This is a genomic window from Neobittarella massiliensis (ex Bilen et al. 2018) (genome assembly GCF_014269355.1).
GTDB classification, from domain to species: domain Bacteria; phylum Bacillota; class Clostridia; order Oscillospirales; family Ruminococcaceae; genus Neobittarella; species Neobittarella massiliensis.
This window is the reverse complement of record NZ_JACOGI010000001.1, coordinates 1,669,067-2,009,751: the sequence shown is the minus strand read 5'-3', so window position 1 is coordinate 2,009,751 and position 340,685 is coordinate 1,669,067. Positions and strand designations below refer to the sequence as shown.

The following is a 340,685-nucleotide window of genomic DNA, read 5'->3' as shown; positions in this document are numbered from 1 at the left end:
TAATCAGTGGGTCCCGGGTTCGAGTCCCTGATGGTGCACCACATGGCCCGTTGGTCAAGCGGTTAAGACACCGGCCTCTCACGCCGGTAACGGGGGTTCGATTCCCCCACGGGTCACCATTATCGCTACGCGAAAAAGGGCGAAGAAATGGCTCGATGAACAGAGTTCATCGGTTTTGCTAGCGCAAAACACACCATTTTTCGCGGAAGGAGCGAGTGAAGGCGACCGGAGACCTTTTTTGACAAGTTGGGTACAGCTGAGAGGCTGATATTCATATATAGAGTCGGTGTTGATGACGCATAGGATCCACCTGTTCCCATCCCGAACACAGAAGTTAAGCTATGTCGTGCCGAAGATACTTGGCGGGAAGCTGCCTGGAAAAATAGGTAGACGCCGACACTCGTTTATATAAGGGTTTTGACCCTTTTATATAGGTGTCTGTAAGGACACAGATATTCCTCCTTAGCTCAGTCGGTAGAGCATGCGGCTGTTAACCGCAGGGTCGTTGGTTCGAGCCCAACAGGGGGAGCCATTTTTGGGCCTTTAGCTCAGTTGGTTAGAGCAACCGGCTCATAACCGGTCGGTCCGGGGTTCGAGTCCCTGAAGGCCCACCATTTGAACTTTAGTAGTTATTATAACGAAAGAGATAGGGGTATAGCTCAGTTGGTAGAGCAGCGGTCTCCAAAACCGCGTGCCGAGGGTTCAAGTCCTTCTGCCCCTGCCAAATAGGCTGCTATGGCTCAGGTGGCAGAGCACATCCTTGGTAAGGATGAGGTCACCAGTTCGAATCTGGTTAGCAGCTCCAACAAAAATTCCGATAGATTGCATGGGCATGCGGTCTATCGGAATTTTTGCTATTCTATATTGGCGGCAGCCATACCTGCTCACACTGCTGTGCACCGGTGTTTGGGATGTGTGTACCGTCGGCGGTGGTAGTGTTTGCCCAGTGCTGTTTGTGCCGCTGCCAGAGGAAGAGCGGGCCGTCGAATAACTGGATGTGACAGCTTGTCTATCGCCGCCTGTGTGACCTGGTACCGGTAAAGCGATGTGGTCATGACGGGATCATGTCCGACACTGCCTCGAATTACACTGCGCCCAAAGGGCTCCTACCCATTACCTATTTTTTTTGCATTTCTATACGTTGACAAGATGCCCGTAACTGGCCTTAAAATGCTGTCAGATGCATTTTATTGGCAACAAAAAGGAATGATGTCGATCAGGACCTTCAAGGCCTCGTTGATCCAATAACAGTGCCGCACACCGAATATGGGGCAGATACTCAGCGAACATTTCGGCTAAGTGCAATATACTTATATTTTCGTTTCACATCGATATCAGCGCTGCAGCAGTCTTGTTTTTCGCTTGGCTCTTTCTATAACAACTGTGCTTTTGTAAGTTGGGGTCTGATTGCTTTTTGCCCAGCGCCGTCAAGAGTGACTAGATAGAAAAGATATCGCAGTATGGAAAATAGAGTGCGCTCAAAAATGGAGAGCACTCTATTTTCTATAAACTGATCTACTTATAATTTTTCTCTGATAAAATCCGCCGCAAGACTCGCCATATCCTCCAACTGCTGCAGGCAGCGATGATCACAGATAAAGCCATGTGGCGTATTTTCAAATTCCACCACTGTGATCATATTGCCAGCCCGTTCGATCGCCTGGGCGTAGGTGCGCTGACAAAAACGCATACCGTCCAGCGCAGCCACTGCCAACAAGGTGCGGGGCAGACCAGATAGATCGGCGGCAGCCAGAGGTGTAATATAGGGCTGCTGGGATGCAGCGCCACCCAGATACCAGTCCACCACGATCTGCATCGAAAGCATAGCATCGGGATCGCGCCCGCCTACACCATCTTCAGCGCGCATGGAGAGCCCGGGGTACAACAGGATCTGATTTTTTACCGACACTTCCCCGCGGTCCCGTACCATAAGTGACAGACCGGCAGAGAAATTGCCGCCTGCCGAATCGCCAGATAAGGTGATATCCTCTCGGTCGATCCCCAGTACCTCTGCCTGTTTCCACATCCAGCAGAGCACCTGGTAGCAGTCCTCGATCCCGTGGGGATAGGGAAACTCCGGTGCCAGATGATATGCCACCGAGACCACCAGAGCCCCGGATAGATCTGCCAGTGCCAGGCAGTATTCGTGCGTGGTATCGATAGATCCTTTACACCAGGCACCACCGTGCATGTACAAAACGGCAGGTGTAGCGTCTGCCTCCGCCTGAGGTCTGTAAAGCCGTACCGTCACTTCTTCCCGATAGCCGGGCACAGTCTGCTCCCAGCAGGAGATGGGCCGTTGGGGTGTATAAACGCCAGTTAACACCTGTTCAGCGCGAATGGCAGCCATGTCTTCTCTGTGCCCGCGCTGATAGTCGACCAGTAGCTGAATGTCGCTGGGGCCGGTAGTAGGTGGTAATGGCGGCAGCGGCGGATAAGGCCGATGTATCGTATGCATCATATTCCAAACACCTCCGCGAAAAGATCCTACATCGTTACGATGTTATCCTCAATGGTGGCTGTATCCGGGCAGCGAGGCGTTGTTCTTCGCATCGGCCCAGTCCATCACGATATCGCGCAGGGCAGAACACAGATCATCCCCATAGAGACCGGGATTGCGCACGGCATCGAGCTTTTGTTGGTCCTGTTCGCTCAGCACCACCTCGACTTGATGGATACGCAGCGGCAGGTGGGGAAAACGGGGCGTATAGTCTGGATCTCTGCGCAGCGGTACCTCTTTTATTTGATAAGGCACCGGGACAACAGAATTTTGATACGGCTTTGTAAAGCCTTCCGCTCTCTGCCGGTCCTCGGGAAGAGCTTCCTCTACGATAACTGACAGGTGGTTCTGCCAGAAATTGCTGGTCTTGCCCAGGTCGTCGCCGCAGACATTGGGGATAGCCAAAACGTCGGTCAAGGCGTAGAACTCGATATAATCACTGGGCCCAGCCCCGTTTCTGTCAATACCCGGGTTTCCCTCGCTGTCGGATACGGTGTACATGAACAGATTAAAGGAATCGTGTTCTTGCCATGGTCCGATCCCATAGGCGCGCTGGGCCTCGATCTGCATCTGCTGGCAATTGATGTGCTGGGGCATGTTGTAAAAGTGGCTGTATCCCAAAGTGCTGCAGCTGGCAAAGGTGGTGTCACACACGCCGGTATTTTGCAGGATGGCCATGAGCGGCCGCTCCCACGGGGCACAAGACCACAGCAGATCGCCGGTGGTGGGGTGCGGTCCGTGCAGGTGCCGGGTGCGCCCTACATGTAAGTGCTCCTGTCCATTTTGCAGATTGTATACATTCAGGTCGCCGCATTGCCCGCCCTCTACCTGGGCGATGCGCAGTACCTGACCTGCCTTTACCTCTACTGCTATACCGGTGCCCGGCTCTAAAAGGTGCTGGGCCAACTGCTTGCGTTTGGGGGGCGGCGGCGCGGGGGAAGACAGCTGCGCCTGCTGACACCCGGGCTGGGCTTCTGCCAACGCCTGCAGAATGAGCGTATTGTAGGCGCCGGGCACCGCTGTATAGCGGTCTAAAAGCGCCAGTTGCTGATGATTAAAAGGAACGGAGAGAACGCGGTCCATAACTCTATATCTCCTGTCTATAGGATGATTTAGTCGCGCACAGGCAGCTCCAGCAGTTGCTGGGAAGTCATGACGTGGGCGCTGGTCAGCGCGATGTTGGTGAGCATAGCGTTTTGCATCTGCTGGGCGGTCATGGGTCCAAAACCCAGATCGGGGTAGTCCATGGTACCGGTGAGATCAGACAGAAAAGCCACGTCGTATCCCAGCGCGCCGGCATCGCGGGCGGTGGAGAAACAGCAGGCCTCAGTGCAGACGCCAGTGATGGCCACCGTGTCAAAGCCGCCGGTGCGCAGGGTGATATCTAGATCGGTGCCAAAAAACGAGCTGTAACGGTGCTTTTTGAGCACGATATCTCCCTCTTTGGGGGCCAGCGGTGCGTAGATCTCTGCCCCGGGGGTGCCCTCTACCAGCGCTTTTCCCTCCTTGATCGCCTGACAAAAATCTCCGGATTTACCCATGTCTTTGCCGTCGGCCCGCAGCACATTTTGCGTGTAGATGATCTGCATTCCTTTTTGGCGGCAGCGGTCGAGAAAGTCGGCCATAGTGGGCACAAAATCGTACCCCATCTGAGAGAACAGCACCGCACCGGGGGCGATAAAGTCGTTTTGCATATCGATGACCATAACGGCCGTACGCCGCGGGTCTATAGAACGGATGACCATGATAGATTCACTCCTTACATTTGACGGACCTGCCGGTCCACTTATCGGTCGGGGCCAGATCTATTGGGGCTCGATCTGGCGGACGTTCTGTACATAGTCACGCACGGCATCCCACTGCACATCGCCGCCCCAGTTTCCCTTTTCAAAGCAGGTGCCCACAATGGCACAGTCGGCATATTTGAGCCGTCTGGCGGCATTTTCGATGTTGGTGCCGCCTCCCAACACGACCGGGGCGGTGGGAAACGCCTCTTTGAGATCGCAGACCATGCGCTCGTTGAGTGCCTCGTCGCCGTGGAACATCTCGATAGCGTTGGCCCCTACCGACAGCACATCCCGCGCCTGCTCGATGAAGCGGGCCTTGTCGTAACCGCCCTGCTGCACGTGGTAGCCGGCGATCTCGGCGATCATGGCCACATTGTCGGCGCCGATGCGCCGGCGGTAATTCTGCACCTTCAGCGGCTGGGCCACGATGGGGCCAAAACGCGAGCTGGTGCTGCCGGCCAGAGCAGTACAGCGGGTAAAATCGGCGTGGCAGGCCTTGGCGGCCGCCAGAGATGGTGTGATACAGTTCCACATGAGCTGTACGCCCACTTTAAAGTCAGGGCCGGCCATGCGGCGCACCTCGTTGCCGATGACTGAGATACAGGCCACCCGCGCGTAGTCGGTGTCGTCGGTATTGGGGAAGATGCCCCCGTCGATACCCTGGATGAGACAGCCGTCGGCGCCGCCTTTGATGAGCGCCTCCGCGTCCCGCAGCGCCTTCTCGATCGAGCGGTCGTAATCGCCTTCCTGATAGTAGGGGGTATTGGGCAGCGGCAGCAGGTGGATACAGCCGATAATGAGTTTTTTGCCCGGTTTTAACTGGGTGAACATGTTGTCCTGACCCTCGTTTATTCTCAGATGTCCCGGCATGGTATAAGACCTCCCAGTCTGATAATGGTTTTTGGCAAAGAGAGCCGCAACGCTGCGGCTCTCCTACTCAGTTTCTACAGTTTTAGTGCAGTTCGATCTTGCTGTTGCGCAGGATCGCACCGCCGAAGGGGAACAGCGAGTCGATCATGTCGGCACAGAACTCGGTGGTGCCTTTTACGTGGGCCAACGCGCCGGCAAACATGCAGGGCAGCGCCGCCTGCATGAGCGGAGTGAGCCACAGGTGTTTGGCGGTGGGCACGGTGAATACTTTCAGCGGGTCGGCAAACTCGGATTTGTTGGCATCGGTAAACACCAGGTAGCGGTAGCTCTGGCGGGTCAGTACGCTGGCGACTTCCTGCGCGCGGCTGAATGCGGGGTTTTTCTTGTCGATGAACAAGAACATGCCGCTGTCCATCTTGCGCAGGATATAGTCGACGTGCGCCCAATCCTCAAAGTTCTCATAGCGGGAGAAGTCGCCGGTAGCCTCGTACATTTTGGCCTGACCAAACCAGGCGGAGGCGTACTCGGGGCCGGAGCTCAAAAACTCGAAGTAGGGGACCGGCTTCCAGGACACGGCCACATTGAACAGTTCGTCGTCCATCTGGTCCATAGCGGCCTCGAACTCGGTGACGTAGTCGAGAATATCCTGACGGTAACCGTCGGCGGCAGCCATATCGTAATTGCCGATGATCTGGCCCATGGCGATACCAAACTGGTAGAGGGCAGTCATCGAGGCCACATAGGTGCGGCAGCCGGGGGTGCGGTGCAGATCAAACTCCTCCGGCACTACGTGCAGTACCTTGTCACAGGCGGCAGCCACTGGCGACTCGATATCGTGGGTAACGGCCATGGTGATGGCGCCGTTGGCTCTGGCGCGCTGGGCGGCTTCGACCACCCGGGATACCTTGCCGGAAAAGCTGATGAGGATGACCAGAGTCTTTCCCTTCTCGCCAAAGCGGCGCACGTCGTAGTGGCGGGACAGGTCGAGGCAGACCGGTGTGTCGATGTGCAGGCCCAGCAGCTGTTCGTAGCACTCCTTCACCGCGTAGGCGGCACAGAGACTGTCGCCGCAGCCCGAGAGCACGATGTTGTCAAAGTTTTTGAGTTCGTCGGCAGTAAATACCGTCTCGCATTTTTTCTGGATATCGCTGCAGATATAGCGCACCATAGTAGGCAGGCTGACGATCTCTTTGTGCAGGTTGCTGTCGTATTTGGCCATGATAAAACACTCCTTTTTTATAGATAGACGTATGTATGGCAGGGGGCGCTCGGCCCCGAGACTACAGGTATTGATAGGCGCCTTTTTGGTACAGCTGGCGCGCCCAGATCCGGCACTGCTCTTCCAGTTGACTGTCAAACAGCGGGTAGGGGCCTTTTTGACGCAGGTTGTAATTCGAGGCGATGTTGGCCATGATCCCGGTCATGGCTAGATCGTTTTGCTGGCACCAAGCTACACAGGCGGCAGCGGTGGACGAGTTGCCACAGCCGGTGACATCGACGACCTGCTGCCCCTCGGGCAGCGGTGCAGACGGCACCAGACAAATGCGGCCGCCGCCGATGGTGTACATGCCCCGGGCGCCGATACGCAGCAGGATGAGCGGGCAGGGCTGCCGCCGAAGAAAGTCGAGAACCTCCTGCTCGCTGTCTAGACCGAAGATCTCTTTAGACTCGGTCAGGTTAAACGAGGCCATGTCCAGCTGAGGCAACAGCTCAAGGATGTTCTCCCGGTCGGTGGAGTGGGTGTGGATGCCGTTTGGCTCCCACATGATCTTGAAGTGGTACTGCTCCCGCAGCGCCAGCAGTCTAGCCCACACCGGGTCGGGAAGAGGGGCGCCGCAGATGTAAAAGCCTTTGGTATCCGGCCCGATCACAGCGTCGAGGTCCTCGGGATGGGGCCGCCAAAAGCCGGAATCGGCCCAGTCGCCGGTGAAGAAGTCCCAGGCGGCCACCGACTCGTCGGGCCGGTAGGTGATGATGTTGTAGGGCGTCTGTTCAGATACGAACAGCAACCCGCTGCGGTCTACCTTGTTTTTTGCAAACCACTGGCCGTAGGTGTCAAAAAAGTCTTTGCCCACCCGGGCCAGGTAGCAGATACTGCGGGTGTAGGGCCGCATGCCGCAGTATCCGTACAGCGGAATACCCCCCATCTGTGGGGCGCTGGTGGTGCCATCGGGGAAACGGATGACATCCATCATGTTCAGGCCGCTGACAATATACTCCAATTTGCTACACCTCCCACTAGTCGGCGGCATTGAAAGGGGCCCCTCTTTCATGTCGCTACACCTACAGTATAGCGGCCAAAAGAGAGGCCCTCAATGCCACTTGACCCGGTGGCTGACAAATTCTTTTGCACATTTTTGTGCATATTTTGCGCTTATTGGCCGGTATCGCACCGATTGTGCAGGGCGATGAGCTTTTCGCGGTCCAGCAGCAAGATCTGGCCGTTCTCTACCCGCACCAGTCCCTCGCGAGCCGCCTTTTGCAACAGCCGGTTGACGGTGCGCAGCGAGGCGGACAGCTGATCTTGCAGCAGCTGCTTGGTAAGCGGCTGACCGGCGCTGTCGGCGCGCAACAGCAGCAGATAGAAGTGCTCCTGCCGGGTGAGGCTCTTGCCCAGCATGATCTGGCGGTTAAAGGCCACGATCTGCACGGCCATATCTTCTAGCAGCTGGCGGCACAGCACCGTATCGCTATCCAGCCAGTGATAAAACGCATCCAGGGGGATGCAGGCCACCGTGCAGGGCTCAGCGGCCTCCACCATGTTCATTAGGTCGGTGTGGGCAAACAGCTCGATATTGCCGATAAAACTGCCGCTTTTAAAAAAGCCGATCTGCACGCAGGAGCCGTCATCCAGCAATTTGAATACCCGCACCGCCCCCCGCAGCAAAAAGTAGGCGCAGTCCTCCTGCTGCCCCTGCAGCAGCAAAATATCGCCGGGTTGGTACTGGCGGTAGAGGACATGCTTTTTTACGTCGGGTGGGCAGCGGTCAAAAATCGAGTCGCCCATGGTGCGGACCTCCTTTGCTTGTATGGGGCGTCAGCGGGCCAAAACTACGGCTTTGTGCCGCCACCGGCCCCGGCGGTAGCGCAGATAGGCGATAATCGCCTCGCTGGTGTAGCTGGCCAAAAACGCCAGCGGGATAGCCGAAAAGCCCATCTTGGGGGCCAATATGAAAGCGGTGACCAGGCGAAAGCCCATGGCCGCCCCGGTGATCACCGAGACGGTGAGCACATCGCCTGCTCCCCGCAGCAGTCCCTCACTCTGGAACATGAGTACCAGCGGAAAGTAGTAGACCACCGCCACTTTAAAGTAGTCGCCCACGGCGGTGATGACCTGTTCGCCGCTGCCGGCAGCGACGAACAGACCGGCCAGGCCCCTGCTGCCAAACAGCAGCACCAGCGCCATCACCGCACAAAAGCCGGTGCCCCACAGCAGGGTCAGGCGGTAGCAGCGGCGCACCCGCGGCAGCTTGCCGGCGCCGATATTTTGTGCGGTAAAATTCGAAAAGGCCTGATACAGGTTGTTGAGCGGCAGCAAAACGAGCCACTCAATTTTTTGTACAGTGGTGTAGGCTGCCATATACAAGCTGCCAAAACCATTGATGAGCGACTGCATCAGCAGCAAGCTGCCGGCTAGTACGGCCCCCTGCAGCGAGGAGGACAGCCCCAGCCGCAGCACCTCTTTTAATAATTTACCGCTAAAGTGACCGGGCACCCGGCGCAGCGGCAGCTGTGGCTGGCCGGTGATGGCTGCCAATTTTTTAAGCAGAAGCGGCAGGCCCAGCAGGCAGGTGAGCAGCTGCCCCAGCACCGTGGCCAGCGCCACGCCGAAAACGCCCAAGCGGCATACCAGCACGAAAAATAGGTTGAGCACCACGTTGCACAGCCCGCCGGCAGCGGTGCAGTAGAGCGGCGTTTTCGAGTCGCCCAGCGCGCTGAGTACCGCCGCCCCGCTGGCCCCCAAACCCATAAAGGGAAACCCCAGAAATACCATGCGCAGGTAGATGACGCTGTCGGCCAACACATCGGCGGGGGTGCGCAGCAGTGCCAGCAGCCACGGGGCACAGATGGCGCCGAAAGCCCCAATGACGACCGAGGACAGCGCGGTGAATACCGTGGCGGTGGTAAAGATATCCCGCAGCGAACGGGTGCGCCCGCTGCCAAAGTATTGGCCGCTGAGAATGCCCACCCCGGCGGCAAAGCCGATGGTCACTGTAGAGCAAAGATAAAATACTGGCCCGGTGCCGCCCACCGCCGCCAGCGCCCCCGCCCCCACCAGCTGCCCGACGATGATGGTATCGGCCAGATTGTAGCACTGCTGAAACAGGTTGGTAATGAGGATGGGGATCATGTACAAAAAGAGCCGTTTGCCCGGCGGGCCCTGGGTGAGATCGCCGGTGTGCGCGGTAAATACCCGCTTGAGCAGTGGCACGGCACCACCTCCTATCGGGACAAATGGCCCCACGTAATAAGTATAAAAGATTTTTATGATCGCGACAATACGCGAATAGCCCATATCGGGCCACCGCTTTCTGGATAGAGTGTCGCCTGACTGGGGTCGAGGTGCTGTTTTGGCACCAAAAGTGTGGTACAATAGCGGTGGCGGCAGCGGTGGAGCCACCGCCCGATAGAGCGTATAGAACAGGGGAGTGAGACGGGATGGATTTTACCCAGCGGCTGCAGGTATACGAGTTCTCGCTGAGCGAGACCGACGACATGATCGGTGCCTATATCAGTGCCCACCGGACAGACGCCGCCCAGATGTCCATCCAAAAGCTGGCCGGGCAGCTGCACCTGGCGCCCAATGCGCTGCTGCGCTTTGCCAAAAAACTGGGCTACAGCGGCTTTGCCGAGATGAAGCTGGCACTGCGGCAGGAGGGGGCTCCGTCCCCCGATACCAGCGTGCCGCAAAACATTCGCCGCACGCTGGAGATGCTGGCTCCCGGCAGCCTGCAGCTTGCCGCCAAGGCGATGTTCAGGGCCCGGCGGGTCTACTTTTACGGCATTGGCGATTCAGAGCCGCTGTGTGAGATGATGACCCACAATTTAAAATGTGTGGGCCGCACAGCCGAGTGTTTCAGCTATCGGCACGACATGTACTACAGCGCTCAAAATGCCCGCCCAGGCGATCTGGTACTGGTCATCAGCGCCACCGGCGAGACCGACATGCTCATTCAGGCGCTGCAGATGGCCAAGGAACGGGGCGCGGCCAGCATCAGCCTGACTCACCTGTGCAAAAACCCGGTGGCGGCACTGGCCGATTACAATCTCTACTGCTGGGTGCCCACCCAGCTCATCGGCGGTTACGAGGTGACCGACCGCACACCGCTGATGTTGGCGCTGCGCTTTTTGAGCGAGGCGTTTTGGCAGCAGTGTGGTGTGGCCCCTGCCGATAACGGCAATTGATGGGGTGTATCGTTGGGCAGATTGCATGTAGATCGGTAGATAAATACACAAAAATAGAGCTCCCATAACGGGAGCGGTGAAAAAGTGAGAGGTTTACAGGGCCTCTCTTTTTTTGTGCTAGAATAGAGGCAAACAACAAGAGGGGGGATCTGATTGGCTGGACAGATCGACATCGTGGTGGCGGGCAACATCACCATCGATGATATGGTATTGCCCGATGGCCGCACCCAGATGGCAGTGACCGGTGGCGACGTGCTGTATGCGGCACTGGCAGCCCGCCTGTGGGGCGGCAGCGTGGGGATGCTCTCGCGTATCGGCAGCGACTTTCCCGAAGAGAATTTGCAGCGCTGTGCCGCCCAGGGGCTCGATATTACAGGCATGGTGCGCTGTGTGGGGCCCAGTATCCGCAATTGGATCGTCTACGAATACGATGGGCGCCGCACCTTTATCGACCGGGTAGAGGGGCGCATGGCGGCATTATCTCCCGGCTGGGACGATGTGCCCGACCAATACCGGCGGGCAGAGGCGGTGTTTTTGGCGGCCATGTGTATCGAGAGCCAGTTAGAGCTGGCCCAAAACTTTAAGGCCGCCGGCGCCACCGTGCTGCTGGACCCCTACGAGCAGGATGCCAGTGACAAGCGGGAGCTGGTGTACCGGGCTCTGGCCCACACCGATATCTTTTTGCCCAGCGAGGAAGAGGTGCGCCGACTGACCGGCCAGAACGCGCCTGATTTTGAAACGGCGGCCCGGCACTTTGCCGATTATGGCCCCCATACGGTGGTCATCAAACTGGGGGACCGGGGCGCGCTCATCTACCAGAAACGCGGGGACCGCATCACCTATCTGCCCTGTGTAGAGCGGGTGCAGGTGGTAGATGTGACCGGTGCCGGCGACAGCTTTGGCGGCGGTTTTACCGCCGGATGGCAGCAGACAGGCAGTGCTGCAGAGGCGGCGCTGCGGGGGACCGTGTCCTCCTCTATCGCCATCGAGGCGTTCGGTTCGGTGCCGCTGCTGCAGGCCACCGGCGAACAGGCGGCGCAGCGGCTGGCCGCCCTGCGCCGACAGATACAAAAGACAGGAGCGTGAAGACATGACCGAACGCAATGACATCGGGGTGATGATCGAGGAGATCGAGGCCACCCCGCAAATGGTGGCCGACAAGCTGCCAGAATTTATGGCCGAACTGCAGCGGCGGTCGCCGCTGTTTGAGGGCCGGCACTACACCAAAGTATACGCCGTGGGGTGCGGCGACTCGCTGTACGCCGCCCAGGCCGCCCAGTACGCCTTTATGAAAAATACCGGGTTGCCCTGCCAGGCCTGCGAGGCGCTGGAGTTCTGCCGCTACGATGTGGACTATATGCCAGCTGGGGCCCTGGTACTGGTCATCTCCTATTCGGGGACGGTGGCCCGCACCGTCGAGTGTGCGCGGATGGCCAAGAGAGCGGGGGCCACGGTGGTGGCCATCACCGGCAAAGAGCGGGGCGCGTTGGCGCAGACCTGCGGCGAGGCGGTGGTCTACCACATCGACTCCCGCGGGTTTGCACCGGGGACCATCTCCTTCTCGGCCTCGCTGCTCATGCTGTACGCCTGCTCGGTGGCACTCGGCCGGGCAAACGGCTATCTCACACCGGATGCTGCCGCTGCTCAGCATGCGCAGCTGGCCGCGCTGCCGGCGGTTTTGCGGTCGGCGCTCGCGGTCGGCCGCGCCCCGGCGCTGGCCGCCGCCGAGCGGTATACTGGCCTGAAAGATTTCACCATCATCGGTGCGGGGCCCAATCTGGCCATCGCCCACTACGGGGCTGCCAAGCTCATCGAGGGGGGCGAGATCTCCGGCACTCCCCAGGAGCTGGAAGAATGGGCCCATATCCAGTATTTCACCACCCAGCAGCGTGACTGTGTGGTGGTGATCGCTCCGGCTGGGCGGTGCTGCAGCCGGGCGGCCGAGCTGCTGGCCGAGATGCGCTTTTTGGGCTGCGGCAGCGTACTGGTGGGCACTGGTGATGCCGGTGACCTGCCGGCCGACTTTGCCCTGCTGGCCGAGGATGGGGTCGACGAGGTGTACACGCCGCTGGTCACCGGGCTACTGTGTGCGCTGTTTGCCTACAGCTTGTCGCTGGCCAGCGGCAAACAGACCTACGACTTCCCCAGTCAGCAGATAGAAGAGGAGCACTACCGCACCATCCACCACAGCGCCTTTCGCCCTGAAGCTGAGGAGGTGGCTCCATGAGTGTGCTGACCCAGTTGCAAAAAGGCGGCTTTTCCATCGGTGTGTTGCACCTGCCGCCGTTCCCCACCAGCCTGCGGCGCGACCGCTGGCCGCTGGAGCGGGTGATCGACTACGCCGTAGAGGGGGCCCGGCGCATGCAGCTTGCCGGTATCTCTTCGGTGCTGCTGCAAAACGTGGGCGACGAGCCCACCCATCTGCAGGCGCCGCCGCAGACGGTGGCCTATATGTCCATCGTGGGGCGAGAAGTGAAAAAGGTGTTGGATATCCCGCTGGGCATCACACTGCTCGATCACGATGGCGCCGCTCCGATCGCCGTGGCCAAAGCGGTGGGCGCCGACTATGTGCGCATCAAGACCTATGTGGGCGCTATGGTAAAAATGACCGGTCTGCTGCAGGGCTGCTACTATGAGACCATCCGCAGCCGGCGGGAGCTGGGGGCCGAACAGGTCGATATCCTGGCCGATATCTTCGACCGGGAGGGGACCCCTTTGGGGGCGCGCGATTTTGGCGAGATGGCCACCTTCGCCGTAAAGAGCTGTATGGCCGACGGACTGATCCTGACCGGCAAGTCGACCGCCGAGACCAGCCAGATCCTGCAGGAGGTGCGGCACTGTCATCTGGGTGTGCCGCTGCTCATCGGCGGCGGGGTCAATGGGCAAAACGCCGCCGAAATGCGCCAGCTGGCCCAGGGCTTTATTGTGGGCGGCTGCTTAAAAGAAGACCCCGACGACGATTTTTCCCCCATAGCTGCCGACAGCTGCCGGCAGCTATCCCGGCTGCTGCGGGGTGGGCTGGAGTAGCTGATCGGCGGGGCACCGTCTTACATGTCACATGCAAGTGCTGCCTGACGGGGCTGTGCGAACTGGAAAAAGACTGACGCCCGATAGGTAAAAATAGCGGTGTCGGTAGGTATTCTTGGATGTTTATGTTATACATATAGTATATTTAATCTATAAAAATACGTTTTTCGAGGAGTATCGACGAGCTCCCGTGCGGATATCGTCACAACTGCTCGAATAGGCCTTAAACAGAGAGGAGCTTTCCCCATGAAAAGAGTTCTTGCGGCAGTATTGGCACTGGCAGTGGCGGCTGGCGGCACCCTGACCGGTTGTGGAGAAAAAGAAAAGACCGGCAAAAAAGACGAGAAGATGAGCGCTGCCTTTATCTGTGCCAACTTGGGCGATAAATCTTTTAATGACATCGCCTGGGAGGGCTTTAAAAAAGCCGAGACAGAGCTGGGCATGGATATCAAGGTGGTGGAGTACGGGGCCGAAAAATCGAAGATGGAGCCGGCCCTGGTCGATGTGGCGGAAAAGTACGATATCGTGGCTTTTGAGGGCGGTGAGTTCACCGAAATATTGGAAAAGCATTACGAGGAGTTCCCCGACACCAAATTTGTGGGCTTTGATATCGACCCCACCTACCAGGTGAAGATGCCCAACTATTTCGCCATCAACTACATGCAAAATCAGGGCGACTACCTGGCTGGTGCACTGGCGGCCAAAATGTCGCAGACCGGTGTGATCGGCTTTGTCGGCGGGGCCGAGGTGGTCGTCATCAACGACTTTTTGCTGGGCTATGTCGAGGGCGCTCAGCACGCCGATGCCAATGTCAAAGTGGCCACCGCCTACATCGGCGACTTTGTCAACTCGCCCAAGGCCAAAGAGCTCACCCAGGTGCAGATGACTCAGGGGGCCGATGTGCTGCACCAGGTGGCGGGTGCCGCCGGGCTGGGGCTGTTTGAGGCCTGCGCCGAAAAGACCGGCATCTGGGCAATCGGCGTCGACGCCGACCAGCGGGAGTACTTCGCCGAGTCTAACCAAAAGGTGGCCGATGTCATCCTCACCTCCATGCTCAAGCGCAACGACATCGCTATCTTCAACATTTTAAAAGAGACCGCTGAGGGTAAGGCCCAGTACGGCACGCTCAAGCGCTGGGGCGTAAAAGAGGGGGTCACCGTCATCGTCAAAAACGATTTCTACCGGCAAAACGTCCCCCAGGAGACCCAGGCGTACATCGACGAGCTCGAGGGCCAGATCGCCGCGGGAGAGATCACCATGGATACCGCCTACGGCATGCAACAGGAACAGTTCATCTCCATCCGCGAGTCGGTCAAACCTTAGCAAACAGCTCTCCCTTCTCTTTTTGCAACTATTCTGCACGAAAGGCAGCCCGCAGTCAGTCGGCTGCCTTTGTGCTTTTTCATAAAATGTGCTACACTGCACACAGAAAAACGCTCTGCCCGGCTTTTGACCGGCGCGAAAAAGGAGGATACGATGGCTAAAAAAGCAGTACTCTTCGATCTGGATGGGACACTGTGGGACTCCACCGCCGAGACCACCCGCGCCTGGAACCAGACCTTTGCCAAGTGCAGCGATCTGCCCGGCTTTGAGATGACCGTACAGACTATGGCCGGCCTGATGGGTAAAACCACGGCCGAGATCGCCGCCTGCCTGCTGCCACAGCTGCCGCTCTCGCGTGCAGTCGAGGTGATACAGCTGTGCTGCGCCGAGGAGAACGCCCAGCTGCTGCGCCACGGGGGCAAATTGTACTCGGGGGTACAGGAACTGTTTGTACAGCTGGCGCAGCTTGGTGGGGTGTACATCGTCAGCAACTGCGAGACCGGTTATATCGAGGCATTTTTACAGTATTACCGGGCGCTGCAGCCGCTGGTCGACGGCTTTTTGTGCGCCGGCGAGACCGGCCGCCCCAAAGGCGAGAACATCACCGCCCTGTGTGCGCGCCACCACATAGACAGCGCCATATATGCGGGCGATACCCAGAGTGATCTGGACGCTGCCCTTTTCGCCGGGCTGCCGTTTATCCACGCCGCCTACGGCTTCGGCACGGTCGACCGCCCCGTCCCCACGGCCCGCACTCCGCTGGATATCCTCCCTTTGGCCGAGCGGCTACTGGCGCAGTAACCGCAGCTGTCAAACGGATGGTCCTGCAGCGCTCTTATATAAAAGGCCCGGTGCGCTCTGCCGCCGGGCCTTTTGGCTTTTATATCGGCGCTGCGGGTCCGTATGCCGCTTACCCTGATAATACCGGGTTTTATGACCGGGCAATACGCCAAAAATAAGCGGTGGAATTCTCTGTCCCGCTCATAGAAAATAGACTGTACAGGTGGTAAGATAAAACAAACTACTGTGCAGCTGTGCAGCAAAAGGTCGGTGGTGTTGCCAAAGTGCCCCTGTCGGGCGCAGGGCCCCAGGTGCTGCTCGGTCCGCTGTACGGCCATAAAAACTGGGAGGATGTGGAGAAATTGGGCACACCGGTCAAACTCATCGTCACCGGCAATATGACCATCGACGATATCGTGCTGCCAGACGGCCGCACGCGCATGGGCCTGCCGGGCGGCAATGCGCTGTACGCCAGCATGGCCGCCTCGCTGTGGAGCGACGGGGTCGCGATCCTCACGCGCAAAACGCCGGGGTACCCCCCGCAAAACATCCAAAAGATCGCCGGCATGGGGATCTGTACCGATGGGATGGCCCCCTTTGACCGGCAGACCATGCGGATCTGGCAGATCTACGAGTCCGACGGACGCCGCACCAGCATACAGCGCAACCTGGTCGTGGGCGGGATGGAGAGCTACTCGCCGCTGCCGGCCGATATTCCGCAAAGCTACAGGCGGCCCTCGGTGCAGGCAGTGCTGCTCTGCGCTATGCGCGCCGAGAACCAGTACCAGCTGGCTGCCGATTTTGCCGGCCGCGGGGTGCCGGTGCTGCTAGACCCGCCAGAGGTAGAGCAGGAGCACGAGCGGCAGCGGCTGCTCACAGCGCTGCAGTACGTAGATGTGTTTTTGCCCAGCTTGCAGGAGGTCGAGGAGATATTGGGTCACGGGCAGCTGCATCGGGCCGCCCGTCAGTTTGCCCGGTACGGCCCCCGATACGTGGTCATCAAGCTGGGGCAGGAGGGGTGCCTGGTGTACCGTCGGCAAGACGACAGCTTTGTGTCGCTGCCCTGCTATAATACCCGCGCAGTCGATGCCACCGGTGCCGGCGACTCGTTTGGCGGCGGCTTTTTGGCCGGCTATGCCGCCACCGGCGGCGATGTGCTGGCCGCCGCATGTCAGGCCACGGTCACCGCCTCGTTTGCCGTGGAGGATTACAGCTACGGCGGGCTGCTGCGCACCGGCAGCCCACAGGCCACACAGCGCCTGCAGGTATACAGGCAGCAAAACAGCGGCCGGCAGTTCGGCCGGGAGGAGGACAGCGAGTGAACAAGACCGACCTGGTGATCGCGGGCAACATCACTATCGACGACATGGTCATGGCCGACGGCACCAAGCATTTGGGGGCCACCGGCGGCGACGTGCTGTACGCCGCTCTGGCCGCCCGGCTGTGGGGCGTGCGGGTGGGGATGCTCTCCCGCTTGGGGGAGGATTTCCCGCAAGAAAATCTGGTGCGCTGCCAAGATGCAGGGCTGGATATCTCGGGCATGCCGTATTATCCCGGGCCGGGGGTGCGCAACTGGGTGATCTACCACCCCGACGGCCGGCGCGATTTCGAGGGCCGGGTGCCTGGTCTCATCGAGTATCTTTCGCCGTCGGTCGCCGATATCCCGCCCCACTACGAGAGCGCCGATATCTGCTTTGTGGCGGCCATGCCCATCGAGAGCCAGCTGGAGCTGGCCCGCCACTTTTCCGAGCAGGGCAAAACAGTGGTGTTTGACCCCTACGAGGTGCACTGCACCGAAAAGCCCCAGCTGGTGGAGGAGACGCTGCGCTACACGGCGGTGTTTTTGCCCAGCGAGGTAGAGGTGCGGCGCCTGCGCGGCGATGTGCCGTTTGAGCAGGCAGCCAGAGAGTTTGCCGCCCTGGGGCCCAATTGGGTGGTCATCAAGTTGGGGGGCAGCGGGTGTCTGGTGTACAGCCGCCAGACAGATAGCTGTACCTATCTGCCCAGCTATCGGCAGGCGCGCGTGGTCGATACCACCGGCGCCGGCGACGCTTTTGGCGGCGGGCTCTGTGCGGGTCTGGCCCAGGGGAAAGATATGTGCACCGCCGCGCTGATGGGCACGGCTACAGCCTCTATCGCCATCGAGGATTTTGGTTCGACGCCGCTGCTCGCGCGCGCTCCACAAGAGGCCCGGCAGCGGCTGGAGGACCTGTTGCGGCAGAGATGAGCGGGGGCAGCTGCCTTTTTAAATAGCTGTACCTGTGTTAAAATAGCGGCAGGGCCCTAGCTGGCCCCGCCGCCTTTTTTGTGTGATGCGGCACCTGTAAAAACAGAATGCCGCGGCCAAAAGTGCCGGCGGCGTGGTCGTCAGGAGGAAATAGATAGATGGATAAGACCGTACTAGTTACCGGTGGGTCGCGGGGCATCGGGGCGGCCACGGCCCTGCTGTTTGGCAAAAAGGGCTATCGGGTGGCTATCAACTACTGCCAGTCGCCCGACCGGGCGCAACAGGTAAAACAACAGATCGAGGCCATCGGCGGCACCGCCGCCTGCTTTGGCGCCGATGTAGCCGATAAAAAACAGGTGCAGACGCTGTTTGCAGCGGTCGAAAAAGAACTGGGACCGGTAGATGTGCTGGTAAACAATGCCGCCGTTGCCCGTCAAGAACTGTTTCAGCAGGTATCAGAGGGCGATTACCGGCGTATGATGGGGGTCAATCTAGACGGGGCGGTGTTTTGCTGTCAACGGGCGCTCCCCCACATGATCGGCAGGCAGTGGGGCAAGATCGTCAACCTCTCCTCGGTGTGGGGGCTGGCCGGCGCCTCTTGCGAAGTGGTGTACGCCACCACCAAAGCGGCGCTCATTGGGCTCACCAAGTCGCTGGCGAAAGAGCTGGGCCCCAGCGGTATCCAGGTAAACTGCGTGGCGCCCGGCGTCATCGATACCGAGATGAACGGCAATCTGTCACCGCAGGACCTGCAAGAGCTGGCTGATGAGACCCCGCTCTGCCGGTTGGGCACCCCGCAGGATGTGGCCAACTGCATCCTGTTTTTGTGCAGCGACGAGGCGTCTTTCGTCACCGGCCAGGTGCTCAGCCCCGGGGGGGGCTTCTACCTGTAATCGTAACCATCTGCCTGGCCGGGCGGCCGGGGCTGGCTTGTCCTCAACTGAGCAAAACGCCGAGAGCGGGGCGTCGGCGTTTGGTGCAAACAGAGATGTTTGTCGAATTTATACAACTTCTCTTTTTTTACTGCAGAAAATCGCATCAAAAGAAAAAGTGTGCACAAGATGAGGAGAAGCCAAATGGATACTGCAGATTTGCGCATATGCCCATACTGTAAACAGCCGGTTAAGGAGGGTCAGGAAAAGATCACCTGTACGGTGTGTGGAGCGTGCTACCACACACCGTGCTGGCAGCAGCACGGCGGCTGCATGAACCACCACCCGGCCACTAATGAAAATGGTGCATTAGTGGATGTACAGGCACAGGGAGGCGAAACGTCCGGGGAGGGAAACTCGGATGCCTCTTTGCCCGATGTGCCGCCAGCGGCGGATATGTCGGCAGATACGAGCGGAAATATCGTGCAGGACCGCGCCGAGCCCGGCAGAGAACCGGCAGATATATTGGCGGTGCCGTATGCCCCGCCGGAAGCTGCCAGCGCGGTAGCAGTGCGCCCCAAGAAAAAAGTGGGACTCATCTGCCTGATCGTGGCGGCCGCGGTGCTGATCGTAGGCAGTATCGCCGGCTATTTTATCTACCAGAATATCCAGGAGAAAAAGCGGGAAGAGGCGATCGCTACCTACCGCCAAGATGCAAAAACCTTCTGTGACGACATGTTGCTCACCGGTACGCAGATGGAGGATGTGGGCAATGCACTGCTGGATTATTGGGGTACCTATGTCTCGGGTACCAGGTATTATAACGGCCACTATATGGGCGATGTCGATGACGCTGTTCTCGCCGCCCAAACAGAACAGAGCGCCACTATATCACAGCTGCAAAATGACGCGACAAAGCGGGAGCAGCAGTACAAAAAGCTGCTGAAACTGCCGGTGGAAGACAACAGCGAATTACAGGATATAAAACAGGCGGCGAAGGAGCTGTACGAGACATATCAGGACATGTACAGCTGCGTGATCGATGTCTCGGGTAACTACATCAACTTTAAGAGCGATCTGAAAGATGTCGACGATCGACTGGTCAAAAAATATAAGGCGCTAAAAGAACTTCTGTGACCGAATCAGTTGCACACACAAAAAAGGAGCACGCGGCAGCGTGCTCCTTTTTATAGCGCATTTCATAGCAACGGGCAAATAGCTACTGCAATTTGGTGCCCACAAAGCCCAATATTACAAAAAAGGCGACGATGACCAGTGTCATGATCAGTACCTTTTTGACAGAGGGCTTATTCTGATTGTCGTTGTTCATATTCATCTGCAGGTTCATACACAGTCCTCCCGGTTAAAAGCGGGCTATACTAATGGGCTATAAAACAGCTGACAGTTAAAAAAATATCTGGCAGCAACTGGTGCCCGCCCGCCGCAAACACATCTTATCACCAGTATAGAGTATAGCACAACTTCTGCCGCCCGAATAGCAGATGAGCAGGTCCGATTCAGCATAGCCGGTCAAACAAAAGAAATGCAAAAGAACCCAGTCCCGTGCGCCGTGGCCGGCGTAAATAGCACCCGTAGCTGCGTTGTTCTTACCACTTGTACACCGTGCCTGTCGTGGATTACCTGTTCCTGATTCAAGAGCTTTGCGCATGCCACCTAACAGAAAATGGAACACGAAATTTGGAGACATATAGGGACGTGCCCCGTATTACGAGCCAAATTTGTAACCAGCTGATCAGAATGTTTCTGCGCGACCTGTACAGCCAGGAGAGCAGCCCTCGGCCTGGAAGTTTGCAGGTGCCGCGCTGGCGGCAGGAGGGGCGGTGCCCCGACAGGCGAACTTCCGCATTGTCGTGCTGCTCGGCCAGTGGAACAGACTAGCTATTTACCAGCTGATCGGAGTGTTTCTGCGCGACAATGATGCCCCCCCCGATCACCAGCCCATCCCGGTACAGCACGGCCGACTGCCCGGGCGCCGGTGCCCGCTGCGGTGTGTCAAATAACACCGCGATCTGCCCATCTTCATTTTGTATGGTACAGGGGCAGGGGCGGGCCACCGAGCGGATCTTCACCTGACAGCGGGTGCCGTCGGCCAGATCTTGCTCATCGGCACAGCACACGTCCCGCAGCGCGACCTGCCGGTCAAATTCCTCGCCACTCTCACACAGGTACACCCCGCCGTCAACCGGGTCGATACGGCGCACGAATACCGGTCGCCCCAGCGCAATACCCAGGCCTTTGCGCTGGCCTACCGTATAGTGCAAAATACCTTGGTGGGGAGCTACCGGGCTGCCGTCCGGACCAAAAAAGTAGCCGCTTTTGCCCGGACCGCACCGACGGGTGATATAGCCGGCGTAGTCGTTGTCGCTGATAAAACAGTTCTCCTGGCTGTCGGGCTTAGAAAAGCTGGGCAGCCCGGCCTCTTTTACCAGCTGGCGGATCTCACTTTTCTGGTAATGGGCCAGCGGCAACAACAGGTGCGACAGGATATCCTGCCCCAACCGGTACAGCATGTACGACTGGTCCCGCTGCAGGCTGTCGGCCTGGGCAAAATACCAGCGGCCATTTTGCCGCCGAATATCTGCATAGTGGCCGGTGGCGATGTAGTCATAGTCCCTATCGAGCATCAGCTGGTAGAGGTATTTAAATTTCACGGTGGGGTTACAGCGCACGCAGGGGTTGGGGGTCTCGCCGGCTAAATAGCTCTGGCAAAAGTAGTCGATGACCTCTTTTTCAAAAACGTCCTGCAGGTCCAGCACTTCAATAGGCACACCAAAAAATTCGGCTACCTGGCGGGCGTCGGCCACCGCCTGATCGTGCTCCGGCGACATGCGAAACACCACGCCGCCCACCTGGTATCCCGCCTTTTGCAGCAGATAGACACAAGCGGAGGAGTCCACTCCTCCGCTCATGGCTACCAGCACGCGCTCTGTCCGGTCGGTATTCTGGTCAGTGGCAGGCATCGCAATCCTCGATCGCGCCCACGATGGGGGTGGGGTCTACACCCTGCTTGCGGTAATAGTCGGCCAGCGCCGCCTTTACCGCCTGCTCGGCCAGTACCGAGCAGTGGATCTTGGCCGGGGGCAGACCGTCCAGCGCCTCGATGACCGCCTTGTTCGACAGCTGCAGCGCGTCGTCGATCGACTTGCCCTTGATCATCTCGGTGGCGATAGAGCTGGTGGCAATAGCCGCCCCGCAACCGAAAGTCTTAAACTTTACGTCGCTGATGATGCCGTCATCGATCTTTAAATACATCTTCATGATGTCGCCGCATTTGGCGTTGCCCACTTCGCCCACACCGTCGGCGTTTTCCAGTTCACCCACGTTGCGGGGGTTCGAGAAGTGGTCGAGTACTTTATCCGAATAGAGCATGGTTAAAAACCACCTTTCAAAATATCAAATATGCAGATCTTTGCAGGCCGCGCATAAAACCTTTTAGGCACCGGCCTGTTCCTCTTTTACGATCTTCTCCCACAGCGGGCTCATGGCGCGCAACCGCTCGATGACCGGGGGGATGGAGGAGATGATATAGTCGGCATCCTCCGCGGTGATGTCCTCGGCCAGCGACAGCCGCAGCGAGCCGTGGGCCACATCGTGGCTGAGACCCAGCGACAAGAGCACATGGCTGGGGTCCAGCGAGCCGGAGGTGCAGGCCGAGCCGGAGGAGGCGGCGATGCCCGCCAGGTCCAACATCAGCAGCAGGCTCTCGCCCTCAACGCCCTCAAACGAGATGTTGATGGTGCCCGGCAGCCGCTGGGTGGGGTGGCCGTTGAGACGGGTGTGGGGCAGCTTTAGGGTCTCGGCGATGATCTTATCGCGCAGCGGTACCAAATGGTCGCGCTTTTTGGCAATCGCGCCCGGCGCGCAGGCCAGCTCGATGGCCCGGCCCATCCCCACGATCGAGGCCACGTTTTCGGTGCCGGCCCGGTGGCCGCCCTCCTGGCCGCCGCCGTCTAAAAAGTTTTCGATGCGCACACCGCTGCGGATGTACAGTGCACCCACCCCTTTAGGACCGTGGAATTTGTGGGCCGAAAGCGACAGCATGTCGATGTTCTGTGCCTGCACATCTATCTCCACATTGCCCACCGCCTGCACCGCGTCGGTGTGAAACAGCACCCCAGCCTGGCGGCACACAGCGCCGATCTCGGCAATGGGCAGTACGGTACCGATCTCGTTGTTGGCGTACATGATCGATACCAGCGCCGTGTCGGGGCGAATGGCGGCTTTTACGTCCTCGGCGGTGAGCAGGCCGTTTTCATCCACCGGCAGGTAGGTGACCTCCATCCCCAGTTTTTCAAGTTTCTGGGTGGTATGCAGCACGGCGTGGTGCTCAAATACAGTGGTGATCACGTGCTTTTTGCCCTTTTTATAAAGGGCCATAGCCGCGCCTTTGATGGCCCAGTTGTCGGCCTCCGAGCCGCAGCCGGTAAAGTAGATCTCGCGCGGCTTGCAGTGCAGCGCGTCAGCTACCTGCCGGCGGGCCTCCTCGATGGCCGCCAGCGCCCGCCGCCCCTTCTCATAAATGCTGGAGGGGTTGCCGTATTCCCCTTCTAAATAGGGGAGCATCGCCTCCAGCACCGGCTGACTCACCGGGGTGGTGGCGGCGTTGTCAGCGTATATAAATTTTTTCATACGACTTCACTTCGCTTTCTGCAATTTTAGCTGCCGTTTACCGGCAGCGCCGTATCATAAAAATCGTGTCTGGGCAGCCTTGTTATCGGCTGCAACACTAATATACACTAAAATAGTAGGAATTACAAGTTCTTATGGGAAATTTTTTCGGCCATCTTCTGTCCCGAACCGGTAGCTGGGGCAGTTGTGGCCGCGTATAGCGGGTGAGCCCCCTACAGCATGTGCGGCCGCACAGGGCGATATGCAGGCTACTTTGCCCACGCGGGGCAGCGCTTAGCAAAGTCCGGCAGCACAGCACAAAATAGGGGGGTGCTCAGCGGTGGCGTCGCTTCTGCCGGTCACCGCAATACCGCATCGATCCACTGCAAAAAAGGGGGGCGCGCAGGTGCTCTCGCTGTGCGCTGCCCTGATCGCCCTTAAAAACATTCGAATTTTTAGCCGATATATTTTTTGGATTGTTCTACGGCAAGCTGGTCGCAGCGCTCGTTCTCCGGGTGCCCGGCGTGGCCCTTGACCCAGTGCAGCTGCACCTGGTGGCGCTCCATCAGGTCCAGTATCTGCTGCCACAGATCGGGGTTCAGGGCCGGCTTGCCGTCGCCTTTTTTCCAGCCGCGCTTCTTCCAAGAGACGGCCCAGCCCTTTTGCACCCCGTCGATAAAATACTTCGAGTCGCTGTACAGTTCCACCCGGCAGGGCTCCTTCAGCGCCGAGAGCGCCGAGATGACCGCTGTCAGCTCCATGCGGTTGTTGGTGGTGTGTTGCTCGCCGCCGGCCAGCTCTCTGGTAGTCTCGCCGTAGCGCAATATGGCCCCCCAGCCGCCCGGACCGGGGTTGCCGCTGCAGGCGCCGTCGGTAAATATCTGCACAGTTTTTTTTGTCTCAGCCATGGGTGTGCTCCTATCTATATATCTACAGCTGCGCAACAGTACAGCGCACAGCGTGCATGTTCTCGCTAGCAGGCGGTGTGCGCCAATGTCACACCGCCTATCAGTATAGAGGAAAATCTCCCCACTCACAAGTACCGGTGCACAAAATGGCCGCCGCGCGCATAGAGCCGCCGCGGTGCCGGGCATACTGCCAGCGGAAGGTGGCCCTCCTGGTCACAGAGTTGACATTGCCTGCAGAAACGTTTAGTATTGTATTATCTATTGTTGTACGGATTTCTCAGCATTCAGCACGCAATGTGCACTTATCGGATACGGAAATAGAAAATTATTATACGGCCCGCCGCTGCCACGTTGCGCGGTCATGGGCTTGGTCCGAGTTGCCGCAAAATGCCCAGTCAGGGCAGTGGGCAGCTCATTTATGGAGGAAATTATGCCAACCAACAGCGACAATCAAAAACCGCAAGGGACCGTAAGAGCCCCCCAGCAGAGAACAGCTCAGTCCGGCGCCAGACCGGGGGCCGGTAAAGGGGCGCCGCGCCGCCGCCGGCCCGCCCCCAAAAAACCGACTGCCGCCCAGCAGGCTGCGGCCAAAGCAGCGGCCCCCGCCGCAGTAAAAGAGCAACCGGCTCAGTCCACCCAGCCTACTCAGCCCACCCAGCCCACTGCTAAGCAGTCGGCCGATGGCGCCAACAAAAAGAAGTTCCGTTTCCAGAGCCGCCGCGGAAAAGGCGGCCAAAAGGTACTGCCCATCCGCATCGTCCCCCTGGGCGGCCTGCACGAGGTGGGCAAAAATATGACCCTGATCGAGTACGGCGAAGACATCGTGGTGATCGATTGCGGCATGACTTTCCCCGATAACGACATGCTGGGCGTCGACGTGGTGATCCCCGACTTCGCCTATGCCATGGAAAATAAAAAGCGGCTGCGCGGCATCGTGCTCACCCACGGCCACGAGGACCATATCGGCGCACTGCCCTACTTTTTGCGCCAGCTCAACCTGCCGCTGTACGGCACGCCGCTGACGCTGGGCCTGGTCGAGGGCAAGTTAGAGGAGCACCGCCTGCTCGAAAAGAGCAAGCTGCACAAGGTGGCCCCCGGCGACGTGGTCACTTTCGGCAAGATCAAGGTGGAATTTATCCGCGTCAACCACTCCATCCCCGATGCGGTGGCGCTGGCCATCCACACCCCGGCGGGCACGCTGGTGCACACCGGCGACTTTAAGATCGACTACGACCCGGTCGACGGACAGATGATCGATCTGCCCCGCTTTGCCGAGCTGGGGCGCGAAGGCGTGCTGGCTCTGCTCATGGACTCCACCAACGCCGAGCGCCCGGGCATGACCCCGTCGGAGCGCAGTGTGGGCCAGGCTTTCGAGACGCTGTTTCAAAAGGCTGACGGCAAGCGCATCATCATCGCCAGCTTCGCCTCCAACATCCACCGTGTACAGCAGATCATCGACTACGCCAAAAAGCACCGCCGCAAGGTAGTCGTCAGCGGCCGCAGCATGGAAAACGTCACCGCTAAAGCCATTGAACTGGGCTACCTGAAGGTGGGTAAAAACCAGATGATCGAGCTGGCCGACGCCGGCAAATACCCGCCGGAAAAACTGGTCATCATCACCACCGGCAGTCAGGGCGAGCCCATGGCCGCTCTATCGCGGATGGCCAACGGCACCCACCGGCAGATATCGGTCACCGCGCAAGACTTTATCATCATCTCCGCCCGCCCCATCCCCGGCAACGAAAAGCATGTGGGCAGAGTCATCAACGAACTGCTCAAACTGGGGGCCGAGGTCATCTACGAAGACATGTACGCCGTGCACGTCTCCGGTCACGCCTGTCAGGGCGAGCTCAAGACCATGCTGGCGCTGACCAAGCCCAAGTACTTCTTCCCGGTCCACGGCGAGTACAAGCACCTGGTGAAAAATGCCGGTCTGGGCCGCAGTATGGGCATTAAAAACGACCATATCATCATGGGCGAAAACGGCCATGTAGTCGAGCTGAGCGAGCGCGGCGTCAAGCAGGATGAGGTGGTCACCGCCGGCAAGGTGATGGTCGACGGCCTGGGCGTCGGCGACGTGGGCAGCATGGTGCTGCGCGACCGCCGCCGCCTGTCGCAAGACGGGCTGATGACCATCGTCATCACCATGGACTCCCACACCGGCGAAGTGCTGGCCGGGCCGGATATCGTCTCCCGCGGTTTTGTGTACGTGCGGGAATCCGAGCAGCTGATGCGCGACGCCAAAGCAGTCATCAACAAAACGCTGCAAAAATGCCTGGCCGAGGAACACCGCGACTGGGCCGAGATCAAACTCTCGATCCGGGAGGCGCTGTCCATCTTCCTCTGGCAAAAGACTAAGCGCAGCCCCATGATCCTGCCCATCATCATGGAAGTGTAAGATACCCGGTCTATAGCGGCCTGCGCGGCCGCCCACTCAGATAAAGAGGGGGCTTTTGCCCGGGGCGTGTCCCGGCAAGGAAAACGGTACTATGAAGCGATATTTTAGCAGCTTTTCACCTATTTTATACGGCCTGATCATCTTCTGCACCGCCTTTTGTATCATGGCGGGCTTTATCCACCCCGCCTTTTTGGCGGTGGCGGTGGCGGTCTCGCTGGCGGCGCTGGGCTACACGCTGTGGTCTATCGCCAAACTGCGCAAAAAGACCTTTGCCGTCATCGATGCAGCGGTGGGCGGGCTCGACAGCGGCAAGCGGCCGGCCATCAGCAACACCCCGTTGCCGGTGGCCATCACCGAGCCCGGCGGCGAGGTGCTGTGGTACAACGATCTGTTTGCTCAGCTGTTTCCCAAAAAGGGCCAGCTCTACGGCGAGGACGCCACCCGGCTGGTGCAGGGTCTCAACATGGAAAAGGCCCGCACCCCGGTAGGCAGCGAAGTGAACCTGCAGGGCCGCTATTTCACCGCCTTTTTGGCCGAGGCCGGCAGTGAGGAAGAGCACGTGCTGCTGCTCTACCTGGTCGAGATCACCAAGCTCAAGCAGGACTCTATCGAGTTTGGCCTGTCGCGCCCAGCGGTGCTCACCCTGCTGGTCGACAACTACGACGATGTGCTGCAGTCCTATAAAGACAGCGAAAAGGCCCGTATCACCGGCGAGGTGGAGCGGTGCTTGGAAAACTACATCGGGCAGACCACCGGTATCCTCATCAAGGTCTCCAACCGCAAGTTCTACGCGGTGGTGGAGTACCGCCACATGCGCAAGTTCATCGACGAGCGCTTTGCCGTGCTCGACCGCATCCGCAAAATACTGGTCGACGGCAAGATCCCCATCACTCTGTCTATCGGCGTGGGCATGCTGCCCGACACGCTCAGCGAGAACATGAAGAATTCCAGCCACTCGCTGGACATGGCGCTGGGCCGCGGCGGCGACCAGGCGGCGGTCAAGACCATCAACGGCTACGACTTTTTCGGCGGCGTCTCAAAAGGGGTCGAAAAGCGCACCAAGGTACGCGCCCGCATCATCGCCTCGGCTCTCAAAGAGCTGTGTCAGGGCAGCGAGCAGATCTTCATCATGGGCCACAAGTTCTCCGACCTCGACAGCGTCGGCTCCTCGGTGGGGCTGTGCCGGGCCCTGCGCATGCTGGGCTGCCACGCCTTTGCCGTTATCGACTACGACACCACCCTCTCCCAGCCACTGGTGGCCCGCATTCAGGAGGCCGATCAGGGCGATATCTTTATCGACGCCGACAGCGCCCAGGAGACGGTGGACAAAAACACTTTGGTCATCGTTATGGACACCCACGCCCAGAACATGGTGGACCGCCCGCAGCTGGTGGACCGTGCCGGGGCGGTGGTGGTCATCGACCACCACCGCAAGCGGGTGGACTACATACAGGGGGCGGTGCTCTTTTACCACGAGCCCTATGCCTCCTCCACCAGCGAGATGGTCTCCGAATTGCTGGGCTACCTCAACGAGGACGACCGCATCGAGCAGGTTTTTGCCGAGGCGCTGCTGTCTGGCATCGTGCTCGACACCAAGAATTTCGCCGTCAAGACCGGTGTCAAGACCTTCGAGGCAGCGGCCTACCTGCGCTCGCTGGGGGCCGATACAGTCGAGGTCAAACGGCTCTTCTCCTCCTCGATGGAGGCGTTTCGCAGCCGCACTGCCATCGTCACCAGCGCCAAGATCTATCATCAGTGTGCCATCGCTGTGGCGCAGGAGGATGTGGACGATATGCGGGTGGTGGCCGCCCAGGCCGCCGACGAACTGCTGGAGATCAGCGATGTAAAGGCGTCGTTCGTGCTGTTTTCCCAGGGCAGTCAGGTAAATATCTCGGCGCGCTCCATGGGCCAGCTCAACGTGCAGGTGATCTTAGAGAGCCTGGGCGGCGGCGGCCACCACACTATGGCCGGCGCCCAACTGCGCGAGACCAGTCTCGAGGCGGCGGTGGATATGCTCAAGCAGTCCATCGACATGTACTACAAAAATAACCATATTGCCGACTAGATACCCAACTAAACGCAATATATAAACAAAATATTACCATTTGTATAATATTGCCGCTGCTGGCGGCAGGATAGGAGCGTTACGCAGATGCAGGTGATTTTAAAGGCAGACGTTAAAGGGACCGGCAAAGCCGGCGAGCTGGTAAAGGTGTCCGACGGGTACGCCCGCAATTTCCTCTTTCCCAAAAAACTGGCGATAGAGGCCGATGCCGCTGCCCTCAACGACCTGAAGAACAAGCAGGCCGCTCAGGAGCACCACGTGCAGGAGGAGATCGCCGAGAACCGGGCTATGGCTCAGAAGATCGACGGCAAAACGGTGGTGGTCAAGGCCAAGGCCGGCAAAGAGGGCAAGCTTTTCGGCTCGGTCACCGGCAAAGAGATCGCCGCCGAGATAAACACCCAGTTCGGGGTGTCTGTCGACAAGCGCAAGATCAAGCTGGATACCGCCATCAAGGCCTTTGGCAGCTACAGCGCAGTAGTGCGTTTTACCCACTCGGTAGAGGCCAAAATGAGCGTACAGGTGACTGAGCTGTAAAAACGGCGAGCGAGCAGACTGGGCATTGCCCGGTCTGTAGCTGTGTAGGGGCCGGAGCGGCCACAACGGAGGTGAGGAGATGGAAAACTACGGGACCGATGCCTACGGGCTGGGTCTGCCCTACAGCCTGGAGGCCGAGCAGTCGGTACTGGGCGGCATACTGCTCGACCCCAACTGTCTAAACGGGGTCATCGACCGGCTGCGGCCCGAGCAGTTTTATAACCCCCAACATCAGGAGATCTACCGCTGTGTAGTGCGCATGTTCACCACCGGTGAACCCATCGATTTCGTCACCCTTCTCGATGAGGTGTGCAGCCAAAATATCTTCGAGAGCAAAGAGCAGGCCAAGGTCTACCTGACCACCATCGCCCAAACGGTGCCGTCGCTCTCGAACATGGATACCTACGCCTCGATCATCGAGGAAAAATTCATGCTGCGCAACCTGCTCAGCACCGCACGCGAGATCATCGACGATACCACCAGCGGCGGCCACGACCCGGCTATGCTGCTGGATGCCGCCGAGCAGAAGATCTTCGACATCCGCCAGGGGCGCAGCGTACAGGGCCCTCAGCGCATCGACAAAATCATCATCGATACCTTCGATAGCCTGCAGCAGATCTCCGGCTCCGACAAGCAGGAGTTCACCGGCCTGTCCACCGGCTTTAGCGGGGTAGACCACCTGATCTACGGCCTCAACAAGTCCGACCTCATCTTGCTGGCCGCCCGCCCGGCCATGGGTAAGACCGCCTTTGCCCTCAACCTGGCCACCAACGTGGCCAACCGCAGCGACAAGGCGGTGTGTATCTTCTCACTCGAGATGTCTAAAGAGCAGCTGGTCTCCCGCGTGCTGTCCAGCGAGGCCTCGGTCTCATCGGCCGCCTTCCGCACCGGCGATCTCACCCCGCAGGAGTGGGCAAGCCTGGTCACCACCGCCGAGCGGCTCTCTAAAAAAGAGATCTATATCGACGACTCGTCGGCCATCACCATCCCCGAGATGAAAGCCCGCCTGCGGCGCATCAAAAACCTGGGCCTGGTGGTCATCGACTACCTGCAGCTGATGACCTCCGGCAAGCGTATCGAGAGCCGCGTGGCCGAGGTGTCAGACATGACGAGAAACTTAAAGATCATGGCCAAGGAGCTGGATGTGCCCATCATCACGCTGTCCCAGCTCTCCCGCGGCCCCGAGAGCCGGCCGGACAAGCGGCCAATGCTCTCGGATCTGCGCGAGTCGGGCTCTATCGAGCAGGACGCCGACATCGTCATGTTCCTCTACCGCGACGCCTACTACAACCGCGACAGCGAGGAGCAGAACGTGGCCGAGTGCATCGTGGCCAAAAACCGCCACGGCGAGGTGGACACTGTCAAGCTGGGCTGGGATGGCGAGCACACCCGTTTCTCCTCGCTGGAGACCTACCGCGATGCCCCGTTCTAGCGCGCTCGAGCAGATAGCCGCCGACACCGCCGCCCGCTGGCAGATGTTGCCGCCGGGCACGTCGGTGGTGGCGGCAGTGTCCGGCGGGGCCGATTCTATGGCCCTGCTGCAGCTGCTGCTGGAACTGGCGCCGGCCCGCCGTCTGCAGGTCACCGCCGCCCACCTCAACCACTGCTTGCGGGGGCCGGAGTCCGACCGCGACGAGCAGTTCGTGACCGCGTGGTGTGCCGCCGCCGGGGTCGACTGCGTCACCCGCCGGGCCGACGTTGCCGGTCTCAGCCGCCGCAGCGGCCAGTCGCTGGAAGAGGCGGCCCGCACCCTGCGCTACGACTTTCTGTACCAGGTGGCGGCCGAGCGCGGGGCGGTGCTGGCCACCGCCCACACCGCCACCGACAACTTCGAGACCGCCCTGTTTCGCCTGGCCCGGGGCACCGGCCTCGGCGGTCTGTGCGGTATCCCGCCGGTGCGCGGCTTCCGCTGGCAGGGCTATACCGGCCGGCTGGTGCGCCCGCTCATCGAGGTCAGCCGCCGGCAGGTAGAGGACTACTGCCAGCGCCGCCAGCTGCCCTACATCACCGACAGCACCAACCTGCAGCCGGTGTACAGCCGCAACCGGCTGCGGCTGCAGGTGTTGCCGGTACTGCGGTCGCTCAACAGCGCGCTGGAACAGAGCTTTGTCAAAACGGCCCGCCACCTGGGCCAGGATCAGGACTATCTGTGTGCCCAGGCCGAGGCCCTGTATCGGCAGCTGGCCGGCGGCTCTGCCGGCCCGTCGCTCGATGCCGCCGGCCTGCTGGCGGCCCATCCGGCCCTGGCGGCCAGAGTGGCGGCCCGCTTCTTAAAAGAGCAGGACCTGCCCGCCGGCGAAGCCGAGATCCAAAAGCTGTTGTCTGCCGCCGCCGGCACAAAGCAGCAGCTCACTGCCAATACTTTTTTGTGTCTGCAGGGCACACAGCTGTGTCTGTACCGGCCGCCGGCACCGGCTGCACCCATCCCCGCCCAGCCGGTAGCGGTGGGCAAAATGTATAGTATCGGTCAAAAAAAGCTAATGGTATGTGTGCTAAGTCAGGAAAAATATGGGGCGGAGAAGAAAATTAACAAAAAATTCTTCATAAATTTTATGGACTATGATAAGATATGTAATGCTCTGGCCTTGCGCAGCCGGCAGCCGGGCGACCGGATCCATCTGGCCGGGCGGGGCGTGGGTAAGACTGTAAAAAAACTGCTGAACGAGCAGAAGGTGCCCAGTGCCGAGCGCTGCCACCTGCCGCTCCTGGCAGACCAAAAGGGCGTCGTCTGCCTGCCGGGCATCGGTATCGACAGCCGGGTGGCGGTAGACGAAAAGACCAAAAACATAGCAGCTGTGTATTATGGGGAGGACTTCTGATGAAAAACGACGTGCTGAAGGTGCTGCTCACCGAAGAGCAGATCCACGAGAGAGTGGCCGAACTGGGCGCGCAGATCGCCAAAGATTATGCAGATAAAAATCTGCTGCTGGTCAGCGTGCTTAAGGGCTCGGTCGCCTTTATGGCCGACCTGATGCGGGCCATCGATATCCCGCTGGCCATCGACTTTATGGCTGTGTCCAGCTACGGCTCGGGTGTAAAAACCTCCGGCGTGGTTAAGATAATCAAAGACCTGGAGATCGACCTCACCGGCCGCGATCTGCTCATCGTCGAGGACATTCTCGACAGCGGCATGACCCTCAGCTACATCATCGACATGCTCGAGACCAGAAATCCCAACAGCGTGCGCATCTGCACCCTGCTGGATAAGCCCGAGCGCCACCAGGTAGACGTGCCGGTAGAGTACATCGGTTTCACCGTGCCCGACGAATTCGTCATCGGCTACGGCCTCGATTACGACGAGCGCTACCGCAACCTGCCCTATATCGGCGTACTCAAACCCGAAGTCTACGAGAGCGCCGAGTAAAACACCGGTAGTTTTTGCGCGCCGCGCCCCGCAGGGCCCCGGCGCCGCCGACCGGCTCTCGGCGTCTGCGCGCCGGGGGCCGGTCTCTATAAAAAGCAGCCGCCCTGCGGCTGTACCGCATACCGAGTTTTTTGATGAGCGCGCGCCGGCTGCCGCCATCGGTGCCCCGCACCTGATAAGGTGGGCAGTATTGTGCGCGCCCTGATAAAAGTTTTCCCCTCGCCGCCTGCCGGCGGCGATCCCCCCACCGAGCGCACAGCGCGCCGACGTATGACCGAGCGGACAGGCGAGCAGCCGGCCCGACTTTGAGGAGTGAAGCCATTTTGAATAAGAAAAGAGGCAGAGGTGCGGGCCTTGGCATCTATCTGCTGTTGCTGCTGGTACTCATCGGCAGCGCATTTTACCTGCTGAATATGAAGTCCAGCGACGCTCTATCCTATCAGGACGTGCTGGGCTACTTCGACAAGAACCGGGTCGAGGAGTACTCGCTCGACTTCGGCACTGGCGAACTGAAGATGAAACTGCGGGGCCAGCAACAGGTAGTCGAGTACAAGGTCCCCAACGTGCAGCTGTTCATCAACCACACCGAAGAAAAGGTGCTGGCCTATAACGAGGAGAATCCTGGCAATCCCATCACCTACGACTACAAGCCCGAAGTGGTGGCTCCCTGGTGGGTGAGCATGCTGCCCTCGCTGCTGCTCATCGGCGGCATGGTGTTCCTCTGGATCTTCATGATGCGCCAGTCCGGCAGCGGCGGCGGAAAAATGTCCTCTTTCGGCAAGGCCAAGATCAAGCAACAGCCCGCCGACGGCCAAAAGGTCACCTTTGAAGATGTGGCCGGCGCCGACGAGGAAAAAGAAGAGCTCAAAGAAGTGGTGGAGTTTTTGCGCAATCCGGGCCAGTTCTCGGCCCTGGGCGCCCGCATCCCCAAAGGCGTGCTGCTCATCGGCCCTCCGGGCACCGGTAAAACGCTGCTGGCCAAAGCCGTCGCCGGCGAGGCAAAGGTGCCGTTTTTCTCCATCTCCGGCTCTGACTTTGTCGAGATGTTCGTCGGCGTGGGCGCATCCCGCGTGCGCGACCTGTTCGACCAGGCCAAAAAAGCGGCCCCCAGCATCGTCTTTATCGACGAGATCGACGCCGTCGGCCGCCAGCGCGGCGCCGGCCTGGGCGGCGGCAACGACGAGCGCGAGCAGACGCTCAACCAGCTGCTCGTCGAGCTCGACGGCTTTGGCGCCAACGAGGGCGTCATCGTCATCGCCGCCACCAACCGCCGCGACGTACTCGACCCGGCGCTGCTGCGCCCCGGCCGTTTCGACCGCGAGGTGTATGTGGGCTACCCCGACATCAAGGGCCGCGAAGAGGTGCTCAAGGTGCACGCCCGCGGCAAGCCGCTGGGCCCCGATGTAGACCTGGGCGTCATCGCCAAGACCACCGCCGGCTTTACCGGCGCCGACCTGGCCAACCTGCTAAACGAGGCGGCCCTGCTGGCGGCCCGTCGGCACAAAAAGGCTATAACCGACGACGATATCCAAGAGGCCACCATCAAGGTGGTGGCGGGCCCCGAGAAAAAGAGCAAGGTGGTATCGCCCAAAGAGCGCAGGCTCACCGCCTACCACGAGGCTGGGCACGCCATCGTCACCCACTACTGCCAGTACCAGGACCCGGTGCACCAGATCTCTATCATTCCCCGCGGGATGGCCGGCGGCTACACCATGAGCCTGCCCAAAGAGGACCGCAGCTACAAGACCCGCAGCCAGATGTTTGAGGACATCGTCACCCTGCTGGGCGGCCGGGTGGCCGAGCAGCTCATCCTCGACGATATCTCCACCGGCGCCTCCAACGATATCGAGCGCGCCACCAGTATCGCCCGGGCCATGGTCACCCGCTACGGCTTCAGCGAGAAGCTGGGCCCCATCGTCTACGGCACCGACCAGGAAGAGGTATTCCTGGGCCGCGACCTGGGTCAGGCCCGCAACTACTCCGAGGGCATAGCCACCCAGATCGACGCCGAGATGCGCGCCATCATCGACCGCGCCTACGAGCAGGCCAAGACCATCCTCCAGCAGCATATGGATAAGCTGCACCAGGTGGCCGGCGTGCTGCTGGAATACGAAAAGGTCGACGGCGACACCTTCGCCAAGCTCATGGACGGCGAGAGCACCCTCGAGGGTGCCGACAGCGCCCCGCAGCTGGCTGGCGCCGCCGATAGCGACACCGGCATCGATGTCGACCGCGATCTGGGCGGCCACCTCGACAGCGGCGACGTGCCCCAGACCTGATAGCCGCTCTATAAATACCACGCCTTTTAAGCGCTCGCGCCAATGCGGGCGTTTTTTGGTGCCGGGGCCCATCTGCCCGGGGCCCGGTTTTGCATTTTTTGCAAAAGATGGGTATAATGCTAAATGTATGCGGCTGCGCTCCCCAGCGCCGCCGAGCCCCCAAAAACAGGCGATCATTCGCAGCGATGCAGTATATACAAAGAGGAGCAATCTATGGCAAGATCCAAAAAGACCTACGGCAACGAGAGCATCTCGGCCCTCAAAGGGGCCGACCGGGTGCGCAAGCGCCCGGGGGTCATCTTCGGCTCAGACGGGTTGGAGGGCTGTGAGCACGCGGTGTTCGAGATCCTCTCCAACTCCATCGACGAGGCCCGCGGCGGCTTTGGCGACAAGATCGTCGTCACCAAATACCGTGACAACTCCATCGAGATCGAGGATCACGGCCGCGGCATCCCCATGGACTATAACCCCAAAGAGGACAAGTACAACTGGGAACTGGTGTTCTGCGAGCTGTACGCCGGCGGCAAATACGACGCCGACGGCGACGAGAGCTACCAGTACTCGCTGGGCCTCAACGGCTTAGGCCTCTGCGCCACCCAGTACGCCAGCGAGTACATGGACGCCACCGTGGTCACCGGCGGCTACAAGTACCAGATGCACTTTGAAAAAGGGGAGCCGGTGGGCGACCTGCAAAAAGAGGCCACCAACGCCCGGCAGACCGGCACCAAGATCCGCTGGCGTCCCGACCTGGAAGTGTTTACCGATATCGACATCCCCGACAGCTACTACCACCAGACCATCAAGCGCCAGGCGGTGGTCAATCCCGGCGTGCTGTTTTTGCTGCGCATACAGGGCGACAGCGGCTTCGAGACCACCGAGTACTTCTATCAAAACGGCATCAAAGACTACGTGCAGGAGCTGGCCGGGGAAGAGTCGCTCACCGCGCCCCAGTACTGGCAGACCGAGACCTCCGGCCGCGACCGGGCCGACAAAAAAGACTACAAGGTCAAGTTGTCGGTGTCCTGCTGCTTTTCAAACCGCGCCCAGCAGGTGGAGTACTACCACAACTCCAGCTTTCTAGAGCACGGCGGCTCGCCCGAGCGGGCGGTAAAAAACGCCTTCGTCTATCAGATCGACGCCTACCTGAAGCAAAACGCCAAATACCTCAAAGGCGAGAGCAAGATCACCTATCAGGACGTGGAGGACTGTCTCATCCTGGTCAGCTCCTCTTTCTCCACCCAGACCTCCTACGAGAACCAGACCAAAAAATCCATCACCAACCCCTTTATCGCCCAGGCCATGACCGATTTCCTCAAGAAGTCGCTCGAGGTTTACTTTCTCGAAAATCCCGAGGACGCCACCAAGATCAGCGAGCAGGTGCTCATCAACAAGCGCAGCCGCGAAAAGGCCGAGAACACCCGCAAAAACCTCAAAAAAACGCTGTCCACCACCATGGACATGGCCAACCGAGTACAGAAGTTCGTCGACTGCCGCACCAAAGATACCTCCCGCCGCGAGATCTACATCGTGGAGGGCGACTCGGCGCTGGGCGCCTGCAAGCTCAGCCGCGACGCCGAGTTTCAGGCCATCATCCCGGTGCGGGGCAAGATCCTCAACTGCCTCAAGGCCGAGTTCCACAAGATCTTTAAAAACGACATCATCAACGATATCATCAAGGTGCTGGGCTGTGGGGTAGAGGTCAAGTCCAAAGCCAACAAAGACCTCTTGAGTTTCGATATCAACCAGCTGCGCTGGAACAAGGTCATCATCTGTACCGATGCCGATGTAGACGGCTTTCAGATCCGCACGCTCATCCTCACCATGCTCTACCGGCTCACCCCCACCCTCATCGACGAGGGCTATGTCTTCATCGCCGAATCGCCGCTGTACGAGATAAACACTAAAAATAAGACCTACTTTGCCTATACCGAGAGCGAAAAGACCGATGCACTGCAGAAGATCGGCAAGGAAAAGTTCACCATCCAGCGCTCTAAAGGCCTGGGCGAAAACGACCCCGACATGATGTGGATGACCACCATGAACCCCGATACCCGCCGCCTCATCAAGGTCACCGCCGCCGACGTGCAGGAGACCGCCCGTGTGTTCGACCTGCTGCTGGGCGACAACCTCTCCGGCCGCAAAGACTTTATCGCCACCCACGGGCAGGATTACCTGGATGTGCTGGATGTCTCGTGAGCGCATCTGCGCCGCCCTTTGGCCGCCTGATGGGCGGCATATGACCTGTTAGAAAGTGAGAGCTGTATGGCACCCAGAAAGAAAAAAGAACCCACCGTCAAAAAACAGGTGAATCCCAACGCCGAGATAGCCGGCGCCGGCATCGTCGTCGAGCAGCCCATCGTGCAGACGCTGGAAGAAAACTATATGCCCTACGCCATGAGCGTCATCGTCTCGCGCGCGCTGCCCGAGATCGACGGCTTTAAGCCCGCCCACCGCAAGATCCTCTACACCATGTACAAAATGGGCCTGCTCAAGGGCCCGCGCTCCAAGTCGGCCAACATCGTGGGCTCCACCATGAAATTAAACCCCCACGGCGACGCCGCCATCTACGAGACCATGGTCCGCCTGTCGCGGGGCAACCAAACGCTTTTGCACCCCTATGTCGACTCGAAGGGCAACTTCGGTAAGGGCTACTCCCGCGACATGTCCTATGCTGCCAGCCGCTATACCGAGGCCAAGCTCGACGATATCTGCGGCGAGCTGTTCCGCGACATCGACAAAGATACCGTCGACTTTATCGACAACTACGACAGCACCACCAAAGAGCCCACCCTGCTGCCGGTCACCTTTCCCACCATCCTCACCAACTCCACCATCGGCATCGCCGTGGGCATGGCCAGCGCCATCTGTTCGTTTAACCTCAAAGAGGTGTGCGACACCACCATCGGCCTCATCAAAGACCCCGATTTCGATATCGCCGGTACCCTCAAGGCGCCCGACTTTGCTATCGGCGGCATCTACCTCTATGACGAGCAGGAGATGAAGCGGGTCATCGACACCGGCCGCGGCAGCTTAAAGATACGCGCCCGCTACCGCTACGACGAAAAAGAAAACTGTATCGAGATCACCGAGATACCGCCCACCACCACCGTCGAGGCCATCATCGACAAGATCGTCGACCTCACCAAGCAGGGCAAGGTGCGCGAGCTAAACGACGTCCGCGACGAGACCGACCTCTCCGGCCTCAAGATCACCCTCGATCTAAAGCGCCGGGTCGACCCCGATAAGCTCATGGCCAAACTGCTGCGCATGACCCCGCTGCAGGACAATTTCTCCTGCAACTTTAATGTGCTCATCGCCGGCAGCCCGCGGGTGATGGGGGTCAGGGAACTGCTGGGCGAGTGGATCGCCTTCCGCCGCGAATGCGTCAAGCGCCGCATCTACTTCGACCTCAAAAAGAAAAAAGACCGGCTACACCTGCTGCTGGGCCTTTCAAAGATCCTGCTGGATATCGACAAGGCGGTGGCCATCGTCCGCGAGACCGAGGAGGAGCAGGAAGTGGTGCCCAACCTGATGATCGGGTTTGGCATCGACAAGATACAGGCCGAGTACGTGGCCGAGATCAAGCTGCGCCACCTAAACCGCGAGTACATCATCGGCCGCACCAGCGAAAAAGATCAGCTGCAAGACGAGATCGCCCGCATGGAGGAGATCTTAAAGAGCGCCAAAAAGCTGGATAAGATCATCATCGACGAGCTCAAAGAGGTGGCCAAAAAGTACGGCCAGCCCCGCCTGACCGAGATCTCTTACACCGACGACCTGATCTACGAGCCCGAGAGCGAGCAGGTACAGGCCTACGACGTCAAACTGTTTTTCACCAGCGAGGGCTACTTCAAAAAGATCACCCCCCAGTCCTGGCGCATGAGCAGCGTGCACAAGCTCAAAGACGGCGACACCGTCGTGCAGGAGATCGATACCCAAAACGACTGCGATCTGCTGTTTTTCACCGACCGCTGCCAGGTCTATAAGGCCAAAGCCGCCCAGTTCGACGACACCAAAGCCAGCCTCATCGGCGACTTTATCCCCGCCAAGCTCGAGATGGAGCAGGGCGAGCGGGCCCTCTACATGGTGCCCACCCGCGACTACAGCGGCTACATGCTGTTTTTCTTTGCCAGCGGCAAGATCGCCAAGGTGAACCTCTCCGCCTACCAAACCAAGCAAAACCGCCGCAAGCTGGTGGGCGCCTACAGCGACAAGTCGCCGCTGGTGGCGGTGTACTGGGTGCCCGAGGACAGCGAGTTTTTGCTGCGCACCTCGCTGGACCGCATGCTCATCGTCAACTCGGCGCTCATCGCCCCCAAGCAGACCAAAAACACCCAGGGTGTGGCCGGCATCAAGCTCACCAAAAATGCAGTGCTGCAAACGGTGGTGCCGCTGGCGCGAGCCGAACTGCAAGACGAGCACCGCTACCGCACCAAGACCATCCCCTCTATGGGGGCCAAAATAGCCGCCGAAGACCTGGCCAGCCAGCTGACTTTGGGCCAGTAAAAGCTGCCTTCTCATAAAAATAGCCGCGTCCCTTCTAAAATAGGGCCGCGGCTATTTTTTTATAGCGGTCCAAAACCCGCACTTTGGACGTGGTCGTACAGCTGGCAGTAGACAGCGGCCGGTATTTTCAAAAAATATGCCGCCTGGACCCAGGCCTCTTATACAGAGAGCGCCCCCAAACGCGAGTAACCGCCAAGCCTATCTTCTTTATTCCCCAGCCACGCGGTCGGCCTGCCCGCCGGTAAGCGAAAACGGCACGGCACTGGTGTTTCCCAGCCGGTCGCTGCTCAGCAGGGTATAGCTGCCGTTGGGCAGTGCGGCGGCGTAGCAGCCGCCTTCCACCTTATCCAAATAGGTCGCTTCGCCGCGCGCGTCTACCGCCCGCAAGCTGTCGGCTGCCAGCCCGCTGTCATCGTGCACGGTAAAGTACACCAGTTCTTCGGTGGGCCGTATCTCGGCCAGTGTCGGCCCCTGCCGGTCCAGATCGGTCACCGTCACCTGCCGGCGGTGTACCCGGCCGGTATTTGCTACCGCCCGCAGCGTATAAGTCCCGTTTTGGGAGATGGGCAACGTGTAGCACCCGTCTTTGCTCCGGGCCATATCGGTGGTGCGGCCGCTGCTGTCGCTCAGCTCCACCCGCTGGGCGGGTATACCGCCGATACAGGCGGTGAGTATCGCCGCCGCGGGCGACTGTTGCAGCTCGCAATGCAGGTCAAACGGGGCCAGCTGCATCCCGCCCACACACAAAATAGCGGTGGCCCCCACCGCCGCCGCTACCGCACTGCCCGGCAGCGCCGGCCTCGGCAGCTGCCGGCAGCTGTATCGCAGTAAAAGCCCCATCGGCACCAGCGCAAAGGTGCCGCCCAACTGCTGCCGCAGCGCGCGTTTGGCCGCCGTCAGCAGCCGGTCTACCGTACTGGTAGAGCACTGCATCATCTCTGCGATCTGGGCCACCGTGTACTGGCTAAAATAGCGCAGAGCCAGCACCTGACGCTGTCGCTGCGGCAGTTTGGCAATAGCCGCCGACAGAGTCAGCGCCGTGTCGCGCAGCTGCAGGTCCTGGGGGCTGGGCAGCTGTGCGGCCTGCTCCAGGTCGGCCTCTGCTACCGGTTTGGCCCTGGCCTGGGCCCGGCGGATGTTCTGGCACACCAGGTAGGTAGTGCGGTTTAAAAAAGCCACTACCGCCCGCGGCTTTTCCAGCTGCTGCAGCGAGCGGTGCAGCACCAGATAGCACTCCTGTACCGCATCCTCCGCCAGCTGCTCATCGCCCAGTATTGACAGCGCCTGGTAGTACTGCGCGGCAGCTGTGGCCCGGTACAGCTGCGCAAAGGCCTGCTCGTCGCCGCCCCGCGCCCGTAGTACCAGCTGCTCCAGCTGGTGGTGTCCCAATTTTCCCATAATTTACCCCCTGTATGGCTGGCTGGTACGGCGGTATTATAGTACAAGTGCCGCCAAAATGCAAAAAATAAAAAACTTTGTCGAGCAGTGGGGTAAAAGTATCTGCCGGCGACACTTAGTTACATCTACTTTTATTCGGGGCCTCTTTGCGCTCCGCCGACAAACACAAAAAAGGGGAGACCAAAATTGAGACACCTCATACGAGACAAGAACCGGCGTGGGGGCCGGTCTGTCGCGCTGGCTCTGGCCTGTGCTCTGCTGCTGGCCGCCTTTCCCACTCCACCCAGCACGGCCCGGGCAGCTCAAAAAGACGGCTCGGTCACCCAGTGCACCGACCTCAACCAGATGTTTAATATCGTCAATGTCTCGTCTACACCTACCAGCATCAGCGGCAACACCATCACCATTCGGGACAAGGGCCACCTGGCCTGTGGCGGCGCCAAGAGCAAGCAGAAGATATCTCTGCGCACCGATTGGAGCATCGATATGACAGCGACACTGCCCAACCAGAGCGTCTGTATGGCCACTTGGGTAATGTTTAATATCTTTTCTAAAGACGGTAACGTGCTCCAATTCATGCTGATGAACCACCGTGGGAGCAACGGCACCGTGGGTTGGCACAGCGACCCCAAGTGGACTACCTGTACCAGTGTCATGTACGGCGCCGCCGCAGACCGATACGATTTTGGCCCCGGCGGTGCAGTCGCCGGGTATAAGAAAAATCTCGCTGCCAGCGATTTCGGCAGCGGTCGGCCGGCCAGCCTCTCCTACCACTGGGACGACAGTACGGGCCGCGGCACCTTTACGTTCATGTATAACGGCTACACCACCGTGTATGTAAACGACAAGGTGCCCGACGAGAGTGCCTACCTGTCTATGGAGGGCACGATAGAGACCAGAGATCTCACCTACTATTTGAGTGCACAGCTGCAGTTCACCGGCTTTCGCTACACCCAGTACCAGCCCACCATGTCGGTGCGCTTTCTCGACCCCGGCGACAATACAAAAGAGCTGCATTACGCCTTGCCCGGCGATACCGTCACCGTCGAGGCCACCGCCCAGAATATCGGCAGCACCTACAGCTTTCCCGCCGCCCTCAAAAACAGCGACCTAAACGCCCACGTGGGCATAACGCCCTGTACCGGCAGCGACCAGAAGATCTATATCGGCAGTACCCCCGTCGCCACCGATACCACCCACGACATCACCAAAGACAGCGGCATCGCCTTTTCGCTGCCCACCGGCGACGACGCGGTCACCATCCGCTACAACGCCACCGTTACCGGCGATTCCGGCACCACCGCCACCGTCTACCAGCGGCTATAAGACGATTTCTTTAAAAACAACTACTACCACCAGTCCTCGCTTACAGTGGGCGCGCCCATGGTGTCGGATGACGAGGACCCCGACCACTACGACTATATCGTAGAGGGCCCGGCCGGTGAAAATGGCTGGTATACCGGTACCGTCACCATCGCTCTGGCTCCCGACAGCACCTACGACGAACTGTACTTCGACGGCGCCGCCGCCCCCAGCGAGAACGGCCAAAAGCAGTTTGAAACCGACACCGCCGGCACCCAGACAGACTTTTACGGCGTACAGACCTCCGACGGCAAGCGCTCCGGCGACACCAGCGAGACGCTGAAAATCGATACCACCGCTCCCACCCTGCAGCTCACCGACCGCGGCACCATGTCTTTTTCTCTAAAAGACAGCCTCTCCGGCGTGTGGAAGCTGCAGGTAAAATTGCCCGGTGGCGGTTGGCAGGACCTACAGCTCTACGATCTCACCGACGGGGCCGGCGACAAGGTCCAGACCGCCGCCCACACCGGCTTTACCGGCCTGCCAAACGGCACCTACCAGTATCGGGCAGTCGATGCAGCGGGCAACACCAGCGACCCGGTCACCGTTAAAAAGACCGATGTGGCCCCGGTCATCGTGGCCGACGACACAGCCACGGTCCAGCACAGTGCCGCCACAGCTGGCTCGCTGTCGCCGCAGGCGGTGTTCGATATGATCGCCGGCGACGATATTGCCGTCACCGCCCCTGCCGGCAGCGTCAAAACACCGGCGGTGCACAATACGCTGCCCACCGTCGACGGCGCCGCCCGCATCCAGCTGTACGACGAGCAGATCAGCTGGCGTCTCGAGCAGCCGGGCAACAGTTTCACACCGCAGACCGGTGCCGCCAGCACCACGCGCATCCCGGTCGACCTGCCCTGCGGCAAGTATATCCTCACCTTCAGCCAAAACGGTGCCGATGACGACGGCCACACCGCCTCGCCCAAGGTCTGTACCCTCTACGTGGTAGAGGGCCAGGCTCCCGACGTGCAGCCCGGCGGCGACACCACCTACCCCGACGGTCGCCCTGACACAGACCCCGATGACGCGGTATTTCCCCCAGACCAGCCCGAGCCCGATATCGACGATCAGGGCCAGGTGCACCGCACCCTCATCGACCAGATCACCGAGCAGCTGCAAGACCCGCCTGCCGGCGGCGGGCGGTACACCCGGCAAAATATGCTGGATCTGTTTGCCGGCCGCTATCAGGTCACCTCCTCCCAGCCCAATGGCCTGCTCCAGTGGGGCCAGCTGCACATCACCCACCAGGGCCAGCCGGCGTCGGAGCTCGGCACCACCCGCCCCGGCCAGTACATCATCACCCGCACCGCCACCGACAGCGCCGGCAACACCACCACCATCCAGCTTACCTATACCTTTGTCGAGCGCCCGGTGGTAGATCCGCCCCACGTACAGCCCGGCGACGGTCCCATCCAGCCCGATTGGCCCCAAAACCCCGATCAGCTGCCGGAGGTCACCGTCACGCCCGACGGCCAAAACCCCACCATCAGCCACGCGCTGCTGCGCGACGAGTTGGTGCAGGATATCGGCATCGCCCCGCCGTTTGGCGGCCACCTCAGCGCCCAGACAGCGGCCGGCTGGTTCGACGGACGCTACCGGCTGCAGTCGGCGCTGCCCTACCCGGCCGACACGCTCACCTATTCGCCCATTCAAATACTCGACAGCCAGGGCCGCGACATCACCGCGCTGGGTATCGACACCACCGCTCCCGGCAGCTATACCATCCGCCGCACCGCCACCGATCTGCTGGGTAACACCACCACCGTCGAGCTGTCCTATCAGCTCACCCAGCGCCAGGCCCAGATCGAGCCGGGCGAGACCGGCACTTCGACCGGCGACGGCGGCCGCCAGTCCGGTAGCGACGGCGCGAATGGCGGCGTAAATACCGGCGAACACCGCCGCTGCTGGGTGCACTGGCTGGCACTGCTGGCGGCCGGGTGCACCGCCGGCTATACCTGGCTGGTGCTGCGCCGACAGGATGAGGAGGAGCAAGATCCCAATGAGATATAGAGACCTGTTTTTCTACAGCGGTATGACCGCTATCACCTGCCTGCTGTGGGCACTGCGCGGCTGCGCACTGGATATGGGGGCTATCCTGTTGCTGGCAGTCGCCGTCCTGCTCTCGCTGGCGGTGCTGCTGCGCCGCGAAAAAAGGCGAAAATAGCGGTTCCTGAAACCGTTCAGCCAATTTAAAAGCCCACCGGGAGTCTGTCTCCGGTGGGCTTTTTGGCCGTCTGGCCGCGGCGGGCGCCCATGGGCTCTCGCCGATGACTGCCCAAAACAGCAGTGTAGAGACAGGAATATTTTCCAGCTGCTCCTATCGTCATTTTTTTGACAAATTGTAGATGACAGGCGTATAATGAAGTAACAAATATGTTTATTTTTCTTATAAACAGAGCGATTATTGTGACCATCAGTGTGTGATGGGGAGGATTATGTTATGAAAAAACGCTTTTGCGCCTGGGCGCTTTCACTGCTTTTGGCAGTCTCGCTCTTTACCCCAGTTCCCACCGCACAAGAAGGCGTCGTGCTGCGGGTGGGCCCCGGCGGCGACTGTGCCACCGCCCAGCAGGCTTTGGATAGCCTCAGCGCCGATACCGGCGCGCTCACACTGCTCTTCACCGCCGACTTGGGCGAGCAGGGCACGCTCGAGCTGCCGCCGGATAAAGGCATCACCACAGTCACGCTGGGCAGCGACGACGGCGGGCTCTACACAGTGGGTGCCTACGAAGTGTACGCCAGCGGTATCCCCCTCACAGTAGACGGGGTAAAGATAAACTACCTGTACGGCGGCGGCTACAACCAGACGGTGCCCTCCACCAGCATCACCGTGCGCAGCGGAAGTGTTCGCTGGCTGCTGGGCGGTGGTGGGGCCGACGTGGCGGGCGGCGTGGCACAGGTCACCGGCCAGGTGTCCATCTGCTTTGAAAATGCCGACGTAACGCCTTACTCTAACAATGACGACTATCTCTGGGGCGGCGGCGGTACCAGCACTGCCGGCACCGATGTGTCGGTGGGCTCGGTCTCGATCTCCATCTCCGGCACCACGATGCAGCGCGAGATCTTGGGCGGCAGCTACGTATCGGCGCGTGATGCCGTCGGCAATACCGGTCACGTGGACATTGCCATCAGCGATTGTACCATCGAGGGGGATGTGTACGGCGGCGGAGAGAGCAGTGGCACATCGGCTACATCCACCTCTCAAAGCACCCGTATCGCCATTCAAAACAGCACTTTCCCCCTATACGACGGCGCCTATGGCGGCAACATCTTGGGCGGTGGCTTTATCATGAATACTGACGGCTGCGTCGACGTGCTGGGCAGCGCCGTGCTCGATATAAAAAACAGCACCATCACCGCCGCCATCGGCGGCCCGCTGGCTTTTTCCAGCAAAACGGCCCGGGCCGGCAGTACTTCGGTCACCCTCACCGGCTGCACCGTGCGCGAGCTGGTCTGCGGCGGCAGCTACAGCGGCGACGGGGTGGCCGCCGTCTATAGCGGCAGCAGCGCGGTGCACATCATAGACGGTATCACCTTCCCGGGCGGCGGCGCCATCTACACCCAGGGCTATGTCGAGGAAGACGGCACCGCCACCGTCGAGGGGGCCAGCACCCTCACCATCACCGGCAGCCCGGTCACCGTGGGTGAGCTCTCGGGTCCCACCGACCTGGCGCTGGGTGCCCCGCTCACCGTCACCGGCCAGTACATCCCTGCCGATCCCGACCGCCCGGCCGCAGTGTCGCTGTTGGGCACTGGCTGACGGCATCAGGATGCGCTCATCTCCTACCAGGGTCAGGATGCTGCCGCCAACTGGTTTACCTTTGCCGACGACAGCCCGGCCGCATTTCAGCCGGGGCCCCCGGCGGTGTGGTCGCTCAACACCCCCGATATACGCGTCACCACCCAGATACAGGGGCAGGGGAGCATCGACCCCAGCGGCCCGCAGACAGTGCCCTGGAACAGCACCGTCACCTTTACCGCCCACCCGGCTGCCGGCTGGCAGCTCGACAGCGTCACCGCCGGCGGACAGCCGGTAGAGGTCGCGCAAAACAGCTTCTCTCTGCCGGCGCTGCGGGCCGATGTAGCCCTAAATATCACCTTTAGGCCGCTGCCGGTACAGCTGCAAGACCCCGATACCCAGGTGCAGCTGGTCTGCCCGCCCGAGTCGCTGCCCGCCGGGGCCGACCCCGCCCAGATCCACCTGCAGGTAGAGCCGGTCGACCGGCAGAGCGATGACTGGAACACCGTCCATACCGCCCTGGCCGACCGGGCCGATCAACTCGTCGCCTTCGATATCGGTCTTTACCTGCAAGATACCAAGGTGCAGCCCGGCGGCAAGGTGCAGGTGTCCATCCCCATTCCCGCCGGGTTCGACCGCAGCCGGCTGCTCATCTACCGGGTCGAGCCCACCGGCGACCTGGTGCAGTACCCGGTCACCGTATCCGGCGATCTGGCCCAGTTCGAGACCGATCACTTCAGCTACTACGTACTGATCCAGCAGGCGGCGCAGTCGCCGCTGCCGGCCGAGAGCACCCTGTATTTTGCCGATGCTGCCGGCGGTCGGGTGCTGGCCCGCGCCGGTTCGGCGCAGGTGCAGTCCGGCCAGCCGCTGCCCGTCGGCACCGCCGTGCAGTTTACCGCCGTACCCGCCAGCGGTTACCAGTTTTCCCGCTGGCAGGTCGATGACCATGCGGTCGCCGCCGGTGCCGACGGCACGCTCACCGTCACCGTGACCGACGGGGCGCAAACGGTCACCGCCATCTTTGTCCCGGCGCCGACAGGCGGCAGCGAGGAGCCCACCGCCTCCACCACTGTTCCAGCCGGCTCCGGGGCGCCTGGCACTGCGCCGGTACCCACCGGCGACCACACCGCGCTGCCGGCCGCGGCGGCACTGGCACTGGTGTTGGGGCTAGTGTTAGGGCTGGCCTTAGCCGCCGCGGTACCGGGCATCTGCCGTCGGCGGGCAGGCGGCCCCCACTAGTTTTCACATCTGCCATAAATAAAAATAGGGAAGGCTCAAAGGGCAGTCCCAGAAGGAAGTAATTCCTATGTAAGTTACGGTGTAACCTCGAAAAGAGGTTGCACCGTTTCTTTTTATGCTGTGAAGTAGTAATTTTACAAATTTAATTTATAAAATCCGATACTCGTTATCCCCGTAGACATCATTTATTATCATATGATTTTGACAACAAAAAACCGGTGACAAGTGATTTTTTCACGAGCCATCGGTTAAGAAATCAGTATTGTTTTTTATTTCTGCAAACTGGAATTTCGTGCATATCGTAATTTATCTTGACCATATGAATATGGTCTTCCCAAATTCCGTTGATATTTAGATAATATTTTGAAAGCCCCTCATTTATAAACTGATTTTTTTCTAAAACTCTTAAAGATGCTCTGTTCTTCGGCATCACATTCGCTTCAATTCGGTGCAAGCCTAATTCTTCAAATGCATATTTTGTCAGCATACCTACTGCCATAGACATATACCCTTTATTTACAAAACCTACATCTAGTTTATATCCCAAAAAAGCAGAGCAGAAAGCTCCCCATACGACGTTATTCAAACCGATCATCCCTATAATTTTTTGAGGATGGTCTGTTGATTTTATATAAAAACGAAAGGCGGTCTTTTCTTTACAGCGTTGCATTTCGTTTCTCAAAACTTCTTGCTGATATTCCAAAGAAAAGAACTCCTCGCTTCGTATAGGTTCAAAAGATTCTAAAAAGTCTCTGTTTCTCCTATAGTAATCAATTACCTGTTCGGCAAGTGATAGGTCTGCTGGAACAAGTTGTATATACTGATTTTTCATTATAAACCTCTGCAAATTCAAAGTTGTCTATCTCGTAGAACAAAACTATATTTTGTTCTTATATCAAAAAATTCATATTTTTAAAAATTTCAGTAAATTCTTTTATCTGCCAAAAGAAAACACCGACAAAAACTTTACGGTTCTTCTCGGTACTCCTCTAACGGTTACTTATGCAATAACCGATAATTCAGTATGTCTATTGCTTTCTAAAATACTTCCTTATAAGGCGATATCAAAAGCCTCCCCTCTTTTATGTCTGCTATCTGCCCACCGCTACTTCTGCCGGTAGTAAAATACCGCCAGCTGGGTGCGGTCGCGCAGGTCCAGCTTTTCCAAAATAGCACTCAGGTAATTGCGCACCGTCCCCTCACTCAAAAACAGCCGGTCGGCGATCTCGCGGTTCGAAAGCCCCAGCGCCACCAACTCGGTCACCTCCCGCTCCCGCTCACTCAGCTGAAAGCCCGAGAGGTCCGGCCCCGTCGGGGCGCCCATCAGGTCGGGCAGCTTGTGCACCACCTCGTCGCCAAATACGCTCTGCCCCGAGTACACCGCCCGCAGCGCCGGGGCGATGGCCTCTATATCCTGCTTGATAAGATACCCCTTGGCCCCCATCTGCAGCGCGTCGCGGATGTAGTCGTTGTCCGAAAAAGTGGTCAAAAACAAAATGCGCGCCAACGGCCATTGCGCCAGTATCTGCCGCGCCGCCTCAAGCCCGGTCATCCCCTTCATCTGGATATCGATGAGCAGGATGTCCGGCTCGTACCGGCGGTACAGCGCCACCGCCTGCTGGCCGCTGGTGCCGGTGCCCAGCACCTCGATGTCGTCCTGGGCCTGCAAGATCGTCTGCAGCGAGGCGCAGACGAACGGGTCGTCGTCAATAATGAGGATATCCATCGCTCAGTGCTCCTTTGGTATCGATATAAACAGGCGAAACCCATTTTGGTAGCCGGCGGTAAATACCCCGCCCAGCGCCTCAACCCGGTCACGCATGTTCTGCAGTCCAATGCCGCGCCCGCCCTCTGCCGGTCGGCGGCTGCCGTTGTCCTGGATGATGAGCTGGTACAGCGCCGGGTGCTCGATGGCCCGCACTGTGGCCCCGGTGGCGTCCGAGTGGCGGGCAATATTCGACAGCGCCTCCCGCAAAATGGCGATAAAGCAGTACTTTACCTCCCGCGGCGCGTCCTCTATCTCACACTCCAGCTGCACCGGGCAAAAGGTGGTGCTCTCGGCCAGCGCCCGTAGCTGCACCCCCAGGTCTACCGACTCGTCGTGCAGGTCGTGTACACTGCTGCGAATGTTGTCCATGGCCCCCGAAAGCGTGGCTTTCACCTGGTCCAGCTGCTCCCGCAGCGGCTCCTGGTCCCGGTACACCACCTCCAAAGCCCCCACCTGCAGCAGCGAGCGGGTCAGCAGGTGCCCCACATTGTCGTGTATCTCGCGGGCAATGCGGTTGCGCTCGGCCAGGGTAGCCAGGCGCACCTCATAATCCTGTTTTTCCATCAGGTCGTGGTTTTTCTGCTGCAGGTTTATCGCCGCCTCCCGGGTGTTGTCCTGCAGCAGGTAGTAGCGGCTAAAAATATCCGCCAGCGCGGCGGTCTTGCGGGCCAGCAGCACCGCCAGCAGGCAAAACCCGGTCAGGGTGGCCGTCAGGCTGGGCTCGGTGCGGCGCAGGCTCACCGCCAGCGGCACCAGCCACCCCAGGCGCAGGTACCACCGGTCCTGCCCGGTGCAGTCGTAGCAGCACAGCGGCAAAAACAGCAAAAACAGCGGGTACACACAGCACAGCAGCAGGTAGGGCAGCGTGCACGCCGGGCCCCACCGGCGCGGCAGGTAGCTGCACAGTGCCGTCAGCGCCACCGCTGTCAGCAGCCCCACCACCGCAAAGGTCCCGGCGTCCTGCGCCAGCGATAAAAGCAGGCACAACACCAGCAAAACGGCCTTATCCACGATCTTCTGCATCCGCTCACCCCCGCTTGCTCTTCTGTCTCTAGCATAACAAAAGCCGGTCCTTTATGCAATCGCACCCGGCTACATGTGACAATTGTCACCGCGACTCGTGCCCCCGCTCACTGCCCACCGCCGCCCCGGTGGGGTATACTGGTCATACCGGGCAGGGGAGAGCGATCCCCGCCGCCCACCACCCAAAAATAGAGAGGGGCGTATTCCATTGATCATAGAAGTAAAAAATCTCGTCAAGCGCTACGGCGACCTGGTCGCCCTCGACCACTTCGACCTGTCGGTGCAGGAGGGGGAGATCTTCGGCCTGCTGGGTCCCAACGGCTCGGGTAAGACTACCGCCATCAACTGCATGCTCTCGCTTTTGCACTACGACCGCGGCGAGGTGTCGCTGTTCGGTTCCCCCATGAGCCCGCAAAACTACAAGAGCAAGCAGAAGATCGGCGTAGTCATGCAAAACGTGGCCGTGTTTCACGAGCTCACCGTGCTCGAGAATATCGACTATTTCTGCGGCCTTTACGTGGCCGACCGCAAAAAGCGCCGCGAGCTGGTCGATGAGGCCATCGATTTTGTGGGCCTGGGCGAGTACCGCAAGTTTCTGCCCAAAAAGCTCTCCGGCGGCCTGCTGCGGCGGCTCAACATCGCCTGTGGCATCGCCCACCGTCCCAGCCTCATCTTCATGGATGAGCCCACCGTGGCCGTCGACCCCCAGAGCCGCAACAACATCCTCGAGGGCATCCGCCGTCTCAACGCCCAGGGGGCCACCGTGGTCTACACCTCCCACTACATGGAGGAGGTCGAGCAGCTCTGCTCCCGCATCATGATCATGGACCGCGGCCGCGCTGTCGCCACCGGCACCAAAGAGGAGCTCAAGGCCATGATCCGCACCGGCGAAAAGCTCTCGGTCGAGCTGCCCGACCTGCCCGCCCCAGTGCTGCGCGAGATACAGGCCATCGACGGGGTGCGCCAGGTCAGCTACCAAAACGGCCAGCTCGTCGCCCACTGCATGATGGGCGGCCACCAGATGATCGCCGTGCTCGACCTGCTGCGCCAGCGGCAGCTGCCCTTTGGACGGGTGTTCTCCGAGCCGCCCACCCTAAACGACGTATTTTTAGAGATCACCGGCAAACAACTGCGGGATTAAGGGGGAAAACGCCATGTTTTGCAACATCTATCTCAAGCGCATCCGCGCCGCCCTGCGCGACCCCACGACTCTGGTCTGGACCTGGGTGTTCCCGCTGATGATGGCCACTCTGTTCTATTTTGCCTTCGGCTCGCTCGACGAGACGGCCCAGCTGCAAACGGTGCCGGTAGCGGTGGTGCGCGACAGCGCCTACCAGCAGGACCAAACACTGCAGACCGCCCTGCAGCAGGTCTCGCAGGGCGACAGCGCCCTGCTCTCTATCACCTATGTCGACAGCACCCAGCAGGCCGACACACTGCTGCAAAATGAAAAGGTGTCCGGCTATATCCTGGCCGGTGATGTCCCCCAGCTGGCCGTCTCCGGCAGCGGCATAGAGCAGACGGTCCTGCGCGGCTTTCTCGACAGCTACCAGCAGACCAAAAACACCGTCTCCCGCGCCGTGGCCGCCGGCGTCAGCGACCCGCAGCAGCTGCGCGCGCTCATCGCCCGGCAAGACTTTACCGAGGGTATCAGCCTCACCAAAAACCCGGTCACCGAAAAGGTGGGCTACTTCTACGCACTGCTGGCCATGGTCTGCCTCTACGGCAGCTTTCAGGGCCTCACCAGCGTCGACCGCCTGCAGGCCAACCTGTCGCCGGTGGGCGCCCGCCAAACGATGGCTCCCACCAACCGGCACATACTGGTCTCGGCCGATCTGCTCGGCGGCATCACCGTACACGCGGCCTGTGTGGGTATCGTCGTCCTCTATATCCGCTACGTGTTGGGGGTAGATTTCGGCGGTAAAATGCCGCTGGTGCTGCTCACCTGTCTGGTGGGCAGCCTGGTCGGGGTGGCCTTTGGCGCGCTGGTCTCGGTCAACCACCGCATCAAAGATGGGCCCAAGACCGCCATCCTCATCTCGGTCATCATGGTGCTCAGCTTTTTGTCCGGCCTCATGGTGTCCGGTATCAACTACACCGTGGCGCAAAAGCTGCCGGTGGTCTCCTGGCTCAATCCCGCCGCCCGCATCTCCGACGCATTCTACTGCCTGTACTGCTACGATGGCTACAGCCAGTACTTCCTCAACATCGGTATCCTGCTGGCCATGGCCGCGGTCATGTTCGCCGCCACCGCCGCATTCGTAAGGAGGCAGCGCTATGAGAGTATTTAAGGCCTGTTTTCAAATCATGTCCCGCAAAATGGGGGCGCTGGCCATCTACGTGGTCATCTTTATGGCCCTCTCGGTGCTGCTCACCGACATGAGCGCCCAGCAGCTCAGCACCGACTTTACCGCCGAAAAGCCCACCTTCACCATCATCGACCGCGACGGGGATACCCCCATCACCCAGGGCTTGCGCCGCTACCTGTCGCAAAACGGCACCGAGGTGCCGCTCAAAGACGAGATACAGGTGCTGCAAGACGCCACCTTCTACCGCGCCAGCGACTATATCGTCATCATCCCCCAGGGCTTTGCCGCCAGCTTTCTCACCGCCGCTCCGCTGCAATTACAAACAGTCACCACCCCCAACTCGGCCCGCGGCTACTACGCCGACAGTCTGGCCAGCCAGTACCTGCAAATGGTCCGCAGCAGTCTGCTGGCCGATCCCGGCGCCGACCCCGCGCAGGTCGTCGAGACCGCCATCAGCGACCTCGGTCAGCACGTGCAGGTCACCACCCGCCAGTTCGGCGAGGCCCAGCCCGTCAGCGAGAGCTACCACATCTTCTTTCGCATGCAGAGCTACATCCTCATGGTCATGGTCATGCTCTGCCTCAGCACGGTGACCATCGCCTTTGGCCGCCCTGATCTGCGCCGCCGCAACCTCTGCAGCCCCATGAATGCCGGCCGGCTCAACGGGCAGCTGTCGCTGTACAGCCTCATCATCAGCCTCTTTTGCTGGCTGCTGCTCACCCTGCTGGGCTTTGTCGTCTACCGCCGCGATCTGGCCGTGCTCGATATGCGACTGCTGGGGCTCATGCTGCTCAACGCGCTGGTGTTCACGCTGGTGGCCATGGCCATCTCCATGCTGGCCGGCATCTTCATGAAGAGCCCCAACACTCAAAACGCCGTGGCCAACTTCGTCTCGCTGGGTCTCAGCTTTCTGGGCGGCGTGTTCGTCCCGCTGGAGTACCTGGGTCAAGGCATGCTGGCCGTGGCCCACTTTACCCCCACCTACTGGTACTCGGTAGCCCTCAACCGCATCTGTAAGATCAGCAGCTTTTCGGGCGGGGTCCCCGTCGAGATCTGGCAGGCAATGGGCGTGCAGCTAGGCTTTGCCGCCGCGCTACTGTGTATCGCCCTGGTCATGGCAAAATATGCCGGCCGGTCCGAGCGCGCGCTGCAGCAGTCCCACACCGAGCTGCAAAATTGACATGGGTGCAGCCATCTGCACCGCAACATAAAAAGAGGGGAGACTACCCGGTAGTCCCCCCTCTTTTGGCGTTATAGCGACTGGGTGTAGTGGGCGATCACATCACGCAGGTACACCGCCCGCCCGGCAGTGCCCCGGTCGTAGTAGTCGCGAAAACGGTCGTCGGCCACATAGCCCGCCGCCAGCGCCGCATGGGCCGCCGGGTCGTAGTGGCCCCAGCTGGCAGTCAGCCACTGGCGGTGCTTTTCGGCCAGCTCCCGCGCCGCCGGCGCGTCGGTCGGCGTCCCTGCGGCAAACAGCGCGTCCAGCTGCCGCAGGATCTCCTTTTCCAGCGCGGTAAAGCGGTCGTAGTCGGCCCGGCTCATGCAGAGCATCGCCGCGTTCGCGCTGTCGGCCGCTGCATCTCCGTATCTGGCCCGCACCTCTTTGCCGTAGCGGCGCTCATTTTCAGCCACCAGCTGCTCTTTAAAGCAGTCAAATCTCTCTTCCAATAAAAACACCTCCTGTGTGTCGTCAGCGGCCAGCACGCGGTCCACCGCGCCCAATAGCCGCTCCAGTTTCTCTCTTTTTTGCAGCAGACGGCGGCGGTGGTCGGTCAGTGCCTGCCGGCGGTCGTAGCTCGGGTCGCGCAGCAGCGCCCGTATCTCGCCCAGCTGTAGCCCCAGCTCCCGGTAAAAGAGTATCTGCCACAGTGTGTCGGCCTGCTCGGCGCCGTACAGGCGGTAACCGGCGGCAGTGGTATGTTGGGGCGCCAGCAGGCCGATCTGGTCGTAATAGCGCAGGGTCCGGGGGCTTATCCCCGCCAGCTTTGCCAGTTGGCTCACGGTAAAAGACATCTGTCGGCCTCCTCATCACGCATTTCTGCTGTAACTATACGATAAGCCCTTACGCCGCGTCAAGGTAAAGCGCAAATTTGCGCCGGTGCCGGTACCGGGGGCCAAAGGTGGCAAAACACGCCAAAAAAGGCCGGCTATGAGCGCCGGCCCCCGGTCCATGGCACCCTAATCGCAAACGCCAAAAAGTAAGGTGATATGGACACTGGTAGTATACCCGCCGCTGGTTGGTGTATACAAAAATTTATCGCCGCCATTGGTTGCTTTTTTATAGCAGATATGCTATTATATTGATTATTGTGAGAACATAGCTTTACTTCGGAGGTGGCACCGTGAACACAGTTCAGATCGTGGCGGGCGTACTACTGCTCATCTCCTGCCTGGTCATTATTTTAATGGTCATCATGCAGGAGCCGACATCCGGTATGTCAAACACCATCAGCGGCGGCTCGGCGCAGTCTTATTTGGGAAGCTCCGGCGGCAGGACCCCTGACGCACTGCTGGCCAAGTGGACCAAAATAGCGGGCGTTGCGTTTTTCGCGCTTACACTTTTAGTCGGTGTATTCGGAATATTTTCCAAATGAGAAAAACACCCTGCCACCTAGTGCAGGGTGTTTTGTTGTGTGTGCCCATCGGGGCGGGGTATGCCCGCCCCGGGCGCTGCCCACAATAAAGGGGCGGGCGCATACAGTGGCACAGAAGTTTACTTACCGGCGGCCGGGCCGCCCTTGAAAGACAGGTGACCGTTTATCAAACTGCAAAAAACGATAGAAAAAATACTCCGCGAGACCAAAAACCCCTACGTCCCCCTCAAGCTGATCTGCACCCGTGCGGCCAGCTTTTCCAAGCCCCAGATCCGCAGCTGTCTCGACCAGATGGAAAAGAGCGGCCAGGTGCTGTTCGGCGAGCAGGGCTTTGCCCTGCCCGAGCGGCTGGATCTCAAGCGCGGCGAGATCGTCAAGGTGGCCGGCAGCTTCGGCTTTGCCCAGCTCGACGACGAGGAGAAGACCCAGGTCTTCATTCCCGGCCGCTACTTCATGGGCGCCATGACCGGCGAGCAGGTGCTCCTGCGCACCCGCCCGGGCCGGGTGGGCATGTCGCTGGAGGGCGAAGTCGTCCAGGTCATCCCCGACCCCGACGGCGCCTTTGTCGGCGTGCTGCACCTCTCCGGCGACAGCTGTTTCGTGGTGCTCGACTGCATGCCCAAAACCGAGATCAAGGTCCGCCGCTCCACCCTGGGCGAGGCCAAAGACGGCGACAAGGTGCTCGTCAAACTGGTGGTGCGGGGCCGCAAGCACTTCGGCCACATCGCCGCCATCGAGCGGGTGTTCGGCGACTCCGGCCGCGCCAAGTTCTGCGCCGACGCCATCCTGCACCAAAACCACATCAAACTGAACTTCGAGCCCGAGACGCTGCAGGAGGCCGCCCAGGTGTTCGAGCGCGGCGTCTGCCCCGACGATTTCGCCGGCCGCGAGGACCTGCGCGACTGGGTCATCTGCACCATCGACAGCAAAGAGACCAAAGATATCGACGACGCCATCTCGCTGCAAAAAACGGCCGACGGCTATCAGCTGGGCGTGCACATCGCCGACGTGTCCCACTACGTCCGCCCCGACACCGCTCTCGACAGCGAGGCCTTCGAGCGCGGCACCTCGGTGTACTACGCCAATTCGGTAGTGCCCATGCTGCCCAAAGAGCTCTCTAACGGCGTCTGCTCCCTTAACCCCGACGAGGACCGCCTGGCCCTGTCCTGTATCGCCCAGCTCGACGAGCAGGGCCACATCAAAGACTACCGCTTTGCCAAGACCATCATCCGCTCCCGCAAAAAGTGCGCCTACAGCGAGGTCAACGCCCTGCTCGACGGCACCGCCAGCCCCGACATCGTAGAGGCCTACGCCCAGGTGATCGACAGCTTGCAGCTCATGGGCCAGCTGGCCCAGATACTCGAGGACAACCGCTTTGCCCGCGGCGCCATGAATATCGAGTCCAACGAGAGCAAGATCATCATGGACGAAGAGGGCGACCCCGTCGATATCGTGGTGCGCGACCGCGGCGCCTCCGAAAAGGCCATCGAGGAGCTCATGCTCATCGCCAACGAGTGTGCCGCCAACCTGGGCCGCAAAAACAAGCTGCCCTTTGTCTACCGCGTACACGAAGATCCCGACGGCATCAAACTCGAGACGCTGCGCACCATCCTCAAGGCTTTCGGCTACCCCTACACCGACATCAAGGCTGGGGTACCCACCAAAAAGCTGGCCGAGATCCTCGATCTCTCCCGCGGCAAACCCGAGCAGATCCTCATCCATAAAATGGTTCTGCGCTCCATGGCCAAAGCCAAGTACAGCGAGCAGCCCCTGGGCCACTACAGCCTGTCGCTCGACGATTACGCCCACTTCACCTCGCCCATCCGCCGCTACCCCGATCTCTCCATCCACCGCATCATCACCGACTTTTTGAGCGGCGTACCGGCCTCCGAGATCAGGGCGCGGTACGACGATTTCGTGGTCGATTCCTCCGCCCACTCCACCCAGTGCGAAATAAACGCCATGATGGCCGAGCGCGACTGTGACGACGCCTACAAGGCCCAGTACATGCAGCAGTTCATCGGGCAGGATATGCCCGGTATCGTCTCTGGCGTGGCCCCCTACGGCTTCTACGTCCAGCTCGAGAACAGCTGTGAGGGACTGGTGCGCCTGGCCACCATCGAGGGCAGCGATTACGAGCTGGTCGACGATATCAAGCTGGTCGATCACGCCGGCGGCAAGACCATCTCCATCGGCGACCCCATCACCGTCAAGACCACCAACACCAACGTCTCGCTGGGACAGGTCGATTTTGCCCTGGTCTGACCAGCTGCACAGCGCGTATAGTATCTTTGTATCTCTGCCCGCCGGCGCTCTGCCGCCCGGGCCGCAAAAAAGCGGTCGTGCCCCCATCCGGGAGCGCGGCCGTTTTTTTCGTGCTGTCTTTTCGTCTCCTCCCGGCCAAAATGGGTATTTATCCCAACCGCACCGGCATAAACTGGAGGTATAGGGGGCAAACTCACAGGCGAAAGGAGCGGATGGCTATGGAAGGTATCTTAGCGCGTATCGACGGCCGCCTCGCCGGCCTTAAACAGCTGCTTTCTCAGCGGCAGCAGACCGCGCCCAGCAGTGCCCAGCTCGCCCGCCAGCAGCTGCAAGACGACATCGCCGAGACCAATCTGCGCCTGTGTCAGGCCCACGATCGGTTCGACTACAGCAGCGAAGGCGAACTGGTGACCTCCGCCGTTTACGAGATCAAGGCGCTGGAGCACCGGCTCGATTTCCTGTACCAAAAGGCCCGGCAGCTGCCGCGCCAGGAGTAGCCCCACAATAAAAAGACGGGGGATGACGAGATGGCATACTACCGGTGGATCATGTTGGCGCTTGCCATAGTGGTGGTGGCGGTGATGGCCCGCACCTTTTCCAAGGGGCAGCACCCCTGTATCACCGCGGTGTTTACCGGGCTCTCGGGCATTTGCGTGGTGCTGCTGCTCAATGTGCTGGCGCCGTTTATCGGCCCTACCATCGGCTTTAATTTCTTTACCTGCGGGGCCTCGGCGGTGCTGGGGGTGCCCGGCGTGGCCGGCATGTTGTTTTTAAAGCTGATCTTTAAGCTCTGACCAGGTAGTGTAGCGGTGCAAAAAAGGGGCGTGTCCGGCTGTGGACACGCCCCTTTTGCCGCGCCATAAAATAGGGCAGGGGAGCAGGGGGCAGAGGCAGCAGCGCGGCAGTTGCGCCCGGCCGCCTCGGTGCGGTATACTGTACCTACCCCATAAAAAAGGAGCACTGCCAATGGAATATATCGCCAAGTGGGTCGAGGGCACCCCCCAGCAGCAAGATGCCTACGACCTGCGCCTACAGGTATTCGTCGACGAACAGGGCTTTGCCCGCGAAGTCGAGCTCGATGAGATCGACCGCACCGCCTGGCACCTGGTCCTCTATGCGCCCGACGGCACCCCCGCCGCCGTGGGCCGTACCTTTCCCGCTCCCGGCCGACCCGGCACCTACACCGTGGGCCGCATCTGTGTGGCCAAAAGCCACCGCAGATCCGGCCTGGGCGCCCGCCTGCTGGACGAGATACACGCCCGCCTGCGCGCCGCCGGCGCCAAAACTGCCCAGCTGCACGCCCAGGTGCAGGTGCAGCCATTTTACCAGCGCTGCGGCTATACCGCTGTCGGCAGCCCCTTTATAGAAGACGGCTGGCCCCACATCACCATGCAGCGACCGCTGTGAGCGCGGCCCCACCGCCGGTACGCCCGTACCGGCCCGTTTAACAGGAGGAAGCCCATGAGCGACTGGAGCAACACCTACCCCGCCACCGCCGCCCCCACCCCCCAGCAGATAAGCCAGTACATCGGTACCCCGCTGTGGCCGCAGCTGCAGCAGTTTATAAAAGATACCTACGGCCTGTCGCCGCAGCTGTTTTTTAGCCGCTGCGGCATGGCTCCAGGCTGGAACGTCAAGTACAAAAAGGGCAGCCGTTCGGTCTGTAACCTCTATCCCGAGCGGGGCTTTTTTACCTGTCTGGTGGCCATCAGCGACCGCGACGAGCCCGAGGCGCGGGCCGTCCTCGCCGGTGCCGACCCCTATCTTCAGGAGCTGTTTTCCTCTACCCAGTCGTTTCGCGGCAGCCGCTGGCTCATGGTGGCGGTCACCACCCCCGCCATCCTAAGCGGCCTGCAGCAGCTTCTGCTGGTGCGCACCAAGCCGCCCAAGCGCAAATAGGCCTTTTGGTCCCGCCAGCGCAGTTGGCGCCGGCCAAGGCCCCACGTGTCAATAGAGAAAGCCCTGTAGTTTACAGGGCTTTCTTTTTGCGTGGCCGGTCACTCCAATATGCCGGTATGGATGACTTTCCCATATAGCGCCAGTTGTGCCCGCGTCAGCAGGGCGTCGGCTGCAAGCGCTCTATACGGCATACGCCCCTGCCAGTCACTGCGGATGTTGCGGCCGCCGATCTCCCGGTGCATTTTTTCCCCTAAGAGCACGAGCCCCTCTATAATGAGCGCCAACTCTATGCGGCTGATGGAAAAAGCCACCGTCTGACCGTCTCTCTTTTTCTCCTCCTGAAAGGCCTGGTACTGCCGAAAGCGCCTTTGCGCATTGCGTAAGTGGAGCGACACCGCGCTCACCGATAGGTGCAGCTCCTCGCCAATGCACTTACAGGTCAGCCCCTGCTGCCGCAAAAAATATACTTCCCGTTGCCTCTCCGTGAGGATAGATAGATCTTTTTCCATGTCTTATCTCCTTTAATTTTACAAAATCTACGGTTGGAACCGTGCACGGTGGGTCGTGGGTATTTTTATTGCTACCATGAAAATACTTTCCATATAGAAGTATTTTTGTGGTAGCAAGGATGATTAGGTGAGCGATAAGATATATGCACAAATTATTGTCGATCGAATTGTATCACTCTGCAAACAACGTAAAATATCTATTTATAAATTGGCAGAGATGAGTGGCATTACCCAATCAACCCTTGATAATTTGATTGGTGGGCATACTTTTAATCCTAAAATTAGAACACTGCACAAGGTCGCCAATGCCTTTAATATGACGGTGGCAGAATTTCTTAACTTTCCTGCTCTTAACAACTATTCTTTCGAAGACGATTCCGATGAATGACCGAAACAGATGTAGCGCCGCTATATCTGTTTTTTACTATCCAGTTATGGTAAGTAGGTGATTGCTATGTCAGTCCCGATCTCGGTGCTTATCGCCGCCCATATCCAAAAACTCTGTCACCAGCGCGGTATTTCTATCAATCAGTTGGCACAGATGGGTGGCCTTGCCGACTCTACGCTCGATAACATTATGAACCGCCGCTCCGTCTATCCGAGTATTAAAACGCTGGTGCGGATAGCCAACGCCTTTGGCCTTACCGTGGCCGAATTTTTAGACTTTCCCGCCCTCAACGACTACTCATTCGAGGACGATACCGATGCCTGACGATAGCGGATGCAGCGCCGCTATATCGGCTTTTGCCACGCAGCCATAAACAGGTAGGTGAATACTGTGAAAGACCAGCTCTCATCGCTCGTAGTCGACCGCATCTACTCGCTGTGCCATCAGCAAGGTATTTCTGTCAATAAGCTGGCTCAGATGAGCGGTGTCTCTCAATCCACGCTCGATAATATTATGAATCGCCGCTCCTTTAACCCCACTATTAAAACGCTGGTGCGGGTAGCCAACGCCTTTGGTCTTACCGTGGCCGAGCTTTTAGATTTCCCTGCCCTCAACGACTACTCGTACGAGGACGATACCGATGCCTGACGATAGCGGATGCAGCGCTGCTGTACCGGCTTTTTCCAGGCAGCCATAAACAGGTAGGTGAATACTGTGAAAGACCAGCTCTCATCGCTCGTAGTCGACCGCATCCGCACTCTCTGCCGCCAGCGCGGTTTTTCTATTTACAAACTGTCGCAGATGAGCGGTATCACCCGTTCTACGCTCAACAACATCATGGGCCAAAAAACGCGTGATGCCCGGCTGTCCACACTACTTAAAGTAGCCAACGCCTTTGGCCTTACCGTGGCCGAATTCTTAGATTTCCCCGCCCTCAACGACTACTCATTCGAGGACGATACCGATGAGTAGTAAAAATAGTGGATATTTGTGCTAAACGTGGAAAGCATGCTCTCATGATACCATTGCCCAATATTTTAGTCAATAGCACATTGAATAAGACTGTATTGCAGCCTGACAAAATCTATAATATACACCATACGATACAAGAGGGGAGGGGCGTACATGGGCCGGGACGTGTCTTTTGACAACCGCGACCGCTTTATCGAGTTGGGGCTGGCTATCGCCGCCCTGCGCAAAATGCAGGGCCTCTCGCAGGAGCAGCTGGCCGAAAAAGCGGGTATCAGCCGCTCCCACCTCAGTTCTATCGAAGCGCCCGGCACCGTCTATCCCTTTTCGCTGGAGGTGCTCTATAACATCGCCGACGCGCTGCACATCCGCCCCGGCGACCTGCTCAACTTCACCCTGCCCGGCAGCCGCCGCAGGCCGTGACCCGCGGCAAGGGCCATGGCCAAAAAGACGCCACTACCCACACCTGTGTAAGGGGGATGCAGAGAAATGATCGTCTATGACCCACTGTGGGCGACCATGGCCAAAAGAGGGGCGACCACCTACACCCTGCGGGTGAAATACGGCCTTAGCCATGCCACTGTGCAGCGCTTACAGGCCGGTCAACCCGTCACCACTCACACGCTGGATAAGCTGTGCCAGATATTCGACTGTGCGCTGTCAGACATTGCGGTATATGTTCGCACCGAGAGCGATAAACAGCATTTGCCAAAATAAAAAAGCACCCGATACGGGTGCTTTTTTTTCAAGTAGGCGACTAAACCATAAGCCGAGTTCTGTATTGAGTGACGATCTATCTTGGCCGCGCGTCGCCGCACAGCTCCAGCCACCTTGTCGGGAGCCGGCCGGGCAAGCCGTATCTGCCCCCATTGCGGTGTTGCTCCGGATAGGGTTTACATAGCCGCACAGTCTCCTGTGCGCTGGTGAGCTCTTACCTCGCCTTTCCATCCTTACCCACATGCCATAAGGCCGGGGCGGTTTCTTTCTGTTGCACTTTCCCTAAAGTCGCCTTCGGCTGCCGTTAGCAGCTATCCCTGCCCTGCGGAGCTCGGACTTTCCTCACACACGCTCTTTCGGGCTGTGTGCGCCGCCACATGGTCTACTCGCCGCGCAAAACTGCGCCCTGCTATTTTAGCACAACAGCGCGCTTTTTACAAGTGACCTACCGGTCCAGCGGCACGCCGTTGCCGTCCACGCTGATCGACTCGGTCAAGATCAAAATACCCTCGATGAACGACCAGATGTACGATACCGTGCCACAGCACAAAATACCCAGTATCAGCTGTACGATGGCCTTGTTGGTGTAGCCCAGGTAAAAGTTCTGAATGCCAAAGCTGCCCAGCAAAAAGGCAAACAGCGCCGCCACCACTTTGCTGCGGGGCTTGTAGCCCGCCGGGATGGGCGCGCCCTGCAGCACCGTGCCGCAGTTGGGGCAAACGCTGGCGCCCGGGGGCACCACCGCACCGCACACCGCACAGGTGGCGCCGGCCGTCTGTCCGGCGGTGTTCTGTCCGGCCTGTTCCGCGTGCTCCACCGGGGTGCCGCACACCGTGCAGAAAGCCGCCCCGTCGGGGATGATATTGCCACAGTTTTTACAGTTCATAGTACCCAACTCCCAATTTTGTGGTTTGGCCCGCCCGCTTCGGCGCTGTTGCCGCCGGGCGGTGGGCCCGCTCTCAATGGCCTTATTATAGCATTTTTGCCCTATTGGGGCAACTTAACAATTTATGAAGTACTCTTACGAATATCTTGCGGTATACCCAAACAAGCGCCCCGCCGCCCCTGCAAAAATTGGCATAGCCCATAAATTTGCAAGTCGCTGCCCGGTTTTACTTCACTTTTGCTTGAACTGTGCCCCCAAACTCTATATAATATGGACATATCGGGGTGCGATGTACCGCTTTACAGCGATGATGTGCCCAATCCCATTTTAAGGAGGCCCCCTATGTCTTTTAGCAACGCATATCTCAGCCAGGTTTACGAGCAGGTCTGCCGGCGCAACGCCGGCGAGCCCGAGTTTTTGCAGGCCGTCCAAGAGGTTCTCGAGTCCCTCGAGCCGGTCGTCGCAGCCGATCCCGCCATCGAGAAAAACGGCGTTATCGAGCGCATGGTCGAGCCCGAGCGGATGATCGTGTTCCGCGTCTCGTGGGTAGACGACGCCGGCAAAGTACAGGTCAACCGCGGCTTTCGCGTCCAGTTCAACTCCGCCATCGGCCCCTATAAAGGCGGTCTGCGCCTGCACCCCTCGGTCAACGCCTCGGTCATCAAATTCCTGGGCTTCGAGCAGGTGTTCAAAAATAGCCTTACCGGCCTGCCCATGGGCGGCGGTAAAGGCGGCAGCGACTTCGACCCCAAAGGCAAGTCGGATATGGAGATCATGCGCTTTTGCCAGAGCTTCATGACCGAGCTGTGTAAACATATCGGCCCCAACACCGACGTGCCCGCCGGCGATATCGGCGTCGGCGCCCGCGAGATCGGCTATCTCTTCGGCCAGTACAAGCGCCTGCAAAACGAGTTTACCGGCGTGCTCACCGGCAAAGGCCTCACCTACGGCGGCTCGCTGGCCCGCACCGAGGCCACCGGCTACGGCCTGTGCTACTTCACCCGCGAAATGCTCGCCGACCTCAAAAACGAGAGCTTCGCCGGCAAAAAGGTAGTCATCTCCGGCTCCGGCAACGTCGCCATCTACGCCGCCGAAAAGGCGACCGAGCTGGGCGGCAAAGTCATCGCCATGTCCGACTCCGCCGGTTACGTCCTCGACGAGAGCGGCATCGATCTGGCCCTCATGAAACAGGTAAAAGAGGTCGAGCGCGCCCGCATCACCGAGTACGCCGCCAGAAGAGAAGGCGCCGTCTACACCGCCGGCAGCAAAAACATCTGGAACACCCCCTGCGATATCGCCCTGCCCTGCGCCACCCAAAACGAGCTCGACGAAGAGGGGGCCAAGGCCCTCATTCAAAACGGCGTCATGGCCGTGGCCGAAGGGGCCAACATGCCCTCCACCCCCGCCGCCATCGCCGCCCTGCAAAAGGCGGGCGTGCTGTTTGCCCCCGCCAAGGCGGCCAACGCCGGCGGCGTGGCGGTCTCCGGCCTCGAGATGAGCCAGAACTCCATGCGCTACAGCTGGACCTTCGAGGAAGTCGACAGCAAGCTCGAGGGCATCATGAAAGGCATCTACCAGAGCGCCAGCAGCGCCGCCGCCCAGTACGGCCACGCCGGCAATCTGGTCATGGGCGCCAACATCGCCGGCTTTAACAAGGTCTGCACCGCCATGATCGCCCAGGGCGTCGCCTACTGATATCTTTACGCCGCGCCGGTACCCATATATGCCCCGCCCGTGTTTCGCAAGGTAAAGTAAAGCCGGCGCGGCGGTGTGTATTTGACCGGCACACCACGCCCCGCTCAGCCGGGGCGCCCGGCGGGTCCGGCCCGCCAACTGTAGAAAGGCAGTGATTTTCATGCAAGAGATCAGAGTGGAACTTGCAAAAACCCTAAAGGATAAGCCCGTCGATGAGAGCAAATTGGGCTTTGGCCAGGTCTTCACCGACTATATGTTCGTCATGGAGTACACCGCCGGTCAGGGCTGGCACGACCCGGTCATCAAGCCCTACGGCCCCATCTCCATCTCCCCGGCAGCCATGTGCCTGCACTACGGGCAAGAGGTGTTCGAGGGTATGAAGGCCTACCGCGCCGACGACGGCCGCGTGCTGCTGTTTCGCCCCGAAGAGAACTTTAAGCGTCTCAACCGCTCCAACAAGCGCATGTGTATCCCCCCCATCGACGAGGAGTTGGCCCTCTGCAGCCTGAAAAAACTGGTCGATCTCGACCGCGACTGGATTCCCAAAGCCAAAGATTCGTCGCTGTACATCCGCCCCTTCATCATCGCCACCGAGGGCAAGCTGGGGGTCAAATCCTCCGATAGCTACCTGTTCATCATCCTGCTCTCTCCCTCCGGCCCCTACTACGCCAGCGGCCTCGACCCGGTCAAGATCTATGTCGAGTCCTCCTACGTGCGCGCCGTGCGCGGCGGCACCGGCGAGGCCAAGACCGGCGGCAACTACGCCTCGGCGCTCATCGCCCAGGAGGAGGCCCACGAGCAGGACTACGCCCAGGTGCTCTGGCTCGACGGCGTCGAGAGAAAATACATCGAGGAAGTGGGCGCCATGAACATCTTCTTCGTCATCGACGGTGAGGTGGTCACCCCCGCTCTAAACGGCAGTATCCTGCCGGGCATCACCCGCAAATCCACCATCGAGCTGCTGCAGTCCTGGGGCCAAAAGGTCAGCGAGCGCCGCATCTCTATCCAGGAGATCGCCGACGCCTACGACGCCGGCAAGCTCACCGAGTGCTTTGGCACCGGCACTGCCGCGGTCATCTCCCCGGTGGGCGAGCTCAAGTGGCAAGATAAGGTCATGCCCATCGGCGGCGGCCAGATCGGCGCTATCTCACAAAAGCTCTACGATACGCTCACCGGTATCCAGTGGGGCCGTCTCGACGGTCCGGCCGGCTGGTCGGTCGATATCGACGCCTAGCTGTCCCATCGCACTGTGCTGCGTAGCTGCGTACTGTGTGCTGTTTGCTGTTTGCTTGTGTACCGCACATAAAAAAGAGCGGGGTCGGGTCCATCCCGGCCCCGCCCTTTTTATCTTTCTTATAGGCCGGCGCACCCCAAGCGCCGGTGCCCCGCGGTCCAGAGCAGGGCAGAGCAGCCCCACTTTTTGCCGCCCGGCAAAAAGAAAAGCGCCCCTCTTTTTAAAGAGGGGCGCTTTTTTTACAGTGCACTTACAGCGCAGTCACGTTGGTAGCGCGCAGCTTGCTGCTGTTTTTGGGGTCCTGCTCGGTCTCGAACGAGACTTTCTGACCCTCATTGAGCGATTTGTAGCCGTCGCCCACGATGGCCGAGAAATGTACGAATACGTCCTCGCCGCCGTTGTCGTCAGCAATAAAGCCAAAACCTTTTTCCGAGTTGAACCATTTTACAGTACCAGTATGCATAATAGGTACCTCCATCAAAAATATTATATTCTCTGACAAAAAAGAATCACATGTTTTTGTAGACCATCTAACGAGCAAATGATTTACAAAAACATGTGAGATCAAATGTACATCTAGAATACTTCTCTAGTATACAGACTGGCGGCGGTGTTGTCAAGCGTTTTGGCAAATAAAATTTAAGCTGTTTAAGCTGTGCTCAGCCCCCGGCCAGTTGCAGCGCCTGCTCCCAGCTGAGCTTTCGAACGCACATATCCAGCTCGGGCGACGGCGCCCAGTCGCCCGCCGGGCAGCTGCCGTACTTTACCGCGTGCACCACCGCCCCGGCCCCCATGCACAGGTCGTGGGGCACACCGGGGTCGGGGCAAAAGCAGTCGCCGGTTTCTAAAAGCCGCAGCACCGCCTTGCCCTGCCGGTACACGGAGCAGATCACCGGCCCCTGCTGCACCAAGATGAACTCTCGGGTGGTGTGGTGCAGGTGGCTGTTTTCCCATACCGGCCCGCCGGGGTTCTCGCAGCGGATGTAGCCGCTGCCGTCCGGCCCCAGCAGGCGAAAGCGCCGCTCGCCGTTTTCCATCTCCTGGTGGTTGCAGGTAACGCCACTGGCCGCCACCATCTCTTCTGTCATCTTTTGGGGCATGTCGCGCCCTCCTTTTTTATAGGTGGCCTGTGTGCGGCGGGCGCTCGCCTACCTCGTAGGCGGGGTAGGGGGCAGCAGGGCGGTAGCCCAGCTTTTGGGCCAGCGCCAGCGAATGCAGGTTCTGGGCGTCCCAGCTGGGGTACAGCCCCCGCTCTAAACAGTCTAGGATCAGCGCCGCTCCACAGGCGGTGGCCAGCCCCCGGCGCCGGTGGTCGGCGCGGGTGTCGATCTCGATCTCAATGCCCTGCCGGTACACACTGTAAGAAGAGGCCCCCGCCACCAGCTGCCCGTCGCGGGTGGCCGCCACCCCCAGCCCCCGCCGGCGGTAATCCTCCCACCCGGCAAACTGTCCGCACAGGCTGTACGACCATTGCTGGGCCTTAGCCTGTGCAAACAGCGCCGCGTTTATGGGCTGCAGCACATAACCCTCCGGCAGCTCGGCGGCCAGCGCGCGCAGCCGGTCCTGGTCAAATACGCCCGGCTCCTTTTTTACCGCATAGCGCTGTACCCGCTGGGCCCGGTCGCCGTACACCTGCTCAATACAGCGGGCCCACGCCTCGTTCTGGGGCACCAAAATGCAGAGATCCGGCGCGTCCTCTGGCCGGTGTGCCGCCAGCTGCGGCTGTGGCTGTCCGGCCAAAAAGCCAAAGTCGCCCAGCGCCACCAGCGCCGCAGTGGGCGCTGTCTGGTCATCGGCCCAGGCGCTGCCCATACAGCCCTGCAAACACGACCAGATCATCGTCTCCGGCCACTTTGCAAAAAGCGGGGCAACGCGCGCAGTGTCAGTCACCCGATATACGGCCATAGGTGTCCCTCCCATCTGGCAGCGGGGCCGTCAGCCGTCTGGCCATCGGCTCCTCTGCGTATCCTGTGTGGTCCCACCCATTGTATCATGTCGCCTTGCTCCCCACAAGCACCCCCTATTTTGCCTTTTTCGCCTTTTTCCTATATAATAGAAGCTCATGTCGGGCACGCGCGTATCGCCGGCCCATCAAATGTGTAAAACATCCGTCATGGCAGAAAGGGGCGGTATTCTTGCGGGAGATCGTCTACATCATTAAAGAGCACCAAAACGGCAAGTCGGTCAAACAGATCCTCAAAGGCGCTTACGGCTATTCCTCCCGCACGCTCACCCGGTTGCGCAAAGACCCGCTGGGCCTGCGGTGTAACGGTTTCCACATCCGCACCATCGACCCGGTGCACACCGGCGACCGGCTGCAGGTGCGCCTGCCCGAAGAGCAAAACACCTATCGCCGCAGCCTTATCGCCGTCCCTGTTTTATATGAAGACGACGACCTCATGGTCTATAACAAGCCGGTCAACATGCCCAGCCACACCGCCTATGCCCACCATCAGGATACACTGGCCAACGTGTTTGCCGCCCACTGCGACCAGCTGGGTCTGCAGCTCAAGTTCCGCATCGTCAACCGGCTGGATAAAGACACCACCGGCTGTGTGCTGGTGGCCAAAAACCAGTATGCGGCCAGCGCACTTACCGGCCGGTTGCAAAAAGTTTACCTGGCTATTGTCGAGGGCGCGCTCACTCCGCCCACCGGCACGGTCGAGGCCCCTATCCTCCGCGAGCGGGAGATCCTCACCAAACGCATCGTCCATCCACACGGCCAATATGCCCGCACCGACTACGGTACCCTGGGTCGGGGCCCCGGCTGTTCGCTGGTGCGCTGCCAGCTGCCCACCGGCCGCACCCACCAAATACGGGTGCACATGTCCTATCTGGGCCACCCGTTGCTGGGCGACAGCCAATACGGCGGAACGTTACGATCCATCGCCAGGCCGGCCCTGCACTGCCGCACGCTGCGCTTTTTACACCCGGTCAGCGGCCAATATCTTACAGTACAAGCCCCAATTCCTGGAGACATGCAGGGTATAATCGACCAAATGACAGAGCTCACTGGCGACCATTACTAGCAAAGTTCCACGATAATCGGGCCAAAAATCGGCTTTTTCCGCCGGCAGGGGTTGAAATCTTACAGGATTGCGATATAATAGTAACCAAGTTGTAACCAATTTGTAAGATTTGAAATTGGTTCACGGCAATTCCCAAGACAGGAGTGATTGGATGGCGCATCTGCCAAAAGGTTTGTCTCAAGACCTCAAAAAAGATGAGATGACCCAAAGCGGGGGCGGGCAGTCAGAAGACAAGAGTTTTAAAAAGACCGTTAAAAAGGTCGCCCACAAGATCGATGCATTCAGCTGCTATATCGGCACCGTGATTATCCGCCGGTATAAGCACTATCATAAAATATGGGTAAAGCGCAGAAAGGCGATAGCTATCGTCTTGAAGCAGCTGCCGGGCAGGGTGGCGCACAGCTTTATCGAACTGATGGTAAAGGCCAAAAAACATCTGGTCAACCCGGTACAGCGCTTTTTCGGCAACATCGCCGACGGTGTCCGCGGCACCTGGTGGGCCCACAAAGACCCGCACAAGTCCGGTCGGGCCCACTTTAAGGGCTGGTTCGGCCGCTCGCAGCACGGCTTTAAAAAGGCCATCAACTACCTTATGCCGGTAGCGGCCATCGCCGTCAGCGCGCTGGTCATCAGCACCGTGCTCAACTTAAACTTCGCCCTCAAGGTCGAGTATGAGGGACAAGTTGTCGGCTACGTCGACAGCGAGGCCACCTTCAACCAGGCCAAAAAAGTGGTCAACGACCGCATCGCCGTCAAAGACAGCACCGATACCGAGTACATCAAAAGCCCCACCTACTCCATCGCCGTAGTCGACTCGAAAAAAGTCGTCGAGACTGAGGAGCTGGCCAATACGCTCATCAGCGCCTCCGGCGCCGAGATCGTCGAGGGCTACGGTCTCTATATAAACGGCGAGTTCCAGGGCTGTGTAAAAGACGAGACCGCCACCCAGCAGGCGCTGGCCGCCATGATCGACCCGGTCAAGGCCCAGTACCCCGACGCCACGGTGGAGTTCAATAAGTCCGTCGAGCTCAAAGAGGGGCTTTTCCCCACCGACAGCGAGATGGCCGACGAAGAGATGGTCGCCCTGCTGAGCTCGCAGGAGGTGGAGGAGAAGATCTACACCACCCAGGACGGCGACACCCCCATCGATATCGCCGCCAAAAACAACATCACCCTCAGCACGCTGGTGGCCCTAAACCCTAACATCACCGGCGACCTGTTCCCGGGCGATCCGGTCGTCATTCAAAACCCGGTGCCCATCATTCAGGTCAAGGCCACCCGTCAGGTCACCTATAACGAGAAGATCCCCTTCGAGACCGAGACCAGCCAGAGTGCCGAGTACGACAAGGGAACCACCACCACGCTGCAAGAAGGCGTCGAGGGCGAGCAGGAAGTCACCGCCCGCGTGGTCACGGTCGGCGGTGTCGAGACCGAAAAGACCATTCTCAGTGCCAAGGTCCTCTCCGAGCCGGTCACCAAAAAGGTGGTCGAGGGCACCAAAGTCAGCTACTCGCCCAGCTACAGCGGCAGTTCCAGCACTTATAGCGGCGGCTACAGCGGCTCTGCTTCCGGCAGCCTTATCTGGCCGGTAGCCGGCGGCTATATCAGCTGCCCCATCTGGGGGTACTACGGCCATACCGGTATGGATATCGCCGCCCCCGCCGGCACCGCCGTATACGCCGCCGATGACGGCGTGGTCGAGAAAGTGGCCTACCAGAACGTGGGCTACGGCTACCACATCATCATCAACCACGGCAACGGTATGAAAACGCTGTACGGCCACAACTCCGAGCTGCTGGTGACTGCCGGCCAGACCGTCAGCAAAGGTCAGCAGATCGCCCGCGTCGGCCGCACCGGCAACGCCACCGGCAACCACTGCCATTTTGAGGTGCGCATCGGCGGCTCTTATATGGACCCGCTCAACTACATCTAAAATAGGCGATCACCTATTTCTATAAAAGGCCGGGGGCCGCAGCGATTGCGCTGCGGCCCCCGGCCTTTTTTGCCTCCCGCCCCGGCGCCGTCCAGCACCTGCCGGGCCCGCCTCCTGCCGCCCGCCGCGTCCCGATAGTCCCGAGCCGCCATCCGATGCTCCTTTTTAAAAAAATATCTATAGCATCTTGCCCCCTCTTGAGCCGGCAATTGTTTTTCACGCTGACCGCCTGTTTTTCCCCGCCCATATCTCGCCCTCCAAACAGATCCTGCGATCGCATCTCTGCCGCCGACATACCGGCTCATCATCCGTCATCCATCGCCCGTCACGCGCCGCCCGCCAAACGGCAAACGGCGCGTAAATGAGTGCGCTTTTGACGCTTTTTGGACCGTTTTAACAATTTCGTAACATTTTGCCTTTTGTGCAGCGTACCGCCTCAAGGCGCATCAGCAGTCGCTCGGCGCCGGTTTGACATACAAAATTGCCGAGTATCGGCCTTGTTTTTGGGGAAAATACAGTCAAAGACAGATATTGCCGGGCAAAATGGCAAAATGCTACTTTTCTTTTTTGGTCAAAGATGCTATAATAACTTCATCCATACACAGGTGGTGACAAGGGGTATTTCTGCGTACAGCACAGCGTGCCGCTTGTGGGGCGCGGCCCCGCCGGGCATAGGTCCCGGCCACCGCGATCTTTCGCTTTTTTCACTCGCCACGGCCGCCGGGCAGCGCTGTCCACGGCATATTGGTGGCGATTTTGTATACGAGTTTAGCGCGCCGCAGCAGCCCCGGGGGAGTGGGGCAGGTGCGCTCTGCGTCTGTAAAGGGAGCGTTTACCATTGGAGAAATTCGTCATCCGCGGGGGAAAGCCGCTGAGCGGTGAAGTAAACGTGAGCGGTGCCAAAAACGCCGCCGTCGCTATTTTGCCCGCCGTGCTGCTGGCCGAGGGCCCCTGTCTTATAGAAAATGTGCCCGCCATCAGCGATATCGATATCAGCAAAGACATTCTGGCCGCCATGGGCGCCCAGGTAGAATATATCACCAAAAACACCCTGTCTATCGATCCCACCACCGTTTTGGGCACCGATGTGCCCTATGCGCTGGCCAAAAAAATGCGCGGTTCCTACTACTTTATCGGCGCGCTGCTGGGCCGGTACAATCAGGTGTGTGCCGCGCTGCCCGGCGGCTGTGATTTCGGCATCCGCCCCATCGATCAGCACCTCAAAGGGTTCGAGGCGCTGGGTGCCCAGGTCGGCATCGAGGGGGATATCATCCATGTCAGCGCCGATCAGCTCATCGGCGCCCACGTGTATTTCGACATCGTCTCGGTGGGGGCCACCATCAACGTAATGATGGCCGCCGTCAAGGCGCAGGGGGTCACCATCTTAGAAAATGTGGCCAAAGAGCCCCACATCGTCGACGTGGCCAATTTTCTAAATTCGCTGGGGGCCGATATCCGCGGCGCCGGAACCGACGTCATCAAGATCCACGGGGTCGAAAAGCTCGGCCGCACCGAATACGGCATCATCCCCGACCAGATCGAGGCCGGCACCTATATGGTGGCCGCAGCCGCCACCGGCGGCGACGTGCTGGTCAGCGGGGTCATTCCCAAGCACCTCGAGTCTATTACCGCCAACCTCATCAGAGCCGGCGCCCAGGTGACCGAGTACGACGAGGCGGTGCGCGTCCAGCGCGAGGGGCCCATTCAAAAGTGCAACATCAAAACACTGCCCCATCCGGGTTTTCCCACCGATATGCAGCCGCAGATGACCACCATGCTCACCGTGGCCGAGGGGACCAGCATCATCACCGAAGGCGTGTGGGACAACCGCTTCGCCTACGTCGAAGAGCTCAAAAAACTGGGCGCCAACGTCCAGGTCGACGGCCAGGTGGCGGTGGTCGACGGGGTCGACCGCCTGCACGGCGGCGTGCTGCGCTCGGTCGATCTGCGGGCCGGGGCGGCCATGGTCATCGCCGGCCTCATGGCCGACGGTATCAGCGAGATCGAGGATATCCGCCATATCGAGCGCGGATACGAAGACATCGTCTCCAAGCTGCGCGATCTGGGGGCCGATATCCGCCGGGTAGAATGTGTGCCCCAAAAACAGTAAGCGGCCAGAGAGGACAGGGTAGAGCATGGCAAAAGTTTGTACGCTGTACAGCGGTTCCAGCGGTAACAGCACCTATATCGGCAGTGAATGTGGCGGATTGCTGGTCGATATCGGCAAAAACTGCAAGCAGACCGTACTGCAGCTGCAGAGCCGGGGCATCGAGCCCGAGTCGCTGGGCGGTATCCTCATCACCCACGAGCATATCGACCATGTGCGGGGGCTCAAGGTGTTTTTAAAAAAATACCACACCCCGCTGTACACCACCACCGGCACCGCCGGGGCCCTGCGGATGAAAGATCTGCTGCAGAGCGATTACCCGGTCCACTACATAGAGGAAGAGACCCCGTTTGAGATCCAGGACATGCAGATCAGCGCCATGCGCACCAGCCACGACTGCGCCGACAGTATGGCCTACCGGGTGCGGACCGCACGGGGCAAAAAGGTGACGGTGGCCACCGATATGGGCCAGCTGCCCGATGGGTTTATCGACAAAGTCGCCGACAGTGATCTCATCGTGCTCGAGTCCAATTACGACGAGAACATGCTCCGCAGCTGCGACTACCCCTATTTTCTCAAACGGCGCATCTTCTCCGACTGCGGCCATCTCTCCAACGATCTGTGCGCACAGACGGTGTGCACGCTCACCCAGCGGGGGGTGCCACGCTTTATGCTGGCCCACCTCAGCATCAACTCCAACGCGCCCGAGGTAGCCTATCAAACAACGGCCTGCCAGCTGCAGATGATGGGGGCCGATCCCGAGGGGGACCTCCAGCTGTCGGTGGCCCCGCGCGACACCGCCTCGCCGCTGTGGGAGCTGTGATACGATGCTCAGTGTACAGGTGCTCTGCATCGGCAAACTCAAAGAAAAATATCTGGTACAGGGCTGCCAGGAATACGCCAAACGGCTGCAGAGCTTTTGCAAGCTCACTGTTACCGAGCTGCCCGAGACCCGCCTGCACGACAGCGTCGACGCCGTGCTCGCCGACGAGGGTCAGCGCCTGCTGGCCAAACTGCCCGCCGGCGGCTATCACATCGCCCTGTGCGTAGAGGGGCAGACCTGCTCTTCTCCCCAGCTGTCGCAGCTGCTGCAAAAAAAGGCGCTGGCGGGCATCAGCCAGTTCACCTTTGTCATCGGCGGCAGCTACGGGCTGCACGAGCAGGTGAAAAAGGTCTGCCAAATGCGGCTGTCGGTCTCGCCGATGACTTTCCCCCACCAGCTTTTCAGGCTCATGCTGCTCGAGCAGATCTACCGCGCTTTCTCCATCGGCGCCAACACCAAATACCACAAATAAAAGCCTCTGGCCATAGCTGCCAGAGGCTTTTTTTATCTGTCGGCGGCGAGCCGCCCAGCCGACTCCGGTCTAAAACCCGGCATCGGGCCGGTCCAGCTGCCGGTACTGGATGACCTCTGCCATGTGGTCTCCGGTGATCTGCTCGCTGCCGTCTAAGTCAGCCACGGTGCGGCTCAGCTTTAGCAGTTTGTCCCGGGCCCGGGCCGACAGGCCCATCCGCTCAAAAGCGCCCCGCAGCATCTGCTGTGCGGGCTCGGTCATGGCACACACGGTATCCAGTACTCCGGCGGGCAGCTTGGCGTTGCACGACACACCGGTCTGCTGTTGTCGGTCCAGCTGTCGCTGACGGCCGGCCACTACCCGGCGGCGTATCTGCGCACTCGATTCTGCCGGCAGGGGAGAGGCCAGCGCGTCATAATCCACCGGCTGCAGCTGTAGGTGTATATCGATGCGGTCGAGCACCGGCCCGCTGATGCGCCCCAAGTAGCGGCTGATGGCCGAGGGGCTGCAGCTGCACCGGCGGGTGGGGTGGCCCGCCCAGCCGCAGGGGCAGGGGTTCATGGCCGCTACCAGTAAAATATCACAGGGGTACTGCACCGTCACTCCGCCGCGGTTTATGCGCACGGTGCCGTCCTCCATAGGCTGCCGCAACACCTCGATGGCGCTGCGCTTAAATTCGGCAAACTCGTCTAAAAACAAAATGCCCCCACTGGCCAGCGATACCTCGCCCGGCCGGGGCGTGCTGCCGCCCCCCGCCAGCCCCACCGCCGATATCGTGTGGTGCGGCGCCCGAAACGGGCGCGACGAGAGCAGTGCCGTCTCGGGCGGCAGTGTCCCGGCGATCGAGTGCACCATCGTGGCCGAGAGCTTTTCCGCAAACGTCATGGGCGGCATAATGCCCGGCAGCCGTTTGGCCAGCATGCTCTTACCTGATCCCGGCGGCCCCATCAGCAGAATGTTGTGCCCGCCGCAGGCCGCCACCTCAAAGGCGCGCTTAGCCAGGTACTGTCCCTTCACGTCGGCAAAGTCCAGCGGGTATATCGCGTCGTCCGGCGGCAGCTGGCTGTGGTAGGGGGCGATCAGCGCTGCTTTGCTCAGGTGATCCAGCACCTCTTTTACCGTGGCAGCCGGTAAGATCTCAAGCCCCTCTACCACCCCTGCCTCCATGGCGTTCTCTGCCGGCACGAACAGTGCCCGGTACCCCTGCCGGCGGGCCTCGATAGCCATGGGCAGCACGCCCCGTACCGGCCGCAGGTCACCCCGCAGCGACAGCTCACCGATAAAGGCGCAGTCGTCGGTGTCGGCTTTCAGCTGACCCGAAGCTCGCAATATGCCCACAAAAAGCGGCAGGTCATATACCGAGCCGGCTTTTTTGATATCTGCCGGCGCCAGATTGGCGGTGATGCGGCTCACCGGAAAGGCAAAGCCGCTGTTTTTTACCGCTGCCCGCACCCGGTCTCGCGACTCTTTTACCGCCGTGTCGGGCAACCCCACGATCTCAAAGCTCGGCAGCCCGCGTGCAGTGTCCACCTCTACCTGTATGCGGTAGGCCTGCAGGCCCACCAGACCCAGACTGTGCACCATACAAAACATGCCCGTTTCCCTCCTCGCCCCTCTTACAGCCAGTATACACGTTCTGTGCACTTGTCACAATGGGTCGTCAAAAAAAGTCGAATACAGCAAAGTGAAAAGCACAGGGCAACCGGTGCTGCCCTGTGCTGCCTAGTGCTGCCTGGTTTCGTCTGCACAGTCAAATACCCACACAGGTCCCCCGCATATACAACTTATAGCGGTCGCTGCGAATGATCTGCCGGGCGCAGTGCAGGGGGTTTTGGTGGCTGTCGCGCACATAGTCGTCGATGCACAGCAGGGCGGTCCCGGGCTCTACCTGCAAAAGCGTCGCCTCCTCCCGGCTGGCATAGCTGATGCCGATCGCCTTTACCGTGTCGCTGGGGGTAATGTGATATTTTTGCAGCACCCGATACAGCGAACCAGAGAGATCCTCCTGCAGCAAAAAGCTGTAGTGGCGGGCAAAAATATTCTGCTCGATCATGATGGGCACGCCGTCGGCAAAGCGCAGCCGCCGCAGTGCAACGACCGGTTCTCCGGGGCGTATGCCCAAAAAAGAGGCCTCCTCCTCGCCGGCAGTCTGGTGCCCGACCGAAAGCACCTCTGTGCCGGCCACCTGGCCGCCGGCCTCACAGGCGTTGGTGAACCCGCGAAATTCAGCCATGTCGCGTCCTATGTGCGGGCGCGCTACATAGGTGCCTTTGCCCTGCCGTCTGATGAGCAGGCCCTCCTCTACCAGCGCGTCGATGGCCTCGCGCACGGTAATGCGGCTGATACCGTATCGCTGGCTCAGCTGTGCCTCGGTGGGGATCTTCTGGTCGATCGAGAACTCGCCAGCGGCGATCGAACTGCGCAGGGCGTCTATCAGCTGGCGGTACAGCGGCACCCCGCTGTCGGGGGTCAAAGTGGGTATCATCGGGCACAGCGCTCCTTCCTATCTGTGGTCTCGGTATCCGGCAGGTCCTATATAGTATGATTATAGCACATCTCGAGCAGCCCAGCAGCCGGCATACAGCAGGGGAGCAGACACATCTAAAAAAAGGAGCAACTGGGACCGGTAAACCGGCTGGCCGGGCGTTGCGTCGTCGGCAGTCAGGGCCTGACCGGACAAGTGTTCCCAGGTAAGACCCGCGTATCGGCATTTGGGCGCCGAATATCTACCACTGGGGAGCGGGCACCTTGCCGGCGTGCGCGGCGCCCAGTATAATAGGGGTCGTACAGAGGTGCTGCCATCTGTGCAGACAGGAGGAGCTGTGTGTGAAGATCAAACTGAATCAAGACCCGGCACTCACCGAGACGCAGGTGCAGATCGACTGCCCGGTCATCGACGAAGAGGTGCTGCAGATCGTGACCGGTCTGCGACTCTACCAGCAAAAGCTCACCGGTATCCGCGACGGGGAGGTCCACATCGTCGACGTACGGGATATTCTGTATATCGACTCGGTGGATAAAAAGACCTTTTTCTACACCGAAACTGCCGTATACGAGAGCGCCCTGCGCCTGTATGAGCTGGCTGACCGGCTGGAGAAACTCGATTTTTTCCGGGCCTCACGGTCCACCATCGTCAATTTTGCCAAGATATGTGCCATGCGCCCCGATCTGGGCGGCCGGCTGCTGCTCACCGTGGAGGGCGGTGAAAAGCTGTACGCCTCCCGTCAGTACGCGGGCGCTTTTCGCCAAAAACTGGCCGCTCTGGAGAGGGGAGATCGCTGATGAAAAAATTTATGCGCCGGGTCATGGAGTGGAAAGCCGCCTGCTGCTTTGCCTTTACCGGCTGTGCGCTGCTGTACGCGCTGGTGTGCCTGTTTATGGGGCGCACCCAAATACGAGTCACCAGCCTTTTATACCTGTTGGGGCTCACCGCCGTCGCCACCGGCCTGCAATACCTGTGCTTTACGCAAGCGCTCTTTAAAAAGATGCGCTACACCGCCCGCCTGCTGCTGTTTGCCGCACTGTTACTACCGGTACTGGTAGGGGCGGCCCTGCTGCTGGAGTGGTTTCCCAGCCAGTATACCAGCGCTTGGGTGCTGTTCGGGCTCATCTTTTTAGCTGTATTGGCTGTATTCACCGCCGGGTTCGAGCTGTATTTTCGGCTGGCTGGCCGACGGTACGACGGGCTACTGGGCCGCTATCGGGCCGGCGCAGACCACCGGCAAAAATAGAGTATAAAAAAGAAAGGGCCATCCGGCCGGGTGGCTCTTTCTCTTTTATAGCGGTGATGCAGTTTTATTTATTGCGGCTAAACAGCTTGGCGATCTCCACGATGGGCACCGGCAGCACGCTCAGTCCCAGCACGCAGCCCCAGGCGGCCAGCGGTAGGTGTACCATGCCAAAGATACCGGCCACCGGCGGGATCAGCGCCACTGCCAAGATCAGCGCGATAGAGGCCAGCACCGCCAGGTTCAGATAGCGGTTGGCAAAAGGGTTGGACTTGAAGATCGAGCGGCGGGTGCGGGCGCCAAAGATGTGGAACATCTGTGAGAGTGCCAGCACCAAAAAGGCCATGGTCCGCCCCTCTGCTACCGAGTTCTCGGCGAACACATAGCGGCCCAACACGTAGCTGGTCACGGTGAGCGCCGCCAGCATCAGCCCCTGCAGCACGATGTGCAGCCACATGGGCCCGTCAAAAATGCCTTTATCTTTGGGCCGCGGCGGATCGTCCATCACGTCGCTGCCGGGAGCGTCCATACCCAGCGCTAAAGCGGGCAGCCCGTCGGTGACCAGGTTGACCCACAGCAGTTGGATGGCGCTCAGCGGGGCGCCAAAGCCGGCCAGCATCGAGGCCAGCACAGTAAAGATCTCGCCGATGTTGCAGCTGAGTAAAAACTTTACCGATTTGACGATGTTCTGGAAGATGCCGCGCCCCTCGCGCACCGCCACCACGATGGTGGCGAAGTTGTCGTCGGTCAGTACCATATCGGCGGCCCCTTTGGCCACATCGGTGCCGGTAATGCCCATGGCACAGCCAATATCTGCCGCCTTCAGGGCGGGGGCGTCGTTGACGCCGTCACCGGTCATAGCCACGATCTGCCCCTTTTGTTGCCAGGCCTTGACGATGCGGATCTTGTCCTGCGGTGTCACCCGGGCGTATACCGAGTAGTCGCCGATGGTAGCCGCCAGCTGCTCGTCGCTCATCTCCTGCAGCTGGGCGCCGGTGATGGCCTTTTGGCCCTCCTGCAAAATGCCCATCTGGCTGGCGATGGCCGAGGCGGTCACCACATGGTCGCCGGTGATCATAATGGGGCGTATACCGGCCTTTTTGCAGGTGGCGATGGCGTCTTTGGCCTCCTGGCGGGGCGGGTCGATCATGCCGATGAGGCCGATGAGCGAGAGATCCTGCTCCAGGCTGGCCGACTCGTCTTCTGGCGGCAGCACCTCGATGACCTTGTGGGCGACAGCCAGTACGCGCAGTGCATTTTGGGCCATCTGGTCGTTTGCCTTGCGGGCGGTCTCGATCTGTCCGCTGCAGCGGGGGGCCAAAATATCAAAAGCGCCTTTTACGATGACGTGCAGCCGGCCGTCGATCATGTTGACGGTGGTCATCAGCTTGCGGTCCGAGTCAAAGGGGAGATCGAACATGCGGGGGTAGTCGGCATTCAGCTGCTCCTGCTTTTCCCCCGCCTGTAGTGCGGCGGCTACGATCGCCGTCTCGGTGGGATCGCCGATATGCTGCAAACTGCCGTCGGGCTGCTCTAACACCTTGCCGTCACAGCACAGTGTGGCCAGTTTTAGCAGCGACACCACCTCGGCCGGGGTGTCGGGGGCGCCCACTTCGTCGAGCAGGTCCTCACCGTCGGCGCGCTCCTGGCGGCGGGGCACCCAGCAGGCAGTTACCGTCATGCGGTTTTGGGTGAGCGTACCGGTCTTATCCGAGCAGATGACCGAGGCGCTGCCCAGCGTCTCCACCGCCGGTAAGCGCCGGATCAGTGCGTTTTTCTGCACCATTTTCGACACACCAACCGCCAGAACGATGGTGACGATGGCCGGCAACCCCTCAGGAATAGCCGCCACCGCCAGCGAGATAGCGGTCATAAAGATCTCTTTGATGGGGGTGCCGCCGATGAGGCCGATGATAAAGATCACCGCGCACACGCCCAGCGCCACCAGGCCCAGCGTTTTGCCCATCTTTTCTAACTTGTGCTGCAGCGGAGTAGCGGTGTCTTGCTGGCTGTCTAAAATGGCGGCGATCTGACCGATCTGTGAGGACATACCTGTCGAGGTGACGATGGCCTTAGCGCGGCCATAGGTAACGCTGCAACCGGAATACACCATGTTTACCCGGTCGCCCAGCGGTGCCCGCTCCTCCACTGTGGCCGCCGCATCTTTTTGGGCCGGTACGCTCTCTCCGGTCAGGGCGCTCTCCTCGCACTGCAGACTGGAGGACTCGATGAGTCTGGCGTCGGCGGGCACGTAGTCGCCGGCCTCCAGCACCAGAATATCGCCCGGCACCAGCTCGGCCGAGGAGATGATCTGCTCGCGGCCGCTGCGCACCACCCGCGCGTGGGGGGTAGACATATCTTTGAGGGCATCCAGCACCTTTTCGGCTTTGCTCTCCTGAAATACCCCCAACACCGCGTTGAGGATCACGATGAACAGAATGACGGCGGGCTCTAGAAAGTCGCCGTGCCCCTCCATCACCGCCAGCACCGTCGAGATAACGGCGGCGATGATGAGAATGATGACCATGGTGTCTTTGAGCTGGGCGGCAAAGCGCTGCAGCAGGGTCTTGGGCGGCTTGCCCTGCAGCTTGTTCTCGCCCACCTCGGACAGCACACGGGCGGCGGCCTCATCGGTGAGCCCCCGTTCCAGATCGCTGGAAAATTGCCCCGCGATCTGCTGGGGCGTCCTATCATGCCACGTCAATACAAAACACTCCTTTTTATCATTGGGCCGCCCGGGATAAAGATCGCCCCGGCGCCCCATAACTGCTTTGTTTTACCGGCCCCCGCCGCTGCCCTGAACAGGCGGCGGGCGGCACCTCTGGTCACTGGTTCTTTTTACCTTATAGTATAGCCGCTTTCGCCAGCCCATTCAACCAAAATAGCGCCGCGCCAGCTGTCGGTCTGGCGCAGCGCTTTTTATATGCTTAAGACGGGGGAGATGCACTACCGGCCAAACAGCCCCCGCAACTTTTGCCACAGCCCGCGGCTCGCACTGCTCTGGCCGGCGACCGGCTGCTTCTGCGCGTCCAATATGGCTTGGTCCATAAAGCACTGCTGGCTGTCCACCGGTATCTGTCCGTCGGGGTGGCGTATGCGGTAGCGCCCGTCGGCGCCCAGCTGGCGGGCCTTTACATTATCGCCCAGCATTACCTGCATCATGTGCAGGATGCGCTGGCGCAGGGCCGGGTCGTACACCGGGCACGAGACCTCTACCCGGTGCATGGTGTTGCGGCTCATCATGTCCCCCGAGGAAATGTACATCTTCATCTGCTGTCCCACCCCGAAACAGTACACCCGCGAGTGCTCCAGGTAGCGCCCCACGATGCTGATGATGGTGATGTTCTCGGTCAGCCCCTCCACGCCCGGCACCAGGCAGCAGATACCGCGGACGATGAGCTGGCAGGGTACCCCCGCACAAGAAGCCTCAATGAGCTTTTCCATCACGTCGATGTCGGTGAGAGAGTTGAATTTCATCATCACCCCCGCGGGTTGGCCGCTGCCGGCCAGCGCGATCTGCTCGTCGATGCAGCGCAGCACGTTTTGTTTAAAGCAGCAGGGGGCCACCCACAGCTGCCCATAGCTGCCGTGCAGGTTGCCGATCGACATGTTTTTAAAAAACGCAGTGGCGTCAGCACCGATCTGTGGGTTGGCGGTGATCAGGGCCAGGTCGGTGTAGAGCTTGGCGGTCTTTTCGTTGTAGTTGCCGGTCCCCACCTGAGTGATGGTCTGCAGCCGCCCGTGCTCGCGGCGGGTAATGAGGCAGATCTTCGAGTGCACCTTGTAATGGTCCATACCGTAGATCACCCGACAGCCGGCCTCCTCCAGCCGCTGGGCCCACTCGATGTTGTTCTGCTCGTCAAAGCGGGCCCGCAGCTCCATGAGCACAAATACCTCTTTGCCGTTTTCTGCCGCGGCGATCAGATATTCGGCCAACTTGGCCTGCCGGGCAATGCGGTAGAGCGTGATCTTGATCGAGAGCACGTTTTTATCTTCCGACGCCTCTTTGATCAGCCGCAAAAAGGGGTTCATGCTCTCATAGGGGTACGAGAGCAGGATATCCCGCTTGAGCACCTGTCGCAGCACCGGCTCGCCCTGTTTTACGAGCGCCGGCTGCTGCGGGGTGAACGGGGCGTCGGTCAGCTGGCTGACAAGCGGTGCCGGCAACTGACCTGTCAGGGCAAAGCAGAAAGACAGGTCCAGCGGCGCCGCACACAAAAATACCTGTTCGCGGGTAATGCCCAGCTTGCCCCGCAGGTACTTAATAAATCCCTCGCTGATATCCCCCTGCACCTCCAGCCGCACCGGGGCCAGCCGCATGCGCTTTTTTAGTACCTTTTTCATGTGCTGGCGGTAGTCCAGGTCCTCGTCGTACATGCCGGCGTCGGCGTCGATATCCGCGTTGCGGGTGATGCAGATGATGGCTTTTTCCCCCACCTTGTACATGTCAAACACCTTGGGGGCGAACTGCAGCAGCACCTCCTCCATCAGGATATAGCGCAGCTGTTCTCTATCCACGAACAGCATGCGAGGCACCGAGCCGGGCAGGGGAATGATGCCGAACATGGTGTGATCTTTATGCCGCAGCGACACCGCCACATTGAGCTGCTTGTTGTCGATGTGGGGGAACGGATGACGAGTGTCGATGATCTGGGGCGACAGCACCGGCAGCACCGTGCGATAGAATTCCTTCTCTACCAGCTTTTGCTCGCTGGGTTTTAGTTCGTCGTAGTGCAGTTGAGAAATGCCCGCCTGGGCCATCAGGGTGGTCAACTCGGCAAAGGCCCGGTCACGCTGGGCATATAGGGGCGCCGTCTCGCGGTAGATCGCCGCCAGCTGCTCCTGGGCGGTCATGCCGGTCTTCGAGTCGCGGTCGTCGGGCTCTACCAGGGCCAAGTCGGTCAATGTGCCCACCCGCACCATGTAAAACTCGTCCAGGTTAGAGGTGAAGATCGATAAAAACTTCAGCCGTTCCATCAGCGGGGTCTCTTGGCAGTTAGCCTCCTCCAGCACCCGTTCGTTAAATTTTAACCAGGACAGCTCGCGGTTTTCCATGCAGCTGCGGTGCCGCTTGTCTTTCATAATATGTATGCTCCTTTTGCTCCTCTATCCAAGTCGTTTTGGGCCGCCGGTCAGTTTTCGGCCGCAGGGTCTGCCAGCACGTACCGCAACAGATACCCCTCCCGCACACCGCCGGCGCTCACCTGCACCTGTCGGCAGCCAAAATGGGCGGCGATCTGCCCCAGCAAAACAGCGCCCGGGACCAGAGTCAATATGCGCTCGGGCACCAGCAAAAACACCTGCCGCTGCAGCTTTTCATCGCCGCTGGCAAGCAGCGCGCACAGTTCGTCGGCCCAGCTGGCGGGGAAGTAGCCGGCCAAGTCGCCGCCGCCCATCTGGGCGTATAGCTGCCCACAGGCGCGCACGGTGCCGCCAATTCCGCACAGCACCCCGCCGGGCGGCACTGGCCAATCCAGCAGACACAGCTGCTCGGTGATGTATTGGCGCATCTGCTTCACGGCCGCTGCCGTGGGCAGCAGGCCCGGTACATACCGCCGCGACAGCGACAGCGAGCCCAGCGGCAAACTTACTGCATCCAGCGGCCGACCGTCGGCAAAGCCCACCAGCTCGGTCGATCCACCGCCGATATCGCACACCAGCCCCGCCCGAGCGCCGGTGGCGTGCATCGCCCCGGCCAGCGAGCACAGTGCTTCCTCTTTGCCCGAAAGAACCTGTGGGCGCACCCCACACGCCTGTTCGATCGCCGTCAGCACCTGCGTCCGGTTTCTTATCTGCCGCAGCGATGCGGTGGCAAATACCTGTACCTGTACGACTTCCAGCAGTCGGGTCAGCTGCAGCAGCCGCGTCAGTGCCCCGCAGGCGCGCTCAACGCCCTGTTCAGTCAGGTCGCCACCCTCTATACAACCGGCCAGAGCGGCCATCTGCTTGTCTCCGAACAGCAGAGAAAACGAACGCCCCTTGCAGCGATAGACCGACAGGCGGATAGAGTTGGAGCCCATATCGATGATGCCGATGGTCACCGCCGGCACCTCCTCTCTGTGTATGCGCTTACAAAATTCCTTTATATAGGTATATTGTGACAAATGTTTCGTGAATTTGCAAGTGTTTACGAAAATTTTACACAATAATTTTGGTAAATCCTACGACTTATGGGGGACGGCAGATGTGCTAAAATAGGGGAGAGCCAAACGGGGGATAAAGGTGCGGCGCGCCCCGCCGCCACCGCGTTTTTTTGCAAAAAAGTACTTGCATTTTGCGGGGGGCTGTGCTATTATTTTGAAAGTAACGTTTCGTTGAGTGAAAGAGGTGACTACGTTGAAACAGGGGATTCATCCAAAATATGAAGAGACCACAATCAGATGCGCTTGCGGCGAGACCTTTACGACTCGTTCCACCAAGAGCGATATTCGTGTTGAGATCTGTTCAAAATGCCACCCATTCTATACAGGCAAACAGAAACTTGTCGATACCGGTGGACGTGTTGAGCGCTTTAAAAAGCGTTTTGGCACAAAATAAGACGGGCTTTTCACAAAAGTCTAGCAGGTGGTGTTTTTTAAAAAAGCACCGCCTTTCTTTTTTTGCCGGCCGCCCGCGGCCAGAGAGGAGAGGACCATGGCAGATGCGCTGCAGCTACAGGAATACCGCACTCCCGGCGGTGCCGCCCAGTCGCTCTACGAGCAAAAAAAGTCCCGCTTTATCGGGCAGCTCTTTCCAGCAGCCGACCAGCAACAGGTAGATGCGCTGCTCGCCCAGGTAAGAAAGCAGCACCGCGAAGCGCGGCACCACACCTATGCCTATCGGCTGCGCACCGATCATGTCGAGCGCTCATCAGACGACGGCGAGCCGCAGGGCACTGCCGGCCGCCCCATATTAGAGGTGCTGCAAAAGGCGCAGATCACCGATGCGCTGCTGGTGGTCACCCGCTATTTCGGGGGCGTTTTGCTGGGCGCCAGCGGGCTGCTGCGGGCCTATTCTAAAGCCGCCTCGCTGGCGGTGGCCGGCGCCGATATCATTACCATGTGCACCTGCATCGACTGTATACTCACCGTGCCCTATAATCTCTACGGCGTCATACAGAATATGTTGCCCGGCTACACGCTGCAGATAAGCGACACCCGTTTCGAGGTGGATGTCACACTGGCGCTCACCGTCAAGGGCAGCGACTACCAGCGCCTGGTAGACGAGGTCACCGAGCGCACCGATGGCCGGGTGGTGCCCAAAAAGATTAAGAGTCACTTTTCCTATCTGTAGCTGCCGCACTGCGCGCGGCGCGAGATGGCGGTGCACTCCTGGCAAAAAGCCGATAAAATAGCGGCTCTTTTTGTAATTTTGCAAAAAAAGAGGGATAGCCCGCGTTTTTGCGTATAAGCTTGTTAGAGGGGCATCGTCTGCGCCGGCGGCGTGCCTCACGCATATATCGTATCTGTACCCAACGCAGTTTGTAAAAACTGCCCTACATATACATAGGGGAGGTGACACCCATCGACACCACCATTCGCAGCCGCAGCGAACAGGCCGAACGGCAGACGCTGTCACCCTATGCGGTGTGCGCCGCCGATTCGCGGGGGCGGCGGCACCCTACTGACCCCTGCGATATCCGCACCGATTTTGCCCGCGACCGCGACCGCATCTTACACTGCAAGTCGTTTCGCCGTCTCAAACACAAAACACAGGTGTTTTTGTCCCCTAAAGGGGATCATTATCGCACCCGCCTCACCCACACACTGGAGGTCTCGCAGATCGCCCGCACCGTCGCCCGTGGGCTGCGTCTCAACGAGGATCTGACCGAGGCCATCGCCCTGGGCCACGATCTGGGGCACACGCCGTTTGGCCACGCCGGTGAGCGGGCGCTCAACGAGGTCTGTCCCGCCGGCTTTCGCCACTACCTGCAGAGCGTGCGGGTAGTCGACTTTTTAGAAAAAGACGGCCGCGGTCTCAACCTCACCTACGAGGTGCGCAACGGTATCGCCTGCCATACCAAAGGTGTCCGCGCCAAAACGCTGGAGGGCCAGCTGGTGCGCTATGCCGACCGCATCGCCTATATCAATCACGATATCGAGGACGCGATCACCGCCGGTATCCTGCAGGAAAACGAGCTGCCCTACGACAGTGTGGCGGTGTTGGGACGGGGCAAAAATCAGCGCATCACCACGCTGGTGCGCTCGCTGCTGGAAAACAGCGGTGCGCGCATCTGGATGGGGGAGGAGGTGTACACCGCCTATCAGCGGCTGCACCAGTTTATGTTCGATGTGGTGTACACCGACCCGGTGGCCAAAAAAGAGGAGAGCAAAGCCGAACAGCTCATCATCACCCTCTATAAACACTTTGTCAGCGACCCCGATGCGCTCTCGCCGCGATATCAGCAGCTGGCTGACCGCTGGGGCCTCGATCGCGCCGTGTGCGACTATCTCTCGGGCATGACCGACGACTATGCCGTCCAGCTGTTCGAGCGGCTGTACGTCCCCCAGTTTTGGCACGGAGAGTAGCTGTACGACACGGCGCGTTAGCACCAGTATAGCTCTGCCCGGGAGGCAGATTTTGACGAAAGGAGAGGAGCGCCTTGCTGCCCGAGAGCTTTTTGACCGAGCTGAAATTCCGAAACGACATCGAAGACGTGGTCGGTTCCTACGTCGACCTCAAGCGGGCCGGCAGCAATACCGTCAAGGGCCTGTGCCCCTTCCACTCTGAAAAAACGCCTTCCTTCGTGGTCTACCGCGACACCCAGTCCTACTACTGTTTTGGCTGCGGTGCCGGCGGCGACGTCATCACCTTTATCAAGTCCGCCGAGAACCTCGACTATATCGAGGCGGTCAAGTTTTTGGCCCAGCGCGCCGGCATGCAGATGCCCGAGCAGGGGGTCGACGACTCGATGGGCAAGCTCAAACTGCGCATTCTCGAGGCCAACCGCGCCGCCGCCCGCTGGTTTTATGCGGCGCTCTTCTCACCGGCCGGCAAGCAGGGGCTCGACTATCTGCTGGGCCGCGGTCTCAGCATCGAGACCATCAAGCACTTCGGCCTGGGCTTTGCCCCGTCGAGCTGGAATGCCCTGCGCGACGCGCTGCGCAAAAAGGGTTTTTCCGATGGCGATCTGCTGGCGGCGGACCTGGTGGCCCGCTCGTCTAAGGGCAGCGTGTACGACAAGTTCCGCGGCCGGGTGATGTTCCCCATCATCGATCTGCGCGGCAACGTCATCGGCTTTGGCGGCCGCAACATGGGCGACGAAAAGCCCAAGTACCTCAACACCGCCGAGACACCGGCCTTTCACAAAAACCGCAATCTGTTCGCCCTCAATTTTGCCAAGCGACAAAAAGATCGCGCCTATATTCTGGCCGAGGGCTACATGGATGTCATCGCCATGCACCAGGCCGGCTTCTGCACGGCGGTGGCCACTTTGGGCACTGCCATCGGCGACCACCAGGCCCGGCTCATCGCCCAGTACGCCGACACCATCACCATCGCCTACGACGCCGATGAGGCCGGGCAGATCGCCACTAAGCGGGCCATCGGCATTCTGGCGCCCACCGGCATCAAGGCGCGGGTGCTGCATATCCCCCGGCAAGAGGCCAAAGACCCCGACGAGTACATCAAAAAATACGGCAATCTGCGCTTTGAGCGCCTGCTGCAAAATGCCCGCGGCTCCACCGAGTACGAGCTGCAGCGAGCCGAGACCGGCCACGACTTAAAAGAGCCGGCTGGCCGCGCCGGCTATATCAAAGACGCCGCGGTGGTCGTGGCGGCGCTGCCCACCCCCGCCGAGCGCGACATCTACGCCGGGGTGGTGGCCGAGCGGGCCGGGGCCACCAAGCAGGGGGTGCTCGAGCAGGTAGAGCAGCTGCGGCGGCAGCACTACCGCAAACAAAAGAAAAAAGAGCGCAGCGAACTGCTCAGCAGCGCCATCGACTACCGCGACAAGATAAATCCCCAGGCGGCTAAAAATCCGCTGGCCAACACCGCCGAGGAGTTCCTCATCGCCGCGCTGCTGCGCGATGTCGCCTTTGGCCGGCGCATCTACCCTCAGCTGGCCGAGTGCGACTTTGTCACCGATTTTAACCGCCGGGTGTACAGCCTGCTCAAAGGCGCTTTCGATGCCGGTCTCACCGGTGACCTGTCTTACCTGGCCCAGCTGCTCACCGATCAGGAGCTGGCCCGGGTCACCCGCATCATCGCCGAGACCGCGCCGCTGCACATCGACATCGAGGAGATCGACCAGAAGATCGGGCTGCTCAAAAAAGAGAGCAGCCGCCCCGACAGCGAGACCATCGCCCACACCCCCGACGCGGACTGGGCCGAGATGATGCGCCAGCTGCGGCAGCAAAAAAAATAAGCGGGCATAGCACCCCGCACCCATATACAGACACCAACACGCAGGAGAATAGGGAGAAAAGACGTATGGCAAAAATGGACAACACGGCAAACACCGCTAGCATGCTGACCATCGCCGAGATCGGCGCCAAAAAAGGCAAGCTCACCACCCAGGAGCTCACCGAGTTCATCGAGAAATACGATTTCGATGTGGAGCAGGTAGACAAGCTCTACGAGCTGCTCGAGAGCAAAAAGGTCGAGATCGTCGACGATCTCGAGACCGAGCAGGACATCGACCCCGAGGCCGATTTCCAGCTGGTGAGCACTGCCGAGAGCAAGTACTCCCACAAGGAGATCGAGGAGGGCAAGCGCTACGCCACCGCTGCCGACGGCGCCAACATCGACGATCCGGTCAAAGTCTACCTCAAAGAGATCGGCCGCGTGCAGCTGCTCACCTCCGAGGAGGAGATCAAGCTGGCCAAGCGCATGAGCGAGGGGGACCCCTACGCCAGAAAGCGCCTGAGCGAGGCCAACCTGCGCCTGGTAGTCAGCATCGCCAAGCGCTATGTGGGCCGTGGTATGCAGTTTTTAGACCTTATCCAGGAGGGAAATCTCGGCCTCATCAAAGCTGTCGAGAAGTTCGATCACACCAAGGGCTTTAAATTCTCCACCTACGCCACCTGGTGGATCCGTCAGGCCATCACCCGCGCCATCGCCGACCAGGCCCGTACCATCCGCATCCCGGTGCACATGGTCGAGACCATCAACAAGGTCAAAAAGGTCTCCAGCCAGCTGCTGCACCAAAATGGCCATGAGCCCACCGCCGAAGAGATCGCCGATGTGCTCGACATGCCGGCCGAAAAGGTGCGCGAGATCATGCGGGTGGCGCAGGAGCCGGTGTCGCTCGAGACCCCTATCGGCGAGGAGGAGGACAGTCACCTGGGCGACTTTATCCCCGACGACGACGCCCCTGCCCCCGCCGAGGCCGCCTCCCACACGCTGCTGCGCGAACAGCTGGGCGAGGTGCTGCAAACGCTCACCCCCCGCGAGGAAAAGGTGCTGCGGCTGCGCTTTGGGTTGGAGGACGGCCGCAGCCGCACCCTGGAAGAGGTGGGCAAAGAGTTTAACGTCACCCGCGAGCGCATCCGCCAGATCGAGGCCAAAGCTCTGCGCAAGCTGCGCCACCCCAGCCGCAGCAAAAAGCTCAAAGACTTTTTAGACTAGCCCATATGTCCGCTCCCGTTTGACAAATCGCAGTTGCTGTTCTATACTGGATACAGAATGTATAGTAATTTGGTTAACTTTTGACAGCAAGGAGTTGCGAGAAATGGTTTTTACCCGGGAGACCGATTATGCGGTGCGCATCGTGCGGCATCTGGCTACCGTCACCAGCCGGACCGAGGCCAAAAAAATAGCAGAAGCCACCGATGTCACGCTGCGCTTTGCACTGAAGATACTCAGTAAATTGGTGGCCGGGGGCCTGGTGCGCTCCTATAAAGGTACGCAGGGCGGGTACGAGCTGCAAAAGCCCGCCGCCGAGATATCGCTGCGCGACATCGTCGAGATCATCGAGGGGCCGGTCACCATCTCCAAGTGCCTCGACCAAAACAGCGACTGCGAGTGTCAGAGCGCGGGCAACTGCAAGGTGCGCCGCGTATTCGGCAAGATCGCCGACTCGGTCAACGCCCAGCTGGCCTCATACACCATCGACCAATTTGCCGACGACTGACCGCCTTATACACAGCTATACGAAAGAGGGGAACTACCGCCGTGAGCGAGAGTCAAGATATCCAGTACCATGTCCGCCGCTACTACGAGAACTGGTTTATGATCGACAGTTTGTATGGCGCCTGGGCCGCCCGTCGGGGCGTGCAGTTTAACACCGTGCTGGTGCTGGACATCATCCGCGAAAACCCCCAGGGCTGCACCCAAAAGCACATCTGTGACAAGACCGCCCTGCCCAAGCAGACGGTGTCCTTTCTGCTCTCGGGCCTCGAGAAAAAGGGGTACATACACCGCAAGCAAAACGACAGCGATCGCCGGGGCAAGCTGGTGGCTCTCACCCCAGCAGGAGAACAGTTTGCCTTTCCCCTGCTGGATGAACTGGCCACCGCCGAGGAAAACGCCTACGAAAACCTCACCGAGCAGCAGCGCCGGGCCATCACCGATGGCATGACCAGCCTGGTCGAGGCCCTGCAGGGCAGTCTGGCCGACTAGTGTCCGTCTGCTGCCCTGCCGCAGCACACCATATGTTAAAAAACCGCCCGCGATGTAACTGTCGCGGGCGGTTTCTCTATTTTGCCCCGCTGCGGGCGCCATAGCGGTCTCGCTGGCCGCCACCTTTACCGTCTCGCAGCGATGCGGGGCGGTTGCGCGTCTGCGTGTTCTCACCCGGCCAGCATCCAGCATACAGCACATAACACACAACACACGGCCCGCAGAACCGCAGAACGGCTGCTCAGCAAGTCGGCCCGCAACAGGCTCACTGGTGCAGTGGCGGCAAGAACTGCCCACTGGACCAGAAATAGGGGAGAGCGGCGCCGTACCTTTCAGTAATGCGTCTACCCCTGTATACAGTGCCAGAAAACAGAGGTCAAGATTGGCACAGCTACCAGTATCAAGTGTATATTATATTTGATATAATATGGTTGTAGAAATAATAAGGGGGCGAGCAGATGATCTTTCAGACCGGCGCGGCGCTGCTGGAGTGCTGCGTGCTGGCGGTACTGGACCGGGAAGATACCTACGGCTATGTCCTCACCCAGCGGGTCAAAGGCGTGTTGCAGATCTCCGAGTCCACCCTGTACCCGGTGCTGCGCCGCCTGCAAAAAGAGGCCAGTCTCTCCACCTACGACCGGGCCTTTCAGGGGCGCAACCGCCGCTATTATTCCATCACCCCCCAGGGGCGTGAAAAACTGCAGCAGTACCGGACCGAGTGGGAGGCCTACAAGAACCGGATAGATGATATTTTGTTGAGGGGGCTTTGTGGCGATGAATAGAGAGCAGTACCTTAAAAGATTGGAGACCTGTCTGGATACGCTCTCCACCGAAGAGCGGTCCAGTGCGCTGCTGTACTACGTCGACTATTTCGAAGATGCGGGAGCGGATGCCGAGCAGGAGGTGATCGCCCAGCTGGGTGACCCGCGGCAGCTGGCTGACCGCATTCTCGAGGAAAACGACCAGAGCCCGTCAGCCGGCCGCTGGCGGCAGTGGCTGGCAGCAGCGGCCCAAAAGTGGGGGTCACATCGCCGTCGGCGGTCAGAAAGGTGCGTTTCAAAATCGCCCCACAAGCGGGAGCGGCTGCGGATTGCGGGTTTTTGCATCCTGTTTGTGCTCTCGGCGTGGCTGCTCCTGTGCGGGGTGGTGGTGGTCATCCTCAGCCTCACGCTGTTTTCGACCGGGCCTATGGGGGCGCTGTTCTACCTGGGTCTTGGCCTGTTCGTTTCCGGCGGTGCGCTGCTGGCGCTGTCGGCGCTCTCCGGTCGGCTGCCCCGCCCCCGCAAGAGGAATACCCCGCCCGCCGGTCGGCAAACAGCAGAGGAGGTGACTGCACATGGCCGCTGATCGCCAAAAAAGAGTACGTATCGCCGCAGTCGCCATAGCTGCCGCCGGGCTGGTACTCATGGGTGCGGGCTATCTCTCCGGCTCCAGCCTGTGGGTGGCAGCCGATCAGAAGGGCCTGTTCATGGTAGAAGATACCCCGCGCAGCCGTGTCAGCTACCCTGAAGAGGGGCGCATAAGCAGGGCCGTCGGCATCCAGCTGCATCTGGATGATTTTGATGTGCAGATCGTCCACGGGGAGAAGCTCTCGGTAGAAACGGTGTGCTACGGCTCTCTCCGCTCGCCCGATGTAAAGGTCAAGGACGGTATCCTATCGATCGGCGAGACAGCATCGCAGGGCCGCGGCGTGGGCACCACGCTGCTGGACCCGCGCGGGCAAAAACGCAATCAGGTGCGCATCACGCTGCCGTACCGCAGGTGCGGTACGGTGAGCTGTGTGTTGCAAAAAGGCGACGTGCTCGTCGATCACCTGGAGGCCGATGATTTAGAGATCGACACCCGTCAGGGCGATATACAGCTGCACGACATCAGCGCTCAGCAGGCCGCCATCAGGCTCGGCCGCGGCAACGGCAGTCTGCTAGAAGTCTATGTGAGCGAGATGGACTACCAAAATGAGCGGGGTCAGAGCACCTACCAAAATGCCACTCCGCAGAGGGGCAAAACACTCAACTTTGCCAGTGCCGGCGGTCCAGTCAAGCTGCAAAAGCTGCAGGTAGATATCGCCCGGCTGCAGCTCGACGGCGACTTGCAGGCCAGCGATGTCAAGGCCGGCCAGCTGTATATCAGGCGCACCAGTGGCCAGGTCGAAATCAGCCGCCTGCAGGATAACGGGGTCATCTCGGTCATTGGCGGCACGGGCGACGTGTCGCTGCAGGGCGGCAGCCAGCAGGCCACAGTCAACATCGACAGCGGCGATATCCTGCTGGATGTGGGACGGGGGAAATACGCCTGCCCCACCACCGCCATCACGCAAAAGGGCAGCATCACCCAACAGCGCCAGCTGGCCGAGACCTACGCAGTCGACTGCCTGGCCGAAGACGGCAAAGTCACCCGCGCCGGCAAAACGGTCGAGGGTAAAAACAGCTTTACCACCGCCGCCCATTACACCCGCGACGATCGGAGCAAAATGCTGCTGAAAACACAGAAAGGCGACATCGCCCTGCCCTGACCGTCCCTTACCTCCCCAGACCCCACCCGACAAATAGAAACGGGCACTCTACCGCCCGCCACTGTAATGAGCAAAGAGCAGAGCGACACCAAAAGCCAGGTGTCGCTCTGCTCTGTTGCAGTAGATCAAAAAAACGGAAAAAGTCGCTAAAATCACAACTTTTCCCGTGCAAATCGGTTGACATCAGGAGATATCTATACTATAATGATATACTGTATCAAAATGGATATTTGTAGCTCTCGCACAAGTATTATAGCATGAACCCGCCGTGAAATCAACATCATTTTTTATCGGATTTACCGGTAATGAGGGATGTTCAATAGATGAAGGAGTGATCGAGCCTATGGTGAATGTCAAGCCGACCAAGCTGGGTAAAAACGTCAGGATGAGCTTTTCCAAGATCAACGAAGTACTGGAGATGCCCAACCTGATCGAGGTGCAGAAAAACTCGTACCAGTGGTTTTTGGAGCAGGGCCTCAAAGAGGTATTTGAGGACGTGTCCGCCATCACCGACTACACTGGCAATCTGGTTTTGGACTTTGTGGACTATCGCCTCGACGACGAGCCCAAGTACTCGGTAGAGGAGTGCAAGGAGCGCGACGTCACCTTCGCCGCCCCTCTGCGGGTCACCGCCCGGCTGTTTAACAAAGTCACCGGCGAGGTCAAGCAGCAGGAGATCTTCATGGGGGATTTTCCCCTCATGACCGACAGCGGCACCTTTGTCATCAACGGCGCCGAGCGGGTCATCGTCTCCCAGCTGGTGCGCAGCCCCGGCGTGTACTACGGCATGGAGCACGACAAGACCGGTAAGGAGCTGTTCACCTCCACCGTCATCCCCAACCGCGGCGCCTGGCTGGAGTACGAGACCGACTCCAACGACATCTTTTACGTCCGCATCGACAAGAACAGAAAGATCCCCGTCACCACCTTCATCCGCGCATTAGGCCTGGGTCAAAACAGCCAGATCATCGACTTCTTCGGCGAGGACCCCAAGATCATGGCCACCCTGGAAAAAGACACCACCGAGTCCACCGAGGAGGGCCTGCTCGAGACCTACCGCAAGCTGCGCCCCGGCGAGCCGCCGACGATCGAGAGTGCCCAGACCCATATCGACAACCTCTTCTTCGACGCCCGCCGCTACGACCTGTCCAAGGTGGGCCGCTACAAGTACAACAAAAAGCTGGCCCTGGGCGACCGCATCTCCGGCCAAAAATTGGCCGAGCCCGCCATCGACCCCATGACCGGCGAGATCATCGCCGAGGCCGGCGAGCTGCTCACCCGCGAAAAGGCGCTGCAGATCCAGGAGTCCGGCCAGGACACAGTGGTGCTCGACGTAGAGGGCCGCCAGGTCAAGGTCATCTCCAACGGCATGGTCGATCTGGCCCACTTCGTGCCCGGCATCGACCCGGCCGCGTGCGGCATCCGCGAAAAGGTCCGTTTCTCGGTACTGCTGGATATCCTCGAGGCCGCTGAGGGTGACGAGGAGCTCAAAGAGCTCATCACCCAGAAAAAAGACGAGCTGGTGCCCAAGCACATCATCATCGACGATATCTTCTCCTCTATCAACTACTTAAACTGCCTGGCGCAGGGCATCGGCACCACCGACGACATCGATCACCTGGGCAACCGACGCATCCGCTCGGTGGGCGAGCTGCTGCAAAATCAGTTCCGCATCGGCTTTTCCCGTATGGAGCGGGTCATCCGTGAGCGCATGACCCTGCAGGCCCAGGAGCTGGAGAGCGCCACCCCGCAGGCCCTCATCAACATCCGCCCGGTGGTGGCCTCTATCAAAGAGTTCTTTGGTTCCAGCCCGCTGTCGCAGTTTATGGATCAGACCAATCCCCTGGCCGAGCTCACCCACAAGCGCCGCCTGTCGGCCCTGGGCCCCGGCGGCCTGTCCCGCGATCGCGCCGGGTTCGAGGTCCGCGACGTGCACTACAGCCACTATGGCCGCATGTGCCCCATCGAGACCCCTGAGGGCCCCAACATCGGCCTGATCTCCTACCTGGCTACCTTTGCCAAAATAAACGAGTACGGGTTTATCGAGGCGCCTTTCCGCAAGGTGGATAAGGCCACCGGTGTCGTCACCGACGAGGTGGTCTACATGACCGCCGACGTGGAGGACAACTTCGTGGTGGCCCAGGCCAACGAGCCGCTGGACGAAGAGGGCCACTTCAAAAACAAAAAGGTCAACGCCCGCCACCGCGACGAGATCCTCGAGATCGGCCGCGACAAGGTCGACTACATGGACGTATCGCCGAAGATGGTGCTCTCGGTGGCCACCTCCATGATCCCCTTCCTCGAAAACGACGACGCCAACCGCGCGCTGATGGGCTCCAACATGCAGCGGCAGGCAGTGCCGCTGCTCAAGACCGAGAGCCCGGTGGTGGGCACCGGTATGGAGTACAAAGCCGCCGTCGATTCCGGCGTCTGCGTGCTGGCCAAACACGACGGCGTGGTCGAGGCCGTCAGCGCCGACGAGGTGCTGCTGCGCACCGACGAGGGAAAACTCGAGCGGTACAAGCTCATCAAGTTCATGCGCTCCAACCAGGGCACCTGCACCAACCAGCGCCCGGTAGTCGACAAAGGCGAAAAAGTGGTCAAGGGCCAGGTGCTGGCCGACGGCCCCGCCACCGACAACGGCGAGATCGCGCTGGGCAAAAACGCGCTCATCGGCTTTATGACCTGGGAGGGCTACAACTACGAGGACGCCGTCCTCATAAACGAGAAGATCGTCCGCGACGACGTCTACACCTCGGTGCATATCGAGGAGTACGAGACCGAGGCCAGAGACACCAAACTGGGCCCCGAGGAGATCACCCGCGACATTCCCAATGTGGGCGAAGAGGCCCTCAAGGACCTCGACGAGCGCGGCATCATCCGCATCGGCGCCGAAGTGCGCGCCGGCGATATCCTGGTGGGCAAAGTCACCCCCAAAGGCGAGACCGAGCTCACCGCCGAGGAGCGCCTGCTGCGGGCCATCTTTGGCGAGAAGGCGCGCGAGGTGCGCGACACCTCGCTGAAGGTGCCCCACGGCGAGTACGGTATCGTGGTCGACGTCAAGGTGTTCACCCGCGAGAACTGCGACGAGCTCAGCCCCGGCGTCAACATGGTGGTGCGCTGCTACATCGCCCAGAAGAGAAAGATCTCGGTGGGCGACAAGATGGCCGGCCGCCACGGCAATAAGGGCGTCGTGTCCCGCATCCTGCCGCAGGAGGATATGCCCTTCCTGCCCGACGGCACCCCGCTGGACATCGTGCTCAACCCCCTGGGCGTTCCCTCCCGTATGAACATCGGACAGGTGCTGGAGGTCCATCTGGGCCGCGCCGCCAAGGCGCTGGGCTGGAAGATGATGACCCCCGTATTCGACGGCGCCCACGAGGAGGACATCCGCGATGCCCTGCGCGAGGCCGGTCTGCGCGAGGACGGCAAGACCGTTCTGTACGACGGCCGCACCGGCGAGCCGTTTGACAACCCGGTCACCGTCGGCTATATGTACTTCTTAAAGCTGCATCACCTGGTCGACGACAAGATCCATGCCCGCTCCACCGGCCCGTACTCGCTGGTCACCCAGCAGCCTCTGGGCGGCAAAGCCCAGTTCGGCGGCCAGAGATTCGGCGAGATGGAGGTCTGGGCGCTGGAGGCTTATGGCGCCGCCTACACCCTGCAGGAGATCCTCACCGTCAAGTCCGACGACGTGGTGGGCCGTGTCAAGACCTACGAGGCCATCGTCAAGGGCCAGAACGTGCCCCAGTCCGGTGTGCCCGAGTCGTTCAAGGTGCTCATCAAAGAGCTGCAGTCGCTGGCGCTGGATATCCGTGTGCTGGATAAAGACGGCGAGGAGATCGACCTCAAACAGAACTTCGACGACGAGGATATGGGCATCCCCAAAGTGGTGGATGACGAGGCGTTCTCCAATGTAGCTGTCGACAGCGAGATCGAGGAGCTCAGCGTCGAGGACGTGCCCGAGGAGATCCTCACCGGCGAAGACAGCGAGGACACCGGTGCCGCCGACCTGCTGGGCGCGCTGCTCGGCGGTAACGACGACGCAGATCTTGAAGACGAGAACATGTAACGCGCTGTGATCCGCAAAAAACGGAAAACATGCCTTCTGATATAGAAAAAGGGGACGCCTATGGAATTTAATGTTTTTGAATCGATCAAGATCGGCCTGTCCTCCCCGGAGCAGATCCGGGAGTGGTCCCATGGCGAGGTCAAAAAACCCGAGACCATCAACTACCGCACCCTAAAGCCCGAGCGCGACGGCCTGTTCTGTGAGCGCATCTTCGGGCCCACCAAGGACTGGGAGTGCTACTGCGGCAAGTATAAACGGCTGCGCTATAAAGGCAAGGTCTGCGAGCGCTGCGGCGTCGAGGTCACCCGCGCCAAGGTGCGCCGTGAACGCATGGGCCATATCGAGCTGGCCGCGCCCGTATCGCACATCTGGTACTTTAAGGGTATTCCCTCCCGCATCGCCCTCATTCTCGATATCTCTCCGCGCCTGTTAGAGAAGGTGCTCTACTTTGCCTCCTACATCGTCACCGATCCCGGCTTTACGCCGCTGGAGAAAAAGCAGCTGCTCAGCGAAAAAGAGTACTGGGATATGCGCGAGAAGTACGAGGACGAGTTCGAGGCCGGCATGGGCGCCGAGTCCATCAAAAAGCTGCTGCAGGATATCGATCTCGAGGCCCTGAGCAAAGAGCTCAAAGAGGAGCTGGAGACCGCCACCGGTCAAAAGCGCATCCGGCTGCTCAAGCGGCTGGAAGTGGTCGACGCCTTCCGCCTCTCCGGCAACAAGCCCGAGTGGATGATCCTGGATGTCATCCCGGTCATCCCGCCGGATATCCGCCCCATGGTACAGCTCGACGGCGGCCGTTTTGCCACCTCCGATCTGAACGACCTGTACCGCCGGGTCATCAACCGCAACAACCGCCTCAAACGGTTGCTCGAGCTCGGCGCGCCCGATATCATTGTGCGCAACGAGAAGCGCATGCTGCAGGAAGCAGTAGACGCCCTGATCGACAACGGCCGCCGCGGCCGCCCGGTCACCGGCCCCAACAACCGGCCGCTCAAGTCGCTGTCGGATATGCTCAAGGGCAAACAGGGCCGTTTTCGTCAGAACCTGCTGGGCAAACGCGTCGACTACTCCGGCCGTTCAGTCATCGTGGTCGGCCCCGAACTGAAAATGTACCAGTGCGGCCTGCCCAAAGAGATGGCGCTGGAGCTGTTTAAGCCCTTCGTCATGAAACGTCTGGTCGAGACCGGCGCCGCCGGCAACATCAAGAGCGCCCGCAAGATGGTCGAGCGCGCCCGCAACGAGGTGTGGGACGCCCTGGAGATCGTCATCAAGGGCCACCCGGTGCTGCTCAACCGCGCGCCTACTCTGCACCGTCTGGGCATTCAGGCCTTCGAGCCGGTACTGGTCGAGGGCCGCGCTCTCAAACTGCACCCGCTGGTCTGTACCGCCTACAACGCCGACTTCGACGGCGACCAGATGGCCGTGCACGTGCCGCTGTCGGCCGAGGCGCAGGCCGAGGCCCGTTTCCTCATGCTGGCGGCCAACAACCTGTTAAAACCCTCCGACGGCCGCCCGGTGGCGGTGCCCACCCAGGACATGGTGCTGGGCTCCTACTACCTGACCATGGAGAAGCCCGGCGAGCCGGGTGAAGGGATGATCTTCCGCGACGAGGCCGAGGCCCTCATGGCCTATCAGGAGGGCTCGGTAGGGCTGCACGCCCGGGTCAAGGTCCGCCTCACCCGCGAGATCGATGGCGAGCGCTGCTCCAAGATCATCGATACCACCGTGGGCCGGCTGATCTTTAACACCCCCATCCCGCAGGACCTGGGGTATGTCGACCGCTCCGACCCCGACAAGAAGATAGACCTGGAAGTGGATTTCCTGGTCACCAAAAAGCAGCTGGGCGATATCATCGACCGCTGCATCCAGGTGCACGGCACCGCCACCACCTCCGAGGTGCTCGACAAGATCAAGGCCCAGGGCTTTAAGTACTCCACCAAAGGCGCCATCACCGTGGCCGTCTGCGATGCCGAGATCCCGCCCCAGAAAGCCGATTATCTGGCCGAGGCCGACGAGCAGATCGACCGGGTGGTCAGCCTGTACAACAAGGGCCTCATCTCCGACGACGAGCGCTATGCCAAGGTCATCGAGATCTGGGACAACTGCACCAGCAAGGTGTCCGACGCCCTGACCGACAACCTCGACCAGTATAACCCCATCTTCATGATGGCCGACTCCGGCGCCCGCGGTTCCATCAACCAGATCCGTCAGCTGGCCGGCATGCGCGGCCTGATCGCCAACACCTCCGGTAAGACCATCGAGCTGCCCATCAAGGCCAACTACCGCGAGGGCCTCAACATCCTGGAGTACTTCATCTCCTCCCGTGGCGCCCGTAAAGGCTTGGCCGACACCGCACTGCGTACCGCCGACTCGGGTTACCTGACCCGCCGTCTGGTGGACGTCTCGCAGGAGGTCATCGTCTGGGAAGAGGACTGCGGCACCCATAACGGCATCGTGGTCGAGGACATCCGTGAGGGCAACGAGATGATCGAGCCGCTGCAGGAGCGCCTTACCGGCCGCTATGCCGCCGAGCCCATCCTGCACCCCGAGACCGGCGAAGTGCTGGTCGACTGCGATACGCTGATCACCGATACCATCGCCGCTCAGGTAGTGGCCGCCGGGGTTAAGAGCGCCAAGATACGCTCCATCCTCACCTGTGACGCCACCCACGGCATCTGTGCCAAGTGCTACGGCGCCAACCTGGCTAACAAAAAAGAGATCGCCATCGGCGAGGCGGTGGGTATCATCGCCGCCCAGTCCATCGGCGAGCCCGGCACCCAGCTGACCATGCGTACCTTCCATACCGGCGGTATCGCCTCGGCTGACGATATCACCCAGGGCCTTCCCCGCGTCGAAGAGCTGTTCGAGGCCCGCCGGCCCAAGACCATGGCCATCATCAGCGAGATCGACGGTGTGGTCTCCATCCGCGAGATCAAAAAGGCCCGTCACGTGGTGGTCACCAACAACGAGACCAAAGACGAGCGCAGCTACCTCATCCCCTATGGCTCTCGTCTCCGGGTCACCGAGGGCCAGTATGTAGAGGCAGGCGATACCTTCACCGAGGGCTCAGTCTATCCCCACGACGTGCTGGCCATCAAGGGCGAGACTGCCGTGCAGAACTACCTCATCCAAGAGGTGCAGCGCGTCTACCGCCTGCAGGGCGTTGACATCAACGATAAGCATATCGAGGTCATCGTCCGCCAGATGATGAAGAAGGTGCGGGTGGACAACGCCGGCGACACCAATCTCATCTCCGGTTCGGTGGTCGAAAAAGGCGATTTCATCAAGGCCAATCAGGAGATCGAGCGCCGCATCGCCGCGGGCGAAGTCAGCTTGCAAAAGGCCAACTATATCCCGGTGCTGCTGGGTATCACCAAGGCCTCTCTGGCCACCGAGAGCTTCCTCTCGGCCGCCTCTTTCCAAGAGACCACCCGTGTGCTCACCGACGCCGCCATCAAAGGCAAAGCAGATCCGCTCATCGGCCTCAAAGAGAATGTCATCATCGGCAAGCTCATCCCGGCCGGTACCGGTATGCCCATCTACAACGACGTCGAGGTCGTCAAGCGCACCCCCGAGGACCTGGTCTCCAAGGTGGCTCCCTGCGAGTTCCAGCTCGACCAGATCGGCGAGTAATTTATCCTAAAACGACAAAAGAGCAGAGGCTTTTGCCCCTGCTCTTTTTCTTTCCGCCCCCGGCCATAACCCGTACGCCCGTTGACTTTCTGGTGTTGGCCTGTGGCCGCCTAACTGGTGCACCGAGCAGGGGAGAGGTATATTTTATAGCCCCTGTACCAGTGCCAGCGCCCACCGCTTTAGCGCCGTCAAGTCCTGTGAGTCGGGGTGGCTGCGCGCGGCGTCAAAGTTTTGCAGCATGGCCTGCGCCTGTGCGTTGCCCGGGTCGTCTTTTAGCATCTGCCGGTACCGCTGCCCCACGCTCTCGGGCATTTTGCCCTGACACATAAAGCCCGGCAACAGGCGGGCATCCGACGGTACCAGCGCCGCCACCCGCTCTAAAATGCGGTCAAAATAGTCGCGGCTGCCGCCAAACCCGGCGGTGCCGAACAGCGCCACCGTCTTGCCGTGCAGCTGGGGCAAAAAGGCAGCTGTCTGCTGGTCGCACCCGCCCTTATCAGTCCAAAACCCCACCAGGATCAGATCGGCCGCCAGTGCCGCATCGTCCGGGACCCCGCAATACAGCGGCTCGCTTTCCGCCCACAGTGGCGGCAGCGCCTTTGCCAACTGGGCTGTGTTGCCGGTGTGGCTGCTGTAAACGATCGCGTATGTCATGGCCTCTACCTCCGTCTGTCATCGCCGGGCGCTCAGCGCGCCTGGCATCTTCTTTCCTTTTATATACACAGTATACCACCGCCCTCAACCGCTCTTTTGCACCCGGTCCGGTCTGGTCCAGTCTGGTCCGGTCTGTTCTGCGCGCCCCGCCTGTCACGCAGCAGCCCGGTCTTGACAGAGCTGCATAAAAAACCAGAAACATGGTTTTACGAGGCTGATTATTTACCCAAAAACGGAAAAACTTTCATAAATGCCGCATGACAAACTTTTTATGTGGCAATATTACCTAAAAGCTTGACAAAATAATTGTATAGGTGTTAAAATTCAAATGTTGAGCCATGTCTAGATGGCCCAACTGACTCATTTTCAAGGAGGTGTAAATACATTGCCAACCTTTAACCAGCTCGTTCGCAAAGGCAGAACTGCTTCTGTGAAGAAATCGACTGCTCCGGCCCTGCAGAAAAACTTGAACACCATCAAGAAACAGCAGACCGACATGTCTTCTCCGCAAAAGCGCGGCGTATGCACTGCCGTTAGAACCATGACCCCGAAGAAGCCGAACTCGGCGCTGAGAAAGATCGCCCGTGTGAAACTGACCAACGGAATGGAAGTATCGGCTTACATCCCCGGTATCGGCCACAACCTGCAGGAGCACTCGGTTGTACTGATCCGCGGTGGACGTGTCAAGGACCTGCCTGGTGTGCGTTACCACATCATCCGCGGCACTCTGGATACCCAGGGCGTTAACGGACGTATGAAAGCGCGCTCCAAGTACGGCGCAAAACGTCCGAAGGCTGGTGCTTCGAAGTAAACAAGACTTGTTATAGCCAGATGATGGCATTTTTTATAAATGTCTCGTCTTGGCAATACGGGAGTTTTGTCGCTTTCGAGTACCTGTGAATTCATTTATATGAAGGAGGGAAGCAAAGTGCCAAGAAGAGGTAAAATTGCAAAACGCGACGTATTAGCCGATCCGCTGTACAATTCCAAGATGGTGACCCGCCTGATCAACTCCATCATGTATGATGGCAAAAAAGGTGTGGCCCAGAAGATCGTGTACGGTGCCTTCGATATCGTCAACGAAAAGACCGGTAAAGACCCTGTAGAGGTCTTCGAGCAGGCCCTCGAGAACATCATGCCTGTCTTAGAGGTCAAGGCCCGCCGTGTCGGTGGCGCCACCTACCAGGTCCCCATGGAGGTCCGCCCCGCCAGACGTCAGACCCTGGGTCTGCGCTGGCTCACGCTGTACGCCCGCAAGCGCTCCGAGAGAACCATGAAAGAGCGGCTGGCAGCCGAGATGATGGACGCCGTCAACAACACCGGCGGTTCTGTCAAAAAGCGTGAGGACACCCACAAGATGGCAGAGGCCAACAAGGCGTTTGCCCACTACCGCTGGTAGGAATACAGCCCGGACAAGCCTTTTGCCCGCGCTGTGGCGTACGGCCCATGTGGGCCGTTTTGCCAGTTTTAGATTTTTTCCTGTAGCGATACAGGTCACACACAGTTTAAGGAGGGCACTATGCCAAGAGACGTATCTCTCGAACTCACCCGGAATATTGGCATAATGGCTCACATTGATGCTGGTAAAACCACCACCACCGAGCGTATCTTGTTCTACACCGGTGTTAACCACAAGATCGGTGAGACCCACGACGGTGCAGCAACAATGGACTGGATGGCGCAGGAGCAGGAGCGCGGTATCACCATTACCTCCGCTGCTACCACTGCCCACTGGAAGGGCCATCGCATCAATATCATCGACACCCCCGGACACGTGGACTTCACCGTTGAGGTGGAGCGCTCCCTGCGCGTGCTCGATGGTTCTGTAACAGTTTTCTGTGCCAAAGGCGGCGTTGAGCCCCAGTCAGAGACTGTTTGGCGTCAGGCAGACAACTACAGAGTCCCCCGCATGGCGTTCGTCAACAAGATGGACATCATGGGCGCCGACTTCTACAACGTTGTCTCCATGATGAAAGACCGCTTAAAATGTAATGCAGTTCCCCTGCAGCTGCCCATCGGCGCCGAGGAGACCTTCCGCGGCATCATCGACCTTCTCACCATGAAGGCCGAGGTGTATTACGACGATCTGGGTCAGGATATCCGCGAGGAGGACATTCCCGAGGATATGAAGGAACTGGCAGAAAAATATCACAGCGAGCTTATCGAGGCTGTTGCAGAGCAGGATGAAGACCTGATGATGCAGTATCTCGAGGGCGAGGAGCTCTCCATCCCCGAGATGAAGAAAGTCATCCGTAAGGCCACCATCGCCAACGACTTCGTGCCGGTGCTGTGCGGTACTGCTTACAAGAATAAGGGCGTACAGCCCCTGCTCGACGCAGTGATCGACTACATGCCCGCCCCCACCGATATCGACGATATCAAGGGCGTGAACCCCGACACCGAGGAAGAGGAGACCCGTCCGTCCTCCGACGACGAGCCCTTCTCGGCGCTGGCCTTTAAGATCGCCACCGACCCCTATGTGGGCAAGCTGTGCTTCTTCCGCGTGTACTCCGGTGTGCTGCATGCCGGCAGCACCGTGTACAACTCGGTCAAGAGAAACAACGAGCGTATCGGCCGCATCCTGCAGATGCACGCCAACCACAGAAAAGATATCGAGGAAGTTTACGCCGGCGATATCGCCGCTGCCGTGGGCCTAAAGAACACCACCACCGGCGACACCCTGTGCGACCCCAAAGCCCCCATCATCCTCGAGTCCATGGAGTTCCCCGAGCCCGTTATCCGCGTCGCCATCGAGCCCAAGACCAAAGCTGGTCAGGAGAAGATGGGTATCGCGCTGGCCAAACTGGCTGAAGAGGACCCCACCTTTAGGACCTACACCGACGAGGAGACCGGCCAGACCATCATTGCCGGTATGGGCGAGCTGCACCTCGAGATCATCGTCGACCGTCTGCTGCGCGAGTTCCGCGTCGAGGCCAACGTGGGCAAACCCCAGGTCGCCTACCGCGAGACCATCCGCACCGAAAAAGAGGTCGATCACAAATACGCCCGTCAGTCCGGCGGCCGCGGCCAGTACGGCCATGTCAAGATCCGCCTGATCCCCAACGAGACCGGCAAGGGCTACGAGTTCGTCAACAAAGTCGTTGGCGGCGCCATCCCCAAAGAGTACATCCCCGCTGTCGACGCCGGTATCCAGGGCGCCATGCAGACCGGTGTACTGGCCGGCTACCCGGTGGTGGATGTGAAAGTTGAGCTGTTCGACGGTTCTTACCACGAGGTCGACTCCTCCGAGATGGCCTTTAAGATCGCCGGCTCCATGGCTTTCAAAGAGGGTATGGCCAAGGCCAACCCCGTCCTGCTCGAGCCCATCATGAAAGTTGCCGTCATCGTCCCCGAGGAGTACATGGGCGACGTTATCGGCGACCTGAACTCCCGCCGTGGCCAGATCCAGGGCATGGAGTCCAGACCTGGTTCCCAGCAGATCAACGCCTTTGTACCTCTGTCCGAGATGTTCGGCTACGCCACCGACCTGCGCTCCAAGACCCAGGGCCGTGGCCAGTACTCGATGGAGCCCAGCCACTATGTGGAGGTCCCCAAATCGATCGCCGAGGGCATCATGAACGCCAGAGCCAAAAAGGGCGAGTAGTCTTGCTTTTTTGTATCGCTCTTGATACAATGAAACCACCAAAAACTATTTTCTTTGCATAAAAGGAGGAAATACCATGGCAAAAGCTCATTTTGAAAGAACCAAACCCCATGTGAACATTGGTACCATCGGCCACGTTGACCACGGCAAGACCACCCTGACCGCTGCTATCACCAAAGTGCTGTCTTTCAAGGGCCAGGCTCAGTACGAGGCCTATGACATGATCGACAAAGCCCCCGAGGAGAGAGAGCGCGGCATCACCATCAACACCTCTCACGTAGAGTACGAGACCGACAAGCGCCACTACGCCCATGTCGACTGCCCCGGCCATGCTGACTACGTCAAGAACATGATCACCGGTGCTGCTCAGATGGACGGCGCTATCCTGGTTGTTTCCGCGGCTGACGGCCCGATGCCCCAGACCCGTGAGCACATCCTGCTGTCCCGTCAGGTCGGCGTTCCCTACATCGTCGTGTTCATGAACAAGGCAGATCAGGTCGACGACGAGGAGCTGCTGGAGCTGGTGGAGATGGAAGTCCGCGAGCTGCTGGACGAGTACGAGTTCCCGGGCGACGACACCCCCATCATCAAGGGTTCCGCTCTGGCCGCTGTCGAGTCCACCAGCACCGACATCAACGCCCCCGAGTACGCTCCCATCCTCGAGCTGATGGACGCTGTCGACGACTACATCCCCACTCCGGAGAGAAAAGCCGACCTGCCCTTCCTGATGCCTGTTGAGGACATCTTCACCATTACCGGCCGCGGCACCGTTGCCACCGGTCGTGTGGAGAGAGGCCAGCTGAACACCGGCGACGAAGTCGAGATCATCGGCCTGACCGACGAGAGAGCCAAGACCGTTGTTACCGGTATCGAGATGTTCAGAAAGATCCTGGACTACGCCGAGGCTGGCGACAACATCGGCGCCCTGCTGCGCGGTGTGCAGAGAAACGAGATCGAGCGCGGTCAGGTTCTGTCCAAACCCGGCTCCATCAACCCCCACACCAAGTTTGCCGGCCAGGTCTACATCCTGAAAAAGGAAGAGGGCGGCCGTCATACTCCTTTCTTCAACAACTATCGTCCCCAGTTCTACTTCAGAACTACCGACGTGACTGGCGTCATCACCCTGCCCGAGGGCACCGAGATGTGCATGCCTGGCGATAACGTCACTATGGACGTTGAGCTGATCACCCCGATCGCTATCGAGGAAGGCCTGCGTTTCGCTATCCGCGAGGGTGGCCGCACTGTTGGTTCGGGCGTTGTTACCGCTATCAACGGCTAATTTAGCTTTTTGAGCTGCTATAAAAGAGAGCTGTACGTTTCGTACAGCTCTCTTTTTGCATGATCTCTACATTTCCCACACAGAATATCTCCACATAAAAAGGCCGGTCCTACCAAAATCCAGTTCGCAGCCCGGCCTTTTCCCCAGTGGTCCTGTATATGCTATTTTCTGCCGGACTGCGCATCATCCGTCAATCGCAGAATATAATCGGTACTCACCCCATAAAAGTGGGCTAACCCTACCAGAATATCCTCGGTCAACGGCTGAGTACCGGTCTCTATGTAGCTGTATTTGCGCTGCGTAATGCCCAGCGCCGCCGCCACCTGCCGCTGTGATAGATCGTGATCCTCCCGCAGATCGCGCATCCTGTTTTTCATCTTTATCACCCGAGTAAAGCATACGATAGATAAAATCTATCTATTGACATTTAGATAAATAATATCTATAGTAAGTTAGAAGAGGTGATACTTTTGACAGATTATCAAAGACTATATACCTATCTTTTTAACCAGGTTACCGACTGTATCGAGCTGCTCAAACAGGCTCAGATAGAGGCAGAAGAGCAGTACCTCAAAATGGATGACTCGCCGTCACCGGCAGAGTCCCCCACAAACGACACACCGCCCCTGCAAAGGCCATAGATCGCCACAAAATATATACAAAACGTATAATACGCATAAAATATGTCGTTTTGTGCCGGCAGATCAGTGTTGACAAACCCCATCAGTGCGCTATAATATAGGTGCAGTCTGTTTCAGGGCGAGGTGCGATTCCTCACCGGCGGTAAGGGGCGTTGCCCCGAGCCCGCGACCGCACAGTCTCTGCTGTGCGCTGATCTGGTGTGATTCCAGAGCCGACGGTATAGTCCGGATAGAAGAAACGACACACCGCGGCAGCATCTCTGTCGGTATATCGTGTTTTTTCGCCCACAGCTACAGCTGTGGGCTCTTTTTGTCCCGCAGCCTCCGTAGCTGGTGGGGTATATACACAGTATTCCAGCGCGGTGAGCCTCCCAGAGCAGACCTCCCGGCGCAGGTGTCAGTACCAGTATCCGTAAAGAGTACACCCGCGCACATTTATTATCGCTGGAGGTACCCCTATGCAACGCAACGACCGTGTCCGCACACTCACCTATATGGCGCTGTTTGCCGCCATATCCACCCTGCTCATGTATATCGAGATGCCGCTCCCGTTCCTGCCCCCGTTTTTAAAACTCGATATCAGCGGTGCGCCTATCCTGCTGGCCGCTTTTCTGTTTGGCCCCTGGCAGGCGGTGGGCATCACCCTGGTCAAAGACCTGGTGCACCTGCTCTCCACCCAGACCGGCGGCGTGGGCGAGCTGGCCGATTTCCTCATGCTGGCCAGCTTTGCCCTGCTGTGCGGCTATCTTTACCGCTATGTACACAACCGCAAAGGCGCGCTCATCTCGCTGTCGGTGGGCACGGTCATCCTCGTCGCAGTGGGGGCGCTGAGCAACTGGTTTTTGCTCATCCCTTTCTACTCCAAGATCATGCCCATCGAGGCCATCGTCGGTGCCTGTCAGGCTATCAACAAAAATATAAACAGCATCGCCGCCTATATCTGGGTGGGGGTAGTACCCTTTAACCTCATCAAAGGGGTGGTCATCTCGCTGCTCACCTTCCTGCTCTACAAGCGTCTCTCCGGCCTGGTACACCGGCAGCCCAAAGCCGCCCCGACACGCATTGACAAATCCAGACAGGTCTAGTATAATAGCTCTCGACAATTAAATACCTTATTGCGAGTGGTGGAGGGACTAGGCCCTGTGAAACCCGGCAACCTGCAAGTTTGCAAGGTGCTAAATCCTACGGTACTACCGAGAGATAAGGCCGCTTAAAAAAGTATAGAGCGCTCGGTATGGGCGCTCTTTTTTACTGCCTGTACAAAAACGGCAGAACAAGGCCCAAAACGCAGGGATTTAAAAGTCACATCCATTTTTTCATAGCCGCCGGTCAAGGGCGGCCCGGCATTACAAAAGGAGTGCATAGTATGGCAAGACATCTGTTTACATCCGAATCGGTCACCGAGGGCCATCCCGACAAGATCTGCGACCAGATCTCCGATGCGGTGCTCGATGCGATCTTAGAAAAAGACCCCAGCGGCCGTGTGGCCTGCGAGACCGCCGTCACCACCGGTATGGTCATGGTCATGGGCGAGATCTCCACCAGCTGCTATGTCGATATCCCCAAATTGGCCCGTCAGGTCATCGCCGACATCGGTTACACCCGCGCCAAATACGGCTTTGACGGCGAGACCTGCAGCGTGCTCACCTCCATCGACGAGCAGTCGCCCGACATCGCCATGGGCGTCGACAAGGCGCTCGAGTCCAAGGTCGGCCAGCAGGATGCCGACGCCGACGAGACCGGCGCCGGCGATCAGGGCATGATGTTCGGCTACGCCTGCGACGAGACGCCCGAGCTCATGCCGCTGCCCATCAGCCTGGCGCATAAGCTGGCCAAACGCCTCACCGAGGTGCGCAAACAGGAGCTGGTCGATTACCTGCGCCCCGACGGCAAGACCCAGGTCACCGTCGAGTACGAAGACGACCGCCCGGTGCGCATCGACACCATCGTCATCTCTACTCAGCACGGCCCCGAAGTCTCTCTGGACCAGATCCGCCGCGATCTGGTAAAGCTGGTCATCGACCCCATCGTGCCCCGCGACCTGCTGGACGAGAGCACCCGCATTCTGGTCAACCCCACCGGCCGTTTCGTCATCGGCGGCCCGCAGGGTGACAGCGGCGTCACCGGCCGCAAGATCATCGTCGACAGCTACGGCGGCACCGGCCGCCACGGCGGCGGCGCCTTCTCCGGCAAAGACCCCACCAAGGTCGACCGCTCCGCCGCTTACGCCGCCCGCTACGTGGCCAAAAATATCGTCGCCGCCGGCCTGGCCAAAAAGTGTGAGATCCAGCTGGCCTATGCCATCGGCGTGGCCCACCCGGTCTCGGTGTTCGTCGATACCTTTGGCACCGGTGCCGTCAGCGACGAAAAGCTGGCCGAGGCAGTGGGCCAGGTATTTGACCTGCGCCCCGCCCGCATCATCAAAGATCTCGACCTGCGCCGCCCCATCTACCGCCAGCTGGCCGCCTACGGCCATATGGGCCGCGAGGACCTGGGCGTCCGCTGGGAGGACACCGACCGGGTCGATGCCCTCAAAGCCGCCGTATACGGTAAAACCTCGGCCTAACGAGATGAAAAAGGGGTAAGACGGGGGAAAAGCCGGGTGTGCGTAAAGGCTCCGCATCCCAGGCGAAAAGTGCCGCTCGCGGGCCCGTACGCCCACTGCTTTCCTCGATGTCGGTGCCACCTCTACTGCACATTGTGCAGTAGAGGTGGCACTGCGCTTCTCCCAACTTGCATCTCCCCAAAAATATACCGCAGTCCCCGAAACAAAAATATAAGAGATCAAAAAGAGAGCACCCAGTCGCGGCGCAGAAACTGTCTGTCCGCCCCAGGTGCTCTCTTTTTTGTGGCCGTATCTGTGGGACCGGGCGCATGCGGCACACACTGCGCACGCTACAGGGCCAGCACTTTTGCCCGGTCGATGCGCATCAGAAATTCGCCTTTGTGATCCCGCTCGCCGGTAAACACAAAGCCCAGCGACTGGTACAGCGCAGTGGCAGCAGTGTTGTCCTGGTACAGGCTCAGGTAGATGTGCCGGTGCCGGGGGTACTCGTCGGCCATGCGCCGCAGCACCGCTCTCAGCGCCGCCCGCCCGTAGCCCCGGCCCTGATACCGCTGGTCGATGAGCAGCCGGTCCATCCACAGGCGGCCGCCAGGCCCCTCTTTTTCCCACAGCCCATACATGCAAAAGCCCACCACCGTCTCGCCGGCGCATACCGCCAGCGGTCTCCACAGCGCCAGCTCTGCCGCCTCCTGCAGGCAGCGGGCAGTGGTCTCGATAAAGTTCTGCTGGCTCTTTTCTACCCGCAGCGCCAGCACCTGCGCCCGGTTGTGTTCATCCACCGGCCGCAGCGCGATCTCTCGGTCCATATTTGTCCTCCCCCGGTTCTGCCTGCCGTCGGCCGGTCCCGGCCCCGCCACCGCCCGAACAGTCCCCGGCGCGTTACCGGTGTACACGATACATACGGTATCCGCTTTCCCCCATTGTAGCGCGGCGGCCCATAAAAGAAAAGCCACAAATCAGTCTGGGAGTGACCCTTTTTCTTCTGTTTTCATAGAATGGGTAGAATTTTTAAGATAGGGGGCTCTTGTCATGAAACTGATCACGATGCTGTTTTTGGTGGTGCTGGCGGCGCTGGGCTTGTGGGAGGTGGTGCGCATGTTGGGCGACCGGCTCGACAGTTGCCGCCGCCGGCAGCTCACGCTGATGCTGCCGCTGCAGGGGGATGAGCGCGACCTCGAGAACATCCTCCACAATTTAAAAAACACACAGGAGTACAGCTGCTTTCGCTGCCAGGTCTACCTGCTGGCCGAAAAGCCGCTCACCGGTGAATGCGACCAGGTGCTGCGCCGCTTTCTGGCCGATTGCCCCATGCAGCTGCAGGTGCTCTCCGCCACCCAGCTGCCCGATCTCGCCTCCGGGCGGGTGGTGCGGCCGTGAGGGCCCGGCTGTGTTCCGCCCCAGCCGGCGGGGGGCAAAACGAACGTTTGCAAAGCGACGGCGAAATGGGTATACTGTACCTGTATGCGATGCTGTGCGGCCGCCGGTGCGGGCGGCCAAAATCTCACCTACAGCGCAGTCACAGGGGGCGCCATGGAACAACCGCTGATCCAGATCTCCGGCACCGTCGAAGGTGTCATCTATAAAAACGAAGAAAACGGCTTTGCCGTCATCGATATCGAGTATCAAGACGAACTGCTCACCGCCGTAGGAGAGTTCCCCGACGTCCATCAGGGCGAAGAGGTAGAGCTCACCGGCTGCTTTGTCAATCACCCCACTTTTGGCCGCCAGTTCAAGGCCAGTCTCTGCACCACCCGGCTGCCGGCCACCACCGGCGCGCTGCTCAAGTATCTGGCCTCCGGCGCCATCAAAGGCATTGGCCCGGTCATGGCCCGCCGTATCGTCGACGAATTTGGCGCGAACACGCTGGAGGTCATCGAGCGCGAGCCGCAGCGGCTGTGCGCCGTGCGGGGCATCACCCCCAAAAAAGCCGAGCAGATCGGCGAGGAGTACAAGCGCATCTTCGGTATCCGCACGGTCATGGCCTTCCTCACCCAGTACGGTCTCACCCCGGCCGAGAGCATCCGCGTCTGGAAGATGTGGGGCGCTATGGCCCAGGAGATCGTCACCCAAAACCCCTACCGCCTCTGCTGCGACTTTATCGGCATCTCCTTCGACCGCGCCGACGATATCGCCCGCCAGCTGCAAATGCCGCTCTCGGCGCCCGAGCGCATCCGCGCCGCTCTGGAGTTCGTGCTGCGCCACAACCTGCAAAACGGCCACACCTGCCTGCCCAAGAGCCGCCTGCTGCAGGTGGCCACAGACTATATCGCCCTCGAGGAGGAGCCGGTGGCCCAGGTGCTGGCGGCCATGCTGGAGGAAAACGATCTGGTCGAGTACATGGTCCGCGGTAAGAGCATGGTCTTTTTGCCCGATCTCTACCGGGCCGAGGGGTATATCGCCACCCGTCTGCAGATGATGACCGCGGTCATGCCCGATAGCGGCACCAAGTGGGATAAGGCCATCGCCGCCCAGGAAAAAAAGCTGGATATCACCTACGCCGACAGCCAGCGGCAGGCCATCTCCAGCGCCATGCGTCAGGGCTTTGTGGTGCTTACCGGCGGTCCCGGTACCGGCAAGACCACCACCATGGCCGCCATGATCTCGCTGTTCGAGGAAGACGGCAAAAAGGTGGCGCTGTGCGCCCCCACCGGCCGCGCCGCCAAGCGCATGACCGACCTGTGCGGATCCGAGGCCAAGACCATCCACCGCCTGCTGGAGGCCGGCTATCAAAAAGACGGCACGCTCTCTTTCTCCAAAGGGGAAGACGACCTGCTCGACTGCGACGTGCTCATTTTAGACGAGGCCTCCATGGTCGACGTGCTGCTGCTGGAGGCGCTGCTGCGAGCCATGAAACTCACCTGCAAACTGGTGCTCGTGGGTGACTACGACCAGCTGCCCTCGGTGGGGCCGGGCAACCTGCTCAAAGACATCATCGACAGCGGCTGCTTTGCCACCATCCGTCTGTCTCACATCTTTCGCCAGGCGGCCCAGAGCGCCATCGTCACCAGCGCCCACCAGATCCTCACCGGCCAACTGCCCGATCTCTCCCGCCGCGACAGCGACTTTTTCTTTCTCCGCGCCCCCGGCAAAGCCGGCGGCCTGCAGCTCATCGAGGACCTCATCGCCCGCCGCCTGCCGGCAGCCTACGGGGTCTCTGCCGGCGACATCCAGATCCTGTCCCCCGGGCGGCGGGGCCTCTGCGGCTGTGAAAACCTCAATCTGCAGCTGCGCGAGCGGCTAAACCCCCCCGCGCCGGACAAGCCCGAGATCAAGAGTATGGGCTTTTCCTTTCGGGTGGGCGATAAGGTCATGCAGACCAAAAACAACTACGATATCCTCTACAAAAAGTCCGACGGCGAAAAAGGGACCGGTATCTTCAACGGCGATATGGGCCTCATCACCCACATCGACCGCCGCGACGGTCTGGTGCAGATCCTCTTCGACGAGGAAAAGACCGCCACCTACACCGCCGACATGTTGCGCGAGATCGAGCTAGCTTACGCCGTCACCGTGCACAAGAGCCAAGGTAGCGAGTTCGATGTGGTCATTCTCTCGCTGCTCGAGCCCAATCCCAAGCTCTACTACCGCAACCTGCTGTATACTGCCGTCACCCGCGCCAAAAAGCTGCTGGTGATGGTGGGAAGTCCGCAGGCGGTGTCCATGATGGTCGAAAATAACCGCAAAACGCTGCGCTACAGCGGCCTGGGCGCCTTTATCCACGATATTATGGATTAGCAAGTGAAGTCCGTGCCGGCCACATTTTCACCGCCCGGCCTGCCGCCTATATTTTTGGGGCAGCCTACATAAAAGAGGGGAGGGGCTCGCGATCTCGCACGTCAAAAGTGTCGCCGCGGCGCTGCTGCGTTTTTTCTACCCCGATCTGTGCCCCTTTTGCGACCGACCAATCCCCGGCGGGCAGGTGATCTGCCCCGACTGCGATTTGCAAAAATCGCGGCTTTCCGATACAATAAATCAAAGGGGTATTTTCGCCTATTTTGGCCGCACACTGCCCTATGTCGAAAAAGACGTGGCCCCGTTTATCTACCGGGGAGAGGTGCAGCGGGCGCTGGGGCGGTACAAATTCTCCGGCCGCGCCGGCAGCAGTCGTGCGTTTGCCGGCTATATGGCCGCCTGCGCGCGGGCGCACCTGCCCCTGGGCGATATCGCCGCGGTAACGGCGGTGCCCATGTCGCCCCAAAAGCGCCGCCAAAAGGGGTACGACCACGCGGTGGTGCTGGCCCGGCAGTTGGCCTCTCAGCTGGGGCTGCCCTTTTGGGGCGATCTGCTCAAAAAGATCTACCCCACGGCGGCCCAGCATACTCTGCCCAAGCTGGCGCGCAGCGCCAATCTGTTGGGCGCGTTCGAGGTAAAAGACCCGCAGCGGGTGCGGGGCCGGGCGGTACTGCTGGTCGACGATATCCTCACCACCGGCGCCACTGCCGGTGAATGCGCCAAAATGCTGCGGGTGCGGGGCTGCAGACAGGTCTACCTGTGCTGTGCCGCTGCCGCGCTGCAAAAAGGGGACAAGCTCCCCGATGGCGCATAGTACCCACACGGCCCGCTTTCCCGCGGGCTGTTCACACCGCACAATAAGCGCGGGGCGGTCCCACCGCCCCCCAGTCTATAGAGGAGTTTAAGCACATGGCAAATTACGACATCGGTATCGATCTGGGTACCACCTCCATCATCATCTACGTAGTGGGCAAAGGCATCGTCAGCAAAGAGCCCTCGGTAGTGGCCGTCAACAAAAAAACAGACAGCGTGCTGGCCATCGGCCAAAAGGCGTACGAGATGGCCGGCAAGACCCCAGCCCACATCGTGGTGGAGCGCCCGCTGCAAAACGGTGTCATCTCCGATATCGACATGACCGAGGAGATCGTCAAATACTTTATCAAAAAGGTGTCCTCCTCCTATGTGGTCAAGCCCAAGGTGGCCATCTGTGTCCCCTCGGCAGTCACCAATGTCGAGGCCCGGGCCGCGGTCAATGCCGCGCTCTCCGCCGGTGCCCGCAAAACCTTTTTGGTCGAGGAGCCCATCGCCGCCGCCCTGGGCAGTGGTGTAGATATCTCGCTGCCGCGCGGCCGCATGGTGGTGGATATCGGCGGCGGCACCGCCGACATCGCCGTCATCTCTTTAAACGACGTGGTCGATTCCACCTCGGTCAAATGTGCCGGCACCCAGTTCGATGACCGCATCATCCAGTATGTGCGTCTCAACCACAAGGTGCTCATCGGCGAAAAGACCGCTGAGCGCCTCAAAAAAGAGATCGGCTCGGTCAAAAAGGTGATGGAAGATACCGAGATGGAGATCAAGGGCCGCAGCCTCGAGACCGGCCTGCCGGTCAAGATCACCGTCACCTCCGACGAGTTCATCCCCACCTTAAACGAGTTCGCCATGACGCTGGTGGTGGCTGTCAAAGGCGTGCTGGAAAAGACCCCGCCCGAGCTGGTGGGCGATATTCTGGAAGACGGTATCCTGCTCACCGGCGGCGGCAGCCTTATCAAGGGCCTGCCCGAGCTCATCTCCGGCGAGACCGGCGTGCAGTGCCGGGTGTCCGAGAACCCCATCGACTGCGTGGCTATCGGCACCGGTATGGCTCTCGACCTCATTGCCGACGGCTACTCGCTCTCCTACAGCAGCGACTATTAAAGTACAGATTTTCGTTCTCCTTTACAAAGCGTATCGAGCCCTAGAAATAGGGCTCTTTTTTATTGATTTGCGGTCACTTTTAACAAGAATGAAAATCTGTGCAAAATCAGTCGACAATGCGTTCAAAGCGGGTCTACAGTCTCGACTGCTTAAAGGCCATCTTTATACTCATGGTGGTGATCACCCACTTTTCCTTTACCGATGAACAGCGCCACCGCCTGCTGGCCCCTTTTTGGCTCGACCTGGCAGTGCCTGTGTTTATGGTCATGACCGGGTATACCTTTTTCCTCTCGGCAGAAAGAGCACAGATCAGCGGCTTTTTAAAACACTTTGACAGATCCGTTCTGGGTAAAAAACTGACCCGTGTACTGCTGCCCTACTGTATCTGCCTGGCGGCCGAGGTGCTGCTCCTCTTTTTAACGGGTGGGCTCGATGTACACGCCCTAAAAGTCTCTGCCCGCAGCGTTTTATACAGCACAGTCTTTTACGGCGGATGGGGTCCCGGCAGCTATTACCCATTGGCCTTTTTGCAGGTGCTGTTGTGTGCGCCGCTGCTCTATGTCTCTATAAAAAAGATGCCGCTGGTCGCCACCGTTTCGGGGCTGGGGCTGGCAGTGCTCTACGAGGTGTTTGCCCGCACCTATATCGACGATGCCCTCTACCGCATCCTGGGCTTTCGCCACCTGCCGTTCGTGCTGCTGGGCATGGCTCTATACATGTATGAGAAGCGGCTGCGCGCCAGCTATCTCCCGCATCTCGCCGCCGCTGTCGGGCTGCTCTTTCTGGGGGCCACTGGGTATCTCGGCTACAGCCCCAGGCTCTTTTACCGCTGGACCTCCAGGTCGCTGCCGGTCGCTTTGCTGGCGTTTGCCGTGGTGTGGTGGGCACTGCAGCACGAGTCGTTCCTGGCGCGCCACCACCGTGTTTTTAGGCCCCTGTGCGAAATCGGTCAGGCGTCGTACCACATATTTTTATCCCAAATGCTCTTTTACGGCCCGCTGCAGGCGCTGGTCCAAAAGCAGATCTGGCTGTGCAACCGGGTGGGCAACTACCGTGTCCTCCCCGCGGCGCTGCTCCTAAACTGTCTGGTGGGGTATCTGTGGTTCAGGGCAGAAAACTATCTGCTCCGCCGTTTTCGCGCCGCTCGCCCTGCATAATCTGTGCTTTCTTCACGACACACCTCCCTACCGCCGGGCGCGCCGCCGTCTATTTTTGCCAAACTTTTCTCTGTATATTGACAAATGTCCCGCGTAAGCTTATCATATGACCCATAGCCGGAGCATACCTCCGGCGCCAAATAAATATCTTTACCATACAAAAGTAACGATGGGAAGAGTAAGCCAGAATGGTAGCCACAGAGAGCTGCGGGGGGTGCGATCGCAGCGCGGATTTCTGGCCGAAGAACATCCCGGAGCTGTCAACCGAAAGCGAGAGCGAGTAGACTTGACCGCGTTTGGCGCGTTACAGCCAACAGGCATCGGCCCTCAAAAATGGCGCCCGTGCCGGATAAGGGGGCAGCTTCTCATGGGGCTGCCACATTGGGTGGTACCGCGGTGAGCACACGGGCTCGTCGTCCCAAACAGATCTGTTTGGGTCGGCGGGCTTTTTTTGTTCGCCCCGCGATCTCCGGCCCCCAGCAGTCTGTTACGGGCGCGGCGCCCGGCGCGGCAGCCCCGTCACCGCCCATCATCTCCCGCCGCCCCGGCGCTTTGTATGGCAAGCACCAAAGAGAAAGGCGTGAAGAGACAGTGAAACTAAAACGCAGCCACTACGGTGGCTCCCTTACCGAGGACCTGGTGGGCCAAACAGTCACCGCCTGCGGCTGGGTCCAAACGCGCCGCGACATGGGCGGCGTCATCTTTATCGACCTGCGCGACCGCACCGGCCTGCTACAGGTGGTGTTTGACCGCCGCGATCTCTCGGCCGCCGAGTTCGCCGTGGCCGAGCACCTGAAAAACGAGTCGGTACTCGCCGTACAGGGCCCCATCTGTATCCGCGACCCCGAGACCTACAACCCCAAGCTGCCCACCGGTACCATCGAGTTGCGCGCCACCCGGTTGGAGCTGCTCTCCACCGCCGCCACGCCGCCCTTTTTTATTGAACAGGCCGGCTCGGTGCGGGAGGATCTGCGGCTGCGCTATCGCTACCTCGATCTGCGGCGGCCGCAGCTGCAGCACAACCTGCGCTTTCGCCACCAGCTGCAGCGCGCCACCGAGAACTACCTCGACGCCCACGGCTTTTGGCAGGTCGAGACGCCCATCCTCACCAAAAGCACCCCCGAAGGCGCACGCGACTACCTGGTCCCCAGCCGGGTTCACCCCGGCGATTTCTATGCGCTGCCCCAATCGCCGCAACTGTTTAAACAGCTGCTCATGGTGGGGGGCCTCGACCGCTACTACCAGGTAGCCCGCTGTTTTCGCGATGAGGACCTGCGGGCCGACCGTCAGCCCGAATTCACCCAGGTAGATATGGAGCTCTCCTTCGTCGATCAGGAAGATATCCTCGCCCATCTCGAAGACCTGTTTAAAACTGTGGTGCAAGAGGTGACCGGCATCCGGGTCGAAAGTCCTTTTCCCCGTCTCACCTGGCAGCAGGCGATGGACCTCTACGGCAGCGATAAACCCGATCTCCGCTTTGGCCTGCCCATCACCGATATCACCGCCATCGCCGCCCAATGCCACTTCTCGGTCTTTCGCCGGGTGTGCGACGGCGGCGGGGTGGTGCGGGCCATCTGTGTCCCCGGCGGCGACGCCTTTACCCGCACTCAGATCGACCGCCTCACCACCACCGCCCGCCGCTGTGGCGCCGGCGGTATGGCCTGGATCTCCCTGCGCCCCGATGGCCAGGTCTACTCCATCCTCACCAAGTACCTCACTGCAGAGGAGATCGCCGCGATCACCGCCGCTACCGGTGCCCAAAACGGCGATTTCATCCTCTTTTGTGCCGACGATCTGGCCACCGTCCGCCGCACACTGGGCACACTGCGCCTGGCTGTCGCCGATATGCTCGGTCTGCGCCGCCCCGGCGAATACCGCTTTTTGCTGGTCACCGACTTTCCCCAGTTCGAGTACTCCGCCGAGGAAAAGCGCTGGGTCTCTACCCACCACCCGTTTACGATGCCCTGCGAGCAAGATCTGCCCTATCTGCAAAGCGATCCCGGCAGGGTACGGGCCCAGGCCTACGACGTGGTGCTCAACGGCGTCGAGCTGGGCAGCGGCTCCATGCGCATCCACCGCCCCGACATCCAGCGGCAGATGTTCACCGCGCTGGGTTTCACCCAGCAGCAGATCGAGCAGCGCTTCGGCTTTTTCGTCGAGGCCTTCCACTACGGTGCCCCGCCCCACGGCGGTTTTGCCTTTGGCCTCGACCGGCTGGCCATGCTGCTGCTGGGGGCCGGCTCACTGCGCGATGTCATCGCCTTCCCCAAATCCAAAGACGCCGCCTGTCCGCTCACCGGCGCGCCGGGCCGGGTCGATGCCGCCCAGCTCGCCGCCCTGCACCTGGAAGGTGGCCGCCCCACTGCCGGCGGCGCTCAGCCGCCGGCAGCCCCGGCGGTAGACGTAGACGCCGTCGCTGCTCTGGCCATGCTGGAGCTGACGCCCGCCGAGCGGGAGAAGGCAGCCGCCGACCTGCACGCGATGCTCGATTTTACCGGCCAGCTGGCCGCCATCGACACCGCCGGGGTCGAGCCCACCGCCCACGTGTTGCCGCTGCAGAACGTGTTTCGCCCCGACGTCCCATCCCCCGGCGATTTTCACGACCAGCTGCTGGCGATGGCCCCCACCACCTATAAAAACTATATTCGCCTGCCCGACCGCGACGAAAAAGGAGGGGCAAAAGCATGAAACAGATCACCGCGCACACCGCTGCCGAGCTGCTGGCAGCCATGGAGAAACGCGAGCTGAGCGCCCGCCAGATCACCGCCGCCTATCTCGAGCAGATAGAAAAGACGGATCGCCATATCGGCGCCTACCTCACCGTCACCGCCAAAGAGGCCCTGGCGGCTGCCGATGCCGCCGATACCGCCCGCCGCCAGGGCCGTGCCGGGTCGCTGTGCGGGCTGCCGGTAGCGGTAAAAGACAACATCTGCACCGCCGGGGTGCGCACCACCTGCGCCTCCAAAATGCTCGCCGATTTTACGCCCCCCTACAGCGCCACCGCCTTTAAAAAACTGCAGGCCGCCGGGGCGGTGCTGCTGGGCAAAACCAACATGGACGAGTTCGCCATGGGCTCCACCACCGAGAACTCCCACTTTCACCCCACCAAAAACCCGGTCGATCCCACCCGTGTGCCCGGCGGCTCCTCCGGTGGCAGCGCTGCGGCGGTGGCTTCCCGGCAGGCGCCGCTGGCCCTGGGGTCCGATACCGGCGGCTCCATCCGCCAGCCGGCCGCCTACTGCGGGGTGGTGGGGCTCAAGCCCACTTACGGCGCCGTCTCCCGCTACGGGCTGGTGGCGTTCGCTTCCTCGCTCGACCAGATCGGCCCGCTGGCTAATACGGTAGAAGATGTCGCCCTGCTCTACGACGCCATCTGCGGGCACGACCCCCGCGATGCCACTTCCGCCCCCCGCGACTACACGCCCACCCGCACCGCCCTGTGGCAAGATATAAGCGGGCTCAAGATCGCTCTCCCGCGGGAGTATTTCGGCCCCGGCCTCAGCGCGCCGGTCAAGCAGGGCATCCTGGCCGCCGCTCACCGCTTTGAGCAGCTGGGCGCCGAGATCGTAGAGACCACACTGCCCAGTCTCGACAGCGCGCTGCCGGCCTACTACGTCATCTCCTCGGCCGAGGCATCCTCCAACCTGGCCCGGTTCGACGGGGTCAAATACGGCTTTCGCGCCGCCGGCTTTACCTCCCGCGACGAGATCTATCTAAAAAGCCGCAGTCAGGGCTTTGGGGCCGAGGTCAAGCGCCGCATCCTGCTGGGTTCCTTCGTGCTCTCTGCCGGCTACTTCGACGCCTACTACAAAAAAGCCCAACAGGTGCGCACCTTGGTGGTGCAAGACTTTGCCCGCATCTTAGATACCTGTGATATGGTACTCTCGCCGGTGGCCCCCACCACCGCCTACAAGCTGGGTGAAAAGCAGGGCGACCCCATGCAGATGTACCTGGGCGACGTGTATACCGTACCGGTAAATATCGCCGGCCTGCCCGCCGTCAGCCTGCCCTGCGGCCGCGACGAACAGGGCCTGCCGGTAGGCATGCAGCTCATCGGCCGCCACTTCGGCGAGGCGCAGATCCTGCGGGCCGCCCACCACTTCGCCCAGAGCTATAGAGAGGAGAGAGCATGATGGATACGAGCTACGAGATGGTCATCGGGCTGGAGGTCCACGCCGAGCTCAAAACAGAGACCAAGATATTCTGCGACTGTCCCACCACCTTTGGCGCCGCCCCCAACACCCAGTGCTGCCCGGTCTGCACCGGTCTGCCCGGCAGTCTGCCGGTGCTCAATCAGCAGGTGGTGGCCTACGCCGTCAAAGCTGGTCTGGCCCTGAATTGCGAGATCGCCGGCTTTTCTAAACAGGATCGCAAAAACTACTTTTACCCCGACCTGCCCAAAGCCTATCAGATCTCCCAGTACGACCTGCCGCTGTGCAGCCGCGGCCATCTGGATATCCAGACCAAGTCCGGTGCCAAACGCATCGGCATCACCCGTATCCATATCGAAGAAGATGCCGGCAAACTCATCCACGACCCGGTCCAGGGCACGCTGCTCGACTGCAACCGCTGTGGTGTCCCGCTCATCGAGATCGTCTCCGAGCCGGATATCCGCTCGGCTGCGGAGGCGGTGGCCTATCTGCAAAAGCTGCGCTCGGTGCTGCTCTACACCGGTGTGTCCGACTGCAAAATGCAGGAGGGATCGCTGCGCTGCGACGTCAACCTGTCGGTGCGCCCCCAGGGGCAGAGCGCACTGGGTAAGCGCGCCGAGCTCAAAAACCTAAACTCCTTCTCCTTTATCCAAAAAGCCATCAACTACGAGTTCTGCCGCCAGGTATCTCTGCTGCAGGCAGGCGAGCCGGTGGTGCAAGAGACCCGCCGCTTCGACGAAAAAGACGGCAAGACCCACTCTATGCGCCGCAAAGAAAATGCCAACGACTACCGCTATTTTCCCGACCCCGACCTGGTGCCCATCCGGGTGGACGAGACCTGGCTGCGGCAGCTGGCCGCCGAGATACCCACTCTGCCCGATGCGCGCCGCGCCCGCTACCAGCGCGACTTTGGCCTCACCCCCTACGACGCCGAGCAGCTCACCGCCGACCGCCAGGTTGCCGACTACTTCGAGCAGGCCGCCCAGCTCACCGCCTACCCCAAGCTGCTGTGTAATCTGGTACTGAGCCAGATATTGCGCCTGCTGGGTGATGGGGAAGATAGCACCATCCCCATCGCCCCGGCCCACCTGGCCACTCTGTGCGACCTGCTGGGCAAAAAAAAGATCGGTAGCAGCACTGCCCGCCAACTGCTGCCGCGGCTGTGGAAAAAAGACGGCGACCCGGTAGCGATCATCGCCGGTGAAGACCTCTGGCAGCTGGCCGACCCGGCCCAGCTGGCCCCCTATGTCGAGCAGGTGCTTTCCGCTGACGTCCGTTCGGTGGGCGACTATAAAAGGGGAAAGAGCAGCGCGTTGCAGGCGCTGGTGGGCCGCACGATGAAAGCGACCGGCGGCCGCGGCGACCCCGCCGTCATCGCCGCGCTGCTGCGCGAGCGGTTGGCCCAGTGAGCGCGCCAATATAAAAGAGCGCACCCCAGCTCTGCCGGGGCGCGCTCCTGCTATCGCCAAATAAGTCGTTTTGCCTTCATCTGCTCACCGGGGCCGGATCGGTCGACCGGCAAAAGCGGCCGCAGCTATACGAAAAAAAGCGAGCGCCCACCCCGGGCCGGTTGGGGCAGGCGATCGCACTCCAGCCGATCAATCGTCCGGCAGGTAGCGGGATGGATTTTGCTGATACCGCTGCTGGGTGGGGGTCACCGCCTTCTTTTTAGGGGCAAAAGCGGCGTCAAAATCTTGCAGCTGCCGCGGCTCGATGGGCTGGTCAAAAACCGGTGCCTGTATTAAGCGCCCCCGTGCCCCGCTCAGCCCGCCCGGCACCAGCTCCCTGGCCAGCAGCGCCGCGTGGTAGCGCCCGTCGGCCATCGCTATACCAAACACCTTCGACACCTGGTACCCCAACCGGCTGTAGATCGCATCATCACCGGTAATAACGATGCCGCGGTAGCCCATCCCTGCCGCCAGCGCCTCGGTGCGCCGGATCAGTGCCCGCCCCACACCTTGCCGCTGCCAGCCAGGCAGCACGCTGATGGGGCCGAATGTCGCCACAGCAGTGCTGCCGTGCGCCCCGGCTATCTGCGAGCGGGTGTAGGCGATGTGCCCCACGATCTGCCCGTCCCTGTCGACAGCTACCAGGTCCAGCGCCGGCAGGTACGCGCTGCTCTGTCGCAACCGGTGTAGCAGCAGGTGCTCGCAGCACCCCGGCTGGTAGGTGTTCCAAAACGCCTCCCGCACTACCACTTCGGTCTGGCGCCAGTCTCTGGGCCGGGTCGGCCGCAGGGCAAATCCGCCGTCCATCGCTACTGTTCCCGCCCGTCGGCCGACTCGCCGCTCTCGTCCTGCCGCCGGGCCTCTTGCAGCAGCTTTTGGCAAATCAGCGCCAGTTCCATCTTGCCGCCCAGCTCCGTTACACAGGCGAACTGCTCACCGGCCGCCGTCAGGTCACCCATCTCCAGGTAGGCCCGCCCCACATAATAGCCGGCGCACACCTGCCCGTATGGGGTGCGCTGCTTTTGGCCGCGCATCTGGGCAATGTAGGTGTCATATTTGCCCTTTAAAAAAGTCAGGGTCCGCCGCAGCCGGTGGATCTGCTCCTTTTTCTGGGCATCTACCTTTTTATCCCTCTCGCTCTTCCAGCGGTTTAGGGTATCCAGCACCGCCCGCACCGTGTCGGCGTCGCCGTCATCGGTGGCGATATGGGCCTGTACCGTACAAAAATTCAGGTAGTTCTGCGACGAGAAGGGGCCATTTTGCACCAGTTCCAACACCTGCTCTGCCAGCTCGCGAGCCCCCATCAGGTGCAGGTTGCGGGCCAGATCGATACACCCGGCGGTGTGCGCCCCTTTCCAAAATGCCTTTTGGCAGGTAATAAAGGCAGTGGCCGCCATGGCCGGGTCGCACTGCTGTAACAGGCAGTCCTGCAGCAGCGCCATCGAGCGGTCCTGCTCCAGCCGCAGCAGCACCGCCCCGGCCGCCAACAGCAGCACCCCGGCAATAATGCCCCAAAAGCCAAAACGGCTCACCAGCAGCACGCCCACCAGCAGCATCAGCAGGTAGCAGCCCCGCATCAGCTGGTGCCGCCTTTTTATCTGCCGCCCCAACTGCTGGCCGTCCGGGTCGGGGGCGTATTGCTTTAAAAATGCATCGACGATCTCATTCATGCGGTGTTCTCCCATCGTAGAAACAGTGGTTTTCCTGCGGTTTTCGTAAAAAGTATAACACAAAAACCCGCCGCCGTAAAATATGCCGATACCCGGCCCGCAGCCGACAGCTTTTTTTGAATATCCCGCTGCGGTGCGGTGTACACTACTAAGGCAACGTTTAAAAAAGGGGGAAAACCACCGTGAACACCATAACCGAAAAAGAGCTCTCCGGCATTGAGGACTGCCTCACCGAAGAGCGCATCCTCATCCAAAAATACCAGATGTATGCCTCTATCTGCCAAGACGCCCAGATCAAGCAAAAATGTGAGCAGATAGCCGCCAAACACCAAAACCACTACGACAAGCTGCTCAATCAGCTGCAGTAAAAAGGAGGCATCTAGAATGAATACCATAGACGATCAAGCCATACTCACCGATATGCTCTCCTCGCAAAAGCACATCACCGCCCAGTATAATACCTTTGCCTGCGAATGTGCCGGCAAAGAGATAAAGAGCGTGATGATGAGCCTGCTACAAGATGAACACCAGATCCAAATGGAAGTGTTCGAGGAGATGCAAAAGCGCGGCTGGTATCCCACTCCCGCCGCCAAGGCCGACAAGATCAACCAGGCCAAACAAAAAGCCACGCAGGAAAACCCGGCCAACGCCCAGCAGTAGTACCGGCCATGCACCCCCAATAAAAGCAGAGCAGCGGTTCATCCGGCCCGCCGCTCTGCTTTTTTTGTGCCCGCAACCATCACGCGCCAGCTCCGGGCGTAGTACGTTCCCCATACACCATCAATATAGCTACATCCCCACCTGTAAAAGTCATCTGCCCGCAGCGCCCCGCCCCACACCGGTGCCGACACCGGTACGGGCACCACCCCCAATACAAGAGGAGAGACCATCCCCATCTCTCAAAGCCAGATGGCGGCGCAGCACCACCCCTCTATATTTGCCCCCACAAATATCCCGCACCAACCAGCCCCAAGTGCAGTATACCGCCCCCATACACCACCAATATAGCCCCACCTCTACCTATAAAAGCCAACTGCCCGCATCGCCACCCCTGTACCGGCCTGCTCGCTCGCCCCGCCCCACACCGGTGCCGACACCAGTACGGGCACCGCCTCCAATACAAGAGGGGAAACCGTCCCCATCCCTCAAAGCCAGATGGCGGCGTATCACCACCCCTCTATATTTGCCCCCACAACCATCCCGCGCCAGCCAGCCCCAAGTGCAGTATACCGCCCCCATACACCACCAATATAGCTACATCTCCCCCTATAAAAGCCAATTGCCCGCATCGCCACCCCTGTACCGGCCTGCTCGCTGGCCCTGTTCTGTACTGGTGCCGACACCAGTACAGGCACCGCCCCCAATACAAGAGGGGAGACCGACCCCATCCCTCAAAGCCGGATGGCGGCGCACCACCACTCCATATTTGCGCCCGCAAGCACCCCACGCCAGCCAGCCCCAAGTGCAGTATGCCGCCCCCATACACCACCAATAACTACATAAAAGCCAGTTGTCCGCATCTCCATCACCTGCCCCGCCCCGCTCGCCCCGCCCCACACCGGTGCCGACACCAGTACGGGCACCGCTCCCAATACAATAGGGGAGACCATCCCCATCCCTCAAAGCCAGATCGCGGCGCAGCACCACCCCTCTATATTTGCCCCCACAACCATCCCGCGCCAGCCAGCCCCAAGTGCAGTATGCCGCCCCTATACACCACCAATAGCCACACAAAAGCCAGTTGTCCGCATTGCCGCCCCTGTACCGTCCTACTCGCTAACCCCGCCCCGCGCTGATGTCTACACCAGTACGGGCGCCACCTCCAATACAAAAGGGGAGACCATCCCCATCCCTCAAAGCCAGATAGCGGCGCACCACCACTCCATATTTGCGCCCGCAAGCACCCCGCGCCAACCAGCCCCAAGTGTAGTATACCGCCCCCATACACCACCAATATAGCTCCACCTCCCCTATAAAAGCCAACTGCCCGCAGTGCCAATCCCTGCACCGTCCCGCCCCGCTCACTCGATCCGTCCTGCACCAATATCGGCACTGGTATAGACACCGATACCAATATCAATATCAATACAAAAGGAGAGACCATCCCCATCCCTCAAAGCCAGATCACGGTACGGTGCTGCCACAGGCTCTCCATTTGCAACTCACCATCTCCGGCAGTCTCTCTGTTTCCCCAAGCATCTCCCCCAAACTACGCTCTCGCATGGGGGCCGCCCGGCACCCCAAGGCTCACCACCCGCCCCAGGGGCTTACCGCCCTATCGCCAGCTGCCCCGTCATTTTCCTGCATTTTCTGCGATCGCCCCCCAAAAGCAGCCGTCAACCAGCACCGCTCCGGTCCGGGCCGTCGTCTTTTTCAGCAATCCACTTAGCCGTCCCCTCTCTACCACCCCGTACCCAAATGCCGTCGGGCAGGGCACCTGTCCGCGCATACCGCCCCGCCGCACAGAGAAAGAGAAGGGGAGAGCCGCCGCCCCCCACTGCCCGGTTGTTCGGTACTGCCAGGCCCAGCCGACATGCCGTCTATGCGGTCAAAAGTACGGCGGTTCTCTTTTTTCCGGCAGCATCCTTCGGAGACTGACAAAATTTGTATTTTGTTCCAAAAATATACAAATTGTATATTTTGCGAGGCCTTTTCAGCCGCTCTATCAGGAAAGAGCTCCCGGTACGACTATTTTATCGCTGCCGGTGTCCCTTAAAAATGTGGGGCTTGCCCTGTTGCGCCACCCGCTCCGCAAGCGCAAGACGCTGCCGCTGTGCGGCCCACCAGCGCTGTGCCAGCGCCCAAACTGATTTTATGGCCCCCCAGACGAGATAGGCGTTGCTCCCGCGCAGCACGCCAGTCATCTGGCCGCACTGCTGTGCCATCCCCGCCAGGTCGGGCTGGCCGCCTTTGTCGACGACCAGCTGGTGACTGCCGGTGGGGTGGCCCCAGCCTCCCTACGGCAAAATATCGCCATTGGGCGGTATTTGGTATCTCTGTCCAGCAGCGCTGCTGGGGCCTCGGCCTGGACAGTATCATGCGCGATGCGCTGCTGTCTGCCGCCCGCAGCATGGGCTATACGCAGCTCGAGCTGGAAGTCGATGCCCGCAACGGGCGCGGTCTGGCCCTGTATCAAAAATTTGGTTTTTCTCTACGGTACCCGCCCCGTGACCACCTGCTACCGCGGTACCGCCGTGTCCGCCCACCTGGTGGTCCGTCCCCTGCGATGCGCCTACACTGCCACACCGCTTTAAAAAAGAAAGAGCAGACCGATCGGCCTGCTCTCTCTTTAAAAGTTAATGCGCAGTGGCAGTGGCGGCGGGAGTAATCTCGCACCACCGCTCGCCGGTCTGGTACCGGCTCAAAGCACTCACTGGCCGCTGTACTGCCGGTACAGATCCTCGGCCATGCGGCGGGCTTTTTGGCGCAGCGCCGCATCCATCACCGGCATGGGGCCAAACTGCTGCGCGTTCAGGCAAGAGGTCACGTTGCCCATGATCGCGCACATCAGCGGGTCCTCTCCCTCGCACATGGCATAAAAAGCCGCCGCTGTCGACGAGTTGCCGCAACCGGTAGGGTCTATGTCGTGTTTCCCGCGCACAATGGGCACGAACCACGCCTTGTCGGGCATCACCATGTAGCTGCCCTTGGTGCCCACCCTAAAAAAGCAGGGCTTGCCGGTACGCTGTATGGCGGCGATGCACGCCTCCTCCGTGTCCAGTGAAAACAGGTCCTTGGCTTCCGGCAGGTTCACCGAAAAAATATCCACATACTCTAAACAGGCCATCACGTTTTCGTAGTCCTCGGCCTTGCAGTGGTGGGAGTTCACCTCCAGCATCACTTTAAAGCCGTACTTCTCCCGCATGCGCCCGATCTTGCGAAACTCCACCGGGTTGGCGTTGGCCACCATCGACAGGCCTTTCAGGTCGCCGGCCAGCGGCTCTATCTGCTCGGGGTGGCTCACCAGGTACATGCTATGGCTGTCCCCCTCCGGGTAGATCGAGTGCTCGTTAAAGCGCCCGTCGGGCTCATAGTTCACCTGGTTGTAGCCACAGTGCTTGTGGCACAGGTTCAGCCCGGTGCGGGGTATGTGGTTGCCATCCCACCAGGGAGCGATCAGCGTCTCAAAATCCTCACCGATGTTGCCCACCATCAAGCAGTCGTCGGTCCACAGCCGAATGCCCGATAGCGCATACAGCCCGCCGCCGCCCAGCAGCCCCTCTTTGGTGCTGCCGTCGGTGTAGCGAATGTCATTGAGGATGATCGCCCCGGTCACCGCATATTTTTTCATCTCGCTGTTACCTCCTCACGCCCAACTGTCCGTCAGCGGTCCATCGCCAGCTCACTTGTTCCAGGGCCGGGCAAAACCGCGAAAGAACTGCTCGCCGCTCAGCACGGTCATGTAGCTGGCCAGCAGCGACAGCGCCAAGTAGTTGGCCGCCGGCGCCAACCAGGATACCGGAGCCTCGGGCAGGCTGATGACATGCAGCTCCTGGGGCTCGATGCGCTCGGCCGGCAGGTCAGTCACCACTACGCCTTTGCGCCCAAGGTACGCCACCACCGGCAGCTGTTCCAGCTGCCGCGATAGAGACGGCGAACTCTTGCTGATGACCGAGAAGGTGGCCATGTGCCGGGTGTCTTTGATAAAGTGGTTCACGTGCTCCCAGTTCTCCGAGTCATCGTACACCGTAAAAGCGCCAAAGCCCTCGGCAAATTTGCAGCTGCCAAAGTAGGCGGTGGCAAAGTCGGCGTCGTCGCCCACAAAGTCAAAGCCGTCGCACCCCATCAGTTCCTGCGCCAGCACAAACAGGTCGTCGGCCTGCTCCTGGCAGCGCTCGCCGCAGGCCGCGCAGTAGGCCTTGGCGTCCTCTCTATAGCCCTCAGCCTGTTCTTGGGTAATGGTCCCGGCGGCCAGTGCCAGCCCCACCCCGGTAAAGATCACGCCCAGGCAGGATATCGCGTAGCTCAACACGCTGGGGGCGGGCGCGCCCGGCTCGGCGCTCACTTCTGGCTGGGGCAGCGCCACGGCACGGTCGCAGTCCCTGCTCAGCGGGCTGTCGGTACCGCCGGTCAGGCCGATGGTAAAAGCGCCGCAGCTCTTGGCGCGCGCCATACCGTCCAGCACCCGCTGGGTGGTGCCCGAAACGCTGATGCCCATGGCCAACACCCCTCTTTTCAGCCGAAAGGCGGCTACATGCCCGGCCAGGTCACTGGCCCGTACCGGGTGCACCGTGCAGCCCGGCAGCAGTGCCCGCAGCGCCGGGGCGGCGGCCATACTGGCGCCGTACGAGTCGCCGCAGCCGGTCACATACACCGCCTCCGGCCGCACCAGCGCGGCGTCCTGGGCCGCCATGTCGGCAGCGACCTTGACCGCCCGGGCATATATCTCATCTATGTAGCCGGGCACGAGCACGGCAAAATCTTTTACCTGTTTAGAAAGAGCGTTCTGCTCACAGTCATTTCTGGTGATAGTTGCCACTTTGTTCCCCTCCTCTTACAGTACTTCGATGTGGCTCTTGCGCAGCCGGTCACCGTTGTCCCACGGGTGTTGTTTGTTGCGGTAAGGCGCCAGCATATCCGGCTCCAGCGCGTGTGGGTACGAGGCCAGCAGCGTCAGCGGAATGTGCAAAAAACCGGCCGCCATCCACGGATAAGGGGCGCGGGGCATAGTGCAGACTACCGCTTCCGGGGGAAACAGTTCCCGCTCGGCGTCGGTGGCTATGACCGGTATGCGCCCCATCTCACACAGCACGCGGGCGGTCCTTATGGCCTGCTGCAGCGTGGGCGAGTCGGCGCTCACCGCCATCGCGGTGCCGATCTTGTCCAGTTCGCGGTGAAAGTAGCCCACGTGGTTAAAGTTTTCGGTGTCGTCCCAGTGGGCCATGCGCCCCACCGACTCGGGGAATTTAAAGCCCGCAAACAGCGCCGCACCGTAGTCGCCGCCGTCGCCCAACATCGCGTAGCGGTCAAATTTAGACCAGGTCTCCATGTAGCCGAAAACCGTCTCGTCGATCGCATCGGCCACCGCGGCAAAGTCGCTGGTCCCGTAGCGGTACAGCGCGTCGCGCACCGCCTGGTACTCGGCGCCGTCTATCTTTTTCTGGGTCTCGGCCAGCTTGGCCGCCAGGTAAAATAGTCCCACGCAAGAGGCGGTGTAGGCGATCACCTTGGGCGTGCCGGTGGTGTCGGGCAGCTCTTTTAACTGCAAGATGCTATCGCATTCTCTGGCCAGCGGCGAATCGGGGTTCGAGGTGAACGCCACGGTAAAAGCGCCGTGGGCCTTGGCGTGCCGGGCAGATTCTATCACTCGTGAGGGCCCGCCCGATATGCTGTTTAGCACCACCAGCGCCCCATCAAATTCGGCGGGGGTGGTGTAGCGGCCGCAGTACAGAGCCGAGATGCCCTGCGCCGGCAGCTGGCACAGCTGCTCAAAAGCGGGGTAGGTGGCGACGCCGCTGGCAAACGAGTCACCGCAGCCCGACAAGATCACCTGCTTAATGCTGCTGGGGTCGGCCGGCAGGGCCGCCCGCAGCGCCTCATCCGTAAAGCTCGCCTCCATAATGGGCGCCAGCATGGTGGGCGTCTCAACGGCCTGCCGCACCATAGGGCTGTGGTAGTCTAAACGATTCATAGATAGAACCTCCTTTGTCTCACATGTGTGTCCCGAATGATTTTAGTATAGCACGAAAGCTGTGTTTTGTGTGATTGCACAAAAAAGATTGTTAAATACAGCAAATAAAAGACTTTTTAACGGTCCTATTCGACGCTGCTTTGTGCAAAAAGTAAAAATAACACCATAAATATAGAAGTTAAATAACGGTATCTATAAATCATTTATATATAAACTATCAATTGACGAATAGACGCTTTATGGCTTTTATATCACAAAAAAATATGCAAATACACAAATGGTCTCTATCAAGGCAAAATAGGGGACCCATCCGCCCTGTACGGCGCTCGCCCCGCTGCGGCGTTATTCTGGCTCCGCCTAACAGTCGTGTCGTTAACCCCTGCACGCTGCCGCTCCCGCAAAGCAGCGCGCGATCACGCCTGCCGCCCATCTGCGCGCCCCCAGCTCCACTGCGCAAAAAAAGAGAGCAGACCCAGCGGTCCACTCTCTTTTTATTTCCAGGTCACTTACCGGTCCGCGCTTTTGCAGGCCGCTCTCGCCGCCCGCTCAAAGCACTACTGGCCGCTGTACTGCCGGTACAGGTCCTCGGCCATCTGGCGGGCCTTTTGGCGCAGCGCCGCATCCATCACCGGCATGGGGCCAAACTGCTGCGCGTTCAGGCAGGAGGTCACGTTGCCTATGATCGCGCACATCAGCGGGTCCTCTCCCTCGCACATGGCAAAGAAAGCCGCCGCTGTCGACGAGTTGCCGCAGCCGGTGGGATCTATGTCGTGCTCGCCGCGCACAATGGGCACGAACCACGCCTTGTCGGGCATCACCATGTAGCTGCCCTTGATGCCCACTCTAAAAAAGCAGGGCTTGCCGATCTTCTGCATGGCGGCGATACATCCCTCTTCGGTCTCCTGCGAAAAGATATCTTTGGCCTCCGGCAGGTTTACCGAGTAGATGTCCACATGCTGCAGGCACTCCAGAATATCGTCTAAAAACTCGGCCTTACAGTTGCCGGTATTGATCTCAAACATCACCTTAAAGCCGTACTTCTCCCGCATGCGCCCGATCTTGCGAAACTCCACCGGGTTGGCGCTGGCCACCATCGACAAGCCCTTCAGGTCACCGGCCACCGGCTCTATCTGCTCGGGGTGGGTCACCATGTACATGTTGTGGGCGCTGCCCTCGGGGTAGATAGAGTGCTCGAAAAAGCGGCCGTCGGGCTCGTAGTTCACCTGGTTGTACACGCAGTGCCTGTGGCACAGGTTCAGCCCGGTGCGGGGTATGTGGTTGCCGTCCCACCAGGGGGCCACCAGCGTCTCAAAGTCCTCGCCGATATCGCCCACAAAGTGGCACTGGTCGGTCCACAGTCGAATGCCCGATAGCGCATACAGCCCGCCGCCACCCAGCAGCCCCTCTTTGGTGCTGCCGTCGGCGTACTTGATGTTGTTGAGCATGATGGAACCGGTCACGGCATAATTTTTCATCTCGATCCCTCCAGTATCAGTGCACGGGGGAGCACATGCATATATGCGCATGCGCACATTTGCACACATCCCCCGCCGGGCATTGCGGTCTGTTATTTGCCCCAGGGGCCGGCAAAACCGCGGAAGAACGGCTCGCCGTCGAGCACGGTCATGTAGCTGGCCAGCAGCGACAGCGCCAGGTAGTTGGCCGCCGGCGCCAACCAGGATACCGGAGCCTCGGGCAGGCTGATGATGTGCAGCCCTTTTTGCGCGATGCTCTCAGCCGGCAGGTCGGTCACCACTACGCCTTTGCGCTCCAAATGCTCCACCACCGGCAGCAGCTCCAGCTGCCGCGAAAGCGACGGCGAGGACTTGCTGATAACGGCAAAGGTGGCCATGTGGTGGGTATCCTTGATAAAGTAGTTGACGTGCTCCCAGTTCTCCGAGTCGTCGTATACCGTAAAGGGGCCAAAGCCCTCGGCGAACTTGCAGCTGCCAAAATAGGCGGTGGCAAAGTCGGCGTCGTCGCCCACAAAGTCAAAGCCGTCGCAATCCTGCAGCTCCTGCGCCAAGGCAAAAATGTCGTCGGCCTGCTCCTGGCACAGGTCGCCGCAGGCCACGCAGTAGGCCTTGGCGTCCTCTCTATAGCCCTCGGCCTGCTCTTTGGTAATGGTTCCGGCAGCCAGTGCCAGCCCCACCCCGGTAAAGATCATGCCCAGGCAGGATACCGCATAGCTCAGCACGCTGGGGGTGGGCGACACAACCTCCGGTTTGGGCAGCGCCACTACACTGTCACAGGCCTTGCCCAGCGGGGTGGTGGCATTGCCGGTCAGAGCGATGGTAAAGACCCCGCTCCCCTTAGCGCGCACCATGCCGTCGAGCACCCGCTGTGCGGTGCCCGAGGCGCTGATACCCATGGCCAGCACCCCTTTTTTCAGCATGAACGACGGAATCTGACCGGCCAGATCATTGGCCCGCACCGGGTGTACCGTGCAGCCCGGCAGCAGTGCCCGCAGCGCCGGGGCGGCGGCCATGCTGGCGCAGTACGAGTCGCCGCAGCCGGTCACGTACACGTCGCTGGGGCGCACCAAAGCGCTGTCTTTCTCAGCGATCTTGGCGGCGGCGTCCACCGCTGCCGCGTACATCTCATCTATGTAGCCGGGCACGAGCGCGGCGAAATCCTTTACCTGTTTAGAAAGAGCGTTCTGCTCACAGTCGTTTCTGGTGATAGTTGCCACTTTGTTCCCCTCCTCTTACAGCACTTCGATGTGGCTGTCCTGCAGCCGGCTGATGTTGGCGTTGTCCCATACGCCCTGCTTTTTGCGGTAAGGCGCCAGCATATCCGGCTCCAGCGCGTGCGGGTACGAGGCCAGCAGCGACAGCGGGATGTGCAAGAACCCGGCCGCCATCCACGGGTAAGAAGCCTTGGGCATAGTGCAGACCACCGCCTCTTTGGGGAACAGCTCCCGGTCGGCGTCGGTGGCGATGACCACCATACGGCCCAGCTGGCACAGCGTCTCGGCGGTCTTTACCGCCCGCTGCAGCGTGGGCGAGTCGGCGCTGATGGCCATGGCCGTGCCGATCTTGTCTAGCTCGCGGTGGAAGTAGCCCACGTGGTTAAAGTTTTCGGTGTCGTCCCAGTTGGCCATGCGGCCCACTGACTCGGGGTACTTAAAGCCCGAGAACAGCGCCGCGCCGTAGTCGCCGCCGTCGCCCAGCATCGTATAGCGGTCAAATTTGGCCCACTTGTCCATGCAGCCAAAAACCGTCTCGTCTATCTCGTCGATGACCTCGGCCAGATCGCTGGTGCCGTAGCGGTACAGCGCGTGGCGGATGTCCTGATACTCCTCATCGTCGATCTTGCCCTGGGCCTGGGCCAGCTTGGCCGCCAGGTAAAACTGCCCCACGCAGGAGGCGGTGTAGGCGATCACCTTGGGGGTGCCGGGCATGTAGGGCATGTCCTTGAGCTGCAAAACGCTGTCGCACTCTTTGCCCAGCGGCGACTCGGGGTCGCCGGTCAGCGCCACGGTAAAAGCGCCGTGGGCCTTGGCGTGGCGGGCGCTCTCCACCACCCGCGAAACACCGCCCGAGATGCTGTTTAAGATCACCAGCGCCCCGTCGAGCTCGGCGGGGGTGGTGTAGCGGCCGCAATACAGGGCCGAGATGCCCTGCGCCGGCAGCTGGCACAGCTGTGCAAAAGCGGGGTAGGTGGCGGCGCCGCTGGCAAACGAGTCGCCGCAGCCCGACAGGATCACCTGCTTGATGCTGCTGGGATCGGCCGGCAGCGCTGCGCGCAGGGCCTCATCAGAAAAGCTCGCCTCAATAATGGGTGGCAGCATGGTCGGGGTCTCAACGGCCTGCTGCACCATAGGGCTGTGATAGTCTAAACGGTTCATAAAAAAACGGCCTCCTTTGTTGTGCGTACTCGAAACATGTTCAGTATAGCACCAAAAAATGCCCCTGTATAGTTGCATAAAAAAGATTGGCGAACACCACAAAAAAGAGACTTTTTACCCAAGGCAAACGGCGAAGATTTTGTGCAAAGGGTTAAAATTGGCCGGATATTTTGGGCACCTCGCAGACAGACACCGTCCAAAACACCGGTGTTTTGCGGTGCTTTTTGGCAGTCTCTCTATTTTTCCACCGCCGGCGCTGTGCAGCCCGTCACCCCTGTAGAGCGCGGCGTTTGCCCCCGCCTGCCGGCCGTGTTACACTGTGTATGGGGCCGCCGTCAGGCCGCCTTACACACCGGTACTATAAAAAGGAGCGCCTATGTCTTCACTCACCGTCACCTCGCCCAGTTTCGCAAACGGGGGCCAGATCCCCCTGCTGCACACCGGCTTTGGGGCCGACTGCTCGCCCCAGCTCGAGCTGTCCGGCCTCAGCAGTCAGGCCGTCTCGCTGGCCGTCGTGCTGTGCGATATGGATCACCCCATCCCCGCCTACCCCCACTGGCTCATCTGGGATCTCCCCGCCGCCCTGGTCATCCCCGGCAATATCCCGCCCGGCGCCGCGCTGCCCGCCCTGGGCGGCGCAGTGCAGGGGGTAGCCTACGGCAAAAATCGCTACCGCGGGCCCAAACCGCCTTTTCACTGGTCGCACCGCTATCACTTTACCGTGTACGCGCTCGACTGCCGGCTCTCCCTGCCGCCCACTACCCGCCGCCGCCAACTGCTGGCGGCCATGCAGGGGCATATCCTGCAGCAGGGCCAGCTCGCCGGCCACTACCGCTGATCTGGCCGCGATCTATCTATATAAGGAACGAACACGCTTCGCCCCCGGGTCCCGTCCCCCAAAAAGTTATCGCCTGCCGCACCCCGTGCTGCAAGGTATCACCGCCGTCCATACGCCTGTCCGGCCACACCACCGCGAAAATAGATACCTCGCCTAACAGTGCCCAGCAGTGCCCAACAAAAGAGAGCGGACAGTGCCCCTATTTGGGCGCTCGTCCGCTCTCTTTTATAAGTGTTCGTGTTCCCCCAGACAAGGCAGCGGTCCCGCCTGACGCCTAAGGGGCCAGCCGCTTTTTCACGGTGCCGGCGCTATCGTCCAGCGCGATCTGCAGCTGTCCTTTTCCCAGGTGCAGTCCGGCGCTGTCAAAAGCGGTCTTGATGTGCTCCAGCAGGTCGTATTTCAGCGGGTACAGGTCGTCCGGCGCCGCCCATACCCGCAGCAAAATATTTAGGCTGGTGTCGCCGTACTCGCCCACCCGTATCAGCGGGGCGGGGTCTTTGTAGGCCTTTTCATCGGCGTACACGATCTGGTGCAGCAGGTCTTTGGCCAGCTGGTAGTCGTCGTCGTAGCGGATGGGGATGCGCAGATCCAGCATGCGCATGGTCTCCGAGGAGCAGTTGATGATCTTCGAGGAGGAGACCTGGCTGTTGGGCAGATAGATACCGCGGTTGTCGATGGTCGAGAGCTTGGTATACACGATGCCGATCTCCTGCACCGTGCCGCTGATGCCGTCCAGCTCCACAAAGTCACCCACCGCAAACGGCTTGGCAAACAGGATCTGCAGCCCGCCGGCCACATCGGTCAGGCTGTCCTTTACCGCCAGCGAGATCGCCAGTCCGGCCACGCTGAACACCGCCAAAAAGCTCGACAGGTCAATGCCCAGCGAGCCGCCGGCCGTAAACAGGATGAGCAGCCAGAACACCAGCTTGATGGCCGAGACGAAAAAGCGGTGAAACGAAGGCTGCAATTTCGAGCGCTGCAGCACTTTTTCAAAGAACGACAGCGCCACCTTCATCACGATATAGCCGACGACGATGATGGCCAGCGCGGTCAAGATAGCCGGCAGGTGCTCCTTTAAAAAGCGAAACAGGCTGTCGGCGGTCACCGCCCCGCTCGGGTCCTTGATCTCCTCCGGTATCTCCAGCGCGCTCGAAGAAGACGAGCCCGACGAAGTCGCCGCCAACATATACAGCAAACGCGTCACGATAGTCACCTCTTTTAAAATACAGCGGTGCCGCTCGCCCCGCGGCCCACCCGATTTTTCCTTACAGTACCACATTTTTACCCGCAGGGCAACCCGGCCGGTCCCACATTATCGGCCGGCCGGGGCAGGGGAGGAGCACCCCGCTCCTTGCCCGTCTCTCGCCGCCCGATATCCCCCAAAACGCGGTGGCACTGCCCCCGGCTCACACAAACACCTCACGTCCCCACTCTATAGCCGCCACCGGCCATGCATCGGGCCCAGAGCAGGGGAGACCCCCGCCCTCTGTGCGCCCCACCGTCCGCCGCACCCGGTACCTGTCCACCCAAACTCCCGCCGTGCCGCACCCGGTGCCCCCCTCAAAATGAAAAGCCGTGCCGCCCCGCTGCCCCCCAAAAACGCTTTCCAACACCACCTCTACACCACCCCAACACCACCCCAACACCACCCCAACACCACCCCAACACCACCCCAACATTTCCCCAACATCTGCCCCCACATCGCCGCCCGCCATCTTGCGGCCGCGGCAGCGCCCCCCACCGTTCGCCCCCAACTCCTGACCCTTTTTTTCTAAAAAAGCATACCGATTGCACAAGCCGTACCCACCGCGTTTGTTCAAATAATCTTTATCGCCCGTACAAAAACTGTTCACGAGTCATTGTAAAAGCAAAAAAAATGCGCTATAATATGGTGGATTGGAATGGGGGCTGCTTTTCCCCTTTCATATATTACAAGGTTAAGGAGATAGAGAGATGGAATTTGCACTACTCGTAACGATCACCGGTATGGTCGTCGTGTTCGCTGCGCTGATATTCCTCACCCTGTGCATCTGGCTGCTGGGCAAGATCGTGGGTAGTATCGGCGGAGGGTCCAAAAAAGACGCGGCGCCCGCCCCGCAAAAACCGGCTGCCCCCGCCGCCAAACCTGCCGCCCCGGTACAGCAGGCGGCCGCAAGCGACGGCGTTCCCGAAGGGGTCGTCGCCGCCATTTCCGCCGCCGTGGCCATGATGATGGGCGGCAAGCCCTTCAAGGTCAAGAGCATCCGCCGCCAGAAATCCGGCCGCCGCCCGGCCTGGAGCACTGCAGGCATCATCGAGAACACCCGCCCCTTTTAAAATCTATCTAAAGAGAGAGGAAATGTGACATGTTTCAACAGTTTCTCGATACTGTAAAAGGTATCATCATGTCCTCGGGCTTTGCCAACTGCCCGTGGCAAAATCTCTTGATGATCGCCATCGCCTGTGTGCTGCTCTACCTGGCTATCGTCAAGGGCTTCGAGCCGCTGCTGCTTTTGCCTATCGCATTTGGCATGCTGCTGGCCAACATCCCCGTCGCCAACCTGTCCTCCCACGCCGAGGGCAGCCTTATCTACTACCTGTATCAGGGCGTTAAGATGGGCATTTACCCGCCCCTTATCTTCCTCGGTATCGGCTGTATGACCGACTTTGCCCCCCTCATCGCCAACCCCAAGAGCTTCCTTTTGGGCGCCGCGGCACAGGGCGGTATCTTCTTCACCTTCATCGGTGCCACCCTGCTGGGCTTTACGCCCAAACAGGCCGGTGCCATCGGCATCATCGGCGGCGCTGACGGCCCCACCGCCATCTTCGTCACCAGCAAACTGGCCCCCGAGCTGCTGGGCGCCATCGCCATCGCCGCCTACTCCTACATGGCGCTGGTCCCCATCATCCAGCCGCCCATCATGAAGGCGCTCACCACCAAAAAAGAGCGCATGGTGGTCATGGATACTCTGCGCCCGGTCTCCAAGACCGAGAAGGTCATCTTCCCCATCATGGTCACCATCATCGTCTCCTTCCTGGTGCCTGATGCCGCCCCGCTGGTCGGCATGCTCATGCTGGGCAACCTCATGCGCGAGAGCGGCGTGGTCGACCGTCTGGTCAAGACCGCGCAAAACGAGCTGATGAACATCATCACCATCTTCCTGGGTGTGTCGGTCGGCGCCACCGCCACCGGCGACCGCTTCTTAAGCCCCGAGACCTTAAAGATCATCGCCCTGGGCCTTATCGCTTTCTGCGTGGGCACCGCCTGCGGCGTGCTGCTGGGCAAGCTCATGTACCTGGTCACCGGCGGCAAGATCAACCCCCTCATCGGCTCGGCCGGTGTGTCGGCAGTCCCCATGGCCGCCCGTGTCTCGCAGAAGGTCGGCCAGCAGTATAACCCCGCCAACTTCCTGCTCATGCACGCCATGGGCCCCAACGTGGCCGGTGTTATCGGCTCGGCGGTCGCGGCCGGCGTGCTCATCAACATCTGCTGATAAAAGCTACATAATCGCATCTTAAAAGGCAGGGGCCCGCGGGCCCCTGCCTTTTTATCCGCCCGCCACACCAAATAAAAAGCGAGGTGTCTTTCATGCAGATAAGCGAGATCATAAATACCATCACCGCCGCGCTGGCCCCGGTCGCCGGTATCGACGCCGTGGTGCTGGGCGGCTCCCGCGCCACCGGTACCGCCGGCCCCGGCTCCGATATCGATATCGGCGTCTACTACACCGCCGCCCTCGACCTGCCCGCCTTTTCCCGTGCCGCCACCGCCCTCGACGACGCCCACCGCCCCGACTGTATCACCGGTCTGGGTGCCTGGGGCCCCTGGATAAACGGCGGCGGCTGGCTCACGGTGGGCGGCGTCCCGGTCGATATCCTCTTTCGCGACACTGCCCAAGTCGCCCGCTGTATACAGGACTGTATCGCCGGGCACATCACCATCGACTATCAGTGCGGCCACCCCTTCGGTTTTGTAAATGCCATCTACATGGGGGAGGTGTACCACTGCCGCCCGCTGCGGCAAAATACCCCCGCGCTGCAGCAGCTCAAAGATCAGCTGCGCACCTTCCCGCCCCGCTATCAAAAAGCTGCCGTCGAAAAGTTTCTCTGGGAGAGCGATTTTTCCCTCACCTGCGGGCAAAAAGCGATCGCCAAAGGCGACCACCTCTATGCCGTCGGCTGTCTCTACCGCACCGCCAACTGTCTGCTGCAGGCGCTGTATGCCGCCGCCGGCCTCTACTGCCTAAACGAAAAAGGCAGTCTTCAGCGCCTGCTGCACAGCGGCGCCCCGGTCCCGCCCGGCCTGGCGTCCGCCCTGTCGGCCATCCTAACGGTAGACCCGCAAAATATCGCCCCCTCCTTCGATATGGCCGCGCAGCTGCACCGGCAGGTGTGCGCGCTGTGCGCCCGGGGATAAGGTGACGACAAAGCCCGGTGCGCCCACTCGGCGGCCGCTGCCGCTCGCTGCGGTGGCGGCCGCCGCTGTCTGTCTTTACAAAAATGTACTGCGGCGGCAGGGGAGCGGTAGCCGGGGACAAATCTACCTGCACCCGGCCCCGTTTTGCCGCCCAAGCCAGAGAAAAAAGGTGCATTTTAAAACAGCCGCTTCGCCCCGCGCGCAGCCGTCGCCCGGCGCGGGCCAAAAAGCCGTCCATCCGCCTGGCAGTGCCGTTTGCCGGCGCCCTTAAAAGAGTTTTCTGTCCGGCGGTGATCGGGTCTGCCCACACGGTGCTAAGGCCCTGTTTTGCCGGCGACACTTTTAAAAAGGCGGGGCATGTGGTAAAATATAAATAGACTGCGATCTCTTGCCGGGGGCCCTTTGGGGCCCCCGCAAAGTCGCCCCTGCGCCGGCCTGCCCGCCTCGCCCCGCGCGGGACTACATATGATTGGAGACGCGTTATCCTATGGCTCAACCACTCAAAGAGCAGTTTGTAAAATTGCGGCGCGATTATATCGCGAGCCGCTTTTCCTCCCTCAACGACATGCAGCGCCAAGCCGTCCTGCAGACCGACGGCCCGGTGCTCATCCTGGCCGGTGCCGGCAGCGGCAAAACCACCGTGCTGGTCAACCGGGTGGCCAATCTGGTCGCCTTTGGCCGCGCCTATCACGCCGAAGAAGTGTACGGCACCCCCACCCAGCAGGATATCGACGCCCTGCAGGCGGCCATAGCCAGCGGCGCCCAGCTGCCCCAGTCCACCGCCGACCTGCTGCCGGTATCCGCCCCCCGCCCCTGGAACATTTTGGCCATCACCTTTACCAACAAGGCCGCCGGCGAGCTCAAAGAGCGCCTTTTTTCCATGGTGGGCGACGCCGCGGCCGACATTCAGGCCAGCACCTTCCACTCGGCCTGTGTGCGCATCCTGCGCCGCTGTATCGACCGGCTGGGCTTTACCTCCAACTTCACCATCTACGACACCGACGACGCCGTGCGCCTGCTCAAAACAGTGCTCCGCGAGCTGCAGATCGACGACAAGATGTTCCCCCCCAAGTCGGTGCTGTCGGCCATCGGCCGCCTGAAAGACAGCATGGTCGACCCGGAGGAGAACGCCGCCCGCGACCACGCCGACTTTAAAGAGCGCACCATCGCCAAGATCTACCAGCGCTACCAAAAGGCGCTCAAAGCCGCCAACGCGGTGGATTTCGACGACATCATCTACCACACGGTGCGCATCCTGCAGGCCGACGAGCAGGTGCGCAGCTACTACCAGGACCGCTACCGCTACGTGCTGGTCGACGAGTATCAAGACACCAACCGCGTCCAGTTCGAGCTGGTGCGCCTGCTGGCCGCCGGCCACCAAAACCTCTGCGTGGTGGGCGACGACGACCAGTCCATCTACAAGTTTCGCGGCGCCACCATCGAAAATATCTTAAACTTCGAGCAGACCTTCCCCGGCGCCACCGTCATCCGGCTCGAGCAGAACTACCGCTCCACCCAAAACATCCTCAGTGCGGCCAACCAGGTCATTCAAAACAACACCGCCCGCAAAGGAAAAAATCTCTGGACCAGCGCCGGCGCCGGGGCCAAGATCACCGTCTACACCGCCCGCGACGAGTTCGGAGAGGCCGAGTTCATCGGCGACACCATCGAGAAAAACGTCTCCGAGGAGGGCTGCCGCTACGGCGACCACGCCATCCTCTACCGCATGAACGCCCAGTCAAACGCCATCGAGCGCTACTTCGCCCGCGCCGGCATCCCCTATAAGATCATCGGCGGCCTGCGCTTTTTCGACCGCAAAGAGATCAAGGATACCGTCGCCTATCTCAGCGTCATCCAAAACCCGGCCGATACCATCCGCCTGCGCCGTATCATCAACGAGCCCAAGCGCGGCATCGGCGGGGCCACCCTGGCCAAAGCCGAGCAGATCGCCAGCGGTCTGGGCCTGCCCCTGTACGAGGTACTGCAGCACGCCTACGACTACCCGGCCATCGCCAGCCGCGGCAAAGGCATCCGCGCCTTTACCGACATGTTCGACGCGCTCATCGCCCAAAAAGACCAGCTGAGCCTGGCCGATCTCACCCGCCAAATGCTCGAGGACACCGGCTATATCGCCGTTCTGCGCGCCCAGGGCTTCGAGGGCGAGACCCGGCTCGAGAATATCGAGGAGTTCGTCTCCAACGTAGTCAAGTACGAGCAGTCGGCCGAGGAGCCCTCGCTGCAGGAGTTTTTAGAGGAGATCGCCCTCATCACCGACATCGACAATTTCGATGCCGAGGCCGACAGCGTGGTGCTCATGACCATGCATGCGGCCAAGGGGCTGGAGTTTAAAAACGTGTTCATCGCCGGCATGGAAGACGGCATCTTCCCCGGCCGCCAGTCCATGTACTCCTCCGAGGAGCTGGAGGAGGAGCGCCGCCTGGCCTACGTGGGCATCACCCGCGCCAAAGAGCGGCTGTACCTGCTCAACACCAAGCAGCGCATGCTGTTCGGCGCCACCCAGCGCAACCCGGCCTCCCGCTTTTTAGCCGAGATCCCCGACGAGTATCTCGAGGTACAGGGGGCCCCCGAGCCCATGCATCTTGATCTGTCGGCAGTGCGCTTCGGCCCCTCGCCCTCCACCCGCGGCGGCGGTCAGATCGGCGTCGGCGGCCGCCGCCAGCCGGCCCCGGCCGCCCCCAAAAAGACCGGCGCCCAGTACGCGGTGGGCGATAAGGTGGCCCACAAGGTGTTCGGTGCCGGCGCCATCCTCTCGCTGACCCCCATGGGCGGCGACACGCTGCTGGAGGTCGACTTCGACAAGGTGGGCATCAAAAAGATCATGGCCAACTTCGCCAAGCTGCAAAAGCTCAGCGACTAGCGATACCCGCGCGCAAAACTTTCATCACAAGGGGGAAACACCTGTGCAAAACCCATCAAAACAGGGCAAACTGATCGTGATAGAGGGCCTCGACGGCAGCGGTAAGGCCACCCAAACGGCGCTGCTGGCCCAAAACCTGCAGCGCGGCGGCCATCCGCTCTTGCAGGTCAGCTTTCCCAGCTACGGTCAGCCCGCCGCCGGCGCGCTGGAGGAGTATCTGTCCGGCGCCTACGGCCAAAAGCCCGAAGATGTGGGTGCCTATGCCGCCTCCACCTTTTTTGCCGTCGACCGCTTTGCCAGCTTTCGCAAGAGCTGGGGGGCGCACTACCGGCAGGGGGGGCTGGTGCTGTGCGACCGCTACACCACCTCCAACGCCCTGCACCAGCTGGCCAAATTGCCCCCGCCCCAGTGGCAGCCCTACCTCGACTGGCTGTGCGACCTGGAATTCTGCAAAATGCAGATCCCGGCGCCCGACCTGGTGCTGTATCTCGATATGGACCCGGCCGTGTCCCAGCAGCTGATGGACCGGCGCTACGCCGGCGGCGGCCACAGAGATATCCACGAACAGGATGTAGCCTATCTCACCCACTGCCGCCGGGCGGCAGATTTCTGCATCCAAAAGCTGGGCTGGCACAAAATACGCTGCAGCAGCGCCACCGAGCCGTATCCCATCGAGCAGATAGCCGGCGAGATATACCGTAAAGTATGTGAGGAGATCATTTCTATATGTTGACATTTAAAAAGCCCGCTCTCGAGGACCAGTCATGGGCCGAACCGCTGCTCTATGCCGCCGGTTTCGGCAGCTGTGAGTACGCCTTTTCCAACATCTACATGTGGTGGGGCGCCTACGGCATCGAGTACACCCAGGCCGAGGGGTTCTTCGTCTCCCGCTCGATCGACGGAGAGAGCGCCATCTACAATTTCCCCGCCGGCCCCGCAGTCGACGACCTCACCGCCCTGCGCCGGGTGTTTGACCTGCTGCGCGAAGACTGCCGGGCGCTGGGCAAAAAGTTCGTCATCAACGGCGCCGGCGAGCGGCAGGCGTCTCTGCTGCGGGCGCTCTTCGGCGACGATATCCAGCTGCAAAACAACCGCGACTACTTCGATTACGTCTACTCCGCCCCAAAGTTGGCGGCGCTGCCGGGCAAAAAAATGCACTCCAAGCGCAACCACATCGCCTTTTTCGAAAAGACCTACAACTGGTTCTACGAGCCCATCACCCGCCAAAACATCCCCGACTGTCTGGCCATGAACGAGGAGTGGTGCCGCCAAAACGGCTGCAGCACCAGCGAGAGCCTGCAGATCGAGCACTGCGCGGTCAAAAAGGCCTTTGCCGACTACGAGCAGCTGGGCCTGCGCGGCGGTCTCCTGCGGGTCGACGGCCAGGTGGTGGCCTTCACCTTCGGCCACGCCATCAGCAAAGACTATTTCGATACCCATGTCGAAAAGGCCTTTGGCGACTACCGCGGCGCCTATCCCATGATCAACCGCGAGTTCGCCAAAACGCTGCAGGACGAGTTCCTCTTCATCAACCGCGAGGAAGATCTGGGCGAGGAGGGGTTGCGTAAGGCCAAGCTCTCCTACAAGCCCGAACTGCTGCTGGAAAAATACACCGTGACACTGGAGGACTGATGCCGGTGATCGATACCGCCACCCGGGCCGACTGGCCCGCACTCAAAACCATCTGGCAGGCCTGCTTCGGCGACGAGAGCAGCTATATCGGCCTGTTTTTAGAGGATCTGTTTGACAGCTGTATCCCGCTGGTCTGGCGGCAAGAGGGGCAGCCGGTGGCCATGCTCTACCTGTTGCCGGTGCAGCTGGTGCAGGCCGGCCAGGCGCAGAGCTGGCACTACCTCTACGCCGCCGCCACACTGCCCAGCTGTCAGGGGCGGGGGCTCATGGGGCAGCTGTTAAAAGCCGCCCGGCAGAGCAGCGCACAGGCCGGTGCCGCGGGTATCCTTCTGGTCCCCGGTGAAAAGAGCCTCTTTCAGTACTACGCCCGCTTTGGCTACGCTACCTACGGCGCCCGGCGGCAGCTGTGTCTGGCGGCCGACGAGCTGTCCGGCTCCGCCGCAGTGCTCTCGCCGCTGCCGCCGCCGCAGCTTGCCGCCTGCCGCCGGCAGGCGCTGGCCGGGCTCGGGCTCAGCTATATGGCCCACAGCCCGGCGGGCTACCGGCACATCTGCCGCGAAGCGGCGTACCTGGGCGGCGGGGCCTACCGCTTTGACGGCGGCCACTGCATCGTCCACCGCGACGGCGACACCGCCCTCGTCAAAGAACTGGCCGCCGCCGATACCGCCACCGCTGCCGCTGCACTGCGGGCGGTGTGCGGTCTCCTGGGCACTGCCCGGCTGCTGCTCACGCTGCCGCCGCAGGGGCCGCTGTTTGCCGGGCGGGGGCAGGTGCTGCCGGCGGCCATGTCGCTGCCGCCGCCGGGCCCGTCCGCGCCTCCCGCCTTTATCGACCTGGTGCTGGACTGACGCACTCCCGATCGCGCCCCTGTCCCGTCGGGCCATACCTCGCCGGCCGGTAAAGGCGCAGCCTGCTGTTGCACAAAGTCATTTTTTAGGGCGTAAAAGGCCCCAATTTACAATTTGTTTACAATTTCGCGCGCAACTGTGCCGCGGTGAAAGGATGGTCTCAGCTCGTGATCTATGTATTTTTTGCCCAGGGATTTGAGGAGATCGAGGGTCTGGCCCCGGTGGATATTTTGCGCCGGGCCGAACTGGAAGTGATGATGGTCGGCGTCGGCTCCCGCCAGGTGACCGGCGCCCACGGCATCACCGTCGCCTGCGACATCGCCGACAGCGATATCGTTTTAGAAGAGGGGCTGCAAATGATGGTGCTGCCCGGCGGTATGCCCGGCACCCTGGGGCTGGAGCACAGCCCCCAGGTGCAGCGCTGTATCGACTACTGCGCAGAAAACCACATCCCCATCGGCGCCATCTGCGCCGCCCCCTCCATCCTCGGCCACAAAGGCCTGCTCGACGGCCGGCGCGCCACCTGCTTCCCCGGCTTTGAAGACCAGCTGGGCGACACCGTCTCCACCGGCGCCCCGGTAGAGATCGACGGCGATATCATCACCGCCCGCGGCGCCGGCGTGGCCTGCGAGTTCGGTCTGGCCCTGGTCGAAAAGCTGCTGGGCGCCCCCCGCGCGCAGCTGCTCAAAAATTCCATCCGCATGCGCCCCTAGTCAGCGGGGGTAGCCCGCTCGGCGGCGCTGTCCTTTTCTCGCGAGGTGATATCATGACGACCGATCCCAAAGCCCCTCTGCGCCACTGGGCCAAGCAGTACCGCGCCGGTCTGGACCGGCGGCAAAAGGCGCAAAAAGATGCCGACATCACCGCCCAGCTCTGGCAGCTGCCCCAATTTGCCGGTGCCCCAGCGGTGGTGCTCTACGCCGCCCTGCCCCGCGAGATCGATACACTGCCGATCATCGAGCAGTGTATCGACCTGGGCAAACAGGTATATCTGCCCCGGGTGGTGGGCCGGCAGCTGCAGCTGGTACATACGCCGTCCACCGCCAGCCTGCGCATCGGTGCCTTTTCGGTGCCCGAGCCCACAGGTACCCGACTGTGGGGGCGCACCGACCTCCCCATCGTGGTTCCCGGTCTGGCCTTTGACCGGCAGGGCTACCGCGCCGGTTACGGCAAAGGTTACTACGACCGGCTGCTGGCAAACTGGACTGGCTTTAAAATCGGCCTGTGTTACCGCGACTGCCTGTTTGCCACCGTCCACCCCCACCTGTACGACATACCTGTAGACCAGGTGCTCACCGAAGAGACAGAGAAGGAGAACACCCATGACCAGTAATTTAAAAACCACCTCTAAAGGCCCCAAAAGCCGCAAAAAACTGCTGCTCATCATCGCCGCTGTCGCCGCCGTACTGGTGCTGCTGGCCGGCGGTGTCGGCCTCTGGGCTGCCGGCGAGATCGGCGGCTGGGGCGGCGCCGGCAAACAGGTCACCGTCACTGTGGCCGAGGGCAGTTCCACCGGCCAGATCGCCCAGGCCCTCAAAGATAAAGGGGTAATCTCCAGCCCCACCGTCTTTAAGATCTACTCCCGCCTGCAGGGCCACGACGGCAGCTACCAGTTCGGCGACCACCAGGTGAAGAAAAACGCCCCCTATGCCGATATCGTCAAGGTGTTGCAGCAGACTACGCAGGATGCCGACACCGTATCGGTCACCATCCCCGAGGGGTATAATCTGGCCCAGATCGCCCGCCGCCTGCAAAAGGCCGGTATCTGCGACGAGAACGCCTTTATCGAGGCCATCAACACGGCCGATTTCGGCCTCAAGTTCCAGCAGCACGTCGCCGACGATCCGCTGAAGATCCTCAAGATGGAAGGCTACGCCTTCCCCGACACCTACCAGTTTAAAAAGGACGCCGACCCCACCGAGGTGGCGCGGGTGTTCCTCACCCATTTCGACAGCCAGATCACCGACGAGATGTACGCCCGCATGGATGAGCTGGGCATGTCGCTCGACGAGACGATCGCCTTGGCCTCGATGATCCAGAGCGAGTCGTTTTCAAACGACGACATGCTCATGGTCTCCTCGGTGTTCCACAACCGGCTCAACAACCCCGATATCCTCTCTCAGCTGCAGTCCGATGTGACCATCCTCTTTTTACAGTTCTACGACGATTTCGGCATCACCTACAGCGAGCAGCAGTCCGAGGCCTACAACACCTACTCGGCGGTGGGCATCCCGGTGGGTGCCATCTGCAACCCCGGCCAGGCGGCCATCCACGCCGCGCTCTACCCGGCCGAGTCCGAGTACTTCTACTTCGTCACCGACGGCAACAACAACTACTACTACGCCAAGACCTACGAGGAGCACGAGAAGAACGTGGCCGAGGCCAGCAAGACATGGAAAAAGTAAACATGCAGCCGGTACCTGCCCATCCGCTGGAACTGCTGGCCCCGGCCGGCGACCCCGAGCGGCTGCAGGCCGCACTGCTCTATGGGGCCGATGCGGTCTACCTGGCCGGTGACAGCTACGGCATGCGCGCCGGGGCCGGCAATTTTAACCGGCAGCAGTTGGCCCAGGCGGTGGCCGATGCCCACCGGCAGGGAGTCAAGGTGTATGTCACCTGTAATACCATGCCCCGCTGCGGCGAGCTGGCAGAGCTGCCCAGCTACCTCTCTTACCTACAGTCTATCGGTGTCGACGCGCTCATTGTCGCCGACTTGGGGGTACTGCAGCTGGCCCGTCAGCACGCCCCACAGGTGGCGCTGCACGTGTCTACCCAGTTTGGGGTGGTCAATTACGCCACCGCCAATGCACTGTACCAGTTGGGTGCCAGCCGGGTGGTGCTGGCCCGGGAGCTCTCGCTGCAGGAGATAGCCGATATCCGCCAAAATACCCCGCCCCAGCTGGAACTGGAAGCTTTTGTTCACGGCGCTATGTGCATGTCGGTATCGGGCCGCTGTCTGCTCTCCCAGTACCTCACCGGCCGCGATGCCAACCGCGGCGCCTGCGCCCAGCCCTGCCGCTGGCAGTACCGGCTGGTAGAGGAGACCCGTCCCGGCCAGTACTTTCCGGTAGGGCAAGACGAGAGCGGCAGCTATATCCTAAACGCCAACGACCTGTGCATGATCGAACACCTCGATGCGCTCATCCGCGCCGGCGTCACCTCTTTAAAGATCGAGGGGCGGGCCAAGGCGGTGTACTATGTGGCCGCCGTCACCAATGCTTACCGCTGTGCCCTGGATGCCTACCTCCAAGAACCCCAGCACTACCAGTGCCCCAGCTGGCTGCGGCAGGAGGTGCAAAATGTCAGCCACCGCCCCTATTCCACCGGCTTTTATATGGGCGATATACCCGGCCAACACCTCGACGACGGCCTCTATATCCGCCAGAGCGACGTGGTGGCGGTGGTGCAGAAATACCGGTCCGGCCGGCTGTACGCCACCTTAAAAAACCGTCTGCATCGGGGCGAAGAGGTCGAGCTGCTGTTGCCCGGCCGGCCGCCGCTAAAGTTTGTGGTCGATGACCTGCGCGGTGAAGACGGCCAAATTATCGACCAGGCGGTGCACCCGCAAATGCTCTTTTCGCTGCCCGCCCCCGCCGCCCCGGCCGGCTGCATGCTGCGCCGCTGCAAGGCATAGATAAAAAGCAGCCCCGTTTTTAAACGGGGCTGCTTTTTGGTAACGGTTTATGCACGATGGCCGTAGGGGCATAGTGCCCCTGGATAAGCGGGGTATAAGCTGTGAAAAGATCATTTAGCCCGCTGCTTTTAAAAATCCAGCTGTTCACAAAGAAAAAGGAGGCAGCTTCTGTCAAAGTGCCTCCTTTCGCAATGACCGAACTATTTTGGTGATCGGTAGGTCCTACTGTAAACGGTGACGGACAACTACCCAATAATATCTATATACTTGGCATGGAGCTGAGGGATGGTAATACTCGCCCCCAGCGTAGAGGTATAGGTCTTGGTCCCGTCCATCATGCCATACATGGTAATGATGTCGTCCTCTAAAATGCGCTGGCTGCCGGCGGGCAGTGTATAGGTGACATATACAGTATCCCTGTAAATGCTGTAAGAACCCAAAGTCACATTTACCCGCATAGTGACATAATCCGCCGACGCTCCGTCGATGACCTGAACCACTTTGCCGGTAAATTGTACTTTTTCACCGACATGGGCAGTGGGATTACGAGCCGCCTCATCATAGGACAAGCTGCCGCAGCTGGCCTTAAACAGCGAGATGATCTCGACCTCGCCAAATCCCACATCCATCTCTTTTGCCTTTTTCGCGCAAAATACATTGTCGCTGCCCACTGTTCCATAAAGCCGCACACCGCCGGCTTTTAAAGAGGAAGCCGCTGGATTGCTGCTGTAGGGGAGTTCTACCGTCTGCTGCGCAAAGTTGCCGTCAATGTTCTGACTGAATAAAAAGGTGGCCTTTTTGCCGGCGGAGAACTTGCTGAGATCGGTGATATAGCCGTCCATATACACATACTGTCCGGCGTGGCTGCCGTCGGTGGCGGCGGCCCAGCTAATGGGTGCGCCGCTCTGCTCCACCAGGGCAATGAACTGGTCTCCAGAGGAGCGAAAGGCGCTGTCCTCATATATTTTTTCGCTCTGTTTGTCCCCGATCTGCTGCACCTGCATAGTCAGATGGCCATCTTCAGACGAGCCGGTAAATTTTCCAAATATCCGTACCTCTTTGTCCTTGAGCACCGCGACGTTGTCGGGCGCGTACTGCGGTATATCGCCGACGGTCAGTGCCCAGGATTTGCCATTACTGTCGCTGGCCAGAGCTACGACAACGCCGTTTTGCTGCTGCACATCCTCGATCTTGCCGTCAAAGAAAATATAGTTGTTGGTAAACCCTTTACCACTGTAGACATTTTTGTCGGCTTGGCGATAGCCGGCTACCCGGTCCTGTTCCTCAAAACCGGTATTGCTCTTAAACTGCAAGGTGTTTCTAAAATCCTCACCAAAGTCACGCAGTTGTGTACTGCTGTACTTGGGCATACAAAAAATAAAGCTGTATACAGTTTGCTCTTTATAGAAGAGCTCGATGACTGCCGGGTAGTCGGTGCCGTCTATCGTCATGGTAGCTAAAAACTCAGCGCCGAACAACCCCGATGTGAGCTGTGAGAGCGGTTCGAGCTCCTTAACATCAGACATCGCATCGGTATCGCTGTATGCCTTATAGTATGTCTCTAAAAACGTCTGTGCTTCATCACTGGTGGGACTCTCTTTCATTGTCCTGTCTAAAACATAGGAGGCAGTCATATAACCGTCGTCGGGGGCACCTATTTTTTTAGCAAAAAAACGTTCCAGATCTCCAGAGCGATCATGTGCCCACTTACTCGGCATGCTAAAGGACAGGCGCCCGTCCAGTGCATAGCGTTTATCGAGCTTAACCGATCCGCAACCGGTAAACGAGCAGACGGCCACGATACACAGTGCCATCAACAGTGCCACAACTTTTTTATTACGCTTACTTCCATCTCAGAAAATGAAATGTTATTTTTACATAGTATATTATATTACTCGTATTTTTGCAGATGATTGTCGAAGAATATATAAATTTATGCATATAGATGATAAATGTTCGACAAATTTGTGCAAATAAGAAAATAAAAATAGGCAAATAAAAAAGAGGGAGCCACTTTTGTGACTCCCTCTTTTTAGACGTTCTAAGACCTGTCAGACCGCTACTTTTAAACGCCCTCTTTGTTGGCGCGCTCCAGCCAGATCTCGGCGATCTCTAAAGCGCCCCAGATCCCCTTTTTCTCGCTGCTCTTGACGATGCGCTCGATGGGGGAGAGGTCGGTGTTGGTGTTCATCAGCGACAGCCACACCTTATCGGCCACATCCTCATCGCCCTGTTTCTGGGTCGAGAGTATCTGCATATACACGATGTACCGGTCGTCCATGCTGCCAAAGTACATGTCGTTGCCGCAGCGCACCAGCGGTTTGCCCCTGTACATAAGCGTCTTCTTTTCTGCCATATCGTATTCCTCCCGCTCTGGTAGAATTTTCATGAAACAAAAAGCGTTCTGTACCGCCGCTCCCGGCTGCCACCACCTGTTTAAGTGGGCCGCAATGAAGGGCACAAAACGCCAGATCTATAGAGTTTCTTTACACAGTATAGCAGTTTTTACCCGCAAAGTAAACAACCCACCGGTAAACTTTATGCCCACCTGCCGGCAGCGCCCCAATAGGGCCTATCAAAAACGGCCGGCATTTTGCCATTTAAAAAGGCAAAAACCAGCCGTTTTTACATTTTGTTCACAAATACGAGTTCTACTACAATAGCAGAATACGCGCGCTATTCGCCCAGGTAAGATTTTACCAGCGTGCGCAAAAGTTCATCGCGGTCCAGCTTGCGCACCAGACTGCGGGCATTTTGATAGGTCGTGATGTAGGTGGGGTCTTCTGACAGGATGTACCCCACGATCTGATTGATGGGATTGTAGCCCTTGTGGCGCAACGCGTCGTACACCTGGGTCAATATTTTTTTGGTCTCGTCTTCCTTGTCCTCATAGAGGGAGAAAGTCATGGTCCGATCCTGCATGGTTATCACCTCTCACCTAATAAGATACACTATTTTGCTCTATAAATCAACCAAAACATGCCCTGGAAAAACTTCAAAATAAGGGGAGATCTTGCCGACAGCTCCATGCTGCACAGCAAAGAACGGCACATTTTTTACCGTTCAGATCGACGGTCAGCCAGTACCCCTGCAGATATCAAGTAGAGAGCGGACCTCCAAATTAGCTATAGAAAAAGAGCACTACGGCAGGCCGCAGCCCACCGTAGTGCTCTCAATAGAAGTATCAACTTTTCGTGGGCCCGACCCTACTTTTTCGTTTTGCACTACATAGCGGGGAGAACGAGCTGCCTACCCCAAGGATATAAAGCCTGACCGATCGTGCAGGTGTATAATCATAGCACCTCACAGCTGGCAAGAACGGTGTCACTGCCGACGGCAGTGCGAGGAGCGCTGCTCTGAGAACAGTTCTTGTCCTTTTTGCACTACTTAACGGGGAGAACAAGCCGCCTATCCCTAAGATATAAAACTTGACCGATTGTGCAAAAAGCTATGCGCGCAAGCTCACGCCCAGCGGCGCCAGATTTTTGAGGATCTTGGCCACGATATCGTCGGCGTGCTTGTCGGTGAGCGTCTCGCTCTCTGAGCGCAGCACGATCTTGAAGGCCACGCTCTTTTTGCCTTCGGGCAGCTGTTTGCCGCGATAGATATCGAAGAACTCCACCTTTTCCAGCAGCTTGCCGGCGCTGTGCTGGATGCTCTCGGTGATGTCGCCCACCAGTATTTCCTCATCGCAGACCAGGGCCAGATCGCGTGTGGAGGCGGGGAATTTGGGCAGCGGTTTGTAGGTCACGGTCTCTACTGCTCCGGCCAGCAGAGAGGCGATATCCAGCTCGGCGATATAGGTGCGGGGCTTGATGCCATAGCCGGCAGCCACCTCTGGGTACACCTCGCCGATGACGCCCACGATCTTACCGTCGAGCTCGATCTCGGCACAGCGGCCGGGGTGGAAGGTGGGGTGATCAGCACAGGGGATGAAGCGGCAGCCGGGCACCTTTAGTCCGTCGAGCAGGCCCTGACAGACACCTTTGATGGTGTAGAAATCGCAGTCGCCGTACATGCCCAGGGTCAGGTGTTCGGGCTCGTTTGGCAGTTGGTCATCACCGGCCTTTTCGTACACGGTGGCCAGCTCGAACAGGCGGCAACTCAGGTTGCGATTGGCGTAGTTCTTAGAGAGGATATCCAGCATCGAGGGCAGTGCAGTGGTACGCATGACGCTGGTATCTTCGCCCAGCGGGTTGCGGATGGTCACCGAATCGCGCAGGGGACTATCCGCCGGCAGGCGAATATTGTCGTAGTATTTGGGGCTGATAAAGGTGTAGGTGATGATCTCGTAGAGCCCCATGCCCACCAGCTGCTGACGGATAGTGCGGGCAAATTTCTGCTCCCGGGTAAGCTCGGCCTCGTCGGCTGTCTGGGCCAGAGTAGAGGGGATCTTATCATAGCCGTACAGCCGGGCGATCTCCTCGGCTACGTCGGCTTTGTGGGCCACGTCGGATCTGAAAGACGGCACCACGATGCTGTCGTCTGCACGCACCTCGAACTCTAGGCTCTCGAGATATTTGACCATATCTTCTTTGGGGATCTCGGTACCCAAAAAGCGGTTGGTGTAGTCGGCGTCCAGGTGCAGGACAGTGGGGGCCTTGGGGGCGGGGTAACAGTCGATGACGCCACCGACCACCTCACCGGCGCCCAGCTGCTCTACCAGCTGGCAGGCGCGCAGCAGGGCAGAGATGCAGGTCTCGGGGTCGAGGCCCTTTTCGTATCTGGACGAGCTCTCGGTGCGCAGGCCCAATTTTTTGCTGGTACGGCGCACACTGGGGCCGGCAAAGCAGGCACTCTCAAAGATAATGGTGGTGGTGTCGTCGGCAATACCGCTCTTCTCGCCGCCCATCACACCGGCCACTACCGAGGGGCCCTGTTCGTCGGCGATGACCATCATGGTCTCATCCAGATGGCGCACTACACCGTCTAAGGTCTCCAGCGTCTCGCCTGGGCGGGCCTGGCGCACGATGATGTGCCCGTTTTCTACCTGCTGGTAGTCAAAGGCATGCATGGGGCTGCCGTACTCCAGCAGCACGTAGTTGGTGATGTCGACGATGTTGCTGATGGGGCGGATGCCGCACACCCGCAGCCGGTCGCGCATCCACTTGGGCGAGGGACCGATCTTTACATTTTTGACGACTTTGGCGGCGTACCGCAGGCAGTTTTCGGTCTCGACGTCCACTTTCAAGTAATCGCCGATATCCCCGCTCTCGTGTTCTACGCGGGGGTCGGGCAGCCGCAGCGGCTTTCTAAAGGTGGCGGCGCTCTCACGGGCCAGACCGATCATCGACAGACAGTCGGGCCGGTTGGAGGTGATCTCGAACTCCACCGCCAGATCGTCCAGCTCCAGCGCGGTGACGATATCCTCGCCGACGGTGTAGCTGCCATCCTTTAAGATCATGATGCCGTCGGCATCTTGGTCGGGGCAGTCGTGCTCGGTGAGACCCAGCTCGGCAAACGAACACATCATCCCGTTAGAGACCTGTCCCCGCAGCTTGCCTTTTTTGATGTGCACGCCGCCGGGCAGATAGGAGTCGTGCAGCGCCACCGGCACCACCGCGCCGGGGTACAGGTTGGTGGCGCCGGTGCAGATCTGGATGGGCTCCGCTCCGCCCACCTCTACCTGGCACACCACCAGTTTATCGGCGTCGGGGTGCTTTTCGATCGAGAGCACCTTGCCTACCACTACGTTTTTTATCTCGTCGGCCAGGTTCTCCCAGCCCTCTACTTTGGAGCCGGACATGCTCATGGCCTCGGCGTACGCTCGGGGCGCAGCGTCGATCTCGGTGTAGTCCTGCAACCATTTATACGAAAGGATCATCTTCTCTACCTCCTGTTAGAACTGGCTCAAGAACCGCTGGTCGTTCTCGTAGAACAGCCGCATATCGCCGATACCGTAACGCCGCATGGCCACCCGCTCCAAGCCGATACCAAAGGCGAAGCCGCTGTATACCTCGGGGTCGATACCGCAGTTTTGCAGCACCCAGGGGTGGACCATACCGCAGCCCAGCAGCTCGATCCAGCCCTCGCCTTTGCACAGGCGGCAGCCGGCGCCGTGACAGGCATAGCACTGGGTGTCCATCTCGGCCGAAGGTTCGGTGAAGGGGAAGTGGTGGGGCCGGAAGCGCACCACGCTGTCGGCGCCGTACAGCTTTTTGGTGAACACCTCCAGGGTTCCTTTCAGGTCGGCCATGGTGATGCCTTTATCCACCACCAGCCCCTCGATTTGGTGGAATACCGGTGAGTGGGTGGCGTCCACCGCGTCGGAGCGGTAGACCCGCCCCGGGGCAATGACCTTGATGGGGGGCTTTTGCGTCTCCATGGTGCGCACCTGCACCGGCGAGGTCTGGGTGCGCAGCAGGATGTTATCGGTGATATAGAAGGTGTCCTGGGTATCGCGGGCAGGGTGATCCGGCGGCAGGTTGAGCGCCTCGAAGTTATAGTAATCCAGCTCTACCTCCGGCCCCTCGGCTACCGAGAAGCCCATGCCCAAAAAGATCTCGGTCAGGTCGTCTAGCACCTGGGTCATGGGGTGCAGGCCGCCCTGCTGGGGCAGCTTGCCGGGGATGGTCACGTCCACCCGCTCGGCCTCCAGCTGGTTCTTCAGCGCCTCAGCTTTCATCTGTTCGGCCTTTTTGGCGATCGCATCGGCGATATCGGCGCGCACCTGGTTGGCCAGCTGGCCGATCTGTGGCCGCTCCTCGGCCGACAGTCCGCCCATCTGTTTTAAAATGGCTGTCAGCTCGCCCTTTTTACCCAGGTATCTCACCTTGATCTCATCCAGGTCGTCTCTGGCCGCCGCGATCTGCGCGATGGCCTGCTCCTTGATCTGCAGCAGTTTGTCTTTCATATCCGGCTCCTTTCACAGTGCGGGTCTTTTGCTTGGGGACGGCGCCGTTTTTGGCGCCGGGCAAATAAAAAAGCCCCCGTCCCCCAAATAGGGACGAAGGCGTAAAAGTCTCCGCGGTACCACCCTGCTTTTTGCTTAGAGCAAACACTCTTTTTGCCGCTAACGGGGCTGCCCGTCCCCACCTACCGGCCACAGGGGGCTTTCAGCGGGGCCGCTCGGGAGTGAACTTCGCACTGCTGGCCCTCTGAACCCTTCACAGCAGCCGGGCTCTCTCTGAAAAGAGGGGAAATAAGCGGTGTTACTCTCTCCGTCATCGCGTTTATATACTTTAAAATAGCACATCCCCCCGTGTTTTGCAACACATTTTGAAGCAGATATTTGTAATTTCTGCCGGTTTCCTCTATAATCACAGCAGAGGACTATCGCCCACCGGCGACGGTAAAGTATAGGGGAGGGATGTCGATGTTACGCTGCGGCTGCGATATTATCGAGATCGAAAGGATAAAAAAGAGCATGGAGGACCCGCGCTTTTTACAGCGGGTGTTCACCGCTGGCGAACGAGATTATTTTACCCAAAAAAACAGCGCTCCCCAAACGGTGGCCGGCGTGTTTGCCGCCAAGGAGGCGCTGGTGAAGCTTGTTGGTACCGGCTTTCGCGGGCTTTCCTTCACCGATATCGAAGTGGTGCACACCCCGCAGGGCAAACCCTATTACCGGCTGGCGCCGCGCGCCGCCGCCCGGCTGGGCGATTATGAACAGCTAGATCTCTCTATCAGCCATGATACTGGGCGCGCGATGGCTGTGGCGGTGTGCCTGTAGCGTTACCGCCCCTCGCCGGTGTCGCAGACTACCTGGTCTTTTCCCTGATGTTTGGCGGTGTACAGCGCCTGGTCGGCCCTACGGATAAGGGTCTGCCAGGCGCTTTTGTCTTGGGGAACCGCCGCGCAGGCGCCAATGCTCACCGTGACCGGCGACGGCTTACCAGCTGCGTGCAGCGCCAGTGCCCGTACCGCCGCACACATCTCTTCGCCCCGCCGGCGCACCGCCGCGGTATCCGCGCCAGAGCCCAGATATAAAAACTCCTCCCCACCGTAGCGCAGAATGTACTCCCCCTCACTCTGCAGGCAGCCCAGCAGCGCCTGACTGACCTGATCCAAGCAGGCATCGCCCATCTGATGGCCAAACTGGTCGTTATACAGCTTAAAATCGTCGATGTCGATCATCATCATGCCCAGGTGCTTTCCGTGCTCGGCGCAGTCGGCACAGATGGCCGGCAGCCGCAGGTCTAAAAAGCGGCGGTTGTAGAGCCCGGTGAGCGAGTCGTGCCCCACCAGGTACATGAGCTCCCGGTTCTTCTCGGCGATCTCCCGGTTTTTTTCGAGGATGAGCTGCGCCCCTTCATGCTGTCGCTTTTGCGACAGGTAGCGGTAACAGGCGATAAAGATCGCCACCGCCGCCAGCACGGTAGAGTTGAGGTACAGGCCGAAATTGTCCTGTTTGGTCGGCTGATAGTAGGGCAGTGCCAACATCAGCGCGATCTGCGGCACCCCCAGCAGTACAGCCGCCGGCACGGGCGGAAGCTCGGCCAGCACCGCTACCGTGAGCAGTACGGTCAAATAGGTCTCGGCACCTGGGCCCACCCGCTGATCGTACAGCGTTACCATCACCGCCCAGCACAGCAAAAACCCGCAGTAGATCCACTGCAGCCACAGAGTGAGACCCGCCGAGCGGGGCAGCGACCGCTTTAAAAAAGGCACACAGGCCAGCCCCAGCAGCGATACGACAAGCAGGCAGGCATAGAGCAGCACGTACACGCGGCTGGCCGGGGTGTGCAGCCGCCAGCCGGTATAGACGAGCGCATGCAGGATGTTAAAGAGCTGGATGCCCGCGACCAGCAGTAATATCCACCACAAATAGCGCAACACCCGCTGTGCCATGTGTTCTCGCAGGTCCTGCCTTTTTTGAGCCGTGGTGCTCGGTGCCGGTCTCTTCATACGCTCCTCCTCATGCTGGCGGTATGGTCCTTATGACCCCATTATACATATATGGGTCCGGCAGCACAATCACTCTGCGCACATTGGCAAACAGGTGGCGGCATACTTTTTGGCCGGCGGGCATATCCTAAAACAGTGCCCGGACCCTGTATATTGGGGCCGATGGAAAGAGAAAAAAGAGGGGGATAATGCCAATGAGATCATGCTGTGCCCGCCGTATAGTAGCGGTGCTGCTGGCCTTTTGTACGCTGACAGCACTGAGCGGCTGCCAAAAAAAAGAGAGCGCCGCCACCGAGAAAAACCCCACCCAGCAATTTGAGGGCGCCTTTGGCTGCCAGTTAAAGATCGAGAGCGGCGACTTTATATGTGGCCTGCAACTGCAAAAAAATGCCGAGGGACGCATGTCCTTTACCGTATCAGAGCCGGCCAGTCTGGCCGGGCTCTCCTGCGAGATGACGGTGAGCAATGTAGTATTTCGCATGGGCGGTCTCGAGATCAATCCCGCCGGACTGCAGCTAAAGCCGGCAGGGGTGGCGACAATCTTAAAAAATCTGTTTCGCGCCGGGGATTACACCATCAAAGAGAAAAAGGGGATCATCACCGCCACCGGCAAAGACGATCAGGGAGATTTCTCGATCGCCTTTGACAAAAAGACGCTGCTGCCACTGTCCATGACCTACGGCCAGAAAAAAGACCAACAGCCGGTCACCATCACAATCGAGAGCTTTACCCCCCAGAGCGGACCCCAACAGGGGAGCTGACGGATCTTTTATATTTGTTTCTGCCGCTGTGCAAAAGCCCCTCTGTATGCGGGGGCTTTTTTGTTTTGGACAGCAGAATATAGGCGGACGGCTGCGCCGCCACTTTTTTGCGCACACACCTTTTTGCTGGTAAAAATATACTGGTATACGCTCCTTGCGGTGATTAAAACCCCAACCTCCCGGTCAAACTACAGATGAGAGCGGTGGGGCGGACAGGCTGCCACGCCGCTGCCGGATAAAAAGATCGCCCGCTCTGGCGGGCACACAGCGAGCCAAAAGGAGTGAAAAAGATCGTGAACGAGGTAAGACGGGGCGATATTTATTACGCAGACCTGAGCCCGGTGGTGGGTTCTGAACAGGGCGGTGTGCGGCCGGTGCTCATCGTACAAAACGACGTGGGAAACCGCCACAGCCCCACCGTCATCGCGGCGGCCATCACCAGCCAGCGGGATAAATCCAGGCTGCCCACCCACATCGCCCTCAACAGCAAAAAGTGCGGGCTGGCCAAAAATTCCATCGTGCTTTTGGAACAGGTACGCACCATCGATAAGACCCGCCTGCGCGAAAAGATGGGTCAGGTCGATAACGGCTCGATGAGTCAGATCGATCATGCCATCTCCGTCAGTCTGGGTCTGGGCGGCTGACTACATACGCTCAGCCGCACCCGACGGGCAAGAAGTCCGCGCTTTCTCACAGTTTGCAAGGGGCCGTTCATCGGCCCCTTTTTTGTGTCCGCGCGCTTTTTCGGCAGAGGAGTTTGCCGGTCGGCGGCTATTTGGGTAGGGGGACGGCCAAACTGACATGGGCGTGAAGGAGGGCTTGGCGGCGTACAACCACTTTGCAGAGCTGTGACATAAGATGATGCAGCACAGTGTTTGCAAGCGGCGCTCTTGAGAAATTGAAAGAGAGGCCTTTTTTATGTATATTCGACAGATCCCTCCCTGTTATGCCTGCGGCCACGTCACCTGTAGCCCACACCGCCCCGAATCGGTGTGCCGCCCCGACCCGGGGTGCCCCACCGGCCCTACTGGGCCCACAGGGGCGACCGGCCCCATGGGCCCCACCGGCACGCGGGGAGCGACAGGGGCCGCCGGCCCGCAGGGTTTTCCCGGCGCTATCGGCGCCACCGGGCCTGCGGGGGCTACCCGGTACGATTGGTGCGACCGAGCCAATTACAATAGGGAAAAATTATGAATCTCTCAAAGAGAACAAAAATGAAAGCGGACAAATTCAAAGATTGTCCGCTTTTACCCACTGGTCATAGATCGTTTAGTTTTACTCCGGAAGTACCTCGATTTTGACGAACGGCCGGATACAGAAGAATTCACAGATTTGGTTTACTTTTTCTTTATCCTGCCTGTGGCAGTAAAAAAGATGAACACCCTCGCCTATTTTATTTAAAAAATCAAGATAAAACGCATCCAATTTGTGACTTAAAAGAGCCTTATGGAAAGCCCTCATATCACAACCAAGATAAATGGTAAGCTGCTGAGGTAAAACGACCGTTTCCCAGTTTTGATTAGTCTCGTATTTATCATAAAAGGAGACAAGCTTGTTTAAAAACAGATTTTCCCGATAAGCCAGACCAAAACGCTTCTCTATAACGAACCGCACAATTTGACTCTTGTTTTTTTCTTCTCTGTTTTGATATAGTGGAACGAAATAGGAACCGAGTCGAAGTTTATTGGCGGTTCGATAGGCAAGGTACTGCAAACGATAGGCGGGAATATAAAAATATTTCATCAAGTTTGTAAGTGTTCGCAGTTCCCCATTGATGACGTTGAGTTTTCCAAGCTCGCTGTTTATGTAATTTCCTTCAAACACCCGATAGCGGAACATTGGAAAATCCATATTTTTTACATCTAGACATTTGCTTTCCTGAGAGAAGTCCAGCCAATATGGCATGTTAGAATCGAGATAGGATTTTTTAATCTTTGTGCAATAGACATCTTTTCGGAAAAAAGCGAAATCTATGTAAAGGTTTCTGCCGAGCCATAGATAAAGGAGCGCGGCTCTATCCCTATTTTGTCGGTAAGGCATAACGGTATCGTACCGAATCTCTCGACCGTCGCCATCTATCAATATTTGATTCCCCATATATGCGTCATAACCAGGGTGAGCCTTTTCATAAGCAGCAAACTGGGAAAGTGTTTCTTTTCCCGCCAGCAGATCATCAGAGTGGAGAATATAGACATAATCTCCGGTAGCATATGTGAGCCCGTTTTTTATCGCGTTGAGCTGATCGGCGTTTTCCTGTTCACAGTAGAAGATTTTGTCGCCCCTTCCGCTGAGATAAGAAGAAACGACCTCCGAAGTATGGTCAGTTGAGCCATCGTTGACGATGATAAGTTCCCAATCGTTATAGGTCTGATTGATGACCGACTCAATTGCTTGGCCAATGCTTTCTGCATCTTGATAAGTCGGCATAATAATAGAAATTTTCATGTAAATTTTACCTCGTTAAATCTTTTTAAATAAGCGTTTGATGGGGGATAGCAAAAGACCTTTTTCATAGGAATTCATCCCGATAAACCAGGTGAATACGAAGTAGAAGCCACATACGACCAGCCCTTTTATGATCACGCCCATCCATCCGGAGAATGGAAGAAAGTAGTTGACGAGAAGAGAGGCTCCGAAAGAGAGGAGGACTGCCGGCAGAATTCCCCGAAAAGTTTCTCGATAAGCGCGCGGCATGTTCAGACCAATCTTTTTATGGTAATATAGGTTGATAATGACAATATTTCCAATAATTAAGGATAAAACCGTGCCAAAAGCGGCGCCAATTGCTCCGAATTGAGGGGAAAGAGCAAAACTTAAGACGATATTTCCGATACAAACTCCGAGATAGCTGAGAACTCGAAATCTCATTTGGTTTTTTACCTGCAAAATAACGATCCCGATGTTTTGAAAACAGGGAATGGTAGTTGCCAGCAATACCGCACTGGCGATATAGTAGGCTGCTATATATTTCTCTCCCAGCCAGGCGGATATAAAATCCGGCCCGACTACTAAAAAGCCCACTAAAACCAGTCCGAGTATCAAAAACTGAATTCTGCCAACTTGGATCATCAGATCGGTCAGCTTTTTTTTCGCATTTGATTCTGTTACGATCTTCGTAATGGTCGGTAGAAACATAGTGGCCAACGCGGTGGAAATCATAATGTAATAGTTGGGAATGGTCATACCGTAGGCAAAGGCATTGATCTCAACTGGAGACGCGGAGACGATACCTAAGACCAGCTGCCCCAGCTTCCAATAGATCTGGTTAATCAGCATATCTAAAAAAATGTAAAAGGAATAGTGAGTAATTTCCTTCATCAGTGCGAAATTCATGTGATGGAAGGAGATCCGAACTTTTAATCCCCAGAAAACATAGACTGCAAAAATGATGGCAGTGATAATATTAAGAACTGTATCCAAGACGACAATTGCAACCGAATCAAAGCCCATCGACAAGAGCAGGATCAAGAGGACGACCCGAACCACAGTTCTTAGCCAGGTAACAACTTTTTGGAAAGAAAATCGGCTGTATCCGCTCATAATGGCGGGGAAAGCATTGGATAAAAGGGAAAAGGCCAGATTCGCGATTAAGATCATAAACATCAGAAGAGCTTTATGAATATCCGCGTCAGAAAAAGCATCGCTGGCTAGAGCATTGGGAAGAAAGGGTAAGACAGCCAAGCCGATCACAATAACTAAAATAGCGAAAAAAGCATAGAGAACGAACGCCATTCCCAAAAAGCGCTGCTGCTCCTGCTCTTTATTCTCTAAACGATATTTCGCGACATACCGAATAATCGCGTTGCCGATTCCAAAATCCAGTACGGAGATATATCCAACCAGAGCGCCGATTAGATTATATAGACTGCATTCCGTATCGCCTAGATATTTCAACATCACAGGGGCTATAAGTAGGCCTACGGCAATGTTTGTAAAAATAGAAAGGTAAGAAAAGACAGCTCCTGATTTTATTTGGTTTTTTGCCATAATTTTTACTCCACCTCTTTATAATGATCGAGAGCATTTATTAAGAATTGAAGCGAACGCCTTCTCTCCTCTTCTAGTCGCATTCTGGGCAAGGTATAATCGATTGGATCCAAATCGCCGTCGCCGCTTTCCTCGGTGACTAGACGAAAAGAAAGTCCTAACCGGCTGAGAATATGGAAAAGTCGGGCATTTTGGTTTTCTGGATCGTTTTCCTCGTGCCGTTTCAATGCGAAAAAGTTTTTTTCTAAATTTATAGATAATATAGTCCCATGAAAGGAATCGGTACAGATATAAGCTGCATTTTGAATTAGACCAACAAATTCGCAAGGGCCCGCGTCTATTTTGCGAATATCACCCCAAAACAAATCCTGATTGACAGCCGGAACTACTACCAACTTGTAGCCCGTCTTTTTTTTCAGACGGAGGGCAAACTCCCGCAGCGGTTTACGGCTCCCCAGAAAATAGCATAGAATGTATGGCTCGGCAATATCCGGTTTAGCGGCAAAGTCCTCCCACTCCGCCTTGCTTTTCAACAAGGTGGGATCCAACACTATCTCGGGCCGTCGATTGCAAAGAGCTTCCACCAAGTCTGCGCCGTGTGTCTCACGAATCGACAAAAAATCAATGCGCTGGATAAGTGCCTTCATTTGCGACATGAGCTTATCCGGAATATAGGTGCAACCGATGCTGGGAGCATAAGCGATTTTGCCGATAGAGTCCGGCACGAAATCCAGAAAATAAGTGGGATCTAAAAAACGGATACTGGGCGTCCAAATTTGGTCGCTCCCGCAAAGAAAAGCCGCATACCGCTGGAAATCCTCCCGAATTTCTGCCCCACTGGTGTAAACTTTGCTTTGTGGAATTTTGTCTTCAAAAAAGGAATTAAAGCGTCGAGCTTTCCGCTGATAGTGCTTCCAAAATAAACGCCGCACAAGAGCGGGCGGAATCCTTTGCAGAACATCCTTTAGCTTTTCAGATTTGCTGGAAAAAATGATATTTGTATCGCGGCAGTAGTGAATTATTTCAGAGGGATAGCCCAGATCATTAAGCTTAGAAACCAGCGCATAGGCCTGCAAGGCGGAACCGTAGTTATAGGTTTTATACCATGTTAAAATTCCAAACATCGTTACCTCATCACTTTCTCGCAAACAGCTGCTGCTTGTAAAATCGCAGCTTTGCAACCAACTGGTTTTTCAGCGGCTGCTTTGCCAGTTTTTTGATGCAGTGGACAATATCCTCAGTGGAGTCAGTATGACAGATGGTATGGAGATATTCTTTTCGCGACGGCGGTTCTTTTACAATGGTTTCAAAGGAAGCGTTGGTTTGAAAGACATTTTTCATAGAGGATTCAACTTTTTCCATTTCAGGCGCGACACTGTCAAAAAGTGCTTGTCCTTTTGCAGTTCCCATCATGACGAGAGATACACCGTCACGGTGATAAATTTCAGGGTGAACCCGCTTTACATACCAGTAGTCGGCCAGCTTGATATCGCTACCGCTGTTGTATTTTTTAAATTGACAGTGATAACAGGCAGGGCGGAGGAGGAGATGGCTGTAAAAAGCCTGGATAAAAGGGTCGAAAAACCTTACCTTTCTGTACTGCTTCGTTTTTCCGCGGATTACCATACTAAAGGAATCCCAACCATACTGCTTGTCTCGAAACGCAATACCGGTAATCGGCTCTTTCCATCTCTTTGCATAGTGCTCTCGATAAGCACGGAAAGCTTTGGGGTTAGGTACCCCTGTACAAATGAAATCACAGGTAACAAGATGAGGGTACTCCTTCCCCAAAAAGCGGTTGAATCCGGCAATTTGGCAGGGGGTGCCACTAAATAAAACTGGGCGTCCCTGTTCTAAGAACGCTTTGGCTTGAGAATAAGAATCTCCCATTTGGCTTTGAACATATTTGGAACCGCGGAATTTCTCAAGCCCCTCCAGGGTATCAACGCCTACGTGGCAAACGTTCCACTGATTGTCAAAAGCGGATCCGTACACTACGCCGCCTTTTTTAATGATTTTTTCTGCCAATAAAGTAAATATGCCCCCGGAGGAACTTTCCTTTAGGACTTTTTTATCTTTATTGACACAAGCGAATACCTTGATGTTGTCCAGCGGCAAATCTGCAGGTTTTTCTTTCTGAACCGGACAGACAGCAATGCATTTGCCGCACTCGACGCAAAGAGATTCGTCTACCTTCGGGTAGGAGAAACCCTCCGCATCCTCTTCAAAAGAGATACAGTGCTTGGGACAAGTATTGGTACAGGCACCGCAGCCGGTACAAAATGCTTTTTCTTCGATCTGGATGTGCTTCACTGCTCATCTGCCTTTCTTTGGCTTAGACCGTTTCGGGTCATTGCATAGGAGCTTCCCGAAGGCTCTTACAAAGCCCTGCGCACAAAAAGCCCATCAAAATGGTAACAAACATATTGTCCAACGTATTCCCGCTGATAAATCCGGCCAGCAGAACGATAGCAAGGGGAGCAGTCAGCAGTACATTAGTTATATGGAAGTTTTTTTTAAAGTTTCGGAATAGCAGATACAGCGCACCGAGAAGAAATAGGAAAAACGGGCCAAAAAACAGGATAACACCTATGATTCCCATCGAATAATATTGAGAAACAATATCCCGTTCTACGTTAAAGAAAGAGGACATCTTGTTATAAGAAATCCCAAACAGGTCATGAATTTCGGTTGCGCCAAGCACCTTTGCTCTCTGAATCATAGAAAGTTCGATGAAGCGGTTATCAAGCCGCTTTTCGGCAGGCTGGCACAGAATGTCATACCAAAAATCCGGGTCGTATTCATAAGGATACGCTTCCAGTATAAACCGTTTGTTTATTTTAAGCCGCTCATAATTTTCCTCAATATATTGCAGCTTCTCTTCTTTTGTTAAGGAAGCATTGGGTATGCTGCCGCTTTGTCCGCCCACCTGTGTTTTTTCCGCACGGGAGCTGGAGACAGAGACAGAGGCGCTAGAAGCTGAGCTTTGGGGAACAGAAGAACTTTTGCTGGAGGTTTCGTCTACTTCTGATTGCTGGTTTATAGACACTGTGTTGTTGTGGACATCGAGTCTAAAAAGCGCTGGAGAACGGGGGATTAGAATGACGCCCAGCAAGAGAACCAAGAGAGAGACAGACAGAGCAATCCAGTTCCATTTTTCCTTGTGAATGATTACAAAAAACAGATAGACGCAGAGACAAAATACCATCGCCAAAACCATTCCGAAGGTGGCGATTTTGGTGCCAAGCATAATCATGGCGATAGACTGCAAGATCAATGTAGCGCCTGCCAAGATGCTTTTTTGCCTGACCGCGACCAAGAATACGATCGGAAAAATCATCATGAAAACAGCGGAAATTTGGTTGGCGAAGTAAAAGAAACCTTTAGATGCCAGCCCGTTAAACCCGGCAAGCCGATACCCGTCGGTAAACCAGGAGAAAATATTGGCCTTAATGGTCTCGTTGGTATAGGAGTCAAGGGAAATGCAAAGGAGGTTGCTGGCAATGATAATACTGGACATAATCAGGGAAAGCCAAACGAATACTTTGAGAATGGACTTTAGTGGAACTCCAATATAATAGGTTATAAAAATTAGGAGGATTGGGAGTGTGAGCCGGCAAACGTAAAAAAATTCGGAAAGGATGCTGTAATCCAATACCTTTCCGTTATGCAAAACAAAGCTCCCTGCCGCCAGATGATGCAATACAAAGTAGATCAAAACTACCCCGAGATAAGCACCAATCACAATTTTAGTCTTTGCAGGCACCCATTTTGCAAAAAGCAGAGCGGCAAGTAAAACGGCGACGGCGGCAAACCGCACGATAGTCGAGGGAGAAAAGCCAAATATCGAAATTACGTTCTCTGAATAAAGGTAAATTGTATCCAAAAAGGGCTGCAGAAGAATAAAGCCAATAAGGAATATTTGCAGCGACTTTTTAATTTTGGATTCTTCAGTCATTTTATATCTCCTTTATAACTTAGAACGTTTTTAAAAAAACGACATAGAAAAGCGGAAAAGTCCCTATAATGAAACTGGCGGAATGATTCTGAATCCGCCTTTGTTTTTATTGGGGATGCCATATTCTCTTTAGGACAATTATTGCTAAGCGGCCCTCTAAGCATTTGGCAGGATTTTTGCCCATAGGCGCAAAATGCTTTCTGGATAGAATCGCTCTACATTTTGAATTGCAGCTTGCCCAAGAGAGGCACATATTTGTGGATGGTTTAATAGAAAGAGCAACTTTTCTGCAAATAGTTTCTCCTGCTGTGGCGGTATTAAATATCCGTCTACACCATCGGAAATAATAGCGCGCGGTCCTACTCTGACATCGAAAGCTATCGGTGGCGTTCCGCACGACATGGATTCCGCCAATACGAGACCAAAGCTTTCTTGCTTTGAGGTCAGAACATAACAGTAAGATTCGGCCATTCTCTGCATCAACTGGTCATAGGGAAGAGGGCCGGTAAAATCAACACTCTGCGCGATTCCTAGATGTTCGGCCTCATTTTTAAGATCTTGCTCCAGTAGACCTTCCCCGGCGATTACTAGCCGCCATCCGGTACCACCATTAGCATGGATAACCGTTTCCCATATCCTAAGTAAGCAAGAAAAATTTTTATCTGGATGCAATCTTCCCGCTGCGATGACTTGCTTTTTCTTTTGAGCCGGTATCTCGACTTCTGGCGGAAAAATGAAATTTGGAATTGTAACACACTTTGTATGTGTATTATGTTCTTGAAGGATCTGCTGCAACTCTTTGCAAGTTTGCTCTGTTAGCAATACTAGGTAATCGATGGATTTGTATTTTGTTTGGAAGTCTTTCACCAGCTTATTTTGAAAGCCGTGGTCATGATGAAGCTGCGCAATTTTTAAAACACCTCGATTTCCAAATCGAGAAAGAAGAACGGAGTGTTCATGCCGTGTTGAAATAATGGTTCCTTCTGTGATCTTTTTAAAAACCTTAATAAGCGTTCTTCGTTTTTGATAAAGTGTTCGAATCGCATGGATACCTTGTTTAAAGATAGAAAGCACCTTTTTTCTTCGGACTGCTTCCTGAAAAGCCTCTCTGTTTGGAACACAATCTGTCAGATAGACGACCTTAACCGATGAGTCCAGGTTATAGGCCGGCTTCCCCAAACGATACGTACATAGAATGTGAACAGAATATCCAAGATTAGCAAAAGCGTTTGCCAAAGATACAATCATTCTTTCTACACCGCCATAATTCAGGTGCAGACAGGTAATATAAATAGGAGTCAAGCTTAACAACCGCCTTTTTCGAATAGTTTTCGATATCGACCAGCCCTTGCTTTCGTTGTCAACCTTAATTTAATAAATTTTACAATTTTTTGTGTGAGCTCCTTCTTCCCGTCCATCCAGGTACCAGTAAACACGTGGATCGTGGAGGAATTCAAAGAGGGATTGCACAAAACGCTGTCCGGATAAACCGCGATATCTTCGCTCAAAATCTGAAACTGGTTGTTTACCTGGCAACCGTATTTTTCAATCAGCAGATCTGAAACCGAGCGTGTGTTGGTTTGGGACAATTGATCTTGCGTATTGAATACAAAGCTTTTTCCTTCGTAGAAACCCAACATGTCCTTGACAAGAGGGTGCCCTGCTTCCGCTCCAAATGCGGCTGTAAAGGGATAGTGGCTGTTTTCAAATCCCACAAACGCCCGATGCCCCAGGAATTTTGTTAGATCGTCTAACACCAGGACATCTGTGTCAAGATAGATTCCACCGTAGTGGTAAATGGCATAGGCGCGGATATAGTCACTGACATAGGCCCATCTTCTTTGTTCATAGGCCTGCTTGACAAACAAAACGGAATCAATGTTAAAATTCTGTTCGTTCCATTCGATAATTTCATAGTCGCCGAGATGCTTTTTCCAGGTTTTCATGCAAGCTTGAATATCCTTGGACTTCGGCTGCCCACCGACCCAAACATAATGAATTTTTTTCGGAATTGCCACGAAATCACCCTTTATACTTTGTTTTTCTTGCTTTTATACCACTGGAGTAAAGCATCTACGATGCGTTTGCTGGCTAGGCCGTCGCCATAGGGGTTTTTCGCTCGGCTCATCCGGTCATATTCTTCCTGATCGCACAAAAGATCGTCCACAATTTGAAAGATATCCGTTTCTTTTGTGCCAGCAAGCTTCAAAGTGCCTACAGAAACGCCTTCGGGGCGTTCAGTAGTGTCCCGTAGAACAACCACCGGCTTGTGAAGTGAGGGAGCTTCTTCCTGAATTCCACCACTGTCGGTTAGAATGAGGTAAGCACGGCTAAGCAAATTGTGAAAATCCACGACCTCCATGGGAGCCACCAGCTTTACCCGGTCATTGACGCCAAAAACGTCATGGGCTGCTTTTTGTACAATCGGGTTGAGGTGAACCGGGTAAACCATTTTGACATCGTCGTGTTTCTCGATGATCGTCTGAATGGCACGAAACATCTGAAGCATCGGTTCGCCAAGATTTTCCCGTCTATGGGCGGTTAATACAATCAAACGGCTGCCACTCGCCCACTCTAGAATCTCGTTGGTATATTCTTCTTTCACCGTAAGCTTCAGCGCGTCAATCGCAGTATTCCCAGTGACAAAAATGCTCTTTTCCGGTTTGCCTTCCCGCAAAAGATTTTCCTTGCTCTGGACGGTCGGTGCAAAATGAAGATCGGCTAGTACGCCAACCATCTGCCGGTTCATCTCTTCTGGGTAGGGAGAATATTTATTATTGGTGCGAAGGCCTGCTTCTACATGGCCGATTGCCACTTGGCTATAATAGGCGGCAAGCGCGCCGGCAAAGGTAGTCGTAGTATCCCCATGAACCAGAACAATATCCGGTTGCTCTTTTTTCATAACAGCTTGCAGGCCGGTCAAGGCGTGGGAAGTAATATCAGAAAGCGTTTGTCCCTGTTGCATGATATTCAGATCATAATCGGGGACAATTTCAAAGGTTTTCAAAACCTGATCAAGCATCTGCCGGTGCTGGGCGGTGACACAGACAATTGTTTCAATTTCCGTGCATGAAGCGAGCTCTTTCACAACTGGTGCCATTTTGATTGTCTCAGGGCGGGTACCGAAAACAGCCATTACTTTAAACATGTTTTTTCCTCGCTTTTTATTTTTCGTGATTTTATCAGAAACCCAGTTACTTTGGTAAAATTGTTTTAGCCTAGAGGGCTCTTTAACAATTCGGTAAAGCCACTTTAAATACGGCCCAATCAACAACTTTGGGTTCCCTTTGTGTCCCACCCTATTATACCTGAGTTATATTCTGATCGACTTTACTACTGCAAGTCGGCCTAAATCGCTGTTTTTCTACTTGGCTTATGCTACTTGTATATTTTTAGCACCGGGATGTTTGGACTTGATAAAAACAGAAGGATGCCGGCGACTCATATATAATATAAATTTTGCCATCCATCTATTTAGCCATACCCAGCGTGTTTTCATAACAAACGCTGTGATGTCGGTTATGAAATGACAGCGCTGGTATTTTGTCAGTTCTTCTTGAAGGTATGAAGACGACAACAATTCTCGCAACGCTTCATTCTTTTCTTTTTTAGTATAAGGGCAGGATGGTGAAAACAAGTTCGTAATACAAGATAACATGCTTTTTACATACATATAACGAATCTGCTTTAAATCCTCTGGTTTTATAATTTCGAATGGGGTAATCAGCTGTTTTACCTTGCGATCAATTAAATTACAAACTAAAGCTTTTTTATCGTAAAATGCAGTAACTAGGCTCTGTTTGGCACGCATAAAATAATTGTAATAACATTTTTCTAGAACTTGAACTTTACGGCATTGCCGCAAAACGTCCAATACAAAGAGCCGATCTTCGCCATAGCGGTAATCTAGGAAAACAATATTTTTAGAACGTATTAAATCGGCACGATAAACTTTATTCCAAATTTGGTTCAACAAATTGTCAAAATAAAGGGTTGGAAAAGCGGCAATGATTGCTTGCTCATCAGATAGGAAACACTCGGGAGCGCTATATTTAAACACCTGATTTTCTATTGTATTCCTTATATAAAATCCGAAAATGATTAAGTCCAATGATTGCTCACATAAAATCTTTTCTATGACGTCCAGTGTATTAGGTTGCAGGGTATCATCACTGTCAACAAACATGATATAATCGCCCTGCGCTAAACTAATTCCGACATTTCTGGCGTTTGCCGGGCCTACATTTTCAATTGTTTTGACACGAATACGATGATCTTCCGCCTCATATTCAGATAAGATCTCTTCTGTATTGTCCGTGGAACCATCATTGATAATCAACAACTCATAATTTTTCATTTGTTGCGATAAGATACTTTCTAATGTCTCTCGGATGGACGTTCCACAATTGTAAGCAGGAATAATTATACTGATCAATGGACTCATAAAATGCACCTCTGTCGTTTCAAACAAACTGGACAAAATTTAAATTATTATATCATTTTTGCTAGAAATGGTCAAGATTCAGCCTTTTTCCGCTTTTTATAAGTATCTGTGCAAAGAGACGGATTTTCCTGATTCCCTTACTGACAGAAATAGGACATCCTTTAGTTCGCATATATTTGGAATATCTGCGGAAAAAAGGGGGGCTCTGAGTGATTACATGCCAGCAGCTTTTGAGGATGAGTCAAGTGGATGTTGAGAAAATAGACCGAAAGACTCTAATGGAGATGCAGAAAATACAACTAGACGTCAATTTGCCGCGCGAACAGCGGGTGAAACACTTTCTAGAGGAAACATCGAACCCTTATTGCTTTTGCCTGGACGAAATCAAAATTAAACTGGAATTTGCCGATGATTCTTCCTTTTTACAGGAAATGTTTACACAGCTTCTCCTGCGTAAAAGAAACTGATTATATACAGCCATGATTGGGTTTTATTTCAGTTAAAATTTTTTGAAATGAGGATAAAGCGGGATATGACATATAGAGTACAAAATTTGCAGAAACAACAACTGGAAAAGACGCCCCAAAAAATATTTTATTGGGCGAAATACCTTCGAAAGTCCACAGACGAAGACAACAGCCGCAGTATTCACAACCAGGAGATGGTACTGGATGGGGCTATGGAGGAAATTGTGCGGTGGGATACGGAGAACGAATATATTTTTTCTGGCACTTTCTGGGATGAAGATTATACCGGTACGGATTCTGAACGGCCGCAGTTTAAAAGTCTACTTCGCAGTTTAAGCAATCGGCAAATCAATATGCTCTTGGTAACAGACCTTTCACGACTTTCCCGTAATATAGCAGAATCCATCCAGTATGTCCAAGAGCTGTTTGTGGCGCTTGACATCCGTTTCGTCTCGGTTCAGCTCCCGGCATTAGACAGTTTTTTGGAACCTGATAAGGTCTATAGCCTAGAAGTTCCGATGCAGAGCATGATGAATGAGAATCATTGTGCCGAGACCTCCTTCAAGGTGCGCCGAACCTTTAACCGCCTGCGGGAGCAAGGACAATTTATCGGCGCCTTTGCCGCTTATGGATGGCGTAAAGATCCCGAAGACCACCATAAACTGTTGCTGGATAAGGAGCCGGCACAAATTTTGCAGCTGATGAGAGATTGGGTTCTGGAAGGTAGCAGCGCCTCAGCTGTTGCCAAAATGCTAAATGAACGGGGCATTCCCAACCCTAGCGGCTATAAGGCCATAAAAGGGTTGAAATTTTATCCGGGATGTAAAAATTCGACCAATTTATGGTCGGCTCGAACGGTACACTACCTACTCACCCGACCGGAAAATATAGGAACCTTGATTCAGGGACGATATCGGGTTAAAAGTTATAAGATCCACCAGCAGGTGAAAACACCGCAGGAAGAATGGTTTGTGAAAGAGCATGCCATCCCGGCAATTTTTACTTCAGAAGAGCAGGCCGCTATTGCTGAATGTTTGAAGCGGGGAACCCGTATTTCGCCGGGGAACCCGGAGAAAAAAGTCTATCTTTTTTCGGGCTTTTTGACCTGCCCAGATTGTGGAAAGGCGATAGTTCGTAAGTCTGTTAAGGGATATGTTTATTATATTTGCAACACCTATAAAAACTATGGGGTATTGGGCTGCATAAAGCATAGAATTCGGCACGAAACACTAGAAAAGGCGGTGCTTGTCGCGCTCCAGCAGCAGATCGCTTTGGCTGTAAACAAGCAAGAAGTGATCCGCAGGCTAGATCAAGCGCCGCCTACACACAGACAAGGTGAATGCTATGATACTATGATAAAAGCCCGGAACAGGGATTGGGAGAAAATAGTGCGCTTTAAGCAAGGCCTTTATGAGGATTGGAAAAACGGAGATTTGACCAAAGAAGAATACCACGCGTTGAAAGCCAAGTATACCGAGCGGGAAGAAAAGCTTCAGAATACGCTTCGGTTACTTCAAGAAGAAAAAGAGCAGGTGGGCTGCACGGCAAAAAAAGGAGATTCGCTTATCAGCGATTATCTGAAAACCGGAACTGTCAATATTTTGACCCGTGAAATCTTGGTCGCGTTGGTAGAACGGATTTTTGTTCACGAAAAAGGTGAGATTACTATCCGGTTCAGATTTGCGGATGAGTGTCAGAGAGTAGCGGCGGTCAGGGCGTAGGAAAGCGGGTAACCCGTCGGTCCATTCTTTTGGCATTTGCCCTTTGGTATACGGTGCGACCGGGCCAGTAGGGCCAACAGGAGCGACTAGCCCCACTGGCGCGCTCCCGGTATAGGAATACAGTCTTTTCTATCAGAATGGAACGATCCGGGTAAGCGGCCTGTACGGCGGTCTGCCCATCGAGGGGGAAGGACCCCAATCGGCGGGTATCCTGAGTGATTACGGCATTTTTCACCTGTTGCGGTCGGGGCTGTACCTGCTGGCCTTTCAGCTCAACTTGCCCTGCCGCTCTGTGCTCACCACTCAGTTTACGCTGCAGCTAAACGGCGCCAACGAGCCGGCACGTTTCTGGCTATTGAAAAGAGTGCCGGCGAGCCGGGCTTTTATGCCGCACAGGCCCTTTTTCGCATAGACGCGCTCACCTCGTTCAGGCTGTCTTCATCGTCGGCTTTTTCTATCAGCTCTGCCGACCCTGACGATACGCTGGCCACACTCATCATTCGCCAGTTGGAATAACAGCTGCGGCGCTGTTTAAAAGAGCACTGCCCGGTGCAGGAGCAGTGCTCTTTTGTTATCCCAGAACCGGTCATTGTCCCCGCTGTCCGGACAGATAGGGTAGAGGTATATAGAGCGAGAGCGGCACCTTTCTGGGTGCCGCTCTCACCGTGATGATCGCAATTTTTCTTAACTGTATCGCCCGCTACTTTTTCAGCAGCAGTTTGGCGATCTTATACACGTCGCCGCAGCCGAGGGTCAGTACCAAGTCTCCGGGCTGGGCATTTTTGAGCACGTAGTCGGCCACCTGTTCAAAGGTGTCGAGCTGCACGCTGCCGGGGATCTTGCTGGAGAGATCGGTGGCTTTGATGCCGTAGGTGTTTATCTCGCGGGCTCCCATGATCTCGGTGATGACGGCCCGATCGGGCATCGAGAGCACCCGCGCAAAGTCGTCGAGCAAAATGCTGGTGCGGGAATAGGTGAAGGGCTGAAACACCGCCCATACCTGACGATAGCCCATCTGCATGGCGGTGGAGAGCGTGGCCTCCAGCTCGGCCGGGTGGTGAGCGTAGTCGTCGGCTACGGTGAAACCGTTTACCTCGCCCAAAAATTCAAACCGGCGGCCGGCCCCGCGGAAGTTTCCGATGTGCTCTTCCAGCTGCGACGGCGTTACCCCGCACTGCAGGGCGGCGGCACACACCAGCAGCGAGTTGTGCACGTTGTGCCGTCCCGGTACCCCCAGCGATATGTGGCACAGCCGCGCCTGGCGGTGGTACAGGTCGTATTCAAAAAACACGTTGTTTTTGCAGGTGACATCCACTGCCCGGTACTCGCAGTCCTCACCTTCGCCACAGGTGACGATGGGCTTTTCCACCCCGTCCAGCGAGCGCATGGCATTTTGGTCGTCGCCGTTGACAATGACCATTTTGCTGGCCATCTTGTTAAAGGTGTTAAACGAGCGGATGATGTTATCGAGGTTTTTAAAGTACTCCAAATGGTCCTCGTCGATGTTGAGCACCACCGAAATGTCGGGGCTCAGCTTCAAAAAGGTGTCGACATACTCGCAGCTCTCGACCACCAGCGTGTCGCTGGCGCCGACCCGGCCGTTGGAGTCGATACTGGGCAGCCGGCCGCCGATGATGGCGGTGGGGTCGGCGCCGCAGTCCATCAGCAGCTGGGTGAGCATGGCGGTGGAGGTGGTCTTGCCGTGGGTACCGCACACGCACACGGCATTACTGTATTTGCGCGAGATGCTGCCCAGCAGCACCGAGCGCTCCACCACTCGCGCGCTGGAGGCCTTGGCGGCCACCAGCTCCACGTTGTCTTTCATAATGGCGGCGGTGTGTACGATCAGGTCCGCCCCCTTGATATTTTTGGGGTCGTGGCCAAAAAACACCGGGATGCCCAGCGAACGCACCAGCTTTAGCGTATCGGTCTCGTTGTTGTCTGAGCCGGTGATATAGTAGCCCTTATCGTGCAGGATCTGGGCCAGCGGAAACATGCCGCTGCCGCCGATGCCGATAAAGTGGATGTGTCTTTTGTCCTTGAGCAGATCCTCATAAATAACACTCATCGATGTAAACACCTCTAAAATCGCTTATGTGCCGCCTGCCGGCCTGTGGCCGGGCCGCCGTGTCGGGGCGGGCAGCTCTTTACCTGGCGCGCCTGCTCCGGCACGGCCCCACTACTATAGTATGGGCCGCCGGGTGCGGTTATAACAGGGCCGCCGCGTGTGGGGCAGATAGACCGCTGCCCCACTTTTGCAGCTATTATAGCACAATTTGAGCGGTCAAAACAGCTTTTGGCAAAAAAGTGATACCACAGTCACCGGCGCGCGGTGGGCAGCGGCTACTTTTTTTGCATTCGAGGGCAAAATCTCTTGCAATTTTTAGCGCCAATCTATAAACTAAAAACTGCATACTGTATCCGTGCGCCCAGGCGCGCGCAGGTGCCCCAAAAACGCGGTGGGGCGGGCTTTGGCGGCCCGTCTCGGTGCGCGGAAAACGAGATCGGGGACCGGCGGCCGGCGGCGCGGCGGCAAATTTTGCTAAGTGGGGCGAGAGATATGGCACACCCGGTCAACGGACTGCTGCGCAGCATCGAGGAGAAGATGGGCGTCTTTTCCAAGGGGCAAAAAAAGATTGCCGCCTATATTTTTGAAAATTACGACAAGGCGGCTTTCATGACCGCCTCGAAACTGGGCCGCGAGGTGGGCGTGTCCGAGTCCACGGTGGTCCGCTTTGCCATGGAGGTGGGCTTTGAGGGCTATCCCCAATTTCAGCGCTCGCTCAAAGAGCTCATCAAGCGCAACCTCAACGCGGTGCAGCGCATGCGGGTCACCACCGAGCAGATCGGCGACCACGACGTGCTCTCGCGGGTGCTGGAGATGGATATCGCCACCGTGCGCAAGACCGACCAGGCCATTGAAAAAGAGGACTTCGCCCGGGCGGTGGAGACGCTGCTGGCAGCCAAAAAGATCTACATCATCGGCATGCGCGGCGCCTCTAGCCTGTCAGCGTTTATGAGCTACTACTTCAACATGATCTTTGAAAACGTGCAGCTGGTGTCGGGCGACAACGGCTCGGATGTGTTTGAGCAGATCATCCGCATCGCCGAGGGGGACGTCATCGTGGGCATCAGCTTCCCCCGCTACTCCAAAAAAACGGTGCGCGCTCTGACCTACGCACAGAAGTGCGGGGCCAAGGTGATATCGATCACCGACAGCGAAAAGTCGCCCATCGCCACGCTGGCCGATACCGTACTGTACGCCAAGAGCGAGATGATCTCGTTCGTCGACTCACTGGTGGCCCCCATGAGCCTGATCAACGCCCTGATCGTGGCGCTGGGGCAGCGCAAGCAGGCCGAGCTGTACCAGACGTTGGGCCGGCTGGAGACCATTTGGGACGAGTACCAGATCTACGAGAATATAGGGGAAGTTTATGAAAAAAAATAGTGCGCCACCCACCGTGGTGGTGGGCGGCGGCGCGGCTGGCCTGTTTTGTGCCTGCCAGCTGTCGGCCGGCGGTGTACCGGTGCTGCTGATCGAGAAAAACGCCCAACTTGGGCGCAAGCTGCGCATCACCGGTAAGGGCCGCTGCAACCTGACAAACGACTGCGACAGCGAGACGTTTTTAAAAAATGTCCCCCGCAACTGGCGCTTTCTCTACAGCGCCATAAATGCCTTTTCTACCCAGGATACCAAAGACTACTTTACGGCTCTGGGCGTGCCGCTGAAGACCGAGCGGGGAGCGCGGGTATTCCCGGTATCCGACTCGGCGCACCAGGTGGCCGACGCGCTGGTGCAGACCGCCCGCGCGCAGGGGGTGACCATTTTGCAGGACCGGGTGACGGCCATCGCCCCCGCTGACGGCGGCTACCGGGTAGAGACTGCCGCCAGCGGCGACTTTTTTGCGCCCCAGGTGGTAGTGGCCACCGGCGGGCTGTCTTACCCGCAGACCGGCAGCGACGGCGACGGCCACCGCTTTGCCGCCGCACTGGACCTGCCGGTGACCGCCTGCAGCCCATCCCTGATCCCCATGGTGGTAAAAGAGCCTTGGTGCAAAAACCTGATGGGGCTGTCGCTGCGAAATGCCACCCTGACGGTGCGCGACACGCAGAAGAAAGACCGGCCGGTGTTCAGCCAACTGGGCGAGCTGCTGTTTACTCATTTTGGCGTTTCCGGGCCGCTGGTGCTGTCGGCCAGCGGTCACATGGAGGATGTCCCCGGCCGCTACCGGCTTCAGATCGATCTAAAGCCGGGACTCACCGCCCAGCAGCTGGACCGCCGCATCTTGCGGGATGTGGAGGAAAACCCCAACAAGAATTTTTCGAACCTGCTGGCGGGCCTTTTGCCGCAAAAGCTCATCGGTACCGTGTGCGCCCTGAGCGGGGTGCCGGCCACCGAAAAGGCCAATCAGCTGACCAGAGCCCAGCGGGCTGCACTGCGGGACCTGCTCAAGTGCCTGCCGCTGACCTTTGCCGGCTTTCGGCCCATTGCCGAGGCCATCATCACCCGCGGCGGGGTGGATGTGCGGCAGGTGCAGCCGGGCAGCATGCAGATAAAAGAGCGGCCCGGCCTCTACTTTGTGGGCGAGGTGCTGGATGTGGACGGCTACACCGGCGGCTTTAACCTGCAGATCGCCTTTTCTACCGCGTATTTGGCCGCCAGAGATATTTTGGCCAAACGAGGGGCCGGAGGGCTGTAAGATCACGACACACGAGCAAGGAGAATGGATTTCTATGCATATCGCAGTAGCAATAGACGGCCCCGCCGGGGCCGGTAAGAGCACCATCGCCCGGGCGGCAGCCGCCAAGCTGGGCTATATCTACGTGGACACCGGCGCGCTGTACCGGGCTGTGGCCTGGTATGTCGTAGATCGCGGCATCGACCCGCAAGACAGCCCGGCGGTCATCGCCGCGCTGCCCGGCCTGCAGCTGGACCTGCGCTATATAGACGGCGTACAGCGGGTATTTGTGGGCGAGCGCGACGTGAGCGACTTCATCCGCACCCCCGAGATGAGCATGGGGTCATCGGCGGTGTCGGCGCTGCCCGAGGTGCGCGATTTTTTGATGGAGACCCAGCGCTCGCTGGCCCGGCGAAACGACGTAATCATGGACGGCCGCGATATCGGCACCGTGGTGCTGCCAGACGCCCAGGTAAAGGTCTACCTGACAGCGTCGGCCCAGGTGCGAGCCCGCCGCCGCCACACCGAATTGGCTCAAAAAGGCGAGCAGATGACCTATGAGCAGATACTCGCGGACATCGAGCAGCGCGACTACAACGACTCGCACCGCGCGGTAGCCCCGCTCAAGAGGGCCGACGACGCCCATCTGCTCGACACCGGCGAGATGGATATCCAGCAGAGCGTAGCTGCGCTGGTGGCGCTGATCAAAAACAGCTTGTGAGTGCCGGTAGCCGGCGGCCCGATGGGCGAGTGCCGACTGCCGAATACCACCGAATACGTTTGAACAGATGCGCCGCCGGGGCGCAAAAATACCGGCGGCGGGGGAGAGATCGACAGATGATAGACGGTTTTTACAGATTTGCCCGCGGGCTGGTACACGGCATCTTTGGCGCGCTGTACCGCGTCCGCTACCACGGGCTGGAAAATATTCCGCAGGGGGGCGGCTATGTGCTGTGCTCCAACCACATCTCACAAAAAGACCCTATTTTTATTGCCCTGAAGGTGCCGGGCCAGATCTGTTATATGGCCAAGGCCGAGCTCTTCAAATTTAAGCCGCTGGGCTTTATCATCTCGCACCTGGGAACCTTTCCGGTAGAGCGGGGAAAAGGAGATACCGGCGCCATCGACGCCGCCGGCGAGAGGATCCGTCAGGGAAAGATACTGGGCATCTTCCCCGAGGGGACCCGCTCGAAAGACGGCAAGCTGCAGCGCCTCAAGTCGGGCGCGATCGTGGTGGCCGCCCAGACCGGGGCCGATATCCTGCCGGTCATCGTCAGCGGCCCTAAAAAGCTGAAGATCTTTACCCGGGTGGACGTCACCTACGGCAAGATGATCAAAAACAGCGATCTGGGCCTTACCGATATCCACGCCCCCAGCCAGCTGCGTGCGGCCAAAAAGGTGCTCACCGAGCAGATGCAGGCACTGTGGGAGAGTGCCCAGTGAGCGCGCAGATCATTTTGGCGAAGACCGCCGGTTTTTGCTTTGGGGTAGACCGGGCGGTGGGCAAGGTGTATGAGCTGGCCGAGAGCGGCGTCAAGGTCTGCACGCTGGGCCCCATCATCCACAACGCCAACGTGGTGGCCGACCTGGAGAAAAAAGGTGTGTTTATCTGCTGCAGCCCCGACCAGGCGCCCACAGACGGGGTGCTCATCATTCGCTCCCACGGGGTGCCGCAGTCGGTGTACGACGAGATCGAGCGGCTGGGCCTTCGCTGCGAGGACTGCACCTGCCCCTTTGTGGCCAAGATACACCAGATCGCGGCCGAGCGTTCGCGGCGGGGGGACGTGCTGCTCATCGCCGGCGACCCCGAGCACCCGGAGGTGGTGGGCATCACCGGCTTTTGTACCGGCGAGCACTACGTGTTTTCGACCCCTGCCCAACTCGAGGCGCTCATCACCGCGCACCAGCTGGAGCAGCGCCCGGTATCTATGTGCAGCCAGACCACCTACCATGTGGGCAACTGGCAGCAGGCCAAAGAGATCGCCGCCCGCAGGTGCCAAAAGCTCGAGATATTCGACACTGTGTGCGGCGCCACCGCCAGCCGCCAGCAGGAGGCCGAAGAGCTCTCGCGGCACTGTGACCTGATGGTGGTGGTGGGAGACCGGCACAGCTCCAACACCGCGAAACTGCGGGAAGTATGCGAAAAAAATTGTCGCACCATCCTGCTAGAAACCGCGCAAGAAATGTTGCAACAGGACATTTTATGTGCTAAAATAATAGGAGTTACAGCCGGAGCGTCGACTCCTGCTCGTATAATCAAGGAGGTACTACATACAATGAGTGAACTGCTAAACGATGTGCAAGGCGAAGAATTCAGCTTCGAGAAAGCTTTGGAGGAGAGCCTTAAGCCGGTATATATCGGGCAGCGCGTCAAGGGCGTCATCACCAGTGTCGCCCCCAACGAGGTCACGGTAGACATCGGCACCAAACACACCGGTTTCATTCCCCTCAGTGAGCTCACCAGCGACTCCACCGTTTCTTCCTGCGATCAGCTGGTCGCAAAGGACGAGGAGATCAACGTGATCGTCATGCGGGTGAATGACCAGGAAGGAACAGCTCTGCTTTCTAAAAAGCGCTACGATGCGATCGAAGGCTTCGACAAGATCATGAAGGCAGAAGAAGAGGGTACCGTCCTTGAGGGTGTCGTGACCGACGTGATCAAAGGCGGTGTGCTGGTCACCGTACACGGCGTAAAAGTGTTCGTGCCCGCCTCGCTGGCTACCCTGCGCCGGGGCGAAGATCTGCAGGCCCTGAAAGGCCAGCAGGTCGAGTTTAAGATCATCGAGACCAACGAGCGCCGCGCCCGCGCTATCGGCTCTATCAAAGCTGTTCTGGTCGAGAAGAACAAAGCCATCGCCGAGGCCTTCTGGAACTCGGTGGAGATCGGCAAAGTGTACTCCGGCGTGGTTAAATCGCTGACCTCTTACGGTGCCTTTATCGATCTGGGCGGCGTAGACGGCATGGCTCACATCAGCGAGCTGAGCTGGAAGCGCATCAAACATCCCAGCGAAGTCGTCAAAGTGGGCGACACCGTCGAAGTGTATATCAAAGATATCGACTTCGAGAACAAGAAGATCTCTCTGGGCTACAAAAAAGAGGCGGACAACCCCTGGAACATCTTCCAGGCCAACTACCATGTGGGCGACGAAGTCAAGGCGACCATCGTCTCCATCACCTCTTTTGGCGCCTTTGCCCGCATCATCGACGGTGTGGACGGCCTGATCCATATCTCGCAGATCTCTAACGAGAGAGTTGAGAAAGTGGCCGATGTGCTGAAAGTTGGCGACGTGGTCGACTGCAAGATCACCGAGGCCGACATCGACAGAAAGCGCGTGAGTCTGTCGATGCGCGCTCTGCTGGAGAACCAGCCCAGAGCCGAGCACAGCAGCAGAAGCATGGAAGACGCCGTGGTCTACTCCACCGAGGATTCCGATTTCGAGGGTTAATCCGAGATTTTTGTGTACTGGACACAGAGTGACAGAGCACGTTTAGACGGAGCGCAGCATTTGCTGTGCTCCGTTTTTTGCCTTGAGGTGGTAGCGTAAAGTGCTGCCGCCGAAAAAGGTGGACCAGCGGGTACCAGTCTGGCCCGCCGTGGCTGTACACCTACCGCCGACCTCAGCGGTGGGTGTACGGTGCTCACGTAAATAGGGGGGAAGACAGATGCAGATCATTGAACCGGCAGTGCGCGGCTCGCAGCAGATACAGGTGCTGACAGCTCTGTGGGAGCGGTCGGTGCGGGCGACCCATACATTTTTGAGCGATACAGATAGAGCAGCCATCGCCCTGGAGATACCTGGGGCATTGGCCGCCGTGCCACAGCTGGCAGTGGCGGTCGCCGCGGACGGGGCGTTATTGGGTTTTATGGGAGCAAACGATCGCCACCTGGAGATGCTGTTTTTAGACCCGGCTGCCCGCGGGCAGGGGGTCGGCGGCACGCTGCTCCGTTACGGTGTTCGGTGCTGGCAGCTAGAGACGCTCACCGTCAATGAGCAAAACCATGAGGCAGTGGGGTTTTACCGGCACATGGGGTTTGTTGCAGAGCGCCGCAGCGACACCGATCAGCAGGGGCGCCCCTTTGCTCTGCTGTATATGCGCCGGGCTGATGAGAGCACGGCACAGCTGCCAGCCGCAACCGGCAGTGACTGTTGCGGTGACTGATGCCGGGCAGGATAGTCTAGAGGGCAAAAAGGGGTACAGTACTGCTGATTAAGAGCAGCAACGATAAAGAAGAGGGCCGATACCTGTTGGAGGTATCGGCCCTCTTCGTCATAGCTGTTTGGGTGGTCAGCATGGCCCGCGGTGCGCTGCTGATCGGGGGCCCAAGATGCCGTAGGCGATGAGGGTAGCTGCCGCCAGCCCCAGACCCACATAAAATTCTGGATAAGCCAGATGAAAGCTCTGAGACAGCGAAGATGCCCCGCTGACCGTCTCGATGTGCCAGGTGAGGAAATAGGCTACTTCCAGTGTGGTGATACCGCCCATACCCAGCCAGAATAGCGGCACCCGGTATTTACCGGCGGTACATAGCCCCAACACCGCTATCGCCAGGCAGAGCAGTGTGCGTGGATCTTGCAGTACCAATGTGCCCGATATCTCCTGCACGCCGCGGGCACCGCCAAACCAGGGCAGAAACATTGCCGCAATGCTGGCCGTGAGCAACAGACCCACCGCGCATTTTCTAACTGGTGACATCTTGTACCCCTCCTTTGATTTAGGTGTGTGCTGTTGTATGGCTTGGTGAAAAGCGCGAAAAACTCGTGCGGCAGCTCTGCAAGCCCGGCCTGTGCATTAGCTGGCCCTGATTTTAGAGATGTGTGGCGGCCATAGATAGCGCTGGCAGGCGCGATGCCACAGGCCGACATTTGATTTTAGGACGATCTCGTAAAAGATGTTTGCCGCTGCTCTTCCTGCGCGTGGAGCAGGAGACTATCTAAATATGAATATATTTTTTAATTGGATGACCCCGGAAAACGGCAGGGACATTTCAAAAGCGCACGATCAAATTTTACATAAAAAACAGATCAAAAACTGGCGTGTGCATAGATCTGTATACTTTTTATTCCCTTTATTTTTTACCGTACAGTATTTTTGGCGACCATAAAATAGAGAATATGAAATGCAGATCTTTTTATCAGTATAGCAGCTGATCAGCGGTGATACAACGGCAGCGGTGGGCAAACTATCGATAGGGATGTTGTTGTATCGGCAGTATTTTTGCGTAGCGACAGGTAGCCTAGTTGCTGGCGGCCGGGCCGTACTTTGCGAAAACAGGTAAGATCTGTGGGCCGGTCTACCCACAGTTGCAGTGCTGTATATGCTGCAGGCCGAACGTCTGCAGGGAAAAGAAACAGTACCTTGCCCACGGTATAAAAACGCGGTATGTAAATTTTATAAAGATGGAATACGGCGCCGTGGACACAGTCTACTGCTTATCTGCCGTACAGCTTGCTGCGGCAAAAAAGCACCGATCAGCGCAGATTGTGCCAAAATTCAACCCCGTCCAAAAGTTACCTTAGAGAGCGTACACCTAACACCTGCCACACATAAAAATTTGCCGGTGAGCGGCTGCGCGTCATGCAAAACTTGCCGCACATATTCGCCGGAGCCAGGCAAACACTGATACTGTCTCACCGCGCAGAAGAAAAGCTTGGCGGCGGGGCCATCAATCGCCGCGCCTGCACGCCGGCAATCAGTTGGGTGCACCGCGCTGGGCTAAACGGTACAGGGGGTCGCTATCTATGCTAAAAAAACACCGCGGGGAACATGAGCCCCGCCGGCCGGTGAAGCTACCGGCCATGTTCCACCGCCGGGCGGGCATCAAGGGCTGGGTGCAGCGGCTGGCTGCCGCTGCTTTGGCGGTTACGATGCCGCTGTTTGGCGCTGTGAGTTACTACCAGAAAACACTGCCCGACAGTTTTTACATGCAGTCGGCAGACTCGGCCTATTTTTCGGGCAACGAGCTGCTGCATTTTTCCAGCGGTACCGGCCAAAAAGCGGCGGAGGCCAGCACCGGCCTCAACCAAAACTTTTTTACAGATGTAAACCTATTTGGAGTCATCCCCATCAAAGACGTCCACGTCTCGGTGGCCGATAAGCCGCAGGTGGTAGTTTCGGGCGAGCCGTTTGGGGTGAAGATGTTCACCGACGGCGTGGTCGTGGTGGGCATCTCACCGGTTCAGACCAAGTCGGGCAGCGAGAACCCCGGCGAGAAGGCGGGGCTGAAAGTGGGGGACGTCATCGTGCAGGTAAACAGCCAGACGGTCAAGTCTAACGACGATCTCATCGCGCTGGCCCGCACCGGAGACAAGCTCAACATCCACTACCGCCGCGACGGATCGGACGGGTATACCAGCATCCAGCCGGTAGAATCTAAAGACGGCGGCTACAAGATCGGTATCTGGGTGCGCGACTCCACCGCCGGCATCGGCACCATGACCTTTATCGACGCCACTCGCGGCGTATTTGCCGGCCTGGGGCACGGCATCAGCGATTCCGACACCCGGGAGATCATGCCGCTGGAAAACGGCGAGATCGTCGATGCGGCGATCAGCGGAGTTAAAAAGGGAAAGGCGGGCACCCCCGGCGAACTGCGCGGCAACTTTTTTAACAGCAGTGTTTTGGGCAGCCTCAAGCAAAACGGCGAGACCGGCGTGTATGGCCAGTACTACCGCCAGGCAGAAGGGGAGACGCTGCCCATCGCCTACAAACAGGAGGTAAAAGCCGGTGCCGCCCAAATCTTGACGACCATCGACGGTGAGACCCCGACCCTATACGACATAGAAATCGAAAAAGTGGGGCTAAACGACCGCGAAAAGACGCGGAACATGGTCATACACATTACAGACGGTATACTTTTGTCGAAAACAGGGGGCATCGTGCAGGGCATGAGCGGCAGTCCCATCCTGCAAAATGGGCAACTTGTCGGGGCAGTCACCCACGTTTTGGTCAATGATCCAACCCGCGGCTACGGCATATTCGCTGAAAACATGTACGATACTGCCCGACAAATTGAGGGGAATGCCCAATAGAAATGTCCCTATTCTACAGTCGGTAAAATATTTTTCCGAAATCCAATATTTTCCAGCTAATTCTATTGACATATTTACAAATAATGGTAAAATACTGGTATAGATTACAGTAGCTACACAAATTCTATCAAACGCACCGCAAACTGCAGGGTCTCTGCTTGTGATATCGCCCGTCTGTGCGCCTTTATGGCAGGCGGCGACATCTATTGCGAAAGACCGGCAGGCCGCCACCTGCATGTCCCGGCGGCACACCTTGACGGGTGTGCCTGCGGTGTGTACAGTTACAAGTAATAGAGGACACCGCGTTTGGCCACGGCAGGGGCACAGGGTCAGTTTTGAGCTCCAAACCAGATGCGCGGCGGCAGCCCCAAAAACAAGGTGGGGGCGCCTCTCTCGCAGCAGTAGTCACTTTTATGTAGCAACTTCCAGATGAAAGGACCCCTCTGCCATCAGGCACCGAGGCCCGTTTTGTCTGGGGAAATACAAAGTGCCGGTTTTAATAGTTTAGGAGGAAGATATTGTGAACAAGGTATCCGTGTTGATCGCAGACGACAGCGCCGAATTTGGCAGGGTTTGTGCAGATGTACTCAAATCTAAGGGGTTTGAGGTCCAGACGACCAAGAAAGACGGCAAACAGGTGCTCGAGCACATTTCGGCCGACCATCCGCAGGTAGTTATCATGGACGCCTTTATGTCCGGCTTAGATGCCATCGCCGTTATGCAGGCGGTAAAGGAGTCGGGCGCCGAGAAGAGACCGGTGTACATCTGTGTATTGAGCTTTAACAATTTTGCCATCGAGAACCAGCTGTTGGCTGCCGGCTGCAACTACTGTGCCATCCAGCCGTTCGATATGGATGTCCTCTCTAAACGCATTGCCAGCCTGTGCGGTATGAGCGAGGCAGGCCCCGCCGGCACCTTGGCTCCCGCTCCGGTCACCGCTACCGACCTGGAGATCTCTATCACCGAGACACTGCACATGATCGGGGTGCCCGCCCATATCAAGGGCTACCACTACATTCGCGACGCCATCCAGCTGTGCATCGAGAACAGTGAGATGCTGGGCTCGGTGACCAAGCTTTTGTACCCCACCGTAGCCAAGATGCATGGTACCTCTGCCTCCCGCGTGGAGCGCGCTATCCGCCACGCGATCGAGGTGGCCTGGGACCGCGGCGATATCGACGTGCTCAATACCTACTTTGGCTATACGGTCAACGCGCTGCGGGGCAAACCCACCAACTCTGAGTTTATCGCCATGATCGCCGACCGCATGAAACTGTCGCTCAAAAAAGGCATGACCGTCTGACCATAAAGACCATAAGACCATGTATACAGTAGCAGCACCCCCATACACACAGACATCTTGCGCTTCATCACGAGAGCGCAAGATATTTTTTTGCCCGTAGCTCCGACACCTCTGTTATCGTGCGGGCCCGCCGCACCGCCAACAGGGGACACGTGGATACGGGGACACGGTGGCAGGCCGAATACGGATCTGGTGCTAAGAGCGGTGAACGCTTTACTGGGTAAAAGTGTGGATTCGTCTGATTTGCCGATTGACCTGCTCTTTGTAGATCTTTCTAAATTTTCCAGCTGGCAGTCTGCTTTTTTCCATGCCTCACCCATCAATCACCATTTGTCCTTTGTCTTATAAGGTGGTATAATAGGAGAAATCCCGAATGTCGGGATTTCTTTTGCCCACTTAAAAGGTTTAAAGCGATAAAGCGACCGGGCTCTGACCCCGCTTTTAGGAGGAATATCTATCGATATCCAGTCTATCCCCCGCATGACGGTCATCACCGGCCACTACGGCAGTGGCAAGACCAATTTTGCTGTCAATATGGCCCTGCAGCTGGCACAGGCCGGCCAGCAGGTAACGGTGGTCGACCTAGACATTGTCAACCCCTATTTCAGGACCAGCGATTTTCGCGATCTGTTTTTTAAAAAGGGGGTCGACATCATCGCCCCTATGTATGCGGGCACCAACTTAGATATCCCCGCCATCACCGCCGAAGTTCAGTCGGTATTTGCCAAAAAAGAGGGCTATACCATCTTTGACGTGGGCGGGGACGATGCCGGTGCCGCTGCTCTGGGCCGCTACCGGCAGGAATTTTTAAACTGCGGCGCCGCCCACTGGTACGTGTGCAACTGCTACCGCTACCTGACCCGCCAGCCCGAAGAGGCGCTGGCGGTGCTGCGGGAGATCGAGGCCACCTCTCGCCTGCCGGCTACCGGCATCATAAATGCCTCGAACCTTTCTTACGACACCACAGCAGAGGACATTTTAAATGCTCAGCCCTTTGCTGAGCAGCTGGCGCAGTTGAGCCAGCTGCCGCTGGTGACCACTTTGGTCGAGCGCGCGCTGTACCCACAACTCAGCGCGCTGATAGAGCGCATCACCCCGGTCGACATTTATGTTGGCCCGGTGTGGCAGCGCCGAGATATGGAGGAATAGAGATGGCGAAAATCACCGTGAACACCGATCTCTGTAAGGGCTGCGGCCTGTGCGTACAGGCCTGCCCCAAGCAGATCATTGCCTTGGCGCAGGAGCTACTCAACGCCAAGGGTTACCACCCGGCCCAGTGCATAGATGAAGGCGCCTGCATCGGCTGCGCCATGTGCGCGACCATGTGCCCCGATGTGGCCATCACTGTAGAAAGGTAAGGTAGGGAGAGTATGACAGACAGAGTTTTAATGAAGGGAAACGAAGCCTTGGCCGAGGCCGCCATCCGCGCCGGCTGCCGCCACTTCTTCGGTTACCCCATCACCCCGCAGACAGAGGTATCGGCCTACATGGCCAAGCGCATGCCCAAGATCGGCGGCACTTTTTTGCAGGCTGAGAGCGAAGTGGCGGCCATCAACATGGTGTTGGGCGCTGCCAGCACCGGCAAGCGGGTCATGACCTCCTCCTCCTCGCCGGGCATCAGCTTAAAGAGCGAAGGGATCTCGTACATAGCCGGCTCTGACCTGCCCTGCCTCATCGTCAACGTGATGCGCGGCGGCCCCGGTCTGGGTGGTATCCAGCCTTCGCAGGCCGACTACTGGCAGGCCACCCACGCCTCTGGTCACGGCGACTTTTTCAACCTGGTATTTGCCCCCAGCACCATTCAGGAGATGGTGAACCTCACCTTTACCGCCTTTGATCTGGCCGACAAGTACCGCATGCCGGCCATGATCCTGGCCGACGGTATGCTGGGCCAGATGATGGAGCCGGTGGAGTTCCCCGAAGTACAGGCCCACCCGATCGAAAAACCCTGGGCCACCACCGGCCACGGCGGCAAGCGGCCCCACAACATCGTAAACTCGCTGTACCTAAAGCCCGAGGACCTGGAAGACCTGGTGCGGCAGCGTTTTGCCCGCTATGAAGTGGTAAAAGAGAACGAGGTGCTGGTGGAGAGCCAGTACACCGAGGACGCCGATATCGTAGTGGTGGCCTACGGCGCCACTGCCCGCATCGTCAACAGCGCGGTGAAATCGGCCCGCGCCAAAGGACTGAAAGTCGGTGTGATACGGCCCATTACGCTGTGGCCGTTCCCCGAGAAGGTCATCGCCCAGGCGGCAGACAGCTGTAAAGCTATGCTGTGCGTGGAGATGAGCATGGGCCAGATGGTAGACGATGTGCGCCTGGCGGCGAACGGCAAAGTGCCGGTGCACTTTTTCGGCCGCACCGGCGGCGTGATCCCCACTCCGGCCGAGGTGCTGGCCGAGATCGAAAAAATCGCAGGAGGTGTGCAATAATGGCCATCGTATTCCAAAAACCCAAAGCGCTTACCGACGCTGTGTTCCACTACTGCCCCGGCTGTACCCACGGCATCATCCACCGCCTGGTGGCCGAGGTGCTCGACGAGCTTCAGATCGAGGACAAAGCGGTGGGGATCGCCCCGGTGGGCTGCGCCGTTATGGCCTATGACTACTTTACCTGTGACATGATCGAGGCCCCGCACGGCAGAGCGCCGGCAGTGGCCACCGGCGTAAAGCGCGCCCTGCCCGACGGGGTGGTGTTCACCTATCAGGGCGACGGCGACCTGGCCGCCATCGGCACCGCCGAGACGGTCCACGCAGCCACCCGCGGTGAAAACATCACCGTCATTTTTGTCAACAACGCCATCTACGGCATGACCGGCGGCCAAATGGCCCCCACCTCGCTGCCGGGGCAGATCACCCAGACCACCCCTTACGGACGCGACACCTCTACGGCCGGTTACCCGGTGCGGGTTTGCGAGATGCTCTCGACTTTGAGCGGCACCGCGCTGGCACAGCGGGTGGCTGTGGACAGCGTGCCCCACGTGAAAGAGGCCAAAAAGGCCATTAAGAAAGCATTCCAGAACCAGATCGACAAAAAGGGTTTCTCGATCGTCGAGATCCTCTCGAGCTGCCCCACCAACTGGGGCCTGTCGCCGGTAGAGGCACTGGATTGGCTGCGCGAGAACATGCTGCCCTACTACCCGCTGGGCGTTTATAAAGACATTGACGGGGAGGCGAAATAAGATGACCCACAATATTTTGCTGGCCGGCTTTGGCGGTCAGGGCATCCTTTTTTGCGGCAAAGTATCGGCTTACGGCGGACTGATGGCCGGTAAACAGGTGTCGTGGCTGCCTTCGTACGGGCCCGAGATGCGCGGCGGCACTGCCAACTGCAGCGTGTGTATCTCTGATGAGCCTATCGGTTCGCCGTTGGTGCTGGCACCGGACCTGCTGCTGGTCATGAACAAGCCTTCGTACGACAAGTTTATTCATACCGTTACCCCCGGCGGTACGGCGGTGGTAGACAGCACCCTGATCGCTGACCGCGACGAGGTAGAAGGGGTGCACATCCACTATGTGCCCGCCACCGCGCTGGCCGAGGAGCGGGGCTTAAAGGGGCTGGCCAACATCGTGCTGTTGGGCAAGCTGCTGGGGGAGACCCAGTTCCTCACTCTCGATGAGATCAAAAAAGGTATCGAGAAGAGCGTTCCGGCCTCTAAACAACATCTGGTCGAGAAAAACTTTGAGGCCATCCAATTGGGCATGAGCCTGTAACAGAAAAAAGAGAGAGCCGGCGGACCCGAAAATGGGCCGTCGGCTCTTTTTATTTTAGGTGGCGTGCTGCCGCTACCTGCTCGGTCGGGCCTATTGGGTACCGGGCGTTTGACCCGACGCGGCACACCAGCAGGGGGCTGACAAAATGGGGAGAAGGACACTGGTGCCGACAGAGGCGGCTGGCACACCACAGCAGGGTCGCGGCGCGATCTGGCAGCCCGTGGACCAGTGCTCAGGCGGATACGGGACACAGCTGGCCGAGTTCGGCGCACAGATCAAACGGCAAGCCCGGCAGCAAGCGGATCAGCTTCCCCGGAGTGACGCTAGCACGGGGTGTACAATGCAAACAGCACGGCACTGATCGGCACCGGTCGATCATGAGCCGGCGTCATAGACGGCAGCCAACAGATAGAGGCAAAAGTACAGACTCTCCACAGGTGCGGTGAACACCAGCTGGCCGGGCATTGTGTGTACGGTGTGTGCCCCCATCAAAGGGGTGAAACAGCACCGATATTAGCGCCAGAACCAGTACAGATTCAGACCGGCAACAGCCAACAGCGCTCGCCGCGGCGGGTGCTGCCGGGCCCTGCCAAGCTCGAGACCGGGCCGACTGCTCTGCGGGGCGCACAGCCAGAGCGCACCGGCCAGAAGCCGGCGATAGGCAGTGTTTTGGACGGTGGCGGCCACCGACCAGACCAGCTGCCGGGTGGCGGGCAGCGCTATGCCGGTTACCGCCGTATAGCCGGTTTGCGGCAAGAGAGCCGTCAGTCGGCGGCGGCGCCTACAGCGGGAGGCAGGCGCCGGAGGTACTGGGGTACTGGTAGGGCCTTACTGGCTGGCGAGTGGCGGCTTATTACCGGAGCTGGTATCGGTACGCAGGGCATACCCTGCTTTGGCTACCGCTTGGCGCAATACCCCGGCAGAGAGCGGGCGTTTGGTGTGTACCACTGCCTGCTTTTTTCCCAGGTGGACCTGGGCGTATACCCCATCGATGCCGTTGAGCGCATTCTCGACCCGGACGGCGCAGTTTTTGCAGGTCATGCCCTCTACGGCAAAGGTGTGGCTGTACGGGTAGTGCCGCAGGTCGCGGTCGGCCACCGGCGTGCGCTGTACGCGGCTCTGGTCGCCGCCAGCCCCACAGCAGCCCGAGGCCAGCTTTTTACAGTAGTGGCGCACAGCAAATACAGCCAGCAGCAACAAAATGGCGCAGATGATGACAGTAGGCATAATCGGTCCCTCCCAAATGATGATCACGGTGGTTAGTTTAAGCTAACTATTGCCTAAAAAGAACAGCGCACGGCGGCACTTGACAATAATAACTATACGCCCGGCCCGCACTGCTGTCAAGTGCTGTGCCGCCGGCTGCGGGTATGAAGGGACATTTGACAGGCGCTGCCCCAGCGGGTACACTGGGGAGCAGTGCCCGCACACCGACTTCAAGGCCTGTGGAGCGGCAAAATTGAGAGGAGCGTTGTGGCATGCAGACGACACAGATCGATACTGCCGCGGCGGCCGGCATCCGATCAGCGGTGGAGCAGCCGCTGGATGCGCCGCTGGTGCGCGGATTTTCTGGCGCCTTTTTAAAAAAGCTGGCCATGGGCCTGATGGTCATCGATCACCTGGGGGCTATACCACTGATGGCACTGGTGACAGTATGGGGGCAAAAAGGCTGGCCCGGCCTGATGTGGCTGGTACAGGTGAGCGGCTTTTTTCGCGCGGCGGGGCGATTGGCGTTCCCCATCTTTTGCTTTTTGGTGGTGCAGGGATTTACCCACACCCGCAGTTTTGCCAAATACGCCGGCCGTTTGGCGCTGTTTGCGCTGCTCTCGGAGATACCGTTCGACTTGGCTGTAAACGGGCGCTGCTTTGACTGGAGCGGGCAAAATGTGTTTTTTACACTGCTGTTGGGCCTGGTGGCAGTGTGGTGGCTGCGCCGTTTTGCCGCTCAGAAATGGCTGGCAGCCGCCGGGCTGCTGGCCTGTATGGCGGCCGCGTGGCTGATACGATGTGACTACAGCTTTTTGGGGGTGGCCCTGATCGCGCTCTTTTATCTGCTGGCCGACCGGCCGCGGCTGTTGTGGCCGCTGGCGACCATACTTTTGCTGGTGGGCAATGTGGCGCTCTATTTTGTCAGCGGCTTTTTGCCCGGCGACCCGCTGCCGCTGACTTTGGTGTTTTCACTGGGTAGCGGCATCACCGAGAGCACGGGAGCGCTGGCTTTTGCCATCCTGCACTGCTATAACGGCCAAAAGGGGCGGCAGGGGCACGGCTTTTACCTGTTTTACCCGCTGCAGTTTTTGGTGATGTGGGGGCTTGCACTGCTGGTGCAGCTGCTGGCCTGAGCGATGAAAAAAAGGAGTGTCGCGGTCATGACCGGCAGCGATGACCGCGACGTCAAAAGAGCCGGGGCTGCAAACAGCAGTCCCGGCTCTTTATCGCCTGTGGATCGTTTGTGAAAGAAGGTTAAGTAGTTGCCCGACAGTCGGCAGAGCGCTTGAACGGTACTTCTTTAGAACGGGCAGGTCTTGAGGATGGCTTTGACCATCGTGCGGAATTTTTCGCGGTCAGCGTGCAGGGCAAAGTAGCAGTTGGGCGCGTCTTTGTCGATCTTCTGGCGCATATCCAGACAGGTCTGGCCATCGGCGTAGCCGCCGGAGATATCGACGTGGCAGTTGACGTGTACCACTTCGGTGAGCACACTGGGATCGAGCAGAGCGCAGACGGCCAAAGCGTCGTGGATGGGAGCGCCGCCAAACGCCTTCATGTCGGCGTCGTTGGCATAGCCCTTGATGCGCTGTTCCACCAGGTCGGCCACGGCTGTAGCGGCGGTGTTCTGGTACGAGCGCAGCTCGGCTACATCCTCTAAATTGAGGTAGGTCTCGTGGGTGGCGTCGAGCGGGACCAGCGTGACTTTGCAGCCGGCGGTGAGCACGATCTCCAGCGCCTCGGGATCGACCCAGACGTTGTACTCGGCCATGGGGGTAGTGTTATTGACCAGGTAGCCGCCGCCCATGATCATGATCTCCTCGATCCCCTGCACTACGCGGGGGTCGCTGCGGATAGCCATGGCGATGTTGGTCAGCGGGCCGACGGGGATGAGCGTGATCTTTTCCTGGGTGTGTACCAGCGTGTCGATGAGCCACGGCACAGCGCCCACAGGCTCTTCTTTTAAGCTGGTCTCGGGGAACGGGAGATGGTCGCCGTGGATCAGCGAGGTGACACCGGTCATTTTGCCCTCACGCCAAGGGATATTGGGCTTGCGGCCGGGGGTGAGCGTGGCGACCATGGGGTATTCACAACCCTTATATACCGGCACATCCGACTTCATCAGCTGTTTTACCCGCAGGGTATTGTCGGTGGTGAGTTTTACCTCCCGATTGCCGTTGACCGAGCACAGGCCCAATACCTCGAACTCAGGGGACAGCAGCGACAGGATGATGGCAACGGCGTCGTCCGAACCGGTATCGACGTCTAAGATCACTTTTCTAGGCATAAGAGTGTTCCTCCTTTTATCTGCATCAGAGCGGTGTGTTTTACCGGGTGGCTTTTTTCATGATAGCCAGGATCATATCTTTAAACTTCTCGCGGTCGGCGTGCATGGCAAAATAGCAGTTGGGACCATCTTTGGTGGTGCGCATACGGCGGTCCAGGCAGGTCTGCCCATCGGCGTAGCCGGCGGCGATGTCCACATGGCAGTTGACGTGCTCTACGTCTACCAGCACGGTCGGGTCGATGAGCGCACAGACAGCCAGCGCGTCGTGGATGGGGGCGGCGGCGTACTCTTTCATATCTACATCGTTGGCGTACCCGCGCGAGCGCTTTTCAATGATGGCGGCCACGGCGTCGGCCGTCTTGGTGCCGTAGGAGCGCAGCACCTCGGCGTCTTTGACGGTGAGGTAGGCCTCGTGGGTGGCATCGAGCGGGACCAGAGTGATCTTGCAGCCGGACTGCAGCACCACTTCCATCGCCTCGGGGTCGACCCAGATGTTGTACTCAGACACCGCCGACGAGTTGTTGGTGATAAAGCCGCCGCCCATGATCATGATCTCCTCGATGTTCTCGCAGATACGGGCGTCTACGCGCATAGCCATGGCGATATTGGTGAGCGGGCCCACGGGGATGAGCGTGATCTTTTCTTTGGTGTGCAGCAGCGTGTCGACCAGCCAGCTCACCGCGCAGGTATCCTGCTCTTTTAGATCGGTCTCGGGGATCTCGAGGTGATCGCCGTGGACCAGTGCCTCGATACCGGTCATCATACCTTCACGCCAGGGGATATTGGGCTTGCGGCCGGGTTTTAAAGTGGAGACCATGGGGAACTCGCATCCCTTAAAGACGGGGATCTGGGGCATCCCCAGCAGATCGAGGACCCGCAGCGTGTTGTCGGTCGTAAGCCGTACCTCGCGGTTGCCGTTGACGGTACAGATGCCGAGGACATCGAATTCCTCGGGTGACAGCAGCGCCGTGATGATGGCGACGGCGTCGTCCGAACCGGTGTCTACATCCAGTATGACTTTTCTGGGCATAAGAGTGACCTCCTTAAATTCTGCGGCTGGGTGCCGCTTGACGTTCTCTTGGGAGCAGCTCGCCCCTTCGAGTACCAGTATAGTGAAATCGGCAGTTGTTACAAGGACATGTGTCCCAGCTTAAGATATTTGTGCAGATAGTATATCTGATGCGGCGGCAATTTGGCTGTCCTCTACATGCGACATGCACCGCCCCTGTGCAGGGGGACCGACGCGCGGCCGGTACACAAAAAAGAGCCCCACCGTACGGCGGGGCTCTTTTTTACTCGATATCCAGTTCGGGCGGCACATCCAGCTCGTCAGAGACGTATTTGCCGTTTTTCTTGCGCTGGCGCACGCATTCAGAGAGCAGGTACTCGATCTGACCGTTGACCGAGCGAAAATCGTCTTCGGCCCAGGCGGCGATCGCATCGTACAGTTTGGCGGAGAGTCGCAGAGGCACCTGCTTTTTGGGCTGTTTTTGCACGGCAGCCATTTTAGTACAGGCTTCCCGAGTTGACGATGGGCTGGGTGTCGTGGTTGCCGCAGAGCACCACCAACAGATTGGAGACCATGGCGGCTTTGCGCTCTTCATCCAGCTCTACGACCTGATTTTCGCCCAGGCGCTCTAGGGCCATCTCGACCATGCCCACCGCGCCGTCGACGATCATTTTGCGGGCGTCGATGATGGCTGAGGCCTGCTGTCGCTGCAGCATGACGGCGGCGATCTCCGGCGCGTAAGCCAGGTAGGTGATGCGGGCTTCGATGATCTCGAGCCCGGCTTCGGCCACCTTTTGCTGGATCTCGTCGCGGATGCGGGCGGCTACGATCTCGCTGGAGCCGCGCAGGCTGCCCTCGTCGGCCACCCCGTCGCCGGTGGTATCGACGCCCGGGGCGATATCGTAGGGGTAGATGCGCACGATGTTGCGCAGGGCGCTGTCGCACTGCAGCGAGAGGTACTCTTTAAAGTTGTCGACACAAAATACCGCTTTGGCGGTGTCGACCACCCGCCACATGACGGCGATGCCGATCTCTACTGGATTGCCCAGGCAGTCGTTAATCTTTTGGCGGCTGTTGTTGAGGGTCATGATCTTTAAAGAGATCTTGCGGTTGGCCAGCTCGGCCCCGGTGGCCGAGACAGCGGCGGTGTTAAAGATCACCGAGTTTTTGGCGCTGCCGCCGTCCACGTCGCCGCTCTGGCTGAGTTTGGTCTTGGCGGCCGGGTTGACACTGGAGCAGAAGGGGTTTACAAAGTAAAAGCCCTCACTCTTGAGCGTGCCGATGTATTTGCCAAACAGGGTGAGCACCAGCGCTTCTTGCGGTCTCAATACCTTTAGGCCCAGCAGCGGTATCCAGCCCAGGCTCAGCCACAGGATACTCACCACCAGCAGCACCACCCCAAAGGCGCCCGGCAGCAGCATACCGCCGCCCACACACCCGGCGACCGCCAGCAGGTACAGCACCACGGTCACCAGCAGCACGGCCATACCGTTTTTCTTGTTTTGCAGCACGATCTCTTTCACGGTAGTTCCCCCTTATACAGATCATTTCTGTTTGATATTATTATGATATCACTACAATATATATGTGTCAACGACTTTTTGGGAACTGGGAGAGATATTTTGACGCAAAAAAACGACACCGACTCGGTGTCGTTTTTTTGCGTATTGTATTGCGATGACCTACCAATTGCAGCGATGAGGCCGCCGTTTTCGCCTGCAAAACAGGCAAGCACAGATCGCAAGCACCGCCAGTGACGACCCGCTGATAAATAGGCTCACCTTTTGAAGCGTGGTCCCGGTGTAGTCGACGGTCACTTCACCGCTGGGAAGACCGCCCATATCCAACTCGATGAGCGCGTCAGCTCCCCGAAGGACGGGGAGCTCGTGCTGCTGTCCTTTTTCGTCGGTGAGGTAGGCAGTATACCCTTTGTAGTAGATCAGCGGCACATGGCAGGTATGACCCTTTTCATCTTGCCACAGAAAATTTAATCGCACCCCATCTCTCACAAAGGCGATTTCTTCTGAGAGGTCGGTTGAGATGACCGTTTGCTCTTGTTTGAGCAGTTCCTGAGAGATAGAGGCAGGGAGCCATTCGTTGATCGGCGAATCGGAGGAGTGGAGGATCTCGGGCGTGTAGTTTAACAGTGGCCGGTCACTGACATATGTGGACAGATACATATAAGAGCCAAGCAGGCTGACGGCGATGACGCCGATGAGGGCGAGCTCGCGCACCTGCCGCCGGTGATATTTTGTGTGGAGGACCAAAGCAATGGCGACGGCTAAAAAGAAAGTGGCCATACTGAGAAAGCGCCATGGGAACTGGATGTTATTGAGATATGGCCGCAGCAGATCCCACGGCATGAGAGCGGTGGTGAAAAATAGGGAGAAAACACCACCGATCAAGAAAAACCAGAGCGCTTTTATCTTTTTGCGCAAAAAGATGAGCGACACGCAAAGAATGACTACCGAAATACCGATTGTAAAGCGGGATATCAAAAAAGGATCTTTTGCCTCGATATGGGACCAGGAATGGTGGAAAGCTAGGTCGTGCGCCGTGATAAGCTCTAAAAATGGCAGCCAAAAGAAACAGGTAGTCAGGGCGACGGTACCCACAGCATAAAATAAAGATCTGATCTTTTTGAGCGTAAAGACATGTGTACGGGTGAAAAAAATGCGCTTTATATAGATCAGACAGAGCAGCGTACACAAAATTGCCGCGATCACCAAGGTAATACTGTGGCAGAGCATGAGACCGGCAAAACCGATTGCCAAATACCACCATTTTGCAGCATCTTCCCACACGAAATCGTACAGACCATATACGACGAGAGGGATAAATACAAAGGCCTGTATTTCTCCCAGCGCGGCGCGCACATATAAGTTGGCTAAAAAATAGGAGGATGTCGTGTAGATGAAGGCAGTCACAAGGCCGCAGTAGCGGCTCTTACCGATTTTTTTGCCACAAAAATAAGCGGACCAGTAGGTGCCGGCGATGCAGATCATCAAAAAGAGCTTGTAAGACGTTTCGACCGAGAGCCCCAGTATCCGCAATACTGCCGGGATATACAGAAAGGTCTCGGGATATCCCAGAGGGATCGCCAATCCGTAGCTGTTGAGCATAAAGGGATTGATGCGCACGAGGAAAGCCCCGGACAACAGGCCGTCTTTTATACCCTCGATCCGACCTAAGTGGACGAACAGGTCATCACCGTCGTAAACACTGCCGAGTACCATCGGGATCATTACAAAGGACAGCGCCAACAAAAAAACGGCAAAGACAAATTTGCGAGATGGTCTACCTCTGCTTTTTCTACACATAAAACCTATTACCCCACATATCTGAAAGTGTTCGCATTTGCACATGACACGACCCTGTGCACCGACACCCATCACTTTGACTGAATTGTTTGAGGCAGCCGGTGACAGCGCCATCTGTATTTTTTTGAGCAGGCGCTATGCTACAGGGCGGCGATGTCTGCGCAGAGGCTGTCGACATCTGTTTCTGTGGTGGCCCAGCTGGTGCAGATACGCACTGCGCTGTGGCGCTCGTCTACACGGCCCCAGTAAGAGAAGGCGTATTTTTGCTGCAGCGCCGTCAGCGCCTCGTCGCTGAAGATGTAAAACAGCTGGTTGGTGCCGGTGACCACCAGCGGGGGGATACCTTTTTTCTGGCAGGTGGCGGCGATGCGGTCGGCCATCTCTACGGCGTGGCGCGACAGCTGGAAGTACAGCCCATCGGAGAACAGCGCCTCGAACTGCAGGCCCAGCAGTTTACCTTTGGCCAGCATGCCGCCGCGCTGCTTCATCAGGTAGCGAAAATCGGGCAACAGCTGGGGGCGGCACAGCACCAGTGCCTCGCCAAGCAGCGCCCCCTGCTTGGTGCCGCCGATATAAAAGCAGTCGCACAGCGCGCACAGGTCGGCCAGGTCGAAGTCGCATCCGGCGGCGGCCAGCCCGTAGCCCAGGCGCGCCCCGTCGATATACAGGGGCAGATGATTTTTACGGCACACCTGGTACAGCGCCGTCAGTTCGCTTTTTTGGTAGATGGTGCCCAGCTCGGTGGGCAGCGAGATATAGACCATGCCCGGCTGTACCATGTGCTGGTGGGTCTCGTCGTGCCAGTGCTCGTCCAGGAGCGCCTCTACCTGGGCGGCGGTGATTTTGCCGTCGCTGCTGGGGAGCGTGAGCACCTTGTGGCCGGTGGCCTCGATAGCGCCGGTCTCGTGGACGCCGATGTGGCCGCTGGCGGCACTGATGACCCCCTGATGGGGGCGCAACAGACCGGAGATCACCGTCAGGTTGGTCTGGGTCCCGCCCACCATAAAGTGGACCTCTACCGGGGCGCCGCCGCAGGCCTTACGGATGAGAGCCCGGGCGCGGTCGCAGTGGCTGTCCTCCCCGTAGCCGGGACACTGCTCCAGGTTGGTCTGCTGCATGAGTTCCAGAATGCGGGGGTGAGCCCCTTCGCTGTAGTCGCAGTTAAAACGGATCATGTGGTGTTCCTCCTGTCGTTGCGGTATGTTTGGCTGTTTTTTAGCATACCCCATAGGGAAGAGGACTGTCAACTTGCCGCAGTACCGATATAAGTGGAGCTATACCATCTTTTTATCAGCTATTTATATACTGTGTATATATTAATGGAAAATAGCTGGCATATATAAGCGCACACTGTTATAATGAAAACGAAATATGCGCCGGGAGCAGAGCACAGCGTCCCCGGTGGCCAGGCGGGAGGTGTGCGTTTGCTCGAATCACTGCGGCGCTATAAAGAGCGTTTTACCATCGCCATGCGGGCGGCCGGCATCTGCGTGTACGAGGTGGACCTGAAAAACCAGCGCTATACCTTTTTTGAAAATGCAGAGGCGATCTTTGGAAAAGACGGCGACACGATCTTGCGCGATGTGGCCGCCTTTAGCGATCTGTCGCCGCAGGCATACTGCCGTGCGGTGTCGGGTTACTTCTCCCACCCCGACGACCACCCCACCGTGGCGCGCGCATTTGCGGCGGTGCTGGCGGGGCAGCCGGCCTCGTATCAGGCGCGCATGTGCGCCGGTGACGAGGACTATACCTGGTGCAAGATCGATGTGGTGCCCATCTTACAAGACGGGGAGCCCGCCTTTATGGTGGGGGTGGTCTCGAATATCGACCCGCTCAAGCGCCGGGCCGACTTCTTTGAGACAGCCGCCCACATGGACCCGCTGACCGACCTGTATAACCGCCGCTATGGGGAGGCATATATCGAGCGTGTGCTGCGCCGGGAACCCGGCGGCCCCCACGCGCTGCTGCTGGTGGACCTGGATGCTTTTAAACAGCTCAACGACACCCACGGCCACACCGCCGGCGACGGTGCGCTCAAGCAGGTAGCCGACCAACTGCGGACCGCTTTTGGGCCCGAGGCGATGATCGCCCGCTGGGGCGGCGACGAATTTGTGGTGTTTGCCCACGGGACCGAGTGGTGCGGGGAACTGTCGCGGCAGATAGACCGCTTTTTAAAAGACCCGCTGCAGTGGGGGGCCACCAAGAGCATGGGGTTGGCCCGGTGGCCGCAGCACGGAAAAAGCTATCAGGCGCTTTTTAGCGCTGCTGACGCCGCGCTGTACCAGGCCAAAAAGCGCCGCAGCTGCTGCGTGGTGGCGGGTCCGCAGTGAACGGGCAGATAAGATAGAACAGATAGATGTGATCAGCGCCCCGGGCGCCTTCTTACAGAGGAGGTGCCCGGGGCGCTGTTTGTGATGTACATAGTACGGCAGGGGCTACAGGCCCCGCGCCTTTAGATCTCTGACAAGACCGATATAGAACTCGCGCACATCGAAACCGGGGATATCTTCACGCATAAGATCGATCATGTCGCCGTGGGAGATGCCCCGCTTGCCGTCGGCGCGCAGACAGCCTAAAAATTTGCCATATTGGGCGGACGGCAGGGCCACCAGACCGTCGTTTTCGGCCCGGTCATATTTTTTGACCAGCCGGTAGCTGAGATTGAGCGGCGGGGCGGCACTGCCCGGCCTTTTCATCACCGACATCGCGCTCTGGTACAGAATACCGTCGCTGGCGGGCATCTGCTGGGCCAGCTGGGCGCAGCGCCGGGCAGTTAGGTCCTGCACCCCGGCCATAAAGTCGGGGTCGTCATCGCCCAGTTTGGCAAACAGTTTGTTGTAGCGGGTGGCGATAAAGCGCACCAGACCTCCGGGCAGCTTTTTTAGCAGCACCTGGGCAAACACACAGCCCCGGTGCGGGGTGTTGATGGTGGTGAGCGAGGCGACCCGCGGCGCCAGCCCCAGACAGCTGATGGCATAACGGGCATCGAGCCCGCCTTTGGAGTGGGCGATGATATTGACCTTTTCGCAGCCGGTAGCCGCTACGACCCGCTCGATCTGCCGGGCCAGTTCGGCGGCGCTGCGGGCCACGCTGGCGGCCGATTGCTGCTGCCCGTAAAAGATGGTGGCCCCATTTTGAATGAGCGCTTTGGGGATGCGGCCCCAGTAGTTTACGAGCTGCCAATCTCTGAAAAAGATACCGTGCACCAGCAGCAGCGGGTAGCGGGTGGCACAGACCTGGCTGTCGCGGCGCAGGACCTGCAGTTGGGCGCGGGCGGCTTCAAACCGGTACTCGGCCTGGGCCAGCGAACAGGCCTTGATGAGCAGCAGCGGACCGACCACCGGCACCCACCAGCATAGCAGGAGCAGCACCCGCCAGAGGATGCGCAGCCGCTGGCAGGTGAACATCAGCCGCAAAAAGCCGTTTGTAAGCAGTGCGGCCACCAGCAGCAGTGACAGCGCGATCGCCCCGATGCGCCGCCCCAGTGAAAACAGGTGTTTCCAGCGGGTACAGGCCGACACGAGCAGCACCGGCTGCACCAGCAATACCGGGCAGGAGAGCACCAGCAGCTCGCGCCCGCCCATCATGACCTGCAGGCGGCCGCCTTCGGGCAGCCTGCGGGGGCGGATGTGCAGAGCCAGATAGAGCGCCGTCAGCAGCGCGGTAAAGGCGATATGCAGCCACAGCGGGCCACCGGCCAAGCCCACCCACAGCGGTGTGTTGATGAGCGATAACAACCCGGCTGCCGCCAGTGCCCGCTTTGCTGCCAACATGCTTTTGAGCTCCTTTCGGTGACGCGCTTTGCGCTGTATCGATAACCATATTATAGCACTTCGCAGCGCGGCTGGCAAAACAGGAGCTGCGGATCGGTGTGGTGCTGGGGCCGGGCAGCGCGGCGAGGGATGGGCGAAATATGGGGTGAGGGGCGTTTTTAGGCGGTGGACGCAGCTGATAAAGCCGCCGACAGCTGCGCTTTTGCCGCAGTTGCCGACGCGGTGTGTAAAAGCGCGACGCACCGCCGGTACCGCCGCTGCCGCCGAGACATAAACTGGAGTGCTGTCAGCACATAGGAAAGGAGATAGCGATATGCCCAATCACCACGAAGATGTATTCTTCACTAATATCCGCTGTAACTGCCACCAGGATGAGGAGAACCTGGAGGACTGCCCCGACCGCCACTGCGACTGCTACGAGGAGTTCCCGGTGGAGCGCCCCGAGCCGGAAGAGCCGGGCTGCGGCTGCGGCGGCAGACCCGATCACGACCACCATCACCGCCCGGACGGCGGCTGCGGTGGGCGCCCTGAACCCGAGCCGGAGGAGCCGGGCCGCGGCTGTGGCGGCAGACCCGATCACGACCACCATCACCGCCCGGACGGCAGCTGCGGTGGGCGCCCCGAACCCGAGCCGGAGGAGCCGGGCTGCGGCGGCAGACCCGACCACGACCACCATCACCGCCCCGACGGCGGCTGCGGTGGGCGCCCTGAACCCGAGCCGGAGAAGCCGGGCTGCGGCTGCGGCGGCAGACCCGACCACGACCACCATCACCGCCCCGACGGCGGCTGCGGCGGACGCCCTGAACCCGAGCCGGAGGAGCCGGGCTGCGGCTGTGGAGGCAGGCCCGAGCCTGATCCTGACCCCGACGAGTGCCCCGATATCCACTGTGATACCGACCACGGCCCTGGGCCGTATGTGGCCAACATCGAGACCGCGGCACAGAAAAACTGCGATTTCCGCACTGCTTACTGGACCGGCGAGTACCTGCAGATGACGCTGATGTCTATTCCGGTGCGCGGCGATATCGGCTTGGAGATGCACCCGGATACAGATCAGTTTATCCGCGTAGAAGAAGGAATGGCCACCGTTAAAATGGGCAGCTGCCGCACACATATGACCTACCGCAAGCAGCTCTACAGCGGTTACGGCGTGTTCGTCCCCGCCGGTACCTGGCACAACATCGTCAACACCGGCCGCCGCCCGCTGAAGCTCTCGTCTGTGTATGCGCCGGTACACCATCCCCGCTGCACCGTACACCCCACCAAAAAAGACGCCCAGTAGAGCGCCTTCTGACAGCAGACCAGGGGCGCCGGCGGGCGCCCCTACATAACCGGGCATATCTGCACTCGGCGGCGTGTAGCACTGCGATACAGCAAATACAGCGCACACCGCAGGATAAGGCCGACAGCTTTTTAAAGGCTGCCGGCCTTATTGGCGTAAAAAAATACCCCGCCGCGCGGCGTAGCCGGCAGACGGGGGGAGCGCGCAACAGCGCGAGCTGGGCGTGGCGCACCGATAAAAAGGTGGCTCACGGCTGTTCTTCAGACAGTTTTTTACGCATATATCGGGCCATTTCTAAGAGCATCTGCTTGTCGCGGTCGGTGAGCTGGCGGCTCTCATTTAAAAGCGCATAGGTAAAATCGTCGCAGGTGATATCGTCTGGCGACTGGGCGGTGGAGACCGGGTCGCCGGGGACGGTGCCCCCCATGAGATAGTCGGCGGTGACCCCAAAATAGGCGGCCAGCTTTTGTACGGTGGCGCCGCTGGGAGTGGAGCCGTTTTTCCACTTGACGACGGCAGTGCGGCTGAGACCGTTTTCCTCGGCCGCACGGGAGGGGCTGACCCCTTTTTGTACACACAACTGGATATATAGATCATAAAACACCGAGATCGCTCCTTCTATTCTGGATAAAGCGCTGATGTTTACCAAATTCACCAAAAATGCTTGACTGATTACTAAAGTTAACATATACTGCCAATAGATGGTGAATTTGGTAAACAAAACGTAGTGGACTCATGCCTGTTAATGGGATACATGAAACTACTTATCAGTATACGGGATGTGTTTACCGAAGTCAACTTTTATCTAGAGAGGAGAGAGGATATGCCAGCAGAGTGGACGGCAGAAGTGATCGGAGAAATGCACCGGTATGGTATTACCGGTATCGAATTGGCCCGACATCTGGGCATCAGCCCCAAATATTTTAGTGCATTGATCAACAGCCGGCGCCAGCCTCGGCAAGCCGAGGACACCGTGCGCCGAGGACTGGAGGAACTGATCGCTGCCCGGAGAAAAAAGGGGCGGCTATAATGCATGCGAACGGCAGGTATCGAGAGAGGGGGGAAAACTGTGCGACAGGAACTGACAGGACTGCTGGCGGCCATCGATCCGGCGGCGCTTACCTACAGTGAGTGGATACAGGTGGGCATGGCGCTAAAAGAGAGTGGGGGAAGCGCGGATGACTGGGACCGATGGAGCCAAGGCGACCCTGCGCGCTACCGGCCGGGAGAATGTATGCGCAAGTGGCGCTCGTTTCGCGGGGCGCCCAATCCGGTCACCGGCGGTACGCTGGTGCGTCTAGCTCGCGAACAGGGCTGGTGGCCGGGAGCGAGCTGCCGGGCAGGAGAGGTACCGGCTGGAACGGATGTTCTGGAGCCGGGCGGTGCGACAGCTGACAGCGAGCGGCGTACCGCTGACAGACAGGCGTCGGAGCAACGCTGCCGGGCAGGAGAGGTACCGGGTGGAACGGCTGTTCTGGAGCCGGGCGGTGTGGCAGCCGACAGCGAGCAGCGAAATGAACACGGAGAGTTTTTGCCGTCGCGGCATTGGGACCCGGCCGCCCAGCTGATCGAGTACCTGCGGGCGCTGTTTGAGGAGGGAGACCGGGTAGGATATGTGACCGAGAGCTGGGAGCGCGATGGCCGCTACCTGCCTACCAAGGGCCGCTTTGACCGCACTGCCGGCGAGCTGTGCCGGGCGCTGGAGCGCTGTGGGGGAGATATACAGTCGGTGCTGGGCCGCTATCGGCCCCAGGCCGGGGCCTGGATACGCTTTAATCCTCTGGACGGCAGAGGGGTAAAAAATGAGAACGTCGCCGCCTACCGGTATGCGCTGGTCGAGTCGGACACGCAGGATCTTGCGCGGCAGTATGCAGTCATCAAGGCGCTGCAGCTGCCGGTGGCCTGCCTGGTGTACTCGGGCGGAAAGAGCTTGCATGCGGTGGTGCACATCGGGGCCGCAGATGCGCGGCAATACCGCCAGCGAGTGGACGAGCTGTACCGGGTGTGCAGGGAAAACGGGCTGGAGGTGGACCGGCAGAACTGCAATCCCTCCCGCCTGTCGCGCATGCCGGGAGCGGTGCGCGGCGGTCGTCGACAGTGGCTGGTGGCCACCCACATGGGACGAGCCGATTGGGACCGGTGGCAGGCTTTTATGCGGCGGGGCGACGACGGTCTGCCGGAGACGGAGACGATCGCCAGCCACTGGAACGACCTGCCGCCGCTGTCGCCGCCACTGATCGAGGGCCTGCTGCGGCAGGGCCATAAGATGTTGTTGGCCGGACCCAGCAAGGCCGGGAAGAGCTTCGCGCTCATCCAGCTGTGTATCGCTATTGCCGAGGGCCGAGAGTGGCTGGGCCGCCGCTGTGCGCGCGGGCGGGTGCTGTACGTGAATTTGGAGCTGGACCGCGCCAGCTGCCTGCACCGGTTTTACGATGTGTATGCTGCCTTGGGCTGGGCACCGCAGGGGCTTGAGAACATCGACGTGTGGAATCTGCGGGGCCACAGTGTGCCTCTGGATCAGTTGGTGCCCCGACTCATCGAGCGCAGTGCCGACCGGGCTTATGCGGCGGTGGTCATCGACCCCATCTACAAAGTCATCACCGGCGATGAAAACGCCGCCGACCAGATGGCCCACTTCTGCAACCAGTTTGACAGTATCTGCACCCAGCTGGGCTGTGCGGCGGTGTACTGCCATCACCACTCCAAGGGGGCGCAGGGCGGAAAGCGAGCCATGGACCGGGCCAGTGGCTCGGGCGTGTTTGCCCGCGATCCCGATGCGCTGCTGGATCTGATAGAGCTGGGGACAGGCGATGCGCTGCGGCGGCAACTGGCGGCCCAACTGCGGCGAACGGCACTGGGCGAGCAGCTGGCCCGCTGCGGTTGGCATGGACAGGAGCAGGATGAGGAGCAGCTGCTGCAGTTGGCCCAGGGGCTTTTGCCGCCGGAGGAGTATCGGCGCCTGTGCAGCCAGCTCAATCGGCTGCAGCTGGCGGCACAGACAGCTACTGCCTGGCGCATAGACGCCACGCTGCGGGAGTTTGCCAAGCCACCGCCGTTGGATGTGTGGTTTGCCTACCCGGTGCACGAGGCCGACACCACCGGCGTGCTGGCGGCGCTGCAGCCCTGGGAGGTCCTGCCCGGGCGGCGGACGTCCTCTAAGATCGACCGGACCCAGGCGCGGCAAAACACCGTGGAGGAGGCCTTTGCCGTCTGCGGCAGAGAGGGCCGGGCGGCGGTGCGCGATATGGCGGCCCACCTGCAGGTGACCGAGCGCACGGTGCGCAACCGGCTGAAGGAGCACGGCGGCTTTTTGGTAAAAGACGGTCAGGTACGCCGGCGGCCAATAGACAGATGAGCGGGGAAAGAGGGAAAAAACGGTCTTTTCCGACCGGAAAAGGGAAAATACGCTGTTTTTACGGTCTGATAGGGGAAAATGTGGCTTTTACCTGGGCGTGGGGGCATGGAGACCCTTTGGGGGAGTGATGGAAAAAATCCCCCCTAAAGGGGGCTTTTCTGCCGGGACCGAGAAAAGCGGGGCGGTCACAGACCGGCCGCCCCGCCTCTCTCGCCCGGCTGGCAGCTGCGCGCACAGGGGGCAGATGACAGACGACGGCGGCGCACCGGCCGATGCGGCCGGCGCCGCGCACAGGAGGTGTATAGTTTGACCGGTAAGGAGAAAGCGGCATACCTGTCGCGGTACAAAAAGCTGGAGCGGCACCTGGATCAGAAGGTGGAGGAGCTGGCGCGGTGGCGCAGCCGGGCCGAGAAGGTGACGCCCCCGCTGCTAGGCGCCGGTGATCGCCAGACCGGAGACCGGGTGGCCTTTGCGGTGGAGAAGATCATCGATATCGAGGAGGAGATCGCCGCCGATATGGCGCAGATCAGCGGGGTGCGTGAGGGGATCAGGGCGGCTATTGCGGCGGTGGACGACGACGTTTTGCAGACACTTTTGTACTACCGGTACATAGACGGCTGTACCTGGGAACAGATCGCAGCGCGCATGTCTTACAACTACCGCTGGGTGTTGCGGCTGCACGATCGGGCGCTGGAACAAGTGGCCACACCAGGCCACATCGACAGGTGCTAAACTGTAAATTGCAAGGACAGCCGAACGGGACCGGGCACACGAGCAGCGGGACCGCAGGGAGGAAAGACAGATGACGGCAAATGAGATCGTACAGGCGGTGGCGCAGCGGCTGCAGCAGCTGTACCCCGACGGCCGGGTGCACACCCAGCCGCCGCCGGCCGAGACCGAGGGCGAGATGTATGTGCACTGTACCCGGCAGAGCCGCGAGCAGGGCCTAGGGCGGCGATGTATCGACACCTTCACCATCGAGGTGCGCCGCTACCAGACGGCGCCCGGAGGGACCGCAGCAGGCGATTGGGCCCAGGCGGTACTCGATGAGCTACAGCTGTTGACGGCAGGACAGACGGTGCTGCACCTGCGTGACCGGGCGGTGGCCGAGACGGCGTACGGCAGCGCCTTTACCGCGACGGTACAGCATAACAGCACCGAGCGGCAGGACGGCGGCAACGAGATGGCCGCTCTGGACCAGAGCACACACGCGCAGCTGTGAGCGGCGAAAGACGATTTGGCAGGAGGCGCCCCGGCTGATACCGGCGGCGCTCAGCGGGGGCGGGGGACTTGAGCGCCCGACACCGCGGCATATACAAAAGAGAGAGAAAGGTGTGATCACATGCCCATCGGAGGCGGAACATTCAGTGCCCAGAACAAGGTATTACCGGGCGCGTACATCAATTTTGTGGGGACCAGACAGGGGGCCAACATGGGGGCCCGGGGCACGGCGGCACTGCCGCTGGCGCTGAACTGGGGGCCGGAGGACGAGATCATAAAACTGGACGCGGCGCGCTTTTCCCGCGATGCCCAAAAGCTGCTGGGCTACGGCGCCAACGCCCCCCAGCTGCTGGCGGTGCGCGAGTGTCTGAAACGGGCTTTGACCGTGATGCTGTACCGCGTAAACGGCGGCGGCCAGGCGGCCACAGCCACTGTGGGCGGTCTGGAAGTGACGGCTAAATACAGCGGCACCAGAGGCAACGACATCGACGTGGAGATAGAGTCCGCGCAGGGCGAGTACCGCGTGATCACCTATGTGGACATGCAGCAGGTGGACGTGCAGCAGGTAACTGCCGTGAAACAGCTGGTGCCCAACGACTACGTGATCTTTGCCGCCGCGGCCGAGGGCGAGCTGGCCGCCGCGGCACCCACCGGGCTGACCGGCGGCAGCGACGGCATCGAGAGCGCCGACAGCCACGGCGAATTTTTGGCCAAGCTATCGGTGGAGAGCTTTGCTGCAGTGGGCTACCTGGGCGCTGACAGCGACACCAGAGACCTGTATGTGGACTTTGTGCGCCAGATGCGCGACACCGAGGGCAAAAAGGTGGTGTGTGTGATGGCTACCGGCGACCGCTACACCATTGACCACGAGGGGATCATCGCCGTGGACAACGGCGTTGTTCTGGAGAGTGGGGAGACGGTGGACAAGTACGGCGCCGCCGCCTGGGTACTGGGCGCCACCGCCGCGGCCGGCGTGAACGAGAGCCTGACCAACATCGCCTATGACGGGGCAGTAGACGTGGACGTGAAATTTACCCCCAGCCAGTATGAAGAGGACATCAAGGCCGGCTACTTCCAGTTTTACAGCGACGGCAGCCAGGCGCGGGTCGTCTCGGACATCAATACCCTGCACACTTTTACCGCTGATCGACCCGAGGGCTTTGCCTCGAACCGGGTGATGCGCGTGCTCGACGGCTGGGCCAACGACATCGCCCGTATCTTCGGCGCGTCTTACATCGGCCGCATGACCAACGACGCCACCAGCCGCGAGCTGTTCAGGGCCGACCTGGTATCGCTGGGCATGCAGTACCAGTCGATCGCCGCCATCAGTGAGTTCGACAGCGACGAGATCCAGGTGAGCCAGGGCAGTGGCAAGCGCGACGTGGTAGTCACCTGCGCCCTGAAACCCAACGACAGCATGGAAAAATTGTACATGACTGTGACTGTATCGTAAAAGAGGGGGAAAAGATATGGCTATTTTAAACGCACAGGACACCATCTCCGGCAAGGAGGGGCGCGCCTACGCCAAGATAAACGGCAACAACGAAGAGCTGTTTTTTGCCAAGACCATCGAGGCCAATGTGGAGAAGGCCAAGGCCGAGGTAAAGGTGATGGGCAAGCGCATGACCGGCCACAAGACCATCGGCATGTCGGGCACCGGCTCGATGACCATCTACTACCTGTCGCCGCTATTTCGCTCGCTGCTGGGGGAGTATAAGGACACCGGTCGCGACCTGTTTTTTGACCTGGTCATCGAAAACGACGACCCCGCCTCAGCGGCCGGCAAACAGACCGTGCTGCTGATGGGCGTGAACTTCGATACCACCGTGCTGGCCATGTTGGATGCCGACAGCGAGGACCCGCTGCAGGAGGAGATCGAGTTCACCTTTGAGGACTTTGATATTTTGACTGCCTTCAACAAATTTTAAGGGGGACTTTACATGAGCGCACTGGAGCAATTTTTACTCAGCGGCGAGTTCGAGGACCAGCAGCAGGAGATCGAGGTGCGGCTGTCTGACCGCTTTAAATTTCCCTTTAAGGTGCGGGCGCTGACCCAGGAGGAGAACAAGACCATCCGCAAATCGTGCCAGCGCACCACCATCGACAAAAAGACCCGCCAGAAGGTCACCGAGACCGATACCGACCTGTATACCGACCGCCTGATGGTGGCCAGTACCGTAGACCCCAACTTTAAATCGGCCGAGCTGCAGGAGCGCTTTGGCGTGCGCGACGGTAAGGCCGAGAGCCTGCTGGGGGTGATGCTGCGGTCGGGCGAGTACACCGCGCTCATGGATGCGGTGATGGAGGTAAACGGCTACAAAGATGATGTCAACGACCTGATCGAAGAAGCAAAAAACTGATCGAGCAGGGAGACGGAGAGGCCAATTTCGCCCACTACGCTCTACAGCGCCTGAAGATGAGCCCTGACGACCTGGTGCGAAAGCCGCTGCGCGTCAGGGCTTTCATCTATGCCTCCATCTCCCTGCAGATCGAAAATGAGAAAAAACAGGCCGCCAAGGCCAAGCGCAGGAGGTGACGCAGATGAATCTAGCAGGGGCAGCAGGCCAACAGGACTGGATAGAAAACCGCCTGCAAAACAGCGACAAGAGCAATATGGCCGCCAAGATGGACAGCGCGACGGCCAAGCTGGGCCGCGCGGCAGCCAAACAGAATGTGGCCGCCGCCAAAGAGAACAATTCCGCCGCCAGGCAAAGCGAGTTGGCGGCCAAGCAGAACGCCGCCGCGGCCAAGCAAAAAAAGGCGGCTGTCGGGCAGAACACCGCCGATAAAATGGAGAACACAGCGGCCAAGCAGGAGCAAAACGAACCCAAGATACCGACTGCGCTGGAGCAGTTTTCGAAGGCAAAAGACATGATGGCCGGAATGTATGGCGAGGCCGAGAAACAAAAATCGGCCTGGAAGATGATCAGCGAGACGGCGAGCTCGCTCAACCTGGGCAAAAATCTGAAGAGCGCTGTGGCCCAGACCGACGCCTACAACCAGAGCCGGGCCCAGCTGCAGATGGTCAACGACGGCCTGCAGAGCCAGGAAGAGCTGCAGAAGATGGTGTACCGCGCCGCCCAACAGAGCAGCGGCGAGTATGTGAAGATGATGGGCACCGTGGCCAAGCTGGGCCAGGTGGCCGGCAGTGCTTTTGGCAGCAGCGCCGAGCAGGTGAAGTTTGTCGAGCTGATGCAGAAGTCGTTTACTATGGCGGGCACCGACAGCGGTCAGCAGCAGGCGGTGATGGACCAGCTGACCGGTGCTCTGGGCAGTGGCAGCTTGGGCGGCGGCGACCTGGATGCACTGATGGCCAGCGCCCCGGCGCTGGTACAGGCCATGAGCGATTTTACCGGCAAGAGCAGCCAGGAGCTGCAGGTCATGGCCGCCCAGGGGGGCCTGTCGGCCCAGCTGGTAAAGGACTCGATGCTGACCGCCGCCGACGAGATCGACGCGCGCTACCAGCAGATGCCCACCACCTTTGGCGGGGTGTGGACCCAGATACAAAACTACGCAGTGGAGCGCTTCGGCGCGATCATGGAGAGCATATCGGCCTTTTTGGGCAGCGACGCGGGGCAGATGCTCATCAGCGGGATTATAGAGGCCATCGACTGGCTGGCCGGCGGCATCGAGATGGTCGTTGGTTTCGTGATGGGCATGGCGACTATCATCTCGGAGAACTGGGCTGTTCTGGCCCCCATCTTCGGCCAGATCGGCGATGCCATCGGCATACTTATCACCTGGATGGTGCTGTGGAAGATCGCCACCATCGCGGTGGCGGTGGCCCACCAGATCATGAGCATGTCCATGCAAAACAACGCCCTGACCTGGATCCTGCTGGTCATCGCCGTGGTCATCGTGATGATCATGAAATGGATACAGTCGGTGGGTGGGCTGCAGGTGGCATGGCTCATCTGCGTGGATAAGGTACTGACTGCATGGGACGCCATGAAGATCAGCGCCAAGCTGGTGGCCAACGCCGTACTCAACTTCTTCACCTATATGGGGCTGGGGTTCAGCGCCATCGCTACCGGCATCCAAAATGTCGTCGGCGATATGAAGGCCGGCACGCTGATGATCTTACAGAACATGATCAACGGGGCCATCGACCTCATCAACAAATTTATCGGCCTGCTCAACAAGATCCCCGGGGTGAGCATCGAGACCATCGACCACGTGACCTTCGGCACCGAGGCCAAGCTGGAAAATGAGGCCGAGAAACAGGCCCGCAACCAGGCGCTGGAGAACAAGCGCGCCAAGGCCCAGGCCGACGTGGCGGGCCGCCAGGCCGAGCTGGATCAGATGGTGGCCGAGGCCAGAGCATCGTCTGCCGAGCGCAAGGCGGAGATCGACCGCCTCAAGGCCGAAGCCCAACAGGATAAAGTGGATATATTTGGCGGCATAGAGGACCAATTCGGCGGTGGCGGTACCCATTTTGGCGGCGGCGGTGGCGGCCGGGACTTTGGGCAGGGGATACCGGTGGCCGGCGGCAGCATCGACGAGGTGGGCAAGATACGCGGCGACGTAAATATCGCCGACGAGGACCTGCAGATGCTGCGCGATGTGGCCGAGATGCGCTTTGTACAGAACTTCGTCACCCTGACGCCCACCGTGTCGATGAGCGCCCAGATCAGTGAGCGGGTAGACGTGGACAGTGTGATGGTGGCGCTGGAGCGACAGCTGGAAGAGGAATTTGCCGCCGCGGCCGAGAGCGTTTACGCATAGGGGGTGTATGGGTGTACAGGATCTATCTTTTACTGGGCAGCACCGAGTGGGAGCTGCCGGTGCTGCCGGAAAAGCTGGAGGTAAAATCCCCCGGTGAAAACAGCACCACGACCGTACTGGAGACCGGTGAGATCAACTGCCTGCAGAAAAAGGGCCTGCGCGAGGTGGTGCTGGAGTCGTTCTGGCCCCGCCGCCGCATCCCGCTGGTGAGCGCTAAAACACTGCCCGAGCCCATGGATTTCGTGCGGGCCATACAGGCCTGGCGGGACCAGAAAAAGCCGCTGCGGCTGCTGATCTGCGGCACCGACCTGGATATAAACACCAGCATGGGCATCGAGTCGTTCGAGTACAGTGAGAAGGGCGGTGAACCGGGTGACATCTACTACAAGCTGTCGCTGCGGGAGCACCGCGCCTACGGGCCTAAAAAGGTACAGCTGCCCGCCCCGTCGCAAAAGCCGGTGGCCACGGTGCAGCAGCCTGCACGCCCGGGCGAGGCCCAGCGGCCCCGGAGCTATACCATCGTCTCGGGCGACACGCTTTGGGGCATTGCCAAGCGGTATTACGGTGACGGGGCCAAGTGGCCCACCATCTACCAGGCCAACGGCGACAAGATCAAAAACCCCAATCTGATCTACCCGGGGCAGGTGGTGGTGATCCCGTGATACAGATTATGTACCAAAACGTAAAGACCGGCGCCGCCCACGACATCACCGACCTGGTCAGTGCGGCTACCTGGCGCACCCAGCGGTCGGGCGCGCCGGCGTCGCTGGAGATGACGCTGCTGCGCGACGCGGCGGTGCAGATCGACCACGGCGGAGTGGTGACGGTGAAGAGCGGCGGTACCGGCCTGTTTTACGGCTATGTATTCAAGTACAGCCAGAGCGAAAAGGGCGAGATACAGGTGACCGCTTACGACCAGACCCGCTATCTGAAGAACAAGGAGACCTATGTGTTCACCGGGGTGCGGGCCGATCAGATCGCCGCCCGGTTGGCGGCGGATTTTGGCATCAGCACCGGACAGCTGCAAAATACCGGCTATGTCATCTCCTCGCTGGTGATGGACAACAAGACGCTGTTTGACATCGTGCTCACCGCCCTGGACCACACATTGGTGGGGACCGGCGAACTGTACTATCTGTGGGACGATTTTGGCAAGCTGCGCATCTCCAATGTGCGGGACACCATCTTGCCGCTGGCCATCGGCGACGGCAGTTTGGCCACCGGCTACACCTATACCAGCGACATCGACGGCGACACCGCCAACAGGGTGAAGCTGGTGCGCGACAACAAAGAGAGCGGGCGCCGGGACGTATATGTCTTTCAGGACTCTGACAACATGCAGTTCTGGGGCGTACTGCAGTATTTTGAGAAGGTGGACCAGGAGCTCAACAGCGCCCAGATCAGCGAGCGCGGCGACAACATGCTGGCGCTCAAGAACAGGCCCACCCGCAGCTTTGACGTGAATGCCATCGCCGACCTCTCGGTGCGCGCGGGGCGGATGGTGTACTGCCAGTTCAGCGAGGCAGGCATCGGCGGCTGGTACATTGTGGACGAGTGCAGCCAGGACCTGCTCAAAGAGACCATGAGCTTAAAGATGGTGATGAAATAATGCTGACACAGACGATAAAAAAGGTAGCCCGCCAGACCCAGCAGGCCGCTGACCCCGCCGCTTTTTTGTTTGGGCAGGTGACGTCGCTTGCGCCGCTGACGGTGATGGTGGATAACCGCTTTCCCGTCAGCGCGCCGGCGCTGGTGGTGATGCGTGGATTTCGCGCCGGCGATGAGGTGGACCACATCCACGACATAAGCCCCCACGCCCATCAGGTGCCGGCGGCGGCCACCGACAGTGCAGACCAGCCCGCCCACACCCACCAGGTGCCGGCCGCCAAGACCGAAAAGGCAGAGCCCGGCGACCACCAGCACGACATCAAGGCGCGCGATACCGCCGCTGCCGGGCAGCATGCCCACCGCCACCAGATCGCCGCCCGACAGACCGGGGCACTGGGGCTGCAGACCGCCGGCGGCCGGCATTTGGGCCTGCAGGTGGGTGATAAGGTGGTGCTGCTGCGCAACGACGGCGGCCAACAATTTTTAGTACTGGGGAGGGTTTGAGCATGGCGCTTATACCGACGGCAGCCCAGCGGCTGCCCACCTTTGGCGGCGAAGTAGAGGTACAGAGCCAGGCCGAGGAGACCTCGCGCACCTACGCGGTAAATTGGCACACCGGCCGTATCGGCGGGTTCATCGACGGGCTGGAGGCGGTGCGCCAAGCCGTGTACAAGCTGCTTTTGACCGAGAGATTTTGTCATCTCATCTACAGCTGGAATTACGGGGTGGAGATGAGCCAGCTCATCGGCAAGAGCGAGGAAGTGCTGCACAGCGAGGCTGAACGCATCCTGTCCGAGGCACTGCTGCAGGACAGCCGCATAACCGGCATCAGCAATTTTGACATCGAAAAGATCAGCCGCAACACAGCCCAGATCAAATTTACGGTGGCCACCGTCTACGGCGCCACCGACATCGAGCAGGAGGTGGATATCTAATGGCCCAGGATTACGAGAATATGACCTACGAGCGCATTTTACAGCGCTGTTTAGACCGGGTACCCGACACGGTAGACCGGCGCGAGGGGTCGATCATCTATGATGCCATCGCCCCTGCGGCGGCCGAGCTGGCTACCTACTACACGATCTTACCGGCCGAGATGGACCGCGCTTTTCCCGACACCGCCCAGGGAGAGGACTTGACGAACAAGGCCCGTGAGCGGGGTATCTTTCGATTGCCGGCCACCGCCGCTGTGCGGCGCGGCACCTTTGCCGACGCCGACGGCGCGCCCATGGACGTGCCCATCGGCAGCCGTTTTTCGGGTGGGGCAGTCACTTACCGAGTGACGGCCCGCAGCGGCGCGGGGCAGTTTTCGCTCACCGCCGAGGAACCGGGGGCCCGGGGAAACGCCTACTTCGGCACCCTGTTTCCCATCGATTTTATCGATGGGCTGGGAAGCGCCCAGCTGGGGGCGGTGCTGATAAACGGCGAGGAGCAGGAGGATGACGACGCCCTGCGCGCCCGCTATATCGAGAGCCTGCACAGCGCCACCTACGGCGGCAATGTGGCCGATTACCGCGAGCGCACCGAGGCACTGCCCGGGGTGGGGCTGGTCAAGGTGTTCCCGGTGTGGAACGGGGGCGGTACGGTAAAGCTGGTGCTGGTGGACAGCGCCGGCAAAGTACCCTCGAAAGAGCTTATTGACAGCGTGCAGACGGCGATCGATCCCACCCAGAACCAGGGGGAGGGGCTGGGCATCGCCCCGATCGGGCATGTGGTGACGGTAGAGGCGGCTGCCGGCAAGACGATCGACGTGGCGATGCAGCTGTCGCTGGCAGGGGTGAGCTGGGCGGACATCCAGGCCCGGGTGACCCAGAATATCGAGGCCTATCTGCAGAAACTGGTGGCCGATTGGGCGCAAAACGAGCATCTCATCGTGCGCATCAGCCAGATCGAGAGCCGGGTGCTCGATGTGCCCGGTGTGGTGGATGTGAGCGGGACCACCATCTGCGGCGCGGCAGAGAACCTGGTGCTGAGCGAGATAGAGATTCCTGTTATGGGGGCGGTGACTGAACTTGCTGCGTGATCTTTGGCCTTCACATCTGCAACAGCTCGAGGAGCTGCGTCAGCTATCTGCCGCCCAACAGCCGGAATTTGACCGCGCCTGGCGGGACCTGCAGCAGCTGCATCTGGAATTTTCACCCTATACCTTGACCGAGCGTGGATGTGCCCGCTGGGAGGAGATCTTGGAGATCTACACGGCGGCCGGCCGCACGCTGGAGGAGCGCCGCTTTGCTATCGCCGCCCGCCTGAACGCCAATCTGCCCTACACTGCCAAGAGGCTGGAGCAGGTGTTGGAGGAGCTGTGCGGGGCGGGATACTACACCATCGAGCAGAGCGGGTACCAGCTGACCGTGCGCCTGGCGCTGGTGAGCAAACAGAATATGCAGGAGGCCGCGGAGCTGGTGGGGCGCATGATACCGGCCAACATCGCGGCGGTGGTGTCGCTGCTTTTTAACCGCCACAGTATGCTGGCAGGATATACCCATGCCCAGTTGGCGGCGCGAACCCACCAAATGTTGAGAGACGAGGTGTTGCCATGAGCGGACAGACAGAATATTTTGGGCTGCACAAGCCCGACCCGGAAGACTTTTACGACATCGGCCGGCAAAACGCCAATGCCGATACAATGGACGCAGCGCTGCAGCGGGTGAGGCAGACCGCCGAGGCGGCCATCCCCGCTGCCCAGAAGGGGCAGCCGGGCGGCGTGGCGGCGACAGAGCACCAGCACCGGCGGGCAGATATCAGCGATTTTCCCACTGCGCTGCCGGCTGACGGCGGCAACGCGGCCACCGTGGGCGGCAAGACCGCCGGCGAATTTGCCGCGGCGGTGCACACCCACCAGAGAGCGGGCATCACCGATTTTGCCCACACCCATCCCAAGAGCCAGATCACCGACTTCCCGGCGGCGATCAAAAATCCCTACGCGCTGACGATACAGGTCAATGGAGTACCACAGACAACGTATACTGGTGCCAGTGCACAGTCCTTTAATATAACACCAGAGAAAATTGGAGCTATGGCTACCAGTGCAATTTCATCTGGCTCTAACGCAAACGGTAGGTGGATCAAATTTCCAGGCGGATTTATGATCGTTTTTCAAACGGTCACCTTTCAAAATGTTAGGTGTGACCATCAGTGGGGCAATATTTTTACCAGTGCTAATGATATTAGGAATATGCCAAATTTTCCACTGGCTTTTTCTGCTCCCCCGGTGATCACTCGCAGTCTTTCTCCAATGGGTACAGGAGATTGTTGGCTGATGACAAAAGACACCAATCCTGTTGTCGACTACCGAGTGACCAGTGGAGGCTTTCAGATCGCCCGAGGATCGCACTCTGACTATATCACCGTCACATTAAGCGTAATCGCTATGGGTCCATACTGACAGAAACTTTGTACAAGCAGCTGAGCTGCCTATAGGGGAAGACAGTGAAAGTCGTTATGACGGATTTGATCATTTTAGTGCGGATGTGCCGCAGAGAGGTAGGAGATACCACTGTGCTGATAGACAAGTACCCCCCATTTTTACAGGAGCTAGTGGAATTACAGGCCCTAGCTGCCGCCCAGCAGCCGGAATACGATAGGTCTCTTGAAGAGCTGTGCGGCCTGCACGAAGATTTTTCGCTCTTTACCCTTACCGAGCGCGGCACAGCTCGCTGGGAGGAGATACTGGGTATTGCCCGGCAGCGCGGGGACACGCTGCCGATACGGCGGGCGCGCATACAGACTGTATACTTGAGCCGTCTGCCCTATACCGGCCGGGCGCTGGAAGACTATCTGCGCCAGGTGAGCGAACAGTATACACTGCAGCTAGACACGGCCAACTATCAGCTGTACGTGGATGTGCTGCTCGACGGGTATGATCGGCGCGCGGCGCTGCTGGCTGTTCTGGCTGAGATGCTGCCGGCCAACATAGCCCTGCAGCTGCTGAGCATGATACGAGAGACGGTAGCTGCCTCCCCGGTGATACCGGCGGCGGTAGTGACCACAGAGGTGCGGCATATCCACCAGCCGCAGGGAGGCGTAAAAAATGGGCAGATGGCAACTGCTGAAAGACCGGCCGCTAGGCACCGCAGTCAGCTTTAGTGCGGCGCATCAAAAATACCCCTTGAACGAGACGGGTACACCGATCACTTGGATATTGGTGCGAAAAGAGAGCGGCAAGCTGTTTTTGCTCTCTAAATATATCCTCTGTCAAAAGGCAGTGGATGGCAAAGAGAGCAGCAGAGTAGGAGGCAACAACGCCTATGGGTCATCGAACATCGACCAGTGGCTCAATGCTACCGCCGCCAATTGGTACACTGCCCGGCACAGCACTGACGCACCGCCCAGCGCAGGTAATGTGACCCAAAATCCCTACCAGAGTGAGCCGGGTTTTTTGAGTGGCTTTTCGGCGCCGGCACAGTCCATGTTGGTCGCTCACAGTTTGCCGGGCGTAAAGATGGCCGCCTCCTCGGGTGAGAGCTTTAAGACGGCAAAAGTGTTTTTGCCTTCGCAGTACAACCTAGGGCTTTATAACTACGACGCCGAGAGTACTGCGGAGGGGGAGACCTGGCCTTACTTCGAAAGTAGTGGCCAGTCTGTGACCGTGGCCAAGACGGGCATCAACGGTGTGGCCGCCAGCTACTGGATGCGCACCCCTGAAGCCGGGGGAAACGACCGCATGACCTTTGTGGACGCGGTGGGAGACGGCTACTTTAAATACGCCAACGCCAATGACGGCTCTAAGGGTATCCGCCCCTGTATCGTCATTGCCGACAACGCCACAGTAGATACTCAGTTTGACCCCATCGACTCGGTATACCCTCTCTATGTCAATGATGCGCCGGCGGCGCCGACGACACTGTCGACCGGTCTGCTGTTGCAGGGCCGGCCGGTCGCCATCAATTGGCCGGCTTCTGTAGGTAGCGGGGTGAGCTATACCCTGCAGCGGTCAGTCGACGGCGGCAGCTTTACCGAGCTGGTGACCGGGCTCACCGATACTACCTACACCGATATAGTACCGGTAGCAGCATCTAGTTACCAGGTACGGGTATGTGCTGTGAGCGCCCGTGGTTATGCCTCTGTATGGAAGACAATGGACCAGCAGCAGGTCATCGTACCGGCACCGCCAGTCATCAGCGGCAGTGATGCCGATTGGGGGGAGCTCACGGCCCCCAACACCTACCGATACACGGTTACTAGTACCAGCGCTACCGCCATGAAGGTCACCGAGCGGCTAGTCAGCTCTGGCAATGAGATGCTGCTGCGCAGCTATGTAGTACAGCCCGGGGAAGAAAACACCGTGCAGTGGGGCCTCACCGAGTGGATGCAACTCGCCGACGGCAGCCACAGCCTGGTTATCACCGCTGCTGATGGCACGTTCACCACGGTGCGTACGCTGTGCTTTTCGCGTACTGTACCGGCCGTAGAGCTCTCGCGGGCTATCGCCACCGACGCAGTGGTAAGCAAGGTATTCCTGTCGGTATTTCCCACACCGGTGGGGGATGCCGCCGTCACCTGCCTAGTGAGCAACAACCCTTTTGACCAGCAGCCGGTGTGGGAGAACTGCGCACACAATCTGAATCTGTCGGTACACAACATGCAAAATACCACCTGCACTGGTGGCGGTGGGATCGCCTACCGGCTGAAGATCCAAAAAAACACTGCCGACGTAGCGCTGGATCGCATCGTCGTGCGCTTTGTATAGGGGAGAGTAATATGGCAAGTTACAAGTCGATCGTCACCGATGCCGGCGCACAAAAACTGGCTGAGATCTTGGCTGCTGGCGGGCAGCTGGTGCTCACACGGGCCGCCTGCGGCAGTGGTACGCCCACTACCGACCCGGCCCGGCGCAGCGAGCTAGTACAGCCGCTGGAAGTGCACGCAGCCATCAGCGATCGGGCAGTGGAGCCCGGTCCGCCCAGCGTATTGCGGGTCCAACTGCAGGTAGACAATGCCGGCCTTAAAGAGACGGTGCCTATCCGCGAACTAGGGCTCTACTGCCCGGTAGATGACGGGCGGGAGATCCTGTTTTGCTATGCCTGGCTAGACGGACCAGACAGCGATAATTTATTGGCCCCGCCGGCCAGCGCGGAAATGGCGGATACTGTACATGTACACGACATGGGGCTGGTGCTCACAAATCAGCAGTCCGCTGCGGTGAGCGTTACGATGGCGCACGGCGCCGCGATCACCGAGGCTCGGCTCACTGCCTATGCGGCCCCCCGCGACCATATACATCAGGCCACTCAGATCACTGAGACTACCCAGGAGACAGTAGAGGCAGCTCAGCGCCGGCAGGATTACGAGATCACTGCACTGCAAGAGCAGCTGGATACTGGCTTTGTGGGCACTACCCTAACGCACACCTTTTCCCCAGACGAGCTGTCACAGTACCGGGGATTTGATGGCACCGGCTTGCCGGTGGGTGTTTATGACCGTCAGACGGCTCGGCTTTATGCGTAGGGGGGATATAGATGGTACAGAAGATCGAGGCTCCGGCATCGCTCAGCTTTGGCACCCCGTATCAGGGCTTGCCGCTGGCAGTGACCTGTGCGTCGGCTGGGGCCTGGGATGAAGTCAAATACCGGTGGGAGAGATCGGTAGATGGTAGCGCCTACCGACCGCTGGGCACTACCGCCGTACCAGTATTCAGCGATATGGTTCCTGTCGGCAGCACCTATGGACTGCGGGTACAGGTGGTGACTAGAGCAGGGTTTTCAGATTATACGTATAGTGGGCAGGCCGATATTCTAACGCCGGTGCAGCCCATTATCGAGGCTGTGAGCAGCGACCTCGGCGAATGGGAAGAGCCGATCCCCTACTCCTATACCATACATCCCTGCAACCGGGGCGCCGTAGTGACGGTGCGCGCGTGGCTGGCTGGAGGGGGCGATGACCGGCTGTTGCGGCAGCACATCGCCGAACCCGGTACTAGCTATCAGCTCGACTTGACAAAATGGTGGTTGCCGCTGCCATGTGGCACATACATCCTGCGTATAGAGGCTAGCGACCAGTACGGAAGTACTGCTCAGAAGACGGCAACATTTACTCGTCTCGGGAAGAAGATCTCCCTATCGCGGACCGAGCACCTGAATGCTACCCCCCGGAAAGTGCTGTTGTCGGTGTATCCGGCAAACTACCCGCCGGGCACCGCTGTGGTATTGCAGGCCTCCTGTGACCCATACGGCCCGTTACCAGTGTGGGAGGATGTGGCCGCAGGAGAGGTACACCAGTTTACCGCTGTACCTGCCGGAACGCCGGGTATCGGCTACCGCATAAAAATAGAGCCGCCGGCGGGTCACGAGGCAATAATACAGGGTATCGCAGTGCGGTATCTGGCATGATGAGGAGGCAGTATGGATTTTGAACGGGAAAAATGTCAATTTGTAAGTTTGCTGCAGGCGCGCAAAAAGCTGTGCCAGCGCGAGATGGCAGCCGCCCAACGGGAAGTGTCTAGGGTGCTGGCGGTCGATGACCAGCTACATAACAGGCAGATAGAAGATATGGCTCTAGCCTATCCCTACTGGCAAAAAAATACTGTCTATAGCCCGGGCGAGGTGCTGCTCGACCCCGAAACCGGGCGGTTGTTCATCACTGCTGCCCCGGTGTCGGCTGGGCTACAGAGCGCCCCCAGTACACCGGGCATGCAGCACGTTTACCGCCCGGTACCCAAAAGATTTGCAGACGGCAGCTACTGCTTTGTGTGCGGGCAAAATGTCTTTGCTCAGGAGCGGTATACCGATGACAAAGGCCGTAAGTGGCGGGCGCTCACCGACCTATGTCCCTGTACCAGCCCGCCAAAAGAGGGGATCGACTGGGCGCTGGAAGAGGGGACAGAACATGTATAGAGGAATCGATGTTTCCAGCCACAACGGCATGGTCGACTACGGCACCGCCCAGGCGGCGGGGCTCGATTTCGTAATGATCCGCTGTGGCTACGGCAGTGACCGCAGTGACCAGGACGACAGTATGTATTTGCGCAACGTACAGGCCTGCCAAGAGCGGGATATCCCCTGGGGGGCATACCTGTACAGCTATGCCATGACTTTAGAGGAAGCGCAGAGCGAGCTTACGCACATGCTGCGGCTGCTGAACGGCAAAAGACCGCGCATGCCCATCGCCATCGACATGGAGGACGCCGACGGCTATAAGGCCGCCCGGGGCGGTATCGACCGGCAGCTGGCTACCGATATCGTGCGCCACGTCTGTGCGGGGTTGGAGTCTGCCGGCTACTATGCCATGTGGTATTGTAACCGCGACTGGTGTCAAAATCACCTGTACCCCGAGCAGCTGGCCGCGTACGATCTCTGGTATGCGCGCCCCGGCTTGTCGTCGCCCGACCGCGCCTGTGGCATCTGGCAGGACCAGATCGGATCCACCGGCGGCAGCTGGCCGGGCGCCAACACGGCAAGTGGTCGCTGCGACACCAATGTGGCCTACAAAAATTACCCGTCCATCATCGCTGCCAAAGGGCTAAATGGCCTGGGGGGATCAGCATCGGTGCCCGATGTACAGCCAGATCTGGCCCCGGCGCGCACCTACACGGTACAGCCAGGTGATAACCTCACCTGGATCGCCGCCCAGTACGGTACCACCGCTGCGGCGCTCGCTGCCGCCAACGGCATTTTAAATGCCGATCTCATCTATCCCGGGCAGGTGCTCACCATCCCCGGCGCAGCTGGCAGTGTGTATACGGTGCAGCCGGGCGATACGCTCTCGGGTATTGCAGCCCGGTACGGCACCACCTATCAGGTGCTGGCTGCTGTCAACGGGATCACCGACCCCAATATCATCTATCCGGGCCAGCAGATCAGAGTGTAGGGAGGAGACCATGACAGAAAAAATAGACCGTATAAGATCGGTACTTACAGCGTGTATCGCCGGGTTGACAGCTGCTTGGGGCTGGTTTGGTTGGTTGGTACTGCTGTGGGTGGCGACAATGGCCGCCGACTATCTGACCGGTACGGCAGTGGCGATAAAGAGCGGCGACTGGCAGTCAAAAGAGGCCAGAGAAGGACTTTGGCATAAGGGGGGAATGATGGTGGCGGTAGCCGCCGCTGGTGGGACCGACCTGGTCATTGGCCTCATCATCGGCAATATCCCTTCCATCAAACTGCCTTTTACCTATCCTGCCCTGCTCAGTACAGTGGTGATCGTCTGGTATATCATCACCGAACTGGGTTCGGTGGTGGAAAATGCCGGACAGCTCGGTGCGCCCGTGCCACAGTTTTTGCGCCGCTGCCTGGGGCAGCTGGCCGATACTGTAGAGAGCAGTGCCTTAGACGATACAGGATGTAAGCCATCCAATAAAAAATAGCACCTTCATTCGCTGCACAAAAAGTGCGGGGACCAGACTACCTAGCTACAGTCTGGTCCCCGCATTTTTTATACCGCTGACACTGTCCAGGTACCGCAGGAAAAAGGGGGCGGTCACCCCACCATGGCTACACCGCAGACAGCATCCTGAGCTGCGACTTTTTTACCTAAGCAATTGGGGCTATTTTTGTGTTATTTCATAAATGTGTAGATTATGTACCATCGTCCATTGTAGACAGAGACCAAATTGACATAAAATCTCAACAGAGAACGCTGAGGAGGTGTAATATGTCAATACATGAAATATTTTCTCAAAAAGTGCGGCAATATCGCGAGGAAAACCATCTAACACAGGCCAATATGGCCGAAATGTGCAATATTTCTATCGAGTATTACCAGCGTATCGAACACGGCCGAGCCAATGTGGGGTTGGATAATGCCGTGTTCATCGCCACAGTGCTTGATATAAGTATAGATGCCCTCAAGGAAGAGGTGCGCCGGCAGCAGGCGCGGGAAGACAGGCAGTGACTGCCCTTTAAAAAGGCAGGCACATAGCTGACCAGCGCCGCGGCAGACCTGGCCGGCTGTCGGTATGCCGGCAATTCGCCGTATACGTACACATACACATAGAGAAATGTATGAACTCGGCCGGCGGCCTCGATCGGACTGTCGGGAGCAACGCTATATGCGGTACGCCCCCAATACGCACCTGCACCTCACTGGGTGCAGGGCCTTTTTATGTGGACGCGGCAGTCGGGCGGAGACAGCGTAGCAGACGCCTGTGTGACATCTGCTGAAACGAGATACCTCCATAAAAATGGCGGCACTCAGTGTGTCAGCGCGCGTCGGCCGGCCCGCTATGGGGGTTAGAGCGCAGTTCCTTTACGGGGGACAAAGAGCCCCGATAGATCTACCTGCTCCAATTTGAGCAGGGCGATCTTTTTATCGATGCCACCTGCATACCCCGTCAGGCTGCCGGTACTGCCGACCACGCGGTGGCACGGGACGATGATAGAGATGCTGTTATGCCCCACAGCGCCGCCCACTGCCTGGGCCGACATGTGCGGCAACCCGTTTTGCGCGGCGATCTGGCGGGCGATCGCCCCGTAGGTCGTAGTCTGTCCGTAGGGGATGTGGCAGAGCACCTCCCATACAGCCAGCTGAAACGGGGTGCCGACCATGTGGACAGGCGGCAGCTCACCCGGCTCCCGGCCAGAAAAATAGGTGTCTAACCAGCGTTCTGTCTTTACAAAAATGGGGTGGTCTTGCCGATGCTCTTGCGCGAAAAGATCGGAGGGAAAATACTTTTCGCCCTCAAACCACAGCCCGGTCAAGCCGATGTCGTCACCAGCCAGTAAAATGTTGCCCAGCGGTGTTTTACATGTTCGGAGGTACAGATGCTGCATGGGTCTCATCCTCTCTTTTCTCATTATAAACGGCAATAGATCTACCTAGCGGCGGCCGCAAAAGGCCCTCTACAGGGCATTCCACAAACTGACAGTGGCGTAACTGCGCCAAGGCCGCCACTTCTCTGCCAGAGCCAGCGCATCTCCGGGCGAGCGGGGCGCCAGCGCCTTTTTGACACCGGCATCGGTCTCTAAGAAAGCGTCGGGCCACTGCATGGCCCGCATGGCCATGTACTGGGCGCTCCAACTCCCGATCCCGCGAATCTGCAAGAGCTTTTGCATCTCTTCCTGCGGCTGAGCGCACGGGCCCAGAACGATCTCTCCACGCATGAGCGCCAGAGCCAGCGCGTAGATGGTACGCGACCGGGCGGCGATCACCCCCAGCTGGCCCAGCTGAGTCTCGATATCCGGCCCCAGCGCCGCGATATCGGCCGGGGTCGGAAACAGCCGGCACAATCCGTCGATGCCGGTCTCTATCGGCTTTCCGTAAGCGGTGGCCAGACGGGCGGCCAACGTGCTGGCTGCCCGCACCGTGATCTGCTGGCCCAACACAGTGCGCACGGCCATCTCAAAGGCGTCGAAGCACCCCGGTACACGGGTCCCAAGCACACGCAGGCCGGGGCGTATCTCATCCATGCTCTGCAGCGCGCGATACACCGTATCCGGGTCGCAGTACAGGTCAAACAGGCGCCGAATTCTCGCCAACACCTGCGGCAGTACCGGCAGCAGCGTTTCGCTCACCGTCACCTGCAGGGCGCTTTTTTTCGGCAGATGTGTCACCTGTATCCAGCCAGTCAGCGGCCGGCCCAAACGGTCCTCTAGCCAGACTGTGCGCCCATAGGTGCCGTCCTGCACACGCTCTACCCCGGCGATGGCCCGCCCGGCCAAAAAATCGAGCATCTTATCCCACTGGTATGGGGGCCGGTACCCCAGCGTCAAAGTGATACTGCCGGGATGCGGTGTAGCTTTGGCGGGGGCTTTTCGCAGGGCGGTAGGGGAGAGTTGATACTGCTCTTTAAACCGGGTGTTGAACCGGCTCAAACTGCCAAATCCCGCGGCCATCGCCACTTCTGTCACCGAAAGCGCTGTGTCGGTGAGCAGGTTTTTGGCCAACAGCAGTCGGCAGGTCTGCAGATATTGGACCGGTGATACGTGAAATTCCTCGGCAAATACGCGGCGCAGATGGCGGCCGGTGCACCCCAGCTGTGCCGCCAGATCTTCTAGACTCTGCCCACTGCCACAGTTCTCTTCGAGAAGGTGCGCCGCCTTATGGGCCAGCGCGGCACTGGCGTCAACAGGCGACTGGCCGGGAGCCTGTTCCGGCCGACAAAGCAGACACGGCCGGTATCCCGCCTGCTCCGCCTCCGCCGCGGTGGTAAAAAAGGTGCAGTTCTCCTCTTTGGGTATCTTTGCCCAGCACACGGGGCGGCAGTAGATCCCGGTGGAAGAGACACCCACAAAAAAGCGCCCGTCAAAGCGCGCGTCTCTTGCCGCGAACGCCGCATATAACCCTCTGCTGCTTTTTATCACAGCACCACCTCCTATCAAGCTCCCGCCGCAATCGGGCTGGGCTCTGCATCTATTTTAGCATATACTCAAAAAATGTCTCGCTGTTTTCGGACATGATGATGCCGGCCTGTACCGGCTGGAGCCGCCCGATGGTGGCGGCCGTATCCCCGGCCCTTTTAACGGGCAGCGTGTAGAACACCGATAAAAAGCGGCTGTTTTGCCCATTTTTCTGTGCCGCAGAACAGCTGCTCTTATGCGGCAAGGAATAGGTTTGTATAGCGGCGCTCTGCCGATAAATAGAAAAAGACCGCCAACTTGAGCCGGCGATCTTTTTGCAATCATAGCGCAAAATGATTTCTAGCAGTAGTTAAACTAAATGATTATAGATAAACTGGGATTTTTTTATCGACTGTCTTCCAAAAAAGTTAGGCAAACTCACGCTTTCTTCCGTGTTAAGAAAACCCCAACGAATGCGCCAATCAAGGCAAGCGGTGCTATTCGAACGAACAGCCACTCAAATGCGTGAAACACGACTCCTGCAACTGCGGGTTCGGGGTGGCTATAATCCCAACCCAAGTAGGGACTATTTAATACGATCAGGACTGCAAAAACAGCCACTATAACCGCACACAATAAGATAAAAAGCCAATGGATCGCTTTTTGTCTCGCTGTTTTCCTGTGGGCGAGTTGCAGGTTTATGACCTCAAGTTTCTCGGAAATCGCTCTTAGATCATCCGCTTTCGCCTCGACAACGGTTTCTCCAAGCAGTGTGCTTACAGGTGTTTCAAATACCTCTGATATGGAAATCAACATATCGGCATCTGGAACCGACAGGCCTTGCTCCCATTTAGAGATCGTTTGTCTCACCACATTCAACTTGATTGCAAGTTCCTCTTGCGAAAGCCCTTTGGATTTTCTTATTGTTTTTATGTTTTCTTTTAGCATCAGGAATGACCTCCTTACCTTGTCACTAATGATATGGAGGATAGCCTGTTGCGGCAAGCAACGCAGATTAACATTACAGTGTCCTTTTGATAAATCGGTATTTGTCAGTACATCTTTTTTGCCTGACCGTGCATTTAAATGACAGCACATTTGGGGTATAAAAAAGACATACCTTCCCCTTAGCGGAAAGTATGTCTTTTTGGTGCAGATGACGGGACTTGAACCCACACGGACGAACGTCCACTACCCCCTCAAAGTAGCGTGTCTGCCTATTCCACCACATCTGCATATTGCTATCTGGCAGTACCGGATAGCAAAAATGATTATACCATCAACCTGCCGCGGCGTCAAGCCCGTTTTTGCTGCCGCCCCGTCAAAACGTTCGACATCCGCCTGGCTGGCCGAGGGGAAATCGCCCCAGTGTGCCCGGCGCGGCAGAGATAGGGGCCGCCTGCCCACTGCTGACAGCCCGCCTGTATTTACCGCTGGCTATTACCGGTCCCACTTGTCGCACAGCGCCAGGATCTGGTCGCGGAATTTGGCCAGATCTTTGTTGGCGCCGCCGGCGTTGTGGCCGATGACGTCCAACAGGCGCGAGCCGGCAGTCACCAGCCGGGCAAAAGCCTGGTTAGAAGAGCCGTTTCTGGGCCCCTCCAGCAGTGGGTGCAGCTGCTGGTAGCTGCGCCCCTGGGCCAGCATCTGGCCGCTGACGAGGTCGTAGATCTCCATAAAGTTGGGTGCGTGGGCCGCCAATCCCCGCAGAGTCAGCGCCCCCACGAATTTGTCGCACACGGTGTTTTCGCCGTGCACCACAAAGATCTGCCGGGGCCGGGGTGAAAAAGACTCTGCCCACCGCAGCAGCCCCTCCTTATCGGCATGGGCCGAGAGACCGGGGAAGTTGACGATGCGGGCCTTTACGGCGATCTGCTCGCCAAACAGCTTTACCTCTTTGGCCCCCTCCAGCAAAATGCGCCCCAACGTCCCCTCTGCCTGGTAGCCCACGAACACCACAGTGCACTCGGGGCGCCACAGGTTGTGTTTCAGGTGGTGGCGGATGCGGCCGGCCTCACACATGCCGCTGGCCGAGATGATGATCTTGGGGGTGTGCTCAAAGTTGAGCAGCTTAGATTCCTCGCTGGTCTGGCACAGGTGCAGGTCGGGAAAAGAGAGCGGGTCTTTGCCCCGCCGCAAGATGGCCTGTGCGTCGCTGTCGGCGTAGGTGTGCAGCTGCCGGGCGTAGATACGAGTCGACTCTACCGCCAGCGGGCTGTCGACATACACCGGAAAATCTGGCCGCCGCACCAGGCCCCGCTCCTTGATGTCGCGGATAAAGTACAGCAGCTCCTGGGTGCGTCCCACCGCGAATGAGGGGATGATCACGTTGCCGCCGCGCCCCAGCGTCTCGTCGATGATGCGCGCCAGATCGGCAGTGTAGTCGGTAGCTGGTGGGTGAGAGCGGTCGCCGTAGGTGCTCTCCATCACCACGTAGTCGGCGTCGGTCAGGTGCTGCGGGTCGCGGATGATGGGCTGGTCGGTGTTGCCGATATCGCCCGAGAATACCACCTTTTTGCGTGTGCCGCTCTCTTCCAGCAGCAGCTCCACCGAAGAGGAACCCAGCAGGTGGCCGGCGTCGAAAAATACTGCCGTCGCCCCGTCGCACACCTGCACCGGCTGCCCGTACTGGCAGGGTACCAGGTAGGGCAGCACCGCCTCGGCGTCCTGGGCGGTGTACAGCGGCTCCACCAGGTCTTTGCCGCTGCGGTCGCGCTTGCGGTTCTCCCACTGGGCGTCCATTTCCTGGATGTGGCCGCTGTCGCGCAGCATGATGCTCAGCAGTTCACAGGTGGCCTCGATAGCGAATATCTGCCCGTGAAAGCCGTTTTTTACCAGCAGCGGCAGCCGCCCCGAATGGTCGATGTGGGCGTGGGTGATCAGCACACAGTCGATGCTGTCGGCCTTAAACGGCAGCTGTTGGTCGTCTTTTTCATCGCGGCCCTGTTGTAGGCCGCAGTCTATCAGAATGCGTTTGCCCGCCACCTCGATGCAGTGGCAGCTGCCGGTGACCTCGTGGGCTGCGCCGTAAAATGTCAGTTTCATGTGTGACCGCCTCTCGTGCCCAGGGCAGCTCGTCCCGGGCGGTGGGCCCCGCCGCCGCAATGTGCGGAGCGGGGCCGATATATGAAAAAAACGGGGCGGCAGCCGCCTGAAACGAAGCGCCCGCCGCCCCAAAGAGCGCGTCTATTCGGTGAATTTTTTGACCACCTTTTTTAAGATCGTGTCCACATCGCTGTCGGGGTACTGCAGGATGATGTTGGTCACCTCGCCGCCGATGTGTGAGATCAGGTCGTGGGCCGTCACCTGGTAGTCGTCCTCTTTGGCCATATCGGCCAGTTCGGCGAACAGGCGGGCACATTTCTCCTGCGCCAGCACATGACTGCGGTAGTTGTCGTACTGGTCGGCCTTTTTGGACATCCGCTTTTTCTCGGTGGCGATGATCTCCTCTAGGATACGCGCCTCCTCGTCGGCCCGCATGCTGTTGTATGCCGGGTTCGAGGGGTCTGACGAGTTGTTGGAATCCAAAAACCGGCCCCAGTTCTGCAGCCGCTTGATGTAGTCTTGCTCCTGCCCCTTCTGGTCTTGAATGAACCTGATAAAGCCCTGCACTTTTTCCAGTGACATAAACAACACTCCCTCTATACGGTGCCGGTATCGCGGTAAAAATGCGGTACCAACATCTCTTTATGTCTTTATTGTACTTGTGTTTTGTGTACAATTTCAAGCATAATTTGTAACAAATTATGAATAGTTTGGATAATTGTCGGGTTGAACAAAAGAATATCTACAAGGTTGGTAGTTCTTGCTGCCCATAAAAGGGGCAGCCCCCAAAAGCACCCTGATCACCGCTGCGTGCACCTGTACAGCAGTGTATCAGCGGCGATATAAAAAGGGCGGGGCCACCGCCCCGCCCGACCTATAATACCTTTTCAAAGGCGATGCGCTCGTGACCGTCCTCGGCACCGCCGCACAAGAAAATGCGCCCACAACGGGAAAAACCGTTTTTTTGCAGCAGCCGCTGCATAGAGCGGTTGTCGCGGTGGGTGTCCACCCGGATGCTGCCCACCTGCCGCTGGCGGCACATCGCCTCCACCTGCGCCAGAATGTAGGAGGACACCCCGCGCCCCTTACAGTTGGCCCGCACGGCGATGCGGTGCACGGTGGCGTACGCGGCCCCGTCGGTCAGCCAGGCGCCATCCTCTATCTGCCGGTATGAGAGTTCGCCGTCAAAGGTCACCGCCACCGTGGCCACCACGCTGCCATCTTCATCTTCTGCCACATAGCCGATGCCGGTGGCGATGTCCCCCTCGATGGTCGGCCGGTCGGGGTACCCGTTTTGCCACTGGTCGATACCGGCTGTTTTCATATAGGTCATGGCCTGACTGATGATACCCATCACCTGGTCGAGGTCCTCTTTTCTGGTCGGCCGCAGCTGCATAGCGCCGCCCCTCCTTCACAGTAAAATATCTGCCTATCATTGTAGCACAGCTGCTCTTGCAGTGCAAAGTGTCGGCCGCAGTGCAGAGAGCCTTGTGCGCTGCGAGCGGTAAAAATTTTGCCGTCTTGGCGTTGCCGGCGGCAATTCGGGCCATACTATGGGTATCCATACTTTACCTTGCAAGGAGGAGACTACTGTGAACGAAGCACAAGAACGCGTAAAAGCGCTGATGGACCACAAGATCGCTGAGCTGGAGGACGGCTTGGCCAAACTGCACGCCGAGCCCCGCCAGCCCGGTGAGATGGGCGACCTGTATAACGGGATGCTCAAACAGGCCGTCTCGTTCGAGATCACCCACATGAAACACCTCAGCGACGAACTGCAGCAGATGTTGTAGGGCGGCCACCACTTTAAAAGAGGGGCAGAGCACAGCCGTGTTCTGCCCCTCTTTATGCTTTTTACAGACGGGCCGCAGTCCTGGGCCCCACCGGGGCCCGGCCTGACCTTAATACCGAGCCCCGCCGCCCGCGGCTGTGTTTTAGCTACAGATGGATCGAAAAACCGTCGCCGTCAAAGATGCCCGATCCCTGACGCAGCTGACCCTTTGGCCGCAGCTGTGAAAATGCCGCATCCACCCGGCCGATCAGCGCGGGGGAGATGTCCAGTGTATAGTGGCCGGGCAGCAGCTTTTTTACCGGCAGCGCTGCCATGCGCTGTACCGACTGCGCAAATGCCTCAGGGTCGGTACTGGGGTAAAAGACGTCCAGCTGCCCGGCATAGATCAGATCACCGCTGAACAGGTAGCCCCGTGCCGGCTCGTAAAAGCACAGGTGCCCGGGGGAGTGGCCCGGCGTGTGCAGCACCTGGATCTGCCGTCCGCCCAGATCGAAACAGTCGCCGTGGCGCAGCACTCGGCTGGGATCACCGCGAAACACCTGATAGGCCCCCGGCTCGAACCCGGCGGGGAACACTTGACCGCCGCGAGTCAGGTTCTGCCGCACCACCTGCAGCGGGATGGGAAACTTTTTGGCCAGCCAGTCTACCTCGGCCCGGTGCACGGCAAAGTCGCAAAAATGGCGGTGGCCGCCGATGTGGTCCCAGTGTACATGGGTGGTGGCTACCGTCACCGGCAGCGCGGTCAGCTGCCGCACCACCGCCCCTATATCGCCCACGCCCAGCCCGCTGTCGATGAGCAGCGCCCGCCGCTGCCCCCGCAGCAGGTAGCTGTGCACCTGTTCCCAATGGCGGTACTCGCTGATCGCGGTGGTCTCGCTGTCGATAGCCTCGGTGGTGAACCAGTACTCCATCAGATCGCGCTCCTTCTGCCGGTTGCCGCAGGCGCCGACGGCCCCCGCTCACGCCGACTCAGTAAATAAAACAGCGGGCGGGACAGCGCGCCTGTCCCGCGCCCGCTGCCCCGCCCACTGTGGTCGGATCAGATGCCGTATACCTCTAGGTAGGCCTCCATTTTGGCCAGCATCTCGTCGTCTATATACACCTTGCCGTCGATCTCGCGGCCGTGCAGATGCTCCATGATCTCCCGCACCGTGACGATGGGGTAAGCTCTGATACCGTAGTCCTCGTACACCTGCTGGATGGCCGACTTGTCGCCGGTGCCTTTTTCCATCCGGTCCACCGAGATGATCAGCGCCTGAATGTCTACTTTGGCCGCATTTTGCAGCACCGGCAGGCACTCGCGGATAGCGGTGCCGGCGGTGATCACGTCCTCGATGATGGCTACCCGGTCGCCGTCTTGCAGCTGATAGCCCACCATCACGCCGCCTTCGCCGTGATCTTTGGCCTCTTTGCGGTTAAAACAGTAATTTACGTCCATGCCGTAGTCGTTATACAGTGCCACTGAGGCCGATACCGCCAGCGGGATGCCTTTGTACGCCGGGCCAAACAGCGCATCTACCCCACCGGGCAGGTTCTCGCGGATGCAGCTGGCGTAAAACTGGCCCAGCTTGGCCGCCTGGTAGCCGGTCTTGTAGTTGCCGGTGTTGATGAAATAGGGGGTCTGACGGCCGCTCTTGGTCACGAAATCGCCAAAGGTCAGCACGCCCGAGCGCACCATGAACTCGATAAATTCCTGTTTGTATCCCATATCTTCGTCCTCCTCGCTGTGTGGGGGCGCAGCCCGCGGCCACCGCCCTGTTCATGCCTTTAAAGTAGCAGATTTTTAAGGTGTTGTAAAGCGCCGCCCTACTTGACCGGCACCACCGTTAAGCTGGCCTGCTTGTCCCGCAGCACAAAGGTGTATTTGCGGCTGTTGAGGGTGGTGCTGGCCTCGATCTGGTCCTGCTCTTTTACCTTGGCCAGCTCCAGCCCCTCGATCAGTTCTTTGAGCTCCTCCTCCTTGACGGTGTCGTCGCAGGCCACCAGCAGGATCGACAGGTACCCGGCAAAGGTCTCGCCTTCGCTGTCGCTGCCGTACGGGCCGCGCAGCTCCACCTTGTCGACCAGCTTTTGCTTGCCGCCGGTGTGCAGCAGCAGCTCCACCCCGCGGGCGGTGATGGCACCGTCTTTCTCTTTGAATTTGTCCAGCTGTTCGGGGATCTTCTGGTTGTACATCTCTAAGAACTGGCCCTTTTGCAGATTGAAACTGTCGCCCACCACTTTGTTTGACAGACTGCACCTGGTCAGCGAAAAGAAGGCGAACACCGCCGCTGCGATCAGCATAAAGATGGCGATGGTCTTGGTGGTATTTTTCATAGTCTCCTCCGGTCTTTGGCGTGTGTGGGGCGCCCGCGCGGGGCGCGCTCTTGGTGTGCTGGCCCGCGTGGCGCCGAGCAACGGGCCCCAGTTTTGCGGCCCGGCTGTTGGGGCCGCATAGCCGCACAGCAGTTACTTTTTATCATAGCACGATTTAGGGCCCCGGGCAACTGCTGTCGGCGGCAAAAAGCCGCCGCTCCTCACGGGGCGGCGACCTTGTCTGTCTCTTCTTGGGCGGCTTTCTTTTGCATCTGCTGGTTGTGCGGGTCGTCGATGCCCAGCGGCCGCAGCAGCCACCGGTCGATGATGGGCACGAAAAAGCTGATGGCCGGCCCGGTCAAAACAAAGCCGACGACCGTGCCCACGCCAATGACCCCGCCCAGCAAAAAGCCGGCGGTGATAAAGACGCCGTCGCTGCAGATCTTGATGTAGCGGTACTGCCAGCGGGGGTGAAAATCGAGGATGCGAAAGAGGATGGAATCGGTGCTGGAAAAGCCAAACCGCAGCGACACGGTAAAGGCGCAGCCGGCCGCCATCAGCACCATCCCCACCGCAATCATCCCCGCCTGGGTGACAAGGCCGGGGTGGGCGGCCAAAAAGTCTTGCAGCAGCGGGTGGAACCACCCCAGCGCCTGCGAAAAGAACACCGAGCTGATGACGGTGCCGATGTTTATGTACTTGAAACAAAACAGCAGCGCGATGCACAGCGTGGTGCAGTTGTTGATCATCGAGGCGGTGCCGATACCGAAATGAAAGGTGTGGTCGAGGCCGTCCAGCCAAACCGACACCGGGTCGGAGCCCAGACTGCTGGCGATGAACAGCCCCACCCCCAGCGCCGTTACCGCACTGCCAAAAAAGCCCACCAGCACCTTTAAAAGAAGCTGGCGGCCGGTCAACCCGCCCAGCTTATCGTCGTACAGTCTTTTTAGCCACATAAAATAGACCTCCGTATTTCGTACAGGTATCTCTCAGTCTATCATATCAGGTGGCCGGTGTCGATAGAATATGCCGGGGCGCTCTGCCGGCAAAAAAAGGGCGGCTGTTTTGAGCCGCCCCAGCGCCCCCGCCGTACAGCGGGGGCGGATACGGATAGGGGTGCGCTATCGGTCCATCTGCTGGTTTTGCGGGTCGCTCACCCCCAGCGGCCGCAGGATCAGGCGGTCTATGTGGGGCACCAGCAGCCCCACCCCCGGCCCGGTCAGCAAAAAGCTCATCACCGTGCCGATGCCCACCACTCCGCCCAGCAAAAAGCCGGCGGTGATGAAGGTGCCGTCCAGGGCGATCTTTAAAAAGCGGTACTGCCACCGGGGGCGGTGCAGCAGGATCTCGAAGAGGATGGCGTCGGTGCTGTCAAAGCCAAAGCGCAGCGACACGGTAAACGACCAGCCGAAGATCATGATCGCCAGCCCGGCCACCACCATTACCGCGTGGAAAGAAAGCCCGGCGTGGGCGGCGGCCATGGCCCGCATCCAGGGCTCGCACAGCCCCAGCACCCAGGCAAAAAACAGGGCCATCACCGCCGTGCCCACGTTGACGAAGCGGCGGCAGAACAAGAGCGCCGTCGACAGCGTGACCGTGTTGGTGAGCAGCGAGGCGGTGCCGATACCGATGTGAAAGGTGTGGTCGAGCCCATCGAGCCAGACCGAGATCGAGTCGCTGCCCAGACCGCTGCAGATAAAGAGCCCCACCCCAAAAGCGGTGATGGCACTGGACAAAAAAACCAGTGCGGTCTTGGTGAGCACCTGACGGCCGCTCATATCGCCCATTTTGGCCTGATACACGCGTTTTAACCACATAGAAACGAAACTTTACTCCTTTTGTTTTGCTGCGCTTGCCAGCGCGATATACCCCGCTGCCGGGGCTTAGCTGGGGCGGCAGACAGTTACCGATCCATGCCCAGCCCCAGCTCGTAGGCCAGCTGGGGGTAGTCGCTGTTTTCGATGTCGGCGCGCAGATAGCAGCCCGGCGCCAGCACGATGCCGCAGTCGCGCCACTTGAGGTAGCTGCACATTGCCCGGTAGTGGGCTACCAGCGCATCGAAGGCGCTCTCTTCCCCGTCGCCGCAGGTGGCCATGAGAGCCGCCTTTTTACCGCCTGTCCGCAGCTGGTCGCCCAGCGCGTAAAAGCGGTCTATCACCGCCTTGAGCTGGGCCGACATGCCGTAGTAGTACAGGGGGGTGACGAGCACCACCACGTCGGCCTCTTTGAGCATGGGGGCCAAGACCTCCATATCGTCGTGCAGCACACAGTGCCCGCCGTTTTGCTTGCAGGCGTCGCAGGCCGTGCAGGGGCGCACCTTTTGAAAGGCGACGTCGAAGCGGGCGATCTTGTGACCGGCGTCGGTGGCGCCCACCATAAAGCGGTCGGCCAGCAGGGCCGAGGTCCCGTTGCGGTGTGGGCTGCCGGTGATCATGAGTATATGCATGGTTGTGTCCTCCTTATAAATGTGCGCGGCCGCTGCCGCGCATGTAGCCACTTTGATCCTCGCCGGCGGCGGCCAGCTGTTCATCCAGCAGCTGGCAAAAGGCATCGGCAAAGGCACGGTCTTGCTGAGCGGTGCGCTTTTTTTGCCCCTTGGGATACTTGCCGTGGCGCCGGGCCACCCGCCCCAGGTGCCGCCCCTGCAGCAGACCGTCGATATTTTGGCCGGTAAAGCGCCGGCCGTTTTGATCGAGCACCAGTCCACCGCCGCCCAGGACCATAGCGGCCAGGCCGTAATCCTGGGTGACCACCACGTCGCCGGGCCGCATTTTGCCCACCAGCAAAAAGTCGACTGCGTCGGCGCCCCGCTCGGCGGTAAGCACCTGCGCCCAGCTGCTGTGCAGCTGGTGGGCGGTGTCGCAGTACAGGGTGGCCGCCACCTGTTTTTGGCGGCAGATATCCACCGCCAGCCGCCACACTGGACAGGCGTCGGCGTCTATATGTACCTGCATGTGGCGCGCTCCTCTCTAAAACGGGCAGGGTCTCATGGGCGTACCGCCGACCCGGTGGGGCGGCAAAACACATGTTGCGGGTGCCCCGCTGCATATAATGTCCCAAATGCTCCCAAAATAACCTTGACAACCCAGGAAAACTATACTAAAATGGTGTGAAAAGGAAGAACCCCAAGGAGGTATCTGTTATGAGCGTACAAGTATTAGATAGAGCGGCATTTGAACAGAAGGTGTTGGCCGGCGGTGACAAGCCGGTACTGGTCGACTTTTTCGCCACCTGGTGCGGCCCCTGCAAGATGCTGCACCCGGTCATTGAACAGGTGGAGGCCGAGACGGCCGGCAGCGCCGAGGTGTACCAGGTCGACATCGACCAGGAGAGCGATCTCGCCGCCCAGTACGGTGTGATGAGCGTGCCCACCCTGATCGTGTTCAAAAACGGCAAGCCGGTCAACCAGTCGCTGGGCTTTATGCCCAAAGAGCGGGTGCTGGCCCTCATCCAGAACAGCTAAAATAGCCCCCGATCAAAGCGGCAGTATGGGCCACCGGGCCCGCTGTCGCTTTTTTTGCGCCCGCGGCCGGGAGACAGCGGGGTACTGCCGGGCTCTACTGGGCCGGCAGGGGTGTGTTTAAATGTGAACAAACTGTAAAAACAGCTGTTTTGAGCCCTGTTTTAGGCGCAAAAGGCAGACAGTGCGGCGCGGTAGCCGCTACTGCGCCATCCCCAACCCGATGGTATCGGCGATCTCGCGCATGCCGGCGATGGCCTCGGCCATCACCCAGTCGGGCTCTTTGCCCAGCATCTCGCAGCCGCGCAGGATCACCTTCCGGTCGCAGCCGGCGGCAAAGGCCTTGGACTTGAATTTTTTCTTCAGGCTCTTGAGTTCCAGGTCCATCACGCTGTGGCTGGGCCGCACCAGCGCGCAGGCGGTGATGAGGCCGGTCAGCTCGTCGATGGTGTAGAGCACCTTTTCGAGATCGCTCTCGGGCGCGGTGTCGCTGACCAGCCCGTACCCGTGCGACACCACCGCGCGGATAAACGACTCGTCGATGCCGGCGCCGTGCATCAGCTCCACACATTTTTGGCAGTGCTCGTCGGGCCACTGCTCGTAGTCCAGGTCGTGCAGCAGACCCACGGCGCCCCACAGCTCCTCGTCTTGGCCGTACAGCCGGGCAAAGTGGCGCATGACGCCCTCGACGCTCAGGGCGTGGTTTATGAGCTCCTCGGTGTGGGTGTAGGTCTTGAGCAGGGCCAGAGCCTCTTCTCGGTTGGGTATCATCTGGGCAGTTCACTCCTTTTATTTTTGGGCGGCGCGCATCCCACTGCACTGCGGCGGGGGCGCGTGCTTTTTTGTAACCGTATATAAAATATGGTATGCGGTATGCCGGGCGGCACCGGCTGCACGCGCAGCTGGGAATGCCCGGCGAGGTGGCGGCTGTGCGGGGGCGGATGAAGCCGGCCGGGGGATGTGGGGCTTGGGCGGACTTTTAAAAGCCCAGCTCCTCGGGCAGCAGCAGTACCTTGATGCGGCCGGGCGCTTTTTGCCAGGCCAGCTTTACGTAGCTCGAGCAGATGCGCTGGGCGTTGTGGCAGCCGCCCACGCAGTGCCCGGTGACGGCGCAGGGGGTGTGCAGCCCCAACCGCTGGGCGTTTTTGGGCGCCGCTACGGTGCGCAGGCGCCGCTCGGCGGCGGCCATGTCGTCCACGATCTTGTTGGTGCCGGCGATCACCACCACCTGCCGGGGGCCAAAGATCATGGCCGCCACCCGGTTGCCGTTACCGTCGATATTGTAGAGCTCGCCGTCGACGGTGATGGCGTTGGTGCCGGTGATGAAGCAGTCGCAGCTAAAGACATCGCGGTAGATGCGCTGTACCTGCTCGGGGGTGGTGCCGGGGGCCTCTCTGTCTAAAAAGGTGTAGGGGCCTCTGCGCAGCAGGTCGTCGACCCCCAGCTCGCGGGCGGTCTGGGTGCCGCCCATGCTCACGGTCATGCCGGGCTTCAGCAGCTCATCTTGCAGCAGGCTAAAAAGTGCCTGCCGGTCGGGGAGCAGCCGCGCATCCATATTGTGCTGCCTGAGTGCCTCGATACAGCGCTGTACTGCATAGTCAGCCATGTTCTCTCTCCTTTTCACGCCGTCGGCAGCCGGCGTGGGTACCGCCGACCGGCCGCGCCTTGGGCGGCGCCGCGGCACCGCCCCCTATAGAGACTATTATACGCCGCCGGCCGCCGCTTGCAAAGGCCTATTTGAAAGGCGGGTGGTTGTAGTGTATAATAGCGGTGTGCCGCCCGGCGGCACCACTACCAGATCACGGAGCATGGAAAGATGGAAATAAAGTGTAATGGGGTCAGCCTCTCTTTTGGCCAGTTCCCGGTGCTGCAAGAGGTGGATTTTACCCTGTCTGAGACCTCCCGCGTGGGCATCGTGGGCCAAAACGGAGCGGGCAAATCGACCCTTTTGAAGCTGCTCACCGGCGAGCTGGTGCCCGACAGCGGCGACATTTTTATCACCCGGGGGGCCTCCCTGGGCTTTTTAAAGCAAAATAGCGGCCTGCAGGCCGCAAACACCGTTTACGCCGAGATGCAGACGGTGTTTGCGGAGCTGCTGCAGACCGGGCGGGAGCTGGAGCAGCTGGAGCGGCAGATGGCCGATACCGACCCCGACGGCGCCCAGTACGCAGAACTGGCCGCCCGGTACGCCCAGCGCACCGCCGCCTTTGAGGCCGGCGGCGGCTACGATATCGACTACCGCATCCGCACGGTGCTTTTTGGCATGGGCTTTTTTGAGGCGGATTTTGACAAGGAGATCGCCAAGCTCTCGGGCGGGGAGAAGACCCGGCTGGCGCTGGCCAAGCTGCTGTTGGGCGCCCCCGACGTGCTGCTGCTCGACGAGCCGACCAACCACCTGGACTTAAAGACGCTTTTTTGGCTGGAAAACTACCTGCAGAGCTACCGCGGCTGCATCGTGGTGGTGAGCCACGACCGCTATTTTTTAGACGCGGTGGTCACCGAGATGCTGGAGGTGAGCCGCCACCGGGTGCGCCACTACCGGGGCAACTACACCCAGTACAAGCAGCAAAAAGAGGCCGAGACCCTGACCCAGCAGCGGGCCTATGAAAAGCAGCAAAAGGTCATCGAGAAGTACCAGGACTATATCGACCGCAATCTGGTGCGGGCCTCCACCTCGAAGATGGCCAAGTCGCGGCGCAAGGCGCTGGATAAGATCGAGCGGGTGGAGCGGCCGGTGGAGGAGCGGCAGGAGATACACTTTTCGTTCCCGTTTGACCGCCCCCCGTACGAGAAGGTGCTCACCGCCACCGGTGTAGACGTAGAGGTGGAGGGCAAGGTGCTCATCACCGGGGTGGACCTGACAGTAAAACGGGGCGAAAAGGTGTGCATCGTGGGGGAGAACGGGGCCGGCAAATCCACCTTTTTAAAAGAGGTGCTGGGCCTGCTGCCCTGTAAGCGCGGCAAGATCGCGCTGGGGGGCTTTGTGAAGCTGGGGTATTTTGAGCAGGAGCAGAACCCTTTTTACCCCCAGGAGACGGTGCTGGCGGCGCTGCACAACAAGTATCCCCAGATGACCGAATTGGCGCTGCGCTCGCACCTGGCCCGCTACGGCTTTGTGGGGGAGGAGATCTACAAGCAGGTGTCGGAGCTGTCGGGCGGCGAGCTGGCCAAGCTGAAATTTGCCAACCTCAGCTTTCAGCGCCCCAATTTTTTGGTGCTGGACGAGCCCACCAACCACCTGGATGTGTACACCAAAGAGGCGCTGCAGCAGGCATTAAAAGAGTATGAGGGGACCATTTTGATGGTCAGCCACGACCGCTACCTGCTGGGCGATATCGCCGACTATATCGTGGAGCTGTCGCGCGCCGACGGCGCCCAGGTCACCCAGGGCGGATTTGCCGCCTACCGCGACAAGATGCTGGCCGGCGGCGCTCAGACGCTGCAAAAGGCGCGCCCCAAAGAGGACGGCGGCGCCGACGAGGGCCGGGGTGCGGCCAGCTACCGCTCCTCGAAGCAGGCCCGCCGCGACGCCGCCCAGCGCCGCGCCAAGCTGGCGGCGGCCGAGCGGGATATCGAGGCGTGCGAGCGGCAAATCGCCGCGCTGGAAGAGCAGCTGCAGCAGCCCGAGGTGCAGACAGACTACCAGCAGCTGGCCGAGCTGACCACCCAGCTGGAACAGCAAAAACAGCTGCTGGAACAGCACATGGAGCAGTGGGCCGAGCTGGCCGAGTAGTTCTATCGCAAAAAACGCCCATAATCAGGTGCGGCGCGGGGTATACTGGTAACACCGGCGGTGCCGGGGCCACAGAGACATAGGGGAGGTGGTGGGCGTTGAAAAACTGGCAGCGGGGCGTGGGCCTCTACCTGGTGGGACTGTGCTTTTGCGCGCTGTCGCTGGTGTGCGTGCTCTGCTCCACCCGCTCGGTGGCCACCGCCATCGAGCGCTCTACCCTGGGCAATACTGTAAAGACGGTGCGGGTGTTTTTAGAGAGCGAGGTGGACCCGCGGCCCTACCTGAAGATCCTGTCGGACCGCAAAGATATCGTGGGCCTGTTTTTTGACTACACCGACGCCGTGGGTGAGGCCACGCTGCAGGTGCGGGCCTCGCCCCAGTACCTGACCATCGGCTTTTTGGATATCCTCAAGGCGGTGCCGCCCGACTGCGACATCCGCGATATCCAGTGCAAAGATGGGGCGCTGCGCTTTTTTTTGCCCGGTGCAGACGTGGTACAGGGGCGGGCCATCGCCGATGAGCTGGTGAAGAGCCGCGCCTTTTCGAAGGTGCTGTTTACCCCCGATCAGACCGGCTGCTGGATGAGCTGCGTGCTGGAGAGCTGAGGCCGGGTGGGGGTATTTGACGATGATCTTATAAGAGAGGGCCGCCCACAGAGGGCGGCCCTTTTTTGCTATTAGAGAGACGGCGCGGCGCCTGGGAGCCGGGTGAAAAACGGTAGGCGGGGGAGATAGAGATTGCCGCAATAAAAAGGAGCTGCCCGGCGACACGGCGCTTTTGGCGCCAAAAAGGGATGGGGGCGCGCGGAGACAGACCGCGATGGGCCGGCCGACCGGGCGTGCCGGGCCCCGTTGGGTAGGCACTATCCTGCCTGCAGCGGAACACTGTAAAAAGATGCGGTGCCCGGGCGGCACCGCCGCCAGGGAGATGACGGAAAACACCGGCGGGGCTATCGGCGACATGCAGATAGCTCCGCCGGTGTTTGGGGGCGGGGGAGAGCAGGGCCGACTGGGCGGTGTGAGACCGGCCGGAATATGCGCCGAGAGGCACTATACCTGCTGCTGGGACGGCGGTGACTTTTGGCATACCAGTACCGCGTGATTGCTCATACCGGTACAGGACTCGTGGAAAGCCATTTGGTCCAGCAGCGGTCTTAGCAGCGCAAACTTCTCGTCGCTCATGGCATCCACGACGCTTTTGGTGATAAAAAAGTCCGTTCCCAGATTTTTGATCTTGGCAAAGCCGTGTGCGGCGGCGACAAGCTCTATTTCTTCTGGCATGGTGTAGAAAAACAGACCCGGCTGCAGATCGTCGGTGCCTTTCTGCAGCACCTGTCGGTTGGCGTCGGCGTTGGGGTAGTTCGCCCGCAGATCATCGTGTATACAGGCCCCGGCATATGCCCCGACTTTGCTGATGTAGGCAAATACTGCGATCCCACTGCTTTTACAGATGCGGTGACATTCGGCAAAGACCAGCTCTCTCTCGTTTGGCGGCAAGTGATAGAGGGGCCCGAGACACAAGACGACATCAAATGAAGCGCTGGGGATACCGTTTAGTTTTGTGGCGTCTCCGACGACGCCAGTCACATTATTAAGCCCTCGGGCTGCCGCCTTTTGATTGAGGAGCTCGATGTTTTCTGGCGTCAGGTCCACGCCGACGTAGGTTTTGCACTGCGCAGAAAAGTACATGGCATAATAACCGGTGCCACACCCCAGCTCGATCACGGAGGAGAGGGGACCGATATAGTGAGAGATATGTTTTTTATACCTGAAAAAAGCAGTAAATCGTATATGATTTACTGCTTTTCTAAGCAATGATGTATTCTTTATTGTTTTAAATCAGTTGATATTTGATAAGGTAGTTAGCCTAGCTTTAATCAGAGTTTCTGCTAATGCAATTTGTCGTAAAATATTATCACTTAATTCATTTGATTTTATAGTATCTATTTTTTCAGTAGATAGGTTAAAAACTACATCAGCAACCAACTTCCAATGTTGCAGCCCTTCTTGCATTTGTGATACGATATTTGAACACTCCATAAATATCGTTCTAGGTAGGTAAACTTGGTGTACCAGCGTTTTTTCTTTTATTTCTTTGATTAATTCACAATACCTCAAGAAGCATTGTTTATAATTTTTACGCTGAAATTCATAGTCCATCTTATCATCAGAACTTGAATAGTAAACCAAATCTTGTACTAAAACGATTACTTCTGCAAATAATGGGTCACTGTTAGTGTAAAAGTCAAGTTCTTTATCCAATAGAATTTCAAAAGCAGTCGTAGAGCGTGTAAGCACATTTTTGTACTTTTCAATATTTTTTTCAAAAGCAGTATCTATAACTCTTTCAAAAAATTTCATAAATAGTGCCTTAAATATTGTAAGCAAAGCTATTAGAGCGGTAGTTCCACCACCTATTGCGATTATTAAATCTTTTATGTACTCCATAATTACCCCCATAGTGTTTAAATTCTAATATAATAAAATTCGAGCTCTGCGTATCTGGACTCGGTGGCCCGATGTTCTTCACCGGTATCTCTGTCGTGTGCGGTGACTGCTTTTTCATTGCTCGACATGAAAAATCCTCCTTTAAGATGGCGCCCGGACTTGAGCGGGTTGTGGACCGCAGACGGGTAGGGGGACACGGCTTTTTTGCGCCTTATTGTGTGGGGTGCTTACCGGCGGCGGGTGGGGAGGTGGCGCCGATGCCGGGGCCCTGACAGATCGTGCGGTAGCTGCTGCCGTTTTACCGGTACAGAAAGCCGTACTGCGTCTGGCAGCCGCTGCTGGTACAGGGAACGGCGACCGCCGCCGTTTGGGGGCGCCCCACCCGTGGGGCGGTGGCGGTCTCGATGATGGGGCGATGGGTGATCGGGTCGGTCGGCCAGCAGGGCGGTGAGCTGTTGCCGGACCAGACCGGTGACGGCGCTGTTCTGCTGTGCTGCTGTGCTGCTGGGCGATGCCGGTGCTGCCTGCTGCTGGCGGTCACAGCCGGCCAGCAGTAGGTCGGCAACAGGACAGCAGCAGGCGGGGAGCCAATAGGAGCGCGGTGGTATACCTGCCCATGGGTGATCCTTTTTTAGCGGCAGCTCTTTGCGGTGACGGCAGCCGGAGACCGGCGTTTGGTGGAGGCGGGCCGCACCGTGGGTCTGGGCCGCTTTGGCGCCGCCAAAATGCCGCCGGCCAATTGCCATTGGTCACCAGCTACCAGCGGTCTGCTTGCTCCATCTGGTTCGTATAGCAGCTGCTTTTGGGCGGCGGTAATGGGTGACACAGCAGCTGACACGGCGGTGACACAGACGCAAACGGATATCTGATATCTGTGCGGAGGAGACGCTCTGCGGCGATGGAAGCTGCGGGATTGTAAAAGAGGGAGGATGGGGCAGAGCAGAGGGACGGGCCGCGTATGGCGGTGGGGCATTTTGAGGGCATTTTGAACTGGTTTGCGCTAGTTGGGGCTGGTTTGGGCTGGTCTGGGCTGGTCTGGTTTCGGCGGGGAGGTCGTGTCGGCGGGACTACCTGGACCTGGGGGCCTTTTGAAAATCCAGATATTGCGTGCCCTGAAAGGTGAGCGTACCGCGACAATTTTGTTTTAGCTGTTGGTACACCTGTCGGCGCACCCAGAGCTCGAGCTGCTGGCCGCCGTCGATGGCAAAGGTGACATAGTAGGTGACGCGCTTTTGAGAGTGGGGCAGAGAGGGGGCCCAGTGCAGGTGCCGCGTGACCTGGGCGCGCTTTTTTATCACCTCGGCCCGGACGGAGAGCCTGGGGGCGCGGCTGTTTTTGTACCGCTGGCCGATAATCACTATCAGTATGACAGCAAGCACCAATAGAAACATGGCGATAAACGAATAGAGTGCAAATTGCGCATACGGCAAAACGATCTCCTCCTTGGCCGTGAGCAGCTGACCGCCGGCAAAAAAGCGCAGGCCCGGCGGCACCGGACCTGCGCAGAAAAGGCGCTGGGACCCATACCGGACAGTATGAGGCGGCCCGGCCCATGGCGGCAAGCAGTTTTAGGTATTTTTGCCTTTTTTGCGGGTGAGGATGAGCAGCAGGAAGGTGGCCAGCAGCGAGCAGACGGGGATGAACATGGCCCCGGTAAAGCTGAAGCGCTGGGCCACCGCCCCGGTGAGCGCGTGAAAGCAGATGCTGCCCACCGCCGTGCACAGGCCGGTGAAGGCGGTGGCGGTGGCGGGAAACTGGGGAAAATACTCGCAGGCCAGGACGAATTTGGCGGTGTAGATGGCGCCGGTGAGCAGGCCCAGAGAGAACGAGACCGCCATCCACAGGATCTTGTGCTGGCCCAGCAGGCCGATGATCAGCGCCGCCCCGCTCAGGATGCTCACCAGCGTGATATAGTCGCGGGAGGAGATGAATTTGGAGATGATGCCGTTGATGAGCCGGCTGACGATCACGCCGCCCGAGAACAGGCTCAATAGCACCGCGCAAAAGCTCAGGGGGTACTTTTGCCCATCGAGCTGATTTAGATAGGTGGGCAGCCACACGGTGTACATTTGAAAGCCGGCGTACAGAAAGCTGACGATGCACAGGATGCGCAGATCGGCCGAGGCCAGCATGGCCTTGAGCGGCGCTTTTTGGCGGGTGCCGTCGGCGGCGGTGTTCTGCACCAGCGCCACCGGCTTGCCCATGATCTTGAGCGTGCACAGATAGGCGATAGCCCCGCCCATCACCAGCAGCGACAGCAGCGTGTACGCCAGGCTCCACTGGTGGCCGTGGTCGGTGAGAAAGCCCACGTACAGGGGGCCCAGCATGGCCCCCACCCCGTAAAAGGCGTGCAGGATGCTGATGTATTTGCTGCGCTGGTCGCCGTACAGGTCGGACATGTAGGAGGCGCAGGCGTTGTCGACGATGTTGGAGACGATGCCCAGCAGCGCAAACAGGGCCAGCAGCACCCAAAATGGGGGCATGGAGCCGATGGCCAGCAGGATGAGCCCCATCACCAGGCACATGATACCGGCCACCCGGCTCTTGTCGAGGCGGTCGACCACCAGGCCGATAATGGCGTTGGAGACCAGCATGCCGATAGACTGCAGCACCGAGAACATGGACGCCTGTTCCAGCGACAGGCGGTAGCCCTGGATGATCCGGGGCTGGGCGGTGCCGAACAGGTTGATAGAGAGCGCGAAAGCCATCATGAACACCATGAGGTAGATGCACACTACACTGCGCTTTTTGGTATTCTTCAAAAACAGTTCCACCTTTCGATTGCAAACGTTTGCATTATCTTTTTTTCCTCAAATTTTCCTCAATTGAAAATATGATACACCCGCGCTATGACCGCTGTCAATGGTGTGTTTTGCGCTATCTCGCGCCGATATTGCAGCGATCTGCACAGAAATAGGGCGCCCGGGCGGGAAAAAGAGGGGTCCGAGGGGTAAACGGGACTGTGCAAAAGTTTGCATAGCCGGTTGGGCGTGCCGACGCAGGGAGACGGCGCTGAGGTGGGCGGCGTCAACGGGGGGATTTTGGCTTGAGAGACGGAGCGGGCCCTGGTGGGTGGGGGTATCTCTCGGGCCGGGGCGGTTTTGGGGAGGTTTTTGGGCGACTTTTGGGCGGATTTGGGTGGCTTTGGGCGACTTTGGGGGGGGGGGTAACAGCCGGGAGGCGGCGGGGGAGACGGCCGATACGGGGATAGAAGGGCCGACCTGGTAGGTGGCGGGCGTTGGATGGCGGGCGGCGCTGGGACGGCTGCTGTTATGGCTGCTGCGGCTGTTGTGGCTGTTGCGGCGGATCGATCAAGATAGAGCGGGTGGGAGAGCAGCGGGGCGCTGAGCGGCTGCCCGGGAGCGAGCGGATGGCAGCGGTGGATTTCGGTGCGGAGACTGGCGGAGACCGGCGGCACGGGGTGCGAGACCGGCTTATAGGGGAAAAGCGGTGGTTTTACCTCTGCGCCGGGTGGGGACACAGAGGGACGCCAGAGAAGGCGGGGCCCCGAGAGTTGGCGGGGGCCGGGGATGGCTTGACGGGGCGCTGGGAGCAGCGGGCCGCGTGTGGCGGTGTGCAGTAGTGCACGGCAGTGTGCAGCGGGGTACAGCGGCATGTAGCAGCGACATATATGAGGGGCAAAGCCGGAAAGACCGCTGCTGCTCTGCGTACAAATAGGGCGGGCCGGGAGGGAAGCGGTCGGGACCGGGCGAAAAGACCGACGGCGCTGACACGTGCCGACGGATGTTGGCTCATGTTGGCCGGTACTGGCTGGTACTGGCTGGGGGAGATCGGTGCTTGTTGGGGTCGGCGGGGACAGGGGCGCGGTGGCTTGGACGCAAAGCGCGAATGCGGCGGGGAGAGAAAGGGGCGTGCCCCGCCGGAGCATGTGGCTTGTGCGGGGGGACCTTGGTCTGCTTTTACGGGGGCAGCAGGGTGCTGTGCTTTGGCAGCGGGTATTTTGGGTAGATGGATCGGTGGCGGGAGGTGGGGGTATGCGGAAGAGAGGTGGACGGAGGGCAGACAGAGAGCCGGTGGGGGGGAGCGGTGTATCGCGGCGGCGGGCTGTGTTCTATATAGCGCCGGATCGCGAATTTGGGCGCGGCGAGCAGGGGCGGGCCGCTATAGGTGCGGTGAGATGGTGAAGGTGAAGGGGCTTTTGGTGATGGCCGGGCAGTGAGTGAGCGCCTGTTTAAAAGGATTTGGGGGACCGCAGGGCATAAAAAGACCCCGGCGCACAGGTGGCCGGGGCGGATGGGACGAGTGGTAAAAAGTGGGAGACGCCTAGCGGTTGGGCCGGCGGTGATGGGTGATGGCCAGCAGCAGAAAAGTGCCCAGCAGGGCGCAGACGGGGATGAACATGGCCCCGGTAAAGCTGAAGCGCTGGGCCACCGCCCCGGTGAGCGCGTGAAAGCAGATACTGCCCACTGCCGAGCACAGACCGGTAAAGGCGGTGGCGGTGGCGGGGAACTGGGGGAAGTAGCTGCAGGCCAGCACGAACATGGCGGTGTGGGTGGCGCCGGTGAGCAGGCCCAGCAGTAGCGAGACCGCCATCCACAGCAGCTTGTTGTGCAGCGTGAGCCCGGCGATGAGCACCAGCCCTGCCGCCACGCTGACGAAGGTGATGTAGTCGCGGGCGTGGACGTATTTGGAGATGTAGCTGTTGGCCAGCCGGCTGACGATCATGCCGCCGGAGTACAGACTTAAAAGCAGGGCGCAAAAGCTCAGGGGATACTTTTGGCTGTTGGCCTGATTGAGATAGGTGGGCAGCCAGATGGTGTACATCTGGAACCCGGCCAGCAGGAAGTTGACTGCACAGAGGATGCGCAGGTCGAAAGAGCGCAGCATCTCGCCGACCGGCGCCTTTTGGCGGGTGCCGTCGGCGGCGGTGTTCTGCACGGCCGGCTGCGGGCGGCCCACTACCTTTAAGGTGAACAGGTAGGCGATGGCCGCCGCCATGATCACCAGCGAGAGCAGACTGTAAGACCAGTTCCAGCCCAGGCCGCGGTCGTTTAAAAAGCCCACGTACAGCGGGCCCAGCATGGCCCCCACCCCGAAAAAGGCGTGCAGGATGCTGATGTATTTGCTGCGGTCGTCGCCGTACAGATCGGACATGTAGGAGGCGCAGGAGCTGTCGAGCACGCTGGAGGTGACCCCCAACAGCAAAAACAGCGCCAGCAGCACCAAAAACGGCGGCATGAGACCGATGGCCAGCAGGGTGAGGCCCATAATGAGACACATGAAGCCCACTACCCGGCTCTTGTCGAGCCGGTCTACCACCAGGCCCACGATGGCACTGGAGACCAGCATGCCGATGCTCTGCAGCACCGAGAAGTAGGAGGCCTGCTCCAGTGTGAGGTGATAGCTCTGGATGATCTTGGGCTGAGCAGTGCCGAAGAGGTTGGTGGACAGCGCGTACCCCATCATGAACACCATGAGGTAGATGCATACGGCACTGCGCTTTTTACGCTGTTGCAAAAAAATGACCGCCTTTCAGAAATGCAAACGATTGCAATAGTTTTTTTGACTGTAAACAAACTGATGATACACGAATACACGGCATTTTGTCAATGCAAATATTGCTGATATGCAGGAAAATATCCCTGTATATGGTGCTGCTTGGCGGAGACAGCTTGACAGGCGAGCGGGGAGCAGGTATGATAAGAGCAGGAGTGCAAAGGCTTGCACAAACAATTTGTGTGGAGCGCCGCCTGATGCGGTGCAGGGAGGGATCGTTATGGCAACACTCAAGGATGTGGCCCGGCTGGCGGGGGTGAACATCTCTACCGTGTCGCGGGCGCTGGCGGGGTCGCCCAGCATATCGGCGGCCACGGCGCAGCGGGTGCGGGCGGCGGCCGATCAGCTGGGCTACCACCCCAACCTGAGCGCCCGGGCGCTGTCGGGCAAGCGCACCGGGGTGGTGGCGCTGGCGGTACAGGACATCATGTCGCCGGTGTGGGCGCTGCTCTGCGGCGGCGTGTGTGACACGGTGGCCGCCCGCGGCGGCACGGTGATGCTGTTCACCGCCCAAAACGAGAGCGACTACCGCGAGCGGGTGCTGCCGGCGCTGCGCTCCTGCGGGGCGGACGGGGCGGTGCTGGCGCTGTTGTTTTTGGACCAGCAGCTGCAGCAGCTGACCGAAGAGACCGGTATAAAAGCGGTGCTGGCCGAGTGCCGGCCACGGGCGGGCATCCCCTCGGTATACGCCGACCGAGAGGAGGCCAGTTACCGCGCCTGCCGCCACCTGATCGATGTGGGCTGCCGCGATATCGCGCTGGTGACGGCCCCGTGGTTTGACCACAGCTATATAGAGGGCTGCGACCGGGCAGCCGGCGGTGAGGTGCCCCACCGGGTGTACAGTGGCGAGCCCACCTACCAGGCCGGTTACCAGCTGGGGCTGGCGCTGGCGGCGGACGGGCCGCTGCCGCAGGGGCTGGTGACGGTGTGCGACGAGCAGGCGCTGGGCCTGCAACACGCCTTTTTGCAAAACGGCGTACAGGTGCCGCAGGACTGCTCGGTCATCAGCCTGGAGGACAGCATGCTGGCGGTGGCCACCTGGCCGCAGCTGACGGCGGTGTCGAAACCGCTGTACCGCATCGGCGCGCGGGCGGCGGATATGCTGCTGGACATGCTCGACGGCAAAACGGCGGCGAGCCAGGTGGTGCACCACCAGCTGACCGTGCGCCAGAGCACCAGCCTGCGCTAGAGGGGAGAGAGCCATGGCGGAAAACGACCAGATACTGTTTGTGGGCAACATCGATATGGGCATATCGCTGGAGATCGAGAAGATACCCGGCCGCTGGGAGGCGCAGCGGGCCACCGAGGCCGTTTACACCACCGACGGCCGCGCCAGCCGCCAGGCGGTCGCGGCTATTGGCCTGGGCGGCCGGGCGGCCATTTTGGGCCGGGTGGGGGACGACGACTTTGGACGCCGTATTCTGTCTGACCTGACTGCGCGGGGGGTGGACACCGCCGGACTGAGCCCGGTGCCGGGCAGCCCCACCGGGCTGGTGCTGTTGTGCCGCACCCCCGGCGACGCCGCCCCCCACATCATCAGCTCCCCCGGCGCCAACGCCCAGTTTGGCCCCGACTATGTGCGGCAAAACAGCGGCCTGTTTGCCGGCCGGGCCATGACGGTGGTGGTGAACCAGATGCCGCCCGAGACGGTGCTGGCAGCGGTGCAGACCGCCCGGCGGCAGGCCCCCGGCGGCACGGTGATACTGGACCCATCCCCCATTGAGAGCCTGCCGGCCGAGCTGCTGGCCCAGGTGGATGTGGTGCTACCGGACGAGTGGGACATCGCCCACCTGACCGGGTGCGGCACCCCCACCATGGGACATGCCCGGCTGGCGCTGTCGCGGCTGCTGGAGCAGGGGGCCCGGGCAGTGGTGCTCAAGTGTGAGGGGGGCGCGCTCATCGCCACCGCCAACGAGTTCATCACCCTGGGTGAGTGTGACATCAGCGAGGCGGTGGACAAAAACGGCGATAAGGACATTTTTATCGCCGCGCTGTGCATGGCGCTCTCGCAGAGACAGGCGCTGTACCCGGCGGTGGTGTACGCCCGGGCGGCAGCCATGTTCTCCCGCGCGGCGCGGGGGATATCGGCCCGGCTGCCCACCCAGCGGCAGCTGCAGAACTACCTGAAGAAAAACCCGCTCTTTAAGAGCCGCGGCTGACTGCACCGGCGGTGCGGCAGCGCGGCGGCGCGCGAAAAGAGGAGCGCGGGGACCAGAAAAGGTCCTCGCGCTCCTCTTTTTTTGTGGGGCGCATATACCGGGCGGAGCAGGGGGCGGATCGCCCGCCGGAGCTGGGGCTGATGGGGGCTGATTTGGGCTTGTTTGAGCCTGTTTGAGCCTGTTTGGGCGGGGGCAGTACTTGCGGGCAGGGGGACTAAAAGCAGTCCCAGTTATAGAGGATGCAGCTGGTGTCGCCGGCGGCCAGCGCTCCGGCAGGGGCAAAAAAGCCGGCTACGCCGCTGTCGCCCCACATGATCTCGCGGCTGCCCAGGCCGGCGCTGTCTATCTGCAGCAGCAGCTGGCTGTAGGGGGCGTAGCGGCCGTGACAGTCGCGCGGGTCCTCCTGGGTGAAGGCGGGGTAGCCGCCGAGCTTGTGGCCGAAACCGGACAGGTCGTTAAAGGGGTCTTCGGTCAGCGCGTCGGGCAGGTCGTACCAGTGGGCCAGCGGCACCTGGGGGTAAAAACTGGCCCACAGGGCGCAAAAGACGGCGTCAAAGCGGTGATCGCAGCTGCTCATCCCTTCTTCTTCCAGCGAGAATCGCAGGCCAAAACAGCCGGTAAAGGGGAAGTAATCATCTTCTTCCCCATAGGGGCGGTAGCGGGGGCGCACCTGCTCGGCGGTGACGGCGAGATCGACACGGGGCCAGAAGAGCACCCGGCTGGCGGACTGGTCGTCCAGCGCGTCGAAGTTTTGCAGGCCCAGCAGATCGTCGTTTAAAATGTAGAACTGGACCAGACCTGCCGGCGGGTAGAGACTGTTGGCAGGGAGCTCCTCACAGCGGATCTGGGCCAGCAGAGTGAGCTGCTGACCGGCGGCGGTGGTGGGCACGGCGGCGCCGGGCGGCAGGTAGGGCAGACCGCCCAGCTTGCTGGCGGCCAGAGCGGGAGTATCGCCGGTGAGCGCCAGGCGTATGACCGGCTGCCGGGTGCGCAGATACAGCTCTTTGAGCACCGCCTGGACCATGTCGGCGGTGTAGGGAGCGGCGGCCGGCCGGGAGAGTGGCGCTGAAGTTGGGCCGGTCTTCTTTTTAAAGAGATCGAGTAGTCCCACGGGGGGCACCTCCTTACAACAGATGGGTGTTTGCCGATACCAGTATAGCAGACCGGCGCCGACCTGCCCACTGCCTGAGGGCCGCCGGGCGCAAAAAAAGAGAGCGGCCGGCAGCCGCTCTCTTACGGGGGAAGAAGATACCGCGATCGCGCAGAAAGGTGTTACTTGGACGCCTCGACGGTGATGGTGTCGGTATTGCCTTCCTTCATGCTTTTTTCCAGCTCGGTCATCAGCACTTTGAAGGAGTCGGAAGAGTTGGTGGCGCCGGCGACGGCATCCATCTTCTCGGCCGACTGTTTCTCTTTGTACTGCTCGGCGATGTCGCCGTAGAACTTCTCGGGCCAGGTGCCGGTGGCCTCCATATAGCTCTTGTACTCGGCGTCTTGAGATTTTAGCTTGCCGTCGGCGTTTTTGGCGTCGAAGGTGACGTCGCTGACTTTGCCGTCTTTGACGGTGACCTCGACGAATTCGGTCCAGCCGTGCTCGTCGGCGTCTTTGTACTGGGCTTTGTAGGCGCCGTCTTTATAAGACGAGCCGCAGCCCACGAATACCAGCAGCGCGCAGCAAGCCGCCACTGCCATGGCCATAAACTTTTTCATCTCGCATACCTCCATAATTTACCTGCCCGGCAAAATGTGCCCGGACACTCTGCGGGTATTCTTCCCTAGAGTAGCCCTAACTATACACGTGCATAGCGGCACTGTCAACGCATTTGGAAAAATTTCTGCAAAGTGTACAAAAATGGTAAACTTTAAGACCGATGTTCGTTGTATCCACCGTCGGCATACGGTTGACAGCGCCGCCCATACTCTTTAAAATAGAGCGTATTCACAGGCCGGGCGCGGGATGCCCGGCTTTTTGGCCCGGTACAGACCGGGGCGACAGAGGAGGGGGGAGTGCCGGTGGTCAACGAAAAACACGCCCGCCGCCGCGGCAGTGCAGCGGTGGCGGTGCTGATCGCGGTGGCGCTGGCGGCGGTGGGCATCTACTCGTATTGGGATGACTGGCGCGCCACCCCCCACACCACCAGCGACTTTTTGATGAACACCTTTGTGTCGCAGACGGTGTACGGTAAAAACGCCCAGCGGGCGGCCGACGAGGTGGTGGCGGCCCTGTCGGGCTTTGAGGACGACTTTTCGATGTACCGCGAGAACTCGCCCATCGCCCAGATCAACCGCAGCGCCGGGGTGGCGCCGGTGGCGGTGCCGGAGCAGGTGTACCAGCTGATCGCCACCGCGTACGACTACTGCGCGCAGACAGACGGGCTGTTTGACGTGACCACCGGGCCGCTGTCGGTGCTGTGGAACGTGACCGGCGACACGCCGCACGTGCCCGGACAGCAGGAGCTGAGCCAGGCGCTGGAGCTGGTGGACTACCGCGATATCCTCCTGGACCCCGAGGCCCGGACGGTGATGCTGCGGCGGCCGGGGCAGATGATCGACCTGGGGGCCATCGCCAAGGGGTACGCCTGCCGGGTGGCGGGCGAGATATACCGCCGCTACCAGGTGGGCGGTGCGGTGCTCTCGGTTGGGGGCAACATTTACACCTACGGTAAAAAGCCGGGCGGAGGGGCGTATGATATTGGCCTCTCGACCCCCGAAAAGGACCGCCAGCACACCTTGGGGACGCTGCACGCCGACGGAATGGTGGTGGCCACCTCCGGCGGGTACGAGCGGTATTTTGAGGAGCAGGGCATCCGCTACCATCACATCTTTGACCCGCGCACCGGCTACCCCTCCCAGCAGGACCTGCTCTCGGTGACGGTGGTGGCCGAGGACGGGGCGCTGGCCGACTTTTTATCCACCTACTTTTTTGTGGCCGGCTCACAGGCGGCCATCGACTGTTTGGACCGCAGCGAGTTCTCGCTTATTTTGGTGGACAGCGAGAAGAACGTCTATATCTCGCCGGCGCTAAAAGACCAGTTTGCCCTGACCAGCAGCGACTATACGCTGGCGGCACCGTAGTAGCGGCGCCGCCGAATATCACCAGAGGGGAGGCGGACCTGTGACTTCGCGACAGATACAGCAGAAGACCCGGCGGGTGGCCTTTTTGGGGCTGCTGTTTGCGCTGGCCATTTTGCTGTCGTTTATAGAGGGGCTGGTGCCGCCGCTGCCGATGATGCCGCCGGGGGTGAAGCTGGGGCTGGCGAACATCGTGACCATGTACTGCCTGGTACTGCTGGACTTTAGGGCCGCCTTGACGGTGACGGCGCTCAAGGGGCTGTTTGCCTTTTTGACCCGGGGCGCGGTGGCGGCGGCCATGAGCCTGGGGGGGAGCGTGCTCTCGCTTTTGGTGATGGCGCTGGTGTGGCGGCTGACCAAAAAGCGGTGCAGTATGCTCACCATGGGGCTGACCGGCGGCTTTTTTCACAACATGGGACAGCTGTGTGTGTCGGTGCTGATCTTAAAGACCACCGCCGCCTTTTACTACCTGCCGGTGCTGGCGGTGGCGGGGCTGGTGATGGGCTTTATCACCGGTGTGACCCTGCAGGTGCTGATGCCCCACATTGGGCGGCTGCAGCAGGACCTTGGGCCGCCAGCCGGTCGGCGGCGCTAGCGGCAAACTGGCGGCAGAGGAGATATTTTGCGGGCGGGCCGGTGCGGTTCCGCTCTTTTTTGCGGGTACTGCGGGTGCTGGGATGTAGATAAACGGGCGGGCCAAAAGAACGGGCAGCGGCGAGAAGGGAGCGGAAAAAGCGGGATGGCGCACACCGCTGCGCGCGGTCGGTGCAGCGGTGTGCATAAAAGGCACCGGACGGGGCGCTGCGGTATAGCGCCGGGCGCGTTGGACCACACTGTTAGCGCGCCGAGACGGCACCCGGCGCACCTTGGGGCCGGCAGAAGTGGAGACGGACTTACTGGGCGGGCACCAAAAAGGGGCGGCTGCCCCAAATTGGCGGCAGCCGCCCCCTGGGGGGTGCAACTGGTCATTTGATCTCGATCTGGTGGCGCACATCGGCGACCGGCGCCTTTTTAGGCAGCTTCAACTCGAGGATGCCGTTTTGATAGCTGGCGTCGATGGCGGCGGTGTCGATATCGCTGATATCGAAGCTGCGGCGATAAGAGCCATAGCGGCGCTCCCGGCGGACAAAGCGGCCCTGGTCGTCTTTTTCCTCGCTCTTTTCGTCGTGGGTGGCGCTGATACACAGCTCGTCGCCCTGGATATCGATGTGCAGGTCTTTTTTGTCAAAACCGGGCAACTCGGCCTGCAGCAGGTAGTGGTCGCCCCGATCTACGATATCGGTGCGGAACTGGCCGAAGCCGGCGCCCATATCGCCAAATAGGCTCTTCTCCATATCGTCGAGATAGGAAAACAGATTGTGTTCATTTCTGCCAAACGGGATCAGTGCGGACATAGTAGGTACCTCTCTTTCGTGTAATACTTGGGGATGGGGTTTCGTGTGTGTAGTTTGGTGCTCTAGTCGCTATTCGTCTGCATGTGCATCGCTTCCTTTTTTGTTTCTGTCTACAGTTTATCCGGTGTGTTTTACCGATCTTTTATATTTTTGTGAACGCTTTTTGAATTTTAGCACTCTTTGATATAGAGTGCTAAAATTGTGGATATGGGGGAATTGGTGCCCAGAGAAAGCGCGTATTTTTCGTCGCTTTTGCTATCAACCATCGGTGCTTGTTGTGCTATACTAAACATAGAGGGGCGCCGGTGTGGGCGCCCCAATACGCGGCGGCAAAAGCCGCCGGAGGCAGGTGAAGACCATGCAGGAACAGATCGTGAAAGTGGCCACCTTCAACCTAAAGCGCGACGGCCGCTTTAATCCCCGCACCTGGGAGCACCGGCGCAAGATGGCTGCCAAGGTGATCCGCAACTCCGGCGCCAGCATCATCGGCGTGCAGGAGCTGCTGCCCTCGATGCGCGAGGACATACAGCAGCTGCTGGGCAACTACAGCTTTTTTGGCTGGGGCCGCAAAAAAGACCTGGGGGACGAGCACGCGGACATCATCGTCAAGAACCAGGATATCGATGTGCTGTTCCACGATACGTTTTGGCTGTCTAAAAAACCCCAGAGTCAGGGTAGCCGGTACGCTTTTGCCATTTTTCCCCGGGTGTGCACCGTGGCTGAGGTGTACTTTAAACAGAGTCACCGGCGCCTGCGGGTATTCAATACCCATTTTGACCATCTGCTGCCCATGTCACGGGTGTTGGGGGTCAACGTGATCTTTCAGCGCATCCAGCAGTACCAGCAGATAGACCCGCTGCCCACCATCCTGATGGGGGACCTGAACGCCACCCCCGACAGTTTGCCGGTGCGGCTCATCCGCGAGAACCGACACGGCTACGATTTTCACTTTACCGACGTATTTTCGACATTGGCCCAGAGCGGGCAGGGGGTCAACACCTTTCACTACTTTAAGGGCAAAGACCGGCACAAGACCCGTTTTGACTACATCTTCGTCACCCAGGAATTTGACATCCTCGATGTGGCGCTGGACAAGTACAGCATCCGCGGTATCTACCCGTCGGACCATTATCCCATTCTCACCACGCTGCGCCTGCCCGGCGAAGCGCCCCCGGCGGACACCGCCGCCAGCTGATGGGACAAAAGGCAAAAAAGAGCGCGCGGCCCGAGTTTGTTCGGACCGCGCGCTTTTTGCTGCGGGGAGATAGAGTGCTGCCGGGCGCCGGCGGTGGACCGGCCCGCGGGCATGGAGATATGCCGCTGTATGGGATTGTGGACAGGCGGCGATGCAGACCCGACCGCTGAAGCACAGCGGCGGGCCGGTGCGGCCGCAGACGCAATATCCGGCTGCCCCAACTCGAGCTGACGGGCAGCTGGTGGGGGCCGGCGGTGATAGAGAGGCTGTTGACCGGCCCGGACGGGGCTGTACGCGGCGACCAAATGAGCAGCGCGCGACAAAGAGCGGACGCCTGGCGCCGGTAACTGGGGATGAGCGGCCAGGAGGGCGTGCAGTGGGAGATATATCGGCACGGCCAGCGCCAGAGAGACAGGGGGCATAAGGCGCGGCACCGACGCGGTCAGCGGCGGCGCTTTTTAGCGCAGACCGAACTGGGGGCTCTCGATCACCGCGCGCATCTGGCACAGGCAAAAGGGGTGCCCGGCAGGGTCGAGCATGACGCGCCAGCCGTCGTCAAACTGCGCCGCGGCCACCGTCGCCCCGCACTGGAGCGCATGGGCAACAGCCCCATCCAGATCGTTCACGGCAAAGTCGAGGTGGGCCATCTGCTGCTGGGCGCCGGGCTCGGACGGCCAGACCGGCGGCGTGTACGACGGCTCGCGCTGAAAGGTGATGCCGGGATAGGCCCCCTGCGCCGCGCCCGGCGGGCCCACGATGGCCCAATCTCCGTCGTGATAGGCGATCTCCCACCCGAGCAGGGAGGCGTAGAACCGGGCCAAGGCGCAGGGGTCTTGACAGTCCAGGGTAAAGGCGTACATTTTGATCTTCAGCTGATCGCTCATAATCAGATACCTCCTGTGAAAAGCCCGTGTGGGGCGGACGGCCCTATAGGGCTGCGTTTTTTACAGTCTAAGCGCTGGCGGCGGGAATGTCAAACCGCTGCCGGACATGTAGAGTGTGCGCGGCAGCGGCGGCTGGGGCGGCGGCGAAAGGCGGGCAGTTTGCCGGTGGCGCCGGGGGGAGGAGCGCCGGGGGATGGGGCAGCGCGGCGGGCGTGCCAGTACCGGGGATGGCGCCGAGCGGCGCCGGAGGTGCTAAAAGGGGCGAAAAAAAGAGCCGATACCGTTTGTGGTATCGGCTCTTGGCTATATGGTGAAAACTAGAGTTCGAGATCGACCTGATAGTCGCCGTCGATGCGGATATAGTCGCAACCGTACCGCTTACAGGCGGCCAGATTGCTCCGGTTTTCGGCCAGCAGCGCCTGCTGGTCGCAGCTGTCGCTCTGCCGCCACTCGATATCGCTGGCGTGGGAGAGGATCTGGCGGTAGTGCTGCCGGATATAGTCTTCGCTGAAGAGCAGGCAGCGGTACTGGATGTGGGGCAGATACCAGGCGTCGAAGTCGTCGCGCCAGGTAAAGGGGATGTAGCAGCCCTCGATGACCAGATCCTGCCGGTTCTCGATGGCGGTCTTGGCCATCTCGCACACGATGGGCCAGAGATAGCCGGTCAGCGCCTCGTCGCTGCTGAGCGGGGTCAGGTCGGTGTGGCCGCTGCGGATGAGCCCCATTTTGAGGTGGTCGATCGAGAGGTAGGGGAACCCGTATTTTTCGAGCAGACGCTGGGCCAGCAGCGTTTTGCCGGTGTGGGTGCCCCCGGCGATAAAAACGACCATGCGATATCTCCTCCTGCACAGATATAGTCCCGGGGCCGGCCGGGGAGCAGTTTAGGCGAGAGCGGCGGCGCTTACTGCCCGCCGTCGCCCGGGCGGCTGTCTGCCGGGGGAGTGGCGGGCAGGTCGCCGGTAAATTCCAGCTCTTCCTTGGGCGGGGTGGCGGCCTCGATCTTTTCGCGCTCGGCCTTTTTGCGGGCCTCGATCTTTTTCATGGTGCGGCGCTGGAAAAACTTGCGCACCGCGTAGACGGCCAAAAAGACCAGTAGAAAATATACCAGCGACTGCCCTACGATGTAAGACGTCTCTGCCAATGCCTGATTGTTCACGTTCTGCCTCCTGAATGATTGCGTAAGGTGGTAGTAGTTAGCCCGGCGGGGACCGGCCACGATATGGGCGGCGGCCCGGCCGCGCCGCGACCGGTACCCGCCGGTGTGCAAGAGCACCTAAAAAGGGGTGGCAAACCACACAAGGCGATTATACCACACCCCTTCATGGGTATCAACTTGCCGGGCCGGTCAGTTGTGGGCGGCCGGGTGGATGCGGTGCTCGTACCGGCGGTGCAGCAGCACTAAGCAGAGGACGAGCAGGCCGATGGAGACCGCCAGCGACAGCAGTGCGCTGGTGGTGAAACCGGCCACCAGATAGCCCACGAAACAGCATCCCGCCGCCACGGTGGCGTAGGGCAGCTGGCTGGAGACGTGGTCGATATGGTTGCAGCCGGCGCCGGCCGAGGAGAGGATGGTGGTGTCGGAGATGGGGGAGCAGTGATCGCCGTACACCGCGCCGGCCAGGATGGCGGCGAAGATGATGGGGATGAGCTGGGGCGCCGAGTGGCGCGAGATCTCGACCGAGATGGGGATGAGCATGGCGAAGGTGCCCCAGGAGGTGCCGGTGGCAAAGGCCAGCAGCCCGGCCACGGCAAAGATGACGGCCGGGAAGATCTGCAGCGGGAAGTGAGAGCTGCGCACCAGCTCGCCCACGTATTTGCCGGTCATCAGGTAGTCGCTGCACACGCTGCCGATGGTCCAGGCCAGCACCATGATGGTGATGGCGCTGATCATCGACTTGATGCCGGTGGTGACCCCCTCAAAGAATTTGGAGAAGGTCATCAGCCGGCGGGGGATATACAGCACCAGCGCCACCAGCAGCGCGCCAAAGGCACCGTAGGTGAGCGAGCGGTTGGAGTCGGTGTTGGCAAACGCCTCGAGCAGGCCCACCTTTTGACCGTCTACCGTGCTGCCCAGGCCACCGGTGATGAGCATGGCGGTGACGGTAAAGACGATGAGTGAGGCGATGGGCAGCAGCAGGTCCCAGATGGTGCCGCGGTCGGAGGCCTCGACCTGGCTGAGCTCGTCGCCGCTCTTGCCGCCCCGGTCGGCGCCGGGGATGACTTTGCCCTCCAGCGCCTCGTCCTCGAATTTGGCCATGGGGCCGAAATCCAGCTTGGTGACGGCCAGCACCACCAGCATGATGACGGTGAGGATGGCGTACATGTTAAAGGGGATGGACTGCAGGAAGGTGGCCATGCCGTTTTGGGTGGCGCCGGTGTCGGCCAGCACCGAGATGGCGTAGGCGGCAAAGCTGGAGACCGGCGCGATGGCGCAGATGGGGGCGGCGGTGGCGTCGATGATATAGGCCAGCTTGGCCCGCGAGATGAGGTGCTTGTCGGTGATGGGGCGCATGACGGTGCCCACCGTCAGGCAGTTAAAGTAGTCGTCGATAAAGATGAGCACGCCCAGGCCGCTGGTGGCCAGCATGGCCCCGGTGCGGTTCTTTATTTTTTTAGAGGCCCAGTCGCCGTAGGAGCGAGAGCCGCCGGACATGGTGACCACGCACACCAGCGCCCCCAGCAGCGACAAAAAGATGACCATATAGGCGTTGTCGCCCAGCTTGCCGGTGATGATCTCGAACATCTCGGTCATGGCGCTGATGGGGTTGCCGCGGGTGTAGATGAGCAGCCCGGACAGGATGCCCAGAATGAGCGAAGAGATGACCTCTTTGGTCACCAGAGCCAGCACGATGGCGATGAGCGGCGGCACCAGTGACAGTATGCCAAAGTTTTCCATTGTATATCCCCCTGCAAAAAAGCGGTAAAATAATAGGGAACAGCGCCGCGGGCGCTGTTCCCACCCACAAAAAACGGCCGCTAAGGCCTTTACTCTATTCCTACACACAAATTTAGCATACCTGTCGCCAAAATACAACAGAATCTACACATTCTGGGCTGATCTTGGGGACTCTGGCCATGATTTTCCAGCCCATCTGCCCGTTTGGCTTGCTTTTGCCGGCCCTGTATATTAAAATGAACTAGAATATTGAAAGCGCACCGACTGGCTGCCGCGGCCCCTGTTTACAGGGCTTTGCCGGCCTGCGGGGCGCCCCCTGAGGAGGAAGAGCTATGCCCCGCAAGTTTCTCATCACCACCGACTCCACCACCGACTTTGACGCCGGTTACATCAAAGAGCACGATATCCACATGGTCCCGCTGTCGTTTCAGCTGGAAGGTAAGCTGTACCCCGACCTGAATGCCGGCGACGGCGGCGATTACAAGTGGTTTTACGACCAGCTGCGCCACGGGGCGATGCCCACCACCACCCAGGTGAACCCCGGCGACGCCCGCGACTTTTTTGAGCCGCTGATCAAAGAGGGATACGATATCCTGCACCTGGCTTTTTCCTCTGGTCTCAGCGGTACCTACGGCAGTATGGTGGTGGCGGCCGACGACCTGATGGCTGAGTACCCCGACTGCAAGATCGTGGTCATCGACTCGCTGTGCGCCTCGTTGGGGGAGGGGCTTTTGTACCACCACATGCGCCGCCTGCAAGACGAGGGAAAGACGCTGGAGGAGATCGCCGACTGGACGGAAAAAAACAAGCTCAAGGTGTGCCACATCGTGATCGCCGACGACCTGCACCACCTGCAGCGGGGCGGCAGGGTCTCGAAGACCACGGCCATCGTGGGTACGATGCTGGGCATCAAGCCCATCATCCATCTGCTCGATGAGGGCAAGCTCATTCCGGTGGGCAAGACCCGCGGCCGCAAGGCGGGCATCAAGAACCTGTTGGATACGATGGCCGAGAAGTTTGTCCCCGAGGAAAACGACTGTGTATATATCTGCCACGCCGACTGCCTGGACGACGCCCAGGCTATGGCCGCGGAGATCCGCCGCCGCTTTGGTGTAAAGGAGATCTACATCAACTATATCGGCGCGGTCATCGGCAGCCACACCGGTACCGGGACCATGTCTATCTTCTTTATGGGGGATAAGCGCCAGTAGTCCGGCAGCAGGCCGAATGAAAAAAGTGGCAAGAGGCCCGACACTGTGTAAGACAGTGTCGGGCCTCTTGCTTTTTGCTGCCCGTATGGACGGAGAGGTTGCAGCTGCTTTATATATAGGTATTTTACAATATGTTTATGAGGTTGCTTGCTATTTACCGACGCCCCAAAAAATAAGATCAGTGCAAAACAGCAGCTGAATAAGCAACTGTTTTGTAACAATTGTGATAATATGCAGAAATTTGTTTATGTATTTATTGGCTACATGCAGATATCTGAAAATAACAGTTATTACAAAAATAGATATAGATACTTTAAAAATTTTTAATTGATTTTATAATTATGGATATAGAGCGGTTGGGTATACAAAACACATATAAATTTTGCAAAGAAGGGGTGTAATGATGAAAAGGATCGTTTTGGCATGTACGGTGCTGTCGATGCTGCTGTCGCTCGCGCTGACCGGTTGCGGGGACGGCAAAGACGGTGGCGGCAGTGAGAGCAAGTGGAACAGTATCGTCTACGTCTGCTCCAACCTGGGGGACAAGTCGTTTTGCGATGTCTCCTGGAAAGGGGTGCAGGATGGAGCCGAGGACAACGATATCGGCACGGTCAAGTGTATCGAATTTGGCCGCGACACCAAATCGAAGATGGAGCCTACCATGGTGGATGCGGCGGACGCCTATGACCTGATCGTCTCCTCGGGCGGGGAGATGCTGGAGATCGTAGAAAAGATCTGGGAGGACTACCCTCAAAAGCGCTTTATCATGTTTGATATCGACCCGCTCTATGAAAATAAGATGACCAACGTGTTCTGCATCAACTTCCGCCAGAATGAGGGGGACTTCCTGGCCGGTGCGCTGGCCGAGAAGATCTCGAAAACGGGAACTATCGGCTATGTGGGCTCGATGGAGGCGGTGGTCATACAGGACTTTATGGTCGGCTACATTGCCGGCGCCGTGTACGCCGACCCCAACGCCAAGGTGGCGGTCTCCTATATCGGCAACTCTCAGGACTCGCCCAAGGCCAAGGAGCTGGCCGGTATCCAGATAAACGTAAATAATGCCGATGTGCTGCACCAGGTAGCCGGTGCGGCCGGACTGGGGCTCTTTCAGGCCTGCCTGGAAAATGGGAAGAAGTGGGCTATCGGTGTGGACGCCGACCAGCGCAACTATTTTTTAGAGACCGATCCGGAGCTGGCTGATGTGATCTTGACCTCTATGGAGAAACGGACCAACGTGGCGGTGCGCGAAGCCATCAACAAGACCTATGCGGGCAAACTGGCTTATGGCACGCTGGAAAAGTGGGGCGTGGCTAAGAAAGTGACCGTTTTGGCCGAAAACGACTTTTATAAGGAGCATGTGCCCGCCGAGGTGCAGGCGTATATAGACGACCTGGAAGAGAAGGTGGCGGCGGGGAAGATCGAGATCGACTCCGCTTACGGGATGGATACCGAGACCTATAACGCGCTGCGCAACAGCGTGAAGCCGTGAATGCTGCGAGAGAGGCGCCGAGGAGAGTGGCGTTGTTAAAGACGGCGCTCTGCCCGCAGAGCTATAAAAAGCACAGTCTCATATTATAAAGGACGGCAGAATGTGCGCACGGCAGCCGGCGTTTGTGGCTGTTAGCCGGTGTGATTTGTGCATATATGTAAAGGGACATGCCGGGCCTAGGGCGGAAAATAAACCGTTTTGTGTAAGACGACCGGTGTTAGACTGCTTTTTTCTATCTTAGACAAGTGGGCTCCCCAGCCATTTTTGCGGATAGTCAATTGCCTGAATTTTTCTGTCAATCCATCGGAAAAAGCATTCTGCATGAAAGAAATGCAGCAAAACATAAAATAGAAACGTTTTTAATACAAGAAGTTATGGTGTAATTGCACAATAAGGATGGCGGCCATTTTTGGAAAACAGAGAAGATAGCCCCCAGCCGTTGACCCGGCGAATGGGCAATGCTAGAATGGGCGCAAATCAAGTCCCCCCGTGGGGCTGATAGGGAGGAGAACAACAATGAAAAAACTCATGGCAATGCTGCTGGCCTCGGCCATGCTGTTGTCGGTCGCACTGACCGGCTGCGGCGATGACAAGGATGGTGGCGGCAAAGAAGGCAAGCTGAACAGCATCGTCTACGTGTGTTCGAACCTGGGCGACAAATCATTCTGCGATGTCTCTTGGAAAGGCGTGCAGGAAGGCGCTAAAGTAAACGATATCAGCAAGGTAAAATGTATCGAGTACGGCCAGGATACCAAATCGAAGATGGAGCCCACCATGGTCGACGCGACGGACACCTACGATCTGATCATCGCCTCCGGCGGTGAGATGGTTGAGATCGTCGAAAAATTCTGGGAGGATTACCCGGACAAACGGTTCATCATCTTTGATGTGGACCCCCTGTACGAGAACAAGATGTCCAACGTGTTCTGCATCAACTTCAAGCAGAACGAGGGCGACTTCCTGGCCGGCGCGCTGGCCTCGAAAATGTCTAAGACCGGCACAGTCGGTTATGTAGGCGCCGCAGAAGTGGTGGTTATTCAGGACTTCATGGTCGGCTACATCGAGGGTGCTGTCTACGCTAACCCCAACGCCAAAGTGGCTGTTTCTTACATCGGTAACTGGTCTGACTCCCCGAAAGCCAAAGAGCTGGCCAACGTACAGATCACCGTCAACAATGCAGACGTTCTGCACCAGGTAGCCGGCGGCGCCGGTCTGGGCATGTTCCAGGCCTGCTTGGAAAACGGCAAGAAGTGGGCCATCGGCGTGGATGCCGATCAGCGCGACTTCTTCCTCGAGACCGATCCGGATCTGGCTGACGTGATCCTGACCTCTATGGAGAAACGGGTAAACGTCGCTCTGCTGGAGGCCATCAACAAGACCTATGCGGGCGAGCTGTCCTACGGCACGCTGGAAAAATGGGGCGTTGGCAAACAGGTAACTGTGCTGGCCGAGAACGACTTCTATAAGGAGAACGTTCCCGCCGACGTACAGAGCTACATCGACGATCTGGAGACCAAGATCACCAACGAAGAGATCGAGATCAGCTCGGCTTACGGCATGAGCACCGAGACCTACAACGCGCTGCGCGACAAGGTAAAACCGTAACGAACGGATCTTCCCTTTAAAAACAGCTTTTGATAAAGAGGACCGAGCGATAAAGGCTCGGCCCTCTTTTTTGCTGTGCAGGCCGAGCGCCGGTACTTTATAACGGTGCTGGTGTGACATATGATGGGGTACATGGTGGGGAAAAGCGATTTGTGGCCCACGGTAAATGCGCACATGCTGCAAAATATGTTGAAAAGAGGGCCTGACAGGTGCATGGACACAAGAGTGTCTCCTAAAAGAATAGGTATACAGTGCGGTTTTAGTGATTAGAACAACAAGATCGCAAAAAGCAATTTGCAACATATACAAAAAACGAATAACCTGTTAATGCGATATGTTGAATATGTCTTTTTTGTGTTGACGGCTTGAAAACGGCGATGGTATAATCCATTTATCAAATTTGCCAATCCTGGCATTTTAGGAGAGAAGGAGAATACCAATGAAAAAACTCATGGCAATGCTGCTTGCCTCGTCTATGCTGTTGTCAGTTGCGCTGACCGGCTGCGGCGACGACAAAGACGGCGGCGACGGCAAAGACGGCAAGTACAACAGTGTCGCGTATGTCTGCGGCAACATCGGTGACAAATCTTTCTGTGACGTATCCTGGAAAGGCGTGCAAGAAGGCGCCGAAGACAACAACATCAAATCGAAAGTCATCGAGTACGGCGCCGATACCAAATCGAAGATGGAGCCTACCCTGAACGATGCTGCTGACACCTACGACATCGTAGTTGCCTCCGGCGGTGAGATGGCTGAGATCCTGGAGAAATTCTGGGAGGATTACCCGAACAAACGGTTCATCCTGTTTGATATCGACCCCGATTACGACAACAAGATGTCCAACGCTTTCTGCATCAACTTCAAGCAGAACGAGGGCGACTTCCTGGCCGGCGCGCTGGCTCAGAAGATGTCTAAGACCGGGACCATCGGCTTTGTCGGCGGCGGTGAGGTCGTTGTTATCCAGGACTTCCTGGTAGGTTACATCCAGGGTTCCAAGTACGCCAATGAGTCTGGTAAAGTGGCGATCGCTTTCATCGGTAACTGGACTGACTCGGCGAAAGCCAAAGAGCTGTCTGGCGTACAGATCAACACCAGCAACGCCGACGTGCTGCATCAGGTGGCTGGTTCTGCCGGTCTGGGCCTGTTCCAGGCTTGCCAGGAGAACGGCAAGAAATGGGCTATCGGTGTTGACGCCGACCAGCGCAACTACTTCCTCGAGACCGATCCGGATCTGGCTGACGTTATCCTGACTTCCATGGAGAAAAAGTGTGACGTTGCTATCCGTGACGCTATCAACAAGACCTTTAAAGGTGAAGCCGAGTACGGCACCTTGGTAAAATGGGGCGTTGCTGAGGGCGTAACCGTTTTGTCGGAGAACGACTTCTACAAAGAGAACGTTCCCGCTGACGTACAGTCTTACATCGATGATGTCGAGGCGAAGATCACCGCTGGTGAGATCAAGATCGACACCATGTATGGTATGGCTACCGACGTGTACAATGCTCTGCGTGACGGCGTTAAAGCCTAAGCTTTTAGTAAAGTACTTACAAGCGAGCTATTCATTAAAGAGAGCGGACTTTATGTCCGCTCTCTTTTTGCGCTCATTTAAGACGGACATGACTTGCATAGGGCTGCATTGGATTTCATTAGAAAGAATTGCTATAAAAAAGAGATAGAATAGATGGCAATATAAAAATCAAATTCGTAAATACTTGCTATGGTGTATAAAATTATTTGTCTATATGCATAAAAAAGAAAATAAATTTTGTGCATTAAAAAATGAGGGTGACAAAAATAACATACAAAGTGCACGAGAATATAGAGCTGGGTTACAGCAAAATGTTAAATCTCGGGACAAGCAGTTGACGGCAAATTTACGCAAGTGCTATAATCCAGTTGTTGATTTTGCCAATCCTGGCAATCTTGAAAAGAGAAGGAGAAAACACACATGAAAAAACTCATGGCAATGTTGCTCGCTTCTGCCATGCTGCTGTCGGTCGCACTGACCGGCTGCGGTGATGACAAAGACAGCGGCGACGGCAAAGACGGTAAGTACAACAGTGTCGCATTCGTTTGCGGCAACATCGGCGACAAGTCCTTCAACGATGTATCCTGGAAAGGTGTACAGGAAGGCGCCGAGGAGAACAACATCAAATCGAAAGTCATCGAGTATGGCGCCGACACCAAATCGAAGATGGAGCCTACCCTGAACGACGCTGCCGACACCTACGATATCGTAGTTGCCTCCGGTGGTGAGATGGCCGAGATCCTGGAGAAATTCTGGGAGGATTACCCGAACAAACGGTTCATCCTGTTTGATATCGACCCTGATTACGACAACAAGATGTCCAATGCTTTCTGCATCAACTTCAAGCAGAACGAGGGCGACTTCCTGGCCGGCGCGCTGGCTCAGAAGATGTCTAAGACCGGGACCATCGGCTTTGTCGGCGGCGGCGAGGTCGTTGTTATCCAGGACTTCCTGGTAGGTTACATCCAGGGTTCCAAATACGCCAACGAGTCTGGTAAAGTGGCGATCGCTTTCATCGGTAACTGGACTGACTCGGCGAAAGCCAAAGAGCTGTCTGGCGTACAGATCAACACCAGCAACGCCGACGTGCTGCATCAGGTGGCTGGTTCTGCCGGTCTGGGCCTGTTCCAGGCTTGCCAGGAGAACGGCAAGAAATGGGCTATCGGTGTTGACGCCGACCAGCGCGATTACTTCCTCGAGACCGATCCGGATCTGGCTGACGTTATCCTGACTTCCATGGAGAAGAAATGTGACGTTGCTATCAAATCCGCTATTAACAAGACTTTCTCTGGCGAGCTGGCTTACGGCACCCTGGAGAAATGGGGCGTTGCTGAGGGCGTAACCGTTCTGTCGGAGAACGACTTCTACAAAGAGAACGTTCCCGCTGACGTACAGACCTACATGGACGATGTCGAGGCGAAGATCACCGCTGGTGAGATCAAGATCGATACTATGTATGGTATGGCTACCGACGTGTACAACGCTCTGCGTGACGGCGTTAAAGCCTAATTTACTAAACTAAATAAAAAAGGCAGACCTTTTGGGTCTGCCTTTTTTTGTGTTTTAGGATGGATAACTCTTTTTTGTACAGGTGTATTATTTACCGATAGAATACGATATATTGTTATAAGATCGCGTGTTTTCAAAATTTTACACCAATACATCAGAGGATATCAGCTGTATGCCCTATGTGCAAAACCGAGAAATATCTTTCTGATATTTGTGTTAAATAAATAATAGCCGATACCTAATCGACCGATGTAGGAGGGGGACTTTTCCGCAGAACGCATGCAGAACGTATATCAAATAGATCGGTAGGGGCATGTTTCCTGTGTGGATGGAGTCAGAAACGGCAGGGCGATAAAACGAGCATGGATTAGTTGGGAGATGGGGGATAAGGCAACAGGACGTAACAACAGTTTAAATGATGAAAAATACACCCCTTTTTCGCTTTTAAGTCGCGAGATGATTTCCTCCTCTAATTTATGAATATATGGAGAACGATATATGGCCATTAAAAGACACAATTTTGGTTAGGGAAAGTAAAGATAAGGGGAGAAAGATGGGGGTCATGTGCTTTTGGATAAACTGGTGTATAAAAAAGTCTGTGCTGTATAAAAGGTGAGCTTTTGCGACTTGAAAAGACCAGTGGAAGAGTTTACTGCTGTAAAAATATAAATATAAAGGTAAAAGTAAGTGGATTTTGAGGGCTGTATTACCAAATCTATTAATTTGCAATTGATAAATACAGGAAATGACAGAGAAGAGAATGAGTAGCTGTTAAATAATGACGGGGGAGCTCAGAATAGGGATCTTGTGGTATCAGATCCAAAAAGAGATATGTGTGGGTGGGAAACAAAAGTGTAGTGGATAATCTTTCCTATATAAATAGAGGGAACCGGCAAAGCAGCAGTTATTTGAGATGAGAGCACAAGGCGATCTGGCGAAGCAGGTATGCGTAGATGCGCAGAGAAAGTACTGGAAAAGAAGGGTTTACTTGGAGATGAGCAAGTATACCGTATATGGGGAGACTGCCTGCCGGGCGCTTTTTATACGGGGCCACGGCTGCCAATGGTACCAAAGGAGCGGGAACTGGTTTAGCCAAAAATACGAATTGTATAGAAAAGACCGCTTACTCACTATATCCCCCAAATAGGCCGCTTTGGGCAATATGCCGATGAGTCCGGCAAAAAACGACATGAAAATGGCCTTTTTGGCAGGTAAAATTCGGTTTTCTATTTAGCATATACTCAAAAAGTTGTCAGGTTGCATAAAAACCCAAAGTGTGATATGAGCAATAGGTAGGACTTCTTCATTTTCTGTTTACATTTAGTATGGAGTTAGGTAAAATTTATGGTAGTGAAATTGGTATCGGTTCGTCGCACGTCGTTATAGTGTGGCAACATGGTTTCTCTCGGTACTGATTTTTAGATCTTTTAACGGGGTCTAAAGCATCACAAAATTATGCTGAAGGCAGCTGCCTTTTTTAAGTTAGCTGCACAACAGTAAAGTACGAGGTGATTGTATGCCAGAAGAAATTCTACTAATGGATAACATTACGAAGGTGTACGCCAACGGCTTCGTGGCGAACAAAGACGTAACATTATCCGTTCGTAAGGGCGAGATACACGCGCTGTGCGGCGAAAACGGCGCGGGTAAATCTACCCTTATGAAGGTTCTCTTCGGTCACGAGAGCGCTGAAGAGGGCAGGATCGTTCTGCGGGGTGAGGAAGTAAAATTCGCAAACTCCATCGAGGCGATCAAACACGGCATCGGCATGGTTTGGCAGCACTTTATGCTCTGCCCCTCCCTGACTGTTGCGGAAAACTTGGTACTGGGCATGGAGCCTTCTAAGGGCGGCAAGTTCGGTCCCATGAACATCAACAAGGCCATCCAGATGGCCGAGGAAGTATCGAAAAAATACAACCTCATCGTTGATCCCAGAGCAAAAGTGGAAGACCTGCCGGTCGGCCAGAAACAGAAGGTCGAGATCCTGAAAGCACTGCTGCGCGGCGCTGAGATCCTGATCCTCGACGAGCCCACCGCTGTTTTGACTCCGCAGGAGACAGAAGAGCTGTTCGTTGAGCTGAAGAACCTCAAAGAGATGGGTCACACCATCATCTTTATCTCTCACCATCTGGATGAGGTCAAGTCCCTGTGCGATCGGTTTACCGTTCTGCGCCTGGGCAAATCTGTCGGCGGCGGCGAGATCAAAGACGTGACCGTACAGGATATCTCCAGAATGATGGTCGGTCGTGACGTTATGCTGAAGATCGACAAGACGCCGGCTCAGCCCAAAGAAGTCGTGCTGAAGATCCGTGATCTGAAGTACAACAACGATGAGGGCCGTCCTATCGTCAAGCAGTTCTCGGCCAGCATTCGCCGCGGTGAGATCGTCGGTATTGCCGGCGTTGAGGGCAACGGCCAGCGCGAGATCTCGGAGATCGTTACCGGCCTGATCCCCCACAGAAATGGTGATATCACCGTTTGCGGCACTGACATCCGTGGTATGAGCGTGCGGCAGATCCGTGAGCTGGGCGTGTCCCACATCTCTGAGGACCGCATGACCTACGGCTGCTCGGAGAACTCCTCGGTGAAAGAGAACATCATCTCTGACAGATATTACAAAAAAGAGAACAATAAGGGCATCTTCCTCAACAACAAGAAACTGGATGCCGATGTTGATCAGAACATCAAGGATTTCCTGGTAAAATGTGATGACAGAACGCAGCCGGTCAGAATGCTGTCTGGTGGTAACATGCAGAAAGTCGTTGTGGCCAGAGAGTTCTCTAGTCATCCCAACCTGGTAATTGCCAACCAGCCCACCCGCGGTATCGACGTTGGCGCCACCGAGTTCATCAGAAGAAAACTCGTCGAGCTGCGTGATGAGGGTGCTGCTGTGCTGCTGATCACCGCTGACCTCAACGAGGCGCTGGAGCTCAGTGACAGCTTGATCGTCATGTACGAGGGCGAGATCGTCGCATACTTCGAGGACGCCTCTCAGGTGACCGATTTTGTGCTCGGCGAGTACATGCTGGGCATCAAGAGAATGTCCGACGAGGAAATCGGGAGGGTAGCATATGAGTAGCAAAACTATTGAAAAACGCTTCGATGCTATGAAGACCGCCATTGCTATCTTGATTTCGCTGGTGCTGTCTTTTGCTCTGGTAGCCATCGTGAGCGATGATCCTGCAGAGGCTCTGCAGACATTCGCACTTGGTCCTCTGAGTAACCTGCGCCGTATGGGCAACGTTATCGAGCTGACCATTCCTCTGACTTTTGCTGGTGTCGCCGTTTCTATCATGTACTCGGCCAACCAGTTCAGCATGATCACCCAATCCACCATTTATGCTGGCGCCTGTATCGGTTCGTGGTTCGCGATCTATGTGACCCTGCCCAAAGGCCTGCATTCGGCGTTCGTCATTTTAATGGCTGGTATCGTCGGTATGGTCCTGGCGGCTATCCCCGCCATCATGAAGGTGAAATGGCAGGCATCTGAGGTCGTTTCCTCGATCATGATAAACTACATCATCATGCAGTTTACCTTGTGGTTCCTGCTCAACGTTTACAAAGATCCTACTGCAGGCTTCAACTGCTCTTACAAATTTAAAGAGAGCGCTCGCCTGACCAAGATCGTTACCGGTACTCGTATCCATACTGGTCTGTTTGTGTGTATCGCCGCTGTCATCTTCGGCTACATCTTCCTGTACAAGACCAAATGGGGCTACGCTATTCGTGTAGTTGGCCAGAACCAGGAGTTCGCCCGTTACTCTGGTATCGCTGTTGCTTCCGTTATGATTTACTCTCAGGTCATCGGTGGTCTGATCGGCGGTATCGGCGGTGGTGTCGAGATCATGGGCCTGTTCCAGCGCTACACCTGGGAGGCTCCTCCGTCCTACGGCAATGACGGCCTGATGGTCGGTATCTTGGCGAAGTACAATCCTCTGTTCGTTCCGTTTGCCGCGCTGTTCCTGGCTTACATAAGAACTGGCGCTGACATCATGTCTCGTATCACTGACGTTCCCGTTGAGTTCGTAAACATTCTGCAAGGTGTTGTCATCATGCTGGTCGCAGCTGAGATGTTCCTGGCCAAATGGAAACATAAACTCATCGTTAAGAACGCACAGAAACAAGAAATTGCAAAGGAGGCTGCGAAATAAATGGAAAGAGTTTTTTCTGCAATCTTTAGCACATCCTTCTTTGTATCTACCCTGAAGCTGACCACCCCTATTCTGCTGGCTGCCTTGGGCGCTATCTTTACTGATAGAGCCGGCGTTCTGAACCTGAACTTGGAAGGTGTTATGCTGGCGGCTGCTCTCGGTGGTGTTCTGGGTTCTGCCTGGACCGGCAGTGTGTTTGTCGGTATCTTGTCGGCTATCCTGATCGGTATGATCATTGCCGCTGTACTGGCTTATGTCGGTATCTACCTGAAATCCAACCTGGTACTGGCCGGTACTGCTTTGAACTTGTTCGTAACTGGTGCTACCATTTTCGTACTGTTCATCGTCACCGGTGAGAAAGGTACTTCCACTGCTCTGAAGAGTGGCAAGATACCCAAACTGAACATCCCCTTTATTAAGGATATTCCGGTTGTGGGCAAACTGCTCTCCGGCCACAGTGTAATGACCTACTTCGCTTTCCTGTGCGTATTCATCGCCTCGTATCTGATCTACAGAACTGCGATCGGCCTGCGTATCCGCGCTGTCGGCGAGAACCCCGACGCTGCTGAGTCTGTGGGTATCAACGTAAAGACCATCAAGACTGCTTCGCTGCTGATCTGTGGTTTCTTCGCTGCTCTGGGTGGCTCGTTCCTGTCTATGTACTACGTATCTTGGTTCCAGAGAGATATGACTGCTGGTCGTGGCTTTATCGCTCTGGCAGCTATGAACCTCGGTAACTCGACTCCTGTTGGTACGATGCTGGCAGCTCTGCTCTTCGGTGCTTCCGAGCAGCTGGGCAACGTGCTGCAGGTTATGAAAGTTCCCCCTCAGATCGTGCTGATGATCCCCTACTTTGTGACTCTGGTCGGCTTGGTGCTGTATGCCATCCGTCGTGAGTCCAAGATCAAAAAACTGAAAGCTAACAACTAGTTTTCTGGCATACGGCAAAAGGATAGCCTGCGGGCTATCCTTTTGTTTTGGCCGGAAAAATTGCAGGTCTTGATGGAGGAAGGTGAAAAATACTTTGCCTGATCAAAGTGATCTGTAGCAGTTGAGGCAGCTGAGGCGGCTGAGTGAATTAGAAGAAGAGGAGAAAAAGATGTTAGAGACTGGTTTGATCAATCGGCCCATGAGTGACCTTTTGGTGTCGCTGGGGCACACGGACTGTATCGCTATTGCTGATGCGGGCCTGCCACTGCCTGTTGGTGTTCCGGTAGTAGATGTTTCACTGAAGGTAAATATGCCGACCATGACCGATGTTTTAGAAGAAGTGCTGCAGTATTTTCTCTGCGAGCGTTACCTGTTGGCGGCAGAGTTGGAGCGGGCGAACCCGTCGATCTATCGACAGACGACTGACTTGTTACAGAAGTCGCTGGGGGCACCTGAACGGGAGATCATCAACCATGAAGATCTCAAGCGAAAGTTGAGCAGTTGTAAGGGGATCATCCGTACTGGTGATTTCCATGCTTATAGCAATGTACTGCTCTATGCGGGATCGAGTTCGCGCTTTACCCGGGAGTGCACGTGATAGCGCTTTGACTGGCAGCGGCCGTATATTATAGTAACTAAAGACAACTGTTTTAAGAGGCCGGCAATATGCTGGCCTCTTTTTGATCAGGACTTTTTTAAGATAGCAGGCCCAATTTAGCTGGCAGACGATGTGACGATGTCATGAGGTAACCGGAGTAATGCCGATAAAGTAATAAGGATACAATATGGCCACACGTGAAATTGCGATGTGTATGATAGCCGTGTTTTGCGAAGGACAAGTCTGGAACAGTACGGAGAACTTCTATCTGTATGGAGCCAAATGCTCTGCTCGATCCGAACATTGATAGTTCACTTTAGTATAAATTGAAAGTGGGTACTTACTTGGAAAAATAGAGGAACGGCTCTAAAATCGCTATACAGAGACCGATGGGCAGATGAGCAGTAGGGCAGATGGGCGGTGGAAAGAACAGGGGAGAGATCGGGTGATTTTTTGATGGGATGGTAGGTGGTGGTAATGTGTATTTGTATGAAAAAGCTAAGAGGTTGGACAAAATGACCGTGCCCCCTGTATTAAATGATCGAGATCTCTTGCTGGATAAGGGATCTATCAGCCCGGTGATGGCAGAGTAACAGTATTTCATTTTCTACAGAATAGGCCGCATTTTATAAAAAGAAGGATAAAAGTACGATCGTTTGGCTGCCGGTTGCTTGCCCTGTTTAGGTAGGCCTGGTTGGGCGATATTGGGGCAAAACAGCCCATGAAAATATGGGAGGAAACTTCTTTTCTATAGTGATACGCCGCAGAATGGCTAGAGAGGAGTATTGTTTAAATATTTTGCAGGCAGTCATGGTCGCCCGGTATTTGTCTGCTGCATACTTCTAAAGGCATATACCCAGACTTTCACCAACAGAGGTAGAAATATTCATATTTTTCAGGCAAAATAGGAATATCCCAGCAGCGGTGACGCAGGCAGCCCATAAAATGGCACAAAACCACAGGAAATAATTGATTTAATATGCACAAGTGTGGTACAATAAAGCAAATATGTGCCAATCTATATTTAGGAGGAATCCGACCGATGAAAGGTATCGTTTTAGCCGGTGGGGCGGGTACCAGACTGTACCCCTCTACCATTGCGTGCTCCAAACAGATGCTGACCATATACGATAAACCGATGATCTACTATCCGATATCCACGCTGATGCTGGCGGGGATCCAGGATATTTTGATCATCTCTACCCCCCGGGATATTGTGGGGTTTGAGGAGCTGTTTGGCGACGGCAGCCAGTTGGGCCTGCGCATCAGCTACAAGGTACAGGAGGCCCCGCGCGGGCTGGCTGAGGCCTTTATTCTGGGTGAGGATTTTATCGGCGATGACAATGTGTGCCTGGTGCTGGGCGACAACATCTTCTACGGTTACTCTTTCACCGAGCGGCTGAAAAACGCCTGTGCCCGCGAAGATGGGGCCACCATCTTCGGCTATCATGTGAGTAATCCCCGCGAGTTTGGCGTGGTGGAGTTCGACGATGACGGCACCGTGCTCTCGATCGAGGAGAAACCGGCCCAGCCCAAATCGAACTATGCGGTACCGGGCCTGTATTTTTATGATCACCGGGTAGTGGAGATCGCCAAAAATGTACAGCCCTCAGCCCGCGGCGAGTTGGAGATCACCTCGGTCAACAACGCTTACTTAAAAGAGGGAAAACTGAAGGTGGAGCTGTTTGGCCGTGGCATGGCGTGGCTGGATACCGGTAACCACCGGGCGATGCTGGATGCCGCCAACTTTGTGGAGGCGGTCCAGACCCGGCAGGGCCTCTACATCGCCTGCTTGGAGGAGATCGCCTACCGCAACAAATTTATTGATAAAGAGCAGTTGCTGGCGCAGGCAGAGCGCCTGAAGAGCACCGAGTACGGGCAGTACCTGTTCCATGTGGCCGAGACGGTAAAAGTAAAGTAAAAGGAGATGGATCCGATGAAAGTGCTGATTACCGGCGCCAATGGTCAGCTGGGCAGCGAGCTGCGCAGAGACCTGGCCAGTGGCCGGACCGAGCTGGGGGAGATCCCGGCGGCATTAAAGAGTGCCCAGGTCGTTGGTGTAGACGTGGCGGAACTGGACATTACCGATGGACCGGCAGTGCAGCAGTACCTGCAGAATAATCCGGTAGATGTGATCATCAACTGTGCGGCGATGACCAATGTGGACGGCTGTGAAAAAGAGCTGGAAGTGGCCTTTAAGGTAAACGCACTGGGCGCGCGCAATCTGGCGATAGCAGCGGAAGCCATCGGCGCCAAACTGATCCACGTCTCTACCGACTACGTATTTGCCGGCGATGGCTTCTCCCCTTATATAGAGTGGGATCTGGTGAATCCCAAGAGCATTTACGGCAAGAGCAAGGCGCTGGGCGAGCAGTATGTGCAGACTTTCTGTTCGCGGTACTTTATTGTGCGCACCGCCTGGCTGTATGGCTATGAGGGGAACAACTTTGTCAAGACCATTATGCGGGTGGCCCGCAAAAACGGCAGTATCAAGGTGGTGGACGACCAGCTGGGCAACCCCACCAATGCGGTGGACCTGGCCCATCACCTGCTGAAATTGGCCGCTACCGAGCAGTACGGGATCTACCACTGTACTGGGACCGGTATTTGCAGCTGGTATGATTTTGCCAGCAAGATCGTGGAGCTGGCGGGCATTGACTGCCAGGTAAACGCCTGCACCACCGAGGAGTACGGCAGCCCCACCCGGCGGCCGGCCTATTCGGCGCTGGACAACATGGCTCTGCGCTGCACGGTAGGCGACGAGATGCGCCCCTGGGAAGAGGCGTTAACCTGCTTTTTTGAGAATTACACAGAAAGTGAGAAGGCGTAATATGAAGACTTATTTGGTGACCGGCGGCGCCGGGTTTATTGGCTCGAACTTTGTGCTGTATATGCTGGGCAAATACGACGATGTAAAGATCATCAATCTGGACAAGCTCACCTATGCGGGCAATCTGGAGAACCTGACCGAGGTGGAAAACCACCCCAACTATCGTTTTGTACAGGCTGATATCTGCGACAAAGAGGCTGTTGAGAAACTGTTTGCCGAAAATGAGATCGATTACGTGGTCAACTTTGCCGCCGAGAGCCATGTGGACCGCTCTATCTCTAATCCGGAGATCTTTGTGCAGACCAATGTGCTGGGCACGGTCAACCTGCTGAGCGCGGCCAAAAACGCCTGGCAGGTAGGGGACGACACCTACAGAGAGGGCTGTAAGTTTTTGCAGGTGTCGACCGACGAGGTATACGGTTCGTTGGGTGAGACGGGTTTCTTTACCGAGACCACGCCGCTGGACCCCCACAGCCCCTATTCCTCCAGCAAGACTTCGGCCGATTTGTTTGTGAAAGCCTACGCCGACACCTATAAGTTCCCGGTGAACATCACCCGCTGCTCCAACAACTACGGGCCGTATCAGTTCCCCGAGAAGTTGATCCCGCTGATGATCAACAACACGCTGCAGCACAAAGATCTCCCCATTTATGGCGACGGCATGCAGATCCGTGACTGGCTGTATGTTGAGGACCACTGTAAAGCCATCGACATGGTCATCCGCGATGGCAAGCTGGGCGAGGTCTACAACGTGGGCGGCCACAACGAGCGGCCCAATGTGGTCATCGTCAAGACCATTATCGAGTACATTAAAGAGAACGTGGACAGCGCGGTAGGCGAGCACATGATGAAACATGTGGAGGACCGCAAGGGACACGATCGCCGCTACGGTATCGATCCGGAGAAGATCAAAAACGATCTGGGTTGGTACCCGGAGACCACCTTCGAAGTGGGGATCAAGAAGACCATCCAGTGGTATTTGAGCCATAAAGAGTGGATGGAGAATGTGACCAGCGGCGCTTACCAGGCGTACTACGAGAAGATGTATGCGGGCAAATAGAACATAAAATAGAGCGAAATAGAGTGACAAACACCGCTGTTTTCACTCTATTTCGCTGTGTATATACGACAGTGACCGGCAGTGATCTTGCCGTTGAGCTGTTGTGGGGAGGCACCGCGCTTTTTAACGAGTGCGGGTCCCTGCATTTGTGGCGGGCATCATAGTCTCGCGGTGCGCACACGAAAACTGTATTTGCGTGCGCCACCGTGTGGCGGTAGCCTCGTCGCGCTTACTTAGGATTGGGAGGAGCACATGATGGGCAAATTTACTTTTATAGAGACTGGGATCCAAGGACTGGTGATCGTGGAGCCGACCGTATTCGGCGACGACCGCGGGTATTTTATGGAGACTTATAATTATAACGATTTTAAAGAGGCCGGGCTGGACATGGTGTTTGTGCAGGACAACCAGTCCAAGTCGAAAAAAGGCGTACTGCGCGGCCTGCATTTTCAGAAGAAAAATCCCCAGGGCAAGCTGGTACGGGCCATCAGCGGCGAGGTGTACGACGTGGCGGTGGACCTGCGCCGCGGCAGTGAGACCTATGGCCAGTGGCGGGGCGTCCTGTTGAGCGCTGAGAATAAGCGTCAGTTCTATGTGCCGGAGGGGTTTGCTCACGGCTTTTTGGTGATGAGCGACACGGCCGAATTTGCCTATAAGTGCACCCGCTTTTACGACCCCAGCGATGAGGGCGGTCTGATGTACAATGACCCGGACATCGGTGTAGAGTGGCCGATCGCCGAGGACATGGACATCCTGCTGTCGGATAAGGACAAGAAAAATCCCTCGTTTAAAGAGCTCAACGCGTAGGGCCGGGCAAAGGAGAGTCGTTTTGAATAGGTTAAAAGGCTATTTTAATGCTCTGGCCAAGTACCGATACCTGCTGGAGGATCTGATCTCGCGGGATATCAAGGTCAAATACCGGCGCTCAGTGCTGGGACTGGTATGGAGCGTACTCAACCCGCTTTTGATGATGATGGTCATATCGGCTGTGTTTTCGCACATATTTCGCTTTGAGGTGGAAAATTTCCCCATATACTACCTGACTGGTTCGACGCTGTATAACTTTTATTCGGAAGCTACCAGTTCGGCGATGACGGCGATGACCGGAGCAGGGGCCCTGATCAAAAAGGTGTATATCCCCAAATATGTGTTCCCGCTAGAGAAAGCATTGTTTGCCTTTGTCAACATGCTGTTTTCGATGATCGCCGTCGTGTTGATGATCTTTATTCTGCGGGCTCCGGTGCACTGGACGCTGCTGTTATCTCCTATCCCTATGCTTTATATGCTGGTCTTTTGTATCGGTATCGGCCTGATCTTGAGCGCGCTGAGCGTTTTCTTTAGAGATCTGGTACATCTGTACGGTGTGTTTTTGACCGCGCTGGTATACATGGCGCCTATCATTTACCCGATGGAAGCGATCCAAAACAGCAAAGCGCTGGTAACAGTGGTCAAGTGTAATCCGCTCTACTACTATATCGACTACTTTCGCCAGTTGGTCATGAAGGGGACGATCCCCGGATTGACTGAGAACTTGATCTGCATTGGATTTGCCGTGGTATTTTTGGCACTGGGCCTGTGGATCTTTAAAAAGTGCCAGGACAAGTTTATTCTGTATATTTAGGAGGTGGGGACTTTGGATAATCGCGCCGTCGTGGTGAGAGATGTCGAGATGCACTTCAACATGAGCAAAGAGAAGATCGACAGCATCAAAGAGTACCTCATCAAATTTGCCAAACGGCAGCTGTTTTTCGAGGATTTTGTGGCGCTGAAAGACGTCTCACTGGACATTGAAAAAGGAGATGTATTCGGTATCGTGGGCCTCAACGGATCGGGCAAGAGCACGCTGCTGAAAGTGATCTCGGGCATTTTAAAGCCCACAAAGGGTTCGGTGGAGATACGCGGGACCGTGGCCCCGCTCATCGAGCTGGGGGCAGGCTTTGATATGGACCTGACTGCTCGGGAGAACATATTCCTCAATGGCTCGGTGCTGGGCTTTTCGCGCCAGATGATGAAGGACCGTTTTGACGAGATCGTAGAGTTTTCGGAGATGCGGGAATTTTTAGATGTGCCCATGAAGAACTACTCCTCCGGTATGGTGGCCCGAGTCGCTTTTGCAGTGGCCACCATTACTCGGCCGGATATCCTCATCGTCGATGAGATCTTGGCAGTAGGCGATTTTCGCTTTCAGGAAAAGTGTGAGCGGCGTATCAACGAGATGATGAGCGGCGGCACTACGGTCATTATCGTATCCCACTCCATCGACCAGATCGAGCGGCTGTGTAACCGTGTCATGTGGTTGGAGCGCGGGCATATCAAGATGCTCGGCGACAAAGACACCGTTTGCAACGCCTATAAAGAGAGCTAGAATAAGAGGACGATATGAGCGAACAGAACAAAAATATGCAGAACGATCTTTCACAGGAGCAGCTGGTAAGAGAAAATCAGGAACTGCAAAACGAAGTGAAATATGTGGAATCTAAGCTGCAGATATTGCGCAAGGAATATGACAAGCGGGAGGACGAGCTGGCGGAGGTGCAGAAAAAGCTGGACCAGATGCAGCAGGATTACCTGGCGGTGATACACTCTAGTTCCTGGCGCGTTACGGCGCCTCTGCGGGCTATCCTTGGCCCTGTATCCAGATTGCTACACCGCAGTAGAGTGATGGGGCTGGTGCGCAAGGTGTTTTCCAGCCTAAAGCACAACGGGATCGCCGGCACGTTTAAAAAGATCGGTGGCAAACTCTCCTATATGAAGACTGCTAAAAAGTTTCAGTCGCGCAATGTACTGACCGCGCAGGAGAGAGCGGCGCAAAGGGCAGCTACCTTCCCCAAAGAGGTCACCTTTAGCATTCTGGTGCCGCTTTACAATACCCCTAAAAAGTATTTGATCGAGATGATCGAATCGGTGCTGGGGCAGACATATGGCGGTTGGGAACTCTGCTTAGCCGACGGCTCTACAGATGATTTCGCTTTTGTGGGAGAGCTGTGCAAAAAATACGCTGAGAAAGACAGCCGTATCAAGTACCAAAAGCTCGAAAAGAACATGGGGATCGTCGGCAACTCGAATGAATGTATCAAGATGGCGACCGGCAATTACATCGCGCTGTTTGATCACGATGACGTTTTACACGAGGCGGCGCTATACGAGTACATGAAGGTGATCTGTGAGCGGGATGCGGACTTTATCTTCTCGGATGAGATGACCTTTTCGACAGATATCTCAAAGCCGATCGTCATGCATTTTAAGGCTGATTATGCGGTGGATAACCTGCGTGCCAACAACTATATCTGCCACTTTACCGCCTTTTCACGCGAGCTTTTAGATCAGGCCGGCTGGTTTACTTATGAATGTGAGGGCAGCCAGGATTTTGATCTGGTGTTGCGGCTGACAGAAAAGGCCAAGCATATCGTACACGTGCCGAAGATCCTGTATTTTTGGCGCAGCCATCCCGGTTCTGTCGCCAGCAGTATCGATGTGAAACCCTACTGTATCACCAGTGGCATCAAGGCGGTAAATAACCACCTCAAGCGTTTGGGCATAGAGGGCGAGGCGGTAGAGGCCCCCAAGCTGACCTCTATCTACAAGATCAATTACAAGCTGCTAGAGCAGCCGCTGATCTCTATTATTATTCCCAATCGCGACCATTTACAGGATCTGCGCCGCTGTATCACATCGGTTATGAAGATATCCACCTACAAAAATATTGAGATACTGATCGTGGAGAACGGCAGCAGTGACCCCGAACTGCAGGAGTATTATGCATTTTTGCGCGGGTATGACAACGTGCGCATCCTGGAGTGGAAAGAAGAGTTCAACTACTCTAAGATCAACAACTTTGCTGTAGAATCTGCAAAAGGAAAATACCTGCTGTTTTTGAACAATGATATCGAGGTCATAACGCCCAATTGGATCGAGGAAATGCTCATGTATGCCCAGCGTGATGACGTAGGTGCAGTGGGCGCTAAACTGTATTACCCCGACCGCAAGATACAGCATGCGGGGATCATATTGGGGATGCGCGGCACTGCCGGCCATGCGCATTATCACGTGCAGACTAAAGATGGCAATCTGGGCTTTATGGGCCGGCTGTACTATGCGCAGGACTTTATGGCCGTGACCGCCGCATGCATGTTGGTATCAAAAGAAGATTTTGAGTCGGTCGGTGGATTTGACCCAGAGTTTAAAGTAGCGTTTAACGATGTAGACTTCTGCCTAAAATTGTACGAGCGTGGAAAATTAAATGTATTTACCCCGTTTGCCGAGCTTTACCACTATGAGTCAGTTTCCAGGGGATCGGATAAGAAGGGGGACAACAACCTGCGATTTAAGGAAGAGGAACAGCGGTTTAAAGATCGCTGGAAGGCACTTATTGAAAAGGGAGACCCCTACTATAACCCCAACTTTTCGCTGCAGGTGGCTACCTTTATGCTCAACGAGCACTACTACGATTGATAGATTGACCGATAAGCACAATAAAAAGAGCACCCATATGGGTGCTCTTTTTATTGTGCTATCTATGCCACAGAAAAGGGTTACTCTACCGTTACGCTTTTGGCCAGATTGCGGGGCTTATCTACGTCGCAGCCTTTGAGGGAGGAGATATAGTAGGCGAACAGCTGCAGGGGGATGATGCTGGCCAGAGGGGCGAAGATGTCGCTGCTGAGGGGCAGGTAGATGACGTTGTCGGCAAATTCGTCGGCGCCTTCATACCCCTCGTAGCAGATGAACAGCACATTGGCACCGCGGGCCTTGACCTCTTTGATATTGCTGACCATCTTTTCGAGCAGCCGCTGCTGGGTGCCCAGGGCGATGACCGGCATATCGTCGGTGATCAGCGAGATGGTGCCGTGCTTCAGCTCGCCGGCGGCGTAGGCCTCGCTGTGGATGTAGGAGATCTCTTTGAGCTTGAGCGAGCCCTCCTGCGAGAGCGCATAGTCCAGGCCGCGGCCGATAAAGAACATATCCTCGGCGTGCATGTACTGTTTGGCCAGTTCCTCGTAGCGGGAGGAGGTCTCCAGCACTTTTTCTAACAGCTGAGGTATGGCACAGAGCTGAGCCACATAATCGGCCTCCTGCGCAGCGTCGATAGTGCCTTTGCAGGCGGCCAGCTTAAAGGCCAGCAGGTACATGATGGACAGCTGCACGGTGTAGGCCTTGGTGCTGGCCACGGCGATCTCGGGGCCGGCCCAGGTGTAGAGCACGCTGTCGGCTTCGCGGGCGATGGAGGAGCCCACCACGTTGACCACCGCCAGCGTATGGGCGCCGCGCTGCTTAGCTAGCCGCATGGCGGCCAGCGTATCGGCAGTTTCGCCGGACTGGGAGATGATGACCACCAGGTCGTCTTTATCCAAGATCGGGTCGCGGTAGCGGAATTCAGATGCCACATCGACGTTGACCGGGGTACGGGCCAGCTTTTCGATGAGGTATTTGCCGACGATGCCGGCGTGCATGGCGGTGCCGCAGGCGACGATATGGATCTGTTTAAAGCCGGCTAACTGGCTTTCGGTGAGTGGGATGGCCAGGTCGATGTGGCCATCTTTTACCCGGGGCGATACAGTATTTTGCAGGGCGGCCGGCTGCTCGAAGATCTCTTTGAGCATAAAGTGGGGGAACCCGCCCTTTTCGGCGGCGGCGATATCCCAAGTGGCGGTGAGCAGCTCTTTTTGAATGGGAGCGCCGTCCAGATCACACACGGTGATGCCCTCTTTGGTGAGGGTAGCGACCTCGTTTTCCTCTAGCAGATAGTAGTTGCGGGTATACTTTAAGATGGCGGGGATGTCGGAGGCGATAAAGTTTTCGCCTTCGCCCAGCCCGACGATGAGCGGGCTCTCTTTGCGCACGGCAAATAATTTGTCGGGGCAGTCGTAGAACAAAATGCCCAGCGCATAGGAGCCGCGGATCTGCCGCAGAGTATTTTGGATAGCGGCAAAGGGGTCGCCCTGGTAGTTGTAATCGAGCAGTTTGGCCACCGTCTCGGTATCGGTCTGCGAGTCGAAAGAGTAGCCTTTCGAGAGCAGAAACTCTTTGATCTCGGTATAATTTTCGATAATGCCGTTGTGCACGACCGAGACCTTGTTACCGCAGTGGGGGTGCGAGTTGACGTCGGACGGCACACCGTGGGTAGCCCAGCGGGTGTGGCCGATGCCGCAATGACCGGCGGGGATACCTTCTTTTTCCATCTTGGCCTTTAAGTCGGCCAGGCGGCCCTGCGATTTGATGGTGCGCACGCAGTCCCCCTCGAAGATAGAGACGCCGGCTGAGTCGTAGCCGCGATATTCCAGCATGCTCAGGCCTTCCAGCAATACGTTGGCACAGTCACGCGTGCCGATATAACCTACGATTCCACACATATATGTATACCTCTTTTTATCAAAATGATCTGCCGCGCTTTTTGTGGACCGGCATTGCTGCCGGGTTTTGTAGCGCGGGTAACGACCAGACCTGTCGCCTGAGCGGCGACTATCTGACCGGGAGAGCATCCGCCGAATTTTCGATCACTCTCCGCCTCGTCAGCCCCATGGGCTCTGGCGCTTTACTTCCCACGGCCCTCCTTTCGACAAATAATATTAAGTATACAACAGTATACGTTGGGTGTCAAAAAAGTGTGATAGCGAGGTCGATAAAGCGACTTTTGTTATTTTGTGCAGCGGCAGGTGCAGATATGCGGCGACACCTATAACAGCGGTGGACACAGAGTGCGGTTTGCTGCATAGCTGCCTGGGCAAACACTTGCGGTAGGAACCCCGCCGCAGTATACTGAGGTAAAAATACGGACAAGTGTTAGGGGGTAAAGATATGCGCGCATTAGAAAGACTGCCCAATATTGGGCCGGAGGTGGCGCGGCAGCTGGAGCAGGTGGGGGTGACTGAGGCGGAGCAGCTGCGACAGCTGGGTAGCAGGGAGGCTTGGCTGCGGATACAGGCGATAGACCCATCGTCCTGTATCCACCGCCTGTATGGGCTGGAGGGAGCGGTGCGCGGAGTGAAAAAAAGCATGCTGCCACCGGAAGTAAAAGCAGAGCTGAAAGATTTTTACAGTGCACACAAGCTGTGAGCGCACAGCAGTGCACCGGAGTGCGAAGTACAAGCGCCCAGGGAATACCCGTGTCTTTCGCACCGGGTACTGGAGAGGGTTATTCGCCTATTTAAGAAATGGCCGGACTTGATACGGGGGGTACTGGCATACAAGCTAGATAAGGTGTATGATAAAGACAAGTGTTAGGGCCTGTTTTTGTAAGAGATTGCCGTCACCACCCACGCGGGTGGTGTGGATTGAAATCACAATTTCAGGGTCAATACCTCGAACTTGGGTGTCACCACCCACGCGGGTGGTGTGGATTGAAATGCTGCCGCCTTTGCCGAGGGCGGCGGCACGGCCTAGTCACCACCCACGCGGGTGGTGTGGATTGAAATCCTACCGGCCGGGACAGCTTTGATGATTTTGCTTGTCACCACCCACGCGGGTGGTGTGGATTGAAATAGTACCTTGCGTTTTTTTAGCTCCCATCCGTCCGCTAGTCACCACCCACGCGGGTGGTGTGGATTGAAATTTGTCAAACTTGCCCATCCTGCGCTTTATGGCCATGTCACCACCCACGCGGGTGGTGTGGATTGAAATGCATATAAGACAAACTGTCTTACCATATTTTAGGTCACCACCCACACGGGTGGTGTGGATTGAAATGATCAGTTGGCGCGTACAATCTCGTAAAGAGATCAGTCACCACCCACGCGGGTGGTGTGGATTGAAATGATCACCTTAAAGCCCTACAACCGGGCGGGGCTGGGTCACCACCTACACGGGTGGTGTGGATGAAAGCATATTGTAGACACAAATTAGATTTGAACTGGCTGTTGACCGTAGATAGAGAGGACGCATAGGTGAGTCCACTCAAAAGGGACACGATAAAAACTGATTGGCGCCCCAGTTGTTGGCGGGTAAAGATGCGATGATCGCTTTACTCTAACCTGGGTCATACTTTTAATGCGTGCAAAACAGGAAGCTGGACAGCTACTAAATGGAAGGGGGGACATGGTGAAGATACCATTTAGCAAAGAGCAATTGGCGTTTTTGAAAAGTGTACCGCTGCCGTTTGACCCATCGACTGACTTGACGGATGAGCAGATAGAGAGATTGGTCGATGCTTTACGAAACCATTTTTCGTATTATGGGATGAACGAGGCCGGTACGGGAGAAAGTGAGATCGGCACTTGTTGTGCTGATCTGCTCACATTTTTAGCACCATATGCATAATGAAATGACAAGTCAATAGCAAATATGGTCTCTACAGTAAAGATAGGGGCCTTTTTGCTGTACAAAAATCGCCCCTGAACGGCGCAAAACTTGACCGTCTACAGGATGGCCGAGCAGAGCGTACGGATAAAATAGAAATAGCCAGGGGCTGTGGAATGTGCGGAAGGCATCATCGCGCTATACCGTGGACATACAGTCGGCCACAAGTGGGGGCGGGCCTGCGCGGCGATGAACTTAGGTACGCAAACACAAAGAAACACCCCTGCCCTGGGGCTTGTGGACCCAGGTAGGGGTGTTTTGTGCTGTTTGGCGACCTATTTTGGAGGCTGTTGGGAGAGACCGTGGATGAGGGAAGAGAGCAGCAGCTTGTAGTGTGCATCGAGCCCACTAAAATCCTGCTCAACTTTTTGGATGACCTCATCGAGCGTACCTTCGGTGTGGAAAAATTCCAGTGGCGAAATACCGGTACAGTCACAAAAAACTAAAAAATCTTCGACCAACATGGAGGAACGGCCACTGGTGATATTATTGAGATAGGATTTACTATGACCCATCATAATACTTACCCGGGCCTCAGCCAGATTTCTCTGAGCAAGTATTTGGGAGATCCGCTCTCGAAAATTTTTACTGTCCACCGCCGTTCACCTCACGATTCTTGCTCTATAATATAGAACAACTCAATGATAAGGTCCCAATCGAGTGGAAACAAGTAACAGTGGTAATTTGACCTTTGATAGTGGTTGATATATAATTAATATTACACGAATAGTGGTAATTATGCGAATTGTAACAACGGACAAATGTACATGGAACTGGGGGATTTATGAGAGTAGGTACACGATAGGAAGCTAAGCTAAAATTTGTAAAAGAAGAGAGCGTGCTAATGAAATGAAATATCAGGGCAGTGCACTGCTGTATACCGAGGAGGGGCGGGTGGCGCCGATACAGACACGAGAGCAGCTGCAGCAGGTATTCGGCGAGGTATACGACCTGCTACAGGGGGCCTATCTGCTGCCGGGGGAGGAGGGGATGGCGGGTTATGATGCCCCGCTGGCCGGGCAGGTGCCCCCACTGACATCGGGACCATACGGCCCCGTTTGCGCTGAGAAGGAACTTTTGAGCCGACAACTGCGGGCGGTGATCGGGGAGCAGGGGATAGACGGCCGGGATGAGATCGAGGAGCTGGAAATATTTTATAACATCGCCCAAGAACTGCTGTGCCACTGGGCCTTTTTATACGGCTATACGTGCGGACAGAGCGCTGACCGGCAAACGGATCTGCTGTTGGCGGCACTGTACGCGGCGGGGCGTGCAAAAGACGAGACTATGCTGCAAACGCTGTTTTGGCAGTTGGACCCATTGACGGGAGACCGATCGCAGGGGCAGCTGCTGGCGGCTTTGACCGGCGGCGAGCGACAGCAGGCAAGTATTTTACAATTGGCGCGGTTACGGGATTACCGCAAAGAGCAGTTGCCCCCACGGCCCAATTGGGCAGCTGGGGAGCTGATACAGATGGCTACGGCAGCGCTGCAGCGGTGGCAGCTGTGCTTTTGGCAACTGGCGCAGGCCAGTGGGGACATACTCTGCCGCTGCGGACAGCGTTTGCAACAGGGTACACTATAGGAATATAAAGGCACAATAAACGAGCCTCTCCCGCCATGGGGAGAGGCTCGTTTATTGACTTGGCAGACGGTCAACCCAGGCGCTTGAGAAAGCGGGGGCGGAACCAGTGTACGTACATGGAGATGACTCGAGTGAGCGCGATATCGTACACTACCCCGGTAACGTTGGCCAACACCCACAGGCCGGCGATGAGGCCGGTACCCATCTGGCCGAATTCCTCTATAACGGCGGTGAGGCCCAAAAGCCGCACCATGATAAAGTAGACCAGGGCTATGGCGACATTGAGCAGCCCCAGCTTGCACAGCCACTGCAGCAGGCGGCTGGACAGGCGCTCGATACGCGCTTTGATGATGGGGTAGTAGCCGAGGAAAAAAACGAACAGCAGAGCGGCCTCTTTGTCGGGGGCAAAGAGCAGCCCCAGTATAGAGATACCGCCGTACACGGCCAGCGCCCAGCGGTAGCCGATCTCGACCACTACCGGCATGAGGGCCACCCCGGCGGCAGCGGGCAGCGCATAGGTAGCAAAGGGGAACACCCCCGAGAGAAACAGCAGCAGCAGACTGAGCGCGCCCATGCTGCCGCCCAGCGCCACCCGGGCGCTGGCTCTATTTTGTCTGCGTGGTGTCATGTGGGGTTACCTCCTAGCAAAAATGGGGTACGAAGAAAAGAAAGGCGCCGACGCCGGGTGAGGGGCGGCAGCGCCAGATAGCCTTTGGGACCGGGGCGGGAAAACATCGAGGGGTTTTGCGGCGGTATTTGCCGATAGCCAGGCGGTGCCGGACGGCGGGCAGCCGCAGCGGTATGCACACGGAAAAAGTACCGCGGCGCTGAAGATAAAATGTGTGGGAGTTGACGGCCATGCCCGCACTGACGATACCACAGAATGAAGTTTTACCTGCCATGGAAGATCGGCGGAGGTAAAACTAGCAGCAGGATATCAGGTCGCCGCCCATACATTCACAGCAGCAGTCGGCGCAGATGAGCGAGCTGCACATATCGCAGCCGGAACAGCCTGCCGGTTGGGTGTTATAGCCGCCGTAGGGATTGCCTGCCATGTTGCCCCGGCGCTGGGCGTTCATCTGATTGACGGCGTTTTGATACTCGGGGTTTTGCGGGTCCATGACCCGGGCCTGGTTAAAGTGGCGCATGGCCTCCTCGAGCCAGCCGTGCTGGGAGTAGATGACCCCCTTGAGAAAATACCACTCGGCGCTGCGGGAGCCGGTGGGCACCCCGTCGAGCACCTCCTCGGCCTCGACGATGCGGCCGGACTGGATGAGCCGGCGCACATCGGCGTACTGGGTAGAGCCGCCCCCGGCACCGGCGCCAGCGCCAGAATAACTGTAGCCACCGGTGGAGCTGGTGCCGGAACCGGCCCGGCCAGTGGAACCGCCGCGTTTGCGGGAGGTGACGATCTCGTCGTAGGCGGCATTGATCTCTTTCATCTTTTCGGCGGCCAGGTCCTCGAGCGGGTTGTTCTGGTAATTGTCGGGGTGGTATTTGGCGGCCAGTTTGCGGTAGGCGGCCTTGACCTCTTCGTCGGTGGCGTCGCGGGAGACGCCCAGTACTCTGTACGGATCCATCTAGTTTTCCCCTTTATACTTGTCTAGGATAAGGCCCTGGGTGTGTTTAAAGCCCAGGTATATAATGTTGTCTAGGATACTCTGGTAGTGGTACAGGTCGAGCAGTTGGTAGCTGGCAGCCAGCTGCCCGACGGTGAGATTACAGATCTCGGTGATGCTGGCGCCGATGGTCTGCCAGTCGACAGGTTGACCTTTTTGCAGCCCAAACTGCAGCGCCAGCGGGTTGTAGTCGCCCCGCTGCAGGTCGCTCTCGAGATCGTCGAACGCGTCGATGAGATAGATCCAGCGGCCCAGCAGGTAGCCCATACGGCCCAATATGCGGCGCTGGGCGTCGCTCTGGGCCATCTGGGCAAAGACCTGCTGCAAAAAGGTGGCGGTGGGGTCGGCGGCGCGGTCGATGCTGGCGCAGTGCTGGTCTTCGAGCTGCTGTTGGGCGCGGGTGGCGGCAGCCATGACCGCGTCGACCTGGGGAAAGGTGCGACTGGCTTTTTTGCGGGCTCTTGCCATGAACGGGTAACAGAGCACCGCCCGCAGCTTGCGGCCCATACCGTGGTCGCGCAGATCGTCTTTTATTTTATAATAGGCCATAATCATGGCGCAGCCGGCAGAAAAGCGCTGGGCCGCATTCTCGGTGCAGCAGACCTTTTTTTTGAGGGGATTGGCCATGCAGCGGCACTTGGAGAACTGGGGATCGGCGGGATCGAGAGCCATTTGTAACAGCGAGAGAAACGCAAAATCATAGCTGAGAGTCAGTTTGGAAAAGGGGCCAAAACTGCTTCCCAGCTGGTGACACAGGCCACAGTAGACGGCCTTATAGGTATCGAACTCGCAGACGCGTAGATCAGGCTTAAACGGCTTTACGTAGCCAAACAAAGGCATGTCCCCCAGAAGAGCGGCCCGCCGAACACAGCTGCAGATGTACGCGGCCGGCGGCGGGATACGAAAAATCAGTATTATTATACTACAACAAATGCCAGTTATGTTCAATTGCTAATTTGTGAACGAACCACACATTTTAGATGGATTTGGCCGCCTTTTTGATGCCGGCAGCCCCACTGAGGGGTATTTGGCGGCTGTTTTTTATAATTGCCGGCAAAAAATCGCAGATTTGGGGTGGAGCATGCAGCAGACGACCGCCTGCTGCCGGTGTTTTGCCGGCGTTTTCGGCTCGTGTACTGTATTGGGCGGGGGGCCTTACACAGAAATGAAAGGCGGCCGCTGTCTTGTGCTGCCCGGCAATTAAAATTTTGACCTTTACAGCGGTGGACAGAGGACTGACCACATGGCCGAAAGAGCGGCCTACGGCCATTTTTTATTGTAGCGCGTGCAGGGATGCAGGCCCTGCGGGTGCGTAGCACTGCCGGCGGTAGCCGGTGTGCGCGTTCGTCAAAAAATATTCTGTGGGGGTCTGGCCCCACAGAGAGCGGCGCCAGCCGCGGTAAGCCGCCGAGCGGCTATTTTTTATAATAGCCGGTCCAAAATTGTCAGATCTTGGGTGCCGACAGTACGGCTGGCGGCAGCCAGTAACCGGCGTATTCAAAAAATACCCGGTATGGGGGCTTGACCCCATACAGAGAACGGCGCCAGCCGCGATAAGCTGCCGAGCGGCTGTTTTTTATAATAGCCGGTCCAAAATCGTCAGATCTTGGGTGCGACAGCACGGCTGACGGCAGCCAGCAACCGGCGTATTCAAAAAATATCTGGTATGGGGGCTTGGCCCCATACAGAGAGCGGCGCCAGCCGCGATAAGCCGCCGAGCGGCTGTTTTTTATAATAACCGGTCCAAAATCGCCAGATCTTGGGTGCGACAGCACGGCTGGCGGCAGCCAGCAACCGGCGTATTCAAAAAATATCTGGTATGGGGGCTTGGCCCCATACAGAGAGCGGCGCCAGCCGCGGTAAGCCGCCGAGCGGCTATTTTTTATTGTAGCACATGCAGATTCGCAAGCCCTGCGGATGTGTATTCATCAAAAAACGCCGGGCATGCAGCGCCGGCGCAAGGTGGGCGCGCCACCGATGTGAAGTTTGAGGGCCGTTTAGCAGCTGCTTTTGATACAGCGGGGGCCAGGTGGGACAGGTGACGATTTTGTCACCCCGCTGCGGGCAAAAATAGCTATAATGGAGGAGAGCAAAGAGGAGGGGCGACCATGGCCGAGCAGATACTGCTTTTAGAGGACGACAAGACCATTATGCAGGGACTTTTGTACGCGCTGACCAGCGAGGGCTACCAGGTGGTGGCGGCCGACTGCTGTGCGGCGGCAAGAGAACTGCTTGACGGACGGCAGTTTGATCTGCTGCTGTTAGACGTGATGCTGCCCGACGGCAGCGGGTACGACATCTGCCGCGCCGCGCGGAAAAAGAGCGACGTGCCGGTGGTGTTTTTGACCGCCAGCGACGATGAGCTGAGCGTGGTGATGGGCCTGGACATGGGGGGCGACGACTACATCACCAAGCCGTTTCGGCTGCGGGAGCTGCTCAGTCGCATCCGCTCGGTGCTGAGACGGACCCAGCGCGCACAGGACGAGCAGGAGGTGCTGCGCTTTGGCAGGCTGTGCATCTACCCCCGGCGGGCGGCCGTACAGGTGGGGGCGCAGGAGGTGGCGCTGACGGCGGTGGAGTACCGACTGCTGCTGACCTTTGCCGCCCACCCCGGCCAGGTGCTGACCCGCAACCAGCTATTAGAGGGGATCTGGGACATAGACGGCGACTTTGTGGGGGACAACACGCTGACGGTCTACATCAAGCGGCTGCGGGAAAAGCTGGCCGAGGCGGGGGATGCTGCCCGGATCACCACCCTGCGGGGGCTGGGATACCGCATGGAGGAGAGATGAGATGCTGCGCAACCGGGAGATAAGACTGCTGTTTGGGAGCTGGCTGGCGGTAACGGCGGTCAGCTGTGCCGGGGGCTGCTGGCGCTGGGGGCTGCCGGGGCTGTGGTGCGGCGCCGGCTGCCTGGTGCTGGGGGGTCTATACGCGCTTTTTACCCGCTACCGCTACCGGCAGATCGCAGCGCTGTGCGACTATTTGGCGGCGGTATACGCCGGCGGCGAGCCGCTGGATATCCGCGACAACCGCGAGGGAGAACTGAGTCTACTGAAAAACGACATCTACAAGATCGTGAGCATACTCAAGCGCCAGACGCGGCAGTTGGGGGCGGATAAAGCCTATTTGGCCGAGGCGCTGCAAAATATCTCGCACCAGCTGAAAACACCGCTGACCAGCCTGTTTGTGATGACCGACCTGCTGGCCGAGCCGGACCTGCCACAGGAGCGCCGGGAGACGTTTTTGCACAGCACCACCGAGCAGCTGGGGCGCATCCAGTGGCTGGTGAGCGCGCTGCTGCGGCTGGCGCGCATCGACGCGGCGGCGGTGGACTTTAAAAAAGAGGACATGGCCCTGTGCGCGCTGTTACAGCGGTCGCTGGCGCCGCTGCGCATACCGGCAGAGCTGGCGGGGGTGCAGTTACAGCTGGACTGCCCGCCCCAGCTGCACTGGCGGGGCGACCTGTCCTGGACGGCCGAGGCGGTGGGCAACATTGTAAAAAACTGCATTGAGCACACGCCGGCAGGGGGGGCGGTGGCGCTTTCGTGCCGGGAGAACCCGCTGCACATCGCCCTGTATATCCGCGATACCGGGCCGGGCATCGATCAGGCGGACCTGGGGCGCCTCTTTGAGCGGTTTTACAAGGGTCAAGGGGCCGGACCGGAGAGCGTGGGGATCGGCCTGGCGATGGCCAAAGCCATTTTGCAGAGCCAGAACGCCGACGTGACAGCCGGCAACTGGGAGGGCGGCGCGGTATTTACCGTAAAGCTGTATAAGCAGGTGGTGTAGGGGGAGATCGGCTGGCAGGTGACGAAACTGTCACCCCGCCGGTCACGGCAGCGTCATGTGCGGACCGTATGATGGGCACAGACGGGAGAGGGGCGCCGTGCCGGACGCCCACCCGGATACAGGAGGGAACAAAAATGCAGCTATTGCAGGTAAACGATCTGTGCAAGCGATACGGTGCGGGGGAGGCTCGGGTAGATGCGCTCAAGGGGGTATCTTTCTCGGTGCAGCGGGGCGAGTTCGTGGCCATCGTGGGGCCGTCGGGCTCGGGTAAGAGCACGCTACTGCACATTTTGGGCGGGGTGGACCGCCCCACGTCGGGCCGGGTGGTGATCGACGGGACCGACCTATACCAGCTCGACGAGAGCGCCTTGGCCATTTTTAGAAGACGGCAGATCGGGCTGATCTACCAGTTTTACAACCTGATACCGGTACTGACGGTAAAGGAGAACATGGCCCTGCCGCTGCTGCTGGACGGACGCCGGGTAGACGAGGGGCGCATGCGCCAGCTGAGCGAGACGCTGGGACTGCGCGAGCGCATGAAGCATTTGCCGGGCCAGCTGTCGGGCGGGCAACAGCAGCGGGTGAGCATTGGCCGGGCGCTGATGGCCAGCCCGGCGCTGGTGCTGGCCGACGAGCCCACCGGCAACCTGGATTCGAAAAACAGCGCCCAGATCCTGCAGCTGCTACAGACTTTTCACCGGGAAAACGGGCAGACGCTCATCGTCATCACCCACGACGAGTCGATCGCACTGCAGGCTGACCGCATCATCGCCATCGAGGACGGCCAGATCGCCAGAGACGAGGTGATCCGGCGGTGAACGTGATACAGAGATTGACGCTGCGGCACATGGCCCAGAACAAAAAACGCACTCTAGTGACGGTGCTGGGGACCATCGTGTCGGTGGCGATGGTCACGGCGGTTGCCATTATCGCGCTGTCGTTTTTAGACAAGATGCAGAAAAATACCGTTCAGAACATAGGGCTGTGGCACACGGCTTATGAGCGGGTACCGGTAAAAGAGGCCGCTGTTATCACCGAAGACGAAAATACCGCAAGCTACAGCCTGAGCTACCAGGGCCAATATGCTCAGCTGCCCGAGAGCAAAGACCCCCGGCAGTACCTGTGTGTGGGCCGGTACGCACCGGGCAGCTTAAAACATCTGCCGCTGCGGATGACCCAGGGCCGCGCCCCCGAGCGCACAGATGAGCTGGTGGTGTCGCAGGACTTTTTAGACACCTCGGGCTACGAGTGGAAGGTGGGAGACAGGGTGACGCTGACGGTGGGGGCGCTGTATGTGCCCTACACCCAGGAGGACGGCAGCGAGGGGCGCCGCTACGTGACCCAGCAGGACGCCCAGGACGAGGAGACATTGTGGGAACCGGCAGGGGAGCAGACATTTACAGTGGTGGGCATCGCCGCGATGCGCACCAATATGGAGACCAGCTGGATGTACGGCTATACCGGCATAAGCGGATTGGACCTCGCGGCGCTGCCGGCCGACGCCACGGTGGATATACGGGTGGAGAACAGCCACCTGAGCCGCCAGCTGTTTCGCGACGGTGCGCGCATCGCCGAGCAGCTCTCGTGCGCGGTAAGTTTTAACTCGTCGCTGCTGATGTACAGCGGGGTGATGGAGGACACCTACCTGATGACCACGTTGACGACCACCGTCGTGACGCTGTGCTTGGTCATCCTCATCGGTTCGGTGAGCCTGATCTACAACGCCTTTGCCATCTCGCTGTCGGAGCGCAGCCGCACCTTGGGGATGCTGGCCAGCGTGGGGGCCACCCGCCAGCAAAAGCGGGCCAGCGTATTTTTTGAGGCGTCGGTCATCGGCGCGGCGGCGATACCGCTGGGCATTCTGTTTGGCTGGCTGGGTATCAAGGTGACTTTTCTGGCGGTGGGCCCCATGCTCGACAGCCTGATGGGCGATGGGCCGGCCATGCAGGTGGTGATGAACCCGTGGGTGGCGGTGTTCGCAGCGCTGTTTTCGGCGCTGGTGCTGTTTATCTCGGCCTGGGTGCCGGCGCGCCGGGCCTCGAAGATGGGGCCGATTGATGCCATTCGCGGAAACGGGGAGCAAAAGCTGCGGGCCAGGCAGGTAAAGACCAGCCGCCTGACCGGCAAGCTGTTTGGCTTTGAGGCCGAGCTGGGACTGAAAAATATGAAACGCAGCAAAAACCGCTACCGGGCAACGCTGCTGTCGCTGGTGGTGAGCGTGGTGCTGTTTTTGACTGCTGCCACCTTTACCGACTACATGCAGACTGCTTTTGCGATGACCCAGGACCAGATACAGTACGACCTGCTGGTGGATATCAGCGGCACCGATGAGGAACAGGAGCAGCTCGCCGCGGCGGTAGAGCAGGTAGAGGGCGCCGACCGCATCGACCGCTACACGGTGCTGCAGGGTGCGCTGTGGACACAGCTGGATGAGAGCCAGCTACACCCCGACTTTAAAAAATACGCCCCTAAGGGCAGCACCGCCAGCTGCCCCAACATACAGGTGTTCGGCCTGCCCGAGGACCAGCTGCGGGACTACTGCCGGCGCGCGGGCATTGGCAGGGGCGCGCTCGAGACCGGCAGCGGCATTGCGATAGCGCCGCTCAACTTAAAGCAGGAGCACAACTTCACGGCGGTACGGCAGTTAAAAGACCCGGCGGGCACGGTGCTGTACCTGCACCGCGAGAGCGGTGCAGACAGCGCCAGCACCCCGCTGATGCTGGTGGGAGAGAGCAGCGAAAAGACCGAAGTGATGGCCGGGTATGAGGAGGTGCTGACCGACCTGTACGTGGTGACCAGCGAGGAGACGGCACGCCAGATAGCCGCCGCTCTGCCCGAGGTGGGCCTGGGCACGCAGATGACTGTTCGCGCGGTGAACCCGGTGCAGGTGTATAACCAGATCATGCAGATGCCCGCGGCCAAGACCGGTGCGATGCGGGTGATGAACATATCGGACTACGGCGAGCAAAACCGCCAGGTGATGGGGATCTTATCGGTGTTTATCTACGGCTTTATCGCCCTGATCACGCTGGTGTGCGCGGCCAACATCTTTAATACCATCTCTACCGGGGTGGCGCTGCGGACCAGAGAGTTTGCCATGCTGCGCTCGGTTGGCATGACGCCCAGAGGACTTACCAAAATGGTCCGCTGTGAGAGCCTGTTTTACGGTGTCAAGGCGCTGGCCTACGGGATGCCCATGGCGGTGCTGGTGGCCCTGGGCATGTACAAGGCACTGGAGCGCAACTTTGATTTTGGATTTATGCTCCCCTGGACGGCATACCTGGGAGCGGCCGCCGGCGTGTTTTTGCTGGTGGGCAGCACGATGCTATACGCCACCGGCAAGATGCGCAGAGCCAACCTGGTCGACGCGCTGAAAGACGAGAACCTATAGGGCTCGGGGTGGGAAAAGCACTCCGGCCCCCGCTAAACAGAAAGAGCAAAAGGGTAGCACGAGCCATTTGAGGGGCGGTGCCGCCCTTTTTGCTCTGGCGGGCAGGACCAGTCAAAAAGGAGAAATTTTCACAGATAGATTATGCATCTTGTGCATTGCTTTTGGGAACTGTCTCTGCATATAATAAGTACCATAAGAACGCGGCGGATCGCTGTGTGCTCTTACGGTGGTGGTGGGTCTATCTTTAGGCCTGCCACGCCGTTTTTTTGTTGCACAGTTTTGTTGCGCTCTGTTATTGTAATGAAACTTTAAAAGCGCGTGCAGTCTATTCTGCACGCGCTTTTTTGCAGGCCACGAGAGTATAACCGTTTATCGGCGCTGTGCAACTGTCAGCCGAAAGGAGAACTGTAGTGACCAAAAATTTGACAGCCGGGAGACCGGGAAAGACGATCCTGTTTTTTGCTGTGCCTATGCTGCTGGGCAACATCTTTCAGCAGCTGTACAACATGGTCGACTCGGTGGTGGTGGGCAACTTTGTGGGTTTTGACGCGTTGGCGGCGGTGGGCAATTCGTTTACCATCACCTTTTGTGCCACCGCTCTGGCCTTTGGCTTGAGCAGCGGCGCCACCATCTATATCGGCCAGCATTTTGGTGCCGGCAACAGCAGGAAGGTGCGGCAGGCGGTGGTGACCAGCACAGTGTTTTCGATCGCCTTCTCGCTGGTCTTATCGCTGGCTGGTGTGCTGCTGTGCCGCCCGCTGCTCGCGCTGGTGCGCACGCCGGCTTCGGTGATGCCCATGTCGCTGGTGTACATGCGCATCTACCTGCTGGGACTGGTGTTCACCTTTACCTACAACATGCTCTCGGCAGTATTTCGCGCACTGGGAGACTCTAAGATGCCGCTTGCTTTTTTGGTGGTGGCCTCGGTGGTGAACATCGTGTTGGACCTGCTGTTCGTGTTGGCTTTTGATATGGGGGTAGCGGGGGTAGCGCTGGCCACGGTGATCGCGCAGGCGGTATCCTCGGTGCTGGCCTTTGTGTTTTTAAAAAAGCAGCTGCGGCAGATGGAGCGGCAGGAGCAGCAAAAGGACGGCAGTCAGCTACAGCCGACAGAGACGCTGGCACGGCAATTTCAGCTGTCGGTGCTGTGGGAGATCATTCGCCTGGCGGTCCCCGCTACGCTGCAGCAGATCGCGATCTCGGGCGGGATCATCATCATGCAGGGGTTCGTAAACAGTTTTGGGCCCCAGATCATGGCGGCCTATACAGCAGCCATCAAGTTTGAAAATATCATCATGATGTCGATCACCAGCATCTCGATCGCGGTCACAGCTTTTGCAGCCCAAAATATGGGCGCTCGCCAGACCGAGCGGGTGCGCAGCGGCTACCGATGGGGGCTGCTCATATCGCTTTTCTTTGCGCTGGTACTGGGGGCGGCGGCCATACTGCTGCGCGAGCCGCTGATCAGCCTGTTTATCTCGGGTCAGGGCGCACAGGCGGTCATCGAGGCCGGCAGCTCGTACCTGGTCTGGACGTTTGGATCGTCGCTGTTTATGGCGCTGCTGTTTTCGGCAGAAGGGGTGCTCAAAGGTGCCGGTGACGTGACGTTTTGCATGGTCATTGGCTTTGCCAGCATACTGGTAAAGGTGGCCGCCGCATACGTGCTGTCGCCGCGCATGGGATATCAGGGCCTGTGGGCAACGATGGTCATTGGATGGGGAGCTGAGGCGCTCTGTGCCACCGGGCGCTATCTGTCGGGCCGGTGGAAAAGCAAAGGTGTCACTGCCGGCAGCTGGCCAAAAGATGGGCAGCTGCCTGACGGCGGTGCGCAAAAAGGGGCCCCAGACGAGGTGACAGGAGTGACAGAAGATGCATAAGAAACCGCTGATCATAGATGTAGACGGCAGCGATGGCAGCCTGCTGGCACTGGTGCTGGCCTGTGCCAGCGAGGAGCTCAGTGTAGAGGGGGTGACCTGTACCGGGAGGTGGGGGGCGGCCGACAGGACAGCGGTAACAGTGACCCGCCTGTGCGAGTACTTGCAGATAGAGCTGCCCATTTATGTGGGGAACGGGCGGCCGCTGTGCAGCCAGAGCCACTTGGCTGCTCAGACGGGTGAAGAGCCGCCGGTGGATCGCGCTTTTTTGCCCCCGGCAGAATTTTTGTGCCCACCGCAGCCGGCAGCAGAATTTATGGCAGAGGTTATACGCGGCAGAGCGGGAGAGATATGCCTGGCGGCGGTAGCCCCACTGACCGACCTGGCCGACCTGGCGATTGCTTACCCCCAGCTGTGCCGGAAGGTGGACCGGGTCGTGATCGCCGGCGGCGGTACAGTGCGTGGAGACCGCACACCGGCAGCGGAGCACAATATCTGGTGCGACCCGGAGGCGGCGCAGATCGTCTTTCGCTCGGGCATGCCGCTGATCATGTGCGGCACCGATGTAGAGACCTCCTGTTATATGTGTCCGACCGAGAGGCGCGGCCTATACGACCGTGGCGGCGACATTGGCAGACTGGTGGCCGAGTTGGCTAAAGATGCGGCGTGCCTGCGCCGGGCAGCTGCCATCTACGTTTTGTGCCGGCCCGATGAAGTGAACCTGCGCCGATACCCGGTAGAGATCGATCTAAACGGCACCTATACCCGCGGCAGTACAGTGGCGCTCATGTCGGGGTACTACCCTGACAAGGTCGCCAATACCGACGTGGTACTGGCGCTGGTACGGCAAAGATTTGTGCAGTGGCTGTTTGACACCGCCGCCAGTGCCGACAGGAGGAGACAGGGATGAGCAGAGCAAAGCGACCGCTGATCATCGATTGCGACCCGGGCATCGATGACTTTGTAGCCATACTGCTGGCCCACAGCAGCCAGCAGTTCGACATTCGCGCGATCACCACCCTGGGCGGCAATGTGAGGCCGGAATATACAGCGGCCAATGCCAGAGATACAGCGGCCCTGATAGGCTTAGACTGTGCAGTCGGCGCCGGGGCACAGACGCCGCTGATGGGCGACCTGATCACCGCCGAATATGTACACGGACCAACTGGGCTGGGCGGCGTACAGCTGCCCCAGGCCCGCAGAGAGCTTGACCGGCGCCCAGCCTGGGATATCCTCTACGATGAGGCATGCCGGTGCCGGGGAAAACTGGAGATCGCGGCGCTGGGGCCACTGACCAATGTGGCGATCATGCTGCGCAAACACCCCGAGGCCGCCTTTATGATCGATAAATTGCACATTATGGGCGGTTCGACGACAGTGGGTAATCACTCGGCTTACGGCGAATTTAATATCTGGGAGGACCCGCTGGCCGCAGACATCGTATTTACGAGCGGTATCGATCTGCGCATGGTGGGGTTAAACTGCACCGCACAGGGGGTCTGTGCGGCAGATGTGTGGCAGAGCGGCATACACCGGCCGGGGGCGGTACTCTCAAAATTGCGGCAGATGATGGATTACAGCGCCGAGCAGACCAGGAGCTGGCGCCCCGACACAGACATTTTGCACTATGTGCCCGAGCTGCCCGATGCGGTAGCGGTGGCGGGTATGATCGACGATACGCTGCTGCGCTGCCGCCGCTACCCTGTTTTGATCGAAGTGAGCGGCACGCCGTCTGTGGGGCGCACGCTGGTAGACTGGGACGGGGTGAGCGGCAGACCCCGTAACTGTGAGGTGGCGCTGCAGGTTGACGCTGCGCGCATTACCGAGCTGTACCGGCAGATGTTTGCCTTTTACGAGGAAAGATGACCGCCAAAAAGCGCTGCCTGCGGGCAGCGCTTTTTATCTGTAGTTGAGCGACGAGATCAATTATACCGCTGGTGGTGGCAGGGGGTGGACTCGGAGAGGCTCTGGAAGGTGTAGCCCTGAGCGGTGAGCTGATCGATGATCTGGGGCACGGCGGCAGCGGTGGTATCGTGGCCGGGGGCATCGTGCATGAGGATGACCGGGGTCTCCTGCTCCAGAGACTCTTTGACCACCTTGTTAACCAGGTAATCGGTGCTCTTTTTAGAGCCTACCGAGTCGTCGGCCGAGACGGTCCAGTCGAAATACTGGATCCCCTGGGCGGTGAGCTGCTCGATAACGGTGTCCATAAAATTGCTGACGTTGCTGAATTTGCGGTGTACCGTGTTGGAGGAGCCGCCGGGGAAGCGATAGGCGCTGATGGGCTGGCCGGCAATAGCCTCCAGCGGTTCTTTGAGCATATTCAGGTCCTGAAAGAACGATTCGGGGCTCTGATAGATGCTCTTGTACTCGTGGGAGAAGGAGTGCAGCCCCAGCACATGGCCCTCGTCGACGATGCGGCGGTACAGGTCGGGGCGCTTATCCAGCTCGGTGCCCAGCACGAAAAAGGTGGCTTTGGCGTTTTTCTCCTTCAGGCAGTCGAGGATCTTTTCGGTCTCGTCGCTGGGGCCGTCGTCAAAGGTGAGATAGGCGATCTTTTGCCCGGTGCCGATGGCATCGGATGGGGCGGTGGTCTCGATGTGCTCGCCGTAACCGTCGGGGAAATTGCAGTATTGCGTTTTTTGCCCCTTTAGGTGGCTGCCGATGCCGATGGCCAGCGCTACGGCAGCCACCACCCCCACGGGAATGAGCAGCATGCGTTTTCTCAGGCGGATCGTGATACATTTCATATTGACACCTTCTAGCTTTTTTCTGTACTACCAGATATATCGCCCCGGGCGCCAGAATATGCGCCGCTCTCTATAAATCCAGGTGGTGTATTCGGTAGATGAGGTGTACAACATGCCAGAAACTATGTTTTAAAACTATTCAAATAGACGAATAACAGCTGGTGAGACAGGCTGTTTTCATGCAAGGAGGTGGATAAACACCAAAAAAAGATTGTAATTTTTAAAGGCAGCCGGTATACTGAAATCATAGGAAAAAACCGACTTGCCGCCCGTGGGACGGGCCTTTTTTGCGGGGTTTTGCCGCCGCAGCGGGCACTTTTGGCGGGGCGGGAAAATAAGGGCAAACAGGAGGACGAGAAAATGGGACGTATTCCGATTTTGTTAGACGGCGACCCGGGCCACGATGACGCGATGGCCATGACGCTGGCGCTGGCCAGCGATGAGCTGGAGGTAAAAGGCATGACGGTGGTGGCTGGCAACAGCACACTGCAAAACACCTCGACCAACGCCATCCGCGTGCTGGAGTGGCTGGGCCGCACCGATATCCAGGTGGTCAAAGGCGCCAGTCAGCCGCTCTCGCGGGAGCTGAGCATCGCCGACAGCGTACACGGCGAGTCGGGTCTCGACGGCCCGGTGTTTCCCCCCATCACCCACCAGTCGCTGGATGTGAACTTCTGCGATTTTATGGCCGACATCGTGCGAAAGAGCGACGAGAAGGTGGCCATCGTGGCCATGGGCCCGCTGACCAATACCGCTATCTTTTTGCTGTCGAACCCCGATTTGCACGACAAGATCCGCTGCATCAGCCTGATGGGCGGCGCGGCCATTGGCGGCAACTGGTCGCCCACGGCAGAATTTAACATCTGGGAGGATGCCGAGGCGGCCAGAGTGGTATTTGACTCCGGTATCCCCATCATCATGTGCGGGCTCGACGCCACCAACAAGGCCAGAGTGACCGCCGAGGAGATCGAGCAGTTCCACCAGATCGGCACCAAGGGCGGCGACCTGATCGCCGGACTGATGGATTTCTTTAAAGATCACGACCTGCCCGGTACCAACTTTAAAGAGGTGCCCATGCACGACGCGGTGGCTGTGGCGGCCCTGCTTTCGGATACGCCGGTAAAGCTGGAGGACATGTATGTGACCGTAGATATCGACGGCGGCTACACCCAGGGCTGTACCGTCTGTGATATTCTGGGCCTGACCGGTAAAGCCCCCAACGCCAAGGTGGCTATGGACTTGGACCGCGAGAAGTTTGTGGGCATGCTGGCCGACGCCTGCCGCAAATTTAAATAGGCAAAGGCGCGTACACCAAACAGGAAAAGAGTGCCCGGCGCTGCCGCGCGGCGGCGGGCGAGGATTTATATACGGCGCGGAGAAATGGCGGTTACATATATGGATAAGATCCCTGTTATCATAGATTGCGACACCGGTACCGACGACGCCTGGGCCATCGTATTGGCCAACAGCAGCGACAAGCTGGACATTAGAGCGCTGACGGCGGTAAACGGCAATGTAGAGCTAAAACACACCGGCCCCAACAACCTGAACCTGCGCGAGTACCTCAATATCGACTGCCGGGTGGCGCTGGGCGCTGACCGGCCGGTCATCGGCGGGGTGAACCCCATCCCCGACGTGCACGGTGAAAACGGCCTGGGCGGGGTAGAGCTGCCCAAGGCCAAGAGAGATTTTGACGAGAAATATGCCTGGGACGTGATCGCCGAGGAGGCTGAGAGAGCCGCCGGCGAGCTGGTGATCCTGGCTGTTGGCCCGCTGACCAACATCGCCATCACCTTTTTAAAACACCCCGAAGCCAAAAAGAACATCAAGCGCATCGTGATGATGGGCGGCGCCTTTGGCACCGGCAACACCAACCCCTATGCGGAGTTTAACATCTGGATAGATCCCCATGCCTGCGACATCGTGTTCAAGAGCGGGGTGCCTATCACCATGGTGGGGCTGGACGCCACCAGGATGACTACCCTGACCGGCCAGGAGCAGGAGGCGCTGCTGACCCAGCCCACTAAAATAGACCTGCTGCTGCGGGGCATGCGCAAGTACTTTATCGAGAGCCACAAAGCCATGGGCCGGCCCGACGCAGTGACACTGCACGATGCGCTGGCTGTGGCGGCGGTCATCGACCCGACTGTGCTGCACACCGAGAAGTACTATGTGGTGTGCGAGACCAAGAGCAGCCAGAGCGTGGGCCAGACGGTGGTGGACTTTAAGGGCCATCTGCACCGCGAGCCCAATGTGGATGTGGCCATGTCGGCAGATAAAGAGAAATTTGTGCAGATGCTGCGCGACTGCATCGCCTGCTACGCCCAGTAGCAGGCCGGCAGTTGAGGGAGGGATCTGCCGTGAAGAAAATTCCACTGATCATCGACTGCGACCCGGGAACGGACGACGCAGTAGCTATTTTGCTGGCTAACAGCTGCCCGCATATAGACCTGTTGGCGCTGACACCGGTGGCGGGCAACTCCTCTTATACGTACACCAGCGACAACGCGGTGCGACTGGCCGGCTTTATGGGCGGTGGCTGCCGCGTGGCAAAAGGCGCCGAGCGGGCGCTGATCTTTGACGGCTTGGCCGGATACCAGAATAAAGACGATATCCACGGTGGCCACGGGATGGCCGGTGTGCTGATCGAGAACCGGGCGGGTGCAAAACAGGAGGACAAATTTGCCTGGGATGTGATCTATGAGGAGGCGCTGGCTCATCCGGGCGAGTTGGTGATCGCGGCTATCGGTCCGCTGACCAATATCGCCATCACCCTGCTCAAACACCCCGACATCCGGCACTATGTAAAGCGCATTTATATGATGGGCGGATCGGCCACTACCGGCAATGTGAGCCCCTACGCCGAATTTAATGTGTGGGTGGACCCGCACGCCTGTGATATCGTTTTTAAGAGCGGTATCCCGGTGACCATGGTGGGGCTGAATGCCACCCGGCACGCCGAGTTTACGCTGGAGGAGTTTGAGCAGCTGACCGACACGCCGTGTGCGATCACCTTTTTGTTGGCGGCTATCAACAAATTTATCAAAGAGATCCTGCGGCAGGGCCGCCGGTGGGACCTGATCATGCACGATGCCATCACCGTGGGTGCGCTGATCGACCCGGATATGGTGAAAACGGCGCCGTACTACGTCACCTGCGAGACCGAGAGCAGCCAGAGCATTGGCCAGACGGTGGTCGACCGCGGGGGGCATTTAGGGCGCACGCCCAATGTGGATGTGGCGATGTATGTAGATAAGGCCCGCTTTAAAGACATGCTGCAAAAAATGATCGCGTTCTATCGCTGATATGGCGCAGATCTACCGTGAGAAAAAGGGGAGCAGGGGTGCCGTGCGGCGGCCCTGCTCCCCTTTTATAAGAATTTTTAGACAGTGCTGACAGATACGGATCGCCGCGGTAAAAAGAGTAGCGGCCGACCGGGACTGCGCGAGAATGGGAGACGAACATGGCAATAGAACTTACCTTTGGCGACAGTGCCGCAGGCGCACTGCAGTGCGTCCGCCACCTGCCCGGCGCTGCCAAAGCAGACCTTGGTGAGGTGCGGCCACTGACGTTGGCCCTGGATATCGGCCGGATCGGTGGTGCGCACCGAGATATAGAGTGTCGCCGAGCGATTTTATACGCGCTGCTGGCCGACTATGGTGGTGCGGTTGCAGACATGTAGGCGCAGAACCGGCAGACGGTACAGCGTTTGGCGCAGGCAGCAGCAGACAGAGAGCCGATACGGGCGTGGATCAGCCTAGAGGCCCCGGATGAGCTGTGCGGACTGCTGTGGCTTTGTGCGCATCTGCCGGAAACACCTACCCCAATACAGGTGTTGCCAGTACCGACCTGGGTGCGCAAAGAAGAGGTGCTACAGCGCCGGCGCGGCACCGGAGAGCTCGACCCGGCCGAGGTGCCGGCGCTGCTGGGGAACACCCTGACGCTGAGCGCCATCGAGCGGCAGGCGGCAGCGCACCGCTGGCACGAGCTGGCCGCGCAGGACGACCCACTGCGGGCACTGGTGAATGGACGTCTGATGGGCGTGCCAGCTGATTTTTATGATTTTTGTCTGCTGCGGGCTATGCCAGACGGCCCCTTTGTAGAGGCCCAGGTATTGGGGCGGGCACTGGCTGGGCTGCCGGGAGTGAGCGACTGGTGGCTGCACCAGCGCCTGCTTGACATGACAGCTGCTGGGGCGCTGCTCTGGGTACGGCCCGCCACAGGAGACCACCCCTACAGCGGTGTGCTGCGCCGGGCATGAGTTGTGCGGAGACAGCACCTGTACAAATGGGGTACAGCACTGCCCCAGACAGTGCACAGAGGGAGGATAGGCGGGCAGCGCGGTGATGGTATCGGCAGCTTTTTGGGTGAGAATAGGTACACGGAGAAGGGGCGATCTCTCGGGCGTCGGCGCACCTGGCTATGCGCACGATAGGCAGTATCCCCCACTTCAAAACTTCAAAACAGGCCTGGGGCGCTAAACGGCCCGGTTTCCGCTACCGGCAGGGTGCCCTTTAGAGGGGTGCAGCTATGTGCTTTTTGTTGGGAGATGTACTCCTTGCGAAACGTTGCCGGCAGAGGACCTGTGCGGCTGTAGCCAGCGGGGCAGACAGATCGTTTTGCCGTTGTGTGTCGGCGGCAGCTTGCGGCTGAAAAAAGCGGAAAAAGGTGAGTGGGGAGCGGAAAAGATACGGCCCGCGCGATAGCGGACCACATCTTTTCTGGTTAAATATTGCTGGTCGTAGACCGACAATGTCGAGATGTGGGGGCAGAGGGCCGGTGGTCGGTAGCTTTTGTCTAGTGCGGCGGCCGATGTAACTCGCCCCAGCGACACATATCGGCCGGGATGGGCAGCAGGGAGCGCCCCTTCCCGGTGAGACGATACGCCACCTTAGGTGGGATCTGCGGGTATTCGCGTCGGTAGATGATGGATGAGCCCATCGGCGGGCAGCTCTGTGAGGGTGGTACTGCGCGTTTGATAGGTCACACTGTCCGCTGTCCGCCGTGCGCCGCAGTTCGCTATAGTTCAGCCCCTCCGTACTTACCTAGGTTGTAGAGTATCAGCAATTTCCATTTGCTGCCTATGACCGATAACATATAGTCAAAATAGGTATGTTGACTGTCGGCTGTCTGCCCCTTATAAGTCTTCACGGCAATATTTCCTTTTTTGATAGCACTCACCAAAAAAAGTGCATACTTGCTACTTTACACCTGCTTTTTTAAAATAGAAACTGACAAAAGCAAACCCATAAAGAGTACAGAAGTGAGGAGCGTATATGATGAAGATCTACGGGGTGAACGGCGGGCCGCGCAAAAACTGGAACACAGCTACCATGTTGGAACACTTTTTGCAGGGGACGCGGTAGGCGGGGGCAGAGGCGGAGACCATTCACCTTTTTGACCTGGACTATACCGGCTGCCGCAGCTGCTTTTTGTGCAAGCACAGGGGCCCTACTTATGGGCGCTGCAGCTATCGTGACGGCCTGCAGCCGGTGCTGGAAAAGCTGCGGCAGGCCGATGGGATCGCCTTTGCCTCGCCCATTTATTTTCATCAGATCACCGCCCAGCTGCGGGGCCTGTTGGAGCGGCTATTTTTTCAGTACCACTCGTTTGAGCGGGGCGGCGGGAATTTGGCACCGCAAAAGATCGAGACGGCGGTGCTCTACACCATGAACGTCACCGAGGAGGAGATGCGCCGGCGGGGCTATCCAGCCGTACTCGGCGACACCGAGCAGTACTTCTCCTACACCTTTTACGCCGAGCCGCAGCGGGTATATGCCTTTGACACCTACGAATTCGCCGACTACAGTCAATACCGGGCTGATTACTGGGACGAGCCGGCCAAACGGCGCTGGCACCAGGAACAGTTTCCCCGCGGCTGCCAAAACGCCTTTGACGCCGGCGTACAGATGGCTGCGCGTATCGGTACTGATGCGGGGCGGTAGCAGATGTGGCCGCAGCGGGTGCTGCCGGTGTGCGGGCTGGCGGACAGGCTGAGGACGCCGTAAAAAGTAAAAAAATATTTATTGGTTCTGGTCTTGACAAGCGCCGGGGCGGTATAGTATGTTAAACCTACGACATGACAAAATGCTTTGACGGAATTATGCCAGGTCTGGAGCGTTCCAGAGAGCCGGCGGCGGGTGCGAGCCGGTACTGAAAGACCTGTGCAGTCTGCCTCCCGAGCAGGGCTCCCTAAAGTAAGCCGAGTAAGGAGCCACGGTTTCCCCGTTATCGGATAGGGGCTTGCTAGAGCCCCGAAAAGTGATCGCGCGCTATACGGCAGCGGCGATAAACAGGGTGGTACCGCGGAAGATCTTCCGTCCCTGAAGCCTGATACCGGGCTTCGGGGACTTTTTTTATCGGCGGATGCATTTTGGCTCTGTGTATCGCGGCGAAGCTGCACGGCGGGCGGTAAACAGGGTGGTACCGCGGAGCACATCCGTCCCTGAGGTCTTATATAAGACCTCGGGGATTTTTTTGTTGAGAGAGGTTTTGACCGGCCTCGGGCCGGGCGTGAGAGACAGGAGCGAGATACTATGCGCAACATTATACTGGCAGACATGACCTTAAAGACCGCGCGGCAGGGATCGGCCGCCCAGCTGAGCTTTAAAGAAAAAATAGAGATCGCCAAACTGCTGGATCGGGTGGGCGCTCCGGTCATCGAGGTATCGGCCATCGACGATCCCCAGGTGGATGCACTGCTCATCAAATCTATCGCCAATCTGGCGGCACAGGCGGTAGTCAGCGTGCCGGTGGCCCACAGCGAGGCGGGGGTAGACAGTGCCTGGGAGGCGGTGCGCGGGGCCAAAAGACCGCGCCTGCAGGTGGCGGTGCCGGTGAGCCCGGTACAGATGGAGTACAGCTGCCACAAAAAGCCGGCGGCGGTGCTGGAGATGATCGACATGCTGGTGCGGCGGTGCCGGACGCTGTGCGGCGAGGTGGAATTTTTGGCCGAGGACGCCACCCGTGCCGAGCAGGACTTTTTGTACCGCGCCGTAGAAGCCGCTATCGCCGCCGGTGCCACTGTCGTGAGCCTGGCCGATACAGCCGGCACCATGCTGCCCAGCGAGTTTGGCCACTTTATCGGGGCGGTGAAAGAAGCGGTACCCGCCTGCGGGCAGGTGTCGCTGGGGGCCGCCTGCGGCGACGAGTTGGGCATGGCGGTAGCCTGTGCGGTATCGGCCATACGGGCCGGGGCCGACGAGATCAAGGTGAGCTGCTGCACCGCCGATTGCCCGGGCATGGGGGCCATGAGCCAGATCATCAGAGCCAGGGGCGACGCCTGCTCGGTGTACACCGACATCAGGGTGACCGAGCTGCAGCGCACCATCGACCAGATACGCTGGATGGCCGAGACCGAGCGCAGCCGGCGCTCGCCGTTTGACCACGGGGTGGGTAAGGCCCAGCAAGGCGGCGCCCTGAGCGCCCACGACGACCTAGCCGCGGTGGCCGGGGCGGTGCAAAAGTTGGGATATGATCTCTCGGAGGACGACATGGCCAAGGTGTACGAGGCATTTTGCCACATCGCCGCCAAAAAAGAGGTGAGCCTGCCGGAGCTGGAAGTCATCGTGGCCACCAACGCCCTGCAGGTGCCCCCCACCTACAAGCTGCGCAGCTATGTCATCAACGCCGGCAACGTGATCGCCGCCAGCGCCCAGATCGAACTGGAAAAAGACGGGCGCATCATGCCCGGTATCTGTGTGGGCGACGGCCCTATCGACGCCGCCTTTTTGACCATTGAGCAGATCATCGGCCACCATTACGAGCTGGACGACTTTCAGATCCAGGCGGTGACCGAGGGCCGTGAGGCTATGGGCGCCGCGCTGGTGCGGCTGCGGGCCGGCGGCAAGCTGTACGCCGGGCAGGGTATATCCACCGACGTGATCGGCGCCAGCATCCACGCGTACATGAACGCGCTCAACAAGATCGTATACGAGGAGATGTAGCAATGAGACTTTCGTTTTCGATAAATGGCTGGCAGGGGTACAGCTGGGAGGAATTTGTAGCTGTGGCCGGGGAGACCGGCATGCAGGGCATTGAGCTGCGGGGCATCCACCAGGGGGAGCTGGCCGGCAAGCACGGGCCTTTTGGCCCCCACCACGCCGCGGCCACAGTGCGCGACCTGTTTGAAAAACAGCTCTCCATCCCCTGCCTCGACTCGGTGTGCGATATCTCGGATATCGCCGGCCGGGCCGATACTGTGGCCGAGGTGACCGCCTGTATGCAGGCGGCCAAAGACCTGCGGGTGCCCTACGTGCGGGTGCACGCCACCAGCGGCGGAAAGAGCGCTGTAGAGGCCGCCGGCGACTGCCTAAAGCAGCTGGTAACGCGGGCCGAGGAGCTGGGGGTGACGCTGCTTTTAGAGACGGTGGGCATTTTTTCTGATACGGCGGCGCTGCGGGACCTGCTCAACCGGTTTGCCTCTGACCATTTGGCGGCGCTGTGGGACCTGCACCACCCCTATCGCGACCACGGCGAGCAGCCGGAACAGACCATCCAGAACCTGGGGGCCTATGTGCGCCACGTGCACGTAAAAGACTCGACCGTGGGGGAAGACGGCCGGCCGGTGTACTGCCTTATCGGCGAGGGCAGCCTGCCCATGGATCAGCTCATGCGGGCGCTGGGCTCGATCAACTACGACGGATTTATCTCGCTGGAATGGGACCCCCAGTGGATGCCGGGCCTGCAGGATATGGAGGTCATCTTTACCCACTTCGTCACCTATATGGAGCAGTTCGGCAGCCCGTCGCGGGCACCGCACCACCTGTACGACAACACCACCCACACCGGCCAGTTCGTGTGGAAGAAAGACGACCTCATCGACCTGACTTTCTCGCAGGTGCTCGACCGCATGGTGGAGGAATTCCCCGACCAGTACGCCTTTAAATACACCACCCTCGACTACACCCGCACCTACGCCCAGTTCCGCGACGACGTGGACCAGTTTTGCCGGGTGCTCATCTCGCTGGGGGTAAAAGCGGGCAGCCATGTGGCCATCTGGGCCACCAACATCCCCCAGTGGTTCATCGCCTTTTGGTCGGTGACCAAGATCGGCGCGGTGCTGGTGTCGATGAACACCGCCTACAAGATCCACGAGGCCGAGTACCTGCTGCGCCAGTCGGACACCCACACCCTGATCATGGTGGAGGGCTTTCGTGACGCCCACTACAAGAGCATCGTGCAGGAGCTCTGCCCAGAGCTGGCCACCACCCGTCCCGGCCAGCCGCTGCACAGCCGCCGACTGCCGTTTTTGCGCAACGTCATCACCGTGGGCTGCAAGGTGCCCGGCTGCCTATGCTGGGAGGAAGCCATGCAGCGGGCGGACAACGTGCCCGTAGAGGAAGTCTACCGCCTGGCGGCCAAGGTCGACCCGGGCGACGTGTGCAACATGCAGTACACCTCCGGCACCACCGGCTTTCCCAAGGGCGTTATGCTCACCCACTACAACGTGGTCAACAACGGCAAGTATATCGGCGACCGCATGGACCTCTCCACCGCCGACCGCATGATGATACAGGTGCCGATGTTCCACTGCTTCGGTATGGTGCTGTCGATGACCGCCTCGATGACCCACGGCACCACCATGTGCCCGCTGCCGTACTTCTCGCCGGCCTCGGCACTGGCCTGTGTGAGCGCCGAGCGCATCACCTGCTTTAACGGTGTGCCCACCATGTTTATCGCCATGATGGGCCACCCCGATTTTGCCACCACCGATTTCTCGTATATCCGCACCGGCATTATGGCCGGCTCCAACTGCCCGGCTGACCTCATGCGCCAGGCGGCAGAGGTGATGAATATGCGCCAGATCGTGAGCGTATACGGCCAGACCGAGGCCTCGCCGGGGTGTACCATGTCGAGCTTTACCGACCCGCTGGAGGTGCGCACTGACACGGTGGGCAGCGCCTTTGCCAACGTGTCCTGCAAGATCATCGATCCCGATACCGGCGCTGATTGCCAAGACGGCGAGACCGGCGAATTTGTGGCTCGGGGCTATAACATCATGAAGGGCTATTACAAGATGCCCGGCGCCACCGAGGCGGCCATCGACGCCGAGGGCTGGCTGCACACCGGCGATCTGGCCTGCCGCGACCGGGATGGCAACTATCGCATTACCGGGCGGCTGAAAGACATGATCATCCGCGGGGGCGAAAACATCTACCCCAAAGAGATCGAGGAGTTCATCTTCACCCACCCAAAGGTGCAGGACGTACAGGTCATCGGCGTGCCGGACAAGCGCTACGGCGAGGAGATCATGGCCTGTATCATTTTAAAAGAGGGCCAGCAGATGACCGCCGAGGAGATGCGCGGCTACATCGCCGATCACATGGCCCGGCACAAGGTGCCCCGGTACATCGATTTTGTGGCGGAGTTCCCCATGAATGTGGCCGGAAAGATACTCAAGTATAAAATGCGTGAAGACGCGGTGAAAAAACTGGGCCTGGGAGACTAGAGCTGCCGGACGGCCTGTGTCATCGCCGCCGAGGGCCCCGGGGCAAAGACCTGCCCCGGGGCCTTTTGCCGCTGGTGGTCAAGTGGGCTGCAGCGTTGCCCGATATACTTTTTTGGGCATGGTGCACAGTGGGGCGCACGGTGTTGGGGGCATACAGAAAATTGCCGGTGTGAGGTTGCCGGCTGCCGACAGGAACGGTATACTAGAGTGGAAGAGAAGTGCTAGAGGAGAGCGATACTATGCCCATAGAAGCTGTAAAAATGCCGGTGATCTTAGACTGCGACACCGGCTCGGACGACGCCTTTGCCATCGCTATGGCCATCGCCAGCGACCAGCTGGAGGTGCTGGGGGTATCGGCGGTGGCCGGCAACCTGACTTTAGACCGGGTGGTGAAGAACACCCGGCGGACCCTGTCGTTTACCGACCCCGCAGTGCCGTTTGCCGCCGGCGCAGCCGGGCCGCTGCAGCGGGACCTGATCGAGACCGGGCGCCCCATCCACATGTTGTTTGCGGGGGCAAAGGAGGAGCGGGTACCGGTAGATCCCCGCCCGGCAGAAGACTTTTTGTACGACCTGATTCAGAAGAGCGAGCAGCCGGTGACTCTTATTCCGCTGGGGCCGCTGACCAACATCGCCAAGCTGCTGCAGAAGTACCCCCAGTGCAAAGAAAACATTTTGCGCATGGTGCTGATGGGGGGCGCAGCGGCCGGCGGAAACACCACCGAGTTTGCCGAATTCAACATCTATGTAGACCCCGAGGCGGCGGATATCGTGTTTCGCAGCGGTGTCCCCATCGTGATGTGCGGCATAGAGGTGTGCCGTGACGGCCGGGTGAGCGTGGAGGATGCAGAGCGCCTGGAGGCGCTGCAAAACGAGGCGGCCGGCTACTTTGCGCGGGAGATGATGCAGGACTTTAAAAATGGTGAGAGCATTATCTTCGACGCGGTGACGGTGGCCTGGATCTTGCGCCCCGAGATCATCACCGCCCAGCCGGCGCAGGTGCACATCGAGCTGCGCGACCAGCTGCGGCTGGGGCAGACGGTGTGCGATTTTGCCAGCGACCGACCCAATGCGCTGGTGGCGATGCACATGCAAAAAGAGGGGTTTGTGCAGCTGATCTTAGACCTGTTTGCCAAATATGGGGGCTGATGGGTCACCACCGGCGGGACGGCCTGCAGCCGCCCCGCCTTTTTGTGTGGCGGAGCCGGCCAATGGGCGGCGGTTGGCGGTGGTTGGTTGGGCAAGAATGATGTAGAGACAGCGCCCCGCTTTTTGCTATGATGGGCAGGCGAAGGAGGGATGTGTTTTGGCAGGAAAGACCCAAAACGTGATGGCGGCCATCGACTATATCGAGGCACACTTAGACCAGAAGCTTGACCTGGAGCAGGTGGCGGAGGCGGTACACTACTCTAAATATTACCTGCACCGCATGTTTACCGCTGCGGTGGGGCTTACGGTGCACGACTACGTACAGCGCCGTCAGCTGACCGAGGCGGCCAAGCTGCTGGCGTTCTCGCGCCGGCCTATCTCCGAGATCGCCCAGCTGGCGGGGTATGCCAGCCAACAGGCCTTTACCGACGCCTTTAAGGCCATGTACAAAAAGGCACCGGGCCAGTTTCGCGAGGAGGAGGCCTTTTACCCCCTGCAGCTGGCTTTTGTGCTGCAGCCCGACCCGGCGCTGCCCGAGACGGATACCGCCGCGTTGGCAGAGCGGGTACAGACGGCGCGGGAAAAAGACATCGACCGCTGGATGCAGCTGGTGCGACTGGTGGTGGACGGTTTCCCCGGCCTGATCGAGGAGCAGTATATCGACGTGCTGCGCGACTATATGCGCGCCGGACGGGCCCTGTGGCTGTGCGAGAACCAAACGGCTATCGGCGCGGTGCTGTTTGACCCCCGGCAGGGGAGTATCGACTTTTTGGGCGTGCACCCCCAGTACCGCCGCCGCGGTGTGACCGAGGCGCTGCTGCGGTGTGTGGTGGAGCGGTATATGCCGGGAAGACCGGTGAGTATTACCACCTACCGGGCCGGCGACCGGGCCGATACCGGGTACCGGGAGGCTTTTTTGCAGCTGGGCTTTGCCGAATCGGAGCTGCTGACCGAATTTGGCTACCCCACCCAGCGCTTTGTGCTGCCGGCAGAAGAGCGGGGAGGTGAAGGCGATGACTGAGCAGCGTATAAACCCCCTGGACCGCGATTTTGGCGCCGGGGCACTGCTGCGTTTTGCCTTTCCCACCATTTTTATGATGGTGTTCATGGGCATGTATACCATTGTAGATACGGTATTCATCTCGCGTCTGGTGGGCACCGAGGCGCTGTCGGCGGTGAACATCGTCTGCCCGGTGATCTACGCCACGGTGGGGCTCGCAACTATGCTGGCCACCGGCGGCGGGGCCATTATCGGCCGCCGCATGGGGGAGGGGGATGACCGGGGCGCCCGCAGCGCCTTTAGCCTGCTGGCGCTGTGCTGTGTGGCGCTGAGCGCACTCATCGCCCTATTGGGCCTGTCTTTTTTAGACCCGCTGGTGCGGGCGCTGGGGGCCAGCGAGATCTTGGCCCCATACTGCCGCGACTACCTGGGGGTCTTACTGCTGTGCACCCCTTTTAATATGCTGCAGGTGCTGTTTCAAAACCTGCTGGTCACCGCCGGGCGCCCGGGGCTGGGCTTTGGGCTGACGCTGGCGGCCGGCTGCACCAACGCCGTGCTGGACTTTGTGTTTATGGGCCCGCTCAAGATGGGGATCATGGGGGCGGCCATCGCCACCGGGCTGGGCTACTCCATCCCGGCGGTGGCGGGGCTCTTGGTGTTTATGAAAAAGCGGGGCAGCCTGTATTTTTGCCGCCCCACCTGGGAGGGGCGGGTGCTGGCAGAGGCCTGTCTCAACGGCTCGTCAGAGATGGTCAGCCAGCTGGCCACCGCCCTGACCACCTTTCTCTTTAACATCCAGATGATAAAACTGGCCGGTGAGGCCGGGGTGGCGGCGGTGACGGTGATGCTTTACACCCAGTTTTTGATGAGCACCTTGTATATCGGCTTTTCTATGGGGGTGGCGCCGATCATCAGCTTTAACTACGGCAGCGGCAACACCCGACGGCAAAAGCGGGTGTTTGGCACCTGTCTGCGCTTTATCGGTCTGTCGTCGCTGGCGATCTTTGCGCTGACCATGATAGGCGCACCGGTGCTGTCGGCCATATTTGCCGCCCCGGGCAGCACCGTGTACCAGCTGAGCCGCGCCGGCTTTCGGCTGTTTGGCTACAGCTTTTTGGCCAGTGGGATCAACATCTTCACCTCAGCCATGTTCACCGCGCTGTCAAACGGCAAGCTCTCGGCGGGGCTCTCTTTTACCCGTACATTTGGTTTTACGACGATCGGGCTTTTGCTGCTGCCGCGGCTCTGGGGCGTAGACGGGCTGTGGCTGGCAGTGCCCATCGCCGAGGGGCTGACGGTGATCGCGGCGCTGGTACTGCTGTGGCGGGGCCGCAAGCGGTACGGGTACCTGTAAGTGGACCGGTACTGCGCCGGCAATGACGCGGAGCCGATAAAAAAGGGGCTCTCCCACCGGGGAGAGCTCCTTTTTTTGATGGGGGCGCCGATCGCCTGGATATTTTGGCGCCGTACCAGGCAAAAATGGCCCTGCGGCCGCGTATACTGGTAGGGACCTGCCCCGCCGGGGGCGCAAATGCTTAATAATGGGGGCGGCGATTTGGATATATACACCATGGTGCTCATGGGTTTTGGCATGGCGATGGACGCCTTTGCCGTATCGGTCACCAACGGGCTGGCAGCCCGGGGGCGGATGCTGCGCTGTGCGCTGCTGTGCAGCCTGTATTTTGGTTTGGCGCAGATGCTCATGCCGCTGCTGGGCTATTTTGTGGGCTATGGTTTTAGCGGCTATATCCAGCGCTTTGACCACTGGGTGGCACTGATCCTGCTGTGCTTTTTGGGGGTGCGCATGCTGCGTGAGGCCGGCCAGCACGGGCGGCAGATCACGGCGGTGGGGCGCACGCTGATACTCACCAGCAGACTGCTGCTGGTGCAGGCCGTCGCCACCAGTGTAGATGCGCTGGCCCTGGGGGTGAGCCTGTCGGCCATTGGGGCCAACATCTTTTTGGCGGCACCCATTATTGGCCTCACCACTTTTTGCTGCTGCTTTGTGGGGGCCTTTTTAGGGCGCCGTTTTGGCGACCTGCTGGGCAAATTTGCCGAGATCGCCGGCGGCCTGATATTGGCCGGTATCGGGCTGAAGATCTTTTTGGAGCACACGGTGTGAGAGATAGAAAAAAGGGCCGCTGTCTTGACACAGCGCCCCTTTTTAAGAGGGGGCCTAATGGGGTCTACGACAACTCGAACTGGCCGGTATAGAGCTGGTAGTACTTGCCTTTTTGGGCGATGAGCTCGTCGTGATTGCCGCGCTCGATAATCTGGCCGTGCTCCAGCACCATGATGGCGTCGGCGCTGCGCACGGTAGAGAGCCGGTGGGCGATGACGAACACAGTGCGGCCCTGCATCAGCTCGTTCATGCCTTTTTCGATGAGCGCCTCGGTGCGGGTGTCGATGGAGGAGGTGGCCTCGTCTAAGATGAGCACCGGCGGGTCGGCTACCGCCGCCCGGGCGATGGCCAGCAGCTGCCGTTGCCCCTGGCTGAGGTTTTGCCCGTCGGAGTAGAGCATGGTGTCGTAGCCCTGTGGCAGGCGGCGGATAAAGCCGTCGGCGTTGGCCAGTTTGGCGGCGGCGACGATCTGCTCGTCGGTGGCGTCGAGACGGCCATAGCGGATATTGTCTTTTACGGTACCGGTAAACAGGTGAGTATCCTGCAGTACCATGCCCAGACTGCGGCGCAGGTCGTCTTTTTTGATCTTGCCGATGTTGATGCCGTCGTAGCGGATCTTGCCTTCCGGCACATCGTAAAAGCGGTTGATGAGATTGGTGATGGTGGTCTTACCGGCGCCGGTAGAGCCGACAAAGGCGATCTTTTGCCCCGGCTTGGCGTAGAGCGAGACGTTTTGCAAAACGGTCTTATCCGGTTCGTAGCCAAAGGTCACATCGAAAAAGCGCACGTCGCCGGTCAGTGGGGTATAGGTGATGGTACCGTCTTGGTGCGGGTGCTTCCAGGCCCACAGGCCGGTGCGGCCCTCGCTCTCGCGGAGCTGGCCGTCCGGGCCCTTTTGGGCGTTGACCAGCTGCACGTAGCCGTCGTCCACCTCGGGGGTCTCGTCGATGACCTCGAAGATGCGCTCGGCGCCGGCCAGCGCCGAGAGGATGGAGTTAAACTGCTGTGAGATCTGGGTGATGGGCTGAGAGAAGGAGCGGGTGAACTGCAAAAACGAGGCGATGGTGCCGATGTCCATCGAGCCCCTGATGACCAGGAAAGCACCCACCATAGCGGTGGCGGCGTAGTTGACGTAAGACAGGTTGCCCATGATGGGCATGAGGATGCTGGCAAAGGTGTTGGCGTTGGTAGCCGACTGTCGCAGCTGCTCGTTTAAGACGGCGTACTCGTCGACGGCAGCCTGCTCGTGGCAGAAGACCTTGACGACTTTTTGCCCCTCTATCATCTCCTCGATAAAGCCGCTGGCGGCGCCGTTGGCCTTTTGTTGGGCTTTAAAATAGCGGGCGCTGCGGCTGCCTACCGCCTTGATGATAAACAGCATGATGACGAGCATGGCCACGATGAGCAGAGTGAGGGTGGGGCTGAGCACCAGCATCATGGTAAAGGTGCCCACTACCGAGATGACCGAAGACAGCAGCTGCGGAGTGGACTGGGAGATACATTCACGCAGGGTGTCGACGTCGGAGGTGTAGCGGCTCATCAGCTCGCCGTGGGTGTGGGTGTCGAAGTAGCGGATGGGAAGATCCTGCATGTGGTCGAACAGATCGCGGCGGATGGCCCCCAGCGTGCGGTTGGAGATCGAGATCATCAGCCGGTTGTAGCAGTAGGTGGAGATGGCCCCGGCCAGATAGATGCAGCCCATCAGGCACAGCATGCCGATAAAGCCGGAAAGATCGGCCGAGCCGCTGCCGATAAAAGGCACAATATAGCGGTTGATCACCGGTTTGAGCAGATAGGTGCCGGCCACCGAGGCGCCGGAGCTGATGGCTACAAATAGCACCACCAGCGCCAGCACGGCGGGGCGGGCCATCATGTAGCCGATGAGCCGGCGAAATGTTTTGCCGGTGTTTTTGGGCTTTTGGTAATTGGTGCGCGGTCTGGGCATCAGTCGGCCACCCCTTTCTGCTGTGAAGTGTACACGTCGCGGTAGATCTCGCTTCTCTGCATCAGCGTCTCGTGGTCGCCCACGTCGGCGATGCGACCCTCGTCCAGCACCACGATCTGGTCGCAGTCCTGCACCGAGGTGATGCGCTGGGCGATGATGATGGTGGTGGTGCCGGCCAGGTCTTGCTGCAGGCCCTGCCGAATGTGCTGGTCGGTAGCGGTATCTACGGCGCTGGTGGAGTCGTCTAAAATAATGATCTTGGGGCCGGCCAGCAGCGCCCGGGCAATGCACAGCCGCTGCTTTTGGCCGCCCGAGACGTTGACGCCACCCTGACCCAGATCGGTGTCGTAGCCCTGGGGGAAGGATTGGATGAAGTCGTGAGCCTGGGCGATCTTGCAGGCGGCGACGATCTGCTCGTCGGTGGCGTTCGGGTCGCCCCAGCGCAGATTGTCGCGGATGGTGCCGGAAAACAGCACGTTTTTCTGCAGGACCATGGCTACGTCGTGGCGCAGCGTGTCAAGCTTGTAGTCGCGCACGTCGCGGCCGCCCACCTTCACTCTGCCCACCGTGGCGTCGTACAGGCGGGGGATGAGCTGTACCAGGGTGGTCTTGGCCGAGCCGGTGCCGCCGATGATGCCCACCCGGCTGCCGGCGGGGATGTGCAGGTCGATATTTTGCAGCACGTCGTTCTCGGCATCTTGGCGGTAGCGGAAAGAGACGTTTTCAAAATCGATAGAGCCGTCTTTTACCGGCGCGTCGGAGGCGTGTTCGTCTGATATATCGGGCACCTCCTCCAGCACCTCGCCGATACGGGAGATAGAGGCGCGGGACAGTACCAGGTTGATAAAGGCCATAGAGATCATCATCAGCGACATGAGGATCTGGGTGACGTAGCTGATAAAGCTGATGAGCTCGCCGGTGAGCATGCTGCCGCCGATGACCATGTTGCCGCCGAACCACAAGATGGAGATGATGCAGCTGTACATCACCAGCTGCATGATGGGCATGTTGCAGATGACCCGGCGTTCGGCCGCCAGCGAGGCGCCGATGAGGTCCTCGTTGGCCTTTTTAAATTTGTCTTTTTCGTAGCGCGAGCGCACAAAGGCCTTTACCACCCGGATGGCGATGAGGTTTTCCTGCACCGAGGCGTTCATGCCGTCGTATTTGCGCAGCATCGACTGAAAGCGGGGGAAAGCGGTGATGGCGATGGTGGCCAGCGCCACGGCCAGTACCGGTATGGCCACCAAAAAGACGGTGACCAGGCTGGAATTTATCGAGAAGGCCATGATGGTGGCGCTGACGAGCATCACCGGTGAACGCACCAGCATGCGAATGACCATCATCGTGGCGTTTTGAGTGTTCTGCACGTCGGTGGTCATGCGAGTGACCAGGCTGGCCGAGGAGTACTTGTCGATGTTAGAAAAAGAGAAAGACTGTATCTTTTTAAACATGGCCCCGCGCAGCTGGCTGCCCAGCCCCATACTGGCCATGGCGCCAAAGCGGGCCGACAGCGCCCCGCAGATGAGCGAGGCCAGAGCCATGCAGACCATCATGGCGCCGGTACGCACCACGTAACCCAGGTCGCGGCCGGGAATGCCCACGTCGACGATCTTGGACATGAGCAGCGGGATGCGGATCTCCAGCAGTACCTCGCCAATGACCATCAGCGGGCAGAGGATCGCATAGAGCCGGTAGGGCTTCATATAATGAGCGAGTTTTTTGATCATCGCCGGTCACCTCCTCTTTCGGGGCGCGGTGGGTGGGGATGGCCGCTGTGCGCGGCCCGGTGCTCAGCCTCTTTGAGCTGTTTCGCCTGCTGCCGCAGGGTGATATTATCAAGCCCCGCATAGGGGCCTACCGCCAAGTTGGCGATCATGTGCTCGACGGTGGCGATGAACTGCTCGATCTCCTGTGGGGAGAGACCGGCAAACATCTGCTGGTCCACCGAGTCGAACTGGGCACGGAAAGCGGTGGTCAGCTGACGGCCCTCATCGGTGATGTGCAGCCGGTTGCAGCGGGCGTCGCGGGGGTCGGGGGTACGGGCGATCAGGCCCATTTTTTCCATCCGCTTGATGGAAGTGGCCACCGACGGCGGGCTGACGTGCAAAAATTCGGCCACGTCGGACTGGGTGCAGCCGTCGTGATCCATCACGTATTCCAGCAGCGGCGGCTGCCCGAAATAGAGGTGGTTTTGCAGTGCCGTTTTTTGAATGTACAGCCGGTGCAGCAGGTGCAGTCGGCTGATCTTCTGAACGATCTCGCGAAGGTCCAAATAAATACCTCCTTTTTACATGGGGGATGTGAGATGTGGAAAAGGCGTCTTTTTAAATTAACCGGTTAATAGTTAATCGGCTTATTATATTTTAGCAGCTGTTGCCCGTTTGTCAAGGGGGCATTTGTTAAAAATAAAAAAGAGTATGTGGATCTGGCCGGATGGGCAAAAAGGTGCGTGGTGGCCACTACCTGGCAAAATAACTTTTTCCAAATCCCCGATAGTACGCACCGGGCAGTTTACCGGCGCGGCGGTGGCCGGTGGCCGGTGGACATATCGACACGGCAGCTGGCGGAGATATGGCCGGTGTGGTACAATAAGAGCCAGTAAAAAGGGCCGCCGGCCGGCGGCGGAAGAAGAGGGAGAAGAGGAATGAAACTGCTGCACTGCGCGGACCTGCACATCGGCAAAACACTGGGGGAGTACCCGTTGCTGGAGGACCAGCGGTATATACTGGACCAGATCCTGCACCTGATCGAGTGCGAGCAGGTAGAGCTGCTCCTGCTGGCCGGCGACCTGTACGACCGCTCGGTGCCGCCGGCGGCAGCGGTGGCGGTGCTGGATGACTTTATAGATGGAGCCATAGCCCGCGGAGCCCGGGTGGCGGCCATTGCCGGCAATCACGACAGCGCTCAGCGGCTGCAGTTCGGCGCCCGGCAGACCGCTGCCGGTGGCCTGCTCATACAGGGGGTGCCCAGCCAGCGGATGGCCCGCCTGGAGATGACCGGGCGCGACGGCACCCGGCTGGCGGTGTACCTGGCCCCCTATGTGGACCTGCCGCGGCTGCGACAGCTGTTTCCTGAGCGGGAGGTCCCCGATATGGACAGTGGATACGCCGCCTGGTTTGCCGAAAATCCCCTGGAGCCGGGGGCGGTCAACCTGCTCATGGCCCACGGCTTTTTTGCACCCGGCGCTATGAGCGCGGGCGATATGCGCCGCAGTGAGGGGGAGTTGGCGGTGGGCGAGAGCGACCTGGTGCACACCGGTGTACTGCCCGATTTTGCCTATGTGGCGCTGGGGCACCTGCACGCCCCACAGCAGGTGGGAGAGCGGCCCATCTACTACAGCGGGTCGCCGCTCAGCTACTCCACTTCAGAGGCGGGGCAGCAAAAACAGGTCAACCTGGTAGAAGTACGGCCCGACGGACAGGTACAGGTGCGACCGCAGCTGTTGCGGCCGCTGCGGTCGGTGGCGGTGGTGCGGGGCAGCTTGGCCGAGATCCTCACCGGCCGGCTGCATCCGGGCCGGCAGGACTATGTGTACGCGGTGGTGACCGACCGGGAGCTGGTGTACGACAGCATGAACCGGCTGCGGGGGGTGTACCCCAACATGCTGGGCCTGCGGCTGGAGAGCCGGCGGCGGCAGCAGCTCGAGCAGGTAGCCTGCGGCTGGGAGGAGATCGACAGCGCCACCCAATTCGCCGATTTTTACCGGGCCGTTAAGGGCGAGGAATTGGATGAGCCCAGCCGCGAGATGATCGCGCAGCTGCTGCAAAAACTGGAGCGGGAGGTGTAGCACATGCAGCTTGAGCAGTTACAGCTAGAGGCCTTTGGCCCCTTTGCTGGCCGACAGCAGGTGGATTTTAAGGCGCTTAGCGGCAGCGGGATCTTTGTCATCACCGGCCCTACCGGAGCGGGCAAGACCAGCATTTTTGACGGGGTGATGTTTGCCCTGTACGGCCGGGCCAGCGGCGACAGCCGCCCCGCCGACGGCCTGCGCAGCGACTATGCCGCCGAGGACGCGGTGAGCCGGGTACGCCTTGTTTTTACGGTGCGCGGCCAGCGCTACACGGTGGAGCGCGCACCCAAACAGGTGCGCCGCAACAGCCGCGGCAACTACAGCACCTTTAACCAGCAGGCGGCGCTGTATCTGCCCGACGGCCAGGTGCTCACCCGCGTGCGGGAGGTGGACGAGCAGCTGGCCCAGCTGGTGGGGCTGGGGGCAGAGCAGTTTCGCCAGATCGTGCTGCTGCCCCAGGGGGAGTTTCAGCGGCTCTTGCAGTCCTCCAGCGCCGACAAGCAGCTTATTTTTCGCCGCATTTTTGGCACCCAGCTGTTTGCCCGCTTAGAGGAGGCGCTCAAAACTGAGCTGGCGGCCCAGCAGGAGGCGCTGCAGGCCCACCAGGCCCAGCGCCAATTACTGCTGCACCAGTTAAACGGCAGCGGCGACGGCGCGCTCCAGCAGTTGTTAGAGGCCGATTATCCCGATGTGGAGGCCATCTGCCAGCTGCTCGAGCAGCGGCAGCGGGCGGGGCGATCAGCGCTGGACGAATTGGCCGCACAGCTAGAGAAAAATCGCCGCGACCAGCAAAAATACCCGCTGGAGCAGATGAGCCGTGACAATGCGGCTATTGTCCAGTTACAGAGCTGCCAGCAGGCGCTGGCGGCGCTGGACGAGCAGGCCGGGGAACAGGCGCAGCGCCGCTACCAGCTGGCCCAGATGGAAAAGCTGGTGCGCTGCCGCCAAGCTGCCCAGCAGGCGCAGGAACACCGCGCCCGCCGCGACGAGGCGGCGGCCGGCCTGAAAGAGGCCCAGACCCAGTGGGATGACCTGCAGCAGCGCCGCAGTGAAATAGAGAGCGCCGAGCGGGAGCTGCGGGAGCTGGAGAGCCGCCGCGGCGAGAGTGACCGGCAGCTGCAGCTGGAAAAGAGCAGGTTGGAGAGCCTGCACCTGCGCCAGAAGCTGGAGGGCAGTTTGCAGGACAGTTTGCTCACGCTGCAGCGGCTGGATACGGTAGAGCAGTACGTGCAGTGCTGTGCCGAGCAGGCCGACCTGACTGCACTGCGCGCCCAGGCGGTGACACTGCAGGAACAGCTGGCCGAATTTGGCCGCGCCGGCTGCGCCTGCCGCGCCGCCCAGGAGGAATACGACCGCATCAGCGGCGCCTACCACCGCTCGCAGGCGGGGCAGTTGGCCCAAACGCTGCGCCCCGATGCCCCCTGCCCGGTGTGCGGCAGCACACACCACCCCGCCCCGGCAAAGACTGTGGACGCCGGGGCCGACTACCCGGCTCTGCAGGCGGCCACAGCTGCCCTGACAGCGGCCACCGCCGCCCTGCGGCAGAGAGACGCCCAACTGGCGGCGGCTTTAGAGCAGCTGAACGGCAGCGATCTACTGCCGGTGCTGGGCACGCTGTCGGCCCTCAAAGCCGACCCGGCCCTAGCGGCGGGAGCCACTCTGTTTTGCGACGAGCGGCAGCAACAGCTGCGCCAAAAACAGAGCCGGCTGGCCGAGGCCTTAGCGGCGTTTTGCCCGGTAGACCAGCTGCAGAAAAAGGGGCTCGACACCGCAGCAGGGGTGGCGGCCAGCCGGGCCGGCGTACAGGGCAAGCGACAGCTGTGGGCCGAGCAGTTGACGGCGCTGCCCACCGGCTGTGCCCAAGAGGTCCAAGACAAGGTGCGCCGGCTGGAAGAGGAGCGGCAGGCGAGCGAAAAGCGGCAGGAGGCACTGCGGCGACAGCTGGCCGAGTACGAGCAGCAGCTGGCCAGCTGCCGCGAGCGGCTGGCGATACGACGCCAACTGGCCGAGCAGACCGCGCAGGCGGTGCGGGAGAGCGCCGAGGCATTGGCGGCGCTGCTGGCCCGTGAGGAGGTACAGCCCGAGCAGCTGCGCCGGACGCCGCCCACCACCGCCCAGCGCCAGCAGCTGCAAGAACAGATCGACCGTTACGAGCAGGAGCGGCAGCGACTGCTGGGGCAAAAAGAGGCGCTGGCGGCCTATGAGGGCCGCGCCCCCAGCGACCTGGAGGAAGCCCGCCGGGTGCTGGACGCCCTGCGCGAGCAGGAGCAGAGCGCCCGCCAGCAGGTGACCGCCTTACAGCTGACCCTGCAAAAGCAGAAGAGCAGTCTCAGCCAGCTACAGCAGCTGTTAAAAGAGCAGGGGCGGTTGGATGAGGCCTACATGCAGGTGCAGGACCTGTACCGGGTGGCCAGCGGAAAAAACAGCCAGCACCTCTCTTTTGAGCGGTATGTGCTCTCGGGTTATTTTGACCGGGTGCTGGCAGCGGCCAACCTGCGGCTGGACCAGATGACACAGGGCAAATATATGCTGCTGCGGCGCACCGAAAAAGAGAAGGGAAACGCCCCCTCGGGGCTGGAGATGGAGGTGCTCGACAGCTACAGCGGCAAGGCGCGCCCGGTGAGCACGCTATCTGGCGGCGAGAGCTTTAAGGCGGCGCTGTCGCTGGCATTGGGACTGGCCGATGTCATCGGCGCCCAGTCGGGGGGCATCGCCCTGGATACGGTGTTTATCGACGAGGGCTTTGGCAGCCTGGACCCCCAGTCGCTGGAGGAAGCTATGAACACGCTGGAGGCGCTGAAGAAAGAGGAGCGGCTGGTGGGCATCATCTCCCATGTACAGGCGCTCAAAGAGCGGTTTCCGCAGGGAATAGAGGTGCGGCCATTACCCGGTGGCGGCAGCGCGATCTACCAAAAGTAGTGGAAAATATTTACAAAGTTGATTGCAATTGTTTGTGCGCTTTGCTATAATAAGAAAAATCGGCATACGATATGCGCCCGTTATCAGCCCGCCCCGGTACCGGTCAGCGGCGGCTGGTGGCGCGCCTTTAAAAGTATATGTAGGACCGACCCTGCCGCGACCCGGCGGCAGACAGCTGAAAGAGAGAGTACCCCATGAATATTTGGCACGATATCGACCCCCGGCGGGTGGCGCCCGCCGATTTTGTAGCGGTGGTGGAGATACCCGAGGGCAGCAACAAAAAATACGAGCTGGACAAGCAGACCGGTCTGCTGCGGCTGGACCGCATCCTCTACACCTCCACCCACTACCCGGCCAACTACGGCTTTATCCCCCGCACCTATGCCGACGACAGCGACCCGCTGGACGTGCTGGTGCTGTGCTCTGAGCCGCTGGACCCCATGGTGATGGTGGAGTGTTATCCCATCGGCGTGGTGCGCATGATCGACGACGACGAGATCGACGACAAGGTCATCGCCATCCCGCAGAAAGACCCCACCTGGAACTTTTACAAAGATATCAGCCAGCTGCCGCCCCATATCTCCGACGAGATCAAGCACTTTTTCGAGGTGTATAAGGGGCTGGAGCACGGCCACACCACCACCTCGGAGGTGCTGGGCGGCCAGCGCGCGCAGGAGATCATCGAGGAGTGCATGGAGCGCTATCAGGTGCATTTCTGCGGTAAGCGCGTAGACAACTAGCAGCTGCTCGGGGCGCACTGCGCGGCGCACCCGAGCGCGATCAAAAGCAAAGACGGCGAAAGGCGGAGAGACGTACCGTATGGAGAGAGTGATACTATTTATCAAGGGGATGCTCATCGGCGTGGGCAACATCATCCCCGGGGTGAGCGGCGGCACAGTGGCTGTTATGGCCGGGGTGTACGACGAGCTCATCGGTGCCATTACCCTAAAGTGGAAGGTGCTCAAGAAAAACCTGCAGTTCCTCATTTTGTTGGGGCTGGGCATGGCGGTGGGCATCTTCGCGTTTAGCGGCGTGCTCTCGTACCTGTTTGAAAACTTCCCTATGCCCACCAGTTTCGCCTTTATGGGGCTTATTATCGGCAGCCTGCCCGATATCGCCAAGCGGGCGGCCAAGTCGGGCTATGCGCCCCGCTACCTGTTGCCCATGGGCATCGCCATCGGCGTTATGGCGGTCATCGCCTTTGTAAAGCCCGACTCGGCGGCCATGAAGATCGGCGCGCTGTCGGTATCAAACTTCTTTCTGCTGTTCTTTGCCGGGCTCATCGCAGCGGTATCGATGATCGTGCCGGGCATCAGCGGTTCGTTCGTACTGTTGGTCATCGGCCTGTACGAGCCTATTTTGCACGCGGTGGCCAAGCTCAATATCCCGCTGCTCATCCCGGTCGTACTGGGGGCGGCAGTCGGCATTTTGGGTGGGGCCAAAGTCATCGACTACCTGCTGCACCACTACACCCGCGCCACCTACTTTGCGATTTTAGGGCTGGTGGCCGGCTCGCTGCTGGTGCTGTACCCCGGCTTTACGGTGAACCTCAACGGGCTCATCTCACTGCTCTGCCTGGTGCTGGCGGCGCTGGTGAGCTACCTGCTGACGGTGCTCGATAAAAAGTCGAGCGAGGTGCAGGAAGTGACGGTGGCTAAAAAAGACCCCGAAGCGTAGCGTTTTAGGCGATGAGATGCCCCGTCTCCGCACAGCTGGATGCGCCGGCTGTGCGGGCGGGGCATTTATATAATTGCGGCGGACCGGCGGTGGCGCACATGCTGGCGCGTAGCTTGTCAGCCCGCCCACCACAACAGCGGCTGGACCGCGGCTATTTTATAAAAGAGGTGATCTTATGACCGGAGATATCCATCAGTTTGACCCGCTCGTTCAGGCGGCGGCAGCAGTACAGGGCGACCGGCAGCTCTCGCAGAGCAGCTGGGCCGGGTCGGTGGCGGCGGCGCTGCAGACCAGTTCTGGCACGATCTATACCGGGGTGTGCATCGACACCCCCTGCTCGATGGGCTTTTGCGCCGAGCACGCTGCGGCGGCAGCCATGATATGTGCCGGCGAGAACCGGGTGGTGCGCATGGCAGCGGTGACCGATGGGGGACAGGTGGTGCCGCCCTGCGGCCGCTGCCGCGAGTTCATCTGCCAGCTGCACGTGGACAACGAGCAGTGCCAGGTGCTGCTGCCTGATGGGCAGGTGCGCACCTTGGCCGAGCTATTGCCCTGCCGCTGGGTGCCAAAAGACGGCGGCGAGCCGGCAGACAGCTGACCGAATAAGACGGGGACGCCTGTTTTCAGGCGTCCCCTTTTTATAAGCGGGCCGGGAGCGGGCGCACAGGCCACAGATATGCGCAAAAGGCATTTTTCCCTATAAAAGATAAGTATTGGACATCATAGCGGCGGCGCTCTATAGTGAAAGACAGACAGAGAACACCGCGGCGGCACAGGGGGCCGCCCGCCCAAATGATGTAGGGGGGAACTGACTTTTGAAGAAAACAGCGCTTATCGCCCTGGGCCTAGCCTTAGCGCTGCTGGCCGGCTGTGGGCAGCAGCATGACCGGGCGGCCAGCGGCGCCAGCTCGTCTGTTGCCGAGAGTGCGCCGGTACTGGCCGAGACGGCAGACAATGCCTGGTCTACCGACACGCCCGAAAATCACGGCATGGATGGGGCGGTGCTGCAGCAGCTACATACGGCGCTGGACCAGAGCGAGATCTATGCGTCGGTGACGGTGCGAGACGGCTATATCGTAGATGAGTATTACCGGGAGGGGTACGGGGCCGACAGCGTATTTCGGCTCAACTCCTGCTCGAAGAGCTTTACCGGGGCACTGGTGGGCATCGCCATCGAGGAGGGGCTGATCGGCGGTGTTGACGATCAGCTGGCAACATATTTTCCCCAGTTGGCGGGTACCGAAAAAGGGCAGATCACCATCGGCCAGCTCCTGCAGCATACCTCGGGGCTGGAGTGGCACGAGTGGAACGGCGACGACTCCTCTTTTTTTGAGCTCAACGCGGCGGAAAACTGGGTGGACTACGTGCTGCAAAAGCCGCTGGTGGCGACGCCGGGCAGCTCTTTTAACTACACCACCGGCGGCCCTCATCTGCTGGCGGCGATACTGGAACAGGTGACCGATGACTCGCTCTTTCACTACGCGCGCACGCATCTGTTCGAACCGCTGGGCATGAGCAGCGTGCAGTGGCGGGCCGACCCGCAAAATGTGTTGGACGGCGGCAACGGCATCGAGATGACCGCCCGCGATGCCGCCAGGTTTGGTCAGCTGTATTTAAACGGCGGCAGCTGGCAGGGGAGGCAGTTGGTGCCCCGGACGTGGGTGGAGGAGTCGACCCGCGCCCAGGTGGGGCCGATCGGCAACTCCGGCTCTTACGGGTACCTGTGGTGGACCCGACAGTTTGGCGCACAGGGGTACGACACCTATTTTGCCATGGGAGCTATGGGCCAGTTCATCTTTGTGGTGCCTCAGCTCGACCTGGTCGCGGTGATGACCAGCAGCCCCACCCAACAGGATACCTATGCCCCGTGGCCGTACTTTGCCGATTATATCCTCGCCGCCTGCCACTGAGCGGTGGCCCGCTGCCCCGTGGCTGGCGGCAGAGACGCAAAAGAGATAAAAGACCTGCCACGCGATCTTGGTGGCAGGTCTTTTTAGCAGGTATCAAGCCCGGCCCGCGAGCTGCACTACAGCTGCGAGATGGCTGCCAGGTAGATGTTTTTGGCCGTCTCGATCTCGCGGGGATCGATCTTTTCGTCGCGGCAGTGGCAGATCGCGTCGTCGCCGGGCCCGAGGATGACGAATGGGACCCCAGTCTGGGGCACGAACTGACTGCCGTCGGAGTAGAAATAGAGCCCGCGGTGCACCGGGTCTACCCCACAGCGGCGGCAGGCGTCGTCGACGATGGAGCCAAAGCTGCTGTCTGCCGGCAGCTCGATGGCCGGGCGGTCGTTCTGCACCGCCGCCGACAGGTGCAGGCCCGGCCGCTCCAGACACAGCGATCTGGCGATCTGGCCGCTCATCTCGATGATCTGGCGGTTTTGCAGACCGGGCACGGCCCGGATGTCGAAGGTGGCGGTGGCGCTGTCGGGGATCACGTTGGTCTTGACCCCGCCGCTAAAGGTGGTCATGGCCATGGTGGTGCGCCCCAGCAGCGGGTGGGCTGCCCCGGCCAACAGCGCCCCGGCCAGGCGCTGGGCAAAGGCGTTGATACCGTCGATGGCGCTGACGCCCAAGTCGGGGCGCGAGCCGTGAGACGACACCCCCTGCGCCGTGACCTGCAGCCACAGCGCCCCTTTTTCACACACCCCGGGCCGGCAGCTGGTGGGCTCGCAGATAAAGGCGGCCACGGCTCGGTCGAACACGCCTGCCTGCTGCATGGCCACCACGCCCATACCGCTGGTCTCCTCGTCACAGGTAAACAGCAGCTCTACATCCAGAGCGGGGGGCTCGCTGGCGGCCAGTAGATGCTGGCCCACCAGGATCATGGCGGTGTCGCCGCCTTTCATATCGGCGCTGCCGCGGCCCCATACAAACTCGCCGTCGTAGTGCCCTGAAAAGGGCGGGTGCTGCCACAGCGGGCCGTCGCTGACCGGCACGGTGTCGATATGCCCCACCAGCGCCACCGAGCGGCTGTGGTCGCGGCCGGGAATGCACACCTGCAGCGAGTGGCGGGTGTCGCTGTGTACAAACCGGCGGGTGGTGGCCGCGGTGCCGGCAAACAGGCCCTCGATAAAATCGGCGATCTGGCGCTCGCCGTCGCCGTCGGTGCGCAGGGTGATGAGCTCTTGCAGCAGGGAAACAGTTTTTTCCATAGGTGACGCTCCTTTATAGTGTGTGCCCGCCGCGGTGACGGGCGTCAGGTGTACAGCTGGCCAAACAGGTGGATGCCGGTGGGGGTGCGAAAGATGTTTTCCAGCGCGGTGTAGCGGCTGCGGTAGTACTGCTCGCTCTCGCCGATGTTGGTGAGAAAATCGGCCTCTACCAGGACCTGGTAGTCGTCGCCGCCGATACCCCGGTAGGTGTGGTGATGGCCGATTAGATAACACACCCGCTGGATGAGCGGCTCTTTGTACCCGAGCTCCTGCAGCATGGCTCTGGCGATGGGCGGGCCCTCCTTTTCCTGATGCGGCCCGGCGCTGGAACCGTATTTTTGCACGCTCACCTTGCAGCCCACATCGTGCAGCACGGCGGCGGTGTACAGGACCTCACAGGTGGGCGGCGGCAATTGCTCGCCGTCGGCGATGGCCACCGCGTAGCCGTACACCTTTAAAAAGTGTTCGATCTGGTGGGGATCGCCGCGGTAGTACTGTGTCATTTTGGCGATCAGATGGCCGAGTTTGGGCATGTTACGGGCTCCTCTCTAAAAAAATAATAGTATCCGGGGCTGCTAGGGCAGGACCGTGCCCATACTGCAGTCGCCCACGCCGGTGCGCGGCAGGCTGCCAAAGCGGCAGACCAGCCGCCCGGCGCCCCAACCGCTGCGCAGGGGCCGGCTCTCGAAAGCGGCCAGCTGCCCGTTTACGATCGTGTAGATGGCGCGGCCGGTGTGCCGGTCGGCCACCGTGACGTTGGCGGCGGCACCGCAGCCCAGGTGGCCCAGCTGTTGCTCGAACCAGGGATTACCGGTGCGGGCAGAGAGGATATGGGCGGGGTTTTTGGTCATAAGGGCCACTGCTTTAGACAGCGGCAGCACGCCCAGATCGCACAGTTCGAACAGGGCGGGAATATTGTCGCGGCTGTCGCCGAAGCCCTTCATGGTGGCGTCTCCCTGCCCGTCGGAAGCGAGCACCTGCACCCGGCCATCGGCCAGGGCCTGATAGCACAGCTGCTGGGCGCGGCTGTCGATGCGCAGCCCTTCGCGGCAACCGCGATTTTGACGCATCATGCTGGCGAGCAGCTCGCCGTCGATATTGGGCTGTGCCAACAGGTCGAGCACCTGCTTCATGTCGGCGGCGCCGTCGCCGAAAGTGCCGCAGCCGGCGGCCGAGGCGTGCCCCAGATAGAGCGGGCGCCCCTTAGACAGCGCGGCCATGCGGCAGGCGTGCTCGGGGTCTTGGGTGTGGGTCATGAACAGCAGCCCTGCACGGGAGGTGACGGAGAAGATGCGCTCGGCGCTCTCGTCGCTCAAAATAAAGTGGCCCATGTGATCTTTTATGCCGATGATCTGCATGCCGGTAGCCACCCCGATGGGGTTGCGGCTGAGCTTTTGCAGCGCCACCTCCCGCGCCAGCGTACCGGTGAAATAGGAGACGAGCTCCTCGTCATCAAGCGAGGTGGCCAGCAGCGCCGGCGCACCGGCATATACCCCGGCACTGATGGGCAGCCCGCGGTCGAACTCGGCCCCCAGCAGTGAAGGGGCCAGCAGCGTGTTGCCGGCCCCGGGGGAAAAGGCGACGGTCACCCCGTCGGCGGCGGCGTGGGCAAACGGATCGGTGCTCACCTCGAACAGGTCGCCCAGGTGCAGATGCATATCGATCAGGCCGGGAAAGACATACAGGCCGCGGCAGTCGATCACGGTATCGCCGGGCTCGGTGGGGATGTGCGGCTGGCAGCTGTGCACGACGCCGCCCAGCAATGCCAGATCGCGCGGTTCCTCGACGCCGTTTTTGGGGTCGACGACCAGTCCGCCCTGCAGCAGCAGCCGGCCGCCCGCCGCCGGTGGCGGGCAGTGCAGGCCAGCAGCTGTGGCGGTGGCGACGCCGGTCGGGGCCGGCGGTAAGGTGCGGTAGATCAAGTGGCTCACTCCTTTATAGCGGGCCCTGACAGCAGGGCCCGGTGCTTGCCCCTATTTTAGCACAAAAGACGGCCGGCACAAAGGGGCAAACGCTGCCCAGCGCCGGCAGGTGGGTAAAATGTTGCGGGATCGGCCGCCATCGGTGCGCGCCGCCAGATGAAAAAAGAGCGCCCCAGCCGGTGGCGGGAGCGCTCTGTTGCGATCGGGACTACTGTACCGGCAGACCGGTGGCCCGCTGTAGCTCGTCCAGCAGCTGTTTCGTCTGCTGTTGGGTGGGCAGGCTCAAAAACACCCATTTGTCGGGCAGCTCGACAGCGATATACCAGGGGCAGGAGGCGTAGGTGTACACGCGGCTGGGGCCGTATCCCTTTAGGTTAAAGTTGCCAAAATTGTATCGGCGGGAGGAAGCTCCACCCACCCGGGTGCCGGAGAGGTGTTCACTGGAGACCGCGAGCGACTGCACTTCGCCGGTGGCAAACGACCAGTCAAACCCGGCGGCGTCGATCTCGACGGTGGAGCGGTCGGGTGAGAGCGCGATCTCGGCGGTGGTAAAATCCATGCGCACGAGAAACAGGCAGATTGCCCCGCAAAACAGCAGGATACCGGCGACCATGGCGTAAAATCGGCGCCGGCCGCCGGCGGTAGCCATGTTGTAGCAATTTTGAAAGCCGGGGCGGGGCTCTACCTTATAGCGGCTGTCGCGGGGGTTATAGTAGTGGCCGGACAGCCAGTATACATCGTCGTCGCAGACGGCGGGGCGGGTATCCAGTGCCAGGATCTGCCGCTGGGCGGCCTGTACCCGGTGGCCGATGTACAGATATCCCAGCAGCGGCGCCAGCGACAGTGCCAGCAGAGCGGTCAAAACGGCCCAGCTGCTGGGAGCGGTACCGAAGAGGATAAAATACAGAATGAGTTCGAGCAGGCTGTCGGCCGCCGCCAGGCCAGCCCAAAACCCAGTATATAACTGCCTGGATACGGCATTACAGGCGGTGTTTACGGCCGGATCTTTGCTGAAGGTGGTCTTGGGCGCGCGGCGCTGCCAAAAAAACAGCGCACAGAACCCCAGCGTGACAGCCAGGTGAGTGCCGGCAAACACCGGTTGCCACACACCGGCGGGGCCGGCTGCCAGCAGCGCGTGGAGAAACATACCCACCGCCACCAGCAGTGAGGGTAGCAGCCACCAGGGGCTGATAGCGGCCGGCGGCTGCTCGGTGATGTCGATGGCGGCCACCACCGGCTCGCCGGTGACCCAAACGTTTTTTTGCTTGAGCGCATACAGCCGGCCAAACCAGCGTTTTTGCAGCGCGCTGCCGCCCCAAAGGACCAACAGGTAGTAAAAAATGGTGTGCAGCAGGCCCAGCGAGGGGTAGTCCTCCAGCAGCGGCAGGGGCACAAGCGGGAGCAGCGAGAGCCAAAATGCCCGCCAACAGGTTTTTTTATAGGCAGTTACCAGAGCCGTTACCTGCGGGTCATCTACTGCCCAACCGGGCAGCGTTACCCCCAACAGGCGCGACGGGGTACCGGGATGGACAGTACAGCGGGCCGAGGAGAGCATGTTATACAGCACACAGCCGGCGCCGATGAGGTCGCAGCCCACCAGGATGATGGTCATGAGGAACACGGTGTATCGCCCCCTTCACCGGCCGGCTTTTGAGTGATCGACCGATAACACTGGGCGCACAGCTGCAAAAATTCCCGCTGGCTCAGTCCGCCGATACCCGCCTGGGCCGCCAGCAGCGCCAGATCATCTTGCAGCTGGGCACAACAGGCCTGACCGCTGGGCGGAGTACTGCTGACAACAGTGCCGCGCTTGCGGTCGGTCACCACAAAGCCCTGTGCCTTGAGCAGGTTGTAAGATTTTTGTACGGTCATGGCGTTGACCCCCAGCTGGCCGGCCAGTTGGCGCACCGAGGGCAGCTTTTGGCCGGGGAGCAACTGGCCGGCGGCAATAGCCAGCACCAGTTCGTTGCGCAGCTGCAGATAGAGGGGTACATCGCTCTGCAGGTCGATCCGGATGAGCATCAGCGGGTCTCCTCTCCGCTACTGTATATCTGTATTATATATAGTAATACAGATATACAGTAGTGTCAACATAAAAAACAGCCCGTCACCTGGGGACGGACTGTAGAAGATGATATAGATGACAGCGCAGTAGATCGACAGGCTGGCGATGCGCTGAAGACGTACAGCTGATGTTGGGCCTGACCGCCGCGAAAGGGCAGACCTGGATCTGCTTTGTACAGAGAGACAGAGCAGCCCCAGCCCCACCGCCATTTTGACCGGCCGCGTACCACTGCAGCAGCAGATACTGCCGCTATAGTGAAAGCTCTCGCTAAGAGGTGAGGTGCAGAGCACCGGTGACCAAACTTTGCAGCACGAGTAGTGTGGCGGCGGGTGGCACGGCCGCGCCCGGCGCACACCGATATCGGCGGAACATAACGTGTGGGACACGCGGCAGAGCGCACATCCCGACGGCCCGGCGCTATCCGTGCAGCTTGCCCAGCACCCGGCCGCTGCAGGTGATGTTTTCAAAGCGGGAGAGGGGAATATCGGCGTAGCGGGGATTGAGAGAGACGAGATAGTCGCCGGCATACTTTTTGAAAAATCCCTCGCCGTCGAGCACGAAGATGCCCAACTCGCCGGGGAGCACCGACGGTTGCTGTTTGATAAGCAGGATGTCGCCGTCGTTATAGTCGGGCCACATGCTGTCGCCGCTGACGCGCAGAGCAAAGTCGGCCTCTGAACTGGCGGGGACCGAGATGGGCTCGCTGTCGCTGCCGTCGAGGTACACGCCGGTACCGGCCGAGGCGGGCAACGCGTAGAAGGGGATCTGTTTTTGCGGCTGTAGGCGGGGCCAGAAGTCGGGTGTTAGAATGGTGGTCTCCTGACCGGTGATGCGGCTGTATTCCCGCTCTAAGATCAGGTCGACTAGCTGACGGCCGTCACGGTCCAGCGCCTGGTAGCGGCGCAGGTGTTCAGCGGCCGCGCGGTCCTCGGCCTGCAGGGCGGCCTGGGGGGGATAGTGGCCCTGAAAAAGAAAGTTGGCGTCGCAGCCCAGCGCCTCGAATAGGGCGTAGAGCACCGGCTCTTTGGGATGGCTGACCCCGCTCTCGTAATTGCCGATAGCCGACTTGGTGACCCCCACCGCCTTGGCCAGCTGCCCCTGGGTGAGGCCCAGCTGCTCCCTGGCGCGGCGTATCTGTTTGCCGATGCCCATAAAAAGGTACCCCCTCTATAAAAAAGCGGCTGCTCGCCGCCGGTTGCACAGTGTCTGCTGCCGACGGGTAGAGAGCGGCAGCAACTTTTCTCACTGCACCCATGTGCAGAGATCTTCTAATAAGAGAATAGCACAGGCCGGTACTGGCGTCAAGCAAAAAGATCAAGAAACTTGTGAAAATGCGCTTGACAAGTCAAGAAACTTGCGATAAACTAAGTTCATACAAGAAACTTGGACACCGGCGAGCTGGACGAGCTCAGCCACTTGACGATAGATAAGACCACCGTTGTGGCAGGAGGAGAACCCGTGAAGAGATCTAAAAATGTGCTGACTGTACTTTCACTTTTGACTTTGTTTTTCACCGCCGCCGCCAGCGACGGCGGCAGTCTCAGCGGTCTGCAGATCTTGCTGTTGTGCGGCATTAGCCTTGTGGTACTGGCGCTGTGCGTGGGCAGCGGCCATACGGCCAGCACTCGCAAAATGGCCCCCAAAGCCGCACCGCGGCCCGCCTCTCGGTCGCCGCGAGTACGCCCGGCCCGGCAGGTGGCGCATTGCCCCGGTGGCCGCGCTGCATAATTCCCCCACGAGCTGTGTAAAAGCGGCCGCTTAGATAAGCAGCACCCCAACATTCACCCCGTACGGGGCACAGAGCTCTGCCGTGTGGAGCCAGGTGCCGGCCACCGGGAGCGACAGCATAGCGCCTACCCGGCGGCAGAGAACAAAAAAGAGAGAGACGGTCATCCGTCCCTCTCCTTTTATGTTTAAAGCACCGTTATCTAAAATGGACCGCACACCGGTACTTGCGCAGTCGATAAAAAACTGGGCGCGATGGGGCCAGCCAGATTCACTGTTTCGGTGCGAGGGCTGGTTGATGGACTGTAAAATAACCGTGCTCGGTGCGCAGATCTTTGGTTTTGGCACAGAGAGATCACGGGTATCGCCAAGTACAGAACGCCGCCGACAGCCGGGGCATATGATCAAAATACCTGGTGGGCAGTACAGCGGCGGATCGAGCGATCTTTTTTGGTACCAAGTGCCGCTCAATGGCTCTTTTTTATGGTCGACAGCCGGTAGAACAGCAGACAAGAGAGCCCGCCCAACAGCCCGGTACATAAAAACAGTACGGCCATCCCGCTGCCGGGTCCACGCCCCACCAGCGTTTGCAGCCAGTGGGCGGGGGCGCTGGAGCCGGCCATAAAGGGCTCTAGCACGCGGTCGGCCAGCAGCCCGCCAGAGAGGATGGCCACCGGGATGGTACACCACTGGATGGCCCCGCGTACCGCAAATACCCGACCCTGCATGGCCAGCGGCACCCGCTGATACCACAGCGCCTGACTGCCGGCGTTGATGACGGGGACAGGCAGGCTGGCCGCCAGCCCGGCGAGGCACCACAGAAGCGGACCGCGCCCCACCGCCATGAGCAGGTCGCCGCAGAGAAACGAGCATACAGCCGGCAGGTAGATCATGCGCATGCAGTCGTGTTGGCGGCGGTCCAGTGAGACTGCCAGCCCGCCGATGATGCCGCCGATACCGATGACCGCTGTCACCTGGCCCAGTACCTGGGCACTGCCGCCGCTGCGGGCCAGTATCATGGGCGAGAGGATATTTTCGTAGGTGAGGCGCGAAAAAAAGTTGATGAGGGCCATAGTGAGCACCACTGTCAGCAGCTTTCGGTCGCGCCGCAAAAACGTGAGGCCCTGCCGGCAGCCGGCCAGCGGCGATGCAGTGCGTTGGGGCTGCGGCTGTTCGGGTACCGAGATAAGGAGCCAGAGCGGCAAAAAGGCGGCCAAAAAGGTGAGCAGATCGACGGCGATGACCAGCCCCAGTCCACCCAGGGCCAGCAGTGCCGCTGCGGCCATGGGGGCCACTACAGCGGTGAGGTTGCCGGCTAAAGAGGACATGCCGCTGGCTCTGATGCGCGCGTCGGCGGGAACCAGGATGCCGATGGCCACCGTTTGAGCGGGCGACTGAAAGGCGTTCATCAGCCCGATGACGGCATTTACCAGGTAGATGTGCTGTATCTGCAGTGTGCCCGTTGCCCACAGCAGGGCGACAGCCAGCGAGCACAGGGCCGCCAAACCGTCGGACCACAGCATGATGGACCGCTTGTGGTGGCTGTCGATAAAGCCGCCGCAGAAAAGACCTACCGCCACCCAGGGCAGATAGGTGCAAAAAGCCATGAGCGAGACGGCTGTGGCACTGCCCGTCTGCTGATACGCCCAGATCGTGAGGGCAAAGCTGGTCATGGCACTGCCCAGCTGAGAGACCGACTGACTCAGCCAAAACAGTAAAAACGAAAAGGGGAGATGTCTGGTATCTTTCACGGGGGACCTCCTTGTGCGCTTGCGGTGTGTGGCGAGCGGCAGGCAGGGCCCGGCGTGGGGACGAGCTACTCTGTGCAGTTATGTCCCGCTGCTGGCGCCTGCACAGAGTAAACGGTTGAGAAGCACGAGATATCCCCCCTTTTTTGGCAGCGGTTACAGCTGCCTTCTCTTTATTCGCAGTGTAGCACGAACCGGCGCTGCGAGCAAGCGCGTGCGGTACACAGCGAATAAAAAGGGCGGGCAGCTGCTGCGCTGCCCGCCCTTGATACGGCATTTCTGTAAAACAGACTTCTACTCAGGAGAAATAGCAAAAGCGCTGTACGTCGAACACCCCGCGGTCGGTGATGCGAACCTCCGGGATGACCGGCAGGCACAGGAAAGATAAGGTGAGATAGGGGTCGTGCTGCTCACTGACGCCGATCTGGCGGGCACACCGGATAAATTGGGCGCTCTGACGCTCCAGCGTGTGGGCGTTCTCGTCGCGCATCATACCGGCTACCGGCAGCTCGATGAGCGAGAGCACCTGCCCATCTTGCACCACGATGTAGCCACCGCCGGCGGCAGCCAGCGTCTGTACGGCCAGACGCATGTCACCGTCGTTATCGCCCACTACGACCAGGTTGTGGGAGTCGTGCCCCACCGTGGAGGCGATGGCTCCGTGCAGATCAAAGCCGCGCACCACCCCCAGGCCTACGTTGCCGCTGGCGGTGTGGCGGTCGAATACCGCTACTTTGTTGAGACCCTGCCCGCTGACGAACAGACCGTTTTGGCTGGGCACCCGCTCGTAGAGCAGCTGGGTGGTGATCTGGTGGGGGACCAGGCCAATGACCGGGAAGTCTTTATCCGCGGGGACCGGCAGGTCGAAGCAGCCGTCGGTCAGGGGGGCCAGGTGCGCGGTCTGTTTGAGCGGCGCGGGTACCGAGATCTCGGTGGCGAGGAGCGGAGCGCGGGTCTCGGCGCAGCACACGCCCCGGTGGTACACTGCGTGGATGGCCACCTGTTCCAGGTCGTCGAGCACCACTAGGTCGGCCTGATAGCCGGCGGCCACAGCCCCCAGGTGGTCCAGCCCGTAGATGTGGGCGGCGGTATAGCTGGCACAGCGATAGGCGGTGGCCGGGTCGAGACCCAGCGCGATCGCTTTTTTGATGTTGTGGGAGATATGCCCCTGCTCGCTGATATCTTCCAGGTGCTTGTCGTCGGTGCAGAAAGCAACCCGGTCAAATGAGGCCCCAACCTCGAGCAGCGTGGAGACCACACACTCGAGGTTTTTGGCAGCCGAGCCCTCCCGAGCCAGGATATAGAGACCTGCCCGCAGCTTGTCGAGCACCTCCTGCGGTTTTGAGCACTCGTGCTCGGTGCGCACACCGGAGAGCACATAGCTCTCGAGCTCTTTGCCGGAGAGCAGCGGGGCGTGGCCGTCAATGACGCCGCCGGCAAAGGCCTGCAGCTTTTGGTGCACATCGGGATCGAGGCCGTTTACCCCCACGTAGTTCATCATCTCGCCCAGGCCCAAGATATCGGGCTGGCCCCGCAGGGGGGCCAGGTCGCCGGCGGTGAGGGTGGCGCCGCTGGTGTCGAGCGGGGTGGCGGGCACACAGGAGGGCAGCATGTAGTAGATGTTGCAGGCGGCGCCGCGGGCGCTCTGACGCATGAACTCGATACCGTCGAGGCCGCAGACGTTGGCGATCTCGTGGGGGTCGGCGATGAGGGTGGTGGTGCCCCAGGGCAGCACCTGGGCGGCAAACAGCCGCGGGGTGACCATAGACGACTCGATGTGCAGGTGGGCGTCGATAAAGCCGGGGACTACATAGCGGCCGGCAAGATCGACCTCCTTCTGGCCGGTATACTGGCCCACGCCGACGATGGTGTCGCCGCAGATGGCGACGTCGCCGGGCAGTATCTCGCCGGAAAAGACGTTGAGCACCCGGGCGTTTTTGAGCACCAGCTGGGCCGGCACCTGGCCCTGTGCGGCCCGCATCATCTCATCAGTGACAGTTTTCATGCGATATACCCCTCCCGAAAAATGTTTCGAAATTGTAAATTTCGTCTATTATACCCTTATTGCGACAGCTTTTACAACCCTATTTGCCCCACTGCCGGCAAAATTGTAAAAATGACTGCTGGGGCGGGGAGCGGACTGACAAAAGCTGGCCAGTTTTACCTACTGGCCGACCGTTTGAAAGCGGCCGGGTGGTGTGTTACACTGGGGGAAATACGCAGGGGGCAGACCTGGCGATCGCGCAGCTCCGCTGAGCGGCTTTTACGGGAGGACCGACGCAGGGCGACTTGCTGTGAGGTGCCGGGTACTGCCGACGGCGTTTGCTTTACGGGACAGAAAACGGTGGGGCTTTGCAGCGGGTGTAAAGATTGGCAGCCGATAGACCGGCGGCCGGTACTGCGCCGCAGTGTACAGCGGTGCTTTTATGCCGCCGGGGACTGGGTGCCTGACAGGTGACAAGCGGCAGTCGCCTGTTGGCGGGGCCGGTATCTGCCGGCTGTGGCGGCGTGTTATACAGTATGGGAGAGGGGAGAGGACGATGGCGGCGGACCGACTGTTTGCCATGACCTGCCTGCTGCTGCAGCGGGGGCAGATGACGGCTGGAGAACTGGCCCGGCATTTTGAGGTGAGCGAGCGCACCATTTACCGGGATATAGACGCCCTGAGCGCGGCGGGGGTGCCGGTGTACGCCCAAAAGGGGCGGGGCGGCGGCTTGGGCCTATTGGAGGACTACGTGCTGGCCCGCACCTATTTGGACACCGAGGAGCGCGAGGCGCTGCTGACGGCGCTGGAGAGCTTGCAGGCAGTGGGGCAGGGGGGCGACAGCGCGTTGGTGAAGCTGCGGGGCCTGTTTGGCCGCCACCGGGAGAGCTGGCTGGAGATCGAGTTTTCTGGCTGGGGCGATACGGCGGGACTGCAGCAGCGCTTTGAGCAGGTGAAGACCGCTATTTTGCGGCGGCAGTGGGTGCTATTTACCTACTACAGCGCCAAGGGGATAGAGAGCGAGCGGACGGTGTGGCCGGGCAAGCTGTGTTTTCGCGGCCAGGACTGGTACCTGTGCGGATGGTGTGCCCAGCGGGCCGACTGGCGCTACTTTAAGCTGCGGCGCATGCAGCAGTTACAGTTGGATGACCGCGGCCGACCTGCCCCGACCGGTCTGCCCCCGGCCCCGGTGCTGGGAGCAGACCACCGCTATGGCGGCGGCCCGGAACTGGTGCTGCACATTGCCGCTGAGCGGGGGTACCGTGTGCTGGATGAATTTGCCCCCGAGCAGGTGCGGCGACTGCCCGACGGCAGCTTTGAGGTGCATGTACACATGCCGGAGGACGAGTGGCTGTATGGGTATCTGCTCTCGTACGGCGGCGGGGTATGGGTAAAAGAGCCGGCGCACATTGCCCGCGAGCTGGCCCGCCGGGCAGCTGTGGTGGCCGCCGAGCTGGCGCGGGGCGACAGATAGAGAGACCGGCGGTGCGGTGCAAACGGGGCACAGCGATTACCGGGGGTGGACTGGTGCAGTGCTGGTGCAGTGCTGGGGTTGTGTTGGGGTTGTGCTGGGCGGCACGAAACGGCCGCTTTTGCTTTTCCTTTAAAGTGTGCGCCCTGAACAGGCGTTGGAAGGCATATTGACAACTGGCGACATATTATGTAAAAATTATGTGTAATGACAAAGAGGAGATGGTGTTTATGTACGTACTGCTGAAAGCTCATCGCATAGTGGGGGCTATTGCGATAGGCCGGGTGGCAACTTAATTTGTCGGAGTAGTTCTTGCTATGCCTTATTGGGAAAGACCAATGAAGGAGAGCAAGATTAGATGAGTTACAGATCTGCAACAGATATACTGCCTGCTGAACTGGTGGGTGAGATCCAAAAATATATAGACGGCGCATATCTCTATATCCCCAGCCGCAAACGGAGAACTTGGGGGAGCAAAAACGGAACAAGAGAGATGCTAAAGCAGCGAGATCAAAAGATCTACCGGGATTATCAAAACGGAGCCGGCATAGAGGCGCTGTCTGAGAGGTACCACCTTTCTGGCAAAGGTATACAGAAAGTACTTACCGCGCAGAGAAAACGAGAGCGGTAAAGAGTAGAGAGTAGAAAGAGGGCTGCAAGGTGACTTGCGGCGCTCTCTTTTTTATTTGGCAAGAAAACTGTAGGCTGGAAAGTGCCGGACGGCTGCTCTATAATAATGGTAGTGAGTGGGGGGAATATTTCTGATCGGTTTAAAAAGGAGCGGCTATGCTTGCTATTTCGGTAGAGCTGGTGACCCGGCTCATCAGGGAGCAATTTCCCCAGTGGGCGGATCTGCCCATACGTCCCGTTGCCCAGAGCGGGCACGATAACCGGACGTTTTATCTGGGTGAAAATATGACTGTTCGACTGCCCAGCGGGGCGGCATATGTGCCGCAGATCGAAAAGGAGGCCGAGTGGCTTCCATACTTGGCACGATTTCTGTCGCTGCCTATCTCGTGTCCCATCGTTCGGGGGAGAGCAGGCGGCGGTTACCCGTTTGTGTGGTCGATAAACAGGTTTGTAGAGGGCGAGACGCTGTGCCGCGAAAATATAACGGATCTAGAGCGCCTGGCGGTGGACTTGGCGGCCTTTTTGCGGGAGCTGCAGCGCATAGATACCCGGGGCGCGCCGGCGGCGGGCGCACACAACTTTTATCGGGGCGCTGAACCTGCCGTTTACAGCCGACAGGTAGAGAGCGCCCTGAGAGAGCTGGAGACGGACTTGCCGGTGGACGCGCTAAAACAGCTCTGGCAGCGTGCGACCGCCACCCGGTGGACCTCGGCGCCGGTATGGCTCCACGGGGATGTTGCCCCGGGCAATATTTTGGTGCGTGACGGCACACTGTGTGGGGTGATCGATTTTGGGATCATGGGCGTTGGCGACCCCGCCTGTGACTATGCGATGGCCTGGACATTTTTTGACCGCCCCAGCCGCGTGCGCTTTTTAGAGGACCTGGACCCGGGCACGATAGACAGAGCGCGGGGTTGGGCGCTGTGGAAGGCGCTGATCACCTACCGCTCGCCCGAGCCCGGGGCAGCTGACAGCGCCAGACACACGCTGGATGTGATCTTAGAGGAATACAACCGGATGATGGCAGGAGGATAATGGGATGAATACATCAACTCTGAAAACAGAGCGCCTGATCTTGCGCAAATTTACCGAGAGGGATATCGAGGCGCTGTACCAGATCTTGAGGGATAAAGAGGTCAATCGTTTTTTGCCGTGGTACCCCCTGCAGAGCATGGAGGAGGCCGAGGCGTTTTATCAGGAGCGATATGCCGCCAAATACGCCGAACCGCGCGGCTACCAGTACGCGATCTGTTTAAAGAGCGACGACCGCCCCATCGGCTATATCAAGGTGGATATGCAGGAGCACCACGATTTTGGCTACGGGCTGCGCCGCGAGTTTTGGCACCGGGGAATCGTTACCGAGGCGGGAAAAGCGGTGGTAGAGCAGGTGAGAGCGGATGGGCTGCCCTACATTACGGCGACCCACGATGTGCAAAATCCCCGCAGCGGCGCGGTGATGCAGAAGTTGGGCATGACCTACCGCTACTCGTATATAGAGCAGTGGCAGCCCAAGGATATTCGCGTGACTTTTAGGATGTACCAGCTGAATTTTGACGGCAATGAGCAGCGGGTATATAAAAAGTACTGGAACCAGTACGCAGAGCACTTTGTGGAGGTACTGTAGGCACCGGTTGGTGCCCACTGTGCGGTATAGCGGACAAAAGAGAGACAGCAGGCCCGGTGTTAGACCGAGCCTGCTGTCTCTCTTTTGGGGATGAGCGGTTTGGGGAGTGGGGGGTAAAGGCGTGTGAGCGGGCAGGTCGTGCGGTCGTGCTCGGCTGGCGGCGACTGTTGGTGTGGGGAAAGGAGCTGTATGGGAGCTATGAGAGTTGTACGCGGCGGGGGAGTAGCTGGATCGATCGCCGGGATCGCCGGTGGTGTGGTGGTCTGGTGGGCTGATGACCGGGAGGATTGGGACAAGTGGCGGCGGACCGGCAGGAATGGCAAAGCAAGAGGGTGGCAGTTTCTTGGGACGGTAAGATAAGGCGGCGCGTGGGGGATATGTTGTTTATGCGCGGTGGGAGAAAACTGGGCTGTAGTTGGCGCTGATAGTCTGAGTATATGG

302 protein-coding genes, 6 tRNA genes, 1 rRNA gene, 1 other RNA gene, 2 pseudogenes, 1 CRISPR repeat array, 2 riboswitches and 3 other annotated features are annotated in these 340,685 nt (G+C 58.9%); of the genes and pseudogenes, 199 read left to right on the top strand and 113 right to left on the bottom strand.

The features are described from left to right. The first annotated feature begins 44 nt into the window (after positions 1-44). The 6 genes from H8K20_RS09145 (at position 45) to H8K20_RS09120 (ending at position 805) form a co-directional block, all read left to right on the top strand. Positions 45-119: transfer RNA gene (locus tag H8K20_RS09145), tRNA-Glu, on the top strand. 163 nt (positions 120-282) lie between these two features. Further along, positions 283-399, top strand: a 5S ribosomal RNA gene (rrf, locus tag H8K20_RS09140). A 57-nt stretch (positions 400-456) separates the two neighbouring features. Further along, positions 457-532 (top strand) — tRNA-Asn (locus H8K20_RS09135). 5 nt (positions 533-537) lie between these two features. Further along, positions 538-614: transfer RNA gene (locus tag H8K20_RS09130), tRNA-Ile, on the top strand. 34 nt (positions 615-648) lie between these two features. Beyond that, positions 649-724, top strand: a tRNA-Trp gene (locus H8K20_RS09125). Between the two features lie 5 nt (positions 725-729). Continuing rightward, positions 730-805, top strand: a tRNA-Thr gene (locus H8K20_RS09120). Between the two features lie 714 nt (positions 806-1,519). Here H8K20_RS09120 and H8K20_RS09115 read toward each other — a convergent pair. The 8 genes from H8K20_RS09115 to H8K20_RS09080 form a co-directional block, all read right to left on the bottom strand. Next, on the bottom strand, positions 1,520-2,461 hold the full coding sequence (locus H8K20_RS09115) for an alpha/beta hydrolase (protein WP_186488174.1): 942 nt from the start codon (positions 2,459-2,461) through the stop codon (positions 1,520-1,522). A 48-nt stretch (positions 2,462-2,509) separates the two neighbouring features. After that, on the bottom strand, positions 2,510-3,583 hold the full coding sequence (locus tag H8K20_RS09110) for an urea carboxylase-associated family protein (protein WP_186488173.1): 1,074 nt from the start codon (positions 3,581-3,583) through the stop codon (positions 2,510-2,512). Between the two features lie 29 nt (positions 3,584-3,612). Continuing rightward, positions 3,613-4,245, bottom strand: a complete 633-nt coding sequence (locus H8K20_RS09105; RefSeq protein ID WP_186488172.1) for a cysteine hydrolase family protein — start codon at positions 4,243-4,245, stop codon at positions 3,613-3,615. 60 nt (positions 4,246-4,305) lie between these two features. After that, positions 4,306-5,157, bottom strand: coding sequence for a BtpA/SgcQ family protein (locus H8K20_RS09100; RefSeq protein WP_243206203.1), 852 nt, complete (start codon positions 5,155-5,157; stop codon positions 4,306-4,308). 82 nt (positions 5,158-5,239) lie between these two features. Continuing rightward, on the bottom strand, positions 5,240-6,376 hold the full coding sequence (locus tag H8K20_RS09095) for an SIS domain-containing protein (protein WP_186488171.1): 1,137 nt from the start codon (positions 6,374-6,376) through the stop codon (positions 5,240-5,242). 61 nt (positions 6,377-6,437) lie between these two features. Next, on the bottom strand, positions 6,438-7,379 hold the full coding sequence (locus H8K20_RS09090) for a carbohydrate kinase family protein (RefSeq protein WP_186488170.1): 942 nt from the start codon (positions 7,377-7,379) through the stop codon (positions 6,438-6,440). A gap of 152 nt (positions 7,380-7,531) precedes the next feature. Next, positions 7,532-8,164: a Crp/Fnr family transcriptional regulator gene (locus tag H8K20_RS09085; RefSeq protein ID WP_105204974.1), complete on the bottom strand. Its 633-nt coding sequence runs from the start codon at positions 8,162-8,164 to the stop codon at positions 7,532-7,534. A gap of 30 nt (positions 8,165-8,194) precedes the next feature. Further along, complete coding sequence (locus H8K20_RS09080) at positions 8,195-9,589, bottom strand: MATE family efflux transporter (RefSeq protein ID WP_186488169.1); 1,395 nt, start codon at positions 9,587-9,589, stop codon at positions 8,195-8,197. A 227-nt stretch (positions 9,590-9,816) separates the two neighbouring features. Here H8K20_RS09080 and H8K20_RS09075 point away from each other — a divergent pair, with 227 nt between their 5' ends. From H8K20_RS09075 to H8K20_RS09030, 11 genes and pseudogenes are all read left to right on the top strand, one after another. Continuing rightward, positions 9,817-10,563 carry a MurR/RpiR family transcriptional regulator gene (locus H8K20_RS09075; protein ID WP_186488168.1) on the top strand — a complete coding sequence of 249 codons (747 nt, stop codon included), beginning with the start codon at positions 9,817-9,819 and terminating at the stop codon, positions 10,561-10,563. A 153-nt stretch (positions 10,564-10,716) separates the two neighbouring features. Beyond that, a complete protein-coding gene (locus tag H8K20_RS09070) occupies positions 10,717-11,649 on the top strand; it encodes a carbohydrate kinase family protein (RefSeq protein ID WP_186488167.1) in 933 nt (310 codons plus the stop codon). Positions 11,650-11,653: 4 nt separating this feature from the next. Next, positions 11,654-12,790: an SIS domain-containing protein gene (locus H8K20_RS09065; RefSeq protein WP_186488166.1), complete on the top strand. Its 1,137-nt coding sequence runs from the start codon at positions 11,654-11,656 to the stop codon at positions 12,788-12,790. After that, positions 12,787-13,590: a BtpA/SgcQ family protein gene (locus tag H8K20_RS09060; RefSeq protein ID WP_186488165.1), complete on the top strand. Its 804-nt coding sequence runs from the start codon at positions 12,787-12,789 to the stop codon at positions 13,588-13,590. Before H8K20_RS09065 ends, H8K20_RS09060 begins: the two co-directional genes overlap by 4 nt. Positions 13,591-13,836: 246 nt before the next feature. Continuing rightward, positions 13,837-14,913: a BMP family lipoprotein gene (locus tag H8K20_RS09055; protein WP_186488164.1), complete on the top strand. Its 1,077-nt coding sequence runs from the start codon at positions 13,837-13,839 to the stop codon at positions 14,911-14,913. 153 nt (positions 14,914-15,066) lie between these two features. Continuing rightward, positions 15,067-15,714: an HAD family hydrolase gene (locus H8K20_RS09050; protein ID WP_186488163.1), complete on the top strand. Its 648-nt coding sequence runs from the start codon at positions 15,067-15,069 to the stop codon at positions 15,712-15,714. Positions 15,715-16,004: 290 nt separating this feature from the next. Continuing rightward, on the top strand, positions 16,005-17,015 hold the full coding sequence (locus tag H8K20_RS09045) for a PfkB family carbohydrate kinase (RefSeq protein WP_207721480.1): 1,011 nt from the start codon (positions 16,005-16,007) through the stop codon (positions 17,013-17,015). Beyond that, on the top strand, positions 17,012-17,920 hold the full coding sequence (locus H8K20_RS14235) for a PfkB family carbohydrate kinase (protein ID WP_186488161.1): 909 nt from the start codon (positions 17,012-17,014) through the stop codon (positions 17,918-17,920). Before H8K20_RS09045 ends, H8K20_RS14235 begins: the two co-directional genes overlap by 4 nt. Positions 17,921-18,078: 158 nt before the next feature. Then, positions 18,079-18,813, top strand: a complete 735-nt coding sequence (gene ymfI, locus H8K20_RS09035; RefSeq protein ID WP_154867828.1) for an elongation factor P 5-aminopentanone reductase — start codon at positions 18,079-18,081, stop codon at positions 18,811-18,813. 168 nt (positions 18,814-18,981) lie between these two features. Then, positions 18,982-19,119: pseudogene (locus H8K20_RS14320) on the top strand (RING finger protein); the annotation flags it as partial. 129 nt (positions 19,120-19,248) lie between these two features. Next, positions 19,249-19,929, top strand: a complete 681-nt coding sequence (locus tag H8K20_RS09030; protein WP_243206202.1) for a hypothetical protein — start codon at positions 19,249-19,251, stop codon at positions 19,927-19,929. Positions 19,930-20,011: 82 nt separating this feature from the next. On the opposite strand, the gene H8K20_RS14055 is transcribed toward H8K20_RS09030, so the two are convergent. The 5 genes from H8K20_RS14055 to rnhA form a co-directional block, all read right to left on the bottom strand. Further along, positions 20,012-20,140, bottom strand: coding sequence for a hypothetical protein (locus H8K20_RS14055; RefSeq protein ID WP_279287441.1), 129 nt, complete (start codon positions 20,138-20,140; stop codon positions 20,012-20,014). A gap of 547 nt (positions 20,141-20,687) precedes the next feature. Then, positions 20,688-21,773: a tRNA 2-thiouridine(34) synthase MnmA gene (gene mnmA, locus H8K20_RS09025; protein ID WP_186488159.1), complete on the bottom strand. Its 1,086-nt coding sequence runs from the start codon at positions 21,771-21,773 to the stop codon at positions 20,688-20,690. After that, positions 21,760-22,182, bottom strand: a complete 423-nt coding sequence (nifU, locus tag H8K20_RS09020; RefSeq protein ID WP_105204961.1) for a Fe-S cluster assembly scaffold protein NifU — start codon at positions 22,180-22,182, stop codon at positions 21,760-21,762. Before nifU ends, mnmA begins: the two co-directional genes overlap by 14 nt. 63 nt (positions 22,183-22,245) lie before the next feature. Continuing rightward, entirely contained in the window at positions 22,246-23,442 is a 1,197-nt protein-coding gene (gene nifS / locus H8K20_RS09015) for a cysteine desulfurase NifS (protein ID WP_186488158.1), read from the bottom strand. 434 nt (positions 23,443-23,876) lie between these two features. Then, complete coding sequence (gene rnhA, locus H8K20_RS09010) at positions 23,877-24,329, bottom strand: ribonuclease HI (protein ID WP_186488157.1); 453 nt, start codon at positions 24,327-24,329, stop codon at positions 23,877-23,879. Between the two features lie 430 nt (positions 24,330-24,759). On the opposite strand from rnhA, the gene H8K20_RS09005 reads away from it, so the two are divergent. The 9 genes from H8K20_RS09005 (at position 24,760) to H8K20_RS08965 (ending at position 39,475) form a co-directional block, all read left to right on the top strand. Continuing rightward, positions 24,760-26,727: a ribonuclease J gene (locus tag H8K20_RS09005; protein WP_186488156.1), complete on the top strand. Its 1,968-nt coding sequence runs from the start codon at positions 24,760-24,762 to the stop codon at positions 26,725-26,727. Between the two features lie 91 nt (positions 26,728-26,818). Further along, on the top strand, positions 26,819-28,792 hold the full coding sequence (locus H8K20_RS09000) for a DHH family phosphoesterase (protein WP_186488155.1): 1,974 nt from the start codon (positions 26,819-26,821) through the stop codon (positions 28,790-28,792). Between the two features lie 87 nt (positions 28,793-28,879). Further along, positions 28,880-29,326 (top strand): 50S ribosomal protein L9, encoded by a 447-nt coding sequence (gene rplI, locus H8K20_RS08995; RefSeq protein WP_186488154.1) that lies wholly within the window; start codon positions 28,880-28,882, stop codon positions 29,324-29,326. 79 nt (positions 29,327-29,405) lie between these two features. Further along, positions 29,406-30,758 (top strand): replicative DNA helicase, encoded by a 1,353-nt coding sequence (gene dnaB, locus H8K20_RS08990; RefSeq protein WP_105204955.1) that lies wholly within the window; start codon positions 29,406-29,408, stop codon positions 30,756-30,758. Then, positions 30,745-32,145, top strand: a complete 1,401-nt coding sequence (gene tilS / locus H8K20_RS08985; protein WP_186488153.1) for a tRNA lysidine(34) synthetase TilS — start codon at positions 30,745-30,747, stop codon at positions 32,143-32,145. Before dnaB ends, tilS begins: the two co-directional genes overlap by 14 nt. Continuing rightward, positions 32,145-32,690: a hypoxanthine phosphoribosyltransferase gene (gene hpt, locus H8K20_RS08980; protein WP_105204953.1), complete on the top strand. Its 546-nt coding sequence runs from the start codon at positions 32,145-32,147 to the stop codon at positions 32,688-32,690. The genes tilS and hpt overlap by 1 nt, the downstream gene beginning before the upstream one ends. A 320-nt stretch (positions 32,691-33,010) precedes the next feature. Continuing rightward, positions 33,011-34,969: an ATP-dependent zinc metalloprotease FtsH gene (gene ftsH, locus H8K20_RS08975; RefSeq protein ID WP_407938508.1), complete on the top strand. Its 1,959-nt coding sequence runs from the start codon at positions 33,011-33,013 to the stop codon at positions 34,967-34,969. Positions 34,970-35,182: 213 nt separating this feature from the next. Next, on the top strand, positions 35,183-37,165 hold the full coding sequence (locus tag H8K20_RS08970; protein ID WP_186488152.1) for a DNA gyrase/topoisomerase IV subunit B: 1,983 nt from the start codon (positions 35,183-35,185) through the stop codon (positions 37,163-37,165). 66 nt (positions 37,166-37,231) lie between these two features. Then, positions 37,232-39,475 carry a DNA gyrase/topoisomerase IV subunit A gene (locus H8K20_RS08965; RefSeq protein ID WP_186488151.1) on the top strand — a complete coding sequence of 748 codons (2,244 nt, stop codon included), beginning with the start codon at positions 37,232-37,234 and terminating at the stop codon, positions 39,473-39,475. A 207-nt stretch (positions 39,476-39,682) separates the two neighbouring features. Here the strand turns inward: H8K20_RS08965 and H8K20_RS08960 are convergent, their stop codons facing one another. Then, on the bottom strand, positions 39,683-40,873 hold the full coding sequence (locus H8K20_RS08960; protein ID WP_186488150.1) for an RNA polymerase sigma factor: 1,191 nt from the start codon (positions 40,871-40,873) through the stop codon (positions 39,683-39,685). A gap of 186 nt (positions 40,874-41,059) precedes the next feature. On the opposite strand from H8K20_RS08960, the gene H8K20_RS08955 reads away from it, so the two are divergent. The 5 genes from H8K20_RS08955 (at position 41,060) to H8K20_RS14230 (ending at position 47,216) form a co-directional block, all read left to right on the top strand. Then, positions 41,060-42,199 carry a hypothetical protein gene (locus H8K20_RS08955; protein WP_186488149.1) on the top strand — a complete coding sequence of 380 codons (1,140 nt, stop codon included), beginning with the start codon at positions 41,060-41,062 and terminating at the stop codon, positions 42,197-42,199. A 57-nt stretch (positions 42,200-42,256) separates the two neighbouring features. After that, positions 42,257-44,245: a hypothetical protein gene (locus H8K20_RS08950; protein ID WP_186488148.1), complete on the top strand. Its 1,989-nt coding sequence runs from the start codon at positions 42,257-42,259 to the stop codon at positions 44,243-44,245. Further along, the gene (locus tag H8K20_RS08945; RefSeq protein ID WP_186488147.1) at positions 44,235-44,399 is read left to right on the top strand and encodes a hypothetical protein; all 165 of its coding nucleotides are present in this window, start codon (positions 44,235-44,237) and stop codon (positions 44,397-44,399) included. The genes H8K20_RS08950 and H8K20_RS08945 overlap by 11 nt, the downstream gene beginning before the upstream one ends. A gap of 276 nt (positions 44,400-44,675) precedes the next feature. Then, complete coding sequence (locus H8K20_RS08940; protein WP_186488146.1) at positions 44,676-45,995, top strand: hypothetical protein; 1,320 nt, start codon at positions 44,676-44,678, stop codon at positions 45,993-45,995. A 105-nt stretch (positions 45,996-46,100) separates the two neighbouring features. Beyond that, positions 46,101-47,216 (top strand): InlB B-repeat-containing protein, encoded by a 1,116-nt coding sequence (locus tag H8K20_RS14230; RefSeq protein ID WP_186488145.1) that lies wholly within the window; start codon positions 46,101-46,103, stop codon positions 47,214-47,216. Between the two features lie 256 nt (positions 47,217-47,472). On the opposite strand, the gene H8K20_RS08930 is transcribed toward H8K20_RS14230, so the two are convergent. The 3 genes from H8K20_RS08930 to H8K20_RS08920 all read right to left on the bottom strand — a co-directional run bounded on the left by H8K20_RS08930 (position 47,473) and on the right by H8K20_RS08920 (position 50,007). Next, positions 47,473-48,048 carry a GNAT family N-acetyltransferase gene (locus H8K20_RS08930; protein ID WP_186488144.1) on the bottom strand — a complete coding sequence of 192 codons (576 nt, stop codon included), beginning with the start codon at positions 48,046-48,048 and terminating at the stop codon, positions 47,473-47,475. Positions 48,049-48,321: 273 nt separating this feature from the next. Further along, positions 48,322-48,942: a response regulator transcription factor gene (locus H8K20_RS08925; protein ID WP_186488143.1), complete on the bottom strand. Its 621-nt coding sequence runs from the start codon at positions 48,940-48,942 to the stop codon at positions 48,322-48,324. A gap of 3 nt (positions 48,943-48,945) precedes the next feature. Further along, entirely contained in the window at positions 48,946-50,007 is a 1,062-nt protein-coding gene (locus tag H8K20_RS08920; RefSeq protein WP_105204945.1) for a sensor histidine kinase, read from the bottom strand. 208 nt (positions 50,008-50,215) lie between these two features. Between H8K20_RS08920 and H8K20_RS08915 the strand changes: the two genes are divergently transcribed. Genes H8K20_RS08915 through H8K20_RS08905 form a run of 3 tightly spaced genes read left to right on the top strand, consistent with a single transcriptional unit; the run spans position 50,216 to position 53,496 of the window. Continuing rightward, positions 50,216-51,148: an ABC transporter ATP-binding protein gene (locus H8K20_RS08915; protein ID WP_186488142.1), complete on the top strand. Its 933-nt coding sequence runs from the start codon at positions 50,216-50,218 to the stop codon at positions 51,146-51,148. A 13-nt stretch (positions 51,149-51,161) separates the two neighbouring features. Then, positions 51,162-52,298: an ABC transporter permease gene (locus H8K20_RS08910; protein WP_154867863.1), complete on the top strand. Its 1,137-nt coding sequence runs from the start codon at positions 51,162-51,164 to the stop codon at positions 52,296-52,298. Beyond that, the gene (locus H8K20_RS08905) at positions 52,285-53,496 is read left to right on the top strand and encodes an ABC transporter permease (protein ID WP_186488141.1); all 1,212 of its coding nucleotides are present in this window, start codon (positions 52,285-52,287) and stop codon (positions 53,494-53,496) included. Before H8K20_RS08910 ends, H8K20_RS08905 begins: the two co-directional genes overlap by 14 nt. 71 nt (positions 53,497-53,567) lie before the next feature. Here the strand turns inward: H8K20_RS08905 and H8K20_RS08900 are convergent, their stop codons facing one another. Beyond that, positions 53,568-54,332 (bottom strand): MerR family transcriptional regulator, encoded by a 765-nt coding sequence (locus tag H8K20_RS08900; protein WP_186488140.1) that lies wholly within the window; start codon positions 54,330-54,332, stop codon positions 53,568-53,570. A 329-nt stretch (positions 54,333-54,661) separates the two neighbouring features. Between H8K20_RS08900 and secG the strand changes: the two genes are divergently transcribed. The 6 genes from secG to H8K20_RS08870 all read left to right on the top strand — a co-directional run bounded on the left by secG (position 54,662) and on the right by H8K20_RS08870 (position 59,077). Continuing rightward, the gene (gene secG / locus H8K20_RS08895) at positions 54,662-54,913 is read left to right on the top strand and encodes a preprotein translocase subunit SecG (protein WP_105204940.1); all 252 of its coding nucleotides are present in this window, start codon (positions 54,662-54,664) and stop codon (positions 54,911-54,913) included. A 165-nt stretch (positions 54,914-55,078) separates the two neighbouring features. Continuing rightward, complete coding sequence (rnr, locus tag H8K20_RS08890) at positions 55,079-57,178, top strand: ribonuclease R (protein ID WP_186488235.1); 2,100 nt, start codon at positions 55,079-55,081, stop codon at positions 57,176-57,178. Positions 57,179-57,396: 218 nt separating this feature from the next. Then, positions 57,397-57,675, top strand: coding sequence for a DUF2508 family protein (locus H8K20_RS08885; protein ID WP_105204938.1), 279 nt, complete (start codon positions 57,397-57,399; stop codon positions 57,673-57,675). Between the two features lie 30 nt (positions 57,676-57,705). Next, positions 57,706-57,972, top strand: coding sequence for a pro-sigmaK processing inhibitor BofA family protein (locus tag H8K20_RS08880; RefSeq protein ID WP_105204937.1), 267 nt, complete (start codon positions 57,706-57,708; stop codon positions 57,970-57,972). A 172-nt stretch (positions 57,973-58,144) separates the two neighbouring features. Then, complete coding sequence (locus H8K20_RS08875) at positions 58,145-58,585, top strand: GNAT family N-acetyltransferase (protein WP_186488139.1); 441 nt, start codon at positions 58,145-58,147, stop codon at positions 58,583-58,585. A 54-nt stretch (positions 58,586-58,639) separates the two neighbouring features. Further along, positions 58,640-59,077, top strand: a complete 438-nt coding sequence (locus H8K20_RS08870; RefSeq protein WP_186488138.1) for a DUF3788 domain-containing protein — start codon at positions 58,640-58,642, stop codon at positions 59,075-59,077. A 98-nt stretch (positions 59,078-59,175) separates the two neighbouring features. Here the strand turns inward: H8K20_RS08870 and H8K20_RS08865 are convergent, their stop codons facing one another. Beyond that, positions 59,176-59,586 carry a LuxR C-terminal-related transcriptional regulator gene (locus H8K20_RS08865; RefSeq protein WP_186488137.1) on the bottom strand — a complete coding sequence of 137 codons (411 nt, stop codon included), beginning with the start codon at positions 59,584-59,586 and terminating at the stop codon, positions 59,176-59,178. Between the two features lie 127 nt (positions 59,587-59,713). Between H8K20_RS08865 and H8K20_RS08860 the strand changes: the two genes are divergently transcribed. From H8K20_RS08860 to H8K20_RS08835, 6 genes are all read left to right on the top strand, one after another. After that, positions 59,714-59,974, top strand: a complete 261-nt coding sequence (locus H8K20_RS08860) for a helix-turn-helix domain-containing protein (RefSeq protein WP_186488136.1) — start codon at positions 59,714-59,716, stop codon at positions 59,972-59,974. 66 nt (positions 59,975-60,040) lie between these two features. Then, entirely contained in the window at positions 60,041-60,298 is a 258-nt protein-coding gene (locus tag H8K20_RS08855; protein ID WP_186488135.1) for a helix-turn-helix domain-containing protein, read from the top strand. Positions 60,299-60,364: 66 nt separating this feature from the next. Further along, positions 60,365-60,622 (top strand): helix-turn-helix domain-containing protein, encoded by a 258-nt coding sequence (locus H8K20_RS08850; protein ID WP_186488134.1) that lies wholly within the window; start codon positions 60,365-60,367, stop codon positions 60,620-60,622. Between the two features lie 66 nt (positions 60,623-60,688). Then, positions 60,689-60,946: a helix-turn-helix domain-containing protein gene (locus H8K20_RS08845; protein ID WP_186488133.1), complete on the top strand. Its 258-nt coding sequence runs from the start codon at positions 60,689-60,691 to the stop codon at positions 60,944-60,946. 153 nt (positions 60,947-61,099) lie between these two features. Next, positions 61,100-61,366, top strand: a complete 267-nt coding sequence (locus tag H8K20_RS08840; RefSeq protein ID WP_105204930.1) for a helix-turn-helix domain-containing protein — start codon at positions 61,100-61,102, stop codon at positions 61,364-61,366. Positions 61,367-61,432: 66 nt separating this feature from the next. After that, positions 61,433-61,660 carry a helix-turn-helix domain-containing protein gene (locus H8K20_RS08835; RefSeq protein WP_154867881.1) on the top strand — a complete coding sequence of 76 codons (228 nt, stop codon included), beginning with the start codon at positions 61,433-61,435 and terminating at the stop codon, positions 61,658-61,660. Between the two features lie 33 nt (positions 61,661-61,693). On the opposite strand, the gene rnpB is transcribed toward H8K20_RS08835, so the two are convergent. Continuing rightward, an RNA gene (gene rnpB / locus H8K20_RS08830) (RNase P RNA component class A) lies at positions 61,694-62,049 on the bottom strand. A 56-nt stretch (positions 62,050-62,105) separates the two neighbouring features. Further along, a complete protein-coding gene (locus H8K20_RS08825) occupies positions 62,106-62,546 on the bottom strand; it encodes a TM2 domain-containing protein (protein ID WP_186488132.1) in 441 nt (146 codons plus the stop codon). A gap of 342 nt (positions 62,547-62,888) precedes the next feature. Here H8K20_RS08825 and gdhA point away from each other — a divergent pair, with 342 nt between their 5' ends. Then, on the top strand, positions 62,889-64,241 hold the full coding sequence (gene gdhA, locus H8K20_RS08820; protein ID WP_154867883.1) for an NADP-specific glutamate dehydrogenase: 1,353 nt from the start codon (positions 62,889-62,891) through the stop codon (positions 64,239-64,241). Positions 64,242-64,401: 160 nt separating this feature from the next. Continuing rightward, the gene (locus H8K20_RS08815) at positions 64,402-65,475 is read left to right on the top strand and encodes a branched-chain amino acid aminotransferase (RefSeq protein WP_105204926.1); all 1,074 of its coding nucleotides are present in this window, start codon (positions 64,402-64,404) and stop codon (positions 65,473-65,475) included. A 250-nt stretch (positions 65,476-65,725) separates the two neighbouring features. Here H8K20_RS08815 and H8K20_RS08810 read toward each other — a convergent pair whose 3' ends face one another. The 3 genes from H8K20_RS08810 to H8K20_RS08800 form a co-directional block, all read right to left on the bottom strand. Further along, entirely contained in the window at positions 65,726-65,938 is a 213-nt protein-coding gene (locus tag H8K20_RS08810; RefSeq protein WP_105204925.1) for a cold-shock protein, read from the bottom strand. 196 nt (positions 65,939-66,134) lie between these two features. Then, positions 66,135-66,575 (bottom strand): hypothetical protein, encoded by a 441-nt coding sequence (locus H8K20_RS08805; protein ID WP_186488131.1) that lies wholly within the window; start codon positions 66,573-66,575, stop codon positions 66,135-66,137. 16 nt (positions 66,576-66,591) lie between these two features. Continuing rightward, positions 66,592-67,380 carry a GNAT family N-acetyltransferase gene (locus tag H8K20_RS08800; RefSeq protein WP_186488130.1) on the bottom strand — a complete coding sequence of 263 codons (789 nt, stop codon included), beginning with the start codon at positions 67,378-67,380 and terminating at the stop codon, positions 66,592-66,594. 230 nt (positions 67,381-67,610) lie between these two features. Here H8K20_RS08800 and H8K20_RS08795 point away from each other — a divergent pair, with 230 nt between their 5' ends. From H8K20_RS08795 to H8K20_RS08775, 5 genes are all read left to right on the top strand, one after another. Then, positions 67,611-68,504 carry an RluA family pseudouridine synthase gene (locus H8K20_RS08795; protein ID WP_186488129.1) on the top strand — a complete coding sequence of 298 codons (894 nt, stop codon included), beginning with the start codon at positions 67,611-67,613 and terminating at the stop codon, positions 68,502-68,504. Between the two features lie 151 nt (positions 68,505-68,655). Then, positions 68,656-70,437: a peptidoglycan DD-metalloendopeptidase family protein gene (locus tag H8K20_RS08790; protein ID WP_186488128.1), complete on the top strand. Its 1,782-nt coding sequence runs from the start codon at positions 68,656-68,658 to the stop codon at positions 70,435-70,437. A gap of 838 nt (positions 70,438-71,275) precedes the next feature. Then, entirely contained in the window at positions 71,276-72,547 is a 1,272-nt protein-coding gene (locus H8K20_RS08785; protein ID WP_154867581.1) for a UDP-N-acetylglucosamine 1-carboxyvinyltransferase, read from the top strand. A gap of 25 nt (positions 72,548-72,572) precedes the next feature. Next, complete coding sequence (locus H8K20_RS08780; protein ID WP_105204918.1) at positions 72,573-73,367, top strand: MBL fold metallo-hydrolase; 795 nt, start codon at positions 72,573-72,575, stop codon at positions 73,365-73,367. Positions 73,368-73,371: 4 nt separating this feature from the next. Further along, positions 73,372-73,839: a 23S rRNA (pseudouridine(1915)-N(3))-methyltransferase RlmH gene (locus H8K20_RS08775; RefSeq protein WP_186488127.1), complete on the top strand. Its 468-nt coding sequence runs from the start codon at positions 73,372-73,374 to the stop codon at positions 73,837-73,839. Between the two features lie 69 nt (positions 73,840-73,908). Here H8K20_RS08775 and H8K20_RS08770 read toward each other — a convergent pair whose 3' ends face one another. Both H8K20_RS08770 and H8K20_RS08765 read right to left on the bottom strand, forming a co-directional pair. Next, positions 73,909-75,432, bottom strand: a complete 1,524-nt coding sequence (locus H8K20_RS08770) for a YifB family Mg chelatase-like AAA ATPase (RefSeq protein ID WP_186488126.1) — start codon at positions 75,430-75,432, stop codon at positions 73,909-73,911. Between the two features lie 157 nt (positions 75,433-75,589). Then, complete coding sequence (locus H8K20_RS08765) at positions 75,590-76,324, bottom strand: GntR family transcriptional regulator (RefSeq protein WP_186488125.1); 735 nt, start codon at positions 76,322-76,324, stop codon at positions 75,590-75,592. Between the two features lie 341 nt (positions 76,325-76,665). Between H8K20_RS08765 and H8K20_RS08760 the strand changes: the two genes are divergently transcribed. Continuing rightward, on the top strand, positions 76,666-77,121 hold the full coding sequence (locus H8K20_RS08760) for a LytTR family transcriptional regulator DNA-binding domain-containing protein (protein ID WP_186488124.1): 456 nt from the start codon (positions 76,666-76,668) through the stop codon (positions 77,119-77,121). Then, positions 77,121-77,570: a hypothetical protein gene (locus H8K20_RS08755; protein ID WP_186488123.1), complete on the top strand. Its 450-nt coding sequence runs from the start codon at positions 77,121-77,123 to the stop codon at positions 77,568-77,570. Before H8K20_RS08760 ends, H8K20_RS08755 begins: the two co-directional genes overlap by 1 nt. 64 nt (positions 77,571-77,634) lie before the next feature. Here the strand turns inward: H8K20_RS08755 and H8K20_RS08750 are convergent, their stop codons facing one another. The 3 genes from H8K20_RS08750 to H8K20_RS08740 form a co-directional block, all read right to left on the bottom strand. Further along, complete coding sequence (locus tag H8K20_RS08750; RefSeq protein WP_243206201.1) at positions 77,635-80,271, bottom strand: cation-translocating P-type ATPase; 2,637 nt, start codon at positions 80,269-80,271, stop codon at positions 77,635-77,637. A 242-nt stretch (positions 80,272-80,513) separates the two neighbouring features. Beyond that, complete coding sequence (gene ppk1, locus H8K20_RS08745) at positions 80,514-82,649, bottom strand: polyphosphate kinase 1 (RefSeq protein ID WP_105204911.1); 2,136 nt, start codon at positions 82,647-82,649, stop codon at positions 80,514-80,516. A gap of 50 nt (positions 82,650-82,699) precedes the next feature. Then, the gene (locus H8K20_RS08740; protein ID WP_186488121.1) at positions 82,700-83,608 is read right to left on the bottom strand and encodes a Ppx/GppA phosphatase family protein; all 909 of its coding nucleotides are present in this window, start codon (positions 83,606-83,608) and stop codon (positions 82,700-82,702) included. A 295-nt stretch (positions 83,609-83,903) separates the two neighbouring features. Between H8K20_RS08740 and rpmE the strand changes: the two genes are divergently transcribed. From rpmE to rpoC, 12 genes are all read left to right on the top strand, one after another. Beyond that, entirely contained in the window at positions 83,904-84,104 is a 201-nt protein-coding gene (rpmE, locus tag H8K20_RS08735) for a 50S ribosomal protein L31 (protein ID WP_105204909.1), read from the top strand. A 96-nt stretch (positions 84,105-84,200) separates the two neighbouring features. Then, positions 84,201-84,839: an IMPACT family protein gene (locus tag H8K20_RS08730; RefSeq protein WP_186488120.1), complete on the top strand. Its 639-nt coding sequence runs from the start codon at positions 84,201-84,203 to the stop codon at positions 84,837-84,839. Between the two features lie 221 nt (positions 84,840-85,060). Then, a complete protein-coding gene (locus tag H8K20_RS08725; protein ID WP_341480834.1) occupies positions 85,061-86,074 on the top strand; it encodes a deoxyguanosinetriphosphate triphosphohydrolase in 1,014 nt (337 codons plus the stop codon). A gap of 74 nt (positions 86,075-86,148) precedes the next feature. Further along, positions 86,149-87,912 carry a DNA primase gene (dnaG, locus tag H8K20_RS08720; protein ID WP_186488119.1) on the top strand — a complete coding sequence of 588 codons (1,764 nt, stop codon included), beginning with the start codon at positions 86,149-86,151 and terminating at the stop codon, positions 87,910-87,912. A 74-nt stretch (positions 87,913-87,986) separates the two neighbouring features. Further along, positions 87,987-89,114, top strand: a complete 1,128-nt coding sequence (rpoD, locus tag H8K20_RS08715) for an RNA polymerase sigma factor RpoD (RefSeq protein WP_186488233.1) — start codon at positions 87,987-87,989, stop codon at positions 89,112-89,114. A gap of 103 nt (positions 89,115-89,217) precedes the next feature. Continuing rightward, positions 89,218-89,619 (top strand): RrF2 family transcriptional regulator, encoded by a 402-nt coding sequence (locus H8K20_RS08710; RefSeq protein ID WP_105204906.1) that lies wholly within the window; start codon positions 89,218-89,220, stop codon positions 89,617-89,619. Between the two features lie 41 nt (positions 89,620-89,660). Next, positions 89,661-90,107, top strand: coding sequence for a MarR family winged helix-turn-helix transcriptional regulator (locus H8K20_RS08705; RefSeq protein ID WP_105204905.1), 447 nt, complete (start codon positions 89,661-89,663; stop codon positions 90,105-90,107). A gap of 458 nt (positions 90,108-90,565) precedes the next feature. Continuing rightward, positions 90,566-90,889 (top strand): PadR family transcriptional regulator, encoded by a 324-nt coding sequence (locus H8K20_RS08700; protein WP_105204904.1) that lies wholly within the window; start codon positions 90,566-90,568, stop codon positions 90,887-90,889. Then, entirely contained in the window at positions 90,882-91,454 is a 573-nt protein-coding gene (locus tag H8K20_RS08695) for a DUF1700 domain-containing protein (RefSeq protein ID WP_186488118.1), read from the top strand. The genes H8K20_RS08700 and H8K20_RS08695 overlap by 8 nt, the downstream gene beginning before the upstream one ends. Beyond that, entirely contained in the window at positions 91,444-92,619 is a 1,176-nt protein-coding gene (locus H8K20_RS08690; protein WP_186488117.1) for a DUF4097 family beta strand repeat-containing protein, read from the top strand. The genes H8K20_RS08695 and H8K20_RS08690 overlap by 11 nt, the downstream gene beginning before the upstream one ends. Positions 92,620-92,962: 343 nt before the next feature. After that, on the top strand, positions 92,963-96,694 hold the full coding sequence (gene rpoB, locus H8K20_RS08685; RefSeq protein WP_186488116.1) for a DNA-directed RNA polymerase subunit beta: 3,732 nt from the start codon (positions 92,963-92,965) through the stop codon (positions 96,692-96,694). 60 nt (positions 96,695-96,754) lie between these two features. Further along, on the top strand, positions 96,755-100,330 hold the full coding sequence (gene rpoC, locus H8K20_RS08680) for a DNA-directed RNA polymerase subunit beta' (protein WP_186488115.1): 3,576 nt from the start codon (positions 96,755-96,757) through the stop codon (positions 100,328-100,330). Positions 100,331-100,474: 144 nt separating this feature from the next. Here the strand turns inward: rpoC and bilS are convergent, their stop codons facing one another. Then, positions 100,475-100,984 carry a flavodoxin family protein BilS gene (gene bilS / locus H8K20_RS08675; protein ID WP_186488114.1) on the bottom strand — a complete coding sequence of 170 codons (510 nt, stop codon included), beginning with the start codon at positions 100,982-100,984 and terminating at the stop codon, positions 100,475-100,477. A gap of 385 nt (positions 100,985-101,369) precedes the next feature. On the opposite strand from bilS, the gene rpsL reads away from it, so the two are divergent. The 4 genes from rpsL to tuf all read left to right on the top strand — a co-directional run bounded on the left by rpsL (position 101,370) and on the right by tuf (position 105,867). Continuing rightward, the gene (rpsL, locus tag H8K20_RS08670) at positions 101,370-101,795 is read left to right on the top strand and encodes a 30S ribosomal protein S12 (RefSeq protein WP_105204898.1); all 426 of its coding nucleotides are present in this window, start codon (positions 101,370-101,372) and stop codon (positions 101,793-101,795) included. Positions 101,796-101,912: 117 nt separating this feature from the next. After that, entirely contained in the window at positions 101,913-102,383 is a 471-nt protein-coding gene (gene rpsG / locus H8K20_RS08665; RefSeq protein ID WP_178089874.1) for a 30S ribosomal protein S7, read from the top strand. Positions 102,384-102,503: 120 nt separating this feature from the next. After that, positions 102,504-104,588, top strand: a complete 2,085-nt coding sequence (gene fusA / locus H8K20_RS08660; RefSeq protein WP_105204896.1) for an elongation factor G — start codon at positions 102,504-102,506, stop codon at positions 104,586-104,588. A gap of 76 nt (positions 104,589-104,664) precedes the next feature. Then, positions 104,665-105,867, top strand: coding sequence for an elongation factor Tu (gene tuf / locus H8K20_RS08655; RefSeq protein ID WP_105204895.1), 1,203 nt, complete (start codon positions 104,665-104,667; stop codon positions 105,865-105,867). A 161-nt stretch (positions 105,868-106,028) separates the two neighbouring features. Here tuf and H8K20_RS08650 read toward each other — a convergent pair whose 3' ends face one another. Then, positions 106,029-106,244, bottom strand: coding sequence for a helix-turn-helix domain-containing protein (locus H8K20_RS08650; RefSeq protein ID WP_105204894.1), 216 nt, complete (start codon positions 106,242-106,244; stop codon positions 106,029-106,031). A 93-nt stretch (positions 106,245-106,337) separates the two neighbouring features. Between H8K20_RS08650 and H8K20_RS08645 the strand changes: the two genes are divergently transcribed. The 3 genes from H8K20_RS08645 (at position 106,338) to metK (ending at position 109,074) form a co-directional block, all read left to right on the top strand. Continuing rightward, positions 106,338-106,508, top strand: a complete 171-nt coding sequence (locus H8K20_RS08645) for a hypothetical protein (RefSeq protein ID WP_164998192.1) — start codon at positions 106,338-106,340, stop codon at positions 106,506-106,508. Between the two features lie 105 nt (positions 106,509-106,613). Further along, a riboswitch (FMN riboswitch) is annotated at positions 106,614-106,753 on the top strand. Positions 106,754-106,966: 213 nt separating this feature from the next. After that, entirely contained in the window at positions 106,967-107,593 is a 627-nt protein-coding gene (locus H8K20_RS08640; protein ID WP_105204893.1) for an ECF transporter S component, read from the top strand. A 24-nt stretch (positions 107,594-107,617) separates the two neighbouring features. Further along, a riboswitch (SAM riboswitch) is annotated at positions 107,618-107,715 on the top strand. 159 nt (positions 107,716-107,874) lie between these two features. Continuing rightward, positions 107,875-109,074 (top strand): methionine adenosyltransferase, encoded by a 1,200-nt coding sequence (gene metK / locus H8K20_RS08635; RefSeq protein WP_186488113.1) that lies wholly within the window; start codon positions 107,875-107,877, stop codon positions 109,072-109,074. Between the two features lie 329 nt (positions 109,075-109,403). Here metK and H8K20_RS08630 read toward each other — a convergent pair whose 3' ends face one another. Continuing rightward, complete coding sequence (locus tag H8K20_RS08630) at positions 109,404-109,880, bottom strand: GNAT family N-acetyltransferase (protein ID WP_186488112.1); 477 nt, start codon at positions 109,878-109,880, stop codon at positions 109,404-109,406. A 223-nt stretch (positions 109,881-110,103) separates the two neighbouring features. On the opposite strand from H8K20_RS08630, the gene H8K20_RS08625 reads away from it, so the two are divergent. The 8 genes from H8K20_RS08625 to gatB all read left to right on the top strand — a co-directional run bounded on the left by H8K20_RS08625 (position 110,104) and on the right by gatB (position 121,440). Then, a complete protein-coding gene (locus H8K20_RS08625) occupies positions 110,104-110,451 on the top strand; it encodes a hypothetical protein (protein WP_186488111.1) in 348 nt (115 codons plus the stop codon). 153 nt (positions 110,452-110,604) lie between these two features. Then, positions 110,605-112,809: an SF1B family DNA helicase RecD2 gene (gene recD2, locus H8K20_RS08620; protein WP_186488110.1), complete on the top strand. Its 2,205-nt coding sequence runs from the start codon at positions 110,605-110,607 to the stop codon at positions 112,807-112,809. A gap of 184 nt (positions 112,810-112,993) precedes the next feature. Continuing rightward, positions 112,994-113,620 carry a phosphoribosyltransferase family protein gene (locus H8K20_RS14225; protein ID WP_186488109.1) on the top strand — a complete coding sequence of 209 codons (627 nt, stop codon included), beginning with the start codon at positions 112,994-112,996 and terminating at the stop codon, positions 113,618-113,620. A 95-nt stretch (positions 113,621-113,715) separates the two neighbouring features. Beyond that, positions 113,716-114,723 (top strand): rod shape-determining protein, encoded by a 1,008-nt coding sequence (gene mreB, locus H8K20_RS08610; RefSeq protein WP_105204887.1) that lies wholly within the window; start codon positions 113,716-113,718, stop codon positions 114,721-114,723. 98 nt (positions 114,724-114,821) lie between these two features. Beyond that, entirely contained in the window at positions 114,822-115,880 is a 1,059-nt protein-coding gene (locus tag H8K20_RS08605; protein ID WP_207721478.1) for an acyltransferase family protein, read from the top strand. Between the two features lie 157 nt (positions 115,881-116,037). After that, positions 116,038-116,304, top strand: a binding site (T-box leader). 167 nt (positions 116,305-116,471) lie between these two features. Then, entirely contained in the window at positions 116,472-118,568 is a 2,097-nt protein-coding gene (gene aspS / locus H8K20_RS08600) for an aspartate--tRNA ligase (protein ID WP_186488107.1), read from the top strand. Further along, positions 118,565-120,013, top strand: coding sequence for an Asp-tRNA(Asn)/Glu-tRNA(Gln) amidotransferase subunit GatA (gatA, locus tag H8K20_RS08595; protein ID WP_186488106.1), 1,449 nt, complete (start codon positions 118,565-118,567; stop codon positions 120,011-120,013). Before aspS ends, gatA begins: the two co-directional genes overlap by 4 nt. Beyond that, positions 120,010-121,440: an Asp-tRNA(Asn)/Glu-tRNA(Gln) amidotransferase subunit GatB gene (gene gatB, locus H8K20_RS08590; RefSeq protein ID WP_475600690.1), complete on the top strand. Its 1,431-nt coding sequence runs from the start codon at positions 120,010-120,012 to the stop codon at positions 121,438-121,440. The genes gatA and gatB overlap by 4 nt, the downstream gene beginning before the upstream one ends. A gap of 189 nt (positions 121,441-121,629) precedes the next feature. On the opposite strand, the gene H8K20_RS08585 is transcribed toward gatB, so the two are convergent. Both H8K20_RS08585 and H8K20_RS08580 read right to left on the bottom strand, forming a co-directional pair. Next, the gene (locus H8K20_RS08585; RefSeq protein WP_186488105.1) at positions 121,630-122,286 is read right to left on the bottom strand and encodes a GNAT family N-acetyltransferase; all 657 of its coding nucleotides are present in this window, start codon (positions 122,284-122,286) and stop codon (positions 121,630-121,632) included. A gap of 2 nt (positions 122,287-122,288) precedes the next feature. Continuing rightward, on the bottom strand, positions 122,289-123,149 hold the full coding sequence (locus tag H8K20_RS08580) for a hypothetical protein (protein ID WP_186488104.1): 861 nt from the start codon (positions 123,147-123,149) through the stop codon (positions 122,289-122,291). A gap of 182 nt (positions 123,150-123,331) precedes the next feature. Between H8K20_RS08580 and H8K20_RS08575 the strand changes: the two genes are divergently transcribed. The 3 genes from H8K20_RS08575 (at position 123,332) to H8K20_RS14315 (ending at position 126,477) form a co-directional block, all read left to right on the top strand. Beyond that, positions 123,332-123,517 (top strand): spore coat protein, encoded by a 186-nt coding sequence (locus H8K20_RS08575; protein WP_105204881.1) that lies wholly within the window; start codon positions 123,332-123,334, stop codon positions 123,515-123,517. A gap of 16 nt (positions 123,518-123,533) precedes the next feature. After that, positions 123,534-123,809 carry a spore coat protein gene (locus tag H8K20_RS08570; protein ID WP_186488103.1) on the top strand — a complete coding sequence of 92 codons (276 nt, stop codon included), beginning with the start codon at positions 123,534-123,536 and terminating at the stop codon, positions 123,807-123,809. A gap of 2,113 nt (positions 123,810-125,922) precedes the next feature. Then, entirely contained in the window at positions 125,923-126,477 is a 555-nt protein-coding gene (locus H8K20_RS14315; protein WP_186488102.1) for a GNAT family N-acetyltransferase, read from the top strand. Between the two features lie 42 nt (positions 126,478-126,519). On the opposite strand, the gene H8K20_RS08560 is transcribed toward H8K20_RS14315, so the two are convergent. The 6 genes from H8K20_RS08560 to H8K20_RS08535 form a co-directional block, all read right to left on the bottom strand. Beyond that, the gene (locus H8K20_RS08560; RefSeq protein WP_186488101.1) at positions 126,520-127,440 is read right to left on the bottom strand and encodes a carbohydrate kinase family protein; all 921 of its coding nucleotides are present in this window, start codon (positions 127,438-127,440) and stop codon (positions 126,520-126,522) included. A gap of 51 nt (positions 127,441-127,491) precedes the next feature. After that, entirely contained in the window at positions 127,492-128,628 is a 1,137-nt protein-coding gene (locus H8K20_RS08555) for an SIS domain-containing protein (RefSeq protein WP_186488100.1), read from the bottom strand. A 15-nt stretch (positions 128,629-128,643) separates the two neighbouring features. Further along, the gene (locus H8K20_RS08550; RefSeq protein ID WP_186488099.1) at positions 128,644-129,780 is read right to left on the bottom strand and encodes an SIS domain-containing protein; all 1,137 of its coding nucleotides are present in this window, start codon (positions 129,778-129,780) and stop codon (positions 128,644-128,646) included. Between the two features lie 554 nt (positions 129,781-130,334). Beyond that, the gene (locus tag H8K20_RS08545) at positions 130,335-131,255 is read right to left on the bottom strand and encodes a carbohydrate kinase family protein (RefSeq protein ID WP_186488098.1); all 921 of its coding nucleotides are present in this window, start codon (positions 131,253-131,255) and stop codon (positions 130,335-130,337) included. Between the two features lie 92 nt (positions 131,256-131,347). Further along, entirely contained in the window at positions 131,348-132,472 is a 1,125-nt protein-coding gene (locus H8K20_RS08540) for an SIS domain-containing protein (RefSeq protein WP_186488097.1), read from the bottom strand. 15 nt (positions 132,473-132,487) lie between these two features. Next, a complete protein-coding gene (locus H8K20_RS08535; protein WP_178089871.1) occupies positions 132,488-133,630 on the bottom strand; it encodes an SIS domain-containing protein in 1,143 nt (380 codons plus the stop codon). Between the two features lie 376 nt (positions 133,631-134,006). Here H8K20_RS08535 and H8K20_RS08530 point away from each other — a divergent pair, with 376 nt between their 5' ends. After that, positions 134,007-134,468 (top strand): YbhB/YbcL family Raf kinase inhibitor-like protein, encoded by a 462-nt coding sequence (locus H8K20_RS08530; protein WP_186488096.1) that lies wholly within the window; start codon positions 134,007-134,009, stop codon positions 134,466-134,468. A 274-nt stretch (positions 134,469-134,742) separates the two neighbouring features. Here the strand turns inward: H8K20_RS08530 and H8K20_RS08525 are convergent, their stop codons facing one another. Beyond that, on the bottom strand, positions 134,743-135,672 hold the full coding sequence (locus H8K20_RS08525) for a mechanosensitive ion channel family protein (RefSeq protein WP_164998190.1): 930 nt from the start codon (positions 135,670-135,672) through the stop codon (positions 134,743-134,745). 749 nt (positions 135,673-136,421) lie between these two features. Between H8K20_RS08525 and H8K20_RS08520 the strand changes: the two genes are divergently transcribed. The 11 genes from H8K20_RS08520 to H8K20_RS08470 all read left to right on the top strand — a co-directional run bounded on the left by H8K20_RS08520 (position 136,422) and on the right by H8K20_RS08470 (position 147,856). Continuing rightward, complete coding sequence (locus tag H8K20_RS08520) at positions 136,422-136,784, top strand: OadG family protein (protein WP_186488095.1); 363 nt, start codon at positions 136,422-136,424, stop codon at positions 136,782-136,784. 29 nt (positions 136,785-136,813) lie between these two features. Next, positions 136,814-137,941 (top strand): sodium ion-translocating decarboxylase subunit beta, encoded by a 1,128-nt coding sequence (locus H8K20_RS08515; RefSeq protein ID WP_186488094.1) that lies wholly within the window; start codon positions 136,814-136,816, stop codon positions 137,939-137,941. Between the two features lie 95 nt (positions 137,942-138,036). Continuing rightward, complete coding sequence (locus H8K20_RS14045; RefSeq protein WP_186488093.1) at positions 138,037-138,864, top strand: nucleotidyltransferase domain-containing protein; 828 nt, start codon at positions 138,037-138,039, stop codon at positions 138,862-138,864. Between the two features lie 487 nt (positions 138,865-139,351). Then, positions 139,352-141,742, top strand: a complete 2,391-nt coding sequence (locus H8K20_RS08505) for an ATP-dependent helicase (RefSeq protein ID WP_186488092.1) — start codon at positions 139,352-139,354, stop codon at positions 141,740-141,742. 43 nt (positions 141,743-141,785) lie between these two features. Beyond that, positions 141,786-142,475, top strand: a complete 690-nt coding sequence (locus H8K20_RS08500; RefSeq protein ID WP_105204865.1) for a dTMP kinase — start codon at positions 141,786-141,788, stop codon at positions 142,473-142,475. Then, a complete protein-coding gene (locus H8K20_RS08495; protein WP_186488091.1) occupies positions 142,469-143,374 on the top strand; it encodes a DUF2156 domain-containing protein in 906 nt (301 codons plus the stop codon). Before H8K20_RS08500 ends, H8K20_RS08495 begins: the two co-directional genes overlap by 7 nt. Continuing rightward, a complete protein-coding gene (locus H8K20_RS08490) occupies positions 143,374-144,222 on the top strand; it encodes a GNAT family N-acetyltransferase (protein ID WP_186488090.1) in 849 nt (282 codons plus the stop codon). The genes H8K20_RS08495 and H8K20_RS08490 overlap by 1 nt, the downstream gene beginning before the upstream one ends. Positions 144,223-144,389: 167 nt before the next feature. Continuing rightward, positions 144,390-144,935 (top strand): DJ-1 family glyoxalase III, encoded by a 546-nt coding sequence (locus H8K20_RS08485; RefSeq protein ID WP_105204862.1) that lies wholly within the window; start codon positions 144,390-144,392, stop codon positions 144,933-144,935. Between the two features lie 53 nt (positions 144,936-144,988). After that, positions 144,989-145,555, top strand: coding sequence for a 5-formyltetrahydrofolate cyclo-ligase (locus H8K20_RS08480; protein ID WP_186488089.1), 567 nt, complete (start codon positions 144,989-144,991; stop codon positions 145,553-145,555). Further along, complete coding sequence (mltG, locus tag H8K20_RS08475) at positions 145,545-146,627, top strand: endolytic transglycosylase MltG (RefSeq protein WP_186488088.1); 1,083 nt, start codon at positions 145,545-145,547, stop codon at positions 146,625-146,627. The genes H8K20_RS08480 and mltG overlap by 11 nt, the downstream gene beginning before the upstream one ends. Next, positions 146,615-147,856: a peptidase U32 family protein gene (locus H8K20_RS08470; protein WP_243206200.1), complete on the top strand. Its 1,242-nt coding sequence runs from the start codon at positions 146,615-146,617 to the stop codon at positions 147,854-147,856. The genes mltG and H8K20_RS08470 overlap by 13 nt, the downstream gene beginning before the upstream one ends. Positions 147,857-148,101: 245 nt before the next feature. Here H8K20_RS08470 and H8K20_RS08465 read toward each other — a convergent pair whose 3' ends face one another. The 5 genes from H8K20_RS08465 to pheS all read right to left on the bottom strand — a co-directional run bounded on the left by H8K20_RS08465 (position 148,102) and on the right by pheS (position 154,709). Then, entirely contained in the window at positions 148,102-149,382 is a 1,281-nt protein-coding gene (locus H8K20_RS08465) for a hypothetical protein (protein ID WP_186488087.1), read from the bottom strand. 539 nt (positions 149,383-149,921) lie between these two features. Continuing rightward, a complete protein-coding gene (locus H8K20_RS08460; RefSeq protein ID WP_186488086.1) occupies positions 149,922-150,212 on the bottom strand; it encodes a hypothetical protein in 291 nt (96 codons plus the stop codon). 320 nt (positions 150,213-150,532) lie between these two features. Beyond that, positions 150,533-150,778 (bottom strand): IreB family regulatory phosphoprotein, encoded by a 246-nt coding sequence (locus tag H8K20_RS08455; RefSeq protein WP_105204857.1) that lies wholly within the window; start codon positions 150,776-150,778, stop codon positions 150,533-150,535. A gap of 526 nt (positions 150,779-151,304) precedes the next feature. Next, entirely contained in the window at positions 151,305-153,680 is a 2,376-nt protein-coding gene (gene pheT / locus H8K20_RS08450; RefSeq protein WP_186488085.1) for a phenylalanine--tRNA ligase subunit beta, read from the bottom strand. A gap of 15 nt (positions 153,681-153,695) precedes the next feature. Next, a complete protein-coding gene (gene pheS / locus H8K20_RS08445; RefSeq protein WP_186488084.1) occupies positions 153,696-154,709 on the bottom strand; it encodes a phenylalanine--tRNA ligase subunit alpha in 1,014 nt (337 codons plus the stop codon). Between the two features lie 86 nt (positions 154,710-154,795). Continuing rightward, positions 154,796-155,032, bottom strand: a binding site (T-box leader). A gap of 139 nt (positions 155,033-155,171) precedes the next feature. On the opposite strand from pheS, the gene acpS reads away from it, so the two are divergent. Further along, a complete protein-coding gene (gene acpS / locus H8K20_RS08440) occupies positions 155,172-155,528 on the top strand; it encodes a holo-ACP synthase (protein ID WP_186488083.1) in 357 nt (118 codons plus the stop codon). 2 nt (positions 155,529-155,530) lie between these two features. Here the strand turns inward: acpS and H8K20_RS08435 are convergent, their stop codons facing one another. Further along, positions 155,531-156,703, bottom strand: coding sequence for a GGDEF domain-containing protein (locus H8K20_RS08435; protein ID WP_186488082.1), 1,173 nt, complete (start codon positions 156,701-156,703; stop codon positions 155,531-155,533). A 188-nt stretch (positions 156,704-156,891) separates the two neighbouring features. Between H8K20_RS08435 and H8K20_RS08430 the strand changes: the two genes are divergently transcribed. Together H8K20_RS08430 and H8K20_RS08425 are read left to right on the top strand one after the other, a co-directional pair. Further along, complete coding sequence (locus H8K20_RS08430; RefSeq protein ID WP_186488081.1) at positions 156,892-157,464, top strand: hypothetical protein; 573 nt, start codon at positions 156,892-156,894, stop codon at positions 157,462-157,464. Between the two features lie 290 nt (positions 157,465-157,754). Continuing rightward, positions 157,755-158,108: a type II toxin-antitoxin system PemK/MazF family toxin gene (locus tag H8K20_RS08425; protein ID WP_105204987.1), complete on the top strand. Its 354-nt coding sequence runs from the start codon at positions 157,755-157,757 to the stop codon at positions 158,106-158,108. 631 nt (positions 158,109-158,739) lie between these two features. Here the strand turns inward: H8K20_RS08425 and H8K20_RS08415 are convergent. The 9 genes from H8K20_RS08415 to H8K20_RS08375 form a co-directional block, all read right to left on the bottom strand. Continuing rightward, complete coding sequence (locus tag H8K20_RS08415; protein ID WP_186488080.1) at positions 158,740-159,909, bottom strand: glycosyltransferase; 1,170 nt, start codon at positions 159,907-159,909, stop codon at positions 158,740-158,742. Between the two features lie 15 nt (positions 159,910-159,924). Further along, positions 159,925-161,451: an oligosaccharide flippase family protein gene (locus tag H8K20_RS08410; RefSeq protein ID WP_186488079.1), complete on the bottom strand. Its 1,527-nt coding sequence runs from the start codon at positions 161,449-161,451 to the stop codon at positions 159,925-159,927. A 5-nt stretch (positions 161,452-161,456) separates the two neighbouring features. After that, positions 161,457-162,599, bottom strand: a complete 1,143-nt coding sequence (locus H8K20_RS08405; RefSeq protein ID WP_186488078.1) for a polysaccharide pyruvyl transferase family protein — start codon at positions 162,597-162,599, stop codon at positions 161,457-161,459. Next, positions 162,586-163,764, bottom strand: a complete 1,179-nt coding sequence (locus H8K20_RS14220; RefSeq protein WP_186488077.1) for a Coenzyme F420 hydrogenase/dehydrogenase, beta subunit C-terminal domain — start codon at positions 163,762-163,764, stop codon at positions 162,586-162,588. The genes H8K20_RS08405 and H8K20_RS14220 overlap by 14 nt, the downstream gene beginning before the upstream one ends. Before the next feature lie 37 nt (positions 163,765-163,801). Next, positions 163,802-165,409 (bottom strand): O-antigen ligase family protein, encoded by a 1,608-nt coding sequence (locus tag H8K20_RS08395; protein WP_186488076.1) that lies wholly within the window; start codon positions 165,407-165,409, stop codon positions 163,802-163,804. A 156-nt stretch (positions 165,410-165,565) separates the two neighbouring features. Further along, positions 165,566-166,711 (bottom strand): glycosyltransferase, encoded by a 1,146-nt coding sequence (locus tag H8K20_RS08390; RefSeq protein WP_186488075.1) that lies wholly within the window; start codon positions 166,709-166,711, stop codon positions 165,566-165,568. Between the two features lie 2 nt (positions 166,712-166,713). Next, complete coding sequence (locus H8K20_RS08385; RefSeq protein WP_207721477.1) at positions 166,714-167,427, bottom strand: glycosyltransferase; 714 nt, start codon at positions 167,425-167,427, stop codon at positions 166,714-166,716. An 11-nt stretch (positions 167,428-167,438) separates the two neighbouring features. Beyond that, on the bottom strand, positions 167,439-168,557 hold the full coding sequence (gene wecB / locus H8K20_RS08380; RefSeq protein WP_186488074.1) for a non-hydrolyzing UDP-N-acetylglucosamine 2-epimerase: 1,119 nt from the start codon (positions 168,555-168,557) through the stop codon (positions 167,439-167,441). A gap of 225 nt (positions 168,558-168,782) precedes the next feature. Next, on the bottom strand, positions 168,783-169,853 hold the full coding sequence (locus H8K20_RS08375; protein ID WP_186488073.1) for a glycosyltransferase family 2 protein: 1,071 nt from the start codon (positions 169,851-169,853) through the stop codon (positions 168,783-168,785). A 245-nt stretch (positions 169,854-170,098) separates the two neighbouring features. On the opposite strand from H8K20_RS08375, the gene H8K20_RS08370 reads away from it, so the two are divergent. Beyond that, positions 170,099-170,320, top strand: coding sequence for a DUF6870 family protein (locus H8K20_RS08370; RefSeq protein WP_186488072.1), 222 nt, complete (start codon positions 170,099-170,101; stop codon positions 170,318-170,320). An 86-nt stretch (positions 170,321-170,406) separates the two neighbouring features. Continuing rightward, the gene (locus H8K20_RS08365) at positions 170,407-172,041 is read left to right on the top strand and encodes a recombinase family protein (RefSeq protein ID WP_186488071.1); all 1,635 of its coding nucleotides are present in this window, start codon (positions 170,407-170,409) and stop codon (positions 172,039-172,041) included. 700 nt (positions 172,042-172,741) lie between these two features. On the opposite strand, the gene murC is transcribed toward H8K20_RS08365, so the two are convergent. Next, the gene (murC, locus tag H8K20_RS08360; RefSeq protein ID WP_186488070.1) at positions 172,742-174,109 is read right to left on the bottom strand and encodes a UDP-N-acetylmuramate--L-alanine ligase; all 1,368 of its coding nucleotides are present in this window, start codon (positions 174,107-174,109) and stop codon (positions 172,742-172,744) included. A gap of 492 nt (positions 174,110-174,601) precedes the next feature. Between murC and H8K20_RS08355 the strand changes: the two genes are divergently transcribed. From H8K20_RS08355 to H8K20_RS08330, 6 genes are all read left to right on the top strand, one after another. Continuing rightward, positions 174,602-175,489 (top strand): MurR/RpiR family transcriptional regulator, encoded by an 888-nt coding sequence (locus H8K20_RS08355; protein ID WP_105204850.1) that lies wholly within the window; start codon positions 174,602-174,604, stop codon positions 175,487-175,489. Next, positions 175,476-176,741, top strand: coding sequence for a BaiN/RdsA family NAD(P)/FAD-dependent oxidoreductase (locus tag H8K20_RS08350; protein ID WP_105204849.1), 1,266 nt, complete (start codon positions 175,476-175,478; stop codon positions 176,739-176,741). The genes H8K20_RS08355 and H8K20_RS08350 overlap by 14 nt, the downstream gene beginning before the upstream one ends. 34 nt (positions 176,742-176,775) lie before the next feature. Continuing rightward, on the top strand, positions 176,776-177,441 hold the full coding sequence (cmk, locus tag H8K20_RS08345) for a (d)CMP kinase (RefSeq protein ID WP_186488069.1): 666 nt from the start codon (positions 176,776-176,778) through the stop codon (positions 177,439-177,441). A 116-nt stretch (positions 177,442-177,557) separates the two neighbouring features. Next, positions 177,558-178,163 carry a lysophospholipid acyltransferase family protein gene (locus H8K20_RS08340; protein ID WP_105204847.1) on the top strand — a complete coding sequence of 202 codons (606 nt, stop codon included), beginning with the start codon at positions 177,558-177,560 and terminating at the stop codon, positions 178,161-178,163. After that, on the top strand, positions 178,160-180,166 hold the full coding sequence (locus tag H8K20_RS08335; protein ID WP_341480833.1) for a bifunctional 4-hydroxy-3-methylbut-2-enyl diphosphate reductase/30S ribosomal protein S1: 2,007 nt from the start codon (positions 178,160-178,162) through the stop codon (positions 180,164-180,166). The genes H8K20_RS08340 and H8K20_RS08335 overlap by 4 nt, the downstream gene beginning before the upstream one ends. A gap of 217 nt (positions 180,167-180,383) precedes the next feature. Further along, positions 180,384-180,881, top strand: coding sequence for a GNAT family N-acetyltransferase (locus H8K20_RS08330; RefSeq protein WP_186488068.1), 498 nt, complete (start codon positions 180,384-180,386; stop codon positions 180,879-180,881). 126 nt (positions 180,882-181,007) lie between these two features. On the opposite strand, the gene H8K20_RS08325 is transcribed toward H8K20_RS08330, so the two are convergent. Beyond that, positions 181,008-181,415, bottom strand: a complete 408-nt coding sequence (locus tag H8K20_RS08325) for a hypothetical protein (RefSeq protein ID WP_186488067.1) — start codon at positions 181,413-181,415, stop codon at positions 181,008-181,010. Positions 181,416-182,461: 1,046 nt separating this feature from the next. Between H8K20_RS08325 and spoIVB the strand changes: the two genes are divergently transcribed. The 7 genes from spoIVB to H8K20_RS08290 all read left to right on the top strand — a co-directional run bounded on the left by spoIVB (position 182,462) and on the right by H8K20_RS08290 (position 188,767). Further along, the gene (gene spoIVB / locus H8K20_RS08320; RefSeq protein WP_154867483.1) at positions 182,462-183,751 is read left to right on the top strand and encodes a SpoIVB peptidase; all 1,290 of its coding nucleotides are present in this window, start codon (positions 182,462-182,464) and stop codon (positions 183,749-183,751) included. Positions 183,752-184,271: 520 nt separating this feature from the next. Further along, positions 184,272-185,054, top strand: a complete 783-nt coding sequence (spo0A, locus tag H8K20_RS08315; RefSeq protein WP_306418972.1) for a sporulation transcription factor Spo0A — start codon at positions 184,272-184,274, stop codon at positions 185,052-185,054. Positions 185,055-185,534: 480 nt separating this feature from the next. Next, the gene (locus H8K20_RS08310) at positions 185,535-186,203 is read left to right on the top strand and encodes a nucleotide-binding protein (protein WP_105204842.1); all 669 of its coding nucleotides are present in this window, start codon (positions 185,535-185,537) and stop codon (positions 186,201-186,203) included. A gap of 2 nt (positions 186,204-186,205) precedes the next feature. Continuing rightward, a complete protein-coding gene (locus tag H8K20_RS08305) occupies positions 186,206-186,412 on the top strand; it encodes a 4Fe-4S dicluster domain-containing protein (protein ID WP_105204841.1) in 207 nt (68 codons plus the stop codon). A 12-nt stretch (positions 186,413-186,424) separates the two neighbouring features. Next, entirely contained in the window at positions 186,425-187,486 is a 1,062-nt protein-coding gene (locus H8K20_RS08300; RefSeq protein WP_105204840.1) for a 3-methyl-2-oxobutanoate dehydrogenase subunit VorB, read from the top strand. Beyond that, the gene (locus H8K20_RS08295; RefSeq protein WP_105204839.1) at positions 187,486-188,235 is read left to right on the top strand and encodes a thiamine pyrophosphate-dependent enzyme; all 750 of its coding nucleotides are present in this window, start codon (positions 187,486-187,488) and stop codon (positions 188,233-188,235) included. Before H8K20_RS08300 ends, H8K20_RS08295 begins: the two co-directional genes overlap by 1 nt. Position 188,236: 1 nt before the next feature. Beyond that, positions 188,237-188,767 carry a 2-oxoacid:acceptor oxidoreductase family protein gene (locus tag H8K20_RS08290; protein WP_105204838.1) on the top strand — a complete coding sequence of 177 codons (531 nt, stop codon included), beginning with the start codon at positions 188,237-188,239 and terminating at the stop codon, positions 188,765-188,767. 828 nt (positions 188,768-189,595) lie between these two features. Here the strand turns inward: H8K20_RS08290 and H8K20_RS08285 are convergent. After that, complete coding sequence (locus H8K20_RS08285) at positions 189,596-189,994, bottom strand: heavy-metal-associated domain-containing protein (RefSeq protein ID WP_186488066.1); 399 nt, start codon at positions 189,992-189,994, stop codon at positions 189,596-189,598. A gap of 251 nt (positions 189,995-190,245) precedes the next feature. Between H8K20_RS08285 and H8K20_RS08280 the strand changes: the two genes are divergently transcribed. Next, positions 190,246-191,109 carry a TraX family protein gene (locus H8K20_RS08280; protein WP_186488065.1) on the top strand — a complete coding sequence of 288 codons (864 nt, stop codon included), beginning with the start codon at positions 190,246-190,248 and terminating at the stop codon, positions 191,107-191,109. 167 nt (positions 191,110-191,276) lie between these two features. Here H8K20_RS08280 and H8K20_RS08275 read toward each other — a convergent pair whose 3' ends face one another. The 6 genes from H8K20_RS08275 to H8K20_RS08250 form a co-directional block, all read right to left on the bottom strand. Next, positions 191,277-192,260, bottom strand: a complete 984-nt coding sequence (locus tag H8K20_RS08275; RefSeq protein ID WP_105204833.1) for a nucleoside hydrolase — start codon at positions 192,258-192,260, stop codon at positions 191,277-191,279. 40 nt (positions 192,261-192,300) lie between these two features. Further along, positions 192,301-193,290, bottom strand: a complete 990-nt coding sequence (locus H8K20_RS08270; RefSeq protein ID WP_154867477.1) for a nucleoside hydrolase — start codon at positions 193,288-193,290, stop codon at positions 192,301-192,303. Between the two features lie 262 nt (positions 193,291-193,552). Further along, complete coding sequence (locus H8K20_RS08265) at positions 193,553-193,765, bottom strand: type II toxin-antitoxin system antitoxin (RefSeq protein WP_178089869.1); 213 nt, start codon at positions 193,763-193,765, stop codon at positions 193,553-193,555. A 1-nt stretch (position 193,766) separates the two neighbouring features. Then, the gene (locus H8K20_RS08260; protein WP_186488064.1) at positions 193,767-194,792 is read right to left on the bottom strand and encodes an SPFH domain-containing protein; all 1,026 of its coding nucleotides are present in this window, start codon (positions 194,790-194,792) and stop codon (positions 193,767-193,769) included. A gap of 159 nt (positions 194,793-194,951) precedes the next feature. Next, positions 194,952-196,589: a glycosyltransferase family protein gene (locus H8K20_RS08255; protein ID WP_207721476.1), complete on the bottom strand. Its 1,638-nt coding sequence runs from the start codon at positions 196,587-196,589 to the stop codon at positions 194,952-194,954. Between the two features lie 140 nt (positions 196,590-196,729). Next, the gene (locus H8K20_RS08250; protein WP_186488062.1) at positions 196,730-197,764 is read right to left on the bottom strand and encodes a threonine aldolase family protein; all 1,035 of its coding nucleotides are present in this window, start codon (positions 197,762-197,764) and stop codon (positions 196,730-196,732) included. A 249-nt stretch (positions 197,765-198,013) separates the two neighbouring features. Here H8K20_RS08250 and H8K20_RS08245 point away from each other — a divergent pair, with 249 nt between their 5' ends. After that, complete coding sequence (locus H8K20_RS08245; RefSeq protein ID WP_186488061.1) at positions 198,014-198,919, top strand: sensor domain-containing diguanylate cyclase; 906 nt, start codon at positions 198,014-198,016, stop codon at positions 198,917-198,919. 105 nt (positions 198,920-199,024) lie between these two features. On the opposite strand, the gene H8K20_RS08240 is transcribed toward H8K20_RS08245, so the two are convergent. Next, positions 199,025-200,362: an esterase/lipase family protein gene (locus H8K20_RS08240; RefSeq protein WP_186488060.1), complete on the bottom strand. Its 1,338-nt coding sequence runs from the start codon at positions 200,360-200,362 to the stop codon at positions 199,025-199,027. A gap of 313 nt (positions 200,363-200,675) precedes the next feature. Between H8K20_RS08240 and H8K20_RS08235 the strand changes: the two genes are divergently transcribed. Continuing rightward, a complete protein-coding gene (locus H8K20_RS08235; RefSeq protein ID WP_186488059.1) occupies positions 200,676-201,644 on the top strand; it encodes a cupin domain-containing protein in 969 nt (322 codons plus the stop codon). Positions 201,645-201,891: 247 nt separating this feature from the next. Here H8K20_RS08235 and H8K20_RS08230 read toward each other — a convergent pair whose 3' ends face one another. Then, positions 201,892-202,248, bottom strand: coding sequence for a helix-turn-helix domain-containing protein (locus H8K20_RS08230; protein WP_207721475.1), 357 nt, complete (start codon positions 202,246-202,248; stop codon positions 201,892-201,894). 219 nt (positions 202,249-202,467) lie between these two features. Here H8K20_RS08230 and H8K20_RS08225 point away from each other — a divergent pair, with 219 nt between their 5' ends. From H8K20_RS08225 to H8K20_RS08115, 23 genes are all read left to right on the top strand, one after another. Next, a complete protein-coding gene (locus tag H8K20_RS08225; RefSeq protein ID WP_186488057.1) occupies positions 202,468-202,674 on the top strand; it encodes a hypothetical protein in 207 nt (68 codons plus the stop codon). Positions 202,675-202,713: 39 nt separating this feature from the next. After that, entirely contained in the window at positions 202,714-204,999 is a 2,286-nt protein-coding gene (locus H8K20_RS08220; RefSeq protein ID WP_186488056.1) for an AAA family ATPase, read from the top strand. Positions 205,000-205,305: 306 nt separating this feature from the next. After that, positions 205,306-205,731 (top strand): hypothetical protein, encoded by a 426-nt coding sequence (locus H8K20_RS08215; protein ID WP_186488055.1) that lies wholly within the window; start codon positions 205,306-205,308, stop codon positions 205,729-205,731. Between the two features lie 70 nt (positions 205,732-205,801). After that, the gene (locus H8K20_RS08210; protein ID WP_186488054.1) at positions 205,802-206,221 is read left to right on the top strand and encodes a phage tail terminator family protein; all 420 of its coding nucleotides are present in this window, start codon (positions 205,802-205,804) and stop codon (positions 206,219-206,221) included. Between the two features lie 120 nt (positions 206,222-206,341). Beyond that, positions 206,342-207,673: a phage tail sheath subtilisin-like domain-containing protein gene (locus H8K20_RS08205; protein ID WP_186488053.1), complete on the top strand. Its 1,332-nt coding sequence runs from the start codon at positions 206,342-206,344 to the stop codon at positions 207,671-207,673. Positions 207,674-207,689: 16 nt separating this feature from the next. Beyond that, positions 207,690-208,148, top strand: coding sequence for a phage tail tube protein (locus H8K20_RS08200; protein WP_186488052.1), 459 nt, complete (start codon positions 207,690-207,692; stop codon positions 208,146-208,148). 12 nt (positions 208,149-208,160) lie between these two features. Further along, positions 208,161-208,580, top strand: a complete 420-nt coding sequence (locus H8K20_RS08195; RefSeq protein ID WP_186488051.1) for a phage tail assembly chaperone — start codon at positions 208,161-208,163, stop codon at positions 208,578-208,580. Between the two features lie 181 nt (positions 208,581-208,761). Beyond that, on the top strand, positions 208,762-210,945 hold the full coding sequence (locus H8K20_RS08190; RefSeq protein ID WP_186488050.1) for a tape measure protein: 2,184 nt from the start codon (positions 208,762-208,764) through the stop codon (positions 210,943-210,945). Positions 210,946-210,956: 11 nt separating this feature from the next. Further along, positions 210,957-211,607, top strand: coding sequence for a LysM peptidoglycan-binding domain-containing protein (locus H8K20_RS14215; protein ID WP_186488049.1), 651 nt, complete (start codon positions 210,957-210,959; stop codon positions 211,605-211,607). After that, the gene (locus H8K20_RS08180) at positions 211,604-212,554 is read left to right on the top strand and encodes an XkdQ/YqbQ family protein (RefSeq protein WP_186488048.1); all 951 of its coding nucleotides are present in this window, start codon (positions 211,604-211,606) and stop codon (positions 212,552-212,554) included. Before H8K20_RS14215 ends, H8K20_RS08180 begins: the two co-directional genes overlap by 4 nt. After that, on the top strand, positions 212,554-213,057 hold the full coding sequence (locus tag H8K20_RS08175; protein WP_186488047.1) for a DUF2577 family protein: 504 nt from the start codon (positions 212,554-212,556) through the stop codon (positions 213,055-213,057). The genes H8K20_RS08180 and H8K20_RS08175 overlap by 1 nt, the downstream gene beginning before the upstream one ends. A 2-nt stretch (positions 213,058-213,059) precedes the next feature. Continuing rightward, positions 213,060-213,488, top strand: coding sequence for a DUF2634 domain-containing protein (locus H8K20_RS08170; RefSeq protein ID WP_186488046.1), 429 nt, complete (start codon positions 213,060-213,062; stop codon positions 213,486-213,488). After that, positions 213,488-214,576: a baseplate J/gp47 family protein gene (locus tag H8K20_RS08165; RefSeq protein ID WP_186488045.1), complete on the top strand. Its 1,089-nt coding sequence runs from the start codon at positions 213,488-213,490 to the stop codon at positions 214,574-214,576. The genes H8K20_RS08170 and H8K20_RS08165 overlap by 1 nt, the downstream gene beginning before the upstream one ends. Continuing rightward, on the top strand, positions 214,566-215,093 hold the full coding sequence (locus H8K20_RS08160) for a putative phage tail protein (protein ID WP_186488044.1): 528 nt from the start codon (positions 214,566-214,568) through the stop codon (positions 215,091-215,093). The genes H8K20_RS08165 and H8K20_RS08160 overlap by 11 nt, the downstream gene beginning before the upstream one ends. Next, a complete protein-coding gene (locus tag H8K20_RS08155) occupies positions 215,090-215,938 on the top strand; it encodes a hypothetical protein (protein WP_186488043.1) in 849 nt (282 codons plus the stop codon). The genes H8K20_RS08160 and H8K20_RS08155 overlap by 4 nt, the downstream gene beginning before the upstream one ends. 113 nt (positions 215,939-216,051) lie before the next feature. Further along, the gene (locus tag H8K20_RS08150; RefSeq protein WP_186488042.1) at positions 216,052-216,639 is read left to right on the top strand and encodes a putative phage tail protein; all 588 of its coding nucleotides are present in this window, start codon (positions 216,052-216,054) and stop codon (positions 216,637-216,639) included. Beyond that, positions 216,584-218,242: a DUF6273 domain-containing protein gene (locus H8K20_RS08145; RefSeq protein ID WP_186488041.1), complete on the top strand. Its 1,659-nt coding sequence runs from the start codon at positions 216,584-216,586 to the stop codon at positions 218,240-218,242. The genes H8K20_RS08150 and H8K20_RS08145 overlap by 56 nt, the downstream gene beginning before the upstream one ends. 11 nt (positions 218,243-218,253) lie before the next feature. Further along, positions 218,254-219,000: a phage tail protein gene (locus H8K20_RS08140; RefSeq protein ID WP_186488040.1), complete on the top strand. Its 747-nt coding sequence runs from the start codon at positions 218,254-218,256 to the stop codon at positions 218,998-219,000. 11 nt (positions 219,001-219,011) lie between these two features. Then, positions 219,012-219,881, top strand: coding sequence for a hypothetical protein (locus H8K20_RS08135; protein WP_186488039.1), 870 nt, complete (start codon positions 219,012-219,014; stop codon positions 219,879-219,881). Between the two features lie 12 nt (positions 219,882-219,893). Further along, a complete protein-coding gene (locus tag H8K20_RS08130) occupies positions 219,894-220,385 on the top strand; it encodes a hypothetical protein (RefSeq protein WP_186488038.1) in 492 nt (163 codons plus the stop codon). Further along, positions 220,378-221,358 carry a LysM peptidoglycan-binding domain-containing protein gene (locus H8K20_RS08125; protein WP_186488037.1) on the top strand — a complete coding sequence of 327 codons (981 nt, stop codon included), beginning with the start codon at positions 220,378-220,380 and terminating at the stop codon, positions 221,356-221,358. Before H8K20_RS08130 ends, H8K20_RS08125 begins: the two co-directional genes overlap by 8 nt. Before the next feature lie 10 nt (positions 221,359-221,368). Continuing rightward, positions 221,369-221,854: a phage holin family protein gene (locus tag H8K20_RS08120; RefSeq protein ID WP_186488036.1), complete on the top strand. Its 486-nt coding sequence runs from the start codon at positions 221,369-221,371 to the stop codon at positions 221,852-221,854. A gap of 287 nt (positions 221,855-222,141) precedes the next feature. Continuing rightward, positions 222,142-222,381, top strand: a complete 240-nt coding sequence (locus H8K20_RS08115; protein WP_105204826.1) for a helix-turn-helix domain-containing protein — start codon at positions 222,142-222,144, stop codon at positions 222,379-222,381. A 338-nt stretch (positions 222,382-222,719) separates the two neighbouring features. Here the strand turns inward: H8K20_RS08115 and H8K20_RS08110 are convergent, their stop codons facing one another. The 7 genes from H8K20_RS08110 to H8K20_RS08080 all read right to left on the bottom strand — a co-directional run bounded on the left by H8K20_RS08110 (position 222,720) and on the right by H8K20_RS08080 (position 229,206). Further along, a complete protein-coding gene (locus H8K20_RS08110) occupies positions 222,720-223,259 on the bottom strand; it encodes a methylated-DNA--[protein]-cysteine S-methyltransferase (RefSeq protein WP_186488035.1) in 540 nt (179 codons plus the stop codon). A gap of 69 nt (positions 223,260-223,328) precedes the next feature. After that, positions 223,329-224,789, bottom strand: a complete 1,461-nt coding sequence (locus H8K20_RS08105) for an AlkA N-terminal domain-containing protein (RefSeq protein WP_186488034.1) — start codon at positions 224,787-224,789, stop codon at positions 223,329-223,331. Between the two features lie 414 nt (positions 224,790-225,203). Continuing rightward, complete coding sequence (locus H8K20_RS08100; protein ID WP_186488033.1) at positions 225,204-225,713, bottom strand: helix-turn-helix domain-containing protein; 510 nt, start codon at positions 225,711-225,713, stop codon at positions 225,204-225,206. Between the two features lie 200 nt (positions 225,714-225,913). Then, positions 225,914-226,000 (bottom strand) — tRNA-Leu (locus H8K20_RS08095). A 205-nt stretch (positions 226,001-226,205) separates the two neighbouring features. Then, positions 226,206-227,810, bottom strand: a complete 1,605-nt coding sequence (locus H8K20_RS08090; RefSeq protein WP_105204821.1) for an MBL fold metallo-hydrolase RNA specificity domain-containing protein — start codon at positions 227,808-227,810, stop codon at positions 226,206-226,208. A gap of 141 nt (positions 227,811-227,951) precedes the next feature. Beyond that, positions 227,952-228,392, bottom strand: a complete 441-nt coding sequence (locus H8K20_RS08085; protein WP_186488032.1) for a hypothetical protein — start codon at positions 228,390-228,392, stop codon at positions 227,952-227,954. Between the two features lie 292 nt (positions 228,393-228,684). Next, a complete protein-coding gene (locus H8K20_RS08080) occupies positions 228,685-229,206 on the bottom strand; it encodes a GNAT family N-acetyltransferase (RefSeq protein ID WP_186488031.1) in 522 nt (173 codons plus the stop codon). Between the two features lie 196 nt (positions 229,207-229,402). Here H8K20_RS08080 and H8K20_RS08075 point away from each other — a divergent pair, with 196 nt between their 5' ends. Then, on the top strand, positions 229,403-229,603 hold the full coding sequence (locus tag H8K20_RS08075; protein WP_186488030.1) for a hypothetical protein: 201 nt from the start codon (positions 229,403-229,405) through the stop codon (positions 229,601-229,603). A gap of 145 nt (positions 229,604-229,748) precedes the next feature. Here the strand turns inward: H8K20_RS08075 and H8K20_RS08070 are convergent, their stop codons facing one another. The 7 genes from H8K20_RS08070 to H8K20_RS08040 all read right to left on the bottom strand — a co-directional run bounded on the left by H8K20_RS08070 (position 229,749) and on the right by H8K20_RS08040 (position 234,851). Continuing rightward, entirely contained in the window at positions 229,749-230,513 is a 765-nt protein-coding gene (locus tag H8K20_RS08070) for an MBL fold metallo-hydrolase (RefSeq protein ID WP_186488029.1), read from the bottom strand. A 128-nt stretch (positions 230,514-230,641) separates the two neighbouring features. After that, a complete protein-coding gene (gene pyrE, locus H8K20_RS08065) occupies positions 230,642-231,310 on the bottom strand; it encodes an orotate phosphoribosyltransferase (RefSeq protein WP_154867461.1) in 669 nt (222 codons plus the stop codon). 98 nt (positions 231,311-231,408) lie between these two features. Further along, positions 231,409-231,918 carry a hypothetical protein gene (locus H8K20_RS08060; RefSeq protein ID WP_186488028.1) on the bottom strand — a complete coding sequence of 170 codons (510 nt, stop codon included), beginning with the start codon at positions 231,916-231,918 and terminating at the stop codon, positions 231,409-231,411. A gap of 200 nt (positions 231,919-232,118) precedes the next feature. Next, positions 232,119-232,853: a YczE/YyaS/YitT family protein gene (locus H8K20_RS08055; RefSeq protein WP_186488027.1), complete on the bottom strand. Its 735-nt coding sequence runs from the start codon at positions 232,851-232,853 to the stop codon at positions 232,119-232,121. Positions 232,854-233,018: 165 nt separating this feature from the next. Then, positions 233,019-233,714, bottom strand: a complete 696-nt coding sequence (locus H8K20_RS08050; RefSeq protein ID WP_105204813.1) for a YczE/YyaS/YitT family protein — start codon at positions 233,712-233,714, stop codon at positions 233,019-233,021. Between the two features lie 86 nt (positions 233,715-233,800). Then, on the bottom strand, positions 233,801-234,343 hold the full coding sequence (locus H8K20_RS08045) for a flavodoxin family protein (protein WP_186488026.1): 543 nt from the start codon (positions 234,341-234,343) through the stop codon (positions 233,801-233,803). Between the two features lie 13 nt (positions 234,344-234,356). Then, entirely contained in the window at positions 234,357-234,851 is a 495-nt protein-coding gene (locus tag H8K20_RS08040) for a YaiI/YqxD family protein (RefSeq protein ID WP_154867459.1), read from the bottom strand. 188 nt (positions 234,852-235,039) lie between these two features. Between H8K20_RS08040 and trxA the strand changes: the two genes are divergently transcribed. Beyond that, positions 235,040-235,360 carry a thioredoxin gene (gene trxA, locus H8K20_RS08035; RefSeq protein WP_105204810.1) on the top strand — a complete coding sequence of 107 codons (321 nt, stop codon included), beginning with the start codon at positions 235,040-235,042 and terminating at the stop codon, positions 235,358-235,360. 198 nt (positions 235,361-235,558) lie between these two features. Here the strand turns inward: trxA and H8K20_RS08030 are convergent, their stop codons facing one another. After that, a complete protein-coding gene (locus H8K20_RS08030) occupies positions 235,559-236,128 on the bottom strand; it encodes an HDIG domain-containing metalloprotein (RefSeq protein ID WP_186488025.1) in 570 nt (189 codons plus the stop codon). A gap of 208 nt (positions 236,129-236,336) precedes the next feature. Continuing rightward, positions 236,337-236,963, bottom strand: a complete 627-nt coding sequence (locus H8K20_RS08025) for a lactate utilization protein (protein ID WP_105204808.1) — start codon at positions 236,961-236,963, stop codon at positions 236,337-236,339. Between the two features lie 210 nt (positions 236,964-237,173). On the opposite strand from H8K20_RS08025, the gene H8K20_RS08020 reads away from it, so the two are divergent. Further along, the gene (locus tag H8K20_RS08020) at positions 237,174-239,090 is read left to right on the top strand and encodes an ABC-F family ATP-binding cassette domain-containing protein (protein ID WP_186488024.1); all 1,917 of its coding nucleotides are present in this window, start codon (positions 237,174-237,176) and stop codon (positions 239,088-239,090) included. Positions 239,091-239,188: 98 nt separating this feature from the next. Further along, positions 239,189-239,695: a hypothetical protein gene (locus H8K20_RS08015; protein ID WP_105204806.1), complete on the top strand. Its 507-nt coding sequence runs from the start codon at positions 239,189-239,191 to the stop codon at positions 239,693-239,695. 444 nt (positions 239,696-240,139) lie between these two features. On the opposite strand, the gene H8K20_RS08010 is transcribed toward H8K20_RS08015, so the two are convergent. Continuing rightward, entirely contained in the window at positions 240,140-240,904 is a 765-nt protein-coding gene (locus tag H8K20_RS08010) for a class I SAM-dependent methyltransferase (protein ID WP_279287437.1), read from the bottom strand. A gap of 24 nt (positions 240,905-240,928) precedes the next feature. Then, the gene (locus tag H8K20_RS08005) at positions 240,929-241,537 is read right to left on the bottom strand and encodes a hypothetical protein (RefSeq protein WP_105204803.1); all 609 of its coding nucleotides are present in this window, start codon (positions 241,535-241,537) and stop codon (positions 240,929-240,931) included. Positions 241,538-241,941: 404 nt separating this feature from the next. Between H8K20_RS08005 and H8K20_RS08000 the strand changes: the two genes are divergently transcribed. After that, positions 241,942-242,094, top strand: a complete 153-nt coding sequence (locus tag H8K20_RS08000) for a hypothetical protein (protein WP_186488022.1) — start codon at positions 241,942-241,944, stop codon at positions 242,092-242,094. 510 nt (positions 242,095-242,604) lie between these two features. Here H8K20_RS08000 and H8K20_RS07995 read toward each other — a convergent pair. The 3 genes from H8K20_RS07995 to H8K20_RS07985 form a co-directional block, all read right to left on the bottom strand. Beyond that, the gene (locus tag H8K20_RS07995; protein ID WP_186488021.1) at positions 242,605-242,967 is read right to left on the bottom strand and encodes a DUF2500 domain-containing protein; all 363 of its coding nucleotides are present in this window, start codon (positions 242,965-242,967) and stop codon (positions 242,605-242,607) included. 138 nt (positions 242,968-243,105) lie between these two features. Continuing rightward, positions 243,106-244,299 carry an MFS transporter gene (locus tag H8K20_RS07990; RefSeq protein WP_105204800.1) on the bottom strand — a complete coding sequence of 398 codons (1,194 nt, stop codon included), beginning with the start codon at positions 244,297-244,299 and terminating at the stop codon, positions 243,106-243,108. A 1,522-nt stretch (positions 244,300-245,821) separates the two neighbouring features. Further along, positions 245,822-247,015: an MFS transporter gene (locus H8K20_RS07985; RefSeq protein ID WP_154867430.1), complete on the bottom strand. Its 1,194-nt coding sequence runs from the start codon at positions 247,013-247,015 to the stop codon at positions 245,822-245,824. A gap of 259 nt (positions 247,016-247,274) precedes the next feature. Between H8K20_RS07985 and H8K20_RS07980 the strand changes: the two genes are divergently transcribed. Together H8K20_RS07980 and H8K20_RS07975 are read left to right on the top strand one after the other, a co-directional pair. Continuing rightward, complete coding sequence (locus tag H8K20_RS07980) at positions 247,275-248,243, top strand: LacI family DNA-binding transcriptional regulator (RefSeq protein ID WP_186488020.1); 969 nt, start codon at positions 247,275-247,277, stop codon at positions 248,241-248,243. A gap of 13 nt (positions 248,244-248,256) precedes the next feature. Then, the gene (locus H8K20_RS07975) at positions 248,257-249,213 is read left to right on the top strand and encodes a PfkB family carbohydrate kinase (protein WP_154867426.1); all 957 of its coding nucleotides are present in this window, start codon (positions 248,257-248,259) and stop codon (positions 249,211-249,213) included. A gap of 214 nt (positions 249,214-249,427) precedes the next feature. Here H8K20_RS07975 and H8K20_RS07970 read toward each other — a convergent pair whose 3' ends face one another. Together H8K20_RS07970 and H8K20_RS07965 are read right to left on the bottom strand one after the other, a co-directional pair. Further along, complete coding sequence (locus tag H8K20_RS07970; protein ID WP_186488019.1) at positions 249,428-250,324, bottom strand: DUF1963 domain-containing protein; 897 nt, start codon at positions 250,322-250,324, stop codon at positions 249,428-249,430. 161 nt (positions 250,325-250,485) lie between these two features. Beyond that, positions 250,486-250,923 carry an FMN-binding protein gene (locus H8K20_RS07965; RefSeq protein WP_164998187.1) on the bottom strand — a complete coding sequence of 146 codons (438 nt, stop codon included), beginning with the start codon at positions 250,921-250,923 and terminating at the stop codon, positions 250,486-250,488. Between the two features lie 303 nt (positions 250,924-251,226). Between H8K20_RS07965 and H8K20_RS07960 the strand changes: the two genes are divergently transcribed. Both H8K20_RS07960 and H8K20_RS07955 read left to right on the top strand, forming a co-directional pair. Further along, positions 251,227-252,288, top strand: coding sequence for an FAD:protein FMN transferase (locus tag H8K20_RS07960; RefSeq protein WP_186488018.1), 1,062 nt, complete (start codon positions 251,227-251,229; stop codon positions 252,286-252,288). Between the two features lie 40 nt (positions 252,289-252,328). Then, the gene (locus tag H8K20_RS07955) at positions 252,329-252,880 is read left to right on the top strand and encodes a Gx transporter family protein (protein WP_243562629.1); all 552 of its coding nucleotides are present in this window, start codon (positions 252,329-252,331) and stop codon (positions 252,878-252,880) included. 370 nt (positions 252,881-253,250) lie between these two features. Here H8K20_RS07955 and H8K20_RS07950 read toward each other — a convergent pair whose 3' ends face one another. Further along, on the bottom strand, positions 253,251-253,679 hold the full coding sequence (locus tag H8K20_RS07950; protein ID WP_105204792.1) for an Hsp20/alpha crystallin family protein: 429 nt from the start codon (positions 253,677-253,679) through the stop codon (positions 253,251-253,253). A 358-nt stretch (positions 253,680-254,037) separates the two neighbouring features. On the opposite strand from H8K20_RS07950, the gene H8K20_RS07945 reads away from it, so the two are divergent. Then, complete coding sequence (locus tag H8K20_RS07945; protein ID WP_154867420.1) at positions 254,038-254,874, top strand: endonuclease/exonuclease/phosphatase family protein; 837 nt, start codon at positions 254,038-254,040, stop codon at positions 254,872-254,874. 458 nt (positions 254,875-255,332) lie between these two features. On the opposite strand, the gene H8K20_RS07940 is transcribed toward H8K20_RS07945, so the two are convergent. From H8K20_RS07940 to H8K20_RS07925, 4 genes are all read right to left on the bottom strand, one after another. Further along, the gene (locus H8K20_RS07940) at positions 255,333-255,758 is read right to left on the bottom strand and encodes a VOC family protein (protein WP_105204790.1); all 426 of its coding nucleotides are present in this window, start codon (positions 255,756-255,758) and stop codon (positions 255,333-255,335) included. A 317-nt stretch (positions 255,759-256,075) separates the two neighbouring features. Then, a complete protein-coding gene (locus tag H8K20_RS07935) occupies positions 256,076-256,588 on the bottom strand; it encodes a P-loop nucleotide/nucleoside kinase family protein (RefSeq protein WP_186488017.1) in 513 nt (170 codons plus the stop codon). Between the two features lie 71 nt (positions 256,589-256,659). Then, positions 256,660-256,914, bottom strand: coding sequence for a hypothetical protein (locus H8K20_RS07930; protein ID WP_186488016.1), 255 nt, complete (start codon positions 256,912-256,914; stop codon positions 256,660-256,662). 189 nt (positions 256,915-257,103) lie between these two features. After that, positions 257,104-258,654 (bottom strand): Na+/H+ antiporter NhaC family protein, encoded by a 1,551-nt coding sequence (locus H8K20_RS07925; protein ID WP_105204787.1) that lies wholly within the window; start codon positions 258,652-258,654, stop codon positions 257,104-257,106. A 332-nt stretch (positions 258,655-258,986) separates the two neighbouring features. Between H8K20_RS07925 and H8K20_RS07920 the strand changes: the two genes are divergently transcribed. The 16 genes from H8K20_RS07920 (at position 258,987) to H8K20_RS07845 (ending at position 280,020) form a co-directional block, all read left to right on the top strand. Next, positions 258,987-259,865 carry a DegV family protein gene (locus H8K20_RS07920; RefSeq protein WP_105204786.1) on the top strand — a complete coding sequence of 293 codons (879 nt, stop codon included), beginning with the start codon at positions 258,987-258,989 and terminating at the stop codon, positions 259,863-259,865. A 403-nt stretch (positions 259,866-260,268) separates the two neighbouring features. Continuing rightward, on the top strand, positions 260,269-261,357 hold the full coding sequence (locus tag H8K20_RS07915; RefSeq protein WP_186488015.1) for a BMP family lipoprotein: 1,089 nt from the start codon (positions 260,269-260,271) through the stop codon (positions 261,355-261,357). 516 nt (positions 261,358-261,873) lie between these two features. Continuing rightward, positions 261,874-262,962, top strand: coding sequence for a BMP family lipoprotein (locus tag H8K20_RS07910; RefSeq protein WP_186488014.1), 1,089 nt, complete (start codon positions 261,874-261,876; stop codon positions 262,960-262,962). 451 nt (positions 262,963-263,413) lie between these two features. Further along, positions 263,414-264,490: a BMP family lipoprotein gene (locus H8K20_RS07905; RefSeq protein ID WP_186488013.1), complete on the top strand. Its 1,077-nt coding sequence runs from the start codon at positions 263,414-263,416 to the stop codon at positions 264,488-264,490. 420 nt (positions 264,491-264,910) lie between these two features. Beyond that, positions 264,911-265,999, top strand: a complete 1,089-nt coding sequence (locus tag H8K20_RS07900; RefSeq protein WP_105204781.1) for a BMP family lipoprotein — start codon at positions 264,911-264,913, stop codon at positions 265,997-265,999. Positions 266,000-267,536: 1,537 nt separating this feature from the next. Beyond that, positions 267,537-269,078, top strand: a complete 1,542-nt coding sequence (locus H8K20_RS07895; RefSeq protein ID WP_341480832.1) for an ABC transporter ATP-binding protein — start codon at positions 267,537-267,539, stop codon at positions 269,076-269,078. Then, positions 269,071-270,150, top strand: a complete 1,080-nt coding sequence (locus H8K20_RS07890) for an ABC transporter permease (RefSeq protein ID WP_105204778.1) — start codon at positions 269,071-269,073, stop codon at positions 270,148-270,150. Before H8K20_RS07895 ends, H8K20_RS07890 begins: the two co-directional genes overlap by 8 nt. Then, on the top strand, positions 270,151-271,080 hold the full coding sequence (locus H8K20_RS07885; RefSeq protein ID WP_105204777.1) for an ABC transporter permease: 930 nt from the start codon (positions 270,151-270,153) through the stop codon (positions 271,078-271,080). A 169-nt stretch (positions 271,081-271,249) separates the two neighbouring features. Further along, positions 271,250-271,678, top strand: a complete 429-nt coding sequence (rbsD, locus tag H8K20_RS07880) for a D-ribose pyranase (protein ID WP_186488012.1) — start codon at positions 271,250-271,252, stop codon at positions 271,676-271,678. A gap of 1,042 nt (positions 271,679-272,720) precedes the next feature. Continuing rightward, positions 272,721-273,599, top strand: a complete 879-nt coding sequence (rfbA, locus tag H8K20_RS07875) for a glucose-1-phosphate thymidylyltransferase RfbA (RefSeq protein ID WP_154867401.1) — start codon at positions 272,721-272,723, stop codon at positions 273,597-273,599. A 15-nt stretch (positions 273,600-273,614) separates the two neighbouring features. After that, on the top strand, positions 273,615-274,508 hold the full coding sequence (rfbD, locus tag H8K20_RS07870) for a dTDP-4-dehydrorhamnose reductase (RefSeq protein WP_186488011.1): 894 nt from the start codon (positions 273,615-273,617) through the stop codon (positions 274,506-274,508). A gap of 1 nt (position 274,509) precedes the next feature. Continuing rightward, positions 274,510-275,568: a dTDP-glucose 4,6-dehydratase gene (gene rfbB, locus H8K20_RS07865; RefSeq protein ID WP_154867397.1), complete on the top strand. Its 1,059-nt coding sequence runs from the start codon at positions 274,510-274,512 to the stop codon at positions 275,566-275,568. A 255-nt stretch (positions 275,569-275,823) separates the two neighbouring features. Further along, positions 275,824-276,375 (top strand): dTDP-4-dehydrorhamnose 3,5-epimerase, encoded by a 552-nt coding sequence (gene rfbC / locus H8K20_RS07860; protein ID WP_105204772.1) that lies wholly within the window; start codon positions 275,824-275,826, stop codon positions 276,373-276,375. A gap of 22 nt (positions 276,376-276,397) precedes the next feature. Continuing rightward, on the top strand, positions 276,398-277,189 hold the full coding sequence (locus H8K20_RS07855; RefSeq protein ID WP_243206199.1) for an ABC transporter permease: 792 nt from the start codon (positions 276,398-276,400) through the stop codon (positions 277,187-277,189). 48 nt (positions 277,190-277,237) lie between these two features. Then, complete coding sequence (locus tag H8K20_RS07850; RefSeq protein WP_186488227.1) at positions 277,238-277,933, top strand: ABC transporter ATP-binding protein; 696 nt, start codon at positions 277,238-277,240, stop codon at positions 277,931-277,933. Between the two features lie 14 nt (positions 277,934-277,947). After that, a complete protein-coding gene (locus tag H8K20_RS07845; RefSeq protein ID WP_186488010.1) occupies positions 277,948-280,020 on the top strand; it encodes a glycosyltransferase in 2,073 nt (690 codons plus the stop codon). Between the two features lie 80 nt (positions 280,021-280,100). Here H8K20_RS07845 and glmS read toward each other — a convergent pair whose 3' ends face one another. Beyond that, positions 280,101-281,918, bottom strand: coding sequence for a glutamine--fructose-6-phosphate transaminase (isomerizing) (gene glmS / locus H8K20_RS07840; protein ID WP_154867394.1), 1,818 nt, complete (start codon positions 281,916-281,918; stop codon positions 280,101-280,103). Positions 281,919-282,363: 445 nt separating this feature from the next. Between glmS and H8K20_RS07835 the strand changes: the two genes are divergently transcribed. Both H8K20_RS07835 and H8K20_RS07830 read left to right on the top strand, forming a co-directional pair. Further along, a complete protein-coding gene (locus H8K20_RS07835; protein ID WP_186488009.1) occupies positions 282,364-282,621 on the top strand; it encodes a TfoX/Sxy family protein in 258 nt (85 codons plus the stop codon). A gap of 192 nt (positions 282,622-282,813) precedes the next feature. Beyond that, positions 282,814-283,387: direct repeats of the CRISPR family, unit length 33 nt; unit sequence GTCACCACCCACGCGGGTGGTGTGGATTGAAAT. A gap of 215 nt (positions 283,388-283,602) precedes the next feature. Further along, positions 283,603-283,821, top strand: a complete 219-nt coding sequence (locus H8K20_RS07830) for a hypothetical protein (protein ID WP_186488008.1) — start codon at positions 283,603-283,605, stop codon at positions 283,819-283,821. Between the two features lie 314 nt (positions 283,822-284,135). Here H8K20_RS07830 and H8K20_RS07825 read toward each other — a convergent pair whose 3' ends face one another. Beyond that, positions 284,136-284,456, bottom strand: a complete 321-nt coding sequence (locus H8K20_RS07825) for a helix-turn-helix domain-containing protein (protein WP_186488007.1) — start codon at positions 284,454-284,456, stop codon at positions 284,136-284,138. A gap of 253 nt (positions 284,457-284,709) precedes the next feature. On the opposite strand from H8K20_RS07825, the gene H8K20_RS07820 reads away from it, so the two are divergent. Beyond that, positions 284,710-285,444, top strand: a complete 735-nt coding sequence (locus H8K20_RS07820) for a hypothetical protein (protein WP_186488006.1) — start codon at positions 284,710-284,712, stop codon at positions 285,442-285,444. Between the two features lie 70 nt (positions 285,445-285,514). Here H8K20_RS07820 and H8K20_RS07815 read toward each other — a convergent pair whose 3' ends face one another. The 3 genes from H8K20_RS07815 to H8K20_RS07805 form a co-directional block, all read right to left on the bottom strand. After that, a complete protein-coding gene (locus tag H8K20_RS07815; RefSeq protein ID WP_105204765.1) occupies positions 285,515-286,072 on the bottom strand; it encodes a hypothetical protein in 558 nt (185 codons plus the stop codon). A 295-nt stretch (positions 286,073-286,367) separates the two neighbouring features. Beyond that, positions 286,368-287,024: a J domain-containing protein gene (locus H8K20_RS07810; protein WP_186488005.1), complete on the bottom strand. Its 657-nt coding sequence runs from the start codon at positions 287,022-287,024 to the stop codon at positions 286,368-286,370. Next, positions 287,025-287,897, bottom strand: a complete 873-nt coding sequence (locus H8K20_RS07805) for a DUF5685 family protein (protein WP_105204763.1) — start codon at positions 287,895-287,897, stop codon at positions 287,025-287,027. A 1,274-nt stretch (positions 287,898-289,171) separates the two neighbouring features. Here H8K20_RS07805 and H8K20_RS07800 point away from each other — a divergent pair. The 7 genes from H8K20_RS07800 (at position 289,172) to H8K20_RS07770 (ending at position 297,986) form a co-directional block, all read left to right on the top strand. Further along, a complete protein-coding gene (locus tag H8K20_RS07800; protein ID WP_105204762.1) occupies positions 289,172-289,855 on the top strand; it encodes a response regulator transcription factor in 684 nt (227 codons plus the stop codon). A gap of 1 nt (position 289,856) precedes the next feature. Then, complete coding sequence (locus H8K20_RS07795) at positions 289,857-290,855, top strand: sensor histidine kinase (protein ID WP_186488004.1); 999 nt, start codon at positions 289,857-289,859, stop codon at positions 290,853-290,855. A gap of 134 nt (positions 290,856-290,989) precedes the next feature. Then, positions 290,990-291,673, top strand: coding sequence for an ABC transporter ATP-binding protein (locus H8K20_RS07790; protein ID WP_154867381.1), 684 nt, complete (start codon positions 290,990-290,992; stop codon positions 291,671-291,673). Next, entirely contained in the window at positions 291,670-294,246 is a 2,577-nt protein-coding gene (locus H8K20_RS14210) for an FtsX-like permease family protein (RefSeq protein ID WP_186488003.1), read from the top strand. Before H8K20_RS07790 ends, H8K20_RS14210 begins: the two co-directional genes overlap by 4 nt. 410 nt (positions 294,247-294,656) lie before the next feature. Further along, complete coding sequence (locus tag H8K20_RS07780) at positions 294,657-296,123, top strand: MATE family efflux transporter (RefSeq protein ID WP_186488002.1); 1,467 nt, start codon at positions 294,657-294,659, stop codon at positions 296,121-296,123. Further along, positions 296,116-297,030, top strand: a complete 915-nt coding sequence (locus H8K20_RS07775; RefSeq protein ID WP_186488001.1) for a nucleoside hydrolase — start codon at positions 296,116-296,118, stop codon at positions 297,028-297,030. The genes H8K20_RS07780 and H8K20_RS07775 overlap by 8 nt, the downstream gene beginning before the upstream one ends. After that, the gene (locus tag H8K20_RS07770) at positions 297,027-297,986 is read left to right on the top strand and encodes a nucleoside hydrolase (protein WP_186488000.1); all 960 of its coding nucleotides are present in this window, start codon (positions 297,027-297,029) and stop codon (positions 297,984-297,986) included. Before H8K20_RS07775 ends, H8K20_RS07770 begins: the two co-directional genes overlap by 4 nt. A gap of 56 nt (positions 297,987-298,042) precedes the next feature. Here H8K20_RS07770 and H8K20_RS07765 read toward each other — a convergent pair whose 3' ends face one another. Continuing rightward, positions 298,043-298,870, bottom strand: coding sequence for a polysaccharide deacetylase family protein (locus tag H8K20_RS07765; RefSeq protein ID WP_105204755.1), 828 nt, complete (start codon positions 298,868-298,870; stop codon positions 298,043-298,045). Positions 298,871-299,230: 360 nt separating this feature from the next. On the opposite strand from H8K20_RS07765, the gene H8K20_RS07760 reads away from it, so the two are divergent. From H8K20_RS07760 to H8K20_RS07745, 4 genes are all read left to right on the top strand, one after another. Then, positions 299,231-300,166, top strand: coding sequence for a nucleoside hydrolase (locus tag H8K20_RS07760; protein WP_186487999.1), 936 nt, complete (start codon positions 299,231-299,233; stop codon positions 300,164-300,166). A 99-nt stretch (positions 300,167-300,265) separates the two neighbouring features. Then, the gene (locus H8K20_RS07755) at positions 300,266-301,201 is read left to right on the top strand and encodes a nucleoside hydrolase (RefSeq protein ID WP_186487998.1); all 936 of its coding nucleotides are present in this window, start codon (positions 300,266-300,268) and stop codon (positions 301,199-301,201) included. Between the two features lie 29 nt (positions 301,202-301,230). Continuing rightward, positions 301,231-302,175, top strand: coding sequence for a nucleoside hydrolase (locus H8K20_RS07750; protein WP_186487997.1), 945 nt, complete (start codon positions 301,231-301,233; stop codon positions 302,173-302,175). A gap of 530 nt (positions 302,176-302,705) precedes the next feature. Then, on the top strand, positions 302,706-303,131 hold the full coding sequence (locus H8K20_RS07745) for a DUF3658 domain-containing protein (RefSeq protein ID WP_207721472.1): 426 nt from the start codon (positions 302,706-302,708) through the stop codon (positions 303,129-303,131). A 536-nt stretch (positions 303,132-303,667) separates the two neighbouring features. Here H8K20_RS07745 and H8K20_RS13815 read toward each other — a convergent pair. Beyond that, positions 303,668-303,811, bottom strand: coding sequence for a winged helix-turn-helix transcriptional regulator (locus H8K20_RS13815; protein WP_243206198.1), 144 nt, complete (start codon positions 303,809-303,811; stop codon positions 303,668-303,670). Between the two features lie 440 nt (positions 303,812-304,251). Between H8K20_RS13815 and H8K20_RS07735 the strand changes: the two are divergent. The 7 genes and pseudogenes from H8K20_RS07735 to H8K20_RS07705 form a co-directional block, all read left to right on the top strand. Continuing rightward, positions 304,252-304,815: pseudogene (locus tag H8K20_RS07735) on the top strand (flavodoxin family protein); the annotation flags it as partial. 138 nt (positions 304,816-304,953) lie between these two features. Beyond that, positions 304,954-305,198, top strand: a binding site (T-box leader). A gap of 208 nt (positions 305,199-305,406) precedes the next feature. Then, positions 305,407-306,816 carry an alpha-isopropylmalate synthase regulatory domain-containing protein gene (locus H8K20_RS07730; RefSeq protein ID WP_105204749.1) on the top strand — a complete coding sequence of 470 codons (1,410 nt, stop codon included), beginning with the start codon at positions 305,407-305,409 and terminating at the stop codon, positions 306,814-306,816. A 2-nt stretch (positions 306,817-306,818) separates the two neighbouring features. After that, a complete protein-coding gene (locus H8K20_RS07725) occupies positions 306,819-309,320 on the top strand; it encodes an AMP-binding protein (protein ID WP_186487995.1) in 2,502 nt (833 codons plus the stop codon). A 239-nt stretch (positions 309,321-309,559) separates the two neighbouring features. Continuing rightward, positions 309,560-310,468 carry a nucleoside hydrolase gene (locus H8K20_RS07720; RefSeq protein WP_186487994.1) on the top strand — a complete coding sequence of 303 codons (909 nt, stop codon included), beginning with the start codon at positions 309,560-309,562 and terminating at the stop codon, positions 310,466-310,468. A gap of 157 nt (positions 310,469-310,625) precedes the next feature. Further along, positions 310,626-311,489: a GNAT family N-acetyltransferase gene (locus tag H8K20_RS07715; protein WP_186487993.1), complete on the top strand. Its 864-nt coding sequence runs from the start codon at positions 310,626-310,628 to the stop codon at positions 311,487-311,489. After that, entirely contained in the window at positions 311,482-312,822 is a 1,341-nt protein-coding gene (locus H8K20_RS07710) for an MATE family efflux transporter (protein ID WP_186487992.1), read from the top strand. Before H8K20_RS07715 ends, H8K20_RS07710 begins: the two co-directional genes overlap by 8 nt. Positions 312,823-313,023: 201 nt before the next feature. Next, positions 313,024-313,590 carry a manganese efflux pump MntP gene (locus H8K20_RS07705; RefSeq protein WP_186487991.1) on the top strand — a complete coding sequence of 189 codons (567 nt, stop codon included), beginning with the start codon at positions 313,024-313,026 and terminating at the stop codon, positions 313,588-313,590. Between the two features lie 64 nt (positions 313,591-313,654). Here the strand turns inward: H8K20_RS07705 and H8K20_RS07700 are convergent, their stop codons facing one another. Genes H8K20_RS07700 through H8K20_RS07690 form a run of 3 tightly spaced genes read right to left on the bottom strand, consistent with a single transcriptional unit; the run spans position 313,655 to position 317,807 of the window. Next, positions 313,655-315,535: an ABC transporter ATP-binding protein gene (locus H8K20_RS07700; RefSeq protein WP_186487990.1), complete on the bottom strand. Its 1,881-nt coding sequence runs from the start codon at positions 315,533-315,535 to the stop codon at positions 313,655-313,657. Next, positions 315,535-317,262, bottom strand: coding sequence for an ABC transporter ATP-binding protein (locus H8K20_RS07695; protein WP_154867357.1), 1,728 nt, complete (start codon positions 317,260-317,262; stop codon positions 315,535-315,537). The genes H8K20_RS07700 and H8K20_RS07695 overlap by 1 nt, the downstream gene beginning before the upstream one ends. Continuing rightward, positions 317,259-317,807 carry a MarR family winged helix-turn-helix transcriptional regulator gene (locus H8K20_RS07690; protein ID WP_154867355.1) on the bottom strand — a complete coding sequence of 183 codons (549 nt, stop codon included), beginning with the start codon at positions 317,805-317,807 and terminating at the stop codon, positions 317,259-317,261. The genes H8K20_RS07695 and H8K20_RS07690 overlap by 4 nt, the downstream gene beginning before the upstream one ends. 372 nt (positions 317,808-318,179) lie before the next feature. On the opposite strand from H8K20_RS07690, the gene H8K20_RS07685 reads away from it, so the two are divergent. The 6 genes from H8K20_RS07685 (at position 318,180) to H8K20_RS07660 (ending at position 325,831) form a co-directional block, all read left to right on the top strand. Further along, positions 318,180-319,322, top strand: a complete 1,143-nt coding sequence (locus H8K20_RS07685; RefSeq protein WP_105204740.1) for an exonuclease SbcCD subunit D — start codon at positions 318,180-318,182, stop codon at positions 319,320-319,322. 3 nt (positions 319,323-319,325) lie between these two features. Beyond that, positions 319,326-322,244 carry an AAA family ATPase gene (locus H8K20_RS07680; protein WP_186487989.1) on the top strand — a complete coding sequence of 973 codons (2,919 nt, stop codon included), beginning with the start codon at positions 319,326-319,328 and terminating at the stop codon, positions 322,242-322,244. 194 nt (positions 322,245-322,438) lie between these two features. Beyond that, on the top strand, positions 322,439-322,984 hold the full coding sequence (locus tag H8K20_RS07675) for an inorganic diphosphatase (protein ID WP_105204738.1): 546 nt from the start codon (positions 322,439-322,441) through the stop codon (positions 322,982-322,984). 79 nt (positions 322,985-323,063) lie between these two features. After that, a complete protein-coding gene (locus tag H8K20_RS07670) occupies positions 323,064-323,921 on the top strand; it encodes a DUF368 domain-containing protein (protein WP_105204737.1) in 858 nt (285 codons plus the stop codon). A 175-nt stretch (positions 323,922-324,096) separates the two neighbouring features. After that, on the top strand, positions 324,097-324,519 hold the full coding sequence (locus H8K20_RS07665) for a cytidine deaminase family protein (RefSeq protein WP_207721470.1): 423 nt from the start codon (positions 324,097-324,099) through the stop codon (positions 324,517-324,519). A gap of 217 nt (positions 324,520-324,736) precedes the next feature. Further along, the gene (locus tag H8K20_RS07660; RefSeq protein ID WP_186487988.1) at positions 324,737-325,831 is read left to right on the top strand and encodes a serine hydrolase domain-containing protein; all 1,095 of its coding nucleotides are present in this window, start codon (positions 324,737-324,739) and stop codon (positions 325,829-325,831) included. A 116-nt stretch (positions 325,832-325,947) separates the two neighbouring features. Here the strand turns inward: H8K20_RS07660 and H8K20_RS07655 are convergent, their stop codons facing one another. From H8K20_RS07655 to H8K20_RS07630, 6 genes are all read right to left on the bottom strand, one after another. Further along, on the bottom strand, positions 325,948-327,075 hold the full coding sequence (locus H8K20_RS07655) for a M20 family metallopeptidase (protein WP_186487987.1): 1,128 nt from the start codon (positions 327,073-327,075) through the stop codon (positions 325,948-325,950). A gap of 44 nt (positions 327,076-327,119) precedes the next feature. Then, a complete protein-coding gene (locus H8K20_RS07650) occupies positions 327,120-327,608 on the bottom strand; it encodes an HD domain-containing protein (RefSeq protein WP_186487986.1) in 489 nt (162 codons plus the stop codon). A gap of 42 nt (positions 327,609-327,650) precedes the next feature. Beyond that, positions 327,651-328,997: an amidohydrolase family protein gene (locus H8K20_RS07645; RefSeq protein WP_243206197.1), complete on the bottom strand. Its 1,347-nt coding sequence runs from the start codon at positions 328,995-328,997 to the stop codon at positions 327,651-327,653. Between the two features lie 208 nt (positions 328,998-329,205). After that, the gene (locus H8K20_RS07640) at positions 329,206-330,618 is read right to left on the bottom strand and encodes a hypothetical protein (protein WP_186487985.1); all 1,413 of its coding nucleotides are present in this window, start codon (positions 330,616-330,618) and stop codon (positions 329,206-329,208) included. Next, positions 330,606-331,019: a GntR family transcriptional regulator gene (locus H8K20_RS07635; RefSeq protein WP_105204731.1), complete on the bottom strand. Its 414-nt coding sequence runs from the start codon at positions 331,017-331,019 to the stop codon at positions 330,606-330,608. Before H8K20_RS07635 ends, H8K20_RS07640 begins: the two co-directional genes overlap by 13 nt. A 460-nt stretch (positions 331,020-331,479) precedes the next feature. After that, positions 331,480-332,214, bottom strand: coding sequence for an XRE family transcriptional regulator (locus tag H8K20_RS07630; RefSeq protein ID WP_186487984.1), 735 nt, complete (start codon positions 332,212-332,214; stop codon positions 331,480-331,482). A 306-nt stretch (positions 332,215-332,520) separates the two neighbouring features. Between H8K20_RS07630 and H8K20_RS07625 the strand changes: the two genes are divergently transcribed. Next, complete coding sequence (locus H8K20_RS07625) at positions 332,521-332,790, top strand: hypothetical protein (protein WP_105204728.1); 270 nt, start codon at positions 332,521-332,523, stop codon at positions 332,788-332,790. Positions 332,791-333,254: 464 nt separating this feature from the next. Here the strand turns inward: H8K20_RS07625 and H8K20_RS07620 are convergent, their stop codons facing one another. Both H8K20_RS07620 and ade read right to left on the bottom strand, forming a co-directional pair. Next, on the bottom strand, positions 333,255-334,538 hold the full coding sequence (locus H8K20_RS07620) for an MFS transporter (RefSeq protein WP_186487983.1): 1,284 nt from the start codon (positions 334,536-334,538) through the stop codon (positions 333,255-333,257). 295 nt (positions 334,539-334,833) lie between these two features. Then, a complete protein-coding gene (gene ade / locus H8K20_RS07615) occupies positions 334,834-336,540 on the bottom strand; it encodes an adenine deaminase (protein WP_186487982.1) in 1,707 nt (568 codons plus the stop codon). Positions 336,541-337,075: 535 nt separating this feature from the next. Between ade and H8K20_RS07610 the strand changes: the two genes are divergently transcribed. The 4 genes from H8K20_RS07610 (at position 337,076) to H8K20_RS07595 (ending at position 340,244) form a co-directional block, all read left to right on the top strand. Further along, positions 337,076-337,993 (top strand): helix-turn-helix transcriptional regulator, encoded by a 918-nt coding sequence (locus H8K20_RS07610; protein WP_186487981.1) that lies wholly within the window; start codon positions 337,076-337,078, stop codon positions 337,991-337,993. Between the two features lie 355 nt (positions 337,994-338,348). Next, positions 338,349-338,621, top strand: coding sequence for a CD3324 family protein (locus H8K20_RS07605; protein ID WP_186487980.1), 273 nt, complete (start codon positions 338,349-338,351; stop codon positions 338,619-338,621). A 155-nt stretch (positions 338,622-338,776) separates the two neighbouring features. After that, entirely contained in the window at positions 338,777-339,655 is an 879-nt protein-coding gene (locus H8K20_RS07600) for an aminoglycoside phosphotransferase family protein (protein ID WP_186487979.1), read from the top strand. Between the two features lie 4 nt (positions 339,656-339,659). After that, the gene (locus tag H8K20_RS07595) at positions 339,660-340,244 is read left to right on the top strand and encodes a GNAT family N-acetyltransferase (RefSeq protein WP_186487978.1); all 585 of its coding nucleotides are present in this window, start codon (positions 339,660-339,662) and stop codon (positions 340,242-340,244) included. The last annotated feature ends 441 nt before the right edge of the window (positions 340,245-340,685 follow it).

What these genes read in the sequence shown, in the direction of transcription:
- H8K20_RS09115 (WP_186488174.1), bottom strand. Translation starts at nt 2,461, where the DNA reads ATGATGCATACGATACATCGGCCTTATCCGCCGCTGCCGCCATTACCA.
- H8K20_RS09110 (WP_186488173.1), bottom strand. Translation starts at nt 3,583, where the DNA reads ATGGACCGCGTTCTCTCCGTTCCTTTTAATCATCAGCAACTGGCGCTT.
- H8K20_RS09105 (WP_186488172.1), bottom strand. Translation starts at nt 4,245, where the DNA reads ATGGTCATCCGTTCTATAGACCCGCGGCGTACGGCCGTTATGGTCATC.
- H8K20_RS09100 (WP_243206203.1), bottom strand. Translation starts at nt 5,157, where the DNA reads ATGCCGGGACATCTGAGAATAAACGAGGGTCAGGACAACATGTTCACC.
- H8K20_RS09095 (WP_186488171.1), bottom strand. Translation starts at nt 6,376, where the DNA reads ATGGCCAAATACGACAGCAACCTGCACAAAGAGATCGTCAGCCTGCCT.
- H8K20_RS09085 (WP_105204974.1), bottom strand. Translation starts at nt 8,164, where the DNA reads ATGGGCGACTCGATTTTTGACCGCTGCCCACCCGACGTAAAAAAGCAT.
- H8K20_RS09075 (WP_186488168.1), top strand. Translation starts at nt 9,817, where the DNA reads ATGGATTTTACCCAGCGGCTGCAGGTATACGAGTTCTCGCTGAGCGAG.
- H8K20_RS09065 (WP_186488166.1), top strand. Translation starts at nt 11,654, where the DNA reads ATGACCGAACGCAATGACATCGGGGTGATGATCGAGGAGATCGAGGCC.
- H8K20_RS09060 (WP_186488165.1), top strand. Translation starts at nt 12,787, where the DNA reads ATGAGTGTGCTGACCCAGTTGCAAAAAGGCGGCTTTTCCATCGGTGTG.
- H8K20_RS09055 (WP_186488164.1), top strand. Translation starts at nt 13,837, where the DNA reads ATGAAAAGAGTTCTTGCGGCAGTATTGGCACTGGCAGTGGCGGCTGGC.
- H8K20_RS09050 (WP_186488163.1), top strand. Translation starts at nt 15,067, where the DNA reads ATGGCTAAAAAAGCAGTACTCTTCGATCTGGATGGGACACTGTGGGAC.
- ymfI (WP_154867828.1), top strand. Translation starts at nt 18,079, where the DNA reads ATGGATAAGACCGTACTAGTTACCGGTGGGTCGCGGGGCATCGGGGCG.
- H8K20_RS09030 (WP_243206202.1), top strand. Translation starts at nt 19,249, where the DNA reads ATGTCGGCAGATACGAGCGGAAATATCGTGCAGGACCGCGCCGAGCCC.
- H8K20_RS14055 (WP_279287441.1), bottom strand. Translation starts at nt 20,140, where the DNA reads ATGAACCTGCAGATGAATATGAACAACGACAATCAGAATAAGCCCTCT.
- mnmA (WP_186488159.1), bottom strand. Translation starts at nt 21,773, where the DNA reads ATGCCTGCCACTGACCAGAATACCGACCGGACAGAGCGCGTGCTGGTA.
- nifU (WP_105204961.1), bottom strand. Translation starts at nt 22,182, where the DNA reads ATGCTCTATTCGGATAAAGTACTCGACCACTTCTCGAACCCCCGCAAC.
- nifS (WP_186488158.1), bottom strand. Translation starts at nt 23,442, where the DNA reads ATGAAAAAATTTATATACGCTGACAACGCCGCCACCACCCCGGTGAGT.
- rnhA (WP_186488157.1), bottom strand. Translation starts at nt 24,329, where the DNA reads ATGGCTGAGACAAAAAAAACTGTGCAGATATTTACCGACGGCGCCTGC.
- H8K20_RS09005 (WP_186488156.1), top strand. Translation starts at nt 24,760, where the DNA reads ATGCCAACCAACAGCGACAATCAAAAACCGCAAGGGACCGTAAGAGCC.
- H8K20_RS09000 (WP_186488155.1), top strand. Translation starts at nt 26,819, where the DNA reads ATGAAGCGATATTTTAGCAGCTTTTCACCTATTTTATACGGCCTGATC.
- rplI (WP_186488154.1), top strand. Translation starts at nt 28,880, where the DNA reads ATGCAGGTGATTTTAAAGGCAGACGTTAAAGGGACCGGCAAAGCCGGC.
- dnaB (WP_105204955.1), top strand. Translation starts at nt 29,406, where the DNA reads ATGGAAAACTACGGGACCGATGCCTACGGGCTGGGTCTGCCCTACAGC.
- tilS (WP_186488153.1), top strand. Translation starts at nt 30,745, where the DNA reads ATGCCCCGTTCTAGCGCGCTCGAGCAGATAGCCGCCGACACCGCCGCC.
- hpt (WP_105204953.1), top strand. Translation starts at nt 32,145, where the DNA reads ATGAAAAACGACGTGCTGAAGGTGCTGCTCACCGAAGAGCAGATCCAC.
- H8K20_RS08970 (WP_186488152.1), top strand. Translation starts at nt 35,183, where the DNA reads ATGGCAAGATCCAAAAAGACCTACGGCAACGAGAGCATCTCGGCCCTC.
- H8K20_RS08965 (WP_186488151.1), top strand. Translation starts at nt 37,232, where the DNA reads ATGGCACCCAGAAAGAAAAAAGAACCCACCGTCAAAAAACAGGTGAAT.
- H8K20_RS08960 (WP_186488150.1), bottom strand. Translation starts at nt 40,873, where the DNA reads ATGGGAAAATTGGGACACCACCAGCTGGAGCAGCTGGTACTACGGGCG.
- H8K20_RS08950 (WP_186488148.1), top strand. Translation starts at nt 42,257, where the DNA reads ATGGTGTCGGATGACGAGGACCCCGACCACTACGACTATATCGTAGAG.
- H8K20_RS08945 (WP_186488147.1), top strand. Translation starts at nt 44,235, where the DNA reads ATGAGATATAGAGACCTGTTTTTCTACAGCGGTATGACCGCTATCACC.
- H8K20_RS08940 (WP_186488146.1), top strand. Translation starts at nt 44,676, where the DNA reads ATGAAAAAACGCTTTTGCGCCTGGGCGCTTTCACTGCTTTTGGCAGTC.
- H8K20_RS08930 (WP_186488144.1), bottom strand. Translation starts at nt 48,048, where the DNA reads ATGAAAAATCAGTATATACAACTTGTTCCAGCAGACCTATCACTTGCC.
- H8K20_RS08925 (WP_186488143.1), bottom strand. Translation starts at nt 48,942, where the DNA reads ATGGATATCCTCATTATTGACGACGACCCGTTCGTCTGCGCCTCGCTG.
- H8K20_RS08920 (WP_105204945.1), bottom strand. Translation starts at nt 50,007, where the DNA reads ATGCAGAAGATCGTGGATAAGGCCGTTTTGCTGGTGTTGTGCCTGCTT.
- H8K20_RS08910 (WP_154867863.1), top strand. Translation starts at nt 51,162, where the DNA reads ATGTTTTGCAACATCTATCTCAAGCGCATCCGCGCCGCCCTGCGCGAC.
- H8K20_RS08905 (WP_186488141.1), top strand. Translation starts at nt 52,285, where the DNA reads ATGAGAGTATTTAAGGCCTGTTTTCAAATCATGTCCCGCAAAATGGGG.
- H8K20_RS08900 (WP_186488140.1), bottom strand. Translation starts at nt 54,332, where the DNA reads ATGTCTTTTACCGTGAGCCAACTGGCAAAGCTGGCGGGGATAAGCCCC.
- H8K20_RS08885 (WP_105204938.1), top strand. Translation starts at nt 57,397, where the DNA reads ATGGAAGGTATCTTAGCGCGTATCGACGGCCGCCTCGCCGGCCTTAAA.
- H8K20_RS08880 (WP_105204937.1), top strand. Translation starts at nt 57,706, where the DNA reads ATGGCATACTACCGGTGGATCATGTTGGCGCTTGCCATAGTGGTGGTG.
- H8K20_RS08875 (WP_186488139.1), top strand. Translation starts at nt 58,145, where the DNA reads ATGGAATATATCGCCAAGTGGGTCGAGGGCACCCCCCAGCAGCAAGAT.
- H8K20_RS08870 (WP_186488138.1), top strand. Translation starts at nt 58,640, where the DNA reads ATGAGCGACTGGAGCAACACCTACCCCGCCACCGCCGCCCCCACCCCC.
- H8K20_RS08865 (WP_186488137.1), bottom strand. Translation starts at nt 59,586, where the DNA reads ATGGAAAAAGATCTATCTATCCTCACGGAGAGGCAACGGGAAGTATAT.
- H8K20_RS08855 (WP_186488135.1), top strand. Translation starts at nt 60,041, where the DNA reads ATGTCAGTCCCGATCTCGGTGCTTATCGCCGCCCATATCCAAAAACTC.
- H8K20_RS08840 (WP_105204930.1), top strand. Translation starts at nt 61,100, where the DNA reads ATGGGCCGGGACGTGTCTTTTGACAACCGCGACCGCTTTATCGAGTTG.
- H8K20_RS08835 (WP_154867881.1), top strand. Translation starts at nt 61,433, where the DNA reads ATGATCGTCTATGACCCACTGTGGGCGACCATGGCCAAAAGAGGGGCG.
- H8K20_RS08825 (WP_186488132.1), bottom strand. Translation starts at nt 62,546, where the DNA reads ATGAACTGTAAAAACTGTGGCAATATCATCCCCGACGGGGCGGCTTTC.
- gdhA (WP_154867883.1), top strand. Translation starts at nt 62,889, where the DNA reads ATGTCTTTTAGCAACGCATATCTCAGCCAGGTTTACGAGCAGGTCTGC.
- H8K20_RS08815 (WP_105204926.1), top strand. Translation starts at nt 64,402, where the DNA reads ATGCAAGAGATCAGAGTGGAACTTGCAAAAACCCTAAAGGATAAGCCC.
- H8K20_RS08810 (WP_105204925.1), bottom strand. Translation starts at nt 65,938, where the DNA reads ATGCATACTGGTACTGTAAAATGGTTCAACTCGGAAAAAGGTTTTGGC.
- H8K20_RS08805 (WP_186488131.1), bottom strand. Translation starts at nt 66,575, where the DNA reads ATGCCCCAAAAGATGACAGAAGAGATGGTGGCGGCCAGTGGCGTTACC.
- H8K20_RS08800 (WP_186488130.1), bottom strand. Translation starts at nt 67,380, where the DNA reads ATGGCCGTATATCGGGTGACTGACACTGCGCGCGTTGCCCCGCTTTTT.
- H8K20_RS08790 (WP_186488128.1), top strand. Translation starts at nt 68,656, where the DNA reads ATGGCGCATCTGCCAAAAGGTTTGTCTCAAGACCTCAAAAAAGATGAG.
- H8K20_RS08780 (WP_105204918.1), top strand. Translation starts at nt 72,573, where the DNA reads ATGGCAAAAGTTTGTACGCTGTACAGCGGTTCCAGCGGTAACAGCACC.
- H8K20_RS08775 (WP_186488127.1), top strand. Translation starts at nt 73,372, where the DNA reads ATGCTCAGTGTACAGGTGCTCTGCATCGGCAAACTCAAAGAAAAATAT.
- H8K20_RS08770 (WP_186488126.1), bottom strand. Translation starts at nt 75,432, where the DNA reads ATGTTTTGTATGGTGCACAGTCTGGGTCTGGTGGGCCTGCAGGCCTAC.
- H8K20_RS08765 (WP_186488125.1), bottom strand. Translation starts at nt 76,324, where the DNA reads ATGATACCCACTTTGACCCCCGACAGCGGGGTGCCGCTGTACCGCCAG.
- H8K20_RS08755 (WP_186488123.1), top strand. Translation starts at nt 77,121, where the DNA reads ATGAAAAAATTTATGCGCCGGGTCATGGAGTGGAAAGCCGCCTGCTGC.
- ppk1 (WP_105204911.1), bottom strand. Translation starts at nt 82,649, where the DNA reads ATGAAAGACAAGCGGCACCGCAGCTGCATGGAAAACCGCGAGCTGTCC.
- H8K20_RS08730 (WP_186488120.1), top strand. Translation starts at nt 84,201, where the DNA reads ATGGCAGATGCGCTGCAGCTACAGGAATACCGCACTCCCGGCGGTGCC.
- rpoD (WP_186488233.1), top strand. Translation starts at nt 87,987, where the DNA reads ATGGACAACACGGCAAACACCGCTAGCATGCTGACCATCGCCGAGATC.
- H8K20_RS08710 (WP_105204906.1), top strand. Translation starts at nt 89,218, where the DNA reads ATGGTTTTTACCCGGGAGACCGATTATGCGGTGCGCATCGTGCGGCAT.
- H8K20_RS08700 (WP_105204904.1), top strand. Translation starts at nt 90,566, where the DNA reads ATGATCTTTCAGACCGGCGCGGCGCTGCTGGAGTGCTGCGTGCTGGCG.
- H8K20_RS08695 (WP_186488118.1), top strand. Translation starts at nt 90,882, where the DNA reads ATGAATAGAGAGCAGTACCTTAAAAGATTGGAGACCTGTCTGGATACG.
- H8K20_RS08690 (WP_186488117.1), top strand. Translation starts at nt 91,444, where the DNA reads ATGGCCGCTGATCGCCAAAAAAGAGTACGTATCGCCGCAGTCGCCATA.
- rpoB (WP_186488116.1), top strand. Translation starts at nt 92,963, where the DNA reads ATGGTGAATGTCAAGCCGACCAAGCTGGGTAAAAACGTCAGGATGAGC.
- rpoC (WP_186488115.1), top strand. Translation starts at nt 96,755, where the DNA reads ATGGAATTTAATGTTTTTGAATCGATCAAGATCGGCCTGTCCTCCCCG.
- bilS (WP_186488114.1), bottom strand. Translation starts at nt 100,984, where the DNA reads ATGACATACGCGATCGTTTACAGCAGCCACACCGGCAACACAGCCCAG.
- fusA (WP_105204896.1), top strand. Translation starts at nt 102,504, where the DNA reads ATGCCAAGAGACGTATCTCTCGAACTCACCCGGAATATTGGCATAATG.
- tuf (WP_105204895.1), top strand. Translation starts at nt 104,665, where the DNA reads ATGGCAAAAGCTCATTTTGAAAGAACCAAACCCCATGTGAACATTGGT.
- H8K20_RS08650 (WP_105204894.1), bottom strand. Translation starts at nt 106,244, where the DNA reads ATGAAAAACAGGATGCGCGATCTGCGGGAGGATCACGATCTATCACAG.
- H8K20_RS08640 (WP_105204893.1), top strand. Translation starts at nt 106,967, where the DNA reads ATGCAACGCAACGACCGTGTCCGCACACTCACCTATATGGCGCTGTTT.
- metK (WP_186488113.1), top strand. Translation starts at nt 107,875, where the DNA reads ATGGCAAGACATCTGTTTACATCCGAATCGGTCACCGAGGGCCATCCC.
- H8K20_RS08630 (WP_186488112.1), bottom strand. Translation starts at nt 109,880, where the DNA reads ATGGACCGAGAGATCGCGCTGCGGCCGGTGGATGAACACAACCGGGCG.
- H8K20_RS08625 (WP_186488111.1), top strand. Translation starts at nt 110,104, where the DNA reads ATGAAACTGATCACGATGCTGTTTTTGGTGGTGCTGGCGGCGCTGGGC.
- recD2 (WP_186488110.1), top strand. Translation starts at nt 110,605, where the DNA reads ATGGAACAACCGCTGATCCAGATCTCCGGCACCGTCGAAGGTGTCATC.
- mreB (WP_105204887.1), top strand. Translation starts at nt 113,716, where the DNA reads ATGGCAAATTACGACATCGGTATCGATCTGGGTACCACCTCCATCATC.
- gatA (WP_186488106.1), top strand. Translation starts at nt 118,565, where the DNA reads ATGAAACAGATCACCGCGCACACCGCTGCCGAGCTGCTGGCAGCCATG.
- gatB (WP_475600690.1), top strand. Translation starts at nt 120,010, where the DNA reads ATGATGGATACGAGCTACGAGATGGTCATCGGGCTGGAGGTCCACGCC.
- H8K20_RS08585 (WP_186488105.1), bottom strand. Translation starts at nt 122,286, where the DNA reads ATGGACGGCGGATTTGCCCTGCGGCCGACCCGGCCCAGAGACTGGCGC.
- H8K20_RS08580 (WP_186488104.1), bottom strand. Translation starts at nt 123,149, where the DNA reads ATGAATGAGATCGTCGATGCATTTTTAAAGCAATACGCCCCCGACCCG.
- H8K20_RS08570 (WP_186488103.1), top strand. Translation starts at nt 123,534, where the DNA reads ATGAATACCATAGACGATCAAGCCATACTCACCGATATGCTCTCCTCG.
- H8K20_RS08560 (WP_186488101.1), bottom strand. Translation starts at nt 127,440, where the DNA reads ATGAAAAAATATGCGGTGACCGGGGCGATCATCCTCAATGACATTCGC.
- H8K20_RS08550 (WP_186488099.1), bottom strand. Translation starts at nt 129,780, where the DNA reads ATGAATCGTTTAGACTACCACAGCCCTATGGTGCGGCAGGCCGTTGAG.
- H8K20_RS08545 (WP_186488098.1), bottom strand. Translation starts at nt 131,255, where the DNA reads ATGAAAAATTATGCCGTGACCGGTTCCATCATGCTCAACAACATCAAG.
- H8K20_RS08535 (WP_178089871.1), bottom strand. Translation starts at nt 133,630, where the DNA reads ATGAACCGTTTAGACTATCACAGCCCTATGGTGCAGCAGGCCGTTGAG.
- H8K20_RS08530 (WP_186488096.1), top strand. Translation starts at nt 134,007, where the DNA reads ATGTCTTCACTCACCGTCACCTCGCCCAGTTTCGCAAACGGGGGCCAG.
- H8K20_RS08520 (WP_186488095.1), top strand. Translation starts at nt 136,422, where the DNA reads ATGGAATTTGCACTACTCGTAACGATCACCGGTATGGTCGTCGTGTTC.
- H8K20_RS08515 (WP_186488094.1), top strand. Translation starts at nt 136,814, where the DNA reads ATGTTTCAACAGTTTCTCGATACTGTAAAAGGTATCATCATGTCCTCG.
- H8K20_RS14045 (WP_186488093.1), top strand. Translation starts at nt 138,037, where the DNA reads ATGCAGATAAGCGAGATCATAAATACCATCACCGCCGCGCTGGCCCCG.
- H8K20_RS08505 (WP_186488092.1), top strand. Translation starts at nt 139,352, where the DNA reads ATGGCTCAACCACTCAAAGAGCAGTTTGTAAAATTGCGGCGCGATTAT.
- H8K20_RS08495 (WP_186488091.1), top strand. Translation starts at nt 142,469, where the DNA reads ATGTTGACATTTAAAAAGCCCGCTCTCGAGGACCAGTCATGGGCCGAA.
- H8K20_RS08490 (WP_186488090.1), top strand. Translation starts at nt 143,374, where the DNA reads ATGCCGGTGATCGATACCGCCACCCGGGCCGACTGGCCCGCACTCAAA.
- H8K20_RS08480 (WP_186488089.1), top strand. Translation starts at nt 144,989, where the DNA reads ATGACGACCGATCCCAAAGCCCCTCTGCGCCACTGGGCCAAGCAGTAC.
- mltG (WP_186488088.1), top strand. Translation starts at nt 145,545, where the DNA reads ATGACCAGTAATTTAAAAACCACCTCTAAAGGCCCCAAAAGCCGCAAA.
- H8K20_RS08470 (WP_243206200.1), top strand. Translation starts at nt 146,615, where the DNA reads ATGGAAAAAGTAAACATGCAGCCGGTACCTGCCCATCCGCTGGAACTG.
- H8K20_RS08465 (WP_186488087.1), bottom strand. Translation starts at nt 149,382, where the DNA reads ATGTCTGATGTTAAGGAGCTCGAACCGCTCTCACAGCTCACATCGGGG.
- H8K20_RS08460 (WP_186488086.1), bottom strand. Translation starts at nt 150,212, where the DNA reads ATGGCAGAAAAGAAGACGCTTATGTACAGGGGCAAACCGCTGGTGCGC.
- H8K20_RS08455 (WP_105204857.1), bottom strand. Translation starts at nt 150,778, where the DNA reads ATGCAGGATCGGACCATGACTTTCTCCCTCTATGAGGACAAGGAAGAC.
- pheT (WP_186488085.1), bottom strand. Translation starts at nt 153,680, where the DNA reads ATGATCCTTTCGTATAAATGGTTGCAGGACTACACCGAGATCGACGCT.
- pheS (WP_186488084.1), bottom strand. Translation starts at nt 154,709, where the DNA reads ATGAAAGACAAACTGCTGCAGATCAAGGAGCAGGCCATCGCGCAGATC.
- acpS (WP_186488083.1), top strand. Translation starts at nt 155,172, where the DNA reads ATGTTACGCTGCGGCTGCGATATTATCGAGATCGAAAGGATAAAAAAG.
- H8K20_RS08435 (WP_186488082.1), bottom strand. Translation starts at nt 156,703, where the DNA reads ATGAAGAGACCGGCACCGAGCACCACGGCTCAAAAAAGGCAGGACCTG.
- H8K20_RS08430 (WP_186488081.1), top strand. Translation starts at nt 156,892, where the DNA reads ATGCCAATGAGATCATGCTGTGCCCGCCGTATAGTAGCGGTGCTGCTG.
- H8K20_RS08415 (WP_186488080.1), bottom strand. Translation starts at nt 159,909, where the DNA reads ATGAAAATTTCTATTATTATGCCGACTTATCAAGATGCAGAAAGCATT.
- H8K20_RS08410 (WP_186488079.1), bottom strand. Translation starts at nt 161,451, where the DNA reads ATGGCAAAAAACCAAATAAAATCAGGAGCTGTCTTTTCTTACCTTTCT.
- H8K20_RS08395 (WP_186488076.1), bottom strand. Translation starts at nt 165,409, where the DNA reads ATGACTGAAGAATCCAAAATTAAAAAGTCGCTGCAAATATTCCTTATT.
- wecB (WP_186488074.1), bottom strand. Translation starts at nt 168,557, where the DNA reads ATGTTTAAAGTAATGGCTGTTTTCGGTACCCGCCCTGAGACAATCAAA.
- H8K20_RS08375 (WP_186488073.1), bottom strand. Translation starts at nt 169,853, where the DNA reads ATGAGTCCATTGATCAGTATAATTATTCCTGCTTACAATTGTGGAACG.
- murC (WP_186488070.1), bottom strand. Translation starts at nt 174,109, where the DNA reads ATGAGTGTTATTTATGAGGATCTGCTCAAGGACAAAAGACACATCCAC.
- H8K20_RS08355 (WP_105204850.1), top strand. Translation starts at nt 174,602, where the DNA reads ATGGCACACCCGGTCAACGGACTGCTGCGCAGCATCGAGGAGAAGATG.
- H8K20_RS08350 (WP_105204849.1), top strand. Translation starts at nt 175,476, where the DNA reads ATGAAAAAAAATAGTGCGCCACCCACCGTGGTGGTGGGCGGCGGCGCG.
- cmk (WP_186488069.1), top strand. Translation starts at nt 176,776, where the DNA reads ATGCATATCGCAGTAGCAATAGACGGCCCCGCCGGGGCCGGTAAGAGC.
- H8K20_RS08340 (WP_105204847.1), top strand. Translation starts at nt 177,558, where the DNA reads ATGATAGACGGTTTTTACAGATTTGCCCGCGGGCTGGTACACGGCATC.
- H8K20_RS08330 (WP_186488068.1), top strand. Translation starts at nt 180,384, where the DNA reads ATGCAGATCATTGAACCGGCAGTGCGCGGCTCGCAGCAGATACAGGTG.
- H8K20_RS08325 (WP_186488067.1), bottom strand. Translation starts at nt 181,415, where the DNA reads ATGTCACCAGTTAGAAAATGCGCGGTGGGTCTGTTGCTCACGGCCAGC.
- spoIVB (WP_154867483.1), top strand. Translation starts at nt 182,462, where the DNA reads ATGCTAAAAAAACACCGCGGGGAACATGAGCCCCGCCGGCCGGTGAAG.
- H8K20_RS08310 (WP_105204842.1), top strand. Translation starts at nt 185,535, where the DNA reads ATGACGGTCATCACCGGCCACTACGGCAGTGGCAAGACCAATTTTGCT.
- H8K20_RS08305 (WP_105204841.1), top strand. Translation starts at nt 186,206, where the DNA reads ATGGCGAAAATCACCGTGAACACCGATCTCTGTAAGGGCTGCGGCCTG.
- H8K20_RS08300 (WP_105204840.1), top strand. Translation starts at nt 186,425, where the DNA reads ATGACAGACAGAGTTTTAATGAAGGGAAACGAAGCCTTGGCCGAGGCC.
- H8K20_RS08295 (WP_105204839.1), top strand. Translation starts at nt 187,486, where the DNA reads ATGGCCATCGTATTCCAAAAACCCAAAGCGCTTACCGACGCTGTGTTC.
- H8K20_RS08290 (WP_105204838.1), top strand. Translation starts at nt 188,237, where the DNA reads ATGACCCACAATATTTTGCTGGCCGGCTTTGGCGGTCAGGGCATCCTT.
- H8K20_RS08285 (WP_186488066.1), bottom strand. Translation starts at nt 189,994, where the DNA reads ATGCCTACTGTCATCATCTGCGCCATTTTGTTGCTGCTGGCTGTATTT.
- H8K20_RS08280 (WP_186488065.1), top strand. Translation starts at nt 190,246, where the DNA reads ATGCAGACGACACAGATCGATACTGCCGCGGCGGCCGGCATCCGATCA.
- H8K20_RS08275 (WP_105204833.1), bottom strand. Translation starts at nt 192,260, where the DNA reads ATGCCTAGAAAAGTGATCTTAGACGTCGATACCGGTTCGGACGACGCC.
- H8K20_RS08270 (WP_154867477.1), bottom strand. Translation starts at nt 193,290, where the DNA reads ATGCCCAGAAAAGTCATACTGGATGTAGACACCGGTTCGGACGACGCC.
- H8K20_RS08265 (WP_178089869.1), bottom strand. Translation starts at nt 193,765, where the DNA reads ATGGCTGCCGTGCAAAAACAGCCCAAAAAGCAGGTGCCTCTGCGACTC.
- H8K20_RS08255 (WP_207721476.1), bottom strand. Translation starts at nt 196,589, where the DNA reads ATGTGTAGAAAAAGCAGAGGTAGACCATCTCGCAAATTTGTCTTTGCC.
- H8K20_RS08250 (WP_186488062.1), bottom strand. Translation starts at nt 197,764, where the DNA reads ATGATCCGTTTTAACTGCGACTACAGCGAAGGGGCTCACCCCCGCATT.
- H8K20_RS08240 (WP_186488060.1), bottom strand. Translation starts at nt 200,362, where the DNA reads ATGTTGGCAGCAAAGCGGGCACTGGCGGCAGCCGGGTTGTTATCGCTC.
- H8K20_RS08235 (WP_186488059.1), top strand. Translation starts at nt 200,676, where the DNA reads ATGCCCAATCACCACGAAGATGTATTCTTCACTAATATCCGCTGTAAC.
- H8K20_RS08225 (WP_186488057.1), top strand. Translation starts at nt 202,468, where the DNA reads ATGCCAGCAGAGTGGACGGCAGAAGTGATCGGAGAAATGCACCGGTAT.
- H8K20_RS08210 (WP_186488054.1), top strand. Translation starts at nt 205,802, where the DNA reads ATGACGGCAAATGAGATCGTACAGGCGGTGGCGCAGCGGCTGCAGCAG.
- H8K20_RS08205 (WP_186488053.1), top strand. Translation starts at nt 206,342, where the DNA reads ATGCCCATCGGAGGCGGAACATTCAGTGCCCAGAACAAGGTATTACCG.
- H8K20_RS08200 (WP_186488052.1), top strand. Translation starts at nt 207,690, where the DNA reads ATGGCTATTTTAAACGCACAGGACACCATCTCCGGCAAGGAGGGGCGC.
- H8K20_RS08195 (WP_186488051.1), top strand. Translation starts at nt 208,161, where the DNA reads ATGAGCGCACTGGAGCAATTTTTACTCAGCGGCGAGTTCGAGGACCAG.
- H8K20_RS08190 (WP_186488050.1), top strand. Translation starts at nt 208,762, where the DNA reads ATGAATCTAGCAGGGGCAGCAGGCCAACAGGACTGGATAGAAAACCGC.
- H8K20_RS08175 (WP_186488047.1), top strand. Translation starts at nt 212,554, where the DNA reads ATGCTGACACAGACGATAAAAAAGGTAGCCCGCCAGACCCAGCAGGCC.
- H8K20_RS08170 (WP_186488046.1), top strand. Translation starts at nt 213,060, where the DNA reads ATGGCGCTTATACCGACGGCAGCCCAGCGGCTGCCCACCTTTGGCGGC.
- H8K20_RS08165 (WP_186488045.1), top strand. Translation starts at nt 213,488, where the DNA reads ATGGCCCAGGATTACGAGAATATGACCTACGAGCGCATTTTACAGCGC.
- H8K20_RS08155 (WP_186488043.1), top strand. Translation starts at nt 215,090, where the DNA reads ATGAGCGGACAGACAGAATATTTTGGGCTGCACAAGCCCGACCCGGAA.
- H8K20_RS08145 (WP_186488041.1), top strand. Translation starts at nt 216,584, where the DNA reads ATGGGCAGATGGCAACTGCTGAAAGACCGGCCGCTAGGCACCGCAGTC.
- H8K20_RS08140 (WP_186488040.1), top strand. Translation starts at nt 218,254, where the DNA reads ATGGCAAGTTACAAGTCGATCGTCACCGATGCCGGCGCACAAAAACTG.
- H8K20_RS08135 (WP_186488039.1), top strand. Translation starts at nt 219,012, where the DNA reads ATGGTACAGAAGATCGAGGCTCCGGCATCGCTCAGCTTTGGCACCCCG.
- H8K20_RS08130 (WP_186488038.1), top strand. Translation starts at nt 219,894, where the DNA reads ATGGATTTTGAACGGGAAAAATGTCAATTTGTAAGTTTGCTGCAGGCG.
- H8K20_RS08125 (WP_186488037.1), top strand. Translation starts at nt 220,378, where the DNA reads ATGTATAGAGGAATCGATGTTTCCAGCCACAACGGCATGGTCGACTAC.
- H8K20_RS08120 (WP_186488036.1), top strand. Translation starts at nt 221,369, where the DNA reads ATGACAGAAAAAATAGACCGTATAAGATCGGTACTTACAGCGTGTATC.
- H8K20_RS08115 (WP_105204826.1), top strand. Translation starts at nt 222,142, where the DNA reads ATGTCAATACATGAAATATTTTCTCAAAAAGTGCGGCAATATCGCGAG.
- H8K20_RS08110 (WP_186488035.1), bottom strand. Translation starts at nt 223,259, where the DNA reads ATGCAGCATCTGTACCTCCGAACATGTAAAACACCGCTGGGCAACATT.
- H8K20_RS08100 (WP_186488033.1), bottom strand. Translation starts at nt 225,713, where the DNA reads ATGCTAAAAGAAAACATAAAAACAATAAGAAAATCCAAAGGGCTTTCG.
- H8K20_RS08090 (WP_105204821.1), bottom strand. Translation starts at nt 227,810, where the DNA reads ATGAAACTGACATTTTACGGCGCAGCCCACGAGGTCACCGGCAGCTGC.
- H8K20_RS08085 (WP_186488032.1), bottom strand. Translation starts at nt 228,392, where the DNA reads ATGTCACTGGAAAAAGTGCAGGGCTTTATCAGGTTCATTCAAGACCAG.
- H8K20_RS08080 (WP_186488031.1), bottom strand. Translation starts at nt 229,206, where the DNA reads ATGCAGCTGCGGCCGACCAGAAAAGAGGACCTCGACCAGGTGATGGGT.
- H8K20_RS08070 (WP_186488029.1), bottom strand. Translation starts at nt 230,513, where the DNA reads ATGGAGTACTGGTTCACCACCGAGGCTATCGACAGCGAGACCACCGCG.
- pyrE (WP_154867461.1), bottom strand. Translation starts at nt 231,310, where the DNA reads ATGGGATACAAACAGGAATTTATCGAGTTCATGGTGCGCTCGGGCGTG.
- H8K20_RS08060 (WP_186488028.1), bottom strand. Translation starts at nt 231,918, where the DNA reads ATGAAAAATACCACCAAGACCATCGCCATCTTTATGCTGATCGCAGCG.
- H8K20_RS08055 (WP_186488027.1), bottom strand. Translation starts at nt 232,853, where the DNA reads ATGTGGCTAAAAAGACTGTACGACGATAAGCTGGGCGGGTTGACCGGC.
- H8K20_RS08050 (WP_105204813.1), bottom strand. Translation starts at nt 233,714, where the DNA reads ATGTGGTTAAAACGCGTGTATCAGGCCAAAATGGGCGATATGAGCGGC.
- H8K20_RS08045 (WP_186488026.1), bottom strand. Translation starts at nt 234,343, where the DNA reads ATGCATATACTCATGATCACCGGCAGCCCACACCGCAACGGGACCTCG.
- H8K20_RS08040 (WP_154867459.1), bottom strand. Translation starts at nt 234,851, where the DNA reads ATGCAGGTACATATAGACGCCGACGCCTGTCCAGTGTGGCGGCTGGCG.
- trxA (WP_105204810.1), top strand. Translation starts at nt 235,040, where the DNA reads ATGAGCGTACAAGTATTAGATAGAGCGGCATTTGAACAGAAGGTGTTG.
- H8K20_RS08030 (WP_186488025.1), bottom strand. Translation starts at nt 236,128, where the DNA reads ATGATACCCAACCGAGAAGAGGCTCTGGCCCTGCTCAAGACCTACACC.
- H8K20_RS08025 (WP_105204808.1), bottom strand. Translation starts at nt 236,963, where the DNA reads ATGGCTGACTATGCAGTACAGCGCTGTATCGAGGCACTCAGGCAGCAC.
- H8K20_RS08020 (WP_186488024.1), top strand. Translation starts at nt 237,174, where the DNA reads ATGGAAATAAAGTGTAATGGGGTCAGCCTCTCTTTTGGCCAGTTCCCG.
- H8K20_RS08005 (WP_105204803.1), bottom strand. Translation starts at nt 241,537, where the DNA reads ATGGAGTACATAAAAGATTTAATAATCGCAATAGGTGGTGGAACTACC.
- H8K20_RS08000 (WP_186488022.1), top strand. Translation starts at nt 241,942, where the DNA reads ATGATGGGGCGATGGGTGATCGGGTCGGTCGGCCAGCAGGGCGGTGAG.
- H8K20_RS07980 (WP_186488020.1), top strand. Translation starts at nt 247,275, where the DNA reads ATGGCAACACTCAAGGATGTGGCCCGGCTGGCGGGGGTGAACATCTCT.
- H8K20_RS07975 (WP_154867426.1), top strand. Translation starts at nt 248,257, where the DNA reads ATGGCGGAAAACGACCAGATACTGTTTGTGGGCAACATCGATATGGGC.
- H8K20_RS07965 (WP_164998187.1), bottom strand. Translation starts at nt 250,923, where the DNA reads ATGAAAAAGTTTATGGCCATGGCAGTGGCGGCTTGCTGCGCGCTGCTG.
- H8K20_RS07950 (WP_105204792.1), bottom strand. Translation starts at nt 253,679, where the DNA reads ATGTCCGCACTGATCCCGTTTGGCAGAAATGAACACAATCTGTTTTCC.
- H8K20_RS07945 (WP_154867420.1), top strand. Translation starts at nt 254,038, where the DNA reads ATGCAGGAACAGATCGTGAAAGTGGCCACCTTCAACCTAAAGCGCGAC.
- H8K20_RS07940 (WP_105204790.1), bottom strand. Translation starts at nt 255,758, where the DNA reads ATGAGCGATCAGCTGAAGATCAAAATGTACGCCTTTACCCTGGACTGT.
- H8K20_RS07935 (WP_186488017.1), bottom strand. Translation starts at nt 256,588, where the DNA reads ATGGTCGTTTTTATCGCCGGGGGCACCCACACCGGCAAAACGCTGCTG.
- H8K20_RS07925 (WP_105204787.1), bottom strand. Translation starts at nt 258,654, where the DNA reads ATGGAAAACTTTGGCATACTGTCACTGGTGCCGCCGCTCATCGCCATC.
- H8K20_RS07920 (WP_105204786.1), top strand. Translation starts at nt 258,987, where the DNA reads ATGCCCCGCAAGTTTCTCATCACCACCGACTCCACCACCGACTTTGAC.
- H8K20_RS07915 (WP_186488015.1), top strand. Translation starts at nt 260,269, where the DNA reads ATGAAAAGGATCGTTTTGGCATGTACGGTGCTGTCGATGCTGCTGTCG.
- H8K20_RS07910 (WP_186488014.1), top strand. Translation starts at nt 261,874, where the DNA reads ATGAAAAAACTCATGGCAATGCTGCTGGCCTCGGCCATGCTGTTGTCG.
- H8K20_RS07905 (WP_186488013.1), top strand. Translation starts at nt 263,414, where the DNA reads ATGGCAATGCTGCTTGCCTCGTCTATGCTGTTGTCAGTTGCGCTGACC.
- H8K20_RS07900 (WP_105204781.1), top strand. Translation starts at nt 264,911, where the DNA reads ATGAAAAAACTCATGGCAATGTTGCTCGCTTCTGCCATGCTGCTGTCG.
- H8K20_RS07895 (WP_341480832.1), top strand. Translation starts at nt 267,537, where the DNA reads ATGGATAACATTACGAAGGTGTACGCCAACGGCTTCGTGGCGAACAAA.
- H8K20_RS07890 (WP_105204778.1), top strand. Translation starts at nt 269,071, where the DNA reads ATGAGTAGCAAAACTATTGAAAAACGCTTCGATGCTATGAAGACCGCC.
- H8K20_RS07885 (WP_105204777.1), top strand. Translation starts at nt 270,151, where the DNA reads ATGGAAAGAGTTTTTTCTGCAATCTTTAGCACATCCTTCTTTGTATCT.
- rbsD (WP_186488012.1), top strand. Translation starts at nt 271,250, where the DNA reads ATGTTAGAGACTGGTTTGATCAATCGGCCCATGAGTGACCTTTTGGTG.
- rfbA (WP_154867401.1), top strand. Translation starts at nt 272,721, where the DNA reads ATGAAAGGTATCGTTTTAGCCGGTGGGGCGGGTACCAGACTGTACCCC.
- rfbD (WP_186488011.1), top strand. Translation starts at nt 273,615, where the DNA reads ATGAAAGTGCTGATTACCGGCGCCAATGGTCAGCTGGGCAGCGAGCTG.
- rfbB (WP_154867397.1), top strand. Translation starts at nt 274,510, where the DNA reads ATGAAGACTTATTTGGTGACCGGCGGCGCCGGGTTTATTGGCTCGAAC.
- rfbC (WP_105204772.1), top strand. Translation starts at nt 275,824, where the DNA reads ATGGGCAAATTTACTTTTATAGAGACTGGGATCCAAGGACTGGTGATC.
- H8K20_RS07850 (WP_186488227.1), top strand. Translation starts at nt 277,238, where the DNA reads ATGCACTTCAACATGAGCAAAGAGAAGATCGACAGCATCAAAGAGTAC.
- H8K20_RS07845 (WP_186488010.1), top strand. Translation starts at nt 277,948, where the DNA reads ATGAGCGAACAGAACAAAAATATGCAGAACGATCTTTCACAGGAGCAG.
- glmS (WP_154867394.1), bottom strand. Translation starts at nt 281,918, where the DNA reads ATGTGTGGAATCGTAGGTTATATCGGCACGCGTGACTGTGCCAACGTA.
- H8K20_RS07835 (WP_186488009.1), top strand. Translation starts at nt 282,364, where the DNA reads ATGCGCGCATTAGAAAGACTGCCCAATATTGGGCCGGAGGTGGCGCGG.
- H8K20_RS07820 (WP_186488006.1), top strand. Translation starts at nt 284,710, where the DNA reads ATGAAATATCAGGGCAGTGCACTGCTGTATACCGAGGAGGGGCGGGTG.
- H8K20_RS07815 (WP_105204765.1), bottom strand. Translation starts at nt 286,072, where the DNA reads ATGACACCACGCAGACAAAATAGAGCCAGCGCCCGGGTGGCGCTGGGC.
- H8K20_RS07810 (WP_186488005.1), bottom strand. Translation starts at nt 287,024, where the DNA reads ATGGATCCGTACAGAGTACTGGGCGTCTCCCGCGACGCCACCGACGAA.
- H8K20_RS07800 (WP_105204762.1), top strand. Translation starts at nt 289,172, where the DNA reads ATGGCCGAGCAGATACTGCTTTTAGAGGACGACAAGACCATTATGCAG.
- H8K20_RS07795 (WP_186488004.1), top strand. Translation starts at nt 289,857, where the DNA reads ATGCTGCGCAACCGGGAGATAAGACTGCTGTTTGGGAGCTGGCTGGCG.
- H8K20_RS07790 (WP_154867381.1), top strand. Translation starts at nt 290,990, where the DNA reads ATGCAGCTATTGCAGGTAAACGATCTGTGCAAGCGATACGGTGCGGGG.
- H8K20_RS07775 (WP_186488001.1), top strand. Translation starts at nt 296,116, where the DNA reads ATGCATAAGAAACCGCTGATCATAGATGTAGACGGCAGCGATGGCAGC.
- H8K20_RS07770 (WP_186488000.1), top strand. Translation starts at nt 297,027, where the DNA reads ATGAGCAGAGCAAAGCGACCGCTGATCATCGATTGCGACCCGGGCATC.
- H8K20_RS07765 (WP_105204755.1), bottom strand. Translation starts at nt 298,870, where the DNA reads ATGAAATGTATCACGATCCGCCTGAGAAAACGCATGCTGCTCATTCCC.
- H8K20_RS07760 (WP_186487999.1), top strand. Translation starts at nt 299,231, where the DNA reads ATGGGACGTATTCCGATTTTGTTAGACGGCGACCCGGGCCACGATGAC.
- H8K20_RS07755 (WP_186487998.1), top strand. Translation starts at nt 300,266, where the DNA reads ATGGATAAGATCCCTGTTATCATAGATTGCGACACCGGTACCGACGAC.
- H8K20_RS13815 (WP_243206198.1), bottom strand. Translation starts at nt 303,811, where the DNA reads ATGGGCTCATCCATCATCTACCGACGCGAATACCCGCAGATCCCACCT.
- H8K20_RS07730 (WP_105204749.1), top strand. Translation starts at nt 305,407, where the DNA reads ATGCGCAACATTATACTGGCAGACATGACCTTAAAGACCGCGCGGCAG.
- H8K20_RS07725 (WP_186487995.1), top strand. Translation starts at nt 306,819, where the DNA reads ATGAGACTTTCGTTTTCGATAAATGGCTGGCAGGGGTACAGCTGGGAG.
- H8K20_RS07720 (WP_186487994.1), top strand. Translation starts at nt 309,560, where the DNA reads ATGCCCATAGAAGCTGTAAAAATGCCGGTGATCTTAGACTGCGACACC.
- H8K20_RS07710 (WP_186487992.1), top strand. Translation starts at nt 311,482, where the DNA reads ATGACTGAGCAGCGTATAAACCCCCTGGACCGCGATTTTGGCGCCGGG.
- H8K20_RS07700 (WP_186487990.1), bottom strand. Translation starts at nt 315,535, where the DNA reads ATGCCCAGACCGCGCACCAATTACCAAAAGCCCAAAAACACCGGCAAA.
- H8K20_RS07695 (WP_154867357.1), bottom strand. Translation starts at nt 317,262, where the DNA reads ATGATCAAAAAACTCGCTCATTATATGAAGCCCTACCGGCTCTATGCG.
- H8K20_RS07685 (WP_105204740.1), top strand. Translation starts at nt 318,180, where the DNA reads ATGAAACTGCTGCACTGCGCGGACCTGCACATCGGCAAAACACTGGGG.
- H8K20_RS07680 (WP_186487989.1), top strand. Translation starts at nt 319,326, where the DNA reads ATGCAGCTTGAGCAGTTACAGCTAGAGGCCTTTGGCCCCTTTGCTGGC.
- H8K20_RS07675 (WP_105204738.1), top strand. Translation starts at nt 322,439, where the DNA reads ATGAATATTTGGCACGATATCGACCCCCGGCGGGTGGCGCCCGCCGAT.
- H8K20_RS07670 (WP_105204737.1), top strand. Translation starts at nt 323,064, where the DNA reads ATGGAGAGAGTGATACTATTTATCAAGGGGATGCTCATCGGCGTGGGC.
- H8K20_RS07665 (WP_207721470.1), top strand. Translation starts at nt 324,097, where the DNA reads ATGACCGGAGATATCCATCAGTTTGACCCGCTCGTTCAGGCGGCGGCA.
- H8K20_RS07655 (WP_186487987.1), bottom strand. Translation starts at nt 327,075, where the DNA reads ATGGAAAAAACTGTTTCCCTGCTGCAAGAGCTCATCACCCTGCGCACC.
- H8K20_RS07650 (WP_186487986.1), bottom strand. Translation starts at nt 327,608, where the DNA reads ATGCCCAAACTCGGCCATCTGATCGCCAAAATGACACAGTACTACCGC.
- H8K20_RS07635 (WP_105204731.1), bottom strand. Translation starts at nt 331,019, where the DNA reads ATGCTCATCCGGATCGACCTGCAGAGCGATGTACCCCTCTATCTGCAG.
- H8K20_RS07630 (WP_186487984.1), bottom strand. Translation starts at nt 332,214, where the DNA reads ATGGGCATCGGCAAACAGATACGCCGCGCCAGGGAGCAGCTGGGCCTC.
- ade (WP_186487982.1), bottom strand. Translation starts at nt 336,540, where the DNA reads ATGAAAACTGTCACTGATGAGATGATGCGGGCCGCACAGGGCCAGGTG.
- H8K20_RS07610 (WP_186487981.1), top strand. Translation starts at nt 337,076, where the DNA reads ATGGCGGCGGACCGACTGTTTGCCATGACCTGCCTGCTGCTGCAGCGG.
- H8K20_RS07605 (WP_186487980.1), top strand. Translation starts at nt 338,349, where the DNA reads ATGAGTTACAGATCTGCAACAGATATACTGCCTGCTGAACTGGTGGGT.
- H8K20_RS07600 (WP_186487979.1), top strand. Translation starts at nt 338,777, where the DNA reads ATGCTTGCTATTTCGGTAGAGCTGGTGACCCGGCTCATCAGGGAGCAA.
- H8K20_RS07595 (WP_186487978.1), top strand. Translation starts at nt 339,660, where the DNA reads ATGAATACATCAACTCTGAAAACAGAGCGCCTGATCTTGCGCAAATTT.